Genomic DNA, 461373 nt, shown 5'->3' with positions numbered 1-461373 from the left:
ACCTGAATTTTCTCGCCCATAGTTCGGATATCTAAAACAGAGACCGTTGGGTGAGCACGTGACATTGACGTCAACAACGCTTCATTTCCTTCTTCAATCCTATAACTGATGAGGTAAGAACCAGGTAAATTAGCCATCACGTCAGATGAGAAAATAAAATAAAAGTTAGGCTTCATGTCACGCCATTCGACATAACGGATGGTATCTACTACTGCATCGTAATTCTGACTGTTTATTACAAAGCGCAGCGTATCACCGAGTTTGATGCCTAAGTCATTTGCTACATCCGCTTCTACGGATACACTCCCTTTGTTTGTCCATTCACCCGAAAGCACATCATTATATTCTGGTAGGCTATCTCCCCATGTCAGGTTTAGCTCTCGACGTATCGCGTCAGAACCTTCTCCTTCGTACTCAACCTCTTTGACGTTTTGACCGTTGATCTCTGTTAGTCGTCCACGAATTATTGGATAAGCTTGTGACCGCGTAACTCCATTTTTATCTAGGGTTTCTAGGTAGCTATCGAGCTCATAATCACCAATGTTTAAAGCGAACACATTTGGCGCGTCTGCAGGTAAGGTTCTCTCCCAATCAGCGAGAATATCGCTGCGCACAAGCCAAATGATAGACAGCAACATCAAAGATAATGCCAAAGCACCAAACTGTAGACCGCTGGTTACTGGCGTCCGGTTGATACGACTCAACGCAAGCTTCATTGCAGGATGGGTTGACACACGTGCAAACAGCTTTGTGAGTGTGACGCTAACTGCTGCGAGTACCACAAACAGTACCGCTATACCAGTGAGCACGATCCAAACTAAGGTGTTATCTGCATACAGTAAAAGCAGTGGAACAACGGGAACTAGAACAAGTAACATTCGCTTCCAAGAACGTTGCGCTTTACCCTGCTGTAGCACTTCTAACGCGGGAGTTTTAATCAAGCCTAACAATGGTATACCGAGAGCAGGCACCGTAATCAAGACTGCTGAGATAAATGCCACCAAAAATGGTGTGACACCGTAACTAGGGAGTGGATCGGGTAATAAGTCTTTGAGTGGAATGCGTAATAAATATTCCAGCCCGCTCCCTAACAATAGACCGACGACACTGGCACTAATGAGAAGGATTGTGACTTGAATAAATAACCACTTTTCAATCCATCGGCGGCTCGCACCAAGACTTTTCAACATCGCGATAGTTTGTGTCCGGCTGTTCACGTAATTTTGACAAGTAAGAACCAATGTTGTCGCCGCCATAATGATGACAATCGCTACGGTCAAAGACAGGTACTGCGTCGTGCGTTCAAAAAACTCATTACTACGACTGGCAGTATCTTGCGTGCGCCAGCGATCGCTCGGAGAAAGCTGCGTATCATCTTGTAAGCTCTTTAGTGTTTTATCATCGGCTTGTAAAAACAGACGGTATTGAACTCGGCTCCCAACTTGAATTGCTCCTGTTTTATCTACGTCACTTTGATGAATGTATGCAGAAGGCATTTGTTGAAATGGATTAAAGCTCAAGCCTGGTTCCATCAATACTGCGCCTGATACAGTAAACTCGGCATCGCCTATCGTGACACTGTCACCTGACTTTACGCTTAGTTGAGTCATAATCCGCTCATCAAGCCAGAGTTGGTTCTCTTTAACGCGACCGGCTGGATTATTTTCAAGAACGAGCTCTCCCATTAAAGGGTAATTATCATCCACCGCCCTTACAGAAATAAGCTGCATACCATTATCGCTAAATGCCATAGTGGCAAAGCGTGTCATCGTCGAACGTTCAAGGCTTTCAGTCGAGGCTAACAACGTGTCCGGAATGGGATTAGCAGACACAAACACCGCGTCTGCCGTTAATGCGTCCTTCCCCTGCTTGACGATCACCTGCTCCATTCGTTCTGCTAATGCAGAAAGCGCAAAGATACTCGCAATCACGAGAATAAGAGCAACGCTAATAGGCCAAAGATTCCCCTGCCTTATTTCGCCGAAACTCCAGCGTATCAAACTTTTATTCGACGAGTGCTGTGTTGTACTGTTTTGCTCTGTGGATGTTGCTTCACTTGATGATACTGCAGACATTATATCTCCTCCTTAAGCTCACCCGCCTCCATACGATAGATACGGTCACATCGGCTTGCTAGATGACCATCGTGTGTTACTAAAATCAGAGTTGTCCCGTGCTGTTCATTAAGATCGAATAGCAGCTCAATCACTTTGTCTGCGGTTTGATGGTCAAGATTGCCGGTAGGCTCGTCTGCGAACAACAGCTCAGGCTGTGTCATAAATGCACGCGCTAGCGCAACTCGCTGTTGTTCACCACCAGATAACTGGCTTGGTAAATGGTCGACACGTTTTTCCAATCCAACAGCAGCTAATAATTCCGCTGCTCTTGCTTCATCTTCGGCTTCACCACGTAAAAGACAAGGAAGCGTGACATTACGTAATGCACTCAAACTCGGGATTAACAAGAAACTTTGGAAAACGAAACCTAAAGAGTCAGCCCGAATTTTCGCACGTGCTTCATCGTCCAGTTTTGATAATTCATGACCTAATAAAGTAATTTCGCCTGATGTCGGCGTATCAAGACCAGCTAGCAACGTCATCAATGTTGACTTACCTGCACCGGAAGTTCCGACGATGGCGATTTTTTCTCCTTTTCGGATGTCAACATTTACGTCTTTGAGGATTGTTAATTGTTCTTGATTAGTAGAGACTTGTTTAGAAACCAAATTGGCTTGAACAATAGGTGCATTAAGTACAGGTGTTTGCATGATTCGTATACTTTCCTTAGTTCTATTTTTTTGTTTTTCCGCTACTGCACATGCGAGCGAAAAGCTACTTGTCTTGGGTGATAGCTTGAGTGCAGGCTATCAGATGCCGATCGAAGAGAGTTGGCCTAGCTTACTCCCTGATGCGTTGTCAGAACATGGTCAAGATGTAACAGTTATTAATGCCAGCATTTCTGGCGATACAACCGGCAATGGCTTAGCACGGTTACCTCAGTTGCTAACTCAGCATAGCCCTGACATGGTACTTATTGAGTTAGGTGCCAACGATGGCCTAAGAGGTTTCCCTCCTAAACTTATTACGTCGAATCTTTCAAAAATGATTACCATGATAAAAGATTCTGGTGCGGACGTTGTCATGATGCAAATTCGGGTTCCACCTAATTATGGTAAGCGCTATAGCGATATGTTTTACGATATCTACCCTAAGCTTGCACAGCATCAACAAGTTGCCTTGATGCCATTCTTCTTAGAGCATGTTGTCACCAAACCAGAATGGATGATGGATGATGGCCTTCACCCAAAACCAGATGCACAACCTTGGATCGCTGATTTCGTTGCTCAAGAATTAATTAAACATCTCTAATTTTAATGGTCTAGCTCAATAAGTTTTACGTAACTTTACGTTAATCTATTTTCAATTCCACTCATCGAGGATAGATAACAACATGCGAATAGAACCGTTAATTCAAGGTGTTGTTGCTCGCTCTGCGCACCCCAAAGGGTGTCATGCATCTATTAAAGAGCAAATTGAATACGTAAAACGCGCCCCACAGATCAAAAAAGGCCCAAAACGGGTTTTGATTATTGGTGCCTCCTCTGGTTTCGGCCTAGCGGCCCGAATAGCCCTAACGTTCGGTGGCGCTAACGCCGATACCATTGGCGTCTCATTTGAGCGTGGCCCTTCAGAGAAAGGGGTTGGGAGTGCGGGTTGGTATAACAACGTCTTTTTTAAGAAGGAAGCAAATCAAGCCGGGCGTACCGCAATAAATATTGTTGGCGATGCATTCTCTGGTTCGGTGCGCAATCAAGTGATTGAAGCCATTGAAACGTACTTTGAGGGTGAAGTTGACTTAGTCATCTATAGCTTGGCAACCGGTGTTCGACCTAAACCTGAATCTGATGAGTTTTGGCGCAGTGTCATTAAACCGATTGGTGAACCTGTCACTGGCGCTTCTATCATGCTGGAGAACGATAAGTGGATAGAAACCACCTTAACGCCTGCAACAGAAGAGGAAGCCAATGCCACCATTAAAGTAATGGGCGGCGAAGACTGGGAAAGCTGGATTGACACACTCATCAATAACGACTCTATTGCAAACGGCTGCAAAACCATCGCCTTTTCTTACATGGGCCCTGACATTACGCACCCAATTTATCTCGATGGTACGTTAGGTCGAGCGAAAATCGATTTACACCAAACCAGTCATTCATTAAACCTCAAACTCGCCAACTTTGACGGCGGTGCTTACGCAACCGTGTGTAAGGCGTTGGTGACGAAAGCCAGTGTATTCATCCCTGCGCTAAGTCCCTACCTGTTAGCGCTTTATAGAGTGATGAAGGAAAAAGGTACTCACGAACGCTGTATTGAACAAATGCAGCGACTGTTTACTACGAAGTTATACGATCAAGAGAAAGTGCCAGTTGACGGTGAACGCTTGATTCGAATAGATGACTTGGAACTTGAACCGCAAGTTCAACAAGAAGTCCACGCTCTTTTAGAACAGATGAATGCTGATAACTTTAAAGAGATTGGTGATTACAAAGGTTTTAAAGATGAGTTTATGAAGCTCAATGGCTTTAACTTTGAAGATGTCGACTATTCGCAAGACATTTCTATTGAATCGTTAATGTCGCTTAAGCCTTGATGCTTGTTACCTGTTTCAAGGATGAGATATGTGACAACTATTCCTAGTCCTGAACACTTTTCAGGACTTTTTTTTGTTTCGAGCCCTAGCCACCCTATACTTAATTAAAAAGCGAGAACAAAATAGAGCAGTCTGCATTTTTAAATTCACAGGAAGTGAAACCACGTAAAGGATGACCTATATGGGGAGATTGCAAACATTAGACTACGAAATCCCTGAGTCTATGCGAAGAAGTTGGCAAGAAATCGTCAACTTACTGGCTCAAATAACACACGTACCCACCACATTAATTATGCGTATCCATCCGGATCGCATAGAAGTAAATACATCTAGCGAAACTCTAGGTAATCCTTATCGTACTGGCGATGCAGAGCAGCTTGGTAACGGTTTGTATTGCGAGCAAGTTATAGAACAGAAAGGCGAGCTTGTAATCCCCAATGCGCTTGAAGATGAAGAATGGCAAAATAACCCAGACATCAAACTAGGCATGATTTCTTATTGCGGCTTACCGCTATTCTGGCCAAATGGGGAGTCATTTGGAACAATCTGTATGCTTGACTCTGAGAGAAACGAGTACAACGATAGTTACCGTCAGTTGCTTGAAACTTTCAAAGATTCAATCGAAGCACAGCTTTCAGTTGTGTACCAACAACATAAACTTCAGCGACTTAACACCGAGCTAAAGAGTCGAATTGAAAATCGTACCACGGATTTAGCCCAGTTAAGTTACTCCTTAACACAAGAAATTGATCGCCGTAAAGCCGCGGAAAAACAAGTGAGCTACCAAAAAACACATGATCAGGGAACTGGATTTCTAAATCGTTCTGCACTTGAGAACATTGTCCAATACACCTTACAGTCCCTTGATAGTGATCAGCAATCGCTTGTGGTCATCAACATTGGTTTTAGTAACGCTCGCAGTATTCAGACCAGGCACGGGTTCGAGGTCTTTGACAACATTTTAAAAGAATTTCACTCCAGATTAACCAGACACGGTGCTAGCGGATTTATCACTGGTAGACCAAGTTCGAATGACATGGTTTTATTGATTTGGGGAGAGGATATTGAAGCTCGGTTAAATCAACTATTAGATGATATCACTAAAATTAGCGTAGATGGATTTGTCTTCAACAAAACAGAAATACATTTGCACACGTATATCGGTATAGTTCAAGCTTACAAAGATTGCAGCAATGCTAAGCGTATCCTTCAACATGCATGTTACGCGATGCTTCTATGTAAAGAATCCGGCGAACCTTTTAGTTATTTTAGAGAAAATCATTCGGCGGATCTCAATAGTCACAATGAACTGGAAAGTTACCTTTTACAAGCAGTGCGTAACGACGATTTAGTGTTGTACTTTCAACCTCAAGTAGACTCCAAAACACGTAAATGGATTGGCGCAGAAGCCTTGCTTCGTTGGAGACATCCAATACTTGGCGACGTTTCCAACGAAGCATTGATACATATGGCCGAACAAAACGGGCTTATCTTTGAAGTTGGCTCTTTTGTTCTGCGTACCGCGATAGACAAAGCGAAACAATGGTCTGAGTTAATCGATAACTTCAAAATTGCCGTCAACGTTTCTCCCATTCAATTACAAAACGTAAATTTTGCAGAACAAGTGCAACACCTACTCGACACTTTCCATTTGCCAGCACACTTTCTCGAACTCGAAGTAACCGAGAGCGCTCTAATTGCCGATGAAATAGTAGCACGCACAACGTTAAATAAGTTGCACAAACTAGGTGTGACATTGTCACTTGATGATTTTGGTACAGGATATGCCTCGTTCAGCTATTTAAAGAAATATCCGTTTGATGCCATCAAAATTGATAAAAGCTTCGTCCAGCAAATGGAAAAGTCAGATGATGATCGCGAGATCATTTGTTCAATCATACACATTGCAAAAAAACTGGAACTCCAAGTAGTGATCGAGGGCATTGAATCCCACCAACAAGAGCAGTTTCTTATTGGTGAGGGTTGTGATATCGGACAAGGTTTTCTTTATGGTAAACCTATGCCTTGTAATGAATTTGAGCAAAGTTTGTTTAATCAGCGCCTTTCTGGCGGGCAATACGCCTACTCTTCCTAAGCATTCTCTTTACTATGAGGGCGGTGGTTTCTATAATCGCCGCCCGCTTCTATTAAAAGGCCAATATCTTCATGGATCAGTTGACTGCCACGCTTAAGAAAATTGAAAAGCAGAACTACCGAGCTTATCAGCAAATCAAAGGTCGATACGACTTCACTGATTTCACTTTGTTTATCGATCATGTACAGGGTGACCCTTATGCATCGGCGTCACGTTTTCGTGCGACTCGCGCATGGTCTTTGACTGGTCTTGAGTGGCTAAGAGACGAGTCTCCTGCATTTCAAAGAGCTGCACGTGATTTTATTGCGCGTAGTTTTGAACAGTTTGCTAAACAAGAAAACTCAGTATCAATTTCACTGACAGGCCAAACTGTATTGGATAGCACCGCGGTGTTGTTTACTGAAGAAGGTATTGAACTGCGTTTTCGAGTTAACTTACCAGCGGAAGGTCGTTCAGTATTGGGGAAAAAAGCCAACAACATACTGACTTTCCACCTGCCTAAGTTTATCCGTCGAGCAACTTTAGAGCGTGAACTCGACAAAGCCGCTTTAATTAAGCACTGCCAAGTTGTTGAAGACCAAGATGCCCTACGAGAACAGTTAGAGGCCAATAACTTAGTCGCGTTTGTCGCAAACGGCAGTATTCTTCCTCGAATTGCAGGTAATTGCGACCTTCCAATGAAAGAAGCCGTTGAGTTTAAAGCCCCTGAATCTCTACAAGTCACTTTACATGCGCCAAACAAGGGCCATGTCACAGGATTAGGAATTCCAAAAGGTATCACACTGATTGTAGGTGGTGGCTTCCACGGTAAATCTACCTTATTAAATGCAATAGAGCGTTCAATTTACGATCATATTCCAGGAGATGGTCGCGAATACATTGTTGCCGATAACAAGGCTATGAAGATTCGTGCCGAAGATGGCCGATGCGTACACCACTTGAACCTGTCGAACTACATCAACCATTTACCAATGGGTAAAGATACGGCGGACTTTTCTACTCAAGACGCATCAGGCTCAACGTCGCAAGCCGCTTGGCTTCAAGAGTCTATTGAAGCGGGTTCAAGCACATTATTGATTGATGAAGATACTTCTGCTACCAACTTCATGATTAGAGATGAGCGTATGCAGGCATTGGTGGCAAAAGGTGATGAGCCAATTACTCCTCTCGTCGACCGCATTGGTCAATTACGAGATGATCTTGATATCTCTACCATTATCGTTATGGGTGGGTCGGGCGACTACTTAGACGTTGCCGATACCGTCATTCAAATGCACGACTACCAAGCCGTTGATGTGACTGAAAAAGCGAAAGAAGTTATCGCTCAGCATCCTACTCAACGCCATAACGAGTCAGAAGAACGTTTACAGACCTTCCCACCTCGAGCACTGAACCGCGTTGCGTTGATGAATATTCTGACTGACGGCAAGTTCCGTGTGAATGCGAAAGGCAAAGAGTCACTTCGATTTGGTAAAGAGTTTACTGATCTTAGCGCTTTGGAACAGATAGAGTCAGCCGATGAAGTCAACACAATTGGCTGGTTATGGTTCCAAATTGCTCAACTTCCAGGTTGGTGTAATCATCCGGCGAAGGAGATTGAAGAAATGCTGTCTGGTGAGTGGCATGCCGCTCTTCCTAAGCAAGGCGACTTAGCCAAACCACGCACACTAGACGTTATGGCTGCCCTCAACCGCATGCGAAAATCTCAGTTTAAGTCATCATGCTAGTTTTGATACGCTGACAGAGACAGTTCAATCAAAAGGCAGCTATAGTTAGCTGCCTTCCTTTATCTTTATTCTTAGCGAATCATTCGTTTCTCAGTACATTCCACGCTTCACAAAGAACTCTAAATCTTTCTGCATCGCCATTTTCTCGATCAGGATGCCAACGAAGCGCGAGTTTTCGCCATTGTTTTCTAATTTCCGCAGGCGTAGCGTCAGTGTTAAGTTCAAATAGTGACAGTGCCTTTGTCTTATCTACGCTGGCTACTGACGAACCACCGATGAACTTTTGATAAGTTGTCCAAAATTCATTCAACAGTCGACGCACTTCATCTTCGTCCGCTTCGTAATTGCGCCAATCTAAGTAATACTCACGCAAAGGATCATGAATATCGATCTTATGCCTCAAAGCTTCCATCGAAGACATGAGCTGAATATCCATGGCTTCGACTTGAAGCCAACTATCCGGATACAGAGTGTCTTGCAGTTGATATAATGCATTCATGATCAGGAAATTTCTTTTGAATAAATCCTTATCGGGAGAGTCGTCCAGCTTTGAAATATAACCTTGTTCACCCAACGAGCTTGCCAAGGTGTGCACTTTCCAATTAGAGGGCTGTTTTCTCAGAATTTCTAGCATTGGCCAAAGCAGCGGATTTTCTATTGCATGAGGCTCAATACTATTGACAGTACGTTGTCCTTCCATTCATCCTCTCTGACACGAGTTTAGGGCCCCATTCACGGCACAAAAAACATAGTTTCCACTTTGTAGCATAAATGCAAAAAGGCCGATAGTCATTCACCATCGGCCTTTGTAAGGAGATCACGTAAAGGTTAAATAACCCCTAGCTCACGTAAACGTTCCATAAGGTAGCTATGTGCAGTGTAGCGCTCAGATAACACCACTTCCGGCTTTGGATGCAGGAACAACGGTAATGAGATACGTGACTTTTCTTGACGGCCACCCGTAGGGTTGATTACACGGTGAGTCGTTGAAGGGAAATAACCACCTGACGCTTCTTGAAGCATATCACCAATGTTGATGATTAAGTTTCCGAAGTCACATGGTACATCGATCCAATCACCCTCTTTACTCTTTACTTGCAGTCCAGGCTCATTGGCAGCAGGCAAAACCGTTAGCAGGTTAATGTCTTCATGCGCAGCAGCGCGAATAGCGCCGGGCTCTTCTTCGCCTGTCATCGGTGGGTAGTGAAGCACGCGTAGTAATGTTTTGTCGCTGTTATTGATCATTTCTGACAACGCGATAGAGAACTTCTCTTGAACGTCCTTAGGTGCGTACGCTTCAACCCAACCTAATAGCTCTTGAGCAAATGCATTGGCACGCTCGTAGTACTCTAAGATTTCAGCTTTAAGCTGCTCTGGGATCTGCCCCCAAGGGTAAACATGAAAGTACTCTTTGATGTCTTTCACTTTGTGCCCTTTCGCCACTTCAGACACTGAAGGTGGGAAGTAGCCATCTTGGGTGTCTACGTTAAAGTGAAAATCATTCTTTTGATCTGAACAGAAAAACTCATGCCAGTTTTTGTAAATTGACTCTACAAGCTCTTGTGGAATCGGGTGGTTTTTCAACACACCGAACCCCGTTTCGCGTAGAGAGGTAACGAACTGTTGAGCAGCATCGTCAGCAAGATAATCGACAGTTTCCAGTTTCATGGCTTTACTTCTTTTTTATTAGACTGAATCATGGATTCTATGGATGGGCATGTTGTAAATCAAACTTTAATGAAAACTGCACGCGCAAACGTTTTAATGTTGAGCAGTTTGCCAATAAATCAACATTTTCAGTGATCAAAAAACCCATTAAAATATCAATTGCACAGCGTTCAATTAAGTGCAATCATTAACACAATCTATGGAGTCCCACTGTAAGATAAATTGAAGGATCAAGTAACTCTATGAAAAGCACCTCGACACTCTTAGGATTAACGATTTTTTATGCCATCGTGTTTTTATTTTCTGCGTTGGAACCTAACTCACGCGCAGTTTGGTTTGCGGAGATTATCCCGGCGATTGGTATTCTTGTTGCTATTTGGGCGATTTCGATTCGCTATCAGTTCAGTAATACGGCTTACTTTTTAATGTTCATCTGGCTCTGTTTGCACACTATCGGTGCGAAATATACGTTCTCCGAAGTGCCATTTGACTGGTTTAACGACATGATTGGTTCAGAGCGAAATAATTTTGATCGCGTTGCGCACTTTTCAATTGGCCTTTACGCATATCCGATCGCTGAATACTTGATAAACAAAAAACGGTTCAACAAAGCGTTCTCTTGCTGGTTTGCTTTGTTTGCTATCATGTCACTTGCTGCTGGCTATGAGATTATCGAATGGTGGTATGCGGAGTTGGCTGGTGGCGATGAGGGAATTGCCTTTCTGGGCTCGCAAGGTGACATATGGGACGCCCAGAAAGATATGTTGTGCGATACCGTTGGTGCAGTGTTGTCGTTATTCTTAATGTCGGCTCAACGTCGATTCTCTCAACCATTCTAAATAAGGGTTAAACCCATCAACAATTGGAACCTGTACGATTTGAGCTACCTCGTATTCGTGCAGGTTTTCTATTTTCTCTTCCACCAATTCATAAAGTTCTCGACGAGTTTTGATCACCAGCAACCATTCGTTGTCAGTACAAATCTCCCCTTTCCACACATAGTGACTTTCAATAGGCATCGTTTGAATACACGCGGCTAATTGAGCATCTAGCAAACCTTTAATGATCTGATCTCGATTTTTTTCATTACTGGTTGTACTTAAAACCATGCAATAGTCATGTTTCATACTCATTTTCTAGCCCTTTATTATTTCATCGTCACTTTGCCGCCAATCATTTTGTAAGCGGGGGTTCCTCTTACTAAAGTATCTCTTGCAAACTCTTGTCCGCAAGCGGGGCAAATACATGGGGTTTGTGTGAAATCGTCAACAATGCGCTCTTTGAAGCATTTAACCAGTGCGCCTTTCCCGCCTTTACGGTACTTAAATAGTTGAGTTTTACATTTAGAGCAAAAGATATCGACGGTTTTCGTCGGTTGTTTTTTATTCGGTTTCGCCATGGTTACTTTCTATATCCGGTTTGACCCATACATTATTAAAATCAAACCAACCTAAGGCATTACACTTTGCATTTTGTAACGCACCGCTGTGGTCTTTATTCACGCCTAGCCAGCAGTGAAACATAGGAATCACCTGACAGCTTTTTACTAACTGTCGTCCTAGCTCACGCGCAGGAAAGTCTGTGTGCATGCCGGCACGCCATTGATCGACAAGTTTAGCCCATTCACTAAAATCGTAACCTGAACTGAACTTCTCAATATCACTGTAATCCAGGAGCCAGCCCGCCAACGCGTCATTTCGGTTCGTTGCAATGCCCATAGCTTTCACCCAGATATCCACTTCCTCAGGCGCGGGCGGTTGAGAATCATAACGAATAAACTCAACCTCTATACCGTGCGGTTTTAAGAGTGTCTTGATGGCCTTGGCAACTACTGGAAACATCGGATGCTTTTTCTGATACGCTACGGAAATTACCTTATTAGCCTGTGGTACGCTGCCCGCTTCCGCTGGCCTGAGGTCAATCCAACCGGGCTTAAGGCCAAAGGCTTGCAATACTCCCAGTTCCATCACTTTATCTTGTGGAACATGCGCGTAAATCTGGTGACTGTTGAGGGTTTGCGAGAGGAACTCTGCCCAACGTGGATCTTTTGCAATTCCGGTGTTTTTGTTTAGTAATAGGAATGTACAGCCAGGGTCTAGCTCTACTTCATCGGATGAACCTTGTTTATCCATCTTCGGCTTTGACAGGCTTGGATAAACCATTGAAGAATAGGCTTCATCGATTACCCACACCTCCACTTGGTCAAGTAAAGGGCGAAAACCAAAGTAGCCATCAAAAGCAGTCAAAATAAGACGCTTATCATCATTCATTTTAACTTGGAACGGCCCTGTCCCTATCGGTTGTCTATCGAAGCTTTCAGAACGCAAAGCACTCGGTAGCAAAATTTTTGCTTGCGACTCACTCAGAGCCAGAGGAAGGTAGCGATCAGGACGGACGAGCTCAATATCAACGGTCCACTCTTGTGGTGAAGACACCCGCTTTATGTGAGAAAACAAGTTCAAGCCATTTAACGCAAGCACACTCTCAAGAACACAACTGGTTGTTAACGGTTCACCATTATGAAAGCGTACTCCACGACGAAGATAAAAACGCCAATGTGTATCAGAAATTGCTTCCCACGTGTGGGCTAAATCTGGTTGAAGTTGTTCATTTTCATCAAGGCGAGTGAGTCCGCTAAAAATTTGTCTGGCGATGTGCTGTTCAGAACGCCGCATCGGTTTCTGCGGGTTTAACATTGACAATGGTCGATAATAAGGCAAACGCACGACCTGCTCGCCCTGTCGATGCTGAAGCCCTAAATAACCTTGGATAACTTGCGTCAATCGTGCCGCATCGTTATCAAGCGCATCTAGAGCCTGACCGATTTTCCCTTCATCGAGATAACGCCTGGCGAGGTTTTCGCTGACGTCGCTTCGATTACGTTTAAAAACGAGTTTCGAAAGTTTTCCTCGACCCGCTGCCGGATGCCACTCAATCCAGCCCTCTTCTTCAAGTTTATTTAGAACAATACGAGCATTACGACGTGTACAAAACAACGCTTCGGTGATGTCTTCGAGCTGAACGTCCGTATCGTGACCGGAAAATTTTTCAAACAGTGTTTCGAACTGAACACGTAAACGAGGGCTACTCATAAAGAGGAAATTCTTATCTTGTTGTCGATAAGCTAAGTTTCCTCATTTTTTCCAAAAAGTGCAAACATCACACTATAAATTATTGAATATCGATACCAATTTCTCGCGAAAGTTCAGCCAGTTGTACCTCGTTGTCCAGCTTGATAGACCATTTGCACTCTGCTCCATGAGATAAAACAACGTTCGCTCCTCTACCCAGCAACTGAATTGCATCGGTTTGCGCTTGCAAGGTTACCATTGCACTGCCGGAGAGCTTAATCACTATTTCACGCTGGGTTGCAATGATTTTTCCTAATGAAAACTCAATCACCATCTTAGTTTATACCGACTTTGTTTTGTGTTGTTTCACAGCGATGGTCAAGCGACTGGTACACACTAAACGGCCTCGCTCATCAGTGATATCGATTTGCCACACTTGCGTTGAAATACCCAGATGAAGCGGTTTTGCCGTACCAATCACATGACCACTTCGCATGGCTCGCACATGGTTCGCGTTAATATCTAAACCGACGCAGTAGCTGCCCTCATCGACAGAGAAGTTTGCAGCCAATGAGCCTAATGTTTCTGCGAGCACGACTGATGCACCACCGTGAAGCATTCCTAAAGGTTGATGAGTAAAGCTGCATACGGGCATGGTTGCTGTCAGGGAGTCGTCAGTGAAATCTGTATATTTAATTTGTAGGTGCTCGATCAGGGTATTTTTTGACGTGGCATTCAGAATCTCTATGCTTACGGGCTTTTTCCATATACTCATTGTTTTACTCTTAGTTTCACAAACTGGTTTGTTAGGTTGTAACGATGTGCTAGGAAGCTAGCATAGACGCTACTTGGGCATAACTTCAAGACGTAACATCTCACCTTCTTTATTAATCAGATGAATAACTTGATCCATGCATCATGTTACTATTTGGGTATATACTATTGCTTCAAAACAAAAAATTAAATGGAGCCTGTTATGAAGGTATGGATGAAAGCCTCTGCTCTTTTAACTATCGCGGGTTTAACAGCGTGTAGCGCATCACCGACGGGTCGCAACCAGATCCTGATGTTTTCAGATCAGGAAATGTCATCGCTTGGCGCTAAATCTTTCGAACAAATGAAGAAAGATATCCCAATCAGCAAAGATCGCAAAACGAATGCCTACGTTCAATGCGTTGCCAAACACATCACTGACACCATTCCCGCTCAATCTGGATTTAAAGACTGGGAAGTCGTTGTTTTTGATAGTGAACAAGTCAATGCGTTTGCTCTACCAGGTGGGAAGATCGGCGTGTATACCGGGCTTTTAGATGTCGCGAAAAACCAAGATCAGTTGGCAACAGTCATTGGTCACGAAGTCGCTCACGTCCTCGCTGACCACAGTAATGAACGTCTCTCACAAAGTCAGTTAGCAAATGCCGGGTTGTCTCTAGCAAACGTTGCCATTGGAGCTTCCGAGTACAAACAGTATCAACAAATGACGATGGCGGCACTTGGTGTCGGTGTTCAATACGGTGTTATCTTGCCATACGGTCGTACTCAGGAATCCGAGGCTGATATTGTCGGGCTGGAATTCATGGCAAAAGCAGGTTTCGACCCACGTCAAAGTGTCGATTTATGGAAAAATATGAGTGCTGCATCAGGTGGTTCTCAACCACCTGAATTCTTCTCAACCCACCCATCGCACAGTACGCGCATTAAAGATTTACAAGCAACCATAAATAAGCTACCTGCGTATAACGCGAAAGCACCAAGATGTGGCTAATTCATTGCTACTTGCTACTATCGTCTACTACTTAAGCTTGCCAAATAAAAAAGCTCCCTAGGGAGCTTTTTAATGATTCTAATCAAGTGCCCAATATCTGTAGCGGCAAACTTAACAAACTATCTCCGAGAGTGGCAAAATACCAGATGATAGAAACAAAACCTCCGACAGAGACCAAGTACCAAGCAAGTGAAAATAGTTGCCCATAACGGGTTAATGGCAATAAATGGCTTTGATGTCGAGCTCTCCATTCCATCACCACTTCCAACATTCCCATTAACAATAAAAACCCTAGCAACGTCAGACCGAAATAGTAACTGATAAAAATGCCTAATAAAGCGGTCGCAATACTGCCAACTAACCCGACCCAAGTGTTCATTGAGAAGGTAATACTTTTGAGCACATGGCCACCATCTAATGGTAAAATAGGCAGCAGATTAAATAGGTTTAGCAAGGCGTTAAACACAGCAAGCCCAGCGAAGATCACCTCACCAGTCATCCAATAAAGCAAAGTAAAAACAATACTAAGTACTAAACCGAAAAATGGTCCCATGATTGAGATAACCACATCCTGCCAGCGCGTGTTTATCTTTTCGTCACTTAGCGCCAAACCACCTAGGAATGGAATCAAATAGATTCCTTTGGTCTTCATTCCAAAATACTTCATCGCTCTAATGTGACCATATTCATGAAAAACCAAACAAGCGATCAACGCTAGCGCGAACTCGATGGAAAATAGCCAAGAATATGCAGCGAGACTTGCAGACGCTAACGCCACTTTAATAACTTTCGCACTTTTAAGTGCTTTCATCCCAAGAGATACGAGACCTATTATACTTAAACGCTTTTCGGATGGTGGCGTAACTTCTGGCACTTGGCGCTCGATGTCTTTTTCATTTCGACAACCTTCGTTGACGAGCTCACCGTTAATTGTGACCTTGTAACTCAATTCAAACGGTTGCCATGTTAAAGAACACTCTAAATGACAGTTCAGGATTTCCTCACCCGCAGAGAGCCTAAACTGGTGTAGACAAGTCTCTGCGGTATTGTCACTGGCATCGATTTGAGACACCAACGTATTATCCCAATATAACTGCTGCCACCCAGCCATCGATCCTTCGAGCCTTAGCGAACGACCTAAAAATTCAACATTCAGTAATTCCAATGCGGTTCCTATTGCGTCTATTGAATAACTACATAGCGAGCGCGAATTATGCCTGTGAAGTGAAGAAACAGCAAAGCGAGCTATCTCTTGATTTGATCGTTATTTAACTATAAAGCTCGCAAAACAATTCTGGTCGTACCATTCTCTTCAAAAATATAACGATAATACATGCCCTTACAAGCCATCGTTTGACCTATGCATCATATTTAAAACGCAAAATACGCTCAAACTTTGACAAGTTATTAAACATACAATTAACATTACATTTACATCATCGTTGTATTTCGCGTATTAACAATTGGTGTAAGTACCACACAACAATTACAAGGACTTCGGTCCAGCATTATGACACCCTAGGAGGGTCAAGGATGAACAAGAAGCACTGCTCTCTGCTTACAATTTCAATATTGTTTGCGTGTAATGCCCACTCAGCGGGCTTCCAGGTAGCTGAACATTCGGCATCTGGTCTTGGTCGAGCATTTTCAGGTGAAGGGGCTGTTGCAGATAATGCCAGCGTCCTTGCTCGTAACCCTGCAGCAATGACACTTTTCAAAGAAGCTCAATTTTCGGGCGCGTTATCTATCATCGACCCTGAAGTCGATGTGTACGACACTGTAAACAATGAACACGCGAAAGATGTCGCCCCTTTACAGATCGTGCCAGCAGGTTATTACATCAGCCCTATCAATGATAACTGGGCCTGGGGCATCGGTATGTTCACAACATACGGTGTTGCCACTGACTATCCAAATGATATTTCCGCAGGTGATATGGCGGGTGACACTTCCCTACTTTCAGTAAACATCAACCCTAATGTCGCTTACCGTATCAACGAGTCTTTCAGTGTCGGTGGTGGTATCAACCTAGTATACGCTGAAGCAGAGCTGACTCGTCACAAAGGCGCACTCGCCGGTATTTTAGGTGGTAATAAGTCCGATAACCTTGTCGGCATGGAAGGTGAAACTTTCGCTTGGGGTTGGAATGTCGGCGCTTTATTTGAGCTAAATGAAAACAACCGTTTTGGCTTTGGCTACCGCTCTAAGGTTGATCTAGATTTTGATGACGGTGAGTTTAGTAGTTACGACTCTGGTCGAGCTTCATCACCAAAAGTTGATGGCCGTTTAAAAATCTCTCTCCCTTCAATTATCGAATTATCGGCTTTCCATCAACTGAATGAACAATGGGCTGTACATTACGGCTGGCAACAAACCGACTGGAGCACATTTAAAGAACTAAAAGCGACCAGTAACGAATGTAATGACGGAGTATGTTTCTTTAAACCTGAGAAATATGAAGACAACAATCGCTACTCCGTTGGTGCAACTTACATACTTAATACAGACTGGACATTCCGTGCAGGCTTTGCGTACGACGAACAAGCAGGTGAAGCGACATTGAGTATCCCTGACAGTGACCGTTTTTGGTACAGCGCGGGCCTAACTTACGCAATGAGTGAGAATTTAACTTTCGATGCAGGCTTTGCACTTGTTAAGAGTAAATCAGGCTCTTTCACTGAGACAAATGCTCTGGGTGAAGAGATTAAGTTTGACTCAGAAGGTACTGCTTACATCAGCGCGGTACAGATGAACTACACCTTCAAATAATGGGATTACGGAGTAAACCAATGAAACACACGTTTAAATTATCAATGCTTTGTTCTGCAATCCTTCTTGCTGGTTGTGGTGATGATACCTCCAGCTCTGGTACTTCCGACAAAGTTCAATTTGAAGATGAAGTCCAAGCATTGCTTGATCGCGAAACATCCATCAGTTTTACGCTTCAAGGAGCGAACGCAGATGTACCGGCACCGTCTTACTTATTAATGGACACAAGCGATGGTACGCTTGGTCTGCCAACTGATGGCGATGATGCTTTAACCAACCCTAGAGCCTCAATGAACACGATGGATGGATGGTCAACGTCTATGCCAATCGTTCTTAACTTCAACGGCGACGGTTTTGCAACGGGCATGCTGTCGTCTGGTGTTAAAGTCATCAAGATTAACCAACGCTTAACCGAGTGGGACGGTAAATCTAACCCAATCGAAGAGGTACTCGTTCAGAATCAGGACTACGTAGTTCAAGCAAAAGGTAGCTCTCTATACATCCAGTTCTTGGCTGCACTTGATGAGTCAAGCGAGTACATTTTTGCGGTTACACAAGATGTTACTGACGTGAATGGTGAGCCAATTGGTACATCAGCAAGTTATGCGACAGTTAAATCGAAAGAAATCGTTTATGAAACTGGCGACCTTGCTTCTGTTCAAGCAGTCACTCAGGCGGTTGAAGGCATTTTTGGTCTAGCTCAAGTTGACCCTAACGACATCGTTTACTCCTCATGGTTCAGTACCCAGTCTGTAGGTGATACGTTAGCGGCAGTCAAAGGAGTAACCGCTACTGGTTTTTCTACTGGCGCAAACACACTAAATACCGTTTACAAAAATGACTCAAACGAAGGTTCAGTAGACTTATCAACGGCCTACACAATAACGCTCGGTGAAACCCAAGACTTTAGCACTGCGCTAGACTCTGACGATGACTTTAGTAAATACATTAGCGATCTAGACGCAGCTAAAACGGCAATTAAAGGCCTTTACATGCAATCAGGTGCCGATGTAAGCGTGACACAAGGTGTGGTAAGACTGCCTCATTACTTGGAAAAAGGCGCAAGCTGGAACATGCAACCAATGGTATCTGCGATGCCAAGCCTAGCGAAGCTAAGCGCAGCATTAGCGGATCCGAACGAGCAAGCAAACATGGTTCAGCAGCTATCAACAGGCGTTTTTGCAAATGATCCTGTTGATGTGACAAAGCTTGCTACAGATCCTACAGAGCAGCTAAAACTTGTTGGAGCTAAGCTTACTCTTACCGATGGTACCCAGCTTGATAGTGAGCGTATTATTACTCGCTACTCGCCTGTTCCCGTAGTGAAATCGGTTGAAGATGTCGAAGTACTGGTCTTCACACCTAAATCTGGCGTCGCGACAGACGTTGTGATTTATCAACACGGCATCACCTCTGCGAAAGAGAATGCGTACGCGTTCGCGTTCAATATGGTAAAAGCAGGTGTGGCAGTTATCGCTATTGACTTACCTATTCATGGTACGCGCAGCTTAGATGAACAACGTTCCGCAAATGCGAATGTACTGGCTTATCTAAATCTTTCCAACTTAGCCGTTGCGCGTGACAACCTACGTCAAAGTGTTCTGGATGTGTTAGGTTTGCGCGCTAGCTTGGTAGTATCTGCTCAAGGCGGTCTTTTAGCTGGAGGTCCTCTGCAAGGCTTCAACCCAATGACGGGTTCAAAAGTCAAAATGCTAGGTCATTCACTTGGCGGTATTGTCGCTACATCTGCCGTCGCAGCAGCAAACAATACATTGGGCAGCTCTACTGCGGATGCACTGTACACCTTTAGTTCTGCATCAGTACAGAACTCTGGTGGACAAATTGGTAATTTGTTACTGGGTTCAGACAATTACGGCCCTCAGATCAAACATAACCTCGCTTATGCAGCATCAAAAGACTATGCGAATTACGCTGATGCATCATGTGCGGATCTAGAAGATAAAACATGTTACGAAGCATTTGAGGCTGCGGCAACGGAAGCTCAAGTAGCAGCGCTAGAAGCAGGTTTCTCACAATTTATCTATGCAGCACAGACTACACTAGACACTGTCGATCCGTTCACAAACGCTTCAGATTTAGTGGCATCTGGTTCGCTAACGACACCATTCTTTATGACAGAAGTGGATGGCGATAGCACAGTACCAAACAGCGTTCCAAATGCACCATTCGCGGGTACTGAACCGCTTGCTAATAAGCTAGGGTTGAAGACTGTGAACAGTACGGACACTACTGTGAATGCAACTGCGAGCTTTGTACAGTTTAATGCTACTGCATCGCACAGTACTTTTGCTTCGCCAAATGGCACTCTGTCTGATATTGATCATCATGTAGAGATGCAGATGGAAAACACTGACTTCTTAATGGATGACGCACTAACAGGTGTCACTAACACTTCTGTTTTGAAGTAATCGCAACGCCGTTCCTACCAAAGCCCAGTTTCTACTGGGCTTTTTCATTTCAATTGTATTCAAACCCACTCATATTTCCTCTGCTATAGTTAAAACGATGTCTTTGCCTAACTCACTTGTTTAAAAGGAAAACTCTATGCGCGTATTGACTGTTATTGCCACTGTATTACTTCTTGCTGCATGCGGAAGTAGCCAATATCTGATGTCGACAAATGAAGGGAAAATTATTACCTCTTACGGTAAACCAGACCTGAACGAGGAAACGGGTATGTACGAGTATGAAGACATGGATGGTAAAGAAATGAGTATTTCAAAAGAGCAAATTGTCCAGATTGTCGAACGTTAACGACAGGCCCTCTGTAAATTAGAGGGCTATGTTCTAGCCACCCTCTCTCTACATTTACCTCTTTTAGGTTTGTAATCGTTGTAGAAATTGACACAACCAATTCATAAACCAAAACAATTAATAGTGTCTTTTATACTTCCGTATTATTTATTTAGCGAATATTTTACATCTTCACCTTAATCAGGTTGGAGTATTGTAAAATCTAATCTTTAATTCGCTAACACCCTTTTATTTCTCAGGATAAAGTGGATAATACCGCCACAAAATAACATTACTAAGGTGAGTCCTTATGTCTATTGAAGCTACTCTGCTTGCGCGCTGCGAGTCAAAATGTGAACTGTGTTCTTCTGAATCTCAACTAACTGCATACGCTGTCCCACCTCACGGTAATGTGACGGTTGATACTGCCATCATGGTTTGTGATAAGTGTCTGGGTGAGATCGATGAGCCAAAAGACATTAACCACTGGCGTTGTCTAAACGAAAGCATGTGGAGCCAGGTTCCTGCTGTACAAGTGACTGCATGGCGCCAACTCACTCGCCTAAACACAGAAAGCTGGGCTCAAGATGCTCTTGACATGATGTACATGGAAGAAGAGCAAATGAACTGGGCAATGAAAGGGATGTCTGCTGACGATAAAACGGTTGACTGTAACGGCACTGAACTTAAGAAAGGTGACGATGTAACAGTAATTAAAGACCTACCAGTAAAAGGCACTAACCAAGTAATCAAACAAGGTACAGTGATTCGTGGTATTAGCCTTGGCGATGATCCAAAGCTAGTTTCGGGTAAGGCAAATGGTGGTCAGTCGATGTACGTGATCGCAGAATACTGCCGCAAGAAGTAATATCGCACTTCAGTCATGTCAAAACGGGGCACCAATGGTGCCCCGTTTTTCTATACAACACTTAATCTACTATCATGTCTACCTCCTCTAGAGTGTTTCTTTTCTAGGGCGTAGGTTGAGTAGGCATGTTTTACAAATAAAAAAAATACCGGCTCATAGGCCGGTATTTCTTACACTATTTCAATATCAACGGTACATACCGATGTCTTTTTGAATATGTGCTGACAAGTCTTCTGCGTAGTAACTGCGTGGCGCAGTGTTATCTACAAATAGAATGTCCAGTAAGTGAGCAATCAGTCCTTTGAAGTTAACCGCGTAGGTTTTCTTATCCATAGAGGTTGGTAAAGCTACATTTGTCATTTGCATTGCTTGTGCCATGATTGCCTCTCTTTAAAAGCAGTAGTCTGTTTAGTTGGTTGTATATTAGTCAGTTTCTTATTGTTTAAGAAATGACAAATTTTACCCATTCAAATTAGAATTTCTAATAAAACAAACTCATTACAAAACTCAAAAATACAAATGAATAATAACGGCATAAATAATCACAATTGCTGTAATTACATTGAATAACTGAACATTACCTGCATAATCGCCCCTTAGCTCACAACATATATTTAACAATATTTTTCGTTGTTTCTTTTGATTTTTGTGCTTACTTTATATTTTTTGATTAGTAATATTAACGCTAGTTTGACGCTTCGCTTTATTTTTTAGGAGTGATGCCACCACTGCCGATGTCATCACAACAACTAAAAATGTGAGAGACCATGTTGTAGGAATCTCATATTCTGTTCCAACCAATAGCATTTTTACCCCGATAAACATCATGATTACTGATAATGCTGGTTTTAAGTATACAAACTTGTCTAACATTGCTTGAAGAACAAAGTACAGCGATCGCAAACCCAATAATGCAAATACGTTCGCGGCTAAGACTAAAAATGGCTCTCGCGTTACCGCGAATATAGCTGGTATAGAATCCAACGCAAACATAACGTCCATTACTGCAATGACACCAACAACGATCAGCATCGGTGTTGCCACCCACTTACCAGCTTGCTTTAAGATTAAGTGATTTCCTTGGTAGTCATCTGTAACTGGCAATACCTTTCGAATCAACTGCTCCGGATATGGATTAACCTCTTCTGCTTCGCCTTTGTCGCGAGCTAGCTTAACACCTGTCCAAATAAGGAAAGCAGCAAATAAGTACAATACCCAGTGATACTGTGCAAGTAACTGAGCACCAACCGCAATCATGACAGCGCGTAAAACTAGCGCACCTATCACCCCCCAAAGCAATGCTCTCGGACGCAAATGCTCCGGCACACTGTATTGTGCAAAGATGATGGCAAACACAAACAAGTTATCCACGCTTAACGACTTCTCTAGTAAGTAACCAGTTAAGAATGAAATCGTTGCTTTGTCGTTCGTATAAGCGCTGTGTGGCGTGTAAAAGTCCCAGAATAAATAAATAGAACCTGCAAAAACAAAGGCAAGCAAGAACCAAAAAACACTCCAAACGATGGCTTTTTTCATCGTGATAGCGCCACCACGTGTTTGATAGATATCAAGCGTAACAAGAACAAGGGTAAATAAACCAAAAGCACCATACATCGCTAATGATTCTTGAAGAGGCACCGATTGGCTCAATTGGGTGGTATTTTCGATAAGAGACATATTTCCTCCCATGGCGGAAGGACTTCGTTTGGTGACCTTCCGCAGACAATAACAACCAACAGCCACATATCGATTATGTGCTGCTAGTCAATGAATGCGTTGGTCTCGTTGAAGTGTTGACGTGAATGAACCACGTAACACCTTTACTTACCGGATAAGCTGATGCTTAACGAGATGACGATAAGTAAACTTGCGCTAACTACTCCCCAAACGCCGACATAATAACGCCGAGCGTCAGGCTTTCCAACAAAAAAGCCTTGTCTTATCGAAATAAAATTCTTATCAAAAATCAGGAAGCACTATAAAAAGAAAGAAATGGATTCAACCACCTGAACTTTAGTAAACAGACAAAAAGCAGCAAATGGATCAAGACAAACTCTTCATTGGTTAGAGCCCTAACGGGGAAGATAGATACAAAAAAGGAGCATTACTGCTCCCTTTTGTAACATCCACATTCTTAGCAATTCAAAAGCCGCTTAGAGGCACAAAGTAGACCAGTGTTGACCAAATTGCGATCCAGGCAACCACGACTGCCGTATCTGCCCAATCTTTATTCCACATACTGCCATCCTCATCAACCCATGTAGTAAGTGGAGAGCAGCAAAATCAATACCAGTATCTATTATCGACGTCGCTTTGTGTAAAGTTTGTGACTTTGATTCAAACAGTTTGGCTCATCGGTCAGGAGTTCAATAAAACAATCAGCCATGGACAAACTGGTCACACGTCCTTCTCCTTTCATCTCCTGCAATGCGTCGTACCCCTCTTTCCCTTTCATCGTATAGGCAGAAGAAGTCCCTCGATACCAAACATCATCTTGAACACCAACCCATTGTTTGCCATCAAAAATCACTAATGATTGAACTCTTTCACCTTTTGGGGCATCTGCGTGGTACTCGAAGTTTAAATTGTAAGTGTACGGATAACTGCCAGATCCAGTGCCTTCTACGCCATTGTTGAGTGCATTATTTATCGCGCCTTCAAGTGCACGGCGAATAGCGCTGCCTTTTACATCGTAAAAGCCGATAGGAACGGCAAAAGGCAACAGCCGTCCGGCAATGTCTGCCACTGTAATGTTGCCAGGGTTCAAAGAGGTTCGCACGCCACCCGCATTATGAATTGCAAATTGAACGTCATATCCACGTTTGTTTAAACAGTGCAGAAATGATCGGGCAACGGAGGAAGCCAACTCACTCTCACCAAATTCATCGGGAATTCTCACATGACGCTTTTTGGTGTCAACACTAGCAATGACTTGTGACTGTAACTGCCTGACCTGAGGAATATATTTATCGCTCAGGATCGCTTGAGTTTCCGGGTGTTTCTTACAAACCACGACATTCGGTTGACCATGGATGAAGTCGCACGCGGTTTCGAATACACCTTGGTCGAGCTGTTGGTTTAGCGTCGAGTCCCAAAAAATACGTCGACCAAGCAACAGTTCATTTTGTCCACTCAACATCGTTGCTTTACCGTGTTCATCAAACTCAATGACGCAGTGCCCCATTGTCAAAGCATGGAAACCCGCTTGCACCACATAGGTATCATTAATTTTGATACCGTAGGGATCGTCTTGTCCTAACCCTATTGATGAAAAATCACCTTGCAACCGGTGGCTGTGTCCACCAACAATTATACCAATACCTGCGACTTGCTCAGCTAACTCTAAATCACCTTCATAACCTAAGTGGCTCAGAAGAATAATATTTTTTATACCTGATGAATGGATTTGTTTTACGGTCGCCTTGGCGGTTTCAATTGCTGAGTGAAAAGGCGTGTCTGCATCAGGGTTTGCGATGTCGCTCATTTTATCTATGGATAATCCGAAAATCGCGACCCGCTCACCATGGAATTCTTTAACAATGTATTGAGCGCTCTGTGTATCCGGTTGGTAACTATATACATCCTTGCAATCACTGATACGGTGAGGTTTTTTAAGTGATTCATTGGATAAATCCCAGTTGCCAGCAAGCAATGGGAACTGAGTACGTTGGCAAAACAATGCAACTGGCTCATTCCCCATATCTAATTCATGGTTACCTAACGCCATTGCATCAATCTTTAATGCGTTCAATAAGTCGGCATTGGCTTTGCCTTTAAATAGTGAGAAATACAGCGTGCCTTGGAAGCAATCTCCGGCATGGAGGAACAACATCCCATGACCTTGGCGCTGAGCATCATCTCTTAACTGCTCGACTCTGGTTGCGATACGAGAAAAGCCGCCAGCACTGACATAGGGTTCTAGCGTGAGTTCATTGTTTATCTTAAGCTTTAACTGTAATGACGTTGGTTCAAAGTAGGAATGTGTGTCATTGATGTGTGCCAGTTTGATTCTCACTGGCTTATGATTGTTATTCATCTTCATCTTCTCTTTTTTCATTCCTTATAATAATAAGAAGTGAATCATGACAGAATCATGAATTTTATGAAACTGCGATTTAGGATTTCATGTTTAAGTGATCACGATGCTGTCCCCCGGCTTTGAAAGCAAGCCTCGCTTGTAACGGTCTCTATTCAGTAAGAGGCTCTCGTAATTTTGTGAACTGAGCTTAACTCAAAAATTCCGAATTCATATATGCTTAGGAGTAGCAAAATAACTCTCGATAATTCAAATAATTGCAAGGAGGATTGAGATGAGACTAGAACGCATCGAAATCTCCGGGTTTAGAGGCATCAAACGCCTTTCACTCTCTTTTGACGAACTCACCACGCTCATCGGTGAAAACACGTGGGGCAAATCATCATTGCTCGATGCCCTTTCCATCGCACTACCTGCCAATGGCTCATTGTATCAATTCAAACTGAAAGATTTTCACGTTGACTACTCAATTTCTCATCCACAAACACAACACTTACAGATCATTGTTTGTTTTAAAGCACAGGATAAAAACGAAGTAAAAGCGGGACGCTACAGACGCATAAAGCCTACATGGTGCACCAACGAAGATGGTGAGCAAGTCATTTACTACCGTATTAGTGCGTCTCGCGATGAGCACGGCATTAATACAAAGTACGCGTTTTTGGATCATAACGGCAAACCCAAAAAACTTCACCACTCAGAGAAACTCGCTATTGAGTTAATGACACTTCATCCTGTAATCCGACTACGTGACTCCCGACGCTTCCCAGATTTAAACCATGTCAACGGCGATGGTAAAAATGCTCGGATTGAAAAACGAATCAACAACACCTGTCGACGCTTATTGGCTATGCCTGGCCATGTGAATAAAGGTGAGATTCGTAGTAGCCTCGACTCAATGCAAACGCTTGTTGAACACTATTTCGCGTTCAGAAGTGTCAGTAAAGGCAACCCACGCAAACCTCGTGATGGTCTTTTCTATACAAGCCCTTCCTCTGATAAAGGCTTGAGTCAGTTCTTGAAAGAAACCAATGACAAACAAAGCCGCTTGCTTTTAATGGGGTTACTCAATGCCTATCTTCAAGCTAAGGGTCCCACCGATTTAAGGCGCTGTGCGAGACCAATACTGATCATTGAAGATCCAGAAGGTCGACTGCATCCAACTCATCTAGCGAGAGCGTGGTCCTTATTGCAATTGTTGCCAATGCAAAAGATATTAACCACCAACAGTGGCACGTTACTCGGTTCTGTTCCACTGTATTCAATTCGACGTTTAATTCGGCTATCAGACAGAACCATCGCTAAGAGTTTAAACTCAACAAAGTTTGGTCGAGATGAGTTGCGCCGAATTGGTTTCCATATTCGTTTTCATCGTTCAGGAGCATTATTTGCACGGTGCTGGTTACTTGTTGAGGGCGAAACCGAAGTTTGGCTTTTTCATGAACTGGCTCGTCAATGCGGGTATGACTTGGCTGCCGAAGGGGTTCAAATCGTTGAGTTTGCTCAATCAGGTCTAAAATCACTCATCAAAGTAGCAAAAGAGTTTGGTATTGATTGGCATGTCGTTACCGATGGCGACCCAGCAGGGAAAAAGTACGCGCATGCAGTGCGAGCACAGCTCGACCATGATCAGGAAAGGCATCGACTTACGGAGTTACCCGACCGAGACATCGAGCACTTTCTGTACAACAATGGTTTTGAACTTTTCTTTAAGGACATCATCAAAGTTCCTCATGACCACCCTATCCCTGCTAAAAAAGTCGTAAATCGTGTTTTGAAAAAACATGCAAAACCGGACTTAGCTTTGGCTATTGTTTCTCATTGTGAAGAGAAAGGCATGGAGTGTATTCCTGTTCTTCTGCGCTGGACACTTAAACGCGTTGTTACCATGGCCAACGGCAATACATGAGTTAGACGTATTTTACACTCAGCGTATTGTCTTGTAATACAAAAAAAGCACACCAATTTGGTGTGCTTGTATCAAACATCATTAATTTTGATTAAGGGTATTGAGAGGGATAAAACTCAATACACAGTGGATACCAATAAGATCGGGGGTTCACTACTGTGCTTGCTCAGCAAGCGAAGAAGAAGTAGCGGTTGATTTCGTATGCAACCATAGCCCTGTCGCTTTCATTAGATAGCCAAACACACCACCTAGCAACAACGATGGAATGACAAGTTGCCAGTTTCCGTCAGCCGCAAATGTTGCGCATGAACCAATAAAAGTACCAGGGATGTACGCGAGCCAAGCCTGTTTAGCTTGAATACACATGAAGAATGCCACAATAGCGGTAATCACATAGCCAATAATTTCCAACCCCACGTAAGTGGAACCGTGAATAATTACCATTGCCCAGAATACGCCTGTCATATTGGTGATTAAGCTGATGCCTAGTCCTTTCAATCCGCTCGTTGGCGCTGCAAAGTAGCTCGTGCAACCTAAAAAACCAGCCCAAGAAAGCAAACCTAAAGAGATGGCGATCCAACCCCATACGCCAGATAAAATTCCAGTAGTAATAGAAATAGCTAAAAGTGTCGTCATGGTAGTCATACCTACTCGGCTATTATCGTACCTATATGGTTCAATAACTGCCTTCATACATTGAAATCAAGGACACATGTTAGATACATCAGCTCAGCTTATCGGTGATATTGATCACAATAAGATATTATTATTTTCACAATTTACATTAAAAGTTTGACGCAACCGATAAATCAACAGATTTAGGGAATAAACCAACTCATCTCGTAGGCATATTTAATCAACCTTTAAAGAACTGAAGGCTTCCCTTTCATCATTCGCAGCCCCTCTCTTTTAATGCAGTCGACTAATGGGTTTTCTGCCATATCTGAACGCCATATAAATGAAAGCGTCCTTTCCATTTTTAACTCAGGTACATTTAATGCCACAAGGTGACCTGCTTCTATATATCGCTCTACATCTAAATACGGTAAGCAAGTAAGGTACTGACCATTAGCAACTAAACTACGTAACACCGGAACGTGTTCGTACTCGCGCCACACATCCAAATCTTCAATAAGGTGGTGAATGGAACTATCAAATGTTTTTCGTGTGCCAGAGCCATGCTCTCTTAGTACCCACTTCGCTTGCTCTAACTGCGCAAGGCTAACAGACTGATTACGTGCAAAAGGATGATGAGAAGCTGCGACAACAGTAAGATGATCACGACACCATACTTCTTGGTGTAAACGGTTATCATCACAGCGCCCTTCAATAATCCCTAAGTCATACTTGTAATCTAATACCCCATCAATCACCCCTTTTGTACTTTGTACACCGAGGGAAATACGCATTTCTGGAAAGTCATTATCAATGATACTGATAAGGTCGGGAACTAAGTGCTCTGCTGGGGTTTGACTCGCTCCCATGCGAATCTCACCACTCAATAAATGTTGCTCATAGAAGCCCATTTCAATCTGCAATGCATCTTGTAGCAAGCGTTTTGCTTTTGGTCGTAACCACATCCCCCAATGGGTTAACGCCATTTGCTTGCCTTGCCTCTCAAACAACGGCCTGCCAAGCATCTTCTCTAATTGCGCAAGCGACATACTCGTCGCTGATTGTGTTAAAGCCAATTTTTCTGCGGCTTGGCTTACACTGCCGGTATCTGCAACTGCGTCGAAAACCGCTAATTGCTTAAGTGAGTAGCGCAAAGTGTCCTCCATTATTAGTGGGTATTTCCCAATTCCCACAATTGTTAAAGCATGCCCCAATAAGCAATAGAGTTCATTTTACCTAGCCCCGTAAAGTTATCAATTAATTTGATGAGGTTTCTAAATATTATCAATTTTACCTTACTAACCGTTCTCCCTATTCTGAGTACGCGGTTCGGGAACACCGCAAGCCTCAATGGTTTTGAAACCGAAGTCATTGAGGCTCTTAATAAAAACAACAATTTCATTTTTGAGTTAATAACCAAGGATTTTTTATGCGATTACAAATTAAGGAGTCAATATGGCGGTGACCAGTTCTCAAAATCACCAGTATTTTTCTCCAAAAGAGATGATGGTTGAAGCGGAAAAATTTGCGTTAAGTAAGGCAAACAAAACCAGCAGTATGACATTAAGCCTCGCCATTATGGCCGGCGCGTTCATCGGGTTAGCATTCTTGTTTTACATCACGGTGACCACCGGCAGTACGGGCGCTGGTTGGGGCTTGAGCCGCCTAGCTGGTGGACTCGCATTTAGCATGGGATTGATCCTCATCGTGATCTGCGGTGGTGAATTATTTACCAGCTCCGTCCTATCCAGTATTTCTTGGGCCAATAAGCAAATCTCGTTCGGTAAGATGCTTTCGATCTGGGGCAAAGTTTACGTTGGTAACTTTATTGGTGCGATGTTCCTACTTGCGTTGGTTACTGCTGCTGGTCTTTATCAGATGGATGGCGGTCAATGGGGATTAAATGCGCTTAACATCGCACAACACAAACTTCACCACACTCTCATTCAAGCGTTTGCACTCGGTATTCTCTGTAACCTGTTGGTCTGCCTAGCGATTTGGCTGACATTTAGTTCTGCAAATGCAATGACAAAAGCAGCAATGACAATTTTGCCTGTGGCAATGTTTGTCAGCAGCGGTTTTGAGCACTGTGTTGCGAACATGTTTATGGTTCCACTTGGTATTGTTATCGCGAATTTTGCACCTGAATCTTTTTGGGCATCTGTCGGTGTGCCCGCGTCACAATACACAGACCTAAACATTAGCCACTTTATTACCGCTAACTTAATTCCTGTCACGCTTGGCAACATCGTCGGCGGAGCGGTATTAGTTGGCCTTTCAAACTGGTGTATTTTTCGCCGACCAGAACTAAAAGCAGCGAATATTTCTTCTATCACTACAACTACAACACTGTCGTCAGTTAAGGATTTCACCATGAAAAATGCCTCTTTTGTTAAAGACATTATGAACCAAAAACCAGTCACCATTCGTGCAGAAACGCCAATTGCAGCCGCGCTGGATGTGTTACTTGATAACAACGTAACTAGCGCACCTGTTGTAGACGTACAAAATCGATTAGTTGGCTTCTTCTCTGCTCACGATGTGATGGTAGAACTATGGTGTGAGGACTACATTCCGGTGAAAGACCAAAAAGTCGTCGACATCATGAGCCGAGATGTGGTCGCAATTGACGCTGGTGATCGCCTCGTTGATGTTGTGGAATTCCTATGTATCGATAAAGAGCAGTTGTACCCAGCGAGCAGTATGGGTATTGCCACTCGCTTGACGTCTTTGTCTCTCGAAGAACGCGCTAAAAGTATCAAAGTAAGTAAGCCACAAGTGCTTCCTGTGCTTGAAAATGGGCAGATGGTCGGGGTGGTTACTCGTACTGAAGTATTAAAAGCACTACGCCCGATTTTTGGTGAGCGTTTAAACCTAGTGGAAAAAAGCGAGTTAGAAACAGCGTAATTCGCTAAACATTTACAACGTCTATTGGCTTTCAATCGCTATCACTGACGGGTTTATCGATGTTAGTGATGTGATTAAGATAATAAAAAAGCGCTCTTCAAGTGAAGAGCGCTTTTAGTGTATCTAAAAGGAACTAATTACTTCTTAATACCTTCGATATGAAGTTCCATATCGACGTAGCTTGAAGCACCCATTACTGGGATGTCAAAGTCAGCAAGCTCTAGGCGAGTGTTGCCAACAAAGCCAGCGCGCTCGCCGCCCCATGGGTCACTGCCAGCACCAACGAATTCAGCCTCAATAGTAATAGGCTTAGTAACACCGTGTAGCGTTAGATCACCAGTTACATCTAGTTTGCCATTGCCTTTATCAACCACTTTTGTGCTCGTAAAGGTTGCTTCACTGTATTTACCAGCATCGATGAAGTCACCACTACGAATGTGTTTGTCACGTTCAGCATGGTTTGAATCTAGGCTGGTTGTATCAACAACAACATTTACTTTTGAGCCAGCAATGTTGTTTTCATCAAAAGAAAAGTCACCAGAAAATGTATTGAAACGACCTTTGATGAAACTGTAACCCAAGTGGCTAACTTTAAAGTTGATTGAAGCGTGAGCACCTTTGGTATCGATGACATAATCTGCAGCTTGCGCACCAAATGGCAGTGCCATAGCGATAGCTAATCCTGTAGCGAAAAGTGACTTTTTCATTTTGAAGCTCCTAACATTTTTCTTAATGTGTTGTCTTTATCGATAAAGTGGTGTTTTAGTGCAGCAATAGCATGTAAACCTGCAATCAGGATGACTGCCCAAGCTGCATAGAAGTGAATCTCACCTGCAATATCTGATTGGCCTGGGAATAACTCTCCCGCTCCTGGCACGGTGAACCAATTAAACACTTCGATGCCGCGTCCATCAGACGTTGAAATGAGGTAACCTGAAACAAAGATGGTGACCAATAGTAGGTACATGACACCATGCGCTGCTTTAGCAGCAAGCACTTCGTAACGTTTGCCTTCTACCTTTGGTGACGCCGTCACATGTTTCCATACGATGCGTGCCAAAGTTAAAATAGCGAGTAAAATACCGACAGAGCGATGGTAATGCGGCGCAGTTCGATACCATTCGCTGTAATAGCTAAGGTCGACCATCCACAAACCCACTGCAAATAGACCAATAATGCACAGCGCTGATAACCAATGCATCACGCGTGCAGTAAGGTTGTAATTCTTTACCAGTGTATCCATCTCAAGTTCCTAGATATATTCCTAAGTTAATGCTGAGCAAGAAACACTACATTAACCTATTTACGTCATATGAAACAGATTATTTACCATCATTTACATCCAGCCAATGGTGCCGTATCTATCAAGTTGTTCGAATTTTTTGAAGGAACTTTAAATCGTTTGTAAAACTGAAACTTACAGCTTAATTTCTTGTTCTATCTCATACAGCTCTTCGGAAACTTCTAACATTCTGCGTTCAACCAGTAACTTAGCATCTTCAACACCCTTGTTATAATAAATTGGTCCTAGTTTTTCTGTAATAAAATCAATTAGAAACTCACTATCGAACTGGCCAATTTCAACATCTAGCTCGTCTTGCATGTAATCTTGAATGGCGGTGGCCAACGCCTCTTTTTGTGCGCGTTCTAGCTTTATCATTTTTTCCCTTTCAAATTTTTGTTCAACTTCTGCTTCTTTCGTATTGCTCTATTAAAGATTAGACACGGTCATTTGTGAGAAATTTGGTGTTTAGATCAAGAAGTTGCCGAAGTAAATTAGTCTATTCTCAAAAGACTATGCTAACCTTTTGCAGTTCGTTTTGTAATTATTAAGGGATATTCTTTGCTACTCGACCTAGTTATTCAAAGTGTTAATGATTTTCAAGACGACTGTCTTAAGCTGTGTGAAAAGCATTACCCTGCGGTGCATAACCAAGGCATGAGTGAGCATCATCTTGGTCTCGCGTTTTCAAGAAGGATGGAACATACTTTTCGTCACTTTGGATACAACTGCGTGATAAAGCCAATCGAAGTGTTGGATTCTCCAGACCTTCCCCATCACTATCGAATTTCATCCGACATTGGCACTGTCTGGGTTCTGAGTCACCATATGGTCAGTGCCGGAAAATCTTGCCGGGAAAACTTACTCTCATCAATTACGGAATGGCAGAGTGAATATGGCTATGCCTTACAGCCTAATGACCTACTCTTTTTGGTTTGCGATCATTGGATAAGTCGCAGCAAAACGAGCCGAGAATTGCTTCATTGGTGGATGGGTGAACTACCCGATCAGATCAACGAATACACAGAACAAGGAATCACACTGTACACCAGCGAGTCGCAACTCACGCAATCGTTGGACACTCGATTCGGTATTAGCCCTTGTTACATTAAGTTTGGGCATCCTTTACGGCGTTCGAACAAACAGCAGTTAGTCAGAAAATATTTGCAGTTGTATGCCGTACTGCAATGGTAGCATCAAATTGAAGTGCTGAGATTATCAATTATTTCATCAATTTGTTTGATGTCACTCGACAAACCTACCCATCCATTACCATCGTTCTTGCTTGAGTTAATGAGCACACTTAGATTCATTGCCAATGAAATAGAAAAATTAGCGCGATAACGCTGATGTTGAGACATTGATTTAGGTTGTGGTAACAATGATGAGCATCTCGCAACTACTTAGTTGCATCCGGAAACAAGCCGACGGGCAGTATATTGCGAAATACGCGAACTTCACTCTCCGCAGTGTCTTTCAACCCATATATAAGAACGATATTTCCATCGTTGGCCTTGAAGCACTGGTAAGAATTAGCAATGCCAATGGCACCATGGTTAGGCCAGATCAGTTTTTCCAATCCAAAGCGACTCCCACTCAAGATTTGCTCAATGTTGAACGCTTAAGTCGCCTAATCCATATCAAAAATTTCTCTCAGTCTCGCTTTCACACAAAACAATTGTTTCTCAATGTATTACCGGTAGCGGCAGAGATACTAGTTAAAGACATCACTTATAACCGACTGCTAAAACAAACCATTTATGAATCGCATTTGATGAATGAACAAATCGTCATGGAGTTACTTGAATTGAAGGTGGAGGATGAACTCTCTTTGTCTCAAGCTGCTCGGGAGTTAAGTCTTGAAGGATTTAAATTAGCGATTGACGATTATGGCGTCAATGCATCGACAACTGAGCGAGTGAGAAGCGTTTGCCCAGATATAATCAAGATGGATCGCTCTTTATTGCTAAGGTATGAAAACGGTGATTTTAAAGCGCTTAACGATGCATTATCGCTCGCAAAAGCGTTATGCTCTAAAACCGTTATCGAAGGAATTGAAACCGAGCATCAACTTCGCTTAATGAAAAAGCTCGGTTTCGATATGTATCAAGGGTACCTACTTGCTATCCCCCAAACGTTAGACGTCTATGAAGAGGCAAAAACAGCCTGACTATGTAAGAACAAAAGTTTGCGCGGTTTAGCGAGAGCTACGTGATTTACCACGATTCTTATGAATCGCCAATTTTGCTTTTAGCTTACGCTTCTCAGATGAACGACTACGACGACGCCCACCCCCATTTTGTTCAGGCTCAATTTCTTCTACAAGACTTGGTTCGAAACCTACCAGCCATTCTTGGGGTAAGCGTTGATCAAGCAGGTTCTCGATAGCTTGCAACAAGTACTCCTCATCTCTACTCATCAGAGAAACCGCCAAACCTGACTTTCCTGCTCTTCCAGTGCGGCCAATTCGATGGACATAATCTTCTGCTTTGAATGGCATATCAAAGTTCACGACTTGTTCTAGCTCTTGAATATCTAACCCTCGTGCTGCCACATCGGTTGCAATCAAAGCACGTACCTTACCTTGTTTAAATTCATCCAAAGCTCTTTGGCGGGCACCCTGTGATTTATCGCCGTTGATAGAAACCGCTTTGATGCCATCTAACTTGAGCTCTTTCGCTAACTCATCACTGCCTTGCTTCGTTTTTGTAAATACAAGCACTTGCTGCCAATTCCGCGAGCCAATTAAGTACGCTAGCAATTCACGTTTCCGTTTTTTATCCACTGGATAAACCATTTGTGTTACCGTTTCAGCAGTCGTATTTGCTGGTGAAACTTCGACTTCAACTGGCGATTCCATGAGTTTATACGCTATAGTTTTGATTCGCTTCTCAAATGTCGCAGAGAACAATAGGATCTGTTTCTCAGCAGGCAAACGTCGGAAGATGCGCTGCAAGTCAGGCCAAAATCCCATATCTAACATACGGTCGGCTTCGTCTAACACGAGCATACCGGTTTTAGAGATGTTTACGTTACCATTAAACAGGTGATCCAAAAGGCGGCCTGGCGTGGCAATCAAAATATCAGCGCCCTCTTCTAACTTTCTCTTTTGTACGCCAATGCTTGTACCACCATAAACACACACGATGCGAAGTTCTGTTTCTGCCGAGTACTGATTCAAATTATCAAATACCTGCTGTGCAAGCTCGCGTGTTGGAACCAAAATCAATGCTTGAGGTGTGCCGTTAAGTTTCTTTTGCTGAACGGTTTGTATGATAGGTAAACCAAACGCAGCCGTTTTTCCCGTACCAGTTTGTGCAGCAGCAAGTAAGTTTTTTCCTGCAAGGACGTGTGGAATTGACTTTTCTTGCACTGGTGTTGGCGTCACGATATTTAGATTGCCTAGCGTCTCGATTAGCTTTTGTTCGATGCCTAAATCAGCAAAATTAACAGACATGTGTAACCTCATTATTTTTGGAGCGCAGAGTTTACCAGAGCCCCTAAAGCCATACTACTTTTCTATCTCATTGAGTTGAGTCATTAAGCTGTTGCTGAAAATCATACGACTGGCGCAAAACATCTCGATAAAGTGACGAGAACTTCTCTTCTAATTCGGTATAATCACTTTCAATCACTTTAAATGTTGTGGTTAAGTCTGCCATTCTAGGACTTCTTTGCGACATCCGATGTAGTGCAAATTCTATATTGTCTAGATCTTGATAGGATTGAAGCCATCGGCCATGCCACATTCTGCTATGGAGCACCAAAAAACGTGGCGGCAAATGTTCATGAACCTCTCGGTTTACTCTCTCGTATGCCGTTTGGACAAAGTGTTCGAGAGGCACGGAATGAAAGTCGTTCCAGTGTTTTGCGAGGCAATGATCCCAAAACATATCCAAAGCGATAGGTGCAAAACGTCGCGCAACACCAGTGAAATGAGGCTTACATTCGTTGACGATTGGATGATGGTCAGTAATACGGTCAACAAATCTATGTAATCTGATGCCATTTGAGATATCGCGATCATACAGCTTGCTTGGATCTCCTTTTACGAAGTCTCCAAGCAAGTTTCCCAATAAATGGCTGTTACTGTGTTCTGCGATATGCAGGTGGGCTAGAAAGTTCATTCGACGCCAGTTTTGGCCTCTAGGGCTTGGTGTGACATGAACCTAGTATAACGTCAATTACGACGAGATGAGTGTGTTCCGCTATTCGGCTTCGTTGTCTGAGCCAACGTATTCCGACAAGATAATGCCAATTTCAAGCGCATCTAGCAGCTCTAGGCTCTCATCGTTTTGGTATTGGTCGCTCATTGTGACCTCCTTTATTTTAAGCTCTCTTGCTTTTACTTGCTGACACATATCCACATCAGCAACTCCTTTTTATAGTCTTTATATGACACATTCATGACAGCGAGAAGTAAAGATTTAAAAACCTATGAGCACAATCAAAAGTAAACGATTGCAATTAAGTTTCATATCCGCTTAACACTTTAGAGAAATGACTCTTTTATCAACATTCATGTCAATTTAAAGATATAACATACTGTTATAGGCGTCCTTAGATCTCATTTCTTAAACTAAATTTAGTATTCGTTACATATTTTGCTGATTAACTTCGCATATTTTGTTTCGATATAGCAATAGATTTGGTCAATATCTTTTATCTCTAATGGAGCTTTAAATGAGAGAAGTTGAGTTTAGAACGATAGACAGGCTGTTTATCAAGATGTCTATCAACGACAAAATGTGGGTTATATTCCTACTGTTTTTAGTAGCCCTCACTTCAGTGGCTGGAAGCCGCTACTTCAATGAAATACAACAATTTGAGCAGCAAGCCATCTCGGCGAGCGAAGCGAAGCTTTCTGGTATCGTTGATGCTCAATCAAACCGCGCTACAGAAATTGACGGCGTATCGAAATCGAACCGCGTAAGCGAGAGTTCTTTTGTCGATGGGTCTGTGACCGCTTATGCCAAGTTGCATTCTGGAGAAGTGATTAAGCTGACTCAAAATGTGTCCACACAATACGAATCGTTAAAATCATCAGCTCTATCGTCACTATTACTCAGCTTCTTATGGGTTATTCCTTTTGCCCTATTCTCTTACTGGGTGGCAACGTTTATCGGAGGAGCTCTGTGGGTTTTATATACAACAACCGAAAAAATTGGTGACGGTGACTTAACCTCTCGCCTTGGTTTCCATCCAGGTCGAGATGAATTCGGTACCATCGGCTGTGCGCTAGACAAGTCTATGGATACCTTAAGTGAACTGGTTAATAGTGTTAAAAATAATGCAACGATGTTGAGCGAGACATCTTCTGCATTCGAAAAAGATATGCAGTTGAGTGAAACCCAGATATCTCATCAATATCAAACGCTTGATTCAGTCGCGACGGCAATGGAAGAAATGACAGCCTCTGCAAAGGAGGTATCAAGTATTTCTCAACAAGCAACGACGCAGTCAGACCAAGATGCCCAGAAGATCGAACTAAGCAGAAGCCGTGTACAAAACGTGATTGGCGAGATAGAGACGTTATCTAGCTATATTGAACAAGCCTCTACGTCAGTAACCAATTTAAACGAGAATACGACGCAGATTAATGACGTGATCACAACGATTAACGCCATTTCAGAACAAACTAATCTGTTGGCACTAAACGCAGCAATCGAAGCAGCCCGTGCTGGTGAACAAGGTCGTGGATTTGCAGTGGTTGCCGATGAAGTACGTACATTAGCAAGCAGAACTCAACAGGCAACAGTAGAGATCCAAGCCATGATTGAGAAGCTTCAAATTGAGAGCCAGAACATTGCTTCAATCACCAACCGAACCGTTCAGCAAGCTCAAACCAGCAGCCAGCTTATTGATGAAATCGGCCATGATGTTACCTCTATTGCCGAGTCAGCACGCTCATTAATGGACATGAGCATTCAGATTTCCACATCTGCTGAAGAACAAAGCGCAGTTGCTAACGATATTGCATCGGAACTTTCAGAAATTCGTAGTCAATCAAGCACAATCAGAGAAGTGGCGGAGCAATCTACCGCTGGCGTCGCTAATCTCACGCAAGCCTCCGTTTCTCTTGGTGAGATATTACAACGCTACCGCACCGCATAACGTTGTGGAACTTATGATCAACAAGGGCTCCTTAGGGAGCCCTTTTCTTTAAACCGTGTTCAACTATTACCTTCGATATTTTCTACGACATCCAAGTGGATATTTGAAGTGAATCTCAAGTTCTCGCTGTACCCGATGAAATAATGTTCTTAAACAGAGCGTTCCGCTATGCTTGATCTTGCCAATTCCAATTTGCTGCTGGAAAACAATATGAATAATTACAAAGACACAAAAGACATAGAGAACCTGAATTGCCCACTCTGCCAAGGAGATGAATATCTCATTTCATCGGATGGCGAGAAATTCACATGCGCTGCTTGCGGATTTCATACAAAAAACTTCTCATCTATCCAATGTCTACATCAAACGCCTTACCTACAGTCTAAACTTAAGCACATCCACAGCTTGAGTCCGGTTTGCCATTAGTAGGTCAAACAGAGCAGCCACACAGCTGCTCTTTTAATTCATCTAAATGATGGATGCGAATTACACGCTCGTCCTCAACAAGATTGATAGCTTCACCATTAAATAACTGTATCGTTTTGATACCGGCGTTTAGTCCCGCCTCAACTCCTTTAGGCGTGTCATCAATATAAAGACAGTCACTTGGTAAAAAGCCCATGCTCATAGCACTGTACATGATTAAATCGGGCTCAGGCTTCCAACTATTCGCATCGAATGCCGAGAACACTTTGCCTCGGAAAGCATCGAGTAAACCGGTTAACTCCAAAGCGTATTCAATTTTATCTTTAGGTCCATTAGACGCCACACAATATTCGATATTATGCGAATCCAAAAACTGAATTAATCGTTTTGCGCCATCCATTGGCTGTAAGTGACGCACAAAAAGAGACTGGACTTCTTCTCGGTATTGCGGCTCTAAAACATCAATTGGGACTTTGATATCTTTCAATTCTTTAGTATCTAAAAGGATGTCAGCGAGCTTTCCTCCTTTAAAGTGAGAAACGCACTCTTCCATCGTTAACTCAGCCCCATGCTGGTTAAATACATTGACGAGCGCTTGGCAACACAGTCTTTCGCTGTCGACCAACGTACCATCACAGTCAAATATCACGCACTTAATATTGGTAATTGCCATAGCCATCTCCAGACGTCTTAAAGGCTCAAGCCCAAGCTGATTTTAAGAATGTTTGGATTAATCTTATTTGAGTTTGGGATTGTTGAAACGACGAGCTTGGCATTTCATGGAAATAGAAGGGAGCAATTACAGTTTTTCTAAGCAAGATCACCCAACGTCATCTTGCTTTACTTTTTATGCACATTGATGTGTAAGTTAGTCTTCGATAACCACTGAGTCTAACAGTTTTTGCTCGGTGCTTAGTCTTTTAGCCAGATCAGCCACAAACGAGCTTTTGTATTTTGATTCAGAAACAGCAACATCAGAGATGAGTGTATTTCCTTCGAGATGGCTAACAATAGCAGCACCAATTGGGACTCCAGATTTAAAACCAACATATAATTCAAAATCTGGCGTGAGGATAATCTGTGTCAGATATTCAATGATCATATCTTTATCATACTGCTGTTCCCAGCGCTGAGATTGCAAGATAGAGAACATAATGGTCAGTCGATGAAAATCGACCAGAAAAATATCGTCGGGGTTAAATTCAGAGTCACTTTCCAGTAATGTGTCTTTGTCGACTACTTGATACGTTGCTTTTTCTAGCGTTTTGAAATAGACATCGCGCCCTTTCAAACTCTCTGGTGTCGGAAATTCAACTTCGACCAGATCATACAGCCATGTATTTTTACGCTCGATACTGGCTAACTGTTGTTCATTCATCTTGATACCTTCGTTTAGAGCAGTACATTAGCATGAAGCCCGCAACAAACCTAGCGCACATAGACCTTTCCGTGGCTAAATTTTGTTTTAGGTGCAAACCTCTGATAGATTTCATCAATATCTTTCCTAGTTAAGGACAAAAATAATGAAAAAGATGCTGTTAAGTGCATTGCTTGCTACTACTCTAGTTGGTTGTTCAGATAACGATGTTGCTGACGTGGGGCTCGGTTGGTTTACTTTGAAAGACATCAAAGTCGGTGAGTTGAAAGACGAGGTGGTAACAGGTGTCACATGTCACATCGCCTCTATCGAAGCGGATTTCAGCTTAGCAGATCCAAGTGATAGCTCAATATCATGTCGTCAGACTGGCGAAATCACACCGGAAATGATTGCAAAAATAGATAAGAGTAAGTCCGGTGAAATTGTATTTAAGAAGTCAAAAAGCATTTTCTTCAAAACAATGAAGGTTCGCCGTATTTATGATGCCGATAACCAAACCTTACTCTACTTGTCTTATACAACAAAAGAGACCGATGGTAGTTTTAAGCATAGCCTTTCGACAGTCCCACTTTGGGGTACCAAGGCTTACGTTGAGCCAACTGAAGTGAAAAAGTAACGCGGGTAAATTTAGTTAGCGCGGAGCAGGCTCTTTCCGGGCGCTGCTGAGCAACAAGTTTAAAAAACAACCCATTGCAATACGACAAGCCTCATAAATTGCAGCTGCTTTGGTTGCTATTTACTCAGCTCGCTGATTTTTTCAGCGAGCAGACTTCTTTGTAATAAATCGCCACGATTTTCATTTTTTTGTGATACAATCCCGCCTCTTTTTTTTCTCACTCAAGAACAAGCATGAAGTTTCCTGGTCAGCGTAAATCTAAACACTACTTCCCAACTCACGCTCGAGATCCATTAGTAAACCAAATCCGACAGGCACCTAAGCTATATCGCCCAACTATTGTTGGTGTCGGTCAAACCATTGTAGATATCGAAGCACGTGTAGATGACGCGTTTTTAGAGAAATACAACCTGAGTAAAGGACATTCGCTCGTTCTTGAAGAAAGCAAAGCAGATGCACTTTACGAAGAACTGGTTGAGCAAGGCCTGATCACACACCAATACCCAGGTGACACGATTGGCAATACTCTTCACAACTACTCAGTTTTAGCCGATAGCAAATCCGTTTTGCTCGGTGTGATGTCTAAGAACATTCAAGTCGGTTCTTTTGCTTATCGCTACCTTTGCCGTACGTCTTCACGCATGAACCTTAACCATTTACAAACGGTAGATGGCCCTATTGGTCGCTGCTACACCCTAATTTCTCAAGACGGTGAGCGTACATTTGCTATCAACGAAGGTCATATGAATCAACTACTTCCGGAAAGCATTCCTGAAGAGATCTTTGAGAAAGCATCAGCCCTGGTTGTTTCTTCTTACCTAATGCGTGGTAAAGAAGAAGATCCAATGCCTAAAGCGGTACAAAGAGCGATCGACTTTGCTAAGAAGCACGATGTCCCTGTTGTACTTACGTTAGGGACAAAGTACGTTATCGAAGGTAACGCACAGTGGTGGCAAGAATACATTCGCGAAAACATTTCTGTTGTCGCTATGAATGAAGAAGAAGGTGCGGCGCTAACAGGTGAAACAGAGCCGCTAGCAGCTGCTGATAAAGCACTTGAGTGGGTTGATCTCGTACTTTGTACAGCAGGACCAAATGGTCTGTACATGGCTGGTTACACCGACGAGAAAGTAAAACGAGAAACCACACACGACATCCTTGAAAGCTCCCTCGAAGCCTTTAACCAGTACGAGTTTAGTCGTGCGATGCGTAAAGAAGACTGTCAAAACCCAATGAAGGTCTACTCTCACATCGGCCCTTACCTTGGTGGACCACTAGAGATTAAGAACACTAACGGTGCAGGTGATGCAGCCCTTTCAGCCTTACTGCATGACATGGCAGCAAACTCTTTCCACCAAAAAGAAGTGCCTAACTCAGAAAAGCACGAAGTACGATGCTTAACCTACTCCTCGCTTTCTCAGATCTGTAAATACGCAAACCGAGTAAGCTATGAAGTGTTGACGCAGCACTCTCCTCGCCTATCGCGAGCGCTTCCTGAACGAGAAGATAGCTTAGAAGAGACTTATTGGGATCGTTAAAACGACAGCTTTAAAGCTAAAAATATATCAAGGTCACCATTTGGTGGCCTTTTTGTTTTTATCTAGCACTATAACGAGTAGATTTCGTTAGTATGTCGCACAATACGAAGCAGTAAACTCTTTACAAGCCTAACCGAAACAGTACCATCACCAAGCAGACCTTTGCCTCACAATAATACTCGTTATAACTCAGGTAGTTTTTCAACGCTACCTGTGTGCCACTTTGGGGATTCTCCATGCAGTCAGATATCGAAATTTGCCGAAAAACACCACTTTCTTCTATTGATGTTATCGCGGAAAAAGTAGGACTATTGCCCGAAGAGTATGACACTCACGGGAAGCACAAAGCCAAAGTCCACCCAAAATGTTTGGAACGACTCAAAGTAAATGATGACGGTAAACTTGTACTCGTCACTGCGATCACGCCGACTCCTCTTGGCGAAGGAAAAACCGTTACGACGATAGGACTGGCGCAAGGTTTAGCAAAGCTTAATCAATCTGTTATTGCATGTATAAGGCAACCTTCGATGGGACCCGTCTTCGGTATTAAAGGTGGCGCAGCGGGCGGTGGTTATTCTCAAGTAGCTCCAATGGAAGAGTTAAACTTACACCTTACTGGTGACATTCACGCAGTGACAGCGGCGCACAACCTTGCTTCAGCCGCTCTTGACGCTCGCTTGTTCCATGAGCAACGCGAGGGTTATGATGCCTTTGAATCACGCACCGGGTTAAGAGCACTTAAAATCGACACGGCAAGTATTACTTGGAAACGAGTGATGGACCATAATGATCGTGCACTACGTAAAGTCAAAATTGGCCTCAATGATGCAGGAAAAACCATCAATGGTTTCGAGCGTGACGAAGGGTTCGATATTTCAGCCGCTTCTGAGTTAATGGCTATCATTGCACTAGCCAATGATTTAAAAGATTTACGCCAACGTATCGGGAAAATTGTCGTAGCGTACGATTTGAACGGAAACCCGGTCACCACGGAAGATCTACAAGTTGCAGGAGCAATGGCAGTAACACTAAAAGAGGCGATTGCACCAACACTGATGCAAACTCTAGAAGGTGTTCCTACGTTGATCCATGCAGGTCCATTTGCAAACATCGCCCATGGAAATTCATCCATTATCGCGGACGATATTGCGCTAAAACTGTCAGGTTACACGGTAACTGAAGCCGGTTTTGGTTCGGATATGGGATTTGAGAAAGCGTGTAACATTAAAGCTGCTGCCGCCAACAAAGCCCCGGACTGTGTAGTGATCGTAGCAACATTACGCGGTCTCAAAGCGAATTCCGGACACTACGATTTACGACCAGGTATGGCTATTCCAGATTCCATTTTTAATCCGGACCAAGCAGCATTGGAGGCTGGGTTTGAAAATTTAAAATGGCACATAAATAACGTTCATAAATACGGTTTACCTGCTGTCGTTGCCATTAATCAGTTTCCACAAGATTGTGTGAAAGAGCTTAAAGCTCTTGAAGATCTGATTCACCAATTTAATCCCGAAGTTAAAGTAGCCATCAGCACCGCTTTTTCGCAAGGCGGACAAGGCGCAACGGAACTAGCTCAACATGTTATTGATGCGTGTACCACGCCTGTAGAGTTTTGTCCGTTATACAACAAAGAGCAATCATTACTCGAAAAGCTCATGGCAGTATGTGAAGCGGGCTATGGCGCAACCAATATAGAAATGACTCCTATCGCGACTGAACAGCTCAACCATTTTGAAAATCTAGGTTTTAACAACTTAGCGGTTTGCATCGCGAAGACACCATTATCGATAACCACAGACTCCGCAGTCAAAGGCGCACCAACTGGTTTTACCGTCCCAATCCGCGAGCTGCGCTTGTGTGCGGGCGCAGGATTCGTTTATGCATTATCTGGTACCGTGATGACGATGCCAGGCTTACCTGATAAACCCGCATTTATGAACTTAGATCTTGATGATGAAGGAAATATCGTCGGTCTCTCTTAGTGCAGTGATAACGTATCGCTATCAGTGAAGTGAGCATATTCATTGAGTGAGTGGTCTACTTACCTATCCACTCACTCTCAACAACTGTGAAAAGAGTTGTCTCAGGCCTTCTACTCTTGAATCGTTGATACAAAGCTCTCCTGCCTTACATCAACGCGCCTGTTTTAGACCTTTAGAGTTAAGACGCTAACCCTAAGCCTTGTTTGGCCATAGTTATTAAGCTAGAAAACCCTATTTATCTTCTTGTTTTGTCGCCACTTTACATTGTAAATCCATACTTGTTGACTTCTCCTTTCTACAATTTTGCGCCAATTTGATGCACGGGCTATTTAGCGTTTCACTAATATGGTGCAGTTGTCTTACAGTGAAATTTTAACCTCCTTGATTTTTAAGGAGATATTCTATGGCTCGATTCTTGTAGTAGACTTTTCACTAATAAGCACATTAGCACATGCTTTTCAAAACCTCTGCGTTGCATACCACCTCCTTCAGGTTAGCACCGTTTTGATGCATGTCAGAAAAGGGAAAGGGAATACTATGGAAGACGCACTCGCCGTAATTTTAGCAGGAGGGATGGGGTCTAGACTCAGCCCACTCACCGATGACAGAACCAAGCCAGCCGTACCTTTTGGCGGAAAATATAGAATTATAGATTTCACACTAACCAATTGTTTACATTCGGGTTTACGCAAGATCCTTGTTTTAACCCAATATAAATCTCATTCACTTCAAAAACACTTACGAGACGGCTGGTCGATATTCAATCCAGAGCTAGGCGAGTACATTACTGCTGTTCCACCACAAATGCGCAAAGGTGGTGCATGGTATGAAGGAACCGCCGATGCGATTTATCACAACATGTGGTTGCTATCGCGAAATGATGCAAAGTATGTGGTTGTGTTATCCGGCGATCATATCTATCGAATGGACTACGCTGCAATGCTTGAAGAGCATAAAGAGAAAGGTGCTAAGCTCACCGTTGCCTGTATGGATGTTCCCGTAGAGGATGCTTCAGCATTCGGTGTAATGGGCACCGCAGAAAACGGGCTCGTTACTTCGTTTATAGAGAAACCTGAAACCCCACCTACCCTTCCTGGAAGCGCGACCAGAAGCCTTGTTTCTATGGGAATATATATCTTTGATATGGATGTTTTGAAAGAAGCGCTTGAAGAAGACTCAAAACTCGATTCATCAAGCCATGACTTCGGAAAAGACATCATACCTAAGCTGATTGATACGGAATCCGTTTACGCTTATCAATTCTGTGGTAGTAAAGGGCGCGTCGATAAAGATTGCTATTGGCGCGACGTAGGTACCATTGATTCCTTCTATGAAGCGAATATGGATCTACTAGAACCTGTGCCGCCAATGAACCTTTATCAGTCTAATTGGGCGATTCGTACTTACGAGCCGCAGTTTCCACCAGCTCGTACTGTATCGTCGGCTACGGGTAATGAAGGTATTTTTATTAACTCCATCATTGCTACCGGTGTCATCAATTCCGGCGGCTCAGTACAGCACTCCATTATTTCTTCTAATGTACGTATCCAAGACAGTGCAACGGTAGTCGATTCTATCATTTTTGATGACGTGGAAGTCGGTGAAGGAAGTCAGTTGGTCAACTGCATAGTTGATAAACATGTTCGTATTCCGCCACATACTCAAATTGGCATCAACAAACTTGAAGATGCGAAGCGATTTAAAATCTCAGACAAAGGTATTGTCGTCATACCTGAAAGTTACCAATTCGATTAAACGACAAACTATCACAACAAAAAAGCGCACGATAATCATCGTGCGCTTTTGTTTAAGTACCTGTAAACATTAGGCTATAACAAATAATCCATAATAATTAGATGTTACATACCGTTGACCAGCTACCATCTGTACCCGGTTCAGCCGCTGTCCACCAGTTCGCTTGGTAAACCACACCGTTGTGGATGATCTTATCACCTTGGTTAGCGTGGCTTGGATTACCTGCCCAATCCGTTTGTGGCAGAGCTGGGTATGTCACTAAACCTGTCGTATCACACGTACCTGGTTCAGTGGTACCACCACCCGTGCCCGCATTGAGATCACCAATTGGTAGAGCTGGCTGTTCAAACTTAAACGCAAACTCTTTACCACCAGAAATCACTGAGTAGTTAGCCGGACCAGAGATTGGTAGGTAGTAAACCATATCAAGCTCGTAAGTGCCGCCCGCCGGCAAGTCTTTCCATGCTGGTAGAGAGAACGACACACGGTGCATTACGCCATCTAAGCCACCAATGTTGTTTGCTCGAGTATGTCCAGAAGCAATTACTTTCAAACCACCACCTGATTGGTCTTTCGCGTTGTCCGGCGCAGATACTGGGATATCGAATTGGAATTCAGTACCGCCAGGGATCGCTTGACCAGTGTTGTTCGTAAACGTGATTTTCGGGTTAATTGGGTAGTTTTGATCGCCAACTTTGAAGCCGCCAACACTAACAGTAATGTCTACTGCTTCAGTTGGTGTTGGACCAGTCGCTACTTTATTACCGTAAGGCGTCGCAGACTTAAACTTGTCGTAGATAGCTTTGGTCATAGTGTTACCCATGTGGTATTCACCATTACCCGCCGCACAAGCTTGTTCAGTTGCATCTACTGCCGTACGATTACCATTTGCATCCAGTACGTAACAGTTGTAGTCACCGGCTAGTTCCCAGAACATGATACCGCCGATCTCTTTATCGATAACGTAATCGGCTTTCACCTCGATAGAAGCTTTATCTTCCGTAGATAGGAATACGCTCTTCTCCGCGTTCCACAACCAAGGTGCTACAGCAACGCTATCGTAATGACGAGTATAAGTACCAACAAACTTATCTGAAGGATCGTTGACTGGGTCAAGACCGTAAGCAGCTGCGTAAGAGCCCCATATACCGTTTTCTAGGTTCTTAGCATGCCACATTGGGTTAGAACCAGCGCCCATTTCGTTTCCTTTAGGGTCGGTATCATGCCACATGTTGTCGATACCAATAGCGCCGTGACCACAGTTGTTCTTCTCACCTTCACCTGTGCCCGGTTGGCACTCTGCTTGGTTTGGTAGTGCCGCTCGGCCCCAAAGGCCATTTTCACCACCAGTAACACCTTGCCAACCACGGGTGTAGTAAGGAACACCAATGTTAATACGACCTGCTGGCATAGAACCACGGAAGTAATGGTAAGCCCAGTCTGTGTTCAAGTAACCGATACCACCGTATGCAGCAGTGCCGTATACGTTCCACTGCGCTAGCTCAGAGTCTTTACCTGTATCGAATAAAGCCGCGTTATGACCAACGTGATCATTCCAAGCCCCATGCAAGTCGTAAGACATGATGTTTACGTAGTCTAGGTACTTAGTTACATCGAAGGTTTCCATCCCACGTAGCAAGTAACCTGAAGATGGTGCTGCGATAGTCAGCATATAATGAATACCATCTTGCGCGGATGCCGCATCAAGTTTCTCACGCAATACTTTCATCAGCTCTTGGTAAGACGCCCATAAATACTGACGACGTGGTTCCATGAAGTCTTTGTCGTAAGGGTTACCAGCACCAGCCATTGACGTCGGGTATTCATAGTCGATATCCAGGCCATCGAACTTGTACTGACGCATCATTTCAACGGCTGAAGTTGCGAACTTCTCAATACCAGCATGATTAATAGAACCGTCCGCATTCGTCGTCATGGTGTAGAAGCCACCATCAGCTACACGATCGCCGTTCGTATCGAAGTGACCGCCCGTTTCAGCCCAACCACCAATCGAGATTAGCGTTTTAACATCATGTTTTTGCTTGTAAGTTGCTAGTGCACCAAAATGACCTTTAAAACCAAGAGCAGGATCTACCTCAACGCCTGGCCAAGTTTTACCTGTAGCAGGGTTGTTAGGATCATTAACGTCGCCAACGTTTACTTTGCCGTCAGAACCAATGCTCACAAACGCGTAGTTAATGTGAGTAAGTTGTTCCCAAGGAATGTCTTTAACAAGGTAAGTCGATTGTGGGTCGTCACCTGCTCGCCAACTGGTGAAGTAGCCGATTACACGACGTGGGTGATCAGCCCCCATTTTCTCACGGCCTTCTTCGTCATAAATAGAACAGTAAGGAACATCTACACCCGTTGTTTGATAAAGACCATCAGGACGACAATTAGATGTCACTGCGCCGCCGTTTACCGTTAACGTCGCAAGTGCAGAATCTGCTGTTGCTCCAGCATCATCGGTAGCTCTCGCATAAACACTTAATGAGCCAGCTTGTGAAGGGGTTACATCCAGCGTGTATGGCGCTGCTGTAGCAGTGCCAGCAAGTACACCTGCAACATAAAAATCAACTTTAGAAACGGTACCATCCGCATCCGTAGCATTTGCAGTCAGTGTGACGGAACCACCCAGGTCAATAGAGGTCGCAGAAAGCGCGACATCCACTGTCGGCGCTTCGTTACCAGGTTGCGCTGATGCCACAGTTAACGTCACAACACTTGCCGTACTAACGGCACCTGCATCGTCATAGGCCTTGGTAGAGAACTCGTGCTGTCCTTCAGTTGCTGTCCACGATGCAGCATACGGCGCAGACGTTGCCTGACCAACTAATATACCATCAACAAAGAACTCTACTTTGCTAACAGTCCCATCAGTATCTGCCGCATCTGCAGCTAGGTTAACAACATCACCCGCAGTCACAGAAGCCGACGCAGAAGGCGATGTCAGAGTAACCGTCGGGACTTCATTCTGAGGTGGATCAACCGGTCCAGCGCCATCACAAGCGCCAAGTGTTTCCCACTCGCCCCACTCACCAGATTGCGCTGGATTGTTGTTTTGCGTCCAGTAACGCGCTTTATAAGCATTACCTTCATGCTGAACTTGGTCGCCACCGTTATAAACTTTTGATGATTGCCAAGTTTCTAGAGGGGCACAGTCAACTGCTGCGTAGCTATTGAAGGCCATAAGACAAGAAGCGGTGAGTGTGCTTAGTGTGAACACGTTTTTCACTGCGTTGCCGTTTTTAAGGTGCATAATCGCTCTTCCTTAAGTTATTGTTAAAACAATACTAAATGCGCTAAACGAAGCGCATCTATACTTTCATTTCGACGTAAAATAACTTAAGTACAAGTTGGTGATTTCACACTATCTATTTACGAGTTTTCCACACCGCCTCGCAACAATCCACTAAATGATTGCAACAACGTACCTATTATTTGGCACCAGTAACTAATTTTATAACTCAAATAAATATGTCACTCGCAAATTAATAAAAAAGGTAAAAAAAGTCGCCATTTTGAAATAAAGATCACTAAGCCTTTGTTGACCTTGGCGTTTCATTAAAATGCCGCTTGTACTCGCGACTAAACTGTGATGGGCTCGTGTACCCGACCATTCTCGCTGCATCATTAACACGTCGCCCCTCTAACTGGATCAATTCGCGCGCTTTGTTAAGTCGAACTTTCTTAATATATTGCAGCGGAGATTCAAGCGTGACATTGCGAAATGCTTGATGGAAAGCAGACACACTCATGTTGGCTTCTTCAGCCAATGCTTGTACGTTCAACTGTTCATGATACGCTTGATGTACACGATTTAGTGCTTTAGCGACCCTCGCGTAAGAACCTTCTTGATGTGCTAGGTCAAATAAAACATACCCCTCTTTGCTCACCAAAGTACGATACACAATTTCCTCAAGAAGCAGCTCGCCAAGCATGATGACATCAAGCTCGTTACACATTGCTTTCATTAACCGCTTGCACGCATCCAACATACCTTCATTCATACGTACCGACTTAAGGCCGCAACGGGTTGCATCCAGACACTTATTACTGAATTTCTCAGCCTCTAATTTTTTAACGAGTTTATGAAGAAGCGTTGGCGAAATATCTATCGAAATGCCAAGTAAAGGCTCATTGTTTGTCGCAAACGCTTCGCACTCTAGTGGCATGGGAACCCCGACAACAAGGTAATCTTCGGGCCCATATTGCACTGGTGTATCACCAATATGAATGTTCTTATGCCCTTGACCCAATACGATGATGCCGGACTGATAGACAAACGGCTGGCGATGATTCCCTTTGCTACTGCGATAAAACCATACGCCATCTATCGCTGTTTTCTTCATACCTTCTAGGTCATGCAGCCCCTGCTTTTCAACATATTGCTGCATGATATCTGCGAGAGTGTGCATTAGAGCGCTCCATCAATGACCAACGAGTTTGGTCTCTATTATCGTTTCGAGCACTATACTTCCTCTCGACATTAACTTTCTAGCTCAAGAGCATTAATTTTGTAGAAATAGGCAAATTATTTGCAGAAATCGACCTGTTAACGATCGTTAATCAGGACTAATATGCATGTATTCAATCTCCTTCACTGGAAGCAAGAGGGCTAATAATGAACTTTTCTTATGTAAACCCAACCAAGATTTTCTTTGGTCAAAAACAAATCGCTGCAATCAAAGAAGCTATCCCATCCGACCAAAAAGTTTTAGTGGTATACGGTGGTGGCTCCATCAAAAAAAATGGCGTGTACGACCAAGTAGCAGAAGCTCTTGAGGCACATGAATGGCTAGAGTTTTCAGGTGTTGAACCAAACCCAACCAAAGAAACACTCGATAAAGCAGTCGCAATGGTAAAAGAGCATGGCGTTGACTTTATTTTAGCGGTAGGTGGTGGTTCAGTCATCGATGGCTCCAAATACGTAGCAGCGGCATCAAAGTATGATGGTGATGGTTGGGATATCATGATTGGTAAGCACCAAGTCACTGAAGCGACGCCTCTAGCTGCAATTCTGACATTGCCAGCAACAGGCTCAGAGTCAAACATGGGCGCAGTTATCACTAAAAAAGAAACTCAAGACAAACTTCCGTTCATGTCTCCAGCAGTGCAGCCAAAATTTGCCGTGTTAGACCCAGATGTAATGAAAACACTGCCAGAACGCCAGCTTATCAACGGCATTGTTGACGCATGGGTGCACGTATGTGAGCAATACTTGACGCTTCCTACCGGTGCAATGGTTCAAGATGGTTACGCAGAAACACTGCTGAAAACTTTAAAAACACTCGGAGAACAGTTTGCGGAACGAGACGACGATATGTGGCGCGCAAACTTAATGTGGTCTGCTAACCAAGCATTGAATGGGTTAATTGGTAGTGGCGTTCCACAAGACTGGGCGACACATATGATCGGCCATGAATTAACGGCTCTATGGGGCGTTGATCATGCGCGTTCTCTTGCAATTGTCCAACCGTCGTTACTTCGTAACCAAATGCAGTTTAAGCGCCCTAAGTTAGAACAAATGGGTCGCAACGTATTTGGTCTTGAAGCAGGTGAGGATTTAGCAGAGCGCACAATCGAATCTATCGAAGCGTTTTATCATCAACTTGATGTCGCAACTAAGCTCGAAAACTATGGTGAGAGCCGTGAACAAGCTATCGATGCCATCATTGATCAACTAAACAAACACGGCATGACTGTTTTAGGTGAAAACCAGGCGATCACACTTGAACGTAGCCGAGAAATCTTAGAGTTAGCTGTCTCATAACTGCAACAATTCTTCACTGCCCTTCCTAGGGTTTAACGGTATTGTGACTTAACAGTCACAATACCGTTTTTTTATGCTATTTTGTAAGCCACATCACGTTCAAAACGAGGAGGCTTCTAAAAACAACGATTCCCTCCAGACAAAAAATCGGCCGTGTTGGTTAGTAAAGAGACAACTGTCCAGCTTTACACAAATAAAAATAATTGAGATCAAAGAACGAGTTAACTCGTTAATTAAGTTTTGATTTGTTGTAGTGATGTACTACATAATTTTGTCTGTTCGAGAAAACACTTTATGTGGCTAGTTGTTGTCGTATTAGCATTCATACATATCATCAGTATCCGTAAAGGCTCTAAATGGCTCTTTTACGTTTCTAAACCATTACCAGTGCTCTGTATGCTTGGTATTTTAATTCAGTCCCCGGCTTACCCAATGCCATATGCGCATTGGATTTTGATTGGCTTATCGCTCTCGTTGCTTGGTGACGTGTTATTAATGCTCCCTAGAGACAAGTTCATTACAGGATTAGTGCTCTTTTGCTCTGCCCATCTCTCCTATAGTTATGGTTTTGCCATCATGTCAGCGTGGCATTTTACACCTTGGCTCCCAATTGCCTTGTTCGGACTCGGTATATGCGTCTACTGGTTGTTCCGACCGGATCTCGGTAAAGAAAAACGGCCAGTTGCTAGTTATATATTGGTACTGATGACTATGTGCTGGGCTTCGATCGAGTATTATTTGAGTGGGAAAACACAATCCTCCTCTTTTGCAGTGCTCGGAAGCTTTATCTTTATTATCTCTGGCATCGTATTGGCTTTCGAACGCTTTGGAGGACGGTCAATATTTTCACGACAAGTTGTCATGGTGACCTACTATTCTGCACAGACACTAATGGTTATGTCTGTTGTTGCGATTGTTGTTCGTTATCCGTATCTCGTTGAACTGAGTTAGTCATACTCTAGACTGCACCAACATTAAAGAAACATGGATGTATCTTGTAATCGATCTGAATAGAGTCTTAAAATCATCGCCTAAACATTAGCTTATTCTTAATGAAATTATGCGCACAACTTGCTATTGTAAAAGGATATTTTTCCGTTATAGCGTGCCCCTTTGAAAGAGAATACTCCCGTCGTTGAGTTTAGCGACGTAAACAAGTGGTATGGCGATTACCACGCTCTAAAAGATATCAACTTCTCCGTGCATTCTGGCGAGATCGTCGTGGTGTGTGGCCCTTCTGGTTCAGGAAAGTCAACGCTCATTCGTTGCATCAACCATCTTGAATCGATTCAAGAAGGCCAACTTCATGTGTTCGACCAGCCTTCTCATGCAAAATCCCTTAAGCCCGGCAAAATCGGCATGGTGTTCCAGCACTTCCACCTTTTTCCTCATTTAACTGTACTGGAAAACCTTACCTTAGCGCCGATTCGCACACTCAAATTGTCAAAACAAGAAGCTGAAAAACGCGCACGGCATTACCTCAAGCGCGTCAATATTGAAGAACAAGCGAGCAAATACCCCATCCAGCTTTCCGGCGGTCAGCAGCAGCGCGTCGCGATTGCCCGTTCCTTATGTATGGAACCGGACTTACTCCTTTTTGACGAACCGACTTCGGCGCTTGACCCGGAAATGATCAACGAAGTGTTGGATGTCATGGTTGAACTGGCTCAAAGTGGAATGACGATGATTTGCGTCACGCACGAAATGGGATTTGCCAAAAAAGTAGCGAACCGCGTGGTATTTATGGATGAAGGCCAAATCGTGGAAATGAACTCACCGATCGCCTTATTTGAAACACCACAGCATCCACGAACCCAAGCATTTTTGAACCAAATTTTAAGTTACTGATGATAGTTCGCGTAATCAAACCCGTCCTTCAAGCTTTGCTGTAAATGATGCTCCTCTTCATCGCGATTGTGTGGGTGTTGGACTCTGGTGCCGCTGCTATGGGCTATCAATGGCAATGGGAACGCGTACCTGATTACATCGCTTTTTATGAAGATGGGGAATGGTGGCCAGCAGAACTTATCGATGGGTTATTGGTCACGCTAAACATCTCGGGTATTAGTCTATTCTTCACCTTAGTGTTGGGGTTGGTCACCGCGTTACTAAGGCTTAGCGATTCGAAAGTCGGCAATGTTATTGGCACCACTTATGTCGAGGTAATACGCAACACGCCGTTGTTGGTGCAAATCTATTTGCTCTACTTCGTGTTTGGCCCCGTGATTGGTTTGGACCGATTCAGTACCGCCGTTTTGGCATTGTCCCTTTTCCAAGGTGCTTACACTGCAGAAATATTCCGCGCAGGTTTAAACAGTATTCCTAAAGGGCAATTCGAAGCAGCACAAACACTCGGGTTATCACCGTTTTACACTTACAAAGACGTAATTTTGCCCCAGGTTTTACAGCGCACATTACCGCCATTGACCAATGAAGTGGTTTCTTTGATCAAAAACTCTTCCATTGTAGCGTGATGGCGATTTTTGATTTAACAACACAGGCACGCAACATCGTCTCAGAGACGGCGATGCCGTTCGAAATTTGGTTTACCGTGGCAGCAATTTATCTTGCTCTCACTCTGTCACTTTCTGGCTTGTCTGCATGGCTAGAACACAAACTCGGAGCCAGTTGGCGCAAATTATAAGGAGATAACATGAAGTTATTCAAAGCGACCATTACTGCATTATTAGGGCTAGCCATAGCTATGCCTACAATCGCGAAAGAAGATGTCGCCACACCCAATGTAGATCAAATCAAAGAACGAGGAACTTTGCGCGTTGGTATGTCAACATTTGTACCTTGGGCAATGCGTAACAAGCAAGGTGAGTTAATCGGTTTTGAAATCGATGTTGCCAAACGCTTAGCACAAGATTCAGGTTTGAAAGTGGAATTCGTACCGACTGCGTGGGATGGCATTATTCCCGCACTACTGGCGAAAAAGTTCGACGTGATCATTGGTGGCATGTCTGTTACGCCTGAACGTTCCAAAAGCGTCTTGTTTACTGCGCCCTACTCGCACTCAGGCGTTCAAGTAGCAGCAAACAAAGAACTCGCCTCTGGTTTTAGCGAATTTTCGGATTTTGACTCACGACGCGTAAAAATTGCGGCTCGTCGCGGCGCATTCACCGTTCAAGTAGCCAGAGAAACCTTCCCGAAAGCGAAGATCCTGCAATTTGATGACGACGCGCAAGCGTTCCAAGAGGTGCTGAATGGTAACGCCCACGCGGTCATTGCTTCTAGCCCAAAACCAGAACATGAGACAGTGAAACACAGCGACAAACTATTCCTTCCATTCTCTGAGCGACTATCAAAAGGTAACGAAGCCTTTGCAGTTCGCTTGGGGGAAGAAGATAAAAAGGCCTTTTTCAATAAATGGATTGAAGCAAGAACCCAAGATGGATGGTTAAAACAACGTTATGAATACTGGTTCTCAACATTAGATTGGCAAGATCAAGTCGCACAAGGCCAGTAATCTAAATGGCTCGTGGACGCCGCGAGCCTATACTCTCCAATCATCCATTTTACTTTTCCATAACTTATCGGAGTCAAATTTTTGGGCGAACACACTACCACTCGCACAGCACCCGCGAAATCCAGCACAGGCTACCTTTTACCGCAATTAAACACACTAGACTGGGCACTACTTGTCATGTGCGGTATCGGTGGTGTTTGGCTGTACCATCGGTCCACTATTGGTGTGCATTATTTGTGGCAGTGGAAAGAGGCGCTTGAATTACTTTTCACGCCTAGAGCAGATGGTGGTTTGCCCTACTTCTTCCAAGGTTTGATTTCGACGTTAAGGCTCAGTGTTTGGGGCATAAGCTTCGCATTAGCGTTTGGCACTTTGTTAGGCTTAGCACGCTTCTCTCGTGCCGTTTGGTTGCGCACACCTGCCAATGCATTTATCCAGTTAGTGAGAAACATCCCTCCGTTGGTATTTGTTTTTATTTTCTACTTTTTCATTTCTAACCAATTGATCCCGTTACTTGGCTTGGAAGATCTTCTACGAAACTACAACGGCGAACCAAATGCGCTACAGCACTTTCTGTTTGGGCCTTCGAACCTTTGGGAAAACCTTGCCTCTGGCGTGTTATGTGTCGGCTTACTCTCTTCTGCCTACATTGCAGAAGTTGTGCGCGGTGGTTTACAAAGTATCGACCAAGGTCAGTGGGAGGCGGCTGACTCATTGGGCTTGTCTCGGTGGGTGAAATACCGATTTGTTATCGCGCCACAGGTGCTTAAATCAATAACACCTGCACTTGCCGGTCAAACCATCTCTTTGGTGAAAGACACCTCTATTGTTTCACTGATTTCGATACAAGAAATGACGTTTGTTGGGACAGAGATGGCAAATTCATCAGGGTATATATTTGAAATTTGGTTGATTGTCGGCCTTGCTTACTTCTTAATTTGTTTTGGTCTGTCACTTATTTTTCGCCATATTGAAGCAAAATCGGAAGCCATTTCAAATTAACTCAACCACATATGTAATTAGGCACATTTGATTCTTCAAATCAGAATTGCACCCTGTTACATTGGCAAGATGCTAAATTTTCGGCGTTTTTCATGGAGTTAAAGAATCAATCCGACTACGAGCGATACATAAAACAAGATAATCTTGGTGAATATTACGTAGTTCTCAATCAATTCACTTTTCACAGTGTTTATCAGCCAATTTTTGATAGACGCCAACGTATTATTGGTATGGAAGCCTTACTGCGTATTCGTGGCATTGATGGTTCCCTAATTCGTCCTGACGTGTTTCTGGCCAATAATGGTCTTGATCCCTACTTTCGCTTATGTGTAGAGTTTTTATCCAGAGCAATGCACATTCGAAATTTTGCACGCTATTTCGCGGGGACGCCGATCAAACTGTTTCTTAACGTCATGCCTCAAACGCTACTCACACTAACCAAAGACATGGGCTTTAAAGATAACGGCCTGCTTTACAAACGCCTTTCCGAACTTGGTATGAGCCCAACAGACGTAGTTTTTGAAGTAGTCGAAGAGTCATGCGGAGATACGGATTTGTTAATCAAAGCCGTACAGTTAATGAAAGCGAATGGTTTTATCTTTGCTATCGATGATTTTGGCGCCCAACATTCTGATATCGCACGTGTTCAGCAGCTCTGCCCTGACATCATCAAAATCGATCGTTCCTATTTGCTAGACTACTGCGCCGGAGAAACCTTTTCCATACATAGCGCTGTTGATCTAGCGGATCATATGGGAGCAAAAGTCATTATAGAAGGGGTTGAAGAAGACGGGCAGCTACAAGCTATGTATCAACTTAATTTGGATTATTACCAAGGCTTTTACTTAGGAAAGCCTTGCGCCATTCATCACTGGACAGATAGCCTAAACATCGAGACGACAGTGCATTAACACTGCCCACTTACAGCACAGTGAAACCAAAAAAGCGCCGATATAATATGCTCGGCGCTTTTTAGTTTTACTCAGATGTCACTTATTTAGTTAAGCGTTCATTTCCCTAGAAAAAATCAATAGAATTACGTCCGCTCTTCGGATCACGAGTGGCTTGCGGTTTGTCTTCTTTTTTGCCTTTCTTAGCAGACTGAGACAACGCTTCTTTCTGCGCTTTACGCTCTTTATGTGCCGCTTTACGGCCTGTTGATTTAGGCCCAGAAGCTTTAGGTGACTTACTTTGACGAGACTTATCTTTACGAGAAGACTGCGCTTCTTTTTTCGCTTTCTTTTCTGCTTTTTGCTCTGCCGTTTCAGGTTCGGTTACTGGCGCATCGCAAACCACAACATAATATTCCTGGTTAAACTCAAAAAAGTCACCATCATACATCTTGCGGCGCTTACGTGTTTCTAGTTCACCATTCACCGCGACGTAGCCTTCCTCGATGATATGTTTTGCTTCGCCGCCACCGCTGACCAAGTTTGCGATTTTAAAAAGCTTGTACAGTTCGATTGGATGCGCATCAACATCGATGCCAATCGCTTCGATCTCAATCTCTTCGCCTTCAAAATACTCTTCGTGGTCGTAATCTTGGGTCATGTTACTTACTCTTACTATTTGATGCCCTGAAGTTTAAACGCAATGCTTAAAAATAGAAACCTCTGGCGATGTTCAATCACCGATTCGCCTTGGCATTTGAGCACCTCTTAACCCATTTAACTTGTCGCTCGTTAGCTTGTATACCGATGCGTAGCTCAAACGAAGCTGCAATTACGCAACCTGAAGGTATATACTCTCTAAGTTATTGTTGAAAAGAGCGAATACTTTGTCTCAACCAAGTAGAATTACCTTTGTCACTGCGAACTTGTTTAATTTTGTCGCACCGCCTAACGCCTACTATGATTTCGAGAACATATACTCGTTAGAGCAATGGCGAGACAAACTTTCGTGGACGCAACGTCAAGTTGAAAAACTGGAAGGCGACGTGATTGGCTTACAAGAAGTATTCAGTATCGAGAAGACCCAGGCATTCTTTTCAACCATCGGCTACCCCTACTTTGCGACCGTTGACACTCCACATGTTGAGGATGAGTACATTTACTCAAGCCCTGTTGTGGCAATCGCATCTCGGTTTCCAATAGAAAAAGTACAAGCGGTAGAGTTTGACTTAGCAACGCTTGAACCTTTTGGAGTAAGTGTTGCTCCAGAGTTCAGTCGCAAACCCATCTATGCCCAAGTAATACATCCTGTACTTGGTCATATCGCCGTTTACGTAACTCACCTGAAATCTCAACGCCCGGCCGACTCAGAACAGCCAGAAACGTCTAGCACGATTATTGGGCGCTGGTTATCCACCCAGCAAAGAGGCTGGGAAGCAGCGATGTTAAGAGACGCGATGCAAAAGAGGTATCGAAAAGAACCAATGCCGACAGTGTTAATGGGCGATATGAATCAACCTATCACTCCTATCAGCGTTAACAGCGCATTGGTATCCAATACTGGTGACAGCGTCACTGAATTACAACTCAAAGATGGTTGGTTATTGCAAAGTGCCCCCCTGAAGGATGAACGCCCAGCCACGCACTATCATTTTTCCACTGGGAATGTACTCGACTATATCTTGCTCTCACAAGAGTTTGATGCCTTATCAGATATATCGGTTGCCGAGGTTGTTGACTATCACGTGTCTAACCAACATCTGATCAACCCGATTTATGACAGAGATAAAAACGCCAGCGACCACGCATTTGTAGCGCTGACGGCTGAAGTAAAGCTTTGAGCAACCTATTTAGTTACTTAGTGACGTTTCACAATTTTACGCGGGATAAGTTCTACGCCAGGCTTGTAACGCTTAGCGGAAGCGTTGAGTGCTAACTCTATTGCGCTGTCCGCGATCAACTCAAACTGTTGAGGCAAAGAGTTGATTTTCACAGGCAAGAAGTCCAGCAGTCGATTATCACCGAATGTTGCTAAACGCACCTTTCCCATCAGTTCTGGTTTTTCTAGCATTACATCCAACACACCTTCTAACAGTGTATATGACGTTGTAACAATGGCATCTGGCAATGCGTTCTCTGTTAACCATCTCTCTAAGACTTTCTTCCCTTCTTCCCGGGAGAAGTGTTGTCCATAACCCACTGTTGCCGTTTTACCACCTTGTTGAGAAGCAGATAGAAAACCGAGCTCACGCTCTTTTGAGACTTGAAGATCTTGCAATGCACCGATTAAGCCAATGGACTTAATATCCTCTGACAGTACTGACTGAGTGAGTTCAAGTGCGGCATCAAAATCTTCGCTGATGACACAACAAAAGTGCTCATCATCCATTGGACGGTCTAGCGCGATAACTGGCGTACCAGAATTTTGCAACTTAAGATAATACTCGTTTGCAGTGGGCATACCACTTGCCACAAACAACGCATCAATACGACGACTGACTAATGCTTCCGCCACCTTTTGCTCTGTATCAGGATCATCATCAGAGCAGCCAATCAAAATTTGGTATCCCGCTTTCCGAGAGTTTTGCTCTATCAGCTTTGCAAGACGCGCATAACTGGTGTTCTCTAAGTCTGGGATGATAAGCCCAAATGAGCGTGAATTACCTGCCCGCAAGGAAGACGCCGCATGATCTGGCTTATAATTGTACTCTTCTACAACGGCCATCACCTTTTTCTGAGTCTTCTCGCTGATGCGGTATTTCTGCGCTTTTCCGTTAATCACATAGCTTGCAGTTGTCTTAGAAACACCCGCTAATTTGGCTATTTCATCCAGTGTCATATTCTAAACCTTATTCTGTGCGCGCGATCATATTAATACATCAACGATCTTTCGATAAGTTGAATTATAAGCTGAACCGATTCAGTATAAAAGCTGAAAGGATTCAGCAAAACTTAAAAATTGACGTAAATCACCCGAACACGCAACAAACCAATTTGTGAGCTAGGCTATAGGATAGCGGCAAAGGCTCGTTTGTTAACGTCAGTTTTTAAAACAGTTTTTCTGAGTCTTTTAAAAAATTTACCAACAAGCTGAATCGATTTAGCTTGAAATATAAAAGGTTTGAGGAGTGATAAGCGCTCAGAAGAAGCGGCGTTCAACTTCTCACACAGAATACATTTTTAAATTGATACCTTAAGGCTGGAGAAGCACCATGCTTAAGCTAAATAAGAACGACATTACCCTCTCGCAATCAGCGACAGATAAGTTTGAAGCAATAAAGAGTATTGCTCATAGCCTTACTGATAAAGGCCTAGTTGAGCAAGGTTACGTTGAAGGCATGCTAAACCGTGAAAACCAAAACTCTACGTTTTTGGGGAACGGTATTGCCATACCGCACGGTACAACCGACACTCGTGCAATGGTGAAAACAACGGGTGTTGCTGTGCACCACTTCCCACAAGGTGTCGACTGGGGTGATGGCAATACTGTGTTCGTCGCTATCGGTATCGCAGCTAAATCTGATGAGCACCTTGGCATTCTTAAACAGCTCACCAAAGTGCTAGGCGCAGATGGCGTAGAAGAACGTCTGCGTAATGCAAAAAATGAAGACGAAATCATCGCCCTACTGCACGGTGATGTTCAGCTTGAAGCAGACTTTGACGCTTCTTTAATTCAACTGATGTTCCCTGCGAGCGACATGCTACAGATGAGTGCTGTTGCTGGTGGTCTGTTGAAAAATACGGGATGTGCTGATAACGAATTCGTTGCAGATCTCGTTACCAAACAACCAACTCACTTAGGTAATGGCCTGTGGTTAATTGGCAGTGACAAACATGTCACTCGCACAGGTGTGTCATTTGTCTCGACGGCAAACGACTGCGAATATGAAGGTCAAAAAGTGCGTGCACTTGTCGCGTTCGCGGCATGTAACAATGCTCACCAACCTATCCTAAAAACGCTTTCTAATATTGTGTTTAACAATGAACACGGCAAGCTTTTAGATGCATCAGTAGAACAGATTCTTGCTTTGTTCAAAGGTGAAGAAGTCACAGCTGCATCTTCAGAAGAAGGCAATACCGCTGTATTTAAAATCAAAAACTCTCACGGCCTACATGCTCGTCCGGGGGCAATGTTAGTCGCAGAAGCGAAAAAGTTTGAATCCACTATACGTGTTTCCAACCTAGACGGAGATGGAAAAGCAGTAAACGCGAAGAGCCTAATGAAAGTCATCGCGCTGGGCGTTAAGCACGGTCACCAACTTCAATTTACAGCAGAAGGCCCTGATGCGCCGCAAGCCTTGGAGTCTATCGGAAATGCAATCGCTTCTGGCCTTGGTGAAGGTTAAGGATCCGATATGACAAACAAAACAAATAAGGTTGTCACTATTACGCTCAACCCGGCATTGGATTTAACAGGTTCAGTAAATGAACTAAACGTTGGTTCCGTGAGCTTAGTACAGCAAAGCAATCTCCACGCTGCAGGTAAAGGTGTCAACGTAGCAAAAGTGTTGAGCGATTTAGGCGCAGATGTCACGGTTACCGGCTTTCTTGGTAAAGATAACCCTGAGCTATTCCATCAGCTTTTCAATGACATCGGCGTTAAGAATGAGTTTGTAGAAGTACAAGGTGCAACTCGTATCAACGTCAAGCTCGTTGAGGCTAATGGAAACGTTAGTGACATTAACTTCCCTGGTGTTCAAGTTACGGCAGAAGAAATCGCGCGCTTTGAAGAAACCCTATTCCGCCTTGCTGAAACACACGATTACTTTGTATTGGCAGGCAGCCTACCGGGCGGTGTTACTGCAGAGCAATGCGCTGCATGGATAGAAGCACTGCATCAACAAGGCAAAAAGGTGTTGTTCGACAGTAGCAAAGCCGCATTGAAGTCAGGTATTGATGCTCACCCATGGTTAATTAAACCTAACGATGAAGAACTTGGTGATTTTGTTGGCGAACATCTAGCAACACCTGAACAGTGCCAAGCTGCAGCGCAAACACTGAGCGACAAAGGCATAGAAAACATCGTGGTTTCTATGGGACCTGACGGTGTTATGTGGCTCAACCAAGGCGAATGGCTTAGTGCAAAACCGCCTCGAATGCATGTCGTGAGCACCGTTGGCGCAGGCGATACGCTGGTCGCTGGCTTGTGTTGGGGCCACATGCAACTGATGCCTAAAAACGATTTATTGCGCTTCGCTACAGCACTTTCTGCTTTGGCAGTTAGTCAAGTTGGCGTAGGGCTAACCAGTCAGGAAGAACTGGAAAATATCAAGCGACAAACTGAAGTTAGCGCGCTTTACCCTATTACAAACTTAGAACAAAACTAAGGAACAGAAGGTTATCGTATGAATATTGCCATTATTACTGCCTGTCCGAGCGGTGTAGCAAATAGCATCCTTGCGGCAGGATTACTAGAACAAGCCGCCGCAAAATTAAACTGGAATGCCAAAATAGAATGTCAATCAAGTGTGGTTGAACCAACACTATTGACGGAAGCTGACGTTGAACAAGCAGAAGTCATTGTCATTGCGGCAAATACTAGCGTCGACACTTCTCGTTTTGTAGGAAAAAAGGTTTACCAAGCGGAAATTAGCGAAGTAGCAAAAGACGCAACTGCGTTTCTCCAGCAAGCGGTTGAAAACGCCACTTTACTTGAAAAAGCAACCACACTTGCAGCCCCTATCACTACAGATACAACATCAGCATCAAAGAAGATTGTTGCAATCACGGCATGCCCTACTGGCGTTGCGCATACCTTTATGGCGGCAGAAGCTTTAGAAGAAGAAGGCAAGCGTCGTGGCCATCAAATCAAGGTGGAAACTCGTGGTTCAGTTGGCGCTAAAAACCAACTGACTGAGCAAGAAATTGCAGACGCCGATCTGGTGATCATTGCTGCGGATATTGAAGTGCCACTTGATCGCTTTAACGGCAAAAAGATGTACCGCACGAAAACAGGTCCAGCTCTGAAGAAAACAGCCGAAGAGATGGACAAAGCATTCGAGCAAGCCACGGTGTATCAACATTCTGGTTCAGCTAACTCTTCATCTTCCACCGAAGAGAAAAAAGGCGCTTACAAACACCTAATGACGGGTGTTTCGCACATGCTTCCTGTCGTCGTTGCAGGTGGTTTGATCATCGCTCTATCTTTCGTGTTCGGTATTGAAGCATTTAAAGAAGAAGGCACACTAGCAGCAGCCTTGATGAACATTGGTGGTGGCTCTGCATTCGCATTGATGATTCCTGTACTTGCTGGTTACATCGCGTTCTCAATTGCTGACCGTCCTGGTCTGGCTCCTGGTCTTGTTGGTGGTATGCTAGCAAGTTCAACGGGTGCTGGTTTCCTAGGTGGTATCGCAGCTGGCTTCATTGCCGGTTACGCAGCGAAACTCCTCGCAGATAAGGTGAAACTGCCACAATCGATGGAGGCGCTTAAACCGATTCTGATCATTCCATTTGTAGCAACATTGTTCACTGGCCTTGTCATGATCTACATCGTAGGCGGCCCAGTTTCAGGCATCATGAACGGCCTGACTGACTTCCTAAACAACATGGGATCTGACAGTGCAGTACTACTGGGTATTATCCTTGGCGCAATGATGTGTTTCGACCTAGGAGGCCCGGTAAACAAAGCCGCTTACGCATTTGGTGTTGGCCTTTTGGCTTCACAAACTTACGCGCCAATGGCGGCAATCATGGCCGCAGGTATGGTTCCTGCGCTAGGTATGGGTTTAGCGACCTTCATTGCGAAGAACAAATTTGAACAAAATGAACGTGAGGCAGGTAAAGCATCATTTGTCTTGGGCCTTTGTTTCATCTCTGAAGGCGCAATTCCATTTGCTGCGAAAGATCCAATGCGCGTGATTCCATCTTGTATGGCCGGTGGCGCGCTTACTGGTGCCCTATCGATGCTATTCGGTGCGAAATTAATGGCACCACACGGCGGTCTATTCGTGCTGCTAATTCCTAACGCAATTTCACCAGTATTAATGTATTTAGTGGCTATTGCAGCAGGTACAGCGGTAACTGGCTTTACTTACGCATTCTTAAAAAGCAAAGCAGAAGCGAAACAAGAAGTCGCAGCTTAATTAGAGCGACTCCGGTTAACAATGCCACCCTCGAATTTGGCATTTAGCACCTCCCTTTAATTCCGGTTAAGGGAGGTGTTTTTTATTCCGCAGCCGGAACGGCTACAATGTCTACTTCCCCACTGTTCATATCCACCGTTGCTTGATAAGCGCTATGCGGGTCACCGTAGTGCTTGAAGGTAAAGTGGTAAACGTTAGCTGGCGTCCACAAGGTTTTTGAATCTGCGGGCAGAATGTCATAGCCATCTTGCTGATAAAGCTCTGTCGCCATTACATTTGCGATTGCCGCCTGCTGGTTAGCGTCTCGATCCACCTTTGGCTCTAGTGACGGGTTACTTGGATAAGATTCACCGTTGTAACTCATGAGTCGATATGAGCCATTACTCCAAACGATAAAGTCCTGCCAACCATTACTGTAACTGTCGGCTAGTACAATAGGCGTGCGAGTTACCGACATTCGATTAATAACGTTTCCCTCATTATCAAACATATATGCAGAGCAGCCACCACTACCACAGAAATAGCGATCTTGAAGCAACACTATGTGTTCTGCCTTGCCGTCGCTGTTTAGGTCGGCGCTACCCGATAGATAACGTAGATTGTCTTGCTCGAGCGACAGCCCTTCAGGGGCTAAAACCTTACTATCAATCCAACTGGAAATGACTTCAGCACTAACACTGTTGACTTTAGGGGCAGGTTGTTTGGTTTCTGTCGGCATGCTATCCGTCGCGGTGCAGCCAACCAAGGTGAAAGAACCAACGAAGAAGAGTCCGTTTAATATGCGCTTATTCATGTAATCTCAATCTTTGATGTGTCGTTACATCAGTATACGCATGATTTGCATTGTAATCGTAAGAAAATCATTAGAATCAAGCAAATGAATGGTTTGGTATATATTAGTAAGATCAAAAAAGCCCCGAAGAAAACCTTCAGGGCTAGGCAGGAAGCTGGCAAATAGCCAGGAGTCCCTATGCAGTGGTCGGTTTTACCCTAAACAGAATTGCAAACATCACTGGCACCACTATCAGTGTCAGTACAGTAGCAAAACCAAGACCTGCCATAATCGTTATTGCCATCGAGCCAAAGAAGGCATCGAAGACCAGTGGAATCATCCCCAAGATAGTCGTTAGCGCAGCCATACTTACCGGACGAACGCGGCTTATCGCACTATCGACAATCGCGAGGTAAGGATCTTTACCTGACTCCAACTCAAGGTTAATTTGGTCAAGCAACACAATACCGTTTTTCAAAATCATGCCACTTAGGCTTAACAAACCAAGGAATGCTGTAAAACTGAACGGCATGTTCGTGGTAAGCAAACCAAAAGCAACGCCAATGATCGCTAACGGAACGGTGAACCAAATGACCAACGGCTTTTTGATTGAGTTAAACAGTAAAATAGTAATGATGAACATCAACAAGTAACCCATCGGCAATGAACCGAATAGGCCTTCTTGTGCATCTTTGGATGATTCGTACTCACCACCCCATGTGATTTCGTACCCTTCTGGAACATGTAATGCCATCACTTTAGGCTGTACACGAGCAAATAAGCTTGCTGCCGTGTCGTCACTCAACACATCATGGTCCGCGAGAACGGTTAACGTACGCTTACGGTCACGACGCTGAATTAGCGGCTCACTCCAATCCAGTTGAACGCCATCAATCACTTGATCAACCGGAATATACGTTTGCAACGAAGGACTCCAAATGGTCACGTTTTGTAGTGATTCAAAATCTACGCGTTCTTCTTCAGGAAGGCGTGTCATAATTGGCAACGTATGTGTACCATCACGCAAGTAACCTAAGGTGCTACCACCAAACGCCATTTGCAGTGTGCTTGAAAGATCTTCTTTCGAAATACCTAAGCGACGAGCTTTAGACTCATTGAAAACGGGTACAAGTTCCTTGGTGCGCTCTCGCCAATCGTGACGAATGTTTCGGGCACCAGGATCGGTATGAAGGATGTCTTCAACTTGCACCGCCAAGTCACGTAAAACTTGTGGATCAGGGCCAGTAATACGCGCTTCGATCTTAGACGCTGGTGATGGACCAAATTCCATCAATTTAAACTGGAACGTAGGCGCATCAAATGTTTTCGCCAGATTCTCATCTAACTTATGCAGTAAACCAAACATTTTCTCACGATCAGTCGCGCGAACTTGGAACTGAGCGTACGCTTCGTAACTTTTTTCTGGTTGATAGGTTAAAGCAAAACGCTGTAGGCCCTGCCCAATCGAAGCAGAAACAAAGTCAATATCATCTTGCTGACGAATGTAGCTTTCGACCTCTTCAGCTTTTTTGATCGTTTCACGGATGTCAGTACCCTCTGGCATCCACATATCCACGTAGAACATCGGCGTATTCGATGGTGGGAAGAACTGCTGTTTTACATTACCAAATGCCACGACAGCACCCACTAATAGCGCCACCATGCCAGCAACGGTAAGCCAGCGGAATCGCAATGCAAATTTCAGCGATGCCCCAAATACGACAAACAACCAGCCTTTATAAGGATCATCTTCGCTAGTACCTTGCTCTTTGTTTTCCTCTTTCAACAAAAGATCGGCAAGGAAAGGCGTCAGTGTAATAGCGGTAATCCAGCTTAAAAATAGTGAGAAACACAGCACCCAGAATAGAGAGCCCATGAACTCACCTGTCGCATCTTGCGACAAGCCGATAGGTGCAAAAGCCGTAATTGCAATAACAGTCGCGCCCAGCAAAGGCCATTGTGTTTGCTTTACAATATCGACAGCCGCTTGAACTTTGGTACGCCCTTTCTTTAGGCCAACCAATATGCCTTCCACGACAACAATCGCGTTATCAACCAGCATACCTAAGGCAATAATTAACGCGCCAAGAGAAATACGATGCAGTTCGATGTTGTTGTAATTCATCAAAATGAAGGTACCAAATACCGTCAATAACAACACAACTCCAATGATGACACCACTGCGTAAACCCATAGTAAACAGCAACACAATGATTACGATCGCCACTGCCTCCGCTAGACTAATTACAAACGCTTTAACAGATTCATCCACCTCATTGGCTTGGTTGTAAAAGTAGTTCATATCGATGCCAGCAGGCTTGATAGACTCAAGGCTCGCGAGCTCCGCATCCAAACGTTCACCAACCTCAACCACGTTCACACCCGATGCAAACGAGATACCGATATTAATCGCTTTTTGACCGTTAAAGAGTACGACGTTGCCTGGCTTCTCTTGAATACCGCGAGAAATCGTTGCTACGTCTTTTAGACGAATTAGATTTCCTGTGTCACGGCCATGAATGATCAGATTTTCTAGTGCTTCTACAGTGTTTAAGGTGCCGCTTGGGCGAATAACAAGGCTTTCGCCATTGACCATCACTTCCCCTGCTGAAACCACATTGTTTTGCTGGTTCAACAAGCTCGAAACCACATTCATGTCTAAGTTCAGTGCAGCAAGGCGATCAAGTGAGATCTCAACGAATAGCATTTCTTGCTGATCGCCCGTGATGTCTACCTTACCAACACCATCAACAAGCTCGATTTCACGGGTCAGGTAATCCGCATAACGTTTCAGCTCTACATAGTCGTAATCGTCACCAGTGAGCATTAACATCACGCCATAAACGTCACCGAAATCATCAATGATCTGTAAAGACTGAACACCTTGAGGCAATGATGGTCGTAAATCATTAATTTTACGGCGCATTTCATCCCAAATTTGCGGCAGTTCATCAGGACCATAGTCCATTTCCATGCTCACCGTTATTTGAGACATACCATTAGAAGACGTAGAGGTAATTTTGTCGATATAAGGGAGTTTTCGAATCTCTTTTTCTAGAGGATACGTCAGCTCTTCTTCAACTTCTTTTGACGTCGCGCCAGGGTATGTTGAGATGATCATGGCATCTTTGATCGTAAATGCCGGGTCTTCTAATCGTCCAAGCTCCAAAAATGACGTTAAACCACCAACAGCAAGGATAATAATGAACAACCAGCTGATGACTTTGTTTTTTATTGAATACTCAGCAATGTTCATTATTGGTTATTCTCCACAACATCCACATGTTTACCTTCGCGTAATTTACGCAGATTTGAATTAATCAGAATATCGCCCTGGCTAACACCTGACGACACAATGGCTCCATTGCCATTCACTTGAGAAATCATGACAGGCACCCGTGTGACAATGTCACCTTCTTTTTTCCACACAAAGAACTCATTCCCTTCACTGCCTGCTTGAAGCGCCGTGACAGGCACACTGTAACCATCGATAGAGGTAATGCCCGCCTTCACCATATCGACCAAAACGCTTACGCTGGTTCCCGGCAATATCTCTGTTTTTGGCTGTGGCATCGTCAAGTACATTTCGTAGGTTTGAGTTTCAGCGTTGGGTTCACTTGTGTGCTCTAAATAGTCCAAAGCAAATCTGCCATCGATGCCGGAGAAGGTTGCTCTAGGCTTGTAGCTCATGCTGTCTGAGTTTGGGTCTACCATCGCTAAAACATTGTCGGAAAGCTCAATACGCACGTAAACCAAATCGTTTTGGTATAGGTTTAACACGGGTTCACCAATTGCCACACGCTCAAAACGTTCTTTGAAAACATCGGATACTTTACCGGCGAACGGGGCGAATAAACGGGTGTAATTCAATTGATTGGTCGCGTTATAGAAAGTAGCCTCAGCTAGCTCTTTATTGGCGGTTAGCTCATCAAGTTCCGCTTTTGAAATCATTTGACGTGCATGCAAGTCTTCACCGCGTTTAAGCTGACGAATTGCAAGTGTGTATTGTGCTTCTGCGTCATTCACGGCTTGCTTCTCTTTGCTATCATCTAGCTTTGCGATCATTTGCCCCTGATTCACAACGTCACCCGCTTTAACCAATACGTGCTGAACTTCCCCAGCGCGGCGAAATGCCATTGGCGTTTGCTCTGCAGGCACTACTATGCCTTTGAACGCGCGATGTTGACTTTGTACTGGTGCATCCACCGAGATAGTCGACACAAAAAGTGGCTGCTCGACGATAGCTTGGTTTTCATTTTTGCACCCTGTTAAAACTGCAAGTGCAATCGCAGAGATCGTAAGTAGAGAACGTTTCATTAAATGCCTCCCTCACGAACCCAAGCTTTCACCACTTGTCCTTCAACCAGTCTCTCAACACCAGCAATAACAACGTAATCATTGTTATCAAGCCCGGCTTTCACACCACCTGCTGCGTCAAGTGACACAGTGACTTTATTGACCTGCTGCGTGCTTCTGTCCATTACCCAAACTTCACCTTGCGTCCCATTTTTGTTGACCCAAGCAGACTGAGGTAACGTCATCGCGTCCGATACATGTTGTTTAGCAATGTGTACCTGCCCAGTCATACCTGTCAGCAAATTGCGATCTTCTGGTCGAGTGATGGTCACGATCGCCTCATAACTATTGGTATCGATGTTTGGCTGCGTCGAGATTTCTTTAAATTGCCCAGGGATACGTTTTCCTGGCTCGCTATCCATCGTCACCCACATATCGGAGTTTTGCAGTGACTCAAGTGATACAGATTCCGCATAACTTACTGGCAAGGTGAAAGATACATCCAACGTCGTGTTATCAATGAGATTCAAGATCTCCTGCTTCTCTGCTACTACTTGAAACGGGTTGACATAGGTATATGACACAATGCCATCAAACGGTGCGTGAATTTTGGTATAGCTCAAATCGGTTTTAGCTTGTTCGTAGTTCGCCAATGCCGCTTTATATTGAGTTTCTTTCTGATCGTACTCATCAGTACTAATGAGTTTTTTTCCGTAAAGGTTTTTCGCGCGGTCCCATTGTGTTTTCGCTAACGCGTACTGCGCTTGAGCGGCATCTAACGCAAGCTGAAGATCTTTAGGGTCTAACGTTGCGAGCACTTCACCTTTTTGGACTTTTTGACCCATGCGTACACGTAATTCATCTACCTCTCCACCAACCTGAAAAGAAAGCTGCGCGCGATGTGTTGCATCAATACGCGCTAAAAAGGCGTGCGAGTCTTCAAGTTCTAGGTCTTTCACCGCCAGTAATTTTACAGGTTTGATTAAAGGTTCAGACGGCTCAGAAATGGCTTTATTACACCCAGTTAGCATCCCAGAAAGACTTAATGTCACCACTGCGCCAACTAAAGTGCGCTTTAAATATTGTTTTCGCACCCGCTTTCTCCGTAGGTTTTATATATTACACAGCCGTGCAGTATAAGCAGAATTTGAAATTGATCAACATATTTTCCAGGTGGATAGCAAATTAATTAGTCAAAGCGTTCGGTTTCTGGTAAAAGTAAGCGCGTGATTAATATTCGGGAAAATTCGAACTATGAATGAAAGAAAGCAGGGGCGTAGAAGTGCTGAAGCAGCAGAACAAACTAAGTGTCTGATCCTTAAAGTGGCAGCAGATATGTTTTGTGAACTTGGTTACGAGCGTGTCTCGCTGCGCAATATCAGTGAAAAGGCTGGTGTTTCACATAGTTTGATCCGTCACCACTTCGGCAGCAAAGAGAAAATCTGGCAAGCGGTTAGCGATGCAATGGACGAGTTCATGCAGTGCTATATGGCTGAACTCATCAATGAAATGCCGGAGAACACACCTTCGAATAGAAAAATTTATCTGTTTATGGTTCGCATGCTAGCATTTGCTCTCGTCAATCCTCACCCAGTACAGATGATCGCCGATGCCATTCGACAAGGCGATGACGGTGCTCTGCTGCAGTATTTCTTAAAGTCAAAAGATGAGTTCGCTGCGATATTTACCGGAATTTTCGAGCAGTACAACAGCGAAAACCCTAATGCACAATTTGATCAGTGGGAATCAAAGTGGCAAATGTTGATCTTCGCACATGGTGCTGTCAGTCTCGCGCCAATGATGCAAGAAACATGGCCGGATATTGCAGATAATCGCGAAAAACTGCTGATCAAGCATTGGGAATTGTTTAATACCATTATGGCCTCTCAATTTGGGATCCCAAAAGAAGAGATGATTCATCCGGAAAAGCTTGAAGATATCGTTATTGATATGTGCTGTACTATTGATGAAGCAGTAAACTAAAAGTAAACAAGCGAAAAGAAGACATAAAAAATGCCGAGCTACAAAGCTCGGCATTTTTGTTTCAATTCGTTTTAACCACGGTAGTAGCGTTGTGGTACGAACGGCATTTTTTCAACTGTCATTGGTAGCATTTTACCACGCACTTCAGCGAACACTTCAGTACCAATCGCCGCCAAATCCGCACGAACATAACCCATTGAGACTGGCTTACCTGCATTCGGACCCGCCGTACCGCTGGTTACAACGCCAATTTTAACGCCGTCAGCATCAAACAGTTCAACACCTTCACGCACTGGCGCTTTGGTTTGACCTACTAGACCCACACGCTTACGCGCCACATCTTTAGTCTCAATCTGCTTAAGAATAATGTCTGCGCCAGGGAAACCACCTTCACGTTCACCACCAATACGACGAACTTTTTGGATACCCCATAGCAAGCTCGCTTCAACAGGTGTTGTTGTTGTGTCTAGGTCATGACCGTATAGACAAAGGCCACACTCAAGACGAAGTGAATCACGAGCACCAAGGCCAATCCATTCAACTTCATCTTCCGCAGTCAGTTTACGTGCTAGCTCTTCCGCTTTGTCAGCAGGAACCGAGATTTCGTAACCGTCTTCGCCTGTATAACCACTACGAGAAACAATGCACTCGGTGCCTAAAACATCGACTTTACAAATATCCATGAACAGCATTTCAGAAACTTCTGGTGCAAAACGCGCCAATACAGCCGCCGCTTTAGGGCCTTGGATTGCAAGTAGAGCTCGGTCTTCGATAGTTTCTAGCTCAACACCAGATGGTAAATGCGCTTGTAGGTGTGCGATATCTTGCGCTTTACATGCTGCGTTCACAACCACAAACAGATGATCGCCTAGGTTAGCCACCATCAAGTCGTCCATGATGCCGCCCTCTTCATTAGTGAAAAAAGCGTAACGCTGTTTACCAGACTCAAGATCCACAATATCCACTGGGACTAATGTTTCTAGGAACGCAGCTGCACCGTCACCAACTAGGCGAAGCTGTCCCATGTGAGAAACATCAAACAGACCTGCCGCATCACGAGTATGTAAGTGTTCCTTCTTTACGCCTAGAGGATACTGAACAGGCATATCGTAACCCGCGAACGGGACCATTTTGGCACCAACTTCAACGTGAAGTGCGTGTAGTGGTGTTTTCAGTAGTTCTTGAGTCATTTTCGTCTCCATTTAGATAGACCCGAGAATGCTATCGGCATTCGATGTGTTTCCAATAATAAACATGGCTCATTCTATTTTGCACGAACAAGACGTAGATCGACTTGCAAAAGTGTGACTCTTAACATTTTAATCACAACAAATCGTACAAAAAAAGCGCTTTAATGAGCAAGTTCTCATCAAAAAAGCGCTTTTTCATCATAACGACCACCAGCAGCAATCGTTTGCTTTCACTATAGGAAATTTACAAGTATTTATCACTATTTGGCTGTCACCCACAAAATGAGCGCATCTTCTTCGCTAACACTGGTCAACATATGTCCCATATTTGCATCGTAATAAACGCTGTCTCCCTCGCTTAAAACAACAGGTTCGTAAAACTCAGAATAGAACATGACCTCACCAGATAAGATAAGCAGAAATTCTTCGCCATCATGACGAACCCAGTCTTTATATTCATCAAAACTACGAGCTCGAATTTGGCTCTTAAACGGCATCATTTTCTTGTTGGAAAGTTGTGTCGCGAGCAGTTCGTGTTCATAGGTTTGTGTTGGGTGTGGTTTACCTTCATTCTTCTTGGTAACATCCCTGCGCCCTGTCGCTACCTTTTTTCTAGGTGGCTCAAAGAGTTGTGGCATGTCAATTTGTAAGCCAAGTGCCAATTTTTGCATCGCTTGAAACGTCGGGGAGATCTGCTCATTTTCTATTTTGCTCAGTGTAGATCGAGCAAGCCCGGTTCGCTGACTCGCTTCTTCTAATGTGATACCGAGTTTCGAGCGGATATCCTTAATACGCTGGCCCAGTTTTAACGGCTCGATATTTTGGTCATGTTGCTCTTTTGCCAACGTCATCGATGGGTATTCATCGTAAATACTTTCTGCCATAAATCCCTCTATAGATATCCATATTTTTTGTCTTACTCGCATTGTGCATGAAGCACATAGTGGATAGAAGTCCACCAAGTGAATTAAACCGTGCTCTTGTTAACAAATTTTGAAATCTTGTTTCCTATAGGAAATTTTTGGTTGATTGTTCCCGTCACAGGCGCTATGTTACCAACTTGTTAGATGTAGAGATGCATATTTCCGTAAGAGATTGGTAAAGGAAACACGCAATCCAACGGAGTTTTTGCCCAAATTTAGGGCCGGATGTTCACTCTGTTCTGCTACGCAGTTCAGCTGTTTTTGAGGACAAATGAACCACAACCGCAAATCATAACTCATCTATTGCGGGTTCATTTTCAGATTTGGAAGGTCAACTACCATGAATAAGAGTTACCCTAACCACAGCTTGGAAAACTTTTTCTCTACCAACCTCTCTGCGACAGATGATGCTGTCTTTGCTGGAATTCAAGCGGAATCCGCTCGCCAAAACGAACAAATCGAACTTATCGCTTCAGAGAACATTGTTTCTAAAGCGGTAATGCAAGCTCAAGGCACATGCCTAACAAACAAATACGCTGAAGGTTACCCAGGTCGTCGTTACTATGGTGGTTGTGAGCACGTAGATACAGTGGAAGCCATTGCTATCGAACGCGCAAAAAAACTTTTCAATTGTGAATACGCAAACGTTCAACCACACTCAGGCGCACAAGCAAACGGCGCAGTAAAGCTGGCACTGCTTCAACCTGGTGACACCATTCTTGGTATGTCTTTAGACGCAGGTGGTCACCTGACGCACGGCGCACGCCCTGCACTTTCTGGTAAATGGTTTAATGCAGTTCAATACGGTGTTGATCGCGAAACACTAGAAATTAACTACGAAGATGTTCGTGAGCTAGCACTTGAGCACCAACCTAAAATGATCATCGCAGGTGGTAGCGCTATTCCACGTACTATCGACTTTGCAAAATTCCGTGAAATCGCAGACGAAGTAAATGCAATTCTTATGGTCGACATGGCGCACATCGCTGGTCTTATCGCAACAGGCGCACACCCTAGCCCACTGCCACACGCACACGTTGTTACGACTACAACACACAAAACATTGCGTGGCCCTCGCGGCGGTATGATTCTTACTAACCACGAAGACATCATTAAGAAAATCAACTCAGCCGTATTCCCTGGCCTACAAGGTGGCCCACTGATGCATGTTATCGCAGCCAAAGCGGTCGCATTTGGTGAAGCGCTTGGCCCTGAATTTAAAACTTATATTGATTCGGTGATCAATAACGCAAAAGTCCTAGCGGAAGTATTGCAAACTCGCGGTTGCGACATCGTAACTGGTGGCACAGACACGCACCTAATGCTGGTTGACCTTCGTCCGAAAGGGTTGAAAGGCAATAAAGCAGAAGAAGCTCTAGAGCGTGCTGGGATCACATGTAACAAAAATGGCATCCCATTCGATACAGAGAAGCCTATGATTACATCGGGCATCCGTTTAGGAACGCCTGCGGGTACAAGCCGCGGCTTTGGCGCTGAAGAATTCAAACTCATCGGTAATTGGATTGGTGACGTACTGGACGGTTTAGTGAACAACCCTGAAGGTGACGCAGAAGTTGAAAAACGCGTTCGCAAAGAAGTAAAAGAACTTTGCAGTCGCTTTCCTCTATACCAGTAAACGATTTTTTTGAAATCATAATAATTCCTGACAAGTTATTCGGAGATTAAGCAATGGACAAAACACTGAAGTTTGCAGATAGCCACGAGTGGGTACGTGACAACGGTGACGGCACAGTAACAATTGGTATTTCTGAGCATGCACAAGAAATGCTAGGTGACGTGGTATTCGTTGACCTACCAGACGTAGAAGACGAAGTTGAAGCAGGTGAAAGCTTCTCTCTCGTTGAATCTGTAAAAGCAGCGTCAGACATCTACGCACCAATCACTGGTGAAATCGTAGAAATCAATGAAGAACTAGAAGACAGCCCAGAGCTAATTAACGAAGAGCCGTACGAAGGTGGCTGGATCGTAAAAGTGAAGATGTCTGATGTATCTGAACTAGATAACCTGAAAGACGCAGACGAATACCTAAACTCTATCGAAGAAGAGTAATTAGGATGTGACGAAAGCTGTTCCCTAGCCTGTTTAGAGAACAGCTTTTTTTCTAGGTTCGGACGTATAATTTAATTTATCAGTAACGCAAATCCGTTACCCGAACCAAGGAGTAGGTAAAGGACAATGACTGAATTACTTCAAAGCCTCAGCACACAAAACGAGTTCGTTGCTCGCCACAATGGACCAAACAAATCTGACCAACAGAAAATGTTGGAAGCGATCAACGCAGTTAGCCTAGATTCGCTTATCGACGAAACCGTACCAGCACAAATTCGCCTAGAGCAACCAATGAGCTTGGCAGAAGCGAAAAGCGAAGCAGACATGCTGGCAGCAATGCGTAAGTTCGCCGATCAGAACCAAGTTAAACGTACATTCATTGGTCAGGGTTACTACAACACCTTCACGCCGAACGTGATTCTACGCAACGTGATGGAAAACCCGGGCTGGTACACTGCTTACACCCCTTACCAACCAGAAATCTCACAAGGTCGTTTAGAAGCACTTCTAAACTACCAACAAATGGTGATGGATCTTACTGGTATGGAAATCGCGAACGCGTCATTGCTCGATGAAGCAACGGCAGCAGCAGAAGCGATGACACTTTGTAAGCGTGCGGGTAAAAGCAAGAGCAACGTATTCTTCGTTGCTGACGACGTTCACCCACAAACCATCGAAGTGGTAAAAACTCGTGCGAAATTCATCGGCTTTGAAGTCTTGGTTGGTTCTTTAGAATCACTACCAGAGCAAGACGTGTTCGGCGCACTAGTTCAATACCCAAGTACAACAGGTGAAGTTCGTGACCTAACGGACATCATCGCTAAAGCGCAAGCAAACAAAACACTAGTGACTGTAGCAACGGACCTTCTTGCTTCTACCCTACTTAAACCTGCTGGTGAAATGGGCGCAGACGTAGCAATCGGTTCAGCACAACGTTTTGGCGTGCCGATGGGTTACGGCGGTCCACACGCTGCCTTCATGGCAACACGTGACAAGCACAAGCGTACTATGCCAGGTCGTGTTATCGGTGTTTCTATCGATACTAACGGCAACCAAGCACTGCGCATGGCAATGCAAACGCGTGAACAGCACATCCGTCGTGAAAAAGCGACATCAAACATCTGTACTGCTCAAGCACTGCTAGCGAACATGGCGTCTTTCTACGCGGTTTACCACGGCGCAGAAGGTCTACGCACGATTGCTCGTCGTACGCACCACATGACAGCCATCCTAGCCGCTGGCCTAACTAAAGGCGGCTTCGAGCTTGCTCACAACAGCTTCTTCGACACCATCACTATCAACACAGGTGCACAAACTGAAGACCTATACGCGAAAGCACTAGCCGCAGACATCAACCTACGTAAGTTGGGTACTCAGCTAGGTGTGAGCTTCGACGAAACCACAACCGTGGCAGATGTAGAAGCCCTATTCGCAGTATTCGGTGTGAAAGAAGAAGTCGCAGCACTATCAACTGAAATCGCAGGCAACGAGTTTGCAGCCATTCCAGAAGCATTGCGCCGCACAACAGAATATCTAACACACCCTGTGTTTAACACGCACCACAGCGAAACACAGATGATGCGTTACCTAAAACAGCTAGAGAACAAAGACTTCTCACTCACGCACGGCATGATCCCACTGGGCAGCTGTACGATGAAGCTGAACGCAGCAGCAGAGATGATCCCAGTTACTTGGCCTGAGTTTGGTTCGATCCACCCGTTCGCACCAGCAGAACAAGCAGCTGGTTACGCAGCACTCGCAAAAGACCTTAAAGAAAAGCTATGTGAAATCACTGGCTATGACGCATTCTCACTACAACCAAACTCTGGTGCATCGGGTGAGTACGCAGGCCTTATCGCGATTCAACGCTACCACGAAAGCCGTGGCGAAGGTCACCGCAACGTATGTTTGATCCCAAGCTCTGCGCACGGTACTAACCCTGCGACAGCATCTATGGTGTCAATGAAAGTGGTTGTGGTTAAGTGTGATGAAGAAGGCAACATCGACATCGACGACCTAGCAGCGAAAATCGAGAAACACAAAGACAACCTATCAAGCATTATGATCACTTACCCTTCTACGCACGGCGTTTACGAAGAGAAAGTGAAAGAAGTGTGTGAAATGGTTCATGCCGCTGGCGGTCAGGTTTACCTAGACGGCGCTAACATGAACGCGCAGGTTGGTCTAACATCACCAGGCTTCATCGGTTCAGACGTTTCTCACCTAAACCTACACAAAACCTTCTGCATCCCGCACGGTGGTGGCGGTCCGGGTATGGGTCCTATCGGTGTGAAATCTCACCTAGCTCCTTTCTTACCAGGGCATATTGAAGACGGTGTAGAAGGCGCAGATTTCGCAGTATCAGCAGCAGATATGGGTAGCGCTTCTATCCTACCTATCTCTTGGGCTTACATCGCAATGATGGGCGAACCTGGCCTAACAGATGCAACAAAAGTAGCAATTCTGAACGCAAACTACGTGATGGAAACACTTCGCCAACACTACCCTGTTCTTTACCGTGGCAAAAATGGCCGCGTAGCGCACGAATGTATTATCGACATTCGTCCGCTGAAAGAAGAAACAGGTATCAGCGAAGAAGACATCGCGAAGCGTCTAATGGACTACGGTTTCCACGCACCAACTATGTCGTTCCCTGTAGCGGGCACGCTAATGGTTGAGCCAACGGAATCGGAAGATCTAGAAGAGCTGGACCGCTTCTGTGATGCGATGATCGCTATCCGCGAAGAAATGGAGAAAGTGAAAAACGGTGAATGGCCACTGGATAACAACCCACTTGTTAACGCGCCACACACTCAAGTTGATCTTTCAGCTGAAGATTGGGACCGCCCTTACTCTCGCGAGATTGGCTGCTTCCCGTCTAAAGCGACCAAATCTTGGAAGTACTGGCCAACGGTAAACCGCGTAGATAACGTATACGGCGACCGTAACCTAATCTGTTCATGCCCAAGCATCGATAACTACGAAGATTAATTTTTGTAGTCTCTAAATCGACAAAGGCGAACCGTTTGGTTCGCCTTTGTTTTTGGTGTGCCGCCCTAACATTTGTTGATACATCGAGAAGGAATGATGGCTAGTTATTGTTTGCACAAAAGTGATTTAGAAATACAGTGACTTCTGAGAACCTTTGAATTAGCACTAATATCTCAGAGCCTTAAAAGCTTGTTGGAAACTCCTCATGAACACTATGTTATGCAGGTGCTATGTAGTTTCTAGTTCAGTTGCAGTAAGTCCCATTTATTACCATAGAGATCTTGGAACACCACCACTGTCCCGTATTCTTCCACACGAGGCTCTTCATTAAATACAACACCATTTTTCTTCATCAACTCGTAGTCACGCCAAAAATCATTAGTTTGCAGAAACAGGAAAACACGGCCACCTGTTTGATTTCCTACTGCATGCGTTTGCTCCGGTGTACTCGCTTGAGCTAAAAGTAGGTTTGTACCATTGGAGTTTGGAGGAGAAACTTGAACCCAGCGTTTACCACCACCTAGGTTGGTATCTTCAACCAGAGTGAATTGAAGTTTTTGAGTATAGAATTCGATAGCATCGTCGTAATTTTCAACGACTAGAGCAATGTTTCCGATTTGCTGCTGAACAGTTTTGGCCATGATGATTTCCGCTGTGTCAAAACGCTAATTGTACGCTATTTTGAGACTTTTCTAGAAAGCACGTAACGCCTTGCAAATGTTTAAGGCACACAATACGAATGTTTACGCACAGCGCCTTTGCCACTAGAACCTACAAACAATACAGCTACCACAAGTGTCGAATCTTGATTGAGCAACTCATCAAAGCCTTAGCTATAACTCAAGAGCAAATCTCTAACCTAATAACGAAGGCTGCTCGTATACCACGGTATTATAGTTCTTCTAGTTTTCCCTTAGCTAAATCTTCTTGTTGCTTAAGGAACATGAAGAAGTTTGCCTCACTGATAAACGGGTTACCGCTTGTACCGAGCTTCTTCCTATTTTCAAAAAGGAAATTTTTATGTGGATGGTTCGAAAGGTTAACGTTCACAATAGGTGCCTGTAGTGAAATTTTTCGAATTTTCTCCATGCTAGTCAGGAACTGGCCAATAACTTCTGGATCATTGCTACTTACGCTATGCCCACCAACGATAAAAGCACGATATTGTTCGCCATTATCTTCAACAGTGAAGTCTAAGGAATAATCACCTTCCGTGTGGCCAGGTGTGAGATAGAACTTAAACTCATGTCCACCAATAGCCATAGAGCTATCGCTTTTTATCTCTATGTCTAAATTTGGAGGAAGGAACTTGTTCTCACCTTCGCTTTTGTTTGATTGCTGTATAGATAGTTCATGAGCGCTTTTGGTCATCACGACTTTGGAACCATACTTCTCTTGAAGTAACTGGGCGCCCCCAACGTGGTCAGAATGCCCATGAGTTACCAATATGTGCGTTATTGGCTTATCTTTTAGCCCTAGCTTCTCTAGGTTGATAGGTATCCACTCAGAGTAAGGGAAGTCAAGCGTATCAATGATAACGAGTCCGTCGTCTGTAGCAATGGCATATGATGAGACCCACTTGTCTCCTACATAATAGACATTATCAAACATTTGAAATGGTTCTACATAACCGTTCTTATCATTCATTGCTGGAACATATTGACTTAAGGAAGCAAAAGACGAAGCACTGAAAAGTAAACCTACAATAATTTTTTTCACGAAATCACACACAAATATATCCTTAATAATTTCTTATAGAACCTCGCGGATGAGAAAGCTCTAAACGATTTTCAGAGGCAAATACAACTGCAAATACTTTCTACTTAGCTTGAGTTTTAGCTGACCGAATCACTTGTAAACTCGAATCCCATTAACTGCCTATGTATTCATGATTCTTTTAGAGGTTAAATAAATGAACTCAATTGAAGCAGAGTCATGAAGCTTCACTTGAGGTTACCGGCACAGCACAATGTGATAAACCTCTTTCAAGCAAACATTTGAATGCGATTTTTCCAATTTAAGACATGTTCAATAAATGCATCAACTCTTGCAGGCCTTTTATCGCGGTCTCGATACATAATGAATACTTCTTTACCCGAGCATTGCCATTCTGGCAACAAAGGCAGCAGGTTATGTTGATCATGATTTAGCTCATGAAAGTAATAGGTTGGAATCCAAGCAATTCCTAAACCATGGATGACGGCGTCTCTAACTAGTAGTACATCATTTGAAGTGAATTGAAACTTTAGCGGACGATCAAATGTTTCATTGGTGATTTGATTAACTAATTTCCATTGGCTGTCGTTGTTTACCGTAATTAGGCGATGATGAACAAGTTGTTCTGGATGGGTAATCGGTTGGTGTTGTTCTAAATAGCTTCGTGATGCACAAAGCGCAAATGGAATCGACCATAATTTCTGAGCAATCCAGTCTTGTTCAATAAGATCACCAAGACGAAAACTAACATCGACACGGTTAGATACAAGATTGATTTTTTCATTCTGTACATCTAAATCGATACATATCTTCGGATGTTGCTCTGCAAATTCATAAACGCACCGCTTTAACCACATCTGTGTCATGTTAATTGGCGCTGATATTTTGATCGTTCCGCTTAAAGACTGACGCTCAGTCGCAATTCTCGATGTCACATTATTTAAGCTAAGAAGTAACGGCTCACAGAGTTGATAATATTTTTCGCCATCAGTTGTTAACGCAAAGTGGTGTGCACTGCGGTTAAATAGTCTGCAATTTAAGTTTGTTTCCAGCCTTTTTAACTTCCGGCTTAGCGTGGCTAACGGGACATTAAGACGCTCAGATCCTTGTGTTAGGCTTTGATAGCGAGCAACAGAAACGAATAACAAAAGGTCATCCAAAGAGTGACGTTCCATATTTGGGATTAACCCTCTTAAATTTGGCTATTAAAAATCAAATATGAAATATATAGCATTATCGCGTCAAGTTAATTTTTATCAGGAAGATCTATGTCTAAGCATTTATCAATTTGGTGCGGTGTTGTTGTCGCTATCTTTTTTTGGTCTAGTAACTTTAACGTAATAAAGGCTATTAATAGCGATGTCTCTCCTTTGGATTCAGCGACGTTACGATTTTCCGTTGCAGCTTTAATACTCTTACTGATAAGAGGTACTAAACGCTCTCCATATGGAGCCAAACTCACACGAAAAAGTATGTTGTCGTTGTTTGTTATAGCAACCGTGGGTGTAACTATCCAAAACTTCTCTATTTTCTCTGCAATGAGATTTACTACCCCAGTTAACGCAGCGGTTGTTCAGGCAAACCTACCACTTGTCACTATCTTGTTGTCGGGCGTTATTCTCAAGACTTCCATTTCGGTTAAAACTATTTTAGGTGCACTAATCAGTTTTTGTGGAGTGGTAATCGTCATTACAGGGGGAAATATTCATTCTATTAGCAGCAATAGTAATATTGGTGATCTATACATGTTATTTGCTTTAATTAGTGGGTGTTTATACACAATTCTAGCGAAGCGTTTAACATCTCATATCCCAGTAACTCAGCAGTTACGTTGGGTGTTAAGTATTGGTGCCATTCAAATGGTCGCTATAGCGATGTACCACGGCGACTTTAGCCGTAGCTTAAATGCCATAACATTTAAAGACCTAGCATTAATAGCTTACATGAGCCTGTTTGGAACTTTGATTGCTTATTACTTTTGGATGAAAGGCGCTATCGTTCTTGGTCCAGATAAGATGTCTCCATTATTTAATATTATGCCGGTATTCACTCTACTGATTTCGTTCATTTCTGGTGAGCAGGCTCAATGGGAAAATGTTTTAGGCGTCTTTATCGTTGCGGCTGGTGTGTATATAGGTAACTCAGCACCTTTTGCTCGTTTACGGAAGGTGGTGGAGTAAAAATAGAAGCCAACCTTAAGTCGCATTATTTAGAGCAATACTTTGTTAATTGGCATAAGTTTTCTTGGTTTCCAATAGGTACATTTTTTCGCTTTCGTCGTTCACTCTTTTATCTAACTTTATTGAGTGCATGTCGAAAATCTTCAATCTTTTGCTAAGAGCGTTTTTTACTATGTAAAAAACAAAGGAGAATGACCATGAAAAAACGACTCAACTATATTGAAGTAGCGCCAAAAGCAATAGAAATCCTATACGCTCAGGAAGCTTACTTCCATGAACAATTTAGCCAATCAGAAACTATGAACATGATCATATGGGAACTGGTTAAGTTACGCATATCGCAAATCAATCAATGTGCATTTTGTATCGACATGCATAGTAAAGATGCGCTTAAGTTAGGTGAAAAGCCGGAACGCATATGGGGGCTTAGTGCATGGAAAGATATGCCATTCTACAGCGATGCAGAACACGTTGCACTAGGTTGGGCTGAATTACTAACTGCTGGCCTACCAGTAGATGATGATACCTATCAGCTGACCTTGAATACCTTCGGAGAAGAAGCTATGGTCAACCTAACAATTGCAATCAACGCGATCAATAGTTGGAACCGAATAGTTAAGGCATTTAAGCCAAAGGTTGGAGTCTATAAACCTCGATAATTCTATTTGACGGTTCTTACTTGTAAGCCACTGCTTATACCTCAACTTAATAGGATGAAAAGTACATGTGTATCACTTTCTCATTTAAGTTGAGGTTAAATAGGATGATTCATTTGAACTTAGAATTTGATATTTTAAAACCTCAAAAGGCTTTAGCTGGCTATGTTCAAGCCATTTGGTCAGCATCCGTCAAACCTGATACGACGCAAACCGTACGTAAACAATTACTCAGTGATGCTGGTACAGGTGTGGTATTCATTTTACAGAATGAAGTACAAATGGATGGTGAGTGGCAAACGCCAGGGGTTGTCCTACTACCTATAAGCATTCTGGCACATCAGGTCTGCCTACCGCCAGGTGCGGTGATGACTGGCGTACGCTTTCATCCTGCTGTTAGTTATCAACTATTTGGTAAACGTCTAGAACAGCTATTGCGGATTCAAGACGACCACCCTTTGGCTTCTTCTGCGCTAGCAACATTTGAGTCTCTGCAAACAGCGCGTTCGCCATATGCAAGGATTTCTACGTTATATCGCTGGGTTCAAACACTGATTGACGAATATGAACCGCGGTATGTCGGCCACATTATTGACCAACCTACAGGGACCATCAGTCAGCGCCAGAGAGAGCGCAATTTTCAGAAATGGTTGGGGATTACTCCTAAACATTACCAACGCATTAAACGAGTTAAGCACACTTTAGAGCAACTCCGAGCGCAACCCGATCTTACTTTATCGGAGTTGGCGCTAGAGCAAGGTTTTTCCGATCAAGCACACATGACTAGAGAGTGTAAGCAGATTGCGCGCATGACACCGAAGCAGTATGTCCGAAAGAGAAACCTCTAAACCTTATTAGCTTTCTACATCAAACCCAATTGATTCAGAATCGACCATATACTTGTTACAATGTTCGATCATATATCACCTACTTTTTCGATCGCTCATTCCAGCTTGATGTGAGTTGGTTAGCTCGCTTTTGATGCCGCGTGCCGCTCTACCATAAACGCGATCGCTTCTTCATTTAAGCAAGATTTGCTGATGTATTGGCGTTGTTTACCAAGGTGAAGGATAAAGCCCAAATCAGTTTGTTCGAGGTGGTCGATATCATTCCAAGCGAGGCTGCAGTCAACTTTACCGCTTTTGTAGCGCACGCCATCTGCATTCACTTCAAACACCACTTTACTGCCGCGACTTGAGCTGATGGTTTGACGCCACAGCCACCAAGTTCTTTTGAAGTAAACGCTACACGCTTCAATCACACTCAATACGATAAAGAACCAACCGACATAACCGTTAGGTAGCAGTTCAAACTCCAATAAAACCACACCAAAGATAAGAAACAGCATCCCTTTTAGGTACGCTTGTGGGAACTTCGTTGGCTGGCTAGTTTGATCATAACACTCAGCAAAGAAAGGTTTGTCGAGTATGTATTCTGTAGTGAATTCGAAATCTTTAGACATGTATGGTTACTTCAAGGCTTCTGTAAATGAGTAATCTTGGTTGCACTCTCGCAACACCTGCATTGTAGCGCTTCTCGGGATTTATCTTTAGTCCTTTTGATTTTGTTTTGTAAATCAATGATACCGCCACGCCAAAAGACCTCGGTGCACTCGCCAAGATCAAACAAGGCGAACCATTTGGCTCGCCTAGTTAATTAATGACCTATATGACTTATGAGGTTTTCTACTTTAGAGGGTCGTTGTCTGGCAATGCACTGTGTATCCAGACTGCCAGTCGGTGTTTGATGCTTGCGCCGTCTAGCTTGCTTTCCGGTAATGGGGTGATCTGTTTGGCATCAACCAAGAATAGGTAAATCGCTTTTACTCTTAGAGGTTGTGGTGACTGAGGAAGGTCAAAGCCTTGTAGCTTCGCCATCTTCCCACCAATCTCTAGTGCCTTCTTAACCAGTTTGTCTTCATTGTGAAGTTTGGAGCTTTTTGACATTGATAAATCCTCTTCTTCGCTTCAATTAAGAATACATGAAGTGCCACGTATGGCGTGTTAGTAAGCTCGCATATTGATAAGTTTATGCCTTATTACCGAGTAACTGATTGAAAAACGACCTTAATTCGTCATCACCAAGATTGAGCAGGTAGTCACCAACATACCATTCAATGATCGATTGATTTGGATGTGCCGTGACTTGCGGGTTACCAAACCAAATGCCCTTTTCCGTGGCAAACGTGTATTGGAGTTCTTTCAACTCTTCGCAGCTAAATGGCAGGATAAGGTGCAACATGTTTGCTTGAGGCTGGGTTGGTCTTACCGCCAAAGTTGGGAACTCTTTAATGATCTTGTAGATCTGCTTTGTTCGCTCAAACAGAGCTGGCATTTGTGCCAACCTTTCATCAAACTGCATCGCCGCAGACACCACATAAGGTGTTCTGTGATACAGGTTGCCACCTTGGCGCTTCATCCACATTGAGGCCAGTTCAATGAACGCCTTTGAGCCAAGCAGCATAGAGCCGCCCATGCCGTTGATGCCTTTGTAAAGTGAAACATAGGTCGTATCAAAACTAGCGGCGATCTCGCGGTATTCTTTCTGATAGTAAGCTGCGGTTTCCCATAGTCTTGCGCCATCCATGTGGAGATGAATGTCATTTTCGGCGCAGTACGTTTTAATTTCTTCTAGTTCTTGCCATGAAGGTAGCTGACCGCCAATTTCTCGCATTGGGAGTTCATAAAGAACGGCTGCGATTTCATCCGGCCACGCAGTGAGATCCTCAAGCTTCCATGTTTGATAAGGGTTCCCTACTGGCAAAATACTAAAGCGATGTTGAAGCTGATAACCTTGTTTTTCATGCACCGGAATATGGCTAGATGCGTGCATGGCGACAATAGGATTACGCTTTTGTCTTGTGACAATTTCAAGCACCGTTGGTTGCGTCATCGTTCCTGTTACAACAAAAAGCCCTGCCTCGTAACCCAGCAGATCGGCAACCTTTTGCTCGAACGCTTGAATCGTTTCTCCATCGCCGTAGACATCGTGATTAACGTTGTTTTCTCCGCACCACTTCGCCATTTTCGCAAAGTGTTCGGCTGGAGAATCTTCTTTATTACCGGAGAGATGGGTATGACAAAGCTGTTTTAGGTGGGCACTCATTGTTCTGTCCTTTGAATCAAAGTTTCAACAATGTAACTTGTTAAAACGGAGGCGTAAACTGCATTTTCGCGATGCATTTTCTGCTTATGCTTCCATGCTGAACCTCCGATTGGACATAGATTTAACTTAAGAGTGATTTACGCAGAACGAAGATCATGCTCACCGTAAACAAGCCATTTCGGTAAATATGCGGCTTCTGGAATCGTCCAACCATACTTATCGTATGCCAATGCAGCAAGACCAGTCAGTTTCAGAGAAACATTTCCTTTTGGCGAATAGCGAACATCTTCATTCATGTAGAACTGGTAATGCGCCTCTAACGCATCCCTCAGTGCTTCTTGATAATGCGCCTCATCGCCATCGATAATGGCAACAAACACATTCACAAATGGAATAAACAAAGAGTGTACATATGGCACTCTGGTTGATTCTAAGTATTGCGGGGAGGATTTCTCCATCACAGTTTGCAATAACTCTGGTAACGCTGATGAATTGCTAAATACACCGTTAACGAACTCGACTAGCGCAACATCGAATGGATCTTTTAAACGCACTAACGACTCATCCATGATGGTCATCAGCTCTACGCAGCGCCAATCTCTCGCGGCCATCGCTAAACAGATTTCATCCAACCAAGCATCCATCGTTCCCCCTGCAATAGAACGGTTACCTACTTCCGAAAAATGTCGGTGCCCAACGGAGAATTCAACCACTTTGTCTGAATGATTGGCCAGCAAGTACACGTTATTCAGTAACTCAAGCGCTCTTTTTATATAAGCTGGCGAGGCCTGATGTTGTCCGAATTCGGAAGCGGTGAAGAATGCCTCAAGCGAATCCCAAGCGTCGCCTTTCATTCTTTTCAGAGGGTGCTTATAAAAAGATTGATTTTCATCAAGCATTCTTTCCCAGAAGCTGTAAAAATTTTCGTCTTCTTCACGAAAAATACGCAATTTTCTTTCTTCAGGTATATCTAAATAGTGATTTTTTATTGTTTCCATCGTTCCCTAGCCTCGCATTATAAGTTGTTCTAATTTTTTGCTGTGATGATATTCATCCTCAAAATCAAGCCGTGAATGATGCCGAAGTTGATTTATAAAATCAATTTATAATCAGTATGTTGTATCGAAAGTTAATGCTTAATTGAAATGAATCGAAAAGCCGAAAAACATTTGAAATATAAGGCTACCGCACAAGCCGCGATGGGTAAGCCAGAACGTACCTGTCCATAAACAGTGGACGACGAACACTGACTTTGTGGAGTAAAGATAGACAGATATTCACCATTGTGTTCGCCTTTCTTTTTCTGTCGCTTTCGATAATACTCTTGCGCAACATTACTCAGCTGGAAAATTTTATGCCTCAAGCAAACTCTGTGGTCGTACTCGACTTTGAAACCACAGGTCTCTCTCCTACTTTAGGTGATCGCGCAATAGAAATTGGTGCAGTAAAGTTAGTCAATGGCGAGGTTGTCGATAGTTTTCAGCAACTCATGAATCCCGGTTTCAGAGTGAGTTCTTTCATTGAGAACTACACCGGCATTACCAACAATATGTTGCGATCGGCACCAAGCTGCGAAGAGGTAATGGCGTCATTTAGTGAGTTCATTGCAGGCGAAAACCTTATCGCTCACAACGCGTCCTTCGATAAACGATTTTTAGATGCGGAGCTTGAACGAATCAACTGTGGTTATTCGGGTGAGTTTGCTTGCTCCTTACTAGTGGCAAGACGGCTCATTCAAGAAGCCCCATCACATAAGCTAGGTGAACTTGTTCGCTATAAAAATATCGACAACGACGGTGTTTTCCACCGAGCACTAGCCGATGCGCAAATGACAGCCAAGCTTTGGCTCTTAATGGTCGAAGGGATAGAAAACTCAGGCGTCGAAAAACCAAGTTTTCAGTTGATGCAAACGGTCAGTAAAACAGCCAAAGGAAAAGTCGACCTGCTACTCGCCAAAAGCCGTGCGTAACCCCCTCCGAACTAAAAGCTGATTCTAGTCTCTTCGACGTTTAAGTGATTTTCGATATACATGCGATATTGGCTATATCTGTCAATATCGCAGTGCTTCTTATTCAAAACAAAGATCGCCTGGGTCACTCTATCCTCCAAAACTTCTAAAAAAATCGTGAATTATGTCTCACCGATTTAGATACTCGCTATAGTCACTCGAGACAATACGCAACAATTCGAGGTGTATTCACTGACTACTGATTTGTAAGCGATGATCAACAATGTTTTTCTGTTCTTAGAACAGTTTGCAGCTTTACTCATACTCGTACTGATTTCTGTTTTTGCTGTTGGCTTTTTATTTTTTGGTAAGGAAGCTCAAGAGTTTACACCAAGCATAAAAGGACGTATTACGAAGAACGATACCCCCATAAAGAATGCAAATGTAGTACTTACCATTCGGTCAGAAAATCGTTCTTTCGAACGTAGCTTCACCACGAATACAAATGGGGAATTCAAGTTTGATCCTGTTTTCAGAAAAAGGAATAAAGTTCTAAGTATTTTCGACGGTCTATTTCAAACAATATGCAGTGTAGAAGTGACCACAACCGTTGCCAATCAAAAGGTTGTTATTTGGAAAGGAGTTTTCAGGCATCATGTCATCGGTATGAAGGAAAGAGTAAATATGTCTAATTTAAACTGCGAAGCCACCAACCCCATCAGAAAGTTTGAATTTCAATCCCATGGGGATTCCGTAAGTAGTCAATGTGACTTAAGTGATTACTTAAAAGTAAACAGATAGAGTAATGTTTACTCTATCAAACTCCTCAACTTCCTAATCCGAAAGCGGTAGTTCGCTGGTCTCACCAACCAAACTGGCTTACTACGCCAGGTACCTAAAACGCTTTGTGAGTCACTCATGAGCAGAAAAAATAACAAAAATCTCAGCATTCTTCTTAAACTCAACACCTTTGTTTCACCTTATAAATGGCGTGTTGCTGCTGCCTTAGTTGCCCTAATCGCAACAGCCAGCCTAACGCTATCCGTCGGCTACGGCGTGCGCATTCTTATCGATCAAGGCTTTGCTCAGCAATCACTGCAAGAGCTTACCAATGCGATTCAGTTTATTGTCGGTGTCACATTGTGTATTGCCATTGGGACTTTCTTTCGCTTTTACCTTGTCTCTTCCGTAGGTGAGCGCGTTAGTGCGGATATTCGCCTTGCGGTGTTTAACCATGTGATTACGCTGCATCCGAGCTATTTTGAAACCAACAGTAGTGGCGACATTATGTCGCGCTTGACTACCGATACCACATTGCTGCAAAGCATTATTGGTTCATCGTTCTCGATGGCGATGCGTAGCGCTTTGATGTGCTTTGGTGCCATCATTATGTTATTCGCTACCAACGTTAAGCTCACGCTGATTGTGCTTGCTTCTGTGCCTTTGGTTCTGGTTCCGATTTTGTTTTATGGACGACGCGTGCGTGCTCTCTCTCGCCAAAGTCAGGACTCAATGGCCGATGTTGGCAGCTACGCAGGTGAAGCGATAGAACATATTAAAACCGTGCAAAGCTTTAGCTCAGAGTCGCATGAACGAGCGGCTTTCGCTGTCGAGGTGGAAAAAGCGTATGAAATAGGCAGACAGAGAGTAAAGCAGCGAGCGATCCTGATATCAGGCGTTATTGTGATTGTGTTCAGCGCGATTTCAGGCATGCTTTGGATAGGCGGCAGCGATGTGATTCACGGAAAAATGTCTGCGGGAGACCTAGCCGCATTTGTGTTTTATGCCATTATGGTTGCCTCATCGACTGCAACCATTTCCGAAGTCATGGGTGAATTGCAAAGAGCCGCAGGTGCTACCGAACGGCTGATTGAGATCCTTCAAGTAGACAGTGATATTAAAGCGCCAAGCAACCATTTGCCTGTCCGTTCCGACATGCGTGCTGAGGTTAACTTTAATTCGGTGAGTTTCAACTACCCTTCTCGCCCAAATCAACCAGCTATCAAAGAGTTAAACCTAACCGCTGATCAAGGAAAAGTGTTGGCGTTGGTCGGCCCTTCTGGTGCCGGTAAAACAACACTATTCGAACTGCTGCAACGATTTTATGACCCACAGCAAGGGCAAGTGTTGTTTGGTGGTGAAGATATTCGACAGTTCGACCCAAACGAGCTTCGACGTCAAATGGCGCTCGTACCACAACAACCAGCGCTGTTTAGCCATGATGTTTTTCATAATATTCGCTACGGTAATCCTGAAGCGACGGATGAACAAGTTATCGAAGCCGCGAAAAAAGCCCATGCCCATGAGTTTATTGAGAAGCTTCCCGAAGGCTATCACAGCTTTTTAGGCGAGCGCGGCGTTAGGCTATCGGGCGGACAAAAGCAGCGCATTGCGATTGCTCGCGCGATTCTAAAAGATCCAAAAATCTTACTGCTAGACGAAGCTACCAGCGCCCTTGATAGTGAAAGTGAACATCACGTTCAGCAAGCACTTGAAGCTCTAATGAAAGGACGCACAACGCTGATCATTGCTCATCGTCTTTCGACTATCCAACATGCGGATAAAATTGCGGTGCTCGACAATGGCGAATTAGTCGATGTTGGTAACCACCAATCATTAATGCAAAGCTGTGAGTTGTATCAGCGACTTGTGGCATTGCAATTTAAGCACTTGGAGTAACGCCTAGTTAAGCGCTCAAAAATAAGCAAAGGCGGCCCAAATAATTTAATAACAGGAGTTTAACGATGTTTTTGTGTCAGTCCAGCGAGCCTTGGCGAGACTAGGAATCTAATAGCTGCGCTCTGAGTGGTTAATGAGATATTTTAGACCATGAAGAGCTAGGATAGAAGATCCCACATCATGTCCCATCGTCGCTGTACAAGGTGACGAAATACAAAAGATGCCACTCGCAGTTAAACGAGCGGCATTAAACCAAGCAGCTCGCCTTTTAACAAAGGAATTCCAGTAACCAGCGTATTCTCCCTTCAACTAGAAACACTCGTTCACAACTACCATATAAAACCCAATCAGCTTCACTTGTAACAATTCAGGTTTCAAAAATAGGAAATCATTACTGAAAAAGTTTACCGCGTTTTGTGTTGCTATCTATGGTTACAATATTCGAGACATCAATGCCTTTAAACCAAGCAACACAAAAGCGGCACCGATATGAACAGCGAAGCGAATCAACTATTTTCTTATCTATGTCAGCGATACGATGCGCTTTCTCAAGAGCTTGAGTCTCGCCCTTTTCCTGAATTTTCTGAGACTATTACTCATCCTCTTGGGCACTGTTTAGTCCGTTGCCCAGCAGGTAGCCAACGCTTTTCTATTGTAGCAGTCAACTTTGCACCCTCCGTTCGCGGGCAAGGCGTGCTTACTGCATTTATCGACTACATCAAAAGCAATCCATACCACTACCAAGGTGTTGAGGTTGCAATCATTGAAAACAAGAACTTAGCTAAACGACTTTTGTCTCTTGGCTGGAAGTACAAGTCCCTGTTTGGCAAAATTTTCTTCGCTAGCAAGCCGACCCTAGTAAAGGACTTTCAGTCTACGTAATGGTTATTACGACACCGCATCGGTATCCAAAGTAAAGCCATCACTCAAAATCCGTAAGCATGTTGAAAAAAACTTGGCGATCTTCTGCAGTACTTCCTCGATGAGCAGTGTATTCAACGTGCGCGTCTGCGCTGGCTTTTGGGGATAGATTGATGCCCCATAACGCATTAATTTGATTTGGTACGATGGAATAACGCATATCAACAATTCGCATTTCATTATTCGGATCCTTCGCTACAAAACCGTTTGAAAACCAACGGAAACGTTCGATGTCTTTTGCTTGTTGCGATTGCGGGTTTAGCCACGGAAATTGCTCTTTTATATTTAACTTTGGAGTTGATTCGCCAGGGTAAATTTTTATTGAACGCCCTACCCTTACTGCATCTACATAGTAGTTATCTTCCGTTTCATAAATCAGCTTCCAAACCAAAAGGTTACTAAAGCTTGGTTTGGCTTTTAACTGTATAGCCTTGTGTTGACGCTCTTTGACGATTTCCCAACCAGCTGCTTCTGCTCTATCTCGTTGGATCATTCCAAGGCTTAGGTAAGCCAGACACCATAAAAATGCAATGCGGGCATAGTTTGGGCTTCGCTTCAGTGCTGCAAACAAAAGCAATATTAAAATAGGGAGTGTGAACGCGGGGTCGATTACCGAAATAGTGTTCCAAGCATAACGCGTGTTGCTTATCGGCCATAGAAGCTGTGTTCCATAACTGGTGCATGCGTCTAATAACGCATGGGTACTATAACCAAGCGCGCAGTAAAACCAACTCTGCCGGAAGCTTAGTCCTCGCTTTTTTGCGAACAATGGATACAACAACAAAGCACAAATGAAACTACCAAACGGGATAAACAAGAGCGAGTGAGTAAATTGGCGATGGTATTCCAAATACAGCAAAGGATCAGTTGAAGAACGGATTAGCACATCTAAATCCGGAGCCATCCCAGAGACCACGCCCAACACGCCAACAACTGCAAGGTTTCGCTTGTTGCTCACCGCCAGTGGCAAAGCTGCACCCAATAAACCTTGCGTTAACGGATCCATCGTTCACTTCCTTTAGATAGATGAAGCTCAGCTGGAAAGCGTACACGCTCAATAGTCGGTTCCAATTTAAAAACCAGAAGGTTCTTCGACATAAATTATCCGCATTTAAGTGGAAAACAATACACGACTTAGTCATGCATTTGCTTGTTTAGCAACAAACACCTTGATTTAGTGTAAGAAGGAATCACGCCGTTCGCTAGTGAACGAACAAATCTGAGTCTAGGCTTGTTTGGTATTTCAAACCCGAGGGTTTATCTGACGCGAAAAAACAAGGCGAACCAAATGGCTCGCCTTGTTTCTAATTTACTGAACGATAAACGGCAGGCGTTTAGTCTTGAGGATTCTCTTTCGCGTTGATTTCAGCGTAAGTGTGTAGCAGCTCCGTCAATGTTTTTACCCACGCAAAAACATCCGAAGGTGCATTTTCGATTAGTTTTTCCACTAGAGCACAGTGTGTTTCTAGCGTGATGGCCTCTTCCAAACGGAATGAGATCGCGTAGAAATGCCAAAGCACCAATCTCGTCATTCGCTCGCTATTTTGCTTTGCGTTGTCTGAGTCATCAAACGCTTGTTGAATTTCACTCAGTGCGATTGCTGTCATGCGTAGCATTGCATCAAGACGTGCAGACAACATGCGATCTTCACTATCCACTTCTTCTTGATCAAAAGTGAACAACTCATTCATCACGTCTTCTGGCACCATTTTACTGATCATACGAGCACTAAACTCTTCCAGCTCATGGCGAGGCATAGTTACAAGACAATCGAAGGTGTAATCACGAAGCATAAAATCACTCTAGGTTAGAAATCAATTTCAGCCTCGCATTCTAAATATTGAAATTTCAATTGCCAGTGTTAATTTCTATCCATCTACGAAAAACTACAAAACACCGTTGATTGCAATACCAACACCAATCCGCTGCTGATTATGATCATAGTCGATCAAGCTCTTACCATAACCCGCTGAGTATTGTGCGTACCCCTGAACTTTGCCCCAAATCGGAAATGACACACCCAGTTCTGCAAAACCCTTATGTGTTTGAAAGTTCTGGCGACCTAAAAAGGTAAACTCGTAACCATTCCACTTGTAAGCACTCGATAGCTCAAAGTGTCCCATATAGTCTTCGATATTCGGGTTATCATCACCTTTGGGATCATTAGGCGATGTCTTTTCATCTTCAGGTATACGCCACCAAGGCTGGATAGAAACCGCAAAATTGTCTTTTGCAAAGGTTAAGTTGGCATAGACACGGTTCCAACTGCGCGATAGCTCCTGTCTCTGACCGTTAGACTCATGTTCAATACCAAAACCTAACCAAGTCGAACCATCAAGTGGTTTCCAGTCTGTTGGGGTGTAGTAAAAAAGCTCTGGACGATAATTGGTTTCACGGAATGGACGAGATGCTGCACCCGTGTATACCTGCCAAAATGATTTAAGAGTCATTCCAAAAAACAGACCATCTCCATCAAACAACAAGTCATCATAGTTCATTGGTACTTTAAAACTGATTTGGAACTCCGCCTCTTCCTTACGCAGTTCATCGCCGTATTTGGTGTCGGCATACGCGCGTTTATTTACACGATCACTGTATGTAAACGGAAGAATATAGTTAACGCGATGCGCGACTAGGCTAAACGGTTCGAACGCGTTTTCTCGTTCTGATTCCAAACGCTTGTCGACCAAACTTTCCTGAAGTTCTTCAGGCTCTTCAATTTCTGGATCTGCGGGCACTGTGCTGGTTACTGTGTCAAGCTCACACTGCGCGCGAATGCTCTTTATGGTTTCTTCACCTTTGCTTTGCTTTATTTTGTCTAGCAAACATAAATCATAAGCACTGGCTGTTTCTCCCATCGCAACTGGCGCTGCCAATAAACTCAGTATTGATATCCCTGCCACTTTTGAAGCCATCTGAAACCCTTAATATTCTTTATGTCAAACCAGATAATTTTAGTTTTTCTTGGTAAACCGCTTGCCATTCTGACGTTAAGGCAATGTTAAATGTCCGCCGACTTTACGTCTTGGATAAATGCAACAGACTTTAGACATATCGGTCAACTATGATCAAAGCGCAAAAAACAACCAAGAGTTGAGCATCATAGATAAAAACCACTCGTTTGCATGATGCTCATTTTATCTATGCAAAATACTGGCTCGTAACTTTGATTGCAAACCCGGCTATGAATAAACCCAAACCATAACCCAAATGCGCCAATGTGCTAAGAAAACGGGCTTTCCAAGGTGTTGGGGTTTTACTCGCAGCAAAACCAAGTCCTAGACAAGGTTGAATGACCAAAAATGGGAAGATCAACGTTACCACGCCTGTAATTAAGCTGGGCATTAGACTGGGCTCTACCAACCAATGATGACCAAAAACAGTAACGTGAGCCAAAGCGAAAGTAACGCCGATGGCATAATGCAAAAACCAGCCAAGTGACTTTTCTCCCGGCATCGCCTCTGACGCCATAATTGGCGCATGCATAAGCTTTCCTTGGGGCATGTACAAAACCCAGCGCGCAACCAACGCATAGTTTAATGAAGGAATACCAAACACTCTCCTTTGTAACCATGCCCATAAATCCATTATCAAAGTGGCACCAATCCCTATTAGCACCGCTTGCAATCCCATTAAAAGCAGCATTTTTCTCTCCTCAAGTTTTTGATTTGTTAAGGTCTTAGTTGCATGCTACAACTTAAAGCCAACTTGAAGTCAATGGGGAATAATATGGATATTGCAGAAGTGGTTAGAAAATCAGGATTGCCGACTTCAACGCTCAGGTACTACGAACAGCTGGGGTTAATTCGCTCGATAGGAAGGAATGGATTGAGACGCCAATATTCACCAGAGGTACTCAATACACTCAATTTAATTAGTTTGGGGCGTATCGCTGGAATATCGCTTAACGAAATGGCAGAAATGTTGAATCAATCAGAAGTTTCAAAGCCATATATCGATCGTGACTTACTAACGAAAAAGGCACTTGAGATTGATGAGCAAATAAAACGTTTGAAAGCGGTGCGAGACAGCCTAAACCATGTTGCCACCTGCCCTCATGAGTCACATATGGACTGTTCTTCATTTCAAAGGCTTATGAAGGTCGTAAAGCGTTATGTCCCCCAAAAGCAGAGATAAACCGCTCTCCCTACCGTCCTATTCTTGATTTACAAGGAAGTAACTCGCGGTTGTGAGTTACTTCCTTTCATATTACTTAGCTTGCGATTTTACGTACTTCTTCACTTTTTTCATCGCCATTTTTTGCTTTAACGGTGAAAGGTAATCAATGAACAAGTTACCAGATAGGTGATCAATTTCGTGCTGCATCACAATCGCCAAGAACTCATCGCTCTCGATTGTAATCGGGTTGCCATCACGGTCTAGTGCAGAAACAACAACTGACGTGTAACGCTCTACATCTGCGTAGTACTCAGGAACAGATAGGCACCCTTCTTGACCAAGTGCTTTGTTTTCTCCGCTCACCACTTCTGGGTTAACCAAGATTAAAGGATCATTGCGTTCGTCAGAGATATCGATGACAACAACCGCCTCTTTTCTGCCTACTTGGGTTGAAGCTAAACCGATACCATTGCCCGTTGCGTAAAGTGTTTCTAGCATATCGTCTATCAGCGTTTGTACTGTCGATACATCAGTGACTTTTTCTGCTTTTACTTTAAGCCTTGGGTCTGGAATGGAGAGAATTTCGAGGACTGCCATACTTACCTTTCATATCTATAAATCGTAATTCGTGGCGAATTATACACACGTTTCTCGATACATAAACCTGCTAAGCTATCTTGCGCACAAGGCATAAACCATTAACTCAAACTACAACACAATAAATGGGTTTGCCTTTTAGATAAAAATCCTACAAACAGGAAACTAAAACGCCAGCACATTATGGCTGACGTCTTGTCATGATCCTAATTGAATCGTTTGTTGTATTTTATCTACTGACTTTCCTTGGCTTTGAGTAATACTCTAATCGCCATTTTCTCACCACTTTTTAAAATTAAGTAGGCGATGCCAATCGTTATTAGCATTATGATAGCAATAAAAATACTTACCCCACCGAGCTCAGATAATAAATAAAACGGAGAAATATCTAACGACATTAAGATAAGAGAGAACACTACCAAACTTGCTAAAGTCCACAGTAAAACAGCATACCATCTTGTTTTTGATGGCATTACATCTCCAGTCTTGTAGCCGAAGTAATAACCAACACTCATGGCTGGGATTAACGTGCTAAGAAAGCCTGTACCACTCATTTCTATCCCAACAATATATTCAATGGCCAACAGCAATGCAGCCCAACAAACGGACGCCAGACACAACAGAGACGTAACAAGAAGTACCGATGGTGGCTGGTTTATTTCTGATTCTGAATAGTTACTTTTTAATTCCACTTTCATTTCCTTCCATTTATTTGAATAAAATAAGCGTTTTAGATCATGCTTCCGCTTGGACAACCTAGAGAAACAACACCGCCATAACTCGTTGTTGGTGTAGCTACCATGACTAAATCAACAGGAAGAAACACAACGTCCGTTGCTAACGACAAAGGAATGTCAATCAATGATAGTGGGTATAACGCGATAGAAGTAATATCAGCTCTTAAATAGCAAGGTTGTCGTGCGACTGATAACGCGGTGCCTGAAAACGGCTTTCCGTATCCGCCACCAGCATGCGCATCTATAGACGAACACCCCACCATTAAAGATGCTGACACCACAAGAAATACAACTTGTAGCTTTTTAAATAGTTTTATTTTCATTTAACCTAGATTCCAACTAACTATTATTTTTACAACTAAACCCTCTCTCAAATTGTATGTTCAATGAATTTACTCATATGGGCCAAGTGCAACCATGTTAATACGTTCTATGTATTAGAAACAATTCATTTATTTCCAATGACACTAGCGAGATCATGCGACGTGATTGGAATCTCACTTAAGTTTTCATGGATCTATCGCGCTGAAAATTGAAGCCTCTACCTGTCATAGAATAAAAAGCCGTCAAAACCAGTGGTTCTGACGGCTTTTTATTTTCTATTACACACTCGATTATTGTTGCAGCTTCGCTGTGGCTTCTACTGCTTTGTAGAAGTCCAGCACTCTCTGTTTGAGGTTCGATTAAAACCCTATAAAACATTAAGCCGCAATATTAATTGAGTTGTTCTATATAGCGATTCAGCTCTACCGCATATGTTTTTTGATCAATCGCAGTGTCACCTATTTCTTCATCTAGAAATCCAAGTAGCATTTGTGCACCACCTTCACCATTATTTAACGCTTGCGTCAAGTAATAGGCTGAAAGCACCTTATTTTCAGGTAAACCACAGCCATCATCATACAAACATGATCCTAAATAAAATTGTGCACTAGCCAACCCATCATCAGCAGCCTCTGAGATTAAAGAAAAGCCCCGCTTAACATCCATGACTTTTGGCTCTTTCAGAAGGATTACCCCTAAAAGCTCTTTACTATGAACATCATCCACTTCGATAGCTTTGATCAATAAAGACTTTGCTCCTTGCACATCACCTTGTTCATAAAATTTATTTGCTTCGCTGTACAACTGCTCTGGAGCTTCTCGGTTCTTAGTTAAGAGGCTTTCTGTCGTTTTAGTTGCCTCAAACTTTGACGTAGTATCGTTACATGCCGTAACAAGGAGCACTACGAATAAAACGTTAACAATTCTCATGTTATGCCCATGTACATTTGATAAACAAGACTGCTGTCGAGTATGAATCGTCATACTGACCGCTTACAATTTGAAACTTTGTATTGATCGGAGCTTTAGCACTAGCTTCACACATATTGGCAATTTGACCACGAACATAAGCACTCGAATCAAAGTTATACTTGTCTTCTTGAGAAATTATACTTGCTAATGAAACTCTAGATAGTTGAGGAGCTTTCCCATATTCCCTTTCGACTTTCAAATACTTCACATTAACAATCAAAATGCAGCCAGATGATTCTAGATTTGCATTGTGTACTCGATTAGCTAGTACTCTAACGTTTTGTCGGATAATATCAAAGAGAAGCATAGCTCTGCCTTTCTGTAATACCATCCCTAAGGCCATGGCCCTTCCACTATTTGCTTTCATTGCAGTAGAAGCTAGAGTTGACGACTGTATTGGAGCTAGAGACGAAAATTTACGTGAAGGAATAACAGCTTTATTTTTCCAGTGCATTCGATCTGTTAACATACCAGACTTAACCGCCATGTTGCGATCTATCTGTTCCTTAAGCTTTTGTAACCTTTTCTCACCTGTAATATCATTTGGAAGCTTACGTAATGGTCCCGCAAGAGAAGTATCTTTTATGGTATTAACGGGAATTTTCTCATTATCTAATTTGCTTCTTAGTTCGACACAAGAGCTAAATAGTTTGTCAGCTGGATACATGTAATTAATGTAGTTGATTGATAACGGCGTATCTCTCTCGTGCGTTAGTATAGAAATGTACATAATGATTCTCTCAAAACCATTATTATGAACAGGATTGCATAAAGTTCCAAGCTCTAAGTTGTCCTAGTTGTGAGATATACCCTAATCAATAAAAGTTAATTTATAGTTAGATATTTGTTAGAAACACTCAGCGGTCATTACAAATAAACATTCGTTAACTATATGTGTTGTCACCATTACATGTAAGATTATTAAAAATAAAGGCTAACCAGTTGGTTAGCCTTTATTGATATTACTGCTACAATTTTGCTTTGGCTTTTACGCGGACTTTAACTAACACATCACCATCGACCAACCTAAGGTCGAATATTGGTGAATGTCGCGGTGGTGACTCCATCACTTTGTGACGACAACGATTTTACGTCTGCGCTAAAGTAATACGGATTAAGTGGCATTTTATTCTCTGCTGGTCGCGCGTAGTAAAGCTTGGCGGGCTGTTTTGCCATTTGTTGCGCGTACAAATACCCGACAAACGCATGTTCAAACTGGTGGTAACCATTTCCCCAATGGAACGCTTTGGTTGATTTAGGACTCAGACCGACTCCTCCATATTGATGATCCACCCATACGTCCATAAAAGTGGGTAACGTGTATTGAAGCGTTTCTTTCATCGAACCATCGACAAGAGAAACTGTCATTGCCGCTTGATCGAGCTCTGCCCATTCCCAAGACGAGCTATAGTGCTTGTATGGTCTTGATTGCCAAGCAGGAATGCTCTCTTGCGTCCATTTACTCTGCCATTCTGGTGAGAAAAGCGCTTTGACTTGCTCAAAGTTTTGCTGGTATTGCGCTTGCTTAAGCGTGTGTTTCATTCCTTTGAAACCAAACTCTGTCCAATTGGAATTTTCCAACAACTGACCAGTGAGATACGTCATCCAATACGCTTTGATGGTGTGTCCAAAATCATTGTGTTTCGCATCTGGCATCATTACCGCTTTGTGGTGTATCGCGCCATAAAAGCGCTGCTCTTTGACGGAATGGTAGTTATCTAGCATCACTTGCGTCAGCCATTGCAGATCTTGCTTCCACTTGGCTTGCGCTGGCGCTGGTAAAAGTGGCGTCATTAACAACAGGTAGCCATTAATTTGGTCAAGTTGAGCGACTAACTCTTGCTGCTTCTCACTTTCCCCATCACCATCTTTCAAAACCCACGCCAGACCGCGATCATCGCTTCGTCGGTATTGTTTAAATATAAACGCTTGCTGGTCGATAAGCGCTTGTTCGACCTTTGGATCTTGCGTTAAGTAGTAGTACATCGCCAACCCCACCAAGGCGTAAGCTTGGTCTTGAGAAGTTCGTTGTTGCCACTCCATCCCCGGTTTTCCACTACGCGTAAAGCTCACAAAGCCGCCGTTTTTCTCATCTTGTAGATGATCAATCAGGTAATAAGCCCCTTTCTTTGCCAGCTCTAATGCTTGCTTGTCACCCGTAAGATGAAAAAGTACGCCATAAGCGTAAGTTTGGCGCGATTTCATGCGGGTGTATTCGCGATCGAAGTGCGGGCTAATCCACCCTTTGTTTAATTCTTCACACGGCTTTTGTGGGTCGAGAATGACACCGTTATCACAACGAAATGTCGGAAAATTCCCCGCAGGTTGTCCATGCGCGCTTTCCATCATCCAATATGGGGCTAGGCCATTCGTCACATGGTTTAACCAATCATCCCCCGAAGGCAGGCCTACATCAGCAAAGCTGCTCATGCTCGTCGTTGCGAGCAATAAGGTAAGATATTTAAAAGACATAACACTCAATTAAGTTATTGAATTTTATCCAGTATAAATAACTCCCTTTACGCATATTGTTGTCGTGCTCACAATCGCCTTACGCATTTGTTTGCATCAATCATCTTTCAGCCTTGTTCGATAACTGAGCCGAGAATAAACGCTACTCTGTCTTCGACTGACATTTTGGGCACTTCGATCAATTGATAACCAAACTTGTGGTATGCATCGACCATCTGTTGATACGTGGCGACCGCTTCAGAAAAATCTTGCTTTCGCTCTTCGTCGTTGCTGAATATCGACGTCCACGGTGGAAAAATGAATACTTGAGAATGATAACGAAGCATCTGGCAATGCGTGATGAGCTCATGCGAGATTGGAAGTTGTTCCAACTTACTGTAGCCATATACGTCCACAATACTGCGATCAAAAAACACGTCCCCTTGGTGGGCATTGAAAGCTCGGTAATTGCTCACTTCTGCCTTCATCATTTCGTCTCGAAAAGCTTGTTTGTCATTCCAAGGTAATGCTGAACCGTGATTGGCAACCTGCGTTTGTATTACTTGACGACCAGTTTCTGGCGCGCAGATAAAGCCTTGTGTTTTTAGCTGTTCGATTACCGAAGTTTTCCCTGCACCGGGACCACCAGTGAATACGATGAGTTTATTCAAAATTGTTTCCTTATTTTTTGTTTGAGTGAAGTAATGCGTATACAGCCAAGAAAATGGGCATCATCTGGCGTTTGAAATTGGAATTTGGCATGCTAACGTTAAGCGAGATCGGTAGTGGGAAATTTGGGGAATAGAACTGAGCAGTGAAGAGATTTACAAAGTAAGAACCGAAACGACGTGTTCATCGGTTATGGAAAACGGAGGAATGCTGAGCGAAGCAAGCTCGCCCAAAATAATGGGTTGGGAAGTGGTGCGATTGGTTCTGATGGTTAACGCGTCAATTGGATATCTATATCAAGAAAATGGCACCTAAGCCTAAGAACGCAAAGAAACCGACGACATCGGTAACGGTCGTCAATACTACCGAGCCAGCCACGGCGGGGTCAATGTTAAACTTCTTCAACGTGAATGGTATCAACGTACCCGATGCCGATGCCGCCAAACTATTGAGGAAAATGGCACAGCAAATAATAAGCGCCAATGGCAAAGAGTCAAACACCATGTAAACGACACCCGCGATCACCAATCCCATAATTAAACCATTAATGGTGGCGATTTTTAATTCCTTATTCACCAATAGCTTCAAGTTACTTTGGTGCAAGTGGTTTAGTGCGATACCTCGAATGGCCACCGCTAAGGTTTGGCTACCCGCGATGCCGCCCATACTCGCCACAACGGGCATTAAGATCGCAAGCGCAACGACTTGCTCGACCACATTATCAAAAAGCCCAATGATGGCGGAGGCTACGAAAGCGGTCAGCAAGTTAATCACCAACCAAAGTGCTCTTAGCCTTGTCGCCACGCTTAATGGTGTAAACAAATCTTCTTCGCTTCGTACGTTTTCTGCCACTACAGCTTGTAGGCTGAGTTCACGCAAGGTAATCGCGATGGTCGCCATCGACAAGACGCCCATAATTTTGCCACCAGCCATGATAGGAAACCAATGTGCTCCACCATCAATCGAGACTTGTTTGCTGACGCTTTGAATCGTTTGAATATCTTCTAGAATTGGCGTAACTACGGTCAAGTCGGTAAGTTTGATATGATTTTCGTGCAGCAACAGGGTATGCGGCTCTATCGTACCAATCACACCACTTGCATCACGCACAATAATCAACCGCACAGGACTTTGCCCGCGTTTTAGCAGCTCGGTTTTTATGCCTCCTACGCTGTTTTTAGGGTTTGCGACCAGAAAGTGAGGCTCGGCATAACGTCCAACTTTGTTGTCTTCATACGACAATGCTTGTTGGATATGCGCGACAGACTCTTCACTTTGATCAATAAGGTATTCATCTACAAATTCGGTCGGTAGAAAGTCCGCAAAGATGATCAGTTCTGAATCCGTTATGTACGCCAAGCGTTCATGTTGTAATTCTTTATTGAGTGATTGATGAATGTGCTTGGCGGTGTCGTATCGGAGCAAATTCAATACCGTCCAATACTTCTCAGGCGGCACTGCTTCTATGACACGTTTACGGTAAGCAATGTTGACCGATTCCAAAATGTTCGCAATCTGTGCTTCTTGATAGTCTTTCAAAAAGCTCAAGTCTTCGGTCGATTCTATCGCTTTAATGATCTCAGCAAGCAAATGTGGCACTTTGCGGTTAATTTGCAATTGGTTGGAATCTATCATTACTTTTACCTATAGCTTTCACTACCACATTCGCCGCATTGACGATATGTGCTATCCGAAGGCATGAATTCTTGATGTTAAAATTCTAGGCGATAGTTGACTTAATTGCGGAATTTATATTTCGCTCGCAGAAACAAAACGCCTCTGCATCAGTTCATGGTATAGACTTGAATGTGTGTCAGGCTCATTCGCCTTGTTTGATAATGGAGTAATCAATGGCACCTGTATTTTTTCTGACTCAGCAGGCCGCCTTACCAAGTCGTAAGGTGCTTCGTAAAGTGATTCAATTTTCGACAGCGCTGGCTCAGCCTATTGTAGTTTTAGTGGAAGACCATCGCCGAAGTGAAGATCACGCATTCGCTCATTTTCTCAGTTTCAACTCTGACCATATAGAAAAAAGACAAGCTGAGTTTGAAGCTTGGACCTTAAAGTTCAACGCATTAATTGTCGAACTTTGTGAAGAAGAAGAGCTTGAAACACCAACGCTCTCTTACGAACATTTCAAAGGGAGCCATTGGGTTGAGCAAGTTGCGAAACGACTTGTTGACCACACTGACTTACTGCTCGTGGGACACTTTAACAAACACGAGATTCAAACGATGCTAACAGAACTAGCACAACAAGATTGCGACTTGTTGCTACTGAGTGAGCGGTCATGGCCTTCTCACGCCAACATGCTTTGTGCAATCGACCCACTTCATCGAGGGGATGAAAAGTCGATAGTAGATAAAGCCATCGTCTCGCGAGGCTCAAAATTAGAACAAACCTTAAGCGGGAAAATGACGCTCGTTTACTGCCGATACGTCGCGCCATACCTCTCTCGCTATCGTGCAGAGATATTAAGCAATCAAAAAGCAGGCATTACAGATTTTATTAGTGCGCAAAAGTTAACGCGAGTTCCATTACTATTACCGGAAGGAAACCCTGAAACGGCGTTACCAAAAGCAGTTAAGCAATCACAAGCAGCGATTTTGATTATGGGGGCATGTAAACGAAGCATGTCATCTCAATTTTGGTCTGGCAGCACTGTAGACACGTTACTTGATCAACCACCTTGTGACCTACTGTTGGTCAACAGTTCCAAGGGCTGACTAGGTATTCCCTATTAACCAACCCTTTCAATACCAAGCGCAGTTATTGGCTCTTTACATCTTCTAACTGCGCGGCTTCATGCTCTGCGTTCAAGGCTTGTTTCTGCTGCTGTTTTATCTCATCCCAACTGCGTCCCGACTCAATCGCAGATACACGCTGATCGTATTTGTTGCAGGCTCTTTCGAGTACTTTCTCAGGATCTATGCCCTTTTCTCTTTCCAGCGCTTTTAATACGTTAAGATAGTTCCACAACACATCGCCTAACTCGTCTTCCAAATGACAAAGGCGATCCTCACGAATCTCTTCGCGGACTTCATCAACTTCTTTGCCAATGGCCTCCAGATAAGTCTCTACGCCTTTAAACCAAGTGTTGGTTTGGTCATATTGAGATTTTCTCGTCGCAATTGCATACAGCTCATCAAATTTCTTCATTGCCTCTCCGTAGAACACGTTTTTATTTATGCCTTTTTAGGACGAATAAACTTCCCTTTAGCCGTCACTCTAACTTCGCTTTCGACCCGCAATTGAGCCACCAGTTGATATATACCGCGTCGTTCACCTTCACAGTGTGCAGTAATCGTGACTCGATCATCTAACTGAATAGGTGCATGGTAGCGCACATCCAACTGCGCCGTAAGGGCTTGAATGTCTCTAGATAACAAACAATGCGTCATTGCACCATCGAGAAGCGAACTGGCAATACCACCATGCAACAGGTCTGTGTAACCTTGATGACGCGATAAAACGTGAAACTCTCCGACAACAGAACCATCGGCTAGGTATTGGTAGTTCACGGCCAAAGAGTTCGGATTCACATTAATTGAAGAACAAACCGCACATTGATGATGAGATTCGTGAGTGTAATGACAATAGCTGTTTGTAGACATGATAGTTACTCGGTTTCTCAAAAGAGTAATTAGCATATGCCAACAATTAAAAAGAAACGGCGAGTAATCTTTGTTTGCATGTTGCAGGGCCAGCAACCTCGCTTTTCATAACACTAAATAATCATTTTAATAATTAACGATAATTTCCAGTTTATTTAGAGTGGCGATATGGTTTGCATAGTGATTACGCAACGTTATAAAAAGGCGACTTATGAAGTTTCTCCACACGATGATCCGTGTAGCTGACCTAGACAAATCTATCGAATTTTATACAAAAGTTCTGGGAATGAGTGTTTTGGATCGTTTTGAAAACCAAGAATACCGTTACTCACTGGTGTTTGTTGGTAACCCTGATCAACCAGATGGCGCGACCATCGAGCTAACTTATAACTGGGATACCGACAGTTACGACTTGGGTAACGCATTCGGACACATGGCACTGGGGTCTGAAGATATTTACGCCGCTTGCGAAAAAATTAAAGCGCTTGGTGGCAACGTTACTCGCGAGCCAGGTCCAATGAAAGGCGGAGAAACTCACATCGCGTTCATTAAAGATCCCGATGGTTACCAAATCGAGCTCATCCAAACTCAAAAATAACGAGGTTTCCTATGACAGACGCATTATTTCAACCCATTCAACTTGGCTCTCTCTCATTAAAAAACCGTATCGTTATGCCTCCGATGACGCGTTCTCGTGCTTCTCAACCAGGTAATATCGCTAACGACATGATGGCGACCTACTATGCTCAACGTGCTGAAGCGGGCCTAATCGTTGCTGAAGGCACACAAATTTCGCCAATGGGTCAAGGCTATGCATGGACACCAGGCATTTACAGCCCAGAGCAAATTGCTGGCTGGAAAAAAGTAACTAATGCGGTGCACGAGAAAGGCGGCGTTATCTTCGCGCAATTATGGCACGTTGGTCGCGTGACTCACCCTGATAACATTGGCGGTGAGCAACCTATTTCTTCTTCTGAGCTAAAAGCAGAAAACGTGAAAGTATTTGTCGATAACGGCACAGACGAACCGGGTTTTGTCGACGTGGTTGTGCCACGTGAAATGACCAGACAAGACATCAAGAACGTTATTGAAGAGTACCGCCAAGCCGCACTAAACGCGATAGAAGCCGGATTCGATGGTATCGAGCTTCATGCAGCGAATGGCTACTTGGTTAACCAGTTTATCGATTCTGAAGCGAATAACCGCACCGATGAATACGGTGGCTCTATTGAAAACCGTCTGCGTTTTCTTGGTGAAGTGATAGAAGCGATGACGCAAGCTATTGGCGCTGAGCGTGTTGGTGTTCGTCTTGCACCATTCACTTCGTTAAATGGCACCGTTGATAGTACGCCAGTCGAAACCTACACCGCCGCTGCAGCGCTGCTTGATAAACTCAATGTGGTTTACATTCACATTGCAGAAGTAGATTGGGACGACGCGCCAGACACTCCGCACAACTTTAAAACCGCAGTTCGTGAGGCGTACAAAGGTACACTGATTTATGCCGGTCGTTACAACGCAGAAAAGGCGCAACACGCGATTGAAAGTGGTTTAGCTGACATGATTGGCTTTGGCCGTCCGTTTGTTGCAAACCCAGACTTACCAAGCCGCATCAAGCATGGCTATCCACTGGCAGAACATGACCCTGCCACATTGTTCGGCGGCGGTGAAAAAGGCTTAGTGGACTACCCTGCGTACCACGCGGGTTAATTCATCTACGTAAAGCTGATTCGCAACTCGCGACAAACCAATAGCTTGCCCAAAAGAACCTTGCTCTTCCCCCTGTGACGCCAAGATGCAGGGTTCTTTTTAGGCAAGCCACCAGAATTAACGTCTTTGACAAGATGTACAACCTCGACACGCAGAGCGCGTCTTTTTACTGAGCAAACTGCGTTGTACTTTACAGTAAGCATTCTTTAAAGCACGACGACCTGAAAACCAATCATCCGGTTTAGTGAGGATTAAGTAGCCGTGAAACCTCTTAACCAACTCGGTTCGATTGTTTTCGATAAATCGGCTATCAAACTCGATGTCGAAGTAATTCAAAGCCTCTTCGATACAAGTAAAGCTGGCAATTGTTTCCTGAATCGTATTCTTTGTCATCGTTTCTTTAGCGTAATCATTTTCAATGAAGTCTAAGTGCCTCGCGCTTTACGTTCTTTGATTTAGCGCTTCTTAAGATCATTCTTTATGGGGTTTCCATATTGAAATTCAATTTGGGAATTCGTTAACCCACCTAGCATTTTCATTTTGAAAATCACTTTAAAGCACTAATTTAAATAAACATTATTTCTGGTTCATATTTTGCTCTACTTCATTAAACGGAATGTTGGAGCAACACGATATGACTTACAGAGCAGAAGTAGACGGATTAAGGGCGATTGCTGTCACGTTGGTGATTTTGTTTCATGCAGGAGTTGAGCAATTCGCTGGTGGCTTTATTGGCGTCGACGTATTTTTTGTGATCAGCGGCTATTTGATCACTACCATCGTGATTAACGACTTAGAAAACCAGAAGTTCAGCCTTGGTGATTTTTATGAGCGACGCATTCGTCGCATACTCCCCCTCTTACTGGTGGTGATCGCCGTCAGCTATTTGATGTCTTGGTGGCTCTTTTTGCCGCAAGCACACAAAGACGTTGGTCAATTTGCGGTGTCTTCCATTCTTTCGGCATCCAACATTCTTCTGTATTTGAAAGGCCACAATTACTTCGGTTTAGAAGATCAAGCCAACCCGCTGTTCCACACATGGAGCTTGGGCGTTGAAGAACAGTACTACATTGTCATTCCTTTGCTACTCATGCTACTCGCTCGTGGTAAAAACGCGTTTTACCTGACTTTTTTCATCGCGGTATTTGCGCTGAGTTTGATGACTATTGTCTATACGAGCAACGATCCTGATTTCGCCTTCTACATGATCTTCTCTCGTGCTTGGGAACTGGCAACCGGTTCATTACTCGCATTAGTGATGAGAAAAGTCCAAGTTCAATCTAACGATACTCTAGCAACCATTGGCATCGTTTTGATATTGGCTTCCGCGCTTTTGTTTGAAAAATCGCAAGATGGCGCGGGCATTATGCTGCTGGTGCCGGTCATCGGTAGCGCGTTGGTGATTTTGTTTGCCTCTAAAGACAATGTCTGCGGTAGATTACTGAGCCTAAAGTGGGTCGTGTTCGTCGGCTTAATCAGCTACAGCTTATACTTGTGGCACATTCCATTATTTGTCTTTTACCGCTACGTGTTGGACACAACACAAGACATCAATATCCCACTTTACGTTGTCACTCTTTTTGTACTTTCTTACTTCACTTGGCGCTTTATTGAAAAGCCGTTCCGTAGCCGAAAAGCCATGAGCATGCGCACTGTGTCCGCGGTTATTGTGTTGTTGACGTTGCCCTTGCTAACGCTCGGCGTTATCGGTCATCAAAACGGTGGTTTTCCAGAAAGAAGCGCATTTTTCGAGGCCATGCGAGTTAACAACGGTTATGGTTTAGATTGCAACGGCAACACCAACGTTAACGATGTGTGCTCGTCTGCGCCGCAGCCCGCCATCGCTGTGTTAGGCAATAGTCACAGCATGGTTTACGTGAAGCGTCTATCCGAAGTAACACCAACTGGCGTGGTGCAACTTACTCAAGATTCCTGTGCGGTCGGTTATGTCGACATCCTAGAAGCTGCTGGCTCAATTTCTTGCCGACAGTTCTTCAATGAGGCTGTCGATACAATTCTAAGTACCCCTTCCATTCGTCGCGTTGTTATCTCTTCTAATTTCAATAAAGAGCTTTCACAAGCCGATTATGAAGCATCATTAACCAAATTATTGAATGAACTGAAAGGAAAGGAAGTGGTCGTTTTCGGTCCAACCCCTTCTGCACCGTTTGCGGTAGGAGAATGCCTTTGGAAAGCGCGTTTGTTTGGCGAGACAGAAGAGTCTGCCTGCGACTTTTCTCCCAAACAACATCACCCTCAAAACGTGGCGAAGTTAGTGAACTACTTTGAGCAATTTGAGCACGTTGAGTTTGTCGACTTGACCGATGCCATTTGCAGAAATGGCGTATGTCGAATGAGAGTTGGAGCAAACAATGCGATGTATACGGATGACAGCCATTTATCTTACAAAGGTGCTGAGTTGGTGCTTGGGCATTACCACAACAGTACAAATGAAGCGCAACAGTTCACTTACGACCGACATTAACCAAGGGAATAAACTTTTATGCTTCAGCGCTTATCTCAGGTAAGCGCTGAATGCTTTAAAGCAAGACAAAGCCAGCGCGTCTATTTGAAAATTCGCGGATCAAACGCGAAATCGAGCTTTTCGGCTTTCTTGATGATCTCTTTCATTTTGGGATGATTTGGATTCACCACATAGTTTTTATCACGAGGTGAAATCGTTGAAGGCACTTGCAGCGCGGCAAACTCTGGATGAGGATCATTGAGAAACTGATCACCAATGTACTGCGTAGACTCGCTCGCCGGTATTGCTCGCCACGTCACAGGGAGATCTTCTTCATCTAAGGTGGCGATGAGGTATTCTGGCATTTCAATACGATATAAATCGTAAAGTTTGGTGATAGCAGGATCGTTGTTTACGTGAACAAATACTTCCAACGAGCAAAGGGATTCCGATTCAGAGAAGTAGAGGGCTTCGGTTCCTTTTGAATTCCATCGCCCTCCAAACAACTTTGCGCCAACGGGGCTGAATGGCGTGTCAGCGAATTTCTTTTGTGTGAGACGATAGAGCTTCATATTACGAGAATACCCCGTGCTCTAAACGGCCGATCAAATCTTTTACGATTTCAAAATCCACCGTGGTCGAGACCATATCAAGTGGACGTTTTCCACCTAAGCCGTACACATTCTCTCTCATCCATTTTAACGCGCGCTCTTCGTCGTCAAACAGTTCTGTCGCGAGTTTCAATAACATCGCTAATCGATAGATTGCATCACTTTCTTGCGTATTGAAGCGTTCATCGTTTTTTAGACGACGCTTAACCGTGCTGACAGGTATCAATGTGACGTTTTGAAACTCACTCTGAGAAAGCTTCACACGCTCAACAATATTGCGATACACCTTTGGCTCAAAGCCTTTGTGAACCGCATCAGTGCGACCTGTTTCAGCGTCTTCAATACCCAACATAAACCAGAAATTGGCTTTATGAGGTTGTTTCGGTTTGAAGCTTTTTAATGCTGCAGTTGCCATATCAAGCTCCTATGGTTCATATGGTCCATTTATTATGGTTCAAATGAGCTTAACTTTCAATCAAAGTAACAATCAAAGTAAAAAGATAGGTAAAGAAAAAGGCGAGCTTTTCGCCCGCCTCTCTTACTTATTCATCAACTTTGTTTACGCATCTATCGATGAACATCGTTTCACTTATTGCAAGTCAAAACGATCCGCGTTCATGACTTTCGTCCATGCGGCGATGAAGTCATGGATGAATTTTTCCTGATTATCATCTTGCGCATACACTTCCGCATACGAACGCAGGATCGAGTTTGAACCAAAGACAAGATCCACTCGAGTAGCCGTCCACTTCACAGCGTCGGTTTTACGATCACGGATTTCATATTGATTAGCACTCACTGGTTTCCACGTATATGCCATGTCAGTAAGGTTCACGAAGAAATCATTCGACAAAGTGCCGACTCGGTCAGTAAATACGCCCTCTTTTCCACCGCCGTAGTTACTGCCTAGAACGCGCATACCACCGATAAGTACCGTCATTTCTGGCGCCGTTAGTCCCATAAGCTGAGCACGATCTAATAAAAGCTCTTCTGGCTTAACCGCGTAGTCTTTCTTCAACCAATTCCGGAAACCGTCAGCAACAGGCTCAAGTACTTCGAATGATTCAACATCCGTCATCTCTTGGGTGGCATCACCTCGGCCTGGCGCGAATGGCACAGATACACCATGACCTGCGGCACGCGCAGCCAGTTCAATACCTACGTTACCAGCAAGCACGATAGCATCTGCAACACTACAGCCCTCTTCTGCTGCTATTTTTTCTAGCACAGCAAGAACACGGCTTAGACGTTCAGGTTCGTTCCCTTGCCAATCTTTTTGCGGAGCCAAGCGAATTCTCGCGCCATTTGCACCGCCTCGGCGGTCAGAGCCACGGTAAGTACGCGCACTATCCCACGCCGTACTTACTAACTCACTAATGGATAGGCCACTTGCTTCGATTTTTGTTTTTACTAAATCAACATCGTAGTCTGCCTTACCTGCGGGCGTTGGGTCTTGCCAAATAAGATCTTCGCTTGGCACATCAGGGCCGAAATAACATGATTTTGGTCCTAGATCGCGGTGTGTCAACTTAAACCAGGCACGAGCAAAAACGTCATCAAAGTACGCAGGGTCATTTTGGAACTTTTCTGCAATCTTACGATATTCAGGGTCCATTTTGAGCGCCATATCGGCGTCGGTCATGATTGGATTGTAGCGCTTAGAACCGTCTTCAACATCGACAGGCTTGTCTTCTTCTTCAATGTCGATTGGCTCCCATTGCCATGCACCTGCTGGGCTCTTTTTCAGTTCCCAGTCATACTTAAATAGTAGGTGGAAGTATCCGTAGTCCCATTGTGTAGGGTGTGTTGTCCAAGCACCTTCAATGCCACTCGTTACCGTGTCACGACCAATACCACGTGTTTTGTGATTAATCCAGCCAAGACCTTGCTCATGAACGTCTGCTGCTTCGGGCTCTGGGCCAAGGTTTGCGGCATCACCATTACCATGACACTTACCCACCGTGTGACCACCAGCTGTGAGCGCGACGGTTTCTTCATCGTTCATTGCCATTCGCGCAAAGGTCACTCGCATGTCATGTGCTGTTTTGAGAGGATCTGGGTTACCGTCTACCCCTTCAGGGTTCACATAGATAAGACCCATCATTACTGCAGCAAGCGGGTTTTCTAAATCTCGCTCACCAGAGTAGCGGCTGTTATCAGCGTCACTTGTGGCTAACCATTCTTGCTCAGAGCCCCAGTAAGTGTCTTTTTCTGGGTGCCAAATGTCCTCTCGTCCAAACGCAAAGCCAAAGGTCTTAAAACCCATGGATTCGTACGCCATGTTACCGGCAAGGACAATCAGGTCTGCCCAACTTAGTTTGTTGCCATATTTTTTCTTGATTGGCCATAAAAGGCGTCGAGCCTTATCGAGGTTGGCGTTATCTGGCCAAGAGTTGAGAGGAGCAAAGCGTTGGTTGCCTGTAGCAGCACCGCCACGGCCATCCGCAATACGATAACTGCCCGCTGCATGCCATGCCATTCGGATCATTAAACCACCGTAGTGTCCCCAGTCGGCAGGCCACCAGTCTTGGCTATCAGTCATTAAATCTTTTAAATCTTTTTTAAGTGCTTCGACATCTAGCTTTTTCAGTTCTTCTTTGTAATTAAAGTCCTGACCAAATGGGTTGGTTTTGGAGTCGTGTTGATGCAGGATGTCTAAGTTCAAGGCATTCGGCCACCAATCCATCACCGACTTATCTGTAGATGTTTGCCCACCATGCATAACTGGACATTTACCTACCGAACCGCCGTTTGCTTTGCTCATATAATGCTCCTTCGTGTCGTGGTTGTGGTAACCACTCTTTGTTATTCAATAAATCGAATATCCACCTCAAACAGCGTAGTCCATACACTGTTTTTTTAGTTAACGCCAAGTCAAAATTTCAAACATTTCAGCGAATAAATAATTGTTATCAAACATGTACCTATATGTAGAAAATATGGATAGAGATCAGTTTAAGTCCATACCTGAATACTTAATCCCAGACAGCCTCGCCATGTTGTGATCCCAGGTCGCTAAATCATGATGACTAAATTCATTCAGAGCGTGATGACCACACGCCCTCGCCATGACTTGCATGAGCTCGACCGAGGATTCGAAGAAATTTTTCAGTTGCTGGGATGACTTTTCAACGTCGAGACGCTGCCTCAAATCGGCATTTTGTGTCGCAATGCCTGCCGGGCAATTATTGGTGTTGCAGATGCGAGCCGCGACACAACCGATCGATTGCATCGCACTGTTTGCTATCGCTACTCCGTCTGCTCCAAGTGCCAACGCTTTGACAAAATCCGTAGGAACTCGCAACCCACCGGTGATGATTAATGTGACACGGTCACTTACGCCTTTTTCATCTAAGTACTTACGTGCACGAGCTAACGCAGGGATGGTGGGTACACTAATATGATCACGGAACATAGTTGGCGCCGCACCCGTGCCACCACCGCGACCATCTAAGATGATGTAATCAGCCCCAGCATCAAGCGCAAACTGAATGTCTTGCTCAATATGGTTGGCACTGAGTTTAAATCCAATTGGAATACCGCCTGTGATGCCACGAACTCTGTCAGCAAACTTTCTGAAATCGTGAGTAGTGTGAAGATCTTTGAACGTTGGTGGTGATATCGCTGGTTGTCCCTCGGGGATGCCTCTCACCTGAGAGATCTTACCTACATTTTTATTTGCAGGCAGATGACCACCCGTGCCCGTTTTTGCTCCTTGCCCGCCTTTGAAGTGAAACGCCTGAACATTAAGAAGCTTAGATTCGTCGTAGCCAAATTGAGCACTAGCAAGCTCATAGAAATACCGTGAATTGGCGGCTTGCTCTTCCGGTAACATGCCACCCTCACCAGAGCAAATCCCAGTCCCTGCCAACTCTGCACCTTTTGCTAGTGCAATTTTCGCCTCTTCAGAAAGTGCGCCAAAACTCATGTCCGACACCAACAAAGGAATGGCGAGTCTGAGCGGCTTACGCGCGTTTGGTCCCACAATCAACTCGGTAGACACAGGAACGTCTTCCAACAACGGTTGTGTCGCCATTTGCGCCACCATGATTTGTATAGCATCCCAATGTGGTAGCAAATGCCTAGGAACCCCCATTGCAGCCATCGGACCATGATGACCGAGTTTAGAGAGTCCTTCTCTCGCTAATTGGTGGATAAACTCGAGGGTTGGTTCTTCTTGAGTAGCAGACGCTGTTGGTTTGTCTCTTTTCTCTCGCTTTTGTTCCGGTCCCTCTTTACCGACTTGCTCTGCGGTAAATCGCTTGTGTGTACCATCACAAAAAGGAGCATTGGCGGTATGCTTACATTGGCAGAGATAGGCATCTTCGTCTTTTTCCGCACTAAAGCTCATTGGCTTTAAGCCGGTTCCCGAATGAGACCCATCGCAGTAAGGTTGTTTTTTAGAACGCCCACATCGGCAGAAGTAATATTCTTGCCCAGCTTTCAACTCTACTTTGATCGGCTTGTTATCAGCGATGATTGGCTTGCTCATGTTGCCCCCTATTTATTATTGTTAACCATGCTTTCTCGCTGGCTTGCAATAAGCGTAGAACAGGAGCGTAAAGAGCGTCAGTGTCGCCGAGTAAAATGCGCGATTGTCGCCCGACTAACCTATACTTTTTATGGGTCTCATACACGTGGAGGCTATATGACTATTGCAACCCGATTAGATGAATATTTGACTGAGCATAACATTCACTTTCAAACCGTGAATCACAGCCACAGTCATAGCTCGCTACAAAGTGGTGTTGCAGCAGGTGTGCCTTTAATGAATATCGCAAAAGGTGTGATTCTAGAGGATCATGAAGGGCGTCATATGATGGCGGTCTTACCTGCCAACAACAAAATCAGTTTGTCGAGATTAAACGACGAATTTAATGCCACCTTCCACTTGGTGAAAGAGCGTATGGTTTACCGACTCTTCACCGATTGTGAACACGGCGCTATTCCACCGATTGGTAGCCCTTACCACATGTCGACAGTTTGCGATGAAAGACTAGCAAACTTGGAACATGTCTACCTTGAAGCTGGCGATCATGAAACTCTGATTAAGCTGGACCGAAAGGCGTTTAAAGAACTGATGAACGACTGTAGATATCTAAGATTCAGCAGTGAAGTTCTGCATTAAACTTGCCAAGATATTTCGACATTTCCTGAACAAGGCTCTTTCAACAAGAGCCTTTCTTTGTTTTGTTGGTAGCACGCGATGGAAGTTTCTCGGACTTTGGTGCCCAGCGTTTCAGAGCATATAGAAACAAAAAACCGCCTATTCGGGCGGTTTTTTATCAATCAAATCATAATTATTATCGAACAAAGATCTTTTGGATCGCTTTTATCGCCATAGCCCTACGGCGCATTAATACGCTCGTTCTTGGCAACCATTTCGGTGTGTGAAGAATGGTTTTCGCATGACTAAAAGTTCTGAATCCTTCCTCTCCGTGATAATGCCCAATACCCGATTCACCAACGCCACCAAAAGGCGCATCTTCAGCGCCAACATGTAAAACCGTATCATTAACGCCGACGCCACCACTGTGGGTGTTGCGTACAATATGTTTGATGGTCGATTTGTCGTCCGACATAACATACAGCGCAAGTGGTCTTTGGTGCTGATTAATGTAGTCAATCGCTTCATCAACGGCATTGTAGGGCTTAACAGGTAGAAATGGCCCGAAGATCTCCTCTTGCATGATTCGCATATTCGGCGACACATCCGTGACCAAATGAGGATACAGAAGTCGTTCCTCTTGGGGCGACGCTTCAACAGTGTGAAGGTTAGCACCTTGCGCTTTTGCATCCTCAAGTAGCGCAGTCAAACGATCATATTGTCGTTGGTTGACAATATGGGTCAGCTTTTGATTCTTGTTGGATTTTAAATAGAGCTTTTCAAAACGTTTTAAGAATAGCGAAATGAACTCTTCGACACGTTCTTGCGGTACAAATGCGTAGTCAGGCGCGACACAAATCTGGCCTGCATTAATGCATTTACCAAACAAGATAGCATCAACGGCTTTCTTCATGTCTGCATCTTTTGCAATGATCACCGGGGACTTTCCACCCAACTCTAACGTCACCGGGGTAAGGTTTTCCGCTGCCGCTTTTGCCACTGCGCGACCAACACTCGTAGAACCCGTGAACAAAAGGTGATCGAATGGCAGTTGGCTGAATGCTTGTGCGACGTCTGCTTCACCCTCAAAAACTTCGACATACTCAGACAACCCACGGCAAATATCGACGATGACTTTATTGGTTTTTGGCGTAAATTCGCTGAGCTTCATCATCACGCGGTTGCCAGCAGCCAATGCTGTCACTAAAGGCGCAAGGCTCAAAATCACAGGAAAGTTCCACGGTGAAATGATCCCGACGACACCTAACGGTTGATACTGAACGGTGACTTTAGAAGGTGCGAGCAATAAGCCGGATTCGCGCTTGCTGGGTTTGCACCATTTTTTTAGTCGTTTGAGGGTATAATTAATATGCGAGACCGTTGGCAAAACGTCGGTCATGGCGGTATCAAATTCTGAGCGATAGCCAAAATCGTCACTTAACGCTTCAACCAAAGCTTGTTTGTTCTCAAGCAGCGATTTTTTTAACAAAACGAGGCGCTGTTTACGTTCATCCAAACTAGGATAAGGCTCGGCTGCATATGCCGCTTTTAAGCGTCCGAGGCTTTGCTGTAACAAGTTATCTACTTCAACCTCTGTGATTGCGTTCATGATGCTTCTCCTAGCCTAGTTTCTACCAATGACGCCCCAAGTTAACACGAGCGCAACAATGTTACTATTGTAGCGCTCGTGAAGTTAGAGTTCGAACTCTGATTAAAATATCTCTGGGGTGGATACTACATCAAACGTAGTTCATAAATGCCTAGTCGTTGAGAGCGGTCAAGCATATCGAACTCATGATCAACGTATTCTTTTAATGTGGCGCCTGCACGCTCAGCAATATTGATGCTAGCGATGTTATCTTCCATACAATGGAACTGAATGAATTGTGCGTGCCCTTTCTGCTTCAAAAAAGGGATCAATACTGCGAGCACTTGATCAATCACACGATGGCCTCGCCCATTGTTGGCAAGCCAGTAGCCAATTTCAGTAACACGCGTATGTGAATCCACACCTTTAATGCCAATAACACCCGTAAGCTGCTCATCAAAATAAATTGCACACCAGTGGGAATCCAGCGCGTTACTGTTCACTCGCTGGGAAATGTAGTTAACGGCCTCTCTATGATTCGTGACAGAATCCGTCCAAGGTAGATAGCCCTCAAGGCTCTCTCGGTGAGTGTTCACAACTTCTAGTAAAGCGGACGCGTGTTTCGTGTTGAGGGGCTCAATTGAGACCCTTTGCGAGACGGAAAAACGCTTCTGTAAGTGATTTCCTTGATACGCCTCTTGGCATGTGACTTCATCCATAGATGTTATTCCTTTTTATTGTGAACGCTCAGCGCAAATCCTAACGCTTCATTTTATGAGAACAAACCTCTCTATAAAAACTAATCAAAGCCGTTGCCGTTCATTTAGCCCTTTTGATCGATCAGCGTAAATGGCGTTAGTGATGCCACATCTACATAATGTTTCCATACATGTTCATATAGGTGATGCTGATTGGCAAACGGAGCCAGCTGCTTAGCTTCTTCAAGCGTACACCAGCGATACTCTGTATGCTCTTCGTTAAGAACAACTGATTGGTTAGGCGGACAAAATAGCACAAAACATGGGATAACCATGATAAGGTTATTTTTTGCTTCGTAGAACTGCTCTAGAAAGTCTGCTGTATGTAACTCAACTTGGTCAATTAGTGTCTCTTCTTTTAACTCTCTTAAAATGGTTTGCCACCCGGCTTCACCCGCTTCGATACCACCTGCAACATGGCACCAATAGCCACCTTTTACGCGTTTGAGTAACAGCATTTTTTCTATGCCATCAATTTTTGAAATGACAACGCCTGAAACATGCGTTGCTTTTATCGGGATCATGTAAGCTCCTTAAATATCGAGTTTTTATTGTTACGCTGAGAGAGGCAGATTAATTGCTACGTATTCTACTGTTTATTCATCTTGTCGACAGAAGTGTTTGAGTTGAGAGGATTTAATCGCTAACTAAGTATGCTAAAGTGAGATCTGTCGCAACAAATGAGCAGTAAAATGTCCAATTCATTCAATACTATGATTCCCATCGGTGTGCGCTTTATGGTGCTTTCCGCGTTCGGCTTTGCTCTGATGTCGGCTACAGTAAAGCACGTCGGCAACTACGGTATCCCCGTTTTTGAAATCGTTGCAGCAAGAGCGCTCGTTTCACTTATCATTAGTTATTTCGATGTAAAGCGAAAACGAATTTCTGTATGGGGCAATAATAAGCCATTACTATTTGCACGCGGTGCTGTGGGTACGATGGCTCTGATGTGTGTATATTATTCAGTGACCACCTTACCTTTGGCAGAAGCGACGATATTCCAATATATTCATCCGGTATTTACTGCACTACTCGCCGTATTTTTCTTGAAAGAGCGCATCCAGCCGTCAACTTTCCTTTGTATTGCGTTGTGCTTACTCGGCATCTATATCATGGTAAGCCCAGAAACGGGGCAAGGCTCAGATAGCGCTTTACCAATGTTTAGCGTCATGATTGCGATCTTAGGCGCATTTGGTAGCTCAATTGCCTACGTCATTGTCAGAAAACTGAGTCAGACAGAAGACAGCTCAGTGATCATTTTCTATTTCCCGTTGGTTGCTCTCCCCGCTTCACTCTTACTGATTGGCGACGATTTTGTAATGCCCGATCTATATCTGACTTTCATGTTGGTTCTAGTTGGTGTCTTTACCCAAATTGGACAATTGGGGTTAACCAAAGCGATGCAAACTCAACAAGCGGGTAAAGCCTCCGCTTATTCGTATATCCAGATCGTATTTTCTGTGTTGTTGGGCATCATTTTCTTTGGCGAGGTTCCGATCATTTGGACGTACGTCGGTGGCGGTCTGATTGTTACAGGCGCATTAATTAATGCGTTTGGTCATCACTTACGGTTACCTTTTATTAAGCGCAACGCTTGATATACCTACCTAGAACCGTAAACACGACATTTAGAAAAACAGCCAGAGTGACTCTGGCTGTTTTGTGTTTAGCCTAACGTTAAGCTGATATTTTTAACCCTGCGATACCAGCGACAATCATTAGCAAGCTTAAGGCTTTGATAAGTGTTGCTGGCTCATTGAACAGATAAATACTCACGACTGCCGTGCCTATTGCGCCAATCCCTACCCATACGCCATAAGCAATGCCTAAAGGCAAGGTTCTTAACGCAATGCCAAGCAACCAAAAGCTCAATAACATAAAGACAATAGTGAATGCCGAAGCACCGAATTTGGTAAACCCTTGTGAATATTTAAGACCGACAGCCCATGCGATTTCACACAAGCCCGCAATGAAGAGAATTCCCCAAGCCATGTCACATTTCCCAACGAGATGGGGTCGTCCCCGAGAAAAGATAGAGCGGTGAGGTCGTCCTCACTTCTGATTGACTGCTTATTATATACAGAAATTTAAACATAAAAAATAAAACACGGCGATAAGCATACAACTCAAACATCTCATGCACGCTTAAATTCTACGCTTTTCTTTTTAACGGTGGCGGACTCTCTATTTCGCATCAATAACGACACCGTTTTTTAACAATTTACATATAACCTTCTGGTGTTGAAAGTGTTGTATTTATTGCACAAATCACACAAAAACTAATTGAACATGTAAATATGAAAACGTTTGTGTGACTAATATCGCTTAAAACAATGACTGATGACTTTAATATTCAGCCGAATTAATTATAAGGTATGACGTACCCATGAAAGCAATCAAAACCTCTATCGCTGTCCTTGTTGGCGCCGCTCTACTATCTGGATGTAATGACGATACTGAATACGTCAATGTTCAGCCTAAAGAAGTAAAAATAGCGACTTACAACCTCTCTTTTGACCGCGCTACCTTCGAAACTTTGGTAGATGAAATGCAAATTGAACCAACGCAGCAAGCTGCGTTGGTCACCTCTTATTTAGACGGTTCAATCGCATCCGAAGACAAAACCACTGCGGAAAAAGTCATTCAAATTCGTAACGTTGCAGCAATCATTCAAAAGAATCGTCCTGATGTTCTCATGATGGCGGAATACAACAACGATGGAACAGGTGAAAACAAAGCAGCCATTGAAGGATTCCAGAAGAACTACTTGTCTGTCGCGCAAAGTATCGATGGCGCGGGCGGTGAAGCAAACCTTGAGCCTATTGAATACCCTTATGCTGAATCTTATTCAACCAATACAGGGTTGTTGAGTGAGTTTGATCTTGACAACAACGGAACCGCAGGTCAAATGCCAGGTGATGCATGGGGCTTTGGCATGTACCATGGTCAATATGCATTTGCCCTTATGTCTAAGTATAAAATTGACACAGCAAACACACGTACATTCCAAGCATTTAAGTGGAAAGATATGGAAGGTGCGACAATTCCAACCATTACTATCTGTGACGGTTCGCAAAAGATTCCAGACGGCATGAAGTGTGGTGATGAATGGTACTCAGCGGAAGAATGGGATCAAGTGCGTCTATCTTCGAAAAATCACGTCGACGCGCCAATCATCATTCCAACTCGCAATGGCGAGGAAGTTGTACACTTGTTGATGTCTCATCCTACTCCACCAGTATTCGACACCGGTAAAAACAAAGCGCAAAACGCAGCAGAAGTGGAGTTTTGGCATCATTACATTCAAGGCAAAGACTATTTTTACGACGATGCGGGTAAAACAGGTGGCTTAACGAACGGCGCTAAATTCGTAATGATGGGTGATCAAAACCTTGATCCAGTGGCTGGTGACGGTATTAGCTCTGTAATGCAAGAGCTGCACAACGATCCATTGGTTAACCAAACCGTGATGAATGGTGAGCTTTACCCAACAAGCTTTGGTGCAGCTGAACACGCTGTTGACCGCAGTTCAACTCACCCATATCCGAATCGCATCACTTCAACGTTTGGCTTAGGGGTAGACTATGCCTTGCCTTCAGCAAATTTGAATGTAATAGACTCTGGTGTGTACTGGTCAGCGTCTTATGAAGAAGGCCGTAAACTATTTAACGATGCACGTATCGGTAAGTATGGTGATGGTAAGGATGTATCTTCCGACCATCGCATGATCTGGATTAAAGCACAGTTCTAGACTGCATAAAAAAAAGCCAACCACAAGGAGTCGTGATTGGCTGTATATATTTGTGAACAAGATGGTTCACTAACAACGTCAGTTGGCTAGGTGACCCTCGGCTTAGAAAGGGTCACTCATACTAAAGCATGAGACGTGCCAACTTTTCAGCGCACAAAAACAGGTTGTTATTTAATCACTTTCATTAAAACTTAACCAATAGCTACTGTTTGCTCACAGAATAAATTGCAATTTGCAAACTACCATTGGCATTTCGCAATAAACCTGATCTTTAGCTCTTGCTTTTATTGCTTCCTAGCTAAGTCGCGTGCAAGGATTAACGCAAGTCCGAATACTTGCAAGAAGAGTCCGATATTCTTGTACCAAGCGATCTTTTCATCCTGCTTTGCCATTATCTCATTGAGCTCTACATTCTCAATGTAGTAATTATCGATGCGGTCTCTATACGAAGCTTGTGCCTGATTTATCTTTGACATTAGTTGCGGAAGTTGATCAATTTGTATTTCATCCGACTCGTTGTGAACCCAAGAAGATAAATGCCCTGCTAATACCTCTTCTAGCTCTAAAGGTATCGCTATGCTCTGACTTATGTGCACATGCAGCAGTAAAGCTTCTCTTTTCCTTTCTAGGGTTTCCACACTGTTCCATGCGAGTTGGATGGAATACAAGTTTTCTGCTGTTTGCTCTGCGAGCTGCGAGTGCTGTTTACCCAACTTATCAAGGACTAAGCTAGTAACGATGATCGCGCCAATATTCAGTACTAATCCAATCAGAACGAGTACCCAAGGTGGTGGAATGTAACGTCGCAGACTTACCATAACTTATCGTATGGCAGGTAAATCATATTTAACACAACCAATGAAAGTATCACCAGAAATGTCACCTGCATCCCTCTAATGCGCTTTTTCAAGTCTTTTTTCAATATGCCTTTAGCATGAATAACTCGACCAATTACAAAAATAATACCGGTGAGATGTATCCATGTTGGGTAAGCACTATTAAATTCTAAAAGTGCCATTAAAATCAGGGTGATGGGGATATATTCTGTCGCATTACTCTGGGCACTACGAGCAATTTGTAGAGCCTCTACCCCACCATCGGCATAAGCAATTTGATTTAAGCGACGTTGCTTAATTACTTGAACAGCCAACCAAATAATGAGTATTGCGAGAATGTTGGCATACAGAGCAGTGATCATATGTCGTCCTTCTTGATCTGGTTTTCACTTATATAAGCGTGTCACTTGGCTATAACTATAGCGGTATCATTATGATAATGCGTCAAATAATCTCAAGTTATGATTTCTATTCGGGCAAAAAACGAAAGCCAATGCTTCATGACATTAAAAATGCCCTCGAATGGAGGGCATAAGAATAAAGAAGCTAATATGTGAGAATATTGAAACCACTATAAGGGGTGTTTGACCAGCTTTTTGCGCCGATGCCCTTTGATAATACTTTCAAAAATTGTGAACAACAGCCCTACCCAAATAAATGCAAAGGTCACCGCTTTCACTTCGTCAAACAACTCGCCAAAAAACATAACTGCCAACACAAACTGCAAGCTTGGCTCGATGTATTGCATTAGACCGACGGTTGATAAATTAGTTATACGTATTGCGATAGAATAAAATACAAGTGGTAAAAGTGTGATAGGTGCACTGCCAAAATACAAAAGCAATGTTGTGGTATCTGTGCCCGAAGCCAGTTCACCAGTTGCCCATTGTTTATAGAGCAAATATGCGAGTGCAACTGGAGTCAGTAACAACGCCTCAACAAACAAGGTTGTACTCCAGTCATAATTTATCTTCTTCTTGTAAAGCCCATACAAAGCAAAGAACAACCCCATCGTTAGTGCGATAACGGGCAGCTGACCATAGTGAATCACTTGATACATAACACCAATTGTTGCCAGCACTATTGCAATAAGTTTGCCTTTTGAGAGCCTATCCCCAAGAACAAATACGCCCAGCGCAACAGATACTAATGGTCCAATAAAGAAGCCTAAGCTGGCATCAATGACCCGATGATGGGTCAAAGCCCAAGTGAACGCACTCCAAGAAATACACATCAAACTGCTCGCCACAAACGTGTACCACAAGGACTTTTTATCAAGCCAGATTTCTTTCCAATTCAGCCCTCGACGGGTTATCCCAAGTACAATTAGAAACCCGACAGGTACAGACCCAATGATTCGCCATGCTAGCAACTCATCCATAGAAGCATTTGGTAAATAACGATAATAAATTGGTAGCAATCCCCAGATCACAAAGGAGAATGCTGCCATAAAAGTGCCATAACGAGTGTTATTCATAAAACTATCGCCCATCTAAACGACCAAATTTGGCGTAAGTAAACAAGTCCGCCATACATAAAAAGGAATGCAATCCCGCAGTGACTTTATGATGCAGATGGCATTATTGGCTCAACGCTTGTACGACGGCGGTAAAGCCACTCACAAAACACAACATAAGTGCCCCAAACCGAATCTTTTCTTTTGGTAACGACTGGGTAGTTTTCATTGCTAGCCAGTAACCAAGCGCCGCAGCAGGTAATAGAGGAATAGTAATGACCAAATGATGCAATGTGAAGAAGCCCACTGGGATTTGTACTATTAGTGAAATAATCGAACTGAAAACAAAAAAAGCCGATAAGTTGCCGCGTAACTGATTTGCTTCTTGATGCTGCAACAATAACGCCATCGGAGGGCCTCCAATCGCAGAACTGGTACCAAACAACCCAGAAAAGAAGCCAGCACATGTCATACGCGAAGGCGTAGGCTCAACCCGAAACGGTAAAACACTCACCAAGACTGCAAACAGCACCAACAAACCAATCCAAAGCGTGAGAGTTTGTGTAGATACAAAAAAGAGTAGCAAGCCACCAGCAATTGATCCCGGCACTCGCCCAATCAACGCCATCTTTAAGCCGCCGATTTCAACACTACTGCGGTGCTTCATCGCATTCATCAACGAAATAAATAACGCGACTAAACAGATTGGCGCAGGAACATATTCTGGCGCCCAAAGAATCAGTAAAGGTGCGGCAACAATAGCCAAGCCAAAACCGATTGCGGTCTGGACATAAGAACCAAGAAATATCAAACCTATTGCAAGGAAGTTTATCGAATCGAATTCCATTTAGATTATTCTTATATTTGAAAAATAAACACAAAACCAAAGCACATTCACATGGTGAATACCTCAGGCATACTGCGATATGAATTCCGCGTAGCATTCATCAAAGTGAATAAAAAGACAATCCATTTGTGCGGTTCGCCCTCATTTGCATTTTGTATTTCATTCCGCTGATGTACATGTTTGCTTACATCGAAGAGGATTCATGCTCGCCTGTTCACGCAGCATTTCTTCAGCGGAATTAATGACCTCTTAAAATCTAGCAGAATTAGACCCGTGAATTCTCCATTGCATTTAATGGATTCAGTCAATTAGTGCGGCGTCGGTATAGCACTTTACAACTCACCTCTTTATACTACTGATTGATTTATCATTACCGTGCTTATTTACACAATAAACAAGTGTACGGTCAGTGTTTTTCTACCTTTAACTTGCTGTGAAAATAATATGAAAAAACAAACGGGATTTACTCTAATAGAGTTAGTCGTAGTTATTGTCGTGCTCGGTATTCTTGCTGTCACTGCCGCGCCACGCTTTTTAAACCTTCAAAGTGATGCACGTGAAGCTCGTTTGGAAGGAATGAAAGGCGCTATTGCGTCAGCATTAGGCGTCGGTTATGGGAAATGGCGATTGCGGGATTGGAAAGCAAGCCTTACGTTTCAAACTTCGTAGACAGTGCTTTAATGGCAGATTTACCATTTGACGGCTGTAATATTGGTGGTTCAAAGCGCTGTGTTTTTTTATATGGATATCCTGATTCTGATAGCGAATCGATGAAGTTACTCGTGCAAGGACTGAATGAAGAAGACTCGGATTGGAAAACATTTCATCACCCGGCTGGTTCAACAACTCGCGAAATGGTCATTGCTGCAGCCGACGAAAAAAGAGCTAGCCTTACACAATGTGGAATTTTATATGGGCCACCGCAGACTCCAAACGAGAGTTACACCTTAGATATTCTTCCCTGCCCTCAATAAAAATAAGGCTGCCAATCGGCAGCCTTATTTGTTTCATCTGATCGGTTTTTTACGCAAAGTTAAACACGTATTTATCCATCATATTCACCATGCGGCCAATCTCTGGCTTGGTAATCGTATCATTTGCGCCAAGAGATAGTGCTTTCGCTCGGTTATCCTCACTCATCAATGACGAGAACATAATGATCGGCATTTCATGAAACGCTTCGGTATCTCGTAGTCTCTTCACTAAGTGCATACCATCCATTCGAGGCATTTCTACGTCCGTAACCACCGCATCTAATAGCTCTTTAACTGGCAAGTTTTCTTCTTTCGCAACCTCGATCAAGCTCATCAACTTCTCATGCGCCTCACCACCGTCTTTACATGTGATCACATTGTAGCCTGAAGAAGCTAATGTATCTTGGATCAAAGAGCGAATAAATGCTGAGTCATCCACCACCATGATCGTTTTAGCATTACGCTTACCGACCATTCTCTGGTTGAGATCCACCGACTTGTCCCCTTTCACATCGTACTTTTCCATACTCAGTTCTGGGTTGATGTCTGCGATGATTTTTTCAAAGTCGAGAATCATGATCAGGTTGCCTTCTTTACGGACAACGGCCACTACACAGTCTTGTTCGCCCGCTTCCAAAAACTGACTTGGTGATTCCACATCATTCCAAGAGATACGATGAATACGCGAAATGCTGTCAATTAAGAAGCCATTGGTCATTTTGTTGAAATCCGTAACGATTACAAACTTGCGCTCCAGATCTTGTCGTGTTGGCACACCTAACCAACCAGCTAAATCCACTAAAGGCGTCAGTACATCTCTGGATGAGAACACACCAATCATATGAGGTTGTGCGTTTGGATAATCGGTTGTTTCTGGCACGCGAATCACTTCTCGTACTTTCGCAACGTTAATGCCGTAATAACAAGTTTTTGTGCTGCCATCTGGCAATGTTTTTTCTAAATGAAACTCGATGATTTCAAGCTCATTGGTACCACTTTCTGTCAAAATGGTGCTGGTTACGTTACTCATAAAGCCAATTATCCAACCAAAAATACGCATCAGAAAAGTTTGATGCAAACGCCATGAGAAGCCGTTCTCTGGCTAAAAATCCAAAAGTCCTTTGTAGTCGTTACAACAAAATTTGTAAACCATCAAAAGGACGGCTAACGCACATTTCCATACCAAACCATGTAAAATTGTCTCATTTTTGAACACGACATTATGAGTGGCCAAAGTGCGAATTAACACCTCCACTTTTAGCGGCAGAGTCAATGAAAAGTTTAGAAATAATTTGAAGTAATGTTCAGCGTCAATAGCCAAACCTATCCAACAGATATCAGTGCAAAGTTGGCTACCGTGCTCATGCCTGGTGTAGAACAAGCTCTCTTCAAGTGGCTTGGTATAAAACTGCGCTTGCTAACACACGGGTTTAAATCGAAGCGCTAGAAACATCACAAGAAAATCTGAAGGCATAGAACACTGAAAGAATACTTTCAGTTTGTTAGTTTTCTGTCAGCGTAAGTTTTAAGTAATCATCCTATCACTAGGTATTTCAATACCTGACATCGCTATTCCCATAATCAAGACACTGATTTTCACTTTTGGAAAGAGTCATTTTCCTTCCTCTTAGCAAGGTTTTTCCTACAATCCTATTCATCCAATTGCGCTGTCGCCTGACAGCACACTAGTTGATGTATTAGGTGAGGTTAACTTTGAATAATGTTCTTATTATCGACGCTCAACCATTGTATAGCGAAGCACTTGCTTCTCTAGTTGAATCCGTAATCAACGCAGCTGAAGTGATTCAAACCACTGACAGTGCGGAAGTGATGGATCTTGTTCGAGGCCAAAAGATTGATTTGATTATTCTAGACGTAGTGCTTGGCGACCGCGATGGTATGCGTTTAGCCAAAAACATTTTAGCGACGGGATATCGTGGCCGACTGTTATTTGTTTCTTCACGTGACTACTCGAGTCTTTCTAAAGCCGCGTACGAAATGGGCGCAAACGGCTTCTTAAGCAAACATGAAACAAGAGAGACCATTATTGACGCAATTGTGAGTGTTTCACGCGGTTACTCAATGTTTAAGTCGACTCACACACCATCGTCGGGTAACGTAACACTTTCAAATCGCGAAGCCATGGTGTTCCATTATCTTGTACAAGGCTACTCAAATAAGAAGATTTCTGAACAACTTTCACTCAGCGCTAAAACAATCAGCACCTACAAAACGCGTATTCTGAAAAAGTACCATGCGGACACGTTGATTGAACTTCTGCATACTATCCCTCAGTCAGAAAACATTGAGTTTTGCCGCTAAGCGCTCATGTATTTTGCAATAGCACCGATTAACAACTGGTGCATTGCATCATGTCTTAAGCTTTGCTTCACCTGTACAACCACTTTTGGCCAGCCATCTGGGTAAAAATGCTCTGGCACTCTTATAAATTTATATCCATCAATTGGCGCCTGATATTCAAGTAACACGGTTGCGGCGCTTTTTTGCTTAATTAGCTTCAATACGCTGCTTACGTTGTCTAGAGCCGCAATACGGTTGATGACCATACCGTGGCTTTCCATTGCACGCTTAACGAGCTGCTCTTTCTCTTTCCAACCGATAATCTCTAACATGATAAAGGGAAGTTTGGCCGCTTCTTCCAGGGTGGTAATTCCCAGCTCTTCAGGGACAACTACCACAGCAGGCGCATAGCCGATGAACTTCTGATAAACAGATTTCGGAACATCCTCGTTGAAGTAATGTAACTGCGCATCCACTTTGCCTAGGATTATCTCTTCTATCGTATACTCTGTAATCGTTGCTATCGAAATGTGCGCCTTGGGAAACAGCACCATTAAATCCATTGCAAGTAAATGCCCAAATGAGTATTGAGCGGTTTGCGGTAAACAAATGGTGATGTCTTTTTCGTAATTTTCCGGTTCAAACTCATCTCTAATTAGACAAGTTTCAAGCTTCTCGAGTGCATCGGAAATTTTAGGTAATTGACGTTTTAAATAGTCCGTCGGTTCCATGTGATGAGGATGCCGAATAAACAATTCATCGTTTAGCTGGAGTCGCAATCGGGCAAGGTATTTGCTAATTGACGCTTCACTCTTCCCCATCGCTTTCGCAACGGGCTTGAGCTGACGGTGCTTATCCAGTAAGACAAGTATTTTAAGTAAGTTTAAGTCGAGATCTTTGTTCACGTGCGACACCAGATGTAAGGTCGAGAATAAATAGAGCAATCACTATTTGTTGACTGCTCTAATATAAAAGACCACTCATTCTGTTTGGTCAAATTAATCAAACAGTTATGTCATGGTTATGTTCCGTAACTTAACATTGAGTCAATACCAGACCTGCTTAATGGGACTTTTGTCTGTGTTTTTTCATCTCATAGAGATCTTCATCTGCACGTACAATAACGTCCTGAAGCGTTTCGTGTAATTCATTCGCCGCGATACCAGTACTCACACTAACCTCGATATCCAAGGTCTTTAGTCGGTTATCTTTAACGACACTACGAAGCTTCTTCGCCAATATTGAAGATTGACTGATACTGCAACCCGGCAGAATCACAACAAACTCATCACCACCAGTTCGAACTAGATAATCACTATTTCGAAACACTTTAGACATAGCATCAGCAATAATTCCAATAACTTCGTCCCCTACATGGTGACCGTAATGGTCATTGATTCGCTTGATCCTATCGCCATCTATTGCAATGACGGAATATGGCGCGGTTTCCAAACGACGTTTGAACTCGCTATCTTGAAAAACTCTGCGGTTAAACAATCCCGTTAAATCATCTTTCGTCACGTTCGTCAGTGCTTTCGCGAGGCGAAGTTGGCTCTCTTTAGATTCATAAGCTTTGTTGTAATACGCTAAGGTTACGAAAAAGAAGATGATAAACAAGAACACGTAATCCAATACAATTTTGCTGAATGGGTACATGTAAACGATAAGATTGTTGTTGTCTGCGACATATGATTGGGTGTACGCGAATGATGGAAAGGGGTAGCCAGCGAAATAAATCACCATTTGTTTGTTCCCATTCGCTATTTGAACATCCACCGCTTTCCCATCATTATAAAGCGGCGAGAGGTATAATTGTTCCGAGAACTCTCCCACTAACTCACCTTGAAAGTAAACCGGACTCATGATGCTTATCGCCATGTCATCGGAGTATGTCGTTTTAAATGGTAGGGAAAACAATACCCGGTCCGTTAGTTGCTCTTTCCACGCGGCTAACACACAAGAATAGTTACTTTTACACCAATCAACATCAAATGTGGCTTTCACTCCCTCTAGCGCTTCAATCGGTCTCTCTAAGATGAGTTTGTTTCCAGTATAAGAACGAAAATACATAACGGCATTTTGTCGATTGAACGCATTTGATAAATACGCTTCAGCCTGATGAAGCGATTTCCGTGCAACAGCTTCAACGTAATTAAGTTTTTCATAACGTGACAGGGAGTAAATCGCATCTTGAAAGCTCAGCTCTGTTTGCGCTTCTACTTCACTCACGCTCATGCCTTTGTATTGCTCGAGCTGCGCTTCCGTCAATAGCCCCATGAGAATTACTTTTTGTTTTATTTTGGCTAAATTATTCGCGTAAGTGTTGAACTGCTTTACTTCATAAGAAATTAACACCGCACCAATCATTGTGACAGAAGTGACGAATAGTAATGTTGCGATGAAAAGAGACAACGCGATACTTTTAAGTGTCATGATGCGGTCTTACGCCCCCGCCACTCTTGTTAGCTCAACAATGTTCTTTACGTTAAATTTATCCAATAGACGACGTTTGTATGTGCTGACTGTTTTGTCACTTATTGATAGCACTGAAGCGATTTCTCGATTGGACTTTCCTTGTAATAAATACTTCATTACTGCGCTTTCTCTGCTTGAAAGTTGTGGCATTTCTCGAACGCTATTAACAACTTGCTTAAATTTGAAGAAGGTATACCCCTTCTCTACCGCTTCTATCGCGTCTTTAAGAATGTCGTGATTTTCCGATTTACACACATAGCCATCAGCGCCAGAACGAAAAGCCATTTGGCTGTACATTTGGCTAGTTTCAGCGGAGAAGAAAATGACTTTGCCTTCATAACCATGGGATTTGATACGTTTGTAGAAATCAAACCCATCGCAATCTGCCAAGTTCACATCTAAGATCAACAGTTGAATTTCTTCCTTTTTCAATATTTGTAATGCCATCTTCGCTGATGTTGCAGTAAATACCCCATTTGTTTTCCCTAACTCTTCCAACAACGACTTGATTGCAACACAAACGAGAGGATGATCGTCAAAGATCAAGTAATTCAATTTATTCATATCTTTCATTTAGTATGGTTATGACTTCTAGTGGCATGGGTTTATCAATGTAGAAGCCTTGGCAAAGATCAATCCCATACTCACGTATCGCTTGCAGTGTGACTTCGTCTTCAATACCTTCCGCGACCAGTCGTATATTCAAACTTTTCGCTAACGCGCAAATAGCAACAACGATGTTGCGTTTTTTGATGTCGCATTCGACACCTTGTACAAACGAACGATCGATTTTTAACTCGTTGAATGGCAGTTGAGCCAGTTTTTCAAACGTTGATGAACCCGTGCCAAAATCATCTATTGAGACAGTGACACCGTTCATCCTCAACTTGAGTAAATTCTTGTACAGGGACGCGCTAGTCTGAAATGTATCTCGCTCTGTAATTTCAATGGTGATTTGTGATGGGTCAATCTCGCTCTCTAAACATTGCTGTAAAAAGTAATGAGAGAACGCCGTATCTTCTAAGTTTTCATGGTCTACATTGATGGATACGTTTTGCGTCAATCCGCGGTGTTTCATGTCATAGATAACATTACTCAATACAGCTTGAAACAACTCTCCAGAAAGGCGGCAACGCTCTACAATTGGCAAAAAATAATGAGGGGGTAACACACCATAAATAGGATGATTCCAACGCGCGAGCGCTTCATACCCAAGCACTTCCCCACTTTGCACATCGACTAAAGGCTGGTAATAATTTTTCACTCGCCCTTCAGCCAGAGCAAACAGGAATTCTTGATCTTCCACTTCAATAGGTTGAGCAAAGCTGACTTGTTTCGCTTTTTCATCTTTTATTTTACCCAACAAATCAACGACTTCATTTTCATCGTATGGCTTAGGCAGCTTCCCTAATACTTCAAAGCTAAATCCCTCGCACATGGCTCTTACCGCAGAAATAATGGTCAATTCCATTGCACTGACCAGTACAACTTGCCCCTGGTACTGGACTTTATCGAGCATTTCCATCATATCGATGCCGTCTTTTCCGGGCATTTGGATATCACAAAAAATTACGTCAAAATGTTGTTCCTGCACACTCTGAATAGCGGCATCCACACAGTTAAAAGGGATGACTTGCGCGCAATAGCGATCCAATATTTGCGTAAGTATTGTGGTTTGTAGCGGATGGTCATCAATCACCATCACATTAAATTGTGTATTCATTTGTCTCTACCCAATAGTTTATGTTTTCGATCTCCTGCTCGATTCGTAAAATTAGCTCCACTGTTCGCCTGTCAAACTCCGCAGCAGTAACTCGTTCTGCCTCAATGCAAAGCTCAGTCAGCATGCTTACCCCTATCGCCCCAACCGCTCCTTTGATGCCATGAATGACCCGTTTTTTGTCTCGCTCAGTCGATGCGGCGTTTAAGTTTTTTATATCTGTAGACATTGATTGACTAAACACGCGCGCAATCTCTTTTGCGTCCTGTGCTTTGAACCGTTTAATCCAGCCGGGCAGCCTACCCCTCTCTTTTTCGCCAATAAATGGAATCAAAACGGTTTTTAATTGATTAAGGTCATAGGGCTTGTAGAGCACATCATCAATGCCGATATCCTGTGTGCGCTCAATGGCAAGACGAGCATCTTCTGCTGTCACACCGATGATTGGAATTGCTTTAAATTCGGAGTTTTTCACGTGCCTAACAAGCTCATAGCCATCCATTTCTGGCATATGAAAATCGGTCAGCAGCAACACAACGTTTTCATCTTGGTTGATGTATTCCCATGCTTCGCGGCCGTTATTCACAATGACAGGTTCGATTCCAAGTTCATGAAGCTGCATTGCTATCACACTTTGGTTAATGGGATTATCTTCTGCGACCAGTACCGTGCCGAGAACCCAAGAAACCACTTCTTGATTTACGTCACTAAGCTTGGTTTCTTGCTGCGTTTGGCTGAGCAAATTGAACAATGTATCTGGATATTGAATCTCTCTTAGCGTAAGACTGCCAAGTACCCTTTGTTCGTCACGCAGCATTAGGCCATTAAAACTGGCATCGCTGTCGTGTATAGGGTGAAGGTTCGCCACCATTGTTTTTAACGTCGCTGGACGCATTTTCCACGCATCACACCACTGGCGAATATTAAGTGGTAAGCTCTCGCTATACGTCCAGTTCAAACAAACGTCTGGCTCAGAGTCGCAATGCTCAATTGGCAGTTTGACGGTAATCGTCGTGCCCAAGCCAAATTGTGAATCGATGCAGAGCACGCCGCCCATGCAGTCGATCAATCGGTCAACAATGCTCAGCCCCAATCCAGTACCGCCATATTTACGCGTAATAGTGTCATCCGCTTGAACAAAAGGATTGAGAATGCCTTCGAGTTGGTCATCCGTCATGCCGATACCTGAATCCGCCACTTTCAAAATAAGCTGCTTTTCATGAAGAATGACACTGATTCCAACCTCTCCTTCGGCAGTGAATTTCACCGCATTGGAAAGTAGATTGGTGGTAATTTGCACCAATCGCAGCGCGTCGATTTCAATGAAAGCATTCGAAAATGGTTTGATTGTCACTTTGTAATCCAAACCTTTCGCGAGCGCTCGTGGTTCAAAGCTTCGAAACACATCGCACAAGGTTTTAAGCAAGTCGGTCTTAACTGGGGCGACGGTTAAGTGCCCTGCCTCTAACTTTGAATAATCCAGTACTTCGTCTACTAACGTATTCAAATGATTGAGCGAGCGTATGGCTTGGGCAATTAACTCGCGATTTGAATCTGCCGTCACTTGGTGATTTAGCAAATCGAGGATGCCGTGTGCTGCCGACAATGGCGTTCTTAATTCGTGACTCATGGTTGCCAAAAAGTTTTCGCGCGCACGTACCGCGGTTTGCGCTTCTTTTTGCGCATCGATTAACGCCTGTTCACGTTCTTTTTGCTGGGTAATATCTTGAATCACAGTCAGTACAAACTTGTTCTTACCGCTAGGAGAAGCGATGACTTTGCGTTCTCGATATACATGTTTAATATCAAGTTCACAGCCCGACGAGGCAACCTCTTCTGAAATACGCTTTCCAGCAATAACAGTGGTCAGTTCATCAAAATTATTCACCAGAGGAACGTGCGCAGAATCACTTTTCAAACTACATTGTTGGCACTGTTTACTGTTGTAGTTCGCACAATTGCTCATCTCCATATGGTTATTTTCACTATGGATAAAAACCAAGCTATTGATCTCTTTGATGATGTCCATCAGCCATTGCTTTTCCGCTTCCTCATTGTCAGCATTAAATTCGGCTAACCTCACTTTAAGTCGCATGTGAGATAAGATGAAATACGCCGCAATCAACATGAGACAGAATATGAATGAACCAGCAACAACAAATGTAGCGATCTGCTCCGCGTCATAGCCATAAGTCAGTTTGAAGCTTCGGTGAGAACGCAGCAGTTTTTCGATCTCGTTAGAATCAATGGTTTCGATGATGCTGTTCAACATGTGTTGCAGTTGTGTATTGTGGTTTGCAACCGCAAATGCATTAGAGAACGTCAAAACGTCCTCCGCATTGATCACCAAGCCATCGACTTGATCTTGTGCAATCATGTTGTGAACGATGTCGTCAGGAATATAAGCCACATCCAAAACGCCCGATTTCAAATCGGTAAGCAGCTTCTTCAAATCATTATAATGATCAACTTGGCCTTGCTGCAAAGTGCCCAAATGAACTAACCCTTGCTTTTTCAAAGTGAGCAGAATACCCGCTTCTTTCAGTGCAGATTTATCGCGCTTGCTCTGCTCCGCTTGGATAGCCACGTAATTACTGTGCATGAATGGTTTAGTGAACAACCAATCTGACTTAGGTAGCTCACCCACATAAGAAACGGGGACTATATCGGCATCAAATGCCGTTAATCCATTAGAAAGGCTCGACGTCGGCTTCACATACTTAAAGCTCAAGCCAGTACGAGACTGCAATAAGTCGACAAAATCTGGAAAGAAACCGTCTAACTCGCCCGTTTGCGAATCTCGGTAGAGAAACGGATAAGCTTCGTCACTGCTGCTGTAAGTTATCACTAGTTTGTTTTGATGATTACGTCGGTAATCTACCAATAACTTATCACTGATATGGTAAGGATTTTTCGAGGCGACGGAGCGAATGTTTTTTCCATTTTGCTCCCAGTGAAGGATTTTGTTGATGTCATCGATCAGACTCTGTTTGTCCAACGAAGCGATAAAACTCACCTCTTCGTCTTTCAACCAACTGGGAATATCGACAACCCCTTTTACAATGTCATTCAAATCCAAATATTGGGTAATACCAACATAAGTGTAAATCAGCGCGTTCGCTTTACCTCGCTTAACTTCATTAAACGCCTCTAAACGTGTTTTAACATAATGTATCTTATCGATACCACGTTCAGTGAGGTTGTCACAATACACACTGCCCTCAACACACACCCATTTAAGATCACGCGCATCACTATCTCGGTAAGTGGCATTCCGATACCAAACAGCGATAGTGCTCGAAAAGAAAGGCATCGAAAACAAGAAACGCTTTTCTCTTGCTGCTGTTTTACTAAATCCAACCGCACCATCAATCTTCTTGCTTTCGACATCCGCAAGTAAAGACGGAATATGCTTGTAAGTCCGAAGTTCTAACTCATAATCCAAAGCTTTAGTAATGTTAGACAAATACTCAAGACTAATTCCGTACGAAGGACCAACGCTACCGTCAAACGAGTCTTTAGCTTCGTCTTGCGCAATAACACCAACGATGACCTTCGGTTTAGGACTCTGTTTGGCAGTTGAGCAAAAAGAACTCGCTAAAAAAATTAAGGCGACGGACGATACCGTAATACTTCTAAGAATACTGAGCATGACTGCTTCCTCTGAATGGAAGCTCAGACTAGTTTTTGTCAGATAAAAGTCAAACTTCGCTCAATAGCGAAATAAAAATAAAGCTTTGATATAAAATCAAAAAACCAAAATCCGTCAGAACAATCTGACAACACAATCCACCTTTGACTACACAGCGTTTGCGTTCGGTCTCTCACCCAGACGGATATTCACTGCGAGTCGGTATATATAAGAGATGTGTGCTTTTAGGTTTGCACGCCATAGCTTTTTACTTTCATCTTGAATAATTCATCATCATTCCATGATAAACTGACGTATTAACATGAAAGAAAGCTCAACTCCGCGGTTTCGAGCAGCTTGAAGTAAACACAGTTTTAGAAAATGCATTCTAGTATTGTATTACTCAAGACTCACATTGCTACTTTTACAACCGCTGGAGCATTAGAAAAATTAAGGTATTAAATTCAAATGGTTAATAACTCAATCCAGTGGTTTCCTGGCCACATGCACAAAGCACGTAAAGAGATCGAAGAAGCAATCCCTCAAGTGGATGTGATCATCGAAGTACTGGATGCTCGTATTCCTTTCAGTAGTGAAAACCCTTTGATTTCTCAAATCCGTGGTGACAAACCTGTCGTTAAAGTTTTGAACAAACGTGATTTGGCCGATCCAGAATTAACTCAACTGTGGATTGAGCACTTGGAGCAAGAGCAACATGTAAAAGCAATGGCGATCACGACTTCTGAACCACAAGAAGTGCATCGAATCATGGAGCTTTGCCGCAAACTTGCCCCACACCGAGAAGAAATTGGTAAAAACATTCGCACCATGATCATGGGCATCCCAAACGTTGGAAAGTCGACGATCATTAACACCCTCGCAGGTCGAACAATCGCTGTAACAGGTAACCAACCCGCGGTTACACGTCGTCAACAACGTATCAACCTGCAAAATGGCATCGTATTATCTGATACTCCAGGAATTTTATGGCCAAAAGTGGAAAATCCACACAGTGGCTTCCGCCTTGCGGCTACCGGCGCGGTAAAAGATACAGCGATGGAATATGACGAAGTCGCATTCTATACCATTGAATACCTAGCAGCTCATTATGCAGACAAGCTTAAAGAGCGTTATCAAATTGAAGAGCTTCCAGAATCAGATATCGAGATCATGGAAGAAATTGGTCGTCGCCGCGGTGCACTACGTGCAGGTGGACGTGTTGACTTGCACAAAGTATCAGAGATCTTATTGCACGAACTTCGTCAAGGCACTTTGGGCCAAATTACATTAGAACGCCCAGAAATGATCACTCAAGAGCTGATTGAAGTCGAGATTGAGACCGCCCGTAAAGAAGAAGAAAAAGCGAAGCGTAAAGAAGAGCGTCGTAAGCGCTATTTACGTAATAAGCGATAAGCTTGTCTCTTATCTACTCATGTTTCAAGGCGCGATTTTCGCGCCTTTTTTGTTATCTAATGCGCCCATTTTTTTCACTTTTCAAACTTTATATTCCTCATCCAAAATCCCAGATATGAAGCACGAAAAAACACCGCAAAATCGCCGTATAAACTTTAAGCACAAACTAGTTTAGACCCCGGGCCCCTATAGAGTTACAGCCACCATCCAACCCTCAAATGTCGAGTTTGCAAGGGTCTGCAAACTTATGCAACCTGGTTAGTGACACTCTCCCCAAAATCCGCAATATGAATAAGTGTCAGCGCTGGCGTTTTTCCATATGAAGAAGAGATTTATTATGAGTGAAACTATACAAAGCAAACCACTTCCCTCCTTTATCGAGGAACGCCTAGATTTTTATATTCAAGATCTAATCGAACCGAATGAGAACAAAAAACACCTTGTTCTTGGTAAACGCCCACCGTGTAATGCCGTTGTCCTGCAAAGCAATGATTACCTTGCACTGTCTCATAATAAGGAGATTCAAAACGCGCATCGTGATGCGATTTCCCAGCACGATGACAACGTCGTGATGTCCGCGATTTTCTTACAAGACGATGAATCGAAACCTGTATTTGAAACGCAACTAGCCAGTTTCGTTGGTATGCCTAGTTGTCTACTTTCTCAATCTGGTTGGGCTGCGAATGTCGGTTTATTGCAGACTATTTGTGCACCGAACATACCTGTGTACATTGATTTCTTTGCACATATGTCTTTGTGGGAAGGCGCACGTATTGCCGGAGCACAAATTCATCCGTTCATGCATAACAACACCAGTCACCTAAGAAAACAGATTTCACGTCACGGTTCAGGGATCATTGTTGTGGATTCGGTTTACAGCACTATCGGGACCATCGCTCCTCTACGTGATATCTACGAAATAGCACAGGAGTTTGACTGCGGCCTGGTTGTAGATGAATCACACTCTTTAGGTACACACGGTCCACAAGGTGCGGGGATACTGCAGGGTCTTGGCTTAACTCATAAGGTAGATTTTATTACCGTTAGTCTTGCCAAGACATTTGCTTATCGTGCTGGCGCGATTTTAGGCCCAGAAAAACTGGCGAAGACGCTTCCATTTGTGGCGTACCCTGCAATATTTAGTTCTACCGTATTACCGCAAGAGATCATTCGGCTAGAGAAAACACTGGACGTCATAAGAAAATCAGATGATAAGCGAGATATTCTGTTTGAAAGAGCCAAGTCTTTAGCCGTTGGTTTAAAACGCATTGGATTTACTATTCGCAGTGAATCACAAATTATCGCATTAGAATGTGGTAACGAGAGAAACACTGAGCGAGTCCGCGACTTTCTCGAAGAGCGAAATGTTTACGGCGCAGTGTTTTGCCGCCCTGCAACTGGAAGGAACAAAAACATCATCCGTTTTTCAGTCAATGCAGACATGACAGCTGCTGAAGTTGATCATGTACTCACTGTCTGCCAACAAGCATTTGCACACCCTGACTTAGAGTTTGTGTAAGTTAGTGTGTAGATAAAACTAAAGAGCTCAACAGTTTTGCTGAGCTCTTTATTCGTGTTATTCGTTGTGAGCAACTCGCCTCAAGAAAACAAGTCGCGAATGATTAGATCCAGTTTGCGATTTTATCGAACAAACGATTTTTATCCGCCGGTTTTACGATGAAGTCAGACATACCCGAAGACCCAATTTTGTCCAACGTGACAGGTGAACTATCCCCTGTATGCGCAATAATAGGTACCGACGCATAGTTTTTATCCGAGCTTCGAATTCGCCTAGACGCTTCTACACCATCCATAATTGGCATTTCGATATCCATCAGAATGAGATCAACATCTTCTTGCTCTAGTGTATCCAGAGCCTGCTGCCCGTCTTCTTTCTTAATCACTTCAAAGCCTTGCTTTTCAAGTAACATTGCCGTGAATTTACGCAAAGATTCATTATCATCCACGACCATAATTGTGCGCTTATTTGAATTATCTAACGTCACCGAGGCCGTTGGTGTCGATACATAGCTTGAATCATATAAGAGACGCTCAATAGTTGGTTTAGTATTCAGTAACCAGGCTTGCGTTTCGATCCAAATAGGTTCATATGCAGCCTTACGTGCTCTCTGAGTCGGATGATGCTCAAAAAGATAAACTATGCGTGCTTCAGTGAAAGACAAGAGAGATTCTAATCTATCCAATTGGTTTGCTCTTGGATCTAAGCTCTCAAGATCGATAAAAATCAGATCGAATTCGAACTCGTACTCTTTCTTTTTGAGTACTTGGTTGACATCTAAAATTGTCGAGTCAAAGCCCATAAAACGGCTAATATCTGTTACTTTAGACACCAAGATATCTTGGCTAGTCACCGTTAGAATGGTTTTGAGTTTAGTCAGATCGTTTTTGATTTCAGTAACGGTATCAGATGTCGTTAGTGGGAAAGTTAACGTAAATTGAGACCACTCCCCTAACTGAGATTGACACTCAATGTTCCCCCCAAATGAACGCATGACTTTTTTACAAAACGGTAGGCCCAAACCATAACTTCCTGATTTGCCGGTGGTGTAAAAGTCTTGAAAGATATTGCGTAGAACATCAGGAGCAATACCAGCACCATTATCGGTTACAACAATTTGATTAAAGCGTTCTGAACTTATCATGGATACATGTATGTGAAAATCTTCAGATTTACGGTGATGGAAGGCATTCTTGAAAAGATTATACATAACGTATTTAAGCAGCGTATCACTACCTAGAAACTCAAACTCACTTCTCGCATCCAACGATATGGCAAATCGATCAGTGGCACGTTTATAACTGAAGCTTTCAATTGCCTGTTCAACGACCGAGTGAGCTGAATATTTTTTGAAGCTAGAACGAGAAACTCGATTTTCATCAATCGAAGTCAGCAATAAATCGATGGTTTCATTACCCGATTGGATAATGTTCATTGCATCCTGACTCACTTCACGTAATAAGGTGACATCTTCTACACTCATGACGTACTGCTCTTTTCCTGCCTCTTTCATGTTGGGCAAGATCGACTGGATAACATCTATTGAAGTGCAAAGCCCACTCAACGGGTTACGCATTTCATGTGCAATCCCTGCCCCGAATGATTTTGCCAGCGAGACTTTCGCTTCATGTTCAACTTGGTTACGAAAATAGAACAAATTACCGAAGACATAAATAAACAGAAAGATTGGCACATGAGTCCAATCCATGGTCAAGTCAAGATGGAACCCTTTTGCAACCCAAGCGAAGAATGTTGCTAAACCTATCCCAGCAAAGGTTTGAGCAAACATGACCCTAGTAACATGAACCAGTAAAATGTGTAAGAAAATTGCAGACATAAACGACATAACCCATACATTGGACCAGTCATTCATCAGTAACATATAAAAAAAGAAAAACGGTAAGCACAGCGTTATCGTCACTTGGTAGTAAATAGGAACATAATCTCTCCAAGTCGATGATAAGCGGTTTCTAAAAATGATGCCGAAAAACAATAACGAGCAAAACAATCTAAGAGGTAAATTTTCATAAGCCTGTGGAAAGGCAAACTCCCAGACAAAGTAGTACAGCGGAAAGCCAAGAAACCCCATCCAGCCAACGAGAGTTAGGTTTGGTTCTGCATATTGATAAACCTTACGTATCGAGTCCATATAATCTGTTTTGCTTACTCCGCCTGACGCACAACAATGTGATTTTGATTCACTTTTATCATTTTATTATTAACTAATTATATATTAATCATCATTTATAAGCAGCGCGAAATGACGTAAACAGCTCGCAATACTTATCTTTAGTTTCAATCTTTTAAGACAGCTGCACTTGATTTACAACCAAATAAACAAAGTTGCATATAGTTTAGTGTAATTTTGCGATAATCGCTCTGTATCCAATTGGATGTTAATCTCATTTTGTGCAAGAAACTTAAGTCGCGCCTTTGGCACGACTTTCCAACGATTCAAAAACAGTACTCACCGCATATAGCGTGGTGAAGAACAATTGGCTTGGGATGTGTTATGAATTCTGTCCAGATAAAAAATGTCATTTTTGATGTAGGTAATGTATTGGTACGCTGGTCTCCAGTAGAAATCGTTCGCTTAACATTTGGTGGTTCCGTAGAGTCAGAGAAAATGGCTCAGATGCTATTTTCATCACAAATCTGGAAAGATTTAAATAAAGGGACGATCTCCGAAAGGGAAGCAAAACAGCGTTATCAACGTGAACACCAAGTAACGACGGAAGAAATGGGCCGCTTCTTTTATTATGTAAAACACACTCAAATATTACTTTACGGCAGTATAGAGCTGTTAAAACGAGTAAAAAGAGCCGGATATGGCGTATATGCGCTCACAGACAACATCAACGAAATTGTGGAACACCTTCGTACTACTTATGAGTTTTGGCCACTGTTTGATGGAGCAATCATCTCTTCTGAAGTTCAATTACTAAAACCACAAGCGGAGATCTACCAAACTCTACTTTCAAAGTATCAGCTTAACCCCGAAGAGACAGTATTTCTTGATGACATGCCTTACAATGTTGAAGGTGCCCGAGCAGTTGGCATGGCTGCTATTCAGTTTGAAAATGCTCAGCAATGTGAGCTCGAACTAAAAGCCATGGGGGTTAACTTCTAGAAAGCTTTTAATAAAAACATAACGTTAGGGTGCATAAACAAAAAAGAGCAGTGTTGAGACTGCTCTTATCTAATGTTTTAGAACGCTAGGTTAGGAGTAAATCACGTTTTCCTCAATCCCACTAACTAATGACTGGGCGTTCTTCCAACGGAATACTTTTTCTAACACCTCTTTGCCATCAGGTGCGCGCCAAGTTCGCTCTTGATCCTCTTGTCCACCAATGTGGCGATAGAATTCAATCGCAGAAATGTTTTGCGACACAACTTCTAAATAAAGACCTGTGTCTTTAAAGTACTGCTGTTGCCATTCTGCGACAGCAAGTAATAGCTGCTTACCAATACCACGACCACGGTAACTGTCATCAACATGCAATGCGTCAATAAAGGTTCCACGCTCGAAATCATGGTTGCCGAACACACAAACAAAGCCAAGTAGCAAACCTCCCTCCTCCGCCAAGACAATGTGCTGATTGAATGGTGGGTTGGTCAAACGGGTTTGCCAAATCAGTAGTTTGTCGTCAATCGCTTCTTTCTCAAGATAGTTATCACTAAGAATGCCACGGTAATGACGCTTCCAGCTATCCGCATGAAGATGCGCAATGCGCTCGTAGTCCTTATATTCCGCTAATCGTAAATCCATTACGTATTCCTATTTTCTTACATTTTTGCTTCTTTATAGAGTCTCGGTATATTCCACCTTTATAACACTTGTTTCTTGGCAGATTTTATACACCTTAAGCCAGAGCTCATTTTTTAATACTACTCATTATTCAATTAAAAGCAAAATATCCCATCAAGTTCCTTAATCTACACCCAAAGGAATAGTCACATTTGTCTAACTTTAATTTGACTTACATGTGTACGCTGATATTCTGGCGAACAGTTGTTAGCTCAAAGTTAGGGATACACCTGTGACTCAAAACAAACCACCTGTTATCTGGTTGAATACATTAATATTTTCTGCCAGTTTTGTTCTGACTTTTATTGTAATGCCTTGGTATGCATATCATTTTGGACTGGGTTGGGAACATCTAATTTGGGGAGTGATTGCATTTAGTTTTACTAACCTTTCTATTACAGCAGGCTATCATCGTCTCTGGAGCCACAAAACATACGAAGCTCATCCTATTTTGCGCGCCATTTTTGCGATTGGAGGAGCATTTTCTTTGCAAAATAGTGCATTACATTGGTCTTCTGATCATCGTGTGCATCACAAACATGTCGACAATAACGATAAAGATCCGTACTCAGCCAAGCGGGGTTTTTGGTATTCTCACATTGGGTGGATGTTACGTGATTACAATAAATCAAAGGAAAACGAATATACAAACTGCCGTGATCTAAAGCGCGACAAAATAGTCATGTGGCAGCATAAGTATTATGTTCCACTTGCCCTACTGACTAATATTGGTTTCCCAGTCATGCTCGGACTGATCTACGGTGATATCTGGGGGATGTTATTGGTCGTTGGTGCGGCTCGACTCTTTATGAGTCACCATACGACTTTTTTCATTAACTCCCTCGCACATATTTGGGGTAAGCAAACTTTCACAGACAAAAACACTGCTCGCGATAATGGTGTACTCGCCTTTTTCACATTTGGAGAGGGTTACCATAATTTCCATCATATTTTCGAGAATGACTATCGCAATGGCGTGTATTGGTGGCATTACGACCCAACGAAGTGGTTGATAAAGTCATGTTCTTGGCTAGGACTCACATCTAAGTTGCGCACAACGCCTACATTTAGAATTGAAAAAGCCCGTGCGAGTCAACTTTTGAAGAAAGCAAGAGAAAAGCTAGAATCGAAACCGAACACGCAAACAATCCTCGATCAGCTACAGCACGAGTTTGATACTCTAGTTCATCACATGCAGGAATACTACGAGATGCGCAAAGAAGTACTCGGTGCCAAAACTGCCAGTGTGGTAAAGAAATACGAATGTTCTGTAACGAAAATGAAGTACCAGCAAATTAAAGCAGAGTTCGAACGGCAGCAACGTAGTTGGAACCTTATGGTTCGTCGATACGCATAGTTTATCCTCATTCTTACGATTACTTAGCTTCGCTTCGGCGAAGCTTTTTTGTTGTGAAGAGTGTTTTCCAATAATTGCTTATTGAGTAAAGTCTTTTTCCTATTGTGAATCAATTCACTCATTATTCATTCACTTTCCTAGTCATATTTTCCTTCCTATAAATAGCTTCAAACCAGCACATAACACTTAGAAAACCAAATTCCAACAATACAATCTAACGAAATTATTTATTAAATTATTATTTGTCTCAGATCATGCAAGCCCCATATTTGTCTCGTGCCACAGCTAAGAATTCTGTAAATTCCTTGTCATAAACTGAAACAGTTTCTTTCTTTTTTACATAACATTCGGAGATCCCTATGTTAGAGCTCTTAATTGGCTTAGTGGTTACCATTGCGGTGGGTTACTTTATTGTCAAAGGCTATAAAGCTGCAGGCGTGTTACTGACAGCTGGTATTGCTTTACTTCTTATGACTGGCGTTTTGGGGCACGACGTGCTGCCGTCAAAAATCACCTCAACTGGTAACATGGTGACAGATGCGCTTGAATACGTGAAATACATGCTTCAATACCGCGGTGGCGGTCTTGGTATGCAAATCATGCTGCTTTGTGGTTTTGCGTCATACATGACTCATATCGGCGCGAACAACGTGGTAGTGAAACAGTTCTCTAAACCGCTTTCTGTCATCAAGTCTCCTTACGTCCTTTTGGTAGCGGCTTACATTGTGGCGTGTTTAATGTCTCTTGCGGTAAGTTCTGCAACAGGCCTTGGCGTACTATTAATGGCGACATTATTCCCAATGATGGTCGCGATGGGCATTTCTCGTCCAGCAGCCGTTGCAGTGTGTGCCTCTCCAGCGGCAATCATCCTTTCTCCTACTTCTGGTGATGTTGTTATCGCAGCAGAAAAGTCTGGTTTAGAGCTTGATGTGTTTGCGGTACAAACTGTGTTGCCTGTTTCTATTTGCGCAATCATCGTCATGGCAGCGGCAGCGTTCTTCTGGAACAAATACTTAGATAAGAAAGAAAATACACCAATGGAAAAAATTGATGTATCAGAGATCAAAGCTGACGCACCAGCGTTTTATGCAGCTCTTCCATTTCTACCTATCATCGGCGTTTTCCTATTCAACGGTCGTACCATTCCAGGACTTAGTCTAGACATCTACACTATTGTGGTTGGTTCGATTTTCCTTGGAGCTCTGATCCATTATGTTGTAAATAAGTTCGATGGTAAGAAATCACTAGAAGATTTAGATTCTTGCTACGCAGGCATGGCTGACGCGTTCAAAGGCGTTGTGATGCTTTTGGTTGCCGCTGGGGTTTTTGCACAAGGTCTGATGTCTATCGGTGCTATCGATAACCTACTTCATCTAGCAGATAATGCTGGTGCAGGCGGCGTTGCTTTAATGCTTATTCTAACTGCATTGACAGTTGCAGCAGCAATTGCAACGGGTTCGGGTAACGCGCCTTTCTATGCGTTCGTGGAGTTAGCACCATCTTTAGCTGCTAAAATGGGATTAAACCCTGCGTTCCTAATTATCCCGATGCTTCAAGCATCAAACCTAGGCCGTACTATCTCACCAGTATCTGGCGTAATCGTTGCGACATCAGGTATGGCAAACATCAGCCCGTTTGAGGTTGTAAAACGCACATCCGTTCCAGTTCTAGCAGGCCTTATCACGGTGATTATTGGTACTATTGTGCTTGTTCCAATGAGTGCCTAACGGTATTGCCACGATCAAACTAAAAGCAATATCCGAACAAAATTACGTTTAATTAAAAACGCCAGCAAATGTGCTGGCGTTTTTTTATTCTAATGTGATGATTTACGCTGACTTAAATCGGTCAGGAATCTTAGTGATGCTCTCTCTGTAGCTAAACCATAAGTAGGTAACGGCAAGCGAAAAGAATAAATATGAAAGTGCGAATACGATTGGAGACGTGATTAATTCCGCGGACATTCCCCACATCACACCGACTACGGTTATCGTCAACTTAGAAAGCATACCGCAAATGAGTAGGAATAAAGCAAGCTGTGGAAAGCGCGAGCTGCGAAATGCGAAGAAATAACAGCTACCTACCGCTAAAGAAGCAATAGATAAGCCCAACATAAATGAATGGATGTGGTCTGCTGATGCGATACCAGCGGATACCGAAGCCATGAGTAATAGGAACAGTTTCATAAGTCACCTCACAACAAATCTAAAAAGCATCCCTTCATAAATGAAAACTCATTTTTCACTATATTCTGCGCCTAAAATCAGCAATTACAAGTTACTTTTTTGCTCACTTAATGTACATAAAAGCTAATCAGCTTCAATTATTACAAAAGGTTAACAATTAAGAATTAAGAAACCCTTTGCATCTGATACTTACGACAGTCAGATGATAAGTTCGCCATTTTTGTTACAGATGGTTAACATGGAAACATTTAGAAATTTTTTATTTGAAATGTGAACTGTGCACTCAACAGCGTAAAACCTCTCTCTCTTGACTCATCATTCGTTATTAGTGAACAAAAAAATGTCACTTTTTTACAACGTTCTTACTACATACAAAACCATGAATTCACATCCACTTTTAATGTTGCAAATTATTTTATCAGTAACCGTAAAAAGAGATTCCAATCACATATTTATTGGTTATAATCCGCGCTCATTGCGTTAAACGTTGAAAAACGCAAACTAATTTTGAGAAAAAACATCTTTAAACCAACCTTCTTTGCGGCATTGCCAATAAGAGGAAAAACTGAGAATAAAAATGAGCAAGATTGATAAAGCTATGCGCATCCTGTTAGCAGGGTTCTGTATCAACCTTTGTCTTGGCATCCTGTATGCTTGGAGTGTATTCAACAAGGCACTGGTAACTGAATCAGGCTGGAGTGCTGCAGAAGCTTCTGCACCTTACGCAACTGCAACCATCACTTTCTCTATCTGTCTTCTTATTGCAGGTATTCTCCAAGACCGCATGGGCCCTCGAATGATCCTTATCCTAGGTACTGTTCTTACAGGTCTGGGCATGATCGCGTCTGGCTTTGTTGACACTCCACTCATGCTGAACATTACCTTCGGTGTGATCACAGGTGCAGGTATCGGTTTTGGTTACGCATGCCTATCACCTTCTGCGATGAAGTGGTTCCACGCTTCGAAGAAAGGTATGGTTAACGGCATTATTGCGGCAGGTTTTGGTCTAGCGGCTATTTACCTTGCGCCAGTAACTTCTGCACTAATAGACAGCATGGGCATTCAAACTAGCTTTATGGTTCTTGGTGTTGGTATCCTAGCGATTGCGGTTCCTCTTGCAGCAACCATCAACAACCCACCAGCAGACTACACACCTGCGGAGCCTAAAGTAAAAGAAGGCCAAGCACCTAAAGCGGTGAAAAAGTCAGATGACTTAACTTGGAAAGCAATGTTGAAAACGCCACAGTTCTACTCTCTATGGATCATGTACGCGTTTGCAGCTTCTGTTGGTCTAATGATCATCGGTAACATCACGACAATCGCAAGCGTTCAAGCAAACTTGCCAAACGCGGTTTACCTAGCGTCTATTCTTGCTGTATTTAACTCTGGCGGTCGTGTTGCCGCGGGTATGCTTGCAGATAAAATCGGCGGTGTTCGTACGCTTCTACTCGCGTTCGTTCTACAAGGCGTAAACATGGTGCTGTTCGCGACGTTCGACTCTGAGTTTACACTGATCATCGGTACAGCAATCGCAGCGGTAGGTTACGGTACACTTCTAGCGGTATTCCCTACTCTAACGGCTGAGTTCTACGGTCTGAAAAACTACGGCACTAACTACGGCGTGCTTTACACAGCATGGGGTATCGGTGGTGCAATCGGCGCAGCGGTTGTTGGTTTCTCGATGACAAATGGCGACGGCTACACCTTGGCTTACACAATTTCTTCAGCAATGATGGCAGTATGTATCGTACTTGCGTTCATCACTAAGCCATTGTCTGAAGCGAAAGTAGCACAGCTAAAAAACGCATAATTGCGAATTGATTTGATAGCAAAAAGGCTTAACCTATGGGTTAAGCCTTTTTTGTTATCGGTCGTTTATGGAAAGCCCTATCGAACTTGCACCAGACTACTATCTAGAGAACTTCTTTAAGCTGACTCATCACGCAGTAACTTGGTACAGCAATTTACTGACCAAGGAAGAACACGCATGGCTTTGCTCGTTTGATTCTTTGAGCAAACACGCCCAGTGCCTTTTGGTACGTTTATACAGCCGAAAGGGATGTTGGTTTCGAAGTGATAAGCTGAGTTATCCAGAAATACCTTCTATCAATGAAGCACTGGCAGAATTGAGTCAACATGAGTTTGTAGCCCTTTCCCCACCCCTTTCTCATCAAGGGTTAGCGGCTAATTTACTGACCAAGCCAGAAATCTCCACGCTTTATCCCGAACTGCCGAAATCACTCAAGAAAGACGCCCTTGTCGAACGTTTGAGTAATGCGGAATTTGATCGTATAGAGCGGCTTGAGTTTACGATCGTCAAACTCAATTCTGCTCATATGATTGACGTGTTACTCACTCTGTTTTTTGCCAACACCCATCAAGACTTAAGTCAGTTTGTGCTTGATGACTTAGGTTTGCATCAGTTCGAGCAATATCAATTGAGTAAAGTGCGCCGTTTCTTTGATTCACGTGAGCAAATAGACCGCTTAATTGAACTGAGCCAGTTGGCCAACCTGTACTGGCAATTTGACCGAAAAGACAAAGCCAATCTCGACTTATTAATTGAGGCAATGCCTCAGCCCGTTAAACACCGTTACGTAGATCGTAAACGCGAGCACATGTTGAATGACATAGCACGTGATTACGAACGGCTTAATGATCTAGAGACCGCCCTATCTCTATTTGGCCAAACTCAACTCACACCGAGCCGAGAACGACGCGCACGTATCTATGACAAATTAAACCATGATGATTTATTTTGTGACATTGTCACAGATATGCTTAACTCACCGATCGATGTGTCTGAGCTCGAAGTTGCACAAAAACTTGAGCAACGGTTAAAACGACAACAAGGCGAGAAAGTGCCAAGAGTGACGAAGCCAACCTGTACGGAATACCGCCTTGAACTGGATTTATCTCAACAGAGAGTCGAACTCGCCAGCAAAGCGTATTTTGAGTCCTTAGGCTGGACTGTATTTTACGCCGAAAATGCACTGCTTAATGCATTACTTGGTCTCACTTTTTGGGATGCGATTTTTGCTCCTATTGAAGGGGCATTCATTAACGCTTATCAACACCGTCCTTTAGATTTATATCACTCGGATTTTGTTACCAAGCGCCAAGCTTTGATAGACACCGCTTTTGCCGAACTAGAAGCGGGCAACACCCAGATGTTATTGACAAAATACGATGAGAAGTTTGGCATCAGTAATCCATTTGTACATTGGAACTTAATAAGTAAAGAGCTACTCGAAACAGCACTCAACACTATCCCAACTAACATGTTGATGGCGCTATTTAAAATACAATTGAGTGACCTAAAGCTTTACCGCAATGGGATGCCGGATCTGATTGCTTTTAAAGGAAACGAGTTCGAATGGATTGAAGTAAAAGGGCCGGGCGATAAACTCCAAGACAACCAATGGCGTTGGATTAAAGAGTTTACTCGCCTTAATGTCCCGTTTGCGGTGTGTTACGTCGCAGCAACTTAACTTACTCTATATAAAGAGCTTGGTGTTTGTTCACTCAAACCGCCCCTCGGTTATCGCCCCTTGCTCTTTTTTCTAAACATTTTTTCGTTTCTTCACGATCGCTTCACGCTTCTTCACACAAAATGCGCTTCTACTCACTAAGTTGATTTGAAGAGGCAAAATAAAATGAACAAAACACTTCTTGCGTTACTTGTTACCTGCTCAGTTTCGGTATCTGCGGCTCCTTATGTAGGTCTGGAATATGGACTAGGCACCACTGACCATGATTTGGAACCTCACTTTTCAACTGACAACGTAACACTCAACCCTGAGCTTGAAGACGGTATTTTCTCAGGCTTTGTCGGTTACGCATTTAATGACAACTGGGCATTGGAACTGGGTTACAGCCAGTTTGACCTTGATGATAGTCGTTCAAAAAACCTAGGTATCAAGTCAATCGATGGCAAAGATTACCATCATGAAATGGATTGGGATGCGTCAATCAAAGCCAAGCAAGTGTCGTTGGCTCCTGTGTTTAACTATGCATTAAATGATAAATGGACAACAAAATTCAAAGCGGGTTTAACTTACACGCAATACGATGCCAAGGTTTCTAAACATCAAGAATACGAACTTGTCACGAACGACGATGTGGAAATGACCAACACGCTTTTCCATAGCGCGGAGAAAAACAACGAGCTAGGCGCAATGTTCTCAGTGGGTGCGGAATACAGAATTTTCCCGCAGCTCACCATAGGTGTAAACGCAAAATACCAACTAGACAGCTACGCAAACACTGCATCCTTTAATGTAGGCACAACTTATTACTTCTAATATCAGGAGAGGATAATGAAAAGAGTATTGTTAACATCCATGCTTGCCCTACTTTCAAGCTCGGCTTTCGCCGCATTTAATGGCCCAGAAGTCAGTGCAATCAATACGGTGAAAGAGGCGCGCAACGCAACCGACGACAGCGCTGTAGTGCTAACCGGGCATATTGTTCAATCATTTGGTAACGAGACTTACTTGTTCAAAGACAACACTGGTGAAATCGAAGTAGAGATCGACAACGAAGATTGGATGGGTCAAGAAGTGACACCAAAAGATACCGTAATGATTCGAGGAGAGGTTGACTCAGATTGGACAACTACGCAGATAGACGTTGAGACCATTCAAAAACGTTAAGAAGTTGACGATACCTCAACACAAGCAACACAGCCACATTTTAGTGGCTGTGTTAAGCAATAATCATGGAGAACGCTCGTTTAGCTAGTCAAGCAAGGACAATCTTGCGGTACGACTAATCGTATACTCTTAGGCTGAACATCAAATCTAATGGTTCTCGAATGATAGGGTTCTCCATCTAAATTAAGAGGTAATGGATTCGGGAAGTCTATCTCCAACCAGCTTGCTCTTGTGTACTTCACAAACTCTCCTTTCTCACTCGGGTTATTGATCTCGTCGATTACTTTAGGCAGCTCATGAGGTAAAAATGGGCGCACCAATGTTAGATCCATCAGCCCATCATTAATCATCGCTTTTGGAGCTAACTCTTGCCCACCTCCAGCAAGGCGCCCATTACAAAACGCACCGAGCAACATTTCTCCCTGATACGCACCACCTTCAATCGTTATTGTTCCGTCATATGGTTTAAAGCCAAGTGCTTTTACAACACCAGTTAGCGTGTAAGCTCCACCGCCAAGAAAGTTTTTGAGTTCAACAGGCGTTTCTGCTGTAACTTCTGCGCCAAACCCTGCTGTTGCCACGTTAATAAAGCAGCGATCGTTCGCTTTGACGCAATCGACCAAGGCGGACTGCCCCTCAACAGCAAGAGATAAAGACGCCTTAATGGAATTAGGTACTTGAATAGCGGTAGCAAAGTCATTGGCGGTACCAAGGGGAATAATGGCTAACTCAGGGCGTTTTTCTTCGTCAATTTGAATAACCGCAGAAGCCGCCTCATTGACGGTTCCATCGCCTCCAGCGACAACAATACGTTCAATGCCTTCATCAACCGCTTCTTTCACTAGCCGCGGCATGTCTTGAGATTCCCACGTCACACGCACCTGTACGTCGATGCCTTTTTCTCTCATTTTCATGATTGCATCTCTTAACTCTGGATTCCCAGCTTTTTTTCCGTTAAGGATGGCACGTATTGTCTTTTTCATTGCACTTCCTATTGGTTGATGACTTTTCCTGCTTGCTTAATCTGTGAACGCAACCATTGATGGGCGCTGTCGTTTGTGCGACTAGGATGCCAGATTGTGCAAAGCTCATACATTTGTTCATCAAATGGCATTGATAAAGATTTAACATGATAGGTGTTATTGAACAAGTTGATCATCGACTCTGGCATTAAACCAATGTATTCACTACCACAAATAATTGGGAGCATTTCTAGTACGCCTGAGGCTCGATACTTAATCTTTCTCTTATCCAAGTCGACAATGTCATCGGCGTTTAACAAGCTCTTACGACTCTGCCACTGCGAAACCACTACGTGTTCTTCTTCAAAAAATTGTTCAGCCGTAATCTCGTCATTCAGGCGTGGATGCGTTTCGCTACATACCACCACCAAACGCTCCGTAAGTACAGTTTCCAGTTTTAGCACCGTTCTTGCTCTTTGTGTGATATCAATGATCAAATCGTATCGTTGTAACCGCAGATCACTTTCAAAATCTTCCGTAAAAAGCGGATGTACTTCTAATGCAACATTTGGCGCCGACACACGGATTTGTTTCATGACTTGAGGTAGCAACTCAAAGCTCGCAACGGACACACAGGCAATAGAAAACACTCTATTCGACACTTTAGGGTCAAACTCACTAGAGGCCGATAATGTCGAAGTGAAATTTTGTACTGAAGCTAGAAGAGCAGGATAAATATCCATCGCAAACGAGGTAGGCTCGACACCTTTAACGCAACGATGAAACAATGGATCATCGTAGATATCACGTAGCCTTGCTAGCGCTTTACTCACCGCAGGCTGGGTGATGTTTAAACGCGCCGCCGCCCGAGACAAGTTACGCTCTTCATAGATGGCAGTGAAAATGGGAATAAGATTAAGGTCGGTCGGTTTCATGCTATTAAATTTTTCAAAAGTCACTTTCTCTATTTTAATCTAACAGCATGATCCTTCACGTAGCCAAGTGCAATAAATGGGCGGTATCGCTTGTTTTAATGAGTTTTAACTCAATTTTGACGCACTTCATTCACCACATAAACTGGCACCATAGTGCAACGTAAAGCTTGACTTAGGCTTTGCCTAGGTAAGGGGTAAGAAACTCGCTGACTTCCTCGCCGCACAAACCCGTTTCTACCTCTATACCTGCTTGTTTTAGAATCTCGATACCTCGACCACTGTTGCGCGGGTCGGGGTCCAATATGGCTACGACGACTTTGCTTATGCCGGATTTGACTAATGTCACCGCGCAAGCTGGCGTGCGACCAACAAACGAACACGGTTCCAGCGTAACGTATGCCGTCACCGATTCTAACGAGCCTTGATACGCATTCAGCGCTTCCACTTCCGCGTGATTGCCACCAATCGCTTGAGTATGACCTTCAGAAACGATTTGATTGTCTTTCACTAACACGCAGCCAACCGGCGGGTTGGGTTGACATTCAGGAAGCGCATTTTTGGACACTTCCAATGCGCGGCGCATAAACTCTTGGCTCATTTGAACTCTATTCTCTAATAAAAACGAGGCGCTATATTAGCGCCCCGTTTTATTCATTGTCATCTCTTCCAATGACTTTGTCCAGTTCTGGTAACGCTCGCGGAATACGGAATTTAAAGCGTTTTTGTTTGGTCTGGACTTTGCGCCACATCGACTTCAGTAAATGAGCGCTATTTTCACCATTTTGCATTCGCGACGCACTTTTTTGCCACGATTCACTCGTATCGGCTTTGGTCATTTCTAGCTCGGCCGTATTTAAACGCAATTGTTTGTACAATATGGTCCTTGCTTCAGACCAACGTTTAGCCTTTAACAAACGGTGGAACGTCAGCCATGCTGGTGTCGGTCTGTTGCGGTAGTAACGTTTAATGGCTACCAATGAAATAATCACAAAACCCAGCAACACAAGCGTGGAAACAATCCATTCAAAGTACGTTCTGATGAAGGACTTCAACGTGTGCTTCGCGGCAAAAGTTTTGCCCTCTAACATCACCGTTTCCACTTGCTGAGTCTTACTGTTCCACCAACGGAACTCATAATCCGGCAGGGTTAATTCACCACCTTGTTGAATCACGTACACGCTCTCTTCTGTGCGTGTTGACTGGTAATCACCACGTGTTTGCGTATCTGTCAAACGGTGGGGTTGAGGATACGCTTGATAACGGGTTGTTGATTCTCCTTTCAACAAGTCTGGTAGCAATACAGATAGTGAATCTTGAGCCGAAATGGTGATTTTACGCGTGATTGCATCCCCAACTTTGAGTGACTCAGTGGAGGTATCCCACTCTTGCTTTACCTCTACATCTGTTGCAGAAAACCAAGGTGTCTCACCACTCAGCAGGCCCGATGGCAATACGGTTTTGAACTTAATCGGCTGCGTGTAAAGTGTGCCTGACACCTTCTCGCCGTCCGGCGCCGACACCTGAACGCCCACTGCGACAGGTGGAATCACAAAATCACCAGAAGCTTGAGGATACAAAGTCACTTCCCAGCGTTGACGCGACCAAGTTTGTCCCTCTTTTTGCTCAGTAAAGTTGGTTGCTAGTTGATTACGCTGTTTGGCGATAACATTGGGTATTTCAATATTGCCAATTCTCGTACCACCCGTAAACCAACGCGGCGTTGCCACTTCGATGGTTAAAATAACTTGCTCATTGACGCTAAAACTTGGTGTTTTCCGCTTCTCTCCAGCCGTTGGTTGTTTACCAACCCACGCTTGTAACTCAACACCATGCTCTCGTTGAACGTCACGAATATCTTGAGCCAACACACTACTGCTCAGGAGGAAACCGAAACAGATAACTAACCACAAGGGTAAAGCAAAGTGCGTAAAACGGTGGCTTTTCATCATTGCACCGCCTCCTCTGTATTTTCGTTCGCAGTAGAGGTTGATTCTCCGGTTTCTATTGAACGCAATTGAATCTGAAACTTCGCATTTAAGAAGTATTTAGGATCCGCTTCGACTCGCTTTAACCATTTGTCGGCTAATTCTTGGCTACCTAAGATGTCGTCTGCACTTAACGTCTCTTTAATCATCAACTCCGCTGACGTTTTTTCATCCGCCCCTTCTGCGGTTTGAGGGTTGTCGCCTAGCTCGGTTGACGCCTCTTGCTCTGTTCCGGCTTGACTTTCACTCATCTGATTTATCTCATCGACGATGCCAGCAATCACTTTCAAGTTGTGCTCAACATCAGGTCTTAACGACTCGCTCAACGTTGGCTTACTGGCTAGGGATTTTAACAAGTCACGAGCAGCCAAATATTCTCGCTGACGCGCCAATGCGCTCGCCGCATTGTAAAGACCGTAATCTCTAACCTCTTCGGACGGGTCGTTTTGCATTTCCAAAAACGCACTGTGCGCGAGCTCAAACTCGCTAGCGTAGTAGTACGCCGTGCCTTTACGTAATGGATCGACAAAGTGTTTTGCAGCTTCTAAATACGCTTGTTGGTTGAACAAACGCTGTCCTTGTTGATCTGGCGTTAGCCACAAATCCCACCACCATTGCGCCACCTTGTCGAAAGCCGTCACTTTTTGCACAACTTGTGGCTGCTCGGCTTTAACTGAAATGTTCTCGGCCAATGCACTTGTTGGCATCAATAACGTGCCGCTCACCATTACAATCACGCACCACTGCACTAACCACCCTTTTCTAAACCACAGCATCATGATCAGCGCGATTGGGAACAGAATTTGATACCCCATGTCTTTCCAAGGCATTGAAGATTCGCCATTAAGCTGCATATTGCGCTCAACGTATCGATTCAGTTGCTCGATATCACTATTATCGACGGTCACTTCCACCAATCGACCGTTAGCCTGACTAGCCAGTTCTTGTAGAGAATCCAAATCCATTGGGTTGTTACTCACAATGTCAGCATTCCCTGCCGCAAGAATTAACAGTTGATAAGATTTGCCCGAGAAATACGCTTGGTATTGCTCAATCGTGGCTGGATTAACGCCATCACTCACCAACAGAACGGTAGAGCCTGGTTGACCTTGCAATTGTTGGTCAATTAACGGCAAGGCTTTTTCGGCAAGCTTACCTTGCACGGGCATAATTTCTGGCGTAATGGCCGCCAAAAACGGGTCAAATACTTTACTGTCTTGAGTTATAGGCATCGCGACATGAGCACTGCCCGCAAACACGACTAACCCCGTTTTTCCGCCTTTTCGCACGGCTAGCAAATCGCGTATTTTCTGTTTGGAACGCTCAAGGCGGTTTGGTGGGAGATCTTTTTGCAGCATCGATTCGCTGTTATCAAGCACCACCAGCAGAGAGGCTTTATCTTCGCCAAAGGGGGAAGATTCACGTTGCCACGTTGGGCCTGCACAAATCACAATGGCGATGAACACAATCAGCATCAAGAGCTTAAGCGGCAGTTGCTTACGCCAACCTCGCTCACCTATCGTCAAAGCATTGCGTAAATGTTCGGGCAGAATATCCTTCCAGCTTGGCTTGCTTTCTTCTCGCCAGCGTAACCACACCAAGAAAAACATGGGGACCAAAGCCAGTAACCACAGTGGTCGAATAAAATGAAACTGCGTAAAGAATTGCGTCCAACTAAGAGAATCAAACATCGCTATCTCCTAATGATGATCGTGTAACAGCCCTTCTTTTGAGTGTTGCGACGCTGAACGCGAGCAAATGCATGATGACCACTAACGCCATCAAGTAATGATGAAGGCTTTGTTTTGGGCGGTATGTGGTGCTTTCGTAAAGTTGAGGTTCCAGTTTGCCAATTTCGTCGTAGGCAGCCGATAGTTCATCACGGTTGAGTGCTTCAAACGCTTCACCGCCGGATTCTTTCGCAATGCGATGAATCGTGTCCATATCCAACGCGGTTTCACCTATCGTTTCCGGATCGCCCATCGCAATGACGTGTACTCTCACGCCTTTGGCTTTCGCAACTTTCGCCGCATCAATCGGTTCAACAAAACTGCCCGTGTCGTTACCATCGGTTAATACAATCGCGACTTTTTCACGGTTTTGGTCTTGTTCTAAAGCACCACGCGACTGATCGCTTTGCTCAAAAACTTTAATCGCTAAGCCAATCGCATCACCAAGATGGGTACTCTGCCCTGCCATTGCCACATCGGTTTGGTTAAGCAGTTCGAGCCACACTTTTTGGTCTGCGGTAAATGGCGTTTGCACGAAAGCAGCATCACCAAAAAGCACCAAGCCTAATCGGTCACCTTTACGAGACTGAACAAACTCCGACAGCACTTCTTTTGCCGCATCAAGACGAGAAATTTTTTCGCCTGTACGTGAGGTGAAATCTGGCTCGGCCATGGAGCCCGAAAGATCCACCACCACCATCACATCGCGGCCTAAACTCTCGCGAACTTGAGGCTCGCCTAACACAGTGGGTTTTGCCATCGCACACACCACCAAAAGCCATGAAAGAATTAACGTTGCTCGTTGCCACCAACTCGGGGTCAACTGGCTTGCACCTTCTGATGGCGTCTCGCCAATCGCTTCCACCAGCTGACTAAAAAACGGCACTTTGATCGCCATTTGCTTAGTGCGATATGCGGGCACCAAGTAGTACACCACCAACGGCAAGGGCAAAACCAGAAACCACATTGGGTGAGCAAATTCAAAACCTGACAAACCAGTTATCGATGCAAGAAGATCATTCATGTTGACCTCCCTGATGTGCTTTGCGTTTCAATCGTGGTGATTTATTTGCCGCGCTTTTTTGAGCATCACAACGGTGCTCACTCACCCAGTTTTTCGCACGAGCAATAAGCGTTACTCGCTCTTCGTTGGTTAGCGTAACGCTTGGGTCAACAATACTTTGTAGCCAGCACTTTGAAAGCTCATCGTTAAAAACCATTTGCGAGTTTGCTTGAGAATCTTCGGTTTGCGGATACAGCGCATCGAGCTTGCGCAGAAAGGCGGTATCAAACAATTTCGCGTTGCGGCTATCAATATGAATCAGCACTACTTTAAGCACAGAGAACAATACTTTTGGCATGTCTTTGTCGCTCGATTTGATTTGCGAAATCGCCAGTAGAGCTTCTTTTCGGTAACGATTATGCCACCATTGCCGAGCCAATCGATATACGACATACACCAATGCAATGAACGCAACCGCCGCTAAAATTTTCCAGCCAATAGTTTGCGGGTACCAACTCACGCTAGATGGTACGGCCACATCATGCAGCTCTCTGAGTATGTAGGTACTTGGAGGCGTAGGAAGCTCACTCATTTAACGCCCTCCTACCAGTTTTTGGAATTGTTTAATGTGCTCACCTGTCGTATCGAGTTCGATGTGCGGAAGGTGTTTCATCGCCATAAGTTGAGAGAGTGATTGACGCTGTAAGCTAGTTCGAGCCTCAAGCTTTGCGCTCGCAGCTTCTACCTTTGCTTTGCTGTCTAAATTGAGTTGATACTGCCCATCACCAACCACCCATTTCGATTTTGCCAAATCGTCTGGTAGCGCTTGTTCTAATGGGTCACTGACCATCACTGCAAGAACATCGTTGTGCTGTTGTAGCTGTTTAAGGTGATCAAGGTGGTGCTCCTCGCAGTCGCTCCAGTCGCTGATAAAAATCAAAGTGGATTGCTTGGGCTTCATGCGTTTAATAAGCTCAATCCATTGACTGAACGTTACTTTTTCGGAATTGCAGGAGTCCACATTGAGCGATTGATTGACTTTAGCGAGACGTTTAAGTTGCGCCAGAAGATCGTTTTGCGAACGCTGTGCCTTGCTGTGAAACAACGCCTGCGGGGATGCGATGACAAAACCGACTCGGTCGCCATCTTTTAATACTCGCCACCCACACATCGCTGCGATCTCTGCCGCGACAACTGATTTCATTACTTGCGTCGAAGCAAAAAACATTGTGCTTCTCTGGTCGACACACACGATTACGTTGCGATCTTTTTCTTCTGTATAGCTGCGCACGTGCGGCTTACCTGTACGCATCGTAACTTTCCAATCAAGGTTACGAATATCGTCACCCAATTGGTAATGGCGCAGCTCTTCGAAGTTCAATCCACGACCGCGAAACAACGAATTGTGTCGGCCAGAGAGTACGCTACCCGCTTTTAGATGAGGAAGTAAACTGAATGATTCTGCTTGTGCTTGCAGACGTACTAAACGAGCATAATCGCAGTACAAACGGGGATCCATCCCCTGTGATTTTGGCGCAAGAGTTGGCTTAGCCATAATGCCTCCCACTTACCCAATTTCTACACAATCTAGCAGCTCTTGTACGACTCGTTGATGATCGACCCCATCTGCCAGTGCATCGTAGGTCAAAGAAAAACGGTGGCCCAATACAGACGGAACCATGGCACGCACATCGTCAGGAGTAACGTGGTCACGTCCTTGCATCCACGCATACGCACGAGCGCATTTGTCGAGTGCGATAGAAGCACGAGGACTAGAGCCAATCTCAATCCATTTTGCTAAGTTTGAATCAGCATAACGCTCTGGCTTACGAGTCGCCATCACTAACGCAACGATGTAGTTTTCCACTAGGTCTGATACCACGATGTTTGGTAACTGACGGCGCGCTTCTAGCACCACGTCTGGCTCGATGTGTTTTGGCGTAATAATTTCGCTGCTGGTTTCCGCACCCAATTCTTCACTGCGCACCAAACGAATGATGTCACGTTCTGCGTCATCTTCTGGATAATCGACGGTAACCTTCATGATAAAGCGGTCCATTTGCGCTTCTGGCAGTGGGTACGTGCCCTCTTGCTCTACTGGGTTTTGCGTTGCAAGCACCATAAATAAGTCTGGCAATACGTGAGTTTTATCGCCTACTGTGATTGTGCCTTCGGCCATGGCTTCAAGCAGTGCCGCTTGTACTTTGGCAGGTGCACGGTTGACCTCATCAGCAAGTACAATGCTGTTAAAAATGGGCCCAGGTTGAAAGTGGAGTTGCGGCTTACCATCCAGCTCTTGATAAACCTCAGTACCCGTCACGTCAGATGGTAAAAGATCCGGCGTAAACTGGATTCGACCAAAACTGGTGTTTAACAAGTTCGCCAACGATTTTACGGAACGTGTTTTTGCCGTTCCCGGTAAACCTTCTAGCAGAATATGCCCATTTGTTAATAACCCGATGACTAAAGCTCGAACCACGTGGCTTTGTCCAATGACGCTTTTTTCTGTTTGTTCGATGAGTTCTTTTATCGCTTGTTGTGCGTGGTTCATAGGATACCTTTTCAATGGTTTAAGCCGTCTTTTCGATAGTTAAGTATAAGAACAAATGAAATAACTTAAGGTTATATTCACTATGTTATCTTTGCGGTTCTTGAGATTGGAGAAGTTGTGCAAGACCAACCAACATCGGTAACGCATAATCAAAGAACATTTTGATTCCCGAACACAAATAGTTTAGACCACTCTCACCATTCGGCGTTTTGATCAAACGGTTTTTTGGGCACTCACCCCAACAATAAGGCAAGTAAGGGCATTGCTTACAATACGTCGGCAATGAATCGCGTTTTGCCATGCCAAAAGTATATTGTCTTGTAGAGAAGGCCATTTCATTCAGTGAGTGTTCATGAATGTTGGCGAGTTTGTATTCTGGATACACATAGTGGTCGCAACTGAACACGTCGCCATTGTGCTCAATCGCCAACCCTTTGCCACAAAACTCCGCCGTCACGCAAAGCTGAGACGGTTTCCCCATTACTTGCGCCACCGCGGTTTCAAACAGATTAACCAGCACACGGCCAAGATCGTTATTCACCCACTCTTCAAAGGTCGCCATTAAAAAGCGTCCCCAGTCTTCAGGATCGACTGACCAATCCGTTACAATCGACATTGGATGCCCCGGTTTAGCCAGATCACTGCCTTTGGTTGGGATCATCTGTTCGTTCCAAAACTGCGGCGCGGTTGTTTGGAAGTTGTTGGCTTCTACCACCGGCGCAAACTGAATATAAGTCACACCCAATTCTTGGGTTAAAAATCGATATACTTCGAGCGGGTATTTCGCATTGTGACGATTCACCGTGACCAACGCGTTGAATTTCACGCCATGCGCTTTGAGCTTATCTACCGCTTTCATCACGAGATCAAACGTTGGCTTACCGCTGCGGGCTTTGCGATATTTGTCGTGCAGCTCTCGTGGTCCATCAATCGACAAGCCAACTAGGAAGTTGTGCTCTTTTAAAAACGCACACCACTCATCGTTTAGCAAAATGCCGTTGGTCTGAAGGTCGTTTTCAATGCGAACGCCTTTCGGCTGATATTTCTTTTGCAAAGCTACGACATTGCGGAAATAGTCCAACCCAAGCAGCGTCGGTTCCCCGCCCTGCCATGAGAATACAATTTCTTCGCCATCCTGACTTTCGATATAGCTTTTCACGAACGCTTCCAGTGTTGCGTCGTCCATTTTTGGCTGCTTTTCTTGGTGCAGTAGATTTTCTTTATGCAGATAAAAGCAGTACTGACAATCGATGTTGCACTTTGCTCCGCCTGGCTTTGCCATCACATGGAATCGACGGTCATACGCGCCCGAAACTGGTGCTTTAGAAGCCGTTTTAAGAGGAACAATAGGCATGGTAGTAGAATGGCGAGGGGAAATCTTACTCATACGTTTCTCACTATTACATATACCCAAATAACCTCGTGAGCGCTGTACAGCAAAAGTGAAGCTATTTGGGTATATAGCGCTCCAAAAAGCGCTATATAATCTTAATTTACTTAGAAGACTTAGGTACGAACGAACCTGCTTCCATACGAGGCGGGAATTCTTTGAATGTACCCATCACCTCTTTCACTGTATCCATTGCTGGCATCATTAAGAATGAACGCTCGTACATCCAACGAGAATAACCCATGCCTTGATCGCCTCGTTCAAATGGATCAATGCTCAAGTCAAAGATCAGTGGCACACGAAGTTTAGTGAACGGCTTACGCCATACATCCATACCCGTTTCATTCTCTTGAATCATAAAGTGGAACTTGTACTTTCCTTGGCGCAATGCCACAAGATCGCCGTCGTCGCTCCAGTAAACGAACTCATTTCGTGCGGATTTGTCTGACTTACCCGTTAAATATGGCAGTTGGTTGTAACCGTCTAGGTGAACTTTGTAGTCCATATCGCCAACTTTTTTGCCTTTTAGCAGTTCGTCTTTAACTTTGGTATCACCTGCCGCAGCAACTAGTGTCGGGAAAAAGTCCTCTAATGACATCATGCCGTTGAATGTTTTACCTGCCTCAATTTTTCCAGGCCATTTAATCAACATTGGCACACGGAAACTCCCTTCCCAGCCAGTGTTTTTCTCTGAGCGGAACGGTGTCATCCCTGCATCCGGCCACAAATCAACCATAGGGCCGTTGTCAGTGGTGTAAACAATGATTGTATTGTCATCCACACCTAACTCTTTGATCTTGTTAAGTAGCTGACCGATTTGGTCATCGTGCTGCTTAACACCATCCGCGTAGAAACCGGCACCTGTTTTACCTTGGTATTCTTCAGGAACATGTGTGAAGTTGTGCATGCGAGTGGTGTTAAACCAAGTAAAGAACGGCTTGTCCGCTTTTACTTGCTTTTCTATGAAGCTCTCTGCGGCATCAAGAAACTCACCATCAACATTTTCCATACGCTTACGCGTAAGTGGACCGGTATCTTCGATTTTGCCGTCAGCGTAAGAATGGATAACGCCACGAGGACCAAATTTCTTCTTGAACTCCGGATCTTTAGGGTAATCCACGTTCTCTGGCTCTTCTTCTGCGTTCAAGTGGTATAGGTTGCCGAAGAATTCATCAAAACCGTGGTTGGTAGGAAGATGCTCGTCTCGGTCACCTAAATGGTTCTTACCAAATTGTCCGGTTGCGTAACCCATTTGCTTAAGCACGGTTGCAATCGTCGGATCTTTTTCCGAGATACCTTCCGGAGCGCCTGGTAAGCCCACTTTTGATAGACCTGTACGTTTTGGCATTTGACCAGTGATGAATGCAGAACGGCCTGCTGTCGAGCTTTGCTGTGCGTAGAAGTTAGTGAACTTCGCACCCTCTTTAGCAATGCTATCGATGTTTGGCGTGTTGTACGCCATCATGCCTTGGTTGTAGGTACTAAGGTTCCAGTAACCAACATCATCACCAAAGATGACAAGAATGTTGGGTTTGTCCGCTGCATGTGCAACTGCAGATGCAGCGCCCAAAGCTAACGTACATGCGTTAAGTACGAGTTTTTTACTGCTCGTTTTGGTCGCATTTTTCATATTATCTCCAAGAGTTCGCTAGTGCGTAAAAAATGGTATTCGCTTTTCAATACCATTGTTGATATAAGATAAAGCACTAATTTCAGGCGATAAATGCAGTCAAAATTAGTTAACCTATAAATTAAATTTATGAGTGACGTTATGGACTTGAATTTGATCCAAACTTTTCTTGTTGTTGCGGAGTTTCAATCTTATACAAAAGCCGCGGAACAATTAGGGCTTACACAACCTGCTGTGAGCGCTGCAATAAAGCGTTTAGAGCAAGTCGTAGATAAGCAATTATTCGTTAAAAAAGGACGAGGTATCGCACTAACCTCCACCGCTTATCAATTACTGCCGCAATTCCAGCAAGCGGTTAGTATTATTGACAATGCGATATCTGATAGAAATCATTTTGAAGTGTGTTGTTCGGAAATTTTGTTGCACATTATGGACCCGATAAAGAACACTATTTTTTATGAATCACCACCCGAAAAATTCCTATTATTTGAGCTGTTAAGACAACAAAAAGTCGATCTAGTAATCGATACGGTGATCACGAAAGATGCAGCGTTTATTATTGAAGATGCCTATGAGGAAGAAGCCGTGGTTATCTGTCGTGAGAACCATCCCCGTGTACACGGCACGCTCACAAAAGAGCAATTTTATGAGGAAACTCACTGTTTATTTTCAGGAAAATGGAACAACATGTCGGGGTTCGAGCAACTAGCAAAGGAAACAATTCAAGAAAGAAAAGTCGACTTGATCACATCTTCGCTAGCGGGCATGGCGCTGTATGTCGCCCAAAGAGACAGTTTAGGGATCGTGTCTCAATCTTTTGCAAACAAGTGGAGCAAAGCGCTCAAACTTCAAATTTTGCCCTGCCCCATTTCGATACGCTCTATCCCTTACAAGTTCGTCTACCATAAGCGAGAGGTAAACAACCCAGCCCACATCGCTCTACGTGAAAAAATCAAAGCCAACTTAACGGCAGCCCACTACGAACCAATTTGTTTATAAATCTTGTCAATTGAAGCGTTAGGCGTTTTCGTCATCAAGCTTTCTACAAACCTTAATAGATAGAATTTTACAGATAAAAAAAGAGGCTCACTTTAATGAGCCTCTTTCTAGATGTGGAACTTCACTTAGCTTTTCTTACTTATTTGGGTTCTCTTTTAGTTTCTCCATCACTTGATCGAGCGAGAAGCTTGCTGCTTTTTGCCTTGGTGGAAACTCTTTAAACGTTTCAAGGAATCTGCCTACGTAAGCTTGCGCAGGAACAAGCATGTAAGCACGGTCTAGCATCCAATCGTAGTAAGTGTTAGAAGTGATATCAGCCACTTCGTAAGGATCCATACGCAAGTTGAAGATCTTAGGAACACGAAGTGTGGTGAATGGTTCAGCCCAAATACGCAACGTACCTTTTGCTCGTTGCTCCATAAAGACCAGCTTCCATTTGTTATAACGAAGTGCAGTTAAGTCTCCATCATCTGAGAAGTAAAAAATTTCTTCACGTGGGGCCTTATCCTCTTTACCAGTCAAATATGGTAGGAAGTTATAGCCGTCTAGGTGAACTTTGAATTTCTTACCATTCGCACTATAACCTTTGAGCAATTTCTCTTTGATATTGTCATCACCCGCGGCAGCAACGAACGTTGGCATCCAGTCCATGTGATGCATGATATCATTCGAAACAGAGCCAGCTTTAATTTTACCCGGCCAACGTACCATCGCAGGAACTCGGTACGCACCTTCCCAGTTGGTATTTTTCTCTCCACGGAATGGCGTTGTGCCTGCATCTGGCCACGAGTTCATGTGTGGGCCATTATCGGTGGAGTAAAAGACGATTGTGTTGTCTTTAATACCCAAATCATCCACTTTTTTCAGCAGCTGACCTACATGATTATCATGCTCGACCATACCATCTGCATACTCGCTGATGCCTGTTTTTCCAGAGTTCTCTTCTTTCACATGAGTACGGAAGTGCATACGAGTTGCGTTCCACCAGACAAAGAAAGGTTTTTCAGCCTTGACTGCACGATCCATAAAGTCGAGTGCCGCATCTAACGTCTCTTCATCCACGGTTTCCATGCGCTTGCGAGTTAGAGGTCCTGTATCCTCAATTTTGCCATCAGCGTACGAACGGATAACGCCGCGCGGACCGAACTTTTTACGAAACTCAGGATCTTTAGGATAATCGACGTTTTCTGGCTCCTCCTCGGCGTTCAAGTGATAAAGGTTGCCAAAAAATTCATCGAAGCCGTGATTAGTAGGAAGGTGCTCATCTTTATCACCTAAGTGGTTTTTACCAAATTGCCCTGTCATATAGCCCATCGGCTTCAGCATTTCGGCAATGGTTACGTCCTCTTCCTTCAAGCCAAGATCAGCACCTGGAAGCCCCACTTTACTCAAACCTGTTCTAAGAACGGTTTGGCCCGTAATGAAAGTAGAACGGCCCGCTGTACAAGATTGCTCACCGTAATAGTCAGTGAACATCATACCTTCTTTGGCGATACTGTCTATATTTGGTGTTTTGTACCCCATCAAGCCAAACGTGTAAGCACTGAGATTGGACTGGCCAATATCATCACCCCAAATGACGAGAATATTTGGTTTCTCTGCTGCGATACTGCTACTTGTCGCACCGATTAAAGCGGCGGCAAGAATCGCTAATCGGCGTTTAACGCCATATTTCGCTGTCATATAAACCTCTGTGTGTATTAGAAAAGTGCTTCCTGCAACAGAATGTATAGTTCACAAATGGCGGATAAGCGAATTTACTAAATGAGAATTCTTTCTATCTTTGCCTAACATTACACCGTTATTTGTAGCTAATACGCACTCCAATAGCACTTTAGTTCAGAGCGCCATCGCATCATTCATCACTACTGGTAATCTCAAGTATTAAGATTGTCTACGCATATCACAGTGCTCATAAAGTACCTGATTGCTTTTATATAAATATTAATGATAATACGTTTTACTACTATTAATAATTAAGGTACCCGTGTGCTTGACTCCAAGGTTTCAAATGGAAAAACTTCCCAATGCCAACACAACGGCGTTCACCATAATGATGAGGAGCTATTACTAGATAAGCGCACTCACTCTGTGGTACTCAATTACTTGCCAAACAAGAAATCTGTTCAGTTAACAAGCATTCAATTTAAGCTGCTGCAAACTCTCACTCACCATCAAGATCAAGTGCTTAGTAAGCATTTTCTTTACGAAACAGTACTAAAACGTGAATTTACTGAACATGATCGAGCACTCGATATGCACATGAGCAGAATGAGAAAGCGTCTAGTTCACGAAGGCGTTCCAACAGACAGAATTCAGACAGTCCACCGCCAGGGTTACATTTTCAAGCGCTCAGACAATCAACAGAAAAATTAACGCTAATTGACCCAACTTTTGGTAATTGACCGCTTATTTTGCTTTAATTAATGCAAATTCTAATCACGTAAAATAACTCAATGAATTTGCGCTTAATTTTTACACTTTGCATTGCTACTTTGTTTGCCGGCTGTGCAACCTATGCTGGTCTTAACTATGACCAACTGTTTGGTCCACAGCTCGTGCGTGAACGCACAGTTGACGTGGAAACCCCTCAAGCAAACTTCTTCCAAAGCGAAGTTAAACCCATTATGGATAACCGCTGTGTCGTCTGCCACGCGTGCTACGATGCACCATGCCAACTTAAGCTCTCTTCTGTTGAGGGCATTGACCGTGGTGCGAGTAAAGCACTGGTATATGAAGGAACAAGACTCACAGCCGCAGCACCAACACGCTTATTCGAAGATGCAGAAACAACCCAAGAGTGGCGCGATGCGGGTTTTCATCCGGTTCTCAACGAACGTGATCAAAGCATGGCAGCCAACATTGATGCAGGACTTATCGCACGTTTGCTACAACAAAAAGAGCGCCACCCATTGCCTGACCAAGTCCAGTTAGAAGGCTTTGACTTTTCGATAGACCGAGAGCAAACCTGTCCGACGATTGAAGAATACGAGCAATACGAGAAGGATAACCCAACCTGGGGCATGCCTTTTGGTATGCCAAATCTATCAAACAGTGAATACCACACACTCATGACTTGGTTGGAAAACGGCGCAATAATGAACGTTCACCAACCTGTTAGTGAGAATGAGCAAGCGCAAATAGATAAGTACGAAACATTACTTAACCACTCTGATTTGAAAAATCAGCTGATGGCTAGGTATATATATGAGCATTTGTTTTTATCTCATCTCTACTTTTCAGAACTCGATGAAGATCCCCGATTCTTCACGCTCGTCCGCTCTGCTACACCACCAGGACAGCCCGTCAAACGTATTTCAACGCGTCGCCCGTACGATGATCCAGGGGTTGAACGTGTGTTTTATCGAATTATTCCAGAGCAAGGGACCATAGTAGATAAAACTCACATGCCATTCGCGGTAAACAAGCAACGCATAGAGAACTGGAAAACTTGGTTTATTGATGCTGATTACACGGTTAGCCAGCTACCGAGTTATGCACCAGAAGTTGCTGCAAACCCGATGACATCATTCATCGACCTTCCAGTGAAATCGCGCTTTAAGTTCATGCTAGATAATGCACAAAATACAATAATGGCATACATCAAAGGCCCAGTTTGTCGTGGCCAACTGGCATTGAATGTTATCAATGATCGCTTTTGGGTGTTTTTCCTTGATCCAGATAAAGCAGACATCCCAGAAGTAAATGAGTTTTACCGATCTCAGGCTGATAACCTAAAACTACCGGCAGAACAAGAAAGTAACACGCTACCTGTTACCAACTGGGTCAAGTACGCGCGCCAGCAAGCTCGCTACCTAGAGGCTAAATCTGAGTTCACTAATAACTGGTTTAAAGAAGGTGAAAACCTATCCACCGATGTAATTTGGGACGGTAATGGCACCAACCATAATGCGGCATTAACGATATTCCGCCATTTTGATAGTGCTTCTGTTGTTCAAGGGTTAGTTGGTGAGCAGCCTAAAACAGTGTGGATTCTTGACTACGCGTTACTAGAGCGTATCCACTATTTGCTTGTTGCTGGGTTTGACGTTTACGGTAACTTCGGCCATCAGCTCATGACACGAATGTTTATGGACTTCTTGCGTCTAGAAGGCGAAAGTAACTTTATCTCGTTGTTACCCGCCGATATGCGCCATGAACTGCAATCTAGCTGGTATAAAGATCAAAGCCCGCAGTTGAGTGACTTTTTACAACGAAATGTGAAGCCGTTTAACCAACCAACCAGCGTTCAGTATAAGAGTGACGATCCAAAAACGGAGTTGGTGGAGTTGTTGAGCGAACATGTTTCAGATGTGCTTCTGCCTCGCTACGAAATTCAAGACACGGCTCTTTCTGCGAGTAGTGAAAAGCAACTAAAACGTATTGACCACGTTCGTGGTGAAGGCCTAAAAACCGTTCCGCAAATCACTATGCTTATGGTGAGAAGTCAATCAGGGGAAGATGAACTGTTCACCTTACTTCACAACAATGCACACACAAACATCTCTAGCTTGTTTGATGAAGAAAGTAACCGTGACTTTGCTAACGATGATATGACCATTGTACGCGGCGTTGTGGGAAGCTACCCTGCGGCATTTTTCTCGATCAACGAAAACCAAGTAAAAGATTTTGTCGATCAATTTAGTGCCATCCAAAACGAGTCCGATTACGTTAAGTTATTGGATAATTTTGCGATTCGTAGAAGCTCAGAAAAATTCTGGTCATTTAGCGATCGTTTACATAATTGGTACCGTACAAAACAACCGATCGAATTTGGATTACTTGACTATAATCGTTTTGAGAATCGATGATGATTTAAAGGGGGTTCTCATGGGTATCCGAGATAACATTGCCGCTCTTGAACAACAGATTTACGTTGCTTGTTCTGAGGGAGACTACGAAACGGTCAATATGCTTGAGCATCAACTCGAATACTTGCGTGGCAAAGTGGAACATCCTTTTGATGATGACCCTTATGCCCTAGACACTCGATTCGAGTGGGAAGATGACATGACCGAATAGAAAAAACCTCCGGAAAGCCGGAGGTTTTTTTATTTTCAATGCTCGATGGATTACTTCGCCATTAACTCATCCAGAGCTTGAATTGATGCAGACACTTGAGAAACTAAATCATCTTTAGTCGCATTATAGGTATCTAGAGGTTGAGGCGCGGCTTCAATTGCTTGGCAAGCGTTCATTAGCGCAGTTAGTCCTAAACTTCCTGCACTGCCCTTTAATTTATGGGCAAGGTTCTTTACTTCTTTACTATCATTGTCCTCAGCAGACGCTTGCAGCTTGCTTAATACATCGGTGCTGGTGGCTCTAAACAGATTAATAATGTGCAACATCTTATCTCTGCCCAAGATTTTCATATCGGACTCAATCACGCTCGGATTAATGATAACCACATCGGGTTCCTTTGTTTTAGGTGCTTGAACGACCTTTGATTGTAGCTCTTGTTCTTGAGGCGAAATTTGATCAAACGGGGTACAGTCGGCATTTTGTGGCAACAACAACGGCTTTCCGTCTAGCGCATCCTGAATCAATGCCGCGAGTGCCTCTTTTGCTAATGGCTTAGGCAAGTATCCGTCAAAACCAGCGGCTAGATAGCGCTCAACTTCTTCCGCAAAAACGTGTGCAGACACTGCAATCATTGGCGTGACGGCAAGCGCTTTATTGGCCGGCTTATTACACTCAATCCGCTTTAAGCGTTGGATCAACTCAGTTCCATCACAATCAGGGAGGTTGATGTCGACCAAAGCGATATCAAAATCTTGTGTGCTGATCAGTTGCTCTGCTTGTGAGCCGTTTTCTGCCATCACGACTTGATGCCCCATGCTTTCTAGAAAGCCTTCCGCGACCACTCGGTTGACTTCATTATCTTCTACTAGCAAGACCTTTGCTTTCACTTTGCAACGTGCGGTTGCCACGGTTCCTGTTTCAACAGGTTCGCTTTCCTCTAACGGAATAGAGAACCAGAATCGGCTACCATTTCCCTCTTCGGAATCGACTTCTAAAACACCGCCCATCGCTTCAATGATTCGCTTACTGATGGCAAGTCCAAGCCCCGTGCCTCCAGTTTGGCTCATCCCACCTTCAGCTTGCGTGAAGGCATCAAACAACGTTCTCTGGTATTTTTTGGCAATTCCTATTCCAGTGTCTGATACTTCAAACAGGACTTGCGACTCGTCCTCAGGGTTCAGGCTAACGTAGATATCAATTTCTCCTTCGTCAGTGAACTTAATCGCGTTACCAACGAGATTGTTCAGCACCTGACTGATTCTGGTGACATCCCCTTTCCAGTAGCGACTAACATCACTTTCAATATGGTAGGAGAACAGCAGCTTCTTCTCTTGTGCTCGACTGTTCATTAACTGGAAAGTGTCCTCCACCATTTGGTGTAAATCAAAGCCCATGTGACGAATTTCTAAATGCCCCGCTTCAATCTTGGAGTAATCCAGTACATCATTAAGGATCGCGAGCAACGTTTTACCACTACGATTAATGATTTCCGCATAACGCTTTTGAATTGGGTTGAGGCCTGAGTCAATCAACAAGCGTGCTGTCCCCAACACTCCGTTCATTGGCGTTCTTATCTCATGGCTCATCGTCGCCAAGAATGCCGATTTTGCTCGGCTCGCTTGCTCTGCTTGCTTGCGAGCTTTAGCGTGATTCAAAACCTCTTCATTCAAACGGCGGTTTGCTTGTTTTAACTGCGAAGTGCGCTGCTCAACGAGCTCTTCTAAATGCTCTTTATGCTCCTCAAGCTCTCGCTTGGCTTGAGCTTCACCCTCTGCTACCACTTTTAGTGCTTGCGCGGTATTACGAGCCGTGATGATGGCCTGCCCCATATGCGCCAACTCATCTTTGCCTTTCACTTCCAACTCAACCGCTAAGTTACCCTGCGCCACAGACAGCAACGCAGCGGAATATTCAGCTAACCGCTTCACAACAGAAAGGTACACCACACGCCATAAAATCAGCACCAATACAATCAAACCAACAATTGAAATAACGGTTAAAGACCACTGAGCGAATTTCAGTGTGCTGGTCAATTGGTCTACAGCGACGGTAGTGGTTTTGTTTGAATCATCAACCAATTTGTTGACCGTGCCATTAAGCTCTGAGAACAACTCTAATGTCTTTTGCATCAGTTGTTGTGACTGTTCGTTATTCTCGTATTGCTGCATCAGTATAGAAAATACGACCTGACGCTTACCAAGCTCTATGAGCAGTTGGCTCATTTGCTTAGAGCGCGTAGGATCTTCCACAGCGAGTACACGGCGTTGCATGATTTTGAGGTTGCTATCGAAATCACTTTGAACCTGTTGAATTCGCTCAATATTCGTTAATGTCCGAGCCTCTTCAATCTGATTCAACATTTTAAAGGCCAACAAGTGCAGTTCATGTAATCGCTCAGTCAGATCAAGATCGACCTCCACCAGTGCATCTAGCGCCTGATAAACTTGCGATTTTTTATTCGATTCTAATAAGTCATAAATATGCGTGACGTTAGCAACAGCAATGGTGCTTGTATTCTGAACTTGCGTACGAGTTAGTTGTTCTAGCTCTTCACTGAGCAGACGCATTTCTTCAACACGAGTATCTATCTCTTTTGCAAGCCACAGCTTTTTTTCAACCGAAACACCGAGTTCTGCCAAATTGTCGATAACGTTCTGGACGTTATTCTCTAAAGCTTCTAACAATTGAGAATCGAACGACTCACTCCCGAGCTCCTTGATGTGAGTGAGTAAAGACTCGAGCTGTTCGAACAGCACTCGCCCTGACTCCTTTCTTTCCTGCTCGTTTCTTGCGTTCGACAACATTTGTACAGACGAAATAATACGAGTACTCAACTCAGAGACTTGCCTCGCCTCAATCATGGCGGGAATCGCAGAATCCACGACATTTCTTTCGGTTTTGGCAACCAAAGAAAATCCAGACACACCAATAAGTGCCGATAACATGACCAGTATTGCCATCGCAATGAAAGACAACAAAAGTTTACGACCGATGCTTGCAGTTGCTAGCAGCATATTTTCATGACCTTAATGTTCGTGTTCAGCGACATATTACGTTATATTTTGCAGTGTTTACTTAATCTATGCCAACGAACTTCATTTCATGGTTAAAAATCAACACGCATTTCGCACATTTTTCAAACATTCTGCAGCTACTTTAACCCTCGTTGCTTCTTTGCCAGCGGTTGCCGCAGAGAAAATATGTGCAATATACCCTCACCTAAAGGATTCATACTGGTTGTCAGTAAACTATGGAATGGTGTCCGAAGCGAAAAGAGAAGGTGTCGAGCTACGAGTTCTTGAAGCGGGCGGCTACCCAAACAAAACCCGTCAAGAACAACAACTCGCACTGTGTAACCAATGGGGAGCAGATGCAGTTATCCTTGGGACCGTGGACCCACAGGCTTACGAGCATTCACTTAAAAATTGGGTAGGGAATACTCCCGTTTTTGCTACTGTGAACCAACTCGACTTGGATGAAGAACAAAGTGAGTTGCTAAAAGGGACTGTCGGTGTTGACTGGCATTGGATGGGATACGAAGCGGGTCAATATTTGGCAGCTCGCCATCCAAAGGGGTCAGGAAAAACCAACATTGCCTTACTTTTGGGGCCGCGAACTCGTGGTGGTACGAAACCCGTTACTGCCGGATTCTATGAAGCGATACAAGGAAGTGATATCAACATTGTTGACTCATTTTGGGCAGACAACGACAAGGAGTTACAACGTAACCTAGTTCAACGTGTGATCGATATGGGAAATATAGATTACATTGTTGGCAGTGCAGTGGCGATTGAAGCGGCCATCAGTGAGCTGCGCAGTGCCGGCAAAGCTGAGGAGATCGGTCTAGTTTCTGTGTACTTAAGTCATGGTGTATATCGAGGCCTGTTACGTAACAAAGTGCTCTTCGCACCAACAGATAAAATGGTGCAGCAAGGTCGGCTTTCCATGATGCAAGCAACGCATTACTTAAGAGGTAAAACGTATGACAAACATGCCTCACCAACCATCAAACCACTGACTCCGAAGACGCTTCATGACGACACGATCGAAGAATCGTTATCTCCGTCAGAATATAGGCCGACATTCCGTGTTAAGGCTGTTGATTGAAAGACCAAAAACGTGTTCTATTGAGTCACAACAATTTTAAAATCATACAAACGGAAACATCTTGATGCAAAAAACCATTCGTACCATGCCAACCCATAAACATGTGGCTTTGGTTGCTCACGACAACTGCAAACCTGAGCTACTTCGCTGGGTAAAAGAAAACAAAGAAAAGCTACAGAGTCACTTCCTTTACGCAACTGGCACGACAGGACACATGCTAAGTAAAGAAACTGGACTTGCGATCAAGAGCATGATCAGTGGTCCGATGGGCGGTGATCAACAACTAGGCGCTCTTATTTCAGAAGGCAAAATCGACGTTCTCGTTTTCTTTTGGGATCCACTGAATGCCGTACCTCACGACCCAGACGTTAAAGCGCTTCTTCGTATTGCTAGTGTTTGGAATATTCCTGTAGCAACGAACCGAGCCACCGCTAAGTTCCTGTTTAACTCCCCTCTTCTTGAGCAAGAAGTAGACATCGAAGTGCCGGATTACGAAGCCTATCTTGCTGAGCGCATGTAAGCTTTGATGCTAACCAAATAAAGCAAAGGCGATACCAAGTATCGCCTTTACTGTTTTTAACATTCTAAACGTTGCATTTAACGAGAAGTCACGATGGGATAGTCACCATTAACGAGCTCTTGAACGAATGCAGATCCCGCACCAGTATGCGTAATCCAAACCTTCTCTTTCGCACGTGTAATCGCCACGTAAAATAGCCTGCGCTCTTCTGCGTAAGGGAATTTGTCTTTGGACTCCGTCAACGCACCATCAATGTGAATTTGCTTCTTCTTAGCGGGGAATTGCCCCTCATCCACAGAAAGAATAATCACAAAGTCAGCTTCGCGTCCTTTACTCGCATGGCAAGTCATAAAGCGAATATCGAGATTAGGGAAACGTCGCAACCAATCGTCGAACAAATCGGGCTTATGATAATGGTTACGTCCTAGCAATAAAACTGACTTGGTTTGCTTGGCTTGTTGATTCAAGTGGTCCAAGATCTTTTCCACTTGATTGCTCGGCGCGGTATGTACGCTCTTCTGCTTGCGTTGTTTGTGGCTGTTTAATGTTTTCGGCAACTGCGATGGGTTTTGCTGCACGAATGTATTCGCTACATCACCAATCTGATTGTTGAAACGATAAGTTGTATCTAAGTGATGGACGGTTGAGTGAGCAAAGCGTTCTTTAAAACCAGTGATAAGATCGACATCCGCTCCTGCAAACTGATAGATCGCTTGCCAATCGTCGCCAACAGCAAATAACGTGGCACCTGCTTGTTTCTGAGTGGATTCACACAGTGCTTCAATCAATGCCAGACGATCTGGAGAGATATCTTGATACTCATCGACCATAATAAAGCGCCATGGCGAGACAAACTTCCCTTTATTCACATAATCTGTCGCACGACTGATCATGGTTGGGAAATCCACTTGGTTGCTTTCTTTAAGCATTTTCTGCCACGCTGTAAAACATGGCCAGCATAAGGCGAGTTCACTATTTAAACGCGTATAGTCTTGGTGGTTTACGAGCTTTTCTTGTACTTGCTTTTTGGTCAAGCCCACCGCCGCTAAATGAGACAGCTGCGAATCTAGCCAAGCGATCAGTTTTGGATTTTCTGAATGGCTTCCTAACTCATCATCCCCTTTTAGGTACGCAATCGGCCATTTGTCTAAATGTTTTTGCCAACGTTTAAAGTTGGTGGGTGTCATCCAATGTTTTTTCAACCAGTCTACACACCATGCTGTTCGTTGATTTTCGTCCAACGCTAAAGGACTAATTTCGACAGGTTGCTGTTCGACTTGTTTAAGAATATACAAGCCCAACTGATGGAATGTGTTGACGCGCACACCGTCTGCCGCCATGCCCACTTTATCTACTAAGCGTTCTTTCATTTCAGTCGCCGCATCACGACCGAACGCTAACATGAGAAGCTCTTCTGCTTGAGCCTGATGGCTTTGCAACAAATATGCAACTCGTGCGGTTAAAACGCTGGTTTTGCCCGAGCCGGCACCAGCAAGAACTAAGTTGTGGTCGTCGTTGAGTAATACCGCATATTGCTGGGATAAATTCAAAGGAGAGGATTCAATTTGATTAAACAGCACTTCCCAATTTGGACGTTCTGCTTCTAGCCAATCGCGATTACGCTCACCAAGCGCCTCAGAGGTATCAATGAGCCAAGGCTCTATTTGCGACATACGATTCGGCATTCGCATTTTGGCTTCTTCTAGGGTGGTTTTCATCTCGCTTAACTCTTGGTTAAGACTTTCAACCCAGGAGACCACTTGAGAATGCGATAAGTAAGCAGGCAAGTGCTTTAGTTTGTAAAGCTCTTCTTCCCACTTAGGTAGATACTCAGCCAGTTTTCGGCACTGAGTGTTGTGCCACTCTTGATATTGACGAACGGCCTCAAGCGCGAACTTTCGGCATTGTGGCCACGGTAAACCTTGGACTAGCCAGCTTTGTTGTTTGCCTTCGTGTTCATGAGCAAAAAACTGTAAAGAGCTCCATAATAACCCACGCTTTACGCTAACTTTACCATTCCAGATCGTAAAAGGAATATGTTCTTCACTGCCTATCGAGCTTAATAAAACACTGTTCTCTTTTATTTCGACGTGATGGTACTCATTTTGAATAAAAAACTGTGCTTTGCTAGTGGCAGTAAGCTGCATGAAACGTGCGCCTTTTAGTTTAGAAGTTGTCGATTTATATCATTTTAAGGCGCTAAATTGTAGCAACGGCGAGCACCTAAGTAAGCTTCTTCTTCTATTCTTTAATAAAATTCACATTACTGTCGATTTAATAACCTAAAGCTGAGGTTATTTGAAGCTGGCTTTACAATCCTCAATACATGACCTGGCAGTTTTAATATAAGTCAATGACATCCCTGCTGATTTTATCAGCAACCACGAATTTTTCTTAAAGTAAATCATAAACGCGCTATAGTGGGTCTGGTAGTATTCCCCCTGTTCTTCATCGGAAACATAAGGCGCATTGTGCAAGCAACTTCTAAATTTCGGCTATATTGGGCAAACAAGACGATAAATTACAGCGTTCTTATCCTCATTACCTTACTGGGTGTGGTTATCCCAACTTGGTACTTCGAGCAAAACACGCTGATAACGCCATTAATATTAGGCGTTATTGCTGCTGCTTTGGCTGAAAGTGATGACAGTTTCACTGGACGCATCAAGGCTCTGATTCTCACCGTTCTCTGTTTTGCGCTTGCTGCTTTTTCAATTGAAATCTTGTTCGATACACCATGGGCTTTTGCGTTGGGATTATTTATCTCAACCTTCGGCTTCATCATTCTTGGGGCGATAGGTCCTAAGTACGCGAGTATTGCTTTTGGTTCGTTGCTGATCGCTATTTATACTATGCTTGGCGCACATGAAAGCACCAACATTTGGTTTCAGCCACTACTGCTTTTAACTGGTGCCGCCTGGTATTACTTCATGTCCATGATTTGGCAGATATTTTGGCCTCTTCAACCGGTGCAACAAAGCTTAGCCAATGTGTTCTTCCAAATGGCGAATTATCTTGATGCGAAAGCCAAGCTTTTTCACCCTGTGACCAACTTGACGCCACAACCGCTACGGATTGAAGCTGCAAAATGCAATGCTGCCACGGTTACGGCACTAAACGCTTGTAAAACCACATTACTTAACCGATCGAAACGGGGTCACATTGATGGGCCTAGTGACCGATTTTTAAATATTTATTTCATCGCTCAAGACATTCACGAACGAGTCAGTTCTAGCCATTATCGCTATCAGGATTTAGCGACCGAATTTGAACGTTCTGATGTGCTGTTTCGTTTTAAATATCTTTTGGAGTCTCAAGCCCAAGCGTGTCGTGATATTGCACTAGCCATTCAGCTAGGAAATGAATACTCCCATACCGATCAATCTATTCTGGCATTAGCTGAAGTACAAAACTCTCTTGCTTATCTAGAAGAACAAAAGCAAGGGCACTGGAAACGTCTTCTGATGCAGTTAACATATTTATTCAATAACTTAGCGACGGTAGAAAAACAGCTTAATAACATTAACAACCCAGATGTTGAAGGCCTCGAAGAAGATACCCTCGCCGATACCAACCCACACACGCTAAAAGCGATGTGGCAGCGTATATCAGCAAATTTACACAAAGATTCGATGCTGTTTCGGCATGCATTACGTATGTCAATTGCCTTAACGATTGGCTATGGAATCATTCAAATATTCAATATCGACCGAGGTTACTGGATACTCTTAACCACTTTATTCGTATGCCAACCGAACTACAGTGCCACTCGCCAAAAATTGACGGCGCGAGTAATAGGTACATTAGCTGGTTTGTTGATTGGTGTACCATTGCTGACTTTTTTCCCTTCTCAAGAAAGCCAGTTAGTATTTATCGTTATCTCTGGTGTGATGTTTTTCGCCTTCCGGATGAACAACTATGGGTACGCGACTGGTTTTATTACACTGCTCGTCCTCTTCTTATTTAATCAACTAGGTGAAGGTTACGCAGTTGTCCTTCCTCGACTAGCAGATACCCTCATCGGGTGTGTACTTGCAGTAGGAGCTGTATTAGTTATTTTGCCCGACTGGCAGTCGAGAAGGCTTCACAAAGTTATGTCGGATGCGATAGAGGCAAACAAGCAGTATCTCGATCAGATCATTGGTCAGTATAGAATCGGCAAGAAAGACAATTTGAGTTACCGTATCGCTCGCCGCCAGGCCCACAATAATGATGCCTCACTCTCTTCTGCGATTAGTACGATGCTGGCGGAGCCTGGCAAATATCGCGCAGCTGTTGATGAAAGTTTTCGCTTCCTAACGTTAAATCACGCAATGTTGAACTATATTTCTGCATTAGGCGCGCACAGAACTCGCATCGAAGATGAGTCAATTCATAAACTCGTTTTAGATGCTCACCGTTGTATTCATCAGCATCTGGATGTACTTCATAAACAGCTTCACCAGCATTGTGAGGAGTGTGACCTATCTAATATTGATGATGCTGGACTCGAGCAACGCTTAAACGAATGGCGCGATGAAGACGACAGCTCTGCCCGCATGGTATTGCAGCAACTTCATCTTATCTATCGCATGCTCCCAGAGCTTCATTCACTTGCTAGTAAGTTTGCCGTCAGGGTAAGCTAGTAACATTCAAACCATATGTAAGAGGGAAGCGCTATATCGCTTCCCTTTTTCTTTTTACGTTTCCATCTACCCCAAAGTGGGTAATTATGTACCTTCTTAGGAAAAATCTGACGTATCACTTAACACACCTTGACAATATTCGGACAAAAGGCAATCGATCAAATTCTAATCTATTTTGGTTGAATAAATATGTTGTATCCAAAGGATGAAGAATTTCGGGCAACGACGGATAAACCGAATCATGACGAAGGTATTGAGATGAACGCACAACAATTTAATGAACTTAAACAAAAGCTCAGTGATTTAACGGCAAGTCAGTTAAAGTCATTACAAGGTGAGATCAGCGTGAAACTAAATAAAGCGCAAAAACCGGTTCTATCTGGTGAAGAAAGAGAAATGCTTGCCAAACTGTTTGCCTAATCAAGTCATTGATATAAAACACTTGAACGTTTTATAAACTCCACCTATGCTCTCACTATCATAATGTTGGGAGTAGTGATATGCCTGTATCGGGAATTCAATCTGGACACCACATCGTTCAGATGTCACAACAAATGGCCGAGAAAGCTGCAGATAGCATTAGCAATAATGTAAGTAAGGTAAAAGAAGAGCTTTCTGATCACAACATCAATTTAGCTGCGGTTGCGGATGTCGCAATAACAGCCTCAACACCTAGCCTTCCCTCTCAAAAAGTTGAATCTCTCATCAACCTAGCACAAGCCGCTGGTTATAACCGAGTTGGCGCGTCTGTCATAGAGAAAAACAATGAAATCATTGGCAGCTTGCTAGACATCCACGTTTAGGCGATTTAACGTCAAATTATCGCTATTTTAACTTCCAACTATCACTATAACGTCGTAACAAGATAACCCCTTTGCTTCGCTCTTTCTTTCTATTTCGATTCAAATATCTCCTGTTTAAAATCAAGCTTTCCCGAAAAAAATGGGCGGCTTATCAGAGCCGCCCATTTTTATGTTGCATACAGGTTTATCCGTTATCAATAACACCGTTGTTCAGCAATGACTCTACAATCTCGTTGGAGCTGAGACCGTTGAAGTCGATTGAAGTACCTAAGTTTTCCACGACAATTGTCTGTTGAACATTTGCATCCGTCGTAATGTTCAGAGAAACACTTTCCGTCGATGCATCGTAGTCTGCTGAAATGTGACCAAGCAGATCATCCATGTCGATCATTGAGTTATTGAGATCAGAGATAACTTCACGTAAATCGATACTGTCTTCGTTAACAGTGAAGTCAGTAATGGTATCCACTGCCCCTTCATCAACGGAATCTACCGTCCACTTGAAGATATCGCTGCCGTCTCCACCCGTTAAGATATCTGAACCTAAGCCACCGATAAGCACGTCATCACCATCACCACCCAGAATAACGTCGTCACCGTCTCCACCAATCAAGTTGATACCTGTGTCTCCGCCGACTAAATAGCTGTCGTCCACTGCGGTTGACTGGTCAATATCGTCGCTATCACTACTCACATCCAAACTAATTTGGACAGGTGAAGACTGCGCTTCATCGCCATTAGATTCCGTTGATATCGCCGTAAGCGAAATATCGTAAGAACCGACATCAATACCACTGTTAGTATCTGTTGCGACAATTTCTAGCGTATCAATTTCATCGCTTGGTACTGTCCAAGTGGTACCATCGAAGCTAATGCCTGATGGAGAAACGCCACTTGTTACCTCAGCACTAGCTGGTACGCCCGTTAGCTCCAAAGACAGCACCTCGTCAATATCAGTAAGCGCCGCCATGATTCCGACAATCGCTAAACCTTGACTGCTCGCGGTTTGGCTAGCTGTAATTTGACGAATGTAATTAAACTGAGGATTGATATTCAATGTAGGTGCATCAGCTACAGGTGTCACATTGATAGTGAAGTCTTGATTCGCCTCCAATGCGGAACCCGATGCATTTTCGAAGTACACACCGTTGTCTTCGACTTTCACCGATAAAGTGATTGAAGCTGCGTTGACATCTCCTGCATCCACAAATACACCCTCAGAAGCGTCTGTTGCTCCAAGAACGGAGTTAATATTATCTGGTGTGCCCATTAGGGTTATTTCACCAGCCATCCCCGCCCCAACAGTCACACCACTACCTGCTGGCGGCTCGACACGAAGGTCGCCCTCGGTAACTGTAAGAGTCACCGTCATGATTTCATTCGCCTGCGCACCAGTGAAGTCGATGTCACTTACACTAATACCCGTTATTTTCTGGCCATCGGCTTCGTTGATCGTATCCGTTACCGACGTTGCAGTGATTTCAGGTGCGTCATTGGTCGCTTCAACATTCAACACTGCTGTGCCCGCGATTGTAATTGGGTCTGGAGCGCCGTTAGTTGTTCCGTCATCTGTGATTTCATAAGTGAAATTAACGTCACCAAAGAAATCTGCTGCGGGTTCAAACGTCCACTCTGTCGCACTCACTTGAGTCAACGTGCCGGAAGTTGGGTCCACTAACGCAACATTATCGACGGTCAAGTTGTCTGACTCAGGATCACTTGCGTTGCTCAGCAACTCAGTAGCCGTAATAGTTAACGAACCACCATCTTCTTCCGTACTACTCAACGTTACCTCTGATGTTACCGGTGCATCGTTCACCTCAGTGACTTCGAAGGTCGCCGTTCCTGACACCGTTTGAGGATCAGAAACACCGTTCGTTGTACCGTTGTCGGTAATGTCGTAGGTCAGATCGACCTTGCCGTTGTAGCCAGGCGCAGGAGTAAATGACCATGTACCTGTTACGTTGTCGAAATCCAATGTGCCGCTGCTTGGGTCAACCAACTGGACATTACTCACCATCAAGGTGTCGTTTTCAATGTCAGAAGCATTCGCTAACAAATCAGCTTGGGTAATTTCAACCGCCGTACTGTCTTCTGCGATATCAGAAAGTACCACTTCAGACGTCGTTGGAGCATCATTGACTTCCGTTACGTTGAACGATGCGCTGCCGTTAACCGATTTAGGATCGGATGCACCACTTGTCGTGCCATCATCTGTAATGGTGTACGTGATTTCAACTGGACCGTTGTAATCTGGTGCTGGGGTAAATTCCCACTCTCCCGTACCACTGTTGAAAGTAATGCTACCCGAATTCGGATCCGTTAACTGAACATTGCTGACCGTGAGGTTATCGTTCTCTACGTCTGTCGCATTCGCAATAAGATCCGCTTCAGAGATGGAGAACACACCACTATCTTCTTCAATATCCGGTAGCGTCACTGGCGTAGTTTCTGGGGTATCATTCACCGCTGTCACTTCAATATTGAAGCTGCTGCTGTTGGTATTTAGGGTGTCATCTACCCCACCAATTACGATACCTTCATTACCTTGGTCATCGACTGTCACGTCCACCTGAACGTCACCAAAGAAGTTCAGCTCTGGATTAAACTCAATCAGACCGTCTGCAATGGCATTGTTTAGATCGGCCACTGTACCTTTCAGTTCAACGGAGTCCGTACCATCACCGCTCACGGTTAGGTTGTAAGTAGCGATGAGCGTTGGATTAAGCTCCAAGATACCGCTGTCGACGTTCACATTGAGTACATATTCAGCATTCGGATCATCGAGTACGGCATCAATATCGGTAATGCTGAAACCATCAAGCAGCATTGGCGTATCTTCTGGTGTTTCCACATCCACGGTATTGACGAACTCTGGACGATCGTTCACTGCTTCAACATCAACAGTGACATCAAACTCCTCTGCGGAGCCCAAGCTTTGACTGCCATCGAGCCCAGTATCAACGGCTTGCACTTTGAAATGCAGCGAACCATCCCATGAGTTATCATTGCGATCCCCTGAATTAAACACCACTTGATCCAAATCTTGAGCATTGATTTCTAAGACAAAAATGCCGCCGCCTTGGTCAGTAAATACTGTCCCATCAGGTAATGAAACGCTCGCCCCATCAGGGACATTTGAGACCTCAACTCTCAGCGTCTCTGGATCATTTTCCTGGTAGTTTGCACCATCTCCGATGGACTCTTTGTTATCAACCACTAACGCATTTACATTAATAACAATGTCTTCGCCCTCATTACCTGCAGCCGAAGTGTCGGGGTTCACATCAACATCATCACCAATAGGATTGACAATAAGCGTAAAGTTATTGTTTCGTTCCGTTGGTACTTGTAGCAACTCCTCTTGAATGAAGACCGTAATACCTATCTCAGCCTCGCCACTAAAGTGTTTTGGCGGTTTAATTTGGATGTCACTCAGGTCAATGGACGTCTGAGTGAGATCTTTTAGTTGAATACTCCATTCGCCCCCACCGTTATTCTTAACAACATAATCAGAGGAATTGGATTTAACGATAAAGTCATCAGGAAGCCCCGTTAACTTGAGTGAAACGAAACTCTCAGAACCGTCATTATCGTTCAGGCTGATCGAAACACCAGAGCCCGATTGATTCAGCGAAATTAAAGTATCTTCGTCACCAATCACCGTGATTGGCTGCGTCGGATCGGCACCTGTAATGGTAATGTCATCAACGACTGGCGTAACTTCAAATGTGACATCGTCAGTGAAGGTTCTCACATCTATATTATCGCCAGAGTTATTCAAGATAGACTGATCAAACACAGCTTCATCAGTAATTTCTCCCTCGATATTAATCTTGACGGTATTTTGGCCACCACCTACGGGGTAATTTTCTTTTGGCTTAAACAGAACATTGTCAAGCGCACCAGCTAAAATCTCAGCTTCATTAAACTCAATACTGGTTCCTAAGCTGTTACCATTGGCATCAACAAACTCACCTAATGTTGTGTCATCAAGCTCTAACTTGATGTTCGTTAGTGTTTCTCGACCACCTTGAGTGTTGTTAAATTGATCGGCAAAATCAACACTCAAGTTAAGTTGGATTAAGCCATCTTCGTAACCAACACCATCCGCCGTGGGAACGTCGTTATTTAGATCAGTTACAGGTTGTTTGTTTGCATCCAAGCCGAAAGTACCAACGATATCTACTTTTACATTCGGTGTGACATCGCTATCCAACGGCTGATCCCCGGCTGAACTCGGAACGTCTGCAACCGGTAAAACCTGAACTGGAAACTGGACATTATTTTCTTTTTCATCACCGGACTCAGTGTCTTTAGTGACAAACCGAATTGGTAATTCGAAATCACCTGCGTAATCTTCTGCCAAGTGCATCGTCAAGCCATCAAGGCCAGTAATATTTCCACTCGCATCGATATGGGCTTGGAACACGTATTTACCATTGACAAAATCAACATCCGTCCCCGTGATCACCAAATCAGGAGGAATGCCAGGAGCTGAAGGATCGACGATAATAGTTAAGACATCTTCCACACCATCTGCATTAATCGCATCGACTTTCGACGTCAACTGAGCACCAAGGTTAATAGAATTGTCTTCCAACGCTTGAATTTGGACATCATCAGCCACCTGAATCTCTGCCGCTACACTCATTTTCGGTGTGAGGACGGTTGGAAACTCTAGTGTCACATCCGTTTGACGCACGACCGTCGCATCTTTTTCGTTGCCCAAATCTTCGCCCAAATCATTCACTTCTGCGTAAATGGTTAAGCCAATTTGAGAGAGACCACCGTTATCGCCATCGTCACTGTCATCGTTTGGTGTTAAATCAAGTCCAGACGGCGCTTTAATTGAGAAGTTGTCTTCATTAGTTACTGTCCAACGACCTCCACCTTCATTTAGTGCACCGACGATAACCAATTGGTTGAGGATCTCAGGGTCCACATTGTGAAATTGAACAACAAGTTGAGTCACCACTTCATCTGAAGACGCATCAAACTCTTGGTATCTAATGATATGAGCGCCAGATTCGCCCCCCATAGAAGTGTTGATCGTAAAGTCAATGTTACCTTGATCATCTGACTTCACGATATCGGTAGCACCACCACCACTTTCAGTGACAAGCAGACGGGTTTGGTCATCTATTGCCCCCGTCTTATCCTCTGGCTCAACGATTGGATTAACTTGGACATTCACCGTACCATTGATGGTTTTCTCAGCGATACCTTCACCGGGATTCGAAGCGTCAACATATTCATGGTCAATCTCTTTCACAGTGACGGTCGTGGTCAAGTCAAAGTCAGTACTTGAATCCTGCTCCAACTGGACTTGAACATAGCCACTTTGAGAGATTTTAGCGGAAAAATCTTGCTCTGATTCACCAGCTTGCGGTGAAAGCGTTAGTGTTCCAGAAACAAGCGCTTGTGCCACACCATCTACATAGACCGTGCTGCCTGGAGGAAATCCAGAGATGGTTACATCACTAAAGAATTCATCGGTATCAGGGCTTTGTACGAGCGTCGGTTTCCAATCGATGTCAAAGCGCGTATCTTCATCTCCCTCCGATCGAACAACGTAGTTATCTTGAGCGTCAATAACGGGTTCGACCTTGATCCTTACCTCTCTTTCAATCACACGACTATGACCATCATTTTCGGTAACAATGATCGTCCCTGTAATCGCAATGTTTTCGGTTGAAGAGGCTTCTGGAATAATTTGAATACCGGAATTAAAATTCAGCCCAGTGATGTTTGCTTCGTAAATCGGTTGACCGTTACCATCATAGCCAACAAAGGTGAGGTCAACGCTTGAACCGTCTGAATCTACGACACGAACACCGTCGGGGATGTTGGACAGGATAACAGTAATGGCTTCTGAATCATCCAGAGGTCTATCGGCAACTTCACCTGATACAACCGAGAAGTTGAGGTTTACAACACCATTCTCTTCAATAGTCGTCTCTATCCCGGCCACATCTCCGTCTACGAATCGGTTCCAAACGTTCCCCGCGTCAATTAATACCGTGTCTGGTATGTCAGCAACACCTTTTACACCAACGATGACAGTCTTACTGCCCAGTGACAACACATCTTCTGTCGTACCGGTAGACAATGATGCTGTGTCTTTCACAATGCCTTCGACATTGAAAGTAAAGTCATCATTGCTGTGCAAAGGAGGAAGAACTTCGACGTTCGCTAATTCAGACTCTGGCACTTCGTAATAAAGTACATTGCCGCCTGAATCGGTCACTTCTACTATCTGACTTGGGTTTGCTGAGTCCAGCCACACCAAAGTAACCCCATCAATTGAGAAGTTAGAAATGCGCACAAATAACGCTTCAGAACCATCTAAGTCCGCTGATGGTTTCATGGTGATCACTTCACTTAATTGGAGTGGGTCGTGATCAGTGACAGGGTCTACCGTATTTTGAGTTCGAGCATTATCCTCAAACACATTAATTCGGTTTACAGTAAAACTACCTTTATCCGCAACTGGGTTTACATCAATAATGATGGTTTCGGTTTCTGAGCGAGCGGTATCTTTCCCAAGCAGTGGATTGTTGTTTTCCGTCGTAATAGCGGTGACATCAATTCTGATTTCGCCCGAGAAGTTATCTATCGGATCAACTTGAACTTCATCAATTCGGCTTGCATCCACCAGATAAACACCACCGGATTTTGGTATCGCACTACCATCTGAATAGACTAACTCTGCGTTACCTTCTCCTTGTGTAAAGACAAGCTCGTACACAATGCCTTCTGGGTTACTAGTGTCTTGGGTTTCAGCCGTGATGTTAAGTGCGACATTGTTTCCATCTTCATCAACCGAGTAGTTAAATTCACTGCTTGCCGTCCACGTTGCAATATCTGCGACGGCAGCAACTTCAATGTCTAAACGACCATTAATCGTATGATCTGGCGTACCATTGTTAAGAATTTCCACGCGGATACGAGGATCGATACCAGAAGCATCGGTTGATGTATGACGATCTGGTACGAAGTACAAGTTATCTAACGAGACAAGCTCACCATTGAATGACTGCTCAACATTTGATGCGTCGAGAACAACCGTATTGCCCACAGATGTTAATTCAATGTAGTTGCCACTGCCGTCTCTGTAGTAGAACGTACCGTTGTGAGTATCAGCATCTCGAATAGTGATGTCACCTAAGCTCTCGTTACGGTCGATATCGTGTAAATTGATAACCAAGTCGACTTTCGCAGGGCTAACATCCAGCGTCGACAAGTTGTCCTGAGTATTTGCAGAGTCAACGCCCACAACGACACCATCACGCCCTTGGTCTTCGAACGCAGTAACGGTAGACGTGTCAATTTGCGCATTGCGGTCTCTTATCGAGATATCCACATCGGCATCTGCGATATCGCCATCACCATCGGTTGCAACAACGTTGATGGTGAAATCAATCGAGTCGGTTTCGGTATGGTCAAGGTCGTCATTCGGACGGAATGACACACTGCCATCGGTTCGAACAACCAAACGACCGATTTCAGTATCCACTCCGTCAAGAACCTTGTGAACAAATACGACTTGGTCGCTGCCGTTCAAATCGACAGAATCAGAATCAACACCATTTTGCTTAAAGTAAATGCCTGAATCATCAGCCGAGAATGAAGTCACTTGTGCGCCGTCAGCACCAAGGTCATCATCCCCCTCTACAGGGTCTCGGAATAAACGAACCGTGCGGCTGCCTTGCCCCTCAACACGCGAAATAGATGCATCGTGCAAGGTTGGAACATCATCGGTAATCGTCACTGGTAAGTTAATACCTGCCGTATCACCATCGACATCGGTCGCAAAGACTGGGAGATCAAGTATGAGTGTATCTTCGCCTTGAGTTGAGTGATCTAGCGCACCCTCAAGCGTAAACTTGTAAGAGCCGTCAGCGTTCAAAACTAGTGTGAACACTGAGTTACCATCAGGTGTTTGACCTTGATAAGTAAAGTTGTTGTTGCTTACCGCGGTTTGAACTAACGTCACCGCAAAACCACCTGAAGTTACTCCTGGTATCGGGTTAGAAGTAAGATCCAGCTGATAAGAGACAACGGTATCTGCCCCTTCCACCGTATCGAAATTGCCCGTTGCTTCTAGGCTGTCTTTGTTGGTTGCCTGAGAGCCGTTGGCAAGGTCATCCTCATCAACAGCCAAAGCATCTGCTGATTTAATTTCGGGAATGTCATCAACTACGGTAATTGGAAGATTCAGTGATGATGACGTGTCACCATCAAAGTCTGTTACTGTAATTGGAATATCAATGACAAGGTTGTTTTCACCTTGAACAGCGTCATGGTCGATTGGTCCCAACAGCTCAAATTGGTAGCTGTCATTATTCGCATCAAGAGACAGCGTGAAGATCTTAGTTGATGTGCCAGTAATAACCGCTTCGTAACTGGTTACTCCACCATTCGTGCTTACTAGATTCAACTCGATGCTGCTGCCGTTCGACGTTAAACCAGACACGACTGCATCGAGGTCTGAAACTTGGTAGCTGACAATCTTGTCTGCACCAGCAACGACCTCAAATCCGCCGTTCAATACCGTTGAATCACTACTTGTCGTGTCAGAGCCACCGGAAAGATCATCTTCATCAACGGTTTGTTGGCTAGAGTCTGTCACTTTCACAATAGCTGGGACATCGTCCACCACGGTGATCGGCAAGGTGATGTTATTGGACACATCGCCATCAAAATCAGTCGCGTTGACTGGGAAGTTAATGACCAACGAGTTTTCATCGTTACCCGCAGGATGATCAAGTGCACCCAACAGTTCAAATTCATAACTGTCTGCTGAACCATTTAGCGTCAGTTTAAAGACGGTGTCCGTCGTACCTTGTACATAAGCTCGGTACTCAATCACACCGTTTGAATTTGAAAACTCAACCAACTCAAGCGGTTGACCACCTGAGGTAAGGCCAGAAACAGGCGATGTTAAACTATCCAACTGGAAGCTAACGATAGAGTCGGCACCATCAGTAACGTCAAAGTTGCCACCAATGATATTGGATTCTGGCGTGTCGTCCGAACCTTGGCTTGGAATATCATCCTCATCCACAGACAAGGTACTACCAGAGCTAATAGCATCAATGGTTGGTTTGTCATCTACGATCGTAACTGGCAAGGTCGCAGTGATGGTATCGTTGTCGCCATCCGTGATCTTCACAGGTAGATTCAACAAAATCTCATCAGAGTTAACCGCGTGATCTAACTGACCAGATAACTCAAAGTCGTATTTACCATCTTGATGAAGTGTCAACGTGAAGACCGTCACTCCACCCGGTGTTTGTCCCACGTAAACAAGCGCGTCAGCAGTTGAAGCGCCAACGTCTTGAGAAAGTGTTACCTCTTCTCCACCCGATTTCAGATTCGGGATAGGATTTGAGCTTAGCTCCAATTCGAAAGCATCAATACCATCTGCGCTAGTGACTTCGAACTCACCTGATACCGTTAATGGCTCTTTCGTTCCATCAGAACCAAGAGGTAAGTCATCTTCGTCGACACGTAGACTTTCAATATTGGTAACAACTGGAACATCGTCCACAACGGTAATTGGCAATGTGAAGGCTGGTGAAGTATCACCATCATTATCTGTCGCCGTCACAGGGAGGTTAATAACAATCTCGTTTTGCTGATTACCATCGGGATGATCAAGCGGCTTCTGTAAATCGAACTCGTAGGTGTTGTTCGTTGCATCCAACGTCAGTTCGAACACCACTTCAGCAGGATTGCCTGCGACACCTTGGTATACGTTCACGCCGTTTGCGCTAGAAGACAGAACTAAGGTGATAGCTTCATCATCTGAAGTCAGTGACGCAACAGGCGTGGTCAGGTCACTCAGCTGAATAGAAGCAACTTGGTCAGCACCTTCGGTGATATCAAAAGTACCTGAAATAACAGTATCTTCTGCACTTGCAGCATCCGTACCTGCTGGTAGGTCATCTTCATCAACGGTTTGTTCGCTGCCTGCTAGTAAACCGTCAATGGTCGGAACATCATCCACAACCGTAATTGGTAAGGTGATGTTGTTCGACACGTCTCCATCAAAGTCAGTCGCGTTTATCGGTAAATTGATGACCAGTTCATTTTGGCCATCAGCATTTGGATGATCGAGAGGAGCAAGCAAATCGAAAGTGTAGCTATCATCAGAAGCATCGAGAGTCACACGGAATACTGGTGTCGTCGTGCCATCAATACGAGCTTCGTAAACTGAAACGCCACCTGCGTTTGATACTTCAACCATAACCAGAGATTGACCACCAGAGGTCAGGCCTTGTACTGGCGTGGTTAGGTCAGAAACGCTGTACTCCACAATGCCATCAGAGCCATCAGTCGCGATGAAGTTACCTGCAATGCTGTTCGACTGCGTACCATCAGATCCGACTGTTGGGATATCGTCCTCGTCAACCGTTTGCACACTTGTTGCTTCGATGCCACCAAGTGTCGGTTTGTCATCAACGATCTTGACAGGAATTGTCTCAGCAGACGTGTCGCCATCAAAGTCGGTTGCGATGATTGGGAAGTTCAGTGTCAGCTCGTCACTATCTACCGCGTGGTCGATTGGACCTTCTAGCGTGAAGTTATAAGAGCCATCGGTATTCACTGTCAGCGTAAAGACCGCTTCAGTCCCCGCTGCCGCTTGGTAAGTAAAGCTACCATCGCCGTTTGCGGTTTCCGTCAGTGTGACTGCCACGCCTTGTGATGTGAGTCCAGCTACAGGTGTTGCAGAAGCATCGAGCTGATAGCTCACCACTCGGTCCGAGCCTTGTGTGGTGGTAAAGTTACCATCGATTGAAATCGGGTCAGTTTGGTCTGAGCCAATCGTACTTAAGTCATCTTCATCAACGGTAATCGCATCGACATCAGTAATGGTCGGTTTATCATCCACGATGGTGACTGGGATCGTTTCTGTGGTGGTATCACCATCAAAATCCGTTGCGATGATTGGGAAGTTCAGCGTCAGCTCATCACTGTCTACCGCATGGTCGATTGGCCCTTGCAGCGTGAAGTTGTATGAGCCATCCGTGTTTACTGTTAGCGTAAATACGGCTTCAGTTCCTGCTGTCGCTTCATAAGTGTAGCTACCGTCGCCGTTTGCAGTTTCAGTCAGCGTGACGGCCACACCTTGTGATGTTAGACCGTCAACAGGCGTTGCAGCAGCATCCAATTGGTAGCTTACTACCCCATCAGAGCCTTGCGTTGTAGTGAAGTTGCCATCGATTGAAATTGGATCTGAGCCGTCGGAGCCAATCGTCGCTAAGTCATCTTCATCCACGCGGATTGCGTCTACGTCAGTGATGGTTGGTTTATCATCAACGATGGTGACAGGTAACGTCTTCGATGAGGTGTCGCCATCAAAGTCTGTTGCGATAATCGGGAAGTCGATTTGCAGACTGTCGCTATTCACCGCATGGTCTAGTGGGCCCTGCAGAGTAAAGGTGTAGCTGCCATCTGGCTTCACCACCAGTTCAAATACGGCATTGCCATCTGCTGTGGCAGTGTAAGTAAAGCTGCCATCACCATTTGTTGTCTCAGCAAGTACGACAGGCTCACCATGAGAGGTTAACCCTGCTACTGGATCTGCTGTTGCATCAAGCTGGTATTTAACAACGCTGTCCGAGCCTTCAGTTGTGCTGAAAGACCCCGACATAAACGCATCATCGTTTTGGTCTGAGCCAATTGAAGCGAGATCATCTTCGTCCACCGTGAGTGGAACAACGTTGTCAATGGTTGGAACGTCATCAGTAATCGTAACTGGAATGGTCGCGGTCGTCGTATCGCCATCAAAGTCTGTTGCAATGATTGGGAAGTTCAGTACTAGCTCATCGTTGTTTAACGCGTGATCGATTGGCCCTTCTAGACGGAAGTTGTATGTGCCGTCTGCATTCACATTCATGGTGAAAACCGGATTGCCATCCGCGGTAGCCACGTAAGTGAAGCTGCCATCGGCATTCGCAGTCTCTACCAAAGTAACAGGCTCACCGTGAGAAGTTAAACCTGAAACAGGATCAGCCGTTGAATCAAGTTGGTAGCTCACCACACGGTCTGAACCTTGAGTGGTCGTGAACGCGCCTTCAACATAAACAGCGTCAGTTTGGTCTGAGCCAATACCTGATAAATCATCTTCGTCTACTGCAAGAGGCACAACATTATCTATGATTGGTGCATCATCCGTGATCGTGACTGGAATGGTTGCCGAAGTCGTATCACCATCAAAATCGGTGGCAATAATTGGGAAATCAATCGTCAGGCTGTCGCTGTTAGCTGCATGGTCAATCGGACCTTGCAGCGTAAAGTCGTACGTACCATCTGTTGCGACATTCAACGTGAAGACAGGATTGCCGTCAGCGGTCGCAACATAAGTAAAGCTGCCGTCGCCATTCGCGGTTTCCACCAAGGTAATCGCCTCACCTTGAGACGTTAGCCCCGCAACAGGATCAGCCGTTGAATCCAGTTGATAGCTCACCACTCGGTCAGAGCCTTGAGTGGTCGTAAACGCGCCTTCAACGAACAGATCGCCGCCAGGGTCGGAACCCACACCGCTAAGGTCGTCTTCATCGACACTTAACGCATCCACCGCTGTGATGGTCGGTACATCATCAACAATCGTGACTGGAATGGTTTCAGTGACAGTGTCGCCATCAAAGTCGGTTGCGATAATTGGGAAGTTTAGTGTCAACTCGTCACTATCAACCGCGTGATCAATCGGCCCTTCTAGCGTGAAGTTATAAGAGCCATCAGTATTCACAGTCAGCGTAAAGACCGCTTCAGAGCCCGCTGTTGCTTCGTAGGTAAAACTGCCATCACCATTTGCAGTTTCTGTTAGCGTGACAGCCACACCTTGCGAGGTTAAACCGTCAACTGGTGTTGATGTGCCATCGAGTTGGTAGCTCACCACTCGGTCTGAACCTTGCGTGGTGGTGAAGTTACCATCAATAGAAATCGGGTTGCTTTGGTCTGAGCCAATTGACGCTAGATCATCTTCATCAACCGTAATGGAATCCACGTCAGTAATAACTGGCTTATCGTCTACGATCGTCACTGGGATAGTGGCATTTGTGGTGTCGCCATCAAAGTCGGTCGCGATGATTGGGAAGTTCAGTATCAACTCATCACTATCTACTGCGTGGTCGATTGGACCTTCAAGCGTGAAGTTATAGCTACCATCAGTATTCACTGTCAGCGTAAAGACCGCTTCAGTACCCGCTGTCGCCTCGTAAGTAAAGCTGCCATCACCGTTTGCGGTTTCAGTCAGCGTGACGGCCACGCCTTGTGATGTAAGGCCGTCAACTGGTGTTGCAGAAGCATCAAGCTGATAGCTCACCACTCGGTCCGAGCCTTGTGTGGTGGTGAAGTTGCCATCGATTGAAATCGGGTCAGTTTGATCTGAGCCAATCGTGCCTAAATCATCTTCATCAACGGTAATCGCATCGACATCGGTAATGGTCGGCTTATCATCCACGATGGTGACTGGGATCGTTTCTGTGGTGGTATCACCATCAAAATCCGTCGCGATGATTGGGAAGTTCAGTGTCAGCTCATCACTGTCTGTCGCATGGTCAATTGGCCCCTGAAGCGTGAAGTTGTATGAACCATCCGTATTCACGGTCAGCGTAAATACGGCTTCAGTTCCTGCTGTCGCTTCATAAGTGTAGCTACCGTCGCCGTTTGCAGTTTCCGTCAGCGTCACTGCCACACCTTGCGATGTTAGGCCATCAACTGGCGTTGCAGCAGTATCTAATTGGTAGCTTACTACCCCATCAGAACCTTGCGTTGTAGTGAAGTTGCCATCGATTGAAATTGGATCTGAGCCGTCAGAGCCAATCGTCGCTAGGTCATCTTCATCCACACGGATTGCGTCTACGTCAGTGATGGTTGGTTTATCATCAACGATAGTGACAGGTAACGTCTCCGATGAGGTGTCGCCATCAAAGTCTGTTGCGATAATCGGGAAGTCGATTTGCAGACTGTCGCTATTCACCGCATGGTCTAGTGGACCTTGCAGTGTAAAGTTGTAGCTGCCATCTGGCTTCACAATCAATTCAAATACGGCATTGCCATCTGCCGTGGCTGTGTAAGTAAAACTACCGTCGCCGTTAGCAGTTTCAGCAAGCACGACAGGCTCACCATGAGAGGTCAACCCAGATACTGGATCTGCTGTTGCATCAAGCTGGTATTTAACAACGCTGTCTGAGCCTTCAGTTGTGGTGAAAGAACCCGACATAAACGCATCATCGTTTTGGTCTGAGCCAATTGAGGCGAGATCATCTTCGTCCACCGTGAGTGGAACAACGTTGTCGATAGTTGGAACGTCATCAGTAATCGTGACGGGAATGGTCGCGGTCGTCGTATCGCCGTCAAAGTCTGTTGCAATGATTGGGAAGTTCAGTACTAATTCATCGCTGTTTAACGCGTGATCGACCGGCCCTTCCAGACGGAAATTGTATGTGCCATCAGCATTCACGTTCATGGTGAAAACCGGATTGCCATCCGCGGTAGCCACGTAAGTAAAGCTGCCATCAGCATTCGCAGTCTCTACCAGAGTAACTGGCTCACCTTGGGAGGTTAGCCCCGAAACAGGATCAGAAGTTGAATCAAGTTGGTAGCTCACCACACGGTCTGAACCTTGGGTAGTGGTGAACGCGCCTTCAACAAACACAGCGTCAGTTTGGTCTGAGCCAATACCTGATAAATCATCTTCGTCTACAGCCAGAGGCAAAACATTATCGATGATTGGTGCATCATCCGTAATCGTGACTGGAATGGTTGCCGAAGTCGTATCACCATCAAAATCGGTGGCAATAATTGGGAAATCAATCGTCAGGCTGTCGCTGTTAGCTGCATGGTCAATCGGACCTTGCAGCGTAAAGTCGTACGTACCATCTGTTGCGACATTCAACGTGAAGACAGGATTGCCGTCAGCGGTCGCAACATAAGTAAAGCTGCCGTCGCCATTCGCGGTTTCCACCAAGGTAATCGCCTCACCTTGAGACGTTAGCCCCGCAACAGGATCAGCCGTTGAATCCAGTTGATAGCTCACCACTCGGTCAGAGCCTTGAATAGTGGTAAACGCGCCTTCAACGAACACAGCGTCAGTTTGGTCTGAGCCCACGCCGCTAAGGTCATCTTCATCGACACTCAACGCATCCACCGCTGTGATGGTCGGTACATCATCAACAATCGTGACTGGAATGGTTTCAGTAACGGTGTCGCCATCGAAGTCGGTTGCGATAATTGGGAAGTTGAGTGTCAGCTCATCACTATCCACCGCGTGATCAATTGGCCCTTCTAGCGTGAAGTTGTAAGAGCCATCAGTATCTACTGTCAGAGTAAATACTGGGTTGCCACCCGCAGTCGCTTCATAAGTGAAACTACCATCACCATTTGCGGTTTCTGTTAGCGTGACCGCTAAACCTTGCGAGGTTAAACCGTCCACTGGTGTTGCTGAAGCATCGAGTTGGTAGCTCACCACTCGGTCAGAGCCTTGTGTGGTAGTAAAGTTGCCATCAATAGAAATTGGATTGCTTTGGTCTGAGCCAATTGACGCTAGATCATCTTCATCAACCGTAATGGTGTCGACGTCGGTAATAACAGGCTTATCGTCCACGATTGTCACTGGGATAGTGGCATTTGTGGTGTCGCCATCAAAGTCTGTTGCGATGATTGGGAAGTTGAGTGTCAGCTCATCGCTATCTACCGCGTGGTCGATTGGACCTTCAAGCGTGAAGTTATAGCTACCATCAGTATTCACCGTCAGCGTAAAGACCGCTTCACTACCCGCTGTCGCCTCGTAAGTAAAGCTGCCATCAGCGTTTGCGGTTTCAGTCAGCGTAACTGCCACGCCTTGTGATGTAAGGCCGTCAACTGGTGTTGCAGAAGCATCAAGCTGATAACTTACCACTCGGTCAGAGCCTTGTGTGGTGGTGAAGCTACCATCAATAGAAATCGGGTCAGTCTGGTCCGAACCAATCGTGCCTAAATCATCTTCATCAACAGTAATCGCATCAACATCGGTAATAGTTGGCTTATCATCCACGATGGTAACAGGCAATACGATTTGGCTTGTGTCACCATCGAAGTCTGTAGCAATAACGCTAAAATCAAGGGTTAAGCTGTCGCTATTTGCCGCATGGTCAATTGGACCTTGCAGCTCAAAACTGTACGAGCCGTCGGTATTCAAAATTAATGTGAAAACTGCACTGCCATTTGCCGTTGCGCTGTAGGTGTAACTGCCATCTGCATTTTGCGTTTCGGCAATGGAAACGGTTTGCCCTTGAGATTGCAGGCCATTTAAAGGATCAGCATTTACATCCAACTGATACTGTACGACGCCATCAGAGCCCTGAGTTGTCGTGAACTGACCTTCAACCAACGTTGGCTGTGATTGGTCAGAGCCTACCGAACTTAAGTCATCTTCATCGACGGTAAGAGCAACAACGTCATTAATGGTTGGCACATCATCGGCAATGGTTACCGGTAGAACAAGTGAACTGGTGTCACCGTCAAAGTCCGTTGCGACAATAGTGAAGTCTAGAGTTAAGCTATCGCTACCCACAGCATGATCGATTGGACCTTCAAGGGTAAATGAATAAGAACCGTCAGGGTTCACTTGTAAGGTGAAGATAGCGTCCCCTTCTGCCGTTGCAGAATAGGTAAAGCTGCCATCTGAATTGGTTGTTTCCGTCAGAGAGATAGATCGTCCCTGCGATTCCAACCCATTGAGTGGATCAGTGCCGCTCTCTAATTGATAACTTACAACACGGTCTGAGCCCTGAGTCGTCGTGAAGCTACCTTGCGCGAACACAGAGTCGCTTTGATCGGAGCCAATGCTTGATAAATCGTCTTCATCGACGGCTAGCGCATCAACGCCATCAATCGAAGGAACGTCATCTTGAACTTGAATGACAATTTGCGCAGCTTCTGGTGTGTTCGAACCTTCGGTAATAGAGGAGCGGTCACCATCCGCATCTACCGCGTAAACTGGCAGTGAGAAAGTGAGCGAGTCATCGTTAGCACCCGTATGGTCAAGTTGTTCATACAAGTTGAATTGGTATTCGCCCAATGCAGGTGCATCAATCGCCACATCAAATACGGTAATACGCACACCATCCAGCTCGATGAAGCCTTCGTAAGTACGTACGCCGTTACTCTCGGACGCTAGTTCTAGTTGAACAACCTGCCCTTGAGATTGGAGTTCTCCACCAACATTGAACTCTGTAGGTTCCAACTCATAGTGATCAATGATGTCACTTCCGACCGCTGTCGTGATCGACCCAGTACCACTTGTTACTGCCGCGCCTTCCTGTGAACCTTGGTCAACCCCCGCCTCATCTAAAGACAAGCCCGTCACGTTCTCAATCACTGGGTTATCGCCATCGAGGATGGTCATCGTAAAGGTGTTGCTTGCCGTATCTTGGTCATAGTCGACGATTGTGGTTGGTAAAGAGAGCTCAATCGTATCTTCACCGTTTGTTTGTTCTAACGGCTTAAATTGCTCAAATTGGTAGGTACCATCAGTATTCAGACTGATGGTTAAGACGGTTTCATTCGAGCCAGCAATGGACAAGGTGATAGTACTGCCGTCTTCAGAGAGTACCGCTTCTGTCGCCTGATTATCACTCAGTAGGCCATCGAACTGACTAAGTCCTTCTTGATTAAACGTGACCGTTGCCAATTGATCACTACCAATATCAACAAAGGTGCCAGTAATTGGTGTAGAAGAAGATTCAACGTTTTCAAAAGTAACGTTTTGCGGCGCAGGAGCATCGCCATCAATAACGGTTGTCGTAAAATCGATAGGCGCTTGAATGCTGTTACCACCAATATCTGCACCTGTAATATCAAAAGCAATATTGATTTGATCACCGACGATCGATACTTGGCCATCAGCAACAGACGCAACATGGTCAACGCCCTGGCTAATCGTGGTAACGACTTCTAACTCTAAATCACGGCCTACAGATGTCGCTTCGATCTCGATACGAAGCACTTCGTTACCTTCTTGAGTACCGATAATGGCATTTTGCGCTTCGTCATAAACGAACGCCACTGGCTGACCACCAGAGGTAATATCACTGTTAAGCTCAGTCAACAAAGACTCTAAAGAAGACGTTTCGGGTACAAATGAAGCAGTATCAAGTGCGAGATCCCCTGCTTCAACCAGCACACTAGACGAAATGGTTTGCGGGTAGCTTGATAGAGAAATTGAGCCTTCTGTTACGCTAGATTGCAGTGACTGCCCACCATCAGCAAAAATCGTGACATTCAAACCGTCATCTTCGTCGCGATCATCTTCTCCGCTGCGAGTCGCAGACGTTTCAAAAAAAGTAGAAGCGAGTACTTCCGGGTTATTATATTCAACCGTCACGTAGCCAGCATTAGCCGAGCCTTCAGCACCTGCGCCAGCAGCTGTTGCTTCTAAGATAGCGGTAGGGTCAGCTCCGTCTAAAATAGCTTGCTGAATAGCGGCAATATCGTTGGCGTCGAAGTCAGCACTTCCAATAGCCGTTGGGTCAAAAGTCACCAAGCCATTAACTGGAGATTGTACCAATACTGGTTCTAACGGTTCAGAAGAAGGCACAGGAAGACAAGCAACACAATTTGCATCGACCAGATAAAGCTCATTATTTATCTGTACGTCGAGAGAAGCATTATTTTCTGTGATAATAATCTCGCCAGGTCTTAACTCATCCCCCGCTTTTATGACCTTAACGTTTCCATCCAGGCCCAAAACCAAAACTTCACCTTTGACAGCATTTACAATCGCGCTCTGCGGTACCGTGTGCGTACTCATCTGACCTCCGCTAATGGCTTACGTTTCCCATTAACCTTTTTAGATAATTTCTTATTAATTTAGTGCGGCATACTGCACACCTTTATACGATTAAACTAAGTATTGAATCATTAAACAATCGATAAATACCCTACTACCAAGCAACATAAGTAAAACTTACTCGTAGTCACAGAAATGTGACACATGTGCTGACGCGTAGATATCGAATAATTATATGAAATTGATACCTTATTCTGATTAAGTGTAGTTGTTTTAAGAAAAGAAGAGAGATGAAATCATTCAGCTAAACGCCAGACTGCCGGTTGCGATCAATAATGGAAGAAAAGCAATGAGAATGTTGTATACACCGGAGCGTGATGACATCTTAATCAATATCGGTGACGAAAAAAACGTAACGATTAAATATTGAACAACATAAATTGCAGGACAAAATGCAACGATAAAAAAGTGGCTTACGATATGAATCCCCGCACACCACGAGTTCGGTTTTGTTCTGATATACAGCAAAAAAAACACGAGCAAGCTAATAATAAAATACATAAACACAGCACTTGAAAATAATTATCATTTTCAATCATATGTAAATATTCCCTTACTTTCAATGGTGTTTGAGCTATTAATGTCATCGTTATTATCAATCAACACAATAAGTAAAATTATCAGTAATTCCAGTCCTAAACGTTTGCGTAATCGCTAACCTTCTCTTAACCTTGATTTGAGGCTTTTATCACGGTTTTTCCATTGATATAGTGCGTCCATACAACAAAAAAAGACCATTCGAGGCATGGAGCTTCCTCATTAATCTCAAGATGAGAAGAATTGGTACCGACAAAATTCGGCAGATTTTAAGAGGGTCAAAAAATGGACATGAATATGGTTGAGATTTTAGGTTATGCAGCTTCAATCATGGTCGCTATTTCGCTAACTATGAAAGATATTGTTAAGCTTCGTATCCTTAACTTTATTGGTTGTGCGCTATTTACTGCTTACGGACTAATGATTGATTCTTGGCCTGTAGTACTAACTAACGGTTTTATTGCTTGCGTTAACATCTACTTCCTAGCAAAAATGCAGCAGGAAAAAAAAAGCCTAGAGCCTGAGAAAGCGCAATAGCATTCAAACAATAAAAGCCCGCAAATCATAAGATTGCGGGCTTTTGCTTTTAACATTCCCTTTCTATCACAGCATCCTTAAACGAGCGCTAACGAACCCAGCTAAGTGCTAGTGTTTCTCGACGAGAAAACATGTCCACATGCGATGAAATGATCGCCTTCACCGTATTCAGTTTCTCTTCTGAATCCGCCTCACAGGTTATAGTTAAGCTAGATGCACAAAGGTTAAACTCAGCTTTTCCCGTCGGAAATGTCACCAAACCGCTATTTTCATTCCAAGTAGCAGGAACTTTTCGTCCAAAATGCCGACAAAGCGTCACTAAGTATTTGTCAGCGTGTTCGCTATCTATTCGGGTGCTTTCTTTAATCATGAACTTACTCGTTACTTTGAAACGTCCTATGAAGAACCTTGTTAGAATTGATAAGCTGCAGAGAGCTTGAAGTTGCGACCCGGCTCGTAGTCATCAAGCGTGAAGCCACGTGCAGTCCCCGAACGAGACGCATGAGAGCTGTACAACTCGTCAAATACATTATCAATACCAAAGGTCACCGACAGCCCATCAATATCAGACGGCACCCATTGAGCGTATAGATTATGCACATCATAACTTGCTTTCTTTGGCTGACCATCAAAGACGTTGTCTTCCTCTAGAACAAACATTGAGTTCCACCCGAAGATCGTTTCTAAAGCGTCTGACTGGTAATCCAAAGTTAGAGCAATGCTATCCCCCATATCAATGCTACGCCCATTGCCCCCAGCAACAGGACCACCAGTATTCTTGTTTTTGGTGTCCGACTTAGAGTAAGAAAGTTTGCTGTTAAACTTGTCGTAACCATAAGAAGCACTTGCTTCAAAGCCTTTAATCTCAACATCACCTAAGTTGTAAATCAGGTAAGTTTGAGTCGCGTTTTGGTACTGGTCTGCAATGTAATCATCAATTTCCGTTTGGAATATCGTAATATTCGCCCCAAAGAAATGCTTATCAAAGGTTTTATCAAAACGAACACCACCCTGCGTGTTCAATCCCGTTTCTGGCTTTAACCCATCCTCTAAAAATGCAACGTCTTGGTAAGCAATAAAGGTTTCCATTAGCTCTGGACCTTTAAATAGAGAGCGTGCACTCGCAAACAACGTCCAATCTTGCGTCACCGCCCATTCTGCTGCTAGAGCCCAAGTTACATCATCATAATTACTGGTTCCTGTCTCAGCTTTGCGTTTGTAATCATCAAAGCGCATACCTGCAGTAATAAAGAAGGCATCAGAGAAGAAGAACTGATCTTCTACAAACAGTGCGGTTGAAATCGCCGATTCGTCCATAAACTTACGACTACCGTAGTAACTCGAAGACGTTTTATCCATGTAGTCGAAGCCATAAGTGACTCGATTATCAAACTCACCTAACATAACATCTGACTGGAATTTGCCATTCAAACCAAAGTTTTGGTTTTTGGCGGTGTTCTTTGATAAACGGTTCGAGGGCCAACGAGGGGCCATCACCGTTTCGTCACGTTTAATTTCTGTCTCGGTATTATAAAGAGTGACGTTTCCTTGGTGTTGTTCGCCTCGCAACTCGTAACTCAAGGTAACGGTATCGCGGTCATAATCAGTAGGGATAAGTAACTTGCTCGACAGGCTATTATTTGCACTACCAGACATATCAGGACGCGGACTGTAATCTCCACTGTCTCGGTACATGTCATAAGAGAGCTCAAAACGATGGATGTCATTTAGTTCATACCCCAGCTTAGCCAGAATGTTGTAAACATCACCTGCAGCACCATAGGTTTTATTGCCATCACCATCTTCAAAATCATCACGCGTAACGTAATGGCCATAGACCATCGCATCAATGTTTTCGGACAAAAGTCCGTACAGTGTCAACGAACCTTGTTGGTTGTCGTTGGATGCATAGCCGCCATAAACACGCGCACCAAACTTTTCATCGTAACGAAGTAAGTCACGAGCGTCTTTCGTTTCAAAGTAGACCGAACCGCCTAACCCGTTTTGAGTCACAGAGTTATTACCTACCTGAATGTCCGCAGATTTGAGAATGTCAGGGTTCAACGTCAAGTTACCAATATGATGGAACATGCTCGCATGCTGAGAAGCACCGTCAAGACGAATGTCCAAATCGGTTTCGCTCAAACCACGAATCGTAATACGTTGATTCACAGAGTGTGTTCCACCAACATCCACACCGGGAATATCGCGCAGTAAATCAGACATATGATCCGCTTGCTTCAGTGACATGTCGTCCGCAAACATCGACTCAGTGTTGCTGGAAACTTTCGTTCCCCATACAACGACCTCTTCAAAATGTGACTCAGTATCTTGAGCTAAAACAGGGGTTGATAGCGCCATTCCCACTGCAAGGCAAAGGCTTGAAAGCTTGATAGGTGAACAAGCAGGGCTTTCCATAACTTCATTCCTAAATATTAATGATAATAATTCTCAGGTATAATAAGCATGAGTTTTATAAATACAAAGGCGATTTGGTTATGCGAAATCGCACAAGTGTTATGAGGAAGTGTCAAATGCAGGAAGTCACAACAAAACGAACTAAAATTGCCAAGATAGCTTTAACCCAAAGACTAGAGGCGACAGAGAAACAATGGATTGTCACGCAAGGCCAACCTTGTCAAACTCAACTGGCCGAAGGTAAGTTCCTATCATATCAGTATAATGATCAAATTTTTGTTCATGGCGGGCGTTGTCTAGAACTTATTGATTCGAATATTGTTTCTACTGCACACGCCTCACTGCTGGTCACTATTCTTTTAGAAGGTAGACTCTCGTTTGGCTACGACGATTTGCAATTTGATTTAGACGCGAGCGACGGCCCCAAGGGTGTAGTGGTGAACTTACTCAAACCTGCAAATTTTCGTCGTTCACTGCTCAAAGATAACCTCATTAATAAGATCAACATATTGGTTAAGCCCCAATGGCTAGAGGCCCGCCTTGAGCAAAATTGTAGTCATCGAGCCTTTTTTAACTCTCATCAGGCGTTTCAACAGTTGGAGCCTAACCAGACGCTATGCGAGCTGGCCGAAACGTTAACAAATAGAGAAACACCGCAAGAGTTCCAAGAAAAGCTAGAGGTCGAAAGCTTGATCTATCAAATATTACATCAAGCCACCAAGCAAATTCCTAAGAATTTCAGTGCTAAAAACAGCAGTATTGAACGACACATTGATGGTCGAATTGAGGATATTGTCAGCTATATTGAAACTCACCTTGATCAAGAACTACGCTTGGAAAAGTTGGCGAGCCAATTCTCAATGAGTGTTTCAAACCTGCAGCGTCGATTTAAACAATCACTTAATATGACCATAAACGGCTACATTCGTTTTCGACGTCTTGAGATTGCTAGGCAACATTTGGAACGTGGCTTAGTGACGATAACAGAAGCCGCCTATGAAGCCGGATACCACCACCCTTCTAACTTCACTTATGCCTTTAAAAAGGCATTTGGTGTGCCACCACATGAAGTGATTAAAGAGTAAGGAGACTCTAGGTAACTGACTGTTATTTAGGAGTGTCTTATCCACAACATCGGTATATACTCGCCTTAAACGTTATGGAGGTTAAACATGAATATTGGTGCCGTCGCGAAGCTCACTGGGCTTTCATCTAAGTCGATTCGATTATATGAAGACAAAGGGATCATATCTCCACCAGCGCGTAGCGACTCTGGCTATCGCGAATATTCAGATAATCATATTCAAGAGCTTAACTTGGTATCACGCGCCAAAAGCGCAGGCTTTTCGTTGCAAGAATGCAAAGAGTTCGTACAACTTGCTCATAACCCCAACCGCAAAAGTAGCGAAGTAAAAGCAAGAACCATGGACAAACTGAGAGAGGTTGAAGAAAAAATTGCACACCTCATGGAGATCAAAACGCAACTTGAAGGTTGGGTTTCTTCTTGTCCTGGAGATGCAGAGAGCCGATGCCCAATCATAGACGAGCTCACCAAGTAAGCCCGCCTATCTATTGATCTCGTTAAAAACGAACTAGCTCGCTTAATGATAAGTACACATGCGCTTACCGTTTAACTCTATGATGTTAAATGGCGTTTCGTAGATGTCCTCTAGCGTAGACGCTTGAATAACCTCTTCAACCGCACCACTCGCCACAACTTTACCTTTCTTAAGCGCCAATATGACATCTGAGTAACACGCCGCGAAATTAATATCATGAATCACGACCACCATAGCTTTATTCATGTCATGGGCTAACTGCTGCACAACTTTCATGATCTGAAGAGAGTGTTTGATATCTAAGTTATTAAGAGGTTCATCAAGAAAGACATAATCTGTATCTTGTGCAATCACCATAGCAATAAATGCAAGCTGTCGCTGACCACCACTTAATTCATCCAAGTATTTGTCTTGAATATCTTGCAAATCTAAGTAGTCGATCGCTTTTTCTATGACCTCATGATCTTCTTTAGTCAGATTTCCTTTAGAGTATGGGAAACGACCAAAAGAGACTAACTCTTTTACGGTAAACCGCATTGTAATCGAGTTAGCTTGGCGAAGTACTGCCAGTTTTTTCGCTAGCTCTTTTGTGTCCCATTCCGCGATTTCCTTGCAATCAATGATAACACTACCGCCATCTCGCTCCGTTAAGCGCGAGGCCATAGATAACAGCGTGCTCTTTCCCGCGCCATTTGGACCGATAATCGATGTTACCTTGCCCTTTTCAAACTGAGTATTGGCCTCGTCTACGACTTTGTTTGAACCGAAAGCCTTCGTTAATTTGTCTATTACTATCATATTTATACAACTTTGTTTTTCAGCAGCAGGTATAAGAAATACGCACCGCCGATAAAGTTAATTACGACACTCAACGTCGTCTCAAAACTGAACACGTTTTCGATTATCCATTGCCCAGCAAGTAGTGAACTGATGGATAGAAACGAACATCCGACCAATAGCGTTTTATGTTGGTAACTTCGGAACATTTCTCGGCTTAAGTTGGTCACTAGTAAACCAAAGAACATGATTGGCCCTACCAAAGCCGTAGAAATAGCAATCAAAACCGCCGAGATAATAAACACATTTCTCGTCACTTTAGGTACATCAACACCCAAACTTTTCGCATTGTCTTGGTCGAGCCAAAACACATCTAAAGTGCGATGCATCCTAAACAACAACCAACATGCAAACATCAAAGCCGGAGCACTAAAGTAAACCAAGTTCACTTTGACATTATTGAAACTGGCGTACAGTTTCGACTGAACAATTGCATATGTGTTTGGGTCCATCAGCAAAGAAAAGAATGACGCCGCATTGGAAAATAGCTGACCAAAGATCAAGCCGACCAATAGCAACGTAATCAGGTTCTTGCTGCCTTTTGAAAAGTAAAACCCAAACAGCAGTAGCGAAAACGACACCATTACAATGACTGCAATCGCGAAATTGACGTACAAGTTAAGAACTAAGGTACTCAACCCACCAAAAATCAACACGATCAAAATTTGGGTTAACACATACAGCGCATCAAAACCCATGATACTTGGCGTTAAAATTCGGTTGTGCGTAATGGTTTGAAATACAAGTGAAGACTGAGCAATGGCCACACCCGCTAGCACTATCGCCAATACTTTAGGAACTCTACGAGACAAAAAATATTGGTAGTTGTCAGCCGTTAGCCCAATACCAATAAACAGACACGCGAAAAGAATCGCAATGCCACCTAGCAGCAGGATTTTCGTTGAATCACGCATGTTGCTTACCTCGCAACAACATTGCGATGAATACCACGCCACCCAATATGCTAATCACGATAGAGATTGGCATTTCATGAGGGAAAATAATTAAACGACTCACCAAATCGCAACACAACACTAAAATGGCCCCATACATGGCCGTAAGCGGAATGTTCTTTTTGAGGTTATCGCCATAAAAGTGACTCACGAGATTCGGTACAATCAGCCCTAAGAATGGCAACTGGCCAACAATCATCACGACACTTGCTGACATGATGGACACCAATAGCACGCCAATCGTCACAACCTGCTGATAATTCAAACCCAAGTTAATCGCGAAATCTTTTCCGATACCTACGGCAGAGATCCTTGCGGCAAAAAGATAGCTGAGGATAACCATTGGTACCGCGATGTACAGCAGTTCAAAATCACCACGCAAGATGTTGGCGAAGTTTGCGACTGTCCAAGCATTCAGACTTTGAAGTGCATCATATTTGTAAGCGATAAACGTAGTCATGGATTGGATGACATTGCCGAAAATAATCCCGACAAGTGGCACAAAAACCACGCTCTTAAATTGAATGCGCTGAATAAAGAAAACAAACGCCAGCGTCCCAAATACCGAGATGCCGAACACGAGCCAAAGGTGATTATCATTACCAAAGAAAACCACGCTCAGTACATAGCCCAGCATGGCACATTCGATCGTACCAGTTGTAGAAGGTGCCGCAAATCGGTTCTGGCTGATTTGCTGCATGACAAGACCCGCAATACTCAAGCCAGCACCAGCAAGCAATATGGCAAATAAACGTGGTATACGGCTGGTAAAGAAAAGTTCTAATGCTTTCTCATCACCTGAAAAGAGTTGTTGGGGTGTCATGTTTGCAACCCCAACAAATAACGAAACCGTGCTTAAAACCACAAGGGTTAGCAATAACTTCTTCAAAGTTAACCTCTGCTATCTTGGATTACAGTTCAACGGTTTGCTTTATCTCACTGACCATTTTTTCTGTTGCTGTCACACCAGACATCGACAAGTACCAAGCGTCCACATCTAAATAGGTGATTTTATGATTTTTATATGCCGCAGTCGCTTTGACTAAGTCGTTATCCATGGATTTACGAATATCGTTATCCGGCGTACCTGTCAGAGAATTTCGGTCAACCACGAGAATATTTTTCGGGTTAGCTTCACGAATAAACTCATAAGAAATGACATCTCCGTGAGTGCCCGTTTTCACGTGCTCAACCGTTTCCAAGAAGCCAAAGTCGTTATAAATGACGCCAAATCGCGACTGGGCACCAAACGCGCTGATGTTGTCACCCATGCTTAAAATCGTTAATGCATCATTTTTGTTCGATTGGTTGTAGTCGCGGATTGCTTTGAATTGAGTATCTAACGCTTCAATTTTCTGCTCTACTTTTTCTTCGATATTGAAGATCTTACCAATATTGCGCCATTGCGCTTGCGTGCCTTCCCAATAGCCTTGGTTTTCTTTCGCCGCGAAAACAACTGTAGGGGCAATTTCACTCAGCTCTTCATATTTCGCAGACGCTCGCGGACCAACCAAAATCAAATCCGGTTTTTGCATGTAGATGGTTTCAAAATCAGGTTCAAACAAACTACCCGCAGAGGTGTAGTTATCTTTGCTGTATTTTGAAAGGTAACTAGGAAGATTAGACGAGTTAGATACTGCAACAGGATCGATACCAAAGTTGTCCAGCGCATCTAGCGGGCCAAAGCCAATCACAACCACACGCTCTGGGGATTGTTCTAGCTCTGTTTGACCCATGTAGTGGTCAATCACAACTTTAGCAGCGAAAGAAGGAGAAACAGTAAATAACGACAGCATAGCCGCACCGACGAATTTTTTCATTTTGTTAAGCCTTAATGAGATCTATTATCATACGCGTTCGCAATATAACGCTACTCTTTAATGCATTCAACAAAATTTAAGGTACTTTACATTAGTTACGTTTACTCAAGACTTAGATATATCAAAGACTTATAAAACCCATCAGTTCCAATACCTGGGCGTATCATTCATGCGCTTCAATAAACGCTTTGAGTGCCAGCTCATCAATAATCTCCAAACCGTTGTCCGTTTTTGTAATCAATCCCTTTTCAATCAAGTCCTTAACTGCACGTCGATAGACTCGGCCTGAGGTACCAAACCGCTCAGCCTCTTGGTTCACTTTATCAAAACCACCAAGCAGCTTATCCGTCTGATTACGGACGAGAAGATCATAGGCAATGTTGTAAGTAATGGGATGCAACAAACGATTAGTGTAGATATCCATGGAGTCTTGATAATCCTCAGCCAATGCTGAAGCGAAGAACACCATCATTTGGGGATGATTTTGCAGTGCTTCGGTTAGTTTTTGGATACAGATAACATCAACCTGCATATGTTCATCTGCTATCACATTCCATTGACAAGGAGTCTGAGTGAAGAACTCCATTTCACCATAAATATGATAGTCGCAGTTAGCTTCCCCTAATTGAAAACGTCGTCCATTTGCGGCCAATATGTTCATCGAGACTCGACCTACTGGCACAACATACAAGTACTGAAGTTGCTCACCTTGGCGGAGAATTGCTTCCCCAGCATCAAAGTAACGCGAATTTATTTGGCATTGATAAATCAAATCGCGAAAGGTGGCACTCTTTTCTTCAAGGTATGTTTTGAAGCGACCAGTCGGATAAGGGCTGATTTTCATTTTCTGCTCTCTCAGAACAAGTTACGGACAACTATTTAAGATGGATTGTACCCCGTAACTCCAAATAAAAAAGCGACAGTGACCTGTCGCTTTACATCTATTCTGTTTATGTGACTTACTGAGATAGAGACTGGCTAACGCTGAGCAACCAAGGCTTCTAATGCCGTAATCGCGGCGCTCTTCTCACCTTGCATCATTACTTTGGCCTCATCAACGTACTGACCAACCCCTTCTTTCACATCTTGTTGATACAGCACCACGTTGTTTAATATCGAAGCCACATGAAGGCCTCGTAGTCGACCGACCGTAAACAGCGCAGAGGTTTCCATATCGGCACCTAAGATGCCTTTCTTGTTCCAATGTTGGCATATTGCATCTTCGTCATCGGTATAGAAACTGTCGTGAGAACGCACCACACCAAAATGATAATGCACTTTTTGCATCGACAAGTAACGCTCAACTTCCTTTAACAGTGAAAAGCTTGCGTAGGCTGGATAAGACGAATCGACATACGCTTTAGAGCCGCCCTCATCTCTTACCGCGCCTTCGGCAATGATCAACTCGCCAAGATGAATGCCTGATTGCATTGCCCCCGCAGATCCAACGCGTACCACATGAGTCACACCGCACTGTTTTAGCTCTTCCACTGCGATGATCATCGATGGCGCACCTATACCTGTACTACATACTGAAACAGGCTTGCCTTTGTAGTTGCCGGTAAACACACGGTACTCGCGGTTTTCCGACACCATTTCTGCATCATCAAATAATGCCGCGATACGATTCGCTCGATCTGGCTCGCCGCATACAATAACGAGGGGAGCGATTTGTGTTTCATCCACTCCGATATGAGGTTGTTTGGCCATTTTTCGTTCCTTACGCAGCAGCGTGCGCTAAGGTTTTATCGCCATTGCGCTTAGCGCTACGAGCCCACTCACGCGTGCCATTGGCAGCGATGAACATAAGAATCGCGTACTGAACAGACATTGCGTAAACACCTTGCGTCGCGTAGATACCCACACTGATAATATTAATCACAACCCATAGAATCCAGTTTTCGACGTATTTACGTGTCATCAGAATTTGTGCAACAACAGAAAGTACTGTCATGGTTGCATCCCAGAACGGGAACGCGTCAGGTTCAAGCACCGGTTCAGCCAAGCCAGCACCAAAGAGATTCAAGCTATCAACAGCAATGTTTGCTAGCGCAAAGAAAAATGGGTCGATATAGATCGTTAATAATGCGATACATGCAACGCTAATAGAGGCAGTAGTAATAAGTTTCTGTTTATTTAACCAGCGAACCTCCAGCGTTTCACCTTGTGCGTTTGGACGAGTCCACGCATACCAGCCGTAAATGTTCGCACAGAAGAAAAACAATTGAAGAAGCAATAATCCGTATAACTGAATTTGAAAAAAGATAACGGCAAAAAGCGTGACATTCAGCAAACCGAATAAGTAGTTGATGGTTTTTTCTTGGCTGGCAAACCAAATGCAAAGCAGTCCAAAAACGGTACCGAAAGCTTCGATCCAGCTCATTGCGTAGCCGTCGCCAATCGGAATGTTAACGAGAGTATTATTAATATCGAGTAAGGCAAAGAGGTCCATAACATGTCCTTTATTATTTTGTTTGGAATACGCTTATATTAGAGCGTGATCCCCAACAAAAAGGAGGACATTTGTCCTCCTCTTGATGCACTCGATCATAATTCAGTCCAATGTTTACTTGAAAGCAATAAATGATGCTATTGAACGATGTTGGAAATAGACCTGCCTATGAATCCAAGCCTAGATAGCGTTTTTTGAATGCAGAAGCTGATGCAAATAAAGCTGACGCCAAAAGTGTAATAATAAAGCCAATTGCGTACTCAAATGCTTCATTAACCAGTAGCTGATAGCAGCTCACAAAAAAAATCAATACAACTGTAATAACATTAACTCGGTGAAACCAAGGGTGTTTTACAGATAACTTAGCGTAACCTTTTGATAACATTTAACTAATCCGCCAGACAACAATTAATAGTTTTATTTATAATCAAGGACGATAGTAAGGCTTTATCGTATAAAGAGAAACGACTTTTTTAATTTTTTAGCTCAACATCACACGTCATTCAGTGACGTTTGACTTTAACCTCTTGACGCTTTTTCGTTCCACTAGAGCCGGTTCTAATTGTACGACCTGTGCCTCTGTTGACTTTTCATCCAACTTTCGGACAAGAGTCTCAACGGCAGCCTGCCCCAAACGGTACTTAGGCTGATGAATGGTAGTTAGCGATGGCGACATAAATTTCGCGATATGGATGTCATCGTAACCAATAATGGACAGGTCGTCCGGCACTTTAATATCGAGCTCATTTGCGGCGTTAATCACCCCCATCGCCATCATATCGTTAGAGACGAAAATCGAGCTAGGTAATGCGCCACGCTGAGCCATTTTTTTGAACGCTTGATACCCACCCTCACACTCGAAGTCCGATTCAATGATCCAATTGGCATTAAATTCCAAGCCCGCTTCGTTCATTGCTCGCTTATAACCTTCGTATCGCATTTGCGCTTGGTGTTTAATCAAAGGGCCAGTGATGCACCCAATTTCGGTATGGCCGCAATCAATTAAGTATTTCGCCGCTAAGTAACCGCCACGAAGTGAGTTGTCTTGGATTTTATCGCTTGTAAATAGCATCGGCCCCCAGTCCATTACCACTACTGGGATATCTGGGTAACGCTCAAATACATCGATACGCTCTCCTTCTAGCGACGAACACATCAAAATCAAACCATCGACACGCTTTTGCAATAGCGTATTAATGGATTGACGCATACGTTCGTTATCACCCTCGGTGTTACATAAAATGAGGCTGTAGCCTTTTTGGTAGCAGCTGCGCTCTACGCCTTTTACGACTTCGCCAAAGAATGGGTTGGTTGAGGTTGTCACGAGCATACCAATGGTTTTGGTACGATTGACTTTGAGGCTACGCGCCAACGCAGAGGGCGCGTAGTAGTTAAGCTCTTTTGCGGCATTGTTAACGCGTTCAGAGATCTCTTCGCTCACAAAACGCGTCTTGTTAATAACATGGCTCACTGTTGAAGTGGAAACCCCTGCCAGTTTTGCGATGTCTTTCATCGTCGCCATGTTACTACTCCTATTTTAATGAGGCGTTGTGCGCCTTATTGTTCAGCGAGAAACGCGTCCACCTCTTCGCGGGTTGGAATCGACGTTTGCGCGCCAAAGCGGGTCACAGAAATTGCAGCCGCCGCATGTGCAAACTTAATCGCTGATTCTAAAGGTAAACCTTCTAGGAGACCAGTGACGAATGCCCCATTAAATGTATCGCCCGCTGCGGTAGTATCCGTCGCTTCAACGCGGAAACCCGAGATGATTTCGCCTCGACCGTTTTGGCTTAGCCAAACGCCTTTTGCACCGAGTGTGATCATGACAATTTCTATACCTTTACCATGTAGCACATTCGCCGCTTCTTGCGCGCTTTCGTTGTCTGTTACAGTAATACCTGTCAGAACTTCAGCTTCCGTTTCATTTGGCGTAATCACGTCAATGTAAGACAGTAATTCATCTGACAATTCACGAGCTGGCGCTGGGTTCAGAATGACATTGGTTTTGGCATCTTTCGCTACACGCGCAGCTTTCTCAATGCCGCACATCGGCGTTTCCAATTGCATTAGCAAGTAATCTGCTTGGCGAATACGCTCTAAATCTGGCTCAATCGCTTCTGCTGTCAGTTTGGCGTTCGCTTCAGCTGAAATGCAAATGCTGTTCTCCCCACTGTCCGACACTTGAATCATCGCGATACCTGTCGGGCAATTTGGCTGCATCTTCACACCAGTGATATCGATGCCGTCCATTTTGAAGTTTTCGCGAATGTTAATGCCGAATGAGTCGTCGCCCACACAAGCGATAAAACCGATGTCTGCATTTAATCGCGCCGCCGCGACGGCTTGGTTGGCACCTTTGCCACCTGGGATAACTTGATAGTTGCGACCATGCAGCGTCTCGCCTGGGCGAGGGAAAGAAGGCACTTGAAGAACATGGTCAGCGTTTACACTACCTAACACCACTAACTTATTCATACGGTTATCCTCGGTTCTGAATGAACCCTTTTTAAAAACTGTTTAGGAAAATACATTAGATGACTTTAACTTCTCTTCCTGACGAAGGAGTCTCGATAAAAAGCCAAAGGCATCTATACCCCACACTTTGCAGTATTTTGGGTAAATTTGCCCTCACCTCCTAAACGACAGATATAAACGGAGGAGAGAGCAAAATTTAGGATGATTTATTGGAACTTGAAACTTACTTAGTGACTACTTTTAGTGGTACTGGGATGTACTCTTCTACTTCTTCACCTTTCAAAACTTTGTCAGCCGTTTCAACACCTAAAGCACCGATAAGGTCTGGTTGCTGAGCAATAGTTGCCGCTAGTTTGCCACGGTTAACTGCTGCAATGCCGTCTTCCGTACCATCAAAACCAACGATAACGACATCTTTGCCAGAAGCTTGAACTGCGCGAAGTGCACCTAGCGCCATTTCATCATTCTGTGCAAATACCGCTTGTACATCCGGGTTAGCCGCTAGCAGGTTTTCCATTACGTTTAGACCTTTTGTGCGGTCAAAGTCAGCTGGTTGGCTAGCAAGAAGATCCATATCGCTGCCCTTCACGGCATTCATAAAGCCTTCACCGCGCTCACGCGCTGCCGATGTGCCCGCAATACCTTCAAGTTGAATGACTTTTGCTTTTTCGCCGACTTTTTCCATGATGTAGTGGCCTGCCATTTCACCACCAATTACGTTGTCCGACGCGATGTGACTCACAACTTCACCACGGCTTGCACCACGGTCTAATGTCAACACAGGGATCTTAGAACGGTTCGCCATACGAATTGCATTAGACACTGCATCAGAATCCGTTGGGTTGATAAGAATTGCTTTTACGCCGCGAATACTTAAATCCTCGATGTTCGACAGTTCTTTACTCGGGTCATTTTGCGAGTCCAGTACAATTAAGTCGTACCCCAATTCTTTCGCTTTTGCTTCCGCACCGTCTTTCATCGTTACGAAGAACGGGTTGTTTAGCGTCGAAACCACAATCGCCATGGTATCTTGAGCTTGCGCCGCTACCGATACGGTTGAAGAAAGAAGTGCAGCAGAGATAAGAGTTGCAAGTTTTTTCATCGTTCTAGTCCTTTGTGTAGGGTGAGCCAGTACACGTCCCCTGACTCGGTTTGTATTCACTGTTTTATATATACAGATTGTTATGAATTACTTGTTTTTGTTGTCTACCAATACCGCCAGCAAGATAACCACTGCTTTTGCAATCATTTGGTAGTAGGAAGAAACATCAAGTAGGTTAAGTGCATTGTTCAAGAAACCGATGATCAGCGCACCAATCAAGGTACCCATGATACGGCCTTTACCGCCCATCAAGCTGGTACCGCCAAGAACAACCGCTGCGATAGCGTCTAGCTCGTAGCCCATACCTGCTGTTGGCTGCGCCGAAGAAAGACGAGACGTTACAATAATGCCTGCAAGCGCTGCTAACATACCGCAGATGGCGTAGACACCAATCTTCACTCGGTCTACATTGATACCTGATAGGCGAGTCGCAGACTCATTGCCGCCTAGTGCGTAAACATAGCGACCAAAGCGCGTGTGGTTAAGTAAATACCAAGCCGCAGCGAACACAACCACCATTAACCAAACAGGAACTGGAATGCCTAGCGCGTAGCCAGTACCAAACCATGCGAACGCATCCGCGGTGTCAGTAAAGCCTGTCGAGATTGGTCGACCTTCGGTGTACACCATGGTCACACCGCGTAGTAACGTCATGGTAACCAGCGTAGCGATAAATGCCTGCACCTTACCCTTCGCAATAATGATACCGCTGATCGCACCTAACGCTGCACCTGCGACTAAAGCAGTTGGAACCGCCACCAGCACCGGAACCTCAAGCGCAATCATGCTTGCCGCAAAGGCACCACACAATGCCAATACCGAACCAACACTTAAGTCGATGCCTGCTGTTAAAATAACTAATGTCATACCCACTGCGATAATGGCATTCACGGAGGTTTGACGAAGAATGTTGAGAATGTTGTCGACCGTAAAAAAGTTCGGGTTCAAAAATGACACAACAACGATCAGAAAGATCAAAGCTATCAGTGATTTTTGCTCAATCAGCCACTCTTTTGTGAACAACTTCTTGTTGCCAGTTTCGGTTGGTTTGCTCATGGTATTCGTACTCATGCTGCTTCCTCATTGATCTCTTTGCCTACGGCACAGGCGAGTAATTTTTCTTGATCGGCGTCTTTCGCATCAAATTCGCCGGTGATACGACCTTCATGCATCACTAAAATACGGTCGCTCATGCCGAGCACTTCAGGCATCTCGGAAGAAACCAAGATGATGCTCATGCCTTCGGCCTTAAACTTGTTGATGAGCTGATAAATCTCTTTTTTTGCTCCGACATCAACACCACGTGTCGGCTCATCCAGAATCAGAACTTTAGGTTTCGTCATTAACCCTTTCGCTATCGCAACTTTTTGCTGGTTACCACCAGATAAGTTGCCGATGATTTGATCTCGCGTTGGGGTTTTAATGTTGAATAACTTAATAAAATCTTCCACTGCAATCACTTCGTCGCTGTGTTGAATCTGGAAGCCTTTGGTCAGCTGGTTTAGCGAACAAAGTGACATGTTATCCTTAACTGAAAGACCTAAAACCAAACCATCGCCTTTGCGATCTTCAGAGATGTAAGCGATACCATTTGCCAAGCCATCTTGCGGGCTAACCGGGTTAATAGTTTTGTTATCAAGATTGATAACACCATGCTCACTAGGTAATGCGCCGTAAATGACTTTCATGAGTTCAGTGCGGCCTGCGCCCATCAAGCCAGAAATTCCAAGAATCTCACCACGCTTGAGAGTAAAGCTCACATCCTGAACGCCAGACCCAGTCAAACCAATGACTTCAAGACAAGTTTCGCCATGTTGGACATCAATACGTGGATATTGCTCTTCTAATTTTCGGCCAACCATCATTTCAATTAGGCCATCTTCATCAGTGTCGGACACCTTGCACTCACCGATAAACTTACCATCACGAAGCACCGTAATATCATCACAGATTTCAAAGATTTCTTTAAGACGATGCGAAATGTATACGATGCCGCATCCTTGCTCGCGAAGCTCATTAATCACTTTAAATAGTGATTCCGTTTCCGTATCGGTCAATGCGTCCGTTGGCTCATCCATAATGATGACTTTCGACTCAAACGAAAGTGCCTTTGCAATTTCCACCATTTGTTGTTCACCAAGGCTTAAATCGCCAAGCAATGTTTTTGATGAATGCTTTACATTCAGACGTTTTAAAAGCTTGTCAGCCTCGTCATACATTTTGCCCCACAGGATACGCCCTAAGGAGCCGGTGAACTCTCGTCCCAAGTAAATATTTTCGGCAATCGTCAGTTCAGGAATCAGGTTCAGCTCTTGGTGAATAATGCTAATACCAGCTTCCTGTGAATCGCGTGGCCCTTTAAAGGCCGCCGGCTGACCGTGATATTGAATGCTCCCCGCATCCATGTGGTAAATGCCTGTCAACACCTTCATTAACGTTGACTTGCCTGCTCCATTTTCACCCATCAGCGCCATAACACGGCCTGGATAAACATTCAGGCTTGCTTTGTCGAGTGCTTTTACGCCCGGAAACGCCTTCTCAATTTCGCTTAGTTGTAGAATGGCTTGAGTCATAATCTGTCCTCAATATCTCTGGCTTAAAAAACCACGCCCGCTTGGAAAATAACGTTCGCATATGGCGAGCATTCGCCAGTTCTTACGATAGCGCGACTTTGCGCCGTGCGTGCTTTAAACGCTTCATGTGACACGTAGCTCACTTCAATAGATTTGCCCGTTTCTTCACTCTCTTTGCTCAGTTCGTTGAGCAACGCTTCATGCAAAACTGGGCTTGCATCAGAGAGCTCTTCCGCAATGATGACCCCTTCGATTTGGGACTCAGATAGAATTACGCGAACAGTATCAAGAAAACTTGGTACCCCATGCGTTAGCGCCAAATCGATTCGCTGAACATGCTCTGGGATTGGTAGACCAGCATCACATATCGTGATCTCGTCAGTGTGGCCTAGCGTCGCCACCAAGTAAGAAATATCTGAGTTAATTAGGGTACTTTTTTTCATCTCATCGACCTTTCGGTTACACGTTCATACAACCATGAGCGCCTGTTTTAAAGTGTTTTCGTTATTAACAGAAAACTCATCGAAACGTTTCGATGAAATAATAATTCGTCATCGCAATTTGACCAGTGTGAGATCGATAAGGTGTGAGAATGATCTGTAATTCAATTGTCATTGAATAGGAAAAGCGCACTTGAGTCACACTTTACAATCGAAACGTTTCGATGACGGTATTTTCCTATCATTACGGTTAGGTTTTATACAAGGAGGAAGGAAAAGAGACGTCCAACTACTGAGAAAACCTCTAGTTAATAAGCTCGAAACCTTTCACGTCATCACAATTCTTAGATAGCTGCCTGATTTTGGAGAACGCTCACCTTACAATCTGGTTACAATTTGCCAAAACACATCATCCGTTCAGTACCTTACCTGGTACGCGACGTTTGTAGGGACACAAACGGAAACTAAGAACCATAATGAAGTTAAGCAATAGAGTCATTTTGCTTGTCGCGCCAGTGATCTTATTAAGCGCGTTAGTATCTAGCTATATTATTTATAGCATTCAAAAAGTGACGCTCATCAAGCGGGAAGACAGCTATATTCAGTTGCAGATGGAAAAGCTCGCCGGGCAGTTTCGACAAGCGAATATTTTTCTTAATAGCTATGCCTATACGCTCAGTAAAAGTGATGTATTACAAGACTATTTGGTTAATCATAACAACCCCTATCGTGAGCGAGTCTTGTTTAATCGATTAGACGAGACCGCTGAAGTATTAAGCCATGGTTACAAAGGCGATGCGAGCATGGCGATCCTCGACGGCAAACAAAACCTTCTCTATTACACAGAAAACAAATATTACGAATCATCAGGTGTGGTCGACCCAAAGGTGTTAGAGTACATATCACGAAGTTTCAATGAGAGAGAGGCTTTCAGTCACACTGGCTTTATTTATAACTCCAGTGGACAAAGCATTCTTCTTCAATATGAGGTCGTCGACAAAAGAACGGGGACTCACCCTTTGAGCTTTGACTCAAAAAATGTGTTTTTTGTGGTAGTTTCCGTATCACTTGAAGCCTTTAACGAGATTAAGCATGACATCGAGTTTGACACGCACAGCGTGATTACTTTCGCCGACAAACCCATTTATCTTGATATTCCTCTCGCTCAAACCATTGAGCTGCTGCCGCACTTTTATGCCGTGCTTTCTCCTGCCGAATATTTAATGTGGAATAAAGTCGATAAAGTGTGGCTAGAACTTGCTTTCTCCTTTGGCGTAGCGGCGTTTTTCACTATCACATTAATCATTTTGGTGTTGTACCGCTATGTGTTGCGCCCTGTTTCTCGCCTTGATAAGCAGCTGAACGAACTTGAATCTAATCAACGTGACAATATTGAAAAGCTAGAAACAAACGATGAAATAGGACGCCTCTCTGCACGCTTTTTTGATATGTATGAGGAACTTAATGTCATCTATAAAAAGACAAAACGCCTAGCTGAAACGGATCACCTGACGCAACTCGCCAATCGCCATCGTTTTCATGAGCTTGCCACTCGTGAACTTATCTCCCCTTCGCAGTTTCTGTGGGTTGTTTACGTCGATCTTGATAACTTTAAATACGTGAATGATAAATACGGGCATGAATTGGGAGATAACTTATTAAAAGTGTTCTCATCACACATCAAGAATGCCTGTCAAAAGTTCTCGCACGATTACAACAGCCCCTGCTTTGCCGCCAGGTTATCTGGTGACGAATTTGCAATTTTGCTGAGCTCAAATCAAGAGGTAAAACGCTTGCCTGATTTGCTTGCATCAGAGTTACTAAAACCGATTAGTAATCTCAGTTCATCTTGGAGTAATTCATTTCCCGTTACGGCAAGCGTAGGTATTGCACAATATCCTCAAGACGGTACTGACATCGCGAAGTTACTCTCCAGTGCCGATGCGGCTATGTATCAAGCAAAACGGGCAGGGAAAAATCAATACGCCTATTATTCAGCCGCTCTCAATATTGAGTCTCAAAGACGAAGTCAACTTGAACGTGCGCTCCGAAAAAGCAATGTAGAGGAAGAATTTCACCTTGTTTTTCAACCCTATATGAACAATCGAAGCAACAAAATTGAGGGGTTAGAAGTCTTGTTGCGCTGGGAAGCCGAAGGTATCGGCCCTATCCCTCCAAAGGAGTTTATTCCAATTGCTGAGCAAGCCGGATTATTTGATAAAATTGACCGCTGGGTTTTCGCCAATGCAACGGCGGAATACCATCAATTAAGGAATATTTTCGGTAAGAATATTGTTCTTTCGGTCAATCTTTCATCAGCAGAGCTAAACTCGATAGAAATGGCAAACTACATCCATGAACAAGCGACACTGCACAGTGTTAAACCAGAATGTATTGAGATAGAAATAACCGAAACCTTTGCCGCAGAACAACAAGGCACGGCTCTACTTGATGAGCTATCAAAACGTGGCTACCGTCTTGCAATTGATGACTTTGGTTCTGGTTACACATCGTTAACTCAGCTCGTTCAGTATCCGGTTCAAAAAATCAAATTTGATCGAGAGTTCCTCGTTACATTGATGAAGACCAACAACGGCCATGTGATCAAACCTATTATTGAGCTATGCCATGCCCAGAATAAAACGGTTACAGCAGAAGGTATTGAACACAATATGATGCATGAATGGCTATCGGCATACCGCTGCGACTATATGCAAGGCTATTTATTTGGCAAACCAATGACTAAAGAACAATTGAGCTTGTGGTGGCAATCGGCAAATGACGACAGTCGATTTGATGCGTCCATGGCCAGCTCAATTAGGGTTTCAAGAACATAAGTTAAGGGGAGACGTACAGCTGTCACAACTGTGGCGGCTGTATTTAGTTATATATGAGCTTCATTGATAGATGCTCAGCTTTTGTTCCCCCATACCTATATCTATGACTTTAGTCGAGTAAATCACTATTTATTCGTTTTTAAACCAGCACTTCCTTGAAATCCAAACCGGTCAAATTCAGCGCTTTGACGCTATCGTACAAGCCACCTTTTTTGTCCGTGCAAAACGTTCTGAGCCCAGCACCTTTTACTCTGAACAAGTCAGATTCATTAACGGCTTCCCTATTCAAAACGAGTTTCTTAAACGGTCTAGCACGACTTAGCTTACCATGACGAAGATTATACTCGGTAGCAGAGGTATCAATGGCATCAATTTGAGTGACAATGTTTAATGCTCGCCAAGGCTTTCCTTGTAGATTTAATGGTAAAAATTCGACATTCTCGCTCAACACATCGAGCTTATCCGCAATAGAAGCGGATACAGCAAGAGTAAAAGATCCCCATGCTGCAATATCAGGCCTGGGTAATGGCTTTTCACCCTTAACGTCTAACCATTCAATATCAATACTTTTCCAACTGGCTTTAACAGACTCTCCATAGAGTTGGATAGGTTTGCTTGCCGTTACTTGAAGAGACATTTCCAATGGCGACTCTCGCAACATTGCAAAATCATTAACATTGGGAGTGACAATAAACACTTTATTAAATGCTGTCATAACCGTCCTTAAATCAATTTGAGCGCTTTCAAACCAAACATAATAAATAGAGTTTACTTTCATGTTCAAAAATTTAATGAATTCAGATCTGGCGTTCTTATCTTTTAATTTCTAAGTTTTATTATTTATATATTTTAATCCACACGATAGAATTATTTTTTAAATTTTTACTATGTACCCTTCCTTATGTAATCGAATAAATTAGAGAATAAACAATAGCACGCATCACTTCACTTTTGTCGAGCTCATCACTCTCACTTAAACGATACATTCACAAGTTCAATTTTTGTACGACTTAGACTTGGCTTTGTCAATCGTGAATTAAAAACAACCGATTCACCGCTGTTTTACTGCCTTTTCTTACCACCCTGTTGTTTATTCATACATTATAAATGCACTTATACACATAACGATTCGGCGTTACGATTTGTTACGAGTTAAATCACAAACTTTTGAGGTATTGGATAAAGCGTAGAAAAAGAAAACACATTGAAATAAAAAGAGTTTCTAAAGTACGAAAAATAAAACGCCGTTTTTATAAATTAGCAACTTCACAAATATCCTTAAACACAGTTTTATTAATTACATATATCAGATATTATTTACGCCGAAGTTTATAGAAACCATCGTTAAACTTCATATTTTATATAAGTTTCAATTAGTTAGTTTTTAACTCGAAAACTTATCGTCAACCCAATATCAAGCACCTAAGCGTGCAATAAGAAACATTGGGAATAGAATTATATTGATGTGCATGTTGTTTTAACGAATGCATGAAGCAATCGGTAAATTTGTAACACCATAGAGTTTTATTTAGCCAAGATGAAAAAGTTAATTTTATTATTTACATGTGCGCTGTTGTCTGTCTCACCTTTTGCTTTTGCAAAACAATCAGATAACGAACCCAGGGATCATTTACGACCAAAGCAAGTTGAACATGTGTTTAAACAAGCCAAGCTAGATGGCATAGTAGACTTTAAGTTGTTCAGTGACGCTTACATCGCTTATCAGAAGACACCCGATAGAAAGAAGTCGGTACTAACGATCATCGACTATAGTAAACCATCAACTGAAAAGCGTTTTTATGTGGTTGATTTAGATAAAAAGAAGCTAATCTACAATACGTATGTTTCTCACGGCGTGAACAGCGGAAAGAAAATAGCGACACAGTTTTCAAATGTCGTGAACTCGCGAAAAACATCATTGGGCACTTTTTTGACTGATACCACTTACTACGGCTCAAATGGCTATTCACTTCGATTAGATGGGCTAAGCTCTGGATTAAACGACAAAGCTCGCGAGCGTTACATTGTCGTGCACGGTGCCGATTACGCAAACCCTTCCTTTATCAAGAAGAATGGATACCTCGGACGCAGTTGGGGTTGCCCTGCTTTACCAGAGAAGTTGTCTCGCGAGATCATTGACACTATAAAAGGCGGCAGTGTTATTTACGCAAGCGCGTAATACCGATGCGACACATATGGGGAAGAAAAAAGAAGATTCTATTTCTTCCCCAGTAATAATCCTGTTAGCTTAATCGTCCTTGTGCAACGACTCTCTTTCCATTTTCGCTTACTCGAAAGCGAAAACTATTGTGTTATTCGCTGATATACCTAAGTGCGATCAGAAAACTCTGTTCATCCCCCTTCCATCTCGTTAGTATACGCTGAGTTCATCAGACACTGGCTTTCATCGTTATCATAGTTCCACTAAGATTCCTTAATCATGGTGGGTAACTGTGGCTTTATATGTTTAGGGTTACTTCTTGCGTTATCTACACCGTATATTATTGATGCTTTCTTTGTCCCTGCTCTCAGGGCTCATCACAGCTTCATATGCGCATGAGTGGCACCACACCAAACATTACACTTCCGAGCGCCTACTTAAACTCTCTCAACAAGACGATTTTGAGCTAGCACACACTGATTTTCATGCCTCAGCTTCTCTGAGCTCTTGGGGTTCAGAAAGTTACTACCTACATATAAAGCGCGAGTTGTTCGGGCTTGTCTCCTGTCGCCGAACATCAGCTACTGATGGCGTTTTATCATCAGATTTTACTCCTGATTATTTTTTACTTATTGCTTTCTCTTCTCCACCACTACTGGAGTTGGCAAAACAAGCATCTCGCTTACCTCTAGACAGTTATGGCGGACTCATGAGTCAACGCTCTCTTTATCGCCTCTCTGGAAGAAAGGAAGCGAACTTAATGTACGTCTTTACTCATGGTCGCAACGCCTTCTCTGTTGTTTAACTTTTTATGACATACAGAGAACACGAAAATGTAACGATAAGAGCCAATATGCTCATTGTTACTAGAACCAATTTGAGGTCCATATAATGACAAGAATCGCTACAACCATCGCACTAGCATTACTATTTGCAGCGGGCTCAACCTTAGCAAACACAGAAACTAAGCCAGAAGAAATGAGTAACGACACTCTGTTAGAGTGTGCCAACGTTTCTAACGCACGTATTGCAGTTCCGGAACACAGAGCGATGTTCAGACACTACTTAATGTCTGAGAGAGACTACAGCTTTGACCAGCTATCGTCTGCCGAACTTGAATTTAAAGCAGCAGATAAGAATGAGTCTGAAGTAGAGAACATCTACAAGTCTCAGTGCAAAGAAGTTGGCGAATACCTATATAGCATTGGCTATTAAATTCGAAACCCTAACGACACTCAAAAAGAAAGGCGCAATGTATGCGCCTTTCTTTTTACTGACAAAAACCTGTCGATTAGAGGTCTAATCTGCATACAAGCTTAAAAGTGCAAATCAAAGTAAACTTATTGGGAAAACTCTGACACATCCTTGGGTTTACAGGTCGCTCGACGTGCTTTAACAAACAAGAAACTAAGCACTCCAATCACAAGAGTAATTATTGGTGCCGCCATTAATAGCATTGTGATTGCTTTGCTCATATTTTCTGGTAGCAAAGGAAGTAATGAACCAAAACCGCATAATATCAGCGTCCATAAAATCGCACTCAGCCACGCAAAGTAATGGAATTTACTAATACGTTTCACTCGCAACCCCATCATTAATGGCAATAGGGAACGAACAACCGGAATAAACCGCGCACAAAAAAGCGCAATCAATCCATGTTTACTGAGTAATACGTCGACTTGTTCCAAACGCTTTTGAGGAACCGCACTCACCCAGCCTTGGACCTTAGGTAAGCGATTTAGCCACTTGCCTTGTAAATAAGCCGCCCAACTTCCCAACCCCGCACTAACAGCTATCACCAACATGATCATAATTGGGTCAAGGACGCCAACCGCCGCCAGCGTACCGGATAATACGACGACACTGTCGCATGGGAAAGGTGCAGCAGGAATAAAGCCACTTTCCAAAAAGATAATCACAGCAACAACAAAATAAACCAAACCTGCACTGCCTGGCGCCATTAACGCCGTGAAATCTTGATGCCAAAAAGCACTCAAGACCTGAATGATCGAATCAAACATAAACCGCTCCTAAGCATAATTAACCAAAAGTTGCAAAAACATGGAATGTGTTAGCGAGCATGTATAAAGCGGTATATGAAATTCGATTCTTTTCTCACTCCGATTCTGTATTTAAAGTGAGTAAAAATACTTTCAATACAACAACCTAAAGCCTCATTGCCGATGCGTTTTAGCCGCTTCATCGAGTAAATTGCCGAACGATGCGCCCACCATGCTACATCAAGCATTTCAAACCATTCGGGTTCTACATCGTCGTTCGAGCTCATTTCCTTAGCATGGCTAACCCTCAATACATTCCGGCTGTTTAAACTCGGGTAGTCTAGTTGTATTGGAGAGATAGGATGTTCTGAAAAGTGCTTCGACTTAGCGTCAACAGCAATATTCTGGTTATGAAAGGAAAGAAAATTTGGGTGTGAGTGCGCCAGGCTCATGCTCGGAGCCAACAAGCAGAAAAGTAGTCCGAGTAAAGCAATCAGGGTCGTACGCACAAAGGTAACCAAAACCAAAATAATAAGTTCTTTTAACCCTGTGCGTAACTATTGGCAATTAGTATTCTTAATCGTTAAGAATACTAATTATTTTTCACCGTAAGGGTAGCTTTCAAACATCTTCGCGATTTCTTCTTGGATGAGAGATTCTCTTTTCTCAGAGCTCATTGACTCAGACAGTTTACGACTTGAAACGCCTTTCCAAACGACTTGATTAGCCTTTGCATCAACCAGTTCAACCACCAACTTCCCATACTTACGTTCTTTATATCTTTCTGGGCTTGAAGTGATCACACCAAAGCTATTCCAGCCATAGCCAAAGCTCACCGACGATCCTGAAGAAACAAGCTCGGATTCTTCTACGATATCATGATGTACGTAAAGGTCACCGCCACTATTTACCTTAATTAAACCCTTACCCTCAAGCTGTTCAGCAAGCCCTTGCTCAATACGTCGACCATCAATACTGGTAGGAGCTTCCGCCTGAGCACCGAAGTCAAACGTTCTGTAAGCTGAAAAGTCGGCTTGTTTATCTACATCAGTTGTAACGGTAGTACAAGCAGATACCAGCATCACCACCAGCCCTAATATCAAACCTCTCATCATGTTAAATCTCCTTTGGTTAAGCTGACTGTTTCAGCAGAATTACCCTGTGTTATACATACGCATCAACAGTAAAAAGTAATCATTTCAATATCTAGTCTTGACCATGAAACGTGACTGTTCAATAAACGAGATTAACCTTTACACAGAAAATCTTGAATATCATCAACATCTAAACACCTAAGAATTCGGTGTTTACGACCTAATTGGAAGCCCCTAGGCTTAGTAGCGGAATCGCGAGTGCCACAAAAAACCAGAGACAATGAACACTTTAACATCAGTCCGCTACTTTTTTAGGCAACTGACAAACATTTGATGAGAAAAGACTTTTCTTTTTCGTCCAGTGTGGCATATTAACTGAGTCCTATCGATGCGCGGGCATCGTATAATGGCTATTACCTCAGCCTTCCAAGCTGATGATGCGGGTTCGATTCCCGCTGCCCGCTCCAATCTCTTTATCTCAATTTACTCATAAAAATCCGATGGCGGAGCGAACAAACGGCGGCAGCGTTGTTTCCATGATAAGTTTGGTCGAGTTACGTCATAAAACATGTCTTTCCATTCTGCAAACGTCACGCGGATGGGATTAAAGCTGTTTACAGGTTTAGAAACCCCATACCGAACCGTTTCCACCTCTGGTTCAAACGTTCCGAACATTCGATCCCAAATAATTAATACACCCGCATAATTTTTGTCGATGTACTGACGGTTCACACCATGATGAACGCGATGATGAGACGGCGTGTTAAATACCCACTCTAGTGGCCCGAGCGAACGAATTGATTGGGTGTGAACAAAAAACTGTAAGCCCAGATTAAACAACACAACGAAGACAACCCATTTTGGCTCAAAACCAATAATCACCAAGGGCAACCAAAAAATCCACATCCCCGCTAGCGGATACATTAAACTTTGACGAAAGGCGGTACTGAAGTTCATTCTTTCCGAACTGTGATGAACAACGTGCGCGGCCCACATCCAACGAATACGATGGCTAGCCCGATGAAACCAGTAATAGAAAAAATCTTGCAGGACAACAAGTAAAAGAAAAGCTGAGACGCTCATTTCGATATCAAACAAACGCCAATCAAACCACCACAAATACAACTGAGCAATCAGTAAACCCGTGAGTATGTCTGTCGCTTGGTGTAAGCCCGCAAGAACAAAATTACACGCTACTTCAGGGAAGTAATACGTCGCGCTTTCAGGCAAGCGTCCCCTTCTTTGTCCGAACCAATATTCGGCAAGCATGCAGAAAAAGAAAACTGGAGCCAGAATCATCAGAAGTAATTCTGGGCGGTCCATCAACTGCGTCCAATCCATTATGTTTCTACCATTTTGCATAGTGATCTTCAGTAAGACCCATAACTTCTTCTAACTGATGTTTGATGCCATTTCCATCGATAAGATAGCCAGAGAAATAACCGATGTACTGACGAAAGTTACTTTTGAGAAGCCAAAAATTTTTCTTCTCTGAGCGTCGATTCAAAGGCGTGAACTGTAAGTTAACTCGTTTATCTTCAGACGTAATATGCCACTTTTGCCCTTCATCACTTCGTGAAAACTGAAACTGCACAGGTTGCAAAAAGTGACGCTGACCATTAATCCACAATACATTTTCGCAATAGCCAGTTTCATTAACGCCAGCTGCCAAATTCAACCCCAGACGCCTGTCATCCTCAAAGCAATTGATACTCGCCCAGCGCCAACTTGTTTCTCGCCGCATGTACCCAGCGGAAAAATCGTAACCAGCAGCCACCTCTGAAAGATCTTGCTCTTTTCCTAATATGAACAAGTTACCGTCTACTGCTAACGCATTGTGCTTCTGAGTATATGTCCAACCCGCATAACCTGTTGGCGTACACAACATTAATGGCAAACTCATATTTTCTGGACGTAAATAGAGATCCGCATTGACTGACTCTGTCACAAAGTGGACGTGCCAAATACCATCCTTAATAGAAAACTGAACTCTTTTATTAGCAAGATGGGCAAGACTGCACCAACTGGAAGGCTGAGTTTGATAACCTATATTAAAAGGTTTCAACCATTGTTGCTCAATCAACTTATTCTTTTTAATATCAAACAGGTAGAAAAAGCCGGATGCTAAATACCGTATATCAGCAATCGCTACTCCAATGACGTAATCAGGTGTGACCAAATTGACGAACTGAAACTGCTTATAATCGCGGTAACGGCGCCACTTAGACACTGGCTTATCCATCTCATCAAGGTAGGTAAATTTATCTAGCTGTAACGATGTTGGAATTCCATCAAGGTGGCCAAACGCTGGTAGACCATTCTGCTGAATAAACGAGTTCAGAACCTTAAGCTCATCCATATAGTTGTCTTTTCACAAGTCATCACACACACAAACTTTAACACGACGTTAACATAAACAATTTGCGTAACTGCACAACAACATCGACTAAAGTGATTTCTGCTTGTTATATGTGAAACTGATCACTCAACCACCCGCTTACTTAGCTCGCCCTACCTATCTCAACCAACACTGCCCGGGTTAGAAGCTGCACATTCTCATCCGCAGGAAATACCACTACAACCATTGAATCTTGGTCAAAATCACTATTTAATGGAAATACATTCATATAAACTGATTGCTTATTCACATCAAGGAAGAAACCTATGTCATACATACACGATACTATTGTTGCGTTGCAACACAGTAGCCCTGCGCAAAAAGAATTTTACCAAGCGGTAGAAGAAGTATTAACTTCTCTCGCGCCGGTAATAGAAGGCAATAATAAATATAAGGAACAAGCGATTATCCAGAGGATCGTCGAGCCAGAACGTCAAATCATGTTTCGAGTTCCTTGGGTTGATGATGCTGGAAATGTACAAGTAAACAAAGGTTATCGAGTTGAATTCAACTCTGCTTTGGGGCCGTACAAAGGAGGATTGAGATTCCATCACTCAGTCAATGCGAGCATCATAAAATTTCTCGGCTTTGAGCAAATCTTTAAAAACGCACTGACTGGCCTTCCTATCGGTGGCGGCAAAGGCGGTTCAAACTTCGATCCTAAAGGAAAATCCGACGGCGAGATCATGCGATTTTGCCAATCATTTATGAACGAGTTGTACCGTCATATCGGTCCTGCCACCGATGTTCCCGCAGGCGATATCGGCGTCGGGGCGCGCGAAATTGGCTATATGTTTGGTCAATACAAACGATTGACGGGGCGCTACGAAGGTGTGCTTACAGGCAAGAGTCTTCTTTGGGGTGGATCACTCGCCAGAAAAGAAGCGACAGGATATGGCGCCGTCTATTTTGCAGAATGCATGCTCAACGACCGCAACGATTCATTGAAAGGGAAAACTTGCCTCGTTTCTGGTGCTGGCAACGTGGCTATCTACGCCATTGAAAAACTGTACCATATGGGAGCAACGCCGGTTACATGCAGCGACTCTCGAGGTACGATCTATCATGAGCACGGTATTGATCTTAAGCTCCTAAAACAACTGAAAGAAGTGAAAAGAGCAAGCTTAGAAGAATATTTAGAAACTTACCCTGAAGCAGAATACACACCAGAGGGCGACTATCCTAATGAAGGACATGCTGTTTGGCGATATCAGGCTGATGCTGCCTTCCCTTGTGCGACTCAAAATGAATTAACGTCAGACGACGCACTGGCTCTTATCGAAAACGGATGTATTTTGATTAGTGAAGGGGCGAACATGCCAACCACCCGTGATGCTGCCAATATTATCGTGGACTCGGACATAGCTTATGGGCCTGCCAAAGCAGCCAATGCAGGCGGCGTTGCAACCAGTCAACTTGAAATGGCGCAAAACGCCAGCATGCAAAACTGGACGTTTGAACAAGTGGATAGTCAGTTGCAAACCATCATGAAAAATATTTTCATCAATGCAAACGAAACCAGTAAAGAGTTTGGCCAACCTGGAAATTTAGTTTTAGGCGCCAACATTGCAGGCTTTAGAAAAGTCGCTGATGCAATGATTGAGCAAGGTGTCGTCTAGATGAACGAGCCAGCAGGATGACTGCTGGCTTAATATAACTCCGCAATAGGCCGCGCTTTTTGATAAAGAGCTCCACTTAATTCGCAATAAGCGTTGTCACTTCTGTTTTAACGGAGTTGGCGATAAAGCAATTCTCATGGGCCATGTGGTGCAGTTTTTCTAATTGAGATGGTGTCGGTTGTTTTTCACCTGAGAATGTTATCTTAGGGTTTAACGTTACCTTTGATACCCACTCTTTTCCGTTTTCGCCTTTTTCAAGCTCCCCTACCGCTTCATCTAAGTAACTGTCCACAACGTAACGCCGCTTTGCTGCAATAGACAAGAAAACGAGCATATGACAACTAGAAAGTGCCGCGACAAACGCTTCTTCTGGATCAACATTTTCTTCTACGGATAGTGGTAATGGTACTACGTGGGGAGATGGAGATGCTGGGACTTGCAACCCTCCATCAAATTGCCAAATGTGTGCCCTACTATACTTATTATCACTAAACTCTTCGCCAGCTTTACGATGCCATTTGATTAAAGCGGAATGCTTACTCATTCTAACTCCCTGATTTTCCGACGACGAATCAACACTATCCGTCCTTGCCACAGTAAACCACAACAAAATGAGTTAAGGAAAGCATCGCACTCACAGGGACTATAAAATCTGTTGAGGATCGGCATTGTTCTTCTGGATATCATCCAAAAGTCTATGAGACTGATGGATGTTGACCTGTAACCGATTGATCAGCATCTGCAACTGCTCAATCTCGGGACTTTGGTTGGCTTTAAGTTGAGTTTCCAGGGCCTCCGTTTGGCTCGCCAAAATAGGTAAACTTAGGTTCAGTGCCATCCCTTTCGTTTTGTGCAACGTCAGCTCTAATGAAGCAAAGTCTTCAGCCATAAAGTATTCAATAAGTTCATCAACAGAAGTCTCAAAATCGACAATAATGCTTTTTAGCAACTCGTCGAGCGCTTCTGGCTCATCTCGTAAAGAAGTAAACATGCCTGAACGGGAGAGTTCTTCCTCTGTTAACCTTAAGTTCTCGATTGGCTTACGTTGCAATTGAAGCACATTGCTGTCACTCGTTAGTGGCGGATTCTGTTTCGGTTCGAGTCTGGCGGCAAACTGTTTGAGAGCGTCTGAAAAGCTCTCATGCTGTAGCGGTTTCGTAAGCACATGGTCTGCTCCTGCTTCGATAAAGCTATCGTGAGCTTCACGAAATACGTCTGCCGTGTACGCAAAGAGTAATGTCTTGATACCTAACTCTTGTCGGATAACGCGTGTCGCCTCAACGCCATTCATCTCGGGCATATGGTTGTCCATCAAGATCAGGTCGTACTCGTTCTCTTTCGCCTTTTTAACCGCGATTAATCCATTTTCTGCAACTTCCACTTCATGCCCAAGCTTTTCGCAAAACCCTTTTGCCACAATGGCATTCACACGGTTATCATCAGCAAGTAGTATCTTTAAATGGTGTGATTTTGCGCGAGGTTTCGGTGCTTCTTGCTGCTTTTTCGGAGCAGATTCTACCCAAGGAATCGGCAACTCAACGATAAATTGACTTCCAACGCCTTCTATACTCTTCAGAGTAATATGGCCACCCATCAAATCGGTTAGTTTTTTGACGATGGCTAACCCAAGCCCTGTTCCGCCGAACCTTCGAGTCGTTGATGAGTCTGCTTGCTCAAACGAGTTAAAAATATGCTCGTGCTTGTCTGGCGCAATACCAATACCGGTGTCGCTCACGCGCATGACCAACAACTGATTCGATTCATCTAACTCAGTTCTAACCAGCACATGCCCTTCATTGGTAAACTTCACCGCGTTACCGGCGAGATTAAACAAGATCTGTCGTAAACGCGCACAATCTCCAGTAAATTCAGTATATTCAGAAACCTCGTTTTCCAAGATTAACTCGATATTTTTTTCATCAACAAGTGGTTTTATTGCGCTACACACCGGAGAAAGCACTTGATCGAGCTTAAACTTAGCTTGCTCAAATTCCAGTTTGTTTTCTTCAACTTTAGAAAAATCCAAAATATCGTTGAGGATCGTCATCAGATGCTGGCCAGAATCAAGAATAACCCTAATGTGCTCTTTCGTCGTCGGCTCTTTGGTCTCTTCTGCAATCATTTGAGAAAGCCCTAGTACACCATTCATCGGCGTTCTTAGTTCGTGACTCATTGCAGCAAGAAAATTTGATTTCGCTTTTGCCGCTCGCTCGGCTTTGTTTCTCGCCTCTTCAATTTCAAGATTCAACTGTTTTAAGCTATGCATTCGGTGATGTGACTGATAAACAAACGCGCTAACTAGAAACATCACCGCGATAAATACAAACAACCACGTAAAACGCGCCTCACTTTGAGCAATATTGAGTAACCGATGCTCTGAGCTTTCGACAAACTCAATATAAGTGTGATCAAGCAGTTCATTCGTCAGCAATTCAATTCTTTTATCACTCGTTTGAAGCCGTTTAAGGAAGTTCGCTTCCTTTTCACTCTCAACTTCAGTTTGTGTTAGAAGCAACTGGTTGAGAAATTCAAAATAACGACTGCCACCCAAAGATTGACCGCTCTCGGTAGAAACATCTTGCTGATATAAATTGAACAACATGAGTAATGCATACCGATTTTCTACCTGAACACCAATTAACATATCAAGCTTCAACGTTGTTTGAAGCACTCGCTCCTTAAACTGTTCAAGCGTATCCCTAACTTTTATACGATTGGGTGTCACGGGAAACCAAACTGATGCCTTTGATGATTCCAACAGTGCCTGTACTGCGATTTCTATCTCTACTAAAGATGTTGTTAACTCATAGTTTTTCCTATCTTCAACGGCATATCGGTTCACGATAACATCACGCTCTTCAATCAACTCATGTCCGATATTCATTAGCCCAGCATGAAATTCTTGAGCGTTTTTTGAATTCATATACGACATATACGCCAGTGTGCAGCACGTCAGTATCCCAATAAAAAAGCAAAAGTTGATCAGTTTGAATTTATTCATTTTCCAACACCTCTAAAATTATGGGTCTAGGTGCTGTCAACGACTGCAAGAATGCTTCAATGTCCGCGACATTCTCATCGTTCATCGTTATACCGAGCTGGGTTTTAGCCATGATTTGTATCGCGTCGGATAACTTATCGACTTGCCCATTATGAAAATAAGGACTCGTTAGCGCGACATTGCGTAAACTGGCTACTCTAAAATAGAATCGCTCTTCATCTTCTATCGTAACGAGTTGCCTGCCCGAGTCCTCTACTACTGGCTTATCCTTGAAATAGGCGAACCTTTGGATCATCGCTCCGCCGATATTTTTGCCCTGATGACACTGCACACAACCTGAAGTCTGAAATGTTTTCCAACCTCTGATTTGCTGTTCACTCAGTACATGCGTGTAACCCAATAAGTAAGCATCGAATGGTGCGCCAGGCGTCTGCAGCCCTTCAACAAACTCCACAATAGCGGACTTGATATTATGAACGTTAATCGGCAATTCACCGTCACGATTAAATAGAGCTTGATAATGTTCACTCTCTTTTACATATTGCTCTATTGTTTGCCAGTTTGAATCCATTTCCATTGGATTATGGATTGGACCATCAATCTGAGCCATCAAGGTGTTTTCCGTACCATCCCATAAAAAACGATAATTTAACGCTGCATTAAACACTGTTATAGAATTTCTAATTCCATCACCTTTCACCCCCGTAGAGACAGGTGTATTTTCAGCGCCATTGGTTTGCAGATTGTGGCATGTCGCGCAGCTGACATTACCATTTGACGATAATTGAGGATCGCGGAAGAGATGCCAGCCAATTCTCGCTAGCTTAATATCCACATTAGGATCACCCTGTATGGGCTGAACTAGGGAGATATCACCTAACATCTTCGCGTTTCTTGCGGTTGTTGTTTGGCTCAAAATGAGTGTTACAACAGCTAGTGCGATTGCGCTGAATTGCCTCATCAACTACATACCTTAAACTTATCATTGATATGAATTTAGTTGCATTTTGGCGTTTTTTCCACCGACAGGAAGTTGAAAAAACGAGTTAAGTATTGCTTTGTTTAAGGCTTTGGTTGAAGAGGGAGTAATAAGGCGAATAGGAAGAAACCTATCGCCTTATGAGTAGCTAACGTATTGAAATCTGAGTTTAGTGTAGAAAAGCCAAAAACCGTTGAAACCAAGTCACCTCTCCATACGAGATCAGATCGAAAATAGTAAAGAATACGGCACAGATAACGGCCAACTTAATCAAACGCTGAACAATAAACATAAACATCACAATTACCAATAATTTGCTTTAGTTTACTATCTCACACAGCGTTTATATATAAAAATGTAGTCTCCTAATTAGCCTCGGGAACTTATTCATTAGAACCTATACTCAAGCATCTCTAAGTTATTTGGATATACTTGAATTAGGATTTCAAAAAGTCCCTGTGACCACACAAGGAGGACTGCATGAAACGACTATGGATATGGTTCTTACCTTTACTCTTGATTGCCAGTCAAGCACTGGCGAATACCGTTTGGATTGTTCCTGTCAAAGGCGCTATAGGGCCTGCTACTAGCGACTATTTATCTCGTGAAATAGAAGAAGCTCAACTAAACGGTGTCAGTTTAGTGATCTTAGAGATGGACACACCAGGCGGCTTAGATAGCGCAATGCGAGATATTATTCACGCGATTACCACCTCCTCCACTCCAATTGCGACTTGGGTTGGCCCGTCAGGATCTAGAGCGGCTAGCGCAGGGACATACATTTTACTCGCCAGCCACGTTGCCGCAATGGCTGAAGCCACCAACCTTGGCGCGGCAACGCCCGTCGCGTTAGGTGGTGCCCCTCAGCCCCCTTCATCGGATGATGGCAAAGATCAAAACGCGGAAGAAACGTCAGAAGGAACCAACGAAGGTTCAGAGAAAGTTCCCGCGAAAACCGCAATGGAGAAAAAGGTGATTAATGATGCTAGAGCCTATATTAAAGGCTTAGCAAAGCTTCATGGCCGAAATGCAGAGTGGGCAGAGAAAGCAGTGAGCGAAGCAGCGAGTTTGGACGCCACAGAGGCATTGGAATTAAACGTTATTGATTATATAGCCAACTCACTAGAGGATTTAGTCAAAGCCATTAATGGACAAACTGTTAAAGTTAACAATCGTGATGCGACATTGTCACTGGAAAATCCCGTATGGATTGAAAGAACACCCGATTGGCGAGCAGAAATGTTAGCCGTTATAACCAATCCAAACGTTGCCTACATTCTAATGCTCATCGGCATCTACGGTTTACTTCTTGAATTTTACAACCCAGGAATTGGCTTACCCGGTGTGCTAGGTGGGATTTGTCTGCTTCTTGCCATGTACGCACTACAAATGATGCCCGTCAACTACGCAGGTCTTGGTCTGCTGTTACTCGGTATTGCACTAATGATAGCGGAAGCATTCAGCCCGAGCTTTGGTATTTTGGGCTTAGGCGGCGTTGTCGCCTTTGTACTCGGTTCGATATTTCTCATGGACAGTGAGTTACCAGGATTCCAGATCGCCCTTCCTTTGATTTTTGGTATTGCCATATTTTCCGTGGCTCTAATCGTGCTGACCGTCGGCCTGCTGCTCAAAATTCGCCGCCGGCGTGTAACGACGGGTTTAGAGACTTACCCTGGGAAGGTCGCTGTGGTAAGCGATGACTTTATCGATGGCGAAGGACGCGTTCAACTCAACGGTGCGTTATGGCGAGCTAAAGCCAAAGACCATCAACAATTCAAACAAGGTGATCACGTCACCATTGTTAATGTTAAAGGGCTGACCTTAACTGTGATGCCTGATGACCGCCAAAATAAATAGGAGGCGCTTTATGATGCTCTATACCGTTGCGGTGATCGTGGTGCTGCTGTTCGCACTAGCGACCCAAATGTTCAAGGTTTTGAGAGAATACGAACGTGGGGTTGTGTTCTTTCTTGGTCGATTTCAAGAAGTCAAAGGACCTGGTTTGATCATCCTTATCCCATTTATTCAGCAAATGGTGAGGGTTGATTTACGTACTGTCGTTTTGGATGTGCCGACACAAGATTTAATTACCAAAGATAACGTTTCTGTACGCGTCAACGCGGTCGTTTATTTTCGCGTAGTCGATCCTCAAATGGCGATTAACAATATTGAAAGCTACAGCGATGCCACCAGTCAGTTAGCACAAACCACGCTGCGCTCGGTATTGGGTCAGCATGAACTCGATGAATTGCTATCAGAGCGAGAACGCCTCAATAAGGATTTACAATCCATTCTCGATCAACAGACTGATGACTGGGGAATCAAGATTGCTACGGTTGAAGTCAAACATGTTGATTTAAATGACAGCATGGTCAGAGCCCTAGCCCGTCAGGCAGAAGCAGAACGTAACCGTAGGGCGAAGATCATTCACGCTACTGGTGAGTTAGAGGCTTCAAATAAATTAAAAGAAGCAGCGCAAATGCTCAACGAAGCACCGAATGCACTGCAATTACGTTACATGCAGACACTCACTGAAATCACTACAGACAAAACATCCACTATTATTTTTCCAATGCCGATCAATCTTGTCGAAGCTGTCAGTGATATCGCCGAAGCGGTGAAAAAGAATAAAGAGACACAAGATAAGTAAGGTTCTGACCCTAGGAGGTAACGACCACTCACGTTACTTCCTTATTTGGTACTCGCTTTAAGGAAGTGCCCATCTTCTTTATCACATTCTTGTTTCATTACTTCTAAGCCCGTTTTAAAGCATGTTCGCCAAGCGGTTTCAACATCGGCATCGTACCCGGAATCACACTGTCGAACCGTTTCTAACAAACTCTCAAGCCAAACATCAAAATCCTGCGGCTCTATACCAATTTCGGCACTTGCATGCTTTTTCCCATACTTTTCCACCATTTTGTGCGCTTCGGTCGAGGTATCTGCCATCATAAAAAACACGATAGACCCTCTAAGCATTCTCACTTGTTGGTGCATGTCTATACCGTCAAACTTCTGTCTAAAGTTGGCGCTTTTCGACCATAAATTTTTGTAGAACAAGTCGAAAAACTCCTGATCTGAAGTACAACGTTCATAGCTATCATTAAAAACTTCAATCACGTTCATGTTGCTTTCCCCTACGCCTCAATATGAGTTTAATTTAATATCAAATAAAAGCTTCCAAATAAGGACTTTTAAGTTTCAAATCGATCAACTCACATCGATTTTCAACAAAAAGTAAAAAGTGATTTAAATAAACACCCTCTTATCAATGAAAAAATATCCATTATCATGAACCCATATTCGAGGTACGCATGGTTGTCGATGCTAGTGCATCCTCATCTGTCATCACATAAAGAGGATATAAACGTGTCCCATCAAATCATTACCGATCTAAATAACCGTTACACTGCAAAAAAATATGATGAAACCAAGCGCGTTTCTCAAGAAGACATGGCGATAATCAAAGAAGCACTGCGTTTGTCGGCGTCTTCTATCAACTCACAACCATGGAAATTCATCGTTATTGAAAGTGATGAAGCGAAGCAACGTTTCCACAATACGTTTGCAAATATGCACCAGTTTAACCAACCACACGCGAAAGCCGCATCACATACGATTCTGTTTGCTTACGATCCTAAATTTACTAAAGAGAAATTTGCGAAACGTGTGGATGCAGAAGTAACATCTGGCCACTTGCCAGCGGAGATGTACAACAACTTTATGGGTGCTTACGCTTTTGCCGATGCAAATACGGACGAAAATGGCTTCAACGGAAACTGGACAAAAGCACAAGTCTATTTGGCACTAGGCAACCTACTACACACATTGGCACGACTAGGCATTGATTCAACACCGATGGAAGGTGTCGATCCGGCTCTGATTGGAGAAGAGTTTAAAGAAGAGCTCGAGGGCCATATTTGTGAAGTTGCACTGGCGATTGGCTACCATAAAGATGGGGAAGATTATAATCATGGTCTTCCAAAAGCGCGCCTTGCAATGGATGATGTAATTACGACTCTATAGTCGACCATTGTCTTAGCTTAGCGACTTAACTCATTGTTTAAACTAAAAAGAGCCGCATTAATGTGCGGCTCTTTTTTACTTGGTTCTGCGTCAACTTTACGCAACTTGCTCTGACTTAAAATTACCAAGCAATGCATCGTAAAGCTCATTGTCGCTTAACACACCAACCAGCTTATTATCTTCAACCATAAGCAGAGGCTGATTGCTACGCTGTTTAAGTTCAATCGCTTCTCGCATACTGATTTCTGGGCTAACCTGAACCAGAGAGTTTTCATTAACTTCGTCAAGGTTCGAAGAATTGCTCTTCCATTGAATCAACGATTTACCTTTATCCGCTAAACTTAACCCCTTGCTCTCTTGTATCACCCAAATATCTTTATCAGGGCAAATCAGAACACGCGTATCTTCGCGAACCAAATCGTCACGCATTAAGGAACGTCCCTTCAGCACATTTAATGGATTAGTGTGAGCAACAAAGTCCGCCACATAATCGTTTTCTGGAGCAAGAATGATCTGTTCTGGCTTGCCATGTTGAATCAGCTTTCCTGATTCCATAATGGCGATGTTGTTGCCGATTTTAAGCGCCTCATCCAAGTCGTGACTTACAAAAAGAATGGTTTTGTTTAGCTTTTCTTGAAGCAGAATCAATTCATCTTGAAGCTGAGCACGAATCAATGGATCAAGTGCTGAAAACGGTTCATCCATTAACAAGATATCTGTGTCCATCGCAAACGCTCGCGCTAGGCCAACACGCTGCTGCATACCACCAGAAAGCTCGTGCGGGAATTTGGTTTCCCACTCAGATAAACCGACCATTTCGAGCTGTTCACGCGCCTTTTTACGACGCTCTGCTTTACCAATGCCTTGCATCTCTAGACCAAACGCTACATTGTCTAACACCGTTAACCAAGGCATCAATGCAAACTTCTGAAACACCATGGACACGCGGTGCGTACGAAGGTGGCGCAGTTTCTGTTCGTCACAGTTAGAGAGCTCAACCATATCGTCGCCATCTTTAATTTTCAGAGAGCCACGAGAAATATCGTTCAATCCGTTAACCGTTCGCAGCAAACTTGATTTACCCGAGCCTGAAAGCCCCATCAAGACACAGATCTCACCCTGTTTCACGTTCAGAGAAACATTATCAACCCCAACCACTTGGCCAGTTTCATCAATGATTTCTTGTCGAGACTTCCCTTGATCTAGTAGTGCTAGCGCCTGTGCTTGTTGCTGACCAAAAACGACATCAAGATTTTTAATAGTAATAGCGTCCATGATTATGCCTCCTTCTGGTTTGGTGCTTTACACAAGCGATCAAGAATGATGGCAACGAGTACAATCGCTAAACCAGCTTCAAAACCTTGCGAGATGTTTACCGTATTCAGTGCGCGTACGACTGGTTTACCAAGTCCATCAGCACCAACAAGCGCCGCAATGACCACCATAGACAGAGACAACATAATGCACTGCGTAACGCCAGCCATAATACTTGGCAATGCCGCAGGTAACTCCACCTTAAACAGTAGCTTCATGCGGCTGGCACCAAATGCTTTACCCGCTTCAAGTAGCTCCTCCGGCACTTTAATAATGCCGAGGTACGTCAATCGAATTGGCGCAGCGATAGCGAAAATGATGGTCGAGATTAGACCAGGGACAATACCTAAGCCAAACAGAACCAAGGTTGGAATTAGGTAAACGAATGTCGGTACGGTCTGCATCAAATCGAGTATTGGCCGCAACAAGGTGTATAACCAAGGACGGTGCGCCGCCATAATGCCCAACGGCACGCCAATTAATACGGAAATCGTTGTCGCTGCAAACACAAGGACAAAGGTTTCCAGCATTTCTTGCCAGTAACCAAGGTTGAGAATTGCGAGTAAGGCCAACACGATAAATACGACAAGAGGAATGCTGCGATGTAAGAACCAAGCAATTGCCGCCGTCATAATGATTGGCGCTGCAGGTGGCATCCATTTAAAAATGTCCACCACGAAAAGAATGATCGTTTCAAGTGTAATAGAGATTGCATCGAAAAAACCCGATGCATTGATGGTTAACCAATCGACGCCAGTTTCCATCCATTGGCCCAACGGTAGTTTGTTGTCCGTAATAAAATTCAAAATAAAACCTTTGTGTTAATGAAGCGGGCAAAATTCTGCCCACTTTCTTTAAAAAAACGAGCTCAAATACTGCTTATTAAGCGTTTGTTTTTAAGTAGTTTGTAATAGCTGTTAGCGCATCTTGGCCATCTACCGTTTTCACGCCCTCTAGCCACGCTTCAATTTGCTCTTGGTTTGCATTCAACCATGCTTGCGCTGCTTTTGATGGCTTTTGTTTCTGGTTAAGAATCGCTTCCATCAGTTCATTTTCCATTTCTAGGTTAAACTCTAGATTTTTCACTAGCTGACCTACATTTGGACACTCAGCGAGGTAATTTTTACGTACGTTTGTGTAGACGTTCGCGCCGCCGTAGTTAGGACCGAAGAAGTCATCACCACCCGCTAGATATTCCATTTCAACGTTACTATTCATTGGGTGCGGCGCCCAACCTAGGTACACAATCCATTGATTGCGGCGTGCGGCACGTGATACTTGAGACACCATGCCTGCTTCACTGGACTCAACTAGGCTGAAATCTTTTAGGCCGAATGCGTTACTATCAATCATTGACTGAATTAAGCGGTTGCCATCGTTTCCAGGTTCAATGCCGTAAATGCGGTCTTTAAATTTGTCGGCATGTTTTACTAGGTCAGCGAAGTTGGTCACGCCTGCGTCATAAACGTATTTTGGAACCGCTAGCGTGTATTTTGCGCCAACGAGGTTCGCGCGTACGGTTTCAACGGTACCTGCATCACGGTATTTCGCGATATCACCTTCCATCGTTGGCATCCAGTTACCTAAGAAAATGTCGATATCGCCATTAGCCATAGAGGAGTAAGTTACAGGCACAGACAGAAGATCAGTCTTCGTTTTGTACCCCAACCCTTTAAGTAACTCTGATGTAACGGCAGTGGTCGCAGTGATGTCAGTCCAACCTACATCTGCGAAACGAACCGTTTCACATTGGTTGGCGTAAGCGCCTGTTGCTAAAGTACTTAGTGCAATTGTTGAGAAGATTTTTGTCATCTTAGACATGTTGAATTCCTTGTAATGATTACTGATTTTTTCATTTTATGAGATCGAATCGAGATCTCTTTTTGGCGGATGCATTCGTTGCATCTCTTGCCAGTCCGGTGCAATCCAAACTGGTACGTTGTTCGACGTTTCTAGGGCGTTATCCAAAATCATATCCGCGGCGCGTTCTGCCACCATAATCGTTGGCGCATTTAAATTACCGTTCGGAATGGTTGGGAAAATAGAAGAGTCCACCACACGCAAGCCTTGAATACCGCGTACTTGGCATCGCTCATTTAAGACGGCTAATGGGTCGTTATCTGCGCCCATTTTGCAGGTACAAGATGGATGGTAAGCACTCTCGACGTTTTGCTTCACCCATTCATCAATCTGTTCATCCGTTGTGATGTTCAGACCGGGTTGGATCTCATCCCCACGAAACTCATCCATGGCTGGCTGATTGAGGATCTCGCGAGTAAGGCGAATACAATCACGCCAATCCTGCTTATCTTGTTCAGTGGAAATGTAGTTAAACTCAATCTTCGGCTTATCATTCGGATTCGCAGAGACAACTTCGACCGACCCGCGACTTTCTGGCTTGTTAGGTCCAACGTGCACTTGGAAACCATGACCATCAAAAGCAGCTTGCCCGTCATAGCGCATTGCCGCTGGCAAGAAGTGATATTGAATATTTGGCCACTTTAGTCCTTCACGAGAGCGGATAAACGCACACGATTCAAAGTGGTTAGTAGCACCAAGGCCTTTGCGAGTTAATATCCACTCAGTGCCAATCAAGCCCTTGCTCACCAAGCCTAATTTGCTGTTGAGCGTGATAGGTTGCTTACAGTGATATTGGAAGTACACTTCTAAGTGATCTTGCAGGTTTTTACCTACCCCTTCCAACGAGTGTTTCACCTCAATGCCCGCTTTTTCTAATACTGCCTTAGGGCCAATGCCTGAAAGCTGCAACAGCTGAACGGAGCCAACCGAACCCGCACTCGAAATCACTTCATTATTCGCAAAACATTGCTGAATTGAACCTGACTTTTCAAATTCAACGCCTACCGCTTTCTTACCTTCTGAACCAGTTTCTTCTAATAAAACTCGATGAACCGTCACCCTCTTCATTAGGGTGAAGTTTTTGCGTTTTTTAGCGCGGCTTAAGTATGCATTAGAGGTCGAAGCGCGTACGCCTTTGTCGACGGTCATATGCATTGGGCCAAAGCCCTCTTGCTGATAACCGTTGTAATCTTTTGTTTCTGGGTAGCCCGCTTCTTTGCCTGCATCAATAAAAGCTTGGTACAGTGGATTGAGCTTCATATCGTTGCCGTTACATGTGCCGACTGGACCGTGATCGCCCCGATATTCATCAGCACCACCAATCCAAGACTCTGCTTTACGGAAATAAGGCAAACACGACTGATAGTTCCAGCCTTTCGCGCCTTCCTCTTCCCACTGGTCAAAGTCACAAGCGTGTCCGCGAACGTAAACCATGCCGTTGATGGATGAGCTACCACCCAGAACTTTTCCGCGAGGGCAATGAAGTTGACGGCCATCCAACCCTTGCTCTTCAACCGTCTCAAACTGCCACGCGTATTTTTCAGTGTTCATCGGGTAAGAAAGCGCTGTTGGCATTTGGATAAAAATACTTTTATCCGACCCACCCGCTTCGAGTAAAAGGACCGAATTTTGACCACTTTCACTTAAGCGATCCGCTAACACACAGCCGGCCGAACCCGCACCGACGATGATGTAATCGTAGTGTTGTTGCATTTTTATTCTCCTAGGAGTTAATACTAATCACCGTAGATAAGTGAACGAAATTAGCGTAGGAAAAATGCTTGAGAACAAGGCGGAAATTTTGATAAGTAGTTAACCTACAATCAAAATTGACAACGTAGTTATCGAGCATTTTAACAAGCTAAAGTGGTCAGTTATCTACTATGAGTAGTATCATTTGTAAGGGCTTTCGAAGTCGCTTAGCTGAACCAGAACACTCTTCGTTTGTGTGTAATGTTTAAGGGTTTCGACTCCGTTTTCACGGCCAACACCTGATTGCTTGTAGCCGCCAACTGGCATTTCCGCAGGTGAGTCACCCCATGTGTTCACCCAACAAATACCCGCTTGAATTTGATGGATCACACGGTGCGCACGAGATAGGTTTTGAGTAAAGACACCTGCCGCTAAGCCATAATCGGTGCCATTTGCGCGCGCAATCACTTCCGACTCATCGCGGAATTTCAGAACTGACATTACCGGGCCAAAGATTTCTTGTTGAACGTGGCTCATGTCATCATCGCAATCAACAAATACGGTTGGAGCAACAAAGTTACCATTAGCTAGGCCATTGTCTGTTACTTTGTAGCCGCCAGTCAGTAACGTCGCGCCACTCGCTTTCGCGGCTTCAATCGCTCCTAAAACTTTCGATTCATGATCTTTAGAGATTAGCGCGCCAATCTGCGTGTTCTCATCAAGCGGATCGCCGACGACTAACAGCTCGGTTCGGGCTTTAAGTTGTGTGATAAAGTCGTCATAAATACCTTCATGGACAAATACGCGTGTACCGTGCGTACAAACTTCACCTTGGGTGTAGAAGTTCGCCACCATGGCCGCAGAAACGGCATCGTTTAACTTCGCATCATCAAAAATAATCAGTGGAGACTTACCACCAAGCTCCATCGTTACTTGTTTTAGTGTCTTAGCGCTGTCACTCATTACGACTTTACCGGTGCCTGACTCACCCGTGAATGACACTTTTGCGATATCAGGATGCGCCGTTAGCATCTGTCCTACTCGGTAATCCCCTTGCACGACATTAAATACGCCATCTGGCATGCCCGCTTCTGAATAAATTTCGGCGAGCTTAAGCGCCGTTAATGGTGTTTCTTCTGATGGCTTGAAGATCATTGCGTTGCCCGCAGCCAGTGCTGGCGCCGATTTCCACATCGCAATTTGAATTGGATAATTCCAAGCGCCAATACCCGCGCAAATGCCCAATGGCTCACGACGTGTATAGAAAAACTGATCGTCGCTGAGTGGCTGCTGTTCACCTTGTAGACTTGGAGCAAGGCCAGCGTAGTACTCAAGAACATCGGCACCTGTTGTGACATCAACCGCGATAGCTTCTTGAATGGGCTTACCAGTATCTGCCACTTCCAATGCAGCCAGCTCGTCATTACGCTCACGTAAAATGGCAACGGCTTTGTGTAAAATACGGCTGCGCTCAATCGCAGTCATCGCCGACCATGCAGCAAAACCTTTTTTTGCCGATTCAATCGCTGCTTGAAGATCGTCTTGGTTCGCTTGTTTAATGTTGGCCAATGGCTCACCATTCGCCGGATTGTAAGTGGTGAAGTGTTCATCTGAACACCCGTCGTACATCGCACCATTGATATAGTGTGCTTTCATTTCCATTTTGAAGACCTGTAACTTTTATATTTTTTCAGAATAAAACGTAAGTTGTTTTTCGAGATAATCGTTGATGATGATTCTCGCTCTTTCTGCATCAATGCCTTGCGGGTTGAGCGTTCCGCGCAGCCAAATTCCATCAATAAGTGATGCAATACCATGAGCAACCAATTCAGCCTGCTCTGCATTTAATAATGCTTTGAGTTCTTTTCTTAGGTGGGACAATAGACGTCGTTCGTTGACACGCTGTAAACGCTTGAGCTGCTCGTCATGCATTGAGTACGACCAAAACGCCAGCCAAGTCTTAGCAACTTGGTTTTCTGCCTGATAGCCGACAAAGTTACCGTCAATGATTGCATTAATTCTTTGGTGATGAGCATCACTTGGCAGCTCACGTAACTTCTGTGTGATAGTGGACGAAAGCTGACGCAAGATTTCTCGCATCGTTTCCTCCAGCAATCCGTGCTTACCACCGAAATAGTGGTTGATAATCCCCGTTGATACACCGGCTTCTTTGCTGATTAACGAAATACTCGCCGCGTGTAAACCGACTCTATCAATCACTGACATTGTCGCTTTCACAAGCTGCGGTTTTCTGATTTCAGGCATCCCCACCTTTGGCATTTTGCGTCCCTGTTATTTTTAATTGAACGGTTAGTTAAATATAAAATGCCTGAAAATTAATTCGAACTCAAATTATTTTTAAAGAAAAATGTTAGTAAAAAAGGATGAAAAGTTGAGGGTGTACGAAAAATCGCTCGGTAAGAACTTGTCGGGATAACTAGATTTTAGTTTAAGAACAAACAAACAAGAAAAACAAAATCAAATACTTAACTCTTACTCTATTTTTAAAACGATTATGAACGAGTTGATTTTTGAACAACAAAAATCTGTGCCACAAAAAATTTATATCGACCACTAATCATTTCACCTGTACACGGTTTGTTTGTACAAAGAATAGACACACTAGTTTGTTATAGTTTTGTAGACACAAGTGGCATTCGCACTTTGAAGGTGAAGAAGGCAAAGAGAGAGGTTATATTGAACGCCATGAATATGCGATTCGATATCCTTAAGCCATTTTTAAGTAATATCGCCAAGTGACTTTAAGATGTTAGATTCAGCGTTTTATATTCGAAGCAAGGATCTCAAAGTCACTTGGCTATCAAAGTAAATGGGAGGGATAAGTTCAGATTCATCGTGCGATGAGCCTGAACTCTTGATTTCTGTTACGCTAGCGAGCGACCTTTCACGCAGTTGCGTCCGTTCGCTTTCGCTTGATAAAGCAATTTATCGGCCTGATCGCAAAGTGATTTAAAACTCATCTCATTATCTTCAGTGGTAACGACTCCAAAACTACAGGTCACTCTCACTTCTTCTTTCTGTTCCGTAACAAAGCCATGTAGGGATAAAGCGCTACGTAAACGTTCTGCAGTAATAAGGGCGTTTTTATGGTCTGTATTGGGCATAACAACAACAAACTCTTCCCCACCAAAGCGAGCAACAATGTCGTTCTCACGTACAGTTTCCTCCAACACTTTGGCAACGCCCGTTAGTACGGTATCTCCAAACACATGCCCATAGGTATCATTTACCTGCTTGAAATAATCCACATCGATTAACGCTAAAGTTACTGGCCCCGATTGTGGTTTATTTGGCACCATTTTCTGTTTATCGAGTTTGCTATCTACCCATTTATTTAAAGCTAGATAACCGTACTTAACTTGCTCGACTTGCTCAAAAACAAAGTGTTGTATCTTTTCTTGCTTAGATTGAGGTACCGGTTTCTCTTTTCGCTCACGCCTCACTTCTACTGGCTTAGTGAACCAGTCCTCTAAAAAACGGCGATTGAACAACCCTGTCAATGTGTCTGTCTTTGCGAGGCGACGCATTCTCAAACGCGAGCGATTGACGACGAGAAATACTACCGCCATCAAAAATAGAACACCGATGAGCGCAAGTAGCGCTTCACCCAATAAGTAAAAAGTACGACGGTTATTTTCTAGCTCCATACGCTGCAACACATTGTTCCAGTTGAGATCTTCGTTCTCATATTCAAGTCGTTCCAATTCAAATAACGTCTGCTGGCGCTCAAGATTTTCAACTTCTCTTTGATTACTAAATTGGATAAATTTATCGTGATAGTTACCGTAAGTTTCGAATGCTAGTTTAAAGTCATTGCTCCCCGCATAGGCCATAGCGGCGACTTTTAGTAGCTCCATTTGCTGTTGCTTGACGTATCGACTCTCTATAATCTCCGGCAGCATTGGCGCGATCATCGCTAAAAGTATTTCAAATTGCTGCTGCTCTAACATATATTCGGCTTGTAACAACTTAAATGTTGCCAAATACGCGCTAGACGTTTCTCTGTACTGTAAATTCTCCGCCAGCTTCAAGTGGTTAACCATCTTCTTTTCTTGATTCGTCTCGCGATATAAAGCTGCAAGTTCAAGGTTAACTCGAAATCTAAAGCGTCCATCACCGATAATTTGAGCCAGCTTTAACGCTCGCTGATATGACGCTATCGCCTCTTCGTATTGGAACTGTGCTTTATGAAGTTTCGCTATCGTCAAAACGCTCAACAACTCATTGAACGACATACGCCTATCCCTAAAATAGCGATATGCTTGTTCCAAAAGCGCCTCAGATCGGTCGTAACCCTGAATTTTGACAAGTACGTCACCTAGCTCTAGTGCTGCACGTTCGACCAGCCCGTGAACACCTGAAGATTCAGCCACATCCATGGACGACATAAGTGCAGCATAGGATTTTTTAAACTCACCTTGCTCATCGTAATAGCGTCCTTTTAGCAACAGGATTTCTGATTCAAGTTGCTTATCACCATTCTCACGCGATGTTTCCAACAAGCTATCCAACGCAGAAAGCGCGGTATCGATATCGCTCTTTCCAACCATAGTTCGCATCTGAATCAACTTAAACAGGAGATACTCATGGCTCTGTGGACGCACAAGCTCCAATCCTTTTTGAACGACACTCTGACTCTCTTCTACGCGCCCTAGCAGCTCTAAAACCGTGGCCTTGGCAAGCCAGTAACGCACCAACAGCGCTGTTGGTTGGTTTTGTAGTAAAGACTCTTCTTCTAACGCTTCAATCAAAGCTAAAGAACTCTGAGGTAATGCGTAAATTTGATTTTCGATGCCTTCTAACGACTGTAAAAACTTACCTTCCTGTTCCACCTTTTCTGTGGAGGCCTGAACAGAAAAACACAGACACCCCAATAATAGCGGCATCGTCCTAAGCGAATGAAATAGTGACATTATTGCTCTTCCCTAATGGGTAGTTACTTCAGTGTAATTGAGAATTCTGATTATTTATTATTAAGACAACTGAAGGTTATTCAGTCAGCCTCATATTCCCATGTATTTTGCGCTGAATAATAAATCACCATCTTTAGATGCCGAAATAGTTTTCGGTTACAATATGACCAATAAGAATGTTTTTTACACACCAAGAATGACGATCTCGTTAGTGAGACAAAAGATCGTCTTAGTTGTGAGTTGATACATTTACATGACAAGCAATATAGAACTAACCATTCACATTAGAAATAGAATCAATTTTTATACCGTTCGATGAGATAGCAGTCGACCATGCATCCAATACATTTTTCAGATAGAAGCAATAAAAGAAAGGAGAAAATGGAAGGAAGCGGACAATCAAACTCGCTCCCCTTTTTTATGTTGCAGAAGGGGTTACATTCGCATTCCGCCATCGACTTCGAACACTCTTCCGGTCACGAATTCGTTGGTTAACACGTATTTTATGGTCGATGAAATTTCATCCGCCAAACCTAAACGTCCAACCGGAATCATTCCGATTAAACGTTCCATCGCTTCAGGTTTTATTTGGTCTGTCATGGCAGTTTTGATGACACCCGGAGCAATCGCCACTGAGCGAATTCCGAAACGCCCTAACTCTTTCGCCCACACCGTTGCCATGGTGGCTACCGCCGCTTTAGATGCTGAATAGTTGGTTTGACCAATATTCCCGGCACGCGCAACGCTGGATATGTTGATCAGAACCCCTTTGCTATCGGTGTTCAGCATTACCTTGCTCGCTTCACGGCCACACAGGAAAGTGCCTGTTACATTCACATCTAGAACAGACTGAAATTGTTCCAGCGACATCGTGTTAACCTGACCATCTTTGACTTTAATGAACATGCCATCACGCATAATACCTGCGTTATTGATAACGCCATTGAGCTGCTTGAAATCTGCCTCAATTTGCTCAAAAGCACTGCACACCTGCTGTTCGTCAGTCACGTTCGTCACATAAAAACGAGCGGTAACTCCGAGAGATTCACATTCCGCTTTCGTTTCAGCCAGTTGCTCTGAATTGAGGTCGATAAGCGCAAGATGAACGCCATTTTCCGCCAGTGACAGTGCCATTTGTTTACCCAGCCCCTGCCCTGCCCCCGTGATCGCAATGACCTTATTTGCTAACTCCATAAGCGCTCCTTAGGCCTGATTTTGCTTTTGGTAGAACTCAAACAAGCTTGAAAAATCTTTTTGCCCGTTGCCCTGACCGTTGTGAAAATTAAACAGATTACGAGCCAAGCTGCCCATTGGCGTTGATGTTTGACTGGCAACCGCCGCTTCCATCGCAAGACCCAGATCTTTAGCCATTAACTGGCTCATAAAGCCGCCTTGATAACCATTGCTTGCAGGCGTACTTTCCATCACACCTGGACAAGGGTTATAAAGCTCTAGCGCCCAGTTACGTCCTGAACTTTGCAACATGATGTCGGAAAGCACTTTGGGATCGAGTCCGTTTTCCATCCCTAAATTGAGTGCTTCACAGGTGCCGCTCATCAAAATGCCCAACATCATGTTATTGCAGATCTTCGCCACCTGACCAGCTCCAGCATCACCAGCATGGAAGATGTTTTTACCCATGTGGCTAAGCACCGCTTTGGCTTGAACAAAGTTCTCTTGTGAGCCGCCAACAATGAAAGTTAACGTACCTGCTGCTGCGCCCGCAACGCCACCAGATACTGGTGCATCAACAAAACTGATACCAAGTTGCGATGCTTTTTCGCCAACCAAACGAGCAGTCGTAGGATCGATGGTGGATGAATCAATCAGCAAGGTGCCTGATTCGACGCTATCTAAGATGCCATCTTGACCAAGATAAACGCTTTGAACGTGTTGGCTCGCTGGCAGCATAGTGACAACCACCTCCACACCTTGTACTGCCTGCTGAACGGAATCGGCACTTGAAGCGCCCAATGCGGTCAACTCCTCAACTGCGCTTGGGTTCAAATCAAATACTTCGACATTCAAGCCCGCTTTGAGTAGATTCTTAGCCATAGGCGCACCCATGTTACCAAGGCCAATAAATGCAATTTTGTCCATATCGTATTTCTTCCTTGTACTAAAGTGCCGCTATAGCTACCGACGATGCGGTCAGTGGGTATTCTGCTGAGTCAATTGGCGAGAAGAAGCGCTCCAAAACTTGTGGCGTTACGTCAGAAACCGTGCGATGTTGCCAAGTCGGTTGATTGGTTTTATCAATAATCAGCGCACGAACCCCTTCTCTAAAATCACCTTCTAAGCCACAACGTAGTGTTAGGTTAAATTCCATATCAAAACACGCTTTCAAAGAGAGGTTTTGATACTGCGTTAACTGCTGATAAGTGATACTGAGCGACAACGGACTGCCATAGTTCAGTGACTTCTGCGCATTGACGAACCACTTGTTATCAACGTTAGCACGGCTGATTGCATCAACAATTGACGCTAAGTCACCCGAACATAACTGCTCAATCAATTCCGCATAGGGCATCAACATCCCTTCGGTTGGCTCGTCCACGTGTACCGAACGCAGCGTAGTGGCGATTTTTTCGTTGATGTTCGCTTCATCTTGCCAACTTACCGATGCAAGCAGATCCAGCAGCACTTGCTTGTTTTCTGGCTGTGCAATCCATTGGCTTAACCCCAACGCTTTCATATCTGTTGCGTTAATTTGACAAGCCGTCAAACTTAAGAACAGTGCCAAATGTTTTGGCAACTGGTTCAGGAAGTACGTCGCGCCTACATCTGGGTAAAGGCCAATTTTAATCTCTGGCATTGCAAAGCGTGTGGTGGTTTCTGCTACGCGATGGCTGGCACCCATAAACAGGCCAACTCCCCCGCCCATCAAATAACCATGTCCCCACGCGATGATCGGTTTTGGATAAGTATGAATAAGATGGTCACAGCGATATTCGAGGTCAAAGAAGGTTTCCATCGCTGAAAACGCAGAATCAAAGTCTTGCTCTTTGTTTTCAAGTGCACGGTAGATCGCTTGAATATCACCACCAGCACAAAACGCTTTTTCACCTTGAGCATGCAAGAATACCGCGATGACGCTGTCGTTCGTTTGCCACTCATTAAGCTGTTTGTACAACTTCTCAATCATCACGTAACTCAACGCGTTGAGAGCTGCTGGGTTATCAAGCTCTAGCACACCAATAACAGAGCCATCAGCGCACTCAAGTTTTGAAACATTTACTGTACCTGTCATTTGGCCTCCGCTAGCTGTTTGTCCATTGTGGCTTGCGCTTTTGCAAAAACGCATTCACACCCTCAGTCTGATCTTGTGTATTGAACAGCTGTAAAAACAGTTCACGCTCCAAAACCAATCCAGCTGCATGAGTTTGGCTGCGTCGACCTTGAATTAGCGTTTTGCACGCAGACACAGATTTCGGTGATTGACCTGCAACACGCTGTGCTAGCTCCATAGCCGCTTCGAGTGCTTGACCTTTCGCCACCACCTCTTCGACTAACCCAATTTTTTCCGCTCGCTCGGCCGTCACACGCTCGCCACACAGGATCATACGCTTCGCCCAACCTTCACCTACCAACGCGGTCAGGTTTTGCGTCCCGCCCGCACACGGCAACAAGCCTACCGATGCTTCAGGAAGTGCCATTTGTACTTGTTCTTCTGCGATGCGAATGTCACACGCCATCGCCACTTCCAAACCGCCGCCCATCGCGTAACCATTAATTGCTGCGATGGAAACACCATCGAACGCAGACAGCGCTTCAAAGGCTTCACCAAATGCGAACGCCATATCTGCGGCTTGCGATTTATCGCCGGATGCAAAGTTGTTGAGATCCGCTCCAGCAGAAAAGAATTTCTCGCCTTCGCCTGTTAATACCAACGCATAAATGGAGCGATCATTACTGAGTTCAATCGCCAACTCTTTTAGCTGATTCAAAGATTCAAGCGTCCAGGTGTTTGCTGGCGGGTTACTAATCGTGAGCTTGGCAATGTGCGCTTCACGCTCTAGTTTGATTTGTGCCGTCATAATCTTTCAGTCCTTTTTAATTTCTTTAGGTAAGGCTGTGTCTCGCTGACTAAAGCAGCTCAACGCCTTCCGTTAGTAATCGTCTTGCGACGATCAGACGCATGATTTCGTTGGTACCTTCAAGGATTTGGTGAACACGAACGTCTCGGAAATGGCGCTCGACTGGATATTCTTTGATGTAGCCATAGCCACCGTGAATTTGCAGCGCCTGATCGCAGACTTTAAAGCCCACATCAGTAGCAAAGCGTTTTGCCATGGCACAGTACGCACTTTTTTCTGCGTGCTGGGCATCGAGTTTAGCGGCAGCGAGTCGCACCATTTGACGCGCAGCGACCAGCTCAGTCGCCATATCAGCAAGCTTGAACTGCAACGCTTGAAATTGCGCCAGTGAACGGCCGAACTGTTTGCGTTCGTTCATGTATTGCTTGGCTTCGTTCAGTGCTTGTTGCGCAGTACCGACGGAACAAGTGGCGATATTGATTCGGCCGCCATCCAGACCAAGCATGGCGAACTTAAAGCCTTCTCCCTCTTCACCCAACAGATAGTCAGCCGGAATGCGGACATTTTCGAAGGTAATCATGCGAGTTGGCTGGCAGTTCCAACCCATTTTGGCTTCTTTTTTACCGTAGCTAATGCCTTCGCAATCAGCAGGAACAACGAATGCAGAAACGCCACTCGCTCCTTCACCACAGGAACGCGCCATCACGACGAGAACATCTGTATCACCCGCACCCGAGATAAACACTTTTGCGCCATTGAGGACAAACTCATCACCATCACGCACTGCGCTAGTCGTTAGTGAAGCGGCGTCAGAGCCTGCATTAGGTTCGGTTAAACAGTAGGAAGCGAGCTTTTCACCCGAAATTAGATCCGCGCTAAACTGCTGCGCCACTTCGGCTTTGGCAAAGCTGGTGATCATCCACGTCGCCATGTTGTGAATGGTCATAAACGCAGTAGTCGCGGTACAACCCATAGCCAACTGCTCGAAAATGATCGCCGCATCCAAACGAGATAACCCCAAGCCACCGTGCTCTGGTGGCGTGTAGATACTCAAAAAGCCCAGCTCACCCGCCTGACGCAGTACATCTTTAGGGAAGTGATGGTTTTCATCCCACTCGGCCGCGTGCGGCGCTAACATTTGGTCTGCAAACTGCTTTGCTACTTCGGCAAACGCGAGTTGATCTTCGTTTAATTCAAAATCCATCTTGAAGTCCTAAGGTCTAATTCGTTGCATTTGTATCCGAGCCAAGCCCTCTAAAAGGATGAAGGGCTTGGCTAGAGGTGTCGCTAATCCAGTAATTAGCTAAGTTGAATAGTCATGTTTGGACCGCTTGGAATGTCATCTTCAAACCAACGCGCGGTGACAGTTTTCGTCTCGGTGTAGAAGCGAACCGCTTGTTTACCGTAAGCATGCAGGTCGCCGTAGAAGCTGCCTTTCCACCCAGTAAACGAAAAGAACGGCAATGGCACCGGAATCGGTACGTTGATTCCTACGTTACCTACTTCGATATTGTGTTGATACTTTCTCGCGGCAGCGCCGTTCGCCGTGAAAATAGACGTACCATTACCAAAGCGGTTTGCATTGATCAGTTCAATCGCTTCATCTAGGTCATCCACTTCCATAGTTAACAGTACAGGCCCGAAAATTTCTTCCTGATAAATCGACATGTCTGTGGTCACGTTGGTAAACAGTGTTGGCCCCACCCAGTTACCGTTCGGGAAGCCAGGTACTTGGCAGTCTGTCCCGTCCAGAACACAATTCGCGCCTGACGCTTTGCCTTCATTAATCAGATTCACCACTCGCTGCTTCGCTTGAGGGCTAATCAGTGGACCATAACCGGCGGTTTCATCATCCCACGCGCCAGGCTGAACCTGAGCTAACGCCTCTTTAAGCTCTGGAATCCATTCTTTGGTTTCGCCGACAAATACGGCAACCGAAATCGCCATACAGCGTTGGCCTGCAGCACCAACTGACGCGCCAACTAGGTTATTGATGACTTGCTGTTTGTTTGCATCCGGCATGATGACCATGTGGTTCTTAGCACCTGCAAATGACTGCACGCGTTTCAGGTTATCTGTACCTGTTTTGTAGATGTACTCACCAACGGGCACAGAGCCAACAAAAGAGATCGCACGGACAACTGGATCAGTCAGAATGCGGTCGACTTGCTCTTTGGTCCCGTGAACAACTTGCAATACGCCTTTTGGTGCGCCAGCTTGTTCAAACAGCTCCGCCAGTTTCATTGCCGTTAGTGGCACTTGCTCTGACGGCTTCAAAATAAAGGTGTTGCCACAAGCGATCGCCATCGGGAACATCCACAATGGAATCATCGCAGGGAAGTTAAACGGTGTAATGCCAGCACAAACGCCGAGCGGTTGAATGTAAGAGTAACCATCAATATTGGTCGCGACGTTCTCAACCGTTTCGCCCATCATTGAGCTACAAATGTTCGCCGCTTGTTCTACGACTTCAATCCCACGCCAAATGTCACCCTTTGCATCCGCGAGGGTTTTGCCTGTCTCACTTGAAAGCAGTATCGCCAACTCATCGTGTTGCTCTTTTAGCAAATGTTGGTAACGCAGCATCAATCTAGCACGCTCCGGCGCTGCAACTTCTTTCCAGCGTTTGAACGTTTCTGTTGCGCTGGCAATCGCCGCATTCATTTCCGATTCCGTGGCACAAGGTACTTGTGCAATCACTTCGTTGGTTGCCGGGTTGGTTACATCTAGCCATTGTTTTGAATCGGAGATGGCAAATTCACCACCGATATACTGCTTTACTTGTTCTGTCATGATGACATCCTTGTATTTTTCAGCTTGTTACTGACTACTGTTATGTAAGTGAAACTTTGTTGAGAGTGATTTAGCAGATTTCAATCGCGATAGCGGTTGCCTCGCCGCCGCCAATACAAAGCGATGCAACGCCACGCTTACCACCAGTTTGCTTTAGCGCATGAGTCAAAGTGACAAGGATTCGATTGCCACTTGCACCAATTGGGTGGCCTAATGCACATGCACCGCCGCGAGAGTTCACTTTGCTCGCGTCCAGTTCGAGTGCTTTCACCACGTATTGAGTCACTACAGCAAAAGCTTCATTGATTTCCCAAAGGTCCACGTCCGATTTGTCCCAGCCCGTTTTTTCCAGCAGCGATTCAATCGCGAAGACAGGTGCGATGGTGAACTCATCAGGCTGTCTTGCATGCGTGCTGTACGCGACAATTTTGGCTAGAGGCTGAAGGTTTTCCTGACGACCAAAATCACTATCGACTAAGATCATTGCCGACGCACCATCCGAAATGGAACTAGAGTTTGCTGCGGTTACGCCGCCATCTTTGGCAAACGCAGGGCGTAAGGTAGGAATTTTAGTGACGTCGAGTTTGCTCGGTTGCTCATCATCTACAACCAAGGTTTCGCCGCGTCGACTTTTTACGTTAACAGGCACGATCTCTTCTTTGAACAAACCTTGTTCGATTGCTTGCTGCGCACGAGTCACCGACTGCTGCGCCCAGGCATCCATACTTTCACGGCTGAACTGATACTTTTGCGCCGTCTGTTCTGCAAAGACACCCATCAGCTCGCCTTGGTAGGCATCCTGCAAACCGTCATAAAACATGTGATCAAGCACTTGCTCGTGACCTAAACGGAAACCATCACGCGCTTTCTTTAATAGATAAGGAGAAGACGACATGTTTTCCATGCCACCAGCGATGACAGCATGCGCATTACCAGATTGAATAAGGTCATATGCCAGCATCACGGTTTTCATACCCGATCCACAAACTTTGTTCAGTGTCGTACAACCAATCGATTGTGGCATTTCAGCTTTAAGGCTTGCTTGTCTTGCAGGCGCTTGCCCCACACCAGCGGGTAAAACGCACCCCATCAACACTTCGTCTATTTTGTGCACATCGAGTTGGCTTTCGGCTAGCGCCCCTTGAATGGCTTTCGCACCGAGTTCCGTGACATCTGTTGAAGCTAATGCACCTTGAAAAGAGCCGATAGGCGTTCGCTTAGCGGCAACAATCCATGTTTCATTTTTCATTCCATTAACCTTTTGTTGACGTTTACGTCATAACTATACTAACATTTACGTTAACGTCAAGTTTGAGGTTATTGTTTGTTCGAGTGATTCTTTGATTTCGAGTAAATGCGAGTGATATCAAGGCTCAAGAGTGGATGTTGTTTGTTTACTTTAACGTTAACGAATTGTATATTCATGTAAATGTTATACGAAAGTCGTAAGGTTAAGGAATGAACACATTTAAGATCAGCGAGCTCGCGAAAGAGTTCGACATTACTACTCGAAGCATTCGCTTCTACGAAGATTTAGGTCTCCTAACTCCAGAACGTAAAGGCAACACTCGAATCTACAATGGTCGTGATCGAATTCGACTAAAACTGATTTTGCGAGGTAAGCGATTGGGCTTTTCTCTTGCAGATATCAAAGAGTTATTTGAACTCTACGATACCGATCAAAGTACTGAGCAGTTGAACTATATGATTCGGTTGATCGAAGAGAAGAAGGCAGCATTGCAACAGCAAGCAAACGACATTCAAGCGGTAATGATGGAGTTAAATGCTGCGCAGTTGCGATGCCAAAACACACTGAGATCCATGAAAGGCGAAAAAGTCACCTAACACCTCAACTCTGGGATGTAGGTGACGTAAAGGCAAGGACACGCAATGAAATCTACCTACTCTTCCCTGAACTTTGTTTATGACGAAAATACCGATTTGCTTCGCGAGCAAATCAATAGTTTTGCTGCAAGAGAAATTGCGCCGCTAGCGCAATCTATCGACCAAACTAACGACTTTCCAAACCATCTTTGGTCCAAATTAGGTGACATGGGTCTTTTAGGTGTGACCACCAGCGAAGAGTTTGGTGGTGCAGGCATGGGCTATCTCGCCCACGTTATCGCTATGGAAGAAATCAGCCGAGCATCCGCTTCGGTTGCGTTAAGTTACGGCGCTCACTCCAACCTTTGCGTCAACCAAATCCACCGTAACGGTACACAAGCGCAAAAAGAGAAATACCTACCTAAGCTCATCTCCGGTGAACATATCGGCGCCCTTGCTATGAGTGAACCCGGCGCCGGCTCTGATGTGGTCTCTATGCAGCTTAAAGCCGAACGTAAAGGCGATATTTTCCTATTAAATGGCAACAAAATGTGGATCACCAACGGCCCTGATGCACACACCTATGTTGTCTACGCAAAAACCGACCCAAGCCAGCACTCCAAAGGCATCACGGCATTTATTGTGGAACGCGGATTCCCTGGATTTACTCAAGCACAAAAACTCGACAAGTTGGGCATGCGCGGCTCGAATACGTGTGAGCTGGTCTTCCAAAACTGCGAGGTCCCTGCGGAGAATATTCTCGGCGAAGAAAACCAAGGCGTGAAAGTATTGATGAGCGGCCTCGACTACGAACGTGTGGTGCTTGCAGGCGGCCCACTTGGCATCATGCAGGCGTGTATGGATATCGTTGTGCCTTACATTCACGACCGTAAACAGTTCGGTAAATCCATCGGTGAATTCCAGCTAGTTCAAGCAAAAATCGCGGATATGTACACACAAATGAATGCCGCTAAAGCGTATGTTTACGCCGTCGCTGCCGCTTGTGATCGCGGTGAAACCACACGTAAAGATTCTGCTGGCGCGATCCTCTACAGCGCAGAGCTGGCAACCAAGATGGCACTGGATGCGATTCAACTACTTGGCGGTAACGGCTACATCAACGAGTTTGATACGGGCCGTTTGTTGCGAGATGCCAAGCTGTATGAAATCGGTGCGGGCACTTCAGAAATTCGCCGCATGCTTATTGGTCGCGAATTGTTTAACGAAAGCGCCTAATCATCATACCTAGGCGGTTCGAACTCGAAACAACTTCCTTATTCAATCTAAATCTTATTCAACCTAAATAAAGACGGGTGGTGACACCCGTCTACCGAATGGAGATCGGCTATTTATGGCTTGTTTGACGACCAATATTAACACCCATTCAGAGCAGTATCAGGAAAACTACCGCTCTATGGCATCACTTGTAGATCAACTTTATACCGTGACTGCGCAAATCGAAGATGGTGGCGGTGAGAAAGCCCGCGAGCATCAGCAGAAGAAAGGCAAACTTCCGGTACGTGAGCGCATTCTTGCCCTACTCGACCCTGGTTCGTCCTTTCTAGAAATTGGTCAATTTGCTGGCTGGGATGTGTATCCAGATTACGTTCCATGTGCTGGAGTGGTTGCAGGTGTGGGTGTGATTGACGGCACTGAGTGCATGATCGTCGCGAACGACGTGACGGTAAAAGGCGGCAGTTACTACCCACTCACCGTGAAAAAGCACTTAAGAGCACAAGAAATTGCAGAAAAATGCCAACTGCCGTGTGTTTACTTAGTCGATTCTGGCGGCGCTAACCTACCCCGCCAAGATGAGGTATTCCCAGATAAAGACCATTTTGGCCGTATTTTCTACAACCAAGCCCGTATGTCGGCCAAAGGCATTCCACAAATTGCGGTGGTCATGGGGCTATGTACCGCTGGCGGCGCTTATGTTCCTGCCATGTGCGACGTATCCATCATAGTCAAAGAACAAGGCACGATTTTTTTGGCAGGTCCACCTCTTGTAAAAGCAGCGACAGGTGAAGAAGTCAGCGCGGAAGATCTTGGTGGCGCAGACGTTCATTGTCGCACCTCTGGTGTGGCGGACTATTACGCAGAAAATGATCACCACGCGTTAGAGTTGGCAAGACAAGCCGTTTCTCAAATTAACCACTTGAAACCCGTTCAACTCAAGCAAAAAGCACCACAGGAACCACGTTTTCCTGCCCAAGAGCTGTACGGCATCGTCGGAGCCGATCTCAAAAAGCCGTTTGATGTTAAAGAGGTCATTGCCCGAATTGTTGATGATTCCCAGTTCGATGAATTTAAAGCCTTGTTCGGCGAAACCTTGGTCTGTGGCTTTGCCCATATTCACGGTATGCCGATTGGCATTGTCGCTAACAACGGCATTCTATTTTCGGAATCAGCACAAAAAGGCGCGCATTTTATTGAGCTGTGCGCACAACGCAAAATTCCTCTGCTTTTCTTGCAGAATATAACGGGCTTTATGGTCGGCCAAAAATATGAAGCCGAAGGCATCGCAAAACATGGCGCGAAAATGGTAACCGCTGTGGCATGTGCAGACGTACCGAAGTTTACCGTAGTGATTGGTGGCTCGTATGGCGCTGGGAACTACGGCATGTGTGGCCGCGCTTATGATCCAACCATGATGTGGATGTGGCCAAACGCGCGCATCTCCGTCATGGGTGGAGAGCAAGCGGCTGGCGTGATGGCGCAAGTGACCCGCGATATCAAAACTCGCAAAGGTGAAAGCTGGAGCGCGGAGGAAGAAGAAGCGTTCAAACGTCCAATTGCGGTGCAATATCAGACTCAAAGCCATGCATACTACGCCAGTGCTCGTTTGTGGGACGACGGCATTATTGACCCTGCGAAAACCCGTGATGTTGTCGGCATTGCTCTGTCTGCTGCGCTTAATGCGCCGATACCAGACAGCAAATTTGGCATCTTCCGTATGTAGTCGGATGCAAGGCAAACCTTAACTCCTCGCGAATACCGATGTTTAACAAGTAATGGTTAGCGAGCATTGAAATACAGACTGAAATGTCAGACAAAGGAAGTCACATGACCGGACTACTGCTTGAAAAAGACAGCAATGGCGTTGCCTGGTTGAGCCTGAATCGGCCAGAAAAACACAACGCGTTTAATGACGCATTGATTGCCTCACTAATTGAGACACTAGAACAGCTCGAAAAGGACGATTCTCTCCGTGCACTGGTGTTAACTGCACAGGGAAAACACTTTTCTGCGGGAGCAGATCTGGGCTGGATGCAGTCAATGGCCACCAAAACCGAGAGTGAAAACCTGCAAGATGCACAGCAACTAGCAAAACTTTTGCATACGCTGGATACCTTTAGCAAACCAACCATTGCTATGGTGCACGGCGCTGCATTTGGCGGCGCACTTGGGCTTATCTGCTGCTGCGATATCGCTATTGGTACACCTGAAAGCCGCTTCTGTTTGAGTGAAGTGAAGCTCGGTTTGTTACCCGCCACCATCGGACCTTACGTAATCCGAGCGATTGGACAACGACAAAGCCGACGCTACTTTTTAACCGCGGAACTGATTGATGCCGAAACCGCGCTATCGATGAGTATTCTTCATCAGATAGACGCTCAACCACGTGAAGCCGTCAATCGCACCATTGATCACCTGCTCAACAACGGTCCACAAGCCATGCAGGCTGCAAAAGCACTTTGTTTACGCTGTGATAACCAACCTATCGATCATTCATTAATTGAATACACCAGCCAAGCTATTGCAACCGCTCGCGTGTCCAGTGAAGGACAAGAAGGACTAGCTGCATTTTTTGAAAAGCGCGCCGCCAATTGGAGGAATCATGTTTAAAAGAATACTGATCGCAAACCGCGGTGAAATTGCCTGCCGAATCATTAAAACCGCAAAAAGCATGGCTATCAAGACGGTAGCCGTCTATTCCGAAGCGGATCGCAGCAGCTTACATGTTAAACAAGCGGATTTCGCTGAATTCATTGGCCCCGCTCCTGCGAGTGAATCGTATCTCGATATCGATGCAATTATCGGCGCTGCGAAAAAATGGCAAGCCGATGCTATCCACCCTGGGTATGGTTTTCTTTCCGAGAACCCGAAACTGGCGAAAGCGTGCAGCGAAAATGGCATTGTTTTTATTGGCCCTTCCACCAGCGCAATTGAAGCAATGGGTTCGAAGTCGCAAGCCAAAGCCATCATGTCTGAGGCGAACGTACCATTGGTTCCGGGCTATCACGGCACAGACAACAGCGTAGAGCATTTATTAGCAGAAGCGGAAAAAATCGGTTACCCAGTGATGCTTAAAGCAACCCAAGGGGGCGGCGGTAAAGGCATGCGAGTGGTCAATAGCGCAGCCGAAATGCCTCTGGCCATCGACGGTGCGCAGCGTGAAGCACTTTCAAGCTTTGGCGATAAGCAGCTTCTAATCGAAAAATGTATATTGCAGCCTCGCCACGTTGAAGTTCAGGTATTTGCTGACCAACATGGCAACTGTGCCTATCTTTCTGATCGCGATTGCTCCATTCAACGCCGTCACCAAAAAGTAGTCGAAGAAGCACCAGCTCCCGGTCTTAGTGATGAACTGCGTAAACAAATGGGTGAAGCTGCGGTTCAGGCCGCTCAAGCGATCGACTATGTTGGCGCTGGCACGGTGGAGTTCTTACTCGATAGCCGAGGTCAGTTCTACTTCATGGAGATGAATACCCGTCTGCAAGTTGAACACCCTGTCACTGAATTGATCACTGGCGTTGATTTGGTGGAGTGGCAATTCAAAGTCGCAGCTGGCGAGCATTTACCTATTTCACAATCTGAAATCACCCACAACGGTCATTCAATTGAGCTGCGAATTTACGCAGAAGATACAGACAATGACTTTATGCCGTCGACTGGCCGCATTGATTACTTAAAAGAACCCGTATCAGACAGTAGTGTGCGCCTAGCGTGCGTACGCGTTGATAGTGGTGTTACCCAAGGCGATAGCATCAGCGAATATTACGATCCAATGATCAGCAAACTGATCGTCTGGGGGCAAACTCGTGATATCGCTCTAAAGCAGATTAAGCAGGCGTTAACTCAATATCACGTACGTGGAGTAACGACAAACATTGGTTATCTGCACAGTATTATTTCGCAGCCAGCCTTTGCCGAGATTGAGCTCGATACAGGTTTCCTCGTAACACATCAGCAAGGCATAAATGAGCAGCAAGACGTGTCGGATTCAATCTGGCTTACATTGGCGGCGGTTGCTCGTTGGAATGATCTCATTTCAAAATCAGACAGCTCAACGTTACCCGCGCCAACCAAACGAGGTTTTAGACTGTCAGTTGACAACGTTTACCGATTTAACTTCACGGATGCCAATGCCAACCATCAGGCACGTTTGCAACAATCATCGCAAGATACAGGATCTCACTTCACTGTCCGATGTGGTGAGGAGCTGCATCAGGTCATCCTGCTTGAAAGTGACAACCAGTTTATCGTCGATATTGATAATGTGCGTTACACCTTTAATGCACTTAGCAACGAACAAAAGACAACACTATTTTATCTTGGTCAGCAGCGCACGTTCGCTCATCAACCTAACTTTGACTCTGCAAAAGATGTAGATGATGAACTAAGTCCAACCGCACCACTCAACGGCATAATTTCAGCAGTTATGGTGGCTAAAGGTGACGAAGTGGCGGCGGGCGATCCGCTTTTGGTACTCGAAGCAATGAAAATGGAATACACCATCACGGCTCCGGTAGCAGCAAAGGTCGACGAATTGTTTTATCAGCACGGGGACCAAGTACAGCACGGTTCCATCCTGCTGAATTTGTCTTTGATATCGGATAACGTCAGTGAAGATAAGGAGCGCGAATATGCTACCAGCGAAGGTTAATATCGTCGAAGTCGGCGCTCGTGATGGTCTGCAAAATGAAACGGCAGTGACGCTGGTTGATAAAATCCGTTTGATTAACCAACTAAGCAGCAGTGGCTTAAAGCATATTGAGGCTGGATCTTTCGTCTCTCCAAGGTGGGTGCCTCAAATGGCCGATTCCGATCAGGTGTTTGCTGGTATCTCAAAAAAGCCTGACGTGGTTTATAGCGCGCTCACACCAAATCTCGCAGGGTTAGAACGTGCGCTGGAAAGCGGTGTAAAGCGAATTGCGGTGTTTGGCTCCGCTTCAGAAACGTTCAGCCAGAAGAACATCAACTGCAGCATTACCGAAAGTCTCGCTCGATTTGAACCCGTTATCGAATTGGCGAACCAGCACAACATTCCTGTACGCGGGTACTTGTCTTGTACCATGGTGTGTCCATATGAGGGAGTAATCAAGCCAGAGCAAACTACCAAGGTCGCCAATACGTTGTTTGATATGGGATGTTATGAGATTTCGCTCGGTGATACTGTCGGTAAAGCAACGCCTAATCGCGTTATCGCCATGCTGGATTCGTTGTTAACGCTACTGCCAAAAGACGCGCTCGCAGTACATTTTCATGACACTTATGGACAAGCATTAGCCAATATCTACCAAGCCTTGTTAATGGGCATCAACACCATTGATAGCGCAGTAGCGGGGCTCGGCGGCTGCCCTTACGCGAAAGGAGCCAGTGGCAATGTTGCAACGGAAGATGTACTTTATCTGTGTGAGCAACTTGGGATTGAAACAGGCGTTGACCTTGGCGTCATCAATGAAGCGGGTTGGCAAATTTGCCGTGCGTTAGGAAAGTCTCCTGCTTCTAGGGTCGCATTGGCTCTAGGCGATCCGTATAGCTTGTAAATCATCAACAACCAATCAGGTAATGTATTTCAACGGGCATGCAGACGTACGTGCCCGTTTTTTGTTGTTACTCATAAAAACCTTAACGCTCAACGGTCTTCATCACATTAATTAGTGTCTGATTTCAGCTACAATTTAGTTTCAAACCGAACATATAAAACAGGATCAGGTAAATGCTCATAACATTTCGTTGTCGAAGCCACTCAAACGTCACAATGTTTGGTGATATTGCATTAGATATGCTCAAAATGATGGGTCACAGCGGCACGGTGCCGGGATCAATTTCCGCTCAAGATGTTCCTGACGCGCTATCAAGATTAACTTCTGCTCTATCTGCGAAAAATGCAGCTGAAGAAAACCTCCCTACTGATGTAGACGAAGAGGAAGAACAAGCAGAGCCCGCGGTAAGCCTAGGACGCAGAGCGTTTCCACTGATTGAGTTGCTAAAATCAGCAATCAAAGAAGAATGCGAAGTCATGTGGGACAACCAATAACGCCTTCAAACTGGTTTCTAGCGAGGTGAATCCATATTGTGACCGCCTCGCTATCACTACTCGAAGCCAAGATAAGGGCACCTACACCGCTTATCGCCCTATCCGTTTCTCTCCCTAGACAACTTGATTTCCCCATCAATGTGCACATCTCGTTGTGGAAACGCGATTTCAATACCGTGCTTTTCGAAAGCTTCATAGATTTCAAAACGTATGGCACTTGCGACCGATCGAATCCCGCCTTCAACCGTTGAGTTAATCCAAAAATAAGATTCGAAGATCAAAGCATTATCGCCAAAGTCTTGAAAAAACACGTCTGGAGCTGGCGAACTCAGAACTTGCGCTTGCTGCGAAGTCACCTCCGCCATTAAGGCAGCAACCTGTTTGACATCGCTCCCATACGCGACGCCGACGACGACCGAGCCACGGACTAATCTGTCGCATAACGTCCAGTTGATCACCACGTTCTCAATCAATTGACTGTTGGGAATGAGCATGTGAACGCCATCGGTTCGCCTGATTCGCGTTGAACGCGTATTTATTTGCTCGACAATGCCTTTGGCTCCCTCGACCTCTAAAAAGTCCCCAATTCGGATTGGCTTTTCACCAATCAAAATCCAGCCACTTATGAAGTTGTTAATGATGTTTTGTGCACCAAAACCGAAGCCGATAGCGATGGCACCAGACAGAAAGGCGAACGCGGTGATTGGCACATTGATCATCGAAAGTGTGGTCATAAAAATAATGGCGAGAGCGATGACAAATAATATCCGTTTAACCAAATGAATGACGTTTGGATCTTTCCCCGATGAGGACATTCTTGACGTAACGGTTTTGATTAAAATTTTGGACAACCATAAAGCGACAATCACCCATGTCGGCACCATCAATATCGCCCACAACGTGATAGGTTGTTCGTTAAAGGTAAACAGCGTTGTTTCTAAAAATGAAATGACCCGTTCGAACATAAAGTGCTCACTCTTGATTCATCGTTGCCAGCAAGCCAGAGCGCATAAGTCTTAAATTTTTAGGTCAATCGATAGCGCAAGCGGCTCAATTAAGTTCTTCTTATTAACTATATTGTAATCTACGTAAAACGCTTCGAGTGGTTTCCCGCTTTGGCTTCAACACGATTAAGCCATTTAAGGAGTACGTCTTTGTGTACTCAACGAGCCAATCAACCGACTGAATACGCAAGGCAAATCAGTGATAACTTTCTGATTTTTAAGCATCAAATTTTCACTTCGAATCACTCTCATTTATTATTATGCACTTTATTGCAAATAACATTGATGGAATGATTGTTATGTCAGAACTGACTCGGATGCGCTCTGGAGAAGCCTATAATTGTCTGGATGAAGAACTAAAGCTGATGCGCGCCAAAACCGCGCAGCTTGTCTTCCAATTTAACCACGAGCCAAACCCAAGTATCCGTAGACAACTATTGGCGGAAATGGGCGTCCAATTAGAAAACAGCGCCTGTATAGAGCCACCGCTTCAACTTACCTACGGTTGTCACTTGTCCATCGGGGAAAACTCCTACATCAACTGGGATGCCATTATTCTGGACAATGGGCAGGTTAAGATTGGCGCGGACGTCATGATTGGGCCTAGAGTGCAAATTTACACAGCCGCTCATTCACTCGATACACAAAGACGCTTAGCCGGAGATGAGATCGCCAAACCGGTAAAAATCGGCAATAACGTTTGGATTGGTGGGGGCGCTATCATACTGCCAGGCGTGACCATTGGCGATGAGGCCGTCGTCGGCGCTGGCTCTGTCATAACCAAAGACGTTGCGCCGGGCGATCGAGTTGCTGGAAATCCCGCGCGCTCTATTAAACCAAAAAACTGAAGAAAGTCGCTATTTCGCCAAATGACAGCGAATAATGTTGGCAAGCAGATTGAGAGCATGGACGTATTTGTCATTGAGCTCAAAAGAAGCGTTAAGACGAATACAGTGATCGTATTGTTCTGTCAGGCTGAACATCTTTCCCGGTGCGATGCTGATATTATCTTTTAGCGCTTCTCGATATATCTGCAAGGCGTCGATATGCTTGGGAAGCTCTAACCAAATAAAGTACCCGCCGCTTTGGCTTAACACTTTGACTTCTTCAGGTAACAGCTCACTAAGCAGATCCGTCATCTTACTTTTACGTTCAAACAGCTTTTTCCGTAACTGCTTCAAATGCGATTCATAATTGCGGCTTGTTAAATAATGCACCAATGTCATTTGCACTGGTGCACTCGTCGCTAATGTACTCATTAGCTGTAACTTTTGTACCTCTAGCGCCCGCTTTCCCGCCGCAACCCAACCAATACGTAGCCCTGCGATTAATGATTTTGAAAACGAGGAGCACAACATGGCATTGCCCGTGTCATCAAACATTCTTAGTGGGTAGACCGAGTCATTCCCTGCATGCAGTTCGCTGTACACATCATCTTCAATCACTGGTACGTTATATCGCTGTGTCAGCTCAATCAGCTTTTGTTTTTTCTCGTTGGTGAGCGTAAAACCCAGAGGATTTTGGAAGTTCGACATCAGCCAACATGCTTTCACATCGTGTGTTTGCAGCGCTCGTTCCAATGAGTCTAGGTCAATGCCCGTGACTGGGTCTGTTCTTACTGAGAGCGCTTTCAAACCTAACCGCTCTAAGGATTGCAATGCACCGTAGAATGCAGGCGACTCCACAACCACCCAATCTCCCGGTCTTGTGCAGGCTTGCAAACTGAGCGTTAACGCCTCCAGCGCGCCTGCCGTAATAACAATTTCATCGGGTGAAATTTCAATGCCTTTCGCAGCATAACGCTTCGCGATGATGGTGCGTAATTGTTCGTTTCCCGGCGGTAAGTTATCAAAGGCGGTAGAAATCGGCATATTGCGAGCGGCTGCGCTCATCGCCCGATTCACGTGATAGCGTGGGTACAAACTTGGATCTGGATAGGCAAAGCCAAAATTGATCATGGATGGATTTTTACTCGCTTGCAGCACATCAAAGATAAATTCATTGATGTCTACCTGTTCTGTCCACGAAACCGCGGCTGGCGCTTGGGGTTCATTTGAACTCTTAATATTGGGAGCGACTCGATAACCAGAGCGCGGCTGTGAGGTGACCCAGCCTTGAGATTCCAGAATTTGATAGGCATGCAACACCGTCATCAAGCTTAAACCCGAGTGTTCAGATTGGCGACGCAGAGAAGGCAGCTTGTCACCCGGATGCCATATCCCCGATTTTATCTGCCTTTTAAGCTGTTCCACTAACTCTTGATACTTCGCCAAACGCAAATCCCCCTCCATAAAGCTGAATTCAAAATAATAACACTTCAATATTTAATCTGTTATAGGTTTATAGTCACTGTCTGTACCTACTTCCCTCATTCCGCTCCTTTTAAAATAGCTCTCTCATAAAACTTAAAAGATCAAAGGAAGTTTAATGTTTGGCCTCGACGCATTTATGCTTGCACGGATACAGTTCGCCTTCACGGTATCCTTTCATATTATTTTCCCCGCTATCACCATAGGTTTGGCCACCTATCTCGCCGTGCTGGAAGGCTTATGGCTAAAAACACGTAATCCCGATTACCAAAAGCTCTATCACTTCTGGTCGAAAATTTTTGCGGTTAACTTTGGGATGGGCGTTGTATCTGGCCTTGTCATGGCCTATCAATTCGGCACCAACTGGAGTGGTTTCTCCGACTTCGCTGGTTCTATCACTGGCCCATTACTGACTTATGAAGTGTTAACGGCTTTCTTTCTCGAAGCCGGATTTCTTGGCGTGATGCTGTTTGGTTGGCGTCGCGTCGGCGAAAAGCTGCACTTTTTTGCAACCTCGATGGTGGCGTTAGGCACGATCATTTCGACCTTCTGGATTCTCGCCTCCAACAGTTGGATGCAAACGCCACAAGGCTATGAAATTGTCGACGGACGTGTGGTGCCAACCGACTGGTTTGCTATCGTTTTCAATCCTTCATTTCCTTATCGTTTGGCTCACATGAGCGTCGCAGCTTTTGTCAGTTCAGCACTCTTTGTAGGCGCGTCAGCCGCTTGGCATTTATTGAGAGGCAATCAATCGACTGCGGTAAAAACCATGTTTTCGATGTCGCTCGGGATCTTAGTGTTCCTTGCGCCACTCCAAGCCGTGATTGGCGATGTGCACGGGCTAAACACTCTGGAACACCAGCCCGCCAAAATCGCTGCCATCGAAGGACATTGGGATAACAGCGATGGCAAACCAACCCCATTGATATTGTTCGGCATGCCAAACATGGAACAAGAACGCACAGACTATGCCTTAGAAATTCCTGTTTTAGGAAGTTTGATCCTACGCCACAGTTTAACTGAGCCAATCCCGGCGCTGAAAGACTTCCCGAAAGAGGAACGACCGAACTCACCTATCGTCTTTTGGTCATTTCGAATCATGGTCGGGCTAGGACTTCTGATGATTTTTCAAAGCTTCTACAGCATATGGTTACGAAAAAAGAACACGCTTTATACTTCGCGTTGGTTCCTCAAGTTTTCATTGTTTATGGGGCCATCTGGTCTTATCGCAATACTCGCTGGCTGGTTTACGACAGAGGTTGGTCGGCAACCTTGGGTCGTGTATGGCGTACAAAAAACGCGTGATGCGGTTTCTGCACACGGAGACCTACAAATGAGCATCAGCCTGCTGTGTTTCCTTGTTGTATACAGCTTGGTATTTGGTTTTGGTTATTACTATATGATCCACCAAATCAAGAAAGGCCCCGATGCAATCGAACACGATGAGCACGACATGACGACCGTTTCAGGTCGCATTTAGAATTTGTCACAAAGTGAAGGTAGAGAATATGCATTTTGATTTATCCGTGATTTGGTTCGCGATCATCGTTTTTGCCACTTTGATGTACATCATCATGGACGGCTTCGATTTGGGTATTGGAATACTGATGCCCTTCATCAAGGATGAAAAACAAAAAGACGTCATGGTCAACAGTGTCGCGCCAGTTTGGGACGGCAACGAAACTTGGATTGTGCTTGGAGGCGCATCTCTATTTGGCGCTTTTCCGATGGCTTACGCGGTGATTATTGAAGCGCTAACCATCCCTTTAACGTTGATGTTGATTGCTTTGATCTTTCGTGGCGTCGCGTTTGAGTTTCGCTTTAAAGCATTGGAAAGCCACTTAAAGTTCTGGGATCGCTCTTTTATGGTCGGCTCGATTTTAACCACGTTTTTCCAAGGCATCGTTGTTGGCGCGGTAATTCAAGGCTTTGCGGTGGAAAACCGCGTCTTCGTAGGTAGCCAACTCGACTGGCTCAGCCCTTTTCCCATCTTTTGTGGTTTGGGTTTAGTCGCAACGTACGCGCTGCTTGGTAGCACATGGCTCATCATGAAGACGGAAGGTGAACTGCAAAACACGATGTACCGCTTCACTAACAAAACACTACTGGCAATGATCTCCGCATTAGTCATTGTGAGCGCTTGGACTCCACTTGCTTACCCTGCCATTGCGGAAAGATGGTTTTCTCTGCCTAATTTGTTCTACTTACTGCCCGTACCTGTCATTACTGGGCTGGTCTGTTTGAAGATTGCCGACTCCGTTAAAAAGCGTAAAGAGCGCAGCCCTTTCGTGATGGCATTGGTGATCGTGATTCTCGGGTTCGCTGGGCTTGGCATCAGTATCTGGCCAAATATCATTCCTCCTAGCATATCGATATGGGAAGCAGCGGCTCCTGCAAGCAGTCAGCGCTTTATGCTCGTTGGAGCGGTGATCATCATCCCGATCATTCTGGCTTACACCTTTTGGAGTTACTACGTCTTCTCCGGAAAAGTGAAAGAAGACGAAGCGTACCATTAACGAGTTGATAAGGAGTGAGTATGAAAATCAAAAATTGGTGCCGCCAGTGGGCTTGGATGGTTGGAATTTGGGTCGTTAGCGTCGCTGCATTAGGGTTAGTGTCTATGTTATTTCGCGTCATGATGACCGCTGCAGGGTTAAAATCTTAGCTCGACACGTTTAAGTCAATAAAAAATGGATGCCTCTAGATCTTGTGTAAGAGCTAGAGGCGTTGAACCTAATACTCAATCTTAATGAAAAAGCCAAGCGTTAAGAATCTACTCAAAACATTCTTTCATAAGTCTACATTGCCTGAAGTCGTTCATGCATGCTTACGAGATCAAAAGGTTCAAGCTTTTTCGCAATGCTCAGTAATGCTTCCTTTTTATCTTGCGGTAAACTTTGAAACTTCGACTCTAAACGTAAATCCACTTTGCTAAAAAGTAGCTTTCTAATTTGACTAGCTTTTGCCTTTGATAATTGCAATCCATCATTATCGGAGGTTTCAATTATCATGATAATTCTTGCTAAATCACTGAATTCATCATCAGAGCATAAATAAAGTGATTGTTTGTATAAATAGCCAACCGAAATTTCAAAATCAATATTAAGCGCTTGAATCTGACCGACAATGTTTTCACTCATATCATTTTGAGAAGCAGAGTTGATACAATCATCAAATCGCCTTTCAAATGTAACAAATCGATTATTGAGCTCGTCCAACATAGTCGTATCTTTTGCGAATGATTCTATAGGTAAAACCAATAAGAACATTGGCAGTAGGTATTTTTTCAGCGACCGACTATTCACAATCAAGTCCTTCTTCTAAAAAACTTTCATGCGGTGTTGGTGCAATTGTTTCTTTCAAATTCAAGTCCATTAAACTCGCCAAATGGCTTTCATTAAACTCTGATAGCTTTTGCAGCTTTAGACTGGCTTCATTAAACTCTTGGTAGAACTTATCAGGTTGAGGTATCACGACTGTTTTTATGTTTGCTCGTGTTGCCGCAAGCATACCCGAATAAGAGTCTTCAAAGGCAATACAGTTACTTGAATCTACACCTAGTTTATTGATTGTTAAAAGGTAGACATCTGGCTCTGGCTTACCCTGCTCTACATCGTCTGACGATGATATCGCGTCAAAGTAACTGGCAATACCGAGTTTGTTCAAAATGATGGGAATGAGTTGATAAGGTGAATTAGTAGACAACCCTATCTTAAACCCTTTTTCCTTAAGCAATTTGAGTGTTTCTGTAACACCCTCTAATTCGCATCCTTTTTCAATTATTAATGCCTCCACTTTATCCACAACAGCATTCTCTACTTCCTCTAGGCTCTTTTCTTGCCAAGGATTACGTTCATACCAAAACCTTGTTACTTCACCTGTCGTCATAGTTGCAGTCTGCTTTGACAGCACTTCGGTCACTTGGACACCAACTGATGAAAACACCTGCTTTTCCGCTTCCTTCCACAAAGGTTCTGAATCAATCAGCAACCCGTCCATATCAAAGACCGCAGCGTATATCATTGGTACATCCTCAGTAAGTTCTATTCGTTGAGTAAGATTTGTCTATTCAACCAAAGCATAGCTTTGCATATAACGAGTGAGAGTATCACATTTGCCTGTGGCTATCAGAGCCAGTTCGATGACTCATCTTTAAGCCTCAACATGACCGATGTGCATGGCTACTTTTAGCGCTTGTTTATTGAGATTAGATGCCTCCCAAGCAACAACAACACGACTAGTGAGAGGGATATCCTCAATCTCGGCGACTGTCGCGGAATCATCGAGATGTTCAGCCAGTGAGCGCGGAACGAGAGCAATACCTAACCCGGCCTGCGCCATGGCAATCGTCGTACGAAGTTGCGGTGCTGCGAACTGTGGTTCGAGCCTTACTCCTGCGTCGGCAAAAAGTGTACTCATGCCATCAAACAATGCGGGTCCAGTCTCTCGTGGAAACAGTAAAATTTTATGGCCTCTCAACTGTTTCATCTGGATACAGGGATACTTTGCCAGTTCGTGGCCCGCCGGAATCACCGCGACAAACGGGTCGTTAAACAACACCTTGTGCTCAAAAGGCTCACTGGCGTAACAGGGTAGCCGCATGATTGCGAGATCAAGTTGTTTGCTTTTTAACTGAGTGGCAAGCTCTGGCATTGACAGTTCCGCCGTCTGTAAATGAACCCCATTCTCTTGAATACGCCCAATCCTCTCCAATACATTAATGCAGGTTGATGTTGACGTCGCGAACCCAATTTTAACCTGCGTATTTTCACCACGGGCAATCTGTCGGGCTTTTGCTTTAGCGCGTTCCACATCAGCAAGAATATTTACCGCATCCGTATAAAAGACTTGCCCTGCATGGGTCAGTTCTACTCCTCTAGACAAGCGCTTAAATAAGTCCACGCCAAGCTCGTGCTCTAGCTTTTTGATTTGTTGACTCAAAGGAGGTTGCGCAATCCCTAACCGTTCAGCTGCTCGGGTAAAGTGACGAGTCTCGGCGACCGCGACAAAATACTTCAGGTAGCGAAATTCCATATATTTTCCATATCAAAATAAATCTTTTTTATATTGGATTTAGCACCGTGTAGAAGTCAATCTAAATATACTCTTCATTGCATAACTGGTCTTACTCATGCGTGGATTTTATAACCCTCTATGCGCTTGTTCGCTTGAAGTAGCGAAAGAATTTTCTGAATACCATCACGTTACCGGAGATGGTGAGATTTATCAGACTTCGTTAATGAGTGCTTTGATCGCTGGTGTTTACGAAGGCTCGACAACCATAGAAGAACTGCTGAAACATGGGGATTTTGGTTTAGGTACGTTCAATGAATTGGATGGTGAGTTGATTGCTTTTGATAAGGAAGTTTTTCAACTCAAGTCGGATGGCTCCGCAAACCCGGCAGACCTAGAGCAAAAAACGCCCTTTGCTGTCATGACTTTTTTTAAGCCTGATATCGAGCTGCCATTGACATCGCGCATGTCACGTCATGAAGTCCATAGCCTCATAGACGACCTGGTTCCAAGCGATAACCTATTTTGCGCAGTGCGCATTGATGGTGTTTTCGATTCAGTTCGTACTCGTACCGTACCTAAACAAACACGCCCTTATCGACCAATGCTTGAAGTGGTCAAAGAACAACCAACATTCGGCTTCACGCATAAGCAAGGCGTGGTCGCCGGCTTTCGCAGTCCTAAATATACGACTGGCATCAATGTACCCGGCTATCACGAACATTTTATTACCGATGACCGCCAAGGAGGTGGTCATATCCAGGATTACAGCATTTCGTCAGGATTTCTCCAGATTGGCAAAGTCTCACGGCTAGTGATTGATACCCCAGTATCGACAGACTTCCTCAACGCCAATTTGGCTCCGGAAGATATAAATACCGCCATAGAAAAGGCGGAAAAGTAACAAAGTCAGGCAAATAATAAGGACAACAAATGCAATCCAAACCTTCAAATAAAAATGGAGCTCAGTTGATCGCTCAACAGCTAGAGTCTCTCGGCATTAAGTACATTTTCGGTATTCCCGGTGCAAAAATCGATCGACTGTTCGATGCGATTGAAGACACTAACATCCAAATGATTCCGGTACGCCACGAGGCTAACGGCGCATTTATGGCGGGCGTTATGGGAAGACTAACCGGCAAAGCAGGCGTCACAATGGTTACGTCAGGCCCTGGCTGTGGAAATCTAGTTACGGGGGTGGCAACAGCAAACTCCGAAGGCGATCCGCTGATTGCTATCGGTGGTGCGGTGAAACGAACTGACCAGCAAAAACAAACACACCAGAGCATGGATACCGTCAGTATTTTTCGCTCTATAACTAAGTTCAGTGCTGAAGTGCAGCATGTGGACGCCGCAAGCGAGATCATGGCGAACGCATTTCGTATCGCAGAGTCAGGTCGTCCTGGGGCTTGCTTTTTGAGTCTCCCCCAAGATGTTTTATCCGAGCAAACCCAAACGGACATTATTGTCCCCTCGCCTTACACACAGCCTGGTTGCGCAGACATCGTAGCAATCGAAGAAGCGGTCAGTCGAATCAGTAAAGCAAAGCGCTGTGTGGTTTTACTTGGCCTTCACGCGAGCCGCAGTCAAAACGCTGCTGCTATCGCTCGGTTTCTTCAAAATACGCAGCTACCCGTTGTCGGCACTTACCAGGCCGCCGGCACGGTAGATATCAATTACTATCATCACTTTGCTGGGCGTGTCGGTTTGTTTAATAACCAACCTGGCGATGTTTTACTGCGGGACGCCGATTTAATTCTCACCATCGGCTTTAGCCCAATAGAGTATGACCCTGAGCTTTGGAACAGCCACCGCAACCCAGTGATTCACCTCGATATTGAACCAGCAGAATACCAACTTAATTATCAACCTTGTGTTGAAATCGTCGGAAACATTGCGCAGTCATTAGACAAGATGGGCAGCTATATCTCTGAATATGCTCGCCTTTCCCCAACGGCACTTTCAGTACTGGAAGAGGTAGCACTGCAACGGCAAGTGATCAAGACCTATCCCAATGTCTATCACAAGCAAGGGTTTCATCCACTGGCGCTAATTAAAGCCATGCAATCTATCATCACACCAGATACCACGCTATGCCTTGATATGGGGAGCTTCCACATCTGGATCGCTCGTTACTTAAGCTGTTTTCGAGCTCGCCAAATGCTGGTGTCTAACGGCCAACAAACGATGGGCGTTGCACTGCCATGGGCCATTGGTGCCAGCCTACTAAAACCTGGTAGCAAAGTGGTATCGATATCGGGAGACGGCGGTTTTATGCAATCGAGCATGGAGTTAGAAACCGCTGTTAGACTGAACTGCAATATAGTCCATATTGTGTGGGTTGATAACGCCTACAACATGGTAGAAATGCAAGAGATCAACAAATATCAGCGCTGCTCTGGTGTGAAATTTGGACCAATTGATTTCAAGGCGTACGCCGAGTCATTTGGCGCGAAAGGCTTCGCAGTGACTAGTCAACACGAATTGCTACCGACATTGAATAAAGCCATGGACGTTGAAGGACCAGCAGTGGTGGCTATCCCCGTAGATTACAGCGACAACGACAAACTGATGTTGCCGCGCACAGAGAAAAATCAAGATCCCGTTTTTGTAAGTTTCGAAGGAGAAATCGCATGAGAGGATTAAAAAATAAAGTCGCACTCGTCACTGGTTCTGCCAATGGCATTGGTTTGGCCATCGCAAAACGTTTGTATGAAGAAGGCGCAAACGTCGCTCTTGCCGATTGGAATGAAGAGCAGTTGGCAAACGCCGTTGAGGGCTTTGATAAACAGCGTGTGTCTGCGCATTCTATTGATGTTTCTGACCCAGAAAAAGTCGCAGCACTGATTTCTGATGTTGTTACCCGTTTCGGTAAACTGGATATTTTAGTAAACAATGCTGGCGTACATGTCCCTGGTTCCGTGATTGAAGGTAGTGTGGAAGACTGGAAGAAGATCTCTGGTGTAAACATTGACGGCGTCGTTTATTGCGCGAAGTTTGCTTTGCCTGAACTCTTAAAAACGAAAGGTTGTATGGTAAATACCGCGTCCGTTTCCGGTTTGGGTGGTGACTGGGGTGCCGCATTCTATTGCGCGAGTAAAGGTGCAGTGGTGAACCTTACCCGAGCGATGGCATTGGACCATGGTGCGGATGGGGTAAGAATTAACGCCGTATGCCCAAGTTTAGTAAAAACCAACATGACAAACGGCTGGCCGCAGGACATCCGCGATAAATTCAATGAGCGCATTGCGCTTGGCCGAGCAGCCGAACCTGAAGAAATTGCGTCTGTCGTGACTTTCTTGGCAAGTGATGACGCATCTTTCATTAATGGCGTAAACCTACCTGTAGACGGCGGTGCCACCGCATCAGATGGTCAACCTAAAATAGTATAAGCATGAAATAGACAGATCAGTAAGAGACGTTCTACTACCTTTCGGATCGATGCTGATCTGTCGCTTTACGCTCTGAGCACACAACCCATGCCAGCAATAAACTCAACCACTCAACCGCTGTTAGAGATATCTCAACAACTTAAACCAGCAACGAGAAATTAATGTTTCACACAAACCGACAAACTATGTGAGCATTCCATCAGGTATAGAGTGAAGACTTATGTATCAGCGATTCACAAAGAACCAGACAGTTTCCGCGAATACTTTCTAAAGAAGTCTCAGTGACGACTAACGTTTCTGCCACACCATCCATTGCTCTCTGCCTTTAAAAACCTCAACACTGTTTACCACCACTGAGGATTCCACAAGTTCAAACGTGGGCTCTAGAAAAGATGCCAGTTCCCCACTTCTCAAACAAAATGGAGGGAAGCGTGATAGGTAATTATCATCAATGACGAAAAAACCAATTAGAAAACCTCCGCTTGGCAATAATTTATCCACCATAGCAAAGTATTCTGACCACATGTCTCTTGGTAGTGCTGCGAGAAAGGCCCGCTCGTAAATGACATCAAACGAGTGAGAAAAATCGGCATTAAATACATCACCCAATACGACTTTATCTTTGTAGTTACCTAACGCTGATTGCGCCATTTTTACCGCTTCTTGGCTGTAATCCATCGCGATCACGTCATGCCCATATTGAATAAAAGTGCTCAGTTCATAAGCGGCACCACACCCAGGAATAAACACTGACTGGCCTACATGAAGTGAATTGTCGAGATAGTCCTTGAGTTCTTGAGGTGTCGATTGGGCATCCCAAGGCATAGTGCCTCGGATAAACAAATCATCCCAGAATTGTGTGTTAATCATTGGTGCCTGTTTCATTTACCCGCTCCCTGATTGCGGTAGTAAAAAATAAAGGGATACGCAGCGCAATGTGGTATCCCTTTTCTAGCCTTTTGTCTGACGTTGTTAGTTTTTTATGACAACCACTTTCTACTGCACTTATGCCACCAATGAGTTAACTGCGAAGATCATTGATTAACGGCTGCTCCACTTGGTTCGGTACAAACTGGACATTGCCTTTCAGTTTAGTGACTGACTGTAGTGTTGCTTGAATGTCCTCTGCTGATACATGCACATCATGACAACAAAAAGTAATGGCATCGTTGAAGCCATCGCGCTCAATTTTCAAGGAGCCTTTAATATCGTGGCGACGACAGACTTCTTGGATTTGATGCGGATAAACAAACAGCCCTTTTACTTTCACCGCGGAGTCTGCTCGTCCCATCCAGCCCTTAATTCGTGCATTCGTGCGTGAAGAATCAGAACTTGTCTCTAGATATGCCGATAAATCTCCCGTTGCGTAGCGAATCAGCGGGAACTTCTCATCGAACGACGTTACAACGACTTCACCGACTTCTCCCGGTTGTACAGGAACACCATCAGGATCAACGATTTCAACAATAATATCTTCGGCAATCACTAATCCTTGTTCACCAGACACTTGATAAGCAATCAAACCAAGCTCTGCACTTGCGTAGGCTTGAAAGACTGCAATGCCTTTTTCCTCAAACATCTGTTGCATGCCTGCTGTAACCGCTTCACCAGAGACCAGAGCTTTCTCAAAGCTAGGCAGCTCATTGTATTTCTCTTGGTACTTTTGTAGCAACGTCAGCAAATAAGAAGGTGTGCCAGTGTAACCATTAGGTTGAAGCTGTTTAATTGCCTCTATTTGCGCTTCGGTATTGCCTACTCCAGCCGGAAATACCGCACAGCCACAAGCCCTTGCGCCACCATCCATAATAAATCCGCCAGGAGAGAAATGGTAAGAGAGCGTGTTATGCACTAAATCACCCGCACAGAACCCAGCAGCGTGAAACGCGCGCCCCATACGCCAGAAATCGGCCTCATCCGTTTGAGCCTCATATAAAGGCCCAGGAGACTGAAAAACACGCGCCATTTGACCAATGGCAACGCTATTTAAGCCACCAAACGGCGGTTTAAGTTGCTGCTGATTAGGTACATTGAACTTACGTGTAATCGGGAACTGAGCAAGCCCTTCACGATTGTTTGCCAATGTAGGCTCTAACCCAGAAAAATGCGCCGCGTAATGTTCGCTATTGACTTTCGAATTTTCAATCAACGTTGGCAGACGTTGAAACAACGACTCTTCTCGCGCCTGTAGAGACAACGATTCTTTCGCATCAAATAGTTCGTTCATCCTTGCTCCTTACAACCAACGCTTACGACGTTTGTAAGATTTCAGATTCTTAAAGCTCTTGCGATCTTCATCGCCGCCGCCAAGGTAGAATTCTTTTACGTCTTCATTGTTTAGCAATTCGTGCTTGCTGCCATCTAGTACGATTTTGCCTGATTCCATGATGTAACCGTAATCGGCCGCTTGAAGAGCGAAGTTGGCATTCTGTTCAACCAAAAGCATGGTAATACCTTGCTCTTTGTTGATCTTGTTAATAATGCTGAATACTTCTTTAACTAGCAGTGGAGAAAGCCCCATAGACGGTTCGTCCAACAAAATCATCTTCGGTCGAGCCATTAACGCTCGGCCAATCGCTAACATTTGTTGCTCACCGCCAGACAAATAGCCCGCCAGGCCAGTGCGCTCTTTGAGTCGCGGGAAATAGTCAAACACCATTTCGATGTCTTGTTCAACTTCGTTGTCAGTGCGTGTATAAGCGCCTAAGCGAAGATTTTCTATTACCGTCATATCTTCAACAATTCGGCGCCCTTCCATAACTTGGAAGATGCCCGAACGGACGATCTCTTCCGGGCTTTTGTTGTCTATACGCTCGCCCATGAAGTTGATTTCGCCGCGCGTCACTTCACCATCTTCGGTTTTCAATAAACCAGAAATGGCTTTCAACGTTGTGGATTTACCCGCACCGTTGGCCCCCAGTAAGGTCACAATCTGCCCTTTTGGAACTTCTAAACTCACACCGCGAAGTACTAGTATTACTTCGTCGTAGACGACTTCAATGTTGTTCACTGAAAGCAGTATTTCTGCCGGTTCGATATTCGTTGCTAATTCAGCCATCAAGCTACTCCTTGCTAGGGTGAGAGTGTTCTCTCACCCATCCTTATTTTCAGTAAGCTTTGTTATTAATAAGTCGTAGATTAGTAACCTAGCCAATCGTCACGACGTGACAATGTCACCTGTGATACTTTCTTGATATCAACTGCGCCGCCATCGTTGTTGCCCATAAAGACGTTCACGGTTGTTGTGCCTCGGTGATCTTCCGGTTTCCAGTTCGCAGGGACACAAACACCTTCTAAGCCTTGTGGTACCCAGTTGTCATGGACATACATGCCCTTCTTGATGTTTTCACCTGTGATACCACCGTTGTCTTTCGCCCACTCCATTGCTTCTTTCATATAGAACGCAGAACAAATACCGCGAATGTAATGGTGAGTTCTGAATTCGCCCGGCTCTGATTCAGACTGCTTAGAAATCTCACGGACCAGTTTCATGCCTTCATTATCATCTCCCCAAAACGCTGTCATACCTGGGAAAACGTAATCTTTAAGGCCATCGCCTGCTGCTTCAAGCACTGGCTTATCGCCGCCCCAAATGTTTGCCATGTACTGGAACTCTGTCCCAACCGTGTTACAAGACTTCACTAGTGAGATAACCGAGCTACCGATATTAGCAATGTAACCGTAGTTGGTGCCTGACTCTTTCAGCGACAAACATTGCGCTTTGAAGTCCCCTGGTTTTAGTGACACAACGACTGGGTTTTGCACATCAAAACCAAGTTCTTTGGCGTACTCTGCACACGCTTCTTTTGGCGCATTCGGGAATGGATGGTTATCGCCAATGTGCGTAAATTTCGGCGCACCTTGATTGCCCTTAGATTCCCAATCTTCTTTCGCCCACTTAACTAGCGCACGACACGCATCTGAGTACGACGCACCATAAAAGAAGTTATAAGGCGCTGGTTTCGCGGTTTTTGGGTTTTTGCCAGTTGGGTCAGTTAAGTGACCAGAGTAAGAAGCAGAGAACACCGGCACTTTGTCTTTGGTAACAAACGAAATAAGTGCTTCGGTATCCGCCGTACCCCAACCTTGCAGCGCAACCATGTCTTTACGCGCCACCCAACGTTTATAGTTAGAAATCGCCACTGGTACTTTGTACGCCATGTCTACTGTTTCAAATTCGAGCTCGGTACCGTTAATGCCACCGTTTTGGTTAATCCAACGCAATGCGTCTCGCACGCCAGAACCATAAGGCTTGCTCACATAAGCCGTTGGTCCAGAAAAGTCGACTAATTGCCCGACAAACACAGAATCTTTTGCCCAAGTTGCGGTAGTAAACAGTGCAGATGACAGCACCAACGTTGTCGCTAAATGTCCTTTGTTCATAACTCGTTGTCCTTGTTATTGAGGTATATTCCACTTAATTCCACGTTAATATGAGAACGGATAATGTTTCCAATATGCTCGAATCTGTTGCCAGCGATGCGATAATCCTTGAGGTTCGAAAATGAGGAACAGCATGATGACTAAACCAATCGCCATCTCTTTGAAGTAAGCCAGACCATCAGTGAAAGCGGTGGTATCACCAAACGCTGAAAGCCCCGTTACGCCAAACTCTAAAACTTCAGGCAGCAATACGATAAATATCGTCCCCATCAGCGTACCTTTGACTGAGCCTAAGCCACCAATGATGATCATTGCCAAGAACTGGATAGACATCATGATGGTGAAGCCTTCTGCTGATACAAACCCTAGATAATGTCCGTAGAGTGCACCCCCGATGCCCGCATAGAATGCACACACTCCAAATGAGAGCAGACGATACTTGGTTAGGTTGATGCCCATGATCTCTGCTGACAGATAGTGATCTCGTACTGAGACAAACGCGCGACCGTCACGAGAACGGATTAAGTTTGATGCCCACATATACATGAAGATCAGCGCAAACAGAGCGATGTAGAAGAAGCTTTCGTCAGTCGTAAACTCAAAACCAAACAAATTAATTGGGTTCGCGCTTGCACCGTATGAGCCGCCACTGAACCAATCTGCGCGAGCAAAGAAGTCCTCTAAAATAAACTGCGCCGCCAACGTTGCGATAGCTAGATATAAACCTTTAATTCGAGCCGCTGGCAGACCAAACAGCATCCCCACAATCATGGTTAAGTAACCCGCAAGCGGAATCGCAAACACGACTGGAATGTTAAACTGGTTATTTAACCAAGCCGATGCAAAGGCGCCAAAACCAAAGAACGCACCGTGACCTAGCGAAATTTGTCCGGTAAAACCAACCAGAATGTTTAAGCCCAATGCCGCGATACCGAGGTATGCAATCTGAATAAACAGGTTTAGGAAGTAAATATCCAAGACCAGCGGTGCTGCCAGCATGGCGATGACACCTGCAATCGCAAGGCTTCTGATGGTTTTGGTTTCAAAAATTGGCGTATCGCTTTTGTATGTGGTTCGAAAATCCCCACATGGGCGCATGCTAAGTTGAGCCATGTTATTTCTCCTTAAATACGCTCAATATCTTTGGTACCAAACAGGCCATATGGCTTGAAGGCAAGAATGATTAACAGCACATAGAATGGTGCGATGTTGTACAGGTTACCCACTTGCAGGTATTGGCTATCAAAAAACTCAGCCAAGTTTTCTAGCACCCCGATGGTAATACCACCGACAATTGCGCCGACCACCGAATCTAAGCCACCTAAAATAACGGCTGGGAAAACTTTGATACCAATAATGGATAGCGCGTCAGATACGCCGTTAACGATACCGATAACAATCCCTGCTGTTGCAGATACCATTGCCGAAATGGCCCAACTGATGGCGAACACTTTCTTGATGGAAATGCCAAGACTCTGGGCTACTTGCTGGTTGAATGCCGTTGCGCGCATTGCCAGACCCATTTTGCTGAATTTGAAGAACCAGTAGAACGCGCCCATGATGAGCATTGAGAAGATCAAGCTCAGAATGTAAGCAAACTCAACATTCAAACCTCCGATATTCACCACGTTGGTTTCGAACACTTGCGGGTACGACACAGCCGAGACACCGAATATCCACTTCATCAGCGCTTGGAAAAACATCGATAGACCAATGGTCACCATGATCACAGAGATAATCGGTTCACCAATCAACGGTCTGAGCACAATGGTTTGCACGGCGATACCAAAAATCATCATGAACGCGAGCGTGAGTAAAAAGCCAATAAAAAACGGTAACTGTAGGTGCACCAATGCCGCCCAACATACCCATGCGCCAATCAACAGGAACTCACCCTGAGCAAAGTTGACCACCTGGGTCGATTTGTAAATCAATACAAAGCACATGGCGACAACGCCATACAACATGCCAACGATCACGCCATTAATGACGAGTTGCAGTAATAAATCCGTATTCACTATGCGATCCTCCGTTGTTCGCTATCCACTAGTGTTGGCTCATGCTCAATAAGCGTTTCAATAACTAGCGACGTTTGAATGCGTGTTTTGGTGCCATCTTGATAAGTGATCACTGTATCGACATCGACTTTTGGATCGTCGCTGTAGATGGTTTCGATGATGTCTCCGTATTTCTCTGCAACCACACCACGGCGTACTTTACGTGTGCGAGTTAGCTCTCCATCGTCGGCATCCAGCTCTTTGTAAAGTAGAATGAATTTGCTGATCTTCTGTGCATCCGGTAGGGATTCGTTCACTTTTTGAACTTCTTCACGAATCGCTTGGTACACTTCTGGTTGAGCAGATAAGTTGGTGTAGTTGGTAAATGCCAAGCCGCGTTGCTCTGCCCACTTCGCGACGATCGCATAGCGAATACAGATGATGGCAGACAGCCAAGGTCGACCTTTACCTACCACCACGGCTTCTGCAATAAACGGCGAGAACTTGAGTTTGTTTTCGATAAACTGTGGCGAATAACGGTCGCCATGGCTGGTTTCCGACATATCTTTCAGACGATCAATCACCACCAAGTGACCGGAATCTTTAAAATAGCCCGCATCGCCTGTGTGCATCCAACCATCTTGAACATCTTCATCATATGCTGCTTGGTTGTTTAAGTAGCCAGTAAACATGCCTGTACTTTTCGCGATGATTTCACCAACGCCATTGCTGTCCGGGTTGATGACTTTCACTTCTGCATTATCAAACGCAACACCAACGGAATCGTAATCCACATCATCCGCTTGGTGCACGGTGTATGCGCCACACATTTCGGTCTGACCATAAAGCTGCTTAAGTGGCACACCAATAGCTTGTAGGTAACGGAAAGTATCCGGTCCCATCGCCGCACCGCCGGTTGCCGCAGATGTCAGGTTCGAAAACCCTAAACGGTCACGCAGAGCACGCAGAAGAATCCATTCAGCCAACTTAGAGCGTTTACCCTGCTCCAGCGCTTTGTTGGCTAAGCTCATGCCCAGTTTGTACATCTTTTGCTTAAACGGTGTCGAATCCATCATTCGTGCAGACACGTCTGCCACAATGTTTTCCCACACACGTGGCGCTAACAGCACAAAGTTTGGACCGATTTCACGCAAGTCGGACATCATGGTTTCTTGTTCTTCCACAAAGTTAACGATTTGACGAGAAATCAACGCCTGACCAACCACGTAAACCTGCTCCATAATCCAAGGCAAAGGCAGAACAGAAACGTAGTTGTCGCCTGGGGAACGAGGGTCTGCACGCAAGTAAGCCGCACAGTGATCCAAGAACGTGCCACTGTGTAGCTGAGCCAATTTTGGTTTAGAAGTCGTACCCGACGTAGTACAAAGAATTGAAAGATCGCTGCCTTTGGTTTCAACAACCATATTGAGATATTTGTCTGGGTCCGCTTTATCAATCAGCTGACCTTTTTTGTAGACCTGTTCAACATCAATTAATCTTGGATCATCGTATTTACGCATTCCACGAGGATCGCAGTAAATAATGTATTCAACGCTAGGAATTTCATCACCAAGCTCAAGCAGCTTGTCGCATTGCTCTTCATCTTCGGCAATCACGACTTTTGCTTTTGCATAGTTGATAAGGTACGCCACCTCTTCGTGCATAGAATCTTGATAGATGCCCAGCGAGAAACCTTTGATCGCATGTGCCGCTAACTCGCCCCATACCCATTCAGGGCGGTTATCACCTAGCAAACCAACGACATCTTGCTCACCAATACCCAAATCTCGTAGTGCCAGTGCCATCCACTTGACGCGGTTTTCATAATCCTTCCAAGTGAACTCTCGCCATATACCAAACTCCTTTTCACGCATTGCGACTTGTTCGGGCCAGTTCTTGGCATTGTGTTGCAACACTTTTGGAAAGGTATCTAAGCGGGTTATATCTGCCCAATCATTATGTTGCTGTGCCATTATGCACTCTCCTCTAATGTCGGTAACTCTTCGCCTAAGTACGCTTGTTTCACATGTGGGTTGGCCATCACTTCTTCAGGCTCACCCGTAGCAATGTGTTTACCGAAATCCAAAACCAAAACGCGATTAGAGATGTCCATGACCACGCCCATGTCGTGCTCAATCATGATGATCGTGATATCTAATTCTTCATTCAGATCCATGATGTAACGTGCCATGTCTTCCTTTTCTTCCAAGTTCATACCTGCCATTGGTTCATCAAGCAGCAATAACTTAGGTTTTAAGGCAATGGCACGAGCAAGCTCTACACGCTTACGTAAGCCGTAAGATAGCGTGCCTGCAGTCGCTTTTCGGATGTGCTGGATTTCTAGAAAATCGATCACGTCTTCCACATATTTGCGGTGCGCCATCTCTTCTTTCTGCGCATTGGAGAACCAATAGAGTGGCCCCGTGACGAAGTTATTTTTCAGTAGGTGGTGTCGGCCAACCATGATGTTGTCCAGTACCGACATATGAGAAAAGAGCGCTAAGTTTTGGAAGGTTCTTCCCAGCCCTAACTCAGCTCGTTGGCTTGGTGTACGTTTAGTTACGTCATCTCCAGCGAAGATTACAGAGCCTTTGTTTGGTGTGTATCGACCAGAGATGCAATTGAGCATTGAGGTTTTACCTGCACCGTTTGGACCAATGATTGAAAAAATTTCCTTTTCATTCACATGGAAGCTCACGTCAGTTAAAGCTTTCACCCCACCAAAAGCCAATGAAATATCGTTTACCTGCAACAGAGGCGATTCCGATACCATAGTTGATCTCCCTTTCGTTATTTTAAGTGCGTTCCATTGAGCACTATTTGATCAAACCTAACTTTGATACTGGTAACCGCTTTTACACCTATGCATCAACTTTGTATTCAGTTTACGTAAACGTCAATTTAAAATCAGAATAGTGCCTGAAAGATTAAGTTGCAATCGAGTTCATCGAGAAAGATTTGAACTAACGCAAACTTTAAGTAAATAAATTGTTAATAAAAATTATTCTCAAACGCTTACATATTTGGATAGTTCGGACCACCACCACCTTCTGGCGGAGTCCAGGTAATATTTTGACTTGGATCTTTGATGTCGCAGGTCTTACAGTGGATACAGTTGGCCGCATTTATTTGCAGCTCTGGCTGCTGCTCCCCCTGTACGATTTCATACACGCCAGCCGGACAATAGCGCTGTGCTGGCTCTGCATATAATTCAAGGTTCTGCTCAATAGGGATCCGCTGGTTCTCCAGTCGTAAGTGGCATGGTTGATCTTCCTCATGGAAGATATTGGATAGATAAACGGAAGAGAGGCGATCGAAACTTAACACGCCATCAGGCTTCGGATAGACAATTTCATTGCTGTTTTCCGCCAATAACAGAGACTGATGATCAGGCTTATCACAGCGGATATGCCACTTAGCTTTACCTTTTAACACGTTATGTTCCAGCAGCGCTAAACCACCGCCCAGCCACGATCCAAAGCGGTGGATTCCACTTGAGAAGTTACGTGCTTGATAAAGCTCTTCATACAGCCAAGACTGTTTGAAATGCTTTTGATAATCAGCAGTAACTGACTGACTCTCAAGGGCTTCACATACTGCTTCAGCGGCAAGCATTCCAGATTTTATTGCGGTGTGTGTGCCTTTGATTTTAGCGCCGTTAAGTGTTCCTGCATCACAGCCAATTAACAAGCCACCAGCAAACTGCTGCGTGGGAAGCGAATGAAAGCCGCCCTTGGTAATCGCTCTCGCGCCATAGCTAATACGCTTCCCATTTTTGAGGTATTGCTCAATCAACGGGTGGTGTTTAAAACGTTGAAACTCATCAAATGGACTCAAGTGCGGATTCTTATAATTCAAGTCAACAATCAACCCGACGGCAACTTGGTTTCCCTCTAAATGGTAGAGATAACTGCCACCTGTAGCTTCATTTGATAACGGCCAACCTAATCCGTGCACTACTAAACCTTGCTGATGCTGCTCTGATGGGATTTCCCACAGCTCTTTAAAACCGATAGCGTAGTGTTGAGGCGTTTTCTCTTCAGCAAGATTAAATCGGTTAATCAACTGCTTACCAATATGCCCCCGTGCGCCTTCAGCAAATAAAGTAAACTTCGCTCGCAGTTCAATACCAGGTTCGAAATTTCCTTTTTGTTCACCATTTTTATCTAATCCCATATCGCCCGTGATCACGCCACAAACACGACTATCTTCATCGATGATCGCTTGACTGGCGGTAAAACCTGGGTAGACCTCCACCCCCAAGTTCTCAGCCTGCAACGCCATCCATCGGCATAGACTGCCCAAACTTATGATGTAATTACCTTTGTTATGTAACGTATTAGGCACCGCCCAAGACGGCAGTTCATGACCATTGATGTCATTGCCTAGATAGTAGGTTTTATCTTGGTTTACTTTGGTATTGAGCGGAGCGCCTTTCTCTTCCCAGTCGGGAAAAAGCTCATCCAAACTCCGCGTTTCAAACACCGCACCCGATAAAATATGCGCTCCAACTTCAGAACCTTTTTCTACCACGCAAACAGAGAGGTCTTGTTTTTTTTCTGCTGCTAATTGTTTGATTCGGCATGCCGCAGACAAACCTGCGGGACCAGCGCCTACAATCAGAACATCAAATTCCATGCAGTCTCTTTCCATGATTGCATTCCTTTTTCTTTGCATGTTGCCAATTTGTTAATCAACAATATATTTAAAGTTGACGCAAACGTAAAGGTAAATTAACATCATTTTAAAGACGTCATCACATCGTCTTCACTGTAAACACATAGTCTTCACTGTAAAAGGAATCTAACGTGAAAATACTAGTGCCAATCAAAAGGGTCATTGATCCCTACGTTAAAGTTCGCGTGAAAGCGGACCATAGCGATGTTGAAACCAATAACGTCAAGATGACGATTAATCCATTTTGCGAAATAGCCGTTGAAGAAGCCGTACGACTAAAGGAGCAAGGTATTGCAGATGAAGTCATCGTTGTCAGTGCTGGCGGTAGCCAGTGTCAGGAGCAACTACGTACCGCGCTTGCATTAGGCGCCGATCGCGCTATTCATGTCGATACTGAAGACAAAATAGAGCCATTAGTTGTTGCTAAGCTGCTCAAAGCTCTAGTTGAGCAAGAACAAGCACAGCTTGTGATTACGGGTAAACAATCCATTGATACGGACAACAACCAAGTGGCTCAGATGCTGGCCGCCCTACTTGACTGGCCTCAAGCAACTTTCGCTTCCGACGTGAAGATTGAAGATCAAAAAGTTCAGGTCGTGAGAGAAGTGGACGGCGGCTTGATGACGGTCGCGATGAACTTACCTGCGGTGATCAGTACTGACTTACGCCTGAATGAACCGCGTTTTGCCTCTTTGCCTAATATCATGAAAGCTAAGCGCAAGCCGTTAGATACCATCACACCTGACAGTCTGGGTGTTGAAGTGGTATTTAGCCAAACCATTCAAGAAATCACACCGCCAGCGCAAAGAAAAGGTGGCATCAAGGTTGAATCTGTCTCAGAGCTTCTCGATAAGCTGCGTAACGAAGCGAAGGTGATTTCATGAAGAACTTAATCATAGCAGAGCATGACAATAACCAATTGCATGCGGACACACTCAAAGTGGTTAATGCAGCAAAACAAGTCAGCCAAGACAATGTTTTGATCGTAGTGGGCCACCAGTGTGAAGAAGTCGCTCAACAAGCTTGTCGCGTTGATGGTATATCAAACGTAATTTGTGTCGATGATGAGCAACTTAAGCATCAATTTGCCGAGAGTATCGCACCTATTGTAGTGAGTGTTGCTGAAGGTTTTGACGCAATCTGGGCTAGCTCATCATCAAAAGGGAAAGATCTTGCACCGCGAGTAGCAGCGAAGTTCGGCGTTGGGCAAATTTCCGATATTGTCCAAGTTATCGATGAAAACACTTTTATCCGCCCTATTTACGCAGGAAACGCATTTGCCAAAGTGACCACCAGCGACAAGGTTCGCGTCATCACCGTGCGCGCGTCTGCGTTTGAGCCGGTTACTTGTCACAACCAAGCTGATATTAAGCATCAGCAGGTCACTATCTCAGCTCCAATGGTTGAATTGGTTTCTGTCGATAAAACCGTGTCAGAACGTCCTGAATTAAGCGCGGCAGAGGTGGTTGTGTCAGGTGGACGCGGGGTCGGTAGCAAAGAGAACTTCGCGTTGATCGAACAAGTTGCCGATAAACTAGGTGCTGCCATTGGCGCTTCTCGCGCGGCGGTTGATGCCGGGTTTGTTGCCAACGACTTACAAGTGGGTCAAACCGGTAAAATCGTTGCACCTAAGCTTTATATAGCGGTTGGGATTTCCGGTGCCATCCAGCATCTTGCAGGAATGAAGGAATCCAAAGTGATTGTCGCGATCAACAAAGATCCAGAATCTCCTATCTTTGAAGTTGCCGACTATGGATTGGTTGGTGATTTATTTGAGGTACTACCTCAGCTTGCCGAACAACTTTAAACGATCAGATAAGGGGCGAACACTGCTATGTTCGCCCCTTTATTTTGTTTTTTGGTCATATTCAAAAGAATTGAAATTAGAGGGACCTATGCCAAATTCTGCACCTATTTGGTCACCATCTGCTGAGCGCGTCAGCAATAGCAACTTATTACGGTTCATCGAAAAGGTTAATAAAGACAAAGCCGAAGGTACCGTAATCAACAATTACACGTCTCTACACCAGTGGTCCATTGAGCACAATGATGAATTTTGGCGACATACTTGGCAGTTTTGCAACGTAATCGGAGATATGGGTTCGCAAATCAAGAGCCTTGGCAGTCCCAAATGGACACAAACAGGTTCTAATCATCACCATGTAAATAGAGACACAGTATGGTTTGCTGACGCCACGCTGAACTACGCAGAGAACCTCCTATCTCAGGCTGAACAATCACCAGAGCGCGAGTTTATTGTTTTTAGCAATGAAAGCGGTGAACACCGACAACTCACCGGTAAACAGTTGCTTGAACAAGTTTCCGCCATTCAACAATGGCTACTCAATTGTGGTGTCGGTAAAGGCGATGTCGTTGCGGGTTATTTGCCCTACCTTCCTGAAACCGTTATTGCCATGCTGGCCACCACCAGTCTTGGTGCCATTTGGACTTCAACCTCTCCTGATTTTGGTATCGATAGCGTCGTAGAGCGTTTTGGTCAGGTCAAACCGAAAGTTCTTTTTTGCTGTGATGGCTACCAGTTCGGAGGCAAAGCTTTCGATATGACGGACAAGAACACCACTCTTAGTAGTAAGTTAAGCAGTGCCTCCGAAGAGACTACTATTAGCGTATGCCAAATCGAATATTTACAAAACGCTGAGAGTGCTAGCACTTCTGAGTTTGTTTCTTGGTCCGATATTACTCACCACTTTTCTCCACAATCAATTCAATATCAACCAACGCTGTTTAATGACCCGTTATTCATTTTGTATTCTTCTGGTACAACAGGTCAACCTAAGTGTATTGTCCATTCCGCAGGCGGTACCTTGCTCAATCACCTCAAAGAACATCAACTGCATTGCGACATCAAATCGCAAGACAAGGTTTTCTACTACACAACATGTGGTTGGATGATGTGGAACTGGCATGTTTCCGCTCTTGCGAGTGGAGCAACCTTAGTGATTTACGACGGTAGTCCGGTTTATCCTGATCACTCCGTCTTATGGCGATTAGCAGAAGAACATAACGTGTCGCTGTTTGGTACTTCAGCGAAATACTTAGAGGCACTGGAACATGCGAACTGCTCTCCAAAACTAGAACATAACTTGAAGTCACTCAAAACTCTGTGCTCAACTGGTTCGGTGCTTTACCCAGAACAATTTAATTATGTCTATCAGCACATCAAGCAGGACTTGCATCTCGCTTCTATTGCTGGCGGCACAGATATTTGCGGATGCTTTGTACTTGGAAACCCAATCTCACCAGTTTACAAAGGTGAATGCCAAGGCGCAGGGCTGGGAATCGACGCACGTGTTCTAGAGGATGATGGACATACTATTACGCAAAAACGTGGCGAACTGACTTGTAATAACTCACTACCTAACTTCCCTATTGGTTTCTGGAACGACAACGGCGAACGTTATCACAACGCTTATTGGAGCAAGTTTACCGATATCTGGCACCATGGCGACGATGTGATGCAAACCGAACATGACGGCTTTATTTTTTATGGCCGTAGTGACGCAACCTTAAATCCAGGCGGCGTACGAATCGGTACCGCTGAAATCTATCAACAAGTGAACGCGTTACCCGAGGTTGAAGACTCCATCGCTGTCGGCAAGTTAAACCAGCAGTCTGAAGAAATCTGGTTACTAGTAAAACTCGCTCACAACGTCGAGTTAACCCAACAACTCACCGATTCAATTCGCCAAACATTGAAAACAAAATGTTCACCGCGCCATGTCCCACGACAAATTTTTGCTATCAGTGATATTCCTAAAACGCGCTCAGGCAAATTGGTTGAGCTAGCAGTGAAACAATTGGTAAACGGACAAGCTGTAAAAAACATTGGTGCTATTGCTAACCCAGAAGTGCTGGAAGAAATTAAAACGCTGTTCAACATAGAAAGTGGTGCCACTGTCACTTAGAGACTCAACAAGTCTTCCAACAATACAGACGGGTATAACCTAACTATATTTTAGCTCGCTCGATAACTCCTCCCCACTTTCGTGGAAACTGAGCGAAATATGCTTCATGTACACAAAAAAGGTGAGATAATTCTATCTCACCTTTGAGCCATATGAGCGGGAGCATTAGTTGGGGGTTAAGCTTTTATCAGTTGGCTCATATCTTCGCGAACTTGTGGCACCGTTAAACCAACGATGATTTGAAGGCTCTCTTGATTTCTAACAATATTCACCGCTCCGTGCTGTGTGAAAAATGCGTTCTCCTTTACAAGAGAGACATCTTTAACTTTAACACGCAGACGCGTCGCGCAATTAGTTAACAATTCAATGTTTTCTTTTCCACCCAAACCTTCAATAAAGGCACTAGCTTGTGACGGACTTGCGCTACTGTTATGGACCTCTTTCGCTTCTTTGTAGTCAGCTTTTGAATACAACTTACTATCTGCACCTTCACGTCCCGGAGTAAGTATGTTGTATTTTAAAATAAGCGCGCGAAACGTAACAAAGTAAACACCAGTAAACATGAGACCAATAATAATCTGAATCACGTATGTTCCCGCATGGTTACCAGCCAAAGGCAACCAGTTTTGGAAAATGAAGTCTATCAAGCCAGTCTGAAAGTTACCGGAAACACCAAACATAAAGGCGATCGTTGCCATTGTCGCAGATAACAACGCATGCAAAGCAAACAGCGCAGGTGCGATAAATAAGAATGTAAACTCTATTGGTTCGGTGATCCCTGTAAGAATTGCTGTGATTGCGGCTCCGAGCACTAACCCCATCACCATCTTTTTATTTTCTTTTTTCGCAACTGAATAGAGTGCTAGTGCGATACCCGTACAACCAAACACTTTACCCATTCCCGTCAACATCAAACCACCCTGAGGAAATTGTGTCGTTAAACTTTCCGAGCTCTGGGCGAATGTCTGTATATTTTGAATCCAATAGGCAACCGTTCCGCCATCGACTGCAACTGGCCCATAAAAAACGGGACCATATACGAAATGATGCAACCCCGTTGGTATCATGATTCGCTCTAAAAACGTAAATAGCCATACCCCTAACGATCCAGCAGAAACCAAAAATGATTGCAGATTATTAATACCATGCTGAATACTTGGCCAAGTCAAACAAGTTAGAATTGCCATCACGACCATAATTGGGAAGCTAATGATCACAACCAATGGCGTTCCGCCAAATACAGCCGCCCAATCCGGTAGCTTTTTATCAAAGAATCGGTTGTGAACCCAAACAGAGAGACTTGCAATTAAAATCGCACCTAGCAAGTTGGTATCAAGCGTTAGAATGCCACCAACTTCAGTCAAACCTCGCTCACCTTCCGTATAGTTAACTCCCAGTTCTGGCCCCCAAAATTGAAGGATTCCACCAATAACGTAGTTATACGTAATGTAGGAAACAAGTGTTGCAAGTACAGCGCGACCAGATGCTTTTTTAGCTAAAGCGATAGGTAACCCAACGGCAAAAATAAGTGCCATATTTTTAAATACAGCGAGTGATGCCTGTAAAATGATCGTCGAGACTTTAACCCAAGCACTCCCCTCTAGTGCCCAAGGAAACACTTCTTGATTTAACAGCACAACAGAGAAACCCAATAACATGCCCGCTGCTGGAAATAATAGAACGGGTACAAACATCGCGGCTCCGAACCTTTGAATAATGTCTTTCATATAAACCTCTTGTTTCATTCACGGAGCCTACAAGTAGGCCCCGAACGTCCAGTTGTTATTGAAAAAATTGAGGAAGGTAGGCTTTATTTTCTTCTAGTAATTGTTTTGTTATTTCTTTAGCTTTTGGCACATTAACCACGGTACGGTTAAGTGTGAGTGCATTAATCAGCTTTTGCTGACTTCCTTCGTACCAAGCATCCACGACTAATTTCTCGTAACCAAGTTGGCTCTCAATCATGGCTTTTTGGAAGGTTGGGATTTTTCCTACAGTAAAAGCTTTCGGTCCATCACTAGTTAGCGCAGCTGGAACTTCTACCATGGCGTCATTTTGTAAATTTGTAATAGCACCATTATTCGGTACGATGACGAGATACACATCGCTCAAGTTGTAGGCTAGCGAAGCCGCGACTCTCACCATGTATCGACCATGGATATCGGCATGCAGTGTTTCGTGCTTCGTGGTGCCCGCTTCAATTATTCTTGCGTTCAATTCAAACACTCGTTTCTCACGGCCGTTAATTACCTGCCTTGCGCGAGTATTATTGATATCCTCTTTCGCTACCATTTTTTCAGGGTACAAATAGTATTGAAGATACGTATTCGGCAAAAACTCTGGATTATCAGCAAGCATTGTTCTCATGTTTTTGAATGTGGCTTGCCACGATGGGTCATCCGCTATTTCCGCATCAACCGCACTGATCCCTTCTTTTAGGATGATATTTTTAATTTTATCCGTTAAGTCTTCACCCTGTTTATTACGAATTTTGGTAAACCAGCCATAGTGATTAAGCCCAAAATATTCAGGAACAAAGTCCCAAATTTCACACCCTAACAATTGCGCATAGCTGACCATAATCGCTGCTGGCATATCACAAATATTTAGAATTCGCTTATCATGCGGAAATTCACGATTTAAAGCTTCAGCGACAATTGCCGCCGGGTTGGTGTAATTAAGAATCCACGCATCTGGACACGTTTGTCGGATCTCGTTCACTAGCTGGATCATATCGCCGATAGAGCGAAGTCCATATGCCATTCCTCCCGCGCCACATGTCTCTTGCCCAACACAAGAGTTGGATAGCGGGATTTGTTCATCGCGCTCGCGCATGGCCAACCCACCAGTGCGGATCTGGATAAAGAAAAAGTCCGAATCTGCGAATGCGACAGATTTATCCGTTGTATAAACAAACTCTTCAACTTCTGGATAGTGTTCTCGCAATAGAATTTCAGTAGCTAATGCATTCGATTCTTGGCGTTTCTCATCTATGTCGTAAAACACGACTTTTGCGAGTGGAAAGTTATCTTTTTCGGCAATAAGGCTGTTCATCATACCAAGTGTGTATGTACTGCCAGCACCAACAATCGTTAATTTTTGACGTTTCATTTCGCTACCTCAAATGTTTATCCTGCAAATGTACAAAATAAGTATTAATACTTTTATGATACATTTAAAGTGTAAGCACATAGATACGAGATAAAAATCACACAAAGATCCTAAGGAAAAGTATTAACTACATCTCAGATCACATTCTTGCTATCATGATCCAAGACTTAGCGAGGTATTATGAAACCCAAATACATAGACATTGCGGAACGATTAGAAAAAAAGATCAAAGATGGGGAACTACAACCTAAATCGATGCTTCCAAAAGAGAGTGATTTGCAAGAAGAGTTTTCCGTAAGCCGCGTAACCATCAGAAAAAGCTTACAAATTCTGGTCGACAATAATTTAATTAGTCGGACAAGAGGTAGTGGAACTTATGTAAACGATCTAAAAGCCCAACATGATGCCTTACATTTGCTGGGTTTTATCGAGGAAGTCAGTAAACAAGGGAAAACACCTAGCTCTCAAGTCATAAAGTTCGAACTTAAAAAGCCGAATGAGCAGGTTGCTAAGCAGTTAAATCTCTCGCCCAATGATGATACATATGAAATACATAGACTTAGGTGTATTAATGATGAGCCTGAAATTTACGAAGTCACTCATATGCCAGCAATGTTATTTCCAGACTTGAGCATAGCCATAATGAATGGTTCTAAATATGAGTACATTGAAAATAGCAAAAGATTGAAAATTGCGAAAAGCTGTCAGTCTGTCAAACCGTATTTGTTAGATGCAGAGACGGCCTCATACCTGAATGAAACAGAAGCTTCCCCTATTCTAAAAGTTGAGTCCACTGGTTACCTAGAAGATGGTCGTGCATTTGAATATACCGTCAATTACTTCCGACTTCATCAATACAGCTTCGAGTTTATTTCAACTAGGGCGTAGTACTATTCGACGCTAATGGTTAATCATTGCGCCAAATCTTATATCCGACCTCTCGCATTGCTCTGCCGAGCAGGTGGGAGGCGACTGGCGCAGTGAGAACGATAAACAACATCGTACCGATAACCCGAGAGATCACGGTAACTTCAGGGAGTGAGAAAGCGACCGCTAATAACAAGCAGCTCACTCCAACAGTTCCAGCTTTGGTCGCTGCATGCATTCGGGTATACAAATCAGGAAGCCTCAGGACACCTAGACTTGCAACCAAGGTCAACAATGTTCCTAAGCATAAAAATAGTCCAATCAACACGTCCATTATTCTTTCTCCTTTCTTTTAACGATCAAACGTGCAAATGCGATCGTGCCGAGAAATGCGACCAAACCTAATGTAATGGCGATGTCTAACAGAGCGTCCTCACCGCTGTCTAAGGTGTAGACCGTAATAAATCCGATAGTGATAAATGAAATCAGATCTAACGCCACAACTCGATCAGCTAGCGTTGGTCCTAGAATTAAACGAGCAAAAGCCATAACAAAGCTGAGTAGTAGTCCAGAATAGGCAAAAGTGACCGTTATTTGCAGCCAACTATCCACGCGTCACCTCCAAAATTCGATGCTCTAACCCATCTTTAATTCCGCGAATAACCTCTTCATGTTCAGGTGCAAACATGGCATGAACGATAAGATACTTTTTATCAGCCGTAACATCCAAACTAAGCGTACCCGGTGTTAAAGAAACCATGTTCGCCAGTAATGTGATTTCTAGGTCAGAATCGACCTCCAGAGGGACATAAACGATATCAGGCTGACTCAAATGAGTAGGTGTCACGACGTCCCACACCACTTTCGCAACCGATATAACCATTTCATAAGCGAAGTACACCAATAACTTCAATGCAGATGCAAAACGTTGAAAATAGCTCGTTTTCAATCCAAATGGTTGACTCAACCTTAAAGCAAAAAAGCCGACCGTAAATCCGACAACAAAATTCAGACTCGAATAGCTGCCATTAAGCATCATCCACGCTAACGCTAAGAAAAAATTGAGGAATAGATAGATCATGCATTTCCTCCTAACACCACTCTGATGTATTCAGTCGGATTTAACAGTTGTTCTGCAGCTTGAACGGAAAATTGATAAAAAGGCTCCGCCACTAAGCCAATGATTAGCGTCAACGTTGTCAATACAATAATTGGAACGCAGTACAACCAATGTACTTTGGCCTGCAGAGTCTGTTCTGGCTTCTCTCTAAATGGCTTTTTCCAAAATGCCTCACTCCAAATTTTCGTCATCGAGTAGACAGTAAGCAACCCCACCAATAACGCGGTACCTGCTAACCAGTAATACTCAGCCTGTATGCTCGACTTGATGACCAATAGCTTTCCCCAGAAACCCGATAGCGGTGGGAAACCGGCCAGAGAAAACGCAGGGACAAGAAACAAGAACGCTAACCAAGGCATAGCTTTGTATACCCCACCCAAATGTTCAAGTTGACTAGAGCCATATTTGCGCTCGATGAATCCACCTATTAAGAACAAATTCGCTTTTACAATGATGTGATGAACAATGTAGAAAATGGCACCGGCTAAAGCTAAGGGAGTGTAAATAGCCAACCCCATGATCATATAGCCTATTTGGCTAATAATATGAAAAGAAAGAATTTTCTTAATGTCGAATTGGCTAGCCGCTCCTAAAACGCCCGTTAACATGGTTAGCCCTGCGACCCAAATTAACGTCGGTTGCCAACCACTCTCGGCGAGCGGAAATACCAAGGTAAAGACTCTTATCAACGCGTATACACCGACTTTAGTAAGCAACGCGGCAAACAGTGCCACCACACCGCTTGGTAACGTGTGATAAGAAGCTGGCAACCAAGCAAATAAAGGAAAGAGTGCCGCTTTAATAGAAAAGGCAAACAAAAATAGCGCGGACAGCATCATGTTGATGCTCAATTCATTTTCCCCTACTTTGGTGTAGAGATCGGCCAAGTTCAAGGTGCCCGTTGCTCCATACAATAAACCGATAGCAAGCAAAAATACCAGCGTCGAAATCAGGTTCAACATCACGTACTTTACTGCACCATCAACTTGAGTTTTCGTTGCATCTAACACCATTAAACCAAATGATGAAATGAGCATGACCTCAAACCAAACATACAGATTAAAAATATCTCCAGTCAGGAAAGCACCATAAACGCCAGCAAGCAACACGTGCATTAACGCATGGTAATTGCTATAGGAGGGCTTTCGGTGAAGGTCCGCCATCGCGTAGAAAACACATATCGCACCAATCACCGCCGTTATCATCACCATAGCAACGCTGAGGTAATCTGCGACAAACACGATACCAAATGGCGCACTCCACTGACCAAAAGCAACGGCTTGAATACCATTACTTATGATGTTTTCTGTGAGAAAGCCCGCAACGAAAAGGTTCGAAATCGCACTTACACCGCTCAACCACTCAACACTTTTTGTTGAGCGACGGACGAAGAAGATAGTCAACGCCGTACTCAGCGAGAGAACAACCGGTAACGTAAGCAAAATCGAACTCATTGACCCTCCTCAGAACGTTGCATTTCATCGACGTTTGCAGTTCCAGTGTCTTTATAAGCTCGATAGAACAGCATTAAAGCAAAAATAAGTAGTCCAAAACCGATGACTATCGCAGTTAAGATAAGCGCTTGAGGTAAAGGATTTGCCGCGCTATCTGGTGGTAAAAGAGCATTATCGCCAATCAATGGCGGCTCTCCGGGCGTCAGCCTTCCAGCGGTAAAAATAGCAAGGTTAACCGCACTACTGAGTAACATGATGCCGAACAAAAGGCGCAAGATATGCTTTTCAAGCATTAAATAAACACCTGCTGCGACAAATACTCCAACGACAACACTCCAGACTATTTCCATCACTCTAGCTCCTCATTAATACGAAGCAGCATACCCATCACGCCACCTATAACGGCAAGGTAAACACCAACATCAAAAACCAATGGCGTCCCTAGTGGTATCACGTCTTTCCACCACAGTCCGGTCAAAAACGGTTTATCAAACGCAAAGCTCAAAGCACCAGAAACTAAGCTCAATGCGATGCCAGATAACGCAATGAGAAACGGTTTGAAATACAACCTAGAACGAACGTATTTCGGTGATTCCGCGAACATGAGAAGTGATAAACCAATAACGGCAATCAACGCACCAATAAAGCCACCACCCGGTTCGTTATGACCACGTAACAACAGATACACTGAAAATACGAGCATGAGTGCCGAAACAATGTGTGCCGTGGTTGCAAAAATTAATGATTGGATACGATTTTGCTTTTTCGCTCTTGTCTTAAGCAAACTCACTGCAGCAATCCCTGCAATAACAACGACAACAACTTCTCCCAATGTATCAAATGCGCGAAAGTCGACCAGAATAACGTTAACAATGTTTCGCCCATGTCCACCCGGGACACTGTTTTCTGCAAAGAAATCTGACACCGAAGAGTCCATCGGCTGAGACGTGATTCCTAACAAAAGTAAAGTAACCGAAACACCTATCACACCTGCTATGCAAATATTCGCTACTTTACGTTTTATTGAATGCTTGGGCACGGTGGTTAGACGTGGCATATGACGCATTAACAATGCAAGAAAGACCACCATTAATGTTTCCACTAACAGTAAAGTCTTCGCAACGTCCGGGGCGCTATAAATCATAAAAACAAGCGTGGTCATGAAGCCAATCATACCAAGCGCAGAAATCGCAAGAAGTCTTGCGTGGGACAACGTACATACGAGCGCAGCACCAATCAACAATAAGGCAATACCAATCTCATAGAAAGTGACACTTGAAAGTTCGCCAACCAAAGGTAGAGGAATAAGCGCTACCTGACTCAGTAACGCAACGGCAAGTACCGTGAAAAATAATAGGACATAGCGACTCAATTTCTTTTGCTGTAACCGCGCCGTTTGCCACTTCGCCACTGTCATCATGCCATCTAATAGTCGTTCAAAAATATTCTCCGCTTTGGGGACGAATAGATGTAGCCGCTGAAAAAATGCAGACACAGTAGGATAAACACGGTACACCACATACCCCAACGCTAGCGTAATAACGCTTAACACTAACGGTACATTCACGCCATGCCATAGTGATGTCTCTTTAAGAGTTGCTGTGGGCAGAATGTCAGCAGAGCCCGGAAAAATAATATTGCGATCTAACCAATTCAAACCGAATAACGGAACTAGGAGGCTGCCAACTGCCAAGAGCAAAGGCGAGATCCACATGGCTTTTCTTGTCTCAACTGGCTTAGTTTCAATCGGCACGAGATCACGGCGAGCAAAGAATGGTCTCGCAATAAGCATAATGGTTAGCGCGACCATCAGTATATTCACGATTAAAAGTACAAAGGCGATCCAGTTATTGAGCTCTACTGCGGACTTGTACATGTATTCTTTGCTCAAAAAGCCTAACAACGGCGGGAACCCCGCTTTAGACAATGCAGCCAAACTCCCCGCAACCATGCTGATGACGAGAACTGACTTCAGGCCGTACAATTGATCAATATCTCGTGTTCCTGTCGCTTTGTCGATATTACCCACCACCATAAACAGCGCAGCTTTATAGAAAGAGTGAGCGAGAATAAACATCAATACTGCACTAACGGCCAAATCTGTGCCCATACCTAGTAATAATGTTAATTTACCCAAAGCAACATTCGTGCTGTAGGCTAGCATCAGCTTCAAGTCAGTTTGTTTTAATGCGACAAATGTGCACCAAATGGCCGTGATACTCCCAGTGATGACTAAAGCATAAAACCAGATCTCGCTGTGGGCATAAACTGGCGATAAACGTGCTAATAGGTAAATGCCTGCCTTTACCATTGTTGCCGAGTGTAAATACGCACTGACCGGAGTGGGAGCTGCCATCGCGTTAGGTAGCCAAAAATGAAACGGGAATTGCGCAGATTTAGTAAATGCACCGAGTAGTATGAGCACTAGAGATGGGATAAACCATTCATGCTGCGCAATAGTGTCTGCCTGCTCGATAATGGTATTTAGCTCATAACTCCCTGCCATTGCTCCCAGCAAGATAAGACCAGCTAGCAACGCTAGTCCACCAGCACCAGTAACAATCAGCGACTGCAAGGCGTTTTTCCGAGACGTTTTATTTTCGTGATTAAACCCGATCAGTAAATAAGAAGTGATGGTGGTGAGTTCCCAGAAAACAAATAACAACAGAATGTTATCGCTCATCACAATCCCTAGCATGGCAAGCATGAATAGGGTTAGATACAAATGAAAGGAAAACCGGCTATCACTTTCTCGTAAATAAGCCAAAGCGTAGATTTGAATCAGTGCGCCAATCCCACTGATCAGTCCCGCAAAAAGAAATGAAAGACCATCTAATCTAAAGCTAAGGTTGATATCGAGGCTTGGTATCCATTCCGCATTCCAGCTCACGCCTGCAGGAGTATAGATATAGAAGAGAAAAGAGAAGATTAAAACTGGCAGCGCAGGGAAAATCAGTAAGACCAACTGATTATCTAGGTTTTTCGGCAGGTTTTCTTTACCCGTTATGTTATTCAACATCGCAGCCCATTCGTTATTATAAGAAGGTACGCCCTATTCGGCGCAAATGACAAACTCCACTGTATTGTTTTAACCCAAGCGCTTCAAAAACGATCATGAAACCAAGGGAAAAGTAGCAAACAGTAATCACTGAGTGCTACTTAGAGGAACGCCGATACAAACCGCTATTTGCTGTCTGCTACGGCATAAGAACGTAGGTCACTACTTACGTGTTCTTGGCTGAATGTATATGGATTATCGTCATCAGCTAACTCGAATGCATCGTAGGTGCAGTCACCGATATCATTTCTCGGACAAACATAAACATTCGAACGTTCTATCATTTCTGTGTGGCATTTCGGGCATAGGTTTTTCATGTCACTCTCCTCTGATAACTTATTGATACATTGATAATTCCATGTTCTAGAGATCCATCTCCCTCCTTTACCTAAAACATCACTTAAACCCAACTTTGTTACACCCCAATTACTGAATCGGTGAGACAAAACCATCGGGCTTAAGAGCGACCAAACTACAGTTAATCGATTGCAAAATATTTTCAGCCGTATTACCAATGACATAACCAGATATACCAGTCCTCGCTAAGGTACCCATGACCAACACGTCTACCTCAATACTTTCTACGTAATCTGGAATCTTTTCGTCGGGTTTTCCATGCAGGTGGTGAATCACAATTTCACCTGTAATCCCAGACTCCTCCAACAGCTGTTGCAGAGCTTGTTTATGATCGGCTTTTGCCTTGTCGAGTTCATGTTTCAACTCAGCATCATCGACTTGAATCCAAGCGTTACCATTAAGGTAGTTTTCTAAGTAATACTCCCAGCAAGAAATCACGTGTAAACGACTATCGCAGGTGTCGGCTATCGAACGCGATAATTCGAGTAAACGCACGGCTAATGAGTGCTGTTCATCGCTTGCCGTTAATGGGTCGATAGCCACAGCAACACGGCGCTTATCTCTTGGCTTATCAATTGGTCGGTGCAACCAAAGCGGACAAGGGCATTTTCGTAACAGAGTCATATCAATAGCTTTGAAACCCTCAGCACCTTCACCGAGCGGTTCAGCTTCTTTGATGATGAGATCTTTGTTATCAGCTAATGCTTCTTGAATAATACAGACAGCGGGCTTTTCACTGCTTTTCACAGTAAGAGGAAATGCGAGATCCTCTTCAGAGAGTCCCAGCTTCTGTCTGTATTCGTGAATACTTTGTTTGAGGGAGTCTTGCAGCGATTGCTCATAACTTTGCTGGTACTGGATCATGTCTGTTGGGAAATCAGGACACGCTATTAGCCCTGAGACAGGCACTTTGTTGCTAGATGCAATCCTCATCGCTTGTTCGAGGGCGTCACTATGGCCTGGCAATCCTTGTGTTGCAAAAAGTATGTTTGCGAATCGTTTCATACACACCTCCTTGTTTGGTTAAATATTAACCATCCACAAAGTATAATACCTAACGGATAATTGTAACGGCTTGTGACGTTGATGAAATCAATTCTCATTAAGAGACGGATATTGCTTCATTTTGTTTTACGTCACACTCTCCTTTCTTCACAACTATCGCCTTCGACCTAAATAAATTCCGCTACCTAAAGTTGAGACCAAATAAAAACCCAAATTACTCAAAGTTTTTTCTCACCTTGAGTAACTTGGGTATAAGCAATAACACACTTAGTGTCCGGATTTAAATGGATGACCTAAATTTTCACGCAACTTAGTTTAAAGATGCCATCTCAATCACGAATCGGTATGCAAAATTTACGGCTTTAGTGACCTAAAATCGCCGTAACTCAATGTTAAGGTTGTTGTTTTGTCGGTGCCAAAGCAATTTCACGAACACACACACCTTGCGGTTGCTGATAAGCAAACAGCACTGCGCGTGCAATGTCGTCTGCGGCCAACACACCGCCCATATCTACCTTCCAAGCGTCATAACCATCTTTAATATCTTGAGACGTTGTATGTGAAAGTAATTCCGTTTCCACTGCACCAGGTGCAATCGTCGTAACGCGAACATTCGATGACGCAACTTCTTCACGTACGTTTTCAGAAATAGCATGAACCGCAAATTTGGTACCGCAATAAGCAGCATGATCAGGGAATGTTTTCTTACCCGCGATAGAGCTGATGTTAATGATCGTACCACTGTTACGTGCTTTCATAGGTGCTAGGACGGACTGCATGCCATTGAGCAAACCAATTACGTTCACATCAAACATGCGCTTCCACTCCGATGCTTCCTGAGTATCTATCTGACCTAGAAGCATAACGCCTGCGTTATTTACAAATGCATCTACCGGACCATACAACGCTTCAGCTTTCTCAATTGCAGCCTCAAAAGAAGCTTTGTCGGTCACATCTACCTTTTCACAAAGCGTATTTGGTAAGTTTAATGCTTCCAAACGTTCTACACGTCTTGCTAACAAAAGAAGAGCATGGCCCTGTTCACTGAAGTGACGTGCAATCGCTTCACCAATGCCTGAACTAGCGCCTGTAATAACAATTAACTTTTTCATTTTGAATCCTTAATCGAACGGTTTACATCAGTGGCGGTAAGTTTAAGAAAACTTTGTTTGTTGATATATACCGACCTAGTTGAAACACTGTTGTTATACTGCAACAATACTTTTTTGAATTATGAAGAAGTCATCATGCAAACACACATCAACCTTGCGGATATTCGCTCTTTCGTCCTAATCGCTCAACTAGGAAACTTCACGAAAGCAGCAGAGCAACTTGGCGTTTCTCGCTCACACGTTTCACGTCAAATAACAAATCTGGAGCAACAGATTGGTGTCACTTTGCTACAAAGGACCACTCGAACACTGAACCTCACCGAAGCAGGCAAGGTTCTGTATAAACAGTGTGAAACTGCCCTTCACAATATTGATCAAGCTGTTATGGCAGTGGTTGATGATGTAGAAGACTTAAGAGGTGACATTCGTATCAACTGTGTGGGGGGCTATTTAGGAGAAGACGTTGTCGCAGATATCGTTGCTCAGTTTCTAATCCAACACCCACAAGTGAGCATTAACTTAGATTTTAGCAGCCATCGTGTCGATTTAATCGCGGATGAATTCGATATCGCTTTTCGAATGGGAAAGTTAGACGACTCCAACTTTATCGCTCGCAAACTGATCGATGTGGAAATGGGGACATACGCAAGCCCAAACTATTTAGAAACATATGGCTATCCTTCACATCCAAAGGACTTAGAAAAACACGTTTGTTTGACAGGTAGTGTGACACGGTGGGCATTTGAGAACACGAATACAAAGCAGTCAACTGAACACCAGATACGTGGACAGTTACGATGTAAGAGCGGCAGAGTAATGATAAAAGCAGCCTTGGCGGGAAATGGCATCATCCGTGTGCCAACACTTTATTGCCAACAAGAACTCCAGACAGGCAAGCTAAAAGAAGTGTTTACCGACTGGAGCATTCCGAGTGTGGAATTTTCACTCCTTTATCATCACGACCGACATCAACCAAAACGCATCCGAGCCTTTGTTGATTTTACCACGCAATACTTTCGCAAACTGCAGAGTAAAGACAAGTAACCTGCATGTTGGTACCTGTCTATGTATGTTTTATAGGCTGAGCCTGCGAACCTGGGGTTTGTTCTAGAAAGAGTGTGAGCATTTTGACGCTTAAGGCTTGGTTTTCATAAACGTCAGAGGTGTTTGTCCAGTTTGCTTTTTGAAAAATGCAATAAAAGCACTGTCTGACGAAAACTCCAGCCAATCGGCAGCTGCGCTGACTGGCATGCCCGTTGATAACAATTCAACTGCCTTTAAAAGCCTCCACTGTTGCCGCCAATCTTGATAATTCATGCCCGTTTCCGACTTAAATAATCGTGTTACCGTCTTGGTGCTTGCCCCAACTTTGCTTGCAAGAGCAGTAAGCGAAGGAGCTAGAAATGAAGGTTCAACCAACTCTCGACGAAACGTTGTTAAGCGCCGATGCGATGGCAAAGGCAACTGAAACGAATAACGTTTCGCAGCATAAAACTCCTCCCAAAAAAGCGCCGTCGTATTTACCATCTCGCTGCTAGGCTTATCCCACTCCCAAAATGACATTTTATCAATAAGAGCTTGGAGTAAATTATTCACTTCTATCATCGTGATCTTACTTGGACAGGCAAACTCCTCACAATCAAAATACAAAGATCGATACGCCACCACATTCGTCATTAGTGCGCGATGCGGCGTATTAGGTGGGATCCAAACCGCCTTTGTCGGTGGCAAAATACAAATCGAGTCTTCCAGAGCAAAACTCATACAACCTTGAGGTGCGTACAATAACTGCCCTTTCTTGTGCATATGCATACCTGAGTCGTGCTTGCCAATATCCGCAGCAATTCCCACTACATAATTAGTAATCTTGTCTGCATCAAATTGTGTTCTTTCGTTAATAAGCGCCATTTTGTCCGAATATTGATGTATTTGGTTTTTATGTTGTTATTAGATCAATCATAGCCTCATTTATACTGCCCGCCAACTTCATTAACGATGGGTAACAATATGAATACTAAGCCCTCTTTATGGCTCATGCTGGTTATGTTGATGTTTCCGCAAATTGTAGAAACCATCTATAGCCCAGCGTTGAGCTCAATCGCTCTATCATTTGATGTAAACCACGCACAAGCAGCCCAAACATTGTCGATCTACTTCCTAGCTTTTGCCATTGGCGTTGTAGTTTGGGGAGTTCTCGCAGATAAACTGGGAAGAAGGCCCACCATGCTTATTGGGCTCTTTATCTATGGTTGCGCATCTTTACTCGCAACTCAAACCGAAAGCTTTGCTGTTGTCATGGCCGCGCGAGCCCTAAGCGCATTTGGTATCGCGGTAGGATCCGTTGTCACACAGACCATGCTTCGTGACGCGTTTGACGGTCAAGAACTGAGTAAAGTCTTTAGCTTAATGGGGATGGGTATATCAATCAGCCCGGTAGTTGGCATGCTATTAGGCGGGCAGCTTACAGCGCTTGGTGGATACCGTTATGTGTTTTTTGCCTTGTTTTTAATCGCGTTAGTATTGCTCGCTTATAACGTTATTAAGCTTCCTGAAACACAGAAGGAACAGACACCAGTACGGTTGCATCAACTTAGCTGGAAAATGGTAAGAGACGCGCGAATTTGGCGCTCAGGATTATTGGTTGCTTTGTATAACATTGCTCTATTTTCTTATTACCAGCTTGGCGCATTTACTTTCTCAGCACTTGGGTATAACTCCGAACAATTTGGATACAGTGGCATGGTACTGGGGTTAGGCACTCTGCTTGGGAGTTATTTAAACAAATCCCTAGTGTCTAAAAATGTTCGAAAAAGCCAACTACTTTGGCTCTCAGCAGTATTGCTTAGTTTGGGATCAGTCGGTGTGTTGATTCTGAGCCAATCAATCTGGTTTGTTGCTCCAATGGTGTTAGTCGTCATGTCTTATGGGATTGCGATACCCAATACACTCAGTGACGCACTCGTTGATTATAAACAACAGGTAGGTAGCGCAGGCGCTTTATTTGGGCTCATGTACTACATCATGATCGGGACGGGATTAGCGATGGCTGGAACAGTACAAAACTTAGGTGTCGTTCTATTATCATGTAGCTGTTTAGCGATTTTATTAGCGTTTTCTAAAAGGCAAGTTCATACCAACTTGTGACCAGATACTACACATTGCTTGCCTAATCTTCCGAAGATTGGTCTACATCTTTTCTAACAGTTAACTAAAACGTAAATAAAAAGCGCCTTTCGGCGCTTTAATTGTCTACAGCTCTTATTGCCATGTTGGCTCACCGTACTCTTCACAACGTTGCTTGTCGTAATTTTCAATGCGCCCGCGTTTACCTACAAACTGAACCTGAACAACCATTCCAGCTTCAACATATTCACTGAAATAATCGCAAGAAACACGAAAACTAGTATCGCGTATAACAATTGGTACCCATTCATAACCGCCGCTGCGTGGTAAGTAAGACTTGAAGGTAATGACCCCGTCATCTGAAACGTTGATTTCTTCATCATATTCATTCAACTTATAAAAACGTTGTCCATCAAACTCTGCCTTTGCTTTTTCAATTATTTCCTTCGTTGCTGTCGATTGCATCGGCGTATTTGAGACCAGTTGACACCCAACAACAGATGTCAATACGGACAAAGCCAAAGCGAGTTTAGTTATTTTATTCATTTACCTAACCACTGTATAATTATTCAACACTTACCATTTTAAAAGGAGGGAGACCATACTTTATTTTAAAGAAAATAAAAAGCGCCTTTCGGCGCTTTTTATCTGAACATTTCTTATCCAAACGTCTCGAGTAGATTTTCTAGAAAAGCTAACTTTTTATTACAATGAATTTTATTTAGGCTCTCACCGGAATCTATTGCTATTTAACCCCAAGCTTCAAACTCATTAGGCTTTACGTGTTTTATTTTTAATCTAACGTTGGGATCCAGAGCTGTTTCAGTTCCCAATTCACAGTAGTACTCAACAGCATTTTCATCTTCAATCATGTCAACGAAGCTAGCAACGACACTCAACCGTCCACCACCTCTAGTCAATGAAAAGTACGCATTCTTGTTTTCATTTACTTCAAATTTCAAAGGAATGAATTCAGGTTCTTCAAGAGAAATATCTATCCATTTATAGTTATCTAAACTCTTCCCCTTTCGTGGGGCATAAACTGTTTTCAACCCATTTTCGTCAACAACGAAGTACATCGAATTCTCGGCTTGATTAAAACAAGCTTTCAAGCCACCGTCTTTATTTTCCAAATTACATGTGAATACAACAGGGTCTTGTTCGCAGTCTGCATTTACAAAAAATGGTAACGGAAAAATAAATAAAAACCCCACTACCTTAATAAATTTACAAACCATATTAAACTTAAGTTTATCGACTGAATTTAAAAATAAAAACAATACTGAGCCTTGTCAAAATAGAGAACGCGAACATACATCGGACATTCCAAAAAATGAAACATTCATCAACAACTACTCTAGTCTTCTATACTGTTCATAAGTTAATGTCGATCGTCATATCTTGTACAGATTTATATAAATTGTTAACTATAAAATCAGAGAGTGCTCTTCTATCATAACTTTCCAAATTAATAATACTCTCTGGAGATTGCACATTGACTTTATATATCGTTTTTTTTCCTTCTCTTTTATCAAAACTCTCTTCGAGATATAAAACATCGGTTAGAACAATTTTATTATTTTTGTAAGAATAAACCAAAACAAAACTATAATTAGAATTATCTTCCTGTGTTGTTGTTAATATAATATTGTTTCCAACATTTTGGTCAACTGAATAACCCAGTTTCTTTACTAGAGTATTTGATATAATCAATTTATAATTAATATCATCTTCTAAAATATCAGGATAATTACTCTCATTGCCTGAAATCGTTGATATTTGATTATCACCAAGCAATATATCTTGACCTAAAAAACGTTGCTCAGATTTTGAAAAGTAATAATCTCCATCAATTTTATTTACCTCAATTTCAACTTTTTTATTTTTAAGATCTATTAAAAATAAATCTTCAACTTGAGAAAAAGAACTAAAGCTAAATAAAGCTGAGGATATAAATACGATCAACCTTACTAAAAATTTATTCATTACATAAAACCTCATATATATCCAAAAAATACTTTGTTCTTTTTTCTTTGTCAGAACGTGGAAGGCGTGAGTTAACAACATTAGTGATACTATTTGTACTAGCTATAGTTCCGGACACTTTCTCATTCAAATTATTAATATCCCAAAAGCCAAGAGCAGCTAAAAAACCTTCTTTGGTTTTCAAAACCGAGTAAGGGTCATCTGAAATATTAAAACCCAAGTCTTGAATTTTATTTTCCAATCTAGTTTGAACAGCGTCATAGTTATATTTCCAAGTTAACTGTATAAACCCCTTCCCCTTATACCTCAATCCAGAAACGTCCCCTCCCTTGACGAGTACAAAATGGCCATCTGGTGAGTCACAAGAATAAACACGTTTCGCTATCTCATCTTCCTGAGGAAGCTGGCTATAATAATAGCTTCTTCTTCTCACATACTTTTTCTTATCCGCCTGTGAAAGTGCTTTGTATTCACTTTCATCAATTCGTATATAGCCAAGACTAACTGCTTCTTCAGGGTATTTATTGAAGTAACGCTTAAACATTTCTTTTAACCTATCGACAGAATACCATAAGTCCTCTTCATTACCTTCTAGTTTCGAACCAACTTCAGCTCTTATCTGAGCAAAAAATTGTGCTGCTCGTTCATTGGTATTTATTTCAAAGCTACTAGCATATTTATTAAATAAGTCACGCACTTCTTCTCTTTTACTGAGGGAAGAATCTGGAAACATCAGGTTCATTTGCTTTTGAGTCACGTAGTAACCCGAAACAAAAGAATTAACAAAAGGCCAATAATGCCAAAGGCTCTTATCATCGCTTAGTTGCAAATCACCTTGTAAATCTTGCATCCATGAGAACTTATCTGCTCTTTCCAGTTCGAATTGCGAGAAAAGATCAAAGCTATCCATCACTTGATCGCGCCATGGGGAGTTACGGTAGTCCTCTATAGTCACAAAACCAGCGGAGCACTTAATATCTAGAGCTTCCTTTGCGGTCTGATGGATTGATTCATAAAGACTTTGTGACGACTCTGTATGCCAATCTGTAGGATGTTTCACAATAAATCGCTCAAAGTGTTTACGCTTACCGTCTAAGTATACTTTGGCATCGCGAGCAGTGAACGAGGAGAAGTCCGTTACTTGATCTTCTGTCACAGATTCAAGTAATTGCTGAATAAACGAATTACTCATATCAACGGCACCGCTACTATCGGCCCCATCGAGAACAACAAGTGGATTTTCTTCCGCATTTTTGGGAGAAATCTGTTTTTTGAAAAATTCGGGCGGCTCCTCAAAAGAGAACATCTCGATATGCACACGATTATCTTCTTTCTTAGTTCCAATTGCATCGTTACTGTACTCATGCAGTCCCATGTAACCGATATCTTCCCCAGCTGAAACCTTTATCCCCTCTCTAAATAGGAGTGGGAGTAAAGAAACCACACTACCGTCCCTAATCATTGCCGCCTTGTCCGACATCCATTTAGGTTCTGAAACTGGTTCTGATAGGACAGCAGAGGAATCTTCTAAAATGTCAAAGTCACTATTGAGACCCGAAGCAAACCAAACAATCTTGTTTAACAGTGCTTTTTCGCTACCACTTGCCGATTTACCATTCTCTACCACACGGCACTTTATCATTTTGTAGGTATTTTTGTCGATCTGGTATGGATGGGTCTCCTTCTCTTCTGCATACAGGTATTCAAGTAATGTTCCTTTAGACATCGACTGTTTTTTTTCACCAGAATTAGTAGGCACATCACTATGTTTGAAAGTGCGTACATTTCTCGCTTCTTGTAAACGGTAACGCGTGGTTATAGATGAATTGGCGCCAATATCTGAAGGTGGCGCAAGGTGCATATAAAGTGTATAGAACTTAAATACATCTTCATTATCTTCGGGGTTTACAGCCTCATGCTCGATAAGCACAAAGTTATTACTATACTTAAACTCTTGCTCTTGGTACGTTGATGTTAGGTAATCAGGATTTATGCGAAATGCCACTATTTTTCCATCAAGCATCGCTTGAATAGGTCTGAGCCCTTTCCCCCACGGTAACATTTTTGATGTTAAGTGAATGCCACTATGCCAACCGTACCCTTGTCCTATTAAATAACGACCGCTCTTAGCTTGATCAAACAATTTCGTAAAATCACTGAGCGTGTAGTAAGCGTCACCTTCTCGTTGCGCTATCGGAAAAACTGCATCCATGATTTAAATGTCCTAGTCAGAAAAGTTATCGTCAAAAGTGACAAATGATGGGCGGTTCAAGTTGTTTGACTTCGTGTACACCACCGCATTAACCCTACCTAAATTAGTAGCAAAGCTAGATTGGCTCGCTATGTTAACGGTACTCCCAAGGGCCATTGCCGATATAGAAATTAGGGTGTCATTTTTGGTTTCGAAAATTTGGCTAATGACGTCAGGAAGTGCTTGTTTGAAGTGGTTAAGTGCTTTTTTATAACCGTTTATACCCTCTTCAACAGAACTCAACGACCTTGCAGAAGCTTGGCTTTGTATGAAATCTAAACGACCGATGATTTCACTGTTTAGCTCATCGATGTATGAACAGATTTGATTGTTTATCAACGTCCATAAAACAAACTGCAAATACTTCACAGTATTCCCAGTCCCTAAAAAGCGAAGCTTCGCTAATAATTCATAGGGAGGCTCAAACACATCAGCTTGATATAAGACTCTCAATATATCGCCATTTTCGTGCACTTGCTCCAAGAGCAGTTCAACTAAAGGTTCATATTTCTCTAGCGCAGTAGTATCAGTTTGGATGTGATAAAGTGCCGAAACATAAGCATCAGAAAAATCTTTAGAGTGATTTTGACTAATCGCATAAGGAGACGATATACGGCTTTGCTCTAACACAATATCTTTAAAGTCATCATCACTGAAGGATGGGGACATCAATATCCCCCAGTCATTAGCAACCCCAACACGATCCTCCCAAAATGGCGAGCGGCGACCTGCGACAAACGTACAAAAATCATTCGGATCAGGGTAAGTTTCCGTCACAATATTTTCAGCTAAAGATTGGTTCGGCGTATAAGAGTCTTGAGTTTCGCTGAGCACTAACTTGCATTCTTTTAGAGCGAGACCATTAACAGTTGCTTTTCCGCTAGAATCCAGCGCTCCACTCCCAATGACAGCACCTGAAGGTTCGACTAAAGAAAATTGTGCATTAGAGTAAGGGAGCCCATTTGGATATTTGCATTCTATATCCAACGTATACGTCCCTTCCTGATCTTCCGTAACAGAAACCGATGGGTTTTGTGCCCCACCCAAACACATGGTGTTGGCTTTGTTCATGGTCATTTGATCGGACAGGCGACATACGCCCTTACCTTCAAATTTAACCGTTGGTGAGGCTGAAATGAATTTTGCTTCAGCTTCTATCGTGCCAGAGGAAACGCCTTTTCTGTCACCGCCCGCATCGCCGGTACTTTTTGAGAACGTACTGCCCTTGATAGCGACACTGTTACCGCCATCCATAGAGACTGTCGTAGTCCCACCAGCAAGGTCTGCTGATTTAGCATTGTTGCCATAAGGGATAGGGACGACTGGCTTGCCGACCTTAGTTAAACAAACATCTGGGAGCGTTGCATTCGCTTCACCACCTGAGCCTTTATGAACTATCGAAAGTCCATTCGCACCAACTGTTACGCCCATAACCAATCCATTTGAATTTTATTGATTGAATGATAAAAGAGATCGCAAACTGCAATCTCTCTAAATAACTAGTGAATTTCACTAAAAGACCAGTGATATTCACAATAAGCCCTAAAACTGGCAGAAGATCTCATTTTAGATCTCTGGTTATCTATACATTTCAAGCAGTTGCTGAAATTTTAAGTCTATGACGATGTAGGTTGCCGCATACATAAGCACAAACGTCATCGCACTAAGACTTAAGATCAGCTTGGGTGAAATTACCCTTTTTAACGGCTTCTTTAGATATTTAGCTTTAAGGTTGATTAAAGAAACTTTTTCTTGTTCTGCTAGGCGGTCATCTCGCACTAATCGATAAATGGTGCTGCCAATTTCCGCTAACTTTTCGTTGCCACGCTCTTCACGGCCGTACTTGCCTTGGAAACCAAGTTGAAGCAATAAATAGAGAAACTCTATAACGTGACGGTATTTGCGAGGGTCGGCTTTTAAGCGGTCGAGAATAACGAAGAACTTATCACCACCAGACGTTTCATTATGGAATTCAGACAGTAAGCTGTTCTGGCTCCAGTGACTATTTGCCCCCCATTCTTGCCGACAAACAGATTCATCAATCGCCGCACACAAGCAGTAACGAATTACAAGAACCGAAGCACGATCGAGCTCCATTTCATTAAGTTTTCGTTCGCCTTTTCGAATCTCACGTGCCACTTGTTCACGAAATGGCATCGGGTCATCAAGCCAAGGGATCGAAGACATACAAGACAGACTGGCGATCAACCATGAGAACTGGTCCACTAGCGGGTTAATACCCATGTTATCGATAGATAGATCTTGTACTGCGATGTTTCTCGACAAGTCAGGCGCTGGCATTACCTCCATTGGTTTGCCAGGCTCTGGTTGGAATAAGACTACGGTGACGTCGGTTTCTGCGTAACTCATAGACGAACGGCCCAAAGTTGCAATGATAAGTTAGCGAAATCGCCCGCAACGTGAATCGCAATCGCAGCAGTGTTCTTCAATGCCATCCACTCTTCGCCCGTTTTATCGAGCTCGAAATAGGTGTAGCCAGCGTGATACGGCAGCGCACGTGGCACTACTGGCATTGGTTTGATCTCAATCCCAGGCAGTTGAAGGTTAATCAAGTCACGTATGTTATCGATAGAACCGATCTTCGTTTGGCTGACAAACTGGGTATGCAGGACATCCAAGGTCACGTCAGCTTTAACTGCGAGGATAAAGGTCGTCGTATCGATGATCTTATTGTCAGGGATTGCTGCCGTTCTGATGCCATAGTTCTGATCTTTTAAGGTCAGTGGAATTGCTCTTTGCTCAGACATCACGCTCAATGTCATTTTCGCACTGTCTAGGACGCGAGAAAGACAGCTAGTAAGATCACCATGATTGTACTTCGTAAACTCAATAGGTCGGCGTGTCGTTGAGCACAGCGTCGAAAGCTCACCTTCTGCCTGAAGAAGAATTCGATACAAAGACTCAGGATGCACAGCTTCTGTGCTGGCGAAATGCCAAAACAAGGGTTCGTATCGGTTGAGCGCTTGCAATAGCATAAAGTCAGAAACCGATGATACACCTTGTTGATCCACCACCCCTAATCGCTGAACTATCGATTCCGCGCGATGCTTCAACATAGAAGCAAACTCGGTCGCAAATTTACTCAGTACTGTCGACGCATGAATATCGATACAGGTAGGAATGAAACTATCATCTAAGATCACGCTGCCATCAGGCTTCACTTCTGAGATCTTTAAGATCGGAATAGACGTGTAAGCACTCTTATCTTCATGATCGTACATTAAGCAAAAGTTAAGCTTACCGACGACGATATTTGCCATGTCTTCCGAATCATAACAAGCGTCAACCGCTTCTTGAGATTCCATCGTATAGCGCGCACCGTCTTTTTTGATACCAAACAACTCAGAACGTTCCGATGGTAACGGACAGCACAAATAAACGACTTTATCGGCAATAGAAGGATCTACATCTTTCACTTCAGGCAGCTCGGCAAGCAACGGAAGCTCAAATGGTGTCCGGTCTTGTAAAATACCTTCAGCACGAGTAATACCGATTTTACCCAGTGCTAGTAACTGAGAGTTGATTTCTAAACGTTTAATTCCCCAATGCAAAGGCGATGCATTGGCACTCAGTAGGCTCGATAGTTTACTTTGCGAACGATCGAGTTGTTGAAAATGCTGCGGCTTCATGAACATTCCATCTTGCCAAACAACTGGATTGTATAAAGACATGTTTCTATCCCTTAAAAGTAAACCTGTTCAATGCCGCGAGTGTTATCAGAAATTAACTCACTGCCCTCTAACTTGAGCTTGATGTAGTACTCGCTCTTCTCTTCAATAACTTCCACTTTTCGCCATGACGAACCATCAATATCACGAAAAGCCACTGAAAAACCGACGGCACGAGTGTCAGGGTCTAGCGTTAGCATTTCATGAACTTTTCCACCTGGCTGTATTTGATATTCGTAACGTTTGATGTACTCATCACCCAACGACGCTTTATCGCTCTCAAACAAGGCAAAGAAATCTAAGCTTCGGAACAATACTGGCGAACTTAATTCGTGAAGACGGAGAATAACTGGAGATGACTGGCCCCCATTTCTCACATTGAGTACAGGTGATGCCTCAATAACCAATTCAATCGACGAAGTTTCTGGTGTGATACCTGTGGACTCTTTAAATTGATCCCACATGGAACAACCGGACAACATGGCAAATCCGAGTAATACGGCGATACTACGCATGGTTTCCCTTAATCACTTTGTTATAGTTTTTCTTAATCAGCCCTTTTAAGGATGTTTCATTAAGCAGGCGACGATTATTAGTGTAGAAATCTAGGTATTCGGCCCACAGCTTTGACTTAGTTGAGAACAAAGACTGGCTAGCGACCCTGTTAGCAAATGCTACGGGATCGTTCGTTTCAGACTGTTCTAAAACGAGCTCATTCAGTGCTTTGTTAAACATAACTTGGTGGTCGTTCAGCTCATCGAGCATTTGTTCAACCAGTTCATTTGGAGCCAGTAATTGCTGACTATTCAAAGTGAGCATTAGCTCTGCAATGTTCGAGTTAGCCTCACTCGCACTCTGCTCATCCTTTAACGATTCCACTTCGTGCAACTCTTTCTGTAGGTTATCAATACATAAACGCAAGCAAGTGCCCATTTGCTTGAATAACTGCGCCTCGTTTGTCATCAACTCTGGATTTCGAATACCCAAACCATCAAAAAACGCTTGCGCTATATCTTGAGAGCAAACGGCCGCATCAGTATCGACTTGTGCTTTCGTCGTACTGTTTATCGCGTGCTCTGCCGTAGGTATTTGAAGTTGCTGATTAGTGTTAGGAGAAGGCGTAAAAGATTGGGTCATCTCTTCCCATTTTGACCCTGTGTTAGCCTGCTCTACGACCATCTCAGTAACATTAGGCGTACGATGTTGTCTTTGAATAGTGCTATCTGGGGCTACCGTGCCAGGTTGCATCACCTCAGCTGAGGCAATATCGGCTCTATGTGCCTTACCGCTTTCTGGCGCTAATGCATCATTGACTGATGCGTTACTCTTGGTTTCCGCAGCCATCCAGTCTTCAGGGATTAGGCTTGGCTGATCGAATTCGGAATATATACTGAAACTGTCATCGACCACCTGACGCGTGCTTTCCACGGTTCTAGGTTGTTCAGATTCTGTACGCTCATTATCACGAATTAAGTAATCGTCATCTCGCTGCATCGAAAAGTTAAGGTGAGCAACAGGATCATGACAATCAATGTCATCCTGTTTCGTCTCCATAAACAAATCTTCTAAGGCACCGACTTTTTCTTCCTCTTCGACAACCGCATCTCCTAGACTAACCAGAGGATCGCTAGATACTCGCTCAGGAGCAATATCAGCGGCGATGTCTAGTGTTGAGGTAACGTGCTCAAGAGAAACACCAATCTCATATTGCCCTAAATAAATGATGTCACCATCAACTATCGCAACGGGTTGATTTTTTAGTATTTTATTCCCATTTACCATTGTGCCGTTAGTTGATACGTCACTTATATAGTAGGTATCTCCATACACGCTGAGCAAACAATGAGTGCCCGATATAAAGCGGTTGTGATCGGCTAAAGACACGCTACAGCTTGGGGAACGACCTATCGAACCACCACTTTCAGGCATTTCAATATGCTTTGCACCGGTGTATTCCTCTGGACACTTTGAGATAAATAAAACTAGCTGATTTGAGTACATTTACGAACCTCAAAAGAGCAAAGAAACTGATAGTTCAAGCCCACCAATTCCATCATTTACAACCGGAAGGATATAAGAGGCCTGCGGGATAATTTGTATATGGGCGTCAGGATTACTGCCTAACTTTATAGCAGTACCAAGGGTCACAACCGCACCTAACTCAAACTGGTCGATGTCTTCAACACTCTCATAACGATAGCCCTCTTGGTCTACTTGCCAGCGATTAGAATATTGCGAGTAACCGACAGACAAGCCCGCACCAACGTATGGCGTGAAAACACTCCAAGAAGTCAACGCATATTGAGGAACAACACGAAGTTCATAGTTCGTCGCTTCTTGATATAAGCCGTTTGCTGGCGCTTCAATATCTTCTGCTAGATAGTTTAGCCCTAACCACCAACGCCAACGGTTATTGTTTTCATCAATAGGACGAGTATGAACCAAGCCGAACCTAAGCGTATCCTGCTCACCACTTTTACCTTCATCGTATTTAATGCTATCGATAGTCAACATACTGGTAGAGAGTCCATATCGCTCCCCTTTTGCCATTACAACAGAAGAAAATAGACACATGGCTGAAATCAGCCCAATTTGACTTGGTTTTAGCATTTCGTCCCTCTAGGAAAACCGATATTCTACTTAGAGGCGAAAGATATCAATTATATTCTCTTTTTCAATAAGCCTAAAAAAACACCTATAATTTAATACATTTCAACTATCAGGTTGGTTGTTTTACCTACAAACAAAAACTAAAGAACCGACTACAGATTAAGTGACGAGACAGTAAATCTTTCTATTTAAATAGAAGTAACAGAATTTGATTGCTAATTGGACAAAACGTAATCTCCGATAACAATTTAGTTACTTTTTAATCAACGTTCTCATCTTCATATATAAGTTTCTTCTTATAAATAGACTTAACTATTGATATTAATATTATGAACAAAGATCACACTAAAAGTAATTTAATTTCTTTTAATGAATTTTTATTATCTAATCCGCTTATTTTGTCTATAGAATTGCGACAGATGTGCACTGCTTATAATTTAATATAACAGTAGTGAAATCCTATATAACTTAATACTTCTATATGATCAGTTGGAACTTTCCTTATGTTTTTTACCGACTTCGCTCGAAGACCAATCGATGAAAATAACCCAAGCGGCTCTAATCCTAATGGTTCTGAGGATTTTGACGAAATTAAACGTCAAATAAACAACCTGAATAAAGTCACAGGGAGAGTCTCGTGGAAAACGGTTCAAACACTCTCAAAAAAGATCTTGAGTACCCAAGCGAAAGACCTACGTTGTTGCTGTTACTTTACCGTTGCGTCAACCTATAACGACGGCTTAAGAGGCCTTGTTGAAGGGTTAAACTCAATACTTGATGTGTGTGTCGTATATTGGTTCAACGCGTATCCAGAGCATTCAAAGTCAAAGGCACGAATGAGCGCTATTGAATGGATGGTAGAGCATACTGAAAAACGAATTAATAAGCATCGGGCGTTACCAGAAGAGCTTCCATTGATAGAGGCAGCACATCAATTATGCTTGAGGATTGAGGAAGAGCTTCGTCTTCATTACGGTATTGAAGCGCCGTCATTAGGTCGCATTCGCCGTATTTTGAATCAATGGATTGAGCAGATAAAAGAACAACAGATTGCGGCTGAGTTACGCGAGAAAAAACAAGCCAACACTAGCGCTCCTGCAGCAACGCAGAAGGCACCTGAAATTAAAGTGAATGTGTCTCCCTCTCCAGCACCGGTGTCATCACCCAACCTAAATAGCCAAGAGAAAGCATCACCGGCAAAGTCTGGTCGATTTATGATCTACTTCGTTATTGGTTTGATTGTTACTGCGATATGTTCACATTTCATGTACGAGCAACAACGTTATCGAACATTGGAACAAAAAATTAATCAAGCTTCACTTAATGAACTTGTAAATTTGGTCGCCTCGTTAGATTACGAAAATAAAAAATATGCTCAGTCATTGAAAACGCAGGCCATTAATCGTGTCGATATTATGATGAATAACTGGTTTTTAGACTCGGCAAAAGTAAGTAACGTCAGCGAGCTCGATAGCTTGACCAATGAATTAATCGCGATCTATCCGGATTCGTCTTCTGCACAGCAACTACGTCAGAACTTTTTGACACAGAGCGCCCATTTAGAAGACCAGTTTATGGATGTTTATAAGCGATTCTCAGACGCAAGAACGGTGTTTGCCAACGTAGCTAGACAGAATGTAGATAAGAACTCTGAAAAGGCGTACGAATACAGTAACTCGTTATTCCCGCTTTTAGGTCGTATTGAATACGCTGAAAAGTATTCACAGCAAAAGGAAATTGACCGCGCAACCCTTTTACTGAACATCTACCTATATAAATTGAGTCAGCTACAAGCTGAAAAAACTGACAATAAATAACAATACAATTAAAGAAGTTTTAGGCTTATGTTCAAACAAAAACTGTTTAGAAATCCAGTGGTGATTTCTACTATATTGATGTTTTTAGTGGCTGCAATTATCACCACTATTTATCTGCTTTTTCTTGACGAAATCGATCAACTTTATCTTTGGCTGACCCTTGGTGCTATCGCCATTGTTTACGTCACTTTTCAATTCACATTATGGTTGAAGAAAAAGAACAACGCTAAAGCTCAACATTTGGAAACCGAGGAAGAAGCACTTTCTATGGTTATCCAGCCTCTTCTTGCTAACTCAGGCAAGAAACCAATTTACCTGATGCTTGGTAATAAAGGGTCAGGGCGACGTCAATTTTTATTTAATTCTAGTGCAATTAAACCGATGGATCGCACTAGAACCGCTAAGAATGACTTTTTTGAATGGTACGAATCTGACAGCGCTGTATACATCAAACCAGACCAACGCTTAGTGTTCCAGGAAGTATCAAGCAGTGATGCTTCTTTATGGAATACGTTCATTGAAGAAGTTATTCATCATCGACCTCGAAAGCCATTTTCTGGGTGTCTATTCTTCACCGATTTCGAGTTCATGATCGTCTCTGAGCCAGAGCAAAAAGAGTACACCATTTCGTCGTTATTGGCGCGCTTGAGTACCATCAACTCTAAAACGTCTTCAGCATTGCCAATCTATTTGATTATGTCAAAGCTAGACAAGTTAGATGGCTTTAAAGAATACATGCACTTTAGCTCTCTCAAGACACGTGTTGAGTTCCTCTCTATCCCACTAAAAGAAGCCAAAGGTGTATTTGCAGAGTACTACCGCGATAGCTATCGAAATCTAGTGAGAGTGCTTGAAAGTAATGCGCTAGATGCATCCGCTAATTCAACGGACATTGATGAGAAACAAGCAATACTCGCTTTCCCTAAGCAGTTTGAGCTATGTCAGTCTGAAGTCAGCTATGTGCTTGAGCGTCTATGTGATGTTAACAACGGTGTCTATTCACTAGACATCCGTGAGATTTTCTTTAGTTCGAGTCTGCAAGGCGGTCGCAAGTACAATTTACTTGCAAAAAGTTGTAGTAATTACTTCAACTTACCTATTATCGCGTCAGAGCATACTCAGTTAACAGAAACGCCTTATTTCTCTCGCTTTCTGATTGATTCACAAATATTGCCGGAAAGCGACTTTGCGGGCGAAAACAAGACGTATCTTCGTCTAATTCAGAGACAAAGCCGTTTGGCAATACTCGGCTCTATTATCCTGCTTACTGGGGGCAGTTACTTCTTTTTCACGACATTAGACAGTAACTTACATGTGATGAATCAACTCTTGAGTATCGATGACAAATCACAAGTGGAGCAAGATGCAAGATTCGATGAGCTTTTAGCGAAGGCGACGAAAACAATAGAGCCTTCTTATGGGGCGTGGCTTAAAGGTTCTAAGGCTTTGGATGAAGAGATATTACCACTCAACATTAGCCGTTTGGATCAAAGCACTCGCATCGCTTACGAAGCTTTACTTAAGGACGTTGCTCAACAGTTAATACCTCTTATTGAGAAAGGTTACCGTCTACAACTGACACAAAATCAAAACACTTTTACACGCGCTTTACCTCTATTGAAGGGGTATCTAATGCTAAACGATCCAACAAAGCGTGATATCCGTTTTTTGCGTCATCAAACTCTCCAAATGATGAACGATTTAAGCAACCAAAGTGACGTCGTCAATCAGGCGATGCGCTATTTGGACGCTTACTTTAGCACGCAGTTTGATCCAATTGATATCAATATGGATCTTGTTCGCGCAACACGTCGCTCATTGCTAGCAAATTCGAATGTTGATCTCGTTTATGCAGGCATTTTAAACGAAGCAAATTCGATTGATTTAGGAACCCTAGATCTGCAACGAGCTGTGGGTTTCGAGTTTAGCAATGTATTCAACACACCAATCGATAGTGAACGCTTGATCGTAGATAAGATCTATACCTCCACTGGCTTTAGCACTTTTTATCGACCACGCGTGGACCTAATGTCACAACAAGTCATCAGTGACAACTGGGTTTTAGGTCTGTCACAACACGTTATTCCTACTAGTGAAGAACAAGAAGCCTTCAAAGAGGAAGTACGTAAAAAATATACTGACGACTACATCAGTAATTGGCGCAATGCGCTGAGTGAACTAAAAGTCCAAAACTATGACAATGTCGGCGATCTAACGAACGCGATAGACTTAATCTCGGGCCCTTCTTCACCAATGACAACCGTACTGAAACAGGTCTATGCCAACACACAATTTTCACCCGTTGGTGAAAAAAATGCTCTGATTTCAAAGCTAGACCCGAAACTCGTGGCAGCGGCAGACTCCGCATCAGACGCAGTAGAGGAAGTAGTTAAGCCTGATTACTTGTTGATGAAACGTGTTGAACAAGCTTTCCACTTATTAAACCAACTTCAGGTCAGTGAAACACCAAACTCCCCTACTCCTTGGGATGAGACCGTAACAGCGTTAAGCCGTGTTCGCACATATATGAAAGACATCGCTGATGCACCTGACCCGCAAATGGCGGCGCTAGCGGCAGCTCAGCATCGAATGAACAGCAGTGAAGCTGACCCATTAATCAAACTTAAACAGATTGCCCAAAAATCACCGGAACCCGTTCGTAGCTGGTTGTTAGATGTGGTTCAACAAAGCTGGTCAGTCATGATTAAAGAGTCCGCTAAAGGCATTCAAACCCAATGGTACAGCGAGATTTACACCAAGTTTAAAGAGATAGGGCTAGGACGATACCCATTTGATCTAACAGCGACCGAGGAAATCTCAATTGAAGATTTTGAATTACTGTTTGCTTCCGGTGGTTTGTTAGACACATTTATTCAGAAAAATTTTGCACCGTTCTACGATACCAATTTATGGACGCCAAAACAGGTGGATGGCGAGACGATGCCAATCTCTCCGGCTCTGTTAGTGCAACTGCGTAACTATAACGTTATTCGAGACACATTAATTAATAAAAGCACTAACCGCGTTCATATTCCGTTTAGTGCAAGAGTACTCGATCTTGATTCTAGTGCGATTAGAGCGAGCTTAAAAATTGCAGATACCAATATAAGTTACTACCACGGTCCAAGCCGCATTCGTGAAATGGCATGGCCACCGCAAAATGGTGACTTCAATATTAGTATCACACTCCAGGATGTAACCGATGAAGGCAGACAGCACGTTTTAAATAAGAGTGGTCAATGGGCGATATACAGATTGCTAGGTGACTCGACCTTGACAAACACTCATAACGGCAGCTTTGTCAGTGACATAAAAGTGTCAGGGAGGGACTTGAGCTTACGCATCACTCCGTTGACACAGAAAAACCCATTCACTCTTGCTGAGCTGTATAACTTTACGCTCCCAGAGTCGATTTAATAACAATATAAAAACAAAATAGGCAGAACACATGATTTCAAACATGACTTTACAAGGTTTAGATAAATTAGATCGAAAAATACTTTCAAGTCTATTGTCGAATGGGCGAGAGTCGATTGCGAATCTATCCCGAAACATTGGTTTGTCTCGAACAGCAGTAGCAGAAAGAATTAATCGTTTAGAAAAGACCGGTATTATCAAAGGCTATACCGCACAGATTCGCGTAGAAAATGAAGGGCGAAAAGCCGCTAGTTATCTACTGATCTCTTGTGAAAAGGGTAAGAAGAATGATGTAACGAATGCACTTAAAGAAATCCCTGAGGTTCGCTTAACGAGCGTTGTTGGTGGCAACTTTGATATTATTGCCCTAATTGAAGCGCCCGACCTGCAGTCTATTCATCATCTTTGTAATGAAATTGAATCATTTAACGGCATTCAAAGGCTTGATACTACCGTTGTACTGCACCAGCCGATCAGTCGTTAAGCTTTTCTGACCTCTTTGAGGAAAACATAAAGGGCCGCTCGTTGAGCGGCTTTCTTATATGCTTCCGATAAGTCGAATTTTGGCGTCTTTATCACCTGGGTTGCCAAGCCAGAACGTTTGACCTAGTTGGTTCCCTTCTCCATTACCCAGTTTGTTTTCTGGAATACTGTCTAAGTTAACTGTCAACTTTAGGTCCCACGACATTGGGTCACGCAGAATAAAGCGCATCAAGCCCACCAGCGTCTTATGTAACTCACCATCGTAGGAAAACTGCTTAAACGTTTCAAAATCAATGTTGTCGATACACAAGTTAAACTTGCCGTTCAAATCCGCAATGCTTTGTCCCAAGTGTAAGCTTTGCCCCAATACACAATTGGAGCGGTTGAGTTTGTTACGTTGGCTTTCTGCAATCTCGACCCGCCGATAAACCCATTCTTCGATTCGCACATTCGGCAGTGAAAAGTAGTGCGAAACAATACCGGAAATAAGCTTGGGTGAGCGTGTACGCGTAGATAACTGGTTCACGTAAGACAGAACTTTCGCTCGATCTAACTCCGCTACTTCACAATCTTGCATAACGCTAGAAAGACCAGCCAAATGCAGTATGCGCCCAGAAAAAGCATCGCTTGCCCCGCTTTTGTACTGCACGTGATATCGGTATTTCTTCCAAACACGATACAGTAAGCTTGTATAGCGGTTGTGGAAAAAGTCGAAGAAATCCTTCACTGGGTTATCATCGGGATCACGACCGACGAGTTTCTCAGTGTAAGACGCAGGCAGGGGCGAGCTTGAACCATGCAAGCCAAGAAAGTTCGTCTCAATACGTGAATATTGCTGTCCGTTTCTTTCCATATGAGTAATAAAGTCCATATCACTCTTTGGAAAGCACAGGTTTGGCGACACGCTGAACTCAATTCGCTCTTGGTGAAAGTATTTGTTCTCGCCCACGGCAACAAAATTTGAGTTTGGCTCCAGCTGGTAGTGTTTCTCTAACAGCAACACCGCTTGGTAGAAACTAAACTCATTCGACTTATCAGAAAGTGTGTTAATCATAGTATCGTCTGCTGCCCGATTAGGCTTGCCCAGTTGTAAACCTCGCCCGTCGCTTCATCGAACACCTCTAGTTCGGTAAAGGAGTTCACACTCGAATACAAACGGATAAATTCATTCAATACCGTGGCCATAAGGAACATATCGCCTTCATTTACGAAGAACTTAGAGTCCGTCACGAGCTTGAATTGGTTACCACGCACAGATACACCACGAAATACGCGATCGATTGGTTTCATCTCTGAAGAAATAATGCCATCAAGTCGATGAATCGACGCGCGGTGGGCTTGTCTATCGACTCGAGAGTGGAAATCATAAGTCGAGAGCAACACTTTCAACACATCGATATTGGCCAAAGACAAGTAGTTGAGCGACATGTTGGCAATCAACTGCCATTGAAGCTCACCATTAACCTGAGGACTTACTGACTGTGTTGGCTTAGTAATGTTTTTAAACGTCGCATACGTTGGCGATTTGTGCGTCGCGTACGTGATGTCTCCTACTGACAGGCGCTCCGCTAAGTCCGCGTTACTGCATTGCAGTTTCATCAATACTGTTTCAGTCCCTAAATCCGCGATGTCGCCATTGTGAGTATGGAATGAGATATAGCGCTCTAACCCTCTTCCGCTTACTCGCTCGCCCACTTTGGATTTGTAGAACTCTCGCTTATCACGCTGGTTGATTTGGTGCTCAAACGATTCAAATTCAATCAGTGGTTTTCGGCGACGCTCGTCTTTACTCCAGCTCTCCACTTGCTCAATGGAATAAACCTCGTAATGCTCCTGAGTGTTACTTTGTGGACGCACCTTGTACTCGTTTCGTCGATGCTCTAAACGGATTGGATCGCCGTCTTTTTCAAACAAGTTGACGGCAGGTGTGCAGTGCAACCTTAAGTGTTTATCTTTAAGCACCACTTCTGAAGGCAAAGCACGCTTAAAGTGGAATTTGATTTTGACCGTACTGCGTTGGGGAATGCCTTTTAACCACTCTAAACCCTTGATGTCGAAGAACATGAACTTATCTGGCAAAGAGAAGAATTCTTGCAGCAAGCGGTAACCTGCGAAGGAGTTTTTACTGTAAGGCAGCAGCGCTTCGTCTTCTTCATGCCCCACTGGCTTAACGTATTCTGGCCCTAGGCGGTGTTTGTAGCCACCACCAACATCTAGCTCGACGTAATCTAGATAACGGAACAGCCATAAGAAGACAGTGCGAGTAATATGAATCTCACCATGCAGGTGCAATCGCAGCGTGTCTAAACCTATCCGAGACAGCTCAAGGCCATGCTCCGTCGATAACGTCACATCAATCATCGAACTGGTGCGGCTGTTAGTTTGTTCAATGTTAGTAATCGTAATTGGGTATAGATTGACGTCATAACAAGTACGGAACAAACACTGCGTGCCTTCTACCTGCTCGCTGGCCATTTCCGCACCACGTTTCACCACGGTTTTCTCAGTAACACTTCCGGTATGCGGTTTTAGTTCGCTAATACACAAAGACGGAATCGAACGCATGTAATGTGGCCACAGCAAAGTCATCAGAGATTGCGTTAGCTCAGGAAGTTCATCGTCAATCTTTTCGCGGATGCGTCCGGTCAAAAAAGCAAAACCTTCCAGCAGTCGTTCGACATCTGGATCAAAAGTTCCTTCAGAGAGAAAGTGAGTTAACTTCGGATGATATTTGGCAAACTCACTACCCGACTCGCGTAAATACGTGAGTTCATCTTGAAAGTATTTACTGTTACTCAAGTGGCACCTACTAAACGTTAAATTGGCCGTCGGTTCCCATGAAGACATCGATCGACATTGGGACTTTACCGCCGTTATGGGAAACTTCGCCGCGAATACCAAAGCCGAGTTGTAATGGATTATGGTGGTCTTCACGGTAATGAACCTCGACATTAAACAGTCGGGGCTCAAAGCGTTCTATGGTTGACGTGATGTTTTTTTGAATATGGCGAACGAGGTTTGTGTTGTTAGAAAGTACGTCGTTAAAATCTGGCAGACCATACTCATTGTCGATCATTGCGTTGCCGGAGTGCGTATTCAACAAGTCAGCGAGATGCGAGTGAATGGATTCAATCAAATGCTTATGAGACACCACTTTCTCGAAGCAGTTTTTTGGTTCTCCTAGCTCGATCCGCTCTAAAAGACGGTAACCTTTTTCCATATGCGGTCCTACGAAAAAAGCAGCCAGTCTTCACTGGCTGCTTGATGGTTTCAGTAATGGGTTATTGGTCTAGCTTACCAACTAGAGACAAGTCGAAGCTTGCGCCCATGTACTTGAAGTGAGGACGTACAGACATCGATACTTTGTACCAGCCTGGATCGCCTTCTACGTCTGATACTTCAACCTTCGCAGCACGAAGCGGACGGCGACCACGAACTTCCGCTGGCGGGTTCTCTTGGTCAGAAACGTATTGACGAATCCACTTGTTCAATTCGATTTCTAGGTCAGAACGCTCTTTCCAAGAACCAATTTGCTCACGCTGTAGCACTTTGATGTAGTGCGCTAAACGGTTGATAATGAACATGTAAGGAAGCTGAGTACCTAGCTTGTAGTTCATCTCTGCTTGTTTGCCTTCCGGCGTATTCGCAAACACTTTCGGCTTTTGAACAGAGTTTGCAGAGAAGAACGCCGCGTTGTCAGAACCTTTACGCATGGTTAGCGCAATGAAGCCTTCTTCTGCTAGCTCATACTCACGACGGTCAGAAACCAGGATCTCGGTTGGGATCTTAGTCTCGATTTGACCCATAGCTTCAAAGTTGTAAACCGGTAGATCTTGTACAGTACCACCGCTTTGAGGACCAATAATGTTCGGACACCAACGGTACTTAGCAAATGATTCACTGATCTTAGACGCCATCGCGTACGCTGAGTTGCCCCATAGGTAGTTATCATGGCTGTCTGTCACTTGCTCATCGTAGTCAAACGCCTTAATTGGGTTATCTTCAACAGAGTAAGGCGTACGTAGCATAAAGCGAGATGTACATAGACCTAAATAACGTGCATCTTCGTGCTCACGCAGACCACGCCATTTCGCGTACTGTGGACCTTCGAATACAGACTTCAGATCTTTTAGGTTTGGCAGCTCTTCATAGCTGTCTAGGCCAAAGAATTTAGCCGATGCCGACGTGATGAATGGTGCGTGAGACATTGCGCCTACGTTCGCCATGTATTCCATCAGTTTGATGTCAGGCGAAGAGGCAGACATAGCGTAATCACAAATGACGGCGCCAACAGGTTTACCACCGAACTGGCCGTATTCACGTGTGTAGATTTGCTTGTACAGGCCAGACTTCACCACCTCTGGAGCGTCTTCGAAGTCATCAAGAACTTCGTCTTTCTTCGCAGAGATCAGTTCAATTTGAATGTTCTCGCGGAAGTCAGTGTGATCAACCAGGTACTTAAGGCCACGCCACGTTGATTCAATCGCTTGAACTTCTTCGTTGTGAAGAATTGCATCAACTTGCTTAGACAATTTTTGGTCGATTTCAGAGATCATCAGATCAACCAGAGATTGGTCGACTTTCTCTGTGTTCGAACTGCTTAGTAGCTCACTGATGAATGCTTCTACGCCGCGTTTTGCAACGTCAAAACCTTCATCACTTGGCTTTAAACGTGTTTCGTTAAGAATGCTATCCAGAAGTGAGCCTGATTCAACTAAGGCTGCTTCTTGTTCTGGCGCTTGTGCTTCTGCAGACATGATATCCCTTACTCTTCTTTCGCGTCTTGGTCGTTGCCAATGCTTAGTTCATCCAACAGTTTCTTTCTCGCTTCTTCATCTTGAAGAACCGATGCGATCTTCTTACGGAACGCAGGCACGTTTCCTAGAGGACCTTTAAGTGCAACCAAGGCTTCGCGAAGCTCAAGTAGGCTGTTTAGTTCAGGTACACTTTTCGCGATCGCTTCAGGAGAGAAGTCCTTCATGTTTTGGAAGGTCAGATCAACACCAATCTGGCCGCCTTCTTCATCAGAAAGACGGTTTTCAACGTTGACTTTAACGTTTGGAGACATGCCCTCTAGCACTTCGTTAAAGTTGTCTTTGTCGATGTTAATTGGAGTACGTTCTTCAATTGGTGTCTCATCTGCACGCGCAGTAAAGTCGCCAACTACCATCATGCTTAGCGGCAGCTCTACGTCTTCTTGCGTATCGCCAGTTGCTGGAACATAACGGATATTAATTCGCTCTTTAGGAGCCACCGAGCCGTCACGTGACATAATTCGTTCCTTATCTAACTCTTTAATTAGTCGTAAATTGCTTTCCACTCTTCATACTTCTCAGGTAGAAGATCCTTGCTTCCAAATAACCGATGGAGTGTTTTTCGAATTAGGTCTTCTAACTGTGACGATAAGTGGGGTTCCCAGCTCGCGAGATTAAACGCTTTTTGTACTTCCCACCCCTTCTCAAGATACGGCAAACACAACGGGTATAATCCAACAGACTGGTAAGCTGCTATCAATTGCAAATACAGCATGAACTGCCCACGTCCCGAGCTATCCAGCTCAAGTTTGCGGGCAAGCTCTGCGGCACATTCCCCTAGATTTTCTAGAGTGATATCCTCCATTGGCAGCGAGTCTTCCTGCGAAATCACAACCGTTTGAACAACGGGTTGAGAAGTCGAAGAAGTAGTATCTTGAGTCGATAACCAGCTCAAGGTCGCTTCATCTGCAAATGGTATAGAATTCTTAAATGAGAGGTGCTCGATGCCCTCTAGCGATTCAACAAAACGCGTCACTTCTTGTTTCACAGCAAGCGCTGCATCATCAAAGCCCAAGTTATTAAGCATCGAATACACGAAGTAATGGCCCGTCAGCCAAAACGGCGCATCCGTTAATGTGCGCTCCAAACGCTTAATGGTGTCGATGTCGCTTTCTTGGTCAGCTTTATCTCGGTATTCCGCTTGTTGATCGGACGACACTGCCAAGCTCAAAGGCGTTTGATTATTTTGGTGGTCGGGTAGACCATCAATGTCATCCCAAGTCAGATGACGATAAATCCGGTAAGCCAGCGGATCACTTGGGTTCGCATGAAGCATGACTTCCGCAACCTTCTTCAAGGTGCGCTTAGAAGCCGTCGGCGAAGAGAAGTCCGTATCGACATCCACTTCTTTTGCCACCGCTTTCTTAACTGGCGCAGGTTTAGGGGCCGGCGGAACCGCCTTCACCGGTGCGGTTTGCACTTCACTCTGCGCTGGCGTTTCTTCGGCAGCAGACTGCGTAGCTGGTGCAGGCGCCGCTTGTTCGACGTTAACGACTGCATCATCGCTCTGCTCATCAGCCGCAGCTTGTTGAGATAAGACGTTGAGCTGAGTGCGAATCTCAAAGAAATCCGCTTCTGAGTCTTGGTAAACATCGTCGAATTGTCGCTGAACCTCTTCAATGGTCGAAATGCAGCTTGAAACCAGCTCCCATGACTGAGCACTTTCTGCTAACTTACCGCTTACCAATTTAAACTGATGGTTCAGCCATTCGACCGCGCCATCTCTGCCCCGCTTTCGCGAAGGATACAATTCAACGCCAAAGCGACTTAACGCCTCACTAAGCAGCTTTAGACCTTGTTCAAAGCCTTGCAGACCAAACTCTTCTGTTAGCGCGCGAACGAGGTAACAAATGGCTTTTAAGTCTTTACTGTGGTGCTCTAGAACTTCAGTCGCGTGCGTTTTTACCACGCTCCAATCTACTGTTTCGCCAAACAAGGAACCGAATTTCTTCACTTCGGACTCCATCATTTCGTAGCAAAACTCGTAACGGGCATCGTTTCCCACTGGAGATTCATCAGAAATAGGATTAAGCAGACGATCGATATCAATGTTGGACAAAATTCACGTCTCCTTCAGTCAAGTAATCTCTCAACGCACGCGCTACCGCAATTGCGCCATTTGCTGGCTTAGATAATCGATGGCTCTGCTCAATCGCATCTGACGCCATGCTATCTAGAATTTTCGTGATTTCTGTAAATTTACTTGGTGCATTCCGTTCTAAATCGGCAAGGGATTCATGTAGCTTTTGTTTGTCGTAAACGGATTGCTCCATCACGGTGCTAAACAAAATAAATTCGCTTCTTGCGACGATTAAATCCTTTATTTTTTTGTCTAGTTCTGGCGTATTACCGAAGTAGGCTTTGGCTAATTCGGCTTCTTCAATTGCTTTGGTGTAAAAGTGCGCCTCTGCATGTTTATCGATGGAGTCATTAATATTTTCCATCACAGCCTTTGGTAAGATTTGGTTGTAGAAATAGGCTTGTGACTGGTTTAACAACCATGTCTCTTTCATTTCATTTTCTGCGAGCTTAGCTTCACCATCTAAAATTAAGCGAGCAATCTGCTTATCTCGACTGCCAGCTATGGCAGATACTTTCATGGAATCGATAGACGCGACATTTAACCCAGACATCACTTTAGTCAACGCCTCATCCGCATATGGAAACAGAGCACCGTCACTAACAAGGGTTTCTCGCAAGGTGACAAGCTCCTTACGTAATTCGACTAATGCCATTGGTAAGCCATCCGCTAACGATTGATACGACGTTAACTGAGCCTGTTTTTCTTCATATAAATTCGAGAGGCTTAACTGCTGAGCTTGATATGCTGTTCGATAAGCTACTGTCATATCAATACTCTGAGTAGCTTGAGACAATTCTTCTTTGATTTTCCATGGAGGCTGAGCCAAAAAAGAAGCCGTTTCAGAGGGCGTAATAACGTGAGTTACAGTAGTGACACCTCGGGAAAAAATGGCATCCAATTGATCTTTATTCTGTTGATATAAATAACTTCCTGCTGTTGCCAGCACACTCAACACTAAGCTCGCCTCTAATATTTTAAAGCGACCATACGCCGTTTTATCATTTGGCTTACAGTGTGTAAGCAGCAAGTCCGCGTTACGCAAGCTACTGAAAATTGGTGCGTTAGAATTTGAGCTAATTGATTGCGTATCGATTCGCGCTAACTGTTGAGCAAAAGAAATAGCGGTATAGCCATGCCCTCTTGGTTTGTTGATGACTTCTTTCAGCAATTTCCAAATATGAACCGGGATCAAAGCCGGACGCTTTCGGTCTTTTAACTGCTTATTCCAAGCATCACCAAATATTGAGCCTAAAAATAGATGTCCAGCGAGCAAAGCGAGAGAGTAAACATCATCTTGCGGTTCCGCGATGCCAGTTTCTATATAAAGAGGGGAAGCGTAGCTCAAGCTTGCCTCTGCGTATGGTTCTGTCTCTCCAATGTAACGAGCAGCGCCGAAATCAATGAGCTTAACGTAATCGCCTTCACTCACTAATACGTTAGATGGTTTAATATCAAGATGGCAGATACCTCTTGTATGCATAAACTCTAGAGCGCCAGCGAGTTGATACACCAACCAAGCGATGTGGTCGTGGCGGAAGCCTTTAGAAGAATGACGCTCCATTTTTTCTGCCAGTGATTCACCTTGGATCCACTCGTACATCAAATATGGGCGTTCGAATTCGTTGCCGATTTTTACAAAGTTAGCCACGCTAGGGTGTTGAGAAAGCTCCAGCCTGCTCGCTTCGTTAATCAACATTTTGCTCGCAAATTCTGGCGAGTCATCATTGATAACTTTGCAACAGATTTGCTTCTCTGGCTGCCCTTTTTTTGCAAGATGGTAAACCGTTGTCTTACCATTTTTAGAAGGAAGCTTGTCTAATACATCAAACTGTGAAAAAAGCACGTACTCAAGCTTCGGCTTATTTTTTTCTGCTAGCCTTTGCTCATTCAGTTTCTTTTTCTCAATAGCTTTAACAACCAACTGATCGATATATCCTTTGGCTGTACTCTGATTATTAGACACTTAGTACTCTTTCATAGAATAAATATTATTAGAGTTGAATAATATTTTCTTGAACGTACTTGTATCAAGGTTGGTATTTAAAACAAACAGTAAGCCTATTATTTTAGTTATTATTACTAACTTATTAGACCTTTTTACTTACGCTTTCACTGCATGAGTTATACGCTTTTTCGTGTTACAAACTTCAACCTAATAATATGAGTATATTTTCATTGCCATTTGATCGATGAGTGCCCACTAACATTGCAGTAATTGGAGAACTCCTTTGTCACCATGAAAGTCGAACATTAACAACGTAGTTGGTTGCTTAAAGTGGTGCTCTCTGACCGCAAAGGCAATTAAAGCGAGAGAAGAACAACTGCCCATCGTGCCCCACAACTCATTGATAAGCTGCGGTTGTTCTGGGTTCGTGAATCGTTCTGCTTTCGCCCCCAGAGCAAAGCCGTAATCTTCCGAATGCATGCGCAGGTTCGTCATATCGGAATACACTTCACCAAATGAATCGAGCTTTTTACTCGCACGTTGAACAAGTCGAAACATGCCTCTTCGGTCTGAAGTGTTTAATTCCGTATCAATGTAGCCAAGCTGCGCTTGAGGCTTAAGTTTCAATGTTTCTACGGTGTTTTTTCGACAAAGAATTAAACCCGCCCCACCCTCGCTCGGAATAACGCCCCATGGATTATTGGTACTCATTACCATCGCATCGTCGATGAGTGTTTGCATCGAACTCACCAAGGAATCGACACTGATACACATCATAGCATCATATTTATCCAATGATTTCATGGCCTGGAGAACGAAACTAGGCCCACTGGCATGAACAGCATTCACCACAGAGAGAAATTCAGCATAGTTACTTTCACCAAGCCATTCTTGCAGCTTTACTAGAGAAACAGACACAGGCACCGCTATAAGCAAAGGTATTGGTCTCAATGAACGTGGTAACTGTGCTAATAATGAATCAAGCAAGTGGGTGATTAACTCACACGTTTTTTCAAACTGCTCACTTTCTTTGGTGTATTCGATTTTGGCGTAAGTAAAACGCTCGATACCATCATCCCCTACACATTGGTCGAATCTTCCTAAATCAGCATACGAAACTGCACTAGCAATATCTAAATTCATACCGGTTGGCGTCATCACTTCCATCCCTAGCACGTAACGGCCTGTTGAATTATGCATGCTCGCTTACCTCTTCCAACTTAGTGATGGATGTCGACACCAACAAATGCTCCTTGCCCTGACAAGGAAACGCAGCGGTGTAACTGATTGATATATTTTTCTTTTCCGCATCAACGAATAAGGTGTACATCGCCATATCAGCTTGATAACTTTGATCTTTGAACGTCGCGATCGCACGGTATTTTTCTTTAGGAATTCGAAATGAAAGCGTGTCATCATGACAAAAGCCACTCATCATCAAACGCTCCCCCCCACGAAGGAAGCCTTTGCACTGTTGATCAATAGGCGCGCTTTGGAAGAACCGCTTATCAAAATCGAGTGGCAACATTGGCTTGCGATTCTCAATCCAATCGTCATCGAACGTGCCGGCCAGCTTCTGGCGCGACTCAAAGAACGGAGGCACAGGCCCGAACCCCGCAACGCGTAGCTTTTTCGCGGCGGCACTCCAGTCCTCTCGGGGATAAAAAATCGAGGGTACTTTCTGTTCAAGCAATTCTTTGTTGGAGTCGGCAACCCCACCACCTATTCGGTTACGTAAATCACCGCCTACCGCGCAAGTGTAATCAATGTCTTTTTCAATAAATGGGACTGGATTGCTCAGCGTGATACTGCCAGCATGCTCAACCCATACGCGTTCCCCGTGAATAGCGAGAATCTTATCGATATGACCATCAATCAACACGCGACACTCTTGGTATGTCACTGGCTTTTTCGCGTAACTGCGCGCTTTGCCGTAAACAAGTACATCTGTGTTGTCTTTGGTATACGCGAACTCGTGGTCAACTTTCATCGCAGAGAAGCCTTCTTCGCCCAAATATTGGGGATCATCGAAGATTTCACTTTCACCTAATTCGTGCCAAACCACACCATCGAATTGCCATGTGCGTTTGGCGACTACAACCCAGACTTCATCGCCGTTTTCGTCACGTTGAAAACGACCTTTAAGTGATAGCTCAGGGTGCGCCTCAATATCCCATAACTGCATTGCTATTCCTTAAGTTGAATCGTTCGCTCGCAGAAGGTGCGGCCTTTAAATTGTTGAAGTTCCAGTCTTGTTGATGAATCGGCATTGCCATATCCCAAGGCACGTAGGCTCTGGATTGAATACAGAGTTGACGCCATAGCCAATCTCGGAACAGCACATCAACGTTAGCATCTTGCATCGCAGCTAACGTAGACTCGAAGCTCAATGCGTAACCCAAGCGGCTTGGTAGATTTTGGATGTATTTTTCATCTTCCACCCACTCATTAAGAAGATCGACGATCTCTTCCCATTCATACTCGACACCAACATCTTGCGGATTCAGAGGAAGAAGCTTTCCGTAGACGACATACAAGGCTTGAAGCCAAATTTCACCCTCAGCTTCCTCCAGACTTTCCAAGTGCTCGATGATTTGGGGCACCAGTTTCCAATTACCACCCAGCGCAAAATCAACAGGTGCTAATGAAGAAGAGATATCAAACGCCTCAAACTCTTTTAACTCAAGTAACTTGGCATAAGTGAGCACTTGCGCTGATGGTAATCCATTTGGTTCGATGCCAAAGCACTGACGGAACCAAGTGCCTCTGTCACGTTTGGTAATCAAACGTTCAAATAGATATTGTTCGCTGCCTGCATTGTCATTGAGCCAATCAATCCCCTCTTTCACGTCTTGTAAAGCGAGCAGTGGCAAAGCAACATGAGAGCTAATGATGCTGGCTTTGTGCCAGCGCTTGATGAGAGAAACACTTAATGTTTGACGTACACGTAAGCATTCAAAGTAAAACGCACTGGATGTCGCATTACCCTCAATAAGCTCCGAAAGCGTGCTATCCATAGATTCAACCGGAGATTGTACGGCAATGACCATTGCGGTTTTAGCGTCAATATCTTCGAGTAAACTCAATCCGCACAAAAGGTTATCCAACTCTGAGCCCAACTCGCCCTGTAGCATCAGCCAGCTGTAGATTTCTGGCTCCTGGCCTCTTAACTGATGAATCAACCCCGGTGCTAGCCGATAAAACGACAAGTACACCTGCTTCAGTTCTTCAATTTGGCGTTCGATCAGCTTGAGATACGCCAACTCACGACTTGGATAACCCCTTTTGTGAATTTGAACTCGCTGCCTGATTAAAAACCCGATACTTTCAGAAGCAATGGACAGCTTTTCATTACAGAAATCCAGCCATGTTACTGGCAACTGGGAAAGGTCATTCACAGCGCGATCAGCTTTTGCTAACGCGCCTTCGACTTCTTGATTGGTTATGGGTGCCTTTAGGTGCTCGACACCGATTCTTTGTCGCATCTAGTTATCCGTTATTAGCGTGCCATAACGCGATTGCAATTAGTTAATACAAAGTAATTAGCTAACTCGACGTAAATTAGCTAATGCTAGGTAATTAGTTAATTGCGATCGTTCCGCCTTGAATTTTTTGTGCTTTTTCTGCTTGAGAAGTGACGTACTTCGCTTTAGTGGTAATTCGTCCATCGCGCCCGCTATAGCGAGTTTCTGTCTCACCACTTTTGACTACCAACTCTTGTTCTGTCTCGATAACCATCTTCTTCGCTCGCAATACAAACTCGTCAGAGTCATCCAGAATGGAGAAGAAAATGTCCGTCACAAGAGGCAAGCTTAAGTCGTCGTTCAAAAATTCAACTCGACAACTTAATCGATTATCGATAGCCATTTGCAGCTCAGAACGACGAAAGCCACGTCCTAGTCTCGCAGTGAGTGGCTGCTTAAATGGGTTACCATCAAAATCAACTCGCACACTGCCCGTAGACTCATTGATAGCCACTATTCTTCCAAAACGCGAAAAGCAAGCCGTTGATTCGGCTTGCTGCTCTGATATTACTTCTGTTGTAAGAGGTTGTTTTTCCATTGTTAGTTAACCACTACGTTGCCACCTTTCACGACGACTTTGTCACTGCCTTCGATCGTAATAGCCGAGCCTGATAACTTTATTGAACCATCACTGTTCATCACTAAAGAGGAACCACCCGTTTTCAATACAATCTTGTCGCCACTGATAATTTGCGTTGCACCATCAGCTTTATAAGCGGTGTTCCCTTTCACTGATACCGTTAAGTTGCCACCAACCGTCTGGTTATCATCCGCACCAATATCTGAACTCTTAGACGCACCGATAGTAAGGTTACTGTTTTCGCCAATATCTAAGTCATCATTTTTACCGATCTTAGTCGTACGGTTATCACCAATTTCTAAGTCAGAATTGTTTTTCACATACTGGGCTTCGTTCGCGTTGTATGTAACGGTAACGTCTTGCTCGACTGTCTCGGTAAACGTACTGTTTACCTGTGTCGTTTTATGCCCATGAATGGTTTCTTTATGGTCACCATGAACTTCATTCGTTTGGTGACGTGCAACCTTCAAGAATTCATCTTGACCGATATCACGGTAACGGTTGTTGAGCACCTTGGTCGACATGTCTTTTTGAGCGTGAATATAGACTTCTTCTTGGTTCGCTTCGTCTTCAAAACTCAACTCGTTGTAACCTGTTCCTTTGTGCGTTTGCGTGCGGAACGTGGTACGAGTTTTGTTTTCTGGCAAAGAGTACGGTGGGAAATGCAAACCGTTGTAAACTGCGCCCGTAACTAACGGACGATCTGGGTCCCCCTCAAGGAAAGTCACTACGACTTCGTGGCCAATACGCGGCAAATAAACTGCGCCCCATGTTGGCGCCGCCATGGATTGGCTTACACGAATCCAACAGCTTGAATGCTCGTTGTTATCACCGTAGCGATCCCAATGGAACTGTACTTTCACTCGACCAAGCTTGTCGGTGTAAATCTCTTCACCTTCTGGTCCTACAACGACCGCCGTTTGAGGGCCATCCACTACTGGTGCCGCTAGTTTAGGCGCTTTAAACACCACATCACGTGGAATACACGAGAACTGGTTGTAGTAAGTGGTTGGCATACCACTCGCTTCATCTTCATGCACTTGCGGATCTTGACCTGTGTGCATTACGGACAACATGAGGTAATCGCGGTTAATCTCAGAACGCGGGTGGTCACTGACGTTAAAGCTGTAACCAGATGCTAAGCGCATTACGTCACTCGTTGCTTCCACTTGTTGATTATCGACTATGTGTTCCGACATCCACTCCGTGGTTCTCACCTGCCCCATCAGCGGGTCGACGTATCGTCCAGGATAATCAAACTGCTTGAGATCTTGGTCTAGCTCGCCAGCCTGTGTCATCTCTTGTGGAATTTTAGGGTGTTCGTAGTTGTAATCTGTGTACGTAACCTGTCCCGTTCTAACGCGGTTAACTAACTCGAGATCAGAGATATGTTCGCGATCGGCAACACCGCCACCATCGGCATGATAAACAATCGGCCCAATGTAAGAAGCATTTAGTGGCGAGCTTATCAAAGGTGCAATCGCGTCATTACTGTCGACAATGACCATCGTATGATTTGAATCGCTATGGTCAAAGTAATACCACATACCGTGTTCAGCCATCATACGCTGCACGAAGTGCAAGTCAGACTCACGGTATTGCAGAACGTATTCTTTTGGAGGATAAGTACCCGACACTTCAAATCGGTAATCGGTGACTGCTCCATCATCGAGTACTTCTGTGATGATGTCTTGCGCTGACTTTTGCTGGAAAATACGACAATCTTGGCGCTGAGATAAGAACCAAGCTTGAGGAACCAAGACTAATTGATAACGAGAAAAACGACGTCCAGTCCCTAAGTAACGAACTTCATTCACCACGCCGTTGAACACACGCGCAGCCCCAACACCTTGTCCGTAAAGTGTCAATGTTCCTGCTTTACGTATTAACTCATCGAACGAGATATCTGGATCAAGTGAAAGTAATGAGAGATTGATGTGGAAAGGCTTAGATAACTCTTCATGAACATGAAAGCTCTCAACCCGAAATTCATGCCCACATCCAGGCACTTCAAATTTAAATTCTACGTCATTCACCATATCTTTTACCTGATACAAATAATCGAATTAGGGCCAACAATCGTTGGCCCTGAATCTTTACGCGACGAGCAATTAAGCTTCGCGTGGAGCACGCCAGTCGTCGTTACCCGCAGTACCACAGTTTTCGTGAGTTACTTCGATCGCACGGTAAGTGAACTTAAGCACTTCTTCTGTCACGCGGTCAGCTGTTGCTGCGTCTTGACAGTGGTTCATACGAGTTTGGATATCGACAAGTAGCGCATCAATCAATTTGATTGAGTAGTAGTGCTCTTGTTTACCTTGAACTGAAGTACGGTAGAAGCGGATCACACACTCAGGAAGTTTTTCGCCAGATACTAGTGCGTTGAATAGTAGTGGAGATGAGCGATCTTGAACTTTAGTTACAACAAGTGGACGGTGTACACGTTGACCAGTTGGCTGACCACTTTGTGGATCACGTGGAACAGTTAGCACGTGATCAAGTTCTTGTACTAGGAACTCATCAACGTGAGCTTCTTGCCATGTGTTACCTACTGAATCTGCAGAGTAAGTATCTTTAGTAATATGGCCTTGAGTCTCACCTTGGATAGACATATATGCTGGAGTTGGCATCGCTATTTCCTTTTCTAAAATCTGTTTTGTTTAAATCACCAAATCGCTTATCACCGCGACTACTTGGTATAATCAAAGTCCGTGCCAACTTTAAAAATCAAACAAAAACAACAATTTAAGTAATACCAGGCATTGTTCACTAATATATTGAGTACAATTTATTGGATAAAAAACCAAAAAGTTGGATTAAGATAATAATAAATTGTTCTAACTTTAAAAAGTGAAAATAACCATATAAAACCGTGTAAATAAAGTCATTAAAACTAATAAATCCGACACTTTTACTATCAATTAATTTAGAATAACAACGCCATTAAAATAACCACAAACATTAATGTCACAATAATCATTAAAAATAACCAACAAACGATAGTCAAAATATCTTGATAAAAAAAGAGCGCAATTACTTTTAGTATAATAGCCGCTACCTCTTTTCCTCTAAAGAATAAAATGGCTATGATAAATATAAACCTTTCTTCATTAATTCAGCGTCTACACCCGATTGCAAAAGTAGCATTAGAAGACGCCGCTGCACTTGCAGTCTCTGAAAAAGCAAACGAAGTTCAAATTGAGCATTATTTACTGAGTCTATTAGAAAGGCCAAATAGTGATTTTGACGTCTTATTGAGTCATTTTGATTGTTCTGAGAACTTATTAAGACAATCGGTTCGATCCACACTCGACACCAACGCCAAAGGAAATGGCAGCAAACCTGTTTTTTCTGCTTTATTAATCGAATGGTTGCAAGAAAGTTGGCTGGTTTCTTCTTTAGATCTATCCGAAACACAAATCCGCTCTGGTGCCCTGCTCCTTACTCTTGTTAGCAATCCTCTCCGTTACGGCCAACATGGTTACGCCTCTATCCTTGAAGCGGTAAACCCTGACAGCCTTAAGCGTAACTTTGCAGAGCTAACAAGCCAATCTATTGAGGCGCAAGTTGCTACTTCAGAGAAAACACAAGCTCGTGAGGATGGCTCAGCACTGAGCAAGTTCACAACAGACTTCACTGGTAAAGCACGCAAAGGCGAAATCGATCCTGTTTTCTGCCGCGACCAAGAAATCCGCCAAATCGTGGACATTCTTGCTCGTCGCCGTAAAAACAACCCTATTGCTGTTGGTGAACCGGGCGTTGGTAAAACCGCAGTAGTAGAAGGTTTGGCACTTAAGATTGTACAAGGTGACGTACCAGACAACCTCAAAGGTGTTGAGCTTTACGGGCTAGATATGGGTCTTCTGCAAGCTGGTGCAAGCGTAAAAGGTGAATTCGAAAAACGCCTAAACGCGGTATTGGATGAAGTGAAAAACTCGCCAACCCCTATCATTCTTTTCATCGATGAAGCACACACCCTTGTTGGCGGTGGTAACCAAGCGGGCGGCAGCGACGCGGCAAACTTGCTAAAACCAGCCCTAGCGCGTGGTGAAGTGAAAACCATCGCTGCGACAACATGGTCGGAATACAAGAAGTACTTCGAGAAAGATCCTGCTCTTGCGCGTCGTTTCCAATTGGTGAAACTCGACGAACCGTCTCCTGAGCAAGCAGCATTGATCATTCGTGGTCTGCGCCCAGCATACGAGAAGTCACATAACGTTTACGTGCGTGACGATGCTATCACTGCTGCGGCAGCACTTTCTGCTCGTTACATCTCTGGTCGTCAACTGCCAGACAAAGCGATCGATGTACTAGATACGGCGTGTGCACGAGTGAACATCAGCCTTAATGCCATTCCTGCTTCTGTTGAGACTCTGCAACAAGAACTTGCAGCTCAACAGCGCGAGCTTGAAGCACTTGAGCGTGATGCTCTGCAGCAAACTGGCGACAAGCACAGCCTTGCTAACATTCCAGACCTAAAACTGGCAATGGAAACAACGAAAGAAGAGCTAGCAGAACAAGAAGCGCAATGGCACAAAGAAAAAGAGCAGATCCAAGAGATGATTGCTCTACGCTCTCGCTTACATGAACTGGTCTTTGGCGAAACAAATGAAGAAGAGCTTGTTGCAGACGAAGATTCAGAACAAGAGCAAGACGTTTCTCCATATGCAGAAATGGATGAAGAAGCCGTTCGCATTGCAATTTCGGCCTGCCAAGAACAGCTAGATGTAATCCGCAATGGCAACCCACTGGTTCACTTTGAAGTGGGCCCAGATGAAGTCAGCCATGTGATCTCGGACTGGACTGGTATTCCAATGGGTAAGATGCTTCAAGACGAAGCAGAAACCACGCTAAAACTGAAAGAAAGCCTAACACAAAGCATCAAAGGCCAAGAATACGCTATCGATGCACTGTCTGAAGGCATTCAAACCGCAAAAGCAGGCTTAGGCAACCCAGACGCACCAACAGGCGTATTCCTGCTGGTTGGCCCAAGTGGCGTGGGTAAAACCGAAACTGCTCGTGCAATTGCTGATCAAATGTTTGGTGGTGAGCGCTTTATGACGACCATTAACATGTCTGAGTTCCAAGAGAAGCACACGGTATCTCGCCTAATTGGTTCACCTCCGGGTTACGTAGGTTACGGCGAAGGCGGCATGCTGACAGAAGCGGTTCGTCAACGTCCATATTCTGTTGTTCTTCTTGATGAAGTGGAAAAAGCCGACCCTGAAGTGTTGAACCTGTTCTACCAAGTGTTCGACAAAGGCACGCTGAACGACGGCGAAGGCCGAACCATCGACTTCAAGAACACGCTGATCATCATGACCAGTAACCTTGCAACACACGAGATTGAATCTTTGGTTCATCAATCAAAAGACATCGATGCGAACATCATCGCAGAAGCTATTCGCCCTACTTTGAACCAACACTTCAAGCCAGCGCTGTTGGCACGTATGTCAGTACTACCATTTGTTCCGCTGTCTGATGAAGCAATGACAGAAATTATTCACCACAAGCTGAATAAAGTTTCTCAGCGTCTACAGAGCCATCACAAGTTGTCGCTAAGCTACGAAGACAGCTTGGTTGAGTTCGTACTAGGTAACTGTCGCCTTGCTGAAACGGGCGCGCGTAACATCGACGCGGTCATCAACCGTCAGTTACTGCCTCAGCTATCGACACAGCTATTGGTGCATGATAAGGATGATTCACACACGCAAATCACAGTTTCTGTCGATGAGCAAGGAACACTGACCTATGCGTTCAGCTAACCATAGCGAACTTAGCAACGCCCTACTTGCGATCAGCCAATCTTTGGCTGATCGCAGCCAGCTTACCCAAACATTGGATGCCGTGTTGACCGCTGCGAGACAAATGACCTTAGCAAAGCACGGCATCATTTATGTTTTGGACCAGACAGGACAGGCGTTGATTCCAAGTACCGCTCACCACAACGATAAAACCGTCGTTTCCCACCCTTGGGAAGCATTACAGCTAGACTCAGCCAGTGAGAACGACCCATTTAACTTTGCGATTCGTAATGGTGAAGTGGTGTTGATTAACGAGTTATACAAATACAACGGCTACGACTGTGAAAGCATTTATCAAACAGAGCAGACATTGGGACTAAAAAGCGAGAACTTACTGGCTTGGCCTTTGATTGATAGCGAAAGCAAAACCATTGGGCTGTTAGTCTTACTCGATTTGAATGTCATTGACAACGAGGCAGCCTTGACTGAGTTTTGTCGAATGGCAGCGAGTAACATTCGTCAAGCCGTTTGGTTAGAGCAATATGGGCAAGTGATTAAAAATCTCAATGCCGACAATCAAGCCCTAGTGCGCGAGAACACTCAGCTCAAAAAACGTACTCAGAAAGCCTATCAAGGTCCTATTGCAGAGAGCGAAGAAATGCTCAATGTCTTGAATCGTCTTGATAAGGTGCTATCTCTTCCTGTCGACGTTCTGTTGCGTGGTGAAACGGGCGCAGGTAAAGAGGTGATCGCGAAATACATTCACGAAAACTCTAACCGTTCAGAACAGCCTTTGATCGTACAAAACTGTGCGGCAATTCCCGAACAGTTGTTAGAGTCTGAACTGTTTGGGCATAAGAAAGGTTCATTCACGGGCGCGGACAAAGACAAAGTCGGTTTGTTTGAAGCAGCCAACGGCGGCACGCTTTTCCTAGATGAAATTGGCGATATGCCAATGCTACTGCAAGCAAAATTGCTGCGTGTGCTACAGGAACGTAAAGTTCGCCCAATCGGCACTAGCAAAGAGATTGAAGTGGACGTTCGCGTTATCGCCGCAACCCACTGTAATCTTATGCAGCAAATCATAGATGGCGGATTCCGTGCCGATTTGTTCTATCGTTTGAATGTGTTCCCTATTACATTACCACCATTGAGAGCTCGCAAGTCAGACATTATTCCCCTTGCCGAACATTTCGTGCAACACACCACCAACACGCTAGGTTTGCCGCAAGCACCAGGGTTAAGTGCCAACGTACGTAAACAGCTCCTTGCCTACCAATACCCAGGGAACGTGCGTGAGCTTAAGAACATCATTGAGCGCTCGGTGCTACTGTCCGATTTTGAAACTATTACTCACATTGAGTTTGGCGAACAAATCCCAGAAGATGTACCAAGTATTGACATGAAAGCAGCTTCACCTACCCCAGAGCAACCTGCTTACGAGCAGCAAGCACAAGCGGATTTAGAAGACGTTTCAAAGAGCCTTAAGGACGTTGTCAGCCAATACGAGCGTACAGTAATCATCGATTGCTTAAATGCCTGCAATTGGCACACCAAGAAGGCCGCTGAGCAATTGGCACTTCCAATGAGCACTCTCAACCATAAGATGAAGAAATACGACATTTCTGCAGCGGGTTGATGGGGCTTAAAAAGAAAATTCTAAATTCAGTATGAAGTCATAAGAAAAGAAAAACCGCCCGAAGGCGGTTTTTTTATTTTCCATCAAACAACCACTTTTTGAGTATTTGCTCTCGTTGTGCAGATAGTGGAAGCTCCTTCGCTACTGAGTAATCTTTCATGATTGGTTCCGCATTCATCCAAACACTCAAAGGGGTAGCCTTATGGGACATCTTACTACGGTTTAAACTTGCTAAGTTGGAATCAGCATCGTCAGTCGTTCCTGCAGTATATTCAGAAATAGCTTTAAACTCCTTCTCACTCATCTCATACCAACTCTGGTTGTAATGGATTTCTCGCGAGTTGAACATAGTTGGCGCCGTTGTATCTATAGCTCGAACAGGGAGCCTTTGTGATGAAGCGTTTAAAGATAGTCCAGCTTTCCCATCAATATCGAGCATGATGTATGGGGCATCGTTTCCTCTAGGAATAAACGGGCGTAAGCCAGTCATCTCTTTCCCGGTTGCGTTAGTGTACTTCAGTGATATCTCGACTGCGTATAGATCAGTGTCGACAAAGTCTGGTGATAAAACACCTTCCTTAACCACCAAGTCGTTTACAAGCTTACTTAGGTTGCTAGAAATATGATCCGATACCTCACTCAGGCTTTGCGGTATTGATTTAGGTTTGAATGACACCTCTTTCTTCTCGAGGTTCACTTCTACCTTTCCTAATGGATACAAATCTACATCTTGATGTTCAAAATTATAGAGACCTCTTGCATCGTTTGCTTTCAAACGAATGTCTACGGGTAAGCGGTGACGGTCAAAGCCTCCTCGCTCAAGTATTTGTTCTACATTTTCAACAGATTTTGTACTGACGATGAGCAACAGCTTCGTTGCTTTTTCAGAAGTATCATAGGATGGCTGCTTCTTCGTCCAACCGATCGCCTCCATTATATCGTCGTGCTTACTTCCGGGAATGAGGCTCTTCACGCTAGCGTCATAAATGTACAAATTTGCCTTAGCATCTGAGAATAGCTCCGGATATTCGACCGCTTTTTTGCCCGCTCTTGCTAAGAAAGTTTTCTCATATAAGAATTCATGCTCTTTTGACATAGTTAAATTAAAGATGGATGCCTTATCCGTACTAGAGGTAATCTCCTTACCATCTTGAGTTTTAAGTACGAGCTCTCTCTTATACGTTAACTTTGATTCTGTTTTACTGACATTTGGTACACCGACTTCTAGAAGGTAACGCATCACATAAGCCGCTGAGTGCTGTTCATCTACCTGACCAAACACCGACTTCCATTCTTTGCTACCGTAGTCATCAGCAATAGGTTTGATGCCACTCATGATGTTGCATCCAAAGTAATAAGTAGGACTTACAACAACACCGTATAGCGTCGTATCTGTCTCTAACATTTGTTTCTCTGTTAAATACGCTCTCTCAGTTTTAACTAGTGATTCCGGTGCAATTTCACGAACATATTCAGTAGTGTAAGACCCAAAATCGTCAAAGAACCTATTTTGCCTCACAGGTCTAACACCCACAGGCACAAGAGTAAGCAAACCTTCTTCTTTGAACTTGGTCAGCGTTTCATCCTTCATATCAAGAATAATAAGTACTCTAATTGGCATAGTCGGCGTAATAGCTTCACCGCTATTAACCCTGTCTTCGAGTGGGAGCCATTCATCATTGACTTTTACGGAAACCATATGCCCAGCAAACATAGAGTCATCGAGCTTAGATAAATCGGGCGCTTTTAACAGAGATCTAAGCTTAGTTAAACTAGGGTCCGCAACAGTATGTATAGGACAGAATTTTTGATATGCCTGCGATTGTTCAAGCGCTTTTACCCCAACCTGAGATTGCTTCGCTCGGTATGTTACGTAACTCGTCATTGCAGCAAAACTCAGCACACTTTCCGAAGCACTACGGTAAATATTCTTTGTTTCTAGCCACGCTTCATCAAGGTGGAAAGAAGGAAGCCAAGTCCCCCCCAAATCCCAATCATCACTTAAAAGATAGGTCTTTATATAACCTTCAATATCAAGATCTCTTTGCCCTGACGTCAAGTGATTAACCACGTAATATTCCGAAACGTAATTCGTTGTTTTGTTCTCTTCTTTTATTTGAGATTCAAGTAGAAGCAATCGTAGCAGCCCATTGAGCGCTATAGCGCGTTTTATATATGCCTTGCCAACAACACTCAGTTCATCGAATGCAGGTAAACCGCGATACAGTAACGCCTGTCCTACCACATCAAATTCAGAAAAACGTTTCTGCTTCTCTTTATATTCTTCTACTTCTTTATTAAGAATTTTGGCTGCACCATCCAAAGTAGAAACCAAGGTTTCGCCTGACCAATACAACCCATATGCTAACGCGGCTCCTGGACCAAGCATTGGCGCAGCAAAGCCTAATGCAATATCAAAGGCTTGGCCGGAAAATTTCCAAATTTCCTCATGGACTTTCATCTCTGCTAAAACCGCTTTCTGTCGATTTTTCTCCAGAGTAAGCAGCCAACTTCTACAAGCAGGATATTCAAAAGCAGAGTTGAGGTAGAACTTCATCTCCGCTCGACGACTTAAGCGCCTGTTACTCGTATCATTATCGGCATAAACGCCTTTACCCAGGGCAGATATTCGATGCTCCCACTTAATAGCATCAGTGCCAAGATCTTCTAAAATAGAAGATTTAAGCGCCGCAGCACGTTTTTTTGAGAGTTTAGTGTTGTATTCCACCGAGCCAATATCACACGTATATCCTTCAATGTTCAGCAACATTTCTGACTTTGTATTACGCAGATATTCGGCCACTTTAGAAACGAGCTTCTTATCAGAATTGGCAAGTTCATCATTTGCACTATCAAATTCAAAAAACAGTGTGAGATAGCTTGCCTCACCCTCTTTTGCCTGTTTTTTTTCTAATAGCGGACTACCATTTAACAGCACTTTATGACTTACACTTTTATCAGAGAATGCTTCAAGGAGCGCTTTTTTATGCTCCGCTTCAGACTCAAGCAGTGCTTGACGATCTTTTTCATCACTCAATAAAAGTGTTGATATTACCGATTGTGTTTTCTGACCATATTCCTTTGATTTATCAATATAGGCGTTAAACGCCGACTCGGAATTCTCAATACCTTTCGGAATTTCAAGGCCACTAGAAACAAGCTCTGCAAAACCAAAAGGCTTATCAAGTGCATATTCAATAGCCCGAACGGCCGGCTTTAAAGGGGTTAAGATCTTATCGTCCACCTTATGCCAAAAATGCTGTAACGCTGGTGGAATCGTATAAACGCTCGGTAAGGCATTCCCAAGGTGATTTGACCAGTTAAGGGCACTAGCTAAGTCAGAAATAGGCGCAAGTGTACTTTGCGCAGGTGGCTTTAGCTTTTGTGCAAAATCTAAGAACCCCTTCGCTTTAGCATCAATACCGACTGCCAGTTTTAAAGCCTTTAAGAGCGGATCTCCAGCTTGCTCTCGATTCAAAGCTGCGCTAAATGCTTTATGGACCGTCGTCATACTGAATGGGTCCATCACACCAGAAGCTGACGCGGCTATCACCTCTTTATATTTACCAATTGAATTGAGAATGTTAATCGACGGTTGCACACCATTGGCAGGTTTGTTTTCGCTAGTGTAAGGTAGATTTTTACTCCAATCGAGCCAGCCTTTAAACGTGTCTGGCGCATGTTGGAAAAGCGACTCTTCAACAGAAATAGGATCACCTGACACAATGATGCTGCGCCCTGCTATGGAATAAATAGGCAGGTGTAAGACTTGCTCAGACAAAGAGTAGCAATTGTTTGGGAGATTTAACTTAGCAACCTGAGCCATCTGGATATCTGAAGGTTCAAGTAATGCATCCCAATATCGCTTAATTCCCTCTAAATCTATATCAAAGCGGACTAATTGCTTAATTTGTTCATCATCATCTAGATGACCGCCAGTGATCCAAAATGTGGCGACATATTGAGTCACCTCTTCTGCATCTTGGGCGTCACTCGCTTGGTTGGCAATATCATAGTATGTTACTGGCCTCACTCGACTGGTGATTTTATTGCCTATATCTTTAGCATCCCCTTTAATGATCAAGTTTTCCGGTTGTCCAGACAAAGTAACTTCCGCGCCCTCAAAATAGTCGGCTGAGAAGAAAAGATTGATAGTCCAAACTTGAGGAATGCGCAGATAATAAAAATTATGTTTATAGTCTCCACTATAAATTTGTTCGTACAGACGTTTATACGCGCCTTTTTTTTGACACAGTTCCTCTTCTGCCGCTTCAGCTTTATGGATAAAAAACTCGGCCAATTCGGGCACTAAAAGTCGTCTCTCGGATACATCTTTGTCCAAATCTTCTCTGATTTGCCAGTCACGCAAACGTGAGACTTCAACTTCAGCACTCGTGATAACGGCCTCTCTAGCTAATTGTGCTAGGCGTTTCGTCCAATCAGTATCTTCGGACATAACCGCAGCGGGCATTAAGTATGGTGGAATATAGACCGGCTTCAGCTTCTCTTTAGTGCTAGAGATAACCAATGGCGTAGAAGCAAGTTTGTTCCAATCAAGCTCTTTTACAGATTGAACCTTAGTATTCCAGCCTTGTAGCCGACCTGATGAATCACTGAAGTATAATGGTGACTCGTTCTTACTACTGCTACCATCCGCAGTTTTATCTACCGCCAACTCGGGTAGGGCAAGCGCAAAACCGGGTAATGGATAAAGCCCATTGCCAGTAATGGCTTCTCCAGTCGGTCCAACTAATTGGCCCATCAAATAGAGAGAGTGCTGTTCAATCTTAGCCCTAGCCATGATTACGCTCCTCTAGTACCACTTTCGCTTTTTTTAGGTCAGCGTAGGTTGGCAGTGGGTAGAGTGACTCGCTCCAATTATCCGTCTCTTTATGCTCAATTACATACTGGCTAAAGCCAAAGCCATAGGCGGATTTTTTAACTCGTTCTCCATCTCTAAAACCTACAAACCCATATATCATTTCTGTAGTCGGGCTGTTATCGGTGGATTGGTGTAATACGCGGGTTATGTTTCGACCATGAACAGGGACGAACCACATATCACTACCATTAAAAGCCAACAGATCCACTGTAGCAGGAAAATCGCCTATTTTTTCAGATGGTCTTCCCGAGCGGTATGCCGCACCTCCGAGGCAATAAAAGCCATCTCCGTACGTACCGCCCCAGACATTACAATCGTAGCTAACCGGAGTAAAATCACCGCGATCGATCAGTTTTAAGGTTTTGGCATCAAACACAAATGTGTTCCCACATTTTGGAACATCACTCTCCCCAAAAGTTTCGAGATACTCCTCTTCCTCTCCTTTACAACCAAATCCCGCCAATCCCGGTTCATAACTAAAATATATAGCTTGTTCTGACTGACTCATATAAGGCTTGGCAAAAGAAGTCATGTAACGTGCGTCTGAACCATTTACATCAGTAAATTTCACTACCTCTTTTGTGTCTAGCTTAACCAGCAAAAGTTCATCGCTTTTTTTCACAACAACTTGTGTGCTGTCCGTATCCCACATAATGTCGTGACGAGTTGAGCCAGACTCCTCACTAATGTTAGTTATTTCGCCATTATCTAGATCATACAGCGCGGTACTATCTTTCTGAGGGACAACAAGATAGCGGCCGTTAGGCGACCGTGACATATATTTAGCATAATCAATCCCAGTATTAGGCGGGGGTGGCAATAACCCTTCAGGGATCAGTAATTGAGGGTCAGTACCATCAATGTTTAATGCCCAGTAACTGACCTCAGATTTTTCTTCCGGGTTAGCTACAGTAAACAGGACCTGAGGGAGTGTCACATTTTCAGTATTCCAATCTGCAACCTTTGGGTTATCCGGTATTTTAAAATCATACTGGTAAAGCCAAGTATCCGTTTTACCTTTGTACAAATCTAGGCGGTCTGCCATGCTCTCTATTCGAGCTTTCTCATCAAAATAGGGTTTAGTGGCAATGTAACCAGCACCTGCGGCGGCAATAGTCGTCAAACCCAAGCCGAGTAATATTTTCTTTTTCATTCTTAATCCATTTTCTAGTTGGGTTATAAAGACCAATCCAGCATTAATGACTCAAAACGTTGTTTTTCTTCTGTTGTCATACCTTTAGGCTTATCGTTTAACTGAGCCTTTGGCGGGGGTTCAGTAGCGCTCTCAGGTTCAACAAATAAATCGTTGTAAGCGACCCGATCAAAAAGTATGTGACGACTGTCTGGGTCTTGGTCATGTACCAGGGACATAGTAAAGACCCCGTCCAATGGCAGCCCGCTTAATAACGCTTGCTGCCAATCGTGGTCTTCCCCTTCATAAAACTCTAAATCAAAGACGTCTTTATAATCGCTATTGTGATCGATCACATAGAGTGAATTCAAAGCGGTGATGCCAGACGTACCAACATCCACTCGGAATAATAGGCCACTGTTTTTTCCATCCACATAAGCAATGACCGTATTACTCTGGTCGTAACTACGTACTATGGCCTGTTGGTCACTCAGCCATGGCATGTCGTCTTCGGTCACTTTGTGGATGGCTGCGCTGTCTACATCGGAGGTGAATTCTTTTGCACTGAATGACTGTGCGTCACTGTAACTGCTTAATTCATCTAATGGCGTGCTGGACTTCTCTAGCAAACCAGCATCCGATTCTAATGCTTCAATTTGAGCAAAGCGCTTTTGCTTTGGTGAGAAAATGATCTTGAGTCCATTTTCTCCCTGTTGGACTTCACCCGATATTTTGTAAGGTGCCCAGAAATGCGCCATAGCAAAACCGCTTGCGCTTCTTTGTATTACCTGAGGTGTGTCTTTTTTCTTTTCTTCTTGCTCTAGCGTGCGGTAATACTCGACGTCAACATCTTGGTAGTAACCTTTCTCGTTTATCGCCATCTCTCGCCAAAGCTTTCCTTTCCAAAACACATAAAGGAAACCACCACGCAGGTCAGAAGCTTTTGCTTTGTCGTTGCTACCATCTAAGTAAGCCAAAGGTCTCACCGGCACCAACACGTTGTCCCACTCATCCATCTGAGTTTCTTTATCAACGGGTTGCAGGTCTTCGGCGAGTTTAAGCAAGATTGGCTGAGGCTGGTCAGTGCAAGGGATTTTGATATAGAGCGTTTTGCCCTCAGCTTCGAGATCTTTAAATGTCGCGAGGCTGCGGTGTTTGTTTTCTGTATCAGCCTTGCCTACAGTCACTTTTTCTTTTTGAGCGTCCGTTTTTCCCAACATCAAACATGCCGCGTTGCTAGACCACTGCCCTGCAAACTCGACAACGATTTTTTGATCTGGACTTGGCTCAGAGGGGACATGCGTGTAACTACGAACTAAAGCAACATCGTCGGTAACCTGCTTGTATCCTGCTTTAAAAGCTTTGCTTTCATTCGAAGCTGATACAGAGTCAACGAGTGATTTAAGTCTAGGGAAGCTTTGCAGCTGAGAGTCCGTCAATGGCGACCGACGTGCAACGGTAGATAATGACACCCAATTGCCTTTTCCCAATTCGATTCTTATAGCAGCTAGCAATGCGCTGGTCGTTTTTTTGGCAGAGATGGAAATCTTTTGCGCCAATTCTTTAGGGAGGTTTCTAAGGATGTCATCTGAATTTCGCAAACGCGAAAGCTGTCCTATACACTCGTCCGGTGTAAGAACATAAGATAGCTCGTTGGAGGATAGCTTCGAGCTAGGTATAAATTTGCAAACTAAATGCATTTGAATTCTCCACAACCAACATCGTAAATATGGCTGCGGTGACAATTAAGCTGATAAGGCTTACAAGTACGATTTGGTCTGCGTATCCTACTTACTTAGCCATTTATTTTCAACGAGATAGAAAAATCGCCCGAAATCAAAAACACCAAAAAAATGGTGACTTTTGCTATCAAAACATGCGATTTGACCACAACAAAAGCCGGTAACATCACCCACTCTGTCAAAATGGTAAAATCTTACTATCTAAAAAAATTTAATTTATGGACTGAAGTTAACAAAAATCGTAGTAACGTGCGCTTCAGGTAAGCACGAGGAAATTCAGAAGTTTATGAGGTGCCCTCCTCAGCAACAAACAACAAATTGACTGTTACTGAGGAAGTTTAAATAAAAAGGTGAGCGCATTACGCACTCACAAAAGTAACTGCTCTGAAGCTTGCTAGGATTAAATTTGCTTCATCGCGAGTTAAAGAGGCGAGGTATTACCCATCGACCTCATGCAGAACACTATACTCAGAGTATAGAAACGAGCGTAAATATATAATATTTAAAAAGATTTTCAACGCGACACATTCACCACAGCACCTGCCGAGCGACCATCACAATCACTTCATACACACCTAAAAGCAACATTGGCCTAGTTATTATAGTTATTCAGCCTTGTATTAAGACGATTCATTAATTCGAGTAACTTATCAATAAAGGCAATTATTTTGATAAATATCACAAAAAATCCCAAAGAAATAAAGCGAGCTAAACGCTCGCTTTATTTATGCCGCATTTTTTAAAGTTTTGTTCTCACTAAAATATCGATTGTAAACAGAACCTAAGGAGGCTGTACTTGCGAAACGATCATAGTTAAATGTTGCTTGAGCCTCTTCGGCAGAGGCGGAAAGCTTGTTGGTACCATTTACATAAATCGTCACTACCCCCTCCTTCAGTCCTGAAAGATCTAAATCAGTTGTCCATGAGTCTGAAAGCACGGTAGCCATGCCTGTGGCTTCTGTACCATCAGCGTCGACTGCTTTAATATCTATGAACTCACCATCTTCAAACCGTTCACTGCTACCACTTACTGTCACGCTTTCCACTCCAGTAACATCGTTGATAACGTCTAGGTGTATTGTCGGTGTAATTGGCATGGAGTAAGCCGTGTTCTGACTACCGGTATTCCCTGATAAGTCTTGGTAGTCACGAACAAGCAACGCCACATTGAGCTCTGACGTGCTTGGTACCACCACATCACCAGTCCAAACACTTGGGTCCGCGGTTGCCACTAAGGAGGTGATCGTCGTGCCACCTAACTCCGCTGCGGCGGATTGCAGATCTTTATCGAATTCCAGCGTCACCGTCACGCTTTGGCCGATGGCTTGGTGCTCAGGCGTAAACGTCACGTTAGTCAGCGTTGGCAGAGACTGCGCCAGTGTAAAGCTCTGGCTTTCACTCACTTCAATGCCCGCTGAGTTCGTCCCCGTCACCATCACGGTATAAGTGCCATTGGTTTGGTGACTCATATCAATCGCGTCACTGGTCCAAGTGCCACCGGCTTGTACTGTCGCAATGCCGCTTTTTAGTACCGTCGCGCTGCCTTGGGCTTTCACGTCAAGACGCAAGGACTGACCATCAAAACGTGTTGACGTACCTTCGAATTGTAGCGTGGCGGCATGCGTTTCATCCACATTACCCACTGGCGTGATGGCTAAGGTTGGCGTGATCGGCATGGAATAAGCCGTGTTCTGACTACTGGTATTCCCTGATAAATCTTGGTAGTCACGAACAAGCAACGCCACATTGAGCTCTGACGTGCTTGGTACCACCACATCACCAGTCCAAATACTTGGGTCCGCGGTTGCCATTAATGAAGTGATCGTTGTACCACCTAACTCCGCCGCTGCGGACTGCAGATCTTTATCGAATTCTAGCGTTACCGTCACGCTTTGGCCGATGGCTTGGTGCTCAGGCGTAAACGTCACGTTAGTCAGCGTTGGCAGAGACTGCGCCAGTGTAAAGCTCTGGCTTTCACTCACTTCAATGCCCGCTGAGTTCGTCCCCGTCACCATCACAGTATAAGTGCCATTGGTTTGGTGACTCATATCCATTGCGTCACTGACCCAAGTGCCACCAGCTTGTACCGTTGCACTGCTGCTTTTTAGTACCGTCGCGCTGCCTTGGGCTTTCACTTCAAGACGCAGGGACTGGCCGTCAAAACGTGTCGACGTGCCTTCGAATTGTAGCGTGGCGGCAAGCGTTTCATCCACACTGCCCACCGGCGTGATGGCTAAGGTCGGCGTGATCGGCATGGAGTAAGCCGTGTTCTGGCTACCGGTATTCCCTGAGAAGTCTTGGTAGTCACCAACAAGCAACGCTACATTCAGCTCTGACGTGCTTGGTACCACCACATCACCAGTCCAAACACTTGGGTCCGCGGTTGCCACTAATGAAGTGATCGTCGTGCCACCTAACTCCGCTGCGGCGGATTGCAGATCTTTATCGAATTCCAGCGTCACCGTCACGCTTTGGCCGATGGCTTGGTGCTCAGGCGTAAACGTCACGTTAGTCAGTGTTGGCAGAGATTGCGCCAGTGTAAAGCTCTGGCTTTCACTCACTTCAATACCCGCTGAGTTCGTCCCCGTCACCATCACGGTATAAGTGCCATTGGTTTGATGACTCATATCAATCGCGTCAATGGTCCAAGTGCCACCGGCTTGTACTGTCGCGCTGCTGCTTTTTAGTACCGTCGCGCTGCCTTGGGCTTTCACTTCAAGACGCAGGGACTGGCCATCAAAACGTGTCGACGTACCTTCGAATTGTAGCGTGGTGGCATGCGTTTCATCCACATTGCCCACTGGCGTAATAGCTAAGGTTGGCGTGATCGGCATGGAGTAAGCCGTGTTCTGACTACCGGTATTCCCTGATAAGTCTTGGTAGTCACGAACAAGCAACCCCACATTCAGCTCTGACGTGCTTGGTACCACTACATCACCAGTCCAAACACTTGGGTCCGCGGTTGCCATTAATGAGGTGATCGTCGTGCCACCTAACTCCGCTGCGGCGGATTGCAGATCTTTATCGAATTCCAGCGTCACCGTCACGCTTTGGCCGATGGCTTGGTGCTCAGGCGTAAACGTCGCGTTAGTCAGCGTTGGCAGAGACTGCGCGAGTGTAAAGCTCTGGCTTTCACTCACTTCAATGCCCGCAGAGTTCGTCCCCGTCACCATCACAGTATAAGTACCATTGGTTTGGTGACTCATGTCCATTGCGTCACTGATCCAAGTGCCACCGGCTTGTACTGTCGCGCTGCCGCTTTTTAGTACCGTCACGCTGCCTTGTGCTTTCACTTCAAGACGCAAGGACTGACCGTCAAAGCGTGTCGACGTACCTTCAAATTGTAGCGTGGCGGCATGCGTTTCATCCACACTGCCCACTGGCTTAATAGCTAAGGTTGGCGTGATTGGCAATTCGTGAGCGGTGTTATCCTCACCTATGTTGCCAGTCAAATCTTTAAATTGACTAACAACCAAGTCGACACTTAACAGCGCGGTGCTCGGAACTTGTACATCACCAACCCAGACCTTTTTATCTACCGTTGCTGATAGAGAACTAATGCGATTGCCGCCAAGCGTAGCGGTCGCCTCTTGGAGCTCTTTATCAAACTCAAGCGAGACACTCACGCTTTGCCCCACGCTCTGATGCTCGGGGTTAAATGTCACATTGGTTAGTTTTGGTAAGGTTCCTTCAACCGCGATACTTAAGCTGCTTCCTTTTCCAGGAATTGTGTTGGTACTTTGATAGCTATCATCCTCTACCTGTATTGTTATGTTTTTATCTTGCTTTTCTGGACTGATGTAATTAACCGTCCACGTAACGTTGTCTGACGTGGACCACGTATCTTGCTTTAACGTTCCTGTTGCGCCGTTATCACTAGCGACAAGGTGGACATCTGAGATATCAAAGTTAGTAACTTCTTCTGTAAAGTTAAACGTAAGTGTAATCTCTTCACCTCCAAAAAGAGGGGCGCTTGAAGCAGTAGATATACTTAGCCCGGGAACGGTTGCCGCTTCCACATGCGCGTCAATAGAACTTTCACTCTTGTTATCCACCTTGTCTGTTGCTGCCACCGTGATCGTATGATCGCCTTTAGGTAACAAATAGCTTATGACATAAGGCCCCGCTTCGGTTGTCGGCTCAGTAATCGCTTGAGGAGCCACAGTGCTGCCACCACTCACCGCTTTTGACGTGACGAGATTTAAATTTTTATCTGTAATGTATGCGCTAATTTCTAGCTGATACTTATCGTTTGTCGGTACCTTAGAAATTTGATTAGCACTTAAGCCCGAAATACTTGGAGCGTCATAATCAACAATAGATTCGATAACCTTTCCATCATAACTTTTGCCCAGTAATTCAAAGCTTGTATTCTCTCTTCCAACTGAGTCCGTCACCGTCACCTTAAGGGTGTATGACCCTTGGTTATCGACGGCAAAGTTCATCATTCCATTACCACTAGATGAGATAACATCACCTGAGTAACGCAAGGAATCACCGAGGCTTGGAATAAGCTCCACAGAATATTGTGAAGCTTTCACTCTTTCTCCTTCCACAGTAGATACCGTAAACGGCTGGCTCGCCTTGGTAAAAAACAGTTTGCCCCCCTGCAAACTCGTAATTCCATCGAAATCAACCGTGACTTTAGGAACACTAATATCAATGACTTTTCTGATATCAGAATACAGTCCGACGCTATCTGTCGCTTTGATGTCTACTGTGATTGAACCACGCCCCTCTAACTGAGATTTCGGTAGTTCAAAGTACGTAGATGAACCGTTCCCATCCTCTACTCTTTCTTCTTGATAGCTTGGGTTTAAAATTGAATAGTTTACTTTTGCCAGGCTGCTACCAGTGTCTGTTATGTCGAAACGAAAACGAACATTATCTGGATTTGTTGGCGATTCAGTTACGATAATCTCATCGCCAACACTTGGAGATGTATTGTCAACTTTAATATCAACGGTCGCTTCACCGACTCTCGACCAAACATCCGTTGCTGTAATCGTCGTCCTGATCGTTTTTCCATCCGCATCGCTAGGAAGTTCACTTGTAAATGTTGAACACTTGTAGGTTGGATCATCTGCACACACCTCTAATTGTGCAAACTTCTCCGGATTATCTTTATAGTTGTAGGATTCCGTTCCAAACCTGGCCATCACATTGTCTAGCCTAGAGTTTTCATACAGCTTAATTCTGAACTTGGCGACAAGCTGCTGACCATTAATGGTTGTGTTTCCGACCGGATCAGTAATTTCGACGACTACCGAACCTTTAGGTAATTCAAGCAGTAGATCGTGCTCTGGCGTCAAGTTTCCTGCTAAATCAGATAAGTTCTTGATTTTGTATTCTTGAGTTGTACTCAGGCCATCAATAATATCGGCATAGGATGCAGAATACGTACACTTGATATTTCCAACACCTTTGGCACAAGTCGTTGGTGTATAAGCTTTGTTGCCAAGATTACGAACCAACTTTGGATATTCATCTGAACTTTCGGTATTCACGCCTGATAAAGCATCATTAAAAGAGAGCTCAAATGTGAGCATCTTCTTCTTCAAAGCTTCATCAAACCAAACATCACTTCCTTTAAAACTGTATGAGTTACCATCTACGACTGTCGGTGCATCAATATCCACCATCGAGAAATTGAACTTGTTGATCGTTTCACGCCCATTTGTACCCAAGGTTTTAGTGATCAAAGTAACAGGTGTTTTGGTCATGTTTTGCCCAACATTGACACTACAACTGTAAGGTTCTTGCGATACGTTGATAACACCAGAAGTTGGTTGCTCATTAGTTGGTGGCGCATCCAGAGAGTTGTATTCTTCACGAACCCAACACTCTAACGTTTTGGCTTTGACCGCACTCAATGTAGTAAAGGTGACATCAAGAACACCATCAGATAAGTAATTTTGGAAGTCCAGCGGGCTTTCAACTGTTAGAACCACGCCTTCACGCTGTACGCTAAAGGTTTGGTTTACTTTTCCAACCTTTCGGTCTTTTTCATCAAGGTAACGAACTTTGTTATAAACCTTGATATCAAGTTCATAATTACCATCTTTGGCAATTTGTGTAGAAAGCAACGTTGCGGTCCAAGTGCCATCTGCGGTTTCTGAGAACGTAAAGTTAGTCCCGTTTTGCTCACCAGAAAATCTATACGTTGAGTCAATTCGATCAACGCCACTATCATCAACAATATCAAGCGTAAGTACGATATTCCCATCTTGATAGATGGTGTTGTTTGTAATTGGCGTTCCATCCGTGTAACTCATCGCCAGCGTCACCTGCGGGATGGAGTTGTATACTTTTACGGTAAAATCTTGCTCATCACTGGTTAAGGTTGTGTTGCCACGAACATCAGACCCTTTTAAACGAATCTTGTGTGTACCCGTACCTAAATCACCAAGGCTCACTTTGAGATCCTCATTGATTTTTGTACCGAGAGAGCCAGGTAATGGCTCCAGATCGCTAAACGTCCAATACTCTAGGCTTTCTCTATTTACGCCATTAATTGAAACATCACCGTTTGCATTTAGGTCTAGAGCCGTTAGGTCAAAGACATAGTTACCTAAGTAGTAGTCATTCGCATTGAAACCACTTAATCCTAATGTTGGTCCATCACGATCAAGAATAACCTTGTGCGTGTTAGAACTAGACTCAAAACCATAAATATCGGTTGCTTTTACATACAATGACGTTGTTTTTTCATCTTCAGAAATGTCGATTTTATCTGTGTCACTCTTGATAAGAGACATGACAAACTCTTTAGATGAATCCGTTGGCACAATTGTCTTAATTGGCGAATCTTTACCACTTTGATACAGCGAGACTTGCTCAAGGTCTGAATCGTCTATTACGGATTTAAATCGCACATTGAACTCACGCCCTATGACATAGTTCTCTTTAGACAATGTGTCTTCAACCCAAGGCGTATTTAGGATGATTTCAGGGCCTTTGTTATCGACTTGGAAGGTAAATTTCCCTGTTGTACTAACATTGGCAGGGTAAGCGTTGTCCGTCGCAGTGACGTAAAATTCATTCCATTCATCGTAATCAAATGCTTTTGAAACCAGTTGGACTTTGACGTCAGGCTGTTCACCAACTAGGTATGGTACGTCACACGCCTCTGTTAGAGGGTCACAGCTTTCTAATGTCAGAGCCTGACCAGATCCGCGGCGCAAATCTATTTTTACGTTATTGCCAGAGCTTAACGTCCCCCAATCAATGACAGGTGCCCATTGGTTATTACCACCTAAACGGCTTTGAACCTGCTCACTTTTTACAATAGGGGCTTCAGAGTCGATACGAATATTGAATCTCGGAGCGGTGCTAGTTAACTCTGAAACGGAGTTACCTAAGTTGTCCTCTGCTGCTGCAACAACTAACCAATCTCCATCACCAGGATAAATCGTAGAGCCTTGATTTGAACAAATCTCGCCCGTACATAGTTTGACTTTAAACGCGTCTTTCGAGTTACTTGCAAAGTTTTCTGGTGTGTATGTTACTTTTTCACCGGTTTGCTGGTAGAAAACAAGGCCCCTCGAGGCAAGCTTATCACCAACAATATCCTCAACCTTGAAGGTTAATTCATGAGTATTGTTCGCATTTAAATAAATACCGTTTTCTACAGGTTTACCATCGACATCATTCGGTGGAAGGTAACTGGCCTTAGGGAAGTCGTTATCAATAAACACCGATTCTATAAACGGAGATTTACCATTGTAACCATACGCATTGCCATGTGGGTCCATAGCACTGGTCTCCACGGCAAACTCTATAATATCTTTTAGTTCACTAGACTGGGAGTTAAGGGTGAAGAAGTACTCTTTTCGATAAGCATTGCTGCTGCCTGAGTTTTCTACGATGTTGATGTCCAGTGGTATTTCAATATTTGGCTCATTGGCTTGATACCACATCGTGCTAAACTTCGGACCGTAAGCGTCGGTTCCTACAATACCAGAAGGATCGTCTAGGACAATTTTAGAAACAACCTCGCCAGCAATATAAAGCCTATTACCAACCATCGTCTCTCTACCGCTTTCAATGGTTAATTTTGGCTGCGGAGGCAAGGTATCGATACTGCTACCCTCTGTATCAAAAATGTTCTTACCATTTAAGTCAGGATTAGCCATCGAAATATCATCAGCATAGAGCTGCGCGATATTGGTCTCAATACCGTATTTGCTCGCCATGATTTCATAATAGGATTGCGCCAGATCTTTTCGGTAAGTTTCAGCGCCAAACGTGTAAGAATCGAGCGTAACTTGACTTCCTCCGGCCCCTATACCATTTGCTTTTCCATCGTAGCTAAAATCATCGTAAATAGCAGATGCAAAATCTAATGAGTTATTTCTTGGCATTCTCTCGGCAATACTATCAATTGCTTCAACGAGGAATCGGTGTAGATAGTCATTTGATGGCTTGTCTGGAATCGCTTTAGTCGTAAGCATTTCATTGGTTGCATAAGACACAACCGTTGGGTCAAACCCAAAGAATGAGTTGTTATTCGTACCTGATAACGCGTAGCGCACCTCATCAAGAATTTGAATCGCACGTTCTGAAGTTTTCTCTCCCGCTGTCACTTGATCCCACTGGAAATCAAACAAACCAGTCTGATATGTCGATAGTTCAGTAATATAGTAAGTTTGAGAACCTTTGAGCTTAAAATACACACCAATATTGGCCTTGTTTAAGTCAACCGTTACTTTCTTGGTCCCTGGATCTCTTTTCCATTGGTAATAGTATGGCTCACTACCTTCGATACCAATTAAACGAACACGCATGAAATCATAATTCACTACGTCAGTTGTGGTTTCACAGCTCGCTACGTCAAGAGCCATAGACTGGTCACTTTCCAGTTGCTGGATAGTGGTACAACTTGCAAGTGAAGTGAATTCACCACTTGGGCTCAACCCTTCAAGTTGAGCTCGCGCACCAATAAATGGTGTCACCACTTTTATGGTTGGTAGGTCAAAGCTACTTCTAAAATATACTTCTCTTGGAGTGCTTTCGTTATCAGACTCATCGATGGTTTGAATGACTAACTTTTGACTACTGTTTTCTGATACCGATTTAAAGCTGTCACCCAAAATATCTCTTACAAATGGAATGTAATAAATGACATCCTCAACTCGTCCATTGCTATCTAACAGCGTTTCGTGCGGAATTTTTGCGATGTAATCGTCATCGGATGCCGTTGTATCAATAACTTGCTGAAGTGAGTAGTTGTTATCGTTGTTTTGGCTTACGTAGTACTTGACGACGAGCTTTAGCTTATTAGCGTTGGAGCCTAAAACCGTATCGGTATTTACGTCTGATACTTTCACACGAACATAAGGGATTTTATTCTCTTTCAATAAATTAGCGTTGAAGTTACTAAAATCTATCCCTTTTAATGAGCTCTGAATCCCTAAACTTGCGTACGCATAGTCAATCTTCAGGAAATCGCGGCTTGCTTGAACATTGTCTGGGGTGTACGTATCTTGAGAGTAGATACCATCGTAAGTGGTTCGTTCACCATCTAAACCCACATTTACGTACGTCATTGACGTACCTTCAGGATAGGTTATCGTCTGTGCTGGCGCTTGATCGTCACGACTTACTGCATGCTGCGCAGAGCCCGTATTGCCTTTGCTATCCTTCGCTCGAACCTCAAAGACCGTCGTAGATAGGAATTCATCAGTTGGGTAAGCCTTACTAAACTCACAAGCATTTCCAGACTCTACAGTGACAGGAGAACATGTGACGCCCTCATGTAAGCCATCTTTAAATGAAATACTGACAGAACTAATCTCTTGCGAGCTTTCTTTTACAACCCCTTTCAGAACGTATTCTTTAAGTTGGTTATTAATTGCACTCGCCGATGTAATATCGATAACAGGCGCATCGTTATCCCATTCAAAGTTGATATGAAGACCCGAATGGCTGCCTGGAATTAACTCATTACCCAGTACATCCGCTGTATATAAGACTAACCGTGCTGCTGTTACGTTTGAGAGCCCTGTGGCAGGGTTCATATCTACACTATCGATCTCTTTAGTATTAATGTTAACTTTAACGTTGGTCTCTCGAAGGCCAACTTCAAAATCATCAAATTCAACCGAACAGAATGTGCTTCCAAAATCTTGTATGTCGTTACATTGAAATTCACCAGACCAAGAGCCATTAATCTGATACTGAATAAAGGCGGATACGTCTTCTACACCGATATCATCAACAATTTTTAGGTCAACTTTATCGGTGCCTGCAAGTACATCACGGTCAATGCGTGTCACGATAGGCGCTGTGGTATCAATCTCCGTCCCATCTCGCGGTGGAATGATGCCATCTGTACTGCCATATGTACCTAAGTCATTAAGCTTCTTACTAAAGTCGACATAGTCGGCAGCATCAGTACCAGAAATATTGATACTTGGGTCGTTTACCACGATCAAAACGTGCTGAGATAAGTCACGTGTGTAAACGTCGCTGTTTATCTTTTTCTGTCCAAAGCTGAGGGGAGTCACTGCTCCTGAAGTCTTGCTCACTTCAAGACCATCAAGAACACCATCTGCAATAACATCCCGATATTGGATGTCAGCGAAGTGCATCGAAGTGTAGACGTTATCGCTGTTGCCGTATTTTTTTATAAGATCGTAAGAGTAAGACGAGTATGCTGTTAATAAAGCACCGTATTGATGCCCAGCACTAGCAAAACTGCTTTGCCCACCTTTGGTAATATCAATAGGTTTGGTCTCATTTACGTCAAAACCATACATGCTATTGATACTACCCAAAGCGGTTGAAAAGGCACTTTCATCTGTGGTCCCCTGAGAAATTTTGTACTTTGCCAAGCCTGCTGCCAAGTTCGACAGCGGAGTAAGCATTAGCTTTTGCTCACTCCCCTCTTTAAAGTTCACAACACCTTCAAATTTAAGTGTCTTCGCATTGCTCACAGATACCGTTTCATTTGTAAACGGATCGGTATAACTCCCCTCTTTTGCAACAACAAAAAGAGGCATTGACGACGATTCAAACTCTAGCAGATAGTTTCCGAAGGCATCAGACGTCGTGTTAGCCAACTTCCGACCTAAGTTTCCATTTTTGAACTCGAAAACCTCAATCTTGGCGCCATTGACTGGGGCGTCAAACACCATACCGGAAATGCTTCCTTTGCTTCTAGCTGGAGGTGTGTTGTCTCCTCCATCACCACCACCACATGCACTCAATAAAAGAGATGTAAGCGTAAGACCTAATGTTAATTTCAGCGTATTTTTAGCGAACATAGTAATTTGGCAAAATATATTTTCCCGAGATTATATTATTGAAAAATATTTTCTCAACGTGACATTAACACCAACAAAATAGGCATAAACACCAAGCCAACCGTCACTTTGACTGAATTATTAAAATTATTTTTACATCCTATAATTATTAACTTAGTTAAAACAGAGGAATTACTCATGCTTTAATGCTAGTTTTTATTTAAAATATTATACTCTACGCACAACTGTCAGTATTGATAAACCAACAAAACTAATGACTATTTTAATAATAAAAAGAAGTGTGCAAGCTCCTACCGTAGCCCTTATCACTACTGCGTTAATCATATTGATTAGCGTATCGCTTTCTCACTACTTCCTCACTCCTGTGGATAGGCTACCTACCATCAAGCCTTTAGAATTCGAAAGTGAGAATGTGCAGCCATCAATTAAAAAGAAGACTCGTAGGCAAAAAATCACTACCGGTGTTGTTGAATACTCTTTTGTCGCTTCATTATTAAAATCAGGAGTGAGTCAAAAAGAGATCAACTTGCTATTAGCACTTATCAAAAGCAAGTTTAATATTATTGACTCTATTAAAAGAGGTGATAACTTTATCTTAAGAACTAAATTAAATAGTAAAAATGAAACTTACATTAGTTCTTTTTACTATTTAGGCAGTAAAACTGATTTATTTATTATCAATGATGGTCACGGTAACGTATTTGATGAGCATGGTGTGTCGATAAATAATCAGTTCATGTTTTCTTCACCCTTTGATAAAAACTACAGAGTGAGCTCTGACTATGACTTAAAGCGAACACATCCAGTGACCAATATAACGACTCCGCACTTAGGCACTGATTATGCCACACCTGTAGGTACACCGATTCGTAGTATTGCTGATGGCATCGTTTTAAAGTCCCGCTACAACCGTTTTGCAGGCAACTACATTAATATCCGCCACACAAATGGCTCTGTATCACGCTACCTACACTTATCTCAGCGCAACGTCCATGTTGGTGAGAAGATCAGCCGAGGACAAGTGATAGGGAAAACGGGTAACACAGGAAGAACAACAGGGCCGCATTTACATCTTGAACTGCACATCAATGGTGTTCCGGTTGATTACGAGCGATACATTCAAAGGCACCCAAACACTGACGTAAATATAGAAATGCTGATTGCAGCGAGAAAAGAAAAAGCAGAGTTAACAGCGGAATGGCAACGGTATGAGCAGTCAAATAGGTAACAACAGCCACTTCGATTCGCTCTTTCTTCATTTATCTGAAGCGAGTCCTCGTAACCTTCTGAGCGCTTCGTAGTCTGTCGCCACTAACCAATTTCAGGATCAAAAAGAGCCGCTACATGCGGCTCTTAATGATTATAATTTCCCGATATTCCATCGGTTTCCCCTTAACCAAACACGTTGTCCTCTTGTTCTTGAACGCAAATGGTACGCGCCCTATCATGTTCACGTAAAAGATCAATAAAAGAATAAAATGATTACTCATTGTATTGGCTAGATATCTAATACAAAGAGGCCCAACAATACCTCTTTCTTACTTTCTAAACAGTGACACTGTCACGATTATGAGTGGTTTCTATCATATTCAGCGCTTGCCTTTCTCAGCCCTTCTAAATCGTCTGAACATAAAAATCTCTTCAGGCTGTCGATTTTCTTATCAGGCCAATCATATATCCTAAGAGCAAGCAGTTCGTCTATCGTCTCTCGAGAAAAGCGATATTTGACATGCTTAGCTGGTGACCCCGCAACCATGCTGTAAGGCTCAACATCTTTCGTCACCACACTGTTTGCCGCAACGATTGCTCCTTCTCCGATAGTCACACCCGGCATTATCATGGATCGCATACCGAGCCAGGCGCCATCGCCAATATGAGTATCTCCTTTCCCGACGTACGCTTCTTCAATAAAGTCCATAAATGGGTACAAGGAGAACCAATCAGCTCTATGTGTACTGTTTCCCCCCATAACAATGACAACTTCCGCTGCAATACAGACAAAGTCACCTATATGTAACTTATCAATCTTCCATTTTGGTTCCCAATCTCGGCTGAACTCATCGCCTTGTAGATATCTTACAACAGACTCTTCAAAACCGGCGTCCCAACAATCACTGTAATAACTATGTTTACCTTTAATCGTTATATTTGGGTTCGTAACAACTTCATGTAGCAAAGTCACCTTAGACCAATGCTTAGTTTTCATGAATACTCCTATAAATACTATCTAATAAAACACTGTAGATAGTATGTATCTAAATAAGCTCTAATAATTACGTAGTGCCTATTACCACTAAAATTTACTTCACCACTGAGCTAATAATATGGTAAGCAGCCTCTACTCTTTCTGCATTAGGGTAGTTTTTATTCGCCAGAATCACTATGCCTATTTTTTCAGAGGGTACATACGCGACATATGCCCCAAAGCCACCTGTTGAGCCCGTTTTGTTATACCAAATGTCTCGACCGAGAGTACCGGATTCACTTGCTTGAACCGGTTTAGCGTTGAGAATTACGTCGCTGGAGTTACCTTTCAATAATTGTGAAAGTGAGACGGGATAATCATAACCTTCCCACCCTACTGCTTGCGTAAATGTATCGGTATTAAAATACTTAATGTGAGTTTGCTCTAGCGCATTCTCCATATCATTATTCAGTTGCGCTTGCCCCATATTTGCTTCGATATATTGAAGCATATCTGAGCTCGTTGATTTAATACCATAGGCTTGCGCATCAAGAATACCTGGATTAACTCTAACGGGGTTTCCCTCAGAACTATAACCAAAAGCATAGTTATTAAGCTTATCCTTTGGTACATCGACAAAGGTATTGGTCATACCGAGCTCAGGCAGGATGACGGTTTCCATCATTTCCGTATAGTCTGACTTCATACTCAAGGCACCGATGTAGCCAAATAGACCAATACTAGGGTTTGAGTACTTCCTCTTAGTACCGGCTTCGTACTCCGGTTTCCACGTTTTGTAGTACTGCATCATTTCAGCGTCGTTCGTTACTTCGCTAGGGAATTGCAATGGTAGACCACCTGCAGTGTAGGTGGCGACATTAACTAGCTTGGTATTACCCAGAGCACTATTCTCTAATTCTGGAATATAATCTTTGACCTTGTCATCCATGTTTAGCTTACCTTTTTCTTGGGCGTACCCAGTCAAAGTAGCAGCAAAAGTTTTACTGATAGAGCCGAGTTCAAAAATTGTGTCGTTGGTGACTAAACTCCCCTTACTTTCGTCAGCAAAACCGTAATTGTAAAAATAACGCTTGCCATCAATCGTTACTGCAACAGCCAACCCCGGAATGTCGTATTCGTTTATTAATCCTTTAGCGCAATCATCAACTACGCTCTTTAATTGACTGCTAACCGTTAACTCCGTTTTCGCAAACGTGACGAAAGAAGTGAGCGATAAAATGGCCAGCAAGGCATTGTTTAACTTCATTGAACCCTCAATTTTTTAATTTTAACTTATAATTAATTTCTAGTTTATTCCAAGGCTTTTAACTTTTTATATAAAAGTAATCCTGACTTGAAGAACTCCAATCGTTAACCCTCGATGAATAACACTGTGTCTTCAAATTTTTAGTGCGATATAAACAGGTCTAAACCTGATCACCGTTGATAGGTAGGCCGGTTAGATACGAATGTAAGTAACATCCGTTTCCAAAATGGGGAAATAGTGTACTCATTACGCTTTCTCCATATCACGATAACGGTATACTAGGTAGATATACAGATCCACATCCTCACAACGCTTTAGAACCACTTTTCAACGTCTACAGAGAAAACGATGCCATTTTCACTACACTTCGAAACTGGAAAAGTCACCAGCCAACAGCTTTATTCCGAGATATACCAAGGGATATTAGAAGGCAGATTACGATCAAATGAGAGATTACCGTCAACCCGCATGCTGTCGAAAAAGTTAGGCATAGCAAGAAACACTGTCATTTCGGTGTATGAGCGACTTCAGTTCGAGGGGTGGATAGTAAAAAAGGCAGGGTCTGGCACGTACGTAAGTAATGCTCTAGAACAAACGATGGATCAAGATAAGAGACCAATAAAACACTACCAACTAGGGGTGTTTGGCACTAACGCAGCGAAGAAGCCAGAGATCATCGCACCAAAGAATCTAGACTATGACTTCACTTTAGGCGTTCCTGATCATCAGAGAATAGCAAAGCATATTTGGCGACACTCAAGACTGAGTAGGCTCAATGCATTAACTCCAGAGTTTGCACATGGTGGTGATTTGCAAGGGTTAGCTTGTTTACGAGAGTCTATCTGCGAGTATGTGAGACACTCGAGAGGCGTAATCTGTGACCCTGAAGACATCATCATTACGCAAGGGTGCCAGCAGGCAATAATGACGACTCTCCTTACATTACTCTCTCCCGGGGATCTCGTGTCGACGGAAGATCCAGGATATCCTGTTTTTCGAAATCAAGCTCGATTACTTGGCGCGCAAATAGGCTCCGTGCCGATGGACGACCAAGGTGTTGTCGTTGAATCAATCCCTTCTAATACCAAAATTATTTATACAACGCCTAGTCATCAGTTCCCTTTAGGCTTTAGCTACTCAGTTGAAAGGAAGTTAGAACTGCTGAGATGGACAGAAGTTAATAACGCAATCATTATCGAAGATGATTATGATGCGGAATATCACTACCTCAATACCAGTAAGCAAGCTCTCAAGTCACAAGATAAAAATGACTGCGTCATTATGGTAGGCAGTTTCTCTAAAATACTATTTCCCGGCATACGCATTGGCTATATGATTCCACCAAAGTCTTTAATGGAGCCAATTTCAAATATGTTGTGGCACTTGGGAAGAAGTACATCTGTAGTGTCTCAAATCCTACTTGACGAATTCATGCGTGACGGTCATTTCTCTCACCATTTACTCAATATGAATAAAATCTATAGCGAAAGGTACCATAAACTCACTCAATTAATTGACAACGTAGATTGCTTACAACGTATTCCAAGCCAAGGTGGATTGCATATAGCAGCTGAAGTATCGGGATGCGCGACACAAATGATGAATAAACTGGCTTCATCAAATGTAGCGGTTTATCCATCATCGCATTTTTCTATCAACAATCATTCTAATGCCCTCTTATTTGGGTTTGGCATTATCCCTATCCAAAAAATAGAAACAGCATTTGATATTATTCAATCAGTATTGGATTAAAGCAGATATAAAATTATCGTTTTGCTCGGTATCAATTTATCGTCTTGTTATCACCAGCAGAGTCAGGGGCAACTGCGAACTTGGAACGCTTTTCAACCAAATAAGAGTTCACTACGAATTGTGTCGCTCTAACCCGCTTGGTTTGGCTTCAGCCCCAACACTATATTTCTTCAACTGTAGACGCACTAGGTTCAAGTAAAGCGACGTATCACGCTGACACTTTCAGCGCCACCAGCAACCCTATTGCGTAAATCATCTTCTTTTAAGTTCACATCGAGCATTCAATGAACCTTATTTTTCTAATATCGAACAGTAAGTTCTGCTTAACACTATATCAAAACACTATCTTTCGCTAGATGTTAAAGAAGAAAAGACTTCAAGGTAATTAAGGATTTGTTATAGAGTATTGACCTATATAATAAAGATCACAATCACGACATTAATCTCCAGTAATTTACCATATCGCTTCATGATCGCTTAGGATACAAATTATCGAAAAATACCAAACCCTAGGTTAATACGCTGTTAACGGCTCAAAAAAATAACGAAGTTGTACCGCAATTATATCAACATCATTTTCATGTAAAAAATAACGAGCGCCTTGGATACCGATCTCCCAATTATCTGAGAGGTTGTAGCCAACTTCTGCACCAATATATCCATCAAAACCATCCACTTCCGTCGTTATCTTGCTGCCTTGATACGTACTTTCAATATCGGTATCCCAGAACAAGCCCCCCAAACTCAGTTTTGCGGACCATGAATTGTATTGCCAGAACTTATAACCGATGTCGAAGCCCATGCCCTTAACAAGGAGTGGGGCTATAGATGCGACATTGGCGTGATAGTCTTCTGGTGAAGTAGTAGCACTACGCAATGTAGCACTACCTTCACCCATATCAATATAACGAATAGTTCCAGACCATTGATCAGAAAAAGTATATCCCAACCCGACAGAGCGATAGAACCCGGTGTTGTCAGTAGAGATTACGTTATCACCTTTAACAGCATCACGCTCATCTGCATGGCTTGACCCCATTTGAACATCAACATACCAGCCCGCTTGACTACTAAAACTAAACACAGCAATTAGTGCTAGAGCACTGTTTCTTCCATAACGTTGCATGGCTCCTAACAAAATCAAAAGCATCAACACTATGCCACCCAATGATCCTGCTGAAGTATTTTCAACCTTTACATCTCTTACCAACTTAACGGTCACTATAACTTTCCCCGCGTCTTGCAGGCCTTGGCTATCCTGAATGATATATGTCAACACATCATTGCCTTCAAACCCAGAGGTAGGGGTATAGGTCACGCTCTGATCTGCATTCATGACCGACTGCCCATACTGCGCTTGGACTGAAACCAACTTCAATGTGTCGTTATCCGGATCGGTATCGTTAGCAAGGACATAAACCGTGACAGGGGTACGATCATCGGTGGTAATATTATCGTCCACCGCATTCGGATTCTGACTGTTTACCACATTTACCGTCACCTTCGCCGATCCCGTTCCACCATTACCATCCGTTACGCTATAAGTGATCAAAGCCTCCCCGTAGTACTGTGGTTGAGTGACATAACTTAGTTTGTTATCAACCACACTAACACTACCAATATCTACAGAAGCGCGACTTACCTTCAGCCCATCACCATCAGCATCGGTATCATTGCTCAATACATCGATCGTCACCGTACCATTGAGACTAACAAACGCATTGTCGTCAATCGCTTGAGGGAGTGTATTATTGCTTACACGAGCGGCAACGACGCCAGGGTCAACGACACTGCCATTAGCCAATCCGTCATCATCGTTCGGGCCACCGTCTTCAATGGTAAGTTGTACACACCAGTCACCTTCAGTCAGACCCTGTGACCATGAACTGTGCCCTGGTGGCGGACAATAACCAGCCTCGCCAGCACTAGAAGAAACTGTGTTTTGAGCATCCTCAATAAAGTCTACCCACCCCTGTTCAGCATTATACTTTCGGTACACTGCATTTGCTGGAACAGGTAAACGCTGAGGCATAACTAATTGATAGCTTTGACCGGGAAGCGGCAAATTAGTTACTACAAAATCAAAGATTCCCCCTATGCTCTTCATATTGATATCTTTAGGAAGCTCCTCATCCAGCAATAAAGCTCCTCCTGTTGTGTTAGTCAGAATGGTTATTCCTTTGCGTAAACAGACACCAGGCTGCCCCTCAATGAGGAAGCGATCTTTTTCTGACACAACCTGTTGAATTACGTTACAGTCAGAAATTGCATCAAGATAATCAGGGATACCATCACCATCACTATCATTATGACCTTCTTGATCATCCGGGATTAAGTCGCCATCACTGTCTTCACTCCCGAGCTCCGCCAATGTTTGTACCACTTCTAAATAGACATTCCGTGTCACTGATAATGGTGGAGTGCCATTGTCAGTAACTGTCAATTGCAAATTGTAAATCGCTGAACTCAGTAATTGCGGAGAGAAAGTCAATGTTTCGCTGTACATCTGCCCCGCAATCGCTTGGTTAAGTACATCGCTATCACTACTCCATCTGAAACTGTGTATATCGGACATATTTGCATCACTAACACTGCTCGTGATTGTGACCGGTTCAACACCATTTTCAATTTGGCTCCGCTGCTCCCCCGCCTGAGATACACTTACCGTGACCTTCGGAGCCACATTCTCTTCAAAGATTGTCAAGGTGTAACGACGCTTACTACCTAGATTAAGGGTGCTGTCCAGATCAATCACTAAGGTTTCAACGCCTTCATTTTGTCCATCATTAAGTAGTTCGAACGAAAGTTTGCCTTCGGTACCACTAGGTATCACCACTTCACCAGAGGTGAGCGTGTGGTCATCACTGTCCGCGCTTCCTGAAACCGAATAAGGTATGATTACTGGGTAGTTCGGCGAAGGACCGTTAAGGTGTATCGATACGCTATGGTTGGTGCCTTCCGTGGTTTGCGCATCTTTGGAGATACTTATCAGTGGATACACTGTTACCGTTTGACTAGCCTCAGCGACGTTTCCATCAGAGTCTTGAGTGCGCCAATAGACCGTATTAGTTCCAGGTCGGAAAAAGGTCGTGCTGTCGACCAATGAAACAGGTAATAGCTTGCCTGTACTATCTCGTGCCACAGCAGAGCCTAATGCAACTTTAGTAAAGAGCGAAGTTGCGTTCACTTCGATATCTGAAGGTGCGGCTATTGTTGGTGCGTCCAATTTCGCACTTTTAATTGTCACGATTGCTTTCGCGGTGGCCTTTCCACCGTTACCATCTTTCACACTGTATTGCACTGCCACTGTACCAATTGAGGTCGTTACCAATTGGATTTGACTGCCCACAATCGTTGCCGTTCCAGATGTAGGTTTAACCCATTCCAGTTGTAATGTATCTAGATCAACATCGCTGTCGTTGCTGAGTACATCCAATAAGTAGCTACCATCGTTACTCTCGGTAAAGACATAGGTATCATTAACCGCCACTGGCTCATCATTAACGTTGATTACCGTGATGCTAAACGCTGCTAAAGATGTGCTTAGCTCACCGTCTGAGACACTAATAACAATATTATTGGTGCTGCCAACATGCTCATTTTCCGGCGTACCACTTAGCAACCCAGTTGCTCTATCAAAGGTTGCCCATGATGGTTTATTGCGGATTGAAAAGCTCAAGCTACTACTATCAACATCCGATGCCTGCAGCGCAAAGCGGTACGTACTGCCTTCGTTGACGGTAATAGCAGGAGTGCCACTGATCACTGGCGCGTCATTGACATTGTTAACCACAATACTGAATCTATTGAGCATTGTGGTCGTGAGACCATCAGAAACCGAGATAACAATGCCCTGATATTTGCCAACATCACCATTATCTGGTGTACCACTAAGCGTGCCTGTTGATGCATCAAAGCTAGCCCAAGATGGCTTGTTCACGATACTGAAGGTGAAGGCTTGGCTGTCAACATCTGACACTTGTGGCGTGAACAGATAGGTGCTGTCTTCATTCACTTGTGTTGCTGGTGAACCAGAGATAACGGGTGCATCGTTAACGTTATTCACAATAATCGAAAAAGCTGACAATGAGGAAGAAATAGAGCCATCGGATACGCTAATCACGATACCTGGATAAGTCCCCACATAACGGTTATTTGGCGTGCCAGAAAGCGCTCCTGTTGTCTTGTCAAATGTAGCCCAAGGTGGCTTGTTAGCTATCAAGTAGGTCAGAGTATCCGCTGGGTCATTGTCCAATGCCGCGGGCACAAACTGATACACACTATCTTCATCAACTTGCGCCGATGGGGTACCCGTAATCACTGGCGCGTCATTAACGTTATTCACCGTGATGGTCACTAACGCCACTCCAGAGGTAAGTTCTCCGTCACTTACGCTGTAAGTGAAACTGTCCTGACCAAAGAAGTTACTGTTACCCGTATAAACCGCGTGATTGCCTGTGACGGTAACATTACCGTTGACTGGCGATTTTACAATTTGATAGCTCAAAGATGAGCCTTCTGCATCGTTACCATTTAAAGTAATGGTCAGCGGTATTTCTTCCTCTCCCGTAGCACTGATATCGGTGGCGGTTGGTGTATCGTTGACTGCATTAACCGTCAAATCGACACGAACCTCTGTCGAGTCGAGATCACCGTCGTTGACCTTGAACAAGAAGAAGTCGGAGCCATTGAAGTCCGCTTCTGGTGTATAGCGCCAACTATTATTGGTCAACTGCTCTAGCACGCCATGACTGACTTGCTCAGTGATAAGATACTGCAGAGTGTCATCATCGTTATCAATATCTGAACCAACCAGCGTGATCACCAAACTATTGTCTTCATCAAGCGTTTGTGACTGTGCTTGCGCCATTGGTGCGTCGTTGACTGGTGTTACTGTCATGGTCACTGTTGCGGCGTTAGATACAGCACCTGCTAAGTCTGCCACCGTATAGGTGAAGCTATCTTCACCGAAGTAGTTCTCATTGGGGTTGTAAACAATCGCTCCTGACGCCGTCACGTTCACACTGCCATGTGCTGGCGTATCGACGACTGTGACACTAGTGAGTTCAAAACTGTCTCCAACATCGGCATCACTATCATTGCCTAATACATTGACCTCGAAGGAGCCTCCCTCTAGTAGTTGTGCACTGTTATCAACAGCAACGGGGGCATCATTCACTGGCGTAATATTGAGCGTGACGGTTGCAGGCACTGAGACTGCTTGACCACTATCGGTTAGCATGTAGGTAAAGCTATGTTGACCATTAACGTTCGCTGTTGGCACAATCTTTAAGGTCCCATCGACATTGACACTGACCGTGGCAAAACTGTATACCCCCTCTCCTTGACCAAGATCTTGCAGGGTAATACTACTCGGGGTGAATGACCCATCTTCAATATCACTGTCGTTACTTAAAATATCGAGTGTCGATGTGATATCTTCATCAAAAGTAAAACTGTCTTCCTCCGCTACTGGTGAGTCATTGACGGAACCGATATTGACGCTGACCGTGGCCGCAAGAGAAACGCCGCCTTCACTGTCTGCGATCGTGTAAGTAAAGCTATCGCTACCATTTTCATTCGGATTCGGCGTATATACAAAAGTGCCTACAGTTTGATCAATGGCTACTTGTCCTTTTTGAGGCAAACTAACTAACGATAAATCACCCGTTGGGATGCCATCTTCAACATCCTCCGCTTGACTACGCGCGCTGACTGCTGCGCTTGCGGTATCTTCGTCGGTGTTGATGGTCAGCGCTTTAGCGACTGGCGCATCATTTATAGCCATGATAGTGACGGTCACTGTCGCCTCTTGCGACTCCTGCAGCAGGGCATCTTTCACGGTATAGGTAAAGCTATCTGTGCCTGTCTCATTATTATTTGGCGTATAGGTAACAACGCCGTTGCTGATCGACACCTGACCTTTAATTGGTTGCGTTTTAATCGTTGTAGAAGAAGCGACCATGTCATCATTAACATCGGAATCGTTGGCTAACAGATTAAATTGTTTCGCCGTATCTTCCTCAGTCGAGAAGCTATCATCAACTACCGTTGGCGCGACATCGTAGCGTTTGGTCACAGTATCCGTCACTGCATCAGATGCGTTGCCTGCGGCATCGGTTACCACCACGCTTACTGTCAACGTCCCCTCTTGCAAAATAGTGACGTCAATGCCCGTTACTTGCATGGTCTCCGAAGAAATTGTTTGACTAGCGCCGTCAATGGTCGTGGTACCGTCGGTCACGCTATAAGTGAACATCGCGTTCACTTCAGCTGCTGCGAAGGTAAAGCTCATCGCCTGTTCGTTGGTTTTGTTAATGCTCTCCTGATCAATGCTGATGCTATGTCCAGTCGGGATCCCCGTATCCACTGAGATCAACAACTGAGTCGCTGCTGTATTGAGGTTGCCAGCTGCGTCGCTAAATTTCTCGGCTGCAACATCAATAGTTGCATCCTCAGTGCTTTCTTCTGCAGGTGTAAAGGTAGCCGTGTAACTGGCGCTACTGCCCGCAAAGTTAGAAAGAGTTCCTCCAGCCACGGTCACATCGGCTTCGGAAAAATCAGTTGCGGCTTCACTCAAGGTAAACGTGAGTGTTGCCGTTTCACCCGCTTTCAACGCAGCGCTGGAGCTAGTGATACTAACGGTTGGAAGCACAGTATCGACGCTGATGGAAAGTGGTGTAGCTGCACTATTGGTGTTACCAGAGGCATCGGTAAATGTGCCTGTGGCAACTTCAATAGTACCGCTCGTCGCACTCTCTTCCGTTGGTGTAAAGGTCGCAGTGTAGCTGCTACCACTGCCAGCAAAACCAGACAAAGTACCGCCACTAACCGTGATATCCGCCTCGGTAAAATCGCTCGACGCTTCACTTAAGGTAAAGGTAATGGTCGCCGTTTCGTCCGCTTTCAGCGCCAATTTATCACTGGAGATAGTCACACTCGGCACTAAACTATCAACGGTTATAGACAGTTGAGACGCAGCAGTGTTGCTATTCCCGGCAGCATCGGTAAAGAAATCTGCCGCCACGTTAATCGTCGCTGTACTTGTACTGTCTCTATCCGGCGTAAAGGTGGCCGTGTAATTGTCACCGCTGCCCGCAAAGTTAGACAAACTGCCGCCAGTGACGGTGACATCTGACTCAGTAAAGTCACTTGAGGACTCACTTAAGGTGAACGTGATACTCGCCGTTTCGCCAGAGATCAAATCAAGGTCTGAGCTGCTCAAAGAAACAGTTGGCCTCACGTTATCTAACGTAATTGTTGTGCTATCTATACTGGAGGTGTTGCCCGCCGCATCGCTCTGGCTCGCCGCGACCGTCAGGGTGCCGTTGTTAAACGCACTTACATCAAACTCACTGCCAATAGTCGTCCAAGCCCCGGTATTGTCGGCCGTCACCGTACGACTGACTGAGTTGTTATTGTCCGTGATGGTCACGGTCACACTATTGCCAGCCTCCGCGCCGGAGCCAGCAATCAGCACATCATTGTCTTCTGCCGCATTGACGATACCGTCTATTTCAATCGGCGTGGAAATGGTAACAGCGGATGGTGCTGCGTTATCTAGGGTTACGCTCTGGGTGGCTACGGTGGAGATATTACCTGCTATGTCAGCTTGGGTTGCAGACACAGTCAGGGTGCCATTGCTCAGGCCACTGATATCCAGCTCGCTGCCGCTCAACGTCCAGTTGCCTGAGTTGTCGGCCGTCACCGTACGACTGACAGAGCTGTTATTGTCCGTGATGGTCACGGTCACGCTGTTGCCTGCTTCCGCGCCGGAGCCAGCGATCAACACATCGTTATCTTCCACTGCATTGACAATACCATCGGTTTCAATCGGTGTAGTGATGGTCACAGCTGATGGTGCGGCGTTATCTAAGGTAATGCTCTGGGTGGTCACTCTGGAGGTATTACCCGCCGTATCCAATTGCGTCACAGCAACTATGAGTGTGCCGTTGTTCAGGCCACTGACATCAAGCTCACTGCCGCTCAACGTCCAGTTGCCTGAGTTGTCGGCCGTCACCGTACGGCTGACAGAGCTGTTATTGTCCGTGATAGTCACGGTCACGCTATTGCCTGCTTCCGCACTGAAGCCAGCGATCAGTACGTCGTTGTCTTCTGCCGCATTGACGATCCCATCAGTTTCAATCGGCGTATTGATGATTACAGCAGATGGGTCTGCATTATCCAGAGTAATACTCTGGGTGGTTGCGGTAGAAGTATTACCTGCTATATCTGCTTGGGTTGCAGACACAGTCAGGGTGCCGTTGTTAAACGCACTTACATCAAACTCACTGCCGCTCAACGTCCAGTTGCCTGAGTTATCGGCCGTCACCGTACGGCTGACAGAACTGTTATTGTCCGTGATAGTCACGGTCACGCTGTTGCCTACTTCCGCGCCGGAGCCAGCAATCAGTACGTCGTTGTCTTCTGCCGCATTGACAATACCATCGGTTTCAATCGGCGTGGTGATGGTCACTGCTGATGGGGCTGCATTGTCTAGGGTAACACTCTGGCTAGCTGCGGTGGAGATATTACCTGCTATATCTGCTTGGGTTGCAGACACCGTCAGGGTGCCATTGTTCAGGCCACTGACATCCAGCTCGCTGCCGCTCAGCGTCCAGTTGCCTGAGTTGTCGGCCGTCACCGTACGACTGACAGAGCTGTTATTGTCTGTGATAGTCACGGTCACGCTGTTGCCTGCTTCCGCGCCGGAGCCAGCGATCAACACATCGTTGTCTTCTGCAGCGTTGACGATACTGTCAGCCTCAATCGGCGTGGTAATGCTCACTACGGATGGTGCTATTGTATCAATGGTGACACTTAACGCGTTGGATGCCGAGCTAACATTATCATCGCTATCAGACGCTTTAGCACTTATTGCATGTGTAATACCAGACGCCAACTCATTGGTTGTTATCTGCCAGTTTCCTCCAGTAGCAGTGCCTGTGCCAATAACCGTTGCACCTCCACCGACTTGATCACTGTATAAAGTAACGATCGATCCACTCTCAGAAGTCCCACTAAACGTTGGTGTAGTGTCACTGGTAATATTATCAGTATTTAATGACCCGGTATCCGAACTAGCATCTAAATCGGGTGTAGATGGCGCATTTGGCGTAGTATCGACTGTCGTAAAGTTAAATGTGGCATCATCGCTGATCCCAGCGAAGCTATTATTTGCGCTGTCAGCCACGGCACTGGATTCAATATGAATGGCGTAGGTCCGGTTCCCTGCCAGATCACTGGTTGGGTTTAAGTAAACTTTATTGTTGGTAACACTGATGCGACCAGCGCCTGGTGATGTTGTTGTGCCATCGCTTTCGGTGGCAACATTAAATACTTCAAAGTCGCGACTGTCGGTAACATTACGAATGGTAATATTGCCGCTCTTCAGCTCAATATTTTCATCGAAGGCAATCTCGATGTTGTTGCTAACAGAAACATTGGTTGCATCATCAGTGGGGGTTGAGCTCGCACTGACAAAAGTAGGCGCGGTAGAGTCTGAAACCGCAGCGTCATCAATCTTGATACTTCTGATAAGATAACGAGAGTCAGCACCCGGACTTCGGGTAAACGCCATAGTCACTGTATCAACGTCCTGCCATGCCGAATCATTAAAATCTGTACCACGGGTCAGGGTAAACAAGTCCTGTAACCCTGAGTTTGCCTCACCACCTTTTGGCAAGGTGACAGTTTCGGTCACTGTTTGAGTATCATTAGAGAAGCCAGTTAACACAAGTTGATACGTTTTATCTGAGTCTCGCGCCGACCCCTGCATAAAGGTAATTTCGTCGAAACTGAAGTTAGTACTTGATTTCTCAAAAAAGCGGAAGCCACGATTGTTGAACTCATTAATCATGGTATTTGAGTAAAGAACACCAGCTACAAATCCGAGGTCATTTAGGCCAGTAAACGGAGTGCTATCAGTGCTATTGCCGGCATCTAATACCATAGATACAGCACCTGCATTGGTAAGAGTGACCGAGGGCATACCCCCAGTGACGCCGGTCTCCACCTCACTAAAACTGGAACCTGAACCATTAGAGTAGTTAATCGTTTGCTGTGCAGCCCAGGCTTCACCGGAAAAAAACGCTGAGGACACCCATGCTGTTGTAATTGCGATCGCTACCTGACGACGTAATCTCATTTTCCTCTCCTGAAGATGACGGCCTTATCAACATAGCCGGGTTATCATAATCAACTTAAATGTTTAATTTTTTTATAGGAAAGGATTAGCGATAGTTTCAGCCAATTCTTTCTTGGTTGATTAGCTGCGTGGTGGGTATACTCCCGCAGTGGCAATTAACCAATTAATCGGCAATACCGGGCTCAAAATATTAAGTGGCATTGAACCGCCTGTTTCAGTCACAGCTACAGTACCTCCGCCCGAGCCACCACCAGACACACTTAAGCCTTCGATCTCGGTCAAATCTGGTTGCTGAAACGTCGGTTTATAGAACCCGGGGGTAGAGTTTTGCGCTATATACGAATTACTATCGGGTACCTGTGTATTTGCAGCATTGGTAGCAACCTTCATCCTGCCTGTTACAGGTGCAGAAGTGCCAAGAGGGGTAAAAATTGCCGTATGTAAGTGTGCTGGCATTTGAGTTATATCAATAGTTACCAGTTCAGTACCCAATCTTTCTCCCTGATGATAATCCATCCCCCCAGGTCGTGTGCCTACACCAACTGGACTGCGGCCACGCAAATCAGGTAAACCAAAGGTAGTTCGGGCGTCACCTCCGTATAGAGTGCTAACTAGAGAGAAGAGCGCTGGATTATCTTCAATTGCCTGCATTTGCCCCGAGCACATTGCCCAATTTCTAATTGCAAAATTGCCACCAAATGCGGTTAGTGTCCCAAGATACGGTTCTGTAGCCATACTGTTCTTCCTTTCAACGTATACACTTAAGTTAAAACCAGCCCATAACGAAATTGGTGTGGTTGGTTAAAACTTTCCAATCTCACATTACTAAATACCGTTACGGGCTTCATCACTGCCGCAAAGAGCCGTATTGAGATATTTATTTACTCACAAGCAGAAGCGTGCTGGAGCAATGACATCCCAGCATCTAGCCCAGCCATTTGCGCATAGCGATAACCCGAAAATACGCCTTGCGGTGTAGCAATAACATCTATTGATATGGCGCTATCTAACGTTTTCACTTGTAACCCATGTTGTGGGCTGATCTCGAGAATTCTCCCCGCCTCAACACCGACTAAAGAAGTCTCCATTGCGCTTGCTTGCAAAACATTGGCGACACCACTTGGCAAGCTCAACATCGCACCACCGAAGTCATGATTGCCTGCTCGCACTAAGTTGACGATTTCGCGACTCGTTTGCACGTTCCAACGAAGGTGCAGATCATGTTGGTTTACTGCTCGTGCCACTTCGTTGGGGTTTGATACTTGTTCACGCCAAACCAGCCCTTGCTTTTGTTGCGCGATGAGGAAGTCATACATCAGCTTAGCCGTCATTTGTGACGCTTTTTGCTGAGCACTGGTTAAGGTCTCAAACGGGTGAAATGGTACCTCTAACTCCATTCCTATAGCGCCGGAATCAGCCGATGCCTCAAGACGATGCAGGGTGAGGCTAAAGGTGTCTAAACCCTCTCTTAATTGCCAATAGAGAGGCATCGGGCCTCGATACTCGGGCAGCTTTCCCGGATGAATGTTGTACAAGTTTCCGTTGAAAAACTGACACAGCGAGGAATGAACTATGTGCCTGAACAAATAGATAACGCCATCCGTGACTCGCCAAACATCGAGTTGCGCTATCAAAGCACTGCTGTCATTGGCGGTATACTGAGCAATATGAATCGATTGAGCGCTCAGATAGCTCTGTAGCTGCTGTAAGTCAGGATTTAGTTCTCCTTCCGGTACTACCACGCCCGCCAATTTATGCTGTTGTGCCAACAACTGAATGATGGGCAAGGCGTAACAACTTCCTGTAAAAACGACGTATTTTTGCTGCATATCGAAATCATCCATGGGTGGCGACAAAACCTGGCAATCCGGTTAACTGATAATAGAAACTGACCTTATCCCCTCCCTTCGCTTCAAAGTAATGGTGTTCAACAGCTTTGGGCTTGGCATCCACATAAAAAGTCATGTCGGGTTTAGGATGGGTAATACCAGAGTCGTATTGTCCGACCATCGCATCTCCGTAAGTATCGATATGGCTGTAAATGGCGAGGATACGTTTTGCCATATCTGGCACATCTTTCGGCAGCTCAATGGTGTTGCCTTGCAGCATTTTTATTCCACCATCTAGCTCAAAAATCTCGCTTCTGAGCAACATGGCTTTATTGACGTTAAGAATTTCTCCCAGATCAATTCGATCATCGATCGCTTCCGGCTGGCAATGGTTGGAATGTGCATACTCTGCTTTTTCCCATTGTTGATTAAATTCCGTCTCCCCGATGACCATCATGGCGCGCACAGATACCTGATTGGGGATCATTTCGCCTTGAATATGTAAATATTGAACCAAATGTTTCGCGATGCTGAAGAACCCTTCCCGACTAAAGCCATGCTGCATCGCTTCAAGTATCAGGAGATCAAACGTTTGAGTTGGCGAAAATTGGGTAGCATCTTCTTCCACTAAGGCTTCAATGTAGTCTGCGATATCGAGATCCGCGATCAATTGATTGAGTGCTTTAATGGCTCCGGGGTGAATATCTACTAGTGTCACCTGAAGCTGCTCTGCGCTAATTCGATCACTTTGTTTGTAGTGAGCAAGTAAAGGCAGCAGCAATGGTGCAAAGGGGCCGCAAGCTGGATAAAGCACTTTAACCTGTGACTTGTTGGCAAGCATATGTTGGATAGCTTTGTTTATACCACACGCAAAGCCTTTAATTCGGTACACATCTTTGATGGTGTGTTTACAGTTAAGTGGGGACATCACCAGCCCAGACGTGGAAATGTACTGTCGGGTCAGTTCCTCTTGAGTGAGTTTAGCCAGAGAAAGAGATTGGCAAGCGTTGCCATACATGGTCTGAAAGGCTTGCACCAGTGTTCGGTGCTCAACTTTCGTCTCCTTCAATACGAGCTCAACTGCCGCAGCGAAACTCTCTTTCAGTTGTCGTCGGCGTTCAGCCGTGCTGAGTTGGTTTTGGAGCATAGCCTCAAGTTGAGTCCGTAATGAGTACTTAAGCAGCTCATCCATTTCGGGTTCAGCAAAACCAAACTGTTGAGTTTGTTGCTGCACTTCTTCAACACCGACCGTCTCACGAGATTGAGGACGTTGCTGGTAGAATTCTATAGATGAGCCTTTTTGCATAATTCATGAACCTCACTTGCCGCTGTAGCAGTAGTTAATGATGTAACACACCTGTACTTGAGAAAAACATATGCCAGAGGTCCGCGTTACAATATCTCAGCTCCCGGCTCTAACTTCATAAACCGTACTGACAAAATTGGGCAGAAAAATTGAGATAAAAACAGTTCTAATCCTGTAAATTCAGAGAGTAGTAAATAGTTAGGGTAATAGGCCTTTCGATAGGATTCTTCTAAAGCAAGCGCTTGCCAATCCCCTCGATGGCAAGATCGTTTGACATATGGCAGCCACGCAGTCTCCTTAATAGAGGTAAGCGCGGCACTCAAGTGTGGTGTAATATGAAAGCCTTTTAACAGGCAGAAAAAGCCAATATCCATAGTATAAAGCCAACTATTTATAATATTGAAATTAAAATAATTTTTTCGGCAGTTATTTTGAAATTGCCGATATTTGATTTATAGACTAGAAAAAATCAGTTAGCCAGAATAGAGATCAAAAAAAACACTAAAAATAAGATTGTCAATTTATATCTCTAAAATTAAAGAATTTAATTTTTAAAGTTTAATGAAGTCCAATATAAGTTTAAGGTGTGCAATCTTTTAAAAGATATAAGTTTAAAGACATTTCAAAAAACTTATTAAGAAAAACATGAACTCACAAAAATAAATATCAAAATTATTAATAAAAAAACACCACTAATATAACAATGAATTAAGGTGGTTTGAAGATTAAAATGCCCATTTCATTTTCGTATATAACATTTTAACTACTAGTATTATATGTGGTGAAATAAGATAAATTTATTCAATCAACATATCCAATCGATTCAGGTTTACTGGGAAAAGCTATACGTTACAACGGAGTGAAATATGGCAAATAGGGATGGAAGAATTCCACTCAACGTATTACGACTCAAAGAACTGAGAAAGAAATTAGGACTGAGCCAAGAAAGACTGGCGGAAGAATGCTTTCAACAGGGTTTTGTCGTATCTATTGCTTCTATAAAGCGAGCAGAGTCTGGGGCGAATGTGCTGTATCGTACCGCATCCAATCTCGCGGAATACTTTTCTGTCCCCGTAGAGGACCTTTTAATAGATCGGGCCTCAGAACCATTATTTACAAATGTATCTTCATCACCACCATATTTTTTTATTTTTGCAATCGAAGCAAAGTGTGATTTGACCGCAAAGGCTCTGCAAACCTTACTTCTCAGCCAAAACACTACACCCATAATACAAAACCGAACGTTTGTTCTTACTTGGTCTTTACAGGAATCGGACGAATATATTTTTGAGCGAATTCGACAACTAGCCCTTCAATTAAAGGTTGCTCTTTCGGCTTCGATTCGGTCTTTTATCAATGTGAAATACATGCATCGAATCACTGAGCTATCGGAACATCCGAATGCGATAACCCCAATCAATGAAATCCTAGTTAAAATCCCTTGGGGAGAAATAGCTGCTTGTCCTTGCTTTATCTCGTCCAATTGTGCCAGACCAATAAAACCTTTTCTAACAGGAGAGCCAGACTTCAACAACTGGCATTTTGTATCCTTACACCAAAACCATACTGACTGTTTCGTAGGGCGTAAACTTGAACTAGAAACATTGAATAGCGGAATCAAGCGATGGCAAAAACAAGAAGCAGGCCAAACGTATTGTATTACTGGTACCGCAGGGATAGGAAAGACCAGCCTACTCAACCAGGTCATTTCGTCTTTGAGTCGTTCTTCGTGTTTAACCACAGAGATTCAAATCCTGAATCATGGCAGTGCTGATCTCTTGTCCCCTCAAAATATATTCACTCGGGCAATTTGTTCATTTACTCGTGAAGATACCGATGATTCTATTCGTCAGCAGACTGTCGAGTCATCAATTCCCTCTTCTTTCCATCTCTGCCTTTATTGGTTAATGGGGGTAACACTCAACGAATCAGAAAAACAGCTGCTGAACTTAATGGAGTTCCAAACGCTGAAACAAACGATAGAGCAATCTATCCCTTTCTTAATTCAACAACGGCAGACCAGCAAACCGCATTTGATTATTGTTGAAGATGTCCATTGGGCCGACGAGGTAATGTTGGCATTTCTTGAGACACTGCTACCTTATATTACAAACACCAATATTTTACTCTTTCTGACGTTTAGGCAGCAAAAACGACTTAGTTCCAAACAATCTTGGTTTGCCAACGTGAATCTAATCGAACTTAGGGAGTTATCATCTGAAGAGTCTTACGAGTTAGCTTGCTCAATCACATGCCAACAGAATAAACATATCAATGACTGTATAAAGCTTGCGAAAGGCCATCCTCTATACTTACGCCAAACACTACTTTGTTCTCAGTTTGATAAAGACGTTCCGGAGTCATTGGAACATTTAGTTTCGATACAATTAGCTCAACTTCCAGCCCAAGATCGCCAAGCACTCTGTACTGCATCTGTGTTGGGGCAGTACTTTCAACTGGAGCAACTGCGTGAAATCACTCGAATTCCCGGCTACGTACCAGATAAGTTAGTCGACGCTGGCTTAGTAAAACTCAATGGCGATCAATACCTTTTCCATCATGATTTGATTTGTAATGCTGTTTTCCGTCAAATAGACAAGTCACAGTGTTCAAAAATACACATGGCCTGCGCAAAATGGTATGAGAACCGAGATCGGTTCTTATATGCAGTCCATATCAATCATGCCAAGGGCGAAGGTGTATTTACTGTTCTTGACCAGACCGCCAAACATTACCTGAGCAATTATCAATTTGAAAAAGCACTGACTCTTATTGAATACGCTATTAAAGAGTCACCTAAAGCACAGATGGCGTATGCACTAAATATGAAAGGAAACTGCCTGTATTCGATGGGACGCATCAAAGAGAGTATTGAGGTTCTTGAGCAAGCGATTCATCACACAGAAAATGATTCTGAACGTGTTCAATACTATTTAGACCTCATTAACCCCTACCGTTTAACCGACAACTTTGTACAAGCGATGTCGATTTTAGACCAAGCCCAAGCCCTGTGCGAAAAGCTGACGTTAAATAAATCTTTGTGTGAAATTCACTCGATGAGAGGTAATATGCTGTTCCCCACTGGGCAGCTAGACGAATGTGAGAAAGAACATTTACTTGCATTAGATTACAGTCAACGAGCAAACTGTTTTCGCGCGAAAGCAAAATCGCTTGGCGGCCTCGGTGATTGTGCCTACGCACAAGGAAAAATGGCTCGCTCATACGAGCACTTAACCGAGTGTTTGCAACTGTGTGAAGAGCATCAGTTGCTTTCGATTGAAACTGCTAATCGCTACATGCTGGCAACAGTGATGATCTATCAACTGCAATCTGACGAAGCACTAAAACAGGCTCAGCATGCCTCGAATCTTGCCTATCTCACGGCAAACCGCCGAGCAGAAATTGTTTCTAGGCTTACGGCTGCATGGATCTTTCTCGACCGTAATGTCTTGGTGCAAGCTGAAAACGAAATCTCGACCGCTCTACAACTTTCAAAACAGCTTAATGCTCATCGATTTGTCGCTTTTCTTTTGGAGTCCAGTGCAAGATTGCACTGGTATCAGGGAAAAGAGGAGAAAGCCCTTTCGGACATCGACACGGCTCTAGATCTTGTTCATATCAATAAGCTACACAATTTTATTGGTCCTTGGCTCGTATCTACCAAGGCACTTATTTGTGGCGATGAATCAACGGCCCTCTCCGCTTTGCGCACTGGTGAGGCTTGGCTAGAATCTACCTGTGTTGGTCATAACTATTTACGCTTTTACCAACAAGGAATCCAAGTAGCGTGGCAGTATAAGCAGCCTACGCTACTTCGAAAATATCGCGATAAGCTGTCTAACTTCACCCAAGAAGATCCGCATCCATGGGGTGATTTTTATATTGAACAAGCGAATCTGATGCTTGCCTTACTCGACCAGTCCAGCTCCGTCTCTGAGTTGTTAAACTTCAATCAGGCCGCGCGTAAGCATCAACTGAATCAGGCTCAAATAAGTGTTGATGAGCTCGACCATTGGCTCTCCACATCTACTCAACCATGAAATATTCAATAAACGAAGAAAGTCGATTAATTGCACCGTCAAGTCATCGTGTTTACTCGATTTACCTCGTCAAACACAGATATTCGAAACCATCGAATATCTGTGTTTTGGCACAGTGTCATCGCTGATGAGATTTATGCTGGCGCAAGATCATTTTGCTCCACCTTAAAGTTCTCGATGCTAGGAACATGCTCAGGCAAAAGTAGAGTAACGCGTTGATTTGCTGCTTCAATCCATTTACCTGAACTATTTTTATATCGATAGAATGCCACGCCTGACTTCCAATCATCATTAAGTAGGAGGTTGAGCGTTACGTTATGAAGATCAGCTCCTAAAGGAGCAATGCCTAGATAAGGCTGGTAGCCCTGCAACGTCACCATGATATGACAATCACGCATCGTGCATTGATAGTTGAAACTACCATTGAGATCAGACACCACATTTAACGGTGGGTTAACTGCCTGAAAGATATGTCCTTTACCCACTATTGATTTGTCTTCGCTGGCCACGAGTAGATTAACATCGAAGCTCACTCCTCCAGGTAAGCCGTTACCAATTTGATAATGAGCAGTAAAAATTGCTTGTGATTCTTTTGAGTCCATTTTCATTGTGTTCTCCAACTGAATTTATTGTCGTTAGTGACCCATTCAATGTAGATAACACGTCATTCTGGTTCAGTATCAATTTAGGCTCAGATCTACTTGACTACATAAATTATCCACGGTCACGCAGATGCCGATCGTTCTTTTCATCAACCAGATATTGTTGCTCTCTCGCTGATGCTTTTGGCGATTTGTACAGAACAACTGATACCAAACTGATATGGTGAATGTATGCATTTGGTTTAATATTTGAACAACTATTCAATACATAAGCCAAATGGAAAAAATAATGGAACATGAATGGATGCAGGGAACTAAAGAAAACCAAGTGGTAGAACAGCACCCTAACCCTCAAATACAACGCCTCGCTGTACTTAGCGCGTACTCAATCTCAGTCAATAATGCCAAACTGTTTATTCAGAAAATGGATAAGTGCGGTTTTCCTAAAGAACGATTACTGACACCTCTTGAAAACACGGTTTCACCGGTTCCCGGTTTGAACCAATATCAAGTCGAGTCACTCATCTTCAATACTCGCTATCAACACCAACCCTTTGTCATTGTCATGTGCGAAAGTACGCAAGAAGTTCAGCAAGCCTATCTAACAGCAACTCAATTCAATCTCCCGATTCGTGTTCGCTCAGGAGGGCATGATCACGCAGGTGAATGCAGTGGTGACAACGTCATTTTGATTGACGTGAGCAGAATTAAGACCTTCCAATTGTGTGACAATATTGCCACCATTGGTGCTGGCTATCGCTTCTATCAACTGACACCAAAACTTGCAGAGCATGATCGAATGATTGCACATGGAACCTGTGCCACAGTTGGGTTGACTGGCTATATTCAAGGCGGAGGATGGGGCCCTTGGACGCGAAAATACGGCATGTGTTGTGAGCACCTAGTGAGTGCAACCGTGGTATTGGGTGATGGTACGATCACAGAAGTCTCAGCAGAGTCCAACCCTCACCTATTTTGGGCACTAAGAGGCGGCGGAGGCATGAGCTATGGCATTGTTACCGAGCTACGCGTAAAAACATTCCCTTTACCCAAAGAGATCCACCGCTTCGAGCTTCAGTGGAACCTCTATCCAAAAATCAACGGTATGCTTCAGCCAATACCAACGCACCCTACCATAGATGTGCTAAAAAATTGGGAGCAGGCTATAAAAAGCCTCGATACGCCTAAACTTCTTGGCACCAACTTGCAAATTGATGCTCTGCCTGAATCATCTAACCACTGTGATATTGAAACCATCAGCCATCACTGCACCATGTATGGCTACTGGGAAGGAACAGAACAAGATCTTCACCAATTTATAGCCGTTCAATTTGGCGCTTGCTTCCCTGATTTAGTTCAAGTCTATGAAGCACATGGCACTGACTTTGACGGGAAGAAATACGATCACTCCCTGATGAGCACATGGGGGCGCGATTCTTTGTGTCAAAACGGTTCTCCTTTCCCTCCCGATTATGACGCCCCAGCACCTCACAAAATCACTTCGCGATTGGTGTCAGAGCGAGGTCTTAAACCAGAAGGCTATACTGCACTTTTGCAAAGCTTAACTTCACCTTTGATAAAGCCAGAAAACCGCGATCAAGGGCTATTTAGTTACGTAACCTTAGGGGCGATCACTGGCGGTTTTTATCATCACTCAGACGACCTTGAAGACATATCTTTCCCCTACCGCCAGTGTCAATATACAGTCCAATACCAAACCTGGTGGAATGAAGAGATAAAGCAAAAACTAGAACTACAAAATAACCCAGTACTTGTTGATGTAAACAGAGCCATGGACTGGATTGATAAAGCCAGAGAAGCTGATATACCGGGAACCTATGGTGCCTTCATCAGCTTTAAAGATCCGGCAATTCCGACAAGCGTTTATTTTGATCGAAGCTACCGCGACTTAATCGGTATAAAAGAAAAATACGCTAAGGATAAGTTTAATCACCTTAGAACTAATAAGACCATCATTTAACATCAATATGCATCTTAAAAAGCATATATTAACAGAACGTCATTTGGCCGTTCTATCACGTATAGAAATTAAAAAAGAGGAAAAATTATGACAACTAAGGGTTCATTTTACGTTAAAAATAACTCCAACGATAAAATCACCGGATATGTGAGATTTAAAGACTCTCCGGAAATGGAGGTTCATTTCGACTTGAATATTGGCGAACAATCTGAATCTGCTAGTTTTGAATCCGGTGCCGCTACCCATGACTCCTGGTATTACAGTTTCAAAAAGGCAGGTAAAACCTATACTGGGGACAAGTCCTGTGCATACTATGCAAAAGATGAAAATAAAGGCCCCGTCGTTGTAGAAATCTTTAATGATAATTTAAAAATATCTCCACCACTTAGCGGTTCTTGTGAGAAAACTTTATAGCTGCTCACCTGATTCATCACTTCGCCCGAGACAGTTGCACAACTTCTCGGGCAGTTTCACTTCTCAGCATTTAAATTGCAAATTACCTTCATTTTCAATCATATTCTAAATATTGTAATTTTTATTCCTTCACGTTAAATCATCAAGATATATAATAATTTCAATATAAAATCAGACAAAATGATATTAACAATATGTATCATGTGATTATAAGGTAAAGTAATATCTTTAGTTCATCTCTTTTATATCAATTTTAACTGATACTAAACTGCTACTGACTTTTTTTGATTGAATGCTTAACTTAATAGCATGCGCTTATCTCAATGGCTAAAACCATTATTAAAGCGCAATTCATCTATATCCACGTAATCTCTAAGCATTTGATTCAGAGGGTTTCTTGGATATTCATCATTCAAGATAAACAACGGAAAGCATGGCTATGTGTACAGATGTTAATATCAATTATGGTTGCAACAACCAAACCTTATCCGCTAGAACCATGGAGTTTGCAGTTAACCTTCAGACCGAGATTTGGTTTAGAGCCCAACAAACTTACCAAATTACGACCTTTACTTCCGACGGAAAAGCCGACCGTGTTTTCAATGGTCAGCCGCCAAAACTTCACAGTAAAGAATGTGAGTTTCGAGCAAATTGGCAGGGAGAGTTGAGCTTCATACACTGCAATGCCATTACCCGGTATAATAACCCTCTTTTAACAGCTGATGGCATTAATGAATCTGGCCTTTCTGTTGGGTCACTGTACTTGCCCATTCTCAATCAAAATGTATCGACCTCTCACATCCCTGATGATGCCTTTGCATTAGGCAGCGGCCTGTTTGGTACTTTTATCTTGTCTACGTTTAATACTGTGGACGAGATGGTGACCTACTTCACCACCCACCCCGTTTACGTGTTTAACTCGACTATTTCAACTGGTGAAACAGAGAGTGACAACATGGCTTTGGACCAGCATTTCGTGATTCACGATGCAAATAATGACAGTGCCGTCATTGAGTTTCTTAACGGTAATATGCATATCTATCGAGCATTCAAAGAAAGCGATATGTTGAGCAAAGAGGAAAATCAGCAAGCACGCTATCAATGTACCGAATACGACTTTGATGATTATAAAGTGGTTGTGGACCACTCCTACGTTGGAGTAATGACTAACTGCCCAAATTACCATTGGCATGTCAATCACCTCTCTTATTTTTCCAATTTGCGCAACTACAACCCAGAACCGAACAATGAAGCAACCATGCAACGTCATGTCCAAGTGCCTGGCCCACTTCAATCAATCAATGGCGCTGGCTTGATGGGTCTACCCGCCGACCCAACACCGCCGTCTCGATTTGTACAAACCTATGCAATTAAGCAGTTAAGCGAACAACCAACTAACTTCGACGAAGCCTTCTCACTCGGACAAAAGCTACTTAATCGCGTTGATATACCTTTGGGCATCATGGCGAATGAGTTTGAGACATCCGATAACCCTGAAGTCTTTTTTAGTGATATTACCCAATGGAGCGTTATTAGACATAACAGTCATCAATCACCCGCGTTCTATCTGCGTACTTACGGAGACATGACTTGGCGAGTCGCTAATGTCAAAGACTATATTGGGTTAAATAGAGACTGTCAGATTTCAAGCGTTTTACAGCTCATGCCAGTTACAACATCATTACCGTTTGAACAAGTCGAATCTCGACAAACTATTAAAATCGCTTAGAGTTAATTTTGAAGCGCAAACAAATGAGAAGCAAAAAGCCAGAGTAAGAAATCAATCTCACTCTGGCTCATAGCTGCATATAGTATAGTTTTATCTGCTATAGATATAACGTATGGTTGCTTTTTACACTTGTTACATACAGTCGATTTACTCTTTACCGAACACGTTGTTCTCTTGTTCTTGAACGCGGATGAATGTAGTACGCTTGGTTAGCTCTTTAAGCTTTGCTGCACCTACGTATGTACATGTTGAGCGAACGCCGCCAAGGATGTCTTGAATAGTGCCGTGAACGCTACCACGGTATGGCAATAATACGGTTTTACCTTCGGCCGCACGGTAGCCAGCGACACCACCTGAGTGCTTGTCCATCGCGCTCTTCGACGACATGCCATAGAATTTCATGAACTTCTCGCCGTCTTTCTCGATCACTTCGCCGCCTGACTCTTCGTGACCCGCTAGCATCCCACCTAGCATTACGAAATCCGCGCCACCACCGAATGCTTTCGCTACGTCACCCGCACAAGAACAGCCACCGTCACCGACGATCATGCCACCAAGGCCGTGGGCTGCATCACCACACTCGATGATTGCAGAAAGCTGCGGGTAACCAACACCCGTTTTTACACGAGTTGTACATACAGAGCCTGGTCCGATACCCACTTTAACGATGTCTGCACCAGCTAGGATTAGCTCTTCACACATATCACCAGTAACCACGTTGCCTGCAGAAATGACCTTGTCTGGGAACTCTGCTCGCACGCGTTCAACATACTCGACCAAATGCTCTGAGTAACCATTTGCAATATCGATACAAATGAAAATAAATTCATCTGAAAGCGCCATGATGTCTTTGGTTTTTTGGAAGTCTGCGTCAGATGTCCCAGTAGACACCATAACGTTATTCATGGTTACTTTATCTGCTGATTTAGCAAACTCAGCCCAATCTTCTACCGTGTAATGTTTGTGAACAGCGGTCATTACACCATGCTCAGCCAGCGCTTTAGCCATTGCAAAGCTACCAACCGAATCCATGTTTGCTGCGATTACTGGCACACCAGACCATTGACGACCACTATGCTTGAATGTAAAATCGCGGGTTAAATTTACTTGAGAACGGCTCTTAAGGGTAGAACGTTTCGGGCGAAACAGTACATCTTTAAAACCTAACTTAAGTTCTTGTTCGATACGCATTGTGTAATTCCTTGATTCATATGTATATGTGTCATTTCAGAGTGCGTAGTGATTTCGTTGGCAGACGAGTTCACTGTTCTTCGGACACAAAAAAACCGGAGCGTTGGCAGACGCTCCGGTTTTCAGCATTATAGGCTGTGATTTATTTCCTACAAGTCTGATATTTGAATTTTTTTTGTGATACCATCTTGAAAATCGCGTATCAAAAACGCTCCCCAAGTCACCAAAACCTCTTATTATTTATAACTATCAACAACTTGAGAAAGCACTTAAGTTAACCCATTGCGCAAACCTTTGCGTCATATCTTAAAAATTAAAACGCATCACCTCTCAAATCTGCCTAAAACTCAATCACCTAATACTAAGATGCCCTGCTAATTCGTAAAAAAGTACTCAAAAAAAATCGACCAATTTTCTCAAAAATGCATGAAATCTAATTAAACTCGATAGAGCTCTTGGGTGATAGCGGTACGAAGAGTGCTAACGACATCACTTGCCAAAAGACCAATTTGACCATGCTGACTCACGTTTATATCGGCAGCATGACTGTGAAGTACCACACCTAAACGTGCGGCAACAGAAATTGGTAAACCTTTGGCTAGTAATGCACCAATGACTCCAGATAACACATCTCCCATTCCCCCCGTCGCCATTCCGGCGTTACCCGCTAGACAGACGTACATTCTCGTTCCATCGTAAACAAGCGTCCCCGCGCCTTTTAAAACCACTACACCGCCATAACGCTCTTGCAGTTGTCTTGCAGCAGAGTATCGGTCACTTTCTATTTGTTGAATGGTTACATTTAGTAGTCGAGCTGCCTCTCCAGGATGCGGCGTGATCACTCGATGGTTGTCGCACACCAGAGTGCTATCGCATCGCTGGCTCAGCATCGCTAGAATATTGAGGCCATCAGCATCAACAACTTTAGGTTTCTGCTCTTGAGCCAGATATTGATAGGCTTGATAAGCCCACTCATCATCTCCAAAGCCAGGACCAAACACGAATACATCAGCCCAGCGAATGCGTTTAGTTAAGTCGTTCTCAGTATCCCTGAGTAAGTCAGCGGTGATGCTCTGGCTCATTACTTCTGGGCAACCAACCTGCAGTGGAATAAGGCTACTCGTGTGAGTAATTGCGGCAGTTAAACCCGCTCCGGCTCTAATCGCAGCGGAGGAACATAAACGAATCGCTCCAGACATCCCTTGGTTGCCACCAACACAAAGCAACTTCCCGTTGTCACCTTTATGGACCGTTGGATTTGGCTTGGGCATTAATCTTGAAACAACCTGATGATCAATACCTAATGCACTTTCTACTTCGATAGTATCAAACTTAGTATTGACGCCTAAACCACAAAAGTAGAGCTCGCCAACTCGATCTCTCGCTTGTCCAGTGCATAAGCCTTGCTTAACCCCAATGAAGGTTACAGTATGCTCGGCACGAATAGCATCACCTAAAACTGCACCTGTATTAGCACACAGACCAGAAGGAACGTCGACTGCAATCACAGGGGTATGAATTTGATTAATTTGGTCAATATAGCGACGATACTCCGAACGAACCTCACCGCTTAAACCAGTGCCTAACATGGCATCGATGATCACATCTGCTTCTAGCAATGCGGTATTCCATTCATCCCAATCATTGTTAACACCGTCGATTGACTGCCAGTCTTGGTATGCGCGCAAAGCATCACCTTTTAGCACAGATACATCACCAATTTGGAAAACATGTACATTGAGTTGAGCTTGTTTCGCAAGAGATGCAAATACGTAACCATCGCCACCGTTATTCCCTTTACCGCAAATCACTAAGATATTTTTTGATTTAGGATACAGATGTAAAAAGCGCTCATACACGGCCATACCAGCGCGTTGCATTAAGCTATACATAGAAACACCAGCCATTTGCGCAGCCAGCGTTTCACCGTTTTTTACTTGCTCTGCGGTGTAGAGTTTTAGGGCGAGATTAAAGTCCATATTCACGTTCTACGCATTGGGAAACACAATTATAAGTATACAAAAAAGCCAAGGCGGACCTTGGCTTTTGAGAAAGTTTTTTATCGCTATTGATTCTGAGACATCAGAGCTTCAGCCGTCGCGTCTTGTATAGACAAAAACAACGAGTTGATTTTTCCAGTCGGTGTGCGCATTGGGTTCAACGTAACATTCTGGTACATAAACTCCGCTTGCTGCGTAACTGGTCGAACATTGCGACAGCAGAATAAGTAAGGTCGTTGTCGCCATGTGATGAAGCTGCGACAGCCTAGGTCATACACTGGTTTTGTTTTTAATTTAAACCACTCCTGTGGGATTTCAGGGAAGATATCAAATATAGAACGACCTATCGCATCATGAGACTGCAAACCACTGTGATGAGTCATAAACCCATTCCAGACCTGTACATTGTAATCTCGATCAATGACCACTAAGCCCATGTCAACGTTTTGTACCATATCCACCATCCAATGGAATTGTTCAAACTCTGCTGGCATATTCAACATTAGAACTCCTCCATTAGATAAGACAGTTTGTTATCAAGCAGCGGCAAGGATTCGTCCACAAACATAAACAACAAGTCACAACGAATCGACGTTCCTTCAATGTTGTAGCTCACTTCGAATGTCATCGTGCGGCTGAATGCTCCAGTTGTAGATTCAATGATCGAGTCAATTGAGATATGCTGACCAAGGAGTACTGGTGGACTTTGGAAGAATCGGACTTCAGACTGCTCGCCTAAACCATTTAAGAACGACCCCACCAAAATATTAGAAATATCCATTAGCAGCTCAAGCTCTTCTAGCTCTTCGCTGTCTGCTGGTACTTTCATCAACTTTTTGAGATCAGATACGCTTGAATCACTCAAAATCACTAGCGCTTCGCCAGCAATACCTTCGCCACAAAATCCCTGACAAACACCCGATACGTTGTCATGCGACGCCAAGTCGCGTAGCGCCATGTGAAGTTCGCTCACTTCAAAGATATTGACGTTCGGCAGAGGTAGTTGCACAAACACGTCAAAGTGACGCGCCAACGCATCGGCTGCTCGACCAATTGAAACGTTAGCCACTTCCATGTAAATATCGCGACGACGTAAAATCGGTAACTCAATAGAGACAGGCGTGATAATTTGAGGACGAGGTTCTGGCTCGACCAACTCTTTAAGCGCCTTCTTGAGTTCATCTTTGGCGATCGGTTTTTGAATAAACGCTTTTGCACCCAGTGCGAACACGCGCTCTTTCGCTTTAGGTTGGATATCCCCCGACACCACAACCACCGGAGTTTTATCCCCCAACCGTTGCATGTGCTCTAGTGTTTCAAAGCCATCCATTTCTGGCATGGTCAAATCAAGAAACATCAATTTAAACTCGTTTTTTTCGAGTTCTTCTAGCGCGTTTTTTCCGTGGATAGCAAACGTAATATCGGCATTCAATGTGGCTGGTAGTGATCTCGCCATCTGTTTGCGTGCTAACGCTGAATCATCACAGATGAGTACGGGAAAAGACATTCAATCACCTTTTTATATTCCACAATCTGCGCCGGAGTCTAACAGATTGTTACAGCATGTAATACGAGAAAACTGACGAGTTTTTTATTTCTTTATTATTCAATAAGCATACGCAATATGAATGAATGAGTGAACAAAATGACTAAAAAGCAAGCATCACATTCGCTGTTTAGTGACATAAAACAAACATGGGTAAAACTCCTCCACCAAAAGTAAGCAAAAAGTTGCAGCTAACATCCAAAGCCCATTTTTGCTCGAATTTCATTCTTTCCATTTCCATAATGGGTAAACAGTAACGCGCTAAAACTAAAAAGGCACCCTGCTAGAGGATGCCTTTAATAATAATTTCATCGATAAGATATCAATTCTATGGCACACCATGGCCTTTAGAAGCCACCCATACGCGATACCATTGCTCTCGAGTAAGTTCGATGTTCAATGCATTAACTGCAGTTTGCACACGCTCGATTTTACCAGAGCCAATGATTGGAATAGGGTTAGATGGCAAACGACGTACCCAGGCATAAATTACTTGGTCAATACTCGCTGCGCCCACTTCTTCACGAATTGCTTCTAATTCGTTACGGACACGAACAGCTTGCTCACTGTCACCACTAAAAATTGAACCACCACCGAGGCAAGACCAAGCCATTGGTCGCGTGCGCAACATTTGCATTTGATCAAGCGTTCCATCGTGTGCAACCTCAAAGTTAAGTGGGTTGATTTCCACTTGGTTAGTAACCAACGGCTTACCTAAGCGAGATTGCAGCAGTTCAAACTGGCGTGGAGTGAAGTTAGACACGCCAAAGTGCTTCACTTTGCCGACTTTATGAAGCTCAGAAAATGCTTCTGCAACCTCGTCTGCATCCATTAACACGTCAGGACGATGAATTAAAAGTACGTCGATTTCATCCACATTCAAACGTTCTAGCGAGTTATTCACCGATTGGTAGATATGTGCTGAGCTCGTGTCGTAGTGATTGATCTTACGCTCTGGCGTTTTATCGCCACACAAATTGATGTCGCATTTCGTCACGATCTGAATTTGCTCACGAACACTCTTGTCTAAAGCTAACGCTTCACCAAACAACGCCTCACACTCGTAATTGCCGTAGATGTCGGCGTGATCGACCGTCGTAATGCCTAACTCAATGTGTTGCTTAAGAAATGACAAACGCTCTTGAGCCGTCATTCCCCACTCAACTGCACGCCAATATCCTTGAACCAGCTCTGAGAACTCTGGGCCTTTTGGTGCAGTTACTACTTTTGCAACCATGGGTTTTCTCCTTCAATTGATCTGCATTCATCGTAGTCTTGTTTTCGTACCGGCTCAACGGGTAAACTTTCGCAATTCGAACTGGAGTACGAAATATGTCTTTTGCCCAACGCCTAGCCACCCTGATCGGAGAAGAAAGCATCAGCGGGTTCGCTCGACGCGTCGATGTGTCTGAAGCTTTAATACGCAAATACCTTAAAGGCAGTGAACCTAGCCTAACCAAAGCAAATCAAATTGCAATGCGCGCCAATTGCTCTCTCGAATGGTTAGCAACGGGATGTGGTTATTTATATCGCCGTGCTGAAGTCGTGGATATGGATGCGTACAAACTTGCCTTTCAACACGTTATGAATCAGCCGTTGTCAGACGATGCAGAAGAGCTACACCGCAAGCTAATCGCAGGCTATCAATACCTGCGCGCTCACAAAAAATCGGATGGTTTTTTGGATGAATCAGCAATGGCGACCTTCCTATCTCTCCATAAAGAATCTAAAAACGAGTCACTTTGACCTCGATAATTTCGCCATCACTGCGCAAGTGCACATTTAAGGACGGTGATGGCGTCAGAAACTCGTCCGGTTTTACCCAAAGCAAACTTCGAATCGCTTCTTGCGGATAGCGGTTCATCAACAAAATAACTTCTTTATCGACAAGTTCGGAAGATTTCTTTTCCAGAGCTTCAACGACATCATAGTGTTCTTGTCCGATAGTAACTCTGCGTAAAACTAACCCATCCTTTCTTAAGTTGAGAAGTAAGTCATTCAGACGCTGCCACTCGTATTCAGTAAGAAACGAGAACTGAGCACTTTCTCTTCTCAAAATCACTTCACCATACAAGTGCTGCTGGTAGTACGAAAAATCATCCAAACAAAATGCGTTGATAAACGTTGAGTTGTCTCGCAACTGCACTTCGCAACCATACCAGCTTCCACTTTTTTCTATACGTTCTTTTAAATTGGAATATGGCATTGCTGACAACGTGTCTTGCCACCAGCTCGGCGTTGAAAGTGCCGGAAACGTTACCGAACAACAACATAAAGAAAGTAAGAGTCGAAGATAAAAGCGCATGCACTGCTCTAGTTGGTTGACATCGAACCAAGACATTACTAACTGCAAGAAAATGTTCAAGAGAAAAATAGTGGCAGGTGGCGATGAAAGTTATGGTGATGAAAGTTATAACGCAGAAATTAAGAAGGCGCACATGTTCGTGCGCCTCTACCTCGTTACTCAATCGTGAGTGTGCGAATCGGCGATGTCTATTGATGCATCCCGAACATAAAACGAGGACTTACCGTAGGGTTTGAATCCATCCAAATTGTGTGTAAAACCTCACATCCCTCCTTCTGAAGCAGTCATGTTGCTTTACAATTAAAGCATGGTTCATTTTTCTCAAAAAACAAGTTTTTTATCCTAAATTATGAGAGCAATAGCACAATCTGAGTGAATGAATAATATCGCGACACTTCGAACACTCAATAGTGAAAAGCTAAATTGCATCTTTATTGATTAGGTCTAGACTCTGCGAAGCGTATACTTTCTTTCGTCCCTTCCCCCAGCAACAGGAGAGCTTGTTAATGACCAAACGCGAGAGAATTGTGAAATCTGTGTTGGCGCACGTACCGAAAGATGCGATTAACCAGTTTGTCTCTCGAGGGTCAACACCATTTTCTGTTCTCATTATGGCCGCCATTGTGGGTACGTTGGCTGGTTTTGTCGGTACGTATTTCGAGCTTGCCGTTCATTTCGTTTCTGAAACACGAACAGAATGGTTAAGAAGCGAAATTGGTAATGTTCTACCGTTGTGGCTGGCAGCGGTTCTCATTAGCGCACTTTTAGCTTTTATTGGCTATTTTCTTGTGCACCGCTTTGCGCCAGAAGCGGCAGGTTCTGGTATTCCTGAAATCGAAGGGGCAATGGATAATATTCGTCCAGTGCGCTGGTGGCGAGTTCTACCAGTAAAATTCTTCGGCGGCATGGGCGCACTTGGCTCAGGTATGGTGCTGGGTCGTGAAGGCCCAACCGTTCAAATGGGTGGTGCTGTAGGTCGAATGGTGACCGATATATTCCGGGTAAAGGATGACGATACCCGCCACTCCCTGCTCGCTTCTGGTGCTGCTGGCGGTTTGGCTGCGGCTTTTAATGCCCCACTCGCAGGCATTATGTTCGTTGTGGAGGAAATGCGACCTCAGTTTCGCTACTCTTTGATCTCAATTCGCGCAGTGATCATTTCTGCCATTATGGCGAACATAGTGTTTCGCGCCATCAACGGGCAAGACGCCGTTATCACTATGCCGCAATACCAGTCGCCAGAGCTTCAAACCCTATGGCTGTTTTTATTGCTTGGCGCATTGTTTGGCGTGTTTGGCGTGATCTTCAATAAACTGATTACCGTGGCACAAGACAGTTTTGTCGCAATTCACAAAAACGATCGTAAGCGCTACTTGATTGTAGGTTCGTTACTGGGAGGCGTGTTTGGCTTGCTTCTTTTGTACGTACCCCAACTAACTGGTGGTGGTATCGGCCTTATTCCTGACATTACTAACGGTAACTACTCGGTATCCATTTTAGTTTTGCTTTTCTTTGGTCGTGTAATTACAACCCTGCTCTGTTTTGGTTCTGGTGCGCCGGGAGGCATCTTTGCACCTATGCTTGCTCTGGGAACCTTATTTGGCTATGCGTTCGGAGCAAGTGCTGATGTCTTACTCCCTGCGCTTGATATCGAGCCTGGTGTATTTGCGATTGCGGGCATGGGTGCCCTGTTTGCAGCAACGGTACGTGCACCGATTACAGGTATTCTGTTAGTGATTGAAATGACGAATAACTACTACTTAATCCTGCCATTGATCATTACTTGTTTGGGCGCTGTGATTATTGCTCAATTGTTGGGTGGACAACCTATTTACAGCCAGCTGCTGCATCGCACAATCAAAAACGAAAAGTTACGCCAACAGGATCTACCGGAGAATCAATCAACATAACATTCTCTTTGTTATCACTTCGCTCCAGACTATCGAAGGGTTTGGAGCGATAAACTCTGCATTTTTACATCTTTTCCCAAATATTCGATACCAAACTCACAAAATTATCATTCTCTGATATTTGCTCACCACCTTTCATGAGAAACCCCTCTCCATACTTGTTAGTATTCGCTACTTAAATAGAGCATTTCATCCAAATCGTCATGTTTCGTTTCATTCAGGCAAAAATCAAATGGAGTAGATTTGAACTGGAGAAGACTTGTGCAGTTTTATAGTGTCCCGCCGTCTCAAGCCGCGTTGGCACTAGGTATGATAGGTTTAGGGCAAGCTTGGGCACTCTATGTTCCTGAGATTGGTGAACCGATACGCCCATTTTTGGCGTCACTCGGCGCACTTTTACTCGCCCCTGTACTCATAAAATATGCCGCGAATCCACGATTATTCATGGTCGACATTCGTCACCCGCTGAGTGGTAGTTTAATGGCACCAATGAGTATGGCGTTACTGATCCTTGCAGATTATCTTGCCGCTGTAGCGCCTATCATCGCTTATCCACTTTGGTTTATGGCGCTTTTGCTGCATTTTACTATGATGGTGCTGTTTTTTAGCTTTCAGCTAATGAACTTCAAAATGTCCAATATCGTACCGAGTTGGTTTCTTTATCCGGTGGGGCTGATCAGTAGTTCACTAGCCGGTTCTCAACTAGGTCACAACTTATTCTCCGAAACGTTAGCGATGATGTGCATCGGCATTTATTTCTTCATGCTGCCACTCGTGTTGTATCGTTTGGTGTTTTTCGGCTCTCTACCAAGGCGAGCAAGACCGACCCTCGCGATTATGGCCGCGCCGGTAAACTTGTCATTAGCAGCATACTTGGTGAACTTTCCCTTACCTGATCCGATACTGACAGGCGCATTGGCCGGGATCGCCATCACTATGACGTTATTGATCTACTTATGTTACTTCCGCTTACTTCGCTTGAAGTTTCAACCTTCTATCGCGGCAGTAACCTTTCCTTCCGTGATCAGCGCCATCGCAATGCATCGCTTGACTTCTTTTTTCGCCGAATCGCACCCTCACTGGCACTGGCTACACGACTTTGGTTTTCTAGAGCTCAGTATCGCGACTGTATTGGTTGTTTGGGTATCGGCAGGTTACGTCAAAATGTATTGGCCAGAAATCATGAAGTCATTTTCTAAACAAGCATAAAAAAGGATGGCGTTTGCCATCCTCTTAGAATAGTGCTTGGTTACCTAACGTAAACCGTGCAGAAACTCGGCACGCGTTGCTGGGTTGCTTTTGAAGATACCGCCCAATGCTGTTGTCGTGGTTTCGCTGGTTGCATCCATCACACCGCGAGATTTCACGCAGTAGTGTGTTGCGTCAATCGTCACTGCCACATCATCGGACTCAAGCAACGTTTGAAGTGCAACAAGAATTTGCTGAGTCATACGCTCTTGAACTTGTGGACGCTGGGCAAAGAAGCGAACGATACGGTTGATCTTTGACAGGCCAATGATCTTGCCACGTGGAATGTAAGCCACAGCAGCCTTGCCATCGATGGTCACAAGGTGGTGTTCACAAGTACTGGTCACTGTGATGTCCTTCACGCGAACCATCTCGCTCACGTTCATCTTGTTCTCAATCACCGTGATTTTAGGAAAGTTGGAGTAATCCAGACCAGAGAAGATTTCGTCAACGTACATCTTAGCAATGCGGTGAGGGGTTTCTTCTAGGCTATCGTCAGTGAGGTCAAGTTGAAGCAGACCTAAGATCTCACGCATGTGGTGTTCGATCTTCTCTTTCTTCTCTTCACGACTTACGTTGTTTGGACGCATTGGCGTTTCCAAACCGCGTTGCTCTAGCGCTTCTTTTACTAACTTCGCTGACTCGCTAAGACCTGACATTCCACTTCCTCTTTTGTTTTACTTCAGCCTTCGTACAAACCCAATCAAAATTGCATTCATACTTTTCGCTTTGAGTTGCTCAGTTCGTGTCTTTACACCAAGTCACATCAGATGAAGGTACTGAGCTGATTTTCTTGAGCTCCGCAGGTTTTTTACCCCTTTTGGATGGCTGACAAGGATACTCGGATTTTTGAATAATTACACCCATATTTTATAGGTGGACATTCTTACTCAGTCCCCTTTTATGGTAAAGTTGCCACAAAACAAAAGAACACAGGATTTTCTCAATGGGCTGCTGCGACGCACCTGGCTTGATGCCAATTGAAGAAGCGATGGACAAAATGTTATCGCGAATCAAACCTATCCAAACAACGCTTTCTCTTCCACTTGCTGAAGCACTCGGTTTTGTACTGGCAGAAGATATCTTGTCTCCTATCCACGTACCGCCATTCGACAACTCAGCAATGGATGGCTACGCTATTCGCATTCAAGATCTTGAGTCATCTTCTGTATTGCCTCTGGCAGGTAAATCATTTGCAGGACAACCTTTTGAAGGTGAATGGCCTCAAGGTACCTGTGTTCGCATCATGACTGGCGCAAAAATCCCACAGGGTTGTGATGCCGTTATCATGCAAGAAAACACTGAAGTGACAGATGATGGCATTCAGTTCAACCAAACCGACGTGAAGCCACAAAACAACATCCGCCCAACAGGTGACGACATCAAGCAAGGCGACATCGTACTGGCAAAAGGTGCACGTTTGACACCTCGCGATATTCCGATGATTGCGTCTCTTGGTATAAGCCATGTGACAGTAGTACGTAAGCCAAAAGTTGCTTTCTTCTCTACTGGTGATGAACTTAAACCACTGGGCGAGCCGCTAGACGAAGGCCAAATCTACGACAGCAACCGTTACGGCATTAAACCACTTATTGAGAACTTCGGTTGTGAAGCAGTTGATCTTGGCATTATTCCAGATTGCCCAGAGACTCTGAAAGCGACCTTTGAACAAGCACAAACGTTGGCTGATGTCGTTGTTACCTCTGGTGGAGTCAGCGTTGGCGAAGCGGATTACACAAAAGACATTCTTGAAGAACTTGGTGAGATCGGTTTCTGGAAGCTAGCAATCAAGCCGGGTAAACCTTTCGCGTTTGGTAAGCTAAGCACTGCTTGGTTCTGTGGTCTTCCGGGTAACCCTGTTTCTGCAGTTCTTACTATGTACGTGCTTGTTCAACCAATGCTGGCAAAACTTGCAGGCCATACAGAATGGAAAGCACCCGAGTCTATTCCAGCAACAACCAAAACCGCCTTTAAGAAAGCGCCAGGTCGTACCGATTACCAACGTGGTATCTACACATTGGAAGATGGCAAGTTTGTGGTTGAAACAACCGGTAACCAAAGCTCTGGCGCATTCCGCTCAATGAGCCTAGCGAACTGTTTTGTTGTCTTGGAACGTGAACGCGGCCGAGTTGAAGTGGGCGAAACGGTTCAGATTCAACTATTCAACTCAACCCTTTACTAGGAAGTCGTTGTGGATATTCTTTCCGATCAGGAAATGTTGCGTTACAACCGCCAAATCATTCTTCGTCAGTTTGACTTTGAAGGACAAGAAGCACTCAAACAAGCATCGGTATTAATGCTTGGTGCTGGCGGTTTAGGCTGCGCATCAAGCCAATATTTGGCGACTGCTGGTGTAGGTAAAATCACGCTGATTGATGATGATATCGTCGAGCTGTCTAACCTTCAGCGCCAAGTGCTGCACCACGATGCGGATATTGGTTGTAAGAAGGTAGACTCGGCGGCCGATGCACTACGTGAACTTAATCCGCACATTATCGTAGATACCATCGCAAAACGTCTTGATGATACAGCGTTAGAAAGCCTGATTAAGCAGCACACTATTGTTGTCGATGCATCAGATAACGTCGATACGCGTAATCAACTTAACCGCCTATGTTTTGCGACCAAAACACCGCTAATTTCAGGCGCGGCCATTCGCATGGAAGGCCAAGTGAGTGTGTTTACTTATGATGACCCAGCGCAACCATGTTACCAGTGCTTAAGTGCCCTCTTCGGCAGCGGTGCGTTAAGTTGTGTCGAAGCCGGAGTCATGGCGCCTGTTGTGGGTATTGTTGGCGCAGTACAAGCGATGGAAGCGATTAAAGTGATTGCTGATTACGGCCAACCAAAGAAAGGCAAAATTCTGATTTTGGACGCGCTCAGCATGTCTTGGCGAGAAATGAATCTGATGAAAATGCCCACCTGTCCGGTTTGTAGCTAGTTCTAAACCTCTAATCATTCCCAAAAAGCCCAACTCGATGCTGGGCTTTTTTCTCATTTTGACAATCAGATTTAAAACCCTTCTTCTTACAAATATTAACCCAATAAAATTCAACAACTTAAAAGTTGGCACATTCCTTTCATTGCATATATCACGAACCAATGAGAGGGCGAATTATGAAAAGGACATCACTACTACTTGGGTCTCTAATAGCGAGCGCTTATGCACAAGCGGCGCCATTTGACACATGCCCAAGCAAAGCATACCTGTTCCAATCAACCCCGGTTCAAATCTATGGTGTCAATTTGGTTACAGGTTCTACGACTCTTTTAGAGGACGACACAGGTTTGGCTTCGGGCATCAACGGTGTAGGCTTTAACTTCACTGACCGTTATATCTACGGCTACGACACCACAAACAAAAAGATTGTTCGCCTTGGTCAAGACTTCCAAGCAGAGACACTTGATGTTTCGGGTCTTCCTACTGACCACACGTTTTACGTAGGTGACGTTTACAACCACGTCTACTACTTGTACCGCAAAGGCAAAGGACTTTTCTCCATTGACCTTTCTCCGCTCGATTCTGATCCAAATGCGACATTGAGCATCGTGAAAATCAGCTCAACAGCGACGGTGAATCTAACCGACTTTGCATTCCACCCAGGCGACGGCTCCCTTTACGGCATCGACAATAACTCTGGAGTGCTATACCAGTTCAACCCATCGAATGGTAATACGACTGCGATAGGTGACACTGGCGAGCTAGGCACATTTGGTGCTGGCTACTTCGATGTAAACGGCAACTACTACGTGTCACGCAACCAAGACGGCAAAATCTATCGTGTTGACCTTTCGGAAGGTAACGCAGCCAATATCGCAGCAGGTATCGTTCCTGCGGTTGAGTTTGTATCCAACGGTCCAAGCTCAAGCCAAAATGATGGAGCACGTTGTGCAAATGCTCCAGTGATTGACGAAGACGAGCCAATTGATTTTGGTGATGCTCCAGACAGCTACCACACCACGCTTGCGTCAAACGGTCCTCGCCATGAGGTGGACGGTGTAACTTGGCTTGGTTCAGTCGCTCCAGATGGTGATGCCGACGGTCAAGCAAACGACAACTCTGTTGGCACAGCTGATGAAGATGGTGTTGGTTTTGTATCCGCACTTGACCCAGGCTTAAGTTCAATTGTGAATGTGACGGCTTCCACTTCTGGCTACCTATCAGCATGGTTTGACTGGAACCGCGATGGTGACTTTGATGATGAAGGCGAACAAGTCTTTACTGACGAATTACTGTCTGCGGGTAATAATCCCCTACCGTTTGTAGTTTCAACCGCTGCAACGGAAGGGTCTAGCTGGAGCCGATTCCGCTTTAGCCAACAAACCGGATTAAACTACGATGGTGGTTCGACGTCTGGTGAGGTGGAAGATTACCCAATTACCATCACTGGTAATGGTTACTCAGTGGAGTATTTCCCGAGTGCAGAAGATTACGCCACCGTGGCTTACGAAGATAACTGGCCATACACCGCAGACTACGACATGAACGATGTGGTCGTGAAATTCCGCATCACTGAAACCAGTCTTGCTGGTCATGTTGAGAATATCCAGATTACAGGTGACCTAGCGGCCTACGGCGCAAGTTACAAAAATGGCTTCGCAATCCGACTACCGGGTGTATTGAGAAGCTCGATTGAAAACGGATTAACAACGCTATCCTTCAATGGTGTAGAACAAGCATCTAATGGTTTGGAAAGTATTTCTGATGAGGCAATTTTCATCATCAGTGAAGACTTAAGCACACACGCGGCTAGCAGCTGTAGCTACTTCCGTACCGAGTCTGGCTGTGATGATAACGTTTCACTCACCTTTACCTTGAATGTGTACTTCACCGAAGGCTCTGACCGTTCAGCCATTCAAGCCATGCCATACGACCCGTTCATCTTCGCAACGCCGGGGACTTACCATGGCGACGGGATTACCTTCCAACCAGGTCGTAAATGGGAAGTTCACTTAGCAGACCAAGCACCAACAGAACAGTTTGATGACCAAAACCTCTTCGGTGTCGGCGTCGATGCCAGTGACCCTGCACAAGGTGTGTACTTCAAAACAGCAAACAACTTACCTTGGGCACTGTTGATAGTAGAGGATTGGGATTGGCCGCTAGAGCGTGTAGACATGGTCGATGCATACCCTCAATTCCAAACTTGGGCTGAGTCTGGTGGCGAACTAAGCACAGATTGGCACACCGCTCCAACACCTAACAAATGCTACATTCCATAGGGAGATAACATTATGAAAGCACTTATCACAATCATCATGGGATTAGCACTATCAGCTTGTGGCGGTGGCGGCGGTGGTGGTAACAGTACACCACCTCCACCAGCTCAAACGACCGTTGTAGAGGAAGACACTACCCAACAGGAAGAAACAACCGTAGAAGAGACTACCGTAACTGTAGAAGATGCAACCATGCAGGACCTAGTAGTACCGGATGGCTTTAGCTACAACCCAGTGACGGAAGGTACGCTCAATGTAGACATCAGTGGTTTCTCTTCTCAACGAGCGCACCTAAGCGTGTACAAAGAGTTCGTCGAGAACAGTTCAGGTAACTACGATGCAAAATACCCAAGCAAAGTCGCATCGGTTCCACTCAACAATGGTACAGCAAATGTCGACTTTAATGTTTCTGATAGCCAAGGTAGCCTACTTGTTGAAATTTGGTTCTATGACGGCAGTGACCCAATTCAGAAAGTCATTACTTCAGGAGACAACACTTGGACCATGTAACTGGGTAAATCGAAAGCTGTCTTTCAGAACAAATCTTCAATCTTTAACTTAAAAATCGCATCGTTCTTTTGAACATGCGATTTTTTTGTTGTAAAACAGTAAGATTATCCACCTAGCAAACTAAAGACAATGCAAGCACTGATTAGTACTGATGAACTCAATAGCCTTCTCGGCCAACCTAACGTCAAGCTCCTCGACGCTAGTATTGCGTTTCAAATCCCTTCTGAAGGCAAAAAGATTCAAGATAAGTGGATTCCAAATACTTTACGCTTCGATTACGACAATGACTTTTGCTTACCCGGTTCTTCCCTGCCGCATATGATGCCAACAGAAGAAGGCTTCAACCAAAGTGCGCAACAACTCGGTTTGAACAACGAAGATTTGATTGTGGTTTATGACAACTCAGGCACTTTAGCGGCACCAAGAGCTTGGTGGATGTTCAAAGCCATGGGGCATGACAATGTCCGAGTCTTAAATGGCGGTCTTCCAGCTTGGATTGAAGCAGGACTCCCTGCCGAAAGTGCCCTATCGCAACCAAGCGAAGAAGGCAACTTTGCGGGCAAGCTCAACCAAAATGCCTTTTTGAGTGCACAAGATGTTCTTGCTCATTCAACCAATAAAAGTGCCAATATCATCGATGCTAGAGCCAAAGCTCGCTTCCTTGGTGAAGTGCCTGAGCCACGAGAAGGTCTACGTAGTGGGCACATTCCAAATTCGGTTTGCTTACCGTTTCAAGAACTCTTGGCCAACGGTCACATTAAACCAAATTCAGAGTTGCAACAGATATTTAGCGCACTAACGATAGATAGTGACAATTCGATTATTTTTAGTTGCGGTTCCGGTGTAACCGCATGCATTTTATTACTCGCGGCGTATCAAATTGGTCTAGACAATCTGTCGGTGTACGACGGTTCTTGGACCGAATGGGGTGCAGACCACTCTCTACCTATCGAGTGTTAAGACAAGTGTCTGTTTAACAAAGTATCTTACGTTTATCTAAAGATGATGTGTTCCAATAAACTAAACGCAGCTTCTAAACCAAACTTGTCATTTCGAAATAGAAACTGGCTATGAGTGATTTGTCACCCCTCATAGCCTGACTACATCAAAAGCCGACTATTTCCGTCAGCGTTCAGATGTCGCGTTGCCGTGCATTTGCTCATCTAAGTTGAGCACGGTTAATGCGTTGCTAACGCTCGTGGCGATCACGTCTATCGCTCCAGTTCTTAATGCTCCGAGTAGAGCGAGTGGCTTGCTGTTCTCAGCTGCGATCGCAATGACTTCCGAGATCGGCCGAAACTCTTCAATACCAAGTCCAATTACTCGGTCACTCATTACCGTGTTCGCTACATTACCGTGAATATCAAAGAAGTCATAACCTGCAAAATCCCCTACCACACCTTGTTGAAGTCTCGACTGAACCACTTCATCAGGCGTAAACCAACCTAAGTCGACCATGTAACTGTTTTCGCTCATGTCACCAATACCAACCAAAGCGACATCGGCTTTACGTGCTAGGTCGAGCGTTTGTTTCACGGTTGCATTTTGCATAAAGGCCAACTTCTGTTCTCTGTTTTCTGCGTAAGCCGGCGCATAAAGGGTTTCAGAGGTCCCCCCATATTTCTTCGCCAACTGACGACAAATATGGTCGGCGTTATACATACCGCCACGCGGATGAATACCACCAATGCCACACACAAATTTACAGTCACGCGGCGTAATAACACCAATATGGTGAGCGACAGACGACACGTTGCGCCCTTGTCCGACCGTCACCACCATGCCGTTTTTGAGCGTGCTAGTGAGATAATTGGACACCAATCCCGATACCTGTAGTCGTTGCGCTTCTTCATTCGGTTGATCAAGAGCAACAAGCGCGCGCTTAACGCCGAATCGCTCGATCAAACGTTGTTCAATCTTGGCGCTGAACACCGGATGGTATTTAACGGTAATTTCAACAATGCCTTCATCACGCGCCTGCTTGAGCATTCGCCCGACCTTTGCGCGTGATATGGCAAATTTTCTCGATATCTCTTCCTGAGTCGCACCGTCTTGATAATACGCGACGGAAATCTCTGTCAACAAATCCTTGTTTTCAATGGAAATATCTTGATTAGAACTGCTCATGGTTTCTCTCGCCCTTAAGAGGATCGATATTGTATGCAATAAGTGAACATATGCTCATTGACTTAGCATATGTTCTTTATCAATTTAAACGCTACATTTGCTCATCGCAATAACATTTTCTCACTACAATTTTTTACCCTCTTGGATAACGCTCAAGCTTTGAACAATAAGGGCAAACGTTTATTTGGGTTAACCACTAAACACACAGTAAAAAAACGTTGATGAAGTTCACTATAAGTCCATTTCAGCGATTGACTTTCAGCATAGATAGGATAAATATGGACACATCATTTACTCAGCTATCGATCAAATGTTCATAGCATTTGTTCGGTAACGAAATTTTCCGTAGTTGGCTGAGCAGATGTCTCATTAAATGCGATGAGACGGTTAGCTAACTCGCTTGCAAATGCACAAGCCGTGATAACAAAAATCACGCTTAAGCCCATTTAAATAGGATGATCGATTATGAGCAACAAGTTAGAGCAACTTCGTAAACTAACGACTGTAGTAGCAGACACTGGCGAAATTGATGCAATTAAAAAGTATCAGCCAGAAGACGCAACAACTAACCCTTCTCTTATCCTTAAAGCCGCTCAAATCGCAGAGTACGCACCTCTAATCGATGCTTCAATCGAATACGCTAAAGCACAGAGCAATGACAAAGCTCAACAAGTTCAAGACACTTGTGACATGCTTGCAGTAAACATCGGTAAAGAAATCCTAAAAACTATCCCAGGTCGTATCTCTACAGAAGTAGACGCTCGTCTATCTTACGATATGGAAGGCAGTGTAGCGAAAGCTCGTCAACTAGTGAAAATGTACAACGATGCTGGCATCACTAACGACCGTATCCTTATCAAACTGGCTTCAACTTGGGAAGGCATTCGCGCAGCTGAGATCCTAGAAAAAGAAGGCATCAACTGTAACCTAACGCTTCTATTCTCGTTCGCTCAAGCACGTGCTTGTGCAGAAGCGGGTGTATTCCTAATCTCGCCATTCGTTGGTCGTATCATGGACTGGTACAAAGCGAAAGAAGGCCGTGACTTCGAAGCTCAAGAAGATCCAGGCGTACTATCTGTAACTAAGATCTACAACTACTACAAAGAATACGGCTACAAAACTGTAGTTATGGGCGCAAGCTTCCGTAATATCGGTGAGATCTTAGAGCTAGCTGGTTGTGACCGTCTAACTATCGCTCCTGCTCTACTTGCAGAACTAGAAGCAGCTGAAGGTGAAGTAGTTGAGAAACTAGTTGATTCTAAAGGCGCAGCTGAGCGTCCAGCACCAATGACTCACGCTGAATTCCTATGGGAACATAACCAAGACCCAATGGCTGTTGAGAAGCTGGCTGAGGGTATCCGCAACTTCGCCGTTGACCAAGGCAAACTAGAAGCGATGATCGAAGCTAAGCTTTAATTGCTTACCAAAAGCGAGTAGCCCGTCTACTCGCTTTTACCATCAGCACTATTTTCAAAAAATTCTATTTGAACTTGTTTCGGCGAGTTCCCTCTATTTAAATCAAATATCGAGAAGTAATCACTATGGATCGTAAACATCTAGCAAATGCAATCCGTGCGCTAAGCATGGATGGTGTTCAACAAGCTAACTCTGGTCACCCAGGTGCACCTATGGGTATGGCTGACATCGCTGAAGTTCTTTGGCGCTCTCATCTAAACCACAACCCATCAAACCCTGAGTGGGCAGACCGCGACCGTTTCGTACTGTCTAACGGCCACGGCTCAATGCTGATTTACTCTTTACTGCACCTTGCAGGTTACGAGTTGTCTATCGACGATCTGAAAAACTTCCGTCAGCTTCACTCTAAAACTCCTGGTCACCCAGAGTACGGTTACGCGCCAGGAATCGAGACCACAACGGGTCCGCTAGGTCAAGGCATCACTAACGCGGTTGGTATGGCTCTAGCTGAAAAAGCGCTAGCAGCACAGTTCAACAAAGAAGGCCACGACATCGTTGACCACTTCACTTACGTGTTCATGGGCGACGGCTGTCTGATGGAAGGTATTTCGCACGAGGCATGTTCTCTTGCAGGTACTCTTGGTCTAGGCAAGCTGATCGCATTCTGGGATGACAACGGCATCTCTATCGACGGTCACGTTGAAGGTTGGTTCTCTGACGATACACCTAAACGTTTCGAAGCTTACGGCTGGCACGTAATTCCAGCAGTAGACGGTCACGATGCTGACGCAATCAACGCAGCAATTGAAGCAGCGAAAGCGGATCCACGTCCTACACTTATCTGTACTAAGACTATCATCGGTTTTGGTTCACCAAACAAATCTGGTTCACACGATTGTCACGGTGCGCCATTAGGTGCAGAAGAAATCGCAGCAACACGCAAAGAACTAGGTTGGGAGCACGGTCCTTTTGAAATTCCGCAAGAAGTCTACGCAGAATGGTCAGCGAAAGAAACAGGCGCAGCTAAGGAAGCAGCGTGGAACGAGAAATTTGCAGCTTATGAAGCAGCGTACCCTGAGCTGGCAGCTGAATTTAAACGCCGCGTAAACGGTGAGCTTCCTGCACAGTGGGAAGAGAAAGCAAGCCAAATCATTGCTGATCTTCAAGCTAACCCAGCAAACATTGCATCACGTAAAGCGTCTCAAAATGCTCTAGAAGCATTTGGTGCTCTACTACCAGAGTTCATGGGTGGCTCTGCTGACCTAGCACCTTCTAACCTAACAATGTGGTCTGGTTCTAAGTCTCTAGAAGCAAGCGACTTCTCTGGTAACTACATCCACTACGGCGTGCGTGAATTCGGTATGACAGCGATCATGAACGGTATCGCGCTACACGGTGGTTTCGTTCCTTACGGCGCAACATTCCTAATGTTCATGGAGTACGCACGTAACGCAATGCGTATGGCTGCGCTGATGAAAATTCAGAACATCCAAGTGTACACGCATGACTCTATCGGTCTTGGCGAAGATGGTCCAACTCACCAACCAGTTGAGCAAATGGCATCGCTACGCCTAACACCAAACATGAGCACATGGCGTCCATGTGACCAAGTTGAGTCCGCTGTAGCTTGGAAACTAGCGATTGAACGTAAAGATGCACCGACAGCACTTATCTTCTCTCGTCAAAACCTTGCGCAACAAGAGCGCACAGCAGAACAAGTAGCAGACATCGCGAAAGGTGCTTACATTCTGAAAGATTGCGAAGGCAAGCCAGAGCTAATCCTTATCGCAACAGGTTCTGAAGTTGAACTAGCAGTAGAAGCAGCAGCACAGCTAACTACTGAAGGTAAGAAAGTACGCGTTGTTTCAATGCCATCAACAGATGCATTTGACAAACAAGACGCCGCTTACCGTGAATCTGTACTGCCATCAGACGTAACAGCACGTATCGCAATTGAAGCAGGTATTGCTGACTTCTGGTACAAGTACGTAGGTTTCGACGGTCGCATCATTGGTATGACTTCATTCGGTGAATCTGCACCAGCCGGCGAACTATTCAAAATGTTTGGTTTCACGACTGAAAACGTAGTGAACACAGCAAAAGAGCTACTCGCGTAATTGCAGTAAAAAGATAGTCAGTTTTCTCTATTGCGAATGTGAAAACTGAAAAGCCCCACCAGCAATGGCGGGGCTTTCTTTTATCTGGCTCCTATTCGCATAAACGCAGCCAGGACATAAACATCACAACTTTCGTTACGACTATTTGTCTTCAAATCGAAGTGCGAGCTGATAGAAATCTTGTACTTGGTCTTTCAACTGTCGGCTATTTTGCTCAACTGAATGTGTTGCTGCCAAGTTTTGTTCTGCGGTCGAAGCAATAGAATGAATGTGCTGGTTTACATCACTAGATAGCTTTAACTGGTTATTCGCCGCTTCTGCTACATCAACCATCAGCCCACTCATGGTTTGCATCATCTGTTCAACTTCAGACAAACGCAACGCGCTTTGTTCTGCTACTTGAGAACAGGCATCGGTTTGCTCTTTGTTTGCCAGAATATCTTTCTGCCAACTTTGAATCGTTGCCAACATAGTGGAGATAGAGGCTTGGATTTGTTCAGTTGCATTGGATGTTCGCCCAGAAAGCGCGCGGACCTCATCAGCTACAACAGCAAAACCACGACCTTGCTCCCCTGCTCTTGCCGCTTCAATCGCCGCGTTGAGTGCCAGTAAATTGGTTTGCTCTGCGATCCCACCAATCTCTTCCATCAAATGGTTCACCTTCTGCGCCTGATCACTCAGTTGATACGTCGTTTCCGTCGCTTTTTCAGCTTGAAGGCTTAACTTCGCTAGATTGGTGTGCGTTTGATCAATGGTCTCCTTCGCCATCAAGCATGACTTCAATGTATCATCAATCAACATATGGGCATCATTGGTACTCGAAGAAACCGAATTTGCCGACGACTCCACCTCTTGGGTAGCATCTCGCACACGATGAATATCGGTATTTTGCTGATTTAATGCAGCCGAGACTTCTGCCGTTGTTTGACTGAGCTCTTCGGCGCAATGCTGCAAAGGCAATGCGGAGTCAGTCATTCTTCCTAACACGGTTCGAATTCTTGCGGATAGCATTTTGATATGGAAATCGGCAATCGAAAATGCCGTGTTACCGGAATAGATCAAGCGACTTACGCTGTCATATTGCTTTTGTAACTTTTTAAGTTGCTGAGGTGTATCAATTAACTCTTGGCGGAATAACAGAGCTAGAACACTTGCAGGTAACGCACTTGCAAGCCAAGCCAACGGCCCTTCAACAGACAACGCATATGCGGTTGCAGGTGCGGTTAGTGCACCAAGTAGAATCGCATAGCGAATGGTTTCATTGATTTTCAACGACCAAGTTCGGCCAGACTTCTCTGCAGCACGCATGCTTTTGTAGGCTTTTGTCGCAATATCAACCCACTCTCGCTTTGGTTTCACGCGCACTGATTGATACCCAACAACATGGTTGTCTTCGTAGATAGGGGTGACATAAGCATCAACCCAATAGTAACCGCCAGACTTAGTGGCATTCTTAACCATTCCACGCCAGGCTTTACCTTGTTTAAGGCGTGCCCACATGTCACCGAAAGCGGCTTTAGGCATATCATTATGACGAACTATATTGTGGTTCTGACCGACAAGTTCTTCGTGAGTGTATTCAGCAACGCGGCAAAAGGCTTCATTACAATATGTAATAACACCTTGTAAGTTCGTTGTTGAGACGAGTTCCTCAGACTCCCTCACGAGAGTTTCTTGAGCTTTATGAGAAATATTGGCTGACATAGACGAAACTTCTTTAGTTTTTATTGATTTTCGGCAAGATATATACAGGATTTTTATTTTTATTACAAAAAGTTAGATAAAAAGTCTTATCAAATCGACATTTTTATTGTGGGAATTCACATTATCGATAAAAAGATAAAGAAGAGATTGTTGATTTGAGCTAATAAACAAACCCGACACGATCGGCCGGGTTATATATTAAGCCTTAATTAAGCGGTTTGTGATTCTGGCTTTTTATTCGTTTTTAACGCAAACATCGCGATAACGAGTAACACAAATGGAAGAACATACAAATTAAGATTCTGCCAACCTACGGTAGACTCAAGCCAACCAGATAGTAATGCGGTGATGGTGACACAACTGAACACGAAGAATTCATTAAACGCTTGAGCCTTGCTTCTGTTTTTCGCTTCATAGCTTTGACTAAACAGCCCGGTTGCTGCGATAAACATAAAGTTCCACCCTATTCCTAACAGGATTAAAGCAAGGCTAAAATGCCAGATAGACACTCCATGTATGTTAATTCCAATACAAGCAACAAATAGCAATCCACCCGCTAAAATCATATTCTTAGCGCCAAACCGCTCTATCAGACGGCCCGTGACAAACGCAGGTGCAAACATACCCAACACGTGCCATTCGATCACTCCCGCCGCTTTATCAAAATCAAAGCCACAACCAATCATCGCTAAAGGAGTTGCTGTCATTAAAATGTTCATCACCGCGTACGCAACCATTGCCGCGATAACTGCCAGCATGAAATTAGGTCGACGAATAATCAGTCTCAGCTTATCCGCCTTAGCGTGTAGCGCCTGCGTGTGTGCAGGTGGAAAACGAATGGTTTGTAGCACAACCAACGCGGTTATATAAAGCACGACAAGCACAGCAAATGCACTAATGTATAAGCCATCATCTGACCACTGCTGCGAGTACACGGCCAGATTAGGCCCAAGGATCGCCGCTAACACCCCACCCGCCATAGATATCGAAATCGCCCTATGCCTTGCCGACTCTTCACACACTTCAATGGCAGCAAACCTGTATAGAGTACCGAAACCTATACCAACACCAAGCAAAAACGTAGACATGCAGAACAGATAGAAGTTTTGTTGACTTAATGCATACGTCGCTAGACTAGCACCCAAAATGCCAATGACATTACCAAGGCTAAAACCAAGGCGACGCCCTAACTTGCCCATAATTAGCGACGCAGGAATTGTCGCGGCCATCAGTCCCAAAAACTGCAGTGCAACTGGTAATGTGATAAAACTTGATGACGGCGCAAGTGTTTTGCCAATAAGGGCAATAACAGATATGAGTAAAATATTCCCTGTCATTAATAAGGCTTGGCAGAGGGATAGAAGCCATACATTACGATTCAATTCCAAATTCCTTTTGGTTACAACGTATACAGATAACATATAGGAAAGCAGAAACAATAGAAAGATATGAGAGTAATTCTCAACAAAAAGAGCCAGAGGCATAGTACCTCTGGCTCTTCACTATTCACTTTTCGCTTTTAAAAAGTTTTTCTGTTGAGCTTACTTGTTGCGGCGCGCTTTTACTGCATCAGAAAGCTGACGAAGTACCGTTTCCGTATCTTCCCAACCAATACATGCATCAGTAATCGACTGACCATAAGTGGCTGCTTTGCCATCCACTAAGTCTTGGCGACCTTCAACTAAATGAGACTCGATCATCACACCAAAAATGGCTTCTTCGCCAGCAGAGATTTGTTCGGATACATCATCAGACACCAGCATTTGACGCTTGAACTGCTTCGAGCTGTTAGCATGGCTAAAATCAATCATCACTTTTTTCGGCAGACCTGCGGTGTCCAGCTCATCTTTAATTTGAGCTACATGTGCTGCACTGTAGTTTGGTTCTTTACCGCCACGTAGAATAATATGGCAGTCTGGATTACCAGCGGTTTCTACGATCGCGGAATGACCGTATTTTGTTACTGAAAGGAAGTGATGGGAAGCGCTTGCAGAACGAATCGCGTCGCTCGCTATTTTAATATTCCCGTCGGTACCGTTTTTGAAACCTACAGGACAAGAAAGACCAGAAGCTAGCTCGCGGTGAACCTGAGATTCTGTCGTACGAGCACCGATAGCGCCCCAACTGATCAAATCCGCCACGTACTGAGGTGTGATCATATCTAAGAATTCACTTGCCGTTGGCAAGCCCATATCGGTTAGATCAAGAAGAAGTTTACGTCCGATACGTAGACCATCATTTAGCTTATAGGTGTCATTTAAGTAAGGGTCATTGATAAGGCCTTTCCAACCAACGGTCGTACGCGGCTTTTCAAAATAAACTCGCATAACAACCTCAAGCTGCTCGCCCAGTTCATCACGTAATACTTTTAGCTTTTTACCGTACTCAACCGCGGCAGCCGGATCGTGAATAGAACACGGGCCAACGATCACGAGTAATCGATCGTCTTTTCCTTCAAGAATATTGTGAATGGCGTTACGGCAATCAAAAGTGGTCGAAGAAGCGGTTTCAGTCGCTGGGAACTTCTCTAATACTGCAACAGGTGGCAATAACTCTTTTACTCTATTTATTCTTACATCATCAGTTTGAAACATTACTTCTACTTCCTGGTTTTATTTCCGACCTCATTTTTACCAACTGAACTCATTGCAACATTGTTCACAAAGCGAGCAGCATCAAGGGCTGTGGTCATTTTCTGTCTAGCGTTTAAGTAACTTATCGGCTTAGGCGTAGACTTGCAATCAGTTTTTGCAAATAAATGCAAATAAAAACCACCTGTTAACCACCGCGCACAATGTAAAGTAAAGTTTACGAAAAAAAGTTCAAAATAATCATCAATTTTCTTATGCACCAAAAAATCTTTACTACAATGTAAGAAATATCAGAAGTTTGTGAGGTATTTTTGGGTAGTAAATGTTGATCAAGTTCAAATATATTGTTGCTTGATATGAAATGATTAGAATATTAAACTAATTTCTTATAAACGCTGGTTTTTTCTAATTTTTTGATAAAACGAAGTAGAAGTTAATATGCAATCAATACAAGGAAACATTATGAACAAAGTAGCAATTGCAGTAGCAGCAGTGGTAGCTGGTAGTAGCGCGCTTTTAAACTCTGCTCAAGCTGAAATGTACATCGGGGGCAAAGTGGGCATGACTACACTTGACGACGCTTGCTATCTAAATAGCCCTTGTGATGATGAAGCGTTCGGTGCAGGACTACATATCGGTTATGACTTTACCGATATCATTGGGCTAGAGTACGGCGTAGACTTCTTAGGCGACTACAAAGCTAACTCGATGTCAGGGGCTAACACGGTTAATACGATTGACGGCAATCTAACGGCTTTAACACTTGCACCTAAATTCAACTGGCACTTAAACGACTCTTGGAATCTGTTTGCTAAGATCGGTGGTGCTTACATGATGTCTGATGACGAAACAGACTTTGTCCCAACAGGTTCTTTGGGGGCTGAATACTCGATCGATAGAAACTGGAGTGTTCGCGCTGAATACCAACGCTACCAAGACATGTCTGACGACGTGTGGGACGACATGGATGCTAACTTCTTTGGTATCGGTGTTAACTACAAATTCGCAGCAGCTCCAGTTGTTGCAGCAGTTGTAACGGAAGAAGTGATCGAGCCAGATCCAGAACCAGTGATGATGAGCAAGGTGCACAAAGAAGAGTACGGTACAGGTACGTTTGAATTCGATAGTGCTAAGTTAACAGATTCCGTTTCTGAACGTCTGGACAACTTTGTTTCATTCTTGAACGAATATCCTCAAGCTCAAGTAGAGATTACTGGTTACACGGATAGCTCAGGCCCTGCGGCATACAACCAAAAACTGTCTGAGCGTCGTGCTCAATCTGTTGCTGATTACCTAACCGCAGCTGGCATTGGTTCAGATCGTTTGACAGTTAAAGGTATGGGTGAAGAAAACCCAGTTGCTGACAACAGCACTCGCGAAGGTCGTGAGAAAAACCGTCGCGTAGAAGTTGTGGTACCTTCATTTGAATACCAAGAGCTAGTTCAGCCTGAATAAGCATCTATGATTCATGATCGATGATGTGGTAAAAATTAATGGGGTGCATTTGCACCCCGTTTTGATCTCATATTAAGGGATATTGCCACTATGGTTTTGGGAAAAAGATCAACTCATTATCTTGCACCATAACGCAATCCATACCAGCTGCATGCGCCGCTCGCTTCCCCAGCTCAGTATCCTCGAACACAAGACACTGTGACGCCTCCAAGTCGAGTTGTTTCGCGGCCATCAAAAAGGTATCTGGAAAGGGTTTATGGTTCTCTACATCACTTGCGGTTACTACAACATCCAACTTGTCTAATAAACCTGCATGACTTAATAAGCGCATGGCACTTTCTCGTTGGCTGCCAGTACCGACTGCAATTTTCTTATGGCCTAAATATTCCTCTAACACGATGTTCGTGCAAGGAATAACGTCACCATGAAGCTCCATAGCAGCGAATGTTTCCATTTTAAATGTCGCGACAGTTTTAGGATCTAATAAAAGCTCATGCACACGATTTAGTTCCTCAACAATTTTAAAGCTCGGCATCCCTCCCAAACTGTGAAACCATTCCTGGCAAAACGGAAAATCAAAACGCTCAGCAGTTGCTTGCCAAGCTGCCAAGTGGGCTGGCATGGTATCGATTAGAGTACCATCCATATCAAATATGAATCCCTCATAGGGTCTAAAATCAATCGTGCTCATGTCTTTTCTTCTATTTGTGCATCTGTAATGTTAATTTATCAGCTCTTTCAATCGTCCTTACCGGCATTTACTTATCATGCTCAAAATTTCGAACTCCGTCACAATTCAAGAGTGGGAAATTCAATTATCCCCAATTAGAGCTCAAGGAAATGGTGGCCAGAACGTTAACAAGGTAGCGTCCGCTATACACCTGCGCTTTGATATCCGGCATTCCAGCTTACCTGACTTTTACAAAGAGCGATTACTTGCACTTTCTGATAGTCGTATAAGTAAAGATGGCGTGATCATCATCAAAGCGCAACAATTTCGTACACAAGAACAAAATAAGGAAGACGCCCTAAATCGGCTTCAAGCATTGATAAAAGCTGCCGCTTTACAGGAGAAGAAGCGTATTAAAACGAAACCAACCCGCGCTTCTCAACGCCGACGACTTGATACAAAAAACAAGCACGGAGCGAAAAAACAGCAACGTAAAAAAGTGCTGTATTAGTGAATGTCGTTTTCTCGACATGTTAGTTGAACAACGTTTGCTAGCCCTTGGAAATCTCATTGGATTTCTCTTTTTAGTTACTTATTCAGGAAACAACAATATGACTATTAGGCAAAAACTCTACTTCCTCGGAGTTATCGCCATTTTAGGCATCGTGGCCCTTTTGGGTACGTCATCCCATTTTGAAAACAAGAGCAATGATCTAAATCACGCGATCAAACTCGTTGGTGATCTAGAAATACGCTTACTCAACTTACGCAGAAATGAAAAAGATTTCCTACTACGTAGTAATGACAAATATCTAAATAAGTTTGACGCCAATGTTGACAAGTTTATAGACACAGAAAAAGAGCTTGCGAACATACTCAAGAGTAATGAATTACCTTCCAGTCAACCATTTAAGCAAGACTTGCTCGCATACCAAAGGGGCTTTCAGAATCTGGTCAGCGCTTACCAACTATACGGGCTTGATTCAAAGAGTGGGCTTCTCGCCGGTTACGAACAAGCACTATTAGAAGCTAAACAACGTTCAGACCACCAGCAGTTATTGGCATTAGTCCGTTTTGACTCTGCGGTAAAAGCAGGACTATTCAATAGTGACTTGCTTGAGGGGCAATATGCTCCGGAGCTTATCAAAACAGGTAAGCAATTGGCGGCCCAAAAGCAAGTTGTTGGGGTTGCTTATGACAAAGGCCTACTCGGTGAAACTCGCGCATTATCCCATGCCGTAGAAGAGCAATTTGAAACCTTTTCCACAGCCCTTAGCTCTGCTGCCGCACAACGTGATGAACAAATGTCGACCATCAAGCAGGTCATTACAGCTCTGATCTTAGTCGTGATTTTCGCATTGATTTGGCAAATTTCACGTTCAATCAATACGCGAGTGAATAGCTTACTTGGCACCATTCGAAGTATCAGCGAAACGAACAACATGGGACTTCGATCTGATTTGAAAGGTCAAGACGAGCTATTTGATATCAGTCATCACCTCAATGACCTATTGGATAAGCTTGAGCATCTAATTAGTAGTACCCAAGAAAAATCGGCGCAACTCACTGCAAGTACCGATAATATGCATCGTGAGTTAGAAGGCGTTATGGAGCAATTCCACACGCAAACTGACCACACAGCATCAATGGCGACGGCAGTTCAGCAAATGGTTGCCACAATAGGTGAAATCTCTGAAAGCACATCAGTTGCGGTAGAAGGCGTACATCAGGCAGCGAATAATGCCGAACAAGGTCGAGGAGTTGTTGAGGCCACGGTAACCAACATCGGTCAACTAACCACGATTTTATCAAACAGCCAGCAGTCGATTGGCTCGCTGAATCAGCATGTAGATAAAATTGGTGGTGCCGTGAACATCATCCAAGAGATTGCAGAGCAAACCAACCTACTAGCTCTCAACGCAGCAATTGAAGCCGCGCGAGCAGGCGAACAAGGCCGCGGGTTTGCAGTTGTTGCCGATGAAGTACGCGCCCTAGCTAGCCGAACTCATCAATCCACTGAGGAAATCACGCGGGTCGTTGCAGATATTCAAACTCAAATGTCTACAGTTGTTGCTGATATTGATCAATGTAACGCTCAAGGGCAACAAACACTTAATGCTTCTGAAAAACTGGATTCTAGCCTGCAACAGATCATTACTGACATGCATTCAATTCAAGGTAATTCGGAGCGCATAGCTTCAGCAATTGAAGAACAAGGTATCGTGATGAACCAAGTTAGCGGTTCAATCACCGAGCTAAACGCCATATCTGAGAATAACATGCAATCCGCTCAGGAATGCTTGCATGAAGTGAACTCTGTCTCTGCTCAAGCTCATGATATGGATGAAGCCGTTGCACAATTCAAAACTGCGCTAAAATAACCCTTTTCAAAATAGAAAGCCCGAGGCAATCATTGCTTCGGGCTTTTTTTCAATTGTCACTTCGTGCTTACTGCGCACTTCGGATGTGATTATTCATCATCAAGAGGAACCAGCTTGGTGTTGCCGCCATGAACTTTCTCACGCTGTCTTTGCACCAGGGCGTAGAAGCCTGGGATCAAGAATGTACCTGCTAGAAGCACACACAATAGACCACCAATCAGCGACACGCCGAGTGAGTTTTGACTCACGTGCCCCGCACCAGCGGCAAAGATAAGCGGGAAGATACCCAGGATAAATGACCAAGATGTCATATTCACAGCGCGGAAACGTAACGTGCCTCCTTTAACCGCTGCACTATCGATATCAGCATTTTTTTCTTCACGCTCTTGCTTGGCGAACTCCACAATCAAAATTGCGTTTTTCGCCGCCAAGGCTATGAGCAAGACAAGACCAATTTGGGCATACAAGTTAAGCGGCGTGCCAGTTAGATTCAACGCAAGGAAGGAACCTAACGTTGCTACTGGGACCACCAAAATAATAGCCAGTGGAATACTCCAACTCTCATACTGAGCCACCATAAACAAGTAAATGAATATCAAAGCCAGCGCAAACGCATAAATGGCTTGGTTGCCCGCAAGCACTTCCTGATAAGCCATACCTGTCCATTCATACGTGTACCCTTGCGGAAGAACTTCAGCAGCAACGCGTTCCATTGCTGCAATCGCATCACCACTAGAGTAACCCGGAGCTGGTTGGCCTTGAATGATAGCACTGCGGTACATGTTGTAACGCCACGCCACATCAGGCTCAAACACTTGCTCGTAGCTCACTAGCGTACTTAACGGGACCATATCACCGTTCGAAGAACGAACATGGAAACGCTCTAGATCTTCCATGCTGCTACGGTGCTGGCTATCAGCTTGCATGGTTACGCGGAAGTTCTTACCAAACATGGTGAAGTCATTCACATAAAGCGAACCTAAGTTGCCTTGCAAGGTTTGGAAAATAGACGACAGCGAAATACCTAATTGCTGCGCTTTCTCACGATCGATATCAACGTAGTAGTGCGGAACATTCGCGCGGAACGTGCTAAACGTGTAGGCAATTTCAGGCGCTTGGTTAGCCGCTTGGATCATTTCTCCCATGACCATCGACAAGTCGGTACGACTTCGCCCTAGCGTGTCTTCAAGCACAAACTCAAAACCAGACGCAGCGCCCATACCTGGAACCGCCGGTGGTCCCATCGCAAAAACAACCGCTTGAGGTAACTCTGTCGCCGCTCGCCCGTTAATACGTGCCGCGATAGCATTAGCAGAGTGCTCTCCTTGCAGCGAGTTACGAGTATCCCAGTCATGCAATTTGATAAATACAGAAGCACCGTTTGATGCTGCTGCGCCTGTCATAAACGAGTAACCGTTCGCAACCGTCACACCATCCACACCAGGCTCTTCACCGATCATTTTCATTAAATCATTGGTGACTTCTTCAGTACGTGATAAAGAGGCTGAATCTGGTAGCTGTACGTTAACCAGCAAAATGCCTTTATCTTCTTGAGGAACAAACGCTGTAGAGGTGGTTTTCGCAAAGAAAGTGACCGCTGCGATAGCAACTATAAAGAACGTCACGAGCAGTAAAGACTTCTTCACCAAGAAACCAGCGATCTGGCCATAACGCGTAGTGATGCGCTCTAAGCCTCTGTTGAAAGCCTGGAACCAGTTAGCGGTATTGCCCCCACCCTGCTTCAATACCAGAGAACAAAGTGCTGGAGACAGTGTCAATGCATTGATGGATGAAATCACAACCGAAATACAGATGGTCAAAGCGAACTGGCGATACATGATACCGGTGATACCTGGCAGCATGGCGACGGGTATGAATACCGCAAGTAGAACCAAGGTCGACGTGATGATTGGTCCCGTTACTTCTTTCATCGCTAGCAACGTCGCTTTACGCGGTGAAATGCTTGGGTCTTTCGCCATGGTAGTATCGACGTTTTCGATAACCAGAATCGCATCGTCCACCACGATACCAATCGCAAGGATCAAGCCAAACAAAGTAACCGTATTAATGGTGAAGCCCGTTGCCTGCATGATGGCAAACGTACCAATCAGAGAAACGGGGATCGCGACAACAGGAATCAACGTTGCACGCGCACTACCCAAGAACAAGTAAGTTACAGCAATTACCAATAGAATCGCTTCAATCAGTGTTTTTACTACCCCTTTGATCGATTCAGATACGAACACGGTTGTATCGTAGCTGGTCTCGTATTCCATTCCCTCTGGGAAGTTTTTGCTCAAGCCTTCAAGGAGCTCCATGACGGCCTGACCACTTTCTAACGCATTCGCATCCGATTGAAGAGACAACGCAACGATTGACGCGTCCTGGCCACGGAACTTACCGTTACCATCGTAGAACTTTTTGCCTAGTTCAACGCGAGCAACATCTTTCAGATAAACCGTAGAGCCATTGGGATTAGCTCGAAGGACTACGTTCTCAAACTCACTCACGCTTTCCAAGCGACCTTTGGTCACAAGGTTAAACTGAACTTCTTGCGGATTGTTGTATGGTGCTGCACCTACACGCCCTGCCGCAACTTGAACGTTCTGTTCAGCCAAAGCGGCGTATACGTCTGACGTGGTTAGCTTAAGGTTGGCCATTTTTTCAGGATCTAACCAAACACGCATTGCGTATTCGCCACCACCAATCACGTTAACTTCACTGATACCTTTCGCACGAGCCAACTGATCTTTTACATTCAAGTTAATGTAGTTAATCAAGAACTGATCATCGTATTTGCCATCAGGTGAATAGAAGTTAAGTACCATCAGCAGGTCAGGTGAACGCTTTTTCACCGTCACACCAACCATGCGAACTTCTTGAGGCAGTTTTGACTCAATCTGTGACACGCGGTTTTGCACGTTAACTTGCGCCATATCTGGATCGGTGCCAACATCGAACGTGACGTTTAGGCTGTAAGAGCCATCGTTCGCGCTCTTTGAAGACATGTATATCATATCCTCAACGCCGTTGACTGAGGTCTCTATGGGGTCCGCAATGGCCTGCTCGACAACTTCCGCACTCGCGCCAGTGTAGTAAGCCGAAACGCTTACTGATGGCGGGCTTATCTGTGGATACTCAGCCACTGGCAAAATCGCCAGTGAGATCGCGCCGGCTAGCGTTAATATGATCGAAATAACCAGCGCGAATTTAGGTCTCTGAATAAAGAAACGACTTAACATAGTGCCCCCTACTGCTTATCTTCAGCAGGTGCTTGAAGGCGCACTTCTACACCATTACGCACACGTTGTAGGCCTTGTGTAATAACCGTATCTTCCTGATCGAGCCCTTCTCGAATGATAATGCCTTGTTCAACCTGAGGGCCAAGCTCGACGTTACGACGCTCTGCCACACTTCCCTCAGCCATCACCATCACAAAGTCACCTTCTAAGTCAGTCTGTACGGCACGTCGTGGGATAACAATAACGTCTTTCGTGTTCTTATCTCTCAAGTTCACTTTGATGTGTTGACCCGGAAGTAACTTCTGCTCTGGGTTTGGCACTAGCGCGCGCATAGCAATCGTACCCGTTTTGGTGTCAATACGATTACCTAAGAAATCAAGCTTACCAAGATGCTCAAAAAACTGTCCATTTTCCAGTTCAAGCTGAACTTCAACGCGGTTTGATTCAGCCGAGCCATCACCTTTTACTTGATCCATACCCATAGCTAAACGCTCACGCTCACTCACACTAAATGAGGTATGAACTGGATCTAAACTCACCAGAGTTGTCAGCACGCCAGATGACGGAGAAACCAGATCACCCGTACTCACTTTGGTATCACTAATACGTCCGCTAAAAGGTGCTCGGATTTGAGTATAGGAAAGGTTAACTTCAGCAAGTTTAAGTTGAGCATTTGCCGCTTCTAGCTCTGCTCTCGCACCAAGAAGTGCAGCTGTTAAAGCATCAAACTCAGATTGAGAGATACTACCGCGAGGCAACAAGTTTTTACCTCGAGTATGATCTAATTCGGCTTTTTTTAGCGCCGCTTTAGCTTGTGCAAGTGCGGCTTTAGCACTCGCGACTTGGGCTTCAAAAGAAGATGGCTCGATAGAGTAAAGGAGCTGCCCTTTTTCTACCATTTGCCCCTCTTCAAAGTGACGAGCTTTTAAGTAGCCAGAAATCTGCGCGGTAATATTGGTATCTTCTACTGCTTCAATGCGACCGATATAAGACTTGCTCGGTTGGTAGTCGATAACCGTGACATCCTGAGTCACTACGAGAGGCGCTTGACCTTTCGTTTGGGCATTATTAGCTTCCCCGCATCCAGCGAGGATTGCTGTAGCCGCCATTAGTGCGACAAGTGGTTTCTTTTGCATGTATTTACCGTCTTTATAGAACAGGATATTGTTGAATTCCTATCAACCTTACTCCTTGCTGCCACTGAAAACTTCACTGAAAAGCGCCCAAGGTGTTTCTAAATGTAAACATGAGAAACAAAAGGAAAATAAAGTAATTTAGTTAACAGTGGTATTCAATGAGCAATATACATACAACTCAATCATAACTATTTAATATACGCCTTAGGAGATCGCGAATTTTAGCGTGTGCTTGGAAACACTAACGGGAGTATTGTATTCGGGCGTAAAGTGAGATTCAGTGCTCAAGATAAGAACGTTTTGTGGCTAAAAAGGTAAAAAGTGACGCCTTCATACTCAAGACCCCGATTTTGACTATTTTTTTAATATAAATGGGTTATCATTCAATTAATTCAACGCCTTCGACAGAGAGGATGACTATGATTTCTAAATGGGCGAAACGCTTTTACCAGATGGCAGAACTAGTGGCGTCTTGGAGTAAGGACCCATCAACACAAGTCGGTGCCGTTATTACTAAACAGAATCGCATTGTATCTGTTGGATTTAATGGCTATCCGCATGGTGTTTCTGACAGTGTCGACACCGATGAGCGCGAGTTGAAATACCTTAAAACACTGCACGCGGAAGAGAACGCAATTTTGTTCTCAAAACGTGACTTAGACGGATGTGATATTTGGGTAACGCATTTTCCTTGCCCTAACTGCGCGGCAAAGATCATTCAAACAGGGATCTCACACGTACACTGCCCTGAGCAGTCTGAAGACTTTTTATCTCGCTGGGGAGATAAAATCCAAGTCAGTCAAGATATGTTCGATCAAGCGGGTGTGAAAGTCGACTGGTTACCGCTAGAAGACATTGAAATTGAAGACAAAGACGTGCGCTAGTATCCCATCTTAATAGTTAAATAGCCCAGAGAGATCTGGGCTATTTTGTTATTAAATCTGCAAGAGGTCTCGACGTAGTCTTTTAACTGTGTTTTTTCGCTGTGAGCTCAGCAATTTTGACAATAACGAGTACTGATTTTTCCATCATTTCAACAGAAATAAACTCATGAATTCCGTGGAAGTTAAAACCACCGGTGAAGATATTCGGGCACGGCAAACCCATAAAAGATAAACGAGCACCATCTGTACCACCACGAATAGGTTTTATAATCGGTTCCACATCACACGCTTCCATCGCTTGCTTTGCCAGCTCAATGATATGAGGGTAAGGCTCAACCATTTCTCTCATATTGTAATAGCTGTCTTTTATTTTTAGCTCTACAGAACCATGGCGTAAACCCGTGTTCATTTCATCGACGAGTTTCTGCATAAAGGCTTTTCGATCCTCAAGTCTTTGACGGTCAAAGTCTCTAATAATGTAACCTAGCTCGCTTCGTGCAACGCCCATTTCTGCCGATTTTAGATGGAAGAACCCTTCGTAACCTTCGGTTGTTTCCGGAGTTTGATCTTGGGGCATTTGAACTTGAAATTTCGCAGCCAAGTTCATCGCATTGACCATTTTGCCTTTTGCAGTACCTGGATGAACGCTAACACCATGAAAAATTACATCAGCGTTTGCTGCATTAAAGTTTTCGTATTCCAACTCACCTTGCGGGCCACCATCTATAGTGTATGCCCATTTCGCGCCAAATTTTTTAACATTAAACAAATCTGCACCACGACCGATTTCTTCATCCGGAGTAAAACCGATACAAATGTCGCCGTGTGGAATGTCTGGGTTTTCCAGTAGCAGAGCTACCGCGGAAAGAATCTCTGCGATACCGGCTTTGTTATCCGCGCCAAGTAATGTAGTGCCATCGGTAGTAATAAGATTGTGGCCATGTAGGTGATGTAAATCGGGGTATTGCACGGGAGATAACACTTCATCCCCCAACCCTAATGCAATATCGCCACCTTGGTAATCTTCGATGAATTGCGGCTTTACGTTTTTGCCAGATGCATCCGGCGCGGTATCCATATGGGCAATGAAGCCGATAGGAGGAACCTCATAATCAATATTGGCTGGCAGTTTAGCCATCAAGTAGCCATTTTTATCCAAAGTCACGTCACTTAAGCCAAGTTCGATCATCTCTTTTTTAAGTAACTCAGCAAACACAAGCTGACCAGGTGAACTTGGGCAAAGCGTCACATGTGGATTGGATTGGGTATCAAACGTGACGTATCGAAGAAATCTTTCAACTAAATGTTTCATATTTATTCTCATTGTTTTGTACGATGAGGCCTTATCACGCATTGATAAGCTGACGTTGCCTCATCAAACCTCACGCTATGTTACGCTCTTAGTTCAATAAGAATTTGCTTTGAATCATTTTTTGATAAGAAAGGCTTTTGCGCTTTGCTTCCGCTCATTGAAGCATGAATTTAATCTAAAAGTTCCTCAGCCAGTACTCGCCACTCTTTAACCTTTTCACGAAAATGACGCCATTGCTTATCGGTCATCGAACGAGAAACATCTAATGTCAGTTGATCAACCAATGCAAAGTTAGAATCAATATTCAGAGAAAGCTGCTCACTATAATAACTCTCTGGCTCGAACAAGAGTCGCATAAATATATCTTGATAAGTCACAACATTAGATTTGTTGTCGAACAAGTATTCGAGCTCTTGATATACCGTGGCTCGATAATCTCTCCATAAAGGGCTGTTTAAAATAACTTGCTGAGAAAATCTTTGAGCTAATTGACGCTGATTTCCTGATAGATTCCCTAGCCATTCTTCCATCCACTCTTCAGTGTTATCCAGAATAATTTCACGCACTTCGTCTTCTGTCTTATCGGCATATTTTGCGTTTCGCTCTTGATAATGTTCTTGTACATTACTCAAAAACTCGCGTTCTTGCTCTTTCGTTAATTGCAAACTTAACGCAAAAAGATCAGGTGCTGCTTTGCTGACCACTCTATCGTAATGCGATCGCATTCTATCTCGATTTTTTTGTAAGTAATTTAAGGTGATATCGCTCGCTTTTAATCTCTCAAGGTCTTTTAAATGTTCGATATATAATGGTAACTCCTCTTTCTTGTGCCAGTCTGCCAACAATAATAAACGCTCTTCCACTAGGACTTCTTGTTCCCCTTGCAACGAGACATAGTCCTCTAAGTAATCGAGCACGAACCAATCGATATTGCTGTATAAAAACTTTTTCGCACAACCGGCAAGCAGAAATACGAAGCAAAATAGAAGGCCATAACGAAGCGCCTTATTAGATACACCCTTTAATTTAGTCACTTATTCGTATTCCCTTTTATGTTGATTAAGTTCTATACTCAACCTGTATCACTTAGTATTGCGGCAAACTTACACCAGTGTGACAAATATTGATTGCCACCTTAATAATATATAGAGTTTGAAATTAACTTTTTGATCACAGCTATCCGCAAAAAAGTGAGTTAGAGCGCAATTATCGGCTAAAAAACGTACCGAACGACGCTCCCTATAACGGCATATAATTTGCATGGATGTTTTTTGGATGGTTTATGGAGGCGAAGTATGGCAGCCGCTGAGCAACTTGATACCAGTGTAGAATATGAGATTCGATATTTTGAACAGGGGAAAATGCACTGCATGAGAGTCATTGCTGAAAGCAAAAAAGTTGCTTATCAGTACTATTTGGAGTGTGGTAAGCACAACAGTGACTTGTACTCTATTCGCCCAGACAAGTAAAAAAACCGCCTAAAAGGCGGTTTTTTTATTCGTCAGAATCCATATAACTATTTGATTTTATTTATTATTACAGATTAAAATCCAACAATGTTATTTGATGTCGCCAAAGCGCTCAAGATAAAGGACGGTTGCTGCAGTACGAGAAGGAACTTGAAGCTTTTTAAGTAAACTCTTCATATGTACTTTAACCGTAGACTCAGAGATAAAAAGACGATCGGCAATTTGCTTGTTGCGGAAACCTCTTGCCACCTCTCTTAAGATCTGCGATTCACGATCGGTCAGTGTATCAAACACGTCCTCTTGCTCTGAACGTTCACTCAAATACTTAGAAACTTCTTGGCTGTATGCCTTGTCCCCTTGGTGCGCTTGTTTTAGCAACTCAACCAACTCATCAGGCTCAGTGTCTTTCAATAAATAGCCATCGGCACCACTTCGAACTATTGCTTCTATATCTGCTGGGCTATCTGAAACGGTTAGAATGACAATTCTGGCTTCACAGCCATCTGCACGCAGTGCTTGCAAAGTATCAAGGCCAGACATGCCTTTCATATTAAGATCAAGAAGTACAAGGTCCAGTTCTAGCTCATGCGCTTTCGCTACTGCATCCGCGCCATTACTTGCTTCTGCAATGACCTCAAACTCAGGCTCAAAGCTTAAAAGCTGGTGGATACCTCTTCGCATGAGTGGATGATCATCCACCAGCATTACTTTACACACTGTCACTGTTTACTTCCTTACTATGTTGGAATTCTAATTTTACGGTACAACCTTTGTTTATCGATGCTTCGATGTGCAGATCGGCATGCAGTCTAGCGGCCCGCTCTTGCATGATACTCATACCGTAATGATTTAATTTTTCGTCTTGATGTTCAAAGCCTATTCCATCGTCGCTAACGGTTACTGTGACTTTTCCATCATTATCGAGACATTGAATGTGAATATTATCTGCTTGCGCATGTTTGATTGCATTAATTGCCGCTTCTCTTATCAACTGTAGTAAATGAACCTGCTGATGTGCATCCAGTTCAGTTGATGAAAGTCTATTTTTTAGCGTAATGTCCGCAGCAGTTTGTTCACTGAGCGTTTCAACCATGTCTTGCAATGCTTGGCCAAAACTGCCCTCTTTAATCGTAAGACGAAACGTCGTCAGTAACTCGCGTAACTGCGTATACGCGGCAGATAAGCCCGTATCTAGCTCAGCAATAACTTGATTAGCCTGCGCGATCGCCTTTTCGTCAGGCAAGTTCTTTACGCTTCTCTTTAACAAAGCGACCTGAATTTTTAAGTAAGAGAGTGCTTGAGCCAATGAATCATGCAACTCCCGAGCAATAGTGGCTCGCTCTTCCATCAGCAGAATTTGTTCTGCTTGGCGCTGCGCCCGATTGTAATACACGGCGCGTGATAAAATCTGCACGAAGTTGTCAATAAGAGCCTCGTTCGGACAAGGTAACCCTGCTTTCCAATATAAATAGCCCAAGTGCTCACCATCTAGCATCAGGGCTTTACCGTGGCAATCTTCATCACAATCTTGGCAGCATTCTTCTCCTTCCATCAATATCCAGCTCGGTTCTCCTAGCTGCTCGATTTCAAGTTTGACCGCTTTAATGCCCTCAAGACTGACGATATGCTGCAAAATCGCCTGGAAATTGTCTTGATTAATACGCGACGCCGTGAGTTCTTTTGACGAGTCATACAGCACCTCTAAAGACTGGTTGGCATGCTGCAATTTACGTGTTTTCTCATCAACCGCTTGTTCTAATCCTCGGTACAACTTACCAAGGTCTGTCGCCATCCGATTAAAGGTTCGAGTCAGTATTCCCATTTCATTATCGCTGGATACATTGAGCGATATATTAAATGAGCGATTTTTAATTTGCTCGCTAGCAAAAACTAAAGCACGCAGAGGCCGAACAACTTCGAGGCGCACAAAATGAACGACAAACATACTGACACAAAGAATGCCACCCAACCCTAACCCGCCGATCCAGGCTAAGTTAATCAGTTTTTGCTCCGAAAAGCTTTGCAGCTTAAATACAAACTCATCGATTTGTTCAACAAAACCGGCCACTAGGAGTTGATATTCTGCCGGGTTGTCTCCTCTAAGCACCGCCTTGAGTTCATGCCATCTGATAATAAGACGGTAGTAATCGTGAGTGATGTCTTCTGGCACAGACCAATGCTGAAGCGCTTTCATTGAAGGTGAATATATCGAATTTTCAAATGCGTCAATATGTGAAGAATAGTCAACAGATTTAACCTGAATATCATTCGCTAGACGGTAGCTTTGCATTCGCATCGAGCCAGCAACATTGACGGCTTCAGCATCGTTCAAACTGGACGCTAACGTAAAAATCGCAAAACCAGTCGTAGCAACTGAGAGCAGCAAAATAAGAAGCATTGCGGACGCAATCGTGCGCGTCACCGACTTTTTCACATTTTTAAACAATCTGAGTTCCTCGCCCATTAACAATCCTATTTGTACGTGCAATGAACCCATTACCTTTCAACTTTATCAATATGTGATCACCTGCGACGGAATTTATTGATCCAAAACAATATTGCATACCATTTACCCCCTAAGAGGTATTTATACAAATATGTCAAAAACTACAATTTCGTTAGTTTAAATGACAGTTTATTAATGAAAATTGTGGACTATGCTTAGTTTGGGTTCCAAGTTTCGAGGTGACTAAGTGGTAGACCTTTCCAGAAGAAGACTCTTTGCAAGAAAAGCGCACCCCGACAACGCCGTACGTTTGCCTTGGTTAACTAAACCGCAACAGTTTACGGACGATTGCACTCGCTGCGGTAAATGCATTGAGGCCTGTGAAACAAAGATTATAACCAAAAGTGATGGCGGATTCCCCTCGGTCGATTTTTCCATCGATGAATGCACATTTTGCTATCAATGTGCAAACGCCTGTCCTGAGCCCCTTTTCTTGCCAGAAACAGAACAACCTTGGCAAGCAAAAGCAAGTATCAACGATAACTGCTTAGCAAAACAAAATGTCGAATGCCGAAGCTGTGGGGATATGTGCGACCCGATGGCAATTCAGTTCAAATTAGAACTGGGGAAAGTAGCACAACCCAATTTAGACCTTGATGAGTGTAACGGCTGCGGCGCCTGTGTTTCAGTGTGCCCGACTTCATCCATCAATGTGAGCAATACAACAGCCTAAGCCGAATGTCGTCGGCCAAAGGCAATAAAAATAAATGAGAGAGCTATATGTCACTAAATGAAGTGCATATTTCAAGTTTGGTAGTACATGTGCTGCCGGAACATTTGGACGAAATCAAACAAAAGATAGAAGCACACGAAAATGCGGAAATCTATGGTGACAGTCCTGAAGGCAAGATTATCGTCGTACTTGAAACTGAGAACCAAGGTTTCATCACAGACACTATCGATGCCATTAATAATTTACCGAACGTCTTAAGCACGGTATTGGTTTATCACCAAATCGAAACTGGGCTTGAAGAAACGGATGAAGAAGACACTGGAACACAACATTCCCAAATCGAGGGTGAAGTATGAAAATGACAAGACGTGCGTTTGTGAAAGCAAACGCGGCTGCATCAGCTGCTGCTGTCGCAGGTGTGACACTACCAGCATCTGCAGCCAACCTGATTGCAAGCTCTGATCAAACCAAAATCACATGGGACAAAGCACCTTGTCGTTTCTGTGGTACAGGCTGTTCTGTTCTTGTTGGCACTCAAAACGGCAAAGTGGTAGCAACACAGGGTGACCCAGAAGCACCAGTAAACAAAGGTCTGAACTGCATCAAAGGTTACTTCCTTTCTAAGATCATGTACGGTCAAGACCGTCTAACTCAACCGATGCTACGAATGAAAGATGGCAAATTCCACAAAGATGGTGAATTTACACCTATCTCTTGGGATGACGCTTTCGACATCATGGCTGAGAAATGGAAAGCTTCCCTCGAGAAAAAAGGCCCAACAAGCGTAGGTATGTTTGGCTCAGGCCAATGGACAGTAATGGAAGGCTACGCTGCGTCAAAGTTAATGAAAGCAGGCTTCCGATCAAACAACATTGATCCAAACGCTCGTCACTGTATGGCTTCTGCCGTTGTAGGTTTCATGCGCGCATTCGGTATCGATGAGCCAATGGGTTGTTACGATGACTTTGAGAACGCAGACGCTTTCGTTCTTTGGGGCTCAAACATGGCAGAGATGCACCCGGTTCTATGGACTCGCATTACTGACCGCCGCCTAAGCCACCCTCACGTTAAAGTGAACGTGCTTTCTACTTACTACCATCGTTCATTTGAGTTGGCAGACCACGGCTACATTTTCAATCCTCAGTCTGACCTTGCAATTGCTAACTTCATCGCAAACTACATCATCGAAAACGATGCAGTAAACTGGGACTTCGTGAACAAACACACGAACTTCACTCAAGCAGACACTGACATCGGCTACGGTCTACGTGACGATGATCCGCTACAAAAAGCAGCGAAGAACCCGAACTCTGGCAAACTCACTTCTATCTCATTCGAAGAGTACAAGAAATCAGTAGCGCCATACACAGTAGAAAAAGCATCTGAAATCTCTGGTGTTGAGAAAGAGAAGCTTATCGAGCTTGCGAAGCAATACGCGGATCCAAACACGAAAGTGATGTCTCTATGGACGATGGGTATGAACCAGCATACTCGTGGTGTATGGATGAATAACTTGGTTTACAACATCCACCTACTAACCGGTAAGATCTCGACTCCGGGGAACAGCCCATTCTCACTAACGGGCCAACCATCAGCATGTGGTACCGCTCGTGAGGTTGGTACGTTTGCTCACCGCCTACCAGCGGACATGGTGGTTGCTAACCCTAAACACCGTAAGATTGCAGAAGACATCTGGAAACTGCCAGAAGGTACGATTCCACCAAAACCTGGCTTCCACGCCGTATTGCAAGACCGTATGCTGAATGACGGCGTTCTGAACTGTTACTGGGTTCAATGTAACAACAACATGCAAGCCGGTCCAAACATCAACACAGAGCGTCTTCCAGGTTACCGCAACCCAGAAAACTTCATCGTTGTGTCTGACCCATACCCGACAGCAACAGCACAAGCAGCAGACCTTATTCTTCCTACCGCTATGTGGATTGAAAAAGAAGGTGCTTACGGTAACGCAGAGCGTCGTACCCAAGCTTGGTACCAACAAGTGGGCACAGTCGGTCAAGCAAAATCCGACCTGTGGCAGCTAATGGAGTTCTCGAAACGCTTCAAAATGGAAGAAGTGTGGCCTGAAGAGCTTCTAGCGAAAGCGCCTCAATACCGTGGTAAAACAATGTACGACGTACTTTACCGCAATGGTAACGTCGACAAATTCCCTATCGAAGAAGCTCGTGAACTGAATGACGATGCTCACCACTTCGGTTTCTATGTTCAAAAAGGTCTGTTTGAGGAATACGCAACATTTGGCCGTGGTCACGGTCATGATTTGGCTCCATACGACCGCTACCACCAAGTACGTGGTCTACGTTGGCCTGTTGTTGATGGTAAGGAAACACAGTGGCGCTTTAAAGAAGGTTCAGACCCATACGCGAAAGAAGGTTCTGGTTGGGACTTCTACGGCAATGCTGATGGCAAAGCGAAGATCATTTCCGCGCCATACGAAGCGCCACCAGAAGTACCGAACGATGAATTTGATATGTGGTTATGTACTGGTCGTGTTCTTGAGCATTGGCACACAGGCACCATGACTCGTCGTGTACCTGAATTATACAAAGCAGTACCAGACGCAGTGTGTTACATGCACCCAGAAGACGCAAAAGCACGCAATGTTCGTCGTGGTGAAGAAGTACTCATGGCAAACAAACGCGGTGAAGTACGCGTTCGTGTTGAAACTCGCGGTCGTAACCGTCCGCCAAAAGGCTTGGTATTCGTACCGTTCTTTGATGCACGTATTTTGATTAACAAGCTTATCCTAGATGCGACTGATCCACTTTCTAAACAGACAGACTTTAAGAAGTGCCCAGTCAAAATCACTAAGATTGCTTAACCTTCAGATACTGAATGCTACGGCCGTCATTATGGCGGCCTAATAAAGAATTTAAGCCATAAAGGCGGAGATGAAATGATGAAAAAATTACTTGTCGCAGTTTTATCTGTAGGTGCGTTAGTGACAGGCATTGCGCAAGCTGAGTTGGATAATCCTGGTGGTATTGGTGGTCTAGAATCTTTACGTGGAATGTCTCAATTGGAAGATACGCGTCCAGCAGACGAGTTCAAAGACTTCCCTAAAGATCAAATTGTTGAAGACAGCTATGTTTATCAACCACCGTTGATCCCACACAGTATTCGTCACTACGAAATTTCGTTAAATGCTAACAAGTGTCTTGCATGCCATAGCTGGAAAAATGCAAAAGAGTCAGGTGCGACTAAAATTAGCGTAACGCACTATGTAAACAGAGAAGATGCGGTACTGGCAGATATGTCTCCACGTCGTTACTTCTGTTTGCAATGTCACGTTCCACAAACGGATGCAAAACCACTAGTGGAAAACGAGTTTAAGGCAGTCGATTCGCTTCAGTAATTGAAACGCGAGTACTAAGAGGTTACTTATGAAAATACTTAAAGCGTTTTGGAAGAGACTGTCGAGCCCGAGTAAAGCTGCCGCTGGTGTGGTTTTATTTCTAGGCTTCGCTGGTGGCCTTCTATTTTGGGGCGCATTCAACACAGGTATGGAAGCAACCAACACAGAAGAATTCTGTTCTGGCTGTCACGCGCCGATCGTTGCTGAAATTCAAGAAACAATTCACTACTCCAACCGATCTGGTGTTCGTGCGATTTGTTCAGACTGTCACGTTCCTCATGAATGGACGGATAAGATCGTTCGTAAAGTACAGGCATCTAAAGAGCTATTTGCACACTTCGTAACGAAGACGATCGATACACCAGAGAAGTTCCAAGAGCGTCGTGGACACCTCGCAGAGCGAGAGTGGGCACGTATGAAAAAGAATGACTCTCTTGAATGTCGTAACTGTCATGAGTTTGATTTCATGGATTACTCTCAGCAAGGATCACGTGCGGCAGAACAGCACTCCACCGCTCTCGCTTCAGGCGAGAAAACATGTGTAGACTGTCACAAAGGTATTGCGCACAAACTACCAGACATGAGCGGCGTTGAAGGCTGGCACTAAGGAGACTTACCATGAGTACATTAGAATCTGTAATTTGGCATATCCTTGGCTACAGTGCTATGCCAGTGATTATTCTTTCCGGCTTTGTGGCGGTAGCAGCAATCTCTCTCTGGCTGCTGTCATTTGGTAAGGATAAAGAGGTGTAACGTAACGCATCTCTACTCGTCAACTAGCCTATTTGTTGACACTGAGCGCCGAGCAAATGCTCGGCGCTTTTTATTTATTGCTCAATGGTGCTTACCAACCATAAACAAGCAATCATACATAAAAAAGCGACCATAAAGGCCGCTAAGATTTACTGCTATAGGGAGTTGTTTAAGATTCTTTTACTGGCAGAACCTGTTTGACGTATTGTCCTGGCGCTTCATCAATAACCGGATGGTTTTCTGAGCCAATAGGGAAAGGCTCAACTTGCTCTTTAGGGTTGAATTGGAGTAACCACTCGTTCCAGTGTGTCCACCACGATCCCTCTTTGTGTTCCGCGTTATTCAACCACTCATCAGCAGAGTCATCCAAATTATCGTTCAACCAATAACCATACTTATTTTTAGCTGGCGGGTTCACGATGCCCGCAATATGACCAGACTCACCGAGGACAAATGTTTTGTTGCCACCTGTGTTCAGCGCACCACGGTAAGTTCCCTGCCATAACGCAATATGGTCTTCTTTCGTTGACACAAAATAGCTAGGAATTTTGATCTTATTTAGATCAATCCATACTCCACCAATTTTGACGCCTTTATCTTGCACCAGCTTGTTCTCTAAATAGAGCTCGCGAAGCAAGAAATTGTGAGATGCAGCGCTGACGTTGGTGCTATCGCTATTCCAGTACAACAAGTCGAAATCAACCGGACTGTTACCCTTCAAGTAATTGTCGACGTAGTAGTTCCAGTACAAGCTGTTTTCACGCAGTAAACTAAACGTCACGCTTAAGGAACGGCCGTCCATATACCCTTTTGCGTTATTTTGCGCTTCAATTGCACTAACAATGGTGTCATTGATATACGCGCCGACTTCACCTGGTTGAGAGAAGTCGAGCAATGTGGTGAAGAAAGTGGCAGACTTAATGCGCTTCTTCATACGTTTTGCAGCGTAGTACGCAACCGTGCTTGCTAAAACAGTACCACCAATGCAATAACCAGCCGCATTGATTTGCTCTTGTCCTGTTATATCTTCAATTGCAGCGACGGCTTTCACTACGCCTTCTGTCACGTAGTCACCAAACTCTATGTGCGCTTGTGCCTTGCCTGGATTGCGCCAAGACATCATAAATACACTGTGCCCCTGCTCTAACAACCATCGAACCATTGAGTTCTTTGCCGTTAAATCAAGGATGTAGTATTTATTGATGAAAGGTGGGACGATGAGCAGCGGCGTCGCATTCACTTTCTCTGTTAGAGGTCGATATTGAATCAACTCAAACAATTCGTTTTGAAAAACCACATTGCCCTGTGTCGTCGCAACGTCATCGCCCACACGGAATGCATTGTTATTCGTCATACGAATTTTTAAAATGTCTGCGCTCGACTCAACGTCTTCTTTCAACTGCTCTAAGCCTGCCAGTAAGTTTTGACCGTTTTGCTCAAGTGTCAGCTTCAAAAGCTCTGGGTTAGTGGCGATGAAGTTGGAAGGAGAAAGGGCGTTAATGGCTTGGCGAGAGAAAAAAATAATACGTTCTTTCGTCTTTTCATCTAAGCCTTCCAAAGACTCGATGGTGTCCAGATAGGTCTTACTAAATAAAAGGTAGGATTGTTTGATGAAGCTATACATGGCTTCATTTTGCCACGCTTCGTTTGAGAAACGCTTATCCCCTTTTTCAGCTTCGACGATTTGTGCTTGGTTCCCTGCCAATGCAACATTCTGCCAAATTTGCAGCTGCTGTTCCCACCACTGTGCTTGCAGCTTTAAAATCGCAGCAGGCTGATTCGCAGCTTGTTCGAACAGTTTGGCAGTATCCTCAAAGTTCACTTCTTGCATGGCCTTGTTTAAAGGAGAGTTCACGACTGCCTTGTTCACTTCGAAATCATGCCACCACTGATGATTGGTTTCCTGAAGCTTCACAAGATAGTCCGAAAAGAAGTGTTGAAACATAGTCTTACTCCTATATTCGGAAAAAACAACGCCGCCCAAATCTAGGGGCGGCGAGAATCGGACAAATTACGCTGGAGTAACAGTCTTTAGATTTTCCGAAGTCATTTTCTCAACGTCTTCTTTGAACTCTTTTGCAATCGCTTGAAGCTTGTTGCTGTCATCCATCATTTGTTGAGAAAGTTTAGTAAGTACGCTTAGTTGCTGGCTGTTGAAAGCAGTCAATGACGTTACGTCTTTGATTTCTGTCGCTGCTTTCATCTGGTTTAGACCCACTTCACTGTATGTGCGAATGGCGTTCAATTGAAGCTCGGTCAACACTTCTACGTTTTTTGTCACTAGCTTGTTGAACTTCAAGTAAGGTTCTAGATTTTTTTCAGTTTGATCGCTAAATGTTTTGAAGAAATCTGTGTACATGGTTTGTCTCCTAGAGAAAGAATTAAAAATGTCCGTTTAAATAATTACTTAACTGTCTTTACAACCACAGCCGTGCCCATGCCGCCGCCCACACAAAGTGAAGCAACGCCATATTGACCATTTTGCTTATGAAGCTCGTGAACCAGCGTGACTAAGATTCGGTTTCCAGATGCACCAAGCGGGTGTCCTAGCGCGATAGCACCACCGTTAAAGTTCGCTTTATCTTGAATCGCGTTAACTGGAACTTGGTTTGTTTCCGCCAACTGATGAATCACGCCAAGTGCTTGCGCTGCAAATGCTTCGTTTAACTCGTAAACGTCAATGTCATTTACTGTGAGTTCCGCTTTTTCGAGTGCTTTATTGACCGACTCTACAGGACCTAGGCCCATGATCTTCGGATCAAGACCCGATTGCGCATAGCTTACGATCTCAGCAAGCGGCGTTAATCCATGCGCTTTAACTGCGCTTTCAGACGCCACGATAATCGCACTCGCGCCATCGTTAATGCCTGATGCATTACCCGCAGTCACAGTGCCTTCGCGGTCAAAAGCAGGACGTAGCTTGCTTAAGGCTTCCATTGTCGCGTTCGCTTTTGGGTATTCATCCGTATCAAACATCACGGTTTCACGGCGTTGCTTTACTTCCACTGGCACAATTTCGTCTTGAAATTTGCCAGCTTCGATAGCGGCTACCGCTTTCTGTTGGCTAGACAGCGCGTATTCGTCTTGCTGCTGGCGAGTTAAGCCGATTTGTTTTGCTACGTTTTCTGCCGTCACACCCATGTGATATTGGTTGTAAACATCGGTTAAACCGTCCGCTATGAGCAGATCTTTTAGCTCCAGATTGCCCATTTTGTTGCCATCACGAATGCTGCTTGGTGCAGCAAACGGAATCTGAGACATGACTTCAACACCCGCTGCAACAACGATCTCAGCATCGCCACTACGGATATGGGACACGGCATCCATGACCGTTTTCATGCCACTACCGCAAACCATGTTTACGCCATATGCAGGAACAGATTCAGGAATCCCCGCAAACAGTGCCGCTTGGCGGCCAACACCCATTCCTTGACCTGCACCAACAACGTTGCCAACAATCACTTCGTCAACCTTGTCGCCAGGCAACTTTGCCGCTTCCAACGCGCCCTTAATCGCTACTGCTGCCAGATCGCCAGCAGAAGTATTTTTCAGGCTACCACCAAAAGCACCAATTGGAGTACGCTTCGCCGCTACGATAAATACTTTTTCCATCATCTTCTCTCCTTAGTGCATGTATAAGCCGCCGTTCACCGACAAAGTCTCTCCGGTGATGTAGGCGCCCGCATCGCTGACCAAGAAGCTCACTGATGCTGCAATTTCCTCTGGTGTCGCAAGACGTTTCATTGGAATTTGGTTCGTAATGGATTCCAGCACTTCTGGCTTCATTTGCTCAACCATTGGCGTACCCGTGTAACCCGGAGCGATAACATTAACTGTCACACCCGAGCGAGCACCTTCGTATGCTAAGGCTTTAGAGAAACCGATCATCCCAGCTTTCGCCGCCGAGTAGTTTGCTTGACCAAACTGCCCTTTAAGACCATTGACTGAAGAGATATTGATGACACGACCACCGCCTTTTTCGCACATTGCAGCGAAGAGGGGTTGCGTAACGTTGAATAAACTATTGAGGTTGGTATTGATGACATCATTCCAAGCTTGCGCAGTCATCTTTTTAAACACGCCATCACGTGTGATTCCTGCGTTGTTGACAACAACATCAATGGTTCCCTCCTCCCCAAGCAATTGCGCCAATTTCTCTGCACACTCTGTCGTGTTTGTTACATCCAACTCAAAAAGGCGAACCTGATCTTTGGTAAACCCTTTGCTGTTGAACCACTCCAGCGCACATTCGTAGTTACCTGTGAAATAAGTAGCGATTACACGGTAACCGTCATTGACTAATTGAGAGGAAATAGCAGAACCAATTCCGCCTTTTGATCCAGTGATCAAAGCGACTTTCTTCATTGAAGACTCCATTCTTAACGGCATTTAAAAAGCAAACTTAATACACTGATGAAATAGTTCACCAACTGACGTGTTTATTTATTCTTTTGACAACCAATCCCGTGCTGCCTTTATTTTAAGTTAACCTAGAAATATTACATTTCAAATAAAAAACTCACCCAATTGCATAAGATTGATTTAGATCTCATTACCCGTGAAATGTTATAAAATGGTTAATTTTACATAAGTCATTGTTTTAAATCACACTTCCACAAAAGCCACACCAACAGAAATAGAAACATAATTATTAAATATCATGTACTTACATACAGAATGGTAGACGTTACATTATGTCATGATTTAAGATCTGAATTTTAAGCCTATATGATTACAACAAACTTGAGATTAGAATAATAATTCAATTATCAGTAAAAATAATTATCAAACATATCATTTAATTACTGTATTTAATGATAATTTAGTTATCAATTCGATTATTTTAATACAGTGATGATTAATACCGATAAAATATAATAAATTAAATATATTTAATCTAAAAATGATATAAGAGCTTGTCTCATACTGGTGCAATACGCACTATTATGACGCATAGATTAAAATATAATTTCATTTTAAATTTATATATTCGAAGAACATCAACTAGCTACTAGTGAAAGTAATCGTTCGCTTTGTAGTAGCATCCTTTTCCACTTTGCACTATCTTTGTGGCTTCTCTTTAATCACTAAATCATCAACAGATATGAATCTTGCATTGCTCAGTATGTTCATCCCTACTTTCTTTTTTGTCTCAATCACGCCTGGTATGTGCATGACTCTCGCCCTAACGTTAGGTATGAGTATCGGTTATCGTCGCACGTTATGGATGATGATAGGAGAACTTCTCGGTGTTGCGCTGGTGTCAGTCTCTGCGGTGTTAGGTATCGCTGCGATTATGCTCAATTATCCTTGGATGTTTATCGCGTTAAAGTTCATTGGTGGCGGTTATTTACTCTATCTTGGTGTTGAAATGTGGCGATCGCGAGGGAAACTTGCGATTAATGTCGACAACTTAGAAACACCAAAGAGTGACAATATCGCACTGATCATGCAAGGCTTCGTTACCGCAATCGCAAACCCAAAAGGCTGGGCATTTATGATTTCTCTTTTACCGCCTTTTATAGACCAAAACGCAGCGCTTGCACCGCAACTGATCATACTTGTCTCCATTATTTTACTGTTTGAGTTCATTTGCATGTCTCTGTACGCTACTGGTGGTAAAGGGTTGAAACACGTATTAGGTCAGTCTAAGAATGTACGTCTAATGAACCGTATCGCAGGCACTTTAATGATGGGAGTTGGTGTCTGGTTGCTACTAAGCTAAGGCAAACTGGAAACAATGAAAAATATTCTGAATAAAATCGCTAAAGTCATGGGTGAAGTATTGGACTTTCAAGCCCGAGTTTGGGTTGTGAACGTCTATAGCGGTGAGCATAAAGGCGAGTCTTATGTCGTTAATGAAGATGCTTTCTCTGTACCTCTTCAGTGGATGAAGAAGAAAGGCTACCAAGAGCCAATGTTGAATAAAGTCGAAGCAATGAAGCGCTCACAAGTCTTAGAGTTCGATTTGGGACTTGTGAAACATCGCTTGATGCGCGTGAAATAAGCACAAAAAAGCGCCACTCAAGATGAGTGGCGCAAGCACTTTTACCTTAAAAATAATGCTACGGCGCAGCGTCGATCTCAACTGGAAGATAATGTTTCGGCTCCAGTTTCAACCACTCAGGCAGCACAGTACCAATCGAAATCGAAGACCATGTCCCCGACAGAACGCCAATAAACATGGCGGTTGAGAAACCAGCCAAAGGCGCTCCTCCCATAATCCATAATGCACCAACAGTGATCAATGTCGTACCAGATGTCACCATAGTGCGTGAAAACGTCGCGATAACAGCTTGGTCATTGATGTCTTCTGTTTTCCAACTCTGTTTCGCAATCAACAGCTCACGGATTCGGTCTGCAATGATGATCGAGTCATTCAATGAGTAACCTAAAATCGCCAGCACAGCAGCAAAAACGGTTAAGTTGAACTCCATTTGAGTAATTGCAAAGAAACCAAGCACTAAGATCACATCATGGGCCAAAGCAAACAGTGAACCACTGGCCAAACGCCACTCAAAACGGAAACACAAGTAACCGAGAATACTCAACACACAAATCAACAATGCTAAGCCACCTTGTTCAAACAAGTCTTGGCCAACTTGAGCGCCAACTATACTGTTGCTGACAACATCAACTTGGTGAGAGATTGGCTTCAACACCTCTTCTACACTTGGCAACGTTTGTCCATCTTCCGGCGCAGAGTAACGAATCACCCAACGGCCATCTTCACCAGAGCGTGTCACTGACGCAGATTCACCAAGCTTTGGTTGCAGAACGTCAAGCAGATCATGGTTAGTTAGCTGCTTATCTACCTTTACTTCTGTCACCATACCGCCAGTGAAGTCCAAACCTAGGTTCAACCCTTTAAAGCCTAGAGCGACGATCGCGATCACCGTTAAAATGATGGAAACTAGCGTAGTAAAGTAGCGAATTTTACGAATATTTTGTTTTAGCATTTCGACCATGATTAAACCCTCACATCACGACGGGCATCGCGGCCCCAAATTAAATTGATCATTGCTCGAGAGGCAAATACGCCTGTAAACATACTGGTTAACAAACCTAATCCGAGTGTTAAGGCAAAGCCTTGGATTGGGCCATTACCGATGGCGTACAAAATCACGGCGGTGATCATGGTAGTAATGTTGGCATCAAGGATGGTCGAGAATGCGCTGTCAAAGCCTAGATCAATTGCTTGAGCGAAGCTGCGGCCTTCACGCATTTTGTCCTTAATACGTTCGAAAATAATAACGTTGGTGTCCACTGCCATACCGACGGTTAACACTAAGCCTGCAATGCCAGGAAGCGTTAACACAGCGCCTGGTAACAAAGCAATTAGGCCAAGCAAACAAAGCATGTTGGCACAAAGCGCCACGTTCGCTACCCAACCTAAGCGGCGGTACCAAAGTGCCATAAAGGTCAGTGTTAAACCCATACCTAAAGCCAGTGCTGCAAAACCGTTTTCAATGTTTTCTGCACCCAGAGAAGCACCGATAGTACGCTCTTCCACAATAGTAACCGGCGCAGTTAGTGAGCCCGCGCGAAGCAATAGCGCTAACTGCTGCGCATCGTCCATGCTACCTGCTCCGGTAATACGGAACTGGCTACCAAGTTGAGATTGAATAGTCGCGACGCTGATAACGCGCTCACTACGCTCGGTTACACCGCGATCGTTTGTTTTGTACTCTCGGTAAACGGTCGCCATTGGCTTGCCGATGTGAGTTGCTGAGAAGTCGCTCATTTTCTTACCACCAGCGTGGTCAAGAGAAATATTTACTTCTGACATACCCATTTTGTCGACACCAGCACGAGCGTTTACGATGTGCTCACCCGTTAGGACTGGTCGTTTTGCCAAAATCACCGTACGACCGTCATTGTCTTGAAGAACAAGATCTTGGCTGCTGTGTGCTTGGCTCGCATCTTTCACTTCATAAAACGCCAAGCTTGCTGTTGCACCAATAACGTTTTTCGCTTGAGCAGGATCTTGTACACCAGGGAGTTCAATTCGAATGCTCTCTTTACCTTGGCGTTGCACTAGTGCTTCTGTGATACCAAGTTCTTCAATACGACCACGCATGATCTTCAGGTTTTGTTGAAGAGTCGACGATTGAAATTCTTGGATATTTTGTTCACTCGGTTCAAGCACAAAGCCACGAGATGAACTTTTTGAAATCCAGCCAGGGTAATTTTGACGCAAGAACTTGTTCACTTCCGACAATGCTTGCTCGCTGTCACTGTTTACCGTAATTCGGTTGCCGCTTTCTGCTCGAACTTGCACACCACGGACACGTTGATCACGTAAATTCGCTTTGATTTCATCAATCAACGCATCACGTTGCTCTTCAAACGCTTTATTCACATCAACATTCAACAAGAACTGAACGCCACCACGAAGGTCAAGACCGAGTTTAATTGGGCTAAAGCCCATCTCATTCAACCATTCTGGCGCAACCGATACGTATGAGAAAGTGATGCTGTCGTCTTTATTTAGCTCTTTGTTTAACAACACACGAGCTTTACTTTGCGCATCTTCACCATCGAATACAATGGTTGTTTTGCCGTCTTTTTCGATGATTTTGTCGGCTGAAATATGGTTGGTTTTTAGCAGTTGATTCAGATGAACAACCGACATTTCACTGTTGTTTTGCTCCGAAAACGTCAACTGGATAGAAGGCTGTTCGCCAAACCAAGTTGGTATAGCACTTAGGGTTAAAATAATGACCGTCGTGATTAATACGACATATTTCCAAGCTGAGTAGTGATTCATCAGCTTTCTGTTCTTTTGCTGCTTTGGTGTTTTTTTCATGTAAACATCATCCCTTCACGATGAAGTGAAGCTTTTAATAACAAGGCTTAACACACGACAGATGCGCCCAGAATAAATTCAGGGTATGAAATGCTCAGAACGCTCACGTCCTGTCGAATACAATCGTCGTGTTAAGAGTGCACAATGGTGCAAATAAATGGTGTTTAGGCAGAAAACTGACTATTGAGTGCGACGTACATGGCATTGGTCTCTTTCCAACCAGAAATGCGATGATCGCTTGTGAAATGATAAAATGTGGACTGGTTGTGACGCCAGTTAATGTCCATCAAGCTGTATGCGTAACCCGCATCAGCGTAAAACGGAGTAGTGAGATCGCCGACAAAATCTACGTGCTCGTCATCAAGCCCTTCCCGTAAGTAAGACGTCCAGCGCTGAGAGTTAAACAAAGCAACGGAATCGAGACTTGCATGGCCTTCAGATACTGGAGATTGAGAGCTTTCTTCTGAAACTTCAGAAAAATCGACGGAAGAGTTTGGCGATACACTTACGGCTACAAAAGGTTGTAGCTTAGAAAAGTGCGGTACGTGAGCCTTGTGGTCGATTTGCGCAGCAGATACATGCACTGGTAGCAATACCATTGCAAATAGCAGCAAAATCAACTTTCTAAGGTAAATCCAAGGCATAGGAACTCTCTAAAAACACAAAGAGCCAAGTTAGGTCACTTGACTCGTTGATAGTATTCCTATTGATTATGGTTCACAACTAAAAAGTTATAAATCTCTGATTTCAGGTTTGCATCGTTATTGCATTTATCAAAACGTCTTTAGAGAACGAGTGTAATTGGTGGTGAGTTATCGATAAAAAATATCGCCCTTATCAACATCTAAGTAGATCTTGTTCTCTTGCTCCAAACCGCCACAATAGATGAAGTAAACGTTGCGCTTTTTGAACGTCACAGAACGAACCCAGCCTCCGAGCTCCTCAAAATCACTCGGGTCACAAGTTTCATCGTCTAACAATTGCTGTGTTTTCTTACGGAAAATATCCAAGTGAACTTTTAAATCATCCGACTTCTGTAGGTATTCATCCAATATCTCTAAGCGCTCTTGCTCTTTAATAACTGGCTCTGCTTCCGATAACCCCTCAGCATTCAACCATTCGGCTTTTTCTTCACCACCCTCTTCATAGACAAGATAGCCGGAGATTCGGTACCACCCATCTACTTTTTCTAACACCGATACTTTTTCTCCCTTATAGAGCGTATCGACAACTAAAGCATTAAGGTTAGGCTTGTTGTAAACATTGACACGACGCTCAATAACGTAGTACTCGGTAACTTCCGGGGGAGCGGCTTCTAAATCCAGAATCGGTTTGGATGTTTCTTTTTGCAGTGAAGATTGCTCGACTTGCGTAGCCTTTGGTGCTTCAGGTTCATCTTTCTGCATAAAGAAGAAATAGTATCCAGCCCCCGCTCCGCCGAGCAACAGCATGACAATCAATGCGACGAGAATTTTCTTCATGCCCTTTTCCTTTTCATTCTTATCCCACCAGCAGCACGCATGTCGTAGAAATTTGGGTATATACTCAAAAGAGCAGGTCAACTAACGCGAGCAATAATGATCAACAGACTCAATTGGATACTACTATTTCTTCTGTTCCCGATAACGGGGCACGCCAATATTCAATGTAACCCATCGTCGTGGAATGACAATCTTACCCAATTCAATCGCTTAGAGTCCAATTACAATCAGCATGTTGAGGTATTCAATACACTTTTAACCGAACATAAACAGCGTCAGTTATTGTCCGAAACCTTTTCACTGCATGAGCTCGTGCTACTTTGGCGTGCCAAGTCGAACCAAAATGTGTTCAAAGCGCAATTAAAAGCATCGATTCAATACAAAGAAGAGCTCACAACTAAAGCGAATCAGCTGCTTAAATTGAGCACACAATCCCAATGGTCAGCTAATGGGTGGGAGATCCTGGCCCAAAAGTGCCGCGAGTCAAACAAAACAGCCAATCAAATAACTGCGGAATGGTATAACACCAACGCTTTGGAACTTGCTGAAGATTACAAGCGCCTCTCTTCACAATATCAAACTCTGTCACAAGTCTATGATAAAGAAGCTCGAGCACTCCAATACGCTCAAGATGTTTCGAAGTAAAAACAGAGCCAGTTTTGAATAGACGATGTTGGTTTTTCACTCCAATATTGGACGTTATTCGTGCTTTTTATCTTTCCTTAGTCGTGAATAATATCAAATGTAAATAATGGGATTGTTCCCTTTGACAAACTTGACTAAACCATGACCAAGACAATCAATTTATAGAGACATACGTCACATTAATGCTTTACTTATGGACATTTTTTGGTTAGTTTAGCCATTAATAAAATTTAATAAAAAGTCACATTTGGCTGGAGATGATGCTACAAACATGGTTATCAATCGATTAAGTAACAGGGAATGTCCTAATGCTACCAAAGCCAAGTTTTTGTCAGTAGTTAGGCACGTAAAAGAGTTCGGTTCAATCAGTGATTTGGATCTTTGTAAAATCTTCGGAGAAACAATATGGAGTGATGGGAGGGAATACCATTCAGCCGCTTTCTCATTCAAGGTTGATAGATACACAGGTAACTGTGAAATCTCACAATACAAAAACCAATAAGGCTTAAGAATTTATAAGGCGGAGTCAGGAAACGGACTCCTCTTTTTTGATCATGGCAATCGTAAAGTCGTGCTCGGAGTACCCCTCAATCAATCGTGTATTCGGACACAGCAACCGACAATAGCGAAAGACACCTTCTTTATTGTGCGACGCTAACATTTTCATGCTGGGTAGTTTGGATTCATCCAACAAGTTAAACACACAACCTTTCTCTGTCGCTCGGTACATTTTATCAATCATTTCAATGGTATGATTTGGGTTGGTGGATTGATAGTTCAATGATCCGGAAGCAAAAACAAAGTCGCAACGAGGCAATACCAACGTTGAAAAGTCGCCACATATAAACTTACTTTGCGTACGAAAATCTCGTTTTCTGGCTTCAGAGATAAACTGTTTTTGCTGATCAATGCCAATATAGCTTTGAGGAAGCCCCCCCGTAAGTTCGATAAACGCTAACAAGTCTCCGTAGCCGCACCCAATATCTAAAATACTTGAACCGTCTAACGTTAACCCTCGGCACAACGCCTCAAAACGGCTGTTCTGACTATACTTATCTGCCCATCCCAAAGTTCGGGCTCTGTCTTTACCAAACTGTCTATATCGCTTTCGATGATAGTGGGCAATCTTAAGTCTATCGAAAAATTTCATCTTTCTTATGCATAAATCGGCAAACTGCCATTTCCTTTCACTTGTCTAATCGCCAGGTGGGTATGAATATCTTTCACATTTTCTAATCGCTGTAACTTTCTAGTAAATGTTTCATAACCAGCGAGATCTTTACTGACCACCTCTAACAGGTAATCATAGGCCCCTGATACGACATGGCATGAGATCACTTCATCCATCTCAACAACGGCATGTTCAAACTCATCAATCGAAGAAGCTTGGTGGTTATTTAAACTCACTTCAACAAATACAGTCATTGCGATGCCTACAGTGTCTCTGGACACAATAGCTCGATAACCACTTATTACACCTTCCTGCTCCAAACGCTTAATGCGTCTTGCACAAGGTGATGCCGATAGCCCTACTTGATCAGCAAGTTCTGCCGTTGTCAGAGTGGCATCCTTCTGCATTAGGTTGATAAGTTGCCTGTCAATTTTATCCATTTATTCTTCCGTGCCTTTAATCACCAACAATTAACACTTATACGCAATTTATCACCAACATCAAGCCTAATCACGTCAAACTTTGCCTCCCTTTGGCAAGAGTTTTATTCAACAATTAACACATCATTTACAAATGGACATGTCGATAATGATCTTGGGATACGCAGCTATATTAACGACCTTACTGCTTTGGTCTGGTTTCTTTATTTCTTTAAAAGGGGGCGCAATTTCTGCCTTGCAGCCAGCCGATATCGCGTTAGTCCGCTTTCTAATCCCAAGTATAATTTTATTACCGTTTGTGATTAAGCATAAACAGTCGCTGCGCGTAGTGCCTAAACGCTACCTGGTTGGTGTTGTGGTTGGAAGCGGCCTTCCCTATCTTCTGGTCGTCGGAACGGCTATGCATTTCGCTCCCGTGGCGCACGGCAGTGCATTAGTGCCTGGCACTTTGCCATTGTTTGTTTCTGCTATCGCGGTACTTTGTTATCAACAGTCGCTGAGTGCTCACCGCTTAATCGGGCTTTCTACGGTGTTGTTAGGGATTTTCGTATTCCTTCTTTCTAATAGCGGCGCAGAGTACAACTGGTCTCAGTTGCAAGGGCATATCCTGTTTCTAACTGGCAGCATCATGTGGGCTGCTTTCACCATCAGCGCTCGTGTCGCCAATCTTAATGCACACGTCTGTGCAGGATTCGTTGCAATCGCGTCTTTGGCTCTGCTCATCATCGCCGTTGGTTTCGGGTGGGTAGACAGTTATTTGGTGGTAACACCGTTCAGCCAGTGGCCATGGGAGGAGTTATTTGGCCACGCGATGCTACAAGGTGTTGGCGCAGGTTTAATCGCTTCTTTCACTTTCATTTATGCAATTAGGATCATCGGTGCCGAAGCCAGCGCTGCTTTTGGTTCATTAACTCCAGTCGTCGCGACACTTCTTGCCGTTCCAATTTTTGGTGAACAACCAGATTCTCTCACTTGGTTAGCGCTGATGTTGGTCACATGCGGCAGTATTGTGGCAAGCCAAATCTTTATGAAAGGTGGAATGAGCCAAACTTATCGCCCACCACTTCACAGATAGCGATGATTTTACAAAAACTTATGCCTTACTATCTTGAATAACAAAATGGCGTTTTGATAGCCTCAGCTTAACTAAAAAATTAAAACGCCAATGTGATGCCAGCCACTCATACTAAAGATGAACTGCATAGGTTTCTCAAACCGGGAATGAAACTTTCTACTAATTTCGAATTTGGGCCTAAGGATCAATATACGTATTCCACCACCTATCTTGGGATGAAAGAAAATGCTTATTTGATTCTTGATATACCAATGCGTTTGCTTGAAGAGCAAGTGATGAGAAAACTCCCCAACGCCGATGTCATCGTGCGTGGTGTATCAGATACGGAGTTAGGCCATGTCATTGCGTTTAAGTCCAGCGTGCTGACGACGACCGTTCGACCATCCCCCCTTTTGTTTATCCGCATTCCAGGAACATTTGCAACCAAACCAGTTCGGGAACATGAGCGTTACAAGTTGCAAATGGACTGTAACGTTATTCATGCAGGGAATGTCTACGACGGTAGCCTTATCGATTTTTCTCTAGCAGGTGTTGGTATATCAACCTTGATTGAGCCCGAATTCAACGTGGGTGAGAGTGTTACCATCGAATGCCCGTTAAGCCACTATATCGGAGAAGAAAATCGATGTGTCATTGCCAACATTAAGAAATTGGTGAAGGGATGGGTAGTTGGAATTAAGTTTGCCAGTCCCATTGCGATGACTCACGAACTAAAAACAGAGTTACTGGAGCAATCCTTTCTAACCAGTAACGTCTGAACTTACAGCTCGCTAAAGCGCGTCGCCTCAAAGCTGTTGAGTATTCTGTGAACCGTATAGGTCACAAGCAGCGTCGCAACAATAGCAAACAAAATACTGCTCACGCGATACAGCGCACTGAACATTAAGTCACCATCCGGAGTAAGATATTGGCCGAACAAAATGCCTAATGTGGTTAAGCCGCCAAATCCGGCTCCCGAACCGCTAGACTCTTTCACGTGCATATAACTGAACATCATTGCACCAATCCAAAGCAATGGGACGATAAACAATAAGGTATCCGACCAATCGTATAATACAAGTTGTCCGACAATACCAAAGGTCACCCCCATCAAGGTCCCCATTGCTCTTTTTCGCGCATACCCTAAAGCACCGTTCCAATGCATAGGAAACAATAAAAGTAAGGTTGTCGCCTGAGCAGACATAGAGTCACTGAGGTCAAATAGCTGGAATACAAGGAAAGACATTGTAGCGATACTCGCCCCCATAAGGGCTTCATGACGCATTCGATGACTCTGTTTAGGCTGCGACGGTTTCGCTGGTGGCTGACGAGGTTCCGCATCGGGAATCAAAAATGTCACCACATAAGCAACGATCACTGAAATAACATTCGCTTGCAGGTTGCTAAATATTAGGTCATTTAAGTCAGTGGTTGGATAACTAGCAAAATGCAGCATGATGCTTAAGCTCAGTACGCTGTTCGCTCCAAATAAGAACAAGCTCCCTTTTGACATACAGGCGAATTTATATAGGAACAACCCGAATGCAATGATTGTCATCATGCCTGGGTGCCCACCAAACAATCCACCAAGCACCCCAACTTCTAATCCACACACAACCGCTGAAAAAATCAGTTGTCGTGCGGCATGTAGACTCATGACTGGCACCATTCCAAGTAACAGCATCGGGGTTACAGTAAAGAATACGCCATAGTTCCAACCAAATACTTTACATAAAGTGAAACCAATAGTCGCACCAGTTGCAATGCGCAAACACTGACGGAAGTCGTTTTCCGACATGGGGTGGTCCCATAACTTCATATCGCCTCCTCGTTAATAAATATAATGAAGAAGACTCAAGAATTGGATCTGGCATCTCGCTAACCAGCCAGATAATGCGTTTTCTGGCAACAACTGCACGGTTGCTCGTGCCCCTGCTGGAAATGCACGCTGCTGAGGCTCATCGATAGCTAAATGTAAACGTAAGCGCTGCGCGTCTCTCACCCAACGGTTTGAGTCAGTTGGTGTTGCTAAGCGACCATCCGCATCGAACTGACCCGAGCTGACCCCGGCATCCACACTCGTAATACGAGCTTCAAATACATCACCAGGCAAGCTATCAAAAGCCACTAACGCACGGCTGTTCTGATTAAAGTGTCGTAAACTCTTTTCACGAAAGTCGGCAATGATATCCACGTCATCGGAGACTAAAGCGACAAGAGGTGTACCAGCTGCCGCATAGGCCCCCGTCTCCAGCTGCAAGTTAGCGACAACGCCATCATGTTCCGCCGAGACTTGAGTGTAAGACAGATTAAGTTCCGCTTGTTTTAGCTGGTTTTGCGCCACGCGGATATTCACATTCGTTGCGCCTAAATCACCGCGGTTTACTTCCAACTCTTTTAAACGAGCACGTGCGGCCAGTAAGTTCGCTTTAGCTACCGTTGCACTGCTCTGTGCGTCATCACGCTGCTGTTGCGAAGTACCATTACGGTGAAACAGAGTATTAAGACGTTTTGCTTCGCGAACTTTTTGTTCCGCCACGATTTTGCTCGCTTCAACGTCTGCTTTTGCCGCAGCAATAGAAGCATCAAGTTGTTCGTTGTTTTGAATCACACGCTCGAGGTTAAGCTGAGCCTTTTCTACGGCGAGCTGATAAGGCTGGGGATCAATCTGAAATAGTAGATCGCCTTGGCTTATTTCTTGGTTGTTGGCAACATAAAGATGCGTAATCTGCCCACTCACACGGGGGGCCACTTTAGTTACCACACGCGTTGCCATTGCCTGAGGCGTCAACGGCATAGCGAGATCTGCAACTAGAAAATAGGCAAAGACAAGGACAAACGCGACGCAAGAATATTTGATCCAACGTGCGAATTTTTGATCTGGAGTCATAGGCGTTTACTTCTCTTTTTATTCGGTTTTCTGACTTATTCGCTAAGTGAATCAAGCGCATTGTGAGCAATCTGATCAAGAATCAATGAAAGCTGCTGAAGTTCCTGGTCGTTGATGTCCGTTAGGAGCTTGCTTCGAACTTGAAGAATCCGAGCCTCCATTTGCTTTAGTAGGGTTTTCCCCTCTTCTGTGAGGCTAACAATACGTGCTCGCTTATCGTGTTCACAGCAATGGCGAGTGATCAGAGATTGCTCTTCTAATAATTTTAATGTTCGCATCAACGACGCTAACTCGATCTCAAGCGCTTCAGCCAAATGCTTCTGACTGATGTTGTCACCCATTCGATAAAGCTTCCATAACGCAGTCCAACGCGGATACGTCAGGTTTAAAGGCTCTAACTCGCGATCTGCAACCATTTTCCACAAACGAGCAACACGAGATAATTTTTCAGCCAGAGAAAGGTCTCGCAAACTGTTGATGTCTTGAATCATAAGATCTACTCAATTACTTAGCGTGCTAAGCAATATAAAATAGTTAGCACGCTAAGTAAATATCTTTTTGTGATTGAAATCACGCTGGGTGTGTCAGTGAAGGGGCAGAAATCTAAGTAACACAACACTATGTTTGAATTTGAAATGCAGCGATGTACACAACAAACGTCGAGACCAATAAAGTCTGATTTGTATAAGAATAAAAGGGTCAGATACAAAAAAGCACAACCCACAGTCATGGTGTTGTGCTTTTCAGATAATGAATAATTGGGTTATCCCGTAGTGAGCCAATTATTCATGTTCGCTCGACTAAGAACCGCTGCTTAAAATCCACAAATGCTTCATGGAGCGCATTTTCTTTAATCGGCTTGAGAAGCACGTAATTCGCACCCGATTCCATAAAGGCGTCACTGGTTTCTTTCGCGGTGTCAGCAGTACACGCATAAATTGGCGTGCCTAGTTTTAGCTTTTGTCGGATCTCTTTGGTCGTTTCAATTCCACCAAGATGCGGAAGTTGGTTGTCCATCAGTATCAAATCGTAAGTATGATCTTTTAAGAATTCCATTGCTTCTAACCCATCTTTCGCCCAATCAACCTGCATTTTGTACTTGTTACAAAACGCTTTTAGAATGAATGCGTTAGTATGGTTATCCTCTACCAACAACACTTTGAGACTCTCTGCAAATAGTTCACCTGGCTTAACTCGCAAACTCGAATCAAGAGGGGTGAGTACTCGCTCACGATCTTTCACTGGCATTGTAATGACAAAAGTCGTTCCTAAGCCTTTCTGACTGCGGACTTGAACATCACCTTCCAGCATGTCGACAAGGCTCTTCACAATGGTCAGCCCTAAGCCACTGCCACCGTATTCTCGAGTCGTTGTTGCTTCTTCTTGAACAAAAGGTTCGAACATTTGGTCGAGTTTGTCAGACTCGATGCCGATACCTGTATCCGTAATTTCCACGACCAGCACGCTATTGTCAGCACCATAGAACTGCTCCAGTTCAGCATGCAAGCGCACGCTACCCGAGGGCGTAAACTTTACTGAGTTACTGACTAGGTTGAATAAAATTTGGTTCAGACGAACTTGGTCAGTAAAGATTTCAACACTGGGATCTATTTTGTTTTCAATGACAAGGTTGACGCCTTTACTTTCACAAATAGGACGATAAATGTTTTCTAACGTTCGAATTGTATCAGTGAAAGAAAACGGGTGCTTTTGGATATTAAACTTACCCTGCTCAATCTTCGAAAAGTCCAAAATATCATTCAAAACAGCAAGTAAGTGCTCACCACTATGTCGAAGTACGTCAATTTGGTTATTCTGCTCTTCTGTTTCCACAGAGTCTTTTAGCAATTGAGCAACCCCTAAAATTCCATTGATTGGCGTTCGGATCTCATGGCTCATTTTAGCCAGAAAGTCGGCACGGGCTTGAGCAGATTTCTCTGCTTCTTTGCGCGCCAAGTTACTCTGTTTTTCCGCCTCAATTAGCGTGGTTATATCCTGACCTTGAACAATAATACCGCTAATATCTCCATCAACTCGAATCGGCGATAAGTTCCAGCGATATACTTTGTCTCCAATTGGCACATTAACGCCTGTCAACGTAGCTCCCTGAGCCGCCATGCGAAGGTGTGGCATCAACTTTTCTTTGAAACCTTTGAACACTGGGTGCATGGTTTCAATATCGTTTTCCATGACTAACTCTTTGCGTGCTGCCGGATTGATTTGGATAAGTACACCCGATTCAGACCACACCATAATAGGTGATAACGCAAAGTTAAACAGGTCTCGGAAAGACCGCTTTTGTGCTTCAAGCTCTTCAAAAGTGTTTTCTAGTGTCGAACCAATATGATCGAATTCCTCAATATCTGACCCCTCAAAACGCTCAAATCCTTTTTCTTCACGAGCCGAGCGGGTATATGCCATCAGGGATCCTAACTCTTCAACTACTCGATTCTCGATCCATTCTTTAGTCATTAGCGCAATCATAACCATACCGATAACTGAGGCTAGCATTGCTAGCAGGTGTTGGATTTGCAATGTCACCACGCTCTGATTGTCTTGCACAGTAAGCAAGCACAAGTCAGTCTCGGCGGCATTTACCTCAATAGGGGTTTTGATGATCAATAATTGGTCAAGCTTGTGCTGGGACTCTCGTCGTTTGAGTACGTCAAATATTTGATAAGCCTCATCTCCTACTAATGAGCTTGCCAATGGTGTGTTGTTAGCGACCAACACAACATTGTCGACGTTGCCTTCATTTTTTAACCTTTCCATCAACCCAAAGTTATTATCTAAAACAACAACATTGTAAGAGTACCCCATCACTTCACCGGTTTTAGGTTGTAAAACGGGTACACGACGAAGTAAAAGATGGCGAGTTCCCATCGGGGTCTGTGAGGGTAGATAATACCAGTTGTTGCTAAAGGTCACTTGACTGGCAAGTCGGCTAAGTATCAGGTTGTTGATGCCATAGAAATGCGCGTTGCCATCGTCCCAAATAATACCTTGATGATCGGTTAGGAAACGAAACTCCGGTGTATGGGAAGGATCACTCTGGTCAATACTCATGAAAAAGTAATTGAGTGCCTCTTCATCACGTTCTGTATAAAAATCCAATACAACATCACTTTTCGAATTGCTGTTGTGATGAATCTGAATCGCTGCAAAATGGCTATCAAAAATGTTCAGGATCAGGGCAGAGGTCTGCTGCTTGGTTCGGTCGACTTCCTGCCAAATAATCTGCTTCGAGAAGTAATAACTCTGAACAAAGATGCCTAGAATGATCGGAGCAAGTACGAGAATAATTATTTTGGTAATAAGCGTCGACAGTGAGCGACGCTTTCTTGTTTTTGATGTAGTTGTCATCAATTATCTGAGTATCTAAATGCACGTTTTCTTAATGCTTCAATTCTTTCTGGAGAGTCCGATTTGGTAACGACTTCAAAATCACCAGAGTAAACAGTGGGAACTGGCTTTCCTTCTAAATCCCACTTAATGGCCTCAGCCATTGCAATACCTGTATCATCGTTCATACGCATAACGGTAACGTCTAACTCCCCTTTAGAAAGCGCCTCTAACTCTGCTGAACCGCCGCCCCAACCATTGATCATTACATCGTCACGACCTAACTCTTTAAGAGCGTCAACAGCACCTAATGCTACATCGGTAGAACACGCGTAAATGAAGTCAACGTCCGGATACTTCTCCAAACTGGCTTTTGCAGCTTTATACCCAGATTGCTTTGTTGCTTTGGTGTAGTAAGCAGATTGTAGTTCAAATTGATTATCGCGGTTCACTTGGTTGATAAAAGTGTTGCCTCTGATGTCACTAATGTAGCCCTCCGAGAAATAGAGAACACTATAGTGGCTATGTTTAGGGAAACGCTTGCCAAACTCAACGGCCAATTCACGACTTCCTTCTGCGTGGTCGAAACCAACATAAAGAAACGGCTGATGATGTTCCCAATCCCTAACAGGTGTGGTGATATTTTGTAAAATTAACTTGGTTTTCTTTGAATCTAAGACATGCTCAACAAACTTACGATGTCTTGTGGTATCTAGAGTAAAGATCAAGTAATCGGAGTTGCTTTTCAGCGCCTCCATTAAAGACAAACTTTGCTGCTTTATATCTGCATTAGGACGAGTAAACACTTGATTTAGTTGATAGTCGATATCAAGCTTATCTAGGCGTTTTTCAAACGCATCGATGTTTCGAATCCAATAATCAGAGATCTGCTGCCCTGGATAAACAACAGAAATTTTCAGTGGACGCTTTTTGTCTTTTGCTACGGGTACAGGGGTTTCTCTTACCACTTCAGCCAACGCACTAGTTAGCTGCTTCTGTTGTGGAAACTGGTCTAAAAATTCTTGATATGCCCAATACCCATTAAGAACTTGGGTGGCCTGCACATTCGGCGTAAAAGCGGCCATTGAAATCAGGGAGAATACTAACGCTTTTTTCATCTACTGCTCTTTTAGCTTTTTTATGAGCCTAATTCAGCTCTATTCATTACCTAGCCGAGTCATCCTATACTCTTGTAATCTACCTTCCTCTTAGTGTCTGTTTCAATAGTAAATTGGTTCTTGGTCTGAGTGGATGCAAATAAAGTACATTGAGTCGCTTCCTTTGTCTCGATGACGTAGAGACATTTCGCGCTTTTCATATTCAGGACCTTTAAACAGAACACCAGCCCATTATGCGTCAGTTTATTCCTACATGGTACTCCAAAAACAAAAAGAAACCGCCAATGTGACATAGGCGGTTTCCGTGTATCTTTGCGTCGCAAGGGCTTATCAGAGTGCCACTATCTCTAACATCATTTGTTGATGTTCGTCGACGACAATATTTGCTTTTGACATAACGAGCAGCTCTTTTTTCGCTTTAGTTAGTTGCTTAATATAGTACTCTGCTCGCATGGCAAGCGTCTTTGAGTCAAAATCCGATGACCATTCCAATACCAAAGGGCCTTTTCCCTTCAAAGCTTTCGCTCCTTTTCCGGTTTGGTGCTGATTGAATCTTCGTTCAACATCATTGGTAACACCACAATACAACGCGTTGCGGTTATTTCGTATCAGGTAGACACTCCAACGCTGCGTTGTATTTTCCATCATGAAAGCAGTGACTCAACCTTAGCTTTTAATTCATCCAGCTCTTCTTTCAGCTGAGCGACTTCGAGCTCTAGCTGACTTACTCGATCGGAGCTCGAGCTTGCAGCAGACACAGGCGCTGCAAGTTCGGACGCATCAACATCACCACAGAACAAATGCATATAACGCGACTCCCGCTTACCAGCCTCACGTGGTAATTTGACCACTAATGGTCCTTTCTCTTCACTTGCTAAATGCTCAAGGACCGTTTCCACTTCTTTTACATCATGAAATGTCGCGAGACGATTAGTACGAGTGCGAATTTCCCCAGGTGTTTGAGCACCGCGCAAAAGCATACAGCATACAATGCCCTTCTCCTGCTCTGTCAGCTTTAAATCACCAAACTCCGTATTACAGAAACGGTGTTGATACTTGCTGACGCGGCTGTTGAACGCACTTTCGTCACTGACGAGCCTGCGCTCAATAAGAGCATCAACGGCATCGAGTACGTCTGACTCAGAGAGTGACATCACGGGATCACGGTTGCTTTTTTGATTACACGCGTTGGTTAATGCGTTCAGGCTGAGGGGGTAAAGATCTGGGGTAGTGACTTCTTTTTCGATCAAGCAACCAATAACTCGTGCTTCAATTGCCGTTAGCTCAACTTTCATAATGCATTTCCTTATTATTTTTGCATTTGACTTTGTACCTAAATCGCTTCGAAATCATACGCCATAAATTCACACAGCAGTGCAAGAAGCGTTAGCGGTTCAGGTGTTGGTGTCAGGCTAAAGCATAGCGTAAGACCTGACACCCCTTACGAATAGGGTCAGGTATCAATGCTCCGAGAGAATCGGCACTCTCGTCAAATTGCCATCTTGGTCGACCATCATTATTTTTGAACGATTAAGCTCAACTTCGATGATTTCGAGTTGCTCGCGAGCGTTGATATACGCCGTTTTTAACTTTTCAGCCACAGAGCGAGTGACTTGCTCATTATCTTGACTATTTACTTGCTCCGCAGTGTTACCAGAGTCCATATCAAGTTCATCATTTTGCATTCAATGGTGTTGATAATATAGTGAAGGCCACGTTATGACAATGAATCGATGGATTCTACAATGTTGGCCAAAACTCGAAGAAAGCAGCACGATTATATGGACACAGCGCAATTGGTTGAGAAACGTTCAACTCTGCATTGCTATTGATCTAAAGACTGTTATGCCACTGGATGTTGTGCTTTAATCGAGGAAGATATTCATAAAATTAGGAAAGAGAACTATGAGTAGCGTATTTGAAATCGTTAACCAAGCTCGTCGTAAAAACAAACTAAAACGTGAGCTTCTTGATAACGAGAAGAAAGTTCGTGATAACCGCAAACGTGTTGATCTTCTAGAAAACCTTCTAGACTACATCAAACCAGAAATGACTCACGATGAAATCGTCGCAATCATCAAAAATATGAAAGCAGACTATGAAGATCGTGTTGATGACCACATCATTAAAAGCGCTGAGATCTCTAAAGCACGTCGCGACATCAGCCGTCGCATTCGTGAGCTGACTGAAGAAGACAAGCAAACTAGCGGCAAAAAATAAACGCGTAAGCTAGATTTTCGAACCCCGAGCAAGAATATCTTCCTCGGGGTTTATTTTTGTCTCTAAACTAACCGCCGTGTACAATCAATCTAACTCTTATTCCTAACGCATTCAGCTTTCTATGTCTTCAACTACGACAAGTACACAACCAACGCTTGCAAAACAATTATTTACGATGACCTGGCCAATGCTATTTGGCGTTCTGTCTTTAATGAGCTTTCAGCTTGTGGATAGCGCGTTTATCGGTCAGCTCGGCGTTTTACCGTTAGCCGCTCAAGGTTTCACTCTGCCTTTGCAAATGGTCATTATCGGCATTCAAGTCGGTCTAGGGATCGCAACGACAGCGGTCATTTCTAAAGCTCTTGGGGCGAATGAAAGTCGGTATGCCAAACAACTTGGCGGATTGGTATTGATGATCGGCTCAATTGGTGTCGCTATTTTTGGCGGGCTAATTTGGCTTTTGCGCTACCCCATTTTAGCTCTATTAAGCGCTCCAGAATCTGTTATGCCGATAATCGACAGTTACTGGCCTTGGTGGTTATTAAGCTCATGGACTGGTGCGGTTTTGTATTTTTATTACAGTATCTGCCGAGCTAATGGCAATACAATGTTACCTGGCACAATGATGATGATAACCAGCGGCGTGAACCTTGTGCTCGATCCGCTATTTATTTTCACATTTGACTTGGGTATTAACGGAGCGGCAATAGCAACCATCGTCGCTTTTGGGTTTGGTATTTTAGTCGTCGCTCCTCGCGTGAAAAAGAATCACTGGGCAACGACACAATGGCAAGATCTTAACGTAGCCAAAAGTGTTGCATCTATCGGTAACATTATGGGCCCTGCGATGATTAGCCAACTGCTGCCACCGTTGTCTTCCATGCTAGCAACAAAATTATTGGCAAGCTTTGGAACCGCAGCAGTCGCCGCTTGGGCACTTGGTTCACGCTATGAGTTCTTTGCTATCGTTTCGGTCTTGGCGCTGACAATGTCTATGCCTCCAATGGTTGGACGCTTACTTGGAGCAAAGAACTATGAAGATATCCAAAGGCTCGTCAGTATTGCCGTAAAATTCATTCTAGGTTTCCAACTTTTGATTGCTGCCATTACATTTGCCGTCGCAAACCCACTCGCATTATTGATGACAAGTGATGTGCAAGTGGAGCAAGTCTTGGAAATGCATTTACTGATAGTGCCGATCAGTTTGGGTTCATTAGGGGTTTGTATGCTAATGGTTTCTCTTTGTAATGCATTAGGCAAATCTTACACCGCGCTCACTATTTCAGCGCTGCGCTTGTTTGTCTTTTTCCTACCGTGCTTGTGGGTTGGCGCTCAAATGGATGGAATCCGAGGTTTACTCTTAGGCGCTTGTATCGGCAACCTGTTAGCTGGTGTTTCCGCATACCTAACCTATCGCCAAACCATACGCAAACTCGCAGGCGCTCAAGCCAACGCGTAACGATGAATAATCAGAACTAAGCCCCTGAAATGGGGCTTAATCGTTTTGACACCTTGTCTAAGTTGAAATGTTAGCTAGGCGAGTTTTAATTCACTAAAGAGCTCAAACAACTGGTTCGATTTATACGGCTTAGGTAAATAAGCATCCATGCCTGCCGCAAAACAGTTGTGGATGTCTTCTTCCAAAACACTCGCAGTGAGTGCGATAATCATCGTTTTTTCACGTCCTGCTTTCTTTTCCCAACGACGAATTTCTTTCGTCGCGGTCAGTCCATCCATCACGGGCATCATGCAGTCCATTAAAATTGCATCGAATTCTTCTCCCTTTGTGATGGCTTCTAACGCTTCTTGACCGTTGCTTGTTATCAAATAGTCATAACCTGCTTTATCCAGAAAGAAACTCGCTATTTTCTGGTTCATCAAGTTATCCTCCGCAATTAAGATCCTCCGATGAGAGCGCGACGCTCGATATTCAGAGCTGACAACATTATTGGTGACATTGTCACTTGATATAGTCTTTTCAACCTTAGCTAAATCATCAATGACATGCTTAAATCGATTGCCAAGGAAAGGTAATGTAAGTACGGCATGTACTTTTTCTGCATTTTCGTAGGGAGTGGATAAATGATGCTGGCAAATAATCACACGGCGAAGATCGTAATTAAACGATAGATTATCCAAGATTTCATCGGTATTAGCGTCGTTACTGTGGCACAGAAATATGACATTAAAGTCATCATTTATCGCTTGCACTTCATTCACATTATTAACACCAAAGAGATTGATTTTCGCTAAGCGACACTCTTTTAATACTTGGTCGGCGTAGTCGTAATTTGAGCAGATCAAAAGCCCTTTATTAATCACCTCCGAACGCCAGCCAAACACCGGAATTGCTTCAACCTCAATCGAGAATTCAAAGCATGTGCCCACTCCTTTTGTAGATGTTGCTACGAGCTTGCCCCCCATCATCGACACAAGCTGACAACAAATTGCCAAACCCAACCCTGTGCCGCCAAATTGCCTCGACACTCCTTCATCTTCCTGAGTAAAGGGTTCAAAAATCGTGGTTAACTTATCTTGATCAATGCCTATTCCGGTATCTTCTACTTTAAACGTCAGCACTCCACGTTCTTTCTCAAGTAACTCTTCATAACTAACATCAACGCATACATGCCCACTTTCGGTAAACTTAACCGCATTCGATACCAGATTCGTAACTACCTGTTTGACACGATGATCATCGACCATCACGCGAATGGGGATATTTTCAGCTAAATTAATACCAAACTTTAGCTGTTTAGATGTTGCTTTGGATTGGAATAAAATCATCGACTGATACACGACTTCTCGGATATCCGCTTCTACTAGTGACAGCTCCAATCGTCCAGACTCGATTTTAGAGAGATCCAATATATCGTTAAGTAAAGTAAGCAGTGTTTGAGATGAGGAGTCAATGTCATCAACAACTTCTTGTTGATGCGAAGACAACTCACTTTGAGAGAGTATTTCTGTCATGCCCATGATCCCGTTAAGGGGCGTGCGTATTTCATGTGACATGTTGGCAAGAAACACAGATTTTGCACGATTAGCCGATACTGCTGACTCTTTTGCATGCAGTATTTCTTCAGTTTGTCTCTGCATTTCTTCAACCACTCGATTCACTTGCTGAGCAAAAATGGTCAGTTCATCACTTCCATCAACTTTGACTTTTGTTTGCTTCTCTTCGGAGTTGATCAACGCGTTTAAAGTATGAATGATCGCATCGAGTTTGCTGTTAACTCGGAACCAAGTACTAAATCCGAGCCAACAAAGCAGGATAACCACTAAGGCAACGCCAAAACTGATCACCGCTATATTGGCCTTTTGTTCATGAACCTGCGTGAGAAGCGACTGCTCAGTTTGTTTGGTGAACCCATCAATGAGCACTTGTAAGCGCTGCACACGAAAATCGAGTTCTTTTAAATATGCGGCGTAGTCACTTTGTGACATGTCTCCTGACATTAATTGTCCACGAGACGCCAAGTTTCTCTGATATCTCGGCGAAGTAAACAAGCCAAGCAATTTATCCACTTGCTCGTATGACCCACCTAAGTTTAAAAACGCATCCAAATTTTGCTGCTGTCGGTCAATCGCCTGATAAAACATGCTTTGACTTAGCCGACTCTTAGGGTCTTGGACTAAACGGTTCGTCAGCCAAGCTTCTTTCTGTGTCCAAAAAGAGAGCTGAGCAAGGTAGGCAATAAAATTTTGCATGCGAATGCCATCGTCACTGCCATACCATTGATGATTTTGCAACAAAGAGCGCGACATATTTTGGAGCTGTTGAAATGCCCAATCACCCAGGTCGTCCATCTCACTCAATCTACCTGACAATACCCCCAGCATGGCTTCTTTCAGTTCATCAGCATACTCAGCAGTATTAGGGTTACTCACAAACTTTTGATGCAAAGAAGAAATAACTTCACCTTGTTCTTCAATATTAATGGCTGCAGAGACTTGAAGATCAGGCTGTCGGCGTACTTTCTCTATGGAGTAAATAAAGTGGGAGGCCTTGGATATCAATTGGAAACCTTGAATATTGCTAACCGTTTGATTGAGACGGCTCACGCGCAACGCATTATCAGAAAACTGCTGAACTGCAAATACCACTATTACCACAGCGGGTAGTAGTGCGAGGAGTGCTAAGCGTGTTTTTATTGATAATCTCAACATCCATCAGCCTAATGGTTGATTTCATCCGTTTATTTAATATTAGACTAGTTTCTTACATTGAAAGGCATATACGACATTGTTACTTTCAAACAACATTCACCTACCTAGATTATGGTTATTGTGACTATTTTATCATCGGCTAATGCAGTAGAAATTGTGATTTAAGTCATGTTTTTTGATCTTAAAGTTGGATGCAAACAATAAAATTTCACTCACAACTAAGAGTCGCATCACTTTTCAGGAAATCATCTATTGTATGTTTACCTATTGAGTTGCCTTATCGAGTCAAATCACACAAAAATGCAAAACATCCATTTTTGTCAACAAAACTAATTTGAAAGCAAACGTTATCATCGCAAAAAAAGTAAGTTACTTTCTAAATGTCAATACGTGAAAACCACTGCTTTAGTCACATTAATCCACCACTAACGTCCCCTTAAGTAGTGTTTTACACTGGATTTAATTTTCCTAGCAGAATAAGGACTCCGACCTTAGAATCCGCACACATAACTATTACAACCCGATTACATAACCCACCACACTCTTGCACGCTGCCGAAGAGGCAACAGCAGAGAGTATGGTTAGCCCCCAAAACGTGAAAGGTCTAATACAACAATGAGTCCAGAGAAATATCTCCAAGACTGGCAAACTAGCCAAACGATTGCTGAATCTATTTCCCCTCTAATTGGTAAGCTATATCGTCAAAAAGGAATCGAAGTGGTTCTGTTTGGTAAAACGCTTATTAATGCTACTACTATAGACATTCTCAAAACTCATCGCGTTGCAAGACGTTATACCGGTAACCCACTTTCGCTTGAGCACACGATGCCTATTATTCAAGCGCTTTGTGAAATGAGCATTTCTTCATGCCGTGTCGATGTTGGCCAATTGGCAACTATGTACTGGAATGAACATGACGATACAAGCTCTCTAAACGATTTCCTTATCACTGCACTTGATGGCGCTCGCGACGCAGATTCTTCACTGAAAGCGCGTGATGTGGTTCTTTACGGGTTCGGTCGCATTGGTCGACTACTTACTCGCCTTCTCATTGAGAAAAGTGGTCCAGGTTACCCACTAAGACTACGTGCGATTGTGGTTCGTGGCGGTAAAAAAGGCGATTTGGAGAAGCGTGCTAGCCTGCTGCGTCGTGACTCAGTTCACGGCCAGTTCAACGGTAGTATTGTTATCGATGAAGAGCGTAAAGCACTGATCGTTAACGGCAACTACATCCAAATTATCTACGCAAATAACCCAAGCGAAGTAGACTATTCAGCTTTCGGTATCAATAACGCGCTAGTTGTTGATAACACAGGTGTTTGGCGTGATTCTGAAGGCCTGAGCCAACACTTAGCGTGTCAAGGCGCAGAGAAAGTACTGCTAACAGCACCAGGTAAAGGTGACATCAAAAACGTTGTATTCGGTGTAAATGAGTCGGTAATTAAAGAAGATGACACCATCATCTCTGCGGCAAGCTGTACAACAAATGCAATCACGCCAGTCCTTAAGGCTCTGAACGATAAATATGGTGTTCTTTCTGGCCATATTGAAACCGTGCACTCATACACAAACGACCAAAATTTGATCGACAACTTCCACTCTGGTGACCGTCGCGGACGTAGTGCTTCACTAAACATGGTTCTGACTTCAACAGGTGCGGCAAAAGCAGTTGCTAAAGCATTGCCAGAGCTTGCAGGCAAGCTAACAGGCAACGCGATTCGCGTACCGACACCAAACGTTTCTATGGCAGTCGCTAATCTAAACTTAGGTGAAGACGTAGACCGTGATTCACTGAACGATTACTTGCGTGAAATGGCGTTGAACTCTGAGCTTTCGGCACAGATTGACTACACCGATTCAACAGAAATTGTATCAACTGACTTAGTTGGCTCTCGCCATGCAGGCGTCGTAGATGGTCAAGCGACTATCGCACAAGACAAGCGTTGTGTACTTTACATCTGGTACGACAACGAATTCGGTTACAGCTGCCAAGTTGTGCACTGTATGGAACAAATGATGGGTGTTCGTTACCAAACATTCCCTCGATAGGTGAACTTTGCTCCACAACGTTAACCACATAGCGTAGCGGACAATATCTCATATTTGTTCTAAATAATAAGCGCCATGCGCATTACTAATATTTTTCCCCGTTTATACGCCTGATCACCCTCAGGCGTTTTTTCGTTTCATTCATTTGACACTCTCCGGACAAAGTGAACGTCAGCATTCATGTTTTGTTCATGTTCACAGCATTAATCTGAGCACATAAATTACAGAGAGGTCATGATTATGAATCGGATTATTGTAACTGCACTAGCACTGATTACCGGCTTTTTTACGTTAGTATTTAGCTTGATCATTGCGATTCCGTTGACCATCGCAGCATTAATTACCGGCAAGCGTATTGAAAATCGCGTCAAGAAAATGCAGAGAGAAATGCACGAAGAATATGAATTTAATACAGGTAAAGCAGATGCGATTGAAGGTGAATTTGAAGAGGTTCGTCGGTAAGTAAATAAGATTTAGATGAGTTTCTCTCCCCCGACCGCTCCTGAGAAACTTCTTGCTTTCACCCTGTCCTTAAAATGGCAGGGTGCTTTTTTGAAAAGCACAATATTGAATAAACACCTAGCGGTTTATTGCTTTATCTTTTT

Annotated in this window: 365 protein-coding genes, 1 tRNA gene and 3 pseudogenes (2 of these 369 running past the window's edge); 142 read left to right on the top strand and 227 right to left on the bottom strand. The window is 44.1% G+C overall.

Features of this window, described 5'->3' with window-relative positions; all coding sequences use genetic code 11:
• Both R7Q41_RS08500 and R7Q41_RS08495 read right to left on the bottom strand, forming a co-directional pair.
• A protein-coding gene (locus tag R7Q41_RS08500) for an ABC transporter permease (RefSeq protein WP_213903789.1) crosses the window boundary here: on the bottom strand, nt 1-2075 show its 5' portion. 382 nt of this gene lie to the left of the window's left edge; only the first 2075 of its 2457 coding nucleotides appear in the window; its start codon is at nt 2073-2075; the stop codon falls past the left edge of the window.
• The gene (locus R7Q41_RS08495; protein WP_005376323.1) at nt 2075-2767 is read right to left on the bottom strand and encodes an ABC transporter ATP-binding protein; all 693 of its coding nucleotides are present in this window, start codon (nt 2765-2767) and stop codon (nt 2075-2077) included. The genes R7Q41_RS08500 and R7Q41_RS08495 overlap by 1 nt, the downstream gene beginning before the upstream one ends.
• Here R7Q41_RS08495 and tesA point away from each other — a divergent pair.
• From tesA to R7Q41_RS08475, 4 genes are all read left to right on the top strand, one after another.
• A complete protein-coding gene (gene tesA / locus R7Q41_RS08490) occupies nt 2766-3368 on the top strand; it encodes a multifunctional acyl-CoA thioesterase I/protease I/lysophospholipase L1 (RefSeq protein ID WP_005376324.1) in 603 nt (200 codons plus the stop codon). The two genes, R7Q41_RS08495 and tesA, sit on opposite strands and share 2 nt — an antisense overlap.
• 82 nt (nt 3369-3450) lie before the next feature.
• Complete coding sequence (fabV, locus tag R7Q41_RS08485; RefSeq protein ID WP_104976092.1) at nt 3451-4650, top strand: enoyl-ACP reductase FabV; 1200 nt, start codon at nt 3451-3453, stop codon at nt 4648-4650.
• Nucleotides 4651-4831: 181 nt separating this feature from the next.
• Nucleotides 4832-6745 (top strand): sensor domain-containing phosphodiesterase, encoded by a 1914-nt coding sequence (locus R7Q41_RS08480; protein WP_017821934.1) that lies wholly within the window; start codon nt 4832-4834, stop codon nt 6743-6745.
• 71 nt (nt 6746-6816) lie between these two features.
• Nucleotides 6817-8472 carry an ABC-ATPase domain-containing protein gene (locus R7Q41_RS08475; RefSeq protein ID WP_136977254.1) on the top strand — a complete coding sequence of 552 codons (1656 nt, stop codon included), beginning with the start codon at nt 6817-6819 and terminating at the stop codon, nt 8470-8472.
• A 79-nt stretch (nt 8473-8551) separates the two neighbouring features.
• Here R7Q41_RS08475 and R7Q41_RS08470 read toward each other — a convergent pair whose 3' ends face one another.
• Both R7Q41_RS08470 and R7Q41_RS08465 read right to left on the bottom strand, forming a co-directional pair.
• Complete coding sequence (locus tag R7Q41_RS08470; protein WP_005376328.1) at nt 8552-9172, bottom strand: DNA-J related domain-containing protein; 621 nt, start codon at nt 9170-9172, stop codon at nt 8552-8554.
• 128 nt (nt 9173-9300) lie between these two features.
• Nucleotides 9301-10140, bottom strand: coding sequence for an isopenicillin N synthase family dioxygenase (locus R7Q41_RS08465; RefSeq protein ID WP_005376329.1), 840 nt, complete (start codon nt 10138-10140; stop codon nt 9301-9303).
• A 242-nt stretch (nt 10141-10382) separates the two neighbouring features.
• Between R7Q41_RS08465 and R7Q41_RS08460 the strand changes: the two genes are divergently transcribed.
• Entirely contained in the window at nt 10383-10979 is a 597-nt protein-coding gene (locus R7Q41_RS08460) for a DUF2238 domain-containing protein (RefSeq protein WP_005376330.1), read from the top strand.
• On the opposite strand, the gene cutA is transcribed toward R7Q41_RS08460, so the two are convergent.
• The 5 genes from cutA to R7Q41_RS08435 all read right to left on the bottom strand — a co-directional run bounded on the left by cutA (nt 10941) and on the right by R7Q41_RS08435 (nt 13986).
• Nucleotides 10941-11273 (bottom strand): divalent-cation tolerance protein CutA, encoded by a 333-nt coding sequence (cutA, locus tag R7Q41_RS08455; protein WP_005376332.1) that lies wholly within the window; start codon nt 11271-11273, stop codon nt 10941-10943. The two genes, R7Q41_RS08460 and cutA, sit on opposite strands and share 39 nt — an antisense overlap.
• 14 nt (nt 11274-11287) lie before the next feature.
• A complete protein-coding gene (locus R7Q41_RS08450; RefSeq protein ID WP_005376334.1) occupies nt 11288-11539 on the bottom strand; it encodes a hypothetical protein in 252 nt (83 codons plus the stop codon).
• Nucleotides 11523-13232 carry an SgrR family transcriptional regulator gene (locus R7Q41_RS08445; protein WP_005386283.1) on the bottom strand — a complete coding sequence of 570 codons (1710 nt, stop codon included), beginning with the start codon at nt 13230-13232 and terminating at the stop codon, nt 11523-11525. The genes R7Q41_RS08450 and R7Q41_RS08445 overlap by 17 nt, the downstream gene beginning before the upstream one ends.
• A 79-nt stretch (nt 13233-13311) precedes the next feature.
• Nucleotides 13312-13545, bottom strand: coding sequence for a DUF3389 domain-containing protein (locus tag R7Q41_RS08440; protein ID WP_005386281.1), 234 nt, complete (start codon nt 13543-13545; stop codon nt 13312-13314).
• A 6-nt stretch (nt 13546-13551) separates the two neighbouring features.
• Complete coding sequence (locus R7Q41_RS08435) at nt 13552-13986, bottom strand: hotdog fold thioesterase (RefSeq protein ID WP_005376340.1); 435 nt, start codon at nt 13984-13986, stop codon at nt 13552-13554.
• 201 nt (nt 13987-14187) lie between these two features.
• On the opposite strand from R7Q41_RS08435, the gene R7Q41_RS08430 reads away from it, so the two are divergent.
• Nucleotides 14188-14976 carry a M48 family metallopeptidase gene (locus tag R7Q41_RS08430; RefSeq protein ID WP_017634168.1) on the top strand — a complete coding sequence of 263 codons (789 nt, stop codon included), beginning with the start codon at nt 14188-14190 and terminating at the stop codon, nt 14974-14976.
• Nucleotides 14977-15058: 82 nt separating this feature from the next.
• Here R7Q41_RS08430 and R7Q41_RS08425 read toward each other — a convergent pair whose 3' ends face one another.
• Nucleotides 15059-16087, bottom strand: a complete 1029-nt coding sequence (locus R7Q41_RS08425) for a site-2 protease family protein (RefSeq protein ID WP_047103591.1) — start codon at nt 16085-16087, stop codon at nt 15059-15061.
• A gap of 422 nt (nt 16088-16509) precedes the next feature.
• On the opposite strand from R7Q41_RS08425, the gene R7Q41_RS08420 reads away from it, so the two are divergent.
• The 4 genes from R7Q41_RS08420 to R7Q41_RS08405 all read left to right on the top strand — a co-directional run bounded on the left by R7Q41_RS08420 (nt 16510) and on the right by R7Q41_RS08405 (nt 21367).
• Nucleotides 16510-17745 (top strand): outer membrane protein transport protein, encoded by a 1236-nt coding sequence (locus R7Q41_RS08420; protein ID WP_017821929.1) that lies wholly within the window; start codon nt 16510-16512, stop codon nt 17743-17745.
• 20 nt (nt 17746-17765) lie between these two features.
• On the top strand, nt 17766-20174 hold the full coding sequence (locus tag R7Q41_RS08415) for a VolA/Pla-1 family phospholipase (protein WP_086047414.1): 2409 nt from the start codon (nt 17766-17768) through the stop codon (nt 20172-20174).
• A gap of 136 nt (nt 20175-20310) precedes the next feature.
• Nucleotides 20311-20520, top strand: coding sequence for a YgdI/YgdR family lipoprotein (locus tag R7Q41_RS08410; RefSeq protein WP_005376349.1), 210 nt, complete (start codon nt 20311-20313; stop codon nt 20518-20520).
• A gap of 289 nt (nt 20521-20809) precedes the next feature.
• Nucleotides 20810-21367, top strand: coding sequence for a PhnA domain-containing protein (locus tag R7Q41_RS08405; protein ID WP_005376350.1), 558 nt, complete (start codon nt 20810-20812; stop codon nt 21365-21367).
• Nucleotides 21368-21553: 186 nt separating this feature from the next.
• Here R7Q41_RS08405 and R7Q41_RS08400 read toward each other — a convergent pair whose 3' ends face one another.
• From R7Q41_RS08400 to R7Q41_RS08390, 3 genes are all read right to left on the bottom strand, one after another.
• Nucleotides 21554-21745, bottom strand: a complete 192-nt coding sequence (locus R7Q41_RS08400) for a hypothetical protein (RefSeq protein WP_005376351.1) — start codon at nt 21743-21745, stop codon at nt 21554-21556.
• Nucleotides 21746-22024: 279 nt separating this feature from the next.
• Nucleotides 22025-23044 (bottom strand): TerC/Alx family metal homeostasis membrane protein, encoded by a 1020-nt coding sequence (locus tag R7Q41_RS08395; RefSeq protein ID WP_158173065.1) that lies wholly within the window; start codon nt 23042-23044, stop codon nt 22025-22027.
• A 622-nt stretch (nt 23045-23666) separates the two neighbouring features.
• A complete protein-coding gene (locus R7Q41_RS08390; RefSeq protein ID WP_005376363.1) occupies nt 23667-25409 on the bottom strand; it encodes a bifunctional metallophosphatase/5'-nucleotidase in 1743 nt (580 codons plus the stop codon).
• 268 nt (nt 25410-25677) lie between these two features.
• Between R7Q41_RS08390 and R7Q41_RS08385 the strand changes: the two genes are divergently transcribed.
• Complete coding sequence (locus R7Q41_RS08385) at nt 25678-27312, top strand: ATP-dependent endonuclease (RefSeq protein ID WP_017634174.1); 1635 nt, start codon at nt 25678-25680, stop codon at nt 27310-27312.
• Nucleotides 27313-27465: 153 nt separating this feature from the next.
• Here R7Q41_RS08385 and R7Q41_RS08380 read toward each other — a convergent pair whose 3' ends face one another.
• A complete protein-coding gene (locus tag R7Q41_RS08380; protein WP_017634175.1) occupies nt 27466-27948 on the bottom strand; it encodes a DUF1097 domain-containing protein in 483 nt (160 codons plus the stop codon).
• 227 nt (nt 27949-28175) lie between these two features.
• Nucleotides 28176-29081: a LysR substrate-binding domain-containing protein gene (locus tag R7Q41_RS08375; RefSeq protein WP_005376369.1), complete on the bottom strand. Its 906-nt coding sequence runs from the start codon at nt 29079-29081 to the stop codon at nt 28176-28178.
• A gap of 301 nt (nt 29082-29382) precedes the next feature.
• Between R7Q41_RS08375 and focA the strand changes: the two genes are divergently transcribed.
• Nucleotides 29383-30834, top strand: coding sequence for a formate transporter FocA (gene focA, locus R7Q41_RS08370; RefSeq protein WP_005390162.1), 1452 nt, complete (start codon nt 29383-29385; stop codon nt 30832-30834).
• 137 nt (nt 30835-30971) lie between these two features.
• On the opposite strand, the gene R7Q41_RS08365 is transcribed toward focA, so the two are convergent.
• From R7Q41_RS08365 to R7Q41_RS08355, 3 genes are all read right to left on the bottom strand, one after another.
• The gene (locus R7Q41_RS08365) at nt 30972-31541 is read right to left on the bottom strand and encodes a YceI family protein (RefSeq protein WP_158173064.1); all 570 of its coding nucleotides are present in this window, start codon (nt 31539-31541) and stop codon (nt 30972-30974) included.
• Entirely contained in the window at nt 31538-32077 is a 540-nt protein-coding gene (locus R7Q41_RS08360; RefSeq protein WP_005390157.1) for a cytochrome b, read from the bottom strand. Before R7Q41_RS08360 ends, R7Q41_RS08365 begins: the two co-directional genes overlap by 4 nt.
• 174 nt (nt 32078-32251) lie before the next feature.
• A complete protein-coding gene (locus R7Q41_RS08355; RefSeq protein WP_042520836.1) occupies nt 32252-32494 on the bottom strand; it encodes a DUF2164 domain-containing protein in 243 nt (80 codons plus the stop codon).
• Between the two features lie 183 nt (nt 32495-32677).
• Between R7Q41_RS08355 and R7Q41_RS08350 the strand changes: the two genes are divergently transcribed.
• Nucleotides 32678-33310 carry a hypothetical protein gene (locus R7Q41_RS08350; protein ID WP_005376385.1) on the top strand — a complete coding sequence of 211 codons (633 nt, stop codon included), beginning with the start codon at nt 32678-32680 and terminating at the stop codon, nt 33308-33310.
• A 187-nt stretch (nt 33311-33497) separates the two neighbouring features.
• Nucleotides 33498-34286 carry an EAL domain-containing protein gene (locus R7Q41_RS08345; RefSeq protein WP_054576002.1) on the top strand — a complete coding sequence of 263 codons (789 nt, stop codon included), beginning with the start codon at nt 33498-33500 and terminating at the stop codon, nt 34284-34286.
• A 27-nt stretch (nt 34287-34313) separates the two neighbouring features.
• Here the strand turns inward: R7Q41_RS08345 and R7Q41_RS08340 are convergent, their stop codons facing one another.
• Complete coding sequence (locus R7Q41_RS08340; protein ID WP_199266705.1) at nt 34314-35573, bottom strand: DEAD/DEAH box helicase; 1260 nt, start codon at nt 35571-35573, stop codon at nt 34314-34316.
• Nucleotides 35574-35640: 67 nt separating this feature from the next.
• Nucleotides 35641-36243, bottom strand: coding sequence for an ACP phosphodiesterase (locus R7Q41_RS08335; protein WP_262581971.1), 603 nt, complete (start codon nt 36241-36243; stop codon nt 35641-35643).
• Nucleotides 36244-36799: 556 nt separating this feature from the next.
• Between R7Q41_RS08335 and R7Q41_RS08330 the strand changes: the two genes are divergently transcribed.
• Entirely contained in the window at nt 36800-38230 is a 1431-nt protein-coding gene (locus R7Q41_RS08330; protein WP_005376380.1) for a methyl-accepting chemotaxis protein, read from the top strand.
• Nucleotides 38231-38660: 430 nt separating this feature from the next.
• Here R7Q41_RS08330 and R7Q41_RS08325 read toward each other — a convergent pair whose 3' ends face one another.
• Complete coding sequence (locus R7Q41_RS08325) at nt 38661-39329, bottom strand: HAD-IA family hydrolase (protein WP_138940251.1); 669 nt, start codon at nt 39327-39329, stop codon at nt 38661-38663.
• 195 nt (nt 39330-39524) lie between these two features.
• The gene (locus tag R7Q41_RS08320; protein WP_005386088.1) at nt 39525-40034 is read right to left on the bottom strand and encodes a hypothetical protein; all 510 of its coding nucleotides are present in this window, start codon (nt 40032-40034) and stop codon (nt 39525-39527) included.
• A gap of 145 nt (nt 40035-40179) precedes the next feature.
• On the opposite strand from R7Q41_RS08320, the gene R7Q41_RS08315 reads away from it, so the two are divergent.
• From R7Q41_RS08315 to glgC, 4 genes are all read left to right on the top strand, one after another.
• Entirely contained in the window at nt 40180-40650 is a 471-nt protein-coding gene (locus tag R7Q41_RS08315) for a CreA family protein (protein ID WP_005397614.1), read from the top strand.
• Between the two features lie 233 nt (nt 40651-40883).
• Nucleotides 40884-42188 (top strand): inosine/guanosine kinase, encoded by a 1305-nt coding sequence (locus R7Q41_RS08310; protein ID WP_005376376.1) that lies wholly within the window; start codon nt 40884-40886, stop codon nt 42186-42188.
• 236 nt (nt 42189-42424) lie between these two features.
• Nucleotides 42425-44173: a formate--tetrahydrofolate ligase gene (locus R7Q41_RS08305; RefSeq protein WP_167416042.1), complete on the top strand. Its 1749-nt coding sequence runs from the start codon at nt 42425-42427 to the stop codon at nt 44171-44173.
• 537 nt (nt 44174-44710) lie between these two features.
• A complete protein-coding gene (gene glgC / locus R7Q41_RS08300; protein WP_033906540.1) occupies nt 44711-45928 on the top strand; it encodes a glucose-1-phosphate adenylyltransferase in 1218 nt (405 codons plus the stop codon).
• Between the two features lie 97 nt (nt 45929-46025).
• On the opposite strand, the gene R7Q41_RS08295 is transcribed toward glgC, so the two are convergent.
• A complete protein-coding gene (locus R7Q41_RS08295) occupies nt 46026-49187 on the bottom strand; it encodes a chitinase C-terminal domain-containing protein (RefSeq protein ID WP_318144465.1) in 3162 nt (1053 codons plus the stop codon).
• 277 nt (nt 49188-49464) lie between these two features.
• Nucleotides 49465-50346 carry an AraC family transcriptional regulator gene (locus R7Q41_RS08290; protein ID WP_005386077.1) on the bottom strand — a complete coding sequence of 294 codons (882 nt, stop codon included), beginning with the start codon at nt 50344-50346 and terminating at the stop codon, nt 49465-49467.
• A 206-nt stretch (nt 50347-50552) separates the two neighbouring features.
• On the opposite strand from R7Q41_RS08290, the gene R7Q41_RS08285 reads away from it, so the two are divergent.
• From R7Q41_RS08285 to R7Q41_RS08255, 7 genes and pseudogenes are all read left to right on the top strand, one after another.
• Entirely contained in the window at nt 50553-51701 is a 1149-nt protein-coding gene (locus tag R7Q41_RS08285; protein ID WP_047103556.1) for an iron-containing alcohol dehydrogenase, read from the top strand.
• A 294-nt stretch (nt 51702-51995) separates the two neighbouring features.
• Nucleotides 51996-52652, top strand: a complete 657-nt coding sequence (locus R7Q41_RS08280; RefSeq protein WP_005376394.1) for a lysoplasmalogenase — start codon at nt 51996-51998, stop codon at nt 52650-52652.
• 162 nt (nt 52653-52814) lie between these two features.
• The gene (locus R7Q41_RS08275) at nt 52815-53549 is read left to right on the top strand and encodes an amino acid ABC transporter ATP-binding protein (protein WP_151515608.1); all 735 of its coding nucleotides are present in this window, start codon (nt 52815-52817) and stop codon (nt 53547-53549) included.
• Between the two features lie 44 nt (nt 53550-53593).
• Nucleotides 53594-54345 (top strand): annotated as a pseudogene (locus R7Q41_RS08270) (amino acid ABC transporter permease).
• Nucleotides 54346-54354: 9 nt separating this feature from the next.
• Nucleotides 54355-55173 (top strand): transporter substrate-binding domain-containing protein, encoded by an 819-nt coding sequence (locus R7Q41_RS08265; protein WP_033906534.1) that lies wholly within the window; start codon nt 54355-54357, stop codon nt 55171-55173.
• An 81-nt stretch (nt 55174-55254) separates the two neighbouring features.
• On the top strand, nt 55255-56175 hold the full coding sequence (locus tag R7Q41_RS08260) for an amino acid ABC transporter permease (protein WP_318109200.1): 921 nt from the start codon (nt 55255-55257) through the stop codon (nt 56173-56175).
• Between the two features lie 92 nt (nt 56176-56267).
• The gene (locus tag R7Q41_RS08255) at nt 56268-57086 is read left to right on the top strand and encodes an EAL domain-containing protein (RefSeq protein ID WP_154204345.1); all 819 of its coding nucleotides are present in this window, start codon (nt 56268-56270) and stop codon (nt 57084-57086) included.
• 106 nt (nt 57087-57192) lie between these two features.
• Here the strand turns inward: R7Q41_RS08255 and R7Q41_RS08250 are convergent, their stop codons facing one another.
• Nucleotides 57193-57726: an RNA-binding S4 domain-containing protein gene (locus R7Q41_RS08250; protein ID WP_318109204.1), complete on the bottom strand. Its 534-nt coding sequence runs from the start codon at nt 57724-57726 to the stop codon at nt 57193-57195.
• A gap of 226 nt (nt 57727-57952) precedes the next feature.
• Between R7Q41_RS08250 and R7Q41_RS08245 the strand changes: the two genes are divergently transcribed.
• Complete coding sequence (locus R7Q41_RS08245) at nt 57953-58906, top strand: endonuclease/exonuclease/phosphatase family protein (protein ID WP_318109206.1); 954 nt, start codon at nt 57953-57955, stop codon at nt 58904-58906.
• Between the two features lie 17 nt (nt 58907-58923).
• Here the strand turns inward: R7Q41_RS08245 and cra are convergent, their stop codons facing one another.
• A complete protein-coding gene (cra, locus tag R7Q41_RS08240) occupies nt 58924-59904 on the bottom strand; it encodes a catabolite repressor/activator (protein WP_318144464.1) in 981 nt (326 codons plus the stop codon).
• A gap of 373 nt (nt 59905-60277) precedes the next feature.
• Here cra and fruB point away from each other — a divergent pair, with 373 nt between their 5' ends.
• Genes fruB through fruA form a run of 3 tightly spaced genes read left to right on the top strand, consistent with a single transcriptional unit; the run spans nt 60278 to nt 64150 of the window.
• The gene (gene fruB, locus R7Q41_RS08235; RefSeq protein ID WP_005386065.1) at nt 60278-61411 is read left to right on the top strand and encodes a fused PTS fructose transporter subunit IIA/HPr protein; all 1134 of its coding nucleotides are present in this window, start codon (nt 60278-60280) and stop codon (nt 61409-61411) included.
• A 9-nt stretch (nt 61412-61420) separates the two neighbouring features.
• Complete coding sequence (pfkB, locus tag R7Q41_RS08230) at nt 61421-62392, top strand: 1-phosphofructokinase (protein WP_042520798.1); 972 nt, start codon at nt 61421-61423, stop codon at nt 62390-62392.
• A gap of 18 nt (nt 62393-62410) precedes the next feature.
• Nucleotides 62411-64150 carry a PTS fructose transporter subunit IIBC gene (fruA, locus tag R7Q41_RS08225; RefSeq protein WP_005376409.1) on the top strand — a complete coding sequence of 580 codons (1740 nt, stop codon included), beginning with the start codon at nt 62411-62413 and terminating at the stop codon, nt 64148-64150.
• An 82-nt stretch (nt 64151-64232) separates the two neighbouring features.
• On the opposite strand, the gene R7Q41_RS08220 is transcribed toward fruA, so the two are convergent.
• The 4 genes from R7Q41_RS08220 to R7Q41_RS08205 form a co-directional block, all read right to left on the bottom strand.
• Nucleotides 64233-64943, bottom strand: coding sequence for a hypothetical protein (locus tag R7Q41_RS08220; RefSeq protein ID WP_318144463.1), 711 nt, complete (start codon nt 64941-64943; stop codon nt 64233-64235).
• A gap of 175 nt (nt 64944-65118) precedes the next feature.
• The gene (locus tag R7Q41_RS08215) at nt 65119-68178 is read right to left on the bottom strand and encodes an efflux RND transporter permease subunit (protein ID WP_005376413.1); all 3060 of its coding nucleotides are present in this window, start codon (nt 68176-68178) and stop codon (nt 65119-65121) included.
• Nucleotides 68178-69239: an efflux RND transporter periplasmic adaptor subunit gene (locus R7Q41_RS08210; protein ID WP_136977132.1), complete on the bottom strand. Its 1062-nt coding sequence runs from the start codon at nt 69237-69239 to the stop codon at nt 68178-68180. Before R7Q41_RS08210 ends, R7Q41_RS08215 begins: the two co-directional genes overlap by 1 nt.
• Nucleotides 69239-70312, bottom strand: coding sequence for an efflux RND transporter periplasmic adaptor subunit (locus tag R7Q41_RS08205; RefSeq protein WP_017820965.1), 1074 nt, complete (start codon nt 70310-70312; stop codon nt 69239-69241). Before R7Q41_RS08205 ends, R7Q41_RS08210 begins: the two co-directional genes overlap by 1 nt.
• 160 nt (nt 70313-70472) lie before the next feature.
• Here R7Q41_RS08205 and vdeR point away from each other — a divergent pair, with 160 nt between their 5' ends.
• On the top strand, nt 70473-71201 hold the full coding sequence (gene vdeR / locus R7Q41_RS08200; protein WP_005376423.1) for an efflux transporter transcriptional repressor VdeR: 729 nt from the start codon (nt 70473-70475) through the stop codon (nt 71199-71201).
• 71 nt (nt 71202-71272) lie between these two features.
• Here vdeR and gcvT read toward each other — a convergent pair whose 3' ends face one another.
• Together gcvT and R7Q41_RS08190 are read right to left on the bottom strand one after the other, a co-directional pair.
• Nucleotides 71273-72391, bottom strand: coding sequence for a glycine cleavage system aminomethyltransferase GcvT (gene gcvT, locus R7Q41_RS08195; RefSeq protein WP_182017085.1), 1119 nt, complete (start codon nt 72389-72391; stop codon nt 71273-71275).
• Between the two features lie 260 nt (nt 72392-72651).
• Nucleotides 72652-73275: a helix-turn-helix domain-containing protein gene (locus R7Q41_RS08190; protein WP_005376429.1), complete on the bottom strand. Its 624-nt coding sequence runs from the start codon at nt 73273-73275 to the stop codon at nt 72652-72654.
• 379 nt (nt 73276-73654) lie between these two features.
• Between R7Q41_RS08190 and R7Q41_RS08185 the strand changes: the two genes are divergently transcribed.
• From R7Q41_RS08185 to gcvP, 3 genes are all read left to right on the top strand, one after another.
• Nucleotides 73655-74950, top strand: a complete 1296-nt coding sequence (locus R7Q41_RS08185; protein ID WP_005376430.1) for a serine hydroxymethyltransferase — start codon at nt 73655-73657, stop codon at nt 74948-74950.
• Between the two features lie 53 nt (nt 74951-75003).
• Nucleotides 75004-75384 carry a glycine cleavage system protein GcvH gene (gene gcvH, locus R7Q41_RS08180; protein WP_005376432.1) on the top strand — a complete coding sequence of 127 codons (381 nt, stop codon included), beginning with the start codon at nt 75004-75006 and terminating at the stop codon, nt 75382-75384.
• 126 nt (nt 75385-75510) lie between these two features.
• Nucleotides 75511-78375 carry an aminomethyl-transferring glycine dehydrogenase gene (gcvP, locus tag R7Q41_RS08175; protein ID WP_042520777.1) on the top strand — a complete coding sequence of 955 codons (2865 nt, stop codon included), beginning with the start codon at nt 75511-75513 and terminating at the stop codon, nt 78373-78375.
• A gap of 239 nt (nt 78376-78614) precedes the next feature.
• Here gcvP and R7Q41_RS08170 read toward each other — a convergent pair whose 3' ends face one another.
• From R7Q41_RS08170 to R7Q41_RS08160, 3 genes are all read right to left on the bottom strand, one after another.
• Complete coding sequence (locus R7Q41_RS08170; RefSeq protein WP_005388788.1) at nt 78615-79016, bottom strand: VOC family protein; 402 nt, start codon at nt 79014-79016, stop codon at nt 78615-78617.
• Between the two features lie 250 nt (nt 79017-79266).
• On the bottom strand, nt 79267-80094 hold the full coding sequence (locus tag R7Q41_RS08165) for an MBL fold metallo-hydrolase (protein ID WP_225452537.1): 828 nt from the start codon (nt 80092-80094) through the stop codon (nt 79267-79269).
• Nucleotides 80095-80360: 266 nt separating this feature from the next.
• Nucleotides 80361-81266 carry a LysR family transcriptional regulator gene (locus R7Q41_RS08160; RefSeq protein ID WP_025767809.1) on the bottom strand — a complete coding sequence of 302 codons (906 nt, stop codon included), beginning with the start codon at nt 81264-81266 and terminating at the stop codon, nt 80361-80363.
• A 93-nt stretch (nt 81267-81359) separates the two neighbouring features.
• On the opposite strand from R7Q41_RS08160, the gene R7Q41_RS08155 reads away from it, so the two are divergent.
• From R7Q41_RS08155 to R7Q41_RS08145, 3 genes are all read left to right on the top strand, one after another.
• The gene (locus R7Q41_RS08155; RefSeq protein ID WP_025767810.1) at nt 81360-82271 is read left to right on the top strand and encodes a DMT family transporter; all 912 of its coding nucleotides are present in this window, start codon (nt 81360-81362) and stop codon (nt 82269-82271) included.
• Between the two features lie 197 nt (nt 82272-82468).
• Complete coding sequence (locus R7Q41_RS08150) at nt 82469-82930, top strand: carboxymuconolactone decarboxylase family protein (protein ID WP_005376442.1); 462 nt, start codon at nt 82469-82471, stop codon at nt 82928-82930.
• 104 nt (nt 82931-83034) lie between these two features.
• Nucleotides 83035-83775, top strand: a complete 741-nt coding sequence (locus R7Q41_RS08145; RefSeq protein ID WP_172563782.1) for a helix-turn-helix domain-containing protein — start codon at nt 83035-83037, stop codon at nt 83773-83775.
• Between the two features lie 119 nt (nt 83776-83894).
• Here the strand turns inward: R7Q41_RS08145 and R7Q41_RS08140 are convergent, their stop codons facing one another.
• From R7Q41_RS08140 to R7Q41_RS08125, 4 genes are all read right to left on the bottom strand, one after another.
• A complete protein-coding gene (locus tag R7Q41_RS08140) occupies nt 83895-84389 on the bottom strand; it encodes a YcxB family protein (RefSeq protein WP_318144462.1) in 495 nt (164 codons plus the stop codon).
• A 223-nt stretch (nt 84390-84612) separates the two neighbouring features.
• A complete protein-coding gene (locus tag R7Q41_RS08135; protein ID WP_005376453.1) occupies nt 84613-84873 on the bottom strand; it encodes a DUF5062 family protein in 261 nt (86 codons plus the stop codon).
• 82 nt (nt 84874-84955) lie between these two features.
• Complete coding sequence (locus R7Q41_RS08130; RefSeq protein ID WP_193837991.1) at nt 84956-86032, bottom strand: threonine aldolase family protein; 1077 nt, start codon at nt 86030-86032, stop codon at nt 84956-84958.
• Between the two features lie 137 nt (nt 86033-86169).
• Nucleotides 86170-87030, bottom strand: coding sequence for an immunity 49 family protein (locus R7Q41_RS08125; RefSeq protein WP_318144461.1), 861 nt, complete (start codon nt 87028-87030; stop codon nt 86170-86172).
• A gap of 356 nt (nt 87031-87386) precedes the next feature.
• Between R7Q41_RS08125 and R7Q41_RS08120 the strand changes: the two genes are divergently transcribed.
• From R7Q41_RS08120 to R7Q41_RS08105, 4 genes are all read left to right on the top strand, one after another.
• Nucleotides 87387-88001, top strand: a complete 615-nt coding sequence (locus R7Q41_RS08120) for a PolC-type DNA polymerase III (protein ID WP_005376459.1) — start codon at nt 87387-87389, stop codon at nt 87999-88001.
• 252 nt (nt 88002-88253) lie between these two features.
• Nucleotides 88254-88781 carry a DUF6795 domain-containing protein gene (locus tag R7Q41_RS08115; protein WP_033906518.1) on the top strand — a complete coding sequence of 176 codons (528 nt, stop codon included), beginning with the start codon at nt 88254-88256 and terminating at the stop codon, nt 88779-88781.
• A 117-nt stretch (nt 88782-88898) separates the two neighbouring features.
• A complete protein-coding gene (locus R7Q41_RS08110) occupies nt 88899-90659 on the top strand; it encodes an ABC transporter ATP-binding protein/permease (RefSeq protein WP_318144460.1) in 1761 nt (586 codons plus the stop codon).
• Nucleotides 90660-91148: 489 nt separating this feature from the next.
• A complete protein-coding gene (locus R7Q41_RS08105) occupies nt 91149-91541 on the top strand; it encodes a hypothetical protein (protein WP_238762571.1) in 393 nt (130 codons plus the stop codon).
• A gap of 40 nt (nt 91542-91581) precedes the next feature.
• Here the strand turns inward: R7Q41_RS08105 and R7Q41_RS08100 are convergent, their stop codons facing one another.
• The 4 genes from R7Q41_RS08100 to R7Q41_RS08085 all read right to left on the bottom strand — a co-directional run bounded on the left by R7Q41_RS08100 (nt 91582) and on the right by R7Q41_RS08085 (nt 95225).
• Nucleotides 91582-92586: a metal-dependent hydrolase gene (locus tag R7Q41_RS08100; RefSeq protein ID WP_238762572.1), complete on the bottom strand. Its 1005-nt coding sequence runs from the start codon at nt 92584-92586 to the stop codon at nt 91582-91584.
• 328 nt (nt 92587-92914) lie between these two features.
• Nucleotides 92915-93373 carry a hypothetical protein gene (locus R7Q41_RS08095; protein WP_005388759.1) on the bottom strand — a complete coding sequence of 153 codons (459 nt, stop codon included), beginning with the start codon at nt 93371-93373 and terminating at the stop codon, nt 92915-92917.
• 93 nt (nt 93374-93466) lie between these two features.
• Entirely contained in the window at nt 93467-94495 is a 1029-nt protein-coding gene (locus tag R7Q41_RS08090; protein ID WP_318144459.1) for a phospholipase A, read from the bottom strand.
• A 226-nt stretch (nt 94496-94721) separates the two neighbouring features.
• Entirely contained in the window at nt 94722-95225 is a 504-nt protein-coding gene (locus R7Q41_RS08085; RefSeq protein WP_318144458.1) for a DUF2938 domain-containing protein, read from the bottom strand.
• An 84-nt stretch (nt 95226-95309) separates the two neighbouring features.
• Here R7Q41_RS08085 and R7Q41_RS08080 point away from each other — a divergent pair, with 84 nt between their 5' ends.
• The gene (locus R7Q41_RS08080; RefSeq protein WP_021707542.1) at nt 95310-95717 is read left to right on the top strand and encodes a helix-turn-helix domain-containing protein; all 408 of its coding nucleotides are present in this window, start codon (nt 95310-95312) and stop codon (nt 95715-95717) included.
• 72 nt (nt 95718-95789) lie between these two features.
• On the opposite strand, the gene def is transcribed toward R7Q41_RS08080, so the two are convergent.
• From def to R7Q41_RS08040, 8 genes are all read right to left on the bottom strand, one after another.
• Entirely contained in the window at nt 95790-96296 is a 507-nt protein-coding gene (gene def, locus R7Q41_RS08075; protein WP_005388756.1) for a peptide deformylase, read from the bottom strand.
• 233 nt (nt 96297-96529) lie between these two features.
• Entirely contained in the window at nt 96530-96994 is a 465-nt protein-coding gene (locus R7Q41_RS08070) for an ABZJ_00895 family protein (protein WP_017820978.1), read from the bottom strand.
• Nucleotides 96995-97026: 32 nt separating this feature from the next.
• The gene (locus R7Q41_RS08065) at nt 97027-97356 is read right to left on the bottom strand and encodes a YceK/YidQ family lipoprotein (protein ID WP_053349143.1); all 330 of its coding nucleotides are present in this window, start codon (nt 97354-97356) and stop codon (nt 97027-97029) included.
• Between the two features lie 391 nt (nt 97357-97747).
• Complete coding sequence (locus R7Q41_RS08060) at nt 97748-98287, bottom strand: tetratricopeptide repeat protein (RefSeq protein ID WP_064354738.1); 540 nt, start codon at nt 98285-98287, stop codon at nt 97748-97750.
• 1 nt (nt 98288) lies between these two features.
• Nucleotides 98289-99059, bottom strand: coding sequence for a hypothetical protein (locus R7Q41_RS08055; RefSeq protein WP_258510393.1), 771 nt, complete (start codon nt 99057-99059; stop codon nt 98289-98291).
• Between the two features lie 296 nt (nt 99060-99355).
• Nucleotides 99356-100801 carry an AGE family epimerase/isomerase gene (locus R7Q41_RS08050; RefSeq protein ID WP_054576020.1) on the bottom strand — a complete coding sequence of 482 codons (1446 nt, stop codon included), beginning with the start codon at nt 100799-100801 and terminating at the stop codon, nt 99356-99358.
• Between the two features lie 107 nt (nt 100802-100908).
• Nucleotides 100909-101451 carry an AAA family ATPase gene (locus R7Q41_RS08045; RefSeq protein WP_318144457.1) on the bottom strand — a complete coding sequence of 181 codons (543 nt, stop codon included), beginning with the start codon at nt 101449-101451 and terminating at the stop codon, nt 100909-100911.
• 289 nt (nt 101452-101740) lie between these two features.
• Entirely contained in the window at nt 101741-103084 is a 1344-nt protein-coding gene (locus R7Q41_RS08040; RefSeq protein ID WP_318144456.1) for a magnesium transporter, read from the bottom strand.
• A gap of 215 nt (nt 103085-103299) precedes the next feature.
• On the opposite strand from R7Q41_RS08040, the gene R7Q41_RS08035 reads away from it, so the two are divergent.
• A complete protein-coding gene (locus tag R7Q41_RS08035; protein ID WP_025767825.1) occupies nt 103300-104175 on the top strand; it encodes a universal stress protein in 876 nt (291 codons plus the stop codon).
• Between the two features lie 43 nt (nt 104176-104218).
• Here R7Q41_RS08035 and R7Q41_RS08030 read toward each other — a convergent pair whose 3' ends face one another.
• Both R7Q41_RS08030 and R7Q41_RS08025 read right to left on the bottom strand, forming a co-directional pair.
• Entirely contained in the window at nt 104219-104608 is a 390-nt protein-coding gene (locus R7Q41_RS08030) for a MazG nucleotide pyrophosphohydrolase domain-containing protein (protein ID WP_005376487.1), read from the bottom strand.
• 26 nt (nt 104609-104634) lie between these two features.
• Entirely contained in the window at nt 104635-105063 is a 429-nt protein-coding gene (locus R7Q41_RS08025; protein ID WP_054702670.1) for a PaaI family thioesterase, read from the bottom strand.
• A 211-nt stretch (nt 105064-105274) separates the two neighbouring features.
• Here R7Q41_RS08025 and gloA point away from each other — a divergent pair, with 211 nt between their 5' ends.
• A complete protein-coding gene (gene gloA, locus R7Q41_RS08020) occupies nt 105275-105661 on the top strand; it encodes a lactoylglutathione lyase (protein WP_005376490.1) in 387 nt (128 codons plus the stop codon).
• Between the two features lie 11 nt (nt 105662-105672).
• Nucleotides 105673-106773 carry an alkene reductase gene (locus tag R7Q41_RS08015; RefSeq protein WP_054576024.1) on the top strand — a complete coding sequence of 367 codons (1101 nt, stop codon included), beginning with the start codon at nt 105673-105675 and terminating at the stop codon, nt 106771-106773.
• A gap of 117 nt (nt 106774-106890) precedes the next feature.
• Here the strand turns inward: R7Q41_RS08015 and R7Q41_RS08010 are convergent, their stop codons facing one another.
• Complete coding sequence (locus tag R7Q41_RS08010; RefSeq protein ID WP_054576025.1) at nt 106891-107166, bottom strand: nitrogenase-stabilizing/protective protein NifW; 276 nt, start codon at nt 107164-107166, stop codon at nt 106891-106893.
• 241 nt (nt 107167-107407) lie between these two features.
• Between R7Q41_RS08010 and R7Q41_RS08005 the strand changes: the two genes are divergently transcribed.
• Complete coding sequence (locus R7Q41_RS08005; RefSeq protein ID WP_258510391.1) at nt 107408-109258, top strand: acyltransferase family protein; 1851 nt, start codon at nt 107408-107410, stop codon at nt 109256-109258.
• 80 nt (nt 109259-109338) lie between these two features.
• Here the strand turns inward: R7Q41_RS08005 and R7Q41_RS08000 are convergent, their stop codons facing one another.
• From R7Q41_RS08000 to R7Q41_RS07985, 4 genes are all read right to left on the bottom strand, one after another.
• Entirely contained in the window at nt 109339-109809 is a 471-nt protein-coding gene (locus tag R7Q41_RS08000) for an RES family NAD+ phosphorylase (RefSeq protein WP_005376497.1), read from the bottom strand.
• Between the two features lies 1 nt (nt 109810).
• On the bottom strand, nt 109811-110263 hold the full coding sequence (locus R7Q41_RS07995; RefSeq protein ID WP_005376498.1) for an antitoxin Xre/MbcA/ParS toxin-binding domain-containing protein: 453 nt from the start codon (nt 110261-110263) through the stop codon (nt 109811-109813).
• A gap of 174 nt (nt 110264-110437) precedes the next feature.
• The gene (katG, locus tag R7Q41_RS07990; RefSeq protein WP_206958812.1) at nt 110438-112612 is read right to left on the bottom strand and encodes a catalase/peroxidase HPI; all 2175 of its coding nucleotides are present in this window, start codon (nt 112610-112612) and stop codon (nt 110438-110440) included.
• Between the two features lie 186 nt (nt 112613-112798).
• Nucleotides 112799-114340, bottom strand: coding sequence for a glutamate synthase-related protein (locus tag R7Q41_RS07985; RefSeq protein WP_318144455.1), 1542 nt, complete (start codon nt 114338-114340; stop codon nt 112799-112801).
• 156 nt (nt 114341-114496) lie between these two features.
• Here R7Q41_RS07985 and R7Q41_RS07980 point away from each other — a divergent pair, with 156 nt between their 5' ends.
• Nucleotides 114497-114976, top strand: coding sequence for an aminoacyl-tRNA deacylase (locus tag R7Q41_RS07980; RefSeq protein ID WP_005376501.1), 480 nt, complete (start codon nt 114497-114499; stop codon nt 114974-114976).
• A gap of 175 nt (nt 114977-115151) precedes the next feature.
• On the opposite strand, the gene R7Q41_RS07975 is transcribed toward R7Q41_RS07980, so the two are convergent.
• The 3 genes from R7Q41_RS07975 to R7Q41_RS07965 all read right to left on the bottom strand — a co-directional run bounded on the left by R7Q41_RS07975 (nt 115152) and on the right by R7Q41_RS07965 (nt 117825).
• Entirely contained in the window at nt 115152-116564 is a 1413-nt protein-coding gene (locus R7Q41_RS07975; RefSeq protein WP_132937213.1) for a coniferyl aldehyde dehydrogenase, read from the bottom strand.
• Between the two features lie 125 nt (nt 116565-116689).
• Nucleotides 116690-117262, bottom strand: a complete 573-nt coding sequence (locus R7Q41_RS07970; RefSeq protein ID WP_318144454.1) for a GNAT family N-acetyltransferase — start codon at nt 117260-117262, stop codon at nt 116690-116692.
• Between the two features lie 104 nt (nt 117263-117366).
• Nucleotides 117367-117825: an NUDIX hydrolase gene (locus R7Q41_RS07965; RefSeq protein WP_191115916.1), complete on the bottom strand. Its 459-nt coding sequence runs from the start codon at nt 117823-117825 to the stop codon at nt 117367-117369.
• A gap of 168 nt (nt 117826-117993) precedes the next feature.
• Between R7Q41_RS07965 and R7Q41_RS07960 the strand changes: the two genes are divergently transcribed.
• The gene (locus R7Q41_RS07960; protein WP_005376505.1) at nt 117994-118899 is read left to right on the top strand and encodes a DMT family transporter; all 906 of its coding nucleotides are present in this window, start codon (nt 117994-117996) and stop codon (nt 118897-118899) included.
• A 79-nt stretch (nt 118900-118978) separates the two neighbouring features.
• On the opposite strand, the gene R7Q41_RS07955 is transcribed toward R7Q41_RS07960, so the two are convergent.
• On the bottom strand, nt 118979-119293 hold the full coding sequence (locus R7Q41_RS07955; RefSeq protein ID WP_005376506.1) for a DMT family transporter: 315 nt from the start codon (nt 119291-119293) through the stop codon (nt 118979-118981).
• 394 nt (nt 119294-119687) lie between these two features.
• Here R7Q41_RS07955 and R7Q41_RS07950 point away from each other — a divergent pair, with 394 nt between their 5' ends.
• Nucleotides 119688-121052, top strand: coding sequence for an endonuclease/exonuclease/phosphatase family protein (locus tag R7Q41_RS07950; protein WP_318109241.1), 1365 nt, complete (start codon nt 119688-119690; stop codon nt 121050-121052).
• Nucleotides 121053-121336: 284 nt separating this feature from the next.
• On the opposite strand, the gene R7Q41_RS07945 is transcribed toward R7Q41_RS07950, so the two are convergent.
• The 4 genes from R7Q41_RS07945 to R7Q41_RS07930 all read right to left on the bottom strand — a co-directional run bounded on the left by R7Q41_RS07945 (nt 121337) and on the right by R7Q41_RS07930 (nt 124191).
• The gene (locus R7Q41_RS07945) at nt 121337-121870 is read right to left on the bottom strand and encodes a DNA mismatch repair protein (RefSeq protein WP_154204318.1); all 534 of its coding nucleotides are present in this window, start codon (nt 121868-121870) and stop codon (nt 121337-121339) included.
• Nucleotides 121864-122250 carry an MAPEG family protein gene (locus R7Q41_RS07940; RefSeq protein WP_005376510.1) on the bottom strand — a complete coding sequence of 129 codons (387 nt, stop codon included), beginning with the start codon at nt 122248-122250 and terminating at the stop codon, nt 121864-121866. The genes R7Q41_RS07945 and R7Q41_RS07940 overlap by 7 nt, the downstream gene beginning before the upstream one ends.
• A 209-nt stretch (nt 122251-122459) precedes the next feature.
• Nucleotides 122460-123365, bottom strand: coding sequence for an EamA family transporter RarD (gene rarD, locus R7Q41_RS07935; RefSeq protein ID WP_318109243.1), 906 nt, complete (start codon nt 123363-123365; stop codon nt 122460-122462).
• Between the two features lie 103 nt (nt 123366-123468).
• Complete coding sequence (locus tag R7Q41_RS07930) at nt 123469-124191, bottom strand: sulfite exporter TauE/SafE family protein (protein ID WP_005390054.1); 723 nt, start codon at nt 124189-124191, stop codon at nt 123469-123471.
• Nucleotides 124192-124635: 444 nt separating this feature from the next.
• On the opposite strand from R7Q41_RS07930, the pseudogene R7Q41_RS07925 reads away from it, so the two are divergent.
• Nucleotides 124636-125165: pseudogene (locus tag R7Q41_RS07925) on the top strand (prepilin-type N-terminal cleavage/methylation domain-containing protein).
• Nucleotides 125166-125214: 49 nt separating this feature from the next.
• Here the strand turns inward: R7Q41_RS07925 and R7Q41_RS07920 are convergent.
• Complete coding sequence (locus R7Q41_RS07920) at nt 125215-126195, bottom strand: chemotaxis protein (protein WP_025998672.1); 981 nt, start codon at nt 126193-126195, stop codon at nt 125215-125217.
• Nucleotides 126196-126878: 683 nt separating this feature from the next.
• Between R7Q41_RS07920 and R7Q41_RS07915 the strand changes: the two genes are divergently transcribed.
• On the top strand, nt 126879-127487 hold the full coding sequence (locus R7Q41_RS07915) for a response regulator transcription factor (protein WP_017821556.1): 609 nt from the start codon (nt 126879-126881) through the stop codon (nt 127485-127487).
• Here the strand turns inward: R7Q41_RS07915 and R7Q41_RS07910 are convergent.
• The 5 genes from R7Q41_RS07910 to R7Q41_RS07890 form a co-directional block, all read right to left on the bottom strand.
• Entirely contained in the window at nt 127484-128371 is an 888-nt protein-coding gene (locus R7Q41_RS07910; protein WP_033906494.1) for a LysR family transcriptional regulator, read from the bottom strand. The two genes, R7Q41_RS07915 and R7Q41_RS07910, sit on opposite strands and share 4 nt — an antisense overlap.
• A 157-nt stretch (nt 128372-128528) precedes the next feature.
• Nucleotides 128529-129899: a GGDEF domain-containing protein gene (locus R7Q41_RS07905; protein WP_213888972.1), complete on the bottom strand. Its 1371-nt coding sequence runs from the start codon at nt 129897-129899 to the stop codon at nt 128529-128531.
• 9 nt (nt 129900-129908) lie between these two features.
• Complete coding sequence (locus R7Q41_RS07900) at nt 129909-130505, bottom strand: response regulator transcription factor (protein ID WP_017635347.1); 597 nt, start codon at nt 130503-130505, stop codon at nt 129909-129911.
• Entirely contained in the window at nt 130498-131664 is a 1167-nt protein-coding gene (locus R7Q41_RS07895; RefSeq protein WP_213888975.1) for an EAL domain-containing protein, read from the bottom strand. The genes R7Q41_RS07900 and R7Q41_RS07895 overlap by 8 nt, the downstream gene beginning before the upstream one ends.
• The gene (locus tag R7Q41_RS07890; RefSeq protein ID WP_213888977.1) at nt 131648-135313 is read right to left on the bottom strand and encodes an ATP-binding protein; all 3666 of its coding nucleotides are present in this window, start codon (nt 135311-135313) and stop codon (nt 131648-131650) included. The genes R7Q41_RS07895 and R7Q41_RS07890 overlap by 17 nt, the downstream gene beginning before the upstream one ends.
• 447 nt (nt 135314-135760) lie before the next feature.
• On the opposite strand from R7Q41_RS07890, the gene ylqF reads away from it, so the two are divergent.
• Entirely contained in the window at nt 135761-136705 is a 945-nt protein-coding gene (gene ylqF, locus R7Q41_RS07885) for a ribosome biogenesis GTPase YlqF (protein ID WP_005376521.1), read from the top strand.
• 337 nt (nt 136706-137042) lie between these two features.
• The gene (gene cqsA, locus R7Q41_RS07880; RefSeq protein WP_017635350.1) at nt 137043-138224 is read left to right on the top strand and encodes an alpha-hydroxyketone-type quorum-sensing autoinducer synthase; all 1182 of its coding nucleotides are present in this window, start codon (nt 137043-137045) and stop codon (nt 138222-138224) included.
• Nucleotides 138225-138327: 103 nt separating this feature from the next.
• Here cqsA and R7Q41_RS07875 read toward each other — a convergent pair whose 3' ends face one another.
• Nucleotides 138328-140373: a response regulator gene (locus tag R7Q41_RS07875; protein WP_318144453.1), complete on the bottom strand. Its 2046-nt coding sequence runs from the start codon at nt 140371-140373 to the stop codon at nt 138328-138330.
• Between the two features lie 363 nt (nt 140374-140736).
• Between R7Q41_RS07875 and R7Q41_RS07870 the strand changes: the two genes are divergently transcribed.
• Nucleotides 140737-141354: an HAD family hydrolase gene (locus tag R7Q41_RS07870; protein WP_025767847.1), complete on the top strand. Its 618-nt coding sequence runs from the start codon at nt 140737-140739 to the stop codon at nt 141352-141354.
• A 90-nt stretch (nt 141355-141444) separates the two neighbouring features.
• On the opposite strand, the gene R7Q41_RS07865 is transcribed toward R7Q41_RS07870, so the two are convergent.
• The gene (locus tag R7Q41_RS07865; RefSeq protein ID WP_005376525.1) at nt 141445-141993 is read right to left on the bottom strand and encodes a GNAT family N-acetyltransferase; all 549 of its coding nucleotides are present in this window, start codon (nt 141991-141993) and stop codon (nt 141445-141447) included.
• Between the two features lie 271 nt (nt 141994-142264).
• Between R7Q41_RS07865 and R7Q41_RS07860 the strand changes: the two genes are divergently transcribed.
• Both R7Q41_RS07860 and dcuC read left to right on the top strand, forming a co-directional pair.
• Complete coding sequence (locus R7Q41_RS07860) at nt 142265-143389, top strand: acyl-CoA desaturase (RefSeq protein ID WP_017821552.1); 1125 nt, start codon at nt 142265-142267, stop codon at nt 143387-143389.
• Nucleotides 143390-143748: 359 nt separating this feature from the next.
• A complete protein-coding gene (gene dcuC, locus R7Q41_RS07855; protein ID WP_053349164.1) occupies nt 143749-145116 on the top strand; it encodes an anaerobic C4-dicarboxylate transporter DcuC in 1368 nt (455 codons plus the stop codon).
• Between the two features lie 102 nt (nt 145117-145218).
• Here dcuC and R7Q41_RS07850 read toward each other — a convergent pair whose 3' ends face one another.
• Nucleotides 145219-145575 carry a hypothetical protein gene (locus tag R7Q41_RS07850; protein ID WP_005376535.1) on the bottom strand — a complete coding sequence of 119 codons (357 nt, stop codon included), beginning with the start codon at nt 145573-145575 and terminating at the stop codon, nt 145219-145221.
• 577 nt (nt 145576-146152) lie between these two features.
• On the opposite strand from R7Q41_RS07850, the gene R7Q41_RS07845 reads away from it, so the two are divergent.
• The 4 genes from R7Q41_RS07845 to R7Q41_RS07830 all read left to right on the top strand — a co-directional run bounded on the left by R7Q41_RS07845 (nt 146153) and on the right by R7Q41_RS07830 (nt 150230).
• Nucleotides 146153-147385, top strand: a complete 1233-nt coding sequence (locus tag R7Q41_RS07845) for an OFA family MFS transporter (protein ID WP_017635352.1) — start codon at nt 146153-146155, stop codon at nt 147383-147385.
• Between the two features lie 67 nt (nt 147386-147452).
• The gene (locus tag R7Q41_RS07840) at nt 147453-149066 is read left to right on the top strand and encodes a VRR-NUC domain-containing protein (protein ID WP_318144452.1); all 1614 of its coding nucleotides are present in this window, start codon (nt 147453-147455) and stop codon (nt 149064-149066) included.
• Between the two features lie 165 nt (nt 149067-149231).
• The gene (locus tag R7Q41_RS07835; RefSeq protein ID WP_053303510.1) at nt 149232-149879 is read left to right on the top strand and encodes an AcfA family outer membrane beta-barrel protein; all 648 of its coding nucleotides are present in this window, start codon (nt 149232-149234) and stop codon (nt 149877-149879) included.
• A 15-nt stretch (nt 149880-149894) separates the two neighbouring features.
• Nucleotides 149895-150230, top strand: coding sequence for a YgiW/YdeI family stress tolerance OB fold protein (locus R7Q41_RS07830; protein ID WP_017635355.1), 336 nt, complete (start codon nt 149895-149897; stop codon nt 150228-150230).
• A gap of 80 nt (nt 150231-150310) precedes the next feature.
• Here R7Q41_RS07830 and yegS read toward each other — a convergent pair whose 3' ends face one another.
• The 11 genes from yegS to R7Q41_RS07775 all read right to left on the bottom strand — a co-directional run bounded on the left by yegS (nt 150311) and on the right by R7Q41_RS07775 (nt 162416).
• A complete protein-coding gene (gene yegS, locus R7Q41_RS07825) occupies nt 150311-151213 on the bottom strand; it encodes a lipid kinase YegS (protein ID WP_053303508.1) in 903 nt (300 codons plus the stop codon).
• Between the two features lie 8 nt (nt 151214-151221).
• Nucleotides 151222-152127, bottom strand: a complete 906-nt coding sequence (locus tag R7Q41_RS07820; RefSeq protein WP_318144451.1) for a LysR family transcriptional regulator — start codon at nt 152125-152127, stop codon at nt 151222-151224.
• Between the two features lie 172 nt (nt 152128-152299).
• The gene (locus R7Q41_RS07815; protein ID WP_005376542.1) at nt 152300-152725 is read right to left on the bottom strand and encodes a bifunctional diaminohydroxyphosphoribosylaminopyrimidine deaminase/5-amino-6-(5-phosphoribosylamino)uracil reductase RibD; all 426 of its coding nucleotides are present in this window, start codon (nt 152723-152725) and stop codon (nt 152300-152302) included.
• 49 nt (nt 152726-152774) lie between these two features.
• Nucleotides 152775-154076, bottom strand: a complete 1302-nt coding sequence (locus tag R7Q41_RS07810) for a BatD family protein (RefSeq protein ID WP_170893186.1) — start codon at nt 154074-154076, stop codon at nt 152775-152777.
• Nucleotides 154073-155803, bottom strand: a complete 1731-nt coding sequence (locus tag R7Q41_RS07805) for a vWA domain-containing protein (protein WP_206954607.1) — start codon at nt 155801-155803, stop codon at nt 154073-154075. The genes R7Q41_RS07810 and R7Q41_RS07805 overlap by 4 nt, the downstream gene beginning before the upstream one ends.
• Nucleotides 155796-156866 carry a vWA domain-containing protein gene (locus tag R7Q41_RS07800; protein ID WP_005376545.1) on the bottom strand — a complete coding sequence of 357 codons (1071 nt, stop codon included), beginning with the start codon at nt 156864-156866 and terminating at the stop codon, nt 155796-155798. Before R7Q41_RS07800 ends, R7Q41_RS07805 begins: the two co-directional genes overlap by 8 nt.
• A complete protein-coding gene (locus R7Q41_RS07795; protein ID WP_318144450.1) occupies nt 156859-157437 on the bottom strand; it encodes a DUF4381 domain-containing protein in 579 nt (192 codons plus the stop codon). The genes R7Q41_RS07800 and R7Q41_RS07795 overlap by 8 nt, the downstream gene beginning before the upstream one ends.
• On the bottom strand, nt 157438-158400 hold the full coding sequence (locus R7Q41_RS07790; RefSeq protein ID WP_318144449.1) for a DUF58 domain-containing protein: 963 nt from the start codon (nt 158398-158400) through the stop codon (nt 157438-157440). It lies immediately after the preceding gene.
• Between the two features lie 12 nt (nt 158401-158412).
• Nucleotides 158413-159396 carry an AAA family ATPase gene (locus tag R7Q41_RS07785; RefSeq protein ID WP_005376549.1) on the bottom strand — a complete coding sequence of 328 codons (984 nt, stop codon included), beginning with the start codon at nt 159394-159396 and terminating at the stop codon, nt 158413-158415.
• Between the two features lie 85 nt (nt 159397-159481).
• Nucleotides 159482-160783 (bottom strand): anaerobic sulfatase maturase, encoded by a 1302-nt coding sequence (locus R7Q41_RS07780; RefSeq protein ID WP_262664961.1) that lies wholly within the window; start codon nt 160781-160783, stop codon nt 159482-159484.
• 106 nt (nt 160784-160889) lie between these two features.
• On the bottom strand, nt 160890-162416 hold the full coding sequence (locus R7Q41_RS07775) for an arylsulfatase (protein ID WP_017635363.1): 1527 nt from the start codon (nt 162414-162416) through the stop codon (nt 160890-160892).
• Nucleotides 162417-162557: 141 nt separating this feature from the next.
• Here R7Q41_RS07775 and R7Q41_RS07770 point away from each other — a divergent pair, with 141 nt between their 5' ends.
• A complete protein-coding gene (locus R7Q41_RS07770; protein ID WP_005376559.1) occupies nt 162558-163415 on the top strand; it encodes a LysR family transcriptional regulator in 858 nt (285 codons plus the stop codon).
• Between the two features lie 135 nt (nt 163416-163550).
• Here R7Q41_RS07770 and R7Q41_RS07765 read toward each other — a convergent pair whose 3' ends face one another.
• Nucleotides 163551-165098: an arylsulfatase gene (locus R7Q41_RS07765; protein WP_318144448.1), complete on the bottom strand. Its 1548-nt coding sequence runs from the start codon at nt 165096-165098 to the stop codon at nt 163551-163553.
• A 306-nt stretch (nt 165099-165404) separates the two neighbouring features.
• Between R7Q41_RS07765 and R7Q41_RS07760 the strand changes: the two genes are divergently transcribed.
• From R7Q41_RS07760 to R7Q41_RS07750, 3 genes are all read left to right on the top strand, one after another.
• Nucleotides 165405-165791, top strand: a complete 387-nt coding sequence (locus R7Q41_RS07760) for a winged helix-turn-helix domain-containing protein (RefSeq protein WP_005376561.1) — start codon at nt 165405-165407, stop codon at nt 165789-165791.
• Between the two features lie 80 nt (nt 165792-165871).
• Nucleotides 165872-168226 (top strand): fatty acid cis/trans isomerase, encoded by a 2355-nt coding sequence (locus R7Q41_RS07755; protein ID WP_054576046.1) that lies wholly within the window; start codon nt 165872-165874, stop codon nt 168224-168226.
• 19 nt (nt 168227-168245) lie between these two features.
• A complete protein-coding gene (locus R7Q41_RS07750) occupies nt 168246-168437 on the top strand; it encodes a hypothetical protein (RefSeq protein WP_005376565.1) in 192 nt (63 codons plus the stop codon).
• Nucleotides 168438-168487: 50 nt separating this feature from the next.
• On the opposite strand, the gene torS is transcribed toward R7Q41_RS07750, so the two are convergent.
• On the bottom strand, nt 168488-171451 hold the full coding sequence (torS, locus tag R7Q41_RS07745) for a TMAO reductase system sensor histidine kinase/response regulator TorS (protein WP_318097159.1): 2964 nt from the start codon (nt 171449-171451) through the stop codon (nt 168488-168490).
• Between the two features lie 43 nt (nt 171452-171494).
• On the opposite strand from torS, the gene torT reads away from it, so the two are divergent.
• Nucleotides 171495-172544, top strand: a complete 1050-nt coding sequence (gene torT, locus R7Q41_RS07740; RefSeq protein ID WP_081051359.1) for a TMAO reductase system periplasmic protein TorT — start codon at nt 171495-171497, stop codon at nt 172542-172544.
• Between the two features lie 64 nt (nt 172545-172608).
• Nucleotides 172609-173064 (top strand): methylglyoxal synthase, encoded by a 456-nt coding sequence (locus R7Q41_RS07735; protein WP_005376571.1) that lies wholly within the window; start codon nt 172609-172611, stop codon nt 173062-173064.
• Between the two features lie 77 nt (nt 173065-173141).
• Here the strand turns inward: R7Q41_RS07735 and helD are convergent, their stop codons facing one another.
• A complete protein-coding gene (gene helD / locus R7Q41_RS07730) occupies nt 173142-175211 on the bottom strand; it encodes a DNA helicase IV (protein ID WP_005376572.1) in 2070 nt (689 codons plus the stop codon).
• 324 nt (nt 175212-175535) lie between these two features.
• Here helD and yccS point away from each other — a divergent pair, with 324 nt between their 5' ends.
• The 3 genes from yccS (at nt 175536) to R7Q41_RS07715 (ending at nt 178492) form a co-directional block, all read left to right on the top strand.
• Nucleotides 175536-177689, top strand: coding sequence for a YccS family putative transporter (gene yccS / locus R7Q41_RS07725; protein WP_042520714.1), 2154 nt, complete (start codon nt 175536-175538; stop codon nt 177687-177689).
• A gap of 189 nt (nt 177690-177878) precedes the next feature.
• Nucleotides 177879-178109: a hypothetical protein gene (locus tag R7Q41_RS07720; protein ID WP_005376575.1), complete on the top strand. Its 231-nt coding sequence runs from the start codon at nt 177879-177881 to the stop codon at nt 178107-178109.
• Between the two features lie 80 nt (nt 178110-178189).
• Nucleotides 178190-178492, top strand: a complete 303-nt coding sequence (locus tag R7Q41_RS07715; RefSeq protein WP_318109255.1) for a hypothetical protein — start codon at nt 178190-178192, stop codon at nt 178490-178492.
• Between the two features lie 184 nt (nt 178493-178676).
• On the opposite strand, the gene R7Q41_RS07710 is transcribed toward R7Q41_RS07715, so the two are convergent.
• Nucleotides 178677-197297, bottom strand: coding sequence for a retention module-containing protein (locus tag R7Q41_RS07710; RefSeq protein ID WP_318144447.1), 18621 nt, complete (start codon nt 197295-197297; stop codon nt 178677-178679).
• An 861-nt stretch (nt 197298-198158) separates the two neighbouring features.
• Between R7Q41_RS07710 and R7Q41_RS07705 the strand changes: the two genes are divergently transcribed.
• A complete protein-coding gene (locus tag R7Q41_RS07705; protein ID WP_005376619.1) occupies nt 198159-198410 on the top strand; it encodes a YgjV family protein in 252 nt (83 codons plus the stop codon).
• A gap of 88 nt (nt 198411-198498) precedes the next feature.
• Here the strand turns inward: R7Q41_RS07705 and R7Q41_RS07700 are convergent, their stop codons facing one another.
• Both R7Q41_RS07700 and R7Q41_RS07695 read right to left on the bottom strand, forming a co-directional pair.
• Nucleotides 198499-198780 carry a DUF2218 domain-containing protein gene (locus R7Q41_RS07700; RefSeq protein WP_005376622.1) on the bottom strand — a complete coding sequence of 94 codons (282 nt, stop codon included), beginning with the start codon at nt 198778-198780 and terminating at the stop codon, nt 198499-198501.
• Nucleotides 198781-198821: 41 nt separating this feature from the next.
• Nucleotides 198822-200828: a TonB-dependent siderophore receptor gene (locus tag R7Q41_RS07695; protein WP_065275235.1), complete on the bottom strand. Its 2007-nt coding sequence runs from the start codon at nt 200826-200828 to the stop codon at nt 198822-198824.
• A 116-nt stretch (nt 200829-200944) separates the two neighbouring features.
• Here R7Q41_RS07695 and R7Q41_RS07690 point away from each other — a divergent pair, with 116 nt between their 5' ends.
• Together R7Q41_RS07690 and cueR are read left to right on the top strand one after the other, a co-directional pair.
• Complete coding sequence (locus R7Q41_RS07690; protein WP_005382609.1) at nt 200945-201913, top strand: helix-turn-helix domain-containing protein; 969 nt, start codon at nt 200945-200947, stop codon at nt 201911-201913.
• 87 nt (nt 201914-202000) lie between these two features.
• Nucleotides 202001-202387 (top strand): Cu(I)-responsive transcriptional regulator, encoded by a 387-nt coding sequence (gene cueR, locus R7Q41_RS07685; RefSeq protein WP_005376627.1) that lies wholly within the window; start codon nt 202001-202003, stop codon nt 202385-202387.
• A 42-nt stretch (nt 202388-202429) separates the two neighbouring features.
• Here cueR and vctC read toward each other — a convergent pair whose 3' ends face one another.
• The 13 genes from vctC to rbsD form a co-directional block, all read right to left on the bottom strand.
• A complete protein-coding gene (gene vctC, locus R7Q41_RS07680; RefSeq protein ID WP_005376629.1) occupies nt 202430-203185 on the bottom strand; it encodes an iron chelate ABC transporter ATP-binding protein VctC in 756 nt (251 codons plus the stop codon).
• A gap of 2 nt (nt 203186-203187) precedes the next feature.
• Nucleotides 203188-204138, bottom strand: coding sequence for an iron chelate uptake ABC transporter permease subunit VctG (gene vctG / locus R7Q41_RS07675; protein ID WP_005376631.1), 951 nt, complete (start codon nt 204136-204138; stop codon nt 203188-203190).
• The gene (vctD, locus tag R7Q41_RS07670; protein ID WP_017820306.1) at nt 204131-205066 is read right to left on the bottom strand and encodes an iron chelate uptake ABC transporter permease subunit VctD; all 936 of its coding nucleotides are present in this window, start codon (nt 205064-205066) and stop codon (nt 204131-204133) included. Before vctD ends, vctG begins: the two co-directional genes overlap by 8 nt.
• 22 nt (nt 205067-205088) lie before the next feature.
• Nucleotides 205089-205997, bottom strand: coding sequence for a siderophore ABC transporter substrate-binding protein (locus R7Q41_RS07665; RefSeq protein ID WP_065275234.1), 909 nt, complete (start codon nt 205995-205997; stop codon nt 205089-205091).
• A gap of 163 nt (nt 205998-206160) precedes the next feature.
• Nucleotides 206161-206841, bottom strand: a complete 681-nt coding sequence (locus R7Q41_RS07660; protein ID WP_005382613.1) for a Crp/Fnr family transcriptional regulator — start codon at nt 206839-206841, stop codon at nt 206161-206163.
• Nucleotides 206842-206975: 134 nt separating this feature from the next.
• Nucleotides 206976-207707, bottom strand: coding sequence for a nucleoside phosphorylase (locus R7Q41_RS07655; RefSeq protein ID WP_017635382.1), 732 nt, complete (start codon nt 207705-207707; stop codon nt 206976-206978).
• Between the two features lie 10 nt (nt 207708-207717).
• Nucleotides 207718-208449, bottom strand: a complete 732-nt coding sequence (pnuC, locus tag R7Q41_RS07650; protein ID WP_025767870.1) for a nicotinamide riboside transporter PnuC — start codon at nt 208447-208449, stop codon at nt 207718-207720.
• 499 nt (nt 208450-208948) lie between these two features.
• The gene (locus R7Q41_RS07645) at nt 208949-209971 is read right to left on the bottom strand and encodes a substrate-binding domain-containing protein (protein ID WP_065275231.1); all 1023 of its coding nucleotides are present in this window, start codon (nt 209969-209971) and stop codon (nt 208949-208951) included.
• A 35-nt stretch (nt 209972-210006) separates the two neighbouring features.
• On the bottom strand, nt 210007-210924 hold the full coding sequence (rbsK, locus tag R7Q41_RS07640) for a ribokinase (protein WP_017820311.1): 918 nt from the start codon (nt 210922-210924) through the stop codon (nt 210007-210009).
• A gap of 223 nt (nt 210925-211147) precedes the next feature.
• Entirely contained in the window at nt 211148-212026 is an 879-nt protein-coding gene (rbsB, locus tag R7Q41_RS07635; protein WP_005373143.1) for a ribose ABC transporter substrate-binding protein RbsB, read from the bottom strand.
• 87 nt (nt 212027-212113) lie between these two features.
• Nucleotides 212114-213097 carry a ribose ABC transporter permease gene (gene rbsC, locus R7Q41_RS07630; RefSeq protein ID WP_005382618.1) on the bottom strand — a complete coding sequence of 328 codons (984 nt, stop codon included), beginning with the start codon at nt 213095-213097 and terminating at the stop codon, nt 212114-212116.
• Nucleotides 213094-214599, bottom strand: a complete 1506-nt coding sequence (gene rbsA, locus R7Q41_RS07625; RefSeq protein WP_318144446.1) for a ribose ABC transporter ATP-binding protein RbsA — start codon at nt 214597-214599, stop codon at nt 213094-213096. Before rbsA ends, rbsC begins: the two co-directional genes overlap by 4 nt.
• Before the next feature lie 23 nt (nt 214600-214622).
• Nucleotides 214623-215042, bottom strand: a complete 420-nt coding sequence (gene rbsD / locus R7Q41_RS07620) for a D-ribose pyranase (protein WP_054577814.1) — start codon at nt 215040-215042, stop codon at nt 214623-214625.
• Nucleotides 215043-215515: 473 nt separating this feature from the next.
• Here rbsD and R7Q41_RS07615 point away from each other — a divergent pair, with 473 nt between their 5' ends.
• Complete coding sequence (locus tag R7Q41_RS07615) at nt 215516-217876, top strand: EAL domain-containing protein (RefSeq protein WP_318144445.1); 2361 nt, start codon at nt 215516-215518, stop codon at nt 217874-217876.
• Nucleotides 217877-218015: 139 nt separating this feature from the next.
• Here the strand turns inward: R7Q41_RS07615 and R7Q41_RS07610 are convergent, their stop codons facing one another.
• Nucleotides 218016-218591 carry an imm11 family protein gene (locus tag R7Q41_RS07610; RefSeq protein WP_025767876.1) on the bottom strand — a complete coding sequence of 192 codons (576 nt, stop codon included), beginning with the start codon at nt 218589-218591 and terminating at the stop codon, nt 218016-218018.
• A gap of 822 nt (nt 218592-219413) precedes the next feature.
• On the opposite strand from R7Q41_RS07610, the gene R7Q41_RS07605 reads away from it, so the two are divergent.
• The 3 genes from R7Q41_RS07605 (at nt 219414) to R7Q41_RS07595 (ending at nt 221252) form a co-directional block, all read left to right on the top strand.
• On the top strand, nt 219414-220055 hold the full coding sequence (locus R7Q41_RS07605; RefSeq protein ID WP_318103999.1) for a murein L,D-transpeptidase catalytic domain family protein: 642 nt from the start codon (nt 219414-219416) through the stop codon (nt 220053-220055).
• Nucleotides 220056-220383: 328 nt separating this feature from the next.
• Nucleotides 220384-220842, top strand: a complete 459-nt coding sequence (locus R7Q41_RS07600; protein ID WP_017633653.1) for a hypothetical protein — start codon at nt 220384-220386, stop codon at nt 220840-220842.
• An 86-nt stretch (nt 220843-220928) separates the two neighbouring features.
• Nucleotides 220929-221252, top strand: a complete 324-nt coding sequence (locus R7Q41_RS07595; protein WP_005373158.1) for a hypothetical protein — start codon at nt 220929-220931, stop codon at nt 221250-221252.
• Nucleotides 221253-221377: 125 nt separating this feature from the next.
• Here the strand turns inward: R7Q41_RS07595 and R7Q41_RS07590 are convergent, their stop codons facing one another.
• From R7Q41_RS07590 to R7Q41_RS07580, 3 genes are all read right to left on the bottom strand, one after another.
• Nucleotides 221378-222058 (bottom strand): DedA family protein, encoded by a 681-nt coding sequence (locus R7Q41_RS07590; RefSeq protein WP_318104001.1) that lies wholly within the window; start codon nt 222056-222058, stop codon nt 221378-221380.
• Nucleotides 222059-222108: 50 nt separating this feature from the next.
• Nucleotides 222109-222546: a hypothetical protein gene (locus R7Q41_RS07585; RefSeq protein WP_318144444.1), complete on the bottom strand. Its 438-nt coding sequence runs from the start codon at nt 222544-222546 to the stop codon at nt 222109-222111.
• A gap of 87 nt (nt 222547-222633) precedes the next feature.
• Entirely contained in the window at nt 222634-223152 is a 519-nt protein-coding gene (locus R7Q41_RS07580) for a DUF4136 domain-containing protein (protein ID WP_005382627.1), read from the bottom strand.
• A gap of 371 nt (nt 223153-223523) precedes the next feature.
• On the opposite strand from R7Q41_RS07580, the gene R7Q41_RS07575 reads away from it, so the two are divergent.
• Nucleotides 223524-223598 (top strand) — tRNA-Gly (locus R7Q41_RS07575).
• A gap of 16 nt (nt 223599-223614) precedes the next feature.
• Here the strand turns inward: R7Q41_RS07575 and R7Q41_RS07570 are convergent.
• Together R7Q41_RS07570 and R7Q41_RS07565 are read right to left on the bottom strand one after the other, a co-directional pair.
• The gene (locus R7Q41_RS07570; protein WP_005373167.1) at nt 223615-224472 is read right to left on the bottom strand and encodes a sterol desaturase family protein; all 858 of its coding nucleotides are present in this window, start codon (nt 224470-224472) and stop codon (nt 223615-223617) included.
• A 7-nt stretch (nt 224473-224479) separates the two neighbouring features.
• On the bottom strand, nt 224480-225490 hold the full coding sequence (locus R7Q41_RS07565) for a DUF2804 domain-containing protein (RefSeq protein ID WP_064354710.1): 1011 nt from the start codon (nt 225488-225490) through the stop codon (nt 224480-224482).
• Nucleotides 225491-225795: 305 nt separating this feature from the next.
• On the opposite strand from R7Q41_RS07565, the gene gdhA reads away from it, so the two are divergent.
• Nucleotides 225796-227148, top strand: coding sequence for an NADP-specific glutamate dehydrogenase (gene gdhA, locus R7Q41_RS07560; RefSeq protein WP_017633658.1), 1353 nt, complete (start codon nt 225796-225798; stop codon nt 227146-227148).
• A gap of 76 nt (nt 227149-227224) precedes the next feature.
• On the opposite strand, the gene R7Q41_RS07555 is transcribed toward gdhA, so the two are convergent.
• The 3 genes from R7Q41_RS07555 to R7Q41_RS07545 all read right to left on the bottom strand — a co-directional run bounded on the left by R7Q41_RS07555 (nt 227225) and on the right by R7Q41_RS07545 (nt 231110).
• Nucleotides 227225-227692 (bottom strand): OsmC family protein, encoded by a 468-nt coding sequence (locus tag R7Q41_RS07555; protein WP_005373176.1) that lies wholly within the window; start codon nt 227690-227692, stop codon nt 227225-227227.
• Nucleotides 227693-227791: 99 nt separating this feature from the next.
• Nucleotides 227792-230149, bottom strand: a complete 2358-nt coding sequence (locus R7Q41_RS07550; protein ID WP_250654669.1) for an ATP-binding protein — start codon at nt 230147-230149, stop codon at nt 227792-227794.
• Entirely contained in the window at nt 230142-231110 is a 969-nt protein-coding gene (locus R7Q41_RS07545) for a cytochrome-c peroxidase (protein WP_017820324.1), read from the bottom strand. Before R7Q41_RS07545 ends, R7Q41_RS07550 begins: the two co-directional genes overlap by 8 nt.
• A gap of 498 nt (nt 231111-231608) precedes the next feature.
• Between R7Q41_RS07545 and R7Q41_RS07540 the strand changes: the two genes are divergently transcribed.
• Nucleotides 231609-232985 carry a nodulation protein NfeD gene (locus R7Q41_RS07540; protein ID WP_318144443.1) on the top strand — a complete coding sequence of 459 codons (1377 nt, stop codon included), beginning with the start codon at nt 231609-231611 and terminating at the stop codon, nt 232983-232985.
• 10 nt (nt 232986-232995) lie between these two features.
• Nucleotides 232996-233778, top strand: a complete 783-nt coding sequence (locus R7Q41_RS07535; protein ID WP_005373196.1) for a slipin family protein — start codon at nt 232996-232998, stop codon at nt 233776-233778.
• Nucleotides 233779-233819: 41 nt separating this feature from the next.
• On the opposite strand, the gene R7Q41_RS07530 is transcribed toward R7Q41_RS07535, so the two are convergent.
• On the bottom strand, nt 233820-234254 hold the full coding sequence (locus R7Q41_RS07530) for a globin (protein ID WP_206954252.1): 435 nt from the start codon (nt 234252-234254) through the stop codon (nt 233820-233822).
• Nucleotides 234255-234497: 243 nt separating this feature from the next.
• On the opposite strand from R7Q41_RS07530, the gene R7Q41_RS07525 reads away from it, so the two are divergent.
• Complete coding sequence (locus tag R7Q41_RS07525) at nt 234498-235154, top strand: NAD(P)H-dependent oxidoreductase (RefSeq protein WP_042523604.1); 657 nt, start codon at nt 234498-234500, stop codon at nt 235152-235154.
• A gap of 96 nt (nt 235155-235250) precedes the next feature.
• Here the strand turns inward: R7Q41_RS07525 and choV are convergent, their stop codons facing one another.
• From choV to R7Q41_RS07455, 14 genes are all read right to left on the bottom strand, one after another.
• A complete protein-coding gene (gene choV / locus R7Q41_RS07520; RefSeq protein ID WP_064354706.1) occupies nt 235251-236429 on the bottom strand; it encodes a choline ABC transporter ATP-binding protein in 1179 nt (392 codons plus the stop codon).
• 2 nt (nt 236430-236431) lie between these two features.
• The gene (gene choW, locus R7Q41_RS07515) at nt 236432-237274 is read right to left on the bottom strand and encodes a choline ABC transporter permease subunit (RefSeq protein WP_005392552.1); all 843 of its coding nucleotides are present in this window, start codon (nt 237272-237274) and stop codon (nt 236432-236434) included.
• A 76-nt stretch (nt 237275-237350) separates the two neighbouring features.
• Entirely contained in the window at nt 237351-238289 is a 939-nt protein-coding gene (locus tag R7Q41_RS07510; RefSeq protein WP_005382646.1) for a choline ABC transporter substrate-binding protein, read from the bottom strand.
• A gap of 36 nt (nt 238290-238325) precedes the next feature.
• Nucleotides 238326-240041 (bottom strand): choline dehydrogenase, encoded by a 1716-nt coding sequence (gene betA / locus R7Q41_RS07505; RefSeq protein ID WP_005382647.1) that lies wholly within the window; start codon nt 240039-240041, stop codon nt 238326-238328.
• Between the two features lie 180 nt (nt 240042-240221).
• On the bottom strand, nt 240222-241682 hold the full coding sequence (betB, locus tag R7Q41_RS07500) for a betaine-aldehyde dehydrogenase (protein ID WP_053349195.1): 1461 nt from the start codon (nt 241680-241682) through the stop codon (nt 240222-240224).
• Between the two features lie 18 nt (nt 241683-241700).
• The gene (gene betI, locus R7Q41_RS07495) at nt 241701-242300 is read right to left on the bottom strand and encodes a transcriptional regulator BetI (protein WP_017820329.1); all 600 of its coding nucleotides are present in this window, start codon (nt 242298-242300) and stop codon (nt 241701-241703) included.
• 605 nt (nt 242301-242905) lie between these two features.
• Nucleotides 242906-244927, bottom strand: coding sequence for a tetratricopeptide repeat-containing diguanylate cyclase (locus R7Q41_RS07490; protein WP_031812775.1), 2022 nt, complete (start codon nt 244925-244927; stop codon nt 242906-242908).
• Between the two features lie 462 nt (nt 244928-245389).
• Nucleotides 245390-246148, bottom strand: a complete 759-nt coding sequence (locus R7Q41_RS07485; RefSeq protein ID WP_054576059.1) for an SDR family oxidoreductase — start codon at nt 246146-246148, stop codon at nt 245390-245392.
• Nucleotides 246149-246157: 9 nt separating this feature from the next.
• Nucleotides 246158-247054, bottom strand: coding sequence for a 3-hydroxyisobutyrate dehydrogenase (gene mmsB, locus R7Q41_RS07480; protein WP_318144442.1), 897 nt, complete (start codon nt 247052-247054; stop codon nt 246158-246160).
• A 19-nt stretch (nt 247055-247073) separates the two neighbouring features.
• On the bottom strand, nt 247074-248204 hold the full coding sequence (locus R7Q41_RS07475) for an enoyl-CoA hydratase/isomerase family protein (RefSeq protein WP_262652745.1): 1131 nt from the start codon (nt 248202-248204) through the stop codon (nt 247074-247076).
• 10 nt (nt 248205-248214) lie between these two features.
• Nucleotides 248215-248991: an enoyl-CoA hydratase gene (locus R7Q41_RS07470; protein WP_005382662.1), complete on the bottom strand. Its 777-nt coding sequence runs from the start codon at nt 248989-248991 to the stop codon at nt 248215-248217.
• Nucleotides 248992-249040: 49 nt separating this feature from the next.
• Nucleotides 249041-250195, bottom strand: coding sequence for an acyl-CoA dehydrogenase family protein (locus R7Q41_RS07465; protein WP_006741037.1), 1155 nt, complete (start codon nt 250193-250195; stop codon nt 249041-249043).
• Between the two features lie 95 nt (nt 250196-250290).
• Entirely contained in the window at nt 250291-251784 is a 1494-nt protein-coding gene (locus R7Q41_RS07460; protein ID WP_005382664.1) for a CoA-acylating methylmalonate-semialdehyde dehydrogenase, read from the bottom strand.
• A 70-nt stretch (nt 251785-251854) separates the two neighbouring features.
• On the bottom strand, nt 251855-253033 hold the full coding sequence (locus R7Q41_RS07455; protein ID WP_318144441.1) for a thiolase family protein: 1179 nt from the start codon (nt 253031-253033) through the stop codon (nt 251855-251857).
• A 209-nt stretch (nt 253034-253242) separates the two neighbouring features.
• Here R7Q41_RS07455 and R7Q41_RS07450 point away from each other — a divergent pair, with 209 nt between their 5' ends.
• The 7 genes from R7Q41_RS07450 to R7Q41_RS07420 all read left to right on the top strand — a co-directional run bounded on the left by R7Q41_RS07450 (nt 253243) and on the right by R7Q41_RS07420 (nt 260872).
• On the top strand, nt 253243-253629 hold the full coding sequence (locus R7Q41_RS07450) for a MerR family transcriptional regulator (protein ID WP_005373242.1): 387 nt from the start codon (nt 253243-253245) through the stop codon (nt 253627-253629).
• A 45-nt stretch (nt 253630-253674) separates the two neighbouring features.
• A complete protein-coding gene (locus R7Q41_RS07445; RefSeq protein WP_005373245.1) occupies nt 253675-254844 on the top strand; it encodes an isovaleryl-CoA dehydrogenase in 1170 nt (389 codons plus the stop codon).
• Between the two features lie 115 nt (nt 254845-254959).
• A complete protein-coding gene (locus R7Q41_RS07440) occupies nt 254960-256567 on the top strand; it encodes a carboxyl transferase domain-containing protein (protein ID WP_258508966.1) in 1608 nt (535 codons plus the stop codon).
• 104 nt (nt 256568-256671) lie between these two features.
• Nucleotides 256672-257454 (top strand): enoyl-CoA hydratase-related protein, encoded by a 783-nt coding sequence (locus tag R7Q41_RS07435; protein ID WP_213969772.1) that lies wholly within the window; start codon nt 256672-256674, stop codon nt 257452-257454.
• A complete protein-coding gene (locus R7Q41_RS07430; protein WP_318108123.1) occupies nt 257447-259495 on the top strand; it encodes an acetyl/propionyl/methylcrotonyl-CoA carboxylase subunit alpha in 2049 nt (682 codons plus the stop codon). Before R7Q41_RS07435 ends, R7Q41_RS07430 begins: the two co-directional genes overlap by 8 nt.
• On the top strand, nt 259476-260378 hold the full coding sequence (locus tag R7Q41_RS07425) for a hydroxymethylglutaryl-CoA lyase (protein WP_104980568.1): 903 nt from the start codon (nt 259476-259478) through the stop codon (nt 260376-260378). The genes R7Q41_RS07430 and R7Q41_RS07425 overlap by 20 nt, the downstream gene beginning before the upstream one ends.
• A 173-nt stretch (nt 260379-260551) precedes the next feature.
• Complete coding sequence (locus R7Q41_RS07420; protein ID WP_005373256.1) at nt 260552-260872, top strand: DUF1840 domain-containing protein; 321 nt, start codon at nt 260552-260554, stop codon at nt 260870-260872.
• Between the two features lie 98 nt (nt 260873-260970).
• Here R7Q41_RS07420 and R7Q41_RS07415 read toward each other — a convergent pair whose 3' ends face one another.
• On the bottom strand, nt 260971-261837 hold the full coding sequence (locus R7Q41_RS07415) for a mechanosensitive ion channel family protein (RefSeq protein WP_005463614.1): 867 nt from the start codon (nt 261835-261837) through the stop codon (nt 260971-260973).
• Nucleotides 261838-262175: 338 nt separating this feature from the next.
• Between R7Q41_RS07415 and R7Q41_RS07410 the strand changes: the two genes are divergently transcribed.
• Entirely contained in the window at nt 262176-262724 is a 549-nt protein-coding gene (locus R7Q41_RS07410) for a sugar O-acetyltransferase (RefSeq protein ID WP_085569100.1), read from the top strand.
• Nucleotides 262725-262733: 9 nt separating this feature from the next.
• Here the strand turns inward: R7Q41_RS07410 and R7Q41_RS07405 are convergent, their stop codons facing one another.
• Nucleotides 262734-264167, bottom strand: a complete 1434-nt coding sequence (locus R7Q41_RS07405; protein ID WP_085569101.1) for a PLP-dependent aminotransferase family protein — start codon at nt 264165-264167, stop codon at nt 262734-262736.
• A 136-nt stretch (nt 264168-264303) separates the two neighbouring features.
• Between R7Q41_RS07405 and R7Q41_RS07400 the strand changes: the two genes are divergently transcribed.
• Genes R7Q41_RS07400 through R7Q41_RS07390 form a run of 3 tightly spaced genes read left to right on the top strand, consistent with a single transcriptional unit; the run spans nt 264304 to nt 266853 of the window.
• Complete coding sequence (locus R7Q41_RS07400) at nt 264304-265668, top strand: cytochrome ubiquinol oxidase subunit I (protein WP_005373264.1); 1365 nt, start codon at nt 264304-264306, stop codon at nt 265666-265668.
• Between the two features lie 28 nt (nt 265669-265696).
• The gene (gene cydB, locus R7Q41_RS07395) at nt 265697-266704 is read left to right on the top strand and encodes a cytochrome d ubiquinol oxidase subunit II (protein ID WP_017820345.1); all 1008 of its coding nucleotides are present in this window, start codon (nt 265697-265699) and stop codon (nt 266702-266704) included.
• 20 nt (nt 266705-266724) lie between these two features.
• Nucleotides 266725-266853, top strand: coding sequence for a DUF2474 domain-containing protein (locus tag R7Q41_RS07390; protein ID WP_005373267.1), 129 nt, complete (start codon nt 266725-266727; stop codon nt 266851-266853).
• Between the two features lie 133 nt (nt 266854-266986).
• Here R7Q41_RS07390 and R7Q41_RS07385 read toward each other — a convergent pair whose 3' ends face one another.
• The 3 genes from R7Q41_RS07385 to R7Q41_RS07375 form a co-directional block, all read right to left on the bottom strand.
• Nucleotides 266987-267493 carry a hypothetical protein gene (locus R7Q41_RS07385; RefSeq protein ID WP_020480907.1) on the bottom strand — a complete coding sequence of 169 codons (507 nt, stop codon included), beginning with the start codon at nt 267491-267493 and terminating at the stop codon, nt 266987-266989.
• Nucleotides 267486-268211, bottom strand: coding sequence for a hexitol phosphatase HxpB (hxpB, locus tag R7Q41_RS07380; protein ID WP_053349210.1), 726 nt, complete (start codon nt 268209-268211; stop codon nt 267486-267488). Before hxpB ends, R7Q41_RS07385 begins: the two co-directional genes overlap by 8 nt.
• 129 nt (nt 268212-268340) lie before the next feature.
• Entirely contained in the window at nt 268341-269222 is an 882-nt protein-coding gene (locus tag R7Q41_RS07375) for a LysR family transcriptional regulator (RefSeq protein ID WP_318144440.1), read from the bottom strand.
• Nucleotides 269223-269319: 97 nt separating this feature from the next.
• On the opposite strand from R7Q41_RS07375, the gene budA reads away from it, so the two are divergent.
• Genes budA through R7Q41_RS07360 form a run of 3 tightly spaced genes read left to right on the top strand, consistent with a single transcriptional unit; the run spans nt 269320 to nt 272593 of the window.
• Nucleotides 269320-270105 carry an acetolactate decarboxylase gene (gene budA, locus R7Q41_RS07370; protein WP_318144439.1) on the top strand — a complete coding sequence of 262 codons (786 nt, stop codon included), beginning with the start codon at nt 269320-269322 and terminating at the stop codon, nt 270103-270105.
• A gap of 29 nt (nt 270106-270134) precedes the next feature.
• Entirely contained in the window at nt 270135-271838 is a 1704-nt protein-coding gene (gene alsS, locus R7Q41_RS07365; RefSeq protein ID WP_318108126.1) for an acetolactate synthase AlsS, read from the top strand.
• Nucleotides 271835-272593, top strand: a complete 759-nt coding sequence (locus R7Q41_RS07360; protein WP_017820351.1) for an SDR family NAD(P)-dependent oxidoreductase — start codon at nt 271835-271837, stop codon at nt 272591-272593. The genes alsS and R7Q41_RS07360 overlap by 4 nt, the downstream gene beginning before the upstream one ends.
• A gap of 288 nt (nt 272594-272881) precedes the next feature.
• On the opposite strand, the gene R7Q41_RS07355 is transcribed toward R7Q41_RS07360, so the two are convergent.
• From R7Q41_RS07355 to R7Q41_RS07315, 9 genes are all read right to left on the bottom strand, one after another.
• Nucleotides 272882-273478, bottom strand: a complete 597-nt coding sequence (locus R7Q41_RS07355) for a methyltransferase domain-containing protein (RefSeq protein ID WP_017820352.1) — start codon at nt 273476-273478, stop codon at nt 272882-272884.
• A 136-nt stretch (nt 273479-273614) separates the two neighbouring features.
• Nucleotides 273615-274817 carry a phenylacetate--CoA ligase family protein gene (locus R7Q41_RS07350; protein WP_017820353.1) on the bottom strand — a complete coding sequence of 401 codons (1203 nt, stop codon included), beginning with the start codon at nt 274815-274817 and terminating at the stop codon, nt 273615-273617.
• Nucleotides 274818-274826: 9 nt separating this feature from the next.
• Complete coding sequence (locus R7Q41_RS07345) at nt 274827-275648, bottom strand: ABC transporter ATP-binding protein (RefSeq protein WP_005373283.1); 822 nt, start codon at nt 275646-275648, stop codon at nt 274827-274829.
• Between the two features lie 80 nt (nt 275649-275728).
• The gene (locus tag R7Q41_RS07340) at nt 275729-276973 is read right to left on the bottom strand and encodes an ABC transporter substrate-binding protein (RefSeq protein ID WP_005373285.1); all 1245 of its coding nucleotides are present in this window, start codon (nt 276971-276973) and stop codon (nt 275729-275731) included.
• A gap of 45 nt (nt 276974-277018) precedes the next feature.
• Nucleotides 277019-278086 carry a branched-chain amino acid ABC transporter permease gene (locus R7Q41_RS07335; RefSeq protein ID WP_005382737.1) on the bottom strand — a complete coding sequence of 356 codons (1068 nt, stop codon included), beginning with the start codon at nt 278084-278086 and terminating at the stop codon, nt 277019-277021.
• 11 nt (nt 278087-278097) lie between these two features.
• A complete protein-coding gene (locus R7Q41_RS07330; RefSeq protein ID WP_005373295.1) occupies nt 278098-278991 on the bottom strand; it encodes a branched-chain amino acid ABC transporter permease in 894 nt (297 codons plus the stop codon).
• Nucleotides 278991-280943 carry a long-chain fatty acid--CoA ligase gene (locus tag R7Q41_RS07325; protein ID WP_005373296.1) on the bottom strand — a complete coding sequence of 651 codons (1953 nt, stop codon included), beginning with the start codon at nt 280941-280943 and terminating at the stop codon, nt 278991-278993. The genes R7Q41_RS07330 and R7Q41_RS07325 overlap by 1 nt, the downstream gene beginning before the upstream one ends.
• Entirely contained in the window at nt 280943-281743 is an 801-nt protein-coding gene (locus tag R7Q41_RS07320; protein WP_005373297.1) for an ABC transporter ATP-binding protein, read from the bottom strand. Before R7Q41_RS07320 ends, R7Q41_RS07325 begins: the two co-directional genes overlap by 1 nt.
• 242 nt (nt 281744-281985) lie before the next feature.
• Nucleotides 281986-283623, bottom strand: a complete 1638-nt coding sequence (locus R7Q41_RS07315) for an electron transfer flavoprotein-ubiquinone oxidoreductase (RefSeq protein ID WP_053304706.1) — start codon at nt 283621-283623, stop codon at nt 281986-281988.
• A gap of 155 nt (nt 283624-283778) precedes the next feature.
• Between R7Q41_RS07315 and R7Q41_RS07310 the strand changes: the two genes are divergently transcribed.
• The 3 genes from R7Q41_RS07310 (at nt 283779) to R7Q41_RS07300 (ending at nt 287573) form a co-directional block, all read left to right on the top strand.
• On the top strand, nt 283779-284531 hold the full coding sequence (locus tag R7Q41_RS07310) for an electron transfer flavoprotein subunit beta/FixA family protein (protein WP_042523555.1): 753 nt from the start codon (nt 283779-283781) through the stop codon (nt 284529-284531).
• Nucleotides 284528-285454, top strand: a complete 927-nt coding sequence (locus R7Q41_RS07305) for an electron transfer flavoprotein subunit alpha/FixB family protein (RefSeq protein ID WP_005373301.1) — start codon at nt 284528-284530, stop codon at nt 285452-285454. Before R7Q41_RS07310 ends, R7Q41_RS07305 begins: the two co-directional genes overlap by 4 nt.
• A gap of 88 nt (nt 285455-285542) precedes the next feature.
• Nucleotides 285543-287573 (top strand): acetoacetate--CoA ligase, encoded by a 2031-nt coding sequence (locus R7Q41_RS07300; RefSeq protein ID WP_053304705.1) that lies wholly within the window; start codon nt 285543-285545, stop codon nt 287571-287573.
• Between the two features lie 176 nt (nt 287574-287749).
• On the opposite strand, the gene R7Q41_RS07295 is transcribed toward R7Q41_RS07300, so the two are convergent.
• Nucleotides 287750-289300: an alpha-glucoside-specific PTS transporter subunit IIBC gene (locus tag R7Q41_RS07295; protein WP_215810345.1), complete on the bottom strand. Its 1551-nt coding sequence runs from the start codon at nt 289298-289300 to the stop codon at nt 287750-287752.
• A gap of 55 nt (nt 289301-289355) precedes the next feature.
• Nucleotides 289356-290684: a 6-phospho-alpha-glucosidase gene (locus R7Q41_RS07290; protein WP_005373308.1), complete on the bottom strand. Its 1329-nt coding sequence runs from the start codon at nt 290682-290684 to the stop codon at nt 289356-289358.
• Between the two features lie 180 nt (nt 290685-290864).
• Here R7Q41_RS07290 and R7Q41_RS07285 point away from each other — a divergent pair, with 180 nt between their 5' ends.
• On the top strand, nt 290865-291572 hold the full coding sequence (locus R7Q41_RS07285) for a GntR family transcriptional regulator (protein ID WP_182015876.1): 708 nt from the start codon (nt 290865-290867) through the stop codon (nt 291570-291572).
• A gap of 19 nt (nt 291573-291591) precedes the next feature.
• Here the strand turns inward: R7Q41_RS07285 and mnhG are convergent, their stop codons facing one another.
• The 9 genes from mnhG to R7Q41_RS07240 form a co-directional block, all read right to left on the bottom strand.
• Complete coding sequence (gene mnhG / locus R7Q41_RS07280; protein ID WP_005373314.1) at nt 291592-291885, bottom strand: monovalent cation/H(+) antiporter subunit G; 294 nt, start codon at nt 291883-291885, stop codon at nt 291592-291594.
• Nucleotides 291885-292163: a cation:proton antiporter gene (locus tag R7Q41_RS07275; protein WP_005373317.1), complete on the bottom strand. Its 279-nt coding sequence runs from the start codon at nt 292161-292163 to the stop codon at nt 291885-291887. The genes mnhG and R7Q41_RS07275 overlap by 1 nt, the downstream gene beginning before the upstream one ends.
• Nucleotides 292156-292632 carry a Na+/H+ antiporter subunit E gene (locus tag R7Q41_RS07270; RefSeq protein WP_005373320.1) on the bottom strand — a complete coding sequence of 159 codons (477 nt, stop codon included), beginning with the start codon at nt 292630-292632 and terminating at the stop codon, nt 292156-292158. Before R7Q41_RS07270 ends, R7Q41_RS07275 begins: the two co-directional genes overlap by 8 nt.
• The gene (locus tag R7Q41_RS07265; RefSeq protein WP_053349220.1) at nt 292629-294125 is read right to left on the bottom strand and encodes a Na+/H+ antiporter subunit D; all 1497 of its coding nucleotides are present in this window, start codon (nt 294123-294125) and stop codon (nt 292629-292631) included. Before R7Q41_RS07265 ends, R7Q41_RS07270 begins: the two co-directional genes overlap by 4 nt.
• A complete protein-coding gene (locus R7Q41_RS07260) occupies nt 294122-294475 on the bottom strand; it encodes a Na+/H+ antiporter subunit C (protein WP_017633704.1) in 354 nt (117 codons plus the stop codon). The genes R7Q41_RS07265 and R7Q41_RS07260 overlap by 4 nt, the downstream gene beginning before the upstream one ends.
• Entirely contained in the window at nt 294475-297144 is a 2670-nt protein-coding gene (gene mbhE, locus R7Q41_RS07255) for a hydrogen gas-evolving membrane-bound hydrogenase subunit E (RefSeq protein WP_258634847.1), read from the bottom strand. The genes R7Q41_RS07260 and mbhE overlap by 1 nt, the downstream gene beginning before the upstream one ends.
• Nucleotides 297145-297308: 164 nt before the next feature.
• Nucleotides 297309-297500, bottom strand: coding sequence for a hypothetical protein (locus R7Q41_RS07250; RefSeq protein WP_005373328.1), 192 nt, complete (start codon nt 297498-297500; stop codon nt 297309-297311).
• A gap of 109 nt (nt 297501-297609) precedes the next feature.
• The gene (locus R7Q41_RS07245; protein WP_005373330.1) at nt 297610-298545 is read right to left on the bottom strand and encodes a universal stress protein; all 936 of its coding nucleotides are present in this window, start codon (nt 298543-298545) and stop codon (nt 297610-297612) included.
• A 392-nt stretch (nt 298546-298937) separates the two neighbouring features.
• Nucleotides 298938-299657: an SDR family oxidoreductase gene (locus R7Q41_RS07240; protein ID WP_258634846.1), complete on the bottom strand. Its 720-nt coding sequence runs from the start codon at nt 299655-299657 to the stop codon at nt 298938-298940.
• A gap of 135 nt (nt 299658-299792) precedes the next feature.
• Here R7Q41_RS07240 and R7Q41_RS07235 point away from each other — a divergent pair, with 135 nt between their 5' ends.
• Nucleotides 299793-300701, top strand: coding sequence for a LysR family transcriptional regulator (locus tag R7Q41_RS07235; RefSeq protein WP_053349221.1), 909 nt, complete (start codon nt 299793-299795; stop codon nt 300699-300701).
• Between the two features lie 90 nt (nt 300702-300791).
• Here R7Q41_RS07235 and R7Q41_RS07230 read toward each other — a convergent pair whose 3' ends face one another.
• Nucleotides 300792-301565, bottom strand: coding sequence for an AraC family transcriptional regulator (locus tag R7Q41_RS07230; protein WP_258634845.1), 774 nt, complete (start codon nt 301563-301565; stop codon nt 300792-300794).
• Nucleotides 301566-301664: 99 nt separating this feature from the next.
• Between R7Q41_RS07230 and R7Q41_RS07225 the strand changes: the two genes are divergently transcribed.
• The gene (locus R7Q41_RS07225) at nt 301665-302801 is read left to right on the top strand and encodes a multidrug effflux MFS transporter (protein ID WP_065275212.1); all 1137 of its coding nucleotides are present in this window, start codon (nt 301665-301667) and stop codon (nt 302799-302801) included.
• A 114-nt stretch (nt 302802-302915) separates the two neighbouring features.
• Here the strand turns inward: R7Q41_RS07225 and R7Q41_RS07220 are convergent, their stop codons facing one another.
• The 10 genes and pseudogenes from R7Q41_RS07220 to R7Q41_RS07175 form a co-directional block, all read right to left on the bottom strand.
• Nucleotides 302916-303326 carry a hypothetical protein gene (locus tag R7Q41_RS07220; protein WP_054577796.1) on the bottom strand — a complete coding sequence of 137 codons (411 nt, stop codon included), beginning with the start codon at nt 303324-303326 and terminating at the stop codon, nt 302916-302918.
• Between the two features lie 203 nt (nt 303327-303529).
• Entirely contained in the window at nt 303530-304060 is a 531-nt protein-coding gene (locus tag R7Q41_RS07215; RefSeq protein ID WP_225477451.1) for a hypothetical protein, read from the bottom strand.
• 94 nt (nt 304061-304154) lie between these two features.
• Nucleotides 304155-304766: a hypothetical protein gene (locus R7Q41_RS07210; protein ID WP_065275211.1), complete on the bottom strand. Its 612-nt coding sequence runs from the start codon at nt 304764-304766 to the stop codon at nt 304155-304157.
• On the bottom strand, nt 304759-306978 hold the full coding sequence (locus R7Q41_RS07205; protein ID WP_258635246.1) for a hypothetical protein: 2220 nt from the start codon (nt 306976-306978) through the stop codon (nt 304759-304761). The genes R7Q41_RS07210 and R7Q41_RS07205 overlap by 8 nt, the downstream gene beginning before the upstream one ends.
• Nucleotides 306979-307880: 902 nt before the next feature.
• A pseudogene (locus R7Q41_RS24485) lies at nt 307881-308448 on the bottom strand (DUF4150 domain-containing protein); the annotation flags it as partial.
• Nucleotides 308449-308595: 147 nt separating this feature from the next.
• Nucleotides 308596-309387 carry a type IVB secretion system protein IcmH/DotU gene (icmH, locus tag R7Q41_RS07195; protein WP_258453783.1) on the bottom strand — a complete coding sequence of 264 codons (792 nt, stop codon included), beginning with the start codon at nt 309385-309387 and terminating at the stop codon, nt 308596-308598.
• Nucleotides 309384-310709 carry a type VI secretion system baseplate subunit TssK gene (gene tssK / locus R7Q41_RS07190; protein WP_258635243.1) on the bottom strand — a complete coding sequence of 442 codons (1326 nt, stop codon included), beginning with the start codon at nt 310707-310709 and terminating at the stop codon, nt 309384-309386. Before tssK ends, icmH begins: the two co-directional genes overlap by 4 nt.
• Before the next feature lie 11 nt (nt 310710-310720).
• A complete protein-coding gene (gene tssJ / locus R7Q41_RS07185) occupies nt 310721-311221 on the bottom strand; it encodes a type VI secretion system lipoprotein TssJ (protein WP_005386118.1) in 501 nt (166 codons plus the stop codon).
• Nucleotides 311214-312707 (bottom strand): type VI secretion system-associated FHA domain protein, encoded by a 1494-nt coding sequence (locus R7Q41_RS07180; protein WP_258635241.1) that lies wholly within the window; start codon nt 312705-312707, stop codon nt 311214-311216. The genes tssJ and R7Q41_RS07180 overlap by 8 nt, the downstream gene beginning before the upstream one ends.
• A 9-nt stretch (nt 312708-312716) precedes the next feature.
• Nucleotides 312717-313316, bottom strand: coding sequence for a hypothetical protein (locus R7Q41_RS07175; RefSeq protein ID WP_132937161.1), 600 nt, complete (start codon nt 313314-313316; stop codon nt 312717-312719).
• Nucleotides 313317-313819: 503 nt separating this feature from the next.
• Between R7Q41_RS07175 and R7Q41_RS07170 the strand changes: the two genes are divergently transcribed.
• The 3 genes from R7Q41_RS07170 to R7Q41_RS07160 are packed head-to-tail and all read left to right on the top strand — an operon-like array spanning nt 313820 to nt 319034.
• On the top strand, nt 313820-315133 hold the full coding sequence (locus R7Q41_RS07170) for a type VI secretion system ImpA family N-terminal domain-containing protein (protein ID WP_005386112.1): 1314 nt from the start codon (nt 313820-313822) through the stop codon (nt 315131-315133).
• A 27-nt stretch (nt 315134-315160) separates the two neighbouring features.
• On the top strand, nt 315161-318550 hold the full coding sequence (tssM, locus tag R7Q41_RS07165) for a type VI secretion system membrane subunit TssM (RefSeq protein WP_318144438.1): 3390 nt from the start codon (nt 315161-315163) through the stop codon (nt 318548-318550).
• A 31-nt stretch (nt 318551-318581) separates the two neighbouring features.
• Nucleotides 318582-319034 (top strand): Lrp/AsnC family transcriptional regulator, encoded by a 453-nt coding sequence (locus R7Q41_RS07160; protein ID WP_005373369.1) that lies wholly within the window; start codon nt 318582-318584, stop codon nt 319032-319034.
• A 54-nt stretch (nt 319035-319088) separates the two neighbouring features.
• Here the strand turns inward: R7Q41_RS07160 and tssG are convergent, their stop codons facing one another.
• From tssG to R7Q41_RS07095, 13 genes are all read right to left on the bottom strand, one after another.
• Nucleotides 319089-320087, bottom strand: coding sequence for a type VI secretion system baseplate subunit TssG (gene tssG / locus R7Q41_RS07155; RefSeq protein ID WP_005373373.1), 999 nt, complete (start codon nt 320085-320087; stop codon nt 319089-319091).
• Complete coding sequence (tssF, locus tag R7Q41_RS07150) at nt 320084-321832, bottom strand: type VI secretion system baseplate subunit TssF (protein ID WP_017633756.1); 1749 nt, start codon at nt 321830-321832, stop codon at nt 320084-320086. Before tssF ends, tssG begins: the two co-directional genes overlap by 4 nt.
• Nucleotides 321833-321842: 10 nt before the next feature.
• The gene (gene tssE, locus R7Q41_RS07145) at nt 321843-322253 is read right to left on the bottom strand and encodes a type VI secretion system baseplate subunit TssE (protein WP_318144437.1); all 411 of its coding nucleotides are present in this window, start codon (nt 322251-322253) and stop codon (nt 321843-321845) included.
• A gap of 61 nt (nt 322254-322314) precedes the next feature.
• Nucleotides 322315-323790, bottom strand: a complete 1476-nt coding sequence (tssC, locus tag R7Q41_RS07140; protein ID WP_005373378.1) for a type VI secretion system contractile sheath large subunit — start codon at nt 323788-323790, stop codon at nt 322315-322317.
• An 8-nt stretch (nt 323791-323798) separates the two neighbouring features.
• Complete coding sequence (gene tssB / locus R7Q41_RS07135; RefSeq protein WP_005373381.1) at nt 323799-324305, bottom strand: type VI secretion system contractile sheath small subunit; 507 nt, start codon at nt 324303-324305, stop codon at nt 323799-323801.
• 26 nt (nt 324306-324331) lie between these two features.
• Nucleotides 324332-325906: a type VI secretion system protein TssA gene (gene tssA, locus R7Q41_RS07130; protein WP_318144436.1), complete on the bottom strand. Its 1575-nt coding sequence runs from the start codon at nt 325904-325906 to the stop codon at nt 324332-324334.
• Nucleotides 325893-327893 (bottom strand): serine/threonine protein kinase, encoded by a 2001-nt coding sequence (locus tag R7Q41_RS07125; protein WP_275593629.1) that lies wholly within the window; start codon nt 327891-327893, stop codon nt 325893-325895. The genes tssA and R7Q41_RS07125 overlap by 14 nt, the downstream gene beginning before the upstream one ends.
• 237 nt (nt 327894-328130) lie before the next feature.
• A complete protein-coding gene (locus R7Q41_RS07120) occupies nt 328131-329075 on the bottom strand; it encodes a hypothetical protein (RefSeq protein WP_064369337.1) in 945 nt (314 codons plus the stop codon).
• On the bottom strand, nt 329068-330060 hold the full coding sequence (locus R7Q41_RS07115; protein WP_275593630.1) for a DUF2169 domain-containing protein: 993 nt from the start codon (nt 330058-330060) through the stop codon (nt 329068-329070). The genes R7Q41_RS07120 and R7Q41_RS07115 overlap by 8 nt, the downstream gene beginning before the upstream one ends.
• Nucleotides 330041-331360 carry a hypothetical protein gene (locus tag R7Q41_RS07110; protein WP_213901148.1) on the bottom strand — a complete coding sequence of 440 codons (1320 nt, stop codon included), beginning with the start codon at nt 331358-331360 and terminating at the stop codon, nt 330041-330043. Before R7Q41_RS07110 ends, R7Q41_RS07115 begins: the two co-directional genes overlap by 20 nt.
• Before the next feature lie 94 nt (nt 331361-331454).
• Entirely contained in the window at nt 331455-331937 is a 483-nt protein-coding gene (locus tag R7Q41_RS07105; RefSeq protein WP_025767908.1) for a hypothetical protein, read from the bottom strand.
• Nucleotides 331938-331939: 2 nt separating this feature from the next.
• Nucleotides 331940-334018: a type VI secretion system tip protein VgrG gene (gene tssI, locus R7Q41_RS07100; protein ID WP_005373412.1), complete on the bottom strand. Its 2079-nt coding sequence runs from the start codon at nt 334016-334018 to the stop codon at nt 331940-331942.
• 72 nt (nt 334019-334090) lie between these two features.
• Nucleotides 334091-334609 (bottom strand): Hcp family type VI secretion system effector, encoded by a 519-nt coding sequence (locus R7Q41_RS07095; protein ID WP_005373415.1) that lies wholly within the window; start codon nt 334607-334609, stop codon nt 334091-334093.
• 456 nt (nt 334610-335065) lie between these two features.
• Here R7Q41_RS07095 and tssH point away from each other — a divergent pair, with 456 nt between their 5' ends.
• Both tssH and R7Q41_RS07085 read left to right on the top strand, forming a co-directional pair.
• Nucleotides 335066-337744, top strand: a complete 2679-nt coding sequence (gene tssH / locus R7Q41_RS07090; RefSeq protein WP_318144435.1) for a type VI secretion system ATPase TssH — start codon at nt 335066-335068, stop codon at nt 337742-337744.
• Entirely contained in the window at nt 337731-339362 is a 1632-nt protein-coding gene (locus tag R7Q41_RS07085; RefSeq protein WP_318144434.1) for a sigma-54-dependent Fis family transcriptional regulator, read from the top strand. The genes tssH and R7Q41_RS07085 overlap by 14 nt, the downstream gene beginning before the upstream one ends.
• A gap of 73 nt (nt 339363-339435) precedes the next feature.
• On the opposite strand, the gene R7Q41_RS07080 is transcribed toward R7Q41_RS07085, so the two are convergent.
• The 4 genes from R7Q41_RS07080 to R7Q41_RS07065 all read right to left on the bottom strand — a co-directional run bounded on the left by R7Q41_RS07080 (nt 339436) and on the right by R7Q41_RS07065 (nt 358385).
• Nucleotides 339436-344124, bottom strand: coding sequence for an OmpA family protein (locus R7Q41_RS07080; RefSeq protein WP_318144433.1), 4689 nt, complete (start codon nt 344122-344124; stop codon nt 339436-339438).
• Nucleotides 344125-344155: 31 nt separating this feature from the next.
• Nucleotides 344156-345397 (bottom strand): hypothetical protein, encoded by a 1242-nt coding sequence (locus R7Q41_RS07075; RefSeq protein ID WP_064369342.1) that lies wholly within the window; start codon nt 345395-345397, stop codon nt 344156-344158.
• A 23-nt stretch (nt 345398-345420) separates the two neighbouring features.
• The gene (locus R7Q41_RS07070; protein ID WP_318144432.1) at nt 345421-347076 is read right to left on the bottom strand and encodes a hypothetical protein; all 1656 of its coding nucleotides are present in this window, start codon (nt 347074-347076) and stop codon (nt 345421-345423) included.
• A gap of 767 nt (nt 347077-347843) precedes the next feature.
• The gene (locus R7Q41_RS07065) at nt 347844-358385 is read right to left on the bottom strand and encodes a tandem large repeat (protein ID WP_318144431.1); all 10542 of its coding nucleotides are present in this window, start codon (nt 358383-358385) and stop codon (nt 347844-347846) included.
• A 253-nt stretch (nt 358386-358638) separates the two neighbouring features.
• On the opposite strand from R7Q41_RS07065, the gene R7Q41_RS07060 reads away from it, so the two are divergent.
• Nucleotides 358639-359613 carry a peptidoglycan DD-metalloendopeptidase family protein gene (locus tag R7Q41_RS07060; protein ID WP_021707562.1) on the top strand — a complete coding sequence of 325 codons (975 nt, stop codon included), beginning with the start codon at nt 358639-358641 and terminating at the stop codon, nt 359611-359613.
• 339 nt (nt 359614-359952) lie between these two features.
• Here R7Q41_RS07060 and R7Q41_RS07055 read toward each other — a convergent pair whose 3' ends face one another.
• Together R7Q41_RS07055 and ampC are read right to left on the bottom strand one after the other, a co-directional pair.
• The gene (locus R7Q41_RS07055) at nt 359953-360591 is read right to left on the bottom strand and encodes a CatB-related O-acetyltransferase (RefSeq protein WP_005373432.1); all 639 of its coding nucleotides are present in this window, start codon (nt 360589-360591) and stop codon (nt 359953-359955) included.
• A 94-nt stretch (nt 360592-360685) separates the two neighbouring features.
• Nucleotides 360686-361837 carry a class C beta-lactamase gene (gene ampC, locus R7Q41_RS07050; RefSeq protein WP_318108139.1) on the bottom strand — a complete coding sequence of 384 codons (1152 nt, stop codon included), beginning with the start codon at nt 361835-361837 and terminating at the stop codon, nt 360686-360688.
• 348 nt (nt 361838-362185) lie between these two features.
• On the opposite strand from ampC, the gene R7Q41_RS07045 reads away from it, so the two are divergent.
• Nucleotides 362186-363589: a PLP-dependent aminotransferase family protein gene (locus R7Q41_RS07045; RefSeq protein ID WP_318108140.1), complete on the top strand. Its 1404-nt coding sequence runs from the start codon at nt 362186-362188 to the stop codon at nt 363587-363589.
• Between the two features lie 514 nt (nt 363590-364103).
• On the opposite strand, the gene R7Q41_RS07040 is transcribed toward R7Q41_RS07045, so the two are convergent.
• From R7Q41_RS07040 to R7Q41_RS07025, 4 genes are all read right to left on the bottom strand, one after another.
• The gene (locus tag R7Q41_RS07040; protein WP_411979064.1) at nt 364104-373541 is read right to left on the bottom strand and encodes an Ig-like domain-containing protein; all 9438 of its coding nucleotides are present in this window, start codon (nt 373539-373541) and stop codon (nt 364104-364106) included.
• Between the two features lie 315 nt (nt 373542-373856).
• Nucleotides 373857-374471 (bottom strand): phage tail protein, encoded by a 615-nt coding sequence (locus tag R7Q41_RS07035; protein WP_054576103.1) that lies wholly within the window; start codon nt 374469-374471, stop codon nt 373857-373859.
• Between the two features lie 146 nt (nt 374472-374617).
• A complete protein-coding gene (locus R7Q41_RS07030) occupies nt 374618-375580 on the bottom strand; it encodes a formyltransferase family protein (protein ID WP_005373444.1) in 963 nt (320 codons plus the stop codon).
• On the bottom strand, nt 375573-376871 hold the full coding sequence (locus R7Q41_RS07025) for a hypothetical protein (protein ID WP_318108143.1): 1299 nt from the start codon (nt 376869-376871) through the stop codon (nt 375573-375575). The genes R7Q41_RS07030 and R7Q41_RS07025 overlap by 8 nt, the downstream gene beginning before the upstream one ends.
• Before the next feature lie 1367 nt (nt 376872-378238).
• Here R7Q41_RS07025 and R7Q41_RS07020 point away from each other — a divergent pair.
• On the top strand, nt 378239-380911 hold the full coding sequence (locus R7Q41_RS07020) for an ATP-binding protein (protein WP_230850652.1): 2673 nt from the start codon (nt 378239-378241) through the stop codon (nt 380909-380911).
• Nucleotides 380912-381045: 134 nt separating this feature from the next.
• On the opposite strand, the gene R7Q41_RS07015 is transcribed toward R7Q41_RS07020, so the two are convergent.
• Complete coding sequence (locus R7Q41_RS07015) at nt 381046-381519, bottom strand: DUF1842 domain-containing protein (RefSeq protein WP_005373450.1); 474 nt, start codon at nt 381517-381519, stop codon at nt 381046-381048.
• 283 nt (nt 381520-381802) lie between these two features.
• Between R7Q41_RS07015 and R7Q41_RS07010 the strand changes: the two genes are divergently transcribed.
• From R7Q41_RS07010 to R7Q41_RS07000, 3 genes are all read left to right on the top strand, one after another.
• Nucleotides 381803-383494: an FAD-binding oxidoreductase gene (locus tag R7Q41_RS07010; protein ID WP_005373452.1), complete on the top strand. Its 1692-nt coding sequence runs from the start codon at nt 381803-381805 to the stop codon at nt 383492-383494.
• A gap of 87 nt (nt 383495-383581) precedes the next feature.
• Entirely contained in the window at nt 383582-383908 is a 327-nt protein-coding gene (locus tag R7Q41_RS07005) for a hypothetical protein (protein ID WP_005373454.1), read from the top strand.
• A 439-nt stretch (nt 383909-384347) separates the two neighbouring features.
• A complete protein-coding gene (locus tag R7Q41_RS07000; RefSeq protein WP_262606142.1) occupies nt 384348-385637 on the top strand; it encodes a linear amide C-N hydrolase in 1290 nt (429 codons plus the stop codon).
• Between the two features lie 147 nt (nt 385638-385784).
• On the opposite strand, the gene R7Q41_RS06995 is transcribed toward R7Q41_RS07000, so the two are convergent.
• From R7Q41_RS06995 to R7Q41_RS06975, 5 genes are all read right to left on the bottom strand, one after another.
• Nucleotides 385785-386828: a GMP reductase gene (locus R7Q41_RS06995; RefSeq protein ID WP_005373458.1), complete on the bottom strand. Its 1044-nt coding sequence runs from the start codon at nt 386826-386828 to the stop codon at nt 385785-385787.
• A gap of 437 nt (nt 386829-387265) precedes the next feature.
• Entirely contained in the window at nt 387266-388807 is a 1542-nt protein-coding gene (locus tag R7Q41_RS06990; RefSeq protein WP_017819911.1) for a bifunctional ADP-dependent NAD(P)H-hydrate dehydratase/NAD(P)H-hydrate epimerase, read from the bottom strand.
• Between the two features lie 86 nt (nt 388808-388893).
• Nucleotides 388894-389331 carry a PAS domain-containing protein gene (locus tag R7Q41_RS06985; RefSeq protein WP_005373463.1) on the bottom strand — a complete coding sequence of 146 codons (438 nt, stop codon included), beginning with the start codon at nt 389329-389331 and terminating at the stop codon, nt 388894-388896.
• A complete protein-coding gene (locus R7Q41_RS06980; RefSeq protein WP_005373466.1) occupies nt 389331-390335 on the bottom strand; it encodes a response regulator in 1005 nt (334 codons plus the stop codon). The genes R7Q41_RS06985 and R7Q41_RS06980 overlap by 1 nt, the downstream gene beginning before the upstream one ends.
• Nucleotides 390336-390702: 367 nt before the next feature.
• Nucleotides 390703-391611 carry an aldo/keto reductase gene (locus R7Q41_RS06975; protein ID WP_005387688.1) on the bottom strand — a complete coding sequence of 303 codons (909 nt, stop codon included), beginning with the start codon at nt 391609-391611 and terminating at the stop codon, nt 390703-390705.
• A gap of 95 nt (nt 391612-391706) precedes the next feature.
• On the opposite strand from R7Q41_RS06975, the gene R7Q41_RS06970 reads away from it, so the two are divergent.
• Nucleotides 391707-392120 (top strand): helix-turn-helix domain-containing protein, encoded by a 414-nt coding sequence (locus tag R7Q41_RS06970; RefSeq protein ID WP_005387686.1) that lies wholly within the window; start codon nt 391707-391709, stop codon nt 392118-392120.
• Here R7Q41_RS06970 and R7Q41_RS06965 read toward each other — a convergent pair.
• Nucleotides 392101-392715, bottom strand: coding sequence for a hypothetical protein (locus R7Q41_RS06965; protein ID WP_318108144.1), 615 nt, complete (start codon nt 392713-392715; stop codon nt 392101-392103). The two genes, R7Q41_RS06970 and R7Q41_RS06965, sit on opposite strands and share 20 nt — an antisense overlap.
• A gap of 470 nt (nt 392716-393185) precedes the next feature.
• Between R7Q41_RS06965 and clcA the strand changes: the two genes are divergently transcribed.
• Together clcA and R7Q41_RS06955 are read left to right on the top strand one after the other, a co-directional pair.
• Nucleotides 393186-394589, top strand: coding sequence for a H(+)/Cl(-) exchange transporter ClcA (gene clcA, locus R7Q41_RS06960; RefSeq protein WP_005373473.1), 1404 nt, complete (start codon nt 393186-393188; stop codon nt 394587-394589).
• A gap of 261 nt (nt 394590-394850) precedes the next feature.
• On the top strand, nt 394851-395798 hold the full coding sequence (locus tag R7Q41_RS06955; RefSeq protein WP_005373475.1) for a TDT family transporter: 948 nt from the start codon (nt 394851-394853) through the stop codon (nt 395796-395798).
• Nucleotides 395799-395842: 44 nt separating this feature from the next.
• Here R7Q41_RS06955 and folE read toward each other — a convergent pair whose 3' ends face one another.
• Nucleotides 395843-396496, bottom strand: a complete 654-nt coding sequence (gene folE / locus R7Q41_RS06950; RefSeq protein ID WP_005373478.1) for a GTP cyclohydrolase I FolE — start codon at nt 396494-396496, stop codon at nt 395843-395845.
• A 287-nt stretch (nt 396497-396783) separates the two neighbouring features.
• Between folE and moeA the strand changes: the two genes are divergently transcribed.
• From moeA to R7Q41_RS06925, 5 genes are all read left to right on the top strand, one after another.
• The gene (gene moeA, locus R7Q41_RS06945) at nt 396784-398019 is read left to right on the top strand and encodes a molybdopterin molybdotransferase MoeA (protein ID WP_318108145.1); all 1236 of its coding nucleotides are present in this window, start codon (nt 396784-396786) and stop codon (nt 398017-398019) included.
• A gap of 9 nt (nt 398020-398028) precedes the next feature.
• A complete protein-coding gene (moeB, locus tag R7Q41_RS06940) occupies nt 398029-398778 on the top strand; it encodes a molybdopterin-synthase adenylyltransferase MoeB (RefSeq protein ID WP_017635207.1) in 750 nt (249 codons plus the stop codon).
• 176 nt (nt 398779-398954) lie between these two features.
• Nucleotides 398955-401060, top strand: coding sequence for an LruC domain-containing protein (locus R7Q41_RS06935; protein ID WP_318108146.1), 2106 nt, complete (start codon nt 398955-398957; stop codon nt 401058-401060).
• Nucleotides 401061-401072: 12 nt separating this feature from the next.
• Nucleotides 401073-401567: a hypothetical protein gene (locus tag R7Q41_RS06930; RefSeq protein WP_104976219.1), complete on the top strand. Its 495-nt coding sequence runs from the start codon at nt 401073-401075 to the stop codon at nt 401565-401567.
• Nucleotides 401568-401696: 129 nt separating this feature from the next.
• On the top strand, nt 401697-402527 hold the full coding sequence (locus R7Q41_RS06925; RefSeq protein ID WP_005373484.1) for a sulfurtransferase: 831 nt from the start codon (nt 401697-401699) through the stop codon (nt 402525-402527).
• A 165-nt stretch (nt 402528-402692) separates the two neighbouring features.
• Here R7Q41_RS06925 and R7Q41_RS06920 read toward each other — a convergent pair whose 3' ends face one another.
• The gene (locus tag R7Q41_RS06920; protein ID WP_238970507.1) at nt 402693-403694 is read right to left on the bottom strand and encodes a sugar-binding transcriptional regulator; all 1002 of its coding nucleotides are present in this window, start codon (nt 403692-403694) and stop codon (nt 402693-402695) included.
• 465 nt (nt 403695-404159) lie between these two features.
• Between R7Q41_RS06920 and tal the strand changes: the two genes are divergently transcribed.
• Nucleotides 404160-405110 (top strand): transaldolase, encoded by a 951-nt coding sequence (tal, locus tag R7Q41_RS06915; protein WP_005373488.1) that lies wholly within the window; start codon nt 404160-404162, stop codon nt 405108-405110.
• A gap of 125 nt (nt 405111-405235) precedes the next feature.
• A complete protein-coding gene (tkt, locus tag R7Q41_RS06910; protein WP_005373489.1) occupies nt 405236-407227 on the top strand; it encodes a transketolase in 1992 nt (663 codons plus the stop codon).
• Nucleotides 407228-407368: 141 nt separating this feature from the next.
• On the opposite strand, the gene R7Q41_RS06905 is transcribed toward tkt, so the two are convergent.
• The 3 genes from R7Q41_RS06905 to aroG all read right to left on the bottom strand — a co-directional run bounded on the left by R7Q41_RS06905 (nt 407369) and on the right by aroG (nt 411525).
• Nucleotides 407369-408931, bottom strand: a complete 1563-nt coding sequence (locus tag R7Q41_RS06905) for a methyl-accepting chemotaxis protein (RefSeq protein WP_017819900.1) — start codon at nt 408929-408931, stop codon at nt 407369-407371.
• A gap of 209 nt (nt 408932-409140) precedes the next feature.
• Entirely contained in the window at nt 409141-410313 is a 1173-nt protein-coding gene (locus R7Q41_RS06900; protein WP_021035943.1) for an MFS transporter, read from the bottom strand.
• A 159-nt stretch (nt 410314-410472) separates the two neighbouring features.
• Nucleotides 410473-411525: a 3-deoxy-7-phosphoheptulonate synthase AroG gene (aroG, locus tag R7Q41_RS06895; protein WP_017635200.1), complete on the bottom strand. Its 1053-nt coding sequence runs from the start codon at nt 411523-411525 to the stop codon at nt 410473-410475.
• A gap of 459 nt (nt 411526-411984) precedes the next feature.
• Between aroG and R7Q41_RS06890 the strand changes: the two genes are divergently transcribed.
• Complete coding sequence (locus tag R7Q41_RS06890; protein WP_017635198.1) at nt 411985-412977, top strand: OmpA family protein; 993 nt, start codon at nt 411985-411987, stop codon at nt 412975-412977.
• A gap of 88 nt (nt 412978-413065) precedes the next feature.
• On the opposite strand, the gene R7Q41_RS06885 is transcribed toward R7Q41_RS06890, so the two are convergent.
• Nucleotides 413066-413668 (bottom strand): beta-phosphoglucomutase family hydrolase, encoded by a 603-nt coding sequence (locus R7Q41_RS06885; protein ID WP_054574702.1) that lies wholly within the window; start codon nt 413666-413668, stop codon nt 413066-413068.
• Nucleotides 413669-413744: 76 nt separating this feature from the next.
• Between R7Q41_RS06885 and arfB the strand changes: the two genes are divergently transcribed.
• Both arfB and R7Q41_RS06875 read left to right on the top strand, forming a co-directional pair.
• Nucleotides 413745-414158 carry an alternative ribosome rescue aminoacyl-tRNA hydrolase ArfB gene (arfB, locus tag R7Q41_RS06880; RefSeq protein ID WP_017635196.1) on the top strand — a complete coding sequence of 138 codons (414 nt, stop codon included), beginning with the start codon at nt 413745-413747 and terminating at the stop codon, nt 414156-414158.
• 100 nt (nt 414159-414258) lie between these two features.
• Nucleotides 414259-416028 (top strand): methyl-accepting chemotaxis protein, encoded by a 1770-nt coding sequence (locus tag R7Q41_RS06875; protein WP_318144429.1) that lies wholly within the window; start codon nt 414259-414261, stop codon nt 416026-416028.
• Nucleotides 416029-416117: 89 nt separating this feature from the next.
• Here R7Q41_RS06875 and vmeZ read toward each other — a convergent pair whose 3' ends face one another.
• Together vmeZ and vmeY are read right to left on the bottom strand one after the other, a co-directional pair.
• Nucleotides 416118-419270 (bottom strand): multidrug efflux RND transporter permease subunit VmeZ, encoded by a 3153-nt coding sequence (vmeZ, locus tag R7Q41_RS06870; RefSeq protein WP_086047498.1) that lies wholly within the window; start codon nt 419268-419270, stop codon nt 416118-416120.
• Nucleotides 419271-419278: 8 nt separating this feature from the next.
• Nucleotides 419279-420406: a multidrug efflux RND transporter periplasmic adaptor subunit VmeY gene (gene vmeY, locus R7Q41_RS06865; RefSeq protein ID WP_017635193.1), complete on the bottom strand. Its 1128-nt coding sequence runs from the start codon at nt 420404-420406 to the stop codon at nt 419279-419281.
• Between the two features lie 419 nt (nt 420407-420825).
• Here vmeY and R7Q41_RS06860 point away from each other — a divergent pair, with 419 nt between their 5' ends.
• Nucleotides 420826-421290 carry a dCMP deaminase family protein gene (locus R7Q41_RS06860; RefSeq protein WP_005373515.1) on the top strand — a complete coding sequence of 155 codons (465 nt, stop codon included), beginning with the start codon at nt 420826-420828 and terminating at the stop codon, nt 421288-421290.
• A gap of 82 nt (nt 421291-421372) precedes the next feature.
• Here R7Q41_RS06860 and pepT read toward each other — a convergent pair whose 3' ends face one another.
• The gene (gene pepT / locus R7Q41_RS06855; RefSeq protein WP_033906377.1) at nt 421373-422602 is read right to left on the bottom strand and encodes a peptidase T; all 1230 of its coding nucleotides are present in this window, start codon (nt 422600-422602) and stop codon (nt 421373-421375) included.
• A gap of 170 nt (nt 422603-422772) precedes the next feature.
• Entirely contained in the window at nt 422773-423636 is an 864-nt protein-coding gene (locus R7Q41_RS06850) for a DUF6279 family lipoprotein (RefSeq protein ID WP_318108148.1), read from the bottom strand.
• A gap of 261 nt (nt 423637-423897) precedes the next feature.
• On the opposite strand from R7Q41_RS06850, the gene R7Q41_RS06845 reads away from it, so the two are divergent.
• Nucleotides 423898-424071 (top strand): hypothetical protein, encoded by a 174-nt coding sequence (locus tag R7Q41_RS06845; protein WP_005373524.1) that lies wholly within the window; start codon nt 423898-423900, stop codon nt 424069-424071.
• 90 nt (nt 424072-424161) lie between these two features.
• On the opposite strand, the gene R7Q41_RS06840 is transcribed toward R7Q41_RS06845, so the two are convergent.
• Both R7Q41_RS06840 and narQ read right to left on the bottom strand, forming a co-directional pair.
• Nucleotides 424162-424776 carry a response regulator gene (locus tag R7Q41_RS06840; RefSeq protein WP_031777156.1) on the bottom strand — a complete coding sequence of 205 codons (615 nt, stop codon included), beginning with the start codon at nt 424774-424776 and terminating at the stop codon, nt 424162-424164.
• Between the two features lie 4 nt (nt 424777-424780).
• A complete protein-coding gene (narQ, locus tag R7Q41_RS06835) occupies nt 424781-426517 on the bottom strand; it encodes a nitrate/nitrite two-component system sensor histidine kinase NarQ (protein WP_025998659.1) in 1737 nt (578 codons plus the stop codon).
• Between the two features lie 247 nt (nt 426518-426764).
• Here narQ and napF point away from each other — a divergent pair, with 247 nt between their 5' ends.
• The 6 genes from napF (at nt 426765) to R7Q41_RS06805 (ending at nt 431379) form a co-directional block, all read left to right on the top strand.
• Nucleotides 426765-427250 (top strand): ferredoxin-type protein NapF, encoded by a 486-nt coding sequence (gene napF / locus R7Q41_RS06830; protein WP_005373529.1) that lies wholly within the window; start codon nt 426765-426767, stop codon nt 427248-427250.
• A 47-nt stretch (nt 427251-427297) separates the two neighbouring features.
• On the top strand, nt 427298-427606 hold the full coding sequence (locus R7Q41_RS06825) for a chaperone NapD (RefSeq protein WP_005373535.1): 309 nt from the start codon (nt 427298-427300) through the stop codon (nt 427604-427606).
• Nucleotides 427603-430092: a periplasmic nitrate reductase subunit alpha gene (gene napA / locus R7Q41_RS06820; RefSeq protein WP_005389060.1), complete on the top strand. Its 2490-nt coding sequence runs from the start codon at nt 427603-427605 to the stop codon at nt 430090-430092. The genes R7Q41_RS06825 and napA overlap by 4 nt, the downstream gene beginning before the upstream one ends.
• Before the next feature lie 78 nt (nt 430093-430170).
• Nucleotides 430171-430626, top strand: coding sequence for a nitrate reductase cytochrome c-type subunit (locus R7Q41_RS06815; RefSeq protein ID WP_005389061.1), 456 nt, complete (start codon nt 430171-430173; stop codon nt 430624-430626).
• A 28-nt stretch (nt 430627-430654) separates the two neighbouring features.
• Nucleotides 430655-431233, top strand: a complete 579-nt coding sequence (locus tag R7Q41_RS06810) for a NapC/NirT family cytochrome c (protein WP_005373542.1) — start codon at nt 430655-430657, stop codon at nt 431231-431233.
• An 11-nt stretch (nt 431234-431244) separates the two neighbouring features.
• Nucleotides 431245-431379, top strand: a complete 135-nt coding sequence (locus R7Q41_RS06805) for a TIGR02808 family protein (protein ID WP_005373546.1) — start codon at nt 431245-431247, stop codon at nt 431377-431379.
• A gap of 169 nt (nt 431380-431548) precedes the next feature.
• Here R7Q41_RS06805 and phaC read toward each other — a convergent pair whose 3' ends face one another.
• The 4 genes from phaC to R7Q41_RS06785 all read right to left on the bottom strand — a co-directional run bounded on the left by phaC (nt 431549) and on the right by R7Q41_RS06785 (nt 435744).
• Complete coding sequence (gene phaC / locus R7Q41_RS06800; RefSeq protein ID WP_017819891.1) at nt 431549-433324, bottom strand: class I poly(R)-hydroxyalkanoic acid synthase; 1776 nt, start codon at nt 433322-433324, stop codon at nt 431549-431551.
• Nucleotides 433325-433390: 66 nt separating this feature from the next.
• Complete coding sequence (locus R7Q41_RS06795; protein ID WP_005373550.1) at nt 433391-433738, bottom strand: phasin family protein; 348 nt, start codon at nt 433736-433738, stop codon at nt 433391-433393.
• Between the two features lie 44 nt (nt 433739-433782).
• Entirely contained in the window at nt 433783-434991 is a 1209-nt protein-coding gene (locus tag R7Q41_RS06790; protein WP_053349411.1) for an acetyl-CoA C-acetyltransferase, read from the bottom strand.
• 12 nt (nt 434992-435003) lie between these two features.
• Entirely contained in the window at nt 435004-435744 is a 741-nt protein-coding gene (locus R7Q41_RS06785; RefSeq protein WP_005373555.1) for an SDR family oxidoreductase, read from the bottom strand.
• A gap of 739 nt (nt 435745-436483) precedes the next feature.
• On the opposite strand from R7Q41_RS06785, the gene R7Q41_RS06780 reads away from it, so the two are divergent.
• Together R7Q41_RS06780 and R7Q41_RS06775 are read left to right on the top strand one after the other, a co-directional pair.
• On the top strand, nt 436484-437104 hold the full coding sequence (locus R7Q41_RS06780) for a LysE family translocator (RefSeq protein ID WP_021035942.1): 621 nt from the start codon (nt 436484-436486) through the stop codon (nt 437102-437104).
• 15 nt (nt 437105-437119) lie between these two features.
• A complete protein-coding gene (locus tag R7Q41_RS06775) occupies nt 437120-437386 on the top strand; it encodes a hypothetical protein (protein ID WP_005373566.1) in 267 nt (88 codons plus the stop codon).
• 58 nt (nt 437387-437444) lie between these two features.
• On the opposite strand, the gene secF is transcribed toward R7Q41_RS06775, so the two are convergent.
• The 4 genes from secF to R7Q41_RS06755 form a co-directional block, all read right to left on the bottom strand.
• Nucleotides 437445-438347: a protein translocase subunit SecF gene (gene secF / locus R7Q41_RS06770; protein WP_005373567.1), complete on the bottom strand. Its 903-nt coding sequence runs from the start codon at nt 438345-438347 to the stop codon at nt 437445-437447.
• A gap of 2 nt (nt 438348-438349) precedes the next feature.
• A complete protein-coding gene (secD, locus tag R7Q41_RS06765; protein WP_017635185.1) occupies nt 438350-440188 on the bottom strand; it encodes a protein translocase subunit SecD in 1839 nt (612 codons plus the stop codon).
• Nucleotides 440189-440352: 164 nt separating this feature from the next.
• Complete coding sequence (locus R7Q41_RS06760; protein ID WP_005373572.1) at nt 440353-440832, bottom strand: hypothetical protein; 480 nt, start codon at nt 440830-440832, stop codon at nt 440353-440355.
• A gap of 168 nt (nt 440833-441000) precedes the next feature.
• Nucleotides 441001-441669 (bottom strand): SH3 domain-containing protein, encoded by a 669-nt coding sequence (locus R7Q41_RS06755; protein WP_170893132.1) that lies wholly within the window; start codon nt 441667-441669, stop codon nt 441001-441003.
• 96 nt (nt 441670-441765) lie between these two features.
• Between R7Q41_RS06755 and R7Q41_RS06750 the strand changes: the two genes are divergently transcribed.
• Nucleotides 441766-442314 (top strand): hypothetical protein, encoded by a 549-nt coding sequence (locus R7Q41_RS06750; protein ID WP_017635183.1) that lies wholly within the window; start codon nt 441766-441768, stop codon nt 442312-442314.
• Nucleotides 442315-442840: 526 nt separating this feature from the next.
• On the opposite strand, the gene R7Q41_RS06740 is transcribed toward R7Q41_RS06750, so the two are convergent.
• A complete protein-coding gene (locus tag R7Q41_RS06740; protein ID WP_258629146.1) occupies nt 442841-443464 on the bottom strand; it encodes a class I SAM-dependent methyltransferase in 624 nt (207 codons plus the stop codon).
• 5 nt (nt 443465-443469) lie between these two features.
• The gene (locus tag R7Q41_RS06735; protein ID WP_005373581.1) at nt 443470-443925 is read right to left on the bottom strand and encodes an Lrp/AsnC family transcriptional regulator; all 456 of its coding nucleotides are present in this window, start codon (nt 443923-443925) and stop codon (nt 443470-443472) included.
• A 148-nt stretch (nt 443926-444073) separates the two neighbouring features.
• Between R7Q41_RS06735 and R7Q41_RS06730 the strand changes: the two genes are divergently transcribed.
• Nucleotides 444074-445000 (top strand): DMT family transporter, encoded by a 927-nt coding sequence (locus R7Q41_RS06730; protein ID WP_017635181.1) that lies wholly within the window; start codon nt 444074-444076, stop codon nt 444998-445000.
• Nucleotides 445001-445095: 95 nt separating this feature from the next.
• Complete coding sequence (locus R7Q41_RS06725) at nt 445096-445758, top strand: flagellar brake protein (protein WP_064369362.1); 663 nt, start codon at nt 445096-445098, stop codon at nt 445756-445758.
• Between the two features lie 2 nt (nt 445759-445760).
• On the opposite strand, the gene R7Q41_RS06720 is transcribed toward R7Q41_RS06725, so the two are convergent.
• From R7Q41_RS06720 to R7Q41_RS06685, 8 genes are all read right to left on the bottom strand, one after another.
• Nucleotides 445761-446798 carry a DUF2955 domain-containing protein gene (locus tag R7Q41_RS06720; RefSeq protein WP_258629144.1) on the bottom strand — a complete coding sequence of 346 codons (1038 nt, stop codon included), beginning with the start codon at nt 446796-446798 and terminating at the stop codon, nt 445761-445763.
• Nucleotides 446799-446810: 12 nt separating this feature from the next.
• Entirely contained in the window at nt 446811-447869 is a 1059-nt protein-coding gene (locus R7Q41_RS06715; protein WP_318144428.1) for an HlyD family secretion protein, read from the bottom strand.
• 35 nt (nt 447870-447904) lie between these two features.
• Complete coding sequence (gene slyA / locus R7Q41_RS06710; protein WP_005373589.1) at nt 447905-448360, bottom strand: transcriptional regulator SlyA; 456 nt, start codon at nt 448358-448360, stop codon at nt 447905-447907.
• Between the two features lie 295 nt (nt 448361-448655).
• Nucleotides 448656-451232 carry a quorum-sensing autoinducer 2 sensor kinase/phosphatase LuxQ gene (luxQ, locus tag R7Q41_RS06705; RefSeq protein WP_318144427.1) on the bottom strand — a complete coding sequence of 859 codons (2577 nt, stop codon included), beginning with the start codon at nt 451230-451232 and terminating at the stop codon, nt 448656-448658.
• Nucleotides 451232-452329, bottom strand: a complete 1098-nt coding sequence (locus tag R7Q41_RS06700; protein ID WP_318108150.1) for an autoinducer 2-binding periplasmic protein LuxP — start codon at nt 452327-452329, stop codon at nt 451232-451234. The genes luxQ and R7Q41_RS06700 overlap by 1 nt, the downstream gene beginning before the upstream one ends.
• 330 nt (nt 452330-452659) lie before the next feature.
• Nucleotides 452660-452977 carry a GIY-YIG nuclease family protein gene (locus R7Q41_RS06695; RefSeq protein ID WP_005373593.1) on the bottom strand — a complete coding sequence of 106 codons (318 nt, stop codon included), beginning with the start codon at nt 452975-452977 and terminating at the stop codon, nt 452660-452662.
• Nucleotides 452974-453624: a YceH family protein gene (locus R7Q41_RS06690; RefSeq protein WP_005373594.1), complete on the bottom strand. Its 651-nt coding sequence runs from the start codon at nt 453622-453624 to the stop codon at nt 452974-452976. Before R7Q41_RS06690 ends, R7Q41_RS06695 begins: the two co-directional genes overlap by 4 nt.
• A 165-nt stretch (nt 453625-453789) precedes the next feature.
• Entirely contained in the window at nt 453790-454014 is a 225-nt protein-coding gene (locus R7Q41_RS06685; protein WP_005385630.1) for a hypothetical protein, read from the bottom strand.
• Nucleotides 454015-454234: 220 nt separating this feature from the next.
• Here R7Q41_RS06685 and R7Q41_RS06680 point away from each other — a divergent pair, with 220 nt between their 5' ends.
• Both R7Q41_RS06680 and R7Q41_RS06675 read left to right on the top strand, forming a co-directional pair.
• Nucleotides 454235-454549, top strand: coding sequence for a DUF496 family protein (locus R7Q41_RS06680; RefSeq protein ID WP_005373603.1), 315 nt, complete (start codon nt 454235-454237; stop codon nt 454547-454549).
• A 121-nt stretch (nt 454550-454670) separates the two neighbouring features.
• The gene (locus R7Q41_RS06675) at nt 454671-456008 is read left to right on the top strand and encodes an MATE family efflux transporter (RefSeq protein WP_005385628.1); all 1338 of its coding nucleotides are present in this window, start codon (nt 454671-454673) and stop codon (nt 456006-456008) included.
• A gap of 74 nt (nt 456009-456082) precedes the next feature.
• On the opposite strand, the gene R7Q41_RS06670 is transcribed toward R7Q41_RS06675, so the two are convergent.
• Nucleotides 456083-458719, bottom strand: a complete 2637-nt coding sequence (locus tag R7Q41_RS06670; RefSeq protein ID WP_318108152.1) for an ATP-binding protein — start codon at nt 458717-458719, stop codon at nt 456083-456085.
• Between the two features lie 615 nt (nt 458720-459334).
• Between R7Q41_RS06670 and R7Q41_RS06665 the strand changes: the two genes are divergently transcribed.
• Nucleotides 459335-460768, top strand: coding sequence for a glyceraldehyde-3-phosphate dehydrogenase (locus R7Q41_RS06665; protein WP_005373606.1), 1434 nt, complete (start codon nt 459335-459337; stop codon nt 460766-460768).
• A gap of 240 nt (nt 460769-461008) precedes the next feature.
• Nucleotides 461009-461230 carry a hypothetical protein gene (locus tag R7Q41_RS06660; RefSeq protein WP_021035939.1) on the top strand — a complete coding sequence of 74 codons (222 nt, stop codon included), beginning with the start codon at nt 461009-461011 and terminating at the stop codon, nt 461228-461230.
• 125 nt (nt 461231-461355) lie between these two features.
• On the opposite strand, the gene R7Q41_RS06655 is transcribed toward R7Q41_RS06660, so the two are convergent.
• Nucleotides 461356-461373 carry the end of a hypothetical protein gene (locus tag R7Q41_RS06655; RefSeq protein ID WP_005373609.1) on the bottom strand. 312 nt of this gene lie beyond the right edge of the window, so only the last 18 of its 330 coding nucleotides appear in the window; its start codon lies off the right edge, out of view; its stop codon occupies nt 461356-461358.

Origin of the sequence: Vibrio sp. 2096 (genome assembly GCF_033339595.1) — a bacterium.
Taxonomy (GTDB): domain Bacteria; phylum Pseudomonadota; class Gammaproteobacteria; order Enterobacterales; family Vibrionaceae; genus Vibrio; species Vibrio alginolyticus.
This window is presented reverse-complemented; position numbering and strand designations above follow the sequence as displayed.

Coding starts and splice junctions, on each gene's coding strand:
- focA (WP_005390162.1), top strand. CDS start 29,383: ATGGCGGTGACCAGTTCTCAAAATCACCAGTATTTTTCTCCAAAAGAG.
- gcvP (WP_042520777.1), top strand. CDS start 75,511: ATGACTGAATTACTTCAAAGCCTCAGCACACAAAACGAGTTCGTTGCT.
- ampC (WP_318108139.1), bottom strand. CDS start 361,837: ATGAAGTTAAACAATGCCTTGCTGGCCATTTTATCGCTCACTTCTTTC.
- R7Q41_RS06935 (WP_318108146.1), top strand. CDS start 398,955: ATGAAAAGGACATCACTACTACTTGGGTCTCTAATAGCGAGCGCTTAT.
- R7Q41_RS07375 (WP_318144440.1), bottom strand. CDS start 269,222: ATGGAATTTCGCTACCTGAAGTATTTTGTCGCGGTCGCCGAGACTCGT.
- R7Q41_RS06680 (WP_005373603.1), top strand. CDS start 454,235: ATGAGTAGCGTATTTGAAATCGTTAACCAAGCTCGTCGTAAAAACAAA.
- R7Q41_RS08415 (WP_086047414.1), top strand. CDS start 17,766: ATGAAACACACGTTTAAATTATCAATGCTTTGTTCTGCAATCCTTCTT.
- R7Q41_RS08330 (WP_005376380.1), top strand. CDS start 36,800: ATGAGAGAAGTTGAGTTTAGAACGATAGACAGGCTGTTTATCAAGATG.
- R7Q41_RS07210 (WP_065275211.1), bottom strand. CDS start 304,766: ATGAATAAATTTTTAGTAAGGTTGATCGTATTTATATCCTCAGCTTTA.
- R7Q41_RS07170 (WP_005386112.1), top strand. CDS start 313,820: ATGTTTTTTACCGACTTCGCTCGAAGACCAATCGATGAAAATAACCCA.
- R7Q41_RS08495 (WP_005376323.1), bottom strand. CDS start 2,767: ATGCAAACACCTGTACTTAATGCACCTATTGTTCAAGCCAATTTGGTT.
- aroG (WP_017635200.1), bottom strand. CDS start 411,525: ATGTTTCAAACTGATGATGTAAGAATAAATAGAGTAAAAGAGTTATTG.
- R7Q41_RS07580 (WP_005382627.1), bottom strand. CDS start 223,152: ATGATGAGAGGTTTGATATTAGGGCTGGTGGTGATGCTGGTATCTGCT.
- R7Q41_RS07920 (WP_025998672.1), bottom strand. CDS start 126,195: ATGAGTAACGTAACCAGCACCATTTTGACAGAAAGTGGTACCAATGAG.
- R7Q41_RS06790 (WP_053349411.1), bottom strand. CDS start 434,991: ATGGAAAAAGTATTTATCGTAGCGGCGAAGCGTACTCCAATTGGTGCT.
- R7Q41_RS08285 (WP_047103556.1), top strand. CDS start 50,553: ATGAACTTTTCTTATGTAAACCCAACCAAGATTTTCTTTGGTCAAAAA.
- R7Q41_RS07785 (WP_005376549.1), bottom strand. CDS start 159,396: ATGAACCACGCACAACAAGCGATAAAAGAACTCATCGAACAAACAGAA.
- R7Q41_RS07440 (WP_258508966.1), top strand. CDS start 254,960: ATGGCTTGTTTGACGACCAATATTAACACCCATTCAGAGCAGTATCAG.
- R7Q41_RS07415 (WP_005463614.1), bottom strand. CDS start 261,837: ATGTTCGAACGGGTCATTTCATTTTTAGAAACAACGCTGTTTACCTTT.
- R7Q41_RS07710 (WP_318144447.1), bottom strand. CDS start 197,297: ATGAGTACGCACACGGTACCGCAGAGCGCGATTGTAAATGCTGTCAAA.
- R7Q41_RS08100 (WP_238762572.1), bottom strand. CDS start 92,586: ATGGATCCGTTAACGCAAGGTTTATTGGGTGCAGCTTTGCCACTGGCG.
- budA (WP_318144439.1), top strand. CDS start 269,320: ATGCGTGGATTTTATAACCCTCTATGCGCTTGTTCGCTTGAAGTAGCG.
- R7Q41_RS07290 (WP_005373308.1), bottom strand. CDS start 290,684: ATGAAACGTCAAAAATTAACGATTGTTGGTGCTGGCAGTACATACACA.
- R7Q41_RS07940 (WP_005376510.1), bottom strand. CDS start 122,250: ATGATCACTGCTCTGTATGCCAACATTCTCGCAATACTCATTATTTGG.
- R7Q41_RS08095 (WP_005388759.1), bottom strand. CDS start 93,373: ATGCTTCGTGATTACACCTTCGATTGTCTTGTAACTATGCCTCGCCAT.
- R7Q41_RS08185 (WP_005376430.1), top strand. CDS start 73,655: ATGAATAAGAGTTACCCTAACCACAGCTTGGAAAACTTTTTCTCTACC.
- R7Q41_RS07335 (WP_005382737.1), bottom strand. CDS start 278,086: ATGGCTCAACTTAGCATGCGCCCATGTGGGGATTTTCGAACCACATAC.
- R7Q41_RS07305 (WP_005373301.1), top strand. CDS start 284,528: ATGAAGAACTTAATCATAGCAGAGCATGACAATAACCAATTGCATGCG.
- R7Q41_RS08440 (WP_005386281.1), bottom strand. CDS start 13,545: ATGGTGATTGAGTTTTCATTAGGAAAAATCATTGCAACCCAGCGTGAA.
- R7Q41_RS07420 (WP_005373256.1), top strand. CDS start 260,552: ATGCTCATAACATTTCGTTGTCGAAGCCACTCAAACGTCACAATGTTT.
- R7Q41_RS08420 (WP_017821929.1), top strand. CDS start 16,510: ATGAACAAGAAGCACTGCTCTCTGCTTACAATTTCAATATTGTTTGCG.
- R7Q41_RS08365 (WP_158173064.1), bottom strand. CDS start 31,541: ATGAAAAAGTCACTTTTCGCTACAGGATTAGCTATCGCTATGGCACTG.
- R7Q41_RS08405 (WP_005376350.1), top strand. CDS start 20,810: ATGTCTATTGAAGCTACTCTGCTTGCGCGCTGCGAGTCAAAATGTGAA.
- R7Q41_RS08395 (WP_158173065.1), bottom strand. CDS start 23,044: ATGTCTCTTATCGAAAATACCACCCAATTGAGCCAATCGGTGCCTCTT.
- alsS (WP_318108126.1), top strand. CDS start 270,135: ATGCAATCCAAACCTTCAAATAAAAATGGAGCTCAGTTGATCGCTCAA.
- R7Q41_RS07110 (WP_213901148.1), bottom strand. CDS start 331,360: ATGCGACAAAGAATCGGTGTCGAGCACCTAAAGGCACCCATAACCAAT.
- R7Q41_RS08345 (WP_054576002.1), top strand. CDS start 33,498: ATGATGAGCATCTCGCAACTACTTAGTTGCATCCGGAAACAAGCCGAC.
- R7Q41_RS08065 (WP_053349143.1), bottom strand. CDS start 97,356: ATGAAAATAAAACTATTTAAAAAGCTACAAGTTGTATTTCTTGTGGTG.
- R7Q41_RS06860 (WP_005373515.1), top strand. CDS start 420,826: ATGATTTCTAAATGGGCGAAACGCTTTTACCAGATGGCAGAACTAGTG.
- R7Q41_RS08360 (WP_005390157.1), bottom strand. CDS start 32,077: ATGGATACACTGGTAAAGAATTACAACCTTACTGCACGCGTGATGCAT.
- R7Q41_RS06735 (WP_005373581.1), bottom strand. CDS start 443,925: ATGGATAAAATTGACAGGCAACTTATCAACCTAATGCAGAAGGATGCC.
- R7Q41_RS07945 (WP_154204318.1), bottom strand. CDS start 121,870: ATGGTAAGTCTGCGACGTTACATTCCACCACCTTGGGTACTCGTTCTG.
- R7Q41_RS08255 (WP_154204345.1), top strand. CDS start 56,268: ATGGAGTTAAAGAATCAATCCGACTACGAGCGATACATAAAACAAGAT.
- R7Q41_RS07175 (WP_132937161.1), bottom strand. CDS start 313,316: ATGCTAAAACCAAGTCAAATTGGGCTGATTTCAGCCATGTGTCTATTT.
- R7Q41_RS07840 (WP_318144452.1), top strand. CDS start 147,453: ATGGAAAGCCCTATCGAACTTGCACCAGACTACTATCTAGAGAACTTC.
- mbhE (WP_258634847.1), bottom strand. CDS start 297,144: ATGTTGAATAACATAACGGGTAAAGAAAACCTGCCGAAAAACCTAGAT.
- fruA (WP_005376409.1), top strand. CDS start 62,411: ATGAATATTGCCATTATTACTGCCTGTCCGAGCGGTGTAGCAAATAGC.
- R7Q41_RS07570 (WP_005373167.1), bottom strand. CDS start 224,472: ATGGATTGGACGCAGTTGATGGACCGCCCAGAATTACTTCTGATGATT.
- tkt (WP_005373489.1), top strand. CDS start 405,236: ATGGATCGTAAACATCTAGCAAATGCAATCCGTGCGCTAAGCATGGAT.
- R7Q41_RS07865 (WP_005376525.1), bottom strand. CDS start 141,993: ATGGATTTACGATTAGCGGAATATAAGGACTACGAGCGCATTGCGCAT.
- R7Q41_RS07735 (WP_005376571.1), top strand. CDS start 172,609: ATGCAAAAAACCATTCGTACCATGCCAACCCATAAACATGTGGCTTTG.
- R7Q41_RS07470 (WP_005382662.1), bottom strand. CDS start 248,991: ATGACGGCACAAATCAAACTAGAGCGTGAAGCGCACATTGCCAAGCTC.
- R7Q41_RS06825 (WP_005373535.1), top strand. CDS start 427,298: ATGTCACTAAATGAAGTGCATATTTCAAGTTTGGTAGTACATGTGCTG.
- tssJ (WP_005386118.1), bottom strand. CDS start 311,221: ATGCGTAGTATCGCCGTATTACTCGGATTTGCCATGTTGTCCGGTTGT.
- R7Q41_RS07020 (WP_230850652.1), top strand. CDS start 378,239: ATGCATCGAATCACTGAGCTATCGGAACATCCGAATGCGATAACCCCA.
- vctG (WP_005376631.1), bottom strand. CDS start 204,138: ATGCGTGATTCAACGAAAATCCTGCTGCTAGGTGGCATTGCGATTCTT.
- R7Q41_RS07270 (WP_005373320.1), bottom strand. CDS start 292,632: ATGATCTATCTATTCCTCAATTTTTTCTTAGCGTTAGCGTGGATGATG.
- R7Q41_RS07245 (WP_005373330.1), bottom strand. CDS start 298,545: ATGAAACGATTCGCAAACATACTTTTTGCAACACAAGGATTGCCAGGC.
- R7Q41_RS06875 (WP_318144429.1), top strand. CDS start 414,259: ATGACTATTAGGCAAAAACTCTACTTCCTCGGAGTTATCGCCATTTTA.
- R7Q41_RS07780 (WP_262664961.1), bottom strand. CDS start 160,783: ATGAGTAAGATTTCCCCTCGCCATTCTACTACCATGCCTATTGTTCCT.
- folE (WP_005373478.1), bottom strand. CDS start 396,496: ATGTCAGGTCTTAGCGAGTCAGCGAAGTTAGTAAAAGAAGCGCTAGAG.
- R7Q41_RS07400 (WP_005373264.1), top strand. CDS start 264,304: ATGTTTGGCCTCGACGCATTTATGCTTGCACGGATACAGTTCGCCTTC.
- fruB (WP_005386065.1), top strand. CDS start 60,278: ATGCTTAAGCTAAATAAGAACGACATTACCCTCTCGCAATCAGCGACA.
- R7Q41_RS07890 (WP_213888977.1), bottom strand. CDS start 135,313: ATGCTCAGTATTCTTAGAAGTATTACGGTATCGTCCGTCGCCTTAATT.
- R7Q41_RS08125 (WP_318144461.1), bottom strand. CDS start 87,030: ATGGAAACAATAAAAAATCACTATTTAGATATACCTGAAGAAAGAAAA.
- R7Q41_RS07800 (WP_005376545.1), bottom strand. CDS start 156,866: ATGAATGATCTTCTTGCATCGATAACTGGTTTGTCAGGTTTTGAATTT.
- R7Q41_RS08080 (WP_021707542.1), top strand. CDS start 95,310: ATGGATATTGCAGAAGTGGTTAGAAAATCAGGATTGCCGACTTCAACG.
- R7Q41_RS07600 (WP_017633653.1), top strand. CDS start 220,384: ATGCTTTCTTTGTCCCTGCTCTCAGGGCTCATCACAGCTTCATATGCG.
- R7Q41_RS08480 (WP_017821934.1), top strand. CDS start 4,832: ATGGGGAGATTGCAAACATTAGACTACGAAATCCCTGAGTCTATGCGA.
- betA (WP_005382647.1), bottom strand. CDS start 240,041: ATGCAACAACACTACGATTACATCATCGTCGGTGCGGGTTCGGCCGGC.
- R7Q41_RS08005 (WP_258510391.1), top strand. CDS start 107,408: ATGACTTACAGAGCAGAAGTAGACGGATTAAGGGCGATTGCTGTCACG.
- R7Q41_RS07720 (WP_005376575.1), top strand. CDS start 177,879: ATGTTGTATCCAAAGGATGAAGAATTTCGGGCAACGACGGATAAACCG.
- R7Q41_RS07455 (WP_318144441.1), bottom strand. CDS start 253,033: ATGAAAAATGAAACATGGATTGTTGCCGCTAAGCGAACGCCTATCGGC.
- cqsA (WP_017635350.1), top strand. CDS start 137,043: ATGAGTGAAACTATACAAAGCAAACCACTTCCCTCCTTTATCGAGGAA.
- R7Q41_RS07690 (WP_005382609.1), top strand. CDS start 200,945: ATGCAGGAAGTCACAACAAAACGAACTAAAATTGCCAAGATAGCTTTA.
- R7Q41_RS08465 (WP_005376329.1), bottom strand. CDS start 10,140: ATGAAACTGGAAACTGTCGATTATCTTGCTGACGATGCTGCTCAACAG.
- R7Q41_RS07695 (WP_065275235.1), bottom strand. CDS start 200,828: ATGGAAAGCCCTGCTTGTTCACCTATCAAGCTTTCAAGCCTTTGCCTT.
- R7Q41_RS07595 (WP_005373158.1), top strand. CDS start 220,929: ATGACAAGAATCGCTACAACCATCGCACTAGCATTACTATTTGCAGCG.
- R7Q41_RS07030 (WP_005373444.1), bottom strand. CDS start 375,580: ATGGATGATTTCGATATGCAGCAAAAATACGTCGTTTTTACAGGAAGT.
- choV (WP_064354706.1), bottom strand. CDS start 236,429: ATGGACGCTATTACTATTAAAAATCTTGATGTCGTTTTTGGTCAGCAA.
- R7Q41_RS06970 (WP_005387686.1), top strand. CDS start 391,707: ATGTCTTTTGCCCAACGCCTAGCCACCCTGATCGGAGAAGAAAGCATC.
- R7Q41_RS07790 (WP_318144449.1), bottom strand. CDS start 158,400: ATGGCTAAGCCAACTCTTGCGCCAAAATCACAGGGGATGGATCCCCGT.
- R7Q41_RS08280 (WP_005376394.1), top strand. CDS start 51,996: ATGTGGCTAGTTGTTGTCGTATTAGCATTCATACATATCATCAGTATC.
- slyA (WP_005373589.1), bottom strand. CDS start 448,360: ATGATTCAAGACATCAACAGTTTGCGAGACCTTTCTCTGGCTGAAAAA.
- tssB (WP_005373381.1), bottom strand. CDS start 324,305: ATGTCACGTGACGGCTCGGTGGCTCCTAAAGAGCGAATTAATATCCGT.
- R7Q41_RS08340 (WP_199266705.1), bottom strand. CDS start 35,573: ATGTCTGTTAATTTTGCTGATTTAGGCATCGAACAAAAGCTAATCGAG.
- rbsK (WP_017820311.1), bottom strand. CDS start 210,924: ATGAATAAGTTAGTGGTGTTAGGTAGTGTAAACGCTGACCATGTTCTT.
- R7Q41_RS07485 (WP_054576059.1), bottom strand. CDS start 246,148: ATGGAGTTAGCAAATAAGGTCATTGCGATCACGGGGGCAGGGCAGGGG.
- R7Q41_RS07435 (WP_213969772.1), top strand. CDS start 256,672: ATGACCGGACTACTGCTTGAAAAAGACAGCAATGGCGTTGCCTGGTTG.
- R7Q41_RS06700 (WP_318108150.1), bottom strand. CDS start 452,329: ATGAAAAAAGCGTTAGTATTCTCCCTGATTTCAATGGCCGCTTTTACG.
- dcuC (WP_053349164.1), top strand. CDS start 143,749: ATGTTAGAGCTCTTAATTGGCTTAGTGGTTACCATTGCGGTGGGTTAC.
- R7Q41_RS07085 (WP_318144434.1), top strand. CDS start 337,731: ATGCGTTCAGCTAACCATAGCGAACTTAGCAACGCCCTACTTGCGATC.
- R7Q41_RS07770 (WP_005376559.1), top strand. CDS start 162,558: ATGGACTTGAATTTGATCCAAACTTTTCTTGTTGTTGCGGAGTTTCAA.
- R7Q41_RS06885 (WP_054574702.1), bottom strand. CDS start 413,668: ATGAGCACGATTGATTTTAGACCCTATGAGGGATTCATATTTGATATG.
- R7Q41_RS08145 (WP_172563782.1), top strand. CDS start 83,035: ATGATTCATTTGAACTTAGAATTTGATATTTTAAAACCTCAAAAGGCT.
- betB (WP_053349195.1), bottom strand. CDS start 241,682: ATGGAAATGAAAGCACACTATATCAATGGTGCGATGTACGACGGGTGT.
- R7Q41_RS07115 (WP_275593630.1), bottom strand. CDS start 330,060: ATGCAGTTATGGGATATTGAGGCGCACCCTGAGCTATCACTTAAAGGT.
- ylqF (WP_005376521.1), top strand. CDS start 135,761: ATGGTTAATAACTCAATCCAGTGGTTTCCTGGCCACATGCACAAAGCA.
- R7Q41_RS07830 (WP_017635355.1), top strand. CDS start 149,895: ATGAAAAGAGTATTGTTAACATCCATGCTTGCCCTACTTTCAAGCTCG.
- R7Q41_RS07550 (WP_250654669.1), bottom strand. CDS start 230,149: ATGAATAAATTCAAACTGATCAACTTTTGCTTTTTTATTGGGATACTG.
- R7Q41_RS06980 (WP_005373466.1), bottom strand. CDS start 390,335: ATGTCTTTTCCCGTACTCATCTGTGATGATTCAGCGTTAGCACGCAAA.
- R7Q41_RS07870 (WP_025767847.1), top strand. CDS start 140,737: ATGAATTCTGTCCAGATAAAAAATGTCATTTTTGATGTAGGTAATGTA.
- R7Q41_RS08190 (WP_005376429.1), bottom strand. CDS start 73,275: ATGGCAGAAAGTATTTACGATGAATACCCATCGATGACGTTGGCAAAA.
- R7Q41_RS06755 (WP_170893132.1), bottom strand. CDS start 441,669: ATGAAGAAAATTCTCGTCGCATTGATTGTCATGCTGTTGCTCGGCGGA.
- fabV (WP_104976092.1), top strand. CDS start 3,451: ATGCGAATAGAACCGTTAATTCAAGGTGTTGTTGCTCGCTCTGCGCAC.
- R7Q41_RS07295 (WP_215810345.1), bottom strand. CDS start 289,300: ATGAAAGACATTATTCAAAGGTTCGGAGCCGCGATGTTTGTACCCGTT.
- R7Q41_RS07045 (WP_318108140.1), top strand. CDS start 362,186: ATGCCATTTTCACTACACTTCGAAACTGGAAAAGTCACCAGCCAACAG.
- R7Q41_RS08115 (WP_033906518.1), top strand. CDS start 88,254: ATGATCAACAATGTTTTTCTGTTCTTAGAACAGTTTGCAGCTTTACTC.
- R7Q41_RS06760 (WP_005373572.1), bottom strand. CDS start 440,832: ATGCCTTGGATTTACCTTAGAAAGTTGATTTTGCTGCTATTTGCAATG.
- R7Q41_RS08015 (WP_054576024.1), top strand. CDS start 105,673: ATGACAGACGCATTATTTCAACCCATTCAACTTGGCTCTCTCTCATTA.
- betI (WP_017820329.1), bottom strand. CDS start 242,300: ATGCCAAAGGTGGGGATGCCTGAAATCAGAAAACCGCAGCTTGTGAAA.
- R7Q41_RS08030 (WP_005376487.1), bottom strand. CDS start 104,608: ATGAAGAAATTTGATGAGCTGTATGCAATTGCGACGAGAAAATCTCAA.
- gloA (WP_005376490.1), top strand. CDS start 105,275: ATGAAGTTTCTCCACACGATGATCCGTGTAGCTGACCTAGACAAATCT.
- R7Q41_RS07405 (WP_085569101.1), bottom strand. CDS start 264,167: ATGGAGGGGGATTTGCGTTTGGCGAAGTATCAAGAGTTAGTGGAACAG.
- R7Q41_RS07230 (WP_258634845.1), bottom strand. CDS start 301,565: ATGGCGCTTATTAACGAAAGAACACAATTTGATGCAGACAAGATTACT.
- R7Q41_RS07875 (WP_318144453.1), bottom strand. CDS start 140,373: ATGGACTCGATACGTAAGGTTTATCAATATGCAGAACCAAACCTAACT.
- R7Q41_RS08425 (WP_047103591.1), bottom strand. CDS start 16,087: ATGGCTGGGTGGCAGCAGTTATATTGGGATAATACGTTGGTGTCTCAA.
- R7Q41_RS07960 (WP_005376505.1), top strand. CDS start 117,994: ATGTCCAATTCATTCAATACTATGATTCCCATCGGTGTGCGCTTTATG.
- R7Q41_RS07160 (WP_005373369.1), top strand. CDS start 318,582: ATGATTTCAAACATGACTTTACAAGGTTTAGATAAATTAGATCGAAAA.
- R7Q41_RS07460 (WP_005382664.1), bottom strand. CDS start 251,784: ATGACAGAACAAGTAAAGCAGTATATCGGTGGTGAATTTGCCATCTCC.
- cra (WP_318144464.1), bottom strand. CDS start 59,904: ATGACACTGGATGAAATAGCCAAATTAGCGGGTGTTTCTAAGACAACT.
- R7Q41_RS07000 (WP_262606142.1), top strand. CDS start 384,348: ATGTGTACAGATGTTAATATCAATTATGGTTGCAACAACCAAACCTTA.
- R7Q41_RS08315 (WP_005397614.1), top strand. CDS start 40,180: ATGAAAAAGATGCTGTTAAGTGCATTGCTTGCTACTACTCTAGTTGGT.
- R7Q41_RS08110 (WP_318144460.1), top strand. CDS start 88,899: ATGAGCAGAAAAAATAACAAAAATCTCAGCATTCTTCTTAAACTCAAC.
- R7Q41_RS08290 (WP_005386077.1), bottom strand. CDS start 50,346: ATGCACACTCTCGCAGATATCATGCAGCAATATGTTGAAAAGCAGGGG.
- R7Q41_RS07285 (WP_182015876.1), top strand. CDS start 290,865: ATGAAACCCAAATACATAGACATTGCGGAACGATTAGAAAAAAAGATC.
- R7Q41_RS08140 (WP_318144462.1), bottom strand. CDS start 84,389: ATGTCTAAAGATTTCGAATTCACTACAGAATACATACTCGACAAACCT.
- R7Q41_RS07490 (WP_031812775.1), bottom strand. CDS start 244,927: ATGCCGCTATTATTGGGGTGTCTGTGTTTTTCTGTTCAGGCCTCCACA.
- R7Q41_RS08355 (WP_042520836.1), bottom strand. CDS start 32,494: ATGATAAAGCTAGAACGCGCACAAAAAGAGGCGTTGGCCACCGCCATT.
- R7Q41_RS06725 (WP_064369362.1), top strand. CDS start 445,096: ATGCCAGCCACTCATACTAAAGATGAACTGCATAGGTTTCTCAAACCG.
- R7Q41_RS06665 (WP_005373606.1), top strand. CDS start 459,335: ATGAGTCCAGAGAAATATCTCCAAGACTGGCAAACTAGCCAAACGATT.
- R7Q41_RS07035 (WP_054576103.1), bottom strand. CDS start 374,471: ATGGCTACAGAACCGTATCTTGGGACACTAACCGCATTTGGTGGCAAT.
- R7Q41_RS07475 (WP_262652745.1), bottom strand. CDS start 248,204: ATGACAGGTACAGTAAATGTTTCAAAACTTGAGTGCGCTGATGGCTCT.
- R7Q41_RS07055 (WP_005373432.1), bottom strand. CDS start 360,591: ATGAAAACTAAGCATTGGTCTAAGGTGACTTTGCTACATGAAGTTGTT.
- rarD (WP_318109243.1), bottom strand. CDS start 123,365: ATGAATAACACTCGTTATGGCACTTTTATGGCAGCATTCTCCTTTGTG.
- R7Q41_RS07775 (WP_017635363.1), bottom strand. CDS start 162,416: ATGAAAAATGCGACCAAAACGAGCAGTAAAAAACTCGTACTTAACGCA.
- R7Q41_RS07250 (WP_005373328.1), bottom strand. CDS start 297,500: ATGAAAAACCTATGCCCGAAATGCCACACAGAAATGATAGAACGTTCG.
- R7Q41_RS07615 (WP_318144445.1), top strand. CDS start 215,516: ATGAAGTTAAGCAATAGAGTCATTTTGCTTGTCGCGCCAGTGATCTTA.
- mnhG (WP_005373314.1), bottom strand. CDS start 291,885: ATGGACGTGTTGATTGGACTATTTTTATGCTTAGGAACATTGTTGACC.
- R7Q41_RS07180 (WP_258635241.1), bottom strand. CDS start 312,707: ATGTACTCAAATCAGCTAGTTTTATTTATCTCAAAGTGTCCAGAGGAA.
- R7Q41_RS07810 (WP_170893186.1), bottom strand. CDS start 154,076: ATGATGAAAAGCCACCGTTTTACGCACTTTGCTTTACCCTTGTGGTTA.
- R7Q41_RS06985 (WP_005373463.1), bottom strand. CDS start 389,331: ATGTTGAATATGCCAGCAGAGTTTGAACAATTCCATTGGATGGTGGAT.
- R7Q41_RS07995 (WP_005376498.1), bottom strand. CDS start 110,263: ATGGCAACTGCAGCATTAAAAAGCTTCAAACCGAAACAACCTCATAAA.
- R7Q41_RS08085 (WP_318144458.1), bottom strand. CDS start 95,225: ATGCTGCTTTTAATGGGATTGCAAGCGGTGCTAATAGGGATTGGTGCC.
- secF (WP_005373567.1), bottom strand. CDS start 438,347: ATGGTCGAAATGCTAAAACAAAATATTCGTAAAATTCGCTACTTTACT.
- R7Q41_RS06750 (WP_017635183.1), top strand. CDS start 441,766: ATGATCAACAGACTCAATTGGATACTACTATTTCTTCTGTTCCCGATA.
- R7Q41_RS06990 (WP_017819911.1), bottom strand. CDS start 388,807: ATGGACTTTAATCTCGCCCTAAAACTCTACACCGCAGAGCAAGTAAAA.
- R7Q41_RS08105 (WP_238762571.1), top strand. CDS start 91,149: ATGAACAGCGAAGCGAATCAACTATTTTCTTATCTATGTCAGCGATAC.
- secD (WP_017635185.1), bottom strand. CDS start 440,188: ATGAAAAAAACACCAAAGCAGCAAAAGAACAGAAAGCTGATGAATCAC.
- R7Q41_RS07225 (WP_065275212.1), top strand. CDS start 301,665: ATGAATACTAAGCCCTCTTTATGGCTCATGCTGGTTATGTTGATGTTT.
- R7Q41_RS07105 (WP_025767908.1), bottom strand. CDS start 331,937: ATGGAAAAACAACCTCTTACAACAGAAGTAATATCAGAGCAGCAAGCC.
- R7Q41_RS08060 (WP_064354738.1), bottom strand. CDS start 98,287: ATGAGAATTGTTAACGTTTTATTCGTAGTGCTCCTTGTTACGGCATGT.
- cueR (WP_005376627.1), top strand. CDS start 202,001: ATGAATATTGGTGCCGTCGCGAAGCTCACTGGGCTTTCATCTAAGTCG.
- R7Q41_RS07445 (WP_005373245.1), top strand. CDS start 253,675: ATGAAATCTACCTACTCTTCCCTGAACTTTGTTTATGACGAAAATACC.
- R7Q41_RS06785 (WP_005373555.1), bottom strand. CDS start 435,744: ATGAAGAAAGTCGCTTTGATCACTGGATCAAAAGGCGGAATTGGTTCT.
- R7Q41_RS06695 (WP_005373593.1), bottom strand. CDS start 452,977: ATGATGGAAAATACAACGCAGCGTTGGAGTGTCTACCTGATACGAAAT.
- R7Q41_RS06740 (WP_258629146.1), bottom strand. CDS start 443,464: ATGAAATTTTTCGATAGACTTAAGATTGCCCACTATCATCGAAAGCGA.
- hxpB (WP_053349210.1), bottom strand. CDS start 268,211: ATGATATACGCTGCGGTCTTTGATATGGACGGGTTGCTGATTGATTCA.
- R7Q41_RS08475 (WP_136977254.1), top strand. CDS start 6,817: ATGGATCAGTTGACTGCCACGCTTAAGAAAATTGAAAAGCAGAACTAC.
- tssI (WP_005373412.1), bottom strand. CDS start 334,018: ATGGTGAATGACGTAGAATTTAAATTTGAAGTGCCTGGATGTGGGCAT.
- torS (WP_318097159.1), bottom strand. CDS start 171,451: ATGCTGCTAGCAACTGCAAGCATCGGTCGTAAACTTTTGTTGTCTTTC.
- R7Q41_RS08265 (WP_033906534.1), top strand. CDS start 54,355: ATGAAGTTATTCAAAGCGACCATTACTGCATTATTAGGGCTAGCCATA.
- R7Q41_RS08055 (WP_258510393.1), bottom strand. CDS start 99,059: ATGTACATTTCTATACTAACGCACGAGAGAGATACGCCGTTATCAATC.
- R7Q41_RS07320 (WP_005373297.1), bottom strand. CDS start 281,743: ATGGTATCGGAATCGCCTCTGTTGCAGGTAAACGATATTTCATTGGCT.
- R7Q41_RS08210 (WP_136977132.1), bottom strand. CDS start 69,239: ATGAAACGTTCTCTACTTACGATCTCTGCGATTGCACTTGCAGTTTTA.
- R7Q41_RS07010 (WP_005373452.1), top strand. CDS start 381,803: ATGGAACATGAATGGATGCAGGGAACTAAAGAAAACCAAGTGGTAGAA.
- R7Q41_RS07025 (WP_318108143.1), bottom strand. CDS start 376,871: ATGCAAAAAGGCTCATCTATAGAATTCTACCAGCAACGTCCTCAATCT.
- R7Q41_RS07065 (WP_318144431.1), bottom strand. CDS start 358,385: ATGTTCGCTAAAAATACGCTGAAATTAACATTAGGTCTTACGCTTACA.
- tssK (WP_258635243.1), bottom strand. CDS start 310,709: ATGTCTTTATACAATCCAGTTGTTTGGCAAGATGGAATGTTCATGAAG.
- R7Q41_RS08295 (WP_318144465.1), bottom strand. CDS start 49,187: ATGCACCTTAAAAACGGCAACGCAGTGAAAAACGTGTTCACACTAAGC.
- R7Q41_RS06925 (WP_005373484.1), top strand. CDS start 401,697: ATGCAAGCACTGATTAGTACTGATGAACTCAATAGCCTTCTCGGCCAA.
- R7Q41_RS07755 (WP_054576046.1), top strand. CDS start 165,872: ATGAATTTGCGCTTAATTTTTACACTTTGCATTGCTACTTTGTTTGCC.
- R7Q41_RS07610 (WP_025767876.1), bottom strand. CDS start 218,591: ATGACAGCATTTAATAAAGTGTTTATTGTCACTCCCAATGTTAATGAT.
- tssM (WP_318144438.1), top strand. CDS start 315,161: ATGTTCAAACAAAAACTGTTTAGAAATCCAGTGGTGATTTCTACTATA.
- R7Q41_RS06805 (WP_005373546.1), top strand. CDS start 431,245: ATGAGTACATTAGAATCTGTAATTTGGCATATCCTTGGCTACAGTGCT.
- R7Q41_RS07540 (WP_318144443.1), top strand. CDS start 231,609: ATGAAACGACTATGGATATGGTTCTTACCTTTACTCTTGATTGCCAGT.
- def (WP_005388756.1), bottom strand. CDS start 96,296: ATGGCAGTCCTCGAAATTCTCTCCATTCCAGACCCAAGGCTTAAAGTA.
- tesA (WP_005376324.1), top strand. CDS start 2,766: ATGATTCGTATACTTTCCTTAGTTCTATTTTTTTGTTTTTCCGCTACT.
- moeA (WP_318108145.1), top strand. CDS start 396,784: ATGGGCTGCTGCGACGCACCTGGCTTGATGCCAATTGAAGAAGCGATG.
- R7Q41_RS07655 (WP_017635382.1), bottom strand. CDS start 207,707: ATGGCCAAACAACCTCATATCGGAGTGGATGAAACACAAATCGCTCCC.
- R7Q41_RS08380 (WP_017634175.1), bottom strand. CDS start 27,948: ATGACGACACTTTTAGCTATTTCTATTACTACTGGAATTTTATCTGGC.
- tssE (WP_318144437.1), bottom strand. CDS start 322,253: ATGGAAAAAGGTTACCGTCTTTTAGAGCGGATCGAGCTAGGAGAACCA.
- R7Q41_RS07765 (WP_318144448.1), bottom strand. CDS start 165,098: ATGACAGCGAAATATGGCGTTAAACGCCGATTAGCGATTCTTGCCGCC.
- R7Q41_RS07645 (WP_065275231.1), bottom strand. CDS start 209,971: ATGGCGACGATGAAAGACATCGCAAAACTGGCAGGGGTTTCCACTTCA.
- R7Q41_RS07265 (WP_053349220.1), bottom strand. CDS start 294,125: ATGAGTTCGATTTTGCTTACGTTACCGGTTGTTCTCTCGCTGAGTACG.
- R7Q41_RS07300 (WP_053304705.1), top strand. CDS start 285,543: ATGCCAAATTCTGCACCTATTTGGTCACCATCTGCTGAGCGCGTCAGC.
- cutA (WP_005376332.1), bottom strand. CDS start 11,273: ATGAGTATGAAACATGACTATTGCATGGTTTTAAGTACAACCAGTAAT.
- R7Q41_RS06670 (WP_318108152.1), bottom strand. CDS start 458,719: ATGTTGAGATTATCAATAAAAACACGCTTAGCACTCCTCGCACTACTA.
- R7Q41_RS06795 (WP_005373550.1), bottom strand. CDS start 433,738: ATGTACACAGATTTCTTCAAAACATTTAGCGATCAAACTGAAAAAAAT.
- tssC (WP_005373378.1), bottom strand. CDS start 323,790: ATGTCTGCAGAAGCACAAGCGCCAGAACAAGAAGCAGCCTTAGTTGAA.
- R7Q41_RS08135 (WP_005376453.1), bottom strand. CDS start 84,873: ATGTCAAAAAGCTCCAAACTTCACAATGAAGACAAACTGGTTAAGAAG.
- R7Q41_RS07895 (WP_213888975.1), bottom strand. CDS start 131,664: ATGAATACACAATTTAATGTGATGGTGATTGATGACCATCCGCTACAA.
- R7Q41_RS07390 (WP_005373267.1), top strand. CDS start 266,725: ATGAAAATCAAAAATTGGTGCCGCCAGTGGGCTTGGATGGTTGGAATT.
- R7Q41_RS07205 (WP_258635246.1), bottom strand. CDS start 306,978: ATGGATGCAGTTTTTCCGATAGCGCAACGAGAAGGTGACGCTTACTAC.
- R7Q41_RS07325 (WP_005373296.1), bottom strand. CDS start 280,943: ATGGCACAGCAACATAATGATTGGGCAGATATAACCCGCTTAGATACC.
- R7Q41_RS06920 (WP_238970507.1), bottom strand. CDS start 403,694: ATGAGCAGTTCTAATCAAGATATTTCCATTGAAAACAAGGATTTGTTG.
- R7Q41_RS08435 (WP_005376340.1), bottom strand. CDS start 13,986: ATGAGTATATGGAAAAAGCCCGTAAGCATAGAGATTCTGAATGCCACG.
- R7Q41_RS07750 (WP_005376565.1), top strand. CDS start 168,246: ATGGGTATCCGAGATAACATTGCCGCTCTTGAACAACAGATTTACGTT.
- R7Q41_RS07120 (WP_064369337.1), bottom strand. CDS start 329,075: ATGCATAATTCAACAGGCCGTTACGTGCTAGGGATGGAAGTGATGACG.
- R7Q41_RS07080 (WP_318144433.1), bottom strand. CDS start 344,124: ATGGGCCAATTAGTTGGACCGACTGGAGAAGCCATTACTGGCAATGGG.
- R7Q41_RS07060 (WP_021707562.1), top strand. CDS start 358,639: ATGACTATTTTAATAATAAAAAGAAGTGTGCAAGCTCCTACCGTAGCC.
- R7Q41_RS07555 (WP_005373176.1), bottom strand. CDS start 227,692: ATGAGTAAGCATTCCGCTTTAATCAAATGGCATCGTAAAGCTGGCGAA.
- R7Q41_RS08450 (WP_005376334.1), bottom strand. CDS start 11,539: ATGGCGAAACCGAATAAAAAACAACCGACGAAAACCGTCGATATCTTT.
- vmeZ (WP_086047498.1), bottom strand. CDS start 419,270: ATGTTAAGTCGTTTCTTTATTCAGAGACCTAAATTCGCGCTGGTTATT.
- vdeR (WP_005376423.1), top strand. CDS start 70,473: ATGAATGAAAGAAAGCAGGGGCGTAGAAGTGCTGAAGCAGCAGAACAA.
- arfB (WP_017635196.1), top strand. CDS start 413,745: ATGCTCAAAATTTCGAACTCCGTCACAATTCAAGAGTGGGAAATTCAA.
- R7Q41_RS07970 (WP_318144454.1), bottom strand. CDS start 117,262: ATGGATGAAGTCACATGCCAAGAGGCGTATCAAGGAAATCACTTACAG.
- R7Q41_RS07975 (WP_132937213.1), bottom strand. CDS start 116,564: ATGAACGCAATCACAGAGGTTGAAGTAGATAACTTGTTACAGCAAAGC.
- R7Q41_RS06845 (WP_005373524.1), top strand. CDS start 423,898: ATGGCAGCCGCTGAGCAACTTGATACCAGTGTAGAATATGAGATTCGA.
- R7Q41_RS07040 (WP_411979064.1), bottom strand. CDS start 373,541: ATGGTATTAGATGCCGGCAATAGCACTGATAGCACTCCGTTTACTGGC.
- vctC (WP_005376629.1), bottom strand. CDS start 203,185: ATGATAGTAATAGACAAATTAACGAAGGCTTTCGGTTCAAACAAAGTC.
- R7Q41_RS06675 (WP_005385628.1), top strand. CDS start 454,671: ATGTCTTCAACTACGACAAGTACACAACCAACGCTTGCAAAACAATTA.
- helD (WP_005376572.1), bottom strand. CDS start 175,211: ATGCAGCTTACTGCCACTAGCAAAGCACAGTTTTTTATTCAAAATGAG.
- R7Q41_RS07220 (WP_054577796.1), bottom strand. CDS start 303,326: ATGAATAAAATAACTAAACTCGCTTTGGCTTTGTCCGTATTGACATCT.
- R7Q41_RS08090 (WP_318144459.1), bottom strand. CDS start 94,495: ATGGCTTCAAAAGTGGCAGGGATATCAATACTGAGTTTATTGGCAGCG.
- R7Q41_RS07955 (WP_005376506.1), bottom strand. CDS start 119,293: ATGGCTTGGGGAATTCTCTTCATTGCGGGCTTGTGTGAAATCGCATGG.
- R7Q41_RS07410 (WP_085569100.1), top strand. CDS start 262,176: ATGTCAGAACTGACTCGGATGCGCTCTGGAGAAGCCTATAATTGTCTG.
- R7Q41_RS07900 (WP_017635347.1), bottom strand. CDS start 130,505: ATGAATAAATTGAATTACTTGATCTTTGACGATCATCCTCTCGTTTGT.
- R7Q41_RS06715 (WP_318144428.1), bottom strand. CDS start 447,869: ATGACTCCAGATCAAAAATTCGCACGTTGGATCAAATATTCTTGCGTC.
- R7Q41_RS08400 (WP_005376351.1), bottom strand. CDS start 21,745: ATGGCACAAGCAATGCAAATGACAAATGTAGCTTTACCAACCTCTATG.
- R7Q41_RS08220 (WP_318144463.1), bottom strand. CDS start 64,943: ATGAATAAGCGCATATTAAACGGACTCTTCTTCGTTGGTTCTTTCACC.
- katG (WP_206958812.1), bottom strand. CDS start 112,612: ATGAGCAAAGCAAACGGCGGTTCGGTAGGTAAATGTCCAGTTATGCAT.
- R7Q41_RS07465 (WP_006741037.1), bottom strand. CDS start 250,195: ATGGATTTTGAATTAAACGAAGATCAACTCGCGTTTGCCGAAGTAGCA.
- R7Q41_RS07715 (WP_318109255.1), top strand. CDS start 178,190: ATGCCTGTATCGGGAATTCAATCTGGACACCACATCGTTCAGATGTCA.
- R7Q41_RS07095 (WP_005373415.1), bottom strand. CDS start 334,609: ATGCCAACTCCAGCATATATGTCTATCCAAGGTGAGACTCAAGGCCAT.
- R7Q41_RS08310 (WP_005376376.1), top strand. CDS start 40,884: ATGAAGTTTCCTGGTCAGCGTAAATCTAAACACTACTTCCCAACTCAC.
- rbsB (WP_005373143.1), bottom strand. CDS start 212,026: ATGAAAAAACTTGCAACTCTTATCTCTGCTGCACTTCTTTCTTCAACC.
- R7Q41_RS06730 (WP_017635181.1), top strand. CDS start 444,074: ATGATCTTGGGATACGCAGCTATATTAACGACCTTACTGCTTTGGTCT.
- glgC (WP_033906540.1), top strand. CDS start 44,711: ATGGAAGACGCACTCGCCGTAATTTTAGCAGGAGGGATGGGGTCTAGA.
- rbsD (WP_054577814.1), bottom strand. CDS start 215,042: ATGAAAAAAAGTACCCTAATTAACTCAGATATTTCTTACTTGGTGGCG.
- R7Q41_RS07240 (WP_258634846.1), bottom strand. CDS start 299,657: ATGAAAAAGTTAATTGTTATTACAGGCGCTAGTTCAGGCATTGGTGAA.
- R7Q41_RS06815 (WP_005389061.1), top strand. CDS start 430,171: ATGAAAAAATTACTTGTCGCAGTTTTATCTGTAGGTGCGTTAGTGACA.
- R7Q41_RS07985 (WP_318144455.1), bottom strand. CDS start 114,340: ATGAGCAAGCCAATCATCGCTGATAACAAGCCGATCAAAGTAGAGTTG.
- rbsC (WP_005382618.1), bottom strand. CDS start 213,097: ATGAGTACGAATACCATGAGCAAACCAACCGAAACTGGCAACAAGAAG.
- R7Q41_RS08025 (WP_054702670.1), bottom strand. CDS start 105,063: ATGTCTACAAACAGCTATTGTCATTACACTCACGAATCTCATCATCAA.
- R7Q41_RS06840 (WP_031777156.1), bottom strand. CDS start 424,776: ATGCTGGTGGATGATCATCCACTCATGCGAAGAGGTATCCACCAGCTT.
- R7Q41_RS08305 (WP_167416042.1), top strand. CDS start 42,425: ATGCAGTCAGATATCGAAATTTGCCGAAAAACACCACTTTCTTCTATT.
- R7Q41_RS07980 (WP_005376501.1), top strand. CDS start 114,497: ATGACTATTGCAACCCGATTAGATGAATATTTGACTGAGCATAACATT.
- R7Q41_RS07705 (WP_005376619.1), top strand. CDS start 198,159: ATGGACATGAATATGGTTGAGATTTTAGGTTATGCAGCTTCAATCATG.
- R7Q41_RS07015 (WP_005373450.1), bottom strand. CDS start 381,519: ATGAAAATGGACTCAAAAGAATCACAAGCAATTTTTACTGCTCATTAT.
- R7Q41_RS07930 (WP_005390054.1), bottom strand. CDS start 124,191: ATGGAATTCGATTCGATAAACTTCCTTGCAATAGGTTTGATATTTCTT.
- R7Q41_RS08160 (WP_025767809.1), bottom strand. CDS start 81,266: ATGGAACGTCACTCTTTGGATGACCTTTTGTTATTCGTTTCTGTTGCT.
- R7Q41_RS08320 (WP_005386088.1), bottom strand. CDS start 40,034: ATGAATGAACAACAGTTAGCCAGTATCGAGCGTAAAAATACATGGCTG.
- R7Q41_RS06905 (WP_017819900.1), bottom strand. CDS start 408,931: ATGTCAGCCAATATTTCTCATAAAGCTCAAGAAACTCTCGTGAGGGAG.
- R7Q41_RS08035 (WP_025767825.1), top strand. CDS start 103,300: ATGGCACCTGTATTTTTTCTGACTCAGCAGGCCGCCTTACCAAGTCGT.
- R7Q41_RS08150 (WP_005376442.1), top strand. CDS start 82,469: ATGAAAAAACGACTCAACTATATTGAAGTAGCGCCAAAAGCAATAGAA.
- R7Q41_RS08170 (WP_005388788.1), bottom strand. CDS start 79,016: ATGGCCAAAACTGTTCAGCAGCAAATCGGAAACATTGCTCTAGTCGTT.
- yegS (WP_053303508.1), bottom strand. CDS start 151,213: ATGAAAAAGACAATACGTGCCATCCTTAACGGAAAAAAAGCTGGGAAT.
- R7Q41_RS07430 (WP_318108123.1), top strand. CDS start 257,447: ATGTTTAAAAGAATACTGATCGCAAACCGCGGTGAAATTGCCTGCCGA.
- R7Q41_RS07845 (WP_017635352.1), top strand. CDS start 146,153: ATGAGCAAGATTGATAAAGCTATGCGCATCCTGTTAGCAGGGTTCTGT.
- R7Q41_RS07315 (WP_053304706.1), bottom strand. CDS start 283,623: ATGGAAAGAGACTGCATGGAATTTGATGTTCTGATTGTAGGCGCTGGT.
- R7Q41_RS07850 (WP_005376535.1), bottom strand. CDS start 145,575: ATGAAACTGTTCCTATTACTCATGGCTTCGGTATCCGCTGGTATCGCA.
- R7Q41_RS07450 (WP_005373242.1), top strand. CDS start 253,243: ATGAACACATTTAAGATCAGCGAGCTCGCGAAAGAGTTCGACATTACT.
- R7Q41_RS07535 (WP_005373196.1), top strand. CDS start 232,996: ATGATGCTCTATACCGTTGCGGTGATCGTGGTGCTGCTGTTCGCACTA.
- mmsB (WP_318144442.1), bottom strand. CDS start 247,054: ATGGACAAAATTGCATTTATTGGCCTTGGTAACATGGGTGCGCCTATG.
- R7Q41_RS06685 (WP_005385630.1), bottom strand. CDS start 454,014: ATGCAAAATGATGAACTTGATATGGACTCTGGTAACACTGCGGAGCAA.
- R7Q41_RS07905 (WP_213888972.1), bottom strand. CDS start 129,899: ATGACACTTAAAAGTATCGCGTTGTCTCTTTTCATCGCAACATTACTA.
- R7Q41_RS08120 (WP_005376459.1), top strand. CDS start 87,387: ATGCCTCAAGCAAACTCTGTGGTCGTACTCGACTTTGAAACCACAGGT.
- cydB (WP_017820345.1), top strand. CDS start 265,697: ATGCATTTTGATTTATCCGTGATTTGGTTCGCGATCATCGTTTTTGCC.
- R7Q41_RS08070 (WP_017820978.1), bottom strand. CDS start 96,994: ATGAAAGTGGAATTAAAAAGTAACTATTCAGAATCAGAAATAAACCAG.
- R7Q41_RS07545 (WP_017820324.1), bottom strand. CDS start 231,110: ATGAGGCAATTCAGCGCAATCGCACTAGCTGTTGTAACACTCATTTTG.
- R7Q41_RS06780 (WP_021035942.1), top strand. CDS start 436,484: ATGAATCTTGCATTGCTCAGTATGTTCATCCCTACTTTCTTTTTTGTC.
- R7Q41_RS08130 (WP_193837991.1), bottom strand. CDS start 86,032: ATGAGTGCCCACCTAAAACAGCTTTGTCATACCCATCTCTCCGGTAAT.
- R7Q41_RS07425 (WP_104980568.1), top strand. CDS start 259,476: ATGCTACCAGCGAAGGTTAATATCGTCGAAGTCGGCGCTCGTGATGGT.
- R7Q41_RS07345 (WP_005373283.1), bottom strand. CDS start 275,648: ATGGCTGAATTAGCAACGAATATCGAACCGGCAGAAATACTGCTTTCA.
- R7Q41_RS08335 (WP_262581971.1), bottom strand. CDS start 36,243: ATGAACTTTCTAGCCCACCTGCATATCGCAGAACACAGTAACAGCCAT.
- R7Q41_RS08445 (WP_005386283.1), bottom strand. CDS start 13,232: ATGAGTAGCCCTCGTTTACGTGTTCAGTTCGAAACACTGTTTGAAAAA.
- R7Q41_RS07510 (WP_005382646.1), bottom strand. CDS start 238,289: ATGTCTAAGATGACAAAAATCTTCTCAACAATTGCACTAAGTACTTTA.
- R7Q41_RS07950 (WP_318109241.1), top strand. CDS start 119,688: ATGAAAGCAATCAAAACCTCTATCGCTGTCCTTGTTGGCGCCGCTCTA.
- tssH (WP_318144435.1), top strand. CDS start 335,066: ATGATAAATATAAACCTTTCTTCATTAATTCAGCGTCTACACCCGATT.
- icmH (WP_258453783.1), bottom strand. CDS start 309,387: ATGAGTTACGCAGAAACCGACGTCACCGTAGTCTTATTCCAACCAGAG.
- clcA (WP_005373473.1), top strand. CDS start 393,186: ATGACCAAACGCGAGAGAATTGTGAAATCTGTGTTGGCGCACGTACCG.
- phaC (WP_017819891.1), bottom strand. CDS start 433,324: ATGTTTCAACACTTCTTTTCGGACTATCTTGTGAAGCTTCAGGAAACC.
- luxQ (WP_318144427.1), bottom strand. CDS start 451,232: ATGACAACTACATCAAAAACAAGAAAGCGTCGCTCACTGTCGACGCTT.
- R7Q41_RS07070 (WP_318144432.1), bottom strand. CDS start 347,076: ATGCATTTAGTTTGCAAATTTATACCTAGCTCGAAGCTATCCTCCAAC.
- R7Q41_RS07530 (WP_206954252.1), bottom strand. CDS start 234,254: ATGAACGTGATTGAAGTTTTTAATGATAGCTATGAACGTTGTACTTCA.
- R7Q41_RS07665 (WP_065275234.1), bottom strand. CDS start 205,997: ATGAAAAAATTCGTCGGTGCGGCTATGCTGTCGTTATTTACTGTTTCT.
- R7Q41_RS07795 (WP_318144450.1), bottom strand. CDS start 157,437: ATGAGTGAGCTTCCTACGCCTCCAAGTACCTACATACTCAGAGAGCTG.
- R7Q41_RS07700 (WP_005376622.1), bottom strand. CDS start 198,780: ATGATTAAAGAAAGCACCCGAATAGATAGCGAACACGCTGACAAATAC.
- R7Q41_RS07075 (WP_064369342.1), bottom strand. CDS start 345,397: ATGAAAAAGAAAATATTACTCGGCTTGGGTTTGACGACTATTGCCGCC.
- R7Q41_RS08470 (WP_005376328.1), bottom strand. CDS start 9,172: ATGGAAGGACAACGTACTGTCAATAGTATTGAGCCTCATGCAATAGAA.
- R7Q41_RS07605 (WP_318103999.1), top strand. CDS start 219,414: ATGAAAAAGTTAATTTTATTATTTACATGTGCGCTGTTGTCTGTCTCA.
- gdhA (WP_017633658.1), top strand. CDS start 225,796: ATGTCATACATACACGATACTATTGTTGCGTTGCAACACAGTAGCCCT.
- R7Q41_RS06720 (WP_258629144.1), bottom strand. CDS start 446,798: ATGAAGTTATGGGACCACCCCATGTCGGAAAACGACTTCCGTCAGTGT.
- R7Q41_RS08390 (WP_005376363.1), bottom strand. CDS start 25,409: ATGAAGATGAATAACAATCATAAGCCAGTGAGAATCAAACTGGCACAC.
- R7Q41_RS08040 (WP_318144456.1), bottom strand. CDS start 103,084: ATGATAGATTCCAACCAATTGCAAATTAACCGCAAAGTGCCACATTTG.
- R7Q41_RS06890 (WP_017635198.1), top strand. CDS start 411,985: ATGAACAAAGTAGCAATTGCAGTAGCAGCAGTGGTAGCTGGTAGTAGC.
- tal (WP_005373488.1), top strand. CDS start 404,160: ATGAGCAACAAGTTAGAGCAACTTCGTAAACTAACGACTGTAGTAGCA.
- R7Q41_RS08155 (WP_025767810.1), top strand. CDS start 81,360: ATGTCTAAGCATTTATCAATTTGGTGCGGTGTTGTTGTCGCTATCTTT.
- R7Q41_RS08385 (WP_017634174.1), top strand. CDS start 25,678: ATGAGACTAGAACGCATCGAAATCTCCGGGTTTAGAGGCATCAAACGC.
- napA (WP_005389060.1), top strand. CDS start 427,603: ATGAAAATGACAAGACGTGCGTTTGTGAAAGCAAACGCGGCTGCATCA.
- tssG (WP_005373373.1), bottom strand. CDS start 320,087: ATGATTAACACACTTTCTGATAAGTCGAATGAGTTTAGTTTCTACCAA.
- R7Q41_RS07835 (WP_053303510.1), top strand. CDS start 149,232: ATGAACAAAACACTTCTTGCGTTACTTGTTACCTGCTCAGTTTCGGTA.
- R7Q41_RS06975 (WP_005387688.1), bottom strand. CDS start 391,611: ATGGTTGCAAAAGTAGTAACTGCACCAAAAGGCCCAGAGTTCTCAGAG.
- R7Q41_RS07815 (WP_005376542.1), bottom strand. CDS start 152,725: ATGAGCCAAGAGTTTATGCGCCGCGCATTGGAAGTGTCCAAAAATGCG.
- R7Q41_RS08410 (WP_005376349.1), top strand. CDS start 20,311: ATGCGCGTATTGACTGTTATTGCCACTGTATTACTTCTTGCTGCATGC.
- R7Q41_RS08215 (WP_005376413.1), bottom strand. CDS start 68,178: ATGAACATTGCTGAGTATTCAATAAAAAACAAAGTCATCAGCTGGTTG.
- R7Q41_RS08460 (WP_005376330.1), top strand. CDS start 10,383: ATGAAAAGCACCTCGACACTCTTAGGATTAACGATTTTTTATGCCATC.
- R7Q41_RS08000 (WP_005376497.1), bottom strand. CDS start 109,809: ATGAAGCTCTATCGTCTCACACAAAAGAAATTCGCTGACACGCCATTC.
- R7Q41_RS07590 (WP_318104001.1), bottom strand. CDS start 222,058: ATGTTTGATTCGATCATTCAGGTCTTGAGTGCTTTTTGGCATCAAGAT.
- R7Q41_RS08325 (WP_138940251.1), bottom strand. CDS start 39,329: ATGGCAATTACCAATATTAAGTGCGTGATATTTGACTGTGATGGTACG.
- R7Q41_RS08050 (WP_054576020.1), bottom strand. CDS start 100,801: ATGTCTTTTAAATATCTTACCTTATTGCTCGCAACGACGAGCATGAGC.
- vmeY (WP_017635193.1), bottom strand. CDS start 420,406: ATGCAAAAGAAACCACTTGTCGCACTAATGGCGGCTACAGCAATCCTC.
- pepT (WP_033906377.1), bottom strand. CDS start 422,602: ATGAAACATTTAGTTGAAAGATTTCTTCGATACGTCACGTTTGATACC.
- pfkB (WP_042520798.1), top strand. CDS start 61,421: ATGACAAACAAAACAAATAAGGTTGTCACTATTACGCTCAACCCGGCA.
- R7Q41_RS07355 (WP_017820352.1), bottom strand. CDS start 273,478: ATGAAACAGGCACCAATGATTAACACACAATTCTGGGATGATTTGTTT.
- R7Q41_RS07260 (WP_017633704.1), bottom strand. CDS start 294,475: ATGGAAATAGTCTGGAGTGTTGTCGTTGGAGTATTTGTCGCAGCAGGT.
- rbsA (WP_318144446.1), bottom strand. CDS start 214,599: ATGACTCAAGCCATTCTACAACTAAGCGAAATTGAGAAGGCGTTTCCG.
- R7Q41_RS07340 (WP_005373285.1), bottom strand. CDS start 276,973: ATGAACAAAGGACATTTAGCGACAACGTTGGTGCTGTCATCTGCACTG.
- R7Q41_RS06690 (WP_005373594.1), bottom strand. CDS start 453,624: ATGAAAGTTGAGCTAACGGCAATTGAAGCACGAGTTATTGGTTGCTTG.
- R7Q41_RS08250 (WP_318109204.1), bottom strand. CDS start 57,726: ATGACCCAAGATTACGACCACGAAGAGTATTTTGAAGGCGAAGAGATT.
- R7Q41_RS06930 (WP_104976219.1), top strand. CDS start 401,073: ATGAAAGCACTTATCACAATCATCATGGGATTAGCACTATCAGCTTGT.
- R7Q41_RS08010 (WP_054576025.1), bottom strand. CDS start 107,166: ATGACAAAGAATACGATTCAGGAAACAATTGCCAGCTTTACTTGTATC.
- R7Q41_RS06965 (WP_318108144.1), bottom strand. CDS start 392,715: ATGTCTTGGTTCGATGTCAACCAACTAGAGCAGTGCATGCGCTTTTAT.
- gcvT (WP_182017085.1), bottom strand. CDS start 72,391: ATGACTCAAGAACTACTGAAAACACCACTACACGCACTTCACGTTGAA.
- R7Q41_RS07005 (WP_005373454.1), top strand. CDS start 383,582: ATGACAACTAAGGGTTCATTTTACGTTAAAAATAACTCCAACGATAAA.
- R7Q41_RS07805 (WP_206954607.1), bottom strand. CDS start 155,803: ATGTTTGATTCTCTTAGTTGGACGCAATTCTTTACGCAGTTTCATTTT.
- R7Q41_RS07965 (WP_191115916.1), bottom strand. CDS start 117,825: ATGATCCCGATAAAAGCAACGCATGTTTCAGGCGTTGTCATTTCAAAA.
- R7Q41_RS06810 (WP_005373542.1), top strand. CDS start 430,655: ATGAAAATACTTAAAGCGTTTTGGAAGAGACTGTCGAGCCCGAGTAAA.
- R7Q41_RS07820 (WP_318144451.1), bottom strand. CDS start 152,127: ATGAAACCGACCGACCTTAATCTTATTCCCATTTTCACTGCCATCTAT.
- R7Q41_RS06995 (WP_005373458.1), bottom strand. CDS start 386,828: ATGCGTATCGAACAAGAACTTAAGTTAGGTTTTAAAGATGTACTGTTT.
- R7Q41_RS06775 (WP_005373566.1), top strand. CDS start 437,120: ATGAAAAATATTCTGAATAAAATCGCTAAAGTCATGGGTGAAGTATTG.
- R7Q41_RS08430 (WP_017634168.1), top strand. CDS start 14,188: ATGAAGGTATGGATGAAAGCCTCTGCTCTTTTAACTATCGCGGGTTTA.
- gcvH (WP_005376432.1), top strand. CDS start 75,004: ATGGACAAAACACTGAAGTTTGCAGATAGCCACGAGTGGGTACGTGAC.
- R7Q41_RS07660 (WP_005382613.1), bottom strand. CDS start 206,841: ATGAAAATCAGCCCTTATCCGACTGGTCGCTTCAAAACATACCTTGAA.
- R7Q41_RS07350 (WP_017820353.1), bottom strand. CDS start 274,817: ATGAACGAACTATTTGATGCGAAAGAATCGTTGTCTCTACAGGCGCGA.
- pnuC (WP_025767870.1), bottom strand. CDS start 208,449: ATGGACCTCTTTGCCTTACTCGATATTAATAATACTCTCGTTAACATT.
- R7Q41_RS07235 (WP_053349221.1), top strand. CDS start 299,793: ATGCAAACACACATCAACCTTGCGGATATTCGCTCTTTCGTCCTAATC.
- R7Q41_RS06660 (WP_021035939.1), top strand. CDS start 461,009: ATGAATCGGATTATTGTAACTGCACTAGCACTGATTACCGGCTTTTTT.
- R7Q41_RS07565 (WP_064354710.1), bottom strand. CDS start 225,490: ATGGATGAGCTTAAGGTTCTGAACTCGTTTATTCAGCAGAATGGTCTA.
- R7Q41_RS07360 (WP_017820351.1), top strand. CDS start 271,835: ATGAGAGGATTAAAAAATAAAGTCGCACTCGTCACTGGTTCTGCCAAT.